This window comes from Alishewanella sp. SMS8 (genome assembly GCF_030737935.1).
Classification (GTDB): Bacteria; Pseudomonadota; Gammaproteobacteria; order Enterobacterales; family Alteromonadaceae; genus Alishewanella; species Alishewanella maricola.
In genome coordinates this window covers 1015982-1477354 of the sequence record NZ_JAPJEA010000001.1, presented here as the reverse complement: position 1 = coordinate 1477354, position 461373 = coordinate 1015982, and the positions used below count along the sequence as shown (strand labels likewise).

The 461373-nt window shown below is 46.7% G+C and carries 417 protein-coding genes, 2 tRNA genes, 1 other RNA gene, 3 pseudogenes and 1 riboswitch (2 of these 424 only partly in view); of the genes and pseudogenes, 228 read left to right on the top strand and 195 right to left on the bottom strand.

Annotation, left to right across the window (positions count from 1 at the left end; translation table 11 throughout):
- From ilvD to yjjX, 4 genes are all read left to right on the top strand, one after another.
- On the top strand, positions 1-1661 hold the 3' portion of the coding sequence (gene ilvD, locus ORJ01_RS06745; protein ID WP_306177390.1) for a dihydroxy-acid dehydratase. It extends 190 nt beyond the left edge of the window; the window shows 1661 of its 1851 coding nt (coding positions 191-1851); the start codon falls outside the window, past its left edge; it ends in the stop codon at positions 1659-1661.
- A 396-nt stretch (positions 1662-2057) separates the two neighbouring features.
- Positions 2058-3629: a threonine ammonia-lyase, biosynthetic gene (ilvA, locus tag ORJ01_RS06740; protein WP_306177389.1), complete on the top strand. Its 1572-nt coding sequence runs from the start codon at positions 2058-2060 to the stop codon at positions 3627-3629.
- Between the two features lie 113 nt (positions 3630-3742).
- Positions 3743-3928: a ribosome alternative rescue factor ArfA gene (locus ORJ01_RS06735; RefSeq protein ID WP_226750520.1), complete on the top strand. Its 186-nt coding sequence runs from the start codon at positions 3743-3745 to the stop codon at positions 3926-3928.
- 217 nt (positions 3929-4145) lie between these two features.
- The gene (yjjX, locus tag ORJ01_RS06730) at positions 4146-4658 is read left to right on the top strand and encodes an inosine/xanthosine triphosphatase (RefSeq protein ID WP_306177388.1); all 513 of its coding nucleotides are present in this window, start codon (positions 4146-4148) and stop codon (positions 4656-4658) included.
- Positions 4659-4709: 51 nt separating this feature from the next.
- Here the strand turns inward: yjjX and ORJ01_RS06725 are convergent, their stop codons facing one another.
- Entirely contained in the window at positions 4710-5126 is a 417-nt protein-coding gene (locus ORJ01_RS06725; protein WP_226750518.1) for an organic hydroperoxide resistance protein, read from the bottom strand.
- Between the two features lie 161 nt (positions 5127-5287).
- On the opposite strand from ORJ01_RS06725, the gene ORJ01_RS06720 reads away from it, so the two are divergent.
- Positions 5288-5737 carry a MarR family winged helix-turn-helix transcriptional regulator gene (locus tag ORJ01_RS06720; RefSeq protein ID WP_306177387.1) on the top strand — a complete coding sequence of 150 codons (450 nt, stop codon included), beginning with the start codon at positions 5288-5290 and terminating at the stop codon, positions 5735-5737.
- Positions 5738-6050: 313 nt separating this feature from the next.
- On the top strand, positions 6051-8891 hold the full coding sequence (locus tag ORJ01_RS06715; RefSeq protein ID WP_306177386.1) for a pitrilysin family protein: 2841 nt from the start codon (positions 6051-6053) through the stop codon (positions 8889-8891).
- A 49-nt stretch (positions 8892-8940) separates the two neighbouring features.
- On the opposite strand, the gene ORJ01_RS06710 is transcribed toward ORJ01_RS06715, so the two are convergent.
- Together ORJ01_RS06710 and ORJ01_RS06705 are read right to left on the bottom strand one after the other, a co-directional pair.
- The gene (locus ORJ01_RS06710) at positions 8941-9186 is read right to left on the bottom strand and encodes a GNAT family N-acetyltransferase (protein ID WP_226750515.1); all 246 of its coding nucleotides are present in this window, start codon (positions 9184-9186) and stop codon (positions 8941-8943) included.
- A gap of 3 nt (positions 9187-9189) precedes the next feature.
- Positions 9190-9456, bottom strand: coding sequence for a hypothetical protein (locus ORJ01_RS06705; protein WP_306177385.1), 267 nt, complete (start codon positions 9454-9456; stop codon positions 9190-9192).
- A gap of 152 nt (positions 9457-9608) precedes the next feature.
- Between ORJ01_RS06705 and ORJ01_RS06700 the strand changes: the two genes are divergently transcribed.
- Together ORJ01_RS06700 and ORJ01_RS06695 are read left to right on the top strand one after the other, a co-directional pair.
- Positions 9609-10796 carry a divalent metal cation transporter gene (locus tag ORJ01_RS06700; RefSeq protein ID WP_306177384.1) on the top strand — a complete coding sequence of 396 codons (1188 nt, stop codon included), beginning with the start codon at positions 9609-9611 and terminating at the stop codon, positions 10794-10796.
- Positions 10797-10818: 22 nt separating this feature from the next.
- The gene (locus ORJ01_RS06695) at positions 10819-12066 is read left to right on the top strand and encodes a cation:proton antiporter (protein WP_306177383.1); all 1248 of its coding nucleotides are present in this window, start codon (positions 10819-10821) and stop codon (positions 12064-12066) included.
- 27 nt (positions 12067-12093) lie between these two features.
- On the opposite strand, the gene ilvN is transcribed toward ORJ01_RS06695, so the two are convergent.
- The gene (gene ilvN, locus ORJ01_RS06690) at positions 12094-12585 is read right to left on the bottom strand and encodes an acetolactate synthase small subunit (protein ID WP_226750511.1); all 492 of its coding nucleotides are present in this window, start codon (positions 12583-12585) and stop codon (positions 12094-12096) included.
- Between the two features lie 2 nt (positions 12586-12587).
- On the bottom strand, positions 12588-14327 hold the full coding sequence (locus ORJ01_RS06685) for an acetolactate synthase 3 large subunit (protein ID WP_306177382.1): 1740 nt from the start codon (positions 14325-14327) through the stop codon (positions 12588-12590).
- 312 nt (positions 14328-14639) lie between these two features.
- Here ORJ01_RS06685 and ORJ01_RS06680 point away from each other — a divergent pair, with 312 nt between their 5' ends.
- Both ORJ01_RS06680 and ORJ01_RS06675 read left to right on the top strand, forming a co-directional pair.
- Complete coding sequence (locus tag ORJ01_RS06680; RefSeq protein WP_306177381.1) at positions 14640-15485, top strand: tetratricopeptide repeat protein; 846 nt, start codon at positions 14640-14642, stop codon at positions 15483-15485.
- A complete protein-coding gene (locus tag ORJ01_RS06675; protein ID WP_306177380.1) occupies positions 15485-16693 on the top strand; it encodes a methyltransferase in 1209 nt (402 codons plus the stop codon). The genes ORJ01_RS06680 and ORJ01_RS06675 overlap by 1 nt, the downstream gene beginning before the upstream one ends.
- A 64-nt stretch (positions 16694-16757) precedes the next feature.
- Here the strand turns inward: ORJ01_RS06675 and ORJ01_RS06670 are convergent, their stop codons facing one another.
- The 3 genes from ORJ01_RS06670 to speA all read right to left on the bottom strand — a co-directional run bounded on the left by ORJ01_RS06670 (position 16758) and on the right by speA (position 20586).
- Complete coding sequence (locus tag ORJ01_RS06670; protein ID WP_306177379.1) at positions 16758-17687, bottom strand: acyltransferase; 930 nt, start codon at positions 17685-17687, stop codon at positions 16758-16760.
- Between the two features lie 14 nt (positions 17688-17701).
- Entirely contained in the window at positions 17702-18592 is an 891-nt protein-coding gene (locus ORJ01_RS06665; RefSeq protein WP_306177378.1) for an acyltransferase, read from the bottom strand.
- Positions 18593-18699: 107 nt separating this feature from the next.
- Positions 18700-20586 carry a biosynthetic arginine decarboxylase gene (gene speA / locus ORJ01_RS06660; protein WP_226750505.1) on the bottom strand — a complete coding sequence of 629 codons (1887 nt, stop codon included), beginning with the start codon at positions 20584-20586 and terminating at the stop codon, positions 18700-18702.
- 134 nt (positions 20587-20720) lie between these two features.
- Between speA and speE the strand changes: the two genes are divergently transcribed.
- A complete protein-coding gene (gene speE, locus ORJ01_RS06655; protein WP_306177377.1) occupies positions 20721-21587 on the top strand; it encodes a polyamine aminopropyltransferase in 867 nt (288 codons plus the stop codon).
- A gap of 202 nt (positions 21588-21789) precedes the next feature.
- On the opposite strand, the gene ORJ01_RS06650 is transcribed toward speE, so the two are convergent.
- Entirely contained in the window at positions 21790-22608 is an 819-nt protein-coding gene (locus tag ORJ01_RS06650; protein WP_306177376.1) for an HAD family hydrolase, read from the bottom strand.
- Positions 22609-22856: 248 nt separating this feature from the next.
- Here ORJ01_RS06650 and ORJ01_RS06645 point away from each other — a divergent pair, with 248 nt between their 5' ends.
- On the top strand, positions 22857-23324 hold the full coding sequence (locus ORJ01_RS06645) for a CreA family protein (protein WP_306177375.1): 468 nt from the start codon (positions 22857-22859) through the stop codon (positions 23322-23324).
- A gap of 94 nt (positions 23325-23418) precedes the next feature.
- On the opposite strand, the gene ORJ01_RS06640 is transcribed toward ORJ01_RS06645, so the two are convergent.
- The 3 genes from ORJ01_RS06640 to ORJ01_RS06630 are packed head-to-tail and all read right to left on the bottom strand — an operon-like array spanning position 23419 to position 25566.
- Positions 23419-23988, bottom strand: a complete 570-nt coding sequence (locus tag ORJ01_RS06640) for a DUF1826 domain-containing protein (protein WP_306177374.1) — start codon at positions 23986-23988, stop codon at positions 23419-23421.
- Positions 23985-25205, bottom strand: coding sequence for a zinc metallochaperone GTPase ZigA (gene zigA / locus ORJ01_RS06635; RefSeq protein ID WP_306177373.1), 1221 nt, complete (start codon positions 25203-25205; stop codon positions 23985-23987). Before zigA ends, ORJ01_RS06640 begins: the two co-directional genes overlap by 4 nt.
- Positions 25186-25566, bottom strand: coding sequence for a MerC domain-containing protein (locus ORJ01_RS06630; RefSeq protein ID WP_306177372.1), 381 nt, complete (start codon positions 25564-25566; stop codon positions 25186-25188). Before ORJ01_RS06630 ends, zigA begins: the two co-directional genes overlap by 20 nt.
- A gap of 361 nt (positions 25567-25927) precedes the next feature.
- Here ORJ01_RS06630 and ORJ01_RS06625 point away from each other — a divergent pair, with 361 nt between their 5' ends.
- Complete coding sequence (locus ORJ01_RS06625; RefSeq protein WP_306177371.1) at positions 25928-26485, top strand: phosphoribosyl-AMP cyclohydrolase; 558 nt, start codon at positions 25928-25930, stop codon at positions 26483-26485.
- 135 nt (positions 26486-26620) lie between these two features.
- On the opposite strand, the gene ORJ01_RS06620 is transcribed toward ORJ01_RS06625, so the two are convergent.
- The 3 genes from ORJ01_RS06620 to ORJ01_RS06610 all read right to left on the bottom strand — a co-directional run bounded on the left by ORJ01_RS06620 (position 26621) and on the right by ORJ01_RS06610 (position 30042).
- The gene (locus ORJ01_RS06620) at positions 26621-27292 is read right to left on the bottom strand and encodes a response regulator transcription factor (RefSeq protein WP_306177370.1); all 672 of its coding nucleotides are present in this window, start codon (positions 27290-27292) and stop codon (positions 26621-26623) included.
- A complete protein-coding gene (locus ORJ01_RS06615) occupies positions 27273-28880 on the bottom strand; it encodes a cell wall metabolism sensor histidine kinase WalK (RefSeq protein WP_306177369.1) in 1608 nt (535 codons plus the stop codon). The genes ORJ01_RS06620 and ORJ01_RS06615 overlap by 20 nt, the downstream gene beginning before the upstream one ends.
- Before the next feature lie 196 nt (positions 28881-29076).
- Positions 29077-30042: a hypothetical protein gene (locus tag ORJ01_RS06610; protein WP_306177368.1), complete on the bottom strand. Its 966-nt coding sequence runs from the start codon at positions 30040-30042 to the stop codon at positions 29077-29079.
- 407 nt (positions 30043-30449) lie between these two features.
- On the opposite strand from ORJ01_RS06610, the gene ORJ01_RS06605 reads away from it, so the two are divergent.
- Entirely contained in the window at positions 30450-31199 is a 750-nt protein-coding gene (locus ORJ01_RS06605; RefSeq protein ID WP_306177367.1) for a LamG-like jellyroll fold domain-containing protein, read from the top strand.
- Between the two features lie 129 nt (positions 31200-31328).
- On the opposite strand, the gene ORJ01_RS06600 is transcribed toward ORJ01_RS06605, so the two are convergent.
- Positions 31329-31967 (bottom strand): OmpA family protein, encoded by a 639-nt coding sequence (locus ORJ01_RS06600; RefSeq protein WP_306177366.1) that lies wholly within the window; start codon positions 31965-31967, stop codon positions 31329-31331.
- A gap of 158 nt (positions 31968-32125) precedes the next feature.
- Here ORJ01_RS06600 and proB point away from each other — a divergent pair, with 158 nt between their 5' ends.
- Complete coding sequence (gene proB / locus ORJ01_RS06595) at positions 32126-33247, top strand: glutamate 5-kinase (RefSeq protein ID WP_306177365.1); 1122 nt, start codon at positions 32126-32128, stop codon at positions 33245-33247.
- A gap of 13 nt (positions 33248-33260) precedes the next feature.
- Here proB and argA read toward each other — a convergent pair whose 3' ends face one another.
- The 4 genes from argA to ORJ01_RS06575 all read right to left on the bottom strand — a co-directional run bounded on the left by argA (position 33261) and on the right by ORJ01_RS06575 (position 36914).
- Positions 33261-34580, bottom strand: a complete 1320-nt coding sequence (argA, locus tag ORJ01_RS06590) for an amino-acid N-acetyltransferase (protein WP_226750490.1) — start codon at positions 34578-34580, stop codon at positions 33261-33263.
- 139 nt (positions 34581-34719) lie between these two features.
- Entirely contained in the window at positions 34720-35871 is a 1152-nt protein-coding gene (locus tag ORJ01_RS06585) for a glutathionylspermidine synthase family protein (protein WP_306177364.1), read from the bottom strand.
- A gap of 1 nt (position 35872) precedes the next feature.
- Positions 35873-36490, bottom strand: coding sequence for a DUF1190 domain-containing protein (locus ORJ01_RS06580; RefSeq protein ID WP_306177363.1), 618 nt, complete (start codon positions 36488-36490; stop codon positions 35873-35875).
- Between the two features lie 10 nt (positions 36491-36500).
- Positions 36501-36914 carry a DUF350 domain-containing protein gene (locus ORJ01_RS06575; protein WP_306177362.1) on the bottom strand — a complete coding sequence of 138 codons (414 nt, stop codon included), beginning with the start codon at positions 36912-36914 and terminating at the stop codon, positions 36501-36503.
- A gap of 203 nt (positions 36915-37117) precedes the next feature.
- Between ORJ01_RS06575 and ORJ01_RS06570 the strand changes: the two genes are divergently transcribed.
- Positions 37118-39178: a M13 family metallopeptidase gene (locus ORJ01_RS06570; protein ID WP_306177361.1), complete on the top strand. Its 2061-nt coding sequence runs from the start codon at positions 37118-37120 to the stop codon at positions 39176-39178.
- A gap of 106 nt (positions 39179-39284) precedes the next feature.
- Here ORJ01_RS06570 and ORJ01_RS06565 read toward each other — a convergent pair whose 3' ends face one another.
- The gene (locus ORJ01_RS06565; protein WP_306177360.1) at positions 39285-39860 is read right to left on the bottom strand and encodes a porin family protein; all 576 of its coding nucleotides are present in this window, start codon (positions 39858-39860) and stop codon (positions 39285-39287) included.
- A gap of 244 nt (positions 39861-40104) precedes the next feature.
- Here ORJ01_RS06565 and ORJ01_RS06560 point away from each other — a divergent pair, with 244 nt between their 5' ends.
- Positions 40105-42525 (top strand): prolyl oligopeptidase family serine peptidase, encoded by a 2421-nt coding sequence (locus ORJ01_RS06560; protein WP_306177359.1) that lies wholly within the window; start codon positions 40105-40107, stop codon positions 42523-42525.
- Between the two features lie 205 nt (positions 42526-42730).
- On the opposite strand, the gene ORJ01_RS06555 is transcribed toward ORJ01_RS06560, so the two are convergent.
- Together ORJ01_RS06555 and ORJ01_RS06550 are read right to left on the bottom strand one after the other, a co-directional pair.
- Complete coding sequence (locus tag ORJ01_RS06555; RefSeq protein ID WP_306177358.1) at positions 42731-43243, bottom strand: histidine phosphatase family protein; 513 nt, start codon at positions 43241-43243, stop codon at positions 42731-42733.
- A 92-nt stretch (positions 43244-43335) separates the two neighbouring features.
- Positions 43336-44634: a cystathionine gamma-synthase family protein gene (locus tag ORJ01_RS06550; protein WP_306177357.1), complete on the bottom strand. Its 1299-nt coding sequence runs from the start codon at positions 44632-44634 to the stop codon at positions 43336-43338.
- 384 nt (positions 44635-45018) lie between these two features.
- Between ORJ01_RS06550 and ORJ01_RS06545 the strand changes: the two genes are divergently transcribed.
- Entirely contained in the window at positions 45019-47292 is a 2274-nt protein-coding gene (locus tag ORJ01_RS06545) for a CHRD domain-containing protein (protein ID WP_306177356.1), read from the top strand.
- 74 nt (positions 47293-47366) lie between these two features.
- Here ORJ01_RS06545 and malQ read toward each other — a convergent pair whose 3' ends face one another.
- Complete coding sequence (gene malQ / locus ORJ01_RS06540; protein WP_306177355.1) at positions 47367-49505, bottom strand: 4-alpha-glucanotransferase; 2139 nt, start codon at positions 49503-49505, stop codon at positions 47367-47369.
- Positions 49506-49882: 377 nt separating this feature from the next.
- Between malQ and ORJ01_RS06535 the strand changes: the two genes are divergently transcribed.
- Positions 49883-52591 carry a TonB-dependent receptor gene (locus ORJ01_RS06535; RefSeq protein ID WP_306177354.1) on the top strand — a complete coding sequence of 903 codons (2709 nt, stop codon included), beginning with the start codon at positions 49883-49885 and terminating at the stop codon, positions 52589-52591.
- 81 nt (positions 52592-52672) lie between these two features.
- Entirely contained in the window at positions 52673-54172 is a 1500-nt protein-coding gene (locus ORJ01_RS06530) for a tryptophan halogenase family protein (RefSeq protein WP_306177540.1), read from the top strand.
- 204 nt (positions 54173-54376) lie between these two features.
- Here ORJ01_RS06530 and ORJ01_RS06525 read toward each other — a convergent pair whose 3' ends face one another.
- Positions 54377-55744 (bottom strand): hypothetical protein, encoded by a 1368-nt coding sequence (locus ORJ01_RS06525; protein WP_306177353.1) that lies wholly within the window; start codon positions 55742-55744, stop codon positions 54377-54379.
- A gap of 330 nt (positions 55745-56074) precedes the next feature.
- Between ORJ01_RS06525 and ORJ01_RS06520 the strand changes: the two genes are divergently transcribed.
- The 5 genes from ORJ01_RS06520 (at position 56075) to ORJ01_RS06500 (ending at position 65025) form a co-directional block, all read left to right on the top strand.
- On the top strand, positions 56075-57331 hold the full coding sequence (locus ORJ01_RS06520) for a DEAD/DEAH box helicase (protein WP_226750477.1): 1257 nt from the start codon (positions 56075-56077) through the stop codon (positions 57329-57331).
- Between the two features lie 98 nt (positions 57332-57429).
- Positions 57430-58638 carry an EAL and HDOD domain-containing protein gene (locus ORJ01_RS06515; protein WP_306177352.1) on the top strand — a complete coding sequence of 403 codons (1209 nt, stop codon included), beginning with the start codon at positions 57430-57432 and terminating at the stop codon, positions 58636-58638.
- Between the two features lie 102 nt (positions 58639-58740).
- Positions 58741-60648, top strand: coding sequence for an alpha-amylase family glycosyl hydrolase (locus ORJ01_RS06510; protein WP_306177351.1), 1908 nt, complete (start codon positions 58741-58743; stop codon positions 60646-60648).
- 9 nt (positions 60649-60657) lie between these two features.
- A complete protein-coding gene (locus ORJ01_RS06505; protein ID WP_306177350.1) occupies positions 60658-63096 on the top strand; it encodes a TIM-barrel domain-containing protein in 2439 nt (812 codons plus the stop codon).
- Between the two features lie 66 nt (positions 63097-63162).
- Positions 63163-65025 (top strand): glycoside hydrolase family 13 protein, encoded by a 1863-nt coding sequence (locus tag ORJ01_RS06500; RefSeq protein ID WP_306177349.1) that lies wholly within the window; start codon positions 63163-63165, stop codon positions 65023-65025.
- 42 nt (positions 65026-65067) lie between these two features.
- On the opposite strand, the gene ORJ01_RS06495 is transcribed toward ORJ01_RS06500, so the two are convergent.
- Together ORJ01_RS06495 and ORJ01_RS06490 are read right to left on the bottom strand one after the other, a co-directional pair.
- Complete coding sequence (locus tag ORJ01_RS06495; RefSeq protein ID WP_226750472.1) at positions 65068-65868, bottom strand: sulfite exporter TauE/SafE family protein; 801 nt, start codon at positions 65866-65868, stop codon at positions 65068-65070.
- Positions 65869-65919: 51 nt separating this feature from the next.
- Positions 65920-66924 carry a TDT family transporter gene (locus ORJ01_RS06490; protein WP_306177348.1) on the bottom strand — a complete coding sequence of 335 codons (1005 nt, stop codon included), beginning with the start codon at positions 66922-66924 and terminating at the stop codon, positions 65920-65922.
- A 96-nt stretch (positions 66925-67020) separates the two neighbouring features.
- Here ORJ01_RS06490 and ORJ01_RS06485 point away from each other — a divergent pair, with 96 nt between their 5' ends.
- From ORJ01_RS06485 to ORJ01_RS06470, 4 genes are all read left to right on the top strand, one after another.
- A complete protein-coding gene (locus ORJ01_RS06485; protein WP_306177347.1) occupies positions 67021-67878 on the top strand; it encodes a LysR substrate-binding domain-containing protein in 858 nt (285 codons plus the stop codon).
- 171 nt (positions 67879-68049) lie between these two features.
- The gene (locus ORJ01_RS06480) at positions 68050-69546 is read left to right on the top strand and encodes an MFS transporter (RefSeq protein WP_226750469.1); all 1497 of its coding nucleotides are present in this window, start codon (positions 68050-68052) and stop codon (positions 69544-69546) included.
- Between the two features lie 3 nt (positions 69547-69549).
- A complete protein-coding gene (locus ORJ01_RS06475) occupies positions 69550-71265 on the top strand; it encodes an alpha-amylase family glycosyl hydrolase (protein ID WP_306177346.1) in 1716 nt (571 codons plus the stop codon).
- A gap of 428 nt (positions 71266-71693) precedes the next feature.
- Positions 71694-72968 (top strand): hypothetical protein, encoded by a 1275-nt coding sequence (locus ORJ01_RS06470; protein WP_306177345.1) that lies wholly within the window; start codon positions 71694-71696, stop codon positions 72966-72968.
- Positions 72969-73091: 123 nt separating this feature from the next.
- On the opposite strand, the gene ORJ01_RS06465 is transcribed toward ORJ01_RS06470, so the two are convergent.
- A complete protein-coding gene (locus ORJ01_RS06465; RefSeq protein WP_306177344.1) occupies positions 73092-73586 on the bottom strand; it encodes a MarR family winged helix-turn-helix transcriptional regulator in 495 nt (164 codons plus the stop codon).
- Between the two features lie 86 nt (positions 73587-73672).
- Between ORJ01_RS06465 and ORJ01_RS06460 the strand changes: the two genes are divergently transcribed.
- The 3 genes from ORJ01_RS06460 (at position 73673) to dauA (ending at position 77140) form a co-directional block, all read left to right on the top strand.
- Positions 73673-74674: a catalase family peroxidase gene (locus ORJ01_RS06460; RefSeq protein WP_306177343.1), complete on the top strand. Its 1002-nt coding sequence runs from the start codon at positions 73673-73675 to the stop codon at positions 74672-74674.
- The gene (locus tag ORJ01_RS06455; RefSeq protein ID WP_306177342.1) at positions 74667-75200 is read left to right on the top strand and encodes a cytochrome b; all 534 of its coding nucleotides are present in this window, start codon (positions 74667-74669) and stop codon (positions 75198-75200) included. The genes ORJ01_RS06460 and ORJ01_RS06455 overlap by 8 nt, the downstream gene beginning before the upstream one ends.
- Positions 75201-75379: 179 nt before the next feature.
- Entirely contained in the window at positions 75380-77140 is a 1761-nt protein-coding gene (gene dauA / locus ORJ01_RS06450; protein ID WP_306177341.1) for a C4-dicarboxylic acid transporter DauA, read from the top strand.
- Here dauA and ORJ01_RS06445 read toward each other — a convergent pair.
- Complete coding sequence (locus ORJ01_RS06445; protein ID WP_306177340.1) at positions 77113-78144, bottom strand: LacI family DNA-binding transcriptional regulator; 1032 nt, start codon at positions 78142-78144, stop codon at positions 77113-77115. The two genes, dauA and ORJ01_RS06445, sit on opposite strands and share 28 nt — an antisense overlap.
- Before the next feature lie 213 nt (positions 78145-78357).
- Here ORJ01_RS06445 and ORJ01_RS06440 point away from each other — a divergent pair, with 213 nt between their 5' ends.
- On the top strand, positions 78358-79542 hold the full coding sequence (locus tag ORJ01_RS06440; RefSeq protein WP_306177339.1) for a multidrug effflux MFS transporter: 1185 nt from the start codon (positions 78358-78360) through the stop codon (positions 79540-79542).
- Here ORJ01_RS06440 and ORJ01_RS06435 read toward each other — a convergent pair.
- A complete protein-coding gene (locus tag ORJ01_RS06435; protein WP_226750460.1) occupies positions 79539-79691 on the bottom strand; it encodes a hypothetical protein in 153 nt (50 codons plus the stop codon). The genes ORJ01_RS06440 and ORJ01_RS06435 overlap by 4 nt on opposite strands.
- Before the next feature lie 167 nt (positions 79692-79858).
- Between ORJ01_RS06435 and pyrC the strand changes: the two genes are divergently transcribed.
- On the top strand, positions 79859-80890 hold the full coding sequence (gene pyrC / locus ORJ01_RS06430; protein WP_306177338.1) for a dihydroorotase: 1032 nt from the start codon (positions 79859-79861) through the stop codon (positions 80888-80890).
- Positions 80891-80926: 36 nt separating this feature from the next.
- Here the strand turns inward: pyrC and ORJ01_RS06425 are convergent, their stop codons facing one another.
- Positions 80927-82429, bottom strand: a complete 1503-nt coding sequence (locus tag ORJ01_RS06425) for a YifB family Mg chelatase-like AAA ATPase (protein ID WP_306177337.1) — start codon at positions 82427-82429, stop codon at positions 80927-80929.
- Between the two features lie 166 nt (positions 82430-82595).
- Here ORJ01_RS06425 and ORJ01_RS06420 point away from each other — a divergent pair, with 166 nt between their 5' ends.
- From ORJ01_RS06420 to ORJ01_RS06405, 4 genes are all read left to right on the top strand, one after another.
- Positions 82596-84890, top strand: coding sequence for an RND family transporter (locus ORJ01_RS06420; protein WP_306177336.1), 2295 nt, complete (start codon positions 82596-82598; stop codon positions 84888-84890).
- Positions 84880-85683, top strand: a complete 804-nt coding sequence (locus tag ORJ01_RS06415) for an outer membrane lipoprotein-sorting protein (RefSeq protein WP_306177335.1) — start codon at positions 84880-84882, stop codon at positions 85681-85683. The genes ORJ01_RS06420 and ORJ01_RS06415 overlap by 11 nt, the downstream gene beginning before the upstream one ends.
- Before the next feature lie 16 nt (positions 85684-85699).
- The gene (locus ORJ01_RS06410) at positions 85700-87382 is read left to right on the top strand and encodes a FimV family protein (RefSeq protein ID WP_306177334.1); all 1683 of its coding nucleotides are present in this window, start codon (positions 85700-85702) and stop codon (positions 87380-87382) included.
- Positions 87383-87545: 163 nt separating this feature from the next.
- Positions 87546-90764 (top strand): DEAD/DEAH box helicase, encoded by a 3219-nt coding sequence (locus ORJ01_RS06405; protein WP_306177333.1) that lies wholly within the window; start codon positions 87546-87548, stop codon positions 90762-90764.
- A 3-nt stretch (positions 90765-90767) separates the two neighbouring features.
- On the opposite strand, the gene ORJ01_RS06400 is transcribed toward ORJ01_RS06405, so the two are convergent.
- From ORJ01_RS06400 to ORJ01_RS06390, 3 genes are all read right to left on the bottom strand, one after another.
- Complete coding sequence (locus ORJ01_RS06400; protein ID WP_226750453.1) at positions 90768-91139, bottom strand: c-type cytochrome; 372 nt, start codon at positions 91137-91139, stop codon at positions 90768-90770.
- A 602-nt stretch (positions 91140-91741) separates the two neighbouring features.
- Positions 91742-92626, bottom strand: coding sequence for a hypothetical protein (locus ORJ01_RS06395; protein ID WP_306177332.1), 885 nt, complete (start codon positions 92624-92626; stop codon positions 91742-91744).
- Positions 92604-92861: a hypothetical protein gene (locus ORJ01_RS06390; protein ID WP_306177331.1), complete on the bottom strand. Its 258-nt coding sequence runs from the start codon at positions 92859-92861 to the stop codon at positions 92604-92606. The genes ORJ01_RS06395 and ORJ01_RS06390 overlap by 23 nt, the downstream gene beginning before the upstream one ends.
- Before the next feature lie 883 nt (positions 92862-93744).
- On the opposite strand from ORJ01_RS06390, the gene ORJ01_RS06385 reads away from it, so the two are divergent.
- The 3 genes from ORJ01_RS06385 to ORJ01_RS06375 all read left to right on the top strand — a co-directional run bounded on the left by ORJ01_RS06385 (position 93745) and on the right by ORJ01_RS06375 (position 94786).
- Positions 93745-94083, top strand: a complete 339-nt coding sequence (locus tag ORJ01_RS06385) for a hypothetical protein (RefSeq protein ID WP_306177330.1) — start codon at positions 93745-93747, stop codon at positions 94081-94083.
- Between the two features lie 155 nt (positions 94084-94238).
- Complete coding sequence (locus tag ORJ01_RS06380) at positions 94239-94496, top strand: type II toxin-antitoxin system Phd/YefM family antitoxin (RefSeq protein ID WP_217668952.1); 258 nt, start codon at positions 94239-94241, stop codon at positions 94494-94496.
- Entirely contained in the window at positions 94484-94786 is a 303-nt protein-coding gene (locus tag ORJ01_RS06375; RefSeq protein ID WP_306177329.1) for a type II toxin-antitoxin system RelE/ParE family toxin, read from the top strand. The genes ORJ01_RS06380 and ORJ01_RS06375 overlap by 13 nt, the downstream gene beginning before the upstream one ends.
- 487 nt (positions 94787-95273) lie before the next feature.
- Here ORJ01_RS06375 and ORJ01_RS06370 read toward each other — a convergent pair whose 3' ends face one another.
- The gene (locus tag ORJ01_RS06370) at positions 95274-95792 is read right to left on the bottom strand and encodes a hypothetical protein (RefSeq protein WP_306177328.1); all 519 of its coding nucleotides are present in this window, start codon (positions 95790-95792) and stop codon (positions 95274-95276) included.
- A 342-nt stretch (positions 95793-96134) separates the two neighbouring features.
- Here ORJ01_RS06370 and ORJ01_RS06365 point away from each other — a divergent pair, with 342 nt between their 5' ends.
- Entirely contained in the window at positions 96135-96725 is a 591-nt protein-coding gene (locus ORJ01_RS06365; RefSeq protein ID WP_306177327.1) for a hypothetical protein, read from the top strand.
- A gap of 378 nt (positions 96726-97103) precedes the next feature.
- On the opposite strand, the gene ORJ01_RS06360 is transcribed toward ORJ01_RS06365, so the two are convergent.
- Positions 97104-97838 (bottom strand): PEP-CTERM sorting domain-containing protein, encoded by a 735-nt coding sequence (locus ORJ01_RS06360; RefSeq protein ID WP_306177326.1) that lies wholly within the window; start codon positions 97836-97838, stop codon positions 97104-97106.
- Positions 97839-98263: 425 nt separating this feature from the next.
- Here ORJ01_RS06360 and ORJ01_RS06355 point away from each other — a divergent pair, with 425 nt between their 5' ends.
- Entirely contained in the window at positions 98264-98959 is a 696-nt protein-coding gene (locus ORJ01_RS06355) for a hypothetical protein (protein WP_306177325.1), read from the top strand.
- Positions 98960-99026: 67 nt separating this feature from the next.
- Here the strand turns inward: ORJ01_RS06355 and ORJ01_RS06350 are convergent, their stop codons facing one another.
- Positions 99027-101690: a M14 family zinc carboxypeptidase gene (locus ORJ01_RS06350; RefSeq protein ID WP_306177324.1), complete on the bottom strand. Its 2664-nt coding sequence runs from the start codon at positions 101688-101690 to the stop codon at positions 99027-99029.
- 236 nt (positions 101691-101926) lie between these two features.
- On the opposite strand from ORJ01_RS06350, the gene ORJ01_RS06345 reads away from it, so the two are divergent.
- Entirely contained in the window at positions 101927-102478 is a 552-nt protein-coding gene (locus tag ORJ01_RS06345) for a histidine phosphatase family protein (protein WP_306177323.1), read from the top strand.
- A gap of 16 nt (positions 102479-102494) precedes the next feature.
- Here ORJ01_RS06345 and glpD read toward each other — a convergent pair whose 3' ends face one another.
- The 4 genes from glpD to ORJ01_RS06325 all read right to left on the bottom strand — a co-directional run bounded on the left by glpD (position 102495) and on the right by ORJ01_RS06325 (position 106846).
- A complete protein-coding gene (gene glpD, locus ORJ01_RS06340) occupies positions 102495-103982 on the bottom strand; it encodes a glycerol-3-phosphate dehydrogenase (protein ID WP_306177539.1) in 1488 nt (495 codons plus the stop codon).
- Between the two features lie 120 nt (positions 103983-104102).
- Positions 104103-105581, bottom strand: coding sequence for a glycerol kinase GlpK (glpK, locus tag ORJ01_RS06335; RefSeq protein WP_306177322.1), 1479 nt, complete (start codon positions 105579-105581; stop codon positions 104103-104105).
- Positions 105582-105777: 196 nt separating this feature from the next.
- Complete coding sequence (locus tag ORJ01_RS06330) at positions 105778-106359, bottom strand: hypothetical protein (RefSeq protein ID WP_306177321.1); 582 nt, start codon at positions 106357-106359, stop codon at positions 105778-105780.
- Positions 106343-106846, bottom strand: a complete 504-nt coding sequence (locus ORJ01_RS06325) for an RNA polymerase sigma factor (RefSeq protein ID WP_226750440.1) — start codon at positions 106844-106846, stop codon at positions 106343-106345. Before ORJ01_RS06325 ends, ORJ01_RS06330 begins: the two co-directional genes overlap by 17 nt.
- Before the next feature lie 205 nt (positions 106847-107051).
- Here ORJ01_RS06325 and ORJ01_RS06320 point away from each other — a divergent pair, with 205 nt between their 5' ends.
- Together ORJ01_RS06320 and ORJ01_RS06315 are read left to right on the top strand one after the other, a co-directional pair.
- Positions 107052-108506: an amidohydrolase family protein gene (locus tag ORJ01_RS06320; protein ID WP_306177320.1), complete on the top strand. Its 1455-nt coding sequence runs from the start codon at positions 107052-107054 to the stop codon at positions 108504-108506.
- An 11-nt stretch (positions 108507-108517) separates the two neighbouring features.
- Positions 108518-108796, top strand: a complete 279-nt coding sequence (locus ORJ01_RS06315) for a superinfection immunity protein (RefSeq protein ID WP_306177319.1) — start codon at positions 108518-108520, stop codon at positions 108794-108796.
- Between the two features lie 37 nt (positions 108797-108833).
- Here the strand turns inward: ORJ01_RS06315 and ORJ01_RS06310 are convergent, their stop codons facing one another.
- The 7 genes from ORJ01_RS06310 to ORJ01_RS06280 all read right to left on the bottom strand — a co-directional run bounded on the left by ORJ01_RS06310 (position 108834) and on the right by ORJ01_RS06280 (position 118119).
- Entirely contained in the window at positions 108834-109694 is an 861-nt protein-coding gene (locus ORJ01_RS06310) for a Wadjet anti-phage system protein JetD domain-containing protein (protein ID WP_306177318.1), read from the bottom strand.
- Positions 109694-110935, bottom strand: a complete 1242-nt coding sequence (locus tag ORJ01_RS06305; RefSeq protein ID WP_306177317.1) for a hypothetical protein — start codon at positions 110933-110935, stop codon at positions 109694-109696. The genes ORJ01_RS06310 and ORJ01_RS06305 overlap by 1 nt, the downstream gene beginning before the upstream one ends.
- Positions 110935-111555 carry a hypothetical protein gene (locus ORJ01_RS06300; RefSeq protein ID WP_306177316.1) on the bottom strand — a complete coding sequence of 207 codons (621 nt, stop codon included), beginning with the start codon at positions 111553-111555 and terminating at the stop codon, positions 110935-110937. The genes ORJ01_RS06305 and ORJ01_RS06300 overlap by 1 nt, the downstream gene beginning before the upstream one ends.
- Complete coding sequence (locus ORJ01_RS06295) at positions 111555-115220, bottom strand: ATP-binding protein (RefSeq protein WP_306177315.1); 3666 nt, start codon at positions 115218-115220, stop codon at positions 111555-111557. Before ORJ01_RS06295 ends, ORJ01_RS06300 begins: the two co-directional genes overlap by 1 nt.
- A gap of 90 nt (positions 115221-115310) precedes the next feature.
- On the bottom strand, positions 115311-115931 hold the full coding sequence (locus ORJ01_RS06290; RefSeq protein WP_306177314.1) for a YigZ family protein: 621 nt from the start codon (positions 115929-115931) through the stop codon (positions 115311-115313).
- A 56-nt stretch (positions 115932-115987) separates the two neighbouring features.
- Positions 115988-117361 (bottom strand): lyase family protein, encoded by a 1374-nt coding sequence (locus tag ORJ01_RS06285; RefSeq protein ID WP_306177538.1) that lies wholly within the window; start codon positions 117359-117361, stop codon positions 115988-115990.
- A gap of 125 nt (positions 117362-117486) precedes the next feature.
- The gene (locus ORJ01_RS06280) at positions 117487-118119 is read right to left on the bottom strand and encodes a trimeric intracellular cation channel family protein (RefSeq protein WP_306177537.1); all 633 of its coding nucleotides are present in this window, start codon (positions 118117-118119) and stop codon (positions 117487-117489) included.
- A 196-nt stretch (positions 118120-118315) separates the two neighbouring features.
- On the opposite strand from ORJ01_RS06280, the gene ORJ01_RS06275 reads away from it, so the two are divergent.
- Complete coding sequence (locus ORJ01_RS06275) at positions 118316-119281, top strand: hypothetical protein (protein ID WP_306177313.1); 966 nt, start codon at positions 118316-118318, stop codon at positions 119279-119281.
- Positions 119282-119326: 45 nt separating this feature from the next.
- On the opposite strand, the gene leuD is transcribed toward ORJ01_RS06275, so the two are convergent.
- The 4 genes from leuD to leuA are packed head-to-tail and all read right to left on the bottom strand — an operon-like array spanning position 119327 to position 123991.
- On the bottom strand, positions 119327-119929 hold the full coding sequence (gene leuD / locus ORJ01_RS06270) for a 3-isopropylmalate dehydratase small subunit (protein WP_306177312.1): 603 nt from the start codon (positions 119927-119929) through the stop codon (positions 119327-119329).
- Positions 119926-121332 (bottom strand): 3-isopropylmalate dehydratase large subunit, encoded by a 1407-nt coding sequence (gene leuC, locus ORJ01_RS06265; RefSeq protein ID WP_306177311.1) that lies wholly within the window; start codon positions 121330-121332, stop codon positions 119926-119928. The genes leuD and leuC overlap by 4 nt, the downstream gene beginning before the upstream one ends.
- Complete coding sequence (leuB, locus tag ORJ01_RS06260) at positions 121332-122411, bottom strand: 3-isopropylmalate dehydrogenase (RefSeq protein WP_306177310.1); 1080 nt, start codon at positions 122409-122411, stop codon at positions 121332-121334. The genes leuC and leuB overlap by 1 nt, the downstream gene beginning before the upstream one ends.
- A complete protein-coding gene (gene leuA / locus ORJ01_RS06255) occupies positions 122408-123991 on the bottom strand; it encodes a 2-isopropylmalate synthase (protein ID WP_306177309.1) in 1584 nt (527 codons plus the stop codon). The genes leuB and leuA overlap by 4 nt, the downstream gene beginning before the upstream one ends.
- 396 nt (positions 123992-124387) lie before the next feature.
- Between leuA and ORJ01_RS06250 the strand changes: the two genes are divergently transcribed.
- From ORJ01_RS06250 to ORJ01_RS06240, 3 genes are all read left to right on the top strand, one after another.
- Entirely contained in the window at positions 124388-125689 is a 1302-nt protein-coding gene (locus ORJ01_RS06250) for a hypothetical protein (protein WP_306177308.1), read from the top strand.
- Between the two features lie 72 nt (positions 125690-125761).
- Complete coding sequence (locus ORJ01_RS06245) at positions 125762-126292, top strand: TIGR00645 family protein (RefSeq protein WP_229584693.1); 531 nt, start codon at positions 125762-125764, stop codon at positions 126290-126292.
- Positions 126293-126571: 279 nt separating this feature from the next.
- A complete protein-coding gene (locus ORJ01_RS06240) occupies positions 126572-127225 on the top strand; it encodes a PEP-CTERM sorting domain-containing protein (protein ID WP_306177307.1) in 654 nt (217 codons plus the stop codon).
- Between the two features lie 104 nt (positions 127226-127329).
- Here the strand turns inward: ORJ01_RS06240 and ORJ01_RS06235 are convergent, their stop codons facing one another.
- Genes ORJ01_RS06235 through ORJ01_RS06225 form a run of 3 tightly spaced genes read right to left on the bottom strand, consistent with a single transcriptional unit; the run spans position 127330 to position 130283 of the window.
- A complete protein-coding gene (locus ORJ01_RS06235; protein ID WP_226750712.1) occupies positions 127330-128334 on the bottom strand; it encodes a cytochrome d ubiquinol oxidase subunit II in 1005 nt (334 codons plus the stop codon).
- A complete protein-coding gene (locus tag ORJ01_RS06230; RefSeq protein WP_306177306.1) occupies positions 128334-129710 on the bottom strand; it encodes a cytochrome ubiquinol oxidase subunit I in 1377 nt (458 codons plus the stop codon). Before ORJ01_RS06230 ends, ORJ01_RS06235 begins: the two co-directional genes overlap by 1 nt.
- A 21-nt stretch (positions 129711-129731) precedes the next feature.
- Complete coding sequence (locus tag ORJ01_RS06225; protein ID WP_306177305.1) at positions 129732-130283, bottom strand: GbsR/MarR family transcriptional regulator; 552 nt, start codon at positions 130281-130283, stop codon at positions 129732-129734.
- Between the two features lie 291 nt (positions 130284-130574).
- Here ORJ01_RS06225 and ORJ01_RS06220 point away from each other — a divergent pair.
- Positions 130575-130661 (top strand) — tRNA-Leu (locus ORJ01_RS06220).
- A gap of 448 nt (positions 130662-131109) precedes the next feature.
- Positions 131110-132729 (top strand): methyl-accepting chemotaxis protein, encoded by a 1620-nt coding sequence (locus ORJ01_RS06215; protein ID WP_306177304.1) that lies wholly within the window; start codon positions 131110-131112, stop codon positions 132727-132729.
- Positions 132730-132763: 34 nt separating this feature from the next.
- On the opposite strand, the gene ORJ01_RS06210 is transcribed toward ORJ01_RS06215, so the two are convergent.
- Positions 132764-134533: a methyl-accepting chemotaxis protein gene (locus ORJ01_RS06210; RefSeq protein WP_306177303.1), complete on the bottom strand. Its 1770-nt coding sequence runs from the start codon at positions 134531-134533 to the stop codon at positions 132764-132766.
- Positions 134534-134846: 313 nt separating this feature from the next.
- On the opposite strand from ORJ01_RS06210, the gene ORJ01_RS06205 reads away from it, so the two are divergent.
- From ORJ01_RS06205 to ORJ01_RS06175, 7 genes are all read left to right on the top strand, one after another.
- Positions 134847-136073, top strand: coding sequence for an adenosine deaminase family protein (locus ORJ01_RS06205; protein ID WP_306177302.1), 1227 nt, complete (start codon positions 134847-134849; stop codon positions 136071-136073).
- Between the two features lie 313 nt (positions 136074-136386).
- Positions 136387-136575 carry a hypothetical protein gene (locus ORJ01_RS06200; RefSeq protein ID WP_226750419.1) on the top strand — a complete coding sequence of 63 codons (189 nt, stop codon included), beginning with the start codon at positions 136387-136389 and terminating at the stop codon, positions 136573-136575.
- A gap of 133 nt (positions 136576-136708) precedes the next feature.
- Positions 136709-138130, top strand: a complete 1422-nt coding sequence (locus ORJ01_RS06195; protein ID WP_306177301.1) for a HAMP domain-containing sensor histidine kinase — start codon at positions 136709-136711, stop codon at positions 138128-138130.
- Positions 138127-138735, top strand: a complete 609-nt coding sequence (locus ORJ01_RS06190; RefSeq protein WP_306177300.1) for a hypothetical protein — start codon at positions 138127-138129, stop codon at positions 138733-138735. The genes ORJ01_RS06195 and ORJ01_RS06190 overlap by 4 nt, the downstream gene beginning before the upstream one ends.
- Positions 138728-140077 carry a sigma 54-interacting transcriptional regulator gene (locus ORJ01_RS06185; RefSeq protein WP_229584703.1) on the top strand — a complete coding sequence of 450 codons (1350 nt, stop codon included), beginning with the start codon at positions 138728-138730 and terminating at the stop codon, positions 140075-140077. Before ORJ01_RS06190 ends, ORJ01_RS06185 begins: the two co-directional genes overlap by 8 nt.
- A 25-nt stretch (positions 140078-140102) precedes the next feature.
- Positions 140103-140459, top strand: coding sequence for a DUF2288 domain-containing protein (locus tag ORJ01_RS06180; RefSeq protein ID WP_306177299.1), 357 nt, complete (start codon positions 140103-140105; stop codon positions 140457-140459).
- A 31-nt stretch (positions 140460-140490) separates the two neighbouring features.
- Positions 140491-141063 carry an acyl-CoA thioesterase gene (locus ORJ01_RS06175; RefSeq protein ID WP_226750414.1) on the top strand — a complete coding sequence of 191 codons (573 nt, stop codon included), beginning with the start codon at positions 140491-140493 and terminating at the stop codon, positions 141061-141063.
- A gap of 4 nt (positions 141064-141067) precedes the next feature.
- Here ORJ01_RS06175 and ggt read toward each other — a convergent pair whose 3' ends face one another.
- Positions 141068-142786 carry a gamma-glutamyltransferase gene (gene ggt, locus ORJ01_RS06170; protein ID WP_371930711.1) on the bottom strand — a complete coding sequence of 573 codons (1719 nt, stop codon included), beginning with the start codon at positions 142784-142786 and terminating at the stop codon, positions 141068-141070.
- Between the two features lie 92 nt (positions 142787-142878).
- The gene (locus ORJ01_RS06165; RefSeq protein WP_226750413.1) at positions 142879-143277 is read right to left on the bottom strand and encodes a thioesterase family protein; all 399 of its coding nucleotides are present in this window, start codon (positions 143275-143277) and stop codon (positions 142879-142881) included.
- A gap of 16 nt (positions 143278-143293) precedes the next feature.
- Between ORJ01_RS06165 and ORJ01_RS06160 the strand changes: the two genes are divergently transcribed.
- Together ORJ01_RS06160 and ORJ01_RS06155 are read left to right on the top strand one after the other, a co-directional pair.
- Positions 143294-143998, top strand: coding sequence for a 2OG-Fe(II) oxygenase (locus tag ORJ01_RS06160; RefSeq protein ID WP_226750412.1), 705 nt, complete (start codon positions 143294-143296; stop codon positions 143996-143998).
- Between the two features lie 111 nt (positions 143999-144109).
- Positions 144110-146188: a TonB-dependent receptor domain-containing protein gene (locus tag ORJ01_RS06155; protein WP_306177298.1), complete on the top strand. Its 2079-nt coding sequence runs from the start codon at positions 144110-144112 to the stop codon at positions 146186-146188.
- A 148-nt stretch (positions 146189-146336) separates the two neighbouring features.
- Here the strand turns inward: ORJ01_RS06155 and ORJ01_RS06150 are convergent, their stop codons facing one another.
- The 4 genes from ORJ01_RS06150 to ORJ01_RS06135 form a co-directional block, all read right to left on the bottom strand.
- Positions 146337-146792 carry a GNAT family N-acetyltransferase gene (locus ORJ01_RS06150; RefSeq protein WP_226750410.1) on the bottom strand — a complete coding sequence of 152 codons (456 nt, stop codon included), beginning with the start codon at positions 146790-146792 and terminating at the stop codon, positions 146337-146339.
- A gap of 119 nt (positions 146793-146911) precedes the next feature.
- Positions 146912-147802, bottom strand: coding sequence for a DMT family transporter (locus tag ORJ01_RS06145; RefSeq protein ID WP_306177297.1), 891 nt, complete (start codon positions 147800-147802; stop codon positions 146912-146914).
- A gap of 12 nt (positions 147803-147814) precedes the next feature.
- Positions 147815-148699 (bottom strand): cysteine synthase CysM, encoded by an 885-nt coding sequence (gene cysM, locus ORJ01_RS06140; RefSeq protein WP_226750408.1) that lies wholly within the window; start codon positions 148697-148699, stop codon positions 147815-147817.
- Positions 148696-149463, bottom strand: a complete 768-nt coding sequence (locus ORJ01_RS06135) for an RNA methyltransferase (protein WP_306177296.1) — start codon at positions 149461-149463, stop codon at positions 148696-148698. Before ORJ01_RS06135 ends, cysM begins: the two co-directional genes overlap by 4 nt.
- 190 nt (positions 149464-149653) lie before the next feature.
- Here ORJ01_RS06135 and ORJ01_RS06130 point away from each other — a divergent pair, with 190 nt between their 5' ends.
- A complete protein-coding gene (locus tag ORJ01_RS06130) occupies positions 149654-150025 on the top strand; it encodes an HPF/RaiA family ribosome-associated protein (RefSeq protein ID WP_226750406.1) in 372 nt (123 codons plus the stop codon).
- A gap of 78 nt (positions 150026-150103) precedes the next feature.
- Here ORJ01_RS06130 and ORJ01_RS06125 read toward each other — a convergent pair whose 3' ends face one another.
- Entirely contained in the window at positions 150104-151756 is a 1653-nt protein-coding gene (locus ORJ01_RS06125; RefSeq protein ID WP_306177295.1) for an amidohydrolase, read from the bottom strand.
- A gap of 253 nt (positions 151757-152009) precedes the next feature.
- Here ORJ01_RS06125 and ORJ01_RS06120 point away from each other — a divergent pair, with 253 nt between their 5' ends.
- Positions 152010-153380, top strand: a complete 1371-nt coding sequence (locus tag ORJ01_RS06120; RefSeq protein WP_306177294.1) for a peptidoglycan DD-metalloendopeptidase family protein — start codon at positions 152010-152012, stop codon at positions 153378-153380.
- 93 nt (positions 153381-153473) lie between these two features.
- Here the strand turns inward: ORJ01_RS06120 and ORJ01_RS06115 are convergent, their stop codons facing one another.
- Positions 153474-154988, bottom strand: coding sequence for a S10 family peptidase (locus ORJ01_RS06115; protein ID WP_226750403.1), 1515 nt, complete (start codon positions 154986-154988; stop codon positions 153474-153476).
- A gap of 243 nt (positions 154989-155231) precedes the next feature.
- Here ORJ01_RS06115 and bfr (ORJ01_RS06110) point away from each other — a divergent pair, with 243 nt between their 5' ends.
- The 4 genes from bfr (ORJ01_RS06110) (at position 155232) to ORJ01_RS06095 (ending at position 162036) form a co-directional block, all read left to right on the top strand.
- Positions 155232-155705, top strand: coding sequence for a bacterioferritin (gene bfr, locus ORJ01_RS06110; protein ID WP_226750402.1), 474 nt, complete (start codon positions 155232-155234; stop codon positions 155703-155705).
- Positions 155705-156172, top strand: coding sequence for a bacterioferritin (bfr, locus tag ORJ01_RS06105; protein ID WP_226750401.1), 468 nt, complete (start codon positions 155705-155707; stop codon positions 156170-156172). Before bfr (ORJ01_RS06110) ends, bfr (ORJ01_RS06105) begins: the two co-directional genes overlap by 1 nt.
- Before the next feature lie 320 nt (positions 156173-156492).
- Positions 156493-158901, top strand: a complete 2409-nt coding sequence (locus ORJ01_RS06100) for a TonB-dependent receptor domain-containing protein (protein ID WP_306177293.1) — start codon at positions 156493-156495, stop codon at positions 158899-158901.
- 264 nt (positions 158902-159165) lie between these two features.
- Positions 159166-162036, top strand: coding sequence for an insulinase family protein (locus ORJ01_RS06095; protein WP_306177535.1), 2871 nt, complete (start codon positions 159166-159168; stop codon positions 162034-162036).
- An 84-nt stretch (positions 162037-162120) separates the two neighbouring features.
- On the opposite strand, the gene ORJ01_RS06090 is transcribed toward ORJ01_RS06095, so the two are convergent.
- Complete coding sequence (locus ORJ01_RS06090) at positions 162121-164082, bottom strand: alkaline phosphatase D family protein (RefSeq protein WP_306177292.1); 1962 nt, start codon at positions 164080-164082, stop codon at positions 162121-162123.
- Between the two features lie 8 nt (positions 164083-164090).
- Positions 164091-165446, bottom strand: coding sequence for a glutathione-disulfide reductase (gene gorA / locus ORJ01_RS06085; protein ID WP_306177291.1), 1356 nt, complete (start codon positions 165444-165446; stop codon positions 164091-164093).
- Positions 165447-165600: 154 nt separating this feature from the next.
- Between gorA and prlC the strand changes: the two genes are divergently transcribed.
- The 7 genes from prlC to ORJ01_RS06050 all read left to right on the top strand — a co-directional run bounded on the left by prlC (position 165601) and on the right by ORJ01_RS06050 (position 171966).
- Positions 165601-167667 carry an oligopeptidase A gene (prlC, locus tag ORJ01_RS06080; RefSeq protein ID WP_306177290.1) on the top strand — a complete coding sequence of 689 codons (2067 nt, stop codon included), beginning with the start codon at positions 165601-165603 and terminating at the stop codon, positions 167665-167667.
- Between the two features lie 28 nt (positions 167668-167695).
- Positions 167696-168181 (top strand): hypothetical protein, encoded by a 486-nt coding sequence (locus ORJ01_RS06075; RefSeq protein WP_306177289.1) that lies wholly within the window; start codon positions 167696-167698, stop codon positions 168179-168181.
- 42 nt (positions 168182-168223) lie between these two features.
- A complete protein-coding gene (locus tag ORJ01_RS06070; RefSeq protein WP_306177288.1) occupies positions 168224-168925 on the top strand; it encodes a DNA-3-methyladenine glycosylase I in 702 nt (233 codons plus the stop codon).
- A complete protein-coding gene (locus tag ORJ01_RS06065; protein WP_229584723.1) occupies positions 168922-169671 on the top strand; it encodes a class I SAM-dependent methyltransferase in 750 nt (249 codons plus the stop codon). Before ORJ01_RS06070 ends, ORJ01_RS06065 begins: the two co-directional genes overlap by 4 nt.
- Positions 169672-169681: 10 nt before the next feature.
- Positions 169682-170155 carry a peroxiredoxin gene (locus ORJ01_RS06060; protein WP_226750392.1) on the top strand — a complete coding sequence of 158 codons (474 nt, stop codon included), beginning with the start codon at positions 169682-169684 and terminating at the stop codon, positions 170153-170155.
- Between the two features lie 269 nt (positions 170156-170424).
- Positions 170425-171165 carry a glycosyltransferase gene (locus ORJ01_RS06055; RefSeq protein ID WP_306177287.1) on the top strand — a complete coding sequence of 247 codons (741 nt, stop codon included), beginning with the start codon at positions 170425-170427 and terminating at the stop codon, positions 171163-171165.
- Between the two features lie 9 nt (positions 171166-171174).
- On the top strand, positions 171175-171966 hold the full coding sequence (locus ORJ01_RS06050; RefSeq protein ID WP_306177286.1) for a glycosyltransferase family 25 protein: 792 nt from the start codon (positions 171175-171177) through the stop codon (positions 171964-171966).
- A gap of 54 nt (positions 171967-172020) precedes the next feature.
- Here the strand turns inward: ORJ01_RS06050 and ORJ01_RS06045 are convergent, their stop codons facing one another.
- Positions 172021-173052 (bottom strand): glycosyltransferase, encoded by a 1032-nt coding sequence (locus tag ORJ01_RS06045; protein WP_306177285.1) that lies wholly within the window; start codon positions 173050-173052, stop codon positions 172021-172023.
- A 192-nt stretch (positions 173053-173244) separates the two neighbouring features.
- On the opposite strand from ORJ01_RS06045, the gene waaA reads away from it, so the two are divergent.
- The 5 genes from waaA (at position 173245) to ORJ01_RS06020 (ending at position 179092) form a co-directional block, all read left to right on the top strand.
- Positions 173245-175248 (top strand): lipid IV(A) 3-deoxy-D-manno-octulosonic acid transferase, encoded by a 2004-nt coding sequence (gene waaA, locus ORJ01_RS06040; protein WP_306177284.1) that lies wholly within the window; start codon positions 173245-173247, stop codon positions 175246-175248.
- A gap of 1 nt (position 175249) precedes the next feature.
- Positions 175250-176431 carry an NAD(P)/FAD-dependent oxidoreductase gene (locus ORJ01_RS06035; protein WP_229584729.1) on the top strand — a complete coding sequence of 394 codons (1182 nt, stop codon included), beginning with the start codon at positions 175250-175252 and terminating at the stop codon, positions 176429-176431.
- An 891-nt stretch (positions 176432-177322) separates the two neighbouring features.
- Positions 177323-177670 (top strand): hypothetical protein, encoded by a 348-nt coding sequence (locus ORJ01_RS06030; protein ID WP_306177283.1) that lies wholly within the window; start codon positions 177323-177325, stop codon positions 177668-177670.
- Between the two features lie 203 nt (positions 177671-177873).
- Complete coding sequence (locus tag ORJ01_RS06025) at positions 177874-178134, top strand: hypothetical protein (protein ID WP_306177282.1); 261 nt, start codon at positions 177874-177876, stop codon at positions 178132-178134.
- 106 nt (positions 178135-178240) lie between these two features.
- A complete protein-coding gene (locus ORJ01_RS06020) occupies positions 178241-179092 on the top strand; it encodes a hypothetical protein (protein ID WP_306177281.1) in 852 nt (283 codons plus the stop codon).
- A gap of 293 nt (positions 179093-179385) precedes the next feature.
- Here the strand turns inward: ORJ01_RS06020 and ORJ01_RS06015 are convergent, their stop codons facing one another.
- The 4 genes from ORJ01_RS06015 to ORJ01_RS06000 all read right to left on the bottom strand — a co-directional run bounded on the left by ORJ01_RS06015 (position 179386) and on the right by ORJ01_RS06000 (position 181685).
- On the bottom strand, positions 179386-179601 hold the full coding sequence (locus tag ORJ01_RS06015; protein WP_306177280.1) for a helix-turn-helix transcriptional regulator: 216 nt from the start codon (positions 179599-179601) through the stop codon (positions 179386-179388).
- Positions 179594-180049, bottom strand: a complete 456-nt coding sequence (locus ORJ01_RS06010) for a hypothetical protein (protein WP_306177279.1) — start codon at positions 180047-180049, stop codon at positions 179594-179596. Before ORJ01_RS06010 ends, ORJ01_RS06015 begins: the two co-directional genes overlap by 8 nt.
- A 771-nt stretch (positions 180050-180820) precedes the next feature.
- A complete protein-coding gene (locus tag ORJ01_RS06005; RefSeq protein ID WP_306177278.1) occupies positions 180821-181435 on the bottom strand; it encodes a hypothetical protein in 615 nt (204 codons plus the stop codon).
- A gap of 28 nt (positions 181436-181463) precedes the next feature.
- Positions 181464-181685 (bottom strand): helix-turn-helix transcriptional regulator, encoded by a 222-nt coding sequence (locus tag ORJ01_RS06000; RefSeq protein ID WP_226752183.1) that lies wholly within the window; start codon positions 181683-181685, stop codon positions 181464-181466.
- A 231-nt stretch (positions 181686-181916) separates the two neighbouring features.
- On the opposite strand from ORJ01_RS06000, the gene ORJ01_RS05995 reads away from it, so the two are divergent.
- Positions 181917-182225: a hypothetical protein gene (locus tag ORJ01_RS05995; RefSeq protein ID WP_226752182.1), complete on the top strand. Its 309-nt coding sequence runs from the start codon at positions 181917-181919 to the stop codon at positions 182223-182225.
- 18 nt (positions 182226-182243) lie between these two features.
- Here ORJ01_RS05995 and ORJ01_RS05990 read toward each other — a convergent pair whose 3' ends face one another.
- Positions 182244-182930 (bottom strand): thiol:disulfide interchange protein DsbA/DsbL, encoded by a 687-nt coding sequence (locus ORJ01_RS05990; RefSeq protein WP_306177277.1) that lies wholly within the window; start codon positions 182928-182930, stop codon positions 182244-182246.
- Positions 182931-183089: 159 nt separating this feature from the next.
- On the opposite strand from ORJ01_RS05990, the gene ORJ01_RS05985 reads away from it, so the two are divergent.
- Positions 183090-184064: a DUF4862 family protein gene (locus tag ORJ01_RS05985; protein ID WP_226752180.1), complete on the top strand. Its 975-nt coding sequence runs from the start codon at positions 183090-183092 to the stop codon at positions 184062-184064.
- Positions 184065-184117: 53 nt separating this feature from the next.
- The gene (locus ORJ01_RS05980) at positions 184118-185137 is read left to right on the top strand and encodes a zinc-binding alcohol dehydrogenase family protein (protein ID WP_306177276.1); all 1020 of its coding nucleotides are present in this window, start codon (positions 184118-184120) and stop codon (positions 185135-185137) included.
- A gap of 49 nt (positions 185138-185186) precedes the next feature.
- Here ORJ01_RS05980 and ORJ01_RS05975 read toward each other — a convergent pair whose 3' ends face one another.
- The 3 genes from ORJ01_RS05975 to recQ form a co-directional block, all read right to left on the bottom strand.
- The gene (locus tag ORJ01_RS05975) at positions 185187-185792 is read right to left on the bottom strand and encodes a YkgJ family cysteine cluster protein (protein ID WP_306177275.1); all 606 of its coding nucleotides are present in this window, start codon (positions 185790-185792) and stop codon (positions 185187-185189) included.
- A 111-nt stretch (positions 185793-185903) separates the two neighbouring features.
- Positions 185904-187097 (bottom strand): 7TM-DISM domain-containing protein, encoded by a 1194-nt coding sequence (locus tag ORJ01_RS05970; RefSeq protein ID WP_306177274.1) that lies wholly within the window; start codon positions 187095-187097, stop codon positions 185904-185906.
- A gap of 38 nt (positions 187098-187135) precedes the next feature.
- Positions 187136-188935, bottom strand: coding sequence for a DNA helicase RecQ (recQ, locus tag ORJ01_RS05965; protein WP_306177534.1), 1800 nt, complete (start codon positions 188933-188935; stop codon positions 187136-187138).
- Between the two features lie 142 nt (positions 188936-189077).
- On the opposite strand from recQ, the gene ORJ01_RS05960 reads away from it, so the two are divergent.
- Positions 189078-189530, top strand: coding sequence for a thioesterase family protein (locus ORJ01_RS05960; protein WP_306177273.1), 453 nt, complete (start codon positions 189078-189080; stop codon positions 189528-189530).
- Between the two features lie 100 nt (positions 189531-189630).
- Positions 189631-190308 carry a DUF599 domain-containing protein gene (locus ORJ01_RS05955; protein WP_226752175.1) on the top strand — a complete coding sequence of 226 codons (678 nt, stop codon included), beginning with the start codon at positions 189631-189633 and terminating at the stop codon, positions 190306-190308.
- Positions 190309-190370: 62 nt separating this feature from the next.
- Here ORJ01_RS05955 and dolP read toward each other — a convergent pair whose 3' ends face one another.
- From dolP to ORJ01_RS05935, 4 genes are read right to left on the bottom strand one after another with little or no spacing between them, the layout of a single operon-like run.
- Entirely contained in the window at positions 190371-190937 is a 567-nt protein-coding gene (gene dolP, locus ORJ01_RS05950) for a division/outer membrane stress-associated lipid-binding lipoprotein (RefSeq protein WP_226752174.1), read from the bottom strand.
- Position 190938: 1 nt separating this feature from the next.
- Positions 190939-191526 carry an SIS domain-containing protein gene (locus tag ORJ01_RS05945; protein WP_226752173.1) on the bottom strand — a complete coding sequence of 196 codons (588 nt, stop codon included), beginning with the start codon at positions 191524-191526 and terminating at the stop codon, positions 190939-190941.
- Between the two features lie 11 nt (positions 191527-191537).
- Complete coding sequence (locus ORJ01_RS05940) at positions 191538-191882, bottom strand: YraN family protein (protein WP_229584772.1); 345 nt, start codon at positions 191880-191882, stop codon at positions 191538-191540.
- A 6-nt stretch (positions 191883-191888) separates the two neighbouring features.
- A complete protein-coding gene (locus ORJ01_RS05935; protein ID WP_306177272.1) occupies positions 191889-193766 on the bottom strand; it encodes a penicillin-binding protein activator in 1878 nt (625 codons plus the stop codon).
- 60 nt (positions 193767-193826) lie between these two features.
- On the opposite strand from ORJ01_RS05935, the gene rsmI reads away from it, so the two are divergent.
- Positions 193827-194678 carry a 16S rRNA (cytidine(1402)-2'-O)-methyltransferase gene (rsmI, locus tag ORJ01_RS05930; protein ID WP_306177271.1) on the top strand — a complete coding sequence of 284 codons (852 nt, stop codon included), beginning with the start codon at positions 193827-193829 and terminating at the stop codon, positions 194676-194678.
- Between the two features lie 7 nt (positions 194679-194685).
- Here the strand turns inward: rsmI and ORJ01_RS05925 are convergent, their stop codons facing one another.
- Positions 194686-195759 carry an alpha/beta hydrolase gene (locus tag ORJ01_RS05925; RefSeq protein ID WP_306177270.1) on the bottom strand — a complete coding sequence of 358 codons (1074 nt, stop codon included), beginning with the start codon at positions 195757-195759 and terminating at the stop codon, positions 194686-194688.
- A 184-nt stretch (positions 195760-195943) separates the two neighbouring features.
- Here ORJ01_RS05925 and rnpB point away from each other — a divergent pair.
- Positions 195944-196324: RNase P RNA component class A (rnpB, locus tag ORJ01_RS05920), an RNA gene on the top strand.
- A gap of 64 nt (positions 196325-196388) precedes the next feature.
- Here the strand turns inward: rnpB and ORJ01_RS05915 are convergent.
- Positions 196389-199232 (bottom strand): TonB-dependent receptor, encoded by a 2844-nt coding sequence (locus tag ORJ01_RS05915; protein ID WP_306177269.1) that lies wholly within the window; start codon positions 199230-199232, stop codon positions 196389-196391.
- A gap of 197 nt (positions 199233-199429) precedes the next feature.
- Between ORJ01_RS05915 and ORJ01_RS05910 the strand changes: the two genes are divergently transcribed.
- On the top strand, positions 199430-200824 hold the full coding sequence (locus tag ORJ01_RS05910; RefSeq protein ID WP_306177268.1) for an SH3 domain-containing protein: 1395 nt from the start codon (positions 199430-199432) through the stop codon (positions 200822-200824).
- Positions 200825-200835: 11 nt separating this feature from the next.
- Entirely contained in the window at positions 200836-201933 is a 1098-nt protein-coding gene (locus ORJ01_RS05905; RefSeq protein ID WP_306177267.1) for a dipeptide epimerase, read from the top strand.
- Here ORJ01_RS05905 and ORJ01_RS05900 read toward each other — a convergent pair.
- Positions 201930-202775 (bottom strand): MurR/RpiR family transcriptional regulator, encoded by an 846-nt coding sequence (locus tag ORJ01_RS05900; RefSeq protein ID WP_236128904.1) that lies wholly within the window; start codon positions 202773-202775, stop codon positions 201930-201932. The genes ORJ01_RS05905 and ORJ01_RS05900 overlap by 4 nt on opposite strands.
- Before the next feature lie 359 nt (positions 202776-203134).
- On the opposite strand from ORJ01_RS05900, the gene mraZ reads away from it, so the two are divergent.
- From mraZ to lpxC, 16 genes are all read left to right on the top strand, one after another.
- Positions 203135-203599 carry a division/cell wall cluster transcriptional repressor MraZ gene (mraZ, locus tag ORJ01_RS05895; RefSeq protein ID WP_226752164.1) on the top strand — a complete coding sequence of 155 codons (465 nt, stop codon included), beginning with the start codon at positions 203135-203137 and terminating at the stop codon, positions 203597-203599.
- Positions 203600-204541, top strand: coding sequence for a 16S rRNA (cytosine(1402)-N(4))-methyltransferase RsmH (rsmH, locus tag ORJ01_RS05890; protein ID WP_226752163.1), 942 nt, complete (start codon positions 203600-203602; stop codon positions 204539-204541).
- Positions 204538-204846 (top strand): cell division protein FtsL, encoded by a 309-nt coding sequence (ftsL, locus tag ORJ01_RS05885; RefSeq protein ID WP_306177266.1) that lies wholly within the window; start codon positions 204538-204540, stop codon positions 204844-204846. The genes rsmH and ftsL overlap by 4 nt, the downstream gene beginning before the upstream one ends.
- Complete coding sequence (locus ORJ01_RS05880; RefSeq protein WP_306177265.1) at positions 204843-206594, top strand: penicillin-binding transpeptidase domain-containing protein; 1752 nt, start codon at positions 204843-204845, stop codon at positions 206592-206594. The genes ftsL and ORJ01_RS05880 overlap by 4 nt, the downstream gene beginning before the upstream one ends.
- Positions 206584-208041 carry a UDP-N-acetylmuramoyl-L-alanyl-D-glutamate--2,6-diaminopimelate ligase gene (locus ORJ01_RS05875; RefSeq protein ID WP_306177264.1) on the top strand — a complete coding sequence of 486 codons (1458 nt, stop codon included), beginning with the start codon at positions 206584-206586 and terminating at the stop codon, positions 208039-208041. The genes ORJ01_RS05880 and ORJ01_RS05875 overlap by 11 nt, the downstream gene beginning before the upstream one ends.
- Positions 208038-209417: a UDP-N-acetylmuramoyl-tripeptide--D-alanyl-D-alanine ligase gene (gene murF / locus ORJ01_RS05870; protein ID WP_306177263.1), complete on the top strand. Its 1380-nt coding sequence runs from the start codon at positions 208038-208040 to the stop codon at positions 209415-209417. Before ORJ01_RS05875 ends, murF begins: the two co-directional genes overlap by 4 nt.
- The gene (gene mraY / locus ORJ01_RS05865) at positions 209411-210493 is read left to right on the top strand and encodes a phospho-N-acetylmuramoyl-pentapeptide-transferase (protein WP_229584785.1); all 1083 of its coding nucleotides are present in this window, start codon (positions 209411-209413) and stop codon (positions 210491-210493) included. Before murF ends, mraY begins: the two co-directional genes overlap by 7 nt.
- Before the next feature lie 4 nt (positions 210494-210497).
- Positions 210498-211826: a UDP-N-acetylmuramoyl-L-alanine--D-glutamate ligase gene (gene murD, locus ORJ01_RS05860; protein WP_306177262.1), complete on the top strand. Its 1329-nt coding sequence runs from the start codon at positions 210498-210500 to the stop codon at positions 211824-211826.
- Positions 211823-213025 carry a cell division protein FtsW gene (ftsW, locus tag ORJ01_RS05855; RefSeq protein WP_236128900.1) on the top strand — a complete coding sequence of 401 codons (1203 nt, stop codon included), beginning with the start codon at positions 211823-211825 and terminating at the stop codon, positions 213023-213025. The genes murD and ftsW overlap by 4 nt, the downstream gene beginning before the upstream one ends.
- Positions 213018-214103 carry an undecaprenyldiphospho-muramoylpentapeptide beta-N-acetylglucosaminyltransferase gene (gene murG / locus ORJ01_RS05850; protein WP_306177261.1) on the top strand — a complete coding sequence of 362 codons (1086 nt, stop codon included), beginning with the start codon at positions 213018-213020 and terminating at the stop codon, positions 214101-214103. The genes ftsW and murG overlap by 8 nt, the downstream gene beginning before the upstream one ends.
- Positions 214100-215554: a UDP-N-acetylmuramate--L-alanine ligase gene (gene murC, locus ORJ01_RS05845; protein WP_306177260.1), complete on the top strand. Its 1455-nt coding sequence runs from the start codon at positions 214100-214102 to the stop codon at positions 215552-215554. Before murG ends, murC begins: the two co-directional genes overlap by 4 nt.
- A complete protein-coding gene (locus tag ORJ01_RS05840) occupies positions 215551-216462 on the top strand; it encodes a D-alanine--D-alanine ligase (protein ID WP_306177259.1) in 912 nt (303 codons plus the stop codon). Before murC ends, ORJ01_RS05840 begins: the two co-directional genes overlap by 4 nt.
- A gap of 1 nt (position 216463) precedes the next feature.
- Positions 216464-217222 (top strand): cell division protein FtsQ/DivIB, encoded by a 759-nt coding sequence (locus ORJ01_RS05835; RefSeq protein ID WP_306177258.1) that lies wholly within the window; start codon positions 216464-216466, stop codon positions 217220-217222.
- Positions 217219-218454 carry a cell division protein FtsA gene (gene ftsA, locus ORJ01_RS05830; protein ID WP_306177257.1) on the top strand — a complete coding sequence of 412 codons (1236 nt, stop codon included), beginning with the start codon at positions 217219-217221 and terminating at the stop codon, positions 218452-218454. The genes ORJ01_RS05835 and ftsA overlap by 4 nt, the downstream gene beginning before the upstream one ends.
- 26 nt (positions 218455-218480) lie before the next feature.
- A complete protein-coding gene (gene ftsZ, locus ORJ01_RS05825; RefSeq protein WP_226752151.1) occupies positions 218481-219644 on the top strand; it encodes a cell division protein FtsZ in 1164 nt (387 codons plus the stop codon).
- Between the two features lie 146 nt (positions 219645-219790).
- Positions 219791-220702 (top strand): UDP-3-O-acyl-N-acetylglucosamine deacetylase, encoded by a 912-nt coding sequence (gene lpxC / locus ORJ01_RS05820; protein ID WP_226752150.1) that lies wholly within the window; start codon positions 219791-219793, stop codon positions 220700-220702.
- Positions 220703-220947: 245 nt separating this feature from the next.
- Here lpxC and ORJ01_RS05815 read toward each other — a convergent pair whose 3' ends face one another.
- Positions 220948-221421, bottom strand: a complete 474-nt coding sequence (locus ORJ01_RS05815) for a DUF721 domain-containing protein (protein WP_306177256.1) — start codon at positions 221419-221421, stop codon at positions 220948-220950.
- Positions 221422-221641: 220 nt separating this feature from the next.
- Between ORJ01_RS05815 and secA the strand changes: the two genes are divergently transcribed.
- Positions 221642-224362 carry a preprotein translocase subunit SecA gene (gene secA, locus ORJ01_RS05810; protein ID WP_226752148.1) on the top strand — a complete coding sequence of 907 codons (2721 nt, stop codon included), beginning with the start codon at positions 221642-221644 and terminating at the stop codon, positions 224360-224362.
- Complete coding sequence (gene mutT / locus ORJ01_RS05805) at positions 224346-224753, top strand: 8-oxo-dGTP diphosphatase MutT (RefSeq protein ID WP_306177255.1); 408 nt, start codon at positions 224346-224348, stop codon at positions 224751-224753. Before secA ends, mutT begins: the two co-directional genes overlap by 17 nt.
- A 109-nt stretch (positions 224754-224862) precedes the next feature.
- Here mutT and yacG read toward each other — a convergent pair whose 3' ends face one another.
- The 7 genes from yacG to ORJ01_RS05770 form a co-directional block, all read right to left on the bottom strand.
- The gene (gene yacG / locus ORJ01_RS05800; protein ID WP_306177254.1) at positions 224863-225102 is read right to left on the bottom strand and encodes a DNA gyrase inhibitor YacG; all 240 of its coding nucleotides are present in this window, start codon (positions 225100-225102) and stop codon (positions 224863-224865) included.
- 190 nt (positions 225103-225292) lie between these two features.
- A complete protein-coding gene (gene zapD, locus ORJ01_RS05795; protein ID WP_306177253.1) occupies positions 225293-226045 on the bottom strand; it encodes a cell division protein ZapD in 753 nt (250 codons plus the stop codon).
- Complete coding sequence (coaE, locus tag ORJ01_RS05790; RefSeq protein WP_306177252.1) at positions 226042-226680, bottom strand: dephospho-CoA kinase; 639 nt, start codon at positions 226678-226680, stop codon at positions 226042-226044. Before coaE ends, zapD begins: the two co-directional genes overlap by 4 nt.
- Entirely contained in the window at positions 226677-227555 is an 879-nt protein-coding gene (locus ORJ01_RS05785; RefSeq protein ID WP_306177251.1) for an A24 family peptidase, read from the bottom strand. The genes coaE and ORJ01_RS05785 overlap by 4 nt, the downstream gene beginning before the upstream one ends.
- Positions 227552-228784 (bottom strand): type II secretion system F family protein, encoded by a 1233-nt coding sequence (locus tag ORJ01_RS05780; RefSeq protein WP_306177250.1) that lies wholly within the window; start codon positions 228782-228784, stop codon positions 227552-227554. Before ORJ01_RS05780 ends, ORJ01_RS05785 begins: the two co-directional genes overlap by 4 nt.
- A 48-nt stretch (positions 228785-228832) precedes the next feature.
- Complete coding sequence (gene pilB / locus ORJ01_RS05775; protein ID WP_306177249.1) at positions 228833-230533, bottom strand: type IV-A pilus assembly ATPase PilB; 1701 nt, start codon at positions 230531-230533, stop codon at positions 228833-228835.
- 275 nt (positions 230534-230808) lie between these two features.
- Positions 230809-231642: an ABC transporter substrate-binding protein gene (locus ORJ01_RS05770; RefSeq protein WP_306177248.1), complete on the bottom strand. Its 834-nt coding sequence runs from the start codon at positions 231640-231642 to the stop codon at positions 230809-230811.
- 189 nt (positions 231643-231831) lie between these two features.
- Between ORJ01_RS05770 and ORJ01_RS05765 the strand changes: the two genes are divergently transcribed.
- Both ORJ01_RS05765 and ORJ01_RS05760 read left to right on the top strand, forming a co-directional pair.
- Positions 231832-232644, top strand: coding sequence for an HDOD domain-containing protein (locus ORJ01_RS05765; protein ID WP_306177247.1), 813 nt, complete (start codon positions 231832-231834; stop codon positions 232642-232644).
- A 309-nt stretch (positions 232645-232953) separates the two neighbouring features.
- On the top strand, positions 232954-234882 hold the full coding sequence (locus ORJ01_RS05760; RefSeq protein ID WP_306177246.1) for an alpha-amylase family glycosyl hydrolase: 1929 nt from the start codon (positions 232954-232956) through the stop codon (positions 234880-234882).
- A 185-nt stretch (positions 234883-235067) separates the two neighbouring features.
- Here the strand turns inward: ORJ01_RS05760 and ORJ01_RS05755 are convergent, their stop codons facing one another.
- From ORJ01_RS05755 to ORJ01_RS05705, 11 genes and pseudogenes are all read right to left on the bottom strand, one after another.
- Positions 235068-236294 carry a sugar MFS transporter gene (locus ORJ01_RS05755; RefSeq protein ID WP_306177245.1) on the bottom strand — a complete coding sequence of 409 codons (1227 nt, stop codon included), beginning with the start codon at positions 236292-236294 and terminating at the stop codon, positions 235068-235070.
- Between the two features lie 195 nt (positions 236295-236489).
- Positions 236490-237515 (bottom strand): LacI family DNA-binding transcriptional regulator, encoded by a 1026-nt coding sequence (locus ORJ01_RS05750; RefSeq protein WP_306177244.1) that lies wholly within the window; start codon positions 237513-237515, stop codon positions 236490-236492.
- A gap of 135 nt (positions 237516-237650) precedes the next feature.
- Positions 237651-240083, bottom strand: coding sequence for a TonB-dependent receptor domain-containing protein (locus ORJ01_RS05745; protein WP_306177243.1), 2433 nt, complete (start codon positions 240081-240083; stop codon positions 237651-237653).
- Between the two features lie 527 nt (positions 240084-240610).
- The gene (locus ORJ01_RS05740) at positions 240611-240847 is read right to left on the bottom strand and encodes a hypothetical protein (RefSeq protein ID WP_306177242.1); all 237 of its coding nucleotides are present in this window, start codon (positions 240845-240847) and stop codon (positions 240611-240613) included.
- A gap of 379 nt (positions 240848-241226) precedes the next feature.
- A pseudogene (locus ORJ01_RS05735) lies at positions 241227-241676 on the bottom strand (transposase); the annotation flags it as partial.
- 277 nt (positions 241677-241953) lie between these two features.
- Positions 241954-242337: a pilin gene (locus tag ORJ01_RS05730; protein WP_306177241.1), complete on the bottom strand. Its 384-nt coding sequence runs from the start codon at positions 242335-242337 to the stop codon at positions 241954-241956.
- A 178-nt stretch (positions 242338-242515) separates the two neighbouring features.
- Complete coding sequence (locus ORJ01_RS05725) at positions 242516-243382, bottom strand: aminotransferase class IV (RefSeq protein WP_306177240.1); 867 nt, start codon at positions 243380-243382, stop codon at positions 242516-242518.
- Between the two features lie 24 nt (positions 243383-243406).
- Positions 243407-244315 (bottom strand): glutamate cyclase domain-containing protein, encoded by a 909-nt coding sequence (locus ORJ01_RS05720; RefSeq protein ID WP_306177239.1) that lies wholly within the window; start codon positions 244313-244315, stop codon positions 243407-243409.
- Positions 244312-245310 (bottom strand): biotin-dependent carboxyltransferase family protein, encoded by a 999-nt coding sequence (locus tag ORJ01_RS05715; protein ID WP_306177238.1) that lies wholly within the window; start codon positions 245308-245310, stop codon positions 244312-244314. The genes ORJ01_RS05720 and ORJ01_RS05715 overlap by 4 nt, the downstream gene beginning before the upstream one ends.
- On the bottom strand, positions 245307-246050 hold the full coding sequence (locus ORJ01_RS05710) for an allophanate hydrolase subunit 1 (protein WP_306177237.1): 744 nt from the start codon (positions 246048-246050) through the stop codon (positions 245307-245309). Before ORJ01_RS05710 ends, ORJ01_RS05715 begins: the two co-directional genes overlap by 4 nt.
- Entirely contained in the window at positions 246038-246826 is a 789-nt protein-coding gene (locus ORJ01_RS05705; RefSeq protein ID WP_371930710.1) for a 5-oxoprolinase subunit PxpA, read from the bottom strand. The genes ORJ01_RS05710 and ORJ01_RS05705 overlap by 13 nt, the downstream gene beginning before the upstream one ends.
- A 280-nt stretch (positions 246827-247106) precedes the next feature.
- Between ORJ01_RS05705 and ORJ01_RS05700 the strand changes: the two genes are divergently transcribed.
- Positions 247107-248120, top strand: a complete 1014-nt coding sequence (locus tag ORJ01_RS05700; RefSeq protein WP_306177236.1) for a diguanylate cyclase — start codon at positions 247107-247109, stop codon at positions 248118-248120.
- Positions 248121-248138: 18 nt separating this feature from the next.
- On the opposite strand, the gene ORJ01_RS05695 is transcribed toward ORJ01_RS05700, so the two are convergent.
- The 8 genes from ORJ01_RS05695 to ORJ01_RS05660 form a co-directional block, all read right to left on the bottom strand.
- Complete coding sequence (locus tag ORJ01_RS05695) at positions 248139-248939, bottom strand: putative hydro-lyase (RefSeq protein ID WP_306177235.1); 801 nt, start codon at positions 248937-248939, stop codon at positions 248139-248141.
- A 47-nt stretch (positions 248940-248986) separates the two neighbouring features.
- The gene (recG, locus tag ORJ01_RS05690; protein WP_306177234.1) at positions 248987-251071 is read right to left on the bottom strand and encodes an ATP-dependent DNA helicase RecG; all 2085 of its coding nucleotides are present in this window, start codon (positions 251069-251071) and stop codon (positions 248987-248989) included.
- A 9-nt stretch (positions 251072-251080) separates the two neighbouring features.
- The gene (locus ORJ01_RS05685; protein ID WP_306177233.1) at positions 251081-251473 is read right to left on the bottom strand and encodes a RidA family protein; all 393 of its coding nucleotides are present in this window, start codon (positions 251471-251473) and stop codon (positions 251081-251083) included.
- A 5-nt stretch (positions 251474-251478) separates the two neighbouring features.
- A complete protein-coding gene (gene spoT, locus ORJ01_RS05680; RefSeq protein WP_226749313.1) occupies positions 251479-253599 on the bottom strand; it encodes a bifunctional GTP diphosphokinase/guanosine-3',5'-bis pyrophosphate 3'-pyrophosphohydrolase in 2121 nt (706 codons plus the stop codon).
- 123 nt (positions 253600-253722) lie between these two features.
- Positions 253723-253998, bottom strand: a complete 276-nt coding sequence (rpoZ, locus tag ORJ01_RS05675) for a DNA-directed RNA polymerase subunit omega (RefSeq protein ID WP_226749314.1) — start codon at positions 253996-253998, stop codon at positions 253723-253725.
- Between the two features lie 59 nt (positions 253999-254057).
- Positions 254058-254690 (bottom strand): guanylate kinase, encoded by a 633-nt coding sequence (gene gmk, locus ORJ01_RS05670; RefSeq protein ID WP_306177532.1) that lies wholly within the window; start codon positions 254688-254690, stop codon positions 254058-254060.
- Positions 254691-254781: 91 nt separating this feature from the next.
- Positions 254782-255276: a DUF4442 domain-containing protein gene (locus ORJ01_RS05665; protein WP_306177232.1), complete on the bottom strand. Its 495-nt coding sequence runs from the start codon at positions 255274-255276 to the stop codon at positions 254782-254784.
- 79 nt (positions 255277-255355) lie between these two features.
- Entirely contained in the window at positions 255356-257761 is a 2406-nt protein-coding gene (locus tag ORJ01_RS05660; RefSeq protein WP_306177231.1) for a fatty acid cis/trans isomerase, read from the bottom strand.
- A 195-nt stretch (positions 257762-257956) separates the two neighbouring features.
- On the opposite strand from ORJ01_RS05660, the gene ORJ01_RS05655 reads away from it, so the two are divergent.
- Positions 257957-258232 (top strand): hypothetical protein, encoded by a 276-nt coding sequence (locus ORJ01_RS05655; protein WP_306177230.1) that lies wholly within the window; start codon positions 257957-257959, stop codon positions 258230-258232.
- A gap of 161 nt (positions 258233-258393) precedes the next feature.
- Here the strand turns inward: ORJ01_RS05655 and ORJ01_RS05650 are convergent.
- The 3 genes and pseudogenes from ORJ01_RS05650 to ORJ01_RS05640 all read right to left on the bottom strand — a co-directional run bounded on the left by ORJ01_RS05650 (position 258394) and on the right by ORJ01_RS05640 (position 261002).
- Positions 258394-259386, bottom strand: a pseudogene (locus tag ORJ01_RS05650) (nucleotidyl transferase AbiEii/AbiGii toxin family protein).
- Positions 259367-259573: a hypothetical protein gene (locus tag ORJ01_RS05645; RefSeq protein ID WP_306177229.1), complete on the bottom strand. Its 207-nt coding sequence runs from the start codon at positions 259571-259573 to the stop codon at positions 259367-259369. The pseudogene ORJ01_RS05650 and the gene ORJ01_RS05645 overlap by 20 nt, the downstream one beginning before the upstream one ends.
- Before the next feature lie 568 nt (positions 259574-260141).
- Positions 260142-261002, bottom strand: coding sequence for a YicC/YloC family endoribonuclease (locus ORJ01_RS05640; RefSeq protein WP_306177228.1), 861 nt, complete (start codon positions 261000-261002; stop codon positions 260142-260144).
- Positions 261003-261239: 237 nt separating this feature from the next.
- Between ORJ01_RS05640 and rph the strand changes: the two genes are divergently transcribed.
- The 3 genes from rph to ORJ01_RS05625 all read left to right on the top strand — a co-directional run bounded on the left by rph (position 261240) and on the right by ORJ01_RS05625 (position 263062).
- Positions 261240-261953 carry a ribonuclease PH gene (rph, locus tag ORJ01_RS05635; protein ID WP_306177227.1) on the top strand — a complete coding sequence of 238 codons (714 nt, stop codon included), beginning with the start codon at positions 261240-261242 and terminating at the stop codon, positions 261951-261953.
- 9 nt (positions 261954-261962) lie between these two features.
- Positions 261963-262607, top strand: a complete 645-nt coding sequence (gene pyrE, locus ORJ01_RS05630) for an orotate phosphoribosyltransferase (protein ID WP_226749328.1) — start codon at positions 261963-261965, stop codon at positions 262605-262607.
- A 77-nt stretch (positions 262608-262684) separates the two neighbouring features.
- Positions 262685-263062, top strand: coding sequence for a diacylglycerol kinase (locus ORJ01_RS05625; protein WP_306177226.1), 378 nt, complete (start codon positions 262685-262687; stop codon positions 263060-263062).
- Positions 263063-263124: 62 nt separating this feature from the next.
- Here ORJ01_RS05625 and slmA read toward each other — a convergent pair whose 3' ends face one another.
- The 3 genes from slmA to coaBC are packed head-to-tail and all read right to left on the bottom strand — an operon-like array spanning position 263125 to position 265416.
- Positions 263125-263718, bottom strand: a complete 594-nt coding sequence (gene slmA / locus ORJ01_RS05620; protein WP_226749330.1) for a nucleoid occlusion factor SlmA — start codon at positions 263716-263718, stop codon at positions 263125-263127.
- 16 nt (positions 263719-263734) lie between these two features.
- Complete coding sequence (dut, locus tag ORJ01_RS05615) at positions 263735-264193, bottom strand: dUTP diphosphatase (protein ID WP_329605539.1); 459 nt, start codon at positions 264191-264193, stop codon at positions 263735-263737.
- Complete coding sequence (gene coaBC, locus ORJ01_RS05610; RefSeq protein WP_306177225.1) at positions 264193-265416, bottom strand: bifunctional phosphopantothenoylcysteine decarboxylase/phosphopantothenate--cysteine ligase CoaBC; 1224 nt, start codon at positions 265414-265416, stop codon at positions 264193-264195. The genes dut and coaBC overlap by 1 nt, the downstream gene beginning before the upstream one ends.
- A 92-nt stretch (positions 265417-265508) precedes the next feature.
- Here coaBC and radC point away from each other — a divergent pair, with 92 nt between their 5' ends.
- The 5 genes from radC (at position 265509) to mutM (ending at position 268120) form a co-directional block, all read left to right on the top strand.
- A complete protein-coding gene (gene radC / locus ORJ01_RS05605; protein WP_229584830.1) occupies positions 265509-266183 on the top strand; it encodes a DNA repair protein RadC in 675 nt (224 codons plus the stop codon).
- Positions 266184-266347: 164 nt separating this feature from the next.
- Positions 266348-266584 carry a 50S ribosomal protein L28 gene (gene rpmB, locus ORJ01_RS05600; RefSeq protein ID WP_026349251.1) on the top strand — a complete coding sequence of 79 codons (237 nt, stop codon included), beginning with the start codon at positions 266348-266350 and terminating at the stop codon, positions 266582-266584.
- 11 nt (positions 266585-266595) lie between these two features.
- Positions 266596-266751, top strand: a complete 156-nt coding sequence (rpmG, locus tag ORJ01_RS05595; RefSeq protein WP_008219722.1) for a 50S ribosomal protein L33 — start codon at positions 266596-266598, stop codon at positions 266749-266751.
- Between the two features lie 94 nt (positions 266752-266845).
- Positions 266846-267307, top strand: coding sequence for a hypothetical protein (locus ORJ01_RS05590; protein ID WP_306177224.1), 462 nt, complete (start codon positions 266846-266848; stop codon positions 267305-267307).
- A gap of 3 nt (positions 267308-267310) precedes the next feature.
- Complete coding sequence (mutM, locus tag ORJ01_RS05585) at positions 267311-268120, top strand: bifunctional DNA-formamidopyrimidine glycosylase/DNA-(apurinic or apyrimidinic site) lyase (RefSeq protein WP_306177223.1); 810 nt, start codon at positions 267311-267313, stop codon at positions 268118-268120.
- A 67-nt stretch (positions 268121-268187) separates the two neighbouring features.
- Here the strand turns inward: mutM and ORJ01_RS05580 are convergent, their stop codons facing one another.
- The 5 genes from ORJ01_RS05580 to ORJ01_RS05560 all read right to left on the bottom strand — a co-directional run bounded on the left by ORJ01_RS05580 (position 268188) and on the right by ORJ01_RS05560 (position 273423).
- Positions 268188-269486 carry an APC family permease gene (locus ORJ01_RS05580; RefSeq protein ID WP_306177222.1) on the bottom strand — a complete coding sequence of 433 codons (1299 nt, stop codon included), beginning with the start codon at positions 269484-269486 and terminating at the stop codon, positions 268188-268190.
- Between the two features lie 104 nt (positions 269487-269590).
- Positions 269591-269791, bottom strand: a complete 201-nt coding sequence (locus ORJ01_RS05575; protein WP_306177221.1) for a S9 family peptidase — start codon at positions 269789-269791, stop codon at positions 269591-269593.
- Positions 269792-270003: 212 nt separating this feature from the next.
- A complete protein-coding gene (locus ORJ01_RS05570) occupies positions 270004-271635 on the bottom strand; it encodes a BamA/TamA family outer membrane protein (RefSeq protein ID WP_306177220.1) in 1632 nt (543 codons plus the stop codon).
- Between the two features lie 92 nt (positions 271636-271727).
- On the bottom strand, positions 271728-272603 hold the full coding sequence (locus ORJ01_RS05565; RefSeq protein WP_306177219.1) for a mechanosensitive ion channel family protein: 876 nt from the start codon (positions 272601-272603) through the stop codon (positions 271728-271730).
- A 10-nt stretch (positions 272604-272613) separates the two neighbouring features.
- The gene (locus tag ORJ01_RS05560) at positions 272614-273423 is read right to left on the bottom strand and encodes a DUF432 domain-containing protein (RefSeq protein WP_306177218.1); all 810 of its coding nucleotides are present in this window, start codon (positions 273421-273423) and stop codon (positions 272614-272616) included.
- A gap of 272 nt (positions 273424-273695) precedes the next feature.
- Between ORJ01_RS05560 and mgtE the strand changes: the two genes are divergently transcribed.
- From mgtE to ORJ01_RS05520, 8 genes are all read left to right on the top strand, one after another.
- Positions 273696-275039, top strand: a complete 1344-nt coding sequence (gene mgtE / locus ORJ01_RS05555; protein ID WP_226749340.1) for a magnesium transporter — start codon at positions 273696-273698, stop codon at positions 275037-275039.
- A gap of 137 nt (positions 275040-275176) precedes the next feature.
- Positions 275177-275593, top strand: a complete 417-nt coding sequence (locus tag ORJ01_RS05550; RefSeq protein WP_226749341.1) for a hypothetical protein — start codon at positions 275177-275179, stop codon at positions 275591-275593.
- Positions 275583-276752 (top strand): hypothetical protein, encoded by a 1170-nt coding sequence (locus ORJ01_RS05545; RefSeq protein ID WP_306177217.1) that lies wholly within the window; start codon positions 275583-275585, stop codon positions 276750-276752. Before ORJ01_RS05550 ends, ORJ01_RS05545 begins: the two co-directional genes overlap by 11 nt.
- Positions 276753-279134, top strand: coding sequence for a bifunctional diguanylate cyclase/phosphodiesterase (locus ORJ01_RS05540; RefSeq protein WP_306177216.1), 2382 nt, complete (start codon positions 276753-276755; stop codon positions 279132-279134).
- A gap of 189 nt (positions 279135-279323) precedes the next feature.
- Positions 279324-279441, top strand: a riboswitch (TPP riboswitch).
- Positions 279442-279551: 110 nt separating this feature from the next.
- The gene (locus ORJ01_RS05535; RefSeq protein ID WP_306177215.1) at positions 279552-281630 is read left to right on the top strand and encodes a TonB-dependent receptor; all 2079 of its coding nucleotides are present in this window, start codon (positions 279552-279554) and stop codon (positions 281628-281630) included.
- Positions 281631-281640: 10 nt separating this feature from the next.
- Positions 281641-281889, top strand: a complete 249-nt coding sequence (locus ORJ01_RS05530; RefSeq protein WP_226749345.1) for a hypothetical protein — start codon at positions 281641-281643, stop codon at positions 281887-281889.
- Entirely contained in the window at positions 281886-282524 is a 639-nt protein-coding gene (gene pnuC, locus ORJ01_RS05525) for a nicotinamide riboside transporter PnuC (RefSeq protein ID WP_306177214.1), read from the top strand. The genes ORJ01_RS05530 and pnuC overlap by 4 nt, the downstream gene beginning before the upstream one ends.
- On the top strand, positions 282467-283372 hold the full coding sequence (locus tag ORJ01_RS05520; protein ID WP_306177213.1) for a phosphotransferase: 906 nt from the start codon (positions 282467-282469) through the stop codon (positions 283370-283372). The genes pnuC and ORJ01_RS05520 overlap by 58 nt, the downstream gene beginning before the upstream one ends.
- On the opposite strand, the gene ORJ01_RS05515 is transcribed toward ORJ01_RS05520, so the two are convergent.
- Entirely contained in the window at positions 283358-283540 is a 183-nt protein-coding gene (locus tag ORJ01_RS05515) for a helix-turn-helix domain-containing protein (RefSeq protein WP_226749348.1), read from the bottom strand. The two genes, ORJ01_RS05520 and ORJ01_RS05515, sit on opposite strands and share 15 nt — an antisense overlap.
- Before the next feature lie 466 nt (positions 283541-284006).
- On the opposite strand from ORJ01_RS05515, the gene ORJ01_RS05510 reads away from it, so the two are divergent.
- The 6 genes from ORJ01_RS05510 to ORJ01_RS05485 are packed head-to-tail and all read left to right on the top strand — an operon-like array spanning position 284007 to position 289866.
- On the top strand, positions 284007-286802 hold the full coding sequence (locus tag ORJ01_RS05510) for a monovalent cation/H+ antiporter subunit A (RefSeq protein WP_226749349.1): 2796 nt from the start codon (positions 284007-284009) through the stop codon (positions 286800-286802).
- A complete protein-coding gene (locus ORJ01_RS05505) occupies positions 286802-287158 on the top strand; it encodes a Na+/H+ antiporter subunit C (RefSeq protein WP_226749350.1) in 357 nt (118 codons plus the stop codon). The genes ORJ01_RS05510 and ORJ01_RS05505 overlap by 1 nt, the downstream gene beginning before the upstream one ends.
- Positions 287155-288678, top strand: coding sequence for a monovalent cation/H+ antiporter subunit D (locus ORJ01_RS05500; protein WP_306177212.1), 1524 nt, complete (start codon positions 287155-287157; stop codon positions 288676-288678). The genes ORJ01_RS05505 and ORJ01_RS05500 overlap by 4 nt, the downstream gene beginning before the upstream one ends.
- Entirely contained in the window at positions 288675-289211 is a 537-nt protein-coding gene (locus ORJ01_RS05495; protein ID WP_226749352.1) for a Na+/H+ antiporter subunit E, read from the top strand. Before ORJ01_RS05500 ends, ORJ01_RS05495 begins: the two co-directional genes overlap by 4 nt.
- Entirely contained in the window at positions 289205-289474 is a 270-nt protein-coding gene (locus ORJ01_RS05490) for a K+/H+ antiporter subunit F (RefSeq protein ID WP_226749353.1), read from the top strand. The genes ORJ01_RS05495 and ORJ01_RS05490 overlap by 7 nt, the downstream gene beginning before the upstream one ends.
- Positions 289475-289482: 8 nt before the next feature.
- A complete protein-coding gene (locus ORJ01_RS05485) occupies positions 289483-289866 on the top strand; it encodes a Na+/H+ antiporter subunit G (protein ID WP_226749354.1) in 384 nt (127 codons plus the stop codon).
- A gap of 35 nt (positions 289867-289901) precedes the next feature.
- On the opposite strand, the gene ORJ01_RS05480 is transcribed toward ORJ01_RS05485, so the two are convergent.
- From ORJ01_RS05480 to ORJ01_RS05430, 11 genes are read right to left on the bottom strand one after another with little or no spacing between them, the layout of a single operon-like run.
- A complete protein-coding gene (locus ORJ01_RS05480) occupies positions 289902-290177 on the bottom strand; it encodes an HPr family phosphocarrier protein (protein ID WP_226749355.1) in 276 nt (91 codons plus the stop codon).
- Complete coding sequence (gene rapZ, locus ORJ01_RS05475) at positions 290167-291024, bottom strand: RNase adapter RapZ (RefSeq protein WP_226749356.1); 858 nt, start codon at positions 291022-291024, stop codon at positions 290167-290169. Before rapZ ends, ORJ01_RS05480 begins: the two co-directional genes overlap by 11 nt.
- Positions 291021-291494, bottom strand: a complete 474-nt coding sequence (gene ptsN, locus ORJ01_RS05470; protein WP_226749948.1) for a PTS IIA-like nitrogen regulatory protein PtsN — start codon at positions 291492-291494, stop codon at positions 291021-291023. Before ptsN ends, rapZ begins: the two co-directional genes overlap by 4 nt.
- A 6-nt stretch (positions 291495-291500) precedes the next feature.
- Entirely contained in the window at positions 291501-291788 is a 288-nt protein-coding gene (gene hpf, locus ORJ01_RS05465; RefSeq protein WP_226749357.1) for a ribosome hibernation promoting factor, read from the bottom strand.
- 25 nt (positions 291789-291813) lie between these two features.
- Entirely contained in the window at positions 291814-293301 is a 1488-nt protein-coding gene (locus tag ORJ01_RS05460) for an RNA polymerase factor sigma-54 (RefSeq protein ID WP_306177211.1), read from the bottom strand.
- Between the two features lie 48 nt (positions 293302-293349).
- Positions 293350-294072, bottom strand: a complete 723-nt coding sequence (gene lptB, locus ORJ01_RS05455) for an LPS export ABC transporter ATP-binding protein (protein WP_226749359.1) — start codon at positions 294070-294072, stop codon at positions 293350-293352.
- Complete coding sequence (gene lptA / locus ORJ01_RS05450; RefSeq protein WP_226749360.1) at positions 294069-294560, bottom strand: lipopolysaccharide transport periplasmic protein LptA; 492 nt, start codon at positions 294558-294560, stop codon at positions 294069-294071. The genes lptB and lptA overlap by 4 nt, the downstream gene beginning before the upstream one ends.
- Positions 294550-295104 (bottom strand): LPS export ABC transporter periplasmic protein LptC, encoded by a 555-nt coding sequence (gene lptC, locus ORJ01_RS05445; protein WP_306177210.1) that lies wholly within the window; start codon positions 295102-295104, stop codon positions 294550-294552. Before lptC ends, lptA begins: the two co-directional genes overlap by 11 nt.
- Positions 295101-295655, bottom strand: a complete 555-nt coding sequence (kdsC, locus tag ORJ01_RS05440) for a 3-deoxy-manno-octulosonate-8-phosphatase KdsC (RefSeq protein WP_226749362.1) — start codon at positions 295653-295655, stop codon at positions 295101-295103. The genes lptC and kdsC overlap by 4 nt, the downstream gene beginning before the upstream one ends.
- Before the next feature lies 1 nt (position 295656).
- Complete coding sequence (locus ORJ01_RS05435; RefSeq protein ID WP_226749363.1) at positions 295657-296628, bottom strand: KpsF/GutQ family sugar-phosphate isomerase; 972 nt, start codon at positions 296626-296628, stop codon at positions 295657-295659.
- Positions 296629-296636: 8 nt separating this feature from the next.
- Positions 296637-297614 (bottom strand): calcium/sodium antiporter, encoded by a 978-nt coding sequence (locus ORJ01_RS05430; protein WP_226749364.1) that lies wholly within the window; start codon positions 297612-297614, stop codon positions 296637-296639.
- 284 nt (positions 297615-297898) lie between these two features.
- Here ORJ01_RS05430 and mlaF point away from each other — a divergent pair, with 284 nt between their 5' ends.
- Genes mlaF through murA form a run of 7 tightly spaced genes read left to right on the top strand, consistent with a single transcriptional unit; the run spans position 297899 to position 302446 of the window.
- Entirely contained in the window at positions 297899-298705 is an 807-nt protein-coding gene (gene mlaF / locus ORJ01_RS05425) for a phospholipid ABC transporter ATP-binding protein MlaF (RefSeq protein ID WP_306177209.1), read from the top strand.
- On the top strand, positions 298702-299484 hold the full coding sequence (gene mlaE / locus ORJ01_RS05420; protein ID WP_306177208.1) for a lipid asymmetry maintenance ABC transporter permease subunit MlaE: 783 nt from the start codon (positions 298702-298704) through the stop codon (positions 299482-299484). Before mlaF ends, mlaE begins: the two co-directional genes overlap by 4 nt.
- Positions 299485-299487: 3 nt before the next feature.
- A complete protein-coding gene (gene mlaD, locus ORJ01_RS05415) occupies positions 299488-299952 on the top strand; it encodes an outer membrane lipid asymmetry maintenance protein MlaD (RefSeq protein WP_226749367.1) in 465 nt (154 codons plus the stop codon).
- Positions 299952-300617, top strand: a complete 666-nt coding sequence (locus tag ORJ01_RS05410) for an ABC transporter substrate-binding protein (RefSeq protein WP_226749368.1) — start codon at positions 299952-299954, stop codon at positions 300615-300617. Before mlaD ends, ORJ01_RS05410 begins: the two co-directional genes overlap by 1 nt.
- Before the next feature lie 3 nt (positions 300618-300620).
- The gene (locus tag ORJ01_RS05405) at positions 300621-300914 is read left to right on the top strand and encodes a lipid asymmetry maintenance protein MlaB (RefSeq protein ID WP_226749369.1); all 294 of its coding nucleotides are present in this window, start codon (positions 300621-300623) and stop codon (positions 300912-300914) included.
- 9 nt (positions 300915-300923) lie between these two features.
- Positions 300924-301181, top strand: a complete 258-nt coding sequence (locus ORJ01_RS05400) for a BolA family protein (protein WP_306177207.1) — start codon at positions 300924-300926, stop codon at positions 301179-301181.
- A gap of 8 nt (positions 301182-301189) precedes the next feature.
- A complete protein-coding gene (gene murA, locus ORJ01_RS05395) occupies positions 301190-302446 on the top strand; it encodes a UDP-N-acetylglucosamine 1-carboxyvinyltransferase (RefSeq protein ID WP_226749371.1) in 1257 nt (418 codons plus the stop codon).
- Between the two features lie 90 nt (positions 302447-302536).
- Here the strand turns inward: murA and ORJ01_RS05390 are convergent, their stop codons facing one another.
- The 3 genes from ORJ01_RS05390 to ORJ01_RS05380 form a co-directional block, all read right to left on the bottom strand.
- A complete protein-coding gene (locus ORJ01_RS05390) occupies positions 302537-303622 on the bottom strand; it encodes a trypsin-like peptidase domain-containing protein (protein WP_306177206.1) in 1086 nt (361 codons plus the stop codon).
- Between the two features lie 93 nt (positions 303623-303715).
- A complete protein-coding gene (locus ORJ01_RS05385) occupies positions 303716-305068 on the bottom strand; it encodes a Do family serine endopeptidase (RefSeq protein ID WP_306177205.1) in 1353 nt (450 codons plus the stop codon).
- Between the two features lie 89 nt (positions 305069-305157).
- Positions 305158-305598, bottom strand: coding sequence for a YhcB family protein (locus ORJ01_RS05380; RefSeq protein ID WP_226749374.1), 441 nt, complete (start codon positions 305596-305598; stop codon positions 305158-305160).
- 123 nt (positions 305599-305721) lie between these two features.
- On the opposite strand from ORJ01_RS05380, the gene zapE reads away from it, so the two are divergent.
- From zapE to ORJ01_RS05340, 8 genes are all read left to right on the top strand, one after another.
- Positions 305722-306813 carry a cell division protein ZapE gene (zapE, locus tag ORJ01_RS05375; protein ID WP_306177204.1) on the top strand — a complete coding sequence of 364 codons (1092 nt, stop codon included), beginning with the start codon at positions 305722-305724 and terminating at the stop codon, positions 306811-306813.
- 203 nt (positions 306814-307016) lie between these two features.
- Positions 307017-307445: a 50S ribosomal protein L13 gene (gene rplM, locus ORJ01_RS05370; RefSeq protein WP_226749376.1), complete on the top strand. Its 429-nt coding sequence runs from the start codon at positions 307017-307019 to the stop codon at positions 307443-307445.
- 12 nt (positions 307446-307457) lie between these two features.
- Complete coding sequence (rpsI, locus tag ORJ01_RS05365; RefSeq protein ID WP_019675270.1) at positions 307458-307850, top strand: 30S ribosomal protein S9; 393 nt, start codon at positions 307458-307460, stop codon at positions 307848-307850.
- 329 nt (positions 307851-308179) lie between these two features.
- Positions 308180-308770 carry a ubiquinol-cytochrome c reductase iron-sulfur subunit gene (gene petA / locus ORJ01_RS05360; protein WP_306177203.1) on the top strand — a complete coding sequence of 197 codons (591 nt, stop codon included), beginning with the start codon at positions 308180-308182 and terminating at the stop codon, positions 308768-308770.
- A complete protein-coding gene (locus ORJ01_RS05355; protein ID WP_306177202.1) occupies positions 308770-310044 on the top strand; it encodes a cytochrome bc complex cytochrome b subunit in 1275 nt (424 codons plus the stop codon). The genes petA and ORJ01_RS05355 overlap by 1 nt, the downstream gene beginning before the upstream one ends.
- A 2-nt stretch (positions 310045-310046) precedes the next feature.
- Positions 310047-310781, top strand: coding sequence for a cytochrome c1 (locus tag ORJ01_RS05350; protein ID WP_306177531.1), 735 nt, complete (start codon positions 310047-310049; stop codon positions 310779-310781).
- A gap of 76 nt (positions 310782-310857) precedes the next feature.
- Positions 310858-311496 carry a stringent starvation protein SspA gene (gene sspA / locus ORJ01_RS05345; RefSeq protein WP_226749379.1) on the top strand — a complete coding sequence of 213 codons (639 nt, stop codon included), beginning with the start codon at positions 310858-310860 and terminating at the stop codon, positions 311494-311496.
- A gap of 8 nt (positions 311497-311504) precedes the next feature.
- Positions 311505-311918: a ClpXP protease specificity-enhancing factor gene (locus ORJ01_RS05340; RefSeq protein WP_226749950.1), complete on the top strand. Its 414-nt coding sequence runs from the start codon at positions 311505-311507 to the stop codon at positions 311916-311918.
- A 49-nt stretch (positions 311919-311967) separates the two neighbouring features.
- Here ORJ01_RS05340 and ilvY read toward each other — a convergent pair whose 3' ends face one another.
- Positions 311968-312849, bottom strand: a complete 882-nt coding sequence (gene ilvY, locus ORJ01_RS05335; protein WP_306177201.1) for an HTH-type transcriptional activator IlvY — start codon at positions 312847-312849, stop codon at positions 311968-311970.
- Between the two features lie 166 nt (positions 312850-313015).
- Between ilvY and ilvC the strand changes: the two genes are divergently transcribed.
- From ilvC to ORJ01_RS05310, 5 genes are all read left to right on the top strand, one after another.
- A complete protein-coding gene (gene ilvC / locus ORJ01_RS05330; protein ID WP_306177200.1) occupies positions 313016-314497 on the top strand; it encodes a ketol-acid reductoisomerase in 1482 nt (493 codons plus the stop codon).
- A 179-nt stretch (positions 314498-314676) separates the two neighbouring features.
- Positions 314677-315108 (top strand): methylglyoxal synthase, encoded by a 432-nt coding sequence (locus ORJ01_RS05325; RefSeq protein ID WP_306177199.1) that lies wholly within the window; start codon positions 314677-314679, stop codon positions 315106-315108.
- Between the two features lie 198 nt (positions 315109-315306).
- Positions 315307-316329, top strand: coding sequence for a Fe(3+) ABC transporter substrate-binding protein (locus tag ORJ01_RS05320; RefSeq protein WP_306177198.1), 1023 nt, complete (start codon positions 315307-315309; stop codon positions 316327-316329).
- 104 nt (positions 316330-316433) lie between these two features.
- Positions 316434-318002, top strand: a complete 1569-nt coding sequence (locus tag ORJ01_RS05315) for an ABC transporter permease (protein ID WP_371930717.1) — start codon at positions 316434-316436, stop codon at positions 318000-318002.
- The gene (locus tag ORJ01_RS05310) at positions 318002-319042 is read left to right on the top strand and encodes an ABC transporter ATP-binding protein (RefSeq protein ID WP_306177196.1); all 1041 of its coding nucleotides are present in this window, start codon (positions 318002-318004) and stop codon (positions 319040-319042) included. Before ORJ01_RS05315 ends, ORJ01_RS05310 begins: the two co-directional genes overlap by 1 nt.
- Positions 319043-319055: 13 nt before the next feature.
- Here the strand turns inward: ORJ01_RS05310 and ORJ01_RS05305 are convergent, their stop codons facing one another.
- From ORJ01_RS05305 to ORJ01_RS05295, 3 genes are all read right to left on the bottom strand, one after another.
- Positions 319056-319838 (bottom strand): ABC transporter substrate-binding protein, encoded by a 783-nt coding sequence (locus ORJ01_RS05305; protein ID WP_306177195.1) that lies wholly within the window; start codon positions 319836-319838, stop codon positions 319056-319058.
- A 109-nt stretch (positions 319839-319947) separates the two neighbouring features.
- A complete protein-coding gene (locus ORJ01_RS05300; RefSeq protein WP_306177194.1) occupies positions 319948-321111 on the bottom strand; it encodes a homoserine O-acetyltransferase in 1164 nt (387 codons plus the stop codon).
- An 11-nt stretch (positions 321112-321122) separates the two neighbouring features.
- The gene (locus tag ORJ01_RS05295) at positions 321123-322424 is read right to left on the bottom strand and encodes a GntP family permease (RefSeq protein WP_306177193.1); all 1302 of its coding nucleotides are present in this window, start codon (positions 322422-322424) and stop codon (positions 321123-321125) included.
- Between the two features lie 170 nt (positions 322425-322594).
- Here ORJ01_RS05295 and ORJ01_RS05290 point away from each other — a divergent pair, with 170 nt between their 5' ends.
- The gene (locus ORJ01_RS05290) at positions 322595-324838 is read left to right on the top strand and encodes a TonB-dependent receptor (protein ID WP_306177191.1); all 2244 of its coding nucleotides are present in this window, start codon (positions 322595-322597) and stop codon (positions 324836-324838) included.
- Between the two features lie 67 nt (positions 324839-324905).
- A complete protein-coding gene (locus ORJ01_RS05285) occupies positions 324906-325556 on the top strand; it encodes a response regulator transcription factor (protein WP_306177190.1) in 651 nt (216 codons plus the stop codon).
- A gap of 14 nt (positions 325557-325570) precedes the next feature.
- Here the strand turns inward: ORJ01_RS05285 and ORJ01_RS05280 are convergent, their stop codons facing one another.
- The 6 genes from ORJ01_RS05280 to ORJ01_RS05255 all read right to left on the bottom strand — a co-directional run bounded on the left by ORJ01_RS05280 (position 325571) and on the right by ORJ01_RS05255 (position 335108).
- Positions 325571-327670 carry a peptidase domain-containing ABC transporter gene (locus tag ORJ01_RS05280; RefSeq protein ID WP_306177189.1) on the bottom strand — a complete coding sequence of 700 codons (2100 nt, stop codon included), beginning with the start codon at positions 327668-327670 and terminating at the stop codon, positions 325571-325573.
- Positions 327671-328391: 721 nt separating this feature from the next.
- Positions 328392-329003 (bottom strand): CPBP family intramembrane glutamic endopeptidase, encoded by a 612-nt coding sequence (locus ORJ01_RS05275; RefSeq protein ID WP_306177530.1) that lies wholly within the window; start codon positions 329001-329003, stop codon positions 328392-328394.
- A 60-nt stretch (positions 329004-329063) separates the two neighbouring features.
- The gene (locus ORJ01_RS05270) at positions 329064-329390 is read right to left on the bottom strand and encodes a hypothetical protein (RefSeq protein ID WP_306177188.1); all 327 of its coding nucleotides are present in this window, start codon (positions 329388-329390) and stop codon (positions 329064-329066) included.
- 32 nt (positions 329391-329422) lie between these two features.
- Positions 329423-330673, bottom strand: a complete 1251-nt coding sequence (locus tag ORJ01_RS05265; RefSeq protein ID WP_306177187.1) for an HlyD family secretion protein — start codon at positions 330671-330673, stop codon at positions 329423-329425.
- A 159-nt stretch (positions 330674-330832) separates the two neighbouring features.
- Positions 330833-334297 carry a PAS domain-containing hybrid sensor histidine kinase/response regulator gene (locus ORJ01_RS05260; RefSeq protein WP_306177186.1) on the bottom strand — a complete coding sequence of 1155 codons (3465 nt, stop codon included), beginning with the start codon at positions 334295-334297 and terminating at the stop codon, positions 330833-330835.
- Between the two features lie 61 nt (positions 334298-334358).
- Entirely contained in the window at positions 334359-335108 is a 750-nt protein-coding gene (locus ORJ01_RS05255) for a 3-hydroxybutyrate dehydrogenase (protein WP_306177185.1), read from the bottom strand.
- A gap of 399 nt (positions 335109-335507) precedes the next feature.
- Here ORJ01_RS05255 and ORJ01_RS05250 point away from each other — a divergent pair, with 399 nt between their 5' ends.
- On the top strand, positions 335508-337106 hold the full coding sequence (locus tag ORJ01_RS05250; protein WP_306177184.1) for an AbgT family transporter: 1599 nt from the start codon (positions 335508-335510) through the stop codon (positions 337104-337106).
- Positions 337107-337299: 193 nt separating this feature from the next.
- Positions 337300-338037, top strand: a complete 738-nt coding sequence (locus tag ORJ01_RS05245; RefSeq protein ID WP_306177183.1) for a SapC family protein — start codon at positions 337300-337302, stop codon at positions 338035-338037.
- 98 nt (positions 338038-338135) lie between these two features.
- On the opposite strand, the gene coaD is transcribed toward ORJ01_RS05245, so the two are convergent.
- Positions 338136-338645 carry a pantetheine-phosphate adenylyltransferase gene (coaD, locus tag ORJ01_RS05240; protein WP_306177182.1) on the bottom strand — a complete coding sequence of 170 codons (510 nt, stop codon included), beginning with the start codon at positions 338643-338645 and terminating at the stop codon, positions 338136-338138.
- Between the two features lie 109 nt (positions 338646-338754).
- Between coaD and ORJ01_RS05235 the strand changes: the two genes are divergently transcribed.
- The 3 genes from ORJ01_RS05235 (at position 338755) to tdh (ending at position 341793) form a co-directional block, all read left to right on the top strand.
- Positions 338755-339426: a TetR/AcrR family transcriptional regulator gene (locus ORJ01_RS05235; protein ID WP_226749400.1), complete on the top strand. Its 672-nt coding sequence runs from the start codon at positions 338755-338757 to the stop codon at positions 339424-339426.
- A 130-nt stretch (positions 339427-339556) separates the two neighbouring features.
- The gene (locus ORJ01_RS05230; RefSeq protein WP_226749401.1) at positions 339557-340753 is read left to right on the top strand and encodes a glycine C-acetyltransferase; all 1197 of its coding nucleotides are present in this window, start codon (positions 339557-339559) and stop codon (positions 340751-340753) included.
- A 14-nt stretch (positions 340754-340767) separates the two neighbouring features.
- Entirely contained in the window at positions 340768-341793 is a 1026-nt protein-coding gene (gene tdh / locus ORJ01_RS05225; RefSeq protein WP_306177181.1) for an L-threonine 3-dehydrogenase, read from the top strand.
- A 37-nt stretch (positions 341794-341830) separates the two neighbouring features.
- On the opposite strand, the gene dusC is transcribed toward tdh, so the two are convergent.
- The 6 genes from dusC to ORJ01_RS05195 all read right to left on the bottom strand — a co-directional run bounded on the left by dusC (position 341831) and on the right by ORJ01_RS05195 (position 346818).
- Positions 341831-342796, bottom strand: a complete 966-nt coding sequence (gene dusC / locus ORJ01_RS05220) for a tRNA dihydrouridine(16) synthase DusC (RefSeq protein ID WP_306177180.1) — start codon at positions 342794-342796, stop codon at positions 341831-341833.
- A 1-nt stretch (position 342797) separates the two neighbouring features.
- Positions 342798-342953, bottom strand: a complete 156-nt coding sequence (locus ORJ01_RS05215; RefSeq protein WP_229584892.1) for a DUF2256 domain-containing protein — start codon at positions 342951-342953, stop codon at positions 342798-342800.
- 1 nt (position 342954) lies between these two features.
- Positions 342955-343827, bottom strand: a complete 873-nt coding sequence (locus ORJ01_RS05210) for an HDOD domain-containing protein (RefSeq protein WP_306177179.1) — start codon at positions 343825-343827, stop codon at positions 342955-342957.
- A 42-nt stretch (positions 343828-343869) separates the two neighbouring features.
- A complete protein-coding gene (locus ORJ01_RS05205) occupies positions 343870-344334 on the bottom strand; it encodes a hypothetical protein (RefSeq protein WP_306177178.1) in 465 nt (154 codons plus the stop codon).
- 81 nt (positions 344335-344415) lie between these two features.
- A complete protein-coding gene (locus tag ORJ01_RS05200; protein WP_306177177.1) occupies positions 344416-346224 on the bottom strand; it encodes a M48 family metallopeptidase in 1809 nt (602 codons plus the stop codon).
- A 3-nt stretch (positions 346225-346227) separates the two neighbouring features.
- Positions 346228-346818 (bottom strand): LemA family protein, encoded by a 591-nt coding sequence (locus ORJ01_RS05195; protein WP_306177176.1) that lies wholly within the window; start codon positions 346816-346818, stop codon positions 346228-346230.
- Positions 346819-346969: 151 nt separating this feature from the next.
- On the opposite strand from ORJ01_RS05195, the gene glpE reads away from it, so the two are divergent.
- Positions 346970-347293 (top strand): thiosulfate sulfurtransferase GlpE, encoded by a 324-nt coding sequence (gene glpE, locus ORJ01_RS05190; RefSeq protein WP_226749409.1) that lies wholly within the window; start codon positions 346970-346972, stop codon positions 347291-347293.
- Positions 347280-348089, top strand: coding sequence for a rhomboid family intramembrane serine protease GlpG (gene glpG / locus ORJ01_RS05185; protein ID WP_226749410.1), 810 nt, complete (start codon positions 347280-347282; stop codon positions 348087-348089). The genes glpE and glpG overlap by 14 nt, the downstream gene beginning before the upstream one ends.
- 7 nt (positions 348090-348096) lie before the next feature.
- On the opposite strand, the gene ORJ01_RS05180 is transcribed toward glpG, so the two are convergent.
- Positions 348097-348495 (bottom strand): flagellar basal body-associated protein FliL, encoded by a 399-nt coding sequence (locus tag ORJ01_RS05180; protein ID WP_306177175.1) that lies wholly within the window; start codon positions 348493-348495, stop codon positions 348097-348099.
- A 153-nt stretch (positions 348496-348648) separates the two neighbouring features.
- On the opposite strand from ORJ01_RS05180, the gene ORJ01_RS05175 reads away from it, so the two are divergent.
- The 3 genes from ORJ01_RS05175 to ORJ01_RS05165 are packed head-to-tail and all read left to right on the top strand — an operon-like array spanning position 348649 to position 350488.
- A complete protein-coding gene (locus ORJ01_RS05175) occupies positions 348649-349167 on the top strand; it encodes a chorismate lyase (protein WP_306177174.1) in 519 nt (172 codons plus the stop codon).
- Positions 349164-350030, top strand: coding sequence for a 4-hydroxybenzoate octaprenyltransferase (ubiA, locus tag ORJ01_RS05170; protein WP_306177173.1), 867 nt, complete (start codon positions 349164-349166; stop codon positions 350028-350030). Before ORJ01_RS05175 ends, ubiA begins: the two co-directional genes overlap by 4 nt.
- A 17-nt stretch (positions 350031-350047) precedes the next feature.
- Entirely contained in the window at positions 350048-350488 is a 441-nt protein-coding gene (locus ORJ01_RS05165) for a DUF192 domain-containing protein (RefSeq protein WP_306177172.1), read from the top strand.
- Between the two features lie 3 nt (positions 350489-350491).
- Here ORJ01_RS05165 and ORJ01_RS05160 read toward each other — a convergent pair whose 3' ends face one another.
- Positions 350492-351109 carry a 2OG-Fe(II) oxygenase gene (locus tag ORJ01_RS05160; protein ID WP_306177171.1) on the bottom strand — a complete coding sequence of 206 codons (618 nt, stop codon included), beginning with the start codon at positions 351107-351109 and terminating at the stop codon, positions 350492-350494.
- Between the two features lie 105 nt (positions 351110-351214).
- Here ORJ01_RS05160 and ORJ01_RS05155 point away from each other — a divergent pair, with 105 nt between their 5' ends.
- Complete coding sequence (locus ORJ01_RS05155; protein ID WP_226749416.1) at positions 351215-351790, top strand: DUF3833 domain-containing protein; 576 nt, start codon at positions 351215-351217, stop codon at positions 351788-351790.
- Between the two features lie 17 nt (positions 351791-351807).
- Here ORJ01_RS05155 and ORJ01_RS05150 read toward each other — a convergent pair whose 3' ends face one another.
- Positions 351808-352395, bottom strand: coding sequence for a DUF4136 domain-containing protein (locus ORJ01_RS05150; RefSeq protein WP_306177170.1), 588 nt, complete (start codon positions 352393-352395; stop codon positions 351808-351810).
- Positions 352396-352745: 350 nt separating this feature from the next.
- Between ORJ01_RS05150 and ORJ01_RS05145 the strand changes: the two genes are divergently transcribed.
- Positions 352746-353372 (top strand): YjaG family protein, encoded by a 627-nt coding sequence (locus ORJ01_RS05145; RefSeq protein WP_306177169.1) that lies wholly within the window; start codon positions 352746-352748, stop codon positions 353370-353372.
- On the opposite strand, the gene rsmD is transcribed toward ORJ01_RS05145, so the two are convergent.
- Positions 353361-353951, bottom strand: a complete 591-nt coding sequence (gene rsmD, locus ORJ01_RS05140) for a 16S rRNA (guanine(966)-N(2))-methyltransferase RsmD (RefSeq protein ID WP_226749419.1) — start codon at positions 353949-353951, stop codon at positions 353361-353363. The genes ORJ01_RS05145 and rsmD overlap by 12 nt on opposite strands.
- A gap of 81 nt (positions 353952-354032) precedes the next feature.
- Here rsmD and ftsY point away from each other — a divergent pair, with 81 nt between their 5' ends.
- From ftsY to rpoH, 4 genes are all read left to right on the top strand, one after another.
- A complete protein-coding gene (gene ftsY / locus ORJ01_RS05135) occupies positions 354033-355409 on the top strand; it encodes a signal recognition particle-docking protein FtsY (protein WP_306177168.1) in 1377 nt (458 codons plus the stop codon).
- 5 nt (positions 355410-355414) lie between these two features.
- Complete coding sequence (gene ftsE, locus ORJ01_RS05130) at positions 355415-356098, top strand: cell division ATP-binding protein FtsE (protein WP_226749421.1); 684 nt, start codon at positions 355415-355417, stop codon at positions 356096-356098.
- Complete coding sequence (gene ftsX, locus ORJ01_RS05125) at positions 356095-357075, top strand: permease-like cell division protein FtsX (RefSeq protein ID WP_226749422.1); 981 nt, start codon at positions 356095-356097, stop codon at positions 357073-357075. The genes ftsE and ftsX overlap by 4 nt, the downstream gene beginning before the upstream one ends.
- A gap of 127 nt (positions 357076-357202) precedes the next feature.
- Positions 357203-358054, top strand: coding sequence for an RNA polymerase sigma factor RpoH (gene rpoH / locus ORJ01_RS05120; RefSeq protein ID WP_226749423.1), 852 nt, complete (start codon positions 357203-357205; stop codon positions 358052-358054).
- Between the two features lie 774 nt (positions 358055-358828).
- Here the strand turns inward: rpoH and ORJ01_RS05115 are convergent.
- From ORJ01_RS05115 to ORJ01_RS05105, 3 genes are all read right to left on the bottom strand, one after another.
- Positions 358829-359215 carry a hypothetical protein gene (locus ORJ01_RS05115; protein ID WP_306177167.1) on the bottom strand — a complete coding sequence of 129 codons (387 nt, stop codon included), beginning with the start codon at positions 359213-359215 and terminating at the stop codon, positions 358829-358831.
- A 768-nt stretch (positions 359216-359983) separates the two neighbouring features.
- A complete protein-coding gene (locus ORJ01_RS05110) occupies positions 359984-360442 on the bottom strand; it encodes a DIP1984 family protein (protein WP_226749425.1) in 459 nt (152 codons plus the stop codon).
- Between the two features lie 215 nt (positions 360443-360657).
- Positions 360658-360957 carry a hypothetical protein gene (locus ORJ01_RS05105; RefSeq protein ID WP_226749426.1) on the bottom strand — a complete coding sequence of 100 codons (300 nt, stop codon included), beginning with the start codon at positions 360955-360957 and terminating at the stop codon, positions 360658-360660.
- Between the two features lie 519 nt (positions 360958-361476).
- Between ORJ01_RS05105 and ORJ01_RS05100 the strand changes: the two genes are divergently transcribed.
- Together ORJ01_RS05100 and ORJ01_RS05095 are read left to right on the top strand one after the other, a co-directional pair.
- Positions 361477-362808, top strand: a complete 1332-nt coding sequence (locus ORJ01_RS05100) for a sodium-dependent transporter (protein ID WP_306177166.1) — start codon at positions 361477-361479, stop codon at positions 362806-362808.
- A gap of 70 nt (positions 362809-362878) precedes the next feature.
- A complete protein-coding gene (locus ORJ01_RS05095; RefSeq protein WP_306177165.1) occupies positions 362879-363250 on the top strand; it encodes a VOC family protein in 372 nt (123 codons plus the stop codon).
- A gap of 111 nt (positions 363251-363361) precedes the next feature.
- Here the strand turns inward: ORJ01_RS05095 and ORJ01_RS05090 are convergent, their stop codons facing one another.
- The 3 genes from ORJ01_RS05090 to gpmM form a co-directional block, all read right to left on the bottom strand.
- Positions 363362-364135: a divergent polysaccharide deacetylase family protein gene (locus ORJ01_RS05090; RefSeq protein WP_226749429.1), complete on the bottom strand. Its 774-nt coding sequence runs from the start codon at positions 364133-364135 to the stop codon at positions 363362-363364.
- 98 nt (positions 364136-364233) lie between these two features.
- The gene (locus ORJ01_RS05085) at positions 364234-365391 is read right to left on the bottom strand and encodes a murein hydrolase activator EnvC (protein ID WP_306177164.1); all 1158 of its coding nucleotides are present in this window, start codon (positions 365389-365391) and stop codon (positions 364234-364236) included.
- Positions 365392-366936: a 2,3-bisphosphoglycerate-independent phosphoglycerate mutase gene (gene gpmM / locus ORJ01_RS05080; protein ID WP_306177163.1), complete on the bottom strand. Its 1545-nt coding sequence runs from the start codon at positions 366934-366936 to the stop codon at positions 365392-365394.
- Positions 366937-367127: 191 nt separating this feature from the next.
- Here gpmM and ORJ01_RS05075 point away from each other — a divergent pair, with 191 nt between their 5' ends.
- From ORJ01_RS05075 to gpsA, 4 genes are read left to right on the top strand one after another with little or no spacing between them, the layout of a single operon-like run.
- A complete protein-coding gene (locus ORJ01_RS05075) occupies positions 367128-367562 on the top strand; it encodes a rhodanese-like domain-containing protein (protein WP_226749432.1) in 435 nt (144 codons plus the stop codon).
- Between the two features lie 2 nt (positions 367563-367564).
- Complete coding sequence (gene grxC, locus ORJ01_RS05070) at positions 367565-367822, top strand: glutaredoxin 3 (protein WP_226749433.1); 258 nt, start codon at positions 367565-367567, stop codon at positions 367820-367822.
- Positions 367823-367841: 19 nt separating this feature from the next.
- Positions 367842-368330 (top strand): protein-export chaperone SecB, encoded by a 489-nt coding sequence (gene secB / locus ORJ01_RS05065; protein WP_226749434.1) that lies wholly within the window; start codon positions 367842-367844, stop codon positions 368328-368330.
- Positions 368330-369343, top strand: coding sequence for an NAD(P)H-dependent glycerol-3-phosphate dehydrogenase (gene gpsA / locus ORJ01_RS05060; RefSeq protein ID WP_226749435.1), 1014 nt, complete (start codon positions 368330-368332; stop codon positions 369341-369343). Before secB ends, gpsA begins: the two co-directional genes overlap by 1 nt.
- Here the strand turns inward: gpsA and ORJ01_RS05055 are convergent.
- On the bottom strand, positions 369333-371216 hold the full coding sequence (locus tag ORJ01_RS05055; RefSeq protein ID WP_306177162.1) for a bifunctional diguanylate cyclase/phosphodiesterase: 1884 nt from the start codon (positions 371214-371216) through the stop codon (positions 369333-369335). The two genes, gpsA and ORJ01_RS05055, sit on opposite strands and share 11 nt — an antisense overlap.
- A gap of 169 nt (positions 371217-371385) precedes the next feature.
- Here ORJ01_RS05055 and ORJ01_RS05050 point away from each other — a divergent pair, with 169 nt between their 5' ends.
- A complete protein-coding gene (locus tag ORJ01_RS05050; RefSeq protein WP_306177161.1) occupies positions 371386-371850 on the top strand; it encodes a tRNA (cytidine(34)-2'-O)-methyltransferase in 465 nt (154 codons plus the stop codon).
- A 3-nt stretch (positions 371851-371853) separates the two neighbouring features.
- Here ORJ01_RS05050 and ORJ01_RS05045 read toward each other — a convergent pair whose 3' ends face one another.
- Genes ORJ01_RS05045 through ORJ01_RS05035 form a run of 3 tightly spaced genes read right to left on the bottom strand, consistent with a single transcriptional unit; the run spans position 371854 to position 374995 of the window.
- Entirely contained in the window at positions 371854-372897 is a 1044-nt protein-coding gene (locus ORJ01_RS05045; protein WP_306177160.1) for an alpha/beta fold hydrolase, read from the bottom strand.
- Positions 372897-374300: an ATP-binding protein gene (locus ORJ01_RS05040; RefSeq protein ID WP_306177159.1), complete on the bottom strand. Its 1404-nt coding sequence runs from the start codon at positions 374298-374300 to the stop codon at positions 372897-372899. Before ORJ01_RS05040 ends, ORJ01_RS05045 begins: the two co-directional genes overlap by 1 nt.
- Complete coding sequence (locus ORJ01_RS05035) at positions 374297-374995, bottom strand: response regulator transcription factor (RefSeq protein ID WP_226749440.1); 699 nt, start codon at positions 374993-374995, stop codon at positions 374297-374299. Before ORJ01_RS05035 ends, ORJ01_RS05040 begins: the two co-directional genes overlap by 4 nt.
- A 138-nt stretch (positions 374996-375133) precedes the next feature.
- On the opposite strand from ORJ01_RS05035, the gene ORJ01_RS05030 reads away from it, so the two are divergent.
- A complete protein-coding gene (locus ORJ01_RS05030; RefSeq protein ID WP_306177158.1) occupies positions 375134-375661 on the top strand; it encodes a Spy/CpxP family protein refolding chaperone in 528 nt (175 codons plus the stop codon).
- A 32-nt stretch (positions 375662-375693) separates the two neighbouring features.
- Here ORJ01_RS05030 and glnG read toward each other — a convergent pair whose 3' ends face one another.
- The 4 genes from glnG to glnA form a co-directional block, all read right to left on the bottom strand.
- Positions 375694-377106 carry a nitrogen regulation protein NR(I) gene (gene glnG / locus ORJ01_RS05025; RefSeq protein ID WP_306177157.1) on the bottom strand — a complete coding sequence of 471 codons (1413 nt, stop codon included), beginning with the start codon at positions 377104-377106 and terminating at the stop codon, positions 375694-375696.
- Positions 377103-378164, bottom strand: coding sequence for a nitrogen regulation protein NR(II) (gene glnL / locus ORJ01_RS05020; protein WP_236128805.1), 1062 nt, complete (start codon positions 378162-378164; stop codon positions 377103-377105). Before glnL ends, glnG begins: the two co-directional genes overlap by 4 nt.
- Positions 378165-378251: 87 nt before the next feature.
- A complete protein-coding gene (locus tag ORJ01_RS05015; protein WP_226749444.1) occupies positions 378252-378758 on the bottom strand; it encodes a DUF4124 domain-containing protein in 507 nt (168 codons plus the stop codon).
- A 130-nt stretch (positions 378759-378888) separates the two neighbouring features.
- Positions 378889-380298, bottom strand: coding sequence for a glutamate--ammonia ligase (gene glnA / locus ORJ01_RS05010; protein ID WP_306177156.1), 1410 nt, complete (start codon positions 380296-380298; stop codon positions 378889-378891).
- A 345-nt stretch (positions 380299-380643) separates the two neighbouring features.
- Here glnA and typA point away from each other — a divergent pair, with 345 nt between their 5' ends.
- Positions 380644-382479 carry a translational GTPase TypA gene (typA, locus tag ORJ01_RS05005; RefSeq protein WP_226749446.1) on the top strand — a complete coding sequence of 612 codons (1836 nt, stop codon included), beginning with the start codon at positions 380644-380646 and terminating at the stop codon, positions 382477-382479.
- 62 nt (positions 382480-382541) lie between these two features.
- Here typA and ORJ01_RS05000 read toward each other — a convergent pair whose 3' ends face one another.
- Entirely contained in the window at positions 382542-383780 is a 1239-nt protein-coding gene (locus ORJ01_RS05000; RefSeq protein WP_226749447.1) for a DUF819 domain-containing protein, read from the bottom strand.
- Between the two features lie 319 nt (positions 383781-384099).
- Between ORJ01_RS05000 and ORJ01_RS04995 the strand changes: the two genes are divergently transcribed.
- The 8 genes and pseudogenes from ORJ01_RS04995 to ORJ01_RS04960 all read left to right on the top strand — a co-directional run bounded on the left by ORJ01_RS04995 (position 384100) and on the right by ORJ01_RS04960 (position 392855).
- A complete protein-coding gene (locus ORJ01_RS04995; RefSeq protein ID WP_226749448.1) occupies positions 384100-384390 on the top strand; it encodes a high-potential iron-sulfur protein in 291 nt (96 codons plus the stop codon).
- Between the two features lie 198 nt (positions 384391-384588).
- On the top strand, positions 384589-386229 hold the full coding sequence (locus ORJ01_RS04990; protein ID WP_306177155.1) for a methyl-accepting chemotaxis protein: 1641 nt from the start codon (positions 384589-384591) through the stop codon (positions 386227-386229).
- A 123-nt stretch (positions 386230-386352) separates the two neighbouring features.
- Positions 386353-387381 carry a substrate-binding domain-containing protein gene (locus ORJ01_RS04985; protein ID WP_306177154.1) on the top strand — a complete coding sequence of 343 codons (1029 nt, stop codon included), beginning with the start codon at positions 386353-386355 and terminating at the stop codon, positions 387379-387381.
- Between the two features lie 201 nt (positions 387382-387582).
- Complete coding sequence (gene pstC, locus ORJ01_RS04980; RefSeq protein ID WP_306177153.1) at positions 387583-388977, top strand: phosphate ABC transporter permease subunit PstC; 1395 nt, start codon at positions 387583-387585, stop codon at positions 388975-388977.
- 6 nt (positions 388978-388983) lie between these two features.
- Positions 388984-390354: a phosphate ABC transporter permease PstA gene (pstA, locus tag ORJ01_RS04975; RefSeq protein WP_306177152.1), complete on the top strand. Its 1371-nt coding sequence runs from the start codon at positions 388984-388986 to the stop codon at positions 390352-390354.
- A gap of 76 nt (positions 390355-390430) precedes the next feature.
- A pseudogene (gene pstB, locus ORJ01_RS04970) lies at positions 390431-391186 on the top strand (phosphate ABC transporter ATP-binding protein PstB); the annotation flags it as partial.
- A gap of 268 nt (positions 391187-391454) precedes the next feature.
- On the top strand, positions 391455-392366 hold the full coding sequence (locus ORJ01_RS04965) for a porin (RefSeq protein ID WP_306177151.1): 912 nt from the start codon (positions 391455-391457) through the stop codon (positions 392364-392366).
- A gap of 270 nt (positions 392367-392636) precedes the next feature.
- Positions 392637-392855 carry a hypothetical protein gene (locus tag ORJ01_RS04960; RefSeq protein WP_306177150.1) on the top strand — a complete coding sequence of 73 codons (219 nt, stop codon included), beginning with the start codon at positions 392637-392639 and terminating at the stop codon, positions 392853-392855.
- A gap of 129 nt (positions 392856-392984) precedes the next feature.
- Here the strand turns inward: ORJ01_RS04960 and ORJ01_RS04955 are convergent, their stop codons facing one another.
- Positions 392985-395645 carry a TonB-dependent receptor domain-containing protein gene (locus ORJ01_RS04955; protein ID WP_306177148.1) on the bottom strand — a complete coding sequence of 887 codons (2661 nt, stop codon included), beginning with the start codon at positions 395643-395645 and terminating at the stop codon, positions 392985-392987.
- Between the two features lie 102 nt (positions 395646-395747).
- Positions 395748-398432 carry a hypothetical protein gene (locus ORJ01_RS04950; RefSeq protein ID WP_306177147.1) on the bottom strand — a complete coding sequence of 895 codons (2685 nt, stop codon included), beginning with the start codon at positions 398430-398432 and terminating at the stop codon, positions 395748-395750.
- Positions 398433-398768: 336 nt separating this feature from the next.
- On the opposite strand from ORJ01_RS04950, the gene phoB reads away from it, so the two are divergent.
- Together phoB and phoR are read left to right on the top strand one after the other, a co-directional pair.
- A complete protein-coding gene (gene phoB / locus ORJ01_RS04945) occupies positions 398769-399458 on the top strand; it encodes a phosphate regulon transcriptional regulator PhoB (RefSeq protein ID WP_226749458.1) in 690 nt (229 codons plus the stop codon).
- 6 nt (positions 399459-399464) lie between these two features.
- Complete coding sequence (gene phoR / locus ORJ01_RS04940; protein WP_306177146.1) at positions 399465-400796, top strand: phosphate regulon sensor histidine kinase PhoR; 1332 nt, start codon at positions 399465-399467, stop codon at positions 400794-400796.
- A 33-nt stretch (positions 400797-400829) separates the two neighbouring features.
- On the opposite strand, the gene ORJ01_RS04935 is transcribed toward phoR, so the two are convergent.
- From ORJ01_RS04935 to ORJ01_RS04920, 4 genes are all read right to left on the bottom strand, one after another.
- A complete protein-coding gene (locus tag ORJ01_RS04935) occupies positions 400830-401414 on the bottom strand; it encodes a DNA-3-methyladenine glycosylase I (protein WP_306177145.1) in 585 nt (194 codons plus the stop codon).
- A complete protein-coding gene (locus tag ORJ01_RS04930; protein ID WP_306177144.1) occupies positions 401414-402967 on the bottom strand; it encodes an exopolyphosphatase in 1554 nt (517 codons plus the stop codon). The genes ORJ01_RS04935 and ORJ01_RS04930 overlap by 1 nt, the downstream gene beginning before the upstream one ends.
- The gene (gene ppk1 / locus ORJ01_RS04925) at positions 402964-405096 is read right to left on the bottom strand and encodes a polyphosphate kinase 1 (protein ID WP_306177143.1); all 2133 of its coding nucleotides are present in this window, start codon (positions 405094-405096) and stop codon (positions 402964-402966) included. The genes ORJ01_RS04930 and ppk1 overlap by 4 nt, the downstream gene beginning before the upstream one ends.
- Positions 405097-405188: 92 nt before the next feature.
- A complete protein-coding gene (locus ORJ01_RS04920) occupies positions 405189-405686 on the bottom strand; it encodes a glycine cleavage system protein R (protein WP_226749463.1) in 498 nt (165 codons plus the stop codon).
- Between the two features lie 264 nt (positions 405687-405950).
- Between ORJ01_RS04920 and ORJ01_RS04915 the strand changes: the two genes are divergently transcribed.
- The 14 genes from ORJ01_RS04915 (at position 405951) to ORJ01_RS04850 (ending at position 420845) form a co-directional block, all read left to right on the top strand.
- A complete protein-coding gene (locus ORJ01_RS04915) occupies positions 405951-406922 on the top strand; it encodes a PstS family phosphate ABC transporter substrate-binding protein (RefSeq protein ID WP_306177142.1) in 972 nt (323 codons plus the stop codon).
- The gene (locus tag ORJ01_RS04910) at positions 406919-408781 is read left to right on the top strand and encodes an ABC transporter permease subunit (RefSeq protein WP_306177141.1); all 1863 of its coding nucleotides are present in this window, start codon (positions 406919-406921) and stop codon (positions 408779-408781) included. Before ORJ01_RS04915 ends, ORJ01_RS04910 begins: the two co-directional genes overlap by 4 nt.
- Positions 408781-410133 (top strand): phosphate ABC transporter permease PstA, encoded by a 1353-nt coding sequence (gene pstA / locus ORJ01_RS04905; protein WP_226749466.1) that lies wholly within the window; start codon positions 408781-408783, stop codon positions 410131-410133. The genes ORJ01_RS04910 and pstA (ORJ01_RS04905) overlap by 1 nt, the downstream gene beginning before the upstream one ends.
- 32 nt (positions 410134-410165) lie before the next feature.
- Positions 410166-410951: a phosphate ABC transporter ATP-binding protein PstB gene (pstB, locus tag ORJ01_RS04900; protein WP_371930709.1), complete on the top strand. Its 786-nt coding sequence runs from the start codon at positions 410166-410168 to the stop codon at positions 410949-410951.
- A 47-nt stretch (positions 410952-410998) separates the two neighbouring features.
- Positions 410999-411712, top strand: a complete 714-nt coding sequence (phoU, locus tag ORJ01_RS04895) for a phosphate signaling complex protein PhoU (RefSeq protein ID WP_306177140.1) — start codon at positions 410999-411001, stop codon at positions 411710-411712.
- Between the two features lie 142 nt (positions 411713-411854).
- A complete protein-coding gene (locus tag ORJ01_RS04890) occupies positions 411855-412532 on the top strand; it encodes a TIGR00153 family protein (RefSeq protein ID WP_226749468.1) in 678 nt (225 codons plus the stop codon).
- 18 nt (positions 412533-412550) lie between these two features.
- Complete coding sequence (locus tag ORJ01_RS04885) at positions 412551-413816, top strand: inorganic phosphate transporter (RefSeq protein WP_226749469.1); 1266 nt, start codon at positions 412551-412553, stop codon at positions 413814-413816.
- A 157-nt stretch (positions 413817-413973) separates the two neighbouring features.
- Positions 413974-414885, top strand: coding sequence for a hydrogen peroxide-inducible genes activator (locus ORJ01_RS04880; RefSeq protein ID WP_306177139.1), 912 nt, complete (start codon positions 413974-413976; stop codon positions 414883-414885).
- Between the two features lie 58 nt (positions 414886-414943).
- Complete coding sequence (gene queA / locus ORJ01_RS04875) at positions 414944-415969, top strand: tRNA preQ1(34) S-adenosylmethionine ribosyltransferase-isomerase QueA (protein WP_226749471.1); 1026 nt, start codon at positions 414944-414946, stop codon at positions 415967-415969.
- 109 nt (positions 415970-416078) lie between these two features.
- Positions 416079-417209 (top strand): tRNA guanosine(34) transglycosylase Tgt, encoded by a 1131-nt coding sequence (gene tgt, locus ORJ01_RS04870; RefSeq protein WP_306177138.1) that lies wholly within the window; start codon positions 416079-416081, stop codon positions 417207-417209.
- A 26-nt stretch (positions 417210-417235) separates the two neighbouring features.
- Positions 417236-417571, top strand: coding sequence for a preprotein translocase subunit YajC (gene yajC / locus ORJ01_RS04865; protein ID WP_226749473.1), 336 nt, complete (start codon positions 417236-417238; stop codon positions 417569-417571).
- A 28-nt stretch (positions 417572-417599) separates the two neighbouring features.
- Complete coding sequence (secD, locus tag ORJ01_RS04860; protein ID WP_306177137.1) at positions 417600-419456, top strand: protein translocase subunit SecD; 1857 nt, start codon at positions 417600-417602, stop codon at positions 419454-419456.
- Positions 419457-419466: 10 nt separating this feature from the next.
- The gene (gene secF, locus ORJ01_RS04855; protein WP_226749475.1) at positions 419467-420414 is read left to right on the top strand and encodes a protein translocase subunit SecF; all 948 of its coding nucleotides are present in this window, start codon (positions 419467-419469) and stop codon (positions 420412-420414) included.
- Between the two features lie 59 nt (positions 420415-420473).
- Positions 420474-420845, top strand: a complete 372-nt coding sequence (locus ORJ01_RS04850) for a rhodanese-like domain-containing protein (RefSeq protein WP_226749476.1) — start codon at positions 420474-420476, stop codon at positions 420843-420845.
- A gap of 61 nt (positions 420846-420906) precedes the next feature.
- On the opposite strand, the gene ORJ01_RS04845 is transcribed toward ORJ01_RS04850, so the two are convergent.
- Together ORJ01_RS04845 and suhB are read right to left on the bottom strand one after the other, a co-directional pair.
- Positions 420907-422193 (bottom strand): mechanosensitive ion channel family protein, encoded by a 1287-nt coding sequence (locus tag ORJ01_RS04845; protein WP_306177136.1) that lies wholly within the window; start codon positions 422191-422193, stop codon positions 420907-420909.
- A 150-nt stretch (positions 422194-422343) separates the two neighbouring features.
- Entirely contained in the window at positions 422344-423147 is an 804-nt protein-coding gene (gene suhB, locus ORJ01_RS04840; protein WP_226749478.1) for an inositol-1-monophosphatase, read from the bottom strand.
- 225 nt (positions 423148-423372) lie between these two features.
- On the opposite strand from suhB, the gene ORJ01_RS04835 reads away from it, so the two are divergent.
- Together ORJ01_RS04835 and traT are read left to right on the top strand one after the other, a co-directional pair.
- A complete protein-coding gene (locus ORJ01_RS04835) occupies positions 423373-424101 on the top strand; it encodes a complement resistance protein TraT (RefSeq protein ID WP_306177135.1) in 729 nt (242 codons plus the stop codon).
- A complete protein-coding gene (gene traT / locus ORJ01_RS04830; RefSeq protein WP_306177134.1) occupies positions 424102-424923 on the top strand; it encodes a complement resistance protein TraT in 822 nt (273 codons plus the stop codon).
- A 39-nt stretch (positions 424924-424962) separates the two neighbouring features.
- Here traT and ORJ01_RS04825 read toward each other — a convergent pair whose 3' ends face one another.
- Entirely contained in the window at positions 424963-425706 is a 744-nt protein-coding gene (locus ORJ01_RS04825) for a ferredoxin--NADP reductase (protein WP_306177133.1), read from the bottom strand.
- Positions 425707-425763: 57 nt separating this feature from the next.
- Here ORJ01_RS04825 and ORJ01_RS04820 point away from each other — a divergent pair, with 57 nt between their 5' ends.
- The gene (locus ORJ01_RS04820) at positions 425764-426102 is read left to right on the top strand and encodes a tRNA-binding protein (protein WP_226749482.1); all 339 of its coding nucleotides are present in this window, start codon (positions 425764-425766) and stop codon (positions 426100-426102) included.
- Here the strand turns inward: ORJ01_RS04820 and ORJ01_RS04815 are convergent.
- On the bottom strand, positions 426099-426326 hold the full coding sequence (locus ORJ01_RS04815) for a hypothetical protein (RefSeq protein WP_306177132.1): 228 nt from the start codon (positions 426324-426326) through the stop codon (positions 426099-426101). The two genes, ORJ01_RS04820 and ORJ01_RS04815, sit on opposite strands and share 4 nt — an antisense overlap.
- On the opposite strand from ORJ01_RS04815, the gene ORJ01_RS04810 reads away from it, so the two are divergent.
- A complete protein-coding gene (locus ORJ01_RS04810; RefSeq protein ID WP_229585280.1) occupies positions 426325-426741 on the top strand; it encodes a gamma-glutamylcyclotransferase in 417 nt (138 codons plus the stop codon). The two genes, ORJ01_RS04815 and ORJ01_RS04810, sit on opposite strands and share 2 nt — an antisense overlap.
- A 58-nt stretch (positions 426742-426799) precedes the next feature.
- On the opposite strand, the gene purH is transcribed toward ORJ01_RS04810, so the two are convergent.
- The 9 genes from purH to cutA all read right to left on the bottom strand — a co-directional run bounded on the left by purH (position 426800) and on the right by cutA (position 435875).
- Entirely contained in the window at positions 426800-428386 is a 1587-nt protein-coding gene (purH, locus tag ORJ01_RS04805; protein WP_306177131.1) for a bifunctional phosphoribosylaminoimidazolecarboxamide formyltransferase/IMP cyclohydrolase, read from the bottom strand.
- A gap of 145 nt (positions 428387-428531) precedes the next feature.
- Positions 428532-428822 (bottom strand): DNA-binding transcriptional regulator Fis, encoded by a 291-nt coding sequence (fis, locus tag ORJ01_RS04800; protein ID WP_068228306.1) that lies wholly within the window; start codon positions 428820-428822, stop codon positions 428532-428534.
- Between the two features lie 18 nt (positions 428823-428840).
- The gene (gene dusB / locus ORJ01_RS04795) at positions 428841-429812 is read right to left on the bottom strand and encodes a tRNA dihydrouridine synthase DusB (protein WP_306177130.1); all 972 of its coding nucleotides are present in this window, start codon (positions 429810-429812) and stop codon (positions 428841-428843) included.
- A 251-nt stretch (positions 429813-430063) separates the two neighbouring features.
- Complete coding sequence (gene prmA, locus ORJ01_RS04790) at positions 430064-430945, bottom strand: 50S ribosomal protein L11 methyltransferase (protein WP_306177129.1); 882 nt, start codon at positions 430943-430945, stop codon at positions 430064-430066.
- A 122-nt stretch (positions 430946-431067) separates the two neighbouring features.
- Positions 431068-432411, bottom strand: a complete 1344-nt coding sequence (accC, locus tag ORJ01_RS04785; protein ID WP_306177128.1) for an acetyl-CoA carboxylase biotin carboxylase subunit — start codon at positions 432409-432411, stop codon at positions 431068-431070.
- 15 nt (positions 432412-432426) lie between these two features.
- Positions 432427-432885 (bottom strand): acetyl-CoA carboxylase biotin carboxyl carrier protein, encoded by a 459-nt coding sequence (gene accB / locus ORJ01_RS04780; RefSeq protein ID WP_306177127.1) that lies wholly within the window; start codon positions 432883-432885, stop codon positions 432427-432429.
- 18 nt (positions 432886-432903) lie between these two features.
- Entirely contained in the window at positions 432904-433362 is a 459-nt protein-coding gene (aroQ, locus tag ORJ01_RS04775; RefSeq protein ID WP_226749489.1) for a type II 3-dehydroquinate dehydratase, read from the bottom strand.
- Between the two features lie 259 nt (positions 433363-433621).
- Positions 433622-435559, bottom strand: coding sequence for a protein-disulfide reductase DsbD (locus ORJ01_RS04770; protein ID WP_306177126.1), 1938 nt, complete (start codon positions 435557-435559; stop codon positions 433622-433624).
- Positions 435549-435875 (bottom strand): divalent-cation tolerance protein CutA, encoded by a 327-nt coding sequence (gene cutA, locus ORJ01_RS04765; RefSeq protein ID WP_226749491.1) that lies wholly within the window; start codon positions 435873-435875, stop codon positions 435549-435551. The genes ORJ01_RS04770 and cutA overlap by 11 nt, the downstream gene beginning before the upstream one ends.
- Positions 435876-436046: 171 nt before the next feature.
- Here cutA and ORJ01_RS04760 point away from each other — a divergent pair, with 171 nt between their 5' ends.
- From ORJ01_RS04760 to ORJ01_RS04745, 4 genes are all read left to right on the top strand, one after another.
- Complete coding sequence (locus tag ORJ01_RS04760; RefSeq protein ID WP_226749492.1) at positions 436047-436337, top strand: co-chaperone GroES; 291 nt, start codon at positions 436047-436049, stop codon at positions 436335-436337.
- 49 nt (positions 436338-436386) lie between these two features.
- Complete coding sequence (gene groL / locus ORJ01_RS04755; protein ID WP_226749493.1) at positions 436387-438024, top strand: chaperonin GroEL; 1638 nt, start codon at positions 436387-436389, stop codon at positions 438022-438024.
- 478 nt (positions 438025-438502) lie between these two features.
- Entirely contained in the window at positions 438503-439462 is a 960-nt protein-coding gene (locus ORJ01_RS04750) for a carbohydrate kinase (protein WP_306177125.1), read from the top strand.
- Between the two features lie 644 nt (positions 439463-440106).
- The gene (locus tag ORJ01_RS04745; protein WP_306177124.1) at positions 440107-440607 is read left to right on the top strand and encodes a DUF3016 domain-containing protein; all 501 of its coding nucleotides are present in this window, start codon (positions 440107-440109) and stop codon (positions 440605-440607) included.
- A gap of 70 nt (positions 440608-440677) precedes the next feature.
- Here ORJ01_RS04745 and ORJ01_RS04740 read toward each other — a convergent pair whose 3' ends face one another.
- The gene (locus ORJ01_RS04740) at positions 440678-440983 is read right to left on the bottom strand and encodes a primosomal replication protein PriC (protein WP_229585298.1); all 306 of its coding nucleotides are present in this window, start codon (positions 440981-440983) and stop codon (positions 440678-440680) included.
- A 159-nt stretch (positions 440984-441142) separates the two neighbouring features.
- On the opposite strand from ORJ01_RS04740, the gene ORJ01_RS04735 reads away from it, so the two are divergent.
- Complete coding sequence (locus ORJ01_RS04735; protein ID WP_306177123.1) at positions 441143-441544, top strand: MerC domain-containing protein; 402 nt, start codon at positions 441143-441145, stop codon at positions 441542-441544.
- 74 nt (positions 441545-441618) lie between these two features.
- Here the strand turns inward: ORJ01_RS04735 and ORJ01_RS04730 are convergent, their stop codons facing one another.
- From ORJ01_RS04730 to rsgA, 3 genes are all read right to left on the bottom strand, one after another.
- Entirely contained in the window at positions 441619-442320 is a 702-nt protein-coding gene (locus ORJ01_RS04730; RefSeq protein ID WP_306177122.1) for a glycerophosphodiester phosphodiesterase family protein, read from the bottom strand.
- A gap of 202 nt (positions 442321-442522) precedes the next feature.
- Entirely contained in the window at positions 442523-443380 is an 858-nt protein-coding gene (gene asd / locus ORJ01_RS04725) for an archaetidylserine decarboxylase (protein ID WP_306177121.1), read from the bottom strand.
- A gap of 21 nt (positions 443381-443401) precedes the next feature.
- Entirely contained in the window at positions 443402-444436 is a 1035-nt protein-coding gene (gene rsgA / locus ORJ01_RS04720) for a small ribosomal subunit biogenesis GTPase RsgA (RefSeq protein WP_226749502.1), read from the bottom strand.
- 128 nt (positions 444437-444564) lie between these two features.
- On the opposite strand from rsgA, the gene orn reads away from it, so the two are divergent.
- The 3 genes from orn (at position 444565) to ORJ01_RS04705 (ending at position 445592) form a co-directional block, all read left to right on the top strand.
- Entirely contained in the window at positions 444565-445113 is a 549-nt protein-coding gene (orn, locus tag ORJ01_RS04715; protein ID WP_226749503.1) for an oligoribonuclease, read from the top strand.
- 74 nt (positions 445114-445187) lie between these two features.
- A tRNA-Gly gene (locus ORJ01_RS04710) sits at positions 445188-445263 on the top strand.
- Positions 445264-445388: 125 nt separating this feature from the next.
- Positions 445389-445592, top strand: a complete 204-nt coding sequence (locus ORJ01_RS04705) for a DUF1289 domain-containing protein (protein WP_226749504.1) — start codon at positions 445389-445391, stop codon at positions 445590-445592.
- Here ORJ01_RS04705 and queG read toward each other — a convergent pair.
- Positions 445561-446688: a tRNA epoxyqueuosine(34) reductase QueG gene (gene queG / locus ORJ01_RS04700; RefSeq protein ID WP_306177120.1), complete on the bottom strand. Its 1128-nt coding sequence runs from the start codon at positions 446686-446688 to the stop codon at positions 445561-445563. The two genes, ORJ01_RS04705 and queG, sit on opposite strands and share 32 nt — an antisense overlap.
- 232 nt (positions 446689-446920) lie before the next feature.
- On the opposite strand from queG, the gene tsaE reads away from it, so the two are divergent.
- The 13 genes from tsaE to rlmB form a co-directional block, all read left to right on the top strand.
- A complete protein-coding gene (gene tsaE / locus ORJ01_RS04695; RefSeq protein WP_306177119.1) occupies positions 446921-447394 on the top strand; it encodes a tRNA (adenosine(37)-N6)-threonylcarbamoyltransferase complex ATPase subunit type 1 TsaE in 474 nt (157 codons plus the stop codon).
- On the top strand, positions 447381-448757 hold the full coding sequence (locus ORJ01_RS04690) for an N-acetylmuramoyl-L-alanine amidase (RefSeq protein WP_306177118.1): 1377 nt from the start codon (positions 447381-447383) through the stop codon (positions 448755-448757). The genes tsaE and ORJ01_RS04690 overlap by 14 nt, the downstream gene beginning before the upstream one ends.
- Before the next feature lies 1 nt (position 448758).
- Positions 448759-450546 (top strand): DNA mismatch repair endonuclease MutL, encoded by a 1788-nt coding sequence (gene mutL, locus ORJ01_RS04685; protein WP_306177117.1) that lies wholly within the window; start codon positions 448759-448761, stop codon positions 450544-450546.
- Positions 450536-451465, top strand: a complete 930-nt coding sequence (miaA, locus tag ORJ01_RS04680) for a tRNA (adenosine(37)-N6)-dimethylallyltransferase MiaA (RefSeq protein ID WP_306177116.1) — start codon at positions 450536-450538, stop codon at positions 451463-451465. Before mutL ends, miaA begins: the two co-directional genes overlap by 11 nt.
- A gap of 90 nt (positions 451466-451555) precedes the next feature.
- Entirely contained in the window at positions 451556-451813 is a 258-nt protein-coding gene (gene hfq, locus ORJ01_RS04675) for an RNA chaperone Hfq (RefSeq protein ID WP_226749510.1), read from the top strand.
- Between the two features lie 18 nt (positions 451814-451831).
- Positions 451832-453112: a ribosome rescue GTPase HflX gene (hflX, locus tag ORJ01_RS04670; RefSeq protein ID WP_306177115.1), complete on the top strand. Its 1281-nt coding sequence runs from the start codon at positions 451832-451834 to the stop codon at positions 453110-453112.
- Between the two features lie 54 nt (positions 453113-453166).
- Positions 453167-454324, top strand: a complete 1158-nt coding sequence (hflK, locus tag ORJ01_RS04665; RefSeq protein WP_226749512.1) for an FtsH protease activity modulator HflK — start codon at positions 453167-453169, stop codon at positions 454322-454324.
- A gap of 6 nt (positions 454325-454330) precedes the next feature.
- Entirely contained in the window at positions 454331-455212 is an 882-nt protein-coding gene (gene hflC, locus ORJ01_RS04660) for a protease modulator HflC (protein ID WP_226749513.1), read from the top strand.
- Positions 455213-455317: 105 nt separating this feature from the next.
- Positions 455318-456481, top strand: a complete 1164-nt coding sequence (locus tag ORJ01_RS04655) for an aminotransferase class V-fold PLP-dependent enzyme (RefSeq protein WP_306177114.1) — start codon at positions 455318-455320, stop codon at positions 456479-456481.
- A gap of 115 nt (positions 456482-456596) precedes the next feature.
- Positions 456597-457892 (top strand): adenylosuccinate synthase, encoded by a 1296-nt coding sequence (locus tag ORJ01_RS04650; RefSeq protein WP_226749515.1) that lies wholly within the window; start codon positions 456597-456599, stop codon positions 457890-457892.
- Positions 457893-458089: 197 nt separating this feature from the next.
- On the top strand, positions 458090-458710 hold the full coding sequence (locus ORJ01_RS04645; RefSeq protein ID WP_306177113.1) for a tetratricopeptide repeat protein: 621 nt from the start codon (positions 458090-458092) through the stop codon (positions 458708-458710).
- A 67-nt stretch (positions 458711-458777) separates the two neighbouring features.
- Complete coding sequence (gene rnr / locus ORJ01_RS04640; RefSeq protein WP_306177112.1) at positions 458778-461120, top strand: ribonuclease R; 2343 nt, start codon at positions 458778-458780, stop codon at positions 461118-461120.
- A gap of 31 nt (positions 461121-461151) precedes the next feature.
- Positions 461152-461373: the 5' end (the start) of a 23S rRNA (guanosine(2251)-2'-O)-methyltransferase RlmB gene (gene rlmB / locus ORJ01_RS04635; protein WP_306177111.1), read on the top strand. Its footprint extends 513 nt past the window's final position; the window shows 222 of its 735 coding nt (coding positions 1-222); it begins with the start codon at positions 461152-461154; the stop codon falls past the right edge of the window.

The following is a 461373-nucleotide window of genomic DNA, read 5'->3' as shown; positions in this document are numbered from 1 at the left end:
TTGAAGAAGCGGGCGGTATTGCCAAAGAATTCAATACCATAGCGGTGGATGACGGTATTGCCATGGGTCATGGTGGTATGTTGTACAGCTTACCCTCGCGTGAGCTGATAGCCGATTCTGTTGAGTATATGATCAACGCGCATTGTGCCGATGCCATGGTCTGCATTTCAAACTGTGACAAAATTACGCCGGGTATGTTAATGGCGGCGATGCGCTTAAACATTCCGGTGATCTTTGTGTCTGGCGGCCCGATGGAAGCGGGTAAAACCAAGTTATCTGATCAAATTATCAAATTGGATTTAGTGGATGCCATGGTCTCTGCGGCCGATCCCAACGTCAGCGACAGTGATAGCGCTGAAATTGAACGCAGTGCCTGCCCAACCTGTGGCAGTTGTTCGGGTATGTTTACCGCGAATTCAATGAATTGCTTGGTAGAAGCTTTAGGCTTAGGTCAGCCGGGTAATGGTTCGTTATTAGCCACGCATGCCGATCGTAAAGAACTCTTTGTGCAAGCCGGTTTCCGCATTATGGAATTGTGTAATCGCTGGTATAAACAAGATGATGCCAGTGCTTTACCGCGTAATATCGCCAATAAATCGGCTTTTGAAAACGCCATGATGCTGGATATCGCGATGGGCGGTTCGACTAATACTGTTTTGCATTTATTAGCTGCGGCCATTGAAGCCGAAGTGGATTTTGGCATGGACGATATTGATCGCTTGTCTCGCATTGTGCCGCATTTATGTAAAGTGGCCCCGTCTACCCAAAAATACCATATGGAAGATGTGCATCGCGCAGGCGGTGTTATTGCTATTTTGGCTGAATTAAATCGTGCCGGTTTATTAAACCCGAATGTGCCGCATGTTTCAGGTAAAGATTTGGCTGATGTGATAGCGCAGTGGGATATCGCGTCTACCGCGCACGCGGCAGCCAAACAAATGTATTTAGCCGGCCCTGCCGGTATTCGCACGACTAAAGCCTTTTCGCAAAGCTGCCGTTACCCCAGTTTAGATGATGATCGGGTTGATGGCTGTATTCGCAGTAAAGAGCATGCTTACTCGCAAGACGGCGGCTTAGCAGTGTTGTTTGGCAACTTAGCGCCTAATGGTTGTATCGTTAAAACCGCCGGCGTAGAGAAAGAAAACTTAGTGTTTACTGGCCGTGCTCGGATCTTTGAAAGCCAAGATGATGCGGTTGCCGCCATTCTGGGTGGCAAAGTGGTGGCCGGTGATGCGGTGATTATTCGCTACGAAGGGCCCAAAGGTGGCCCGGGTATGCAAGAAATGTTGTACCCAACCAGTTATTTAAAATCGATGGGTTTAGGTAAAGCTTGTGCTTTGATTACGGATGGTCGTTTTTCTGGCGGTACCTCGGGTTTATCTATTGGTCATGTGTCGCCAGAAGCGGCCAGTGGTGGGGTGATTGCCTTGGTGGTAGAGGGTGATCGGGTTGAGATTGATATTCCGAATCGCAAAATTGGTATTGCAGTGAGTGATCAGGTGTTGGCTGAGCGCCGTGCGGCTATGCAGGCAAAAGGTAAGCTGGCGTGGAAGCCGGAAAATCGGCAGCGTGTGGTAAGCAGTGCCTTAAAAGCCTATGCGCTATTAGCAAGCAGTGCCGATAAGGGCGCTGTGCGCGATGTTTCTAAGCTGGAAGACTAATTAAGAAAGGCTATTGTAATTAAGTGGTGCAATAAAGTGCAGTTTTGCTAGTTAATCACACGCAAGGACGCCGTGGATACGTCCTTGTAGGCTCATCTCCAGCATCCATGCTGGAGACGCCTTGCTTAGTGATTTACTAGCTACCTGGTTGGTTTTGCAGTTTCGCAAGTTAACCATATGCAAGGACGCTGTGAGTAGGTCCTTGTAGGTTCCTCTCTAGCATCCGTGTTGGAGATGCCCTGCTTAGCGTTTAGCGAGCTGCACGTTTAGTGGGGCGCGTGGGTGTGTAACGTTAGCTGATTAGCTGGCTGCAAGGTGGGTTTAGTGACGTGCAGTTGTGTTAGCTGCGCAGATGGTTGGTTTAATAATATAAATAGTAAGAGCAATGGAGTCACAATGAATAATCTGGCAACAGTCCACCCCGAGCAAACGGATGCCGAAGTGATGCAACAGTATCTGCGGGAGATTTTGCTATCGCCGGTTTATCAAGCTGCGGTTGAAACTCCGTTGGATGACATGGCCAAGCTCAGTAAACGCTTGGGGCATCAGGTATTATTAAAGCGCGAAGATAAACAGCCGGTTTACTCTTTTAAAGTGCGCGGTGCTTTTCATAAGTTACACAAAGTAAAACAACAGCATACTGCTGCTGCCGTGATCTGCGCCTCTGCCGGAAATCATGCACAGGGTGTGGCCTTATCAGCCAGTAAGCTGGGCTTAAAAGCGACTATCGTTATGCCGATCACCACGCCTGAAATCAAAGTGGCGGCGGTCAAAGCCTTGGGCGGTAATGTGGTGCTGCACGGCACGGCCTTTGATGAAGCTAACAGTTTTGCGATTGCTAAAGCCAAAGACGAAGGCGCTATTTATATTCCGCCGTTTGATGATGCCGATGTTATAGCTGGGCAGGGTACGGTAGCAAAAGAGCTATTAAGCCAAAATAATCAATTGGATGCCGTGTTTATTCCCGTGGGTGGTGGTGGCTTGATGGCGGGTATGGCGGTGTATATCAAAGCTATTCAGCCACATATTAAAGTGATTGGTGTCGAGCCGGAAGATGCGGCTTGTTTAAAGGCAGCCATGGCCGCGGGTGAACCGGTGACCTTGGCGCGTGTTGGTTTATTTGCCGATGGTGTGGCTGTAAAGCGGATTGGTACGGAAAACTTTAATGTTGCTAAGCGCTTTTGTGATGAAGTGATCACCGTAACAAGTGACGAAATGTGTGCGGCCATTAAAGATATTTTTGATGATTTACGAGCAGTGGCGGAACCGGCTGGCGCTTTAGCTTTGGCCGGGTTGAAAAAATACAGCCAACGTTTAAGTAATAGCACGCTTGCTAAACCGCAGCATTATGCAGCGGTGCTTAGTGGTGCGAACTTAAATTTTGATACTTTGCGTTATGTATCTGAGCGCTGTGAACTTGGCGAGAAAAAAGAAGCGGTATTTGCCGTGACGATACCAGAAGAAAAAGGCAGCTTTCGGCGCTTTTGCCAAACTCTCGGCGGCCGAGCCATTACCGAATTTAATTACCGCTATGCCAGTGATCGTAAAGCGCATATCTTTGTTGGCATCAAGCTGCGGCACGGTGAGCAAGAGCTGGCGACAGTAAAAACATTACTCAGTGATGCCGGTTATCAATATTTAGATCTCTCTGATGATGAACTGGCCAAGCTGCATGTACGGCATATGGTCGGCGGTATGCCACCACGCGCCATTACCGAGCAGGTGTATCAGTTTAACTTCCCTGAATATCCCGGCGCATTGATGAATTTTCTTAACACATTAGGCGAAGATTGGAATATCAGCTTATTCCATTATCGTAACCATGGTGCCGCCACGGGGGATGTGTTGGCCGGTTTTGAAGTGGCTGAGCATAGCGATATTGCCAGTTACTTAGATAAGCTGGGTTATCAGTATCAATTGGTTAGCAACAATCAGAGTTATCAAACTTTCTTAACCGCAGGCGAATAGTGGCGGTTCTTGCTTGAGTTGAATAGTAGGGAACTTACAGCTTGGGTTGCTGCCTAAGCCTGCAGTGACACTTTGGACGTTTTTCTTGTTGGTTTTTAAAGGGGAGTACCACTATGAGTAAATCAGCGACAAGCGAGCATGGTCGCGGAGAGATCCGTGATAATGCGTTAAAAGCTTTAGTGACCAGTAAGTTGTTTCAAACTAGGGTGGTTAAGGCGAAAAAAGGCAAAGGTTCCTACAACCGCAAAGGGCGTAATTCACAAGATTACGCCCTTGTTGTTTCTAACGCCTCGCACTGATTGCTTTGCATCGCCGCCTACTTATCTTCTGTGAGTACTTCTGCTTTATTTAACTTTTCTGAGCATTAACCCTGTTGTATCTGGCCTAGCGCCCTCTTTTATAAACGCTTTTACGTAAAGTATTAAGCCCGTCGTGAGTCGGTAGGGTAGCGTTGTGTTTACAAGTCGGCGTGGCTCGCGTTAGGCTAAGCCTATGATAAAACGAAGAGTAGAATACATGTGGAGCATAGCAGTCGCGTCGGCGAATCCGGCGAAAATTAATGCGGTACAGCAATGTTTTAACGCTAACTTTCCAGAACAAGCACTGACAGTAACAGGGCTTAATGTGCCATCGGGTGTACCCGATCAGCCGATGAGCAGTGAAGAAACCTATGCCGGCGCTAAAAACCGTTTAACGGCCTTAAAACAAGCCATCGCTGCTGATTACTATGTGTCGATTGAAGCTGGGTTAGATGGCGATTTAACCTTTGCGTGGATGTTAATTGAGCATAATGGCAAGGTGGGTAAGGCACGTTCTGCGAGTTTAATGTTACCCAAGGCGGCACTTGCCGAAATAGAGCAAGGGCAAGAGCTGGGTGATGCAATGGATACCTTGTTTGGTACGCAAAACATCAAACAAGCGGGTGGCGCAATTGGCTTATTAACCCAAAACCGATTAAGTCGCAGCCAAGTCTATCAACAAGCCTTAACACTAGCGCTGATCCCGTTTCTTAATACCGAGTGGTTTTAAGAAAACAGGATCCACTTGGAAAAACGTGCCGTGGCAACGGCACGCTTTTTATTAAACGCTAGTGTGTAAGCGTACTTCAATATTACCGCGAGTAGCGTTTGAGTATGGGCAAACTTGGTGCGCTGCGGCGACTAACTGCTCGGCTTGGTCTGCGGCTAAACCCGGTAAGTTAATAAATAAATCAACATCTAAACCAAAACCCCCTTCGATTTTACCAATGCCTACTTCGCCACGAATGGTGCTGTCTGCAGGTAAGGCAAGTTTTTGCTGGCCAGCAACAAATTTTAAAGCGCCAATAAAACAGGCGGCATAACCGGCGGCAAATAATTGCTCAGGGTTAGTTGCATCACCTTTACCACCCAAGGCTTTTGGCGCAGATAATTTGCTGCTCAATAAATTATCATCTGAGTTAACTTGACCATCACGGCCACCGGTTGCGGTAACAACGGCTTTATATAATATTTCCATGTGTCGCTCCAATTGGTGAGTAAGTAAACCGGATTAAGCACCGGACGGACAGATACTAACGTCAATTTATCTTGTGCGCAATATAATTGCGTGAAATATTTTTATGCGGCTGAGATTCAGCGTATACTAGGTAGCATGCAAGGCGAAATGAGACCAGCGGTATGACAGAGAAAACCTTACCTTTAGCGCAGCAAGTGTGTTTTGCGTTATACAGCGCCAATAACGCCATGATGCGTTTGTATCGGCCCTTATTGCAGCCGTTTGATTTGACCTACCCGCAGTATGTGGTGTTACTCGCCTTATGGCAGCAAGACAATATTAGTTTGGGGCAACTAGGGCAGCAGACGTTATTTGATTCGGGCACTTTAACGCCACTGGTTAAAAAGTTAGAGCAAAAAGCCATTTTGCAGCGGCAAAGCGATCCCGCTGATGAGCGCGTAAAAAAAGTGGTGCTCACGCCTTTTGGTCGAGCATTAGAGCAACAAGTGGTCAATGTGATGCCGGCTTTACGTTGTCAGGTTGCCTTATCCGATGATGAATTGGTGTTACTGCGTGAACAGGCGCGTGCTTTGCAACTGCAAATTCAACAGCTTGAGCAGTGCCGTAAGTAGGCTGAATAAAGTCGGTTTGGTTGAGTGAGCCGCCCGCTAGAGCGTGATGACGCTGCGCCTTCATCGTGTTTGCCTGGCGCGTTTAACGGTAACTAACGTAATTTTTAGGGTCTTGGTCGAGCGCTATCAGGGTGTAAAATGCATTTCAACGCGCGGTTAAATAATTTATTGATTTAAACCAACTGGTTACAGTGGTGTCTGTTAAGGCCAGCGGTGCTGGCGTGTTATATTTTGTTACATCTGTAAGGTTTTCATTAATGGCTACAGCTGTTTTAATCTAGGCGTAAATCCTTTTTTATTAGCGGAGCCTGCTTTGAAATTATCTACTTTAAGTCTCGCCTTACTGGTTGCCCTCGGTGTAGCTGGCTGTACTAACACCACATCGGTTAAATCTTTACCTGAGGGTGTTACCCTAGTGGCCGAAGGCCAACAGCAAGCGGGTGAATTAAATTTACCCTATAAAAAATACCAATTAGCCAATGGCTTAACGGTTATTGTGCATGAAGATCAGTCTGATCCATTGGTGCATGTTGATGTAACTTACCATGTTGGTTCGGCGCGTGAAGAGTTAGGTAAGTCAGGTTTTGCGCACTTTTTTGAACATATGATGTTTCAGGGCTCAGAAAACGTTGGCCCGGAAATGCATTTTAAATATGTTACTGAAGCTGGCGGTACGCTAAACGGCACCACGAACAGCGATCGCACCAATTATTTCCAAACGGTACCGGTTAACCAGTTAGAAAAAATGCTGTGGTTAGAATCGGATCGCATGGGGTATTTTCTGGATGCGGTGACGCAAGAAAAGTTTGATATTCAATTATCGACAGTAAAAAACGAGCGCGGGCAGCGGGTAGATAACCAGCCTTATGGCCGTTATTGGGAGCAGTTATCGCAAGCACTGTATCCTTATGGTCACCCATATTCTTGGCCGGTGATTGGTCATATGGATGACTTAAATCGCGCCAATATGCCGGCGTTAAAAGATTTCTTTTTACGTTGGTATGGCCCGAATAACGCCACTCTGACAATCGGTGGTGCGGTTAAAGCGGAAGATGTGCTGCCCTTAGTGCAAAAGTATTTTGCCACAATTCCTGCAGGCCCTGCTGTTGAAAAGATGGCAAAAGCCCCAGCGGTATTAACCGCCGATCGTTATATCTCGATGGAAGATAACGTGCACTTGCCGTTACTTAGCATGACATTCCCTACCGTGTATGCCGGTCATCCAGACGAACCCGCGCTGAATATCTTAGGTGATATTCTAGGAAGCGGTAACAACTCTTTGTTATATCAAAGCTTAGTACGGCCACAAATTGCGGTGCAAGCCGGTGCAGGCCATCGCTGTCAAGAATTAGCCTGTACCTTTAACCTGACGGCATTACCACACCCAGCCTCAGGTAAAAACTTAGCTGAGTTAGAGCAATTGTTACGGCAAAACTTACAACAAGTGGCGGAGCGCGGCGTTAAACCTGAAGATCTAGCTCGGGCAAAAGCGCGCGTTGAAGCGCGTAGTATTTTCGGTTTACAAAGCGTGGCCGGTAAAGTGAGCCAGTTGGCTTACAATGAAACCTTTTACGGTGATCCTGACCGTATTGCGACCTTGTTAGCAGCATATGCTGAAGTCACCGCAGAAGATGTTATGCGGGTATATCAGCAATATGTGCAGAATAAACCTGCAGTGATTAGTAGTGTGGTGCCACGTGGTAAGGCCGATATGATTGCAGCGCCAGATAACTTCACACCGCGCACTTTCGACCCTGCTGAAGCCACAGCGTCTGAGAGTTTACCGACACGTGTAGCGAGTCATACCTTTGATCGTACAGCCGTACCTAAAGCCGGTGCTAACCCTGCGATCACCTTACCTGCTACATGGACCAGCGAGTTAGCCAATGGCATCAAAGTATTGGCGTCAATTAGCGAAGAAACACCGACTACGTCGTTATTGTTGCGGATCCCAGCCGGTAGCTATGCTAACAGCGTAGAACAAGCGGGTGTCGCCTCGATGATGGCGTCCTTACTGAACGAGAGCACTAAAAATTACAGCACCGAGCAAATGAGCATGGCGCTGGAATTACTCGGCAGTTCGGTGTCAATCAGTGCCGATGACCGCGATTTAAATGTGTTTGTCAGCAGTTTAACCAGTAACTTACCGCAAACTTTGCAGTTAGTGCAGGAAAAACTATTAAACCCAGCTTTTTCAGCTGAAGACTTTAATCGTTTAAAACAACAACGTTTACAATCACTGGCGCAAGCACAGAAAAATGCCAGTTACTTGGCCGAGCGAGCGGTAAGCCAGTTGATGTTCGGTGACACCATTGCCGGTCAGCCAAGCATGGGTAACGAACAAACCTTAGCGACGATGACCTTAGAGCAGATTAATAGTTTCTATCAAACCTTTGTTAAACCTGCTGGCGCGCAGTTAGTGGCGGTATCGGATTTACCTCAAGCCGAACTACTGCCGTTGTTAGCGAATATGGCACCACAGTGGCAAGGTAAAGCACCTGAGTTAAACTTGGCACTGCCTGCACCTAAGGTACAGACAGGCGCGATTTACTTAGTGCATAAAGACCAATCACCACAATCCGAGATCCGTATTGTGCGCCGTGCTATGCCGCGTGATCTGACCGGTGAGTTCTATCAAGCGGGTTTGATGAACTTTACCTTAGGTGGCAACTTTAACAGCCGTATCAACCTTAACTTACGTGAAGATAAAGGCTATACCTATGGCGCGCGCAGTGGTTTTGGTGGTGATAAACAAGTCGGCATGTTTTCGGCCAGTGCCGCAGTGCGGGCTGATGTCACGCGTGAGTCGATTGAAGAGTTCTTAAAAGAGCTTAACAATTACCAACAAAAGGGTATTACTGCTGAAGAGTTAGCCTTTATGCGCAGTGCGGTAAACCAATCTGAAGCGTTACGTTATGAAACACCGAATGCCAAGTTAGGTTTTATGGCGCAGATGTTAGAATTTAACGTCGGTGCGGAGTTTACTCAGCAGCGTAATCAGATCTTACAGCAAAGCACGCAAGCGCAACTAAATGAGTTAGCCAGCCGTTATTTATCACCAGAAGAGATGGTGATTGTGGTAGTGGGTGAAGCAGATAAGCTCAAGCCTGAGTTAGAAAAACTGCAATTGCCGATTATCGACATGAAGCTATAAGCCGCATCAGTAAATAGAAAAAGCCAGGTGATGTCACCTGGCTTTTTTATTAGAGAAAACGCTGCACGTAAGAGCAGCTTGCTTGAATGTCATAACCTTCTGTTTGCGCCCACTGCAGCGCATGTCGTACCAATTTTTCTGCTAAACCCTTACCGCGAAACGCCGGAGGCACGAAGGTATGGTGAAAATTAATCACCTTGCCATTCACGTGATAATCTAGCTGCGCACTGGCATCCGCCAAGGTGAGCGTAAAGCGTTGCTCTGATGCGAGATGCTTAATAAGCGGTTCTGTCATAGCTTACTCCTCATCTAACCAAGGGGTTTCCGGTAATAACGCTAAATGCGCGGTATAGCGTTCTAAATTAAAGTTTTGTTGCTGTTCAACCACGGCAAACATTTCTGGGGCTAGCGCGCATGCCATTAACTCCATAGCCGCCTCACGACTGTGGCCTGTCATACGTAAACGCATTAAGGTCGCCATCACTTCTGTTGGGTAATTATCGGCTAATTGGTTTTCGAGTACTTCAAGTAGGGTTGCCTGATCGGTTAAATCGCTTTCTTGCATGTTCCAAGCCTCTGTTCGCGGTAAAAGCAGTGCATCACTGTGATGCTTAGGCTAAGCTAGCGAGCATTAAATAACAATCAACAAGTCGTATTATGCACGAAGTTTTCTCTGGCTGGCGCACCCGCCTGCAAACATTGGGGCCCGGTGTTTTAATGGCCACAGCCGCGATTGGTGGCTCACATTTGGTGGCATCAACGCAAGCCGGTGCCTTATTTGGCTGGCAGTTGTTATGGTTAATTTTATTGGTCAATATTCTTAAGTACCCGTTTTTTCGGTTTGGTGTGCAATACACCTTAGAACAAAACGAAACCCTGCTTGAAGGCTATCAACGCAAGGGTAAAGGCTACTTTTACAGTTTTGTTGTGTTAAATGTCGTCGCGGCGGTGGTGAATACCGCGGCAGTGCTAATTTTAACAGCAGCCTTGTTGCAATATGCGCTGCCCGGCAATTGGTCTTTAACCCTGTTGTGTTGCTTAATCTTGTTAGCTTGCTTACTGATCTTACTGCTGGGCCATTATCAGGCGCTAGACAGTGTCGCGAAAGTCATTATGTTGCTCTTAACCCTCACCACCGTAACTGCGGTTATTATTGCCGCTAAAAACGGCGCTGCCGCGCCAGCTGATTATGTTGGGCAATCCCCTTGGCAATTAGTGATGCTGGGCTTTTTAGTGGCGTTAATGGGGTGGATGCCCGCACCGATTGAGATTTCGGCGATTAGCTCATTGTGGCTAACCGCGAAACAGCGGCGACAACCGGTAACGCGCGCCCAGGGCCTGTTCGATTTTAACCTCGGTTATTGGTTAACCGCAGGTTTGGCGTTGGTTTTTGTATCCTTAGGGGCGTTAGTGCAATACGGTACTGCGCAGCCGATTGCCTTAGCCGGTGCTGCCTTTGCCCAACAATTGGTCGATATGTATGGCGCAACCATTGGCGAATGGTCAAAGCCAATGGTATCGCTGATTGCCTTTTTATGTATGTTTGGTACCACCATCACCGTGTTGGATGGGTACGCGCGCACCTTAAATAAATCGTTTTATTTGTTGGGTTGGCAAAAAGTGGATAATCGCCTGAGCTTAAGCAGTTGGCTAATCGTGCAGGCACTGTGTGGTATGGCGGTGATCTTGTTTTTCCGTTCGGCACTCGGCCCGATGTTAACCTTTGCGATGACTTTAGCCTTTTTAACTACGCCCGTTTTTGCTTGGCTTAATTTTAGTTTACTGCGTGGGGCAGGCATGCCGCCATTATCGAAAGGGTTAACCCTATTAAGTTGGCTTGGACTGAGTTATTTGTTTGGTTTTGCCGTATTGTTCTTGTGTTGGTATCTCGGCTTGCTCAGTTAAATATGGTTATTAGGAGTTAAGGGTGTCTCTTTGGCAGTTAATCTTGTTGTTTGTTGCGCAGTTAGCCCTGATTTTAATGGCGGCTCAATTATTTGGTCGGCTGGCTAGGTTTGTTGGGCAACCGAAAGTCGTTGGCGAGATGATTGCCGGTGTGGCGCTCGGCCCTTCTTTGTTTGGTTGGTTTTTGCCCGCGTTTCAACAAAGTATTTTTATCCCTGAAACACGCAGTTGGTTGTATTTTGGCGCGCAATTAGGTGTCGGCCTTTATATGTTTTTAGTGGGCTTAGAATTTAATACGCGTCTTTTTAAACAACATGCCCGCAGTGCCATTTCAGTGTCGCTGGCTGGTATGCTGGTACCCTTTATTGTGGCGGCTTTACTCTGCTTGTGGCTGTTAGAGCAGCCAGGCTTATTTGCGCCCGGTATCAGCTATTTTAATGCTGCGCTCTTTTTAGGTGCTGCCATTGCGATTACCGCCTTTCCGATGCTGGCCCGTATTATTTATGAGCGCGGCCTTGCTAATACGCCACTGGGTACAATGGCTTTGGCCGCGGGTGCGATAGATGATGCTGCGGCCTGGTTAATTTTAGCCTTGGTATTGGCCAGTTTTGGCGGAGGCATCAGTGTACTGTTAACCGCTTTAGTGGGGGGCGGTTTATATGCCTTATTGATGCTAACGAAGGTGCGGGGGTGGTTACAACCTTTGGCAGATCGGGTGGCGCAGCAGCAACAATTACAGTGGCCACCTTTTGTATTTATAATGCTGTTGTTCGCACTATCGGCGTGGAGTATGGATTGGGTGGGCTTGCATGCGGTATTTGGCGGGTTCTTATTGGGTATTGCCATTCCGCGCGGCCTGATGGCCGAATTACTACGCAAGCGATTAGAGCGCCTTACCATTTTGTTATTGTTGCCGATGTTTTTTACCTATTCGGGCTTAAATACCCGGTTAGATGTTTTAGGCAGCGGTAATTTGTTGCTGATTACACTCATTATTTTAGTGTGCTCAATTTTAGCTAAGTTTGCCGCCTGTTGGGCCGCGGCTCGTTGGAACGGTGCGGATAATCCAACCGCTTTAGCAGTGGGCGCCTTAATGAATGCGCGTGGGCTAATGGAGCTGATTATTATTAATATCGCTTTGAATTACGGCATTATTGAGCAAGGGCTATTTTCAATAATGGTGGTGATGGCCATTGTCACCACTTTGATGGCTTCGCCGCTGTTTCAGTGGGTGTATGGCCGTCATCAGCCAAAGAAAACGGCGACCTAGGTCGCCGCTCTGTAGGCTTCACGCACGTTACATCGCTAAGGTTTTTTCACCGCGTGAAATACCCGACACACCGCTACGCACCACTTCCAAGATCTGCGAACCGGCTAACGCCTGAATAAACGCATCCAGTTTGTCGCTGGTACCGACTAATTGCACGGTATAGGTATTGGCAGACACATCAACAATTTGGCCGCGGAAGATATCCGCACAGCGTTTTACTTCGTCGCGTTGGTTGCCGGCGGCTTTCACTTTTACCAGCATCAATTCGCGTTCAATGTGCGCGGACTCGCTTAGATCAGTCAGTTTCACTACTTCAATTAGTTTATGCAGCTGCTTAGTAATTTGTTCAATCACTTGATCATTACCGTGCGTCACCAAGGTTAAACGCGAAAGCGTGGCGTCTTCCGTTGGTGCTACGGTAAGCGAATCAATGTTGTAACCGCGCTGAGCAAACAAACCGACAAGACGCGCTAAAGCACCCGATTCGTTTTCGAGTAAAACAGAAATAATATGTCGCATGGTTAAGTCCTCTCTGTCTTACTTAAAAATAACTCATTCATGGCACCGCCTGGAATTTGCATCGGGTAAACATGCTCTTTCGGATCGATATGAATATCTAAAAACACCAACTGATCTTTGAGAGCAAAAGCACGCTCTAGGGCCGGCTCCAGTTCTTCTGTTTTCGTTACGCGAATACCGACATGGCCGTAGGCTTCGGCTAACTTAATAAAGTCAGGTAGTGAGTCCATATAAGAGCTGGCATAGCGCGATTCATAATTCATATCTTGCCATTGCTTCACCATGCCTAAATAGCCATTATTCAGGTTGATGATTTTTACACCCAGCCCGTATTGTTTACAGGTTGATAGCTCCTGAATATTCATTTGAATAGAGCCTTCACCGGTAACACACACCACATCGTCATCAGGGAAGTTCAGTTTAATGCCCATTGCCGCGGGTAAACCAAAGCCCATGGTGCCAAGGCCGCCCGAGTTAATCCAACGATTCGGTTTGTTAAATTTGTAATACTGCGCCGCGAACATTTGATGTTGGCCAACATCACTACAGACAAAGGCATTACCCTTAGTAATTTTGCTCACCATTTCAATGACATGCTGTGGCTTGATTTGTGAGGTGGTGGTGTCATAACGACCGCCATGCACGGCACGCCAAGCATTAATTTGTTGCCACCAACTGGCCAGTGCGGTTTCGTCCAGTTTTTTCTTTTTCTGCTTTACCAGGCCAAGCATTTCTTCTAGCACCGGCTGCACTAAACCAACGATTGGAATATGCGCATTAACCGTTTTAGAAATACTGGCCGGGTCGACATCAATATGAATAATCGTGGCATCGGGGCAGAATTTTTTGGTGTTGTTGGTCACGCGATCATCAAAGCGCGCACCTACGGCTAGAATAACATCAGCGTGGTGCATGGTTTGGTTGGCTTCGTAACTGCCGTGCATCCCCAGCATGCCTACAAATTGCTTATCTTCACCCGGATAAGCCCCTAAGCCCATCAAGGTGTTGGTTACGGGGACATTTAATAGCTGCGCCAGTTCAGTCAGTTCACTTGATGCGTGGCCCATTATGACCCCGCCGCCAGCATAAATGATCGGTCTTTTCGCGGCTAATAACGCGGTAACGGCTTTTTTAATCTGGCCGCTATGGCCTTTTAATTTTGGCTGGTATGAACGCAGCTTCACTTCGCTTGGGTAATCATAAGCAAAGGTTTGGCTTGGGATCGTCATATCCTTCGGGATATCGAGCACTACTGGGCCTGGGCGGCCGCTTTGGGCGATATAGAAGGCTTTTTTAATTAGTGCCGGAATATCTTCGGGGCGGCGCACCGACATATTATGTTTGACGATCGGCCGGGAAATACCGAGCATATCGGTTTCTTGGAAGGCATCTTCGCCGATTAAATGGCTCATCACTTGGCCGGTGAGCACCACCATCGGGATCGAGTCCATATAGGCGGTGGCAATTCCGGTGACGGCGTTAGTGGCACCCGGACCTGAAGTCACGAGCACCACACCGGCTTTACCGGTAGCACGAGCATAAGCATCGGCCATATGCGTGGCGGCTTGTTCATGGCGTACCAGCACATGTTTTACTTGAGTTTGTTGAAACAGCGCATCATAAATATGCAGCACAGCGCCACCGGGATAGCCATAGACGTATTCTACCCCTTCATCGGCCAGCGCGCGGATTACCATAGCTGCGCCCGATAACATCTCGGCTTGTTTGGATTGGCTTGTCATAATGTAGTATCTCATCAGTTGCTGAGGTAAAAGCAGTTTTAAGGCATTAAATACCAAAAACTGCCGACATTCCGTTACCGGATTGTCAGTGGTGCTACGTGGGCTGGTATGTCGGGAAGCGTAAGCTTTTCGCTACAGTTCCTGCGCTTTCTTTATGGCTCTGCTGGCGTTTTTTGTGCGCTTAATTAATTTACGGCAACTGCTTGGGAATGTCGATGCCTTTTTCACTTTTTAGCCATCTTTACTGCTTTAAAAAGGGCGGCGGCGCCACCATAGTATCAACTATCACTTTTGTTACAGGATTTACCGCTAATGCAAAACCCTATTGTTGACGTCACCATGATGAATGCGCGGGAGATCCTCGATCGCTCGATGCAACAGTTAGTGCTTTTTCAATTCTGGTCGGCTCGTAGTACCGGCTGTCAGCAGCTCACGGCAACATTAAGCAAAATAGTGCAGCAATATCCCAAGCAACTGTGTTTGGCGAAAGTGGATTGCGATGCTGAGCAAGATTTAGCCATGCAATTTGGTGTGCAATCGCTGCCCACCGTTATGTTTATTAAAGAAGGCCAACCGGTTGATGGTTTTGCCGGTGTCGAAACCGAACAACAAATTTTACAACGCTTGGCCGCTTACTTACCCAAGCCGGAAGATGACTTGCTAGCGAAAGCGCAGCGACAATTAGAAGCTGGGCAGATGAACGCCGCTTATCCGTTACTCGCCGAGGCCTTAACGCTGGCGCCGGAGCGTATAGAGATCAAAATTTGGTTAGCAGATTGTGCCATTAGCTTAGGTCAGTTGACGCAGGCTGAAAAGCTGTTAGCGGAAGTTCGTTTAGCGGATCAAGACGCCTTGTACAAAGCCGTGTTAGCCAAATTAGAATTAGCCCAGCAAGCCACCAATACCCCCGAGATCCAAGCATTAGAAGCACAATTAGCCGCTGCGCCAGAAGATAAACACCTTATCGAACAATTAGCGGTGCAATATCAGGCGGTGTTGCGCTCAGAAGAGGCGCTAGCGCTGTTACTGAAAATTTTGCAGCAAGATTTAAACTTTGGTCAGAGCAAAAAATTGTATTTAGATATTTTGGCGGCATTGCCGAAAGGTGATCCCCTGGCCAGCCAATATCGTCGTCGTTTATACGCCCTGTTGTATTAATGTCGAACGCACCGCTGCAGGGCAGTGCGCTGTCTGAGTTGTTTCAGCAGCTCAGCAGTGTATTGCAGCGCTATCGCCAGTATTGGCAGTTCTCACCGATGAACTGCCAGACATTACCCTTCTCGCCAGCCTTGAATGCACAACTGTCGCAACTTGGCGCCAGTGAGCTCGCGGTGCTAGATCAGGATCCGCAGCAACAACGCCGCTGTTTTGCCGAGTATTTTCCTGAGTTAATGACTTTGCCTTTGTGGTTGACTGCCAGCAAAACCGCCGACAATTCGCCTTGGCCGTTTTGGTTAACGAATGGTATTCATGGTCGTAAGCTCACGCAAATTCAGCAGTTTTGTCAGTTTATTCCTGAGCAAGCGTTGCCGGTGCTGGAATGGTGCGCCGGTAAAGGCCATTTAGGCCGGCTGTTTGCCGCACAATCTAGCCGCACCGTGACGAGTATCGAATGGCAGCCAAGCTTATGTGAGGCGGGCAGTGCCTTAGCTTCACAGCATAAGATCCCACAGCAGTTTATTCAGGCGGATGTGCTAACTACCGCCGGGGCGGCGGCAGTGCATGCCGAGCAACAAGTGCTAGCCTTGCATGCCTGTGGGGAACTTCATCTGCAATTATTAGCGGTAGCGGTAGCTAAAGGCTGCCAACAGTTACAAGTTGCCCCCTGTTGCTATCATTTAATTAGCAGCTCAGACTATCAGCCGTTATCTAAACAGGCACAAGCCGATGCGTTAGCGCTAAGTCGGCAAGATTTAAAACTGGCGGTGCAAGGGCAAGTTACAGCGGGTGAGCGGGTCAGTCGTTTGCGGCAAACCGAAGTGACTTGGCGTTTAGCCTATGATGAATGGCGCGCTTTGCATACGGGGCAGCGGGCATATCAACCGTTACCTTCGTTACCCAAGCAGTGGTTTAGTGGCGATTTTGCTGCGTTTGCCAAGATGGCGGCCAGTTTACAGCATTTGATTGCACCTGCAGTTACAGACTGGCCGAGTTATTTAGCGGCTGGCGAGGCGCGTTATCTGTTGGTACAGCGGTTAGATATCGTTCGGCACCTGTTTCGGCGGCCATTAGAGCTGTATTTGGTGCTGGATAGAGCCTTGTACTTGCAGCAACACGGTTATCAGGTAAGCGTACAAGCCTTTTGTGATTATCAGCTGACCCCACGTAATTTATTACTGCAAGCCAGCTTAAACCCCGCTGTTTAACGGCAAATCTAATGAAAGCCGCCTATCTAAGCAATAGGCCAGCTTACTGCCATGTTGCAGAGAATTAACAGCGGACAGGCTGTTTAAACGTATCGCTTTGTTGCTGTTGATAATAGGCGCTAATGTATTGATCTTTTGACTGCCAACGCTGATTCAGCCATTGCTGAAAATTCTCGCGAAAAACCGCGTCGTTAAAGTAATCACCCATGACGTGTTGATCCACGGCTAAAATCTCGGCTTTGATCACCACGCGTTTTAAACGGCCCATCAACATATCAAGCGCAATATTTTGCTGATTGTCAGGGTAAATAAGCGTGATATCTAAGATGGCGTTAAACTGCTCACCCATGCTGGCCAGGGTAAAGGCAATACCGCCGGCTTTCGGGGGTAATAAATGGCTAAAAGGGCTGCGCCGCAATTTTTGCTTTTGCTCGGTACATCGGCTACCTTCAACAAAATTGATAATAGTGGTGGGAGCGTGGCGAAATTTGGCGCAAGATTTACGCGTTGTTTCGATATCTTTGCCTTTGAGTTCAGGACGCTTTGTCAAGGTCGCTGCGCTATAGCGCTTCATGTAGGGCATATCCAAGGCCCAGCAACCTGTTCCTAAAAAGGGCACCCATTTTAATTGGTCTTTTAAAAAGAACTTGGGTTCGGGGATCAGTTTGGCGGCAAAAGCACTGACCACCGGAATATCTAACCAACTTTTATGATTGGCGATCAGCAAATACCAGCTTTCTTTATCCAGTTGCTGCTCACCGCTAATTTGCCAATCGACATCGTTAAAGAGATTAATCAGACCCGTATTAACTCGTGTCCAACCGCGATAGCAAAAGCGACCCAGCTTAGCAATCAAGCGGTGGGCGGCAGCGTTAGGTATCAGTAGTTTTAATAAACCCAGCGGGGTGACGACGATGCCCCAAAATGCCAAATTAAGCGCAAATAAGCTAAAACTGATCGGCAATAACAGAAACCCTGGCAACATGCTTAACATCGTCCACTCCTTGTTTACTGGCTGTTTTTATCTAGCTCGACCAGTTGTTGATCTTTATTTAACCACAACTGATTAATGTATTGCTGAAAATGTGCTTTGTAAGCAGGATCATTGTAGTCGCCTATCAAATCTTCTGAAATGGGCAATACCTGAACCTTTACTGTTATAGCATGAACTTTGCCTGAGATGTAATCCCAAAATGTTGGGATCCCTTGCGGATAATAAATGGTCACATCTAGCAGCTTATGCAGTTGTTGGCCCATGGCGCCAAGCACAAAGGCGGTACCGCCGGCTTTGGGTTTCAGTAAGTGCGCAAATGGCGATTGCTGCTGTTGGTGCTTCGCCTTGGTAAAGCGGGTGCCTTCAACAAAATTCATAATCGAGACCGGCTTATAGCGGAATTTTTCACAGGCTTTGCGCGTAGTTTCGATATCCTTACCCTGCAAATGCGGGTTTTTCTGTAAAAAGCTTTTGCTGTAACGCTTCATAAAAGGAAAATCGAGCGCCCACCAACAAATGCCCAGAAACGGCACATACAGCAGTTCTTTTTTCAGAAAAAATTTAATAAATGGAATTTTGCGATTAAAAATCTTCTGTAATACCAAGATATCTGCCCAAGATTGGTGATTAGCAATAATCAAATACCACTCTTTACGCGACAGTTGCTCGATGCCTTGAACATGCCAACGAATACGGGTGAATAATGCCGTGGTGAAGTTGTTCACGCTGATCCAACATACGGCACAGGCATCCAGCAGATAAGTGAGGCCGCTTTGCCAAAGTGGTATTGGCAGCAACTTCAGGATAGCCAGTAACAAAACAGGGACAAACCAGAACAAAGTATTGATGGTATACAGTAGGATGGAAAGCACACCGACAAGGGGTTTGGGTAAAAACGCCAACATAACGCACCTGATTATTTAGTGTTGCCGAGGCGGCAACAGGAAATAAATGTAAGACGAGTAACGCGCTAATAAGCTGCGTTACTCGTCCGATCAGTTGCTATTCTAGCTTAATCTTCGAAATAGGTGTAACCATAAACGCCGGCTTTTAACTCATCCAGCAGTTCGTCTTTACGCTCACTTTCCATTTCAAGTTTCGCCAGCTGTTTAGTGTAAGAGGCAATCAGCTTCTTTGCATCAAACTGCACATAGCGTAATACATCAGCAACAGTGTCGCCTTTGATGATATTGGTTAGCTTGTAGCTGCCATCATCTGTTAGTTCAACGTGCACTGAATCGGTGTCACCAAACAAGTTGTGTAAGTCACCTAAGATTTCTTGATAGGCACCGACCATAAACATGCCGAGTAAATACTGCTTATCATCGCTATATTCTGGCAGCGGTAAACTGGATTCAATACCATTACCATCGGCATAGCTTTTTAGCATACCGTCTGAGTCACAGGTAATATCTTGAATAATAGCGCGGTGATTCAGTGGCTCGTTCATCCGCTCGAGTGGCATCACTGGGAATAGTTGGTCGATACCCCAAGCATCTGGCATAGATTGGAACAATGAGAAGTTAACGAACAGCTTATCTGCCAGCTTTTCGTTCAGCTCATCATGAATACTGCGATGCGAACGTGCCGATAAATCTAAATTCGCGCGCACTTTGTTAATGGTAGCGAAGTAAATTTGCTCTAATAACGACCAATCTTGCAGCGTTAATAAACCGTGCACGTACTGGGCATGGGCGTCAGTGAAGTAGTGGATCGCATCGTGATAGGCTTCAATTGCTGAACGTGGCGTGACGCTTTGATAAGCTTCCCACAAACCTAAGATCACCGTGGGTGAATCTTCGCTGGGCTCAGGTAAATTGACTAAACCCGGTGCGCGTTCAATATCAATCGCATCGGTAACCAATACCGCATGGTGCGCGGTCATGGCGCGGCCCGATTCGGTAATAATGTTCGGATGGGGTAAGTCGTACTCGTCACAGACTTCTTTTAAGCCGTTTACCACGTTACGCGCATATTCCATCATGGTGTAGTTCATCGAGCAGGCTGAGCGCGATTTCGACCCTTCATAGTCGACACCTAAGCCACCACCCACATCAACCGTGGTGATAGGCACGCCAAGGGTGCGTAATTCTGCATAGTGACGGGCACATTCACGGATAGCGTTGTGAATATCACGGATATTAGCGATTTGTGAGCCGATATGAAAATGCACTAATTGCAGCAGGTCGAGCTTGTTCGCTGCACGCAGTACGTCGATCGCTTGCAATACTTGAGTAGCGGTTAAGCCAAACTTGCCCTTTTCACCACCGGTGTTTTGCCATTTGCCTTTACCTACCGAGTTTAAGCGAATACGAATACCAATGCGCGGTGCTGCGCCTAAGTTATCAATTTCGCGGATCAGCGTTTTAAGCTCAGACAGTTTTTCTACCACCACATACACGGTGTGGCCCATCATTTGGCCGATGGTGGCTAAGCGTAAAAATTCGCTGTCTTTATAACCATTACAAACGATTTGCAGCGGTTGTTCAGTCACACCCAAGATCGCCATTAATTCAGGCTTACTACCGGCTTCTAAGCCGACCTTGCCGCTGTCGTGGCTAATTAAGCGTTTTACTACAGAGAACTGCTGGTTTACCTTAATGGGGTAAACGGCAGTGTATTGTCCTTGATATTCTTTTTCTGCTTTGGCCAGTTGAAACGACTTAATTAACGTGTCCACCCGGTGCTGCAAAATATCGGTAAAGCGAACTAAAACCGGTAAGGTTAAGCCTTCTTCTTTGAAACGCTGCGTAAGCTCGGGAAAGCTGATCCCGTTTTTACTGTGATCTTGGTCGGGATAGGCAATAAGATCACCGTCCTGATTGACGTCAAAATAGCCTTCACTCCAGACTGCCACGTTATAAATCGATCGCGCTTTTTCAAAACCCCAAGCTGACATTGTGCTTCCTCAAAAAAATTAACTGCTATAGTTTAAAGCCTATAACGGGTTGGTGCAGCAAAATTGCCCAAAAAATTTGTATGTGGCCTGTAACACAGGCAAAATACGCCCCTTATACGATGCAGGGGGAAATTATGTCAGTAATTAATGACAAAAAGTGGCTTACCGAGGTGTTTGCCGACAGTGGTAGTGTGTTTGGTCTGGCGATTACGCAGAAATTAGACGAAGTGCAGTCACCATTTCAGAAAATTGCCATGTACGAAACCACCCATTTTGGTAATTTAATGGTAATTGATGACGTTATTATGCTCAGTAGCCGTGATAACTTCTTATATCACGAAATGCTGAGTCACCCTGTACTTTTCACGCATCCTAACCCAAAAAATGTGGTGATTATTGGTGGCGGTGACTGCGGCACTTTACGCGAAGTGTTAAAACACCCCGGTGTTGAGCGCGTGACGCAAATTGATATCGACGAGCAAGTCACCCGCATGGCGGAAAAATATTTCCCTGAGCTGTGTGCCTCTAACAATGACCCACGTGCCACGCTGAAATTTGAAGACGGCATTAAATTTATGCGTGAAGCGGCCGCCGGCTCCATTGATGTGATTATTGTTGATTCTACCGATCCGATTGGCCCGGGCGAAGGTTTATTTAACCGCGCTTTTTATGCTAGCTGCTTAGCGGCGTTAGCCGATGACGGTATCTTAGTGCAGCAAAGCGAATCGCCACTTATTCATATGCCGTTATTAACCGCGATGCGTCAAGCGATGAGCGATGCCGGTTTTGCCAGTTTGCAAACACTAAACTTCCCGCAAATGGTTTATCCCTCTGGTTGGTGGACCTGTACCTTGGCGAAGAAAAGCGGTGAATTTAACGGTTTTCGCGAAGAAGCGGCGGCGAACGCTGGCTTTGATACAGAGTATTACAACGTTGAGGTGCATAAAGCCGCCGCGGCCTTGCCTAACTTTGTAAAGAAAGCCTTTGCTGCAAACCAGTAAGGTAGTGTTGAATAATAAAAACGCCTGCATTGGTATAATGTAATTCAGTTAAGCATGACCTGTTTGCTCTAAATCAACCGTTGAAGGCCATGGATGGCCGAAAAGGGGCCTCAGGGATGATTCATGGCGTGTTGATGTGAGCAAACCGCGTCATGCTAAACACTAAACTCATCGGTATTGCTGCATTGGCAGGCGTTTCTTATTACAACGAGAAACGTTCGCGAAGAAAATGCGCGACGCCATCTTCATGGTGATGCCCAATCACCGCACTGGCCACTTGCTTAATTTCGTCAATGGCATTGGCGGGGGCGTAACTTTCATCAGCACAAGCAAACATACTTAAATCGTTATCACCATCCCCAAAACAAATAACTTTGCTGGCACCCAGTTGTTTTTTCAACTGCGCAACGGCCTTGCCTTTATTGGCTTGGTAATGATGCACGTCCATCCAACGATACTGCGGTCCCTCAAGGGCAGGGCCTGAGTAGGCAATAAGGTTTGTATAGGTGTTTAATTTTAGCCACATGGCATGAATGGTGGCTGCCTCGCCAATCATGCTGATATTCGTGACCTGATGCTCAGGCGCTAAGGCGTGAAGCGGCTGCAGCTGTTGTGGCGTGTCGCTAAAGTACTTTTCGACCAGTCTTTTTTCCACATCGTGCTGGGTTTCAGCATGAAACACCACATGTTGGTGCTGTGCAATCACGTGCACAAAGGGCGAGATCCCTTGGCGCAGAGCAAGCTCAAGAATAGTATTAATTTCAGTCTGCTCTAAGATGTTCTCTAAGGTCAGTTGCTGGGTGTTCGGATCCCAGATAGTTACGCCATTATTATAGATTTGCGGTAAAACAAATTTATGACCCGCCACCGCTCGCTGTGCCGACAGCATAGTGCGCCCGGTGGCAATGGTGAAGGCAATGTCTTTCTCGCTTAACAGTTGTAAGGTGTCGTAGGTGAAGCGGGAGATCTCAGAGGCGTTGTTTAACAGGGTGCCGTCCAAGTCAAAACAAATCAGATACATATAGGGCATTTCCGAGCTTAAAAAGACTAACCGAGCTGACAGCCAAACCCCGCCGACAACCTAGATGATGAAGTATGCCATACGTAAAGGCACCGTATGTGGTTTTTATCTGTATGGGCTGAGGCCTTGAAACGTGAACAACATGCTTTAATACTGACAAAAATTATGCCGGTGTGTTTTACTGGTACCTATACTGTTACCAGCTGTGGCTTGCACCAATATATTTATTTAACAAAGGAGAACTTAACATGCGTTTACTCTTCGGGGCTTTACTGTTGTTAATATTGGCGGGGTGTAACCGCAATGAAGTGGGTGACGTGTCATTAGGCGTCTTTACCACTAAGGATATTAAACTTGATGCCTTTACTGATCCGCTGGTCACCGGTGTGACTTGTCATGTATCCAGCATTGAAGCCAATCTAAATCTTTCAGACCCTTCTGATAGCGGTATTGCTTGTCGCCAAACAGGCCCGATTACTGCTGAGATGATCGCTAAAATAGATAAGAGCAAAAGCGGTGAAGTGCTGTTTACCAAATCAAAAAGCATCTTTTTTAAAAGCATGAAAATTCGACGTATTTTCGATGCTGAAAACCAGACGTTAATGTATTTGTCTTACTCCACCAAAGAAACCTCAGGCAGCTTTAAACACAGCCTGTCGACGGTACCGCTGTGGGGCACGCAAGCTTACAGCGAAGCGAAGACGGTACAGCCTTAATTTACTTAACTAGCTGGGATAACAAGCTTATTTGCGTTGCTGCCGATAATTACACATTGCAGCGATTAGCGGGTTTGTCATGATATGTGTGATGTTACATCGGATCTAAAGTTAGCAACACGCGGGGAGCGTCACCGGCGGGTGAGCGGTGAACAATAGCGTGCTGCTCGTTACCCTCCCAGCCTGAGCCTTTAAGCAACGTAACGGCAAAGGGGGCAGCTTTTAAGGTATTAGCGTTCGCGTCTAGCCATTCGGTGCCAGGGCCAAGATAAGTGCATACCAAACGGCACACCAGATGATCAGTATGAAATTTGGGGCACATCGGTTGACGTAAGGTTTCTAAACGTAGCCCCAGTTGCTGGCAATCCATTAAGCAACTGAACATGTGGCAGAGCAGGGCAATATCGTGCAGAAAAGCCTCTTTTCCCTGCGCATCAGGTAAGGCATGACCAATATCGGTTTGTATCGAATCGACGTGAACAATACGTTTGATTGGCATCGTGAGCGCCAGTGTACGGCAGTATTCTGTGATGGCGTTATCGGCATTACGTTGCCAGCTGACTAAGTTCACATCATCATTAAATATGCGGGTCAGGTCAGTGGGATCCTCAGCCATGACCTGTTGTATCTGGGGGCGAAATGCATTGAAGGCTAGCGCACTCATACGGTTAGCTCCTGAACAAATAAGCTGGGGAGCTGATGCCAATGCTGTTCGCCTTGCGCTAGTTCGCTGTCAGTAAGTAAGCACGCGTTCAATTGTGCCAGTATTGCCGTTTTATCCAGTTGCTGCCCTATAAATACCAACTCTTGGCGGCGGTCGCCAAAGGGTTCCTGCCAGCTTTGTTTAATCGCGTCTTGCATCTCTGGCTCTTCGGGCCATTGCTCTGAGGGTACAGCCTGCCAAAACAGTCCTGCGATATGATAACGAGCCATGCCACCCGCCTGATGCCACAGCCAAGCATGCTCAGGCGTGTTAGCTAACCAGAAATAGCCTTTAGATCGCAATAAACGCCCACTTGGCCAGTCTTGATGTAAAAAATGGTAAAATCGCTCTGGATGAAAAGGCTTACGAGCATAAAAAGCAAAACTGCTAATGCCGTACTCTTCCGTTTCGGGTTTATGTTCGCCGCGTAACTCTTTTAACCAGCCTGCCGCTTGCTGTGCCTGTTCAAAATTAAATAAGCCTGTGTTGAGTATTTGCGGCAATCCGACTTGGCCTTTCTCAGCATAAATAATGCGGGCACGGCTGTTCAAACTACGTAAAATGGCGCTGAAGCGTGCTAATTGCTCTGCACTAACTAAATCGGTTTTACTGATCACTAAGACATCGCAAAACTCGACTTGCTCAATAAGTAGATCAGCGACACTGCGTTCGTCGTCTTCACCTAAACTTTCTCCTCGTTCGGCTAAGTCATGCGCGGTCTCAAAGTCAGCCATAAAGTTTACGGCATCTACCACTGTTACCAGTGTATCTAGCCGAGCAATATCGGCTAAGCTTTGGCCGTCTTCGTGCTCAAAAGTAAAGGTTTCTGCAATGGGTAGCGGCTCTGAAATACCGGTCGATTCAATTAATAAATAATCAAAACGACCGGCTTTAGCCAGTTTACTAATTTCGATCAATAAATCTTCACGTAAGGTGCAGCAAATACAGCCATTGCTCATTTCAATCAGTTTTTCCTCAGCACGGTTAAGGCTGACCTCTTTATTTAACTGATGGGCATCAATGTTAATTTCACTCATGTCATTCACAATAACCGCGACGCGCAAACCGTCGCGGTTATTTAAAACATGATTGAGTAATGTGGTTTTACCGGCACCTAAAAAGCCTGATAACACGGTAACGGGGAGGCGTTTGTCGTTACTACGCTGAGTGGGCAGCATGTTGCATTCCTTGTGCTTGAAGAAGCAGTTGACGGTTATAGAGATGCGCGCCGATTAACAGCCCACCTCCAATCAAAGACAATGCGGTTTCTGCATAGTGCGAGGCGAAAAGAGAGATGATTAGCAGTAAAAAACCTGCCAAACCCAAGACAAAAGGGGCGGTATGCTTGTGTACGCACCAACCACCAGGCAGACTCCAAGCCAGTAATACACTGATGGGAAGTAACATCAAATAATGAAACCACTCTGAGCTTAATACGCCAAGCATTAAGCCAGAGCTGCCCAACAGCAATAAAATCGGGGTAGCAAGGCAATGGACGATACACAGGCCTGATAACGCCGCGGCGATAATGTCTTTCATAAAATCTCTCAGTGTGCGATATCCGGTCCTGTTGTCAGTAATGACGAGCCGTATTTTGCAGAATGTGCGCATGGGAAATTGTTACAGTATAACAATTGCCATATGTTATAACGTAACATTATGGCCGTCAAATGCGAATTGTCAGAAGTGACAAGTGCTGGTTAGCGCAAGCGTCAAACAGTGCCGCTTTAAATAAGCCAGTGTGTTGAAACAAACGACGTAGTTGCCGTTGTTCATTTATTTTTAATCTAAGTGCTGCGTTGTGTTCATGTTTAGTGGGAGTTGTTGTTCAGATTGTCTGAGTAAAGTGGTCAGCAGTTAAATACAACCTCTTGTAACTTAATAGAACGGAACAATAATTATGATGAACAAAAAGTTAGTAATGGTTTCAATAGCGCTGTCTGTGTTGGCAAGCAGTGCGGTTATGGCAGCGCCGGTAGTAAACAACAATATTACTGAAGCTGAAGTGAAAGCAGCGCAGCAAGCTTGGGGACAAGCACTCATTGACATCAGCGCGGCTTATAACGCAGGTGGACAAGCGCAAGCTGAAAAAGTGGCCCGCCAAGTGTTAGATGCCGCCTATGGTTACAATTTAGGTGCGGTGTTGTTTAAACCCACTTTAGCTAATGGCAACCAGACATTTCGCACCAACTATGACGGCGCCTTGTCTTATTTTATCGGCAACAATGCCGAATATGCCAATGACAGCGGCTTTGCGCTAAAAGGTTGGCAGGGTTATGACTTTAGCAATGCCAGTGTCTATATTAATGGTGATTTAGCCTTAACGATGGGTCACGTTATGCTGACTGACAAAGGCGGTAACGTAACCACCGTTGATAAAACTTGGGGCTTTAAGAAGGATGAGCAAGGCGCGCTGCGCATCGTATTGCACCATTCTTCTTTACCTTATAGCCAATAAATTGCCAACGCGTGTTTGACGCGTATTACCCAGCTCATCCCAACCTTGGCTAGTAACACAACAGCGTTACTAGCCCTTTTTATCGAAAAGTCTCCGAAAAAACGTGACAAACGTAATGCCTTGTCGTGCAGTCAATCATTCTTGCAGGCAGTAACCCAAGCCACGCCGGGTGTGGAGCAATTTAATTGGGTAAGGATCGTCAATTTTTTTCCGTAGCCTCGCCATATACACATCAACAATGTTGGTCAGGGGATCTTCATTTAGGCCCCACACATTGGTCAGGATGCGCTCGCGGCTATACACTTTGCCACTGTTACTCATTAACAGTTCCAGTATGCCGAGCTCTTTGGCGGTTAACGTCAGAGTGGTGCCGGCACGCTGCGCGATCATGCTATCTAAATCGAGCTGTAAGTCGGCGACGGTTAATTGTCTGGTGCGTTCACCTGCGGCCATACGATTGCCTAATGCTTCAATACGCGCCAGTAACTCTTCAAAATGAAAAGGTTTACCTAGGTAATCATCGGCACCGGCACGTAACCCTTTTACACGCTCGTCTACTTCAGACAACGCGGATAAAATAAGAATACGGGCGCTTACTTTTTGGCTGCGTAATTGCTGACACAAGGTTAAACCGTCTGTTTGGGGGAGCATACGGTCTAAGACGATAACGTCGGGCTCAAATTGGCTTAACACGTCAAAAATACCTGCGCCGGAGTCCAGCAATAATGTCAAGTAACCTTCGGCTTTCAGCCCTCGGGATAAAAAGCTCCCCACTTTTTCATCATCTTCAACAATCAGTATTTTCATCTTCAGTTCCACAAAAGTGAGAGAGGCCAATCGTTACCGTGCAGCCTTTAATATCATTAGCGTCAAGGCGGATGCTGCCGTCATGCGCTTCAACAATGGCTTTAGCGATACATAAGCCCACACCCAAGCCATCTGGACGCGCCTGCCGTGCTGCCGCACTGCGGTAATGTCGTTGAAACAGCTGTTGCCTATCTGCCGGTTGTAGGCCAATACCTTGGTCTGTCAGTTGCAGTCGAAGCTCGTTTTGATCAGCGCTAAACGTCAGTTTCAGGCAGGTATGTTGGCGTGAATAATGTTGGGCATTATCGGTAATAATACGCAATACCACCGCAAACTTTTCAACGTCGAGCAGTAACCATTGATCTTCAGGTAGGCTAGGCACGAGGCAATGCTCCAGTTCAAAACGGCTATTCAGATGTTGCTTAATGATTTTCAATGCCATGCCCATAAAAGTGCTGGTAAGCAAAGGTTTAAGGCTAACCTGTACCAGACGGTCTTCACCTCTAGCCAAAAATAACAAATCATCAATGCGTTGATTCAGTTGGTTGCTGGCCGCGAGGATACGCTCGAATGCTTCTTTATATTCAGCAATATCTTTGTCTTTACCGCGTAAGCTAATTTCAGCTTCACCCTGAATGCTGGTGGCCGGTGTTCGTAATTCATGGCTAATGTCGGTTAACAGCTGTTTTTGTCGCTGTTCAGCATGATGCAACTGCGTTAAAGCATTTTGCAACTCACTGGTGCGGGTTTGCACCAGTTGCTCGGTGGCTTGTTGGTTTTTCTTTTCTTGTTCGGCGTAAGCAAAAATATAGCCCGACATGAGATTAAATTGCCGGGCGAGTTCAGCAAACTCGGTCGAGCCACTTTCATGAATGCGGTGTGAAAAATGCCCTTGCTGCAATTGTTGCGTGCCGCTTAGCAAATTTTGCAAAGGGCGACTCAACGCCCGTGACAGATATATCGCCAGCCATAAGGTAAGCAAAATGGCAATGACACTGATCGCGGCAATAGCGCGTTTGACTAACAGCAGTGCGTTTAGCGCATCTTGCTCGGTGAGCTCAGCACGTTGTTTTTGTTGCAAGATCGCCTGTTGCAGCAGTTCCGCTAAGTCTGCGTCTTGAAAGGTGTCAAACATGGCGATTAAAATACGCCACCGTTCGGCATCATCGCTATATAGCGCAATTTCTTGTGTTTTTAGCGCCCGCTCTAAGGTTTGTAAGTTGCTTTGCAGCAGTGAAATGACTTTCACTTGTGCCATGATATGTTGTAAATCGGCCTCACTGGTACTGTATAGTTGATCGCGAATAGCCAGTTGGTCTAGATCCGTCAATTGTGCCTGCATACGGGATGACAAGGTGTCACGAAAATCCGTATTGGCATTTTCGGTGAGCAGATATTCTGCCAACCACACTTTTAGCCGTTGCTTATCCGCACGCAGCGAGAAAAACTCTGCCAGCATCTGATTGGCAATTCGGTTACGCTCTGTATGAAATTCAGAATTTTGGTGCGCCCAAAAGCTGATGACAGACTGCAGTAGTACCACGGTTAATAAAATACAAAGCGAGACAATCAGTTTGCGTTGGTACATAGACTTAATTTATTGAGAGCGGAACATGAGCGCAGTATAGGCAGTTAAATGGGTTTAAGCATGAAAATAACGTTAACATTGTGCGTAAATCGATCAAGCAAACTATTCTACTGCTGTGATCAGGGGTTGTGACACTTCGCTAAGCAAAAATAGAGTGCGGTGTTTTTCTTTACAACATTAAGCAGCAATGCATGCTTTATTCCTCAGCGGTTTGCGCCAAGCGAGTGGCGAGTTGCTGATACAGTTGTTGATGAAAACTGCCCAGTGCTGCTGGCTCGATTTGCTTAAAGTAGCTGTAAGCCTGCGCTGGACGTTTGAGCTGTAGGTTTATCTCCAGCAGTCGCAGCAGATGAATATGGTGTTGCACTTGGTGCTCTGGCTCGGCGGTATACTTTAGCGAATCTTGGTAGAGCTGATCTGCCGCCGCTAACTGGCCTAGTAGTTGTTGTGTGCGGGCCAGATTGCCCATCCCGATAATCATTTTGCCAGTATGACCAAGCGAAATAGCAGCAGCCAATGCGTCTGCACGGTAAGCCGCTGCAGACGCTAAATCATTTCGCTGATGGCTGATATGTGCCAAATTAGAATTCAGTTCGAATAAGAACAGAGGATCGATACTTTTAGAATAATGCGATTGAGCAAAACGCAGGAGTTGCTCTGCCTGATCAAGTTCGCCTAAATAGTATTGCAGGTTGGCCAACTCGACTATTCGCAGTGGGTTACCAAAAGCGGTGTAAACCTCCTTTAAGATTGCCACTGCTTTGGCAGCATAGATTTTTGCTTCATCGGTTTTTTTAAAATAAAACAGCGCTTTAGCATAGTAAAAATAGAGTTGTACCCGAAACACATCAGGCATAGCGGGCTGCGTTAATAAATACTCTGCTTCATGTTGTAATTGTAAAAAATGCTGTTTATCAAACAGATAATTGAGTTGGTAGGCTTTTATCCGAAACCAATTATTGCTGTAGGGGGTAGTTGCAGTAAGTTGCTGTTGCAGATAGTGCTCACAGCTTATTGTGTTGTCTTGCTGACAAAACGCTTCGTGGTCACTCAGGTTTTCTGAAGCGCCGATGCTGAAAGCTGTAAATAGTAAAATGACCAGAGACAAGCGCATAAAAACGTTACTGCCATTGAAAATGAATGCCGGTTGCAATACTGCCACTATGGCTGCTTAGCGGCATATCGTCAAATATAGAGCATGAATAGCTCAGCGTTTTATCACAAAGAAAGTGTTTAGTAATACATTTTAAAACAGTTGATGTTAAGAGAACACATTTAGCTAATCACGCTGAGTTACCCTTTGTTGTCTCCGCTATGGTTAGCCAAACGATAAAAAGCCGAGCCTACTGATTATTTCTTATGATTAATAGGTAAGCGTTTCGCCCGGGCAAAAGCATTTTTGCTACTTTGTAAATGTCAGGATTTTTTACAATCGCAACAGCGGCTTCTTTTTAAATTTAATTAAATCATGCACTTGATGTTTGGCATTATTTTTGCTTGATAACTCTTTTGTACTATTAAGCATTTTTACTTAACAAAAATGATAGTTTTAATTTAGGGATAAGCACTATGAAATTTGTACGGCTATTAGCATTTGCAGCAATGGCAGCCATTTCTACACAAGCGTCAGCAGGCCTCATTGCCGCTTATGATTTTGACGGAAATGCTGCCAACAACACCCAATCATCCGTTTACAATTTAGCCACAGTTGGCACAGCGGACTTTTCTAAACAAGCTTATTTCTCTGATGGTAATGGTGCAAATTATTTAAACGTAACCGGGCCAGGTGGTTTAACGGATTGGACTTTGTCTCTATGGCTTTTCACTGAGCAAGCAAACCAAGGCCAATTTAAAGGAATATTTTCAAATTTAGTAGACCCTAACACCACAAACTCTTGGCAAATAGATAGCTTTGATGGCGATTATAGACTGATCTCTGCTAACGGTGCTAACTCAACTATTGGTGCGGCGGTTGCGAATGATTGGCAGCATATCGTGGTGCAAAAATTTAGTGGAAGTAATGCCCGCTTATATTTTAATGGTGCTTTCGTTCAAAACATTGGTTATAACCCAGGCGGGTTACAAAACTTCAGAGTGGGTATTAACAGAGCAACAACCGAAAGCTACACAGGTTACATTGATAATATTCAAATATGGAATGATAGCTTGCTAAGTGCGGAAGATGTGGCCGGATTATATCGCACAGGTTCTGGTGCTAGTTCTGTTTCTGACACTGTTGCCGTGCCGGCACCTGCAACATTGTTGCTGTTTGGTTTTGGATTAATCATGGCGGTTAGAACCAGATTAGGTAAAAAATAATTCGCTGATATCCACTTTACTTTAAGTCTGCTTTTAGTGTTGAGTTAGCTAAAGCTAAAAGTTGCATGGGTAAAATATTAAAATAGAAAACGCAGCCTTTAGGCTGCGTTTTTGTTTAAGGCTTGTAGTTTATTCAACCACAGGCTCAATATGAATTTCGACACGGCGGTTTGCTGCACGATTGGCATCTGAATTATTCGGTAAAGCCGGGTAATCTGGGCCATAACCAATGGTTTCTAAACGTATCGACTGCACACTTTGCGCCACTAGGTAATTTTTCACGGCATCAGCACGGGCGGTAGATAACGTCATGTTGTATTGGCGTGTACCGGTATCATCGGTGTGGCCAGCAATCACTAACATGGTTTTAGGATAATCGCGCAATACTTTGGCGATATCATTTAATACAGGGTATAAGCTGGCACGCACGTCTGAGCGGTTAATTTCGAAGGTCAGCTGAGCTGGGATATCCAACATCAGTTTATCGCCATTGCGGATCACTTTAACGCCTGAGCCACTAAGCTCTTCGCGCAGGGCTTTTTCTTGCTTATCCATGTAGCTACCAACGGCAGCCCCGGTTAAAGCGCCTACGGCAGCACCAATTACGATACGCTTGTCTTTATGGTTACCCGTAGCTTTACCCGCAACGGCCCCAACAACGGCGCCAATAGCGGCACCGCGCGCAGTATTTTGATTTTCTGTGGTTGCACAACCGGCTAAGACTAAGCTGGCTGACATTATTAAGGCGGTAGAGACTTTTAAATTCATGGTGTTACTCCGTGAAGCAAGGTAATTAAGGCTAAGCTTAGGCCTAGCGGCTGAATCATGGCTGAATTGGTATCAGTGTTAGCAGATAAATAGCAATAGACATATAGACTTCCAAACTTTAAGCTAAGCAAGTTAAATGAGCGCTAAGGATGCAGGATATGCCCGTTCGAGGTTGGAAACGTATAGTGTTAAAAGTGGGTAGTGCTTTAATTGCACCTTCGGCAGACGGCTGTTCAACACGCTATTTATTGTCGATTGCGCGCTTTATTGCCGAGTGTCGCGCTGCGGGTACTGAAGTGGTGCTGGTTTCATCTGGCAGTGTCGCTGCTGGGCGCAATGCGATTAGTTTTAAGCATTTACCTTTGCCGATTAACATTAAACAAGCGATGGCGGCAGTAGGGCAAAGCCGCATGATGGCTTGCTGGGCACAGCTTTTTGATTTTGATTGTGCGCAGGTTTTACTGACCCACGATGATTTAAAAGATCGGCGCCGTTATCTGAATATCGATAACACCTTGCGCACTTTGTTAGCAAATCAGGTGCTGCCGATAGTCAATGAAAACGACACGGTAGCCACAGCGGAATTAAAAGTGGGCGATAACGATAATCTCGCCGCGATGGTTGCGATTTTAGCCGATGCTGATGCCTTATTAATTTGCTCTGATATTGACGGTTTGTTTAATGCCAATCCGCGTACTACACCAGAGGCCAAGCTTATTCCCTTAGTTGAGCATATAACTCCCGCTATTTATGCGATGGCGGGCGGCAGCCACCATGCCATTGGCACGGGCGGTATGGCAACGAAAATTCAAGCGGCAGATAAAGCCACTAAGGCCGGTATTGATACGCTGATTATTAATGGACAAAAGGCTACCACCTTTGATGAGTTATTAGCCGATCGGCACTGTGGTACTTTGTTTCAACGGCAACAAGAACGCATCAGCGCCAAGAAACATTGGTTGCGGCACAACTTAAAACCGCAGGGAAGTATTGTGGTTGATGCGGGCGCGGCCCTAGCATTACAGCAACGCGGTGCGTCATTATTACCTTCGGGCATTACCGCTACGGCAGGCCATTTTGACAAAGGTGATGCAGTATTGCTGCAAACAGAGGCGGGGCTTACCTTGGCGCAGGGGATCAGTCAGTACAGTGCTTTAGAACTGGCCAAAATTCGTGGTGCGAAAAGCCAGCAGATTGCCAGCTTGTTAGGGTATTGCCCAAGTGAAGTGGCCGTGCATCGAGATGATTTAGCCCTGTTTGAAACAACAACGCCAGCTTAGCTGGCGTGGAGTTTTAAAAATCGAGCGCTAAAATTTTTGAGCGGCGCTGGTAATTATACAGCTGCTTTTTCTGACTAGGTAAGTCATCGACAGTCACCAACTGGAAGCCTTGCTCCAAAAACCAGTGAATGCTGCGCGTGGTTAAGGCAAATAACCGGTCATACTTGCGCTGCCGTGCTTGCTGGATCACGCTTTTTAACAAGATGCTGCCACGGTCGGCATCGCGATAATCAGGATGTACGGCTAAACAGGCAAACTCGCCGACATTATCTTCAGGAAACGGATACAGCGCTGCACAACCAATTACTAAACCGTCACGTTCGATCAGAGTGAAATGTTCAATTTCCATTTCTAATTGCTCGCGTGAGCGGCGCACCAACAGGCCTTGCTGCTCTAACGGCCGGATTAAATCAAGGATACCACCGATATCGCTGATCGCCGCGCGCCGGAGTTTTTCTGCGGATTCGGTAACCACTTGCGTACCGATACCATCACGTGAGAACAATTCTTGTAAGATTGAGCCATCTTCGTTGTAACAAACCAAGTGACAGCGTGGTACGCCCGCTCGACACGCCGTAATGGCGGCATTTAAAAAAGCTACCGTACCTACACAAGCATCACTGTCTGCAGCTAATCGCTGCATAATTTCTTCAGCACGGTTTGGCATTAATTCGGCTGTAATTTGCCCATCTTCGTCAGTAATGCCCCCTGCTTCGTTAAAGCCTATCATCTTATCGGCTTTTAAACGGATCGCGACCTGCGTGGCAATTTCTTCGGCGGTCAGATTAAAACTTTCCCCGGTGACAGACGCCGCAATGGGTCCCATCAGTACGATACCGTTGTTGTCTAATTGCCGGCGAATACCGTTGGTATCAATGCGTCTTACTTTACCACTGTGGAAATAATCGACACCTTCGTCAACGCCTAGCGGCTGCGCAATAACGAAGTTACCACTCACCACGTTAATTTGTGCGCCTTGCATGGGCGTATTGCTCAAACTCATCGATAAGCGAGCGGTAATATCTAATTGTAAGGCACCGGCGACTTGTTTAATCAGTCGAAAGGATTCGTCGTCAGTGACGCGCACGCGATTATGGTATTGTGGCTCTAAGCCGGCTTGTTGCAAGGCCTGATTGATCTGCGGCCTAGCGCCATACACTAGAACGATTTTAATACCGAGGCTATTTAACAAGGCAATATCGTTAACGATACTGCGGATACCCGATTGCATAATCGCTTCGCCACCGAGCATGATGACAAAGGTTTTACCGCGGTGGGCATTCACATAAGGGGCAGATTGGCGGAAACCGCTGACAAGTTCAGTAGTGCGCACGGGCGATGAAGATCCTTTGGTTAACATTTAAGGTTAAGTCTGGCAGCTATTGGCATAAACTGCCAGACTTGAACGGAAATAACGCAGGCAACATAGCATTAAAGTGACTTTATATCCACAATAAGTGAATAATTATTCTTTAATCTAGGATGATATGCGGTACAAATCGAGAACTATCTTTAGTGATGAGGCTGTTATCCTCACGGATGCCAATACCTGCGGCCATATCACCGACCACCCAGCTACCAATTAAAGTAAAGTGTTCACCAAAACGGGGTAAAGGTGCAAAGGCTTGTCGAATATAGCCATTATCGTTATATGGGCCGGGTTCAAACAAGCTTTGTCCATCCGGAGTGATCATTTCGATATTGGCACCTTCACGGGAGAATAAGGGTTTACGTACCCAGCCGGGTGTTAATGGCTTTTTACCGTCATCAAAAAATGACGGTAATAAATTAGGATGGCCCTGATATTTTTGCCACAACAGTGGCAAGATACCTTTGTTAGATAACAAGGTTTTCCACAGAGGTTCTAAGAAACGCGTTTCTGTAGTCAGTAAGGTAGCGGCAAACTCTTCTTGCAGCATAAATTCCCACGGGTATAGTTTAAACAACCCTTGGATCGGGAAACCGGCTAAATCGACTAACTGGCCGTCAATATCACCCAGTTGTTCTAATTGAATATAGCGGCTGTCTAGGCCGCTTTGCAGCGCAATATCCATCAGATAATCGACGGTGCCTTTATCTTCGATACTTTGCGTCACGCTACTAAAATAAAACGGTTGGGGTAAGGGTAATTCGGCAAAGGCTTGCTCTAACTTATCTTGCAAGGAGTTAAATTGATCGGCATTGGCGGGTAGCACCCCCCTCATCTGCTGATCTTCTAGCCATACCCACTGAAAAAAGCCCGTTTCATACAAGGACGTAGGGGTATCATAATTTAACTCTAACAGTTTAGCTGGGCCTTGGCCGTTGTAAGCGAAATCGAGGCGACCGTATAAGTGGGGTTCAGCATTGTTCCAGCTATCGCGCACCGCATCCCAAAACCGTTCAGGCACGGCAAGTTGAGTTAGCTGTTGCTCGCTCTGCAAAATGTCTGGGATCAGATCCAACGCCATTTGATGCAGCTCTTCGGTTGGCGCTTCTAAGTCTTGCTCAATTTGCGCCAAGCTGAATTGATAATAAGCCGATTCATCCCAGTAGACTTCGCCATCTATGGTATGAAAATCAAAGCCCACACTTTCAGCGAAATCTTGCCAACCTGGGCGCGGTGCTATGGGGATGCGTTTCATGTTAACCGCCGAAACTGCTGCTGCGCTGTGCGGCAGTAGCGCGTTGCTGCGCTTGTGAGCCAAAGCCACCACGACGCGCTAAGCTGGCAGGTTTAGGCTGCACGGCCGATGGCCGAACCTGTGTTGGGCCAGATTGGCTAGCTACCGGTGCATTGCTTGCAGTGCGAAAAGTACTGCGATCATCCCGTGATTTGTACAACGGTTGCGTCGGCACACTGTTGCGCGCCGCTGCACTGCTTTGTTGTGGCGCTTGTGCACCCATACCACCGCGATTGAGCATTTGTCCGGCCATAAAGCCCATCATCATGGGCATAAAAAAACTGCCTTGAGCACTTTGTTGTTGCGGTGCGGTTTCGCAACTGCCCGTACCAAAGTCAGCCTCACACTCTTGTTTATTGGCATAACGAGGAGCCACTTGCGGATGCAATGCGGCGGCTTCTTCAAACGCAGCTTGGCATTGAGCCGGTGGATTATAAAAAGCAGCACACTCATCTGGTGTATTGTAAACCTGAGCTTCTACCGTTTTTTCTTGGCCACAGCCTTGTAGTAACAAGGTGGCGGCGGGCACCATAAAAATGAGCGCCGCTTTGCGGCTACGTTTACATGTGGTTTTTGGCATGATCTGCTCCTTAGTAACTCATACAGGCGGCATTTAACATACCGACGCTGATTGAACAGCCTGCAGAAAAAATCCCTGCAGCGATATCGCCTTTGGTGATACGTTCTGGTAGTTGTTTTAAGGCCAACTGGCTAACAAAAAAGGTTAGCACTTGCACTAGCAAGGCCACTGCACCCCAGATGGCACAATCTAACAATGACAATGAATGGGTGATGGCGCTAGACAGTGGCCAAGCAAAACCGATCAAGGCACCGGCAAAAGCCACTGCAGCAGCGGGATTATTTGCCCGAATTAAACCAAACTCATCATGCGGCGTTACCCAGCTGTATAAGCGAATGAACAGCAGCAAAGAAATAATGGCCAAAGCAAAGTAAGCCAAAAAAGAGGGTAAACCGGTTAATGAGCTTAACGCTGTATCTAACATAGTAAGGTCCTATTACCTAAATGATGCACTGATCCTGCGGAAATTTGCGACGTAATTCAAGTAAAACCGTATCAAGGTAAAAACTACCGAAGTTTATCGCAGCCGGCAGGGCTAATATCCTGTTTATTGGACAGGCTTTGCTGACTTTTTCTACACTCGACAAGTCGTTTTAAAACAATAAAACAAAAAACCAAGGAACTATGATGAAAAAACTTTCTTTACTGGCGCTGGGCATTGCTGCCGCGTTGGGACTAGCGGCCTGTAGCAGTCAGCCGACCGTGGAACAAACCGCGCAAACACTGGCGATGCAAGAACAGAAAGCCGGTTTTGAGTTAAAAAACTTTGACCAAACGGTAGCGCCTCAGCAAGACTTTTTCCGTTTTGTTAATGGTAACTGGCTAAACAGCACCGAAATTCCAGGTGATCGTTCACGTTGGGGTAGCTTTGATGAGCTGCGTGAAAATGCCGAAAAACAAGTGTTAGAGATTATCCGCGAGCTTGCGGCTGGTGAACATGCTAAAGGCTCTGATGCGCAAAAGATTGCTGATTTATACGCCTCTTATTTAAATGAGCCATTAATTAACGTCTTGGGGTTAAATCCGTTGCGGGGCGACATTGTGCGTATTGAACAGTTACGCACACACCAAGATCTTACCGAGTTATGGGGCGAGTTACAGCGTTACCGTTTCGGGACACCGGTGTCTGTTTATGTTGGTCAGGATCAACGTCAATCTGATCAATATATTACAGGTGCTAGCCAAGGGGGGTTAGGTTTACCTGATCGCGATTACTACATCAAAGATGATGAGCGCTCTAAAAAACTGTTAAGTCAATATAGTGACTTTATTCAAACCTTGTGGCAGTTGGCCGGCTGGGATAATCCAGCGCAAGCTGCGGCGCAAATTATTGCGTTAGAAACCCAATTGGCAGAAGCACAGTGGAGCCGTATTCAAAATCGTGATCGTAACGCCACTTATAACAAATACACTTTAGCCGAGTTACAACAAGTGGCACCGGGCTTTGATTGGTCGCGTTTTATGGCTGCCGCCGAGCTGGATAAGGTGAATGAAGTTGTGGTACGTCAGCCATCTTATTTTACGGCGTTCGCCAAAATGCAGGGTGATGTGCCAGTAGCACAGTGGCAAACCTACTTAAAATTTCATTTACTTCGCAGTAATGCCAGTAATTTAAGTGAGCCTTTTGTGCAAGCGAGCTTTGAATTTTATGGTAAAACACTCAGTGGTTTACAAGAGCAGCGCAGCCGAGAAAAACGTGCAGTGGGAGTGGTGGACAGCAGCTTAGGCTTTATGGTTGGTAAGCAATATGTCGATCGCTACTTCAAAGCAGAAGCCAAAGCGCGTATGGACGAGATGATCGAAAACCTACGCGGTTCATTTAAGGTCGCCATTGCTGAGTTAGAATGGATGAGCGAACCGACTAAGGTGGAAGCGCAGGCCAAATTAGCCAAATTTAATACGAAAATTGGTTATCCTGATGTTTGGCGTGATTATGACTGTTTAACAATTGACGCTAATGATCTTATTGGCAATTTACGCCGCAGCAGCGAGTGCGAATACCAACGCATGGTGGCGCGTTTAGGCCAGCCAGTGAATCGTGATGAATGGGGTATGACACCGCAAACCGTGAATGCCTATTACAGCTCTACCATGAATGAAATCGTTTTCCCTGCCGCTATTTTGCAGCCGCCCTTTTTTAATGTAGCTGCGGATGACGCCATTAACTATGGCGCCATTGGTGGTGTTATTGGCCATGAATTTACGCACGGTTTTGATGATCAAGGTCGCCGTTCTGATGGTGACGGAAACTTGCGTGATTGGTGGACTCCCAGCGATGCGAAGCAATTTAGCGAGCGCGCGCAGCGGATGATTGATCAATACAATGCGTTTAATCCTATTGATAACTTAACCTTGCAAGGTGCTTTGGGTTTAGGTGAGAACATCGCGGACTTAGGCGGGTTAACCGTGGCCTATAAAGCATATAAGGCCGCCACTAAAGATAAACCACAGCAAACCATTGCCGGTTTTACTCCTGATCAGCGCTTCTTTATTGGTTGGGCGCAAGTGTGGCGCATTAAATTCCGTGATGAAGCCTTGCGCCAGCAAGTGATCACTGGCCCGCATTCGCCAGGCATGTACCGCGTATTAGGTGTACTGTCGAATATGCCAGAGTTTTACGAAGCCTTCGATATCAAACCGGGTGACGGTATGTATCGTGAAGAAGATGTGCGCGTGAAAATTTGGTAGTGGTGGGCACTAAGGGTCTAGGCCCTTAGTGCCATGTTTTATAACATCCGGTTTGCTTGCTGCATTCTTGCTGAAGAGCAAACCGGATTTTTAGTAAGCGCTGCAATTAAAACTGATAAATGACACCTAAGCTCAGGTTATGACTTTTTAGCTTGTAGCCAAAGCCATCGTCGTTAAACTTTTCACTTGGCATTTGTAAATATTCAACGGTTGCAGATAAGTTCTGAGTAAATTTTACCCCCGCGCCAACACCCCAAGTTAAACCGTCTACTGTTTCTGAATCAGAGTAATAGAAATCGCCGTCGCGTTCTTTGTAAGTGAACTTACTGGCAGCATAACCGGCAACACCGTACAGAGAAAATACGTCGGTAATGGGTACGCTGCCTTTCATTAACACTGCGGTTTGTTGGCTTACGTCCAGTTTTTCGGAATAGCCGATATCTTGAAAGCTTTCACCGCTAACGCCCTTACCTAAGCGTAATTCTGTGGCAAAAAAAGGCGTGAATTGATAACCAGCGATGGCGCTTAATACCGTAAAATCAAAATCATCACTAAAACCGGCCGCAGATTCTTTCAAGGTGGTATTACTGATTTGGCCACCGACATAAAAAGGTGAGTCGGCTGCGAAAACGGGCGTCACTAAACTGCTTGCCAGGGCAATGGCTAAAATTTTATTTAACATGGTCTTTCCTTGTGGGTTGTTATACGCCCTTACTATCTACCGCAACGCCTGAATATAATCTGAATGATTTTACATGTATGGTTTATTTTAATAACATTTTTAATTCATCTGCTGTTCATAAAAATGATGAAAATTTAACGCTGTTCTGTGCATTTATCTCAGCTTTACCCTAGATGGTCGAAACTGACAGCAGCCTGTGCTAGAACATGCTAAAAAGAAGTTGATAAATTATTAGGAAAACAATATGAACAGCTTATTACGTACTCTGCTGCTGGGGGCTGCGCTTGCTTATGGCAGCTATGCTTTAGCCACAGCCGTTGATATTAATTATCAACAACCTAGCCAAGACATTATCGATATTGTCGATGCCGCACCGACACCCAGTGCCAGTTTAAGCCCTGATGGGCTTACATTGTTAAGCACGGCTTTTCCTGCGTTACCCAGTATTGCCGATTTAGCTGCACCCGAGTACCGTTTAGCGGGCGTCCGTTTTAACCCAGCGAATAATGGCCCAGCGCAACCACGCTACGTCTCTTCTTTACAACTTATTGATCTTGCCACTCAGCAAAGTCGAGCGATCAGTGGTTTACCAAAAAGCCTAAAAGCGGTGAATTTAAGCTGGTCGCCCGACAGTCGTTATTTCGCGTTTATTCAGTTAGATGACACTATCGCGACTTTATGGCGGGTTGATATTGCTAAAGCGAAAGCCAGTCAGTGGAGCAAAACACCGATTAATGCGATCTGGGGTGGGGCTTTACAGTGGTCAGCTGATAGCAAAGCGATTTTCGCCAGCAGTGTGCCGGCAAAACGTGGTGCCGAGCCACTAGCGAGTAAAGTGCCTACTGGCCCTATAGTAACAGAAGCGCGTGGTCGCACCGCGCCAGCGCGGACTTATCAAGATTTACTGAAAGATAAACATGATGAAGCCTTGTTTAGCCATTACTTCACCAGTCAATTAGTAAAAATTGGCCTCAATAATAAAGTAACTGCCATTGGCAAACCGCAGTTATTTCGCGGTATTGAAGTGTCTCCTGATAATAACTTTATTTTAGTCAATCGTTTAGAGCAGCCGTTTTCCTATGCCGTACCGGTATTTCGTTTTGGCTATACTGCCGAAGTATGGGATGCCACGGGTAAGTTAGTTTATAACGTGGTGCAGCAACCGGTTGCTGATAATTTACCCATTGCCTTTGATGCGGTGCCAACGGGGCGGCGTGATATCGGCTGGCGTGCCGATCATGCGGCTACCCTCTATTGGGCGGAAGCGGCAGATGGCGGTGATCCGGCCAATACGGCCACAGTGCGCGATCAGTTATTCCAACTGCCAGCCCCCTTTACGCAACCTGCTGAAAAGCTGCTAGATTTAAGTTATCGCTTTGCTAATCTGCGTGCGGGCGCTGATGGTAGCTTGATGGTGTCGGAGCGTTGGTGGCAAGATCGCAATGAAAAAGTGTGGTATTTAGCGCCAAAACAGCCAGCGCAATTAATGTGGGAGCGTTCATCTGAAGATCGTTATAACGATCCTGGTACACCGTTAATGACCACTGCTGCTAATGGCCAAAGTTTATTACGCATAGAAGATGGCGCGATTTATTTAACCGGTATTGGTGCCTCTACCGAAGGTAACCGCCCCTTTATTGATAAGCGCCAACTGAGCAGTGGTGAAACCAGCCGCTTATGGCGCTCAGAAGCGCCTTTCTATGAATATCCTTACACGTTATTAGCGTCTGGCAAGTTATTAACCCAGCGCGAATCAAGCGATCTACCGCCTGACTTTTACCTGCGCGATCTGCAAAATGGCGAGCTTAGCGCTTTAACCAAAACGCCGCATCCGATGCCGCATACTCAGGGTATTAGTCGCGAGTTAATTAATTATCAACGTGCCGATGGTGTGCCGATGTCGGCAACCTTATTACTGCCAGCCGGTTACGATAAAGCGCGAGATGGTGCATTACCTACCGTGATTTGGGCTTATCCACGTGAGTTCAGAAGTGCGGCCGCCGCAGGCCAGGTTAGTGATTCACCTTATCGTTTTAATCGCATCAGCTATTGGACGCCACAGTTTTTAGCAACGCAAGGTTATGCGGTGATGGACAATGCCACCATGCCGATCGTTGGGGAGGGCGAGCAAGAGCCAAATGATACCTTTATCAAGCAATTAGTCATGAACGCCGAAGCCGCGATTGCGGCCGGTGTAAAGCTGGGCGTAACGGATGCCAATCGCGTAGCGGTAGGGGGGCATTCTTACGGTGCCTTTATGACTGCGAATTTGCTGGCGCACACCAACTTATTTAAAGCCGGTATTGCGCGTAGCGGTGCTTATAACCGCAGTTTAACGCCGTTTGGTTTTCAGCGTGAACAGCGTACCTTGTGGGATGATCCTGAGTTATACAGCCGCATGTCTCCGTTTTTCCATGCGCAAAAAATCAAAACACCGTTACTGATGATCCATGGTACAGACGATAACAACTCAGGCACTTTCCCGCTACAAAGTGAGCGTTTATACCAAGCCATCAAAGGTAATGGCGGCACCACACGTTTAGTGATGTTGCCTTTAGAATCTCACGGTTACCGTGCGCGCGAATCGATCTTACATATGCTGTGGGAAACGACGGCTTGGTTAGATGAATTTGTGAAAAACGCTGAGCCAGCCAGTCAAAAATAACCACTTAAAGGCTCTACTTAAGTGAGATAGAGTAAAACCGCTGGTAACCCATGGTTACCGGCGGTTTTTGTTTTACAGGCTGAAGAGTACAGTATTTGATGTTTTTTTTGGAAAGAACACTGCAGGTAATTCATCCAAGTCATGCTCAACACTCAACACTCAACACTCAACTAATCACTATTAAGCAATGACGCTGTGTAATGTGTTAATCAGCGGCTGTGTCTGGTTGGCAACGAAACTGTTGTTTGCGCAGTAATACGGTCGGCTGCCCGCTTAAGTCGATTTGGTACAGCATGGCGTAATCTTGCTCCGTCAGCGGTGCAACGTCGATCTCACTAAACAGTTTGACTAAAGCCGGCACGGTGTTGCTGTGGCCAACGATTAATACCGTGTGGTTTGCACTACTCAGCTGTTGTTTTAACTGCTCAGGTGCGGCTGGATGGTAACTTGTTACGGTTAACTGCTGGCGCTTTGCTACCGCGGCGGCTGTTTGTTGCGTACGTTGATAGGGCGTGGCATAGACTGCTTGCAATGGGATGGCTTGGAAATACTCGGCCAGTGCCTCGGCTCTGGCTTGGCCACACGCCGAGAGTGTCGGATCGGCACCACTGAGTTTTTCGGCATGCCGCACCAGATATAAGGTCTGGGCATTAACTTGTGACAGCCATAAGCAAAACATACTGCTGCAGATGGCGATAGCTTGAGATAACTTCAACATGGGTGATCCTTCATTTAAACCTTGGCTGAGTAAAGCGTACCAAGACTAGGCTGTCGGTTGTTAGTGATACAAGCAACAGCCTAGCGGTGCTTTTAGCGCTGACCAAAGGTGGCCGCAAACGCATGCTCAAGATCGGCAATTAAATCGTCAGGGTGTTCTAAGCCAATCGATAAGCGGATCAGCCCATGGCTGATGCCAAAACTTTCGCGCAGCTCGGCTGGTACACCTGAGTGCGTGGTACTGCCCGGGTGGCACACTAAACTTTCGCTACCACCGAGACTGACCGCCGATTTAAAAATCGACAGGTTATTGATTAAACGAAACGCATCGACTTTTGCTATGTCCATAACAAAAGAGAACGTTGAGCTTGGGCCAGAGCACTGCCGTTGATAGACCGCCTGATAAGCCGCGTCAGTAATCAAGTCTGGATGCAGCACTTTGGCTGGCTTGTAAGGGTTATTCGCCAGCCATTCTGCCACTTTACGCCCACTGGCAGCAGCACGTTCCATCCGAATACTTAAGGTTTCCAGTGAGCGAGAAATCATCCAGCTGGTATGTGGATCGAGGTTAAGGCCAATAGCCCCACGAATGGCCCGGACTGGGCGCAACACGTCACGGCTACCGCACACCGCACCGGCGACTAAATCGCTGTGGCCGCCCACATATTTGGTCAGTGAGTACATCGCCATATCAATGCCTTGTGGCACAGCTTGCTGAAATACGGGGCCCATTAACGTGTTATCACACACACTGATCGGCCGATGACCTGTTTCCGTTTTGATGATATCCAGTACGCGGTTTAAGGCAGCAAAATCAACTAACGAATTGGTTGGGTTGGCGGGAGATTCGACAAACACCATGGCCAAGCGGCCTTTTTTCGCGGCGGCCCTTAGTGAACTTAGCATCCCCATTTCGTCTAAGCCATTATGAAATTCCCCAGTATGAATATTAAATTCTGGCAGAAACTTACGGATCAAGGTTTCAGTGCCGCCATACAGTGGGGCGCTTTGCACGATCACATCACCGGGACGCAGGTAAGCCAGTAAAATAGCGCTGATCGCACCCATGCCGCTGGAGCAAACCACCGCGCTTTCTGACCCTTCAAATAACGACAAACGATCTTCAATAATCTCAACATTAGGGTGGTTAAAACGGCTATAAATTAGGCCACCGACACTGCCTGCTGGAGCAGGCTTGCGCCCGGCCATGATATGAAAAAACTCTTCGCCTTCTTCAGGGGTTTGGTAAGCAAAAGTCGAGGTTAAAAACACCGGTGGCTTCACTGAGCCTTCGGAAAATTGCGGGTTATAACCATAAGACATCATCATGGTTTCCGGTTTTAAGGTATGTTCGCCAATTTTCTTTTTTTTGTAGTTGCCGTCGTTCGCCATGATTTCTGCTTCTCTGATAAGTGTTGGTTATTTGTTGCTATTTCAGCGTCAACGCATACTAAACCGAAGAATAATAAATAGGTAGCAGCATAGATGCCTAATTTTGGCCAAGTTAATAGCGTAATAGTTGATTTAATTTTTGTGTTGCAACTTTAATGTTGAGCTGAATTATTTTTTAATGGCAAGTAATGCCTTAAGGGCTTGCCGCTTTTAGCCTGCAGCCGATTAATAAGAACACCTGCAAACTTCGCGCTTAAATAATCACCACTTTTAACGATCCTTTTTCGCCGTCATTACGTTACAACATGTGCAACCTTAGATGTACAGAGATTTCCTCTTGCCAAGCACGGCGTGTTTTGGCTTATAACGGTTAAGGATCCACATATGAAAAAGCTGATTTGTTTCAGTGTCATTGGGTTACTGCTAATGGGCTGTAATGATAACGACAATGATAAAATTGAAGTCCCACCACCACCGGTATTCACCGTATCACAAACCTTTAATGCCGCACTTTCTGGCGATCAACAAGTGCCACGCACGCCTTCTACCGCAATGGCAACGGGTACTGTTGAAATTGATGAAAACCTGATGCAAGTCAGAGCATCGATAAACTTAACCAGTGTCGCCAATGTGCAAGCTGTGCATATTCATGATGGTGATTTGGGTTTAAATGGGCCCGTCGCGTTCAGTTTCACCGATGGTAATAATGATGGGATATATCAATTAGCCGAGACCACCATTTCTGCAGATTTAATGACGGATCTGAAAGATGGCGATTGGTATATTAACGTGCATACTAGCGCTTACCCAGATGGCGAAATACGCGGTCAAATTGTTAATGACCAAACGCTTATTGTCACTTTCCCCTTGTCTGGTATGCAGCAAGTACCGGCAGTTGCATCGGCAGGTATGGGCTATGCTTATGCTGCCGTTGACCAAACCGATTTTGAAGTCAATCTAACGGTACGCACCTCGGGCGTAGAAGATGCGACTATGGCGCACATCCACACAGGCCGCATTGGCATGAATGGCGGGGTGTTAGCGGCGTTAGAGCAATTATCGGATGATCCGAATGTTTGGGTGCTGGCTGATAACACATTATTAGATGCGCCAACCTTTGCTGTTTTAGCCAGCGGTGGGCATTACGTTAATGTGCATACGCCAGCTAATCCAAGTGGTGAATTGCGTGGTCAAATTCTGACCAATGACTTTGTTCTGGCGACCTTTCCGTTAAGCGGAGCACAAGAAGTGCCCGCAGTAGCAACCCAAGCTTCGGGTAATGGTTATGCGCTGGTTAATACCACGAATTATGCTGTAGAAGTGGTCGCTGTTACTTCTGGCGTCAATGATGCGACGATGGCACATATTCATACCGGTCGTGTTGGTAATAACGGCAGTGTATTAGTTGCTTTAGAGCAAGCTGATGGTGAAGTTGGCGTTTGGGTTACGCCTGAAAACACCGCGATTAATGCTGAAATTTTTGCCGTGCTTGCCTCAGGCGGTCATTATGTCAATGTGCATACACCGGCGAATCCAAGCGGTGAGTTGCGCGGTCAAATTTTAACCGATAATTTTGCCTTGGCTACGTTTAAACTCAGTGGTGCACAAGAAGTACCGCGTGTAACTACCACCGCTTCGGGCGATGGTTATGCGTTAGTCAATACCACAGATTACAGTGTGGAAGTGGTTGCGGTAACACAGGGTGTTAATGACGCGACGATGGCGCATATTCATACTGGCCGCGTGGGGAATAACGGCCCAGTGTTAGTGGCGCTTGAGCAAGACCAAACTAACTTAGGTAAATGGTCTACGCCTGCTGAAACCGAGATCAATGCGGATATCTTTGCGGTACTGGCCTCAGGTGGGCACTATGTCAATATACACACGCCGGCTAATCCTGGTGGCGAATTACGTGGGCAAATATTAACGGATAATTTTGTATTAGCGACGTTTAACCTCAGCGGTGCGCAAGAAGTGCCAGCGGTAACCACAACGGCAACGGGTCAGGGTTATGCTTTAGTGAATACGAGCAACTTTAATCTAGAGTTGGTTGCTTTAACTCAAGGCGCAGATGCAGCCACTATGGCACACATTCATACTGGTCGCATTGGTCAAAATGGCAGTGTGTTGGTTGCACTGGAGCGTGCCGCAGATAATGCAGGTAAATGGTCTACGCCAGCAGATACTATGATAAACGCAGAAATTTTGGCGGTTTTAGCAGATGGCGGACATTACGTGAATATTCATACGCCAACCAATCCAGGTGGTGAATTGCGTGGTCAAATCATTCGGGCTAGCGATTATGCTTTAGTCACGTTCCCGCTGTCTGGTGCGCAAGAAGTACCTGCAGTGACAACGATGGCGCGAGGTGATGGTTATGCCTTAGTGCGGTTACAAGACTTTAATGTGGAATTACAAGTGCTGACGAGCGGCGTTGCGGATGCCACCATGGCGCACATTCATACAGGTGTCAGAGGAAGTAATGGTCCGGTTCTTGTTGCGCTTGAGCGAAATACCGCGGATGTGAATCGTTGGCAGACAAGCACCGGTACTAACCTGAATGCAGCGATTTTTGCCGTATTGGCGTCGGGTGGGCACTATGTCAACATTCATACCCCAGCTTTCCCAAGTGGCGAGATCCGTGGTCAAATTGAATAAGTTGGCTTAACCAGTCACCTGACGATTAAGCATAAAAGAACCCGATGGTAAGTAAGCTATCGGGTTTTTTCGTTTTAGGCGCGTGCCTGTTTGATTTTGAGTAATAATTGCTGGACATCCGCTTGCGCTAAAATGTCTTCAATATTGCTCGGCAATTTACGACGCCAATTGGGGTATTCGGTGCTGGTTCCCGGAATATTAACCGGTGTATCCAACAACACCAAATCTTCTAACTGATAGGCAAATAGCTGCGCCGGTGTAGCAGCTGCATACAAATGACACGCCGTTACTAAGGCGGCGGCATCGGGCTCATGTAATTGCAGTTGCTGCTGTAACAGCTGTTTTTCATCTTTACGTAGTTGCTGCAAATTAGCCGCCACCTCAGCGCTTGGAAATAAATCCAGTTTATGCCGCAGCGCTAAATCATGCTCTTGCCAATAGCCAATCAGCGTCGGCATATCATGTGTTGTCACGGTGGCGAGTGCACGAGCCGGATAAGTTTGATCACGATAATCATAGCTGCCGTGTTTTTGTTCTAACATAAACACGCGATATGACAACACCTGATAGCGCTGCATCAATTCGCTGATGGCAACAGGCACTGTGCCTAAGTCTTCGCCGATAACCACACAATGATTACGCTGGCTTTCTAATGCGAGTATGGCAAAAAGCGCCGTGGCGGGCATGCCAATATAGGCGCCTGCGGTAGCATCAGCGCCTAAGGGACAGCACCACAAACGCAGCAGTGCCATTACATGATCAAGACGCAAGGCGCCAGCATTTCGCATATTGGCACGGATCAATTCAATAAATGGCTGATACGCTTTTTGACGTAAGGTGTGTGGGTTATAAGCCAGTAAACCCCAGTTTTGGCCTTTCGGAGCCATAATATCCGGTGGTGCACCCACGCTTAAATCCAGTAAGAAATCTTCAGGCGCGGCCCAGCTTTCGGCACTGCTGCGACTGGTGCCTACCGCGACATCACAATACAAACCAATGGCCATACCTTGCTTTTGACACTCAGCTTTTACTTCGGCTAATTGCTGTTGAGCTAGCCATTGTAAATACAATTGCTGATGAATTTGTTCTGCATGCTCTTGGGCAAACTGCTGCACCGCATCGCTTTGCGGATTTTGATATTCCGGTGGAAAGTTTTGCCAAGCCGCCATCGCGTGATCTTGCCAAAACAGGGTACCTTGTAGCACTTTGAATAGCGCAGTTTGTTTTAACGATGCGCCGCCTTGCTGCACAAATTGCTGAAATGCTTGTGCTCGCGCACTCTGTTTGGCCAACTCTTGGGTTTTAAAAGTTTGGTAAAGCAATTTAGCCACTGGGGCTTTTAATGCCGCAACTTGGGCATAATCAACATCACTGGCGGCACGACAGGCGGCCAATTGTTGCTGAAACTCCGCTGACGCCACTAGCTGTTGGGCAGCGCTACAGTGTTGAAATTCGGCGCTGTGTTCAAGCGCAACGTACTGCGTATTGAGCCACAAGCGGCTGTTCGGGCTATAAGGGCTGCAATCTTGCGGCAACATAGGGTAAAGCGCATGCAATGGGTTTAAACCAATAAAGTCGTTACCCAGTGCCGCTAACGGCGCCACCATGTTTTTAAGATCAAGAAAATCGCCGATCCCCCAATTTCGGGCCGAGCGAATAGCGTATAACTGAATAGCCGGGCCCATCGTTTTGTGTAAGATGGCACTGTCATGTAACTGAAAACAGCGGCTTGGCGAGACAATCACCTGCTGCTGCCAATGCTGATGACCATCGCTCAATTGTAATTGATGATAGCCCAGTGGCAAATCGTCGGGTAACTGCAGCATAAAGGCCAGCATTTTTTGCTCGGCTAAAACGGCTTGTTCAATAATATCTTTTGGTTGCAGACTAATTTCGCCTTGCCGTACTTCACCCTCTTCTAAGTTAAGTTGCCATTGCCACAAGCTGCTAGCGTACTGTGCATCGAGTTGGAGTCTGACTTGTAGTGGCTGGCCTTGGGTGACCACCGTAACCGGCGCTATGGGCTCTTGCCAGCGTGATGCAATAGCTTGCTGAACTTGCTCGGCAATAACCTGTTCATTTGAAAGGTTAAAACCCATGGCATTTAAGATGGCCTGTTGCACCTCTGGCGCAATGGTCACTGGGTGACCATTGGCATGCACATAGCTTTGTTGCAATCCGGCAAGATCGGCTAGCTGTTGAAGTTGTTCCATAAAGCACCTGTTAGTCTGGTGTAGATATTACCCTCACAAGCATAAACAGCTCCCTGACATTAGGGAACATGCTGCATACGTATGCAGTTCATTTTGGTGCAAACTTCTGCTTGATAACGGTGTTTTATGCGTGGCGTGCTGTTTTTTTCAAGTAAAAACAAAGTTCTACCAATGTTAGCTTTGTGCATTCAAGGTGCAGGCTTATCTTGCGATGCACAGCATTTGGGCATAATTTTGCTTATGAATACGTATTCATCTTGAGTGAACGACAGAATAAGTTTAATAAATGAGCATGGCGAAACCGAGACTGATTTCATACGGGCAGGCTTACGGATTTCGCAGCAATAAAACAACAACAGACCGGGGAAGGTAGGGTTATGAATAAATTTAAACTCAGTATGCTGACATTGGCGTTAGCGGCAGCGGGCAGCAGCTCAATGGTGTTGGCACAAGAGGCGACAGACGCACAAGCCGCTCAAGCGCAAGAAGAAGCGATTGAAGTGATTTCAGTACGTGGTTTTCGCCGCAGCTTGCAAGAGTCTCAGAACATTAAGATGTTCAATAGTTCAATTGTAGAAGCGGTTTCTGCAGAAGACATTGGTAAGTTACCTGACGTCAGTATTGCTGAATCATTAGCTCGCTTACCCGGTTTAACGGCACAGCGTTTAAATGGTCGCAGCCAGGTCATCAGTATCCGTGGTTTAGCTCCCGATTTCTCTACTGCGTTATTAAATGGCCGTGAGCAAGTGAGCTCAGGCGACAACCGCGGCGTCGAGTTTGACCAGTATCCCTCTGAATTACTCAGTGGCGTGGTCGTTTATAAAACGCCAGACGCGGCTTTACTGGGTCAAGGTTTAGCCGGTACGGCGGATATGCGTTTGGTTAGCCCATTAACACACGGTGAAACCACGGTAGTGGTGAACGCGCGTTACGAATGGAGCCAAATTGATGCGTTAAATGCCGGTGCCGATGACACGGGTAAACGTTTTAGCATCTCTTATATCGACCAATTTGCCGATAACACCATTGGCGTGGCCTTAGGTTATGCCAACATGTCTAACCCAGTGCAAATCGAGCGGTTTGAAGCATGGGGTTATGCTGATACAGCGGATGGCAATAAAGTGATCGGCGGCGGTAAAGTGTATGCAAACTCTAACTTATTAGAGCGCGACGGTTTTATCGGCGTGTTAGAATACAAGCCTAGCGATAAATTCAGCAGCACCCTTGATTTTTATTACTCACAGTTTGATGAAACGCAGCGCACCAGCTTTATTGAGTTACCTTTATTTTGGGGTGGCGCACCACTGGTTAATGCAACGGTTGAAAACGGTTTAGTGACCTCAGGTGGCTACACAGGCGTAAAAGGCATTGTGCGTAACCACGGCAACTACCGCGAAAGTGAATTATTCTCGTTGGGTTGGAAAAACGAGTTCAAGTTATCTGATCGTTGGGATGCTACGTTAGATATTAGTCACTCATCCTTAGACCGTACCGATTTAATTTTAGAATCAGATGCCGGTACTGGCCCTGCTGGAACAGGCGCTTTAGATAACTTATCTTTCGCCATGGGCCCGAATGGCCCTGTCTTTAACACTACGCTTAACTATGCTGATCCCAGCTTAATTTTACTCACCAGCCCGCAAGGTTGGGGTGGCGATATTATCCCTGGCGGACAGTTAGGTTATTTCAACTCACCTGGTATTACCGATGATTTGAATCAGCTGCGTTTTAGTGCACAAACCATGCTAGAAAGCGAAAACTTCGATTCATTAGAAGTCGGTATTAACTACAGCAACCGTGAAAAAGACAAGCAAGCTAACGAGTTCTTCCTGGCATTACCTAATGGCGCCTTATCTGCGCCGATCCCGAACGTAGCTGGCACAACCAGCTTAGCCGCTTTCGGTATTCCAGGCATGGTGAGCTATGATCCGCGCGAGTTGATTGATACCGGTGCGCTCGTCAAAGTGCGTAACCCCAATGCTGACGTTTTGATTAAAGATTGGAACGTAGAAGAAGACGTGATCACCGGTTATATCAAAGTGGGTATTAACAGCCGTATTGGTGAAATCCCCGTCACCGGTAATGTGGGTACGCAATTAGTGCACACTGACCAATCTTCTTTCGCGTTAGCGGCGTCAGGCTCAGGTATTAACGTATCGTCTTTCCGTTTAGACGGTGGCGATAAATACTGGGAAGTACTGCCTAGCTTAAACCTGAATTTTGAAGTAGGTATGGCGAAATATGTCCGTGTTGGTTTAGCGCGGACCATGGCGCGGGCGCGGATGGATCAGATGCGGGCGAGCCAAGATTTCGGCTTCAACCCTGCACTGAATAACGCACAAGCAACGCCAGAGCAAAATTCTCCTTGGAGCGCTAGTGGTGGTAACCCTGCCTTACGCCCTTGGATTGCTAATTCACTGGATGTCTCTTACGAGCAGTATTTCGACAACAGTAATGGTTATGTGGCCATTGCTGCTTTCTACAAAGATTTAGAAAGCTACATCTATGATCAGCGCGTGATCCAAGACTTTACTGGTTTCCCATCAGGTGGCGAAGTGCCGGTGATTAACCAAGGTATTGCGACGACTCCACAAAATGGTGAAGGCGGTCGGATCAACGGTTTAGAATTTACCTTATCGGCTAGCGGCGGCATGCTAACGCCAGCGTTAGACAACTTTGGTGCGGTATTAACGGGTTCTTGGACTGATAGTAATATCAAAGCGAATCCCGATGATCCTGCTACGCCGTTACCCGGTTTATCAGAGAAAGTGGCTAACTTAACGTTCTACTACGAAAACGAAGGCTTCTCTGCGCGCATCAGCAGCCGTTACCGTTCAGACTTCTTAGGTGAAATCTCTGGCTTTGGTAATGGTCGTAACTTACGTATGATTGAAGCAGAAACCGTCGTGGATGCTCAGTTAAGCTACAGCTTCTCAGGTGACTATGAAGGTCTGACGTTGTTACTGCAAGCGAACAACATTACCGATGAACCTTTTGTGCGGGTTGAAGGTGATGACACGCGTCGCGTGATTGAGTATCAGCGCTACGGTCGCTCATTTATGGCCGGTGTGTCATATAAGTTTTAATAAAGTCTAACTGACTAAGCCGCCCCTGCTGTTATCATCGATAACCAGGGGCTTTTTTATCATGGAGACAACAGACGGATGATGCAGCAACGCGCGATTAAAAAAGTATTAATTGTTGGCGGTGGTACAGCAGGCTGGATGTCAGCGGCTATGCTGGCAAGGTTTATGGGCCAACAAGTACAAATCCAACTTATTGAATCTGATGCTATTGCCACTGTTGGTGTGGGCGAAGCAACCATTCCGGCCATTCAACACTTTAATGCGGCGCTCGGTATTAACGAAGCCGAGTTTTTGCAAGCCACCAAGGGCACCATCAAATTAGGCATACAATTTGAGAATTGGGGCAAGCTGGGCGACAGTTACATGCATGTCTTTGGACCTATTGGCAAACCCTTAGGTTTTACCTCGTTTCATCATTTTTGGTTAGCGGCACGTGCTCGCGGTGATAGCCGCAGTTTTTGGGAGTTTTCATTAAATTATCAGGCCGCGCGTGCTGGTAAATACCAGCCTTTAGCGCAGATCCCGAATACGCCCTTACAAGGTTTGGTGCATGCCTATCATTTTGACGCCGGTTTATATGCCGCTTTTTTACGCCGATACAGTGAGCGTTTAGGCGTTAGCCGCACCGAAGGCACTATCGCTGCGGTAACCCAGCATCCTTCTGAGGCGATTGCTGAGGTGGTATTAAGCGATGGCCAAAAGTTGGCAGCCGATTTATTTATTGATTGCTCGGGCAGTCGCGCTTTATTAATTGGGCAGCAATTAGCCGTAGGCTATGAAGATTGGCAACACTGGTTGCCTTGTGACAGCGCTTTAGCGGTACCATCAGCCGCTACACAACCTATTTTACCGTACACGCGCGCTATCGCCCGAGATGCTGGATGGCAATGGCGTATTCCGTTACAGCATCGAACCGGTAATGGCTTGGTGTATAGCAGCCAATTTTTAAGCGATGAACAAGCACAGCACACTTTAATGGATCATTTAGATGCACCGGCCTTAGCCGATCCGCGCAAAATTAGCTTTGTAACGGGCCGGCGTAAACAGCAATGGCAGCACAACTGTGTGGCGATTGGCTTATCAAGTGGCTTTCTTGAACCGTTAGAATCGACCAGTATTCATCTGATCCAAAGTGCCATAGTGCGCTTAGTACAGTGCTTTCCTACTTCGGTGGATATGGCTAAATTACGCCAAGAATATAATCGGCAATCCGCTGAGGAATACGTTGCTATCCGTGATTTTATTATTCTGCATTATCATTTAAATCAGCGCACTGATCAGGGCTTGTGGCAATATTGTCAGCAAATGACCTTGCCTGATTCGCTGGCGCAACGTATAGCGCTGTTTGCTGAAAATGCTGCCGTGTTTCGTCAACAAGATGAGTTATTTACCGAAGTCGCTTGGCAGCAAGTGATGCTAGGGCAACATGTCTTACCTAAGCACTATCATCCCTTGGCGGAAAGTTTGTCAGCTGGGCAGTTAACCGGCTTTTTAGATGATATCCAGTTAATTATGCAGCGCACCGCAGCCCAACTACCTAGTCACCAACAATTTTTGCAGCGAAGCGCGGCCGGGCAGTAAAGGCTAAACGTTGATGCTGACAGCGTGCTGTTAAAGAAACGGGTAACAGAACAGAGCCGTGCTGAGGAAGAGCCGCTAATGTTGGATGGGTAATGCCATCAAAGTAAGAGAAAGTCACTGTACCGACAGTAGACGACATACCGTCTGTATGTTGTCTACTGCGTTTAAATACAGCGTAAAAGCGGCGAAAACCTGAATTTTTACTTAGTTTTGTTTTAAATGAACAGTTTGCCATAGGTTCTGGTTTTCTGGCACGCTAAAGAAGCTTTCTGGATACCAGCACTTAGGCAAGAGTACATTCATGTAGTTCTCTTCGCCGTCTTTAAACAGTATATTTAGCAACTCTTTTAACCGCTCTTCTGGCAGCCGCTTTAAACGGTCTCGCGCAGGTTTAAAAAATAAATTCAGCTCGCTGCTTAAACTAATATTATGCCCCGTATTGCGATATTGCATATTACGGCTCACTACACGACAGCCAGGTTGATCCGGTTTTTCGGGATAAAGGGTGTTCACAATGGCAAACTCATATTTCATTTGTGGTTTACCATCATCACCCAGAGGCGTGAACACTACGCCATAGCCTTGCGGGAACAAACCAACAATCCGAAACAGCCTGTCAACTAACACGCCATGGTAATCACCACGTTGCACACCATCTCGCATTAACAATGCTGCTTTAGGTAAGGCATCATAGTTATAGCGCGGCCGGCCCGGTAAGGCGACAGAGGCATAAGCTTGCGGCACTTTAAATAAGCTGCCTAGCGGGGTATTGGGTTTGGCACTAATAAAACGTTTTAATTGTTTTAATAAGCGTTCGTGTTGCTGTTGATGTAAATCACGTTCTTCGCGTTTATTACCTCTATAAGGTAATTCGCCCAGGCCATATTTTAATAAGTCGAGGCTGCCGGTAAGGCAATGGCTTAATAACTCTTGCCGTTGCTCCTGAGTCAAGGCTCGCTCGGCCTTGTCACCACCATTTTGTTTGGCAAGCAATTGCTGTGCTGGTAAACACATTAAGCCCGCATGTTGAATGATACAGCCCATCACTATCGGTATTTGCAGCTTTTGCCGATAGGGGCAGTCTGTTAAAGAGCCCACATTGCGTTCTTGATACCACTCTTGCCAAAGTGGTTCTTTTAATATGTTTTGTTCTAGTAAGTCTTCTAACAAGCGCAAGGTAAGTAAGGCGCGATAACAAGGTTTATAGGCGTTTTCCAGTAAGAGCGTTTTGCGTTTATTTGAGCTTGCAGTCATTAACAAACCACCAAGCAAGCGAGCACTAGCCGTTTGTGTTTCGAGCGGCGTGGTACCTTCACTCAGTTTTAGCAGGGCTTCTGCGGCTTGGCGCAACAACGTCCAACACCGGATACGTCGCTTTTCGTCTTCAAATTGCAAATCAGTAAAAAGGCTACGGTTTTTGCGTTGAACCTCGGCAATATCACCCGCTTGTTGACTTTGCTTCCAAACAAGTTCCGCTTGATGTAAAGCACGTTGTTGTTCTTGATATTGCGCAAAAAAATCTACCGCCTCGTTATAAAAACAAGCTTGCTGAGTGCTATAAAACTGTGCCAATAGCTGCTCAAGGTTCCGCACAAAAACCGATTTTTTGGGAAGCGCAAGATTCAAAACTAAGCCCCGATATGAGTTGATTTATAAAACAAAATACCATTCCCGATCTAGGCTGCAAAGTAGCAATAGAGCAAAAGTTGAAATTAAAAAACATTTTGTTTTTACGAAAAAGTTATTTTCTGCACGATTCACCGCATAATTACCAATTAACGGGACTAAGTAAGTGATTTACTCGTTTTTTGCTGCAATTTCATGTAAGCTGCGCGCCCTTCATTTGGAAGGGCACTGCAGCTGCGGGCAGAGATTTTCGCAGCGACAATTGCGGGAATACGCATGCAATTTACAGATTTACCGTTATCGGCTGACATTTTAAAAGCTGTAGCAGAAAAAGGTTACACCACACCATCACCTATCCAGCAACAAGCCATCCCTGCCGTATTAGCCGGGCGCGATTTAATGGCGGCTGCGCAAACCGGAACCGGTAAAACGGCCGGCTTCACTTTACCCTTATTACAATTATTAGCGGAAGGCCGAACGCAAGGACGTAAAGTACAAGCTAACCAAGTGCGTGCTTTAATCTTAACGCCAACCCGCGAGTTAGCTGCGCAAATCGCAGAAAACGTGGCGTTATATGGTAAATACTTACCACTGCGTAGCACTTTAGTGTTTGGTGGCGTGAAAATTAACCCGCAAATGATGGCGCTTCGCAAAGGCGTTGATATTCTGATTGCTACGCCAGGCCGTTTAATGGATTTATATCAACAAAATGCCGTGCGCTTTAATCAGCTTGAAGTGCTGGTGTTAGATGAAGCTGACCGTATGCTTGATATGGGCTTTATTCGCGACATTAAAAAAATCTTAGCGTTATTACCCCCTAAGCGGCAAAACCTGTTGTTTTCGGCAACCTTTTCCAACGAAATTCGTACTTTGGCAAAAGGTCTGTTAAACGACCCATTAGAAGTGACGGTAACTCCGCCAAACAGTACGGTCGAGCGCATCGAACAGTGGCTGTATCCGGTAGATAAAAGCCAAAAAGCTGCCTTGCTCATTCAACAAATTAACGAGCATAAATGGCAGCAGGTATTGGTGTTTACCAAAACCAAACACGGCGCCAACAAGCTAACGCTACAACTAGAAAAAGCGGGCATCACGGCTATGGCTATACATGGTAATAAAAGCCAAAACGCCCGTACCAAAGCCCTCGCTGAATTTAAAGCGGGCGGAGTACGGGTGTTAGTGGCGACTGATATCGCCGCCCGTGGTTTAGATATTCAGCAACTGCCACAAGTCGTCAACTTTGAATTACCCAATGTTCCTGAAGACTACGTGCACCGCATAGGCCGCACAGGTCGGGCTGGCGCCGCAGGTTTAGCGGTGTCATTAGTGTGTGCAGAAGAGTTAAAAGAGTTGGTGGGTATTGAGCGGTTAATTAAGCAACTACTGCCAAGGCAGGTGATTGCCGGTTTTACGCCGCAGCAACCTTTACCTGTTACCACGGCTAATAGCAAAGCACCTCGGGCCGTTGCAGCAAAAAGACCACAGGCACGCGATCACCGAGCAGGTCAGCGTAGCGTTTCGCAAAAACATTAAAGCTTTTTGATTGCGCAGCGGATTAATTCTGCTGCGCTCTTGTGCTAGTAGCGTTAAAGTTTATACTGACAATCGGTAGTGCTTTAGGGTTACATAATATGTATGGTTTTATTGCAAGACAACCCATCTTTAATGTGTCGAAAGAGACTATCGGCTACGAGCTATTGTTTCGAGATGGTGAGGCGAATGCCTTTCCCAATATAAACGCCGATGAGGCGACATCTAAACTCTTGATGCAACATCATTTATTGTTGGGTGTCGAAAAAGTCGCCGCCAATAAACTCGCTTTTATCAATTTTTCTGAAGACACCTTGATTTATCACTTTCCCACGTCAATTCGCCCAGAAAGTATGGTCATTGAAGTATTAGAATCGGTTCCTGCCTCTGAGGAGCTGTTGCATACCTTAAAGTTTTTGCATGACCGCGGCTATAAATTAGCGTTAGATGATCATGACTTTGATGAAAAATGGCGGCCTTTTTTACCTTACATTACCTATTTAAAAGTTGATATTCAGCAGTTTAACATGCTGCAAATTAGCAACAAATTACGCGAGTTAAAACAATTTCCATTGATCTTATTAGCCGAGCGTGTAGAAACCGCTGAACAATTTGAGCAGTTAAAGGTTTTGGGTTTTCATTTGTTTCAAGGCTATCTATTCGCTCGCCCAGAGATGATGAAGCACAAACAATTACCGGTAAACAAAACGACCTTATTGGAGTTAATTGCTGAAGCATCATCCAGCAAAATGAATTTTAATCGGCTAGCCGAGTGTTGTCAGCGCGATGTGGGCTTATCTTATAAATTGCTGAGTTTTATTAATAATTCCGGGCCCATGCGTGCAGAAAAAATTTCTTCCTTAAAGCATGCCATGGTCTTTATGGGCGAAACGGAATTAAAGAAATTTATTTCGTTGTTAGTGTTAGCCAATTTAGCGGATGGCGGCATTGATGAGCGGATCACCCAATCTTTAGTGCGGGCTTACTTTTGCGGGCAGCTCGCCAAACAAAAAAATCTGCCCGACAATCCGCCGAGCGCATTTTTGACTGGGCTGTTTTCAAATGTGCATGAAATAGTCGAGCAACCGCTAGCCGAGTTATTGCAACAATTACCGCTGTTAGACAATGTAAAACAAGCACTGTTAACAAGAAAAGGCGTGTTAGGGCAATTTTTACAATTGATCGAAGCCTTTGAACAAGCTGATTGGCCAAGAATGGAGCAACTAAAACAGGCTCTCGATCCACTGACCGACTTGCAGGAGCTTTATCAAGAAGCCGTATTATGGACTGAGCAAGTGTTGCAACCCTAATTTGGGTATCGACCTGTTGCATACGTATGCACCAAAAAAAGGCAATGCTTGCATCAAAAATTGCGGTAACTTATTGGGATCAACCCAATAGGTAGCAGCAAGATGATAAAAAGAATTCGCTTATTGAGCTTGGCGGCACTCGCAGTGTTGGCCGGCTGTGATAAAGCCCCCACACCCGCATCGCACACCGCAACATCGCTAGCCGTGGTTAGCGCAGACTCGGAACACACCGCTGCACAGGGCAAGGCGGTGGTATATCAAATGTTTACTCGTATTTATGCCAATACCACCAGTACTAACAAACCCTGGGGTTCGCTGGCGCAAAATGGCGTGGGTAAATTTAATGACATCAATGATGACGCCCTACGTGGCATCAAAGCATTGGGGACCACCCATATTTGGTTTACCGGTGTGCCACATCATGCGCTTATTGCCGATTATAGTGCTTATGGTATCAGTGATGACGATCCAGATGTAGTGAAAGGCCGCGCCGGTTCGCCGTATGCGGTAAAAGATTATTACAGTGTAAATCCTGATTTAGCGGTTGATCCTGCTGAGCGTTTACAAGAATTCCAAGCGTTGATTGCGCGTACTCACCAGCATGGCATGCAGGTGTTAATTGATATTGTACCCAATCATGTGGCGCGCTCTTATCAGTCGCTGGCGAAACCTGCTGGCGTGGCTGATTTTGGCGCGAATGATGATACCAGTGTGGTCTATGCGCGAGACAATAACTTTTACTATGTGCCTGGCGAAGCCTTTCAAGTACCTGACTGGCCCGCTGATTATCAAGTGTTAGGGGGGCAAGCGCATCCGTTGGCTGATGGCCAATTTAACGAAAATCCGGCGAAATGGACAGGTAATGGTGCACGAGCGGCCAAACCCGCCTTTGATGATTGGTATGAAACGGTCAAAATCAATTATGGTGTGCGGCCTGATGGCAGTTATGATTTTGAACGCTTGCCGGCTGATTATGCAAAGCGCGATTGGCAAGCGCATTATCAGTTTTGGCAAGGTAAGTCGGTACCCGACTCTTGGTTGAAATTCCGTGATATTACGCAATATTGGCTGCAGCTGGGTGTTGATGGCTTTCGTTATGATATGGCTGAAATGGTGCCCGTGGAGTTTTGGAGTTATTTAAACGCGCATATCAAACACACTAATCCGCAAGCATTTTTACTTGCAGAAGTGTATCAGCCAGCGCTATATCGCGACTATATTCAGTTGGGTTTAATGGACTATTTGTATGACAAGGTTGAATTTTACGACAGCTTAAAATTAGTGATGCAAGGCAAAGGACCTACCTCAGCCTTAGTGCAGGTGCAGCAGCGCATGGCGGATATTGAACACCATATGCTGCATTTTTTAGAAAACCATGACGAGCAGCGCATTGCCAGCCCCGAGTTTGCTGGAGATGCGCGTAAAGGCATGCCAGCCATGGTGGTCTCAACGTTAATCAGTAGTTCACCCACCATGCTGTATTTTGGCCAAGAAGTCGGTGAACCGGCGAGTGAGGATGCCGGTTTTGGCAAAGCGAGTCGCACCACGATTTTTGATTATTGGGGCGTACCGCATCATCAGCGCTGGGTGAATGGCGGGAAGTTTGATGGTGGCGCATTGACGCCCGCCGAAATGAACTTGCGGCATTTTTATCAACGCTTGCTTAGCTTTAGTCGCGAAGCGCCGGCATTAAACGGTGATTATGTGGAATTGCATACGCTAAATTTAGCGGCAGGCAGTGCTTATTCCGAGCAGCAATTGGCTTTTGCACGGTTTTCTAACGAACAACAATTGGTGGTGGTTAGCCATTTCAATGCCACAGAGTCAGTCGAATTTCAGCTGCAATTACCTCGCACGCTCATGCAGCGATGGCAATTAGCCGATGGCAAATATGCATTACATGAACAGTTAACGGGTGTAAACCATGAACTAGTAGTGACCAATGGTGAAGGCCGTATTGCGGTGAAGTTGGCACCACTGGGCTCTTTGGTATATCAATTGGTGCGTTAAGGAAAAACTATGCAACGTTATTTTCAATCGTTGGTGTGTAGTGCGCTGCTGTTTGCCTCGCTGCTACTCGGCGCGGCGGAACATTATCAATCACATCGGGTTAATGATAACCAGCTTATTTTAACCACCGACCGTGGCCAAGTGAGTGTGCGCTTTCTACACGAAGCGGCGGTCGAAGTGTGGTATCAGCCGGAAGGGCGGCAGCAGCTGCCATCACTGATTTTAGCCGATAAAACACCTGCAGTAGCACTAACCTTGCAGCAACAGCCTGAGCAGCTGATCTTGCAAAGCGCCCGCTTGCGGGTCGAAATACAAAAAAGCCCACTGACATTACGTTTTTATCAAGGTGAGCAATTACTGACTGAAGATATTGCGGGTTTATTGCAACCCGACGCTACAAAAATTGCTTTTAAGTTTCGCTTAACGCCCGAAGAGATGTTATTTGGCGGTGGCCAGCGCGTGCTGGGTATGGATCGCCGTGGCCATAAATTACCGCTGTATAACAAAGCACATTATGGTTATAGCACCGAATCAGACCAGATGTATTTTAGTTTGGCTGGGGTGATGTCGAGTAAAAACTACATGCTGCTATTTGATAATGGTGCTAGCGGCGAGTTGGATCTGGGTCATAGCCAAGCCGATACCTTGGCTTTTCAAGCCGAAGGTGGCCGTAGTGCTTATATCGTGGTGGCAGGGCAAAATACGCCAGAGCTGATTGCTAACTACACAGCGGCGAGTGGTCAGGCACCGTTACCGGCGCGTTGGACTTTAGGCAATTATGCGTCGCGTTTTGGTTATCGTACAGAAGCCGAAGCGCGTGATGTGGTGCAAAAATTTCGTGATTTGAACTTGCCGCTCGATGCCATTGTGATTGACCTGTATTGGTTTGGTAAAGACATTCAAGGCCATATGGGCAACCTCGCTTGGGATAAACAGGCCTTTCCTGAACCGGAGCAAATGCTGGCCGACTTTGCCGCCGATGGCATAAAAACCATTTTGGTTACTGAGCCATTCGTCTTAACCAGTTCCAAGCGTTGGCAGCAAGCCGTTGACGCCGGTGCTATAGCCTTGGGCCCCGATGGCAAGCCAAACACCTTTGATTTTTATTTTGGCAATACCGGCTTAATTGATGTGTTTAAACCGGAAGCGTCAAGTTGGTTTTGGGGTATTTATCGTGATCTACTGGCGCAAGGGGTTGGTGGTATTTGGGGCGACTTAGGTGAGCCTGAAGTGCATCCGGCGGATACCCAGCATCAGTTACCTGGGATCGGTAGTGTGACGGCCAATGAGGTACACAATGCCTATGGTCAGCGCTGGGCAGAATTAGTCTATCAAGGCTATCGGCAAGATTTCCCCGAGCAGCGGCCTTTTATTATGATGCGTGCCGGGAATCTTGGTTCGCAGCGTTATGGCATGGTGCCTTGGACCGGCGATGTCGACCGCAGTTGGGGTGGGTTAAAGCCACAAGTTGAGCTGGCACTACAAATGGGCTTATTTGGTTTTGGCTATATTCATTCTGATCTGGGTGGTTTTGCCGGCGGTGAGCAGTTTGATGCGGAGCTGTATATTCGCTGGCTGCAGTACGGTGTGTTTCAGCCAGTTTATCGGCCACATGCGCAAGAACATATTGCCCCTGAGCCGGTATTTCACAGTGATGAGGTCATTGACACTCTGCGCCCCTGGCTAAACTTACGTTATAAACTGCTGCCCTATAACTACACGCTGGCCTATCAACATAGCCAAACGGGGATACCCCTGATGCGGCCGTTGTTTTTCCTTGATGAAAGCAATGCATCGTTACGTACTGAGACCAACAGTTACTTGTGGGGGGATGCTTTTTTAGTCGCACCGGTAACAGATCCGGGTGTTACGCAGTGGCCGGTGAATGTGCCTGCTGGCATTTGGTTTGATTTTTTTAACGAAGAGCGCATTATTGGCGGCGAAGTTGTAAAGCGTCCAGTCACTCTGCAGACCATACCGGTGTTAGTCAAAGCCGGCAGTTTTATCCCGATGACGGCACCGATCCAGCGCACCGCAGATTACTCTAGCCAAGCGCTTACCCTACATTATTACGCGGATACCAGTGTAAGCTCGGCTAAAGGCCAGATGTTTGAAGATGACGGCGTAACGCCCGATTCGCTTGCCAAAGGCCAATATGAATTGCTGAGCTTTAACGCAGAGCACAGCAACGGCCAGCTGCTGTTTTCGTTGCAGCGCCAAGGTGGAGATTATCAGGGTAAACCCGCACAGCGCGAACTAACCTTAGTTGTACATAATCAACGTGGCAAACCAGACAAAATCTATGTCGATGGCCAGTATATTCCACTCGTCGCGCAACCACAGCGCTTTGCAAAAGGCCAGCAGTTGGCTTGGTACGATAAAGCGGCAAAAAAAGTGTATCTCAAACTCACGTGGCAGGCTGAGTTGAGTCAGATTGTCATTAAATAGTCTCAGTACTGATCACTAGCGCCGGTTTTATCTGGCGCTGTTTACTTAAACAGGAGCTCATCTTACATGCGCTTTTTGCTGCTTGCTGTCATTCTGCTTGGTTGTAACTTATCGCTTCACGCCAGCATGCCAACGTTACAACGGGTAGAGCCGTTAAATTGGTGGGTGGGCATGCAGCATCCAACGGTTGAACTGCTGTTATATGGTAAAAATATCAGTAGCTTAACACCTGCGTTAACTTACCCCGGGGTCACGATTAGCAAGGTCACGCGCACTGACAATCCCAATTATTTATTTGTGGAGCTCATTATCGCTGCTGAGGCAAAAGCCGGGCAGTTGCCGCTGCAACTAAAGCAGGGAGCAAAGGTAGCACTTCGCTATGATTATCCGCTGCTTTCGCGAGCGCTGGGTTCCGCAAAGCGGCAAGGCTTTAATGGCAGTGATGTGATTTATTTGCTTACCCCTGATCGTTTTGTCAACGGCGATCCGAGCAATGACAATGTACCCGCCATGCAAGAAGGTGTGGATCGTGCAAAGGATAATGGTCGTCATGGTGGCGATATCGCGGGTATGCAAGCGGCACTGCCTTACCTTGCAACCATGGGTATTACGGCGGTGTGGCCCACACCGTTAACCGAAAATAACCAACCGGCGTATTCTTATCACGGTTATTCAGCCACCGATTTTTACCAAGTTGACCCACGCTTTGGCAGTAATGTGCAATTCCGCGACTTTGTCGCCGCTGCGAATCGTCGTGGCATTAAAGTGATTCAAGATATTATTGTTAATCATATCGGTAGTAAGCATTGGTGGCTGACCGATTTACCCACGCAAGATTGGCTTAATTTTCCAAGCGGTGATGCAAAGGGGCGCTTTGTGCCAACCAATCACAACCGCAGTACCATTCAAGACCCCTATGCCGCCGCAGGTGATCGCCAATTATTTACCGATGGCTGGTTTGTCGACAGCATGCCGGATTTAAATCAACGGCAACCACAATTAGCCACTTACCTGATTCAAAACAGTATTTGGTGGGTGGAATATGCCGGTTTATCAGGCATTCGTGAAGATACCTATTCTTATGCCGACAAAGCCTTTTTAAGCGAATGGGGCCGGCGCATTATGCAGGAATACCCGCACTTTAATATTGTTGGCGAAGAATGGAGCCCTAATCCATTGATCGTGTCGTATTGGCAGGCCGGTAAACAAAATAAAGACGGTTATGTCTCGCATACGCCGGCCATGTTGGATTTTCCGCTCTACGATGCCTTATTAAATGCCTTAGTGGAGCAAGAGAGCTGGAACAGTGGTTGGATCAGGCTGTATGAAATGCTCAGTAATGATCATGTGTATGCCGATCCCTTTAACTTGGTGATTTTTGAAGGTAATCATGACACAGCGCGGCTATTTTCAGTGCTCAATGAAGATATAGACTTGTATCGGATGGCACTGAGTTATCTGGTAACGATGCGCGGTATTCCACAGCTGTTTTACGGCACAGAATTAGCGATGACCAGCCCTCAGCAGCGTGACGATGGCAAAGTGCGCGCTGACTTTCCGGGCGGCTGGGCCGGCGATCAGGTGAATGCGTTTACCGGTAAAGGTTTAAACGCAACGCAGCGTCAGGCGCAGCAGCTAGTGAAAACGTTGCTGAATTGGCGTAAAACTGCGAGTGCGGTACATAACGGTAAATTAAAACATTTCGCGCCGGATCGCGGCACTTATACTTATTTTCGTTACAACGAACAACAAACGGTGATGGTGGTGCTGAATAAGCAACACGAGGCTGTGACACTGGATTTAGCGCGTTTTCGTGAAGTGCTAGCGACAGATAAAACCGCCACCAATGTGCTGACCGGTAACGTCGTGAGTTTGCAACAGCCACTGAATATTCCTGCGCGTGGGAGTGTTATCTTGGATATAAGATAAGGCGCTGAAAAATGGCTATTTATATACCCAGATATAGATAGCCTATAGCACGTACCAGAGCATTTTTAAGCTGAGTAAGATCAACAAAATAGCGAAGATTTTTCGCAAGGTGTTCACGGGTAATTTGTGTGCCAGTTTTGCGCCAATGCGAGCAGTAAAAAAACTGGCTGCAGAGATTAAAACAACGCCAGGTAAATACACTAAACCCACAGTGTAGGGTAAATCCAGCTGTGGTTGGGCGTTCAGTAAATAACCCGAGGCACCGGCTAACGAGATAGGTAAACCAATCGCCGCTGAGGTGCCAATGGCATACTTTAACGTGATGTTGCGCCAACTTAAATAGGGTACGGTGAGGGTGCCACCGCCAATGGATACCAAGGCTGAAATAGCGCCGACACCCGTACCTACTGCCGCTAACTCCAGTTTTCTGGGGTTTCTACTTTCAGCCACAATGGCTTTTTTCGGCCGCAGCATTTTTATCCCAATGTAACTCATAAAAATGGCAAAGAACACGGCGAGAGCGTAGCCACTGATCCGTGCTGCGACAAAGGTGGCGGCAAAAGAGCCGATAATCAGCCAAGGGGCCATCACTTTTACGATTGGCCAAAGTACACCGCCTTTGGCGTGATGCACGCGCAGGCTCGAAAGCGACGTCATCATGATAGATGTCATAGAGGTACCAAGGGCCAAGTGCACCACGTAATCGGGTGAGATCCCTTGTGCGACAAAAATACTGGTGAGCATAGGCACCATAATGCCGCCGCCGCCAATACCGAGTAAACCAGCCATAAAGCCAGCAAACACTCCCAAGGATACAAAAGCCAGTATCCATTCAATTGCCATGTATTAAGCCTTATTTAGGTTAGAGGTTGCGAACCGATCTGTTTTTATTCATTAATTTTTGCTGCTAGCAGATTCAACCAGTCTGTGTGTTTGCTTGGCTAGCGTATCTGGCCGCAGCGCTGCACTTTGTTGCCAGAGATAACCGGCAAAGCGAAAACTGACATATAAGGTTACCAGAGTTGCGATAACTAATTCCAGATAAGCGAGCTGCTGCAGTAATGCTGCGCTTTCAGGCTGTTGCCATAGCGCAAATTGTTCGCTGGCTTTAAACAGCGCCGTTGCGCCAATTACTAAGGGAAAGGTAAAAGCAGCAAAGCCGGGCGAAAACGGTAACCTTAATAAATATAGCATGGCCGCATAAATAATGCTGGTCATCACCAGTGCTAATATTAGCAAGCTCAGAACGATCATTGGTTGTGCTGGGCTGGTTAAACTGAGATAGCCGGTTAAGCATAAACTGGCCGGAGCCGCTAAAACCGCTAAACTCGGCCTTGCCGCTAACGGGACGCTACCGGCGAACAGCAAACGAATGATCACTAAAGGCAGTAATACGGCATAGCAGAGCAGTCCAAACCAAAAAATACCCTGTATGACATTTTCTGAAACGGCTGCAGGGCAGGTTACCACGGCAGTGACAATACCAATAGGCGGCACAAACCAACCGGGTAACAGCTGATTAAACTGTAAAGTGCCTACGCGATGCCAGATAAACGCCACCAGTAACCATAAATGCAACACCACAGCAATGGACCAAAGCCAACGCCCTAGGCTGCTCGGTAGCGCAGTGGCGATCACCATTAACGCCATGGCTGACGCAGGTAGTACAGCACCGAGTATCGGGTTCGCTAAATCTTCGCGTAGCAGCGCCGGTTGACGGATAAACTTAAACAGTAACAAACTAAGGCATACCAAGGCGAACAATGCCGCTGCGGTTTGCAGCGCGCCTTGTAATTGCAATGCTTTATCCCAGCACCAGCCCAAACTGGCTATGCCTAATGCTAACGCGGCCAAGGGGGTTGGAATGGCGCGAGTGAGATCAGTGCGATCGTTTGACATGTCATGGTTCCAATTTACAGAATGACGCTAGGATAGCGCTCACTTTTGCTTTAGCATATCTGAACGTTTTTAACCTAGCGTTAGGATAAACCGAACATGATTGCTATTCGAAAGCTGCAGGTATTTAGTTGTATTGCTCGGTTAGGGAATTTAAGCAGTGCGGCGAGCGAACTGTATTTAAGTAAGGCGGCGGTTTCGCAGGCCTTAAATGAATTAGAAGCGCAACTAGGTGCACCGCTGTTTGATCGGGTACACCCGCGCTTAAAACTCAATGAACAAGGGCGCTTATTACAGCCGTTAGCCGATGAAATTTTGGCCAGAGTGTCAGACATTGAACATCTATTTCAACAAAACACACCACAAGGCCAACTGAGCTTAGGAGCCAGCCAAACCATTGGTAATTATTTATTACCCCGCTTATTGAGCCAATTAGCGCCAGGGCAATTTAAAGTCAGTATCGATAATACCTATACGCTGTGTCAGCAAGTGCTGCAGTTTGAACTTGATTTAGCGCTGATCGAAGGAGATAACCCTTTCCCAGATCTGATCACCCAACCGTGGCGGCAAGACGAAATGTATATTATTGCCAAAGCCGACCATCCGCTCGCCGGAACAACAGTGCACCACTATCACGCCTTACAACAGCAAAGCTGGGTGTTACGCGAAGCGCACTCGGGCAGTCGAGCGCAGTTTGATCGCCATCTTGCCCCACATTTGCCGACGATCACGGCGATTACCGAATTTAACTCGCCAGAGGCGATCATGCAGGCCGTTGAAGCAGGGCTGGGGCTGAGTTTTATTTCTGCCGCTGCGGCCGCCGATCGTTTGCACTATGGTCGGCTGGCGAAAATTACCTTACCGACGCCTTTTACGCGACAATTGCAGTTAGTTTGGCATAAACAAAAGTACCATTCGGTGTTAGCACGGCAATTTATCGCGCTGTGTCAGCCTTGAATAACGGATGGGTTGGCTTGCACACTTTTGGCGCATTGAATACGTATTCATCTTGTAGTCGTAAACAAATGGCGGTATCAATCAGGCTGACAGGTTTTCTACCCATTTTGGCGGCTGTGGCCAACCGAGTGGGTAACAATAATAACAACCGCGACGATAGAGAACATACTTATGCAAACTAAGCCGAACCTCAGCTTTTGGCAGATCTGGAACATGTGTTTTGGATTTTTCGGTATCCAATTCGGTTTTGCCTTACAAAATGGCAATGTTAGCCGAATTTTCCAAACGTTGGGCGCAGATATGGATCAAATTCCTATTCTGTGGATTGCCGCACCGTTAACGGGCTTGTTGGTACAACCGATTATCGGCCATTTCAGTGATAAAACGTGGACTAAATTAGGTCGGCGTCGGCCCTTCTTTTTATACGGTGCACTGGCCACCACCGCGGCATTGTTTTTTATGCCCAATTCACCAAGCTTGTGGATTGCTGCAGGGATGTTGTGGCTATTAGATGCGGCCATCAATGTCACGATGGAACCGTTCCGGGCGTTTGTCGGCGACAACCTCAATAAACAGCAGCGCCCCACCGGCTTTGCTATGCAATCGTTCTTTATCGGTGTCGGTGCCGTGGTGGCGTCGGCGCTGCCCTGGATGATGAGCAATTGGTTTGGTGTGTCGAATACGGCGGCAGAGGGGTTGATCCCTGACTCGGTGGTGTTTTCGTTCTATGCCGGTGGTGCCGTATTATTTCTTTCAGTTGGCTGGACGATTATTTCCTCGAAAGAATATAGCCCTGCGCAATTAGCTGCCTTCGATGCGGCTGAACAAGCGGCTCAGCCGGTCGCTGAGCGTGCAACGCCTGCCGCAAACTATTGGCGCAGTGGCGCAGTTGCCGTGGTGGTGGGTGTGGCAGCAATGATTGCTGTCGCTTCTGCGCAGTTAGATAAGCAACTGTATTTACTGGGCGCACTTATCGCCAGCTTTGGGGTATTACAGTGGCTGGCGAGCTGGTTTAAGCAACAGCAAAATCGCAATATGCTGGTACAACTGGTCGATGATTTATTTACTATGCCAAGCACCATGCGGCAATTGGCGATAGTGCAGTTTTTCTCATGGTTTCCGTTATTTGCCATGTGGATCTATACCACGGCGGCGGTGACCAGTTATCACTATGGCACCACGGATACCACATCGGTCGCTTATAACGATGGTGCCGATTGGGTTGGTGTGTTATTTGCGGTTTACAACGGTTTTGCGGCAATTGCGGCCCTACTGATCCCGCTGTTAGTTAAAGCTACCAGCACACAAAAGGCACACGCGATTAATTTATGCTGTGGCGCTTTAGGGCTATTCGCCTTTTTCTTTATTAAGGATCCGGCCTTACTCTGGATCCCGATGATTGGTATTGGTATCGCTTGGGCATCCATTTTATCACTTCCTTATGCGATGCTCTCCAACTGCCTGCCAGCCAATAAAATGGGGGTGTATATGGGCATGTTTAATATCTTTATCGTGCTACCACAGCTGCTGGCTGCGGCCATTTTGGGAAGTTTGGTCGGCTACTTTTTCCAAGGGCAAGCTATTTATGCGTTGGCGATTGGCGGGGTAAGTTACATTATTGCGGCGCTGTATGTGCTACGTGTGAAAACTGATTTGGTACAGGAGTAACTGATGCTTAAAACGTCCTTAAGTTGTTTGATGTTAGCGTTGGCGCTAAGCGGTTGTAAGCCAGCTCCTCAGCAAGCGAGTCACGACAGTGCTGTGCCAGAGGCCACCACGCTAAGCCCAGCAACAGCAGACGCGCCCTGGTGGCAAGATGCCGTGTTCTATCAAATTTGGCCCCGCAGCTTTTACGATACCAATGGCGATGGCCATGGCGATTTTAATGGCATGACTGCCAAACTGCCTTATCTACAAGAGCTCGGTATCGATGCCATTTGGTTAACGCCAATGTTTGAAGCGCCGTCTTATCATGGTTATGACTTTACCGAGTTTTACCAGGTAGAAACTGATTACGGCTCGATGGCCGAGTTTGAAACCTTTATTCAAGCGGCCGATGACAAAGGCATGAAGGTGATTCTCGATTTGGTGATTAACCATATCTCGCGTGAGCACGAATGGTTCCGGTTATCGGCTGAAGGTGTTGCGCCTTATCGTGATTACTTTGTGTGGCGTAAAGACTTACCCGCCAAAGGTGAAGGCTGGGGCTATGCCTGGGATCAGTCGGATAAACCTGAAGCCGTCTGGCATTTCGATGAGCGCCGGGGTGAATATTACTATGCGGCCTTTGGTGCAACGCAGCCTGATTTAAATTTGCAGCACCCCGATGTGGTGGCTGAAATGAAAAAGATGGCGAAGTTTTGGCTGGATAAAGGCGTAGCCGGTTTTCGGCTAGATGCAGTGCGCTTTGTGATGGAAACTGGCCCTGAAGGTCAAGCTGACTTACCCGAAACCATCGATTACTGGCGCGATTTTAATGCTTACGTGAAAAGCGTGAACCCGGAAGCCTACCTAGTGGGTGAAGCTTGGGTCGATATTCCGGTGGCCGCCGAATATTGGGGCAATGGCGAGGGCTTAGATCAAGGCTTTGATTTTGAAGTGGGTTATAAAATCTTAGGGCAATTGCTGCCTACCGTCGGTAATGAGGCGCAATTTGGCACCATCAGTGGTACACAAAGCGGCGAGCTACATCCTTTACAAGAAAACGTGCAGCGTCGCCAGCAATCGAATGCGCCGTTGGCCTTTTTCTCGCCGTTTTTAACCAATCATGATCAAGAGCGGGTGGCCTATCAGCTGGCATCCGAGCCTAAAATCGCGCAGCAAAAAGCCAAGTTAGCCGCGGCGATGTTATTTAGCTCTCCCGGCACCAAGTACATTTATTACGGTGAAGAAATTGGTTTAACCCAGGCGAATACCGGCCATGACGTTTATAAACGCGCGCCAATGCTTTGGTCCACACAAACGCAAGGCGGTTTTACGCCAGCGACCCTGAGTTGGGTAGAGCAAGCCGAGTTATTTACCCAACAATTTGAAAATTGGTGGCCGGCGTTTTTACAACAGCAATTAGCACAAGGCGGCAGCACCGTTGCCGAGCAACAAGCGCAGCCTGACTCTGTGTGGCGTTTATATCAGTGGCTTATCGCCCAGAAAAAACAGCGGCCAGAGCTGAAGCTGGCCGGCAATTATCAGGTCACTGAATTGGCAAATGGTATATTGCAAATAGAGCGCGAGTTAAACGGTAGCAAAACCCGTTTTGTGTTAAATCTTAGTGATTCAGCACAAGACATTAGTTCGCTGTTAAACACCGAGCAAACCGCCAATTGGGCTTTTGATTTGCAAAGTAATATGCTGGCAGCGTATGGCCTGCTGATTTTGCAAACACCCTAACCCGCATTGTCAAACCTTAGCAACCACGGTATCAAAAAGCATACCGTGGTTTTTTGTCAGCCACATCGCTGCTGATCTTCGTACTTAACCAATCAACACCGGTCAGACCACACTCTGGTACTGGTCCGACCGCACTCAGACACCGGTCCGACCACACTCCGGTACTGGTATGACCGCACTCAGACACCGGTCCGACCACACTCCGGTACTGGTATGACCGCACTCAGACATTGGTTTGGCCACACTCCGGTACAGGTAAGACCACACTCAGACACTGGTTTGGCCACACTCGAAGACTGCTCGGACTTTTATTAATTAACACAAGGGAATTATAAAGATTTAACTTAAATGTTTTTTATGTAATAAATAGTTGACTTTATGTGAGGGGGTAGCTTGTTTTTTGAACAAGTTTTTATAGGGAAATTCAAATGTTTAAATATGTATTCTTTGTCGTATTTTTTGCAGTAAGTTCTGCAGCGGTCTCTGCCAGTGAGGCTATGAAACTATTTGCTTGTGATACTTGCAGTGTATTGGGTATGCAACAAATTGCCGAGTCACAGGCACCTTTACTGCAGTGTGAAAGTGGGATTAATCCAGAGACAGGCGTGGCTGATGTTGAGTATTGGTTGAATAATTCAAATTGTTATGCCCCCACTAAAGAGTTACTCGTTGCTAATCCAGAGACTCGAGTTGCCTTTAAATTCAGAGTAAAAACACATAATCCCAATGCGGGTGAGTCTGGCTATGTGATGAGCTTGCCTTTATCTGATTTAGATCACGAAATCATAACGGCTTATTTTGATATCCACAGCACTTTTTATTCCGCTGTTGAAGAGTTCAACAATACCTACATGGCAAGTGGCTTGTCTTCTTCATTAGACCCAGCGCGTGGGCTATTCAATGCGGCTGAATCAAGTGCGGCTAGTTCAAATCAATACTCGACGTTAACAAACAATACCGCAAGTTCCCCAGACGCAACCTGCAAAAACTCTGCTGCAGCGCATTTATTTAGTTCTCTCGAAAATAAGAAAAGGCTTAAAGATGACATGCGAAATGTAATCATAGAGAGTATGGGCAGGAAGAGTTGGCGTCAATATACAACGACGCTTGAGACAACGGGAAACTCAACCACTAGAGGCATGACGATCAGTATAGGCACAGGTTTTAATGTACAAAGCACCCACTCTGTCACAGTGGATAAAACCTATATTGAACAGACGCCATACATTAGCCCAGTTGGGGCGCAGATTTGCAGTTCTTCTTGGTTTGGTGAGCGTTGTGAACCGGCAAATCCAAACAACTACATTCAATACAAGGTTAGCTATGCAGGTAACTTTAACACTAAAGTTACACAGTTGAACCAGTTGGATTTGATCTTCGATTTAAACCCAGCAACCTCTGTGATCGATGGCTATTCCGTTCGTGATATTACAGGGCATGGCAGTGGCGGTTCATCATTAAATATCCAATATATACAGGATAGTTGCTTAGCTAAATATATAAACGATTTGTCACCAGGAGATACTGACTTTGTAGGCGAGGGACCGCTAGGTATGCCATACGATTATGATTTTGGTTCTGGCATGGCCACCTTGTGTGAGCAACAGATAACCTATCGAGCTTGCACCAATACGGGTGGTGGAACCGCGGAAGGTTGTCACAATCTCACTTTTACAACGTTAAAACCTTGCTCTAATCCCTAACGAGCAGAGTGGGTAACTGCGCATTGTTGTGGATAACAGCGCAGATGCTCATTTTTACCGACTACTGGTCTGACCGCACTCCGGTACAGGTAAGACCACACTCAGACACCGGTCCGACCAGACTCAGAGATCTTGCTCGGTAGTCACATTAAGCCAGTTGCGCATTAACGAAATTAGCTGCTGTTGTTCGTGCGCACTTAAACCGCTGAGCAGCTGCTGTTGCGTCTCGACATGCTTGACCAGCAGTTGCTCGATCACGTTTTTACCGCTTTCCGTTAGGCTTACCACAATACTGCGTTTGTCTGCTGCGGCGGTGTGGCGACTGACAAAGCCTTGTTTTTCTAATGACTGTAAGCGGCTAGTTAGTGAGCCTGAGGTAATTAAAGTTTGCCCAAGTAGCTGATTAGGTGTGAGTTGATAGGGCATACCGCTACGACGTAAGGTGGCTAGTACATCAAAGCCAGCATCCGTTAAACCGTACAGCCGAAAATTCGGCGACATGGCGTTGGTTAAACGTTTATGCAGAATCTGCAAACGACCAATCAGCGCCATGCTGTCGGTATTCAATGTGGGCATTTCAGTGGCCCAAGCCTGCTGGATCCGATCGAGTTCGTCCATTATGTATCGCTATGTTAAATTTATCTTGAGTTCAAGATACCTTTGCTTTATCTTGAGTTCAAGATAAATGTTGGGGACGTGACAAGATGCGAGCTTATTTTATTGTGGCTGCGCTAGTGGGCAGTGTTAGCGCGGCATTTTTATTGGCCGCTAATTTGGGCGCGGGTAATGCACTCAGTGCGCAAGATTTTGTCGATTTACAGCAAGGTTCAACAGCGCATGCCGGTTTTCGCCGTGCGCATGCGAAAGGGTTTTGCGTAGCCGGTGATTTTATTTCCAGCGGCGCGTTAGCGCCTTATTCAAGTGCTGCGGTGTTGCAAGCCGGGCGTTATCCGTTTATTGGTCGATTTTCGATTGCTGGTAATAATCCGCTGGCGCCTGATTTAAAAGCACCGGTACGCAGTTTTGCCATCACCTTGTTGCCCGAAACCGCACAGCAATGGCGCATAGCAATGAACACCCCACCGGTGCTAGCGGTAGGAACACCAGAGAAGTTTTATCTGCAGCTGCAAGCCATTCAAAATAATAGTGTGCCGCAATTTTTTGCCGAGCATCCAGAGAGTCAGGCTTTTGTAAAATGGCGTTCAACCTATCAAGCCAGCAGTAGCTTTGCCAGTGAACGCTATCACAGTATTAACGCCTTTTATTTGCAGAATGCGGCTGGTCAGCAGCAAGCCGTGAAATGGGCTGCAGTGCCGATGTTAACGTCGACAATCAGCAGTGAGTTAGATGAAACAGATGCTGATGCCCTGCAAAAAGAATTTTTTGCGCGCTTAAATGCGGGCATGGTGAGCTTTGACTGGCAATTTACCCTTGGCACGGCCGCGGATGATGAAAATAACGCGACGGTATTATGGCCTGACAGTAATGTACAAATAAGTGCGGGTGTACTGCAGATCCATCATGCGACAGAGCAGTTAGACGGGAATTGTAATGCGCTTAATTTTGACCCCTTAGTGTTACCTCGTGGTGTTGCGCCAACCGCCGATCCGATTTTACGTGCGCGCGCTGCTGCTTATGCCGAGTCACATCGGCGCCGAGCGCGTGAAGTATTAGTGCAATCAGTGGTAGGGGAACAGCATGAATAATCCGGCAACGTACTCGTTAGCTATGCGCTTGATGCACTGGCTGATGGCGGCTTTAGTATTGTCTTTATTGCTGGCTGGTTTAACGATGGTTAGTGCATTAGGGGCTTGGCAACAGCAATTGCTCAGTGCGCATAAAATGGCTGGGTTATTAGCCGCTTGTGCCGTGCTGCTGCGCATTTATCTGCGGTTGACTTCGCAGGTTCCGGCTTTACCCAGCTCGCTACCGTTATGGCAACAGTGGGCCGCGAAACTCACCCATTTTGCTTTTTATCTGTTGTTGGTGTTAATGCCGCTGTCGGGTTATTTAATGCAAAATGCTGCTGGATTGCCGGTGGTGCTGTTCGATGTCAGTTTGCCGATGCTGTTAGCAACTGATTTAGCCCATTATGGCTTATTACGCGAACTGCATGGCTGGGCCAGTGTGCTACTGATGCTGTTAATTATTCTGCATATCAGCGCAGCATTGCAGCATGGTTTCATTAAGCGCGATGGGGTACTGGCGAGCATGCTAAAAAAATCAGCATAAAGCCATCGCGACTCAATGCACCTAATTGAATCTAAACGCTGTTTTCGAACAGCGTTTTTGCGTTAAGCGGCAGTTAAAAGGGTTTATAACTATGCCATCTGAGACTAAAAGTGCATAGGTTTAGCAAAATTGCTGCGCTATAGTGATGTATTGTTTAGGCCAGATCAGCGGAGTCTGTTTTGTCTCATCGCGCCCATTTGTTTTCTTTGCGTATTGGTCATGCGCTACGCGAGAGTTTGGCTGAAGGTTACACGCGGCAAAAATTATTCAAAGATCTGTTAGCCGGCGTTACCGTGGGCATTATTGCCATTCCACTGGCTATGGCGTTGGCGATCGCATCGGGTGTGCCGCCGCAATACGGTCTGTATACGGCTATTATCGCCGGTTTTGTGATTGCGCTAACCGGTGGCTCGCGTTATAGCATTTCGGGGCCCACCGCCGCCTTTGTGGTGATCCTATACCCCATTGCAGTGAAATATGGTTTAAGCGGCTTATTAATTGCCTCTGTGCTATCTGGTTTATTACTGGTCGCTATGGCCTTATTGCGCTTGGGCCGTTTAATTGAATATATCCCTGAGTCAGTCACCTTAGGTTTTACCTCGGGTATTGCCATTGTTATTGTCATTTTGCAGGTCAAAGACTTTTTGGGGTTACCGTTAGCCGCTTTGCCCGAGCATTTTGGCGATAAAATTTTAGTGTTAGCACAAGCATTACCCCAAACCGCTTGGCCTAGCTTGCTGGTGGCGGTAGTGACCTTAGCCGTTATGCTTGGTTGGCGCCGACTTCACACCCCCATTCCACCGCATTTACCGGCATTGTTTATCGGCACCCTGCTAGGGTTGTTATTGCTGCAATTCGGCGCAGATGTACCCACTATCGCCTCGCGGTTTACTTATATAGCAGAAGATGGTGCTATCGCTGCCGGCGTGCCGTCGTATTTACCTTATTTTGATTGGCCTTGGGATCGCCCTGGGCCTGAGGGTGTAGCGCTGAGTTTTAGTTGGCAATTGGCAAAAGATCTGCTGGCCGCCGCCTTTGCCATTGCTATGCTTGGCGCGATTGAGTCGTTATTGTGTGCGGTGGTATTGGATAACAGTAGTGGCCAACGCCATAGTGCAAATAGCGAATTAATGGGGCAAGGTATCGGTAATATTATTACACCTTTTTTCGGGGGTATTACCGCGACAGCGGCGCTGGCTCGCTCGGCCGCGAACTTTAATGCTGGCGCGCAATCACCCATCTCTGCGATGATCCATGCGCTGGTGGTATTACTGGCTTTATTATTGTTAACCCCTGTGCTTGCTTATATGCCCATGGCGGCTTTGGCCGCATTATTGGTGATGGTGGCGTGGGGCATGAGTGAAGCACCCAAGGCACTGCATTTATTAAAAACTGCGCCTCGCAGTGATGTTTGGGTTTTCTTGGTGTGTCTGTCGCTAACCGTTATTTTTGATATGGTGCTGGCTATTACCACGGGCATCCTGTTAGCAACCATCTTGTTTATGAAAGATATCGCCGCCATGACCAAGGTCACGGACATCTCGGCAAGTCGTAAGCATATTAGCCAACCATTACCCGCGGGTTGGAAAGTCTTAAAAATTAGTGGCCCACTGTTTTTTGCCGCCGCCGATCGTATTTTTGCAGAAATTGCGCTGTTAGCTGAAAAGCAGCGTGGTTTAGTGTTGTATATGGATGGCGTTACGCTATTAGATGCCGGTGGCTTGGCGGCTTTAGAAAAACTGCGACACAGTTGTAATACTAACAATATTGAATTGCTTATTGCCGACTTGCAATTTCAGCCATTAAAAACCTTAGCGAAAGCGGGGATAGTGGCAGAACCCGGTCGGCTAATCTTTTATGCCACGTTACGTGAAGCGCTAGAGGCTTTGCCGCCATCTACTGAGCTAGCAACTCAAGCCGACGTGGCACCGCAAGATTGACGGATCACCAGCTTAGGTTCAATCAGGTTATCGGTGATCGGTTGGTTGGTAATCAGGTTCATCAGGTTATTGACGAGCATTTCTCCGGCTTTGCTGGTGTCTTGCTGGATCGTACTTAAACCGGGCGAGGCAAAAGAGGCGGCAGGGATATCATCAAAGCCCATCACGGCAATTTGTTCCGGAACACGAATGCCGTTGCGTTTTAAGCAGCGGATCACACCAATGGCGATTAAATCGCTCGCGCAAAAAATGGCATCGACCGGCTGACCACTTTTTAACAGTTGCTCGGTGGCGAGATCGCCGGCGCTTTCGGTGGAGATCGCATCATGGTGCGGCACATCCGCAGCGTTAATGCCAGCACTGACTAACGCCTCAATAAAACCTTGATAACGAGCACTAAACTCTGGGCTGCCTTCAGAGGCGTTACCAATAAAGGCAAAGTTACGATGGCCGGTGGAAATTAAATGCGCGCCGGCTAATTTGCCGCCCTGCCAATTGTTACTGCGAATAGTAAATTCCGGATGGCCCAATACTTCGGCACCCCAGCAAACAAAGTGGGTTTCTTGCGCTAACAGCTTGGCTAATTTTTCTTCGTAATCTACATAGTCGCCGTAACCAAGCAAAATAATGCCATCGGCTTTTTTACTGTCTTCATAATCGGCATGCCAGTCGTTACTAAGTTGCTGAAACGACACGAGCAGATCTTGGCCGCGCTTGGCACAGGCACGGGTGATGCTACCCAGCATTGACAGAAAAAACGGATTAATCAGAGATTCATCGGTGGTGGGATCTTCAAATAACAGCAACGCGAGCGTGCTACTGCGTTGTTTACGCAGATTGCTGGCGTTTTTATCGACCTTATAATTAAGCTGGCGGGCAATCGCTTGCACCTTTTCGCGCGTTTCTTGATTCACTTGCGGGCTATTGCGTAATGCCCGAGAAACGGTAGATTGCGACACTCCAGCTAAATAGGCGATATCAAAAGACGTAGCTTTTTCTTTCATGCGTTACTCGATGCGGTTACCGTCAAAACATTGCAGCGTGTCAGATTCAACAAAGCCCCATCATCATAGAGCTTATTGGCAGAAGATTCAACGCAGTCTAAATCTGTCGACAATACGGTATTTTAGGTGAATAAGCGCTTGTTCTTACGAAAAAACCTGCTAGTCAGCATCGTGTTGTAACGGTACTATGCCACTCCTCTGGAGGTACCTCAAATGAAAGCGCCAACCCCTTCGCTGTGGCTGATTATGCTACTCGCGTCTGTAATTGCTATTACCCCTTTAGCAATCGACATGTATTTGCCCGCAATGCAAACCATGGTGACCGATCTCAACACCTCCATGGCCTTGGTGCAACAATCGCTCAGTATCTATTTGGCTGCTTATGCCTTAGGCATGCTGCTATTTGGGCCCTTAGCCGACATGCTGGGGCGTCGCCCTTTAGCGCTAGCGGGGCTTTGTGGGTTTTTACTGAGTAGTATTATGCTCAGTATTGTTAGCAGTATTGAAAGCTTTTTAGTCTGGCGCGCTGCTCAAGCCTTTTGTGGTGCGGCTGCAACCGTGGTGATCCCTGGCATCGTGCGGCATTTATATCAGCAAAATACTGCTAAAGGCATGTCTTATGTATCTATGATTATGATGCTGGCGCCATTAATTGCTCCAGCGCTGGGCAGTGGCATTATGGTGTTGGCAAACTGGCAAGTTATTTTTGCTGTGTTAGCCGGTTATGCGTTGTTATTGGTGGGCTTAAGTTGGCGTTTTCTGCCTGAGATCACACGGCCAGACGATGTGGTAAAACCTGCTTTTTTTAGTGGTTATCGGCAAGTTTTTGCTAATAAAGCGGCATGGCCAGATATTGCGACTTCGATGTTTGCCTCTTTTAGCTTTTTTACGTTTTTAACGGCTGTATCCTTTATTTATATCAGTTACTTTGGCGTGAGTGAGCAGTTATTCGCGGTGTTATTTGCGCTTAATGTGTCGGCGTTAATGCTTGCCAACTTTATTAACAGCCGCCTGGTTACCCGGCAAGGGCCGCAACGCATGTTAGGTGTCGGCTTAGTGTTAGCTTTGTGCTGCGCGTCACTACTAAGCTTGTTTAATTATCTGGGTTTAGGGCTGTGGTACACGGTGCTGAGTATTGCCCCGTTAATGGCCAGTTTAGGGCTAATGGCTACTAATGCCGATGCGATGATTTTAATGAAGTTTCCAGAGCATAGCGGCACCGCTACTGCGGTGATTGGTACGTTGCGTTTTGGCATAGGCGCACTGGCAGGGCCTTTATTAGGGTTATTTTACAACGGTACGGCATTGCCGTTTTCATTGTTGATGCTGACGGGCACGATTTGTATCTTAGTGGCGCAATTAACGCGTTTTTATCAATTGCGCCCACAGGGAGCTTAAATTTTACAAGCACCGCCACTGCATTCGTCATCGTCATCGCCAAATTGTGGCTCGCTTTCGGCAGCGGCTACGGCGGCTTGAGTGGCTGCGACAGAGTCTTCGGCGGCTGCGAAATCTAGATGATCTAAATCGAAATCAAATTCTGACATGGTGGGCTCCTTCATTTGCTAAAAAATAGTGTAGCAGAGCCGACGCAGTGACTAAAGCGATGCTTGAGAAAAGTCTCAGTGCGGCTTGAAAAACCACTTGGGTAATTTCTTCATTTCTGCTTCCCTGCTATTATAAGGCACTTTTGACATCCTGCCGGAGCATTCTAATGACCACTTTAACCATTCAAACCCCTGATGATTGGCATCTGCATTTTCGCGACGGTGATATGCTGTTAGAAACTGTTCCGGCCACGGCTCGGGTCTTTCGTCGCGCTATTGTTATGCCTAACTTAGTACCGCCCGTGACCACCGCAGCGCAAGCCATGGCTTATCGCGAGCGTATTCTCGCGGCACGGCCAGCGGGCAGTGGGTTTCAACCCTTAGTGACATTGTATTTAACCGATAAAACCAGCAAGCAAGATATTATTGAAGCGAAAGCGGCGGGCGTGGTGGCGGCTAAACTATATCCGGCTGGAGCAACAACTAACTCTACCTCGGGTGTCGCAGCGCTTGACGCGCTTTATCCGGTGTTTGAAGCCATGGCCGAAGTGGGCATGTTGCTGTTGATCCACGGTGAAGTGACTGATCACGATATTGATATTTTCGACCGTGAAAAAGTGTTTATTGACCGCTATTTGCAGCATATCGTTACACGTTTACCACAATTAAAGGTTGTGTTTGAGCATATTACCACGGCTGATGCCGCAACTTTTGTAGCGGAAGCTTCTGCAAATGTGGCTGCGACCATCACACCACAACATTTATTGTTAAATCGCAACGATTTATTAGTAGGTGGTGTACGGCCGCATAATTATTGTTTACCGGTTTTAAAGCGTCGTACCCATCAAGAAGCCTTGCGCGCCGCGGTGGCGAGTGGCTCGAGTAAGTTTTTCCTAGGTACAGACTCTGCGCCGCATGAAAAGCATCGCAAAGAGTCAGCCTGTGGTTGTGCCGGTTGTTACAGTGCTCACAGTGCCATTGAGTTGTATGCCCAGGTGTTTGATGAATTGGGTTGCTTAGACAAGCTGGAAGGCTTTGCCAGCCATTATGGCGCAGACTTTTACGGTTTACCGCGCAATAGCGGCAGCATCACCTTACAAAAACAACAGTGGCAGGTACCTGCCGAAATAACCTTGGCGAATGGTCAGCCGATCGTGCCATTTTTTGCCGGTGAAATGCTGCATTGGCGTTTAGTTTAAACCGCTAATAGCGGCATAGTCTTTTAACCTATCGGGCTACTGTTTTAGATATTGGATTAATCTTTCCAGTGCCCGATAGCTGATCGCCTCTAACAAATGTGGTCGGCTAATCTGTGGGCTTTGTTGTAAGTCGGCAATGGTTCTTGCCACCTTAAGTAGCTTATGAAAGCTACGTGCTGACAACTTTAAACGCTGTAATGTTTCTTCTAAAAACTGACTATCTACGTCGCTAAGCCGACAATGCTGCATTAATTCGCCGCCTTGTAGCCGCGCATTCGCTTTGCCTTGACGGGTTAGTTGAATGTTTCTGGCGGCAATCACTCGCTGCCGCACTTGCTCACTGCTTTCTTCAGCGTGTTGGCTACTGAGCGTACCGGCGGGCAGCAGCGGTACTTCAATTTGTAATTCGATTCGCTCTAAAAAAGGCCCAGATAAACGGTTCAGATACCGTAATACTTGTTCATGGCTACTGCGACCATCTTCGTGATGGCCGGTGGGGCTGGGGTTTAAGGCACTGACTAGCTGAAACTGAGCTGGAAACTCTGCTTGGCGCGCGGCGCGTGAAACATGAATATGCGCGGTTTCTAGGGGTTCGCGTAATACATCCAGCACTTTACGCGGAAATTCAGTTAGCTCGTCCAAAAATAATACACCATGATGCGCTAAAGAAATCTCGCCAGGTCGCGGTACTGAGCCGCCCCCAACTAAAGCCACGGCTGAGGCGGTATGATGCGGCGCGCGATAGGGCCGTTGTAGCCAGCTTTGTTGGTCACGCGGTTGACCGGCAATAGAATAAAGCGCAGCGGTGGCTAGCGCTTCTTGTTCGGTGAGTGGCGGTAAAATACTGGCGAGACGTTGTGCCAACATCGATTTTCCGGTGCCAGCAGGGCCAAACATCAATAAGTTATGCTCACCTGCCGCGGCAATTTCTAGCACACGTTTGGCTTGAGACTGACCTTTAACATCGGCCATATCAGCTTGCGTTTTAAGTGGTTGCGGCGGCAGAGGCGGTATGGCGGGCAGCGGTTGTTGTGCTAATAAAAAACTATGTACTTGCAATAGGTGCTCAGCGCCATGAATTTGTGCATCAGGGATTAAACAAGCTTGTTGGGCATTGGCCATGGGTAACACGGCGGCACGGCCTGCATCACGACAAGCGATGGCTAACGGGATCTCGCCCAGCACCGGTCTGATCTCACCCGAAAGGGCTAATTCACCACAAAACTCGTAATTCGCGGTGCAGTTTTCAGGCAATTGCGCCGAGGCGACAATAATTCCCAGCGCAATAGCTAAATCAAAACGGCCACCTTCTTTGGGTAAGTCGGCAGGGGCTAAATTAACGGTAATGCGTTTATCTGGAAAGTTGAAGCCGCTGTTAATTAACGCGCTACGAACCCGATCTTTGGCTTCTTTTACCGAGGTTTCTGGCAAGCCGACTAATTGAAAAGCCGGTAAACCGTTACTGAGATGAACCTCGACCGTTACCAACGGCGCGGCTAAGGCATAACGTGCCCGACTATAAATAATGGCCAGTGACATAATGCACCCCGAGCAAGCAGACATAAAATAAGTTTATTTAATTGTAAATTATTTGCAAGCAAGGTGTGCAAAAAGAAAAATATTCATGGCTTGTAATCATTGGTCGATAATTAAGGTGTACACTGAATTACAACATTTAAAATAAAAAAGCCTCGGAGCACGCTGCATGACCCCATCCCGTCCTTTTGTTTTACGCCATCCTTGGTCGGTGTTATCTGCGCTGTTGTTGATTATTGCCCTGTTTAGTGCCGGTTTAAATCAACTGTATTTTCGTGGCGATTACCGCATTTTCTTTGGGCCGGATAATCCGCAGCTGCAAGCCTTTGAACAAATGCAGCAAGAGTTTAATAAAAGTGACAACGTGCTAATTGGTATTGCACCAAAAGATCGCAATGTGTTTCAAGCCGATGTGCTGCAATTAGTGCAAGACTTTACCAATGCCGCTTGGCAAACACCTTACTCTATTCGTATTGATTCAATTAGTAATTTTCAACATACCGAAGCTGAAGATGATGATTTGCGGGTGCAAGATTTGGTGAGTGCCGAACGCACCTTGGATGATGCTGAGCTAGCTCGTATTCGCGACATTGCCTTAAACGAGCCGATTATTCGTGATCGATTAATTGCCGCCGATGGCGCAGTGACAGCAATCAATATTACGGTGCAATTACCCGAACCTACTGGGCAAGCGCAGGTAGATGAAATTTGGTCGGCGGTGATGGCGCTGACAGATCAGTTTGCCGAGCAGTATCCCGACGTCGAGTTTTACCACACTGGCATTATTGCCATGAACTATGCTTTTGCCTCAGAAGCTGAAGCCGATGTGAAGCGCTTAGTACCCATGATGTTGTTGGTGATCGCGTTAATGCTGGCTTGGCTTTTCCGCTCGTTTTATGCCTCGTTAGTGACCATCATCATCTTGATTGTTACGGTAGTCAGTACCTTAGGTATAGCAGGTTGGTTGGGTATTTTTATGAGTACCGCCACGGTGAACGTGCCAACCATTTTAATGACTTTAGCGGTGGCTGATTCGGTGCATTTACTGGCCGGAATGCAATTTGCGATGAGCGAAGGGAAAAGTAAGCAGCAAGCCATTCAGTACAGTTTAGAGCGTAATTGGTTACCGGTAGTGATAACCAGTGTCACGACCGCTATTGGCTTTTTAACCCTGAATTTCTCGGAAGTGCCGATCTTACGTGATCTGGGCAATTTAACTGCGATTGGCGTGGTATTGGCGTGTATTTTCAGCCTGACCTTACTGCCATTATTAATGAATGCCTTACCGTTTCATGAGCCGGACCATGTTGAAAGCGGCCTGAATGCCATGGATAAACTGGCGCTGTTCGTGATCCGCTGGCAGCGGCCGATCATGTTTGGCTTTATTGCCATTACTATCGTGTGTTCAGGTTTATTAACCTTAAATAAAGTGAATGACGAGCCCAATGAGTATTTCTCTACCAGTACGTCATTTCGTCAATCGAATGACTTTTTAGAAGAGAACCTCAGTGGCTTTACTTTGATGGATTTTGAAGTGAAGGGCGACGGGGAAGGCGCGGTTTATCAACCAGAAATGCTGTTGGCCGTGGCACAGTTTAGTGACTGGTTAGTTGAGCAACCGGAAGTGATGCACGTAAACACTTTCACCGATATTCTGAAAAAGCTCAATCGGAATATGCATCAGGATGATCCGGCCTATTACCGTTTACCCCATTCCACCGAAGAAGCGGCGCAATATATCTTATTGTATGAAATGTCCTTACCTTTTGGTCTTGATTTAAATAACCAGTTAAACATTGATAAAAGTGCCACGCGGTTAAGTGCCACCTTATACAATTTAGGCAGCAAAGAGTTAATTGCTTTAGAAGAGCGTGCTTTAGCGTATTTTGCCGAGCAATGGCCGGAATACCAGTTATCGGCTGCCAGTGCAGCCCTAATGTTCGCTCATATTGGCGAGCGCAATATGGCGTCTATGCTGAAAACCTTACCGGCAGCGTTGGTGTTAATTTCGTTATTATTACTGTTTACGTTGCGTTCTTGGCGGCTGGGTTTAATTAGTTTATTAACAAACTTAGTGCCGGCGATAATTGGTTTTGGTTTGTGGGGTTTATTAGTTGGCGAAGTGAACTTGGCGTTGTCAGTGGTCGCCGGTATGAGCCTCGGTATTATTGTTGATGATACGGTGCACTTTTTAACCAAGTATCGCTATGCCCGCAAAGAGGGCCAAGATAACGAACAAGCCGTGCGTTTTGCTTTTCACAGTGTTGGCCGCGCGCTTTGGATCACCACCTTGGTACTAGTCAGTGGTTTTGCGGTGTTGATGCTGTCGAGCTTCCGTTTGAATTTCGATATGGGCTTGCTAACATCCAGCATTATTTTGGTGGCACTGATCATCGATTTATTATTTTTACCCGCCGTCTTGTTACAAGTTGGCAAATTTGGGAGAGCTAAGCATGCTAAATAATCTAACCTCTCGCAGCTTGTTGTTCGCTGCGATGCTATGTGCACCTTGGGCGCCGGTGGCGGCGCAAGATGAAGCGCAAGCCAAAGGCTTACAAATTGCAACAGAACAAAAAATGCGTGATCGCGGCTGGGGTGACAGTGAAAGCGAATTGCAGATGACCTTACGTAATGCCCAAGGCCGTGAAAGTGTAAGACGGATGCGGGCTTTAGCTCTTGAAGTGCAAGGTGATGGTGATAAGTCGCTGACTATTTTTGATGAACCCATGGATGTGCGCGGTTCCGCTTTTTTAACCCATGCTCACCCCACGGCTGAAGATGAACAGTGGTTATATTTACCCAGCGTTAAACGCACGCGGCGTATTGCCAGTCGTAATAAATCTGGCCCTTTTATGGCCAGTGAGTTTGCTTATGAAGATATGACCAGTTTTGAATTAGAGAAATTCAGTTTCCGTTATCTGCGTGACGAAGCCTGTGCAGAGCAACTACAGTGTTTTGTGGTAGAGCAAACACCAACAGACAGTTTTTCGGGTTACAGCAAAATTTTGGTTTGGGTAGATACTGAGCATTATCGGGTGCAGCGCGCAGAATATTATGATCGTAAAGACAGTCTATTAAAAACCTTAACCACCTACGATTATCAGCTGTATTTAGATAAGTTTTGGCGGCCACATCGCTTGGTAATGGAGAACCAACAAACCGGTAAAAGCACCGAGTTGTTGTTAGAAAGTATGCGTTTTCAAACCGGCCGTACTGCTGCCGATTTTGATGTAAGTGCTTTGGAGCGAGCGCGTTAAGCGTGCGTTATTGCCTATGAAACATACCATCGCAAACCTTTGCTGCGCTGTTGCCTTACTTACGGGTAGCTTAACGCTACACGCAGCGACACCAGATTCCATAACGGCTGAGAGCACACTATGGCGTTTGGCGCTTGCGGCTAGGCCGGATGAGCAAGTTAGCATGGCGCAAGTGATGTATGCTTTATGGCAGCAAAATCCAAAAGCGTTTCGCGATAACAATGTTAATTATCTTTTAAAAGGTGCGGAATTAACCGTGCCTAACAAAGCACAAATGTTAGCCACCGACGTGACCTTTGCCGCGCAGTGGTATCAACAACAATTAGCCCGTCAAGCGTTGCCAGGCAAAGCGATAGCTGAACCGAAACGCGCTGTCACTGCGGCTAACCCTGAGGTTATGGCAAGTACTAGCCGTGCTGCTGTTAGCCCAGTAAGCCCCCCTACGGCCACAATACCATCCGCTACAGCGGTGAGCAGCGCAGCGCCTGCTCGCGCCACCTTACCCACAAATAACAGCAGTGCTAAGGCTAATACTTCTGCTCGAACTGCAGCAATAGCCCCTGCGCCCAAGCCTCAGGGCAGTTGGCGTTGGCAACATGAGCTGGACTTTACGCAGCGCATGTTTAGCCAAAGCGGCTTGCAGCCCAGTAGCAAACAGCACAGCATGCTGAGTTATCGTGGCCAATGGTCTTATGAAAACGCCAGTCGGCAGCACAGTGTTAATTTAGAGCCTTACTTACGTTGGCATCAGCGTGACAGTGAAAGCCATCTTATTGATTTTCAACAAGCCTATTGGCGATATGTGCAAGAGGGTTGGGAAGTAAAAGTAGGTTTAGACACCATTTTTTGGGGCGTTAGTGAGTCACAGCATTTAGTTGACGTGATTAACCAAACGGATGTGACCGCCGGCGTTGAGCTAGAGGCTAAGTTAGGGCAACCGATGCTTGCCCTGCGTCGCAGTGCTGGCGCGGGTACCTTAGATATCTACGTTTTACCTTACTTTCGTGAACGGCAATTTCCTGGTTTAGCGGGCCGTTTAGCTACGCCGTTAGCGGTAAATCATGATTTAGCCTGGTATGAGTCGTCCAAAGCTCAAAATAACCTCGACGTTGCCTTACGATACGCCCATCGTTTTTCGGGTTTAGATGTCGGTTTAAGCTTTTTTAGCGGCACCAGTCGCGAACCCTTATTGCAACCCACTGTAAGCGGTGAGTTACAGCCATTGTATTATCAAATGGAGCAGTATGGGCTCGATTTGCAATGGGTGCAGGGCGATTGGATATGGAAAATGGAGTCGATTTATCGGCGCTTGGGAGTGGATGAATATGCCGCTGCCACTGCGGGTTTTGAGTTTACCCAATATGGTGTGCTGCAACAGGTGTGGGATCTCGGCTGGATTGTCGAATATCAGTATGACAGTCGCGGCCAAACAGCCAGTATGCCGGGGCAAAATGATCTGTTCATCGGCTGGCGCTTAGCGCTGAATGATGTGGCCGGTTCTAGTTTCTTGGTCGGCGTTTTACAAGATTTAGATGAACGTCAAAGCCGCAGTATAAAACTGGAAGGTTCACGGCGTTTAACCGATAGCCTGCGCTTAAGCATTAATGCCTGGTTATTTCAAAGTGAGCAAATCAACGATCCGCTGTATTGGTTGCAACGCGATGACTATTTATCTCTGCAATTGAGCTATTACTTCTAAAACAGACCTCAACCAAGCCTGCCTGCTAACAGAACATTGAAAAAGTGCCTATTTCTGTCGGCAGTGCTTTGGTCTGCTCGGCGTTTGCGGTAGCATAGAGCTTTTGTTTGCGCCCATTTTTTGGGCGTGTTGCCTAAGTGCAATGTAAAGTGAGCCGAGCAATTTGACTGATCACACCAAAGGTGAAGACACCAATTTATTCCCGCTAAGCGATGCGAACCTGACGCAATGGTTTGACACTGCCACTATGCACCGCGCGAAAGCCTATTTGCAGGCCGGTAAGGTGTTGAAGCTCGAATACAATGATGATTTAAGTGAGATCAGTGCCCAAGTATGGGGAGCGGGCTTTGCGCCTTATCGGCAACATTTGTCTTTAGAACAGCATCATGGTCGTTGGCAATTAGAAGCGCGTTGTAGCTGCCCTGTTGGTTTTCGCTGCAAGCATGTGTTGGCGGTGTTATTGCGCTTAAAGCGTGATTATGCGCAGCAACAATTACGGGTTAAGCAATTACCCATGCTGCAGGTCGATAATTGGTTTGCCGAGGTGGAACAACAGCAAGCACCCAACAAAGAAATAGTTGAAGATACCATGCTGTATCTGCTGAGCTACGGTCACAGTGGCTTACAATTGTATCCGCGGCGGGTGAAAATTTTGAAAAAGGGTGGCTATAGTAAAGGTCAGCCCTTAGGAAAATACGATCTGGTGGCACCGCAACCGCCAAGCTGGCTCAGTGCCGAAGACTATCGTTTGCTTACGGTGTTTCGCTCGCATAACCCACAAGATCAGCATGTGTTAGAAGGTCGTTGGGGCTATGAGTTACTGCAGGCCTTTTTCGCCACCGGCCGCTGTTTTTTTGGTGAGGCTCGGCATGAATTAACCTGGCAAGAGCCAAAGGATTTGTCGCTATATTGGCAAGAGCACGAAAATGGCCAGCGACTGCACTGGCAAATTGCTGATGATGAAGCCAACCATCTTATTTTTACTGAACCGCTGTGTTACTTAAATACCGATCATTATTCGCTAGGCGAAGTTAACACGCCTTTAAGTGCGCGCGAGCTTAAACTCTTAGCCAAAATGCCGGTGATCCCACTTAAACAATTATCATCGCGGTTGGGGCAATTACAGCAGTTATTTAAAGAAGTGAGCTTGCCTGTCCCTAAGGGTGTTGCCGTGCAGCAAGTGACGGTTGCCCCCACTCCGGTGTTAGCGTTACAAATGCGTGTGCAACAAGCAAATGCAGCGGCACGACCCACCGCCTTATTGTATTTTGATTATGCTGGGCAGCGGTTACCACTCGATTTAAAACAAGCACAAACCGAAATCAGCTTGCCTGATCAAACCTTGTTTATTAAACGCCAACGTGAAAACGAAGTGGCAGCACTAGAGCAATTGTTAGCACTGGGATTAGTCAGTTGCGAGCTTGCCCCGCCTGCTGAACGGTTAGCTGCTTTTGATGTTGGCGATGGCCCAGATAACCCAGAGTTATGGCAGCCGTTATTGGCGGAGCTTGATAACTTACAGCAGCAAGGCTGGCAGGTAGAGCAAGCCGCCGATTTTAATTTGCAGATCCTCGATGCCACGCCGTATTTGCAAGTACAAGATGGTAAGCAAAGTGGCTTTGAATTAGGTATCCAAGTTGATGTGAACGGCCAGCAAGTGCCGTTATTACCGTTAATCAGCCAATGGCTACGACAATATGGCTTACCGGTGAGCGGTCAAACCATTTGGCTCAGTTTACCACAGGGCAAATTAGCCTTGCCGATGCAATTAATTCAGCCGCTGATTGATACCATCGTTGAATTACTCAATTTACAAAAATCGCCGTTAACCTTGGAGTTACCCGATTATAAGGCCGCCATCTTACCCCCGCCTGGTGCCGCTGAGATTCAATATTTAAATGCTAACCGTTTAACTCGGTTAAGTGAGCAACTGCATAATTTCCAAGGCATCGAAGAGGTAACTTTACCCAGTGGCTTAAATGCCGTGTTGCGTTCTTATCAGCAGCAAGGTTTCAACTGGTTGGTTTTTTTACGCTGCTTTGGTTTAGGTGGCGTGTTAGCCGATGATATGGGCTTGGGTAAAACCTTACAAGCGCTCAGCTTTATGCTGTATGAAAAACAACAAGGGCGTTTAAAAAAGCCGGCATTAATTGTTTGCCCCACGTCGTTATTAGGCAATTGGCAAAACGAAGCCGCTCGCTTTACACCTGACTTATCTTTGCTGCAGCTTTACGGCGCTAAACGTCGGCCGTTGTTCGAGCAAATGGAGGACTTTGACGTTATTGTAACTAGCTACCCATTGTTAGTGCGCGATCTACATTTATATCGCCAGCGCGAATTTAGTTTAGTGATACTAGATGAGGCGCAGCATATTAAAAATGCGGGCAGTCAGGCGGCGCAAAGTGTGCGGGCATTAAAACGTGAATTTAGTTTAGCGTTATCGGGTACGCCGTTAGAGAACCATTTAGGCGAGTTAAAGTCGTTATTTGATTTTGTGTTACCGGGCTTACTGGGTACCGAAGCGCATTTTAATCAGGTGTATCGTAAGCCAATAGAAAAGCATGCGGATACCGAACGTGCTCAGGTGTTAAAACAAAAAATCGCGCCTTTTATGCTGCGGCGCAGTAAAAGCCAGGTTGCCACCGAGTTACCTGAGAAAAACGAGATATTACAACTACTCGAATTAGAAGCTGACCAACGCAATCTGTACGAAAGCATCCGCTTAATTATGGAAACCAAAGTGCGCGAGCTGTTTTTGCGCAAGGGCGTGGCGGCCAGTCAAATTGAGTTTTTAGATGCCTTATTAAAACTGCGTCAAGCTTGTTGTGATGCGCGCTTAGTACCCATTGAACAAGCGCAATTAGTGAAGCACAACGCCAAGCTCAGCTGGTTAAGAGAAAACCTGCCTGAAATGATTGAAGAAGGGCGGCGGGTGTTACTGTTTAGTCAATTTGCCAGCATGCTGCATTTAATAGAACAAGAACTGCAATACATGGGCATTAGCTACAGTAAATTAACGGGGCAAACCAAGCAGCGACAGCAGCAAATTGATGCCTTTCAAAACGGTGAAACGGAAGTCTTTTTGATCAGCCTAAAAGCCGGTGGCACGGGGTTGAATTTAACCGCCGCCGATACCGTTATTCATTACGATCCCTGGTGGAACCCCGCTGCGGAAAACCAAGCGACCGATCGGGCGCATCGCATTGGTCAAGACAAAGTGGTGTTTGTATACAAGCTGATTGCCCGTAATACCGTTGAAGAAAAAGTACAAAAATTACAGCAGTATAAGCAGGGCTTATCGGATCAGTTACTGGGTGGTGGCAAAGGCCAAGTATGGCAAGGCCAAGCCGAAGACTTGCTGGCGCTGTTTACGGCCGATTAAGCCTTATTCTGCCGTGGTTGCTGTGGCAGCCGCAGGCAGTAACGCGAAATATTTGCTTAGTAGGGTAATGTCATCATCAGTAAGACCGCGTGCTTGCGGGCTCATAATGGCATGCTTTCGCTCACCATCACGATAAGCCGTTAGTGCCGCACTCAGCTCGTTAGCCGAGCGCCCCGCAAGATGTGGGTACATGGCATTGCGAGAGATACCTCGCGGCCCATGACACGCTGCACAGGTGCGTGCCCGTGCACTACCCGCGGCTAACGTTTGCTGCTCTGCTGGCGTATAGTCTCGGCTAGGTGCGGGTGGTTGCGTCATATTGTTATCGCAAGCCACTAAGAGCATGGCGGCGAAAATGAACATGGCTTTACGCATACACTTCTCCTTATTATTCATGTAGCTTGCCACAAATTGCTGGTTAAGCCTATTTTTTCTCTGGCTTGCAACGTAATGGGGTTAAAAGGAACTTCAGCCTTTGGAGTATTTCAATTTAAGATTATTACTGCTTTGAGCGAAGAACAGAAATTCCTGCCGTATCAAAATGTTTATGCGCATGTAAAAAAACAACTTTTTCGCCGTTGGCGAGTAACTTTCTTTTGTCTCGCCAAAAGAAAGTCACCAAAGAAAATGCGACCCACGTTGCGGCGAAAGCCCGTTCAATTTTGCCCGCCCAAGGCGACGAGGTAACTCGCTCGGCGCTACCGCCCCTCACTCAAACACCCCTCGTCTTAAAACCTTGGTCGAGCAAACTTGCTCGGCTTGCAACGTAATGGGATTTAAAAGCACATCAGACTAAGGAGTATTTTGGTTTTAAGATTATGTGTAAAAGATCACCCTAAATTACCACCTGTTTCACTTTAAAAGGACCACTGGTTGCAATTTCTATAGGCCATAACTTTCACAATCAAGGACCATTGATTGCAGCATCATCCATTAATATCAAAGACTGCTTTGAGCGAGAAGCTGACATTAACGCTTCAAACACCGGCCCAGCGTTGCTGCGTCCGAATGATTTGATTTGTTAAATGCTTTTCTATCAATAAGTTTAAAATGACCGCTATAGCTGTTGTATGATAAACAGAGTATGCATTCCTATGCGAAATGGTCTCCGGATTACCTTTAGGATTACCATCTGAGACGAATGCCCCATCAGCTCTTTGATTTTTTAGAAGTGTCTGAGTCAGACTTAGCATTTCTTGGTTTTCGATCTCACCACTTTGAATGACTACAAGTGCAATTAGTAACTCAATTGCTAAGTCCCAGTCTTGTTCTAAAATCGATTTCTCAACAGCTTTAAACAAAATTTCTACGCTAGTTTTTAAGAGGCAGGCTGTTTTTACGGGAAATATTCTGCAGCCAAAGTTAGTCGCAAAGAAAATTACGTGTGTTAGATCATATAGTACCTTTCTATAGTTTGACTCTTTACCATTTAGAAGTTCACAAAATACCTTAACCAGCTGACTATCCCAGTAATTTAACGGTAACGAGACTCCACACTGACTGATAATGTATGCCAGCTCAATATTGTTAGAAATATGCTCTTTTTTGGAAACAATCTCATCAATAATGGATTGCTTAGGTTTTTTATCCGTTTCATAAAAACTCAGGCAAAGCAGTATTTGTGCTTTTTCAAGATCTGATTTAGAGATATCGTCGATATTTTCTTTAATAGTAGGTATTAATCTATCAAGCCCATCTAAGTCACCCATGCTATTAGTTAATTGAGATTGTTTTATAATCATCAATAGCAATGAAAACTCACCAACTGCTTTTGATAAATACTCTCTACTTCTTGAGCAGTTATCTAAAAGCAAGCAGTTAGTGTATTCACTTAGCCATTTAATCGCCTTGGCCAAGTCCACCAGCATTTCCTCGTAAAATGTCACCACCTAAATTATCTGGCAATTCACCTATTGCAGCGTCGGCAGAAAGTTTAAAAACCTTTATTACCCAGCTAGAAGCGACTGGATTTATATTATCATCTAAAGGGTTATCCACTGAGCTGCTAGCAATTAAGTTTGCCAGCTGATCTAAGTCTTGAATTCCATTTTTTGCAAGAATGGCTTTAACTTGTTCCTTATTGAGTGGTTGTGTCATATCTTCTGATCCTCTAATTATTATGGCCTTTTAAGAAATGCAATAATGTTGGCCAAGCACACTGCATTTAACAGTTATTATGTAGACCTCACAGTAATATCCGAAAGGCTAGGTAAATTTATAGTATAGGTTTACGAAAAATCAATAACTTGAGGAATCAATCAAGTATTATATTTACTTTAAATTCACCATATTACTGAGGCGCCTCAATAATATGCCATTAAAGAATTTTAAAGCTCATAATATCAATTGCTTGGGTTATTTTAGTTCTTTGTATCATGAAAATTGCTGAGACTTCTCAGTAATACGCTTTGCTTTAGAGCAGCATTCATCTGTGGCAACTAGTTCTATATATCAGTCATCAAAAGCTGAATAAACTGGGTTCAATGTATGTTATTGGCACAAAGCTGCTATCCGAATAAGTGGTACTTTTAGTGAAAGTGGTGGTGCAGTTAATTTGCAACGAATGGTAACAAGCACTTGCAAACGGGTGGTACTTTTTATGCAATTAACCATATGACTGCTAAGAGCGAAAAACTAGTCATATTATCCTGAATAAAATGGCTGTTTGCATAACCTGATTCAATTTAAGGAATGGTGGTCAAATTATTTGATTCCTCAGTATTAATAATCTAGCGAACTACTGCTAATTAAAGGATCGCAATTACCCATAAAATTATGATATCTCATGTATTTATATGGTTTAGTTATGAGGTATTACTAAGACTTCTTGTTGATATCGTAAATTAAAAGTGAAATAAGTGCTTATCTGACTTCTCAACTCATTGATTTTCGGTAAACTCATTCGCATAAAATAATTTTTACCTTTCGGGTGTTACTTAGAGGTCTGCATAATAACTGTTAAGTTGCTAAGGAAAGTTAAGTGTATAAATCTCGATTAGTTTGGGGCGATATAATCTTTTTAATAGGGTTTGTGCCAGCATTTATGCTTCTAAATGGTTTAGGAGCAGATGATTCTCTATCGGCAGCAAGTGTAGTTGGACTTTTTATATTTTTCGTATTACTTCCCTTTATGGGGCTTGGCGGTCTAATGGCTTCTTCTGCCGTATTTAGGCTAACATCTATTGAAAAAATTAATAATTCAAACCTCAATAACTTATTTGGACGTATATTTATTATACTCGGTTGGTTAATTTTAATTACAATGTTGTTGGTGTTAGGATTTGTAATCTATGGTTTTTTATTGCAATACTCAACTTAACAAGCGTTTAAAAAGGGACAACTAAAAGTTGGTTTTGCTCCTGCGTCGCTATTTAAACCAACTGTGATTTGCCAAGTAAACGGGCGTTAGCTGGGATTGCCCTACCCGTAAAGTGATACTATAGTGTCACTTTGAATTTAGAACAGGGTGACCCCATGAAAGTTGAGCTAGTTACGAACCTCAAGCGCCAAGCTACAAAGATTCTGGCAGATCTGCACTTGTCGAAAGAGCCCGTATTGATTACGGAGCATGGCCAGCCATCTGCATACCTTGTTGATGTGCAAGATTATGAATTCATGCAGCGTCGGCTTGAGCTGCTTGAGGGGCTCTGTCGGGGAGAGCGTGCTGTACTTGAGGGAAGAACGTATAGCCAAAGTGAGGCCAGAGAGAAAATGAGTAAATGGCTGAAGTAATCTGGACAGAGCCAGCCCTGCAAGAACTTGATGCTATTGCTGAGTATATTGCTTTGGACAATCCTGCTGCCGCAAGCGATCTCGTTAAGGAAGTTTTCGACAAGACAGAGCGTTTGGAGAATTTCCCCAAATCGGGGCGGATTCCTCCAGAGCTCCCGGATTCGGTATACAGGGAGGTAGTGGTTCCACCGTGTCGCATTTTTTATCGTCAGGATGAGCAGCGGGTTCTCGTCCTCTATGTCATGCGAGAGGAGCGGCAACTTCGTGCGTTCATGCTTGGAAACAGCTAACAATCCTTAAACAACACAGCCTGCGGCCGCTGGACTCGCAACAAGTTGCTCGCCGTTTAGGCGTGCGTTCTGCTTGCACCTGTAAGCGGTCTTTAAAGCCTTAAAGTTGAAATGTCCGATTTGGGCATCAAAAAGTTATTCAGCTAAACGAATACCGCTCTGGCTTTTATTCCCCTTTAGAGCGAGCCGACTGATCATCGTTGGCCAAGGTTTTAAGAAAACGGGGGGTTGAGTGCGGCTACGAAGCATAGCGCGAGTGATGTTTTCGCCTTGGACATCGCAGGTACAGTCGTGCTTTCGAGCGAAATTGAGTCGTATTTTCTTTGGATACTTTCTTTTGGCGATGCAAAAGAAAGTATCTCGCCAAAGGTGAAAACGTAAAACTCTGAGAGCTGGGTATTTGACCCCGAGAGTTACCGAGAGTTAGAAGTGCTATGTACGTTACAAACGAATGCCACTCAGTGTTTGCAACAAAGACGAAACATGCTTAGCGCACCCCCCGAAGCGCTTGACCATTTTCGCTGCGTGTCACGGGGCAGTTCACCACAATATTTGTCATCTCTAGCACGACTTCTTTATTCTCCTCGGCAGCCAGTACGTCTTCTTCAGACTTTAGTTCGCGCGGGGTTGCTTGCGTGGACCATCTAACCATTACGACTCGCCAAAGTGGGCTGTAACTGCGGTCTTTGTTCTCGGCACCAACCGGATCCGGTGCAGACTGAAAAACGCTGATTTGTTCTTCGTTAGGAAATTTGTATACGCGTTCTACAATAGAAGAGCCTCTGGGCATGTTGATTGCTGAGGCAAGTTTAGGTACATGGTTTGCTCCCATCATTTGAGCCATTGCCAAATCAGAGATGTCGGTTGTGATGTACTCGACGACTCGGCCATCGATCCACGCTCTGCTGAGTGGTAACACGGTTTCGCTGCGTCCGGCATCGAATACCGGTGAGGTACAAGCAGAGAGTAGCGCAATAACGATGGTAGGAAAAATGGCGAATTTCATGACTGACCTCTATTTGATTTGCTGCTTGGCGCTGCAAGAGTTAGCAAAGCGCTACTTCTAAGGCGCGATGATGATTTGTTTTAGATAAGCCTAGCATGGCGCTGACTTAATAAGGTGAAAGTGAATGTATTTTTTATGGTAAATGTTTGAGATTAGAGATTAACCGCTAGATACTTAGCGTCCATATTCACTCATAACCCCTTTATATCTGCGGAAACTGGCTTTATGCCAGTTTGCTGGCTGGCCCGCACAGCCTGATAAATAATCGCTAGTATGGTTTAATGGTTAAAAACAGGGCAGCTATGCCAATAATGTCTGTGCGATTAAATTAAGGTGAACAATGTGCGTAAAACTGCGTTAGTTATATTCATGTTAGGGCTATTAGTGGCCTGCGATAAAATGCAAACCCTTTCTGAAGCGGCGCAAGTAGAGCGCACTATCCGCCAAGAAGTGAAGCGCGATGTTACGGGGTTAACTGCGCTAACTCAGGCGGCAGATGAAACCGAGTATGATGGCTTTGCCTGGCGACGGGGCGAGACTATTCAAATTCGCCAGCGCCAAAACGGTGAGTTAACGCTGTTAAAGGACGTGCAAGCCCCTGAGATTATTGCGACTGCGGTAAAACACAATATTCCCAGTTTTAGTGTGGTGCGTTATCAGCAAGGTTGGTTAGTGGTGTTTCGTACCTACGTCAGTAGCCATTGTCAGGTCGTCTATGCGTATGCTTATCACGGCAAATTGGATAACACGCCGCAATGTAGTGATGCAGTATTTGCTGAGCAGGCGAATGGTAAGTGCCAAAGCCCCATCAATGATGAGTGGCAAGTATTTAAAGAATGGTTTTTTGCCGAGTCACTGGTTGCTGAAGGTAATCCGGTATGTGCGGCTAAAGTAGCGAAAGGCTGGCAGGCGCCATTGCAAAATAGCAATTAAAAGCCGTTTTAATCTGTATTGCAGTGCGTTTGTACATTCAATTTAAGTGTGAGCGTGAAGTTGCTACACTCTGATTCTAATAGTGTTAGTAATATTTTTTACATTCATTTAATGATGTTAGATTATTGCAAAAAATGGCTTAGATTTTATATTGATTTGGCTTGATACAGCGGTGTCGTTTAATAGGGGCAAGCGATTAAATAAGTTTCCATAAAAAAATTTTAAAGAGATAGTGTACTGAATTCGGAACTATGACGTTTAATATTAATATATCCGTATGACATATCTGCACAGTAGTTGTGGGAATACCTAAAAATTGGTTAACTATTAATAATTACTGGTGCGTTTTAAGCAAAATGCACCAGTAATATGAATGTTTTACTTTTTGATTCTGCGTCTTAGAGCTAAACCTGCTAGTCCGAAGCCAAATAATGCTAGTGATACAGGTTCAGAAACACCAACGTTAGTACATTGTGGTTGGCTAGGGTTCAAAGTACAGGAATCAACAGCTTGTTGGCCGATACCAAATGAAAAATTATCCCAAATAGTGCTACCACCAGGATCTGTTCCGCCGACTCTTAAGCTAGAGACAAAAGTTGTTGGTTCAAAAACCACGCCAAAGAATTCACGATGGCCGGACCCTTTTGTAGAGTTGAAATCGAAGAGGGTTTCTAAACCAGTGTTAGCATCAGTTAATATTAACTGCATACCACCACCATCATTATCATAAACATCAAAAGCTACTGCATTTACTGGGCTTGTAAAAAAGACATCAAAACTAATTCTTGATGCGCCATTTCTAGACCCGCCTATCGCTGGTCCACTACCAAGAGCGCTAGAGTTTGAAATGCTAATATTACTTCCGTTACCTATATTTTTATACACATTACCTGCCGTGGTTGTAATACCGTTCGCACCTGTGCCAGTTGCGCCGATAATAGTGTCTAATGTATGCGAAAATAATAGAGCTTCCCAAGCAGACCTTGCTTCAGTAACTGACATAGTTACACCATTATTTAAAACATTAGATCCTTGTACTGTGATTATTGCTGCGTTGCTTGCAGCAGAACCTGATATAGCAATAGCTGCAATTAAATATTTGATTAGTCTCATAATTTATTCCATTAAGTAAAAATTGCAAGTTTTTTAAGCATTTTTCGCGCCAAATTTCATGTCATTGTTTTTATTGAGTAATATTTTAAACATCAATTTAATGTGTAAATTTTTCTGACGGTGTAGCGTATTCATTAGTTTGAAATGGAAAACTAAGTTAGAGGATACTATTACTTTAATTTTTTATCGCGACACTTTCTTTTTGCGAAAAAAAGTGTTTCAACGCAAGGTGACATTTTGCCTCAGCTGATGCGCCAAAAAAGAGCGAATTAATTCGCTGAACGTAAATTTCTCGACTATTTTTTAGTGAAAACGACTAACTTAGTTTCAGTGCGATTTTTTAAAATGCTGTTATTTATAGACTTATTAAGTTGGCTGTATTTTTGCAATGTTCCATATAACGTAATTACTTGTGAGCACTATTTATGAAACTGAGCACCTTAACCCTGGCTGTTAGCCTTACTTTAGCTGCCTGTTATGTTGGCGGTGTTATGCCTTTTTCCGCGGAGGCGGCAGAAACTGCCACGCAAAATGCGGAAGATATTTCCAAAGTGAATGGCAGTATTAAAGTGGCCGCCGGCAGCGTAGCGGGTGAGGTGAGCACCGTGAATGGCAGTATCAATGTAGCGGAAGATAGCCAGGTAAAATCGGCGTCTACGGTAAATGGTAGCATTACTTTGGCAGAGCGAGCGCAGGTTACCGGAGAGACCTCAACAGTAAATGGCAGTATTAAACTGGCCTCAGGTAGCAAGGTGATGGGCGAACTGAGTACGGTGAATGGCGACATGGTGATCAACAGCAGTACCGTAGCGGGCGATGTTAGTACGGTAAATGGCACTTTGAAAATTGAAGGCAGCCAAATCGCTGGAAATCTAACGACGTTAAACGGTAATGTTAGTTTGCTGGCAGGCTCAGTAGTGCAGGGCGATCTGGTTTATGCCGAGCGCACTGCCCGCAAAAGTTGGTTTAGCTGGTTTGGTAAGGATAAGCATAAACCGGCAACCTTAACCATCAGTGCCGATTCAAACGTGCAGGGGCAGATCATCTTAAAACAAGAGGTGAACTTGAAATTAGAAAATACCGCACTGGCAGCACGCGTGGTAAAGCAATACACCGAGTAGCGGGCCAAAAAAAGCGGCAGGTTTTCCAGCCTGCCGCTTTTAAGCGAATCATGAAACGTTTAAAGCATTAACGCAGTGGAGTGGCGTGCGCCGCACCGCGGAATACCGCGTTGATATACAACAGGTGCATGCCGTCGACATAGGCGCGGAAATTAGGCTCTTGGGTAAACGCAATAACCTGGCCACGACCTTGCGCTTGCACCATTAACAACGGTTTATGCGCAATTTGCTGGCGATTTTCTTCCCAAACAAAACCCCCAGCAACAAGCTTTTCCGGTGATGCGAAAGTCAGTACATTGCGACCATGTGCCAGCGTTAGTGGCTGATAGATATAATTGCCAACAAAGATGCTATTCACATTCGCGGGTACACCGGCGGTTAGCCAATGATCTTGGTCTACTTCGGCTCGCGCTAAAAATCCAGACACGCTATCAGGCTGCGCTTGAAATGCTTCTAAGCGCTGCTGATACAGTTCACGGTTTTCTAGTAGCATACCGGCGACTTGCGCTTCAGCTTCAGGTTTCTTTTGCTCACTGACTTTAAATTCCCGCTTGCTATTCAACAGCGGCTTATCACCTTGGATCAACCAATCGGTTGCATTACCCAGCGCCACTAACACACCGCCGCGACTAACAAAGTCGTGAATTTTTTGTTGAGCTTGCGCCCCCAAAGCTTGATTATAATTGCCTTGGCTTGCTGGCAAGATCAGTACGTCGTAATGGCGCAGTTCAGCACGTAACAGTTGTGCCGGGCGAATAGCCGTTACCGGGTAATCAATGCCTTTTTCTAAGACAAAACGCGCGCTACCGGCACTTAATGGGTTCGCCGGTTCATCCCATAACAGGGCCACTCTAGCATTAGGGATGTTCTGCACATTGCCTGAACCAAAATTTGGCCCATCTTTAATCCAGCTGCTATTAATACCGGTAACATGAGCGCCGCTGCTTTGAGCAAGTTGTTGAATTTTAGTGGCTAACTGTGGGTTGTCGGCATGGCTTAAAATTAAACTGCCGGCGGGGTAGCGCACGCCATTGCTGTGCGTAAATGGCAAGTCACTGCTTTTAACCGTTAAACCTTGCTGCAGTGCGTGGCTTAACAAGCGTGCGGCTGCCATGTCACCCCAAGGTACAATGAAGCCATAACTGGCATCGGTATTCGTGACTTTACCGGCTAAGGTGGTCTCTGGGCCCACGATTGTGTTGGCAACGTCTACCGCGCGGTTACAACGGTTTACTTCCAGGTTATACATCAACGGTAATGACCATGCCGTGACATCATAAATTTCATCAGGCAGGTTTTTCGAGCGACGGTCTTGCTGGCGAGCAATAAAGGCTTCAGCCATTTTGACGTCGTCATCTAGCAGATTGCGAATTAACTGATAAGTTGGCTGCGCGGCATTAACCACGTAAGCGCCTTGCTGATAACTGTTACCACAAGCCCGAAAATCGGCCGTGGCTTGGTTAACGGTAATGCCGTGTTGGGTGAGCACGCCCATTAATTTTTGGTGGCCAGCGGCATCACGGGTGGCAGGGAAAATATAGCTGCGGATGCCATCTTTCTCACCCTGAGTGAGCGATGTTTGCCGATAGCTGTAAAAGCGCTGTAATAGGTCTTTGGCGCGCTTACTGGCGGTTTCAAGCGTAGACATATAAGCGATAAAGTTACGTTGTACGCCATCGGCATACGTTAAAATGCTGCCATCGGTACGGCGATAGTTATGGCCGCGAGCTGATCCCATTTCGTAGGTTGTGGCGATGCCGCCATAGTACAGTGGCCAGCTGGCACCGTAGCCAGGATACATGGCATCAAAAATTTCCCGAGTAAAATAATCATAGCCAAGCTGATCAAACCATTTGGCGTTGTTTTGCCCTAACCAATCTAAGCTTTCACGCTGTGCACCGGTGACCAGTGGGTTGTAAGGTTCTGCTTCTGGGCTGAAGTAAAAACTTTGATCGCCGCCCATTTCATGCGAATCGACAAAGATCAGCGGAAACATCTGCTGTAACACTCTTACCTGATTTTTGATTTCAGGTTGGGTCAGCGAGATCCAATCGCGGTTCATATCAAACAGATAATGATTGGTGCGGCCATTTGGCCAAGGTTCGTTTTGCTCTGCTGAGAAACGATCTGCGGAGTGCGCGATACCGACTGTGGCGTAATAACGGCTAACAAAGCGGTTGCGGCCATCCGGGTTTTGCATAGGCTCGATATACACGAGGGTATTGGTCAAGATGGCTTGGGTTTGAGCGCTTTGGTCTGCGAGTAAATGATAAGCTAGGCCCATCAGCGCTTCCGGTGGGCTAATTTCGTTACCATGCACGCCGCCGGCAAGCCACACACTGGCGGGTAAGCTATTAATTAGCGCATCTGCAGAGGCTTTGTTTAAGTTACGTGGATCGGCCAAACGGCGCATATCACTTTCTAAACGGTCTAACTTGGCAAGGTTATCAGCACTACCAATCACCGCATAAAATAACGGCCGACCTTGCCAACTTTCGCCATACTTCACTAATTTGATGCGCTCTGGGTAACTGCTGGCCAGGGTTTCAAAATAATTTAAAATCTCAGCGGGCGCTGAAATGCGCTCGCCCAGCGCATGCCCTAAGCGTTGCTCAATTGAGACAACATCGTTTTGATATTGACTATCGGGAAAAAACGGCACTGTTGTTGGCGAAGCCGCCATGGCTAATGTCGGAAACGCAAGGCAACTTGCGAGATATAAGGCGCGCATAAATTAGCATCCTAAAAACGAAAAAAACTACTGTAGAAGCTCGTAAGGGTAAAGGCAAGCCGCACAGGCTAGAGTTTCGCTCAAGTTGCTATAGGCCTCGGTAAATGGCGAAATAGATTCAGATTAATCGTTTTAGCGCTTTAATGCGTAGCCTATATCAGGTGTTGTGAACAAGGGTTATGCAGCATGCGTCATGGCTTGCAACTAAGATGTGTCGCCCCGAAAAGGATACTCTAATGAAACTTGTCAAATGGCTGATATTGCTGTTGTTCAGTGTTAACGTGTTGGCAGATACCGAGGCCGCTTGGCAGGCTTGGCAAAAGGGTGAAGCACTGTTAGTGATGCGCCATGCCCTTGCGCCAGGTATTGGCGATCCAGCTAATTTTCAGCTGGCAGATTGCAGTACGCAGCGTAACCTCAATAGCCAAGGTCAGCAGCAGGCCGTGGTTTGGGGGCAACGTTTGCGGCAACGTACTACTGCCCCGATTAGCATTTATAGCAGTCAGTGGTGTCGTTGTTTAGACACCGCATCTTATATGGCGGTAGGCGAGGTGAAGCCATTACCGATACTCAATTCTTTTTTCGCTGGTCGCGGTAGTCGTAACCAGCAAACTGCAGCTTTAATAGAGTATTTTGCCAGCAGTACCGTGACGCAACCTACTGTTTTAGTGACTCATCAAGTTAACCTTACCGAGCTCACCGGCATTTTTCCGAAATCGGCCGAAGCGCTGATTATCGCCCTGCCACTAAATAAGCCCGTAAAGGTGTTAGCGCGTGTAGCGCCTTAACGCCACTGTTTATTCGCTATGCCGTCGTGGAGGTGTTATGTTGCAAGTAATAGGTTAAAGCTTGCACCTGCTCTGGTGTGGCCTGTAAACCGAGTTTGGTGCGACGCCATAAAATATCCTCGGCACAACGTGCCCATTCGAAGCTGCGCAAGTAATCCACTTCGGCTTGCCATAGATCAGCAAAAAAATGCTGGCCTAGATCGGTTTCGGTTTTTGCTTCTGCCAGTATGTGAAAGCTTAAGGTGCCATAAGTGCGAACCAAGCGTTGGCAAAAACTTGGCGCAAGCCAAGGGTAATGTTGCAGCAAATGCTGTTTAAGTGCGGCTTGATCGGTAAAGTCACCGCCTGGCAAAGCATTGGCAGCTGTCCAGCGAGGGCCTTGTTGCGGGAAAAAAGGCGCTATTTGATCAACGACTGATTCTGCCAAAGTACGATAGGTGGTGATTTTGCCACCAAATACCGAAATTAACGGCAAGGTATCATCTAGGCTGTCGAGTAAGATTTTATAGTCACGGGTGACGCTTTGCGCCGAACTGGACTCATCTTCGAGCAATGGCCGTACGCCAGCAAAACTATGCACAATGTCTGCTGTGGTAATTTTTTGTTTAAAGTAGTGATTAATCACCGCGAGCAAATAGTCTGTTTCTTCAGAGCTGATACTGGCATCTGCTGGATCCCCTTGATATTCGACGTCGGTAGTGCCAATCAGCGTGAACTGATCTTCATAAGGAATAGCAAAAACAATACGCTGATCTTCATTCTGCAAAATATAAGCTTGTGGCTGCGAATGTAAGCGAGGCACCACAATATGGCTGCCTTTGACCAAGCGAATTGCTTGCGGGCTAGGCTGTGCGAAAGCCTCGCTAAACAGTTGGCTAACCCATGGCCCGGTGGCATTTACCACGGCTTTACTGTGCACGGTAAATACATCACCGTTATCTTGATGGCGTAAAGTTAAACACCAATAATCATCTTGTCGTTGGGCTTGAATGCAGCGCGTGTGGGTATAAATGCTGGCACCTCTGTTGCGCGCGGCACAGGCATTCAAAATCACTAAGCGGGCATCATCAACCCAACCATCGGCGTATTCAAAGCCAACTTTGATACTCGATTCGAGCGGGCTAGTGGCGTCGAATGTTACTTTGCGCGATGCCGGTAATTTACGGCGAGTGGTCAAATGGTCGTACAGAAACAGCCCTAGCCAAATCATCCAAACTGGGCGTAGATGGGCTTGGTAAGGTAAGCAAAAAGTCAACGGCCACATAATGTGTGGCGCATTTTTTAGTAATATTTCCCGTTCAGCTAAGGCTTTTCTGACCAAGCTGAATTCAAAATGCTCCAAATAGCGTAAGCCGCCATGGATCAATTTACTGCTTTTAGATGAGGTGGCAGAGGCTAAATCGGCTTGTTCGCATAGCAAAACCTTTAAGCCGCGCCCTGCGGCGTCGTGCGCAATACCGGTGCCGTTAACGCCACCGCCAATCACCACCACATCGACTTTCATGACCAAGATAGAACTCCTAATAGCGAATAACACGGCTGGCTGAGGTGGCGACGTTCAGTGAGTGCTGAATACCGCGGGATATTACGTTAAAACGCTTGTTGAGTTAGCTAAGAAAGCTGACTATAAACGAACTTGTGCCACTGCATGTTGCCATTTGGCATACAGTTGTTGTCGTTCTTCGGCACGAATACTTGGCTCAAAACGGCGTTCGCAATGCCATAAACTGGCCAGCTGTGTCGTAGAGCTAAAAACCCCACAGTGCAGTCCTGCTAAATAAGCGGCACCCAATGCGGTGGTTTCGGTGTTCTCTGGGCGCTCGACAATAGCGCCTAAAATGTCGGCTAAAAAAGCTAATACCCAATTATTTTTAACCATACCACCATCGACGCGCAGCACGTTGGGGCGTAGACCATCTTTCTCCATGGCCTTTTGTAAATCTTTAGTTTGATAACCCACAGATTGTAGGGCGGCGGCGACAATTTTATCGATACCGGTATCGCGGGTTAAGCCCAGAATAGCGCCTCTGGCGTTGGCATCCCAATACGGAGCGCCTAAACCGGTGAATGAGGGAACTAAGAACACGCCATGGTCATGGGGTACATGTTGCACCATGGTTTCACTCTCGCCCGCGTTGCGTAATAATTTTAAGCCTTCCACAATCCACTGCATGGTGGCTCCGGCCATAAAAATGCTGCCTTCGATAGCATAAGTGACGTTGCCCTCTAGACGATAGGCGATGGTAGTGAGCAGCTTATTGGCTGATTTAAGTGGCTTTTCGCCGGTATTCAACATTAAAAAACAGCCTGTGCCATAGGTACTTTTAGCCATGCCGGGTTCAAAACAGGCTTGACCAATCAGTGCTGCTTGCTGATCACCCGCCATACCGCCAATCACAATAGGCTGACCAAACAAGGCGGCCTCAGTTTCGCCAAAATAGGCTGCACTGTCCATGACTTCGGGTAGCATACTGGCTGGGATGTCAAAGACCTCGAGCAACTCCGGATCCCATTGCTGGTTATGAATATTAAATAGCAGAGTGCGAGAGGCATTAGTGGCATCGGTGCGATGCACTTTACCTGCGGTCAGTTGCCAGAGTAAAAAGCTGTCTACGGTGCCAAAAGCCAGTTCGCCGCGTGCGGCTTGTTGTTGGGCACCGGGGACGTTATCTAAGATCCAACGGATTTTGCTGGCAGAAAAGTAAGGGTCGAGCAGTAAACCGGTTTTGTTACTGATGGTGTCCGCTAACTGTGGGGTTAGCAGCTGTTCACAATAGCCACTGGTGCGTCGATCTTGCCAGACGATGGCCGGATAAAGGGTTTTGCCGGTGCTTTTGTGCCACACCAGCGTGGTTTCTCGTTGATTGGTAATGCCCAAGGCTTTGACCTGAGCTGCCGTGATCTGTTGCTTGGCGAGTACCTGTTGGCAACAACGTAGCACCGACGACCACAGATCTTCTGGGTGATGTTCTACCCAGCCATTGTCTGGAAAATGTTGTTCGAACGTCTCACTGACACTGGCCTGCGGTTGGCCTTGTAAGTTGAACAGAACGGCTCTAGAGCTCGTCGTACCTTGATCGATTGCCAGTAAATACTCTGCCATGGGGTGCCCGTCGCATGGATCTGAGCATAGCCACATCGCTGCTAGCGCTTTAGAGTTAGTGCCACTAACAGCTACGTCGACTCATGCTACAAATAAGATAAGTGACTTTAATATAAACACAAATTGGCTATAACCGTAAGTGAAACTGAGTATTTAACTGCTTTAAATTTCTTATTCGGTCGCTTGGCACCTTCTTTTATTCGCTTTCTTGAAACTCCGCATACAACAACTCTAGATGCGCCAGCTGCTTCTTTGCTTGTTGCCGTTTCCTGCCGAATAGCCACCAACCTATAGCGCAGCCTGGGAGCACTATAAAGCTGTATACTTGCAGCAAGATAGTAGGAACTTGCGCTGGCTGCCACCAGGCTAGGCCCCATAGCGTTATCACAAATAATAACAAGGCTAAGCAACTGTATTGGTTGTAACGCAAATAGCGCACTGACGTGCGGCATTTTTTTAAGCGAAATTGCAGCAAGCCTTGGCTACTCCAGTCAGAATAATTGAGTAAGGGGCGGTGCAGGCTCACGCTGGTCAGTACGATGCTGATGGCCCCAGCAAACAAAAAGAGCGCTAGAAACATATCCAAAAGTGTTCGTTCACCGAACAATTGGCTGCTGCCCATTAATAGCAGTAGCCCAGCAGCAGCGAGTTCGGCCCAGTATTGCCAACGTTGATAGTTTTGCTGGCGTTTGGCTGCGCGTAAATCCGTGGCCAGTGGCTGCGTTGGTTGTTGCTGCCACGCTTTGCTGAGTTGCTTAAAATCAAAGGGCGGTTGCATGTTGCAAGATCTCCTGTAAAGCCGTTTTGGCGCGATTCATTCTTACTCGCACGGCACCGTAACTGATGCCGAGAATATCGGCGATCTCTTTCTCATCAATATCTTCCATCGCCAAGGTGAGTACTTGCCGATGGGATAGTGCCAATTGCCGCACGGCTTGTAACAACACATTGTTTTGTTGCTGTGAGGAAAATGCCACTGAGGGGCAGTCGCTTTGTAGCTCATTGAGATGCTGCTCTTCTAACGGTTGCCACGCCATGCGGGTTGCGCCGGCGATATGGTCGACCACTACGTTATGCACAATTCGAAACAAATAGGCGCGTTTGTTATCTACTTGGCTTAATTTCTCTGCGGAACGATGTAAGGCCAGATAGGCTTCTTGTGCTAAATCTTGGCGTAAAGACGGATCGGCCTCATAGCTCATTAAGGTGCGGCTAATTGCTGCTTGATACTGCAGCCAAAGTTGCAGTGCGAGATCAACAGTCATAATGCCTTACTAAAACCATAGCGACTTATCCTTAAGTGATTTGGCTCTGCATCGCCTGATCGCGCGTGAGCCATTTTTAGTTCTAGTCTGCCGCAACGTGCTAACTGTTACAAAAATAAAAATAATTTTTTTTGTAACAGTTTTTTCAACTCGCACGACTTAACAGATAACCGACAAAAGATTCACGCAACAACAGGAGCGCGTAATGAGAAAGGGTGTTATCAAGCCGTTATTGTTTTCGGCACTACTGAGTCAAAGTGTGCTGGCTGAAACGGTGCTTTACCACAATGCAACGGTCATCGAGCCGGCCACACAGCAACAAACCCGTGATGCTTGGTTGTTAGTTAAAGCAGGACGTATTGTGCAAAGCGGTCAAGGAACGTTACCTGCAGCGACCACGCAGATCGACTTACAGCAGCAGTATGTGTTGCCCGGGCTGGTGGATGCTCATTTGCATATGACCGCAGGGCCGCATCGGGTCGAAATGCGCAACGGCCAACCGGTGTTAGCGGTGACGGGCACGCCAGAGCTTACGCAGTACCATGCTTTAACCACTTTAGCGGCGGGTGTGACCACCATTTTTAATCCAGCCGGTGAAGCGGCCGCCAATGCGCATTATGTTGCTAAGCAGCAACAGGGGGCTTGGCTAGGGCCTCGAATGCTATACGCCGGTGAAGTGTTTGAGCCAACCCCCATTATTGGCGGTTCAGTTTATCCGGGTACTGAGGCCAGTTGGCAAGCCGAGATCGCACGGCAGCAAGCACTCGGTGTCAACGTGATAAAGTTATATCAGGGCTTAACGCAAGCCGAGCTGGCACAAGGTATTAAGTTAGCAAAAGCAGCGGGCTTAAAAACCATCGCGCATTTAGATGGCGTGAGCTGGCAATATGCGGCCGATTTGGGTATTGATGCCTTAACGCATGCTTTACCGACCAGTGCCGAGTTGTTAGCGGAGCCGGCGCGTACCGAGTATTTAGCGCTGCGCAAGAACCCCTTCGACACGCGCTATGTTTATCAGTGGTTTGAGTATGTCGATTTTGACAGCCCAGCCTTACAAAGGTTGTTTCGTACTTTGGCTGAGAAACAGATTCGGGTGGATCTGACGGCGACCTTCAATGAATTGCTCTATCACTTTGCAGATTCAAACCAATTGTACCCAGAACAAGCGCTCAGCGTTTTGCATCCTGATGTTCGGCAAAGCTGGCGCGCCAATATGGGCATGTTGGTATACAACTGGACCGAGCAAGATTTCGCAGCTGCACAACAGCAACTACCCAAAGTACTGGAGTTGATCCGCCGCCTGTATGAAGCCGGTGTACCTTTATTACTGGGCACCGATGCGGTCAGTAGTGGCCCATTTTTATTGCGTGAAATGCAATTACATCAACAAGCAGGCCTAACCTCTTGGCAGGTAATGCAATTAACCACCAGTGATGCAGCACGCCACTTGGGTTTGGGCCAAGAAATTGGCCAGTTGAGTGCAGGCTATGCGGCAGACTTTATCGTGTTGGCAGATAACCCCTTGCAGGATTTAAGCGCATTACAACGTATTCAGAGCGTGGTGCAAGGCGGCAAACTGCACACTGTGGCCTCGTTACAAAACGCGGCTAACCCATTTTTACCCACAGCCGGCATTGCGGCTAACACCACCACCAAGTAAGGAGCCCCACCATGGATACCATTAATACTATTATTGCTGAACTGCAACAGATGAATACCTTAGCGTTAGTCGGTTTTGGTTTGTTGTTTCTGGCCGTCTGGTTTTTACCCAGCGTGTTAGCGGCAATTTTTAATCGGCAGCATTTGGGTAAGATTGCGCTGTTAAACATTCCGGCAGGCATGTCTTGGATAGCGTGGTTTGCACTGCTCGCTTGGGCGGTAACGGGCAAACTGAGTCACAAGCTCGCCGCAAAAGCAAAGTTAGCCCCTGAGAGTAAAGTCGAGTCATAAACCAAGTGACACAGCGGCTGACGATAAAGCCGCTGTGTTAGCGCAAGTTAATGGCATAAAGCGCCAAGCCTTGCATTTGCTGCTGGCGCAAGCCCTTTAATTGCTGACAAATAAGTTGTTGATAGGGTTTAAATGCGGGATGAACCTCTGCGCGTAACAGCTGATCTTGATACTTTAATTGCTGATCAGCCTGCATGTCGAAGCTAGCACATTGCTTAAATTGTGCAAACTCAGGTAACAGGATGCTTTGGCAGTGCAGGCTAAAGGCAATAGCTAACCCCGCTAAATCGGCATCACCAAAATATAGGCTAGGTTTGCCGGTGTGTTGCCATGCGTCTTTTAAGGCTTTGCCACCGGTACTATAGTGGCTATCGCCCCGATAGATTACGAGCGGGTTTGGGTAGGGGTGGTGTAAGCGAAAGCGCGTGATCTGATAAAAACAATCGAGGTTTTCGACGATGACTAAGGCGTCATAATCGCTTAGCTGCAGCTCACGCCAATCAAGATCAACGGTTGCTATGGTTAACCCCGTTTGCGAGATGGCAGTATTCAGCCTCAGCAATACTCTGTTTTGTCGCGGGCTTGCCCCGGCACTTTTCAGCTCTTGGTTAGCGTACTGAGCTTGCTGCAGCCGATCTTGCTCACAGACCTTAGCGCGAAAACAGACTTGCTGTAATTGCAATTGTGCTTCGGCAATGTGTGCCAATAGCGGCAGAGTAAACTGCACAACGGGTAAGTTGGCGCTGTGGCTTGGCAGTAACTGTTGCTCGATACACCAAGCAATAACCTGTTGAGCGACTTTTCCCTTGCTGCTAATGGCAACCTGACCATCGCGCTTAAGGCGCTGCTCAAGCTGTGCCAGCCAGTTCAGCGCCTGTAAGCCGAGTGCCGCCTGCATTAGGCTGCCTTTAAACCAATATTAATATCGCGGATCAGCAACAGGCCGTTAAAGGCACTGGCTGGGGCTTCTTCGCGTGTGATGCTAAACATCTGTTTTTCATCCAGCGGTAACGCCTGATATTCGGCGATGATCTGATACAGCCAGATCTCGCTATCCCAGCTTAATTGCTGAGTGCTCAGATAATCTAAGGCACTGATCTTGCCGCCTTGATCAATCACCCGCAGATAGAAATTTTCAACATCCGTTTTCAGCGCTTGCTGACGCGCAGCAATTTCTTCGTCTTGCAGCAGCAAGCTAAAGCTGGCGCTTTGTGTATCGGTTATGGTCACGCTGCTTGGGCGTGGAAGTGCTCTAACTAATTCTGCCAGCACTTGTCGCTCTGTGGCCTTATCTAGCGCAATGGCGGCTTGCGGTTTAATACCGGCAGCTTGGTTAAACAAGCTTGGCACGTCGCTGCGATGAGGATAATCGGCAGGCTGATATTTAGGGTGCTGCCGTAAAAACGCGGCCATATTAGCAATTAACAACGAGCGTGCTTGCTGTTGGCGGAATTTTGCCAGCAATTCGACCAAGCGTTTTTGTACTTCTAACAAGCTGCTGTGATGCGAGCTGAGTTGGTTTTGCAATTGACTGACCAGCAGTTTTCGCAGGTGATTATTTCCTTCCGACAACTCAATCAGTTCGTGAAAGTCGAGTAAATCTAAACCATCGAGTAAGCGGCGTAATTGTTTTTGCGCGCGTTCGTTTTCACGAATTTTGTCATCGAGGCTACTGACAAAGCCAAAGTCGCTGTTAAGCCGATGCCATAAGCTGTCGATGGCTTCTTCAAACTGGCCACTTAGGTCATGCACATGTTCGGTTAAGCGTTGCAGTTGTAGCTCGGCCACGCTGTAATCGCCTTTAAACTGGGCATCACGATAGGCTTGTACTCGGTTGCGGATCTGCTCTAGCTTTTCAGCAACGTCGGCATTGATCTGACGGCGGTTTTCATCAGCCACCATACTGGCAATTAATTCACTAACTAATGGCCGTAGCGCCAACGGTTGCTGTTCATCTGGGCGCCATAAGATGCGCGCGGCAATCAGTTTTTTTAACGCCCCTTCGCTAAAAGCACTTTCGTCAATAAAGCCATCGACATAACCTTGCATCAAGGCTTTATGATGCTTGCCCAATAACGCTAAACGTTCAGCGCCGATGCTAAATAGGTTCGAGGCGATAGCCGGCTCTAAAGGCGCCATTAGATCAGCGCCTCTTGAGTGGGTGTGTCATCAACCGGTAGATGCTCTTCATCGCGGATAAAACGAATGAGATCAATAAGGTAATCAATTTTACCGGTAACCACATAGTATTGGCGTTCAGCATGAGGTTGTAATAAGTAACCGTGTTCTTTTAAGCGGCGGAAAATCAGTTTAACTTGGTTATCTAACTGCTCGCTTTGGCTATTAAAAAAGCGATCGCTGGCAAGCGTATTTAAACGCTGGCGCAAGCTTTGGTTATCTTCGGTGCGCAGCACAAACTCTTGCAATTTAATTGTATCACCGGCGGTCAGCGCACTGTCGCGGCCTAAGGTTTCTTGCACCAGTTGTAGCCACTCTAATAACGGCAGCAAAGATTGTACGGTTAAAGAAAATTGGCTGCTTAAGTGTTCACGTGCCTCTTTAGTTAGCTCATGAAACCCCAAGAAATACACACTGTGATCATCGTTACTGACTAAGCGGCGATTCAGTGGGCGCAAATAATGATTAATCTCTTGCTGCGTTTGTTCCTGGCTTAAATGTCGATAAGCATCTTCATCAGTGATCTGACAAATAAAATCACCGGCCAGCAGGCGCTCTAATAAAGGTCCATGGTGTAACATTAGCTTACCTCCTGCTGTTTCTGGGCTAATCGCTCGGCTAAACGACTGACTTTCGGCTGAATGCGTTTAAGCTGGCGCTGGCTTGGATCTTGTTGGCTCGGCTCAATTAAATAGCGATGTTGAAACAGCATTAACACGTCGGATTCTGGATTAGGGAAAGCACCCACAATAACAATATCGTTGCTGCTACAGGCCGCAAACAGTTTTTCGACGTTGTGATAGGCCAAGGTGCCAATTTCATCAATAGGCCAGTGGATCATCACTTTAGCTTCGCCACGTAAGAGACGGGTGAACGCTAATAAGTACTTACATAAAATCAGGTAAGCCATACCATGACTAGACGATTCAAGCAGTTGCCGATCGTTTTTAATGACTAATTCCGAGCCCCCTTCGCTTAAATGTAGCTCTAACCTGAGTAGCGATTCGATGCTGTATTGCTCGTCAGCGCGCAGTAAATCGACCACATCAGCTAAGGCATTCAAATAATGTTCTGATGGCAAAGCCTTACCTGACGCCGCCCAATCATCATACAATTTGGCGAACTGTTTTAATGGCTGCCAAAAGCCCAACTCGTCAATGGTTGATAAAATACGTACTTCAGAGCGGCTAATGCCTTCTAGTACCAGATCATCCGCCACCGCTTCACTTAACCGGCGGCTTTGTAGCGCAATACGGCGGTTAATATCACTAAACACCGTGAAGAATTTCTTTAAATCGCCGCCAATATTCTCGCCCATTTCAAGTAATTGCTGCTGCGCACCTTTTAAGATTTCTAGCAGGTTTTGCAAAATAGGCAGTTGTTGGCGTTTACCGGCGTAATCCGGCAATTTGCGTTTTTCATGCTCGAGCCGGTCTAAAAACTCTGGGCCAGCATCTTTGCTCAGCACGGTTTCAAATTGCTCGAAGGCAAATTTTAAAGCGCTATCCAATTTGCTACGCTGCTCTAAGGCTTCATTGGCGCGAGCTAAGCGCTCAACACTGTCGGCAGACGGTGCCATGGATGCAGGGGTAATACTGGCTAAATGCAGTTCTTGCAGTTTAGTGAGTACCGGTTTTAATTGGTTAAGTAACTGTTCTGCTTGGCTCATCAACTCTTGTTGCTGGCGTTTTTGTTCTTCCAGCTGCTTTTGGCGAGCACTGTATTCTGCTTTTAACTGCTCTAAAGCTTGTTTACCGCTGCGTTGTTGTTGTTTTAATTCGGTTTCTTGAGCGAGCAACTGGGGCCGTAATTGCTGCCAATCCAGCGCCATAAATTTTTGCCAATTATTCAGTTCATCATGACGATTCTCTGTGGCTTTGATGTCAGTTTTTAGCTGATCTTGTTTTTGCTTCAGCTCAGTTAAACGACGCGGATCAATGCCTTTTGCCGATAACTCTTCATTAAAAGCTTGTTGCAGATCTTTAATTTGGTTTTTGTTATCGTCGCGCTTGTGCTCAAGTTGACGCTCTAATTCGTCAATTTGTTCATCAAAAACGTATAACTCTGCTTGCCAGTCGGTTTTTAATTCAAGCTTTTGGCTTTGATGATCTTCTTTTAGCGCGCCTAAATCAGCTTGTTGCTGCTGCTTTAATTTTTCCAGTTGTTGCTGCTGGCTCTGCAACGTATCGCGCACACTGCTTTGCCGTTGTTTGGTTAATTCGCGTTGCTGTGCTTGTAAACGATTGCGAGCGTCACGGGCATAGTCAATATTTTGCTCAGATTGAGTGAGTTGCCACTCGGCTTGCTCCACTTGAGCACGACACAACTCGGCCTGTTCGAAACGCTCTTTTAATAGCTTTTCGGCTTGCAGTTTGTTGGCCTGGGCTTGTTGTAGCTGTTGCTCCGCCGTTTGAATACGATGGCGAATGGCCGCTTCATCTTGCGCATAATCGGGGGTATCAATGGCGCTGAGATCGACCTTTAAACCATAGAGGCTGTCGCTCAATTCCGCCAAATGCGGCTGTAAGTCTTGGCGTTCTAATAAGCGCTCATCGATCACCTTGCCTAGCTTTTGCTCCCAGCCGTTATAGTGCAAGCGCAAGTAGTGGCGTAAACTACCTTGTTCCGGCGTCAGTTGTCGGTTGAGTTGCTGTAATTGTTGCTCGGCGCTATGCAGCCCCTTGCGGCTTTGCTCTAACTGCTGATTAGCCTGTTCACGCTCTTGCCGAGCCTTTTGATGCTGTTGTTGCAACTGCTGGAGTTGCCGAGCTTGCTGCTGGGCTTGCTGCTGGGCTTGTTCTAAACGCAGTTCGGCCGCACGCAATTCATCGTGTTCAACTTCGGTGAGGGGGGAAGTATTTAACTGGCTTTGAAGTACTGCAATGGTACTGCTCAGTTGCGTTAGTTGTTCAGCAAATTGTTGTTGGGCATGTTGTAGGCGGCTTTGAAAGCTTTGCTCGAGTAGCGCCAGTTTGTTTTCTTGCTGCTCCCGAGTCTGGTCTTTTTGCTGCTGTAATTGCCGTGCTTTGGCACGATGCTGCTCACTTAAGCGATTAAACGCTTCGGCCAGTTTGGCTTTACGCTGTTCTAACTGCCGTTCTAAATCACCATGCTGTTCCACCATTAATTGATACTGCTCGATCACTTCTTGCAAGGTGTCGCGCCACAGGGGCAGTGCATCAGTATCGCGTTGCAGCTTAGGCATATCTTTGGCGTCATAATCATCGAAACGCTGCTGTAACTGATCTAAACGCGCACTGGTTTCATGCAAATCGGCTTCGGTTTTACTCAGTTTGCCATTGTGTTCAAGTTGCTGTGCATTAAAGTGTTCTTTTAACACCAGCAGTTCACCCCGTAACTGATTAACCTGCTGTTCGGCATCGGCTTTACGCAGTTTTTGTTGTTGCTCATCTTGTTGTAACAACGGTAACAATGCACTGAGCTGCCCTTCGGCGCCGTCTAACTGCAGTGCTAATTGTTTTAAGCGCTCAAAATCTTGTTGTAGCTTGTCCAACCGCATCGACTGACGCATTTGCTGGATCCACTCGCGCGCCTTGGTGTTTTTCACCTTAGTGGTAGGTAAGGTAACGCCATCTTCCTCAAAAATGGCGGCCAGCATGGCTTTTAGCGTGTCCATTTTGCCTTCTTTGGCATGCACGGCACTTACCAGCTTTTCAATGTGGCGTAATTTATGGCCACTGCTAACCAAGCTAAAGGTTGCGGCTAAACGCCTTAGCTTTACGCTATCGGCGTTGTTACCACGCAAGGCCGCCGCATCATTTTGAATAATACTGCGGTACTCGCTGGTGGCACTGATTTTGGCTGACACTTGCACATCCGGCCGAGCACGCATGGCGCTGGCCCAATCGCTGTAACTGAGTGCTTTTACGCCTTCATCGCTTTGAGTTAGGTAAAAGTCGCTTTGATAAGCCGCGGCCACTAAGCGATAGTCAACACCGCCTTCGCTTTTCCGGGTTAGCACCACTTGGCAAATATCACCGCTCTCGCGCTGATATTCATAAATTAAGTAGCTGTTAGAAAACGGCAGGTAAAACTCATCGAATTTTTTACGGGTTTTCGGTACTACGCGGTTGGGTTGCTCACCATAAAATACCGGCACTAAGCGTTGTAAGGTGGTTTTGCCTGAGGCATTGGTACCACAAATATTGGTGTGTTGATCCAACTGTAATTCGACCACACCGGGCAGGTGGGTATGGATTAACACAATACGAAGTAATTGAGACATAGCGCATCCTGTCGGCGGCGCGAGAATACTGCGCCGCTATCTGCAAGTTATTGCGGCTTATTATCCACGGAATAGGGCTAAATGCCAGTTTCAATTCGTGCCAAGTGGCGACAGGATCTGTGCCTGACCGGCGGTCACATTATTCATTTGCTCGATAAAATCAGTCACAGCCGGCTCAGGTAGGCGCACACTAAGCTCTACTTGTTGCGAGTAGTGCTGTGTGAGCACTTCGCCGCCGCATTGTTGCAACAGTTGTCGTAGCCTTGCTTCATCGGCAAAGGCTAGGCTAAGTGACAGTTCGCGCTGTGGGCTTATCGTGGTGAAGCTTGCCAAAGCTGTGGCTTGCGACACTGCAGCCGAGTAAGCGCGCACCAGGCCACCCGCACCCAGTTTCACCCCTCCAAAATAACGCACGACCACAGCAAGCGTATTCCCCAATTCGCGCTCAGTTAGTACATGCAACATAGGTTTACCGGCGGTGCCGCTGGGCTCGCCATCATCGCTAAAGGCTTGGGTTAAAGGCTGGCGAGTATTGCCAATAATATAGGCCCAGCATACGTGATTGGCATCTTTGTAGCGTTCACGATAATGCTGTAGCCACTGCAGGGCCTGCTCACGATCATTGACCGGCTGCAAAAAGGTCAGAAAATCACTGTTCTTTTCAGTGAGTCGATGCTCAACCGGCGCGGCCAGGGTAGTGTAGGTGGTCATGTTTGCTTAAGTTAACTTCTTGCGCTCAGGTGAAAAGATTATATCGGATCTTGCTGCTACGATTCTCCCGTTAATTGCTTTGGATCTAATAGCTCCTTTAGCTCATCCCTGCTTAACTCCGTCAGTTCCGCCGCCACATCAATGATAGAGCGTTGCTGCTGATAAGCCTGTTTGGCAATCGCAGCAGCTTGGTCATAGCCAATTTTACTGTTGAGTGCGGTCACCAAAATCGGGTTTTTCGCCACCGTTTGCGCAATGTGTTGCTCATTAACCGTAAAATCCGCTATGGCTTGTGTGGCCAATGCTTGGCAACTGCCACTGAGTAAACTGATGGCTTCTAAGACATTATCGGCCACCAGCGGCAGCATCACGTTTAATTCAAAATTACCCGATTGCGCCGCCATGCTAATGGCGGTATCACAGGCAAACACTTGCACAGAGGCCATCGCTACCGCTTCGGGGATTACCGGGTTGACTTTACCCGGCATAATCGACGAACCGGGTTGCAACGCCGCTAAACTAATTTCGCTTAAGCCTGCTAACGGCCCAGAGTTCATCCAGCGTAAATCGTTAGCGATTTTTAACAGTGCTGCGGCTAAGGTTTTTAACGCACCAGAGAGTGCGAGCGCACCATCTTGCGAGCTTAAATTAAAAAAGAAGTTAGAGCTGGGCGTTAAGCTTAAGCCCGTTTGTAGGCTCAGTTGCTTGGCAAACAGGGCGGCGAAATCTTTATGCGCATTAATACCTGAACCCACTGCGGTGCCGCCTTGCGCTAATTGGCTTAACAGCGGCACTTGCAGCTGTAACTGGGTTTGCGCATGGCTCAGCTGACTGTGCCAGCCGCCGAGCACTTGCGCAAAGGTCACCGGCATAGCATCCATTAAATGGGTGCGGCCGGTTTTAACAATATGACCTATCTCTGCAGATTTTGTGTTGATTGCTTCTTGTAACGACTGTAGTGCCGGAAATAAGTGCTGCTCTAACGCCAATAAGCTACTCAATTGTATCGCTGTGGGGATAGTGTCGTTACTGCTTTGGCCTAAGTTCACCTGATCATTGGGATGGATGCTGTCGCCAGACAATTGGCTGGCCAAGGTCGCCAGCACTTCATTCACGTTCATATTGCTACTGGTGCCTGAACCGGTTTGATAGACACTCACCGGAAACTGCGCTAAATCGGTATCTTTTAATAATTGTGTAGCGGCTTGGCAAATGGCATCAGCCTGGGTTTTGCTTAACAAACCTAGCTGTTGATTAGCACGGGCAGCGGCATGTTTGATTTGTAACAAGGCCTGAATAAAGCCCAGCGGCAGTGTTTTTGAGCTGATTTGAAAGTTTTGCACGGCGCGTTGCGTTTGTGCTTGGTAAAGCGCGCTACTTGGCACTTGTAACTCGCCCATGGAATCGCGTTCGGTGCGGGTAGACATAATGACTCCTGTTATTAAAGGATGCCCTTTAGCCTAGCTGCAGTGTGCTGAAGATGCCAGGTTGGCCTGAGTAGGGTTTAGCACAAGCGTGATACCTCAGGCGTTTGGGAAGCGCTGTAATAATCAGATTAAGGCTCGTTCAACTCCTGCGAGTTACGGCCAAATACCGGAATGGTCAGTTGCCATTTAATGGCGGCTAAGCGCAGTAATAGCAGGCTTGTCATACCTGAGAGCATGGCATAAATAGGGGCGATATGCAGCGCCAATAGGCTGGTATACACCGCACCACCAAAAATACAGGTAAAGGCATACAGCTCGCCGCGAAACACCATCGGGATCTCCCGGCACAGTACATCCCGGATCATGCCACCACACACGCCGCTCATGGTGCCGAGCATAATGGCCACCATGGTCGAGGTGCCGTGATCCAACGCTTTTTGCGTACCCATAATCACAAAAAAAGCCAGCCCAATGGCATCGGCAATTTGTAACGTATTATTGGGAATGGTTAGACGATTCCGTACCAGTAAGATGGTGGCGCCAGCTGCGGCAAAGATGGCAAAAAAGTAGCTGTTGTTGTTCATCCAGATCACGGGCACATCTAAAATGAGATCGCGCAGTGTTCCGCCGCCAATGGCGGTAACGGTGGCTAATACAATCACGCCGAAGCCATCCATGTGATTACGCCATGCTGCCAAAGTACCCGACACAGCAAATACAGCGATGCCTAATAAATCGAACCAATGGAAATAGTCTGTCACTGCGTTATCCGTCCTGTCTGGTATGGCGTGCGGCATGCATTTTATCATTGATGATGCTGTGGCAACATCCTTTGCTGCAGATCGCAGCGTGTTAATCTAACAAATACATAAAGGTCGAACCTGTGTCGACAAAGCGCATGACTTTTCGCGGCACATCGCCTATGGTAGGCAAGATTTTTTTGGGGTTGGTTTGAGTATGCGAAAGAATAAACTGTTATTAGGCATTGGCTTAGCCGCACTGGTTTGCGTGGCTATCTATCAGTATGTTAATTACCAAGCGGCTAAGATCATTGGCCAGCAAATTGACTACATTAACCAATCTTATGCCCAAATGGCGTCTGCGGGTTTGATGCCTGGGCTAAGTTTGAGCTATCAGCGGATTAAAGCCAATTATTGGCAAGATGATTACCGGATTGAAGGTTTACAAGTCGATGTGGCGGCCGTCGGTGTTTTGGCAGAAGTAGATAAGCTGCAAGTACGTGGCTTTGAGCCGGGTACGTTAGCCGATAACGGTCAGGTATCGATTGTGGGGTTAAAACTCTCTGAAGGGATGCAGGTGTTTTTGCCGCCCGAGTTGGCCAAACTCGTCAAAGGCTTATTCATCAATACGGATTATCAATATCATTACTCAGGGAAAAGCGGCAATTTGCGTTTAACGCAGCAATTGTATATTGGCGAGGGCCTCTCGGTAAATTTTCAATTGCAGATGCAAAAGATGCAGCGGTTTTGGCAGTTTGCCAAACAGTGGACGGCAATGGACGCTGAAGCGCAGCAAGTATTTAGTCAGTCGGATGCTTATAGTCAGCAGTTAACACAAGCCTTAACCGAAGGTTTAGTGGCAGAGGGGCAGTTAAATATCGTTAATGCGGGGTTTTTACAAGCCTTGTATCAGGCGCTTCGTCAAACCGAGCAAACCGCACAAGTGGAAGCGTTAAAAGGGCAGTTAGAGCAGTTTTTAACGCAGCATCCCAGCTTACCGAGTGCCATTAGCCAGCCGCTATTGATTTTTTTGGCCGATCCGCGCGCGTTAACCTTTCAATTTAAATTAGAGCAACCGTTAAGTTTTGTGCAGTTACAGCAAGGTGAGTGGCCAGAGCAGGTGCAAAGCGCTGAGCAGATGTTAGAGTTTGGCAATATGCTCTTGCTGGTTAATCCAGAATAATGTCACAAGCAGCGTAGTAGTTGGCTGCTTGTGACCAATACCGTTTTAGCCTAACCAGGGCAAACGGGCTTTGCGCTGCGCTTCAAAGGCAGAAATTTCTGCACCTAGTTGTTCGCTGGAGCCGATAAAGTCTAAGCCACTTAGTAAGCGTTGTTTAATATCAGGCTCAATACTAAATCCCATTGCGGCGTTATTACCAAACATAATTTCTTGGCTAGCTAAATCGATCTGCCATTGTTGCGGCCCTTGGGCGCAGCGTTTAAACAGCAGTTCAATATTGGTTTTGCTTAGCTGAATTAATAACATGCCGTTATTCACGCTGTTATTAAAGAAAATATCGGCAAAGCTCTCGGCGATAATTACTTGAAAACCATACTGTTGCAGTGCCCAAGGCGCATGTTCACGGCTTGAACCACAGCCAAAGTTTGCTCGGGTTAACAAAATAGACGCGCCTTGGTATTGCGGGAAGTTCAGCACAAAGTCGGTATTCGGGACGCCGTCTGCTACATAGCGCCAATCATAAAATAGCGCTTCGGCAAAACCATCACGGCTGACTGAGGTTAAAAACTGTTTTGGGATGATCTGATCCGTATCCACATTGTTTTTATCTAATGGGCAGACTAACCCGGCTTTAAAAATCTGACTCATGCCCAGTCTCCTTGCGTGATATTAACAAATTTACCGGCAATTGCCGCGGCCGCTGCCATAGCAGGGCTTACTAAATGGGTGCGGGCGCCACGACCTTGGCGGCCTTCAAAATTACGGTTGCTCGTAGAAGCACAGCGTTGACCGGCTTCTACGCGATCGTCATTCATGCCTAAGCACATGGAGCAACCGGGCTCACGCCATTCAAAACCAGCCGCTTTAAAGATATCGGCTAAGCCTTCAGCTTCGGCTTGGCGTTTTACAATACCAGAGCCAGGTACAACTAAAGCCCGTACGCCCGCCGCAACGGTTTTGCCCTTGATCACACTGGCCGCGGCACGTAAATCTTCAATGCGGCTGTTAGTACAGCTACCAATAAACACCACATCCACTTGGCAATCCGTTAATTTTTGACCGGCACTTAACCCCATATACTGCAGCGCTCGTGCTGCGGCATCACGTTTCGTTTCGTCCGCAAAGCTTTCTGGGGCAGGCACCGGCGTATCGACCGAAATGACTTGCTCAGGGCTGGTGCCCCAAGTCACTTGCGGTGCAATATCGGCGGCATTAATCTGTACGGTTTGATCAAATACCGCATCGCTATCTGAATGCAGGCTTTGCCAATAACTGACAGCGGCAGGCCAATGTTCACCTTGAGGCGCATTGGCTTTATCTTTTAAATAAGCAAAAGTAACGTCATCTGGTGCGATCAAGCCGGCTTTTGCGCCCATCTCAATGCTCATATTGCACAGGGTCATACGGCTTTCCATGCTCATAGCGCTAATGGTATCGCCAGTAAATTCTGCAACATAACCATTACCCCCGGCAGTGCCGAGCTTACCAATGACCGCTAAGGCGACGTCTTTTGCAGTGACATGCGCAGATAATTGACCATTGATCTCGACTTTCAGGGTTTTAGCTTGTTGTTGTGGCAGTGTTTGTGTGGCTAACACATGTTCCACTTCTGAAGTACCGATGCCAAAGGCTAAGGCACCAAAAGCGCCATGCGTTGAAGTGTGCGAGTCGCCACACACGATGATCATACCTGGCTGCGTTAAGCCTTGCTCAGGGCCAATGACATGCACAATGCCTTGATCGGGATGAGTTAAATCCAAAATCGGGATCTGGTTTTCGGCACAGTTTTCGGCCAGCGCTTCAAGTTGTTTGCGCGAGGTTTCACCGGCGGCATCTAAACTGCGCTTTTGCGTGGATACGTTGTGATCCATGGTGGCAAAAGTGAGATCGGTACGACGCACATGACGCCCAGCCAATTTTAAACCTGAGAAAGCCTGAGGCGAGGTCACTTCGTGGATCAAATGCCGGTCTACATATAATAAATCGGTGCTGGCATTAATTTTACCCACAACATGGCTTTGATAAATCTTCTGATATAGCGTTTGGCCCATCAGTTGTTCTCCTGGCGTAAAGTGGCAACAATGGCAGCGCCAACGGCGGCCGTTCCATAAGTCGATTTCGGGTTAATATCGCGGGTAACAATGTGTTGCTCTAAGCAAGACTGCACTGCTTTCTCAATAGCTTGCGCCGCGGTTTCTTCCGCAAAGCTGTAACGCAGCATTAAGGCGACACTGAGAATTTGTGCGATAGGGTTAGCAATACCTTTGCCGGCAATATCTGGGGCGCTTCCGCCCGCGGGTTCATATAAACCGAAACCACTGCCGTTTAAGCTGGCAGAGGGTAATAGACCCAATGAACCGGCAATGGCCGCAATTTCGTCCGATAAAATATCGCCAAACAAGTTATCGCATAGCATCACGTCAAATTGTTGCGGGCTGCGGATAAGTTGCATGGCGGCATTATCGATATACATATGCTCTAGGGTGATGTCAGGGTATTCTTGTGCTACTCGTTCAACGGTTTCGCGCCATAAAATACTGGTTTGCAGCACGTTGGCTTTATCAATCGAGGTCACTTTTTTGCTACGTTTGCCGGCGGCTTCAAAGGCAACGCGGGCAATCCGTTCGATTTCTGGTACGCTGTAGCGCTGAACATCATAAGCATCAACAGCGGTACGGCCTTTCTCACCGAAATAAATACCGCCGGTCAGTTCACGAATACATAACACATCCATGCCCAGTGAGCTGACGCGGGGGTGTAGCGGTGATAACTCTGCAAAGGCAGGATAAATTTGCCCAGGGCGCATATTACAAAACAAATCAAAGGTTTTGCGCAGGGGTAACAATGAGCCACGCTCTGGTTGACTGTCTGGCGCTAAACCGGTCCACTTAGGGCCGCCGACCGAGCCAAATAAGATAGCATCACTGTTTTTACAAAGTGCTAAGGTTGCCGCAGGTAAGGGCTCACCGGTTGCATCAATCGCAGCGCCACCGACTAAAGCTTCTGTTAGGCTTAAGCTAAACTGAAACTTTTCTGCCACTACGTTTAACACTTTAATGGCTTCGGCCATAACTTCTGGGCCGATGCCATCACCGGCCAATACGGCTACTTTATAATGCTTACTCATCATTCACCTGCTGTCTTGTTAATGTGTGATTCGTGATTTTTCGCTTGCTTGTGGGCATGGATCGTTTGAGCGCGTTGGATCATATTCAGCACATGCACATAGGCCAGCACCGAAGCACGTACGATATCGGTGGCTAAACCCGCGCCATGAAAGCGTTGGCCTTCATATTCCGCGGTAATATCGACCTGGCCTAAAGCATCTTCGCCACTGCCTTTGGCCGACAAATTAAAATCGACCATCTTGATCTGCAACTGGCTAATGCGTTGCACGGCTAAGAAAGCGGCTTCAACCGGGCCATTGCCCGTTGCCGCTTCGGTTACTACCTTGCCTTCACAACTTAAACCCACTGTGGCGCTTGCCACATGGCCGGTATGCGTAGAAGAGCTTAAAAACTCTAATTTGTAGAATTCGTCTTGCTCTTGTAAGTTTTGGAAAAACACCAAGGCTTCTAAATCGTAATCAAATACCCGACCCTTTTGATCGGCTAAGGCCAAGAAGCTTTGATAAACCTCTTCTAATTGATAATCCTCTTTGGTGTAACCCAGCTCGGCTAAACGATGTTGAATGACATGGCGACCCGAACGCGAGGTTAGGTTTAATTCGTTTTGTCGAATACCGACGTGCTCTGGCGACATTATTTCGTAGGTGTTCTGTGCTTTTAACACGCCGTCCTGATGAATACCCGAGCTGTGTGCAAAGGCATTTTCACCGACAATGGCTTTATTCGGTTGGATCGGCATATTACAAATTTGGCTAACCAAATGAGAACTACGATAAATTTCGGTGGTTTTAATATCGGTGTACAAAGGCGCTAACACGTCTTTGCGGGTATTGATGATCATCGCCACTTCTTCTAGTGAGCAATTACCAGCACGTTCCCCGATGCCATTGACCGTACATTCGATTTGGCGTGCCCCGGCTTGAATGGCACTGATACTGTTCGCCACCGCTAAGCCTAAATCGTTATGGCAATGCACGCTTAAGCGCGCTTTATCAATATTCGGCACCTTGCTTTTTAAGCTATGAATAATGGCAGCGAACTCGTTCGGGATGGTGTAACCGACGGTATCGGGGATATTAATGGTGGTTGCGCCGGCAGCGATGGCGCGTTCAACTATCCAGCATAAATCGTCAATCGGTGTACGTCCGGCATCTTCACAAGAAAATTCAATATCGTCGGTGTAGCGGCTGGCTAACTTAATGGCGGCGACAGCTTGTTCAGTGGCTTGGGCTAGAGTTTTGCGCAATTTGTACTGCAAGTGTAAGGGCGAGGTGGCAATAAAGGTATGAATGCGGCGGCGCTCGGCATCTTTTAACGCTTCGCCACAGGCTTCAATATCAGCACTGACTGCGCGAGAAAGACCACAAATAACCGGCCCTTTAACTTCACGGGCAATACGCTGCACTGAAGCAAAGTCACCTGGGCTAGATACCGGAAAGCCCACTTCCATCACATCAACATTTAAGCGGGCAATAGCATGCGCCAGTTGAATTTTTTGCTTTTGGCTTAAGCTGGCGCGTAACGCCTGCTCACCATCACGCAAGGTGGTATCGAAAATCCAAATTTTGTTATCAGCACTCATCACGCTTTCCTTTTAATGGCCTTAGGCGTACAACATGCCGGAAGTAATAAAAAAACCCCGGCCAAGGCACGGGGTTTTAGTTTATCGGTAGTGAACGCTCACCAATAAGCACGACCCCGTGCAGCGCAGAGGAGCACGAGGAGTAGGCTAATGATGTAGGTCACAACTGAAGAATTCATTTACTGTATTGCTGCCTTATTTACAGAACGCCATATTAATAACATGGTTATTTTTGCAGTGCAACAGTATAGATGGCTAAATGGATAAAAACTTTGGTTGTAGATTGCGCAATTTTCAGTGTGTTGCCCAATTTTCGATGGGCTCTTTACTTAACCACGTTGCACCTAAGCCGCGACGACGTTAGATTAAGGCTTGCTGATTTTTAAGGAACGTCTTGTGCAAGTGAAACTGATTTTCTCGGCCCTAACCATGGCCACATTACTGGGCGCGTGTCAAAAAGCGCCAGAACCCGTTGTGACAACAGATGCGTGGTCGCCTTTGGCTCAGCGTTATGTCAGTTTAGTTTTGGCACTGGGTGAGCATGATAAAAGTTATGTCGATGCCTATTATGGCCCTGCCGAATGGGCAGAACAGGCCAAAACGGCTGCGCAATCAGCGGCAGAGATTGCCACTGCGGGCAGTGCTTTACAGGCTGAAATCAGGGCGTTAAGTGCAACGGATGCGCAGCTACGATTACGCCAACACTATTTAATTACGCAATTAACGGCCTTAGTTAGCCATGCGCAAACGCTGGCAACGGGCAAGCGGGTCAGTTTTGAGCAACAAGCACAACAATTGTATGACACCTTGCCGCCGCAACGTGATTTGGCCAGTTTTGATACTGTTTTAGCTGAGCTAGATGCGCTAGTGCCGGGCGAGGGGGATTTAACCGAGCGAGTGGTTGCATACCGCGCGGGCTTTGTGATCCCGCAAGATAAACAACAGCAGGTCTTTGAGCGGGCGATAGCTGAGTGTCAGGCTCGCACGCTCAGTCGCATAGATTTACCCCAGCAGGAGCGTTTTACGTTGGAGTTTGTCGAAGACAAACCCTGGAGTGGCTATAACTGGTATCAAGGTGCGGCTTATAGTCTGATCCAAATTAATATCGAGCGACCCATTGATATCGCGCGCGCGGTCGACTTGGGGTGTCATGAAGGGTATCCAGGACATCACACTTATAATGCATTGTTAGAACAGAAATTAAAAAACGAGTTACAGTGGGTCGAATTTAGCGTTTACCCCTTATTTAGTCCGCAGTCGTTAATCGCGGAAGGTACGGCAAACTATGGTATTAGTATGGCGTTCCCTGGTGAGCAAAAGATGCAGTTCGAGCGCGATGTGCTCTATCCGTTAGCGGGCTTAGATGCTGCGTTGGCTGCAGAGTATGAGCAATTTTTAAAGTTAATGGCTCAACTAAGCTATGCCGGTAATGAAATTGCGCGGTTATACCTCAATGGTGAAATTGATGCGGCAACGGCGCAAAGCTTACGCCAGCGTTACTTATTGCAAAGTGAAGCAGAGGCCAAGCAAGGCATTCGGTTTGTTGATACCTATGGCGCCTATGTGATCAACTACAATTGGGGCAAAGATTTAGTGAAGAATTATATCGAGCAAGGCGGCTCTGAAGATGAGCGCTGGCAACGTTTTATCAGTTTGTTGTCAACGCCGAAGTTGCCCTCTTCTATTGCTTGGGAATAAAATGCTCGCCGTTGCCCGTCGCTCGTGTTTACATGCGCGACAGCTTACTTAAACCGATAAACAGGAAATTGCATGGAACGTTACTTTGAAAGACTGATGTATGGCACGCGCTGGATCATGGCACCGATATATCTGGGTTTGAGTTTATGTTTAATGGCATTAGCCATTAAATTTTTTCAGGAAATATTTCATGTTATCCCAATGATTTTTAGCATGAAAGAAGTAGAACTGATCCTGATCACCCTAAGCTTAATTGATATTGCTTTGGTTGGTGGTTTGTTGGTGATGGTGATGTTTTCAGGTTATGAAAACTTTGTCTCGCGGCTCGACTTACACGGCCATGATGACAAGTTAGGTTGGTTGGGTAAGTTAGATTCTAACTCACTGAAAAACAAGGTAGCGGCGTCTATTGTTGCAATCTCGTCCATTCATTTGCTAAAAGTGTTTATGAATACCGAATCTATCGATAACGATAAGATTAAATGGTACTTATTGATCCACATTACTTTCGTATTATCTGCTTTTGCGATGGGTTACTTAGATAAAATTTTGCGCGACAAGCCTGATGCAAAAGCCGTGAGTGTTGAAAACAGTAAACTATAACATTTAGCCGGTACTCGACATAACAGCGTTGAGTTAACAAGGTTTTTTGTATAACTCAGGCTAAGTAGCTACGAGTAGACCTATTTATTAGGATCGGTTTATGTGTAGTTACTTTGTCTAACGAGTTGCTAAAGTGACAGCTTTTTTTACAGTCTGGTTAGACCTCTTTTTATAAGCACGTAAAAATCAATGGCTTAATATTTTGGCATTTATTTTGCTTTGTTTTTTAGTGTTGTTTCTTGTCATCTCTAAACAACCTCGAATTCTTAATCGTGAATAATGACCCATCAAATGATATTTGGAGTACAGATGAAACTTAAGGTATTAGCACTTTCGCTAGCATTTACCCTTTCAGCGGCTTTTCTACCGGTCTCGTCAGCTCATGCTGGTTTAATCACTGCCGATTCTTCAACTTGGAATGCTACAGGTACCGCTCTTGCAAGAAACACTGGGCTTTTGAATGCCAACAGCTTTTATATTTGGAATGTTGATACTAACTGGTTTATTCGTTGGACTTTTAGCACGGCTACAAACATAAACGGTACGCTTAACCTACCCACCGGCAGCACATTAAGCTTTCACTCACCTGAGTCAGGTACCTATGATTCGTTAAACAAGACTACGGGGGCTTTCACTTCTTATGTGGCCGGTGGTTATCTTGATGGTCTGAATTTTACCTTAGCTGCCGGTGAAGTTTTCGATTTTCAGGTATTTAAAACTAACAATACTGCTTTTACTTATGATGTTTATAGCGGCTCCACTTTAATTGAGTTGGCGTCTTTAAGTAATAACAACCAAAACAACAACGGCATATTATTAAGCTATAATCCGCCTAGAACTGCTAATATTGCTGCAGTACCAGAACCCACTACTCTTGCTTTAATCGGTTTGGGTTTATTAGGTTTGGGCGCGGCTCGTCGTCGTAAAGCATAATTATTGCTTGATGTAAAAAAACCAAAAGCTCGGTTAAATGGCTTTTGGTTTTTTTGTTTGTATTGTCAGTTTACCTTCTACAATAAGTTTCAATAGCCTTGCTATTAGTAATACTTCAAGCCGTCAGCCTTACCTCTAAACGCGTAATAGGCTACTGCGGTATAGGCCGCAATCACCGGAATGACCACCACTGCGCCAAAGAAAATAATCAGTAGCGACTCCCGCGAGCTGGCCGCTTGATAAAGTGTCATTTGGTTTGGCACGACAAATGGATAGAAACTTAGGGCTAAACCGATAAAGCTGCTGATAAAAATCACGTTACAAATGGCAAAGGGCAACCAAGCACCGGCATCTTTTGGCAGTGGTAAACGTTTCAAGGCCAAATAACCAATAACAAACATGGCAAAGCACAACAACGGGATCGCAGCAAAGAAATAGGCTAATGGCGGTTCAGTCCACACTTGTAACACGTTAGCGTTGACCATAGGGTTAATCAGGCTCACCGCCAAGATCCCGCTGAGCGTTAACACGCCCGCTATTTTACAGTGCTTAATGGCATGCAGTTGCAGCTCACCGCTGGTTTTGCCAATCAGCCAGGCATTACCAATCATCGCATAGGCGGCCGTAACACACAGACCGCTGAAGCACGCGAAAATAATACTGCCCGTATGATACTGTAAACCCATCACATAAATGCCCAGCATAAAGCCCTGACTGAAGGTTGCTAACAGCGATCCGGCTTTAAAGGTGTAATCCCAGTACACTTTACGCTGAGTTTTTACCTTAGCCCGAAAGTCAAAGGCAACACCGCGTAAAATTAAGCCGATGAGTAACATGGCCGTGGGCAAATATAACGCATGTAAGATAGCGCTGTGCGCGGCGGGAAAGGCAACCAGTAACAAACCTACCGCCAATACGAGCCAAGTTTCATTGGCATCCCAAAACGGGCCAATCGAGGCAATGGCCGTATCGCGCCAAGCTTCGTTGCCCATCGGTAGGGTGATGCCGACCCCTAAATCATAACCATCTAAAATGGCATAGAGTAAAATCGACAGGGCAGTCAGGCCACCAAAAACCAGGGCCAAATGTTCGGCCGTTAACCAATTCATCATGCTGAAGCTCCTGTGGCTTTGTCAGTGGCTGGCGCGTTTTCAGGTAAACCTGGCATCGTCAGATCATACTCTTCTACTTCTACCGCACGCTTGGCTAACCAGAACAGCGTTTTGATATAGAGCACCAGCAACACGGCATACAGCACTAAATATAAGCCTAGGGTTAGCGCGACATGCTCACTTGGCACGGTAGTTACCGCGTCACGTGTTTTTAATAAGCCATACACTAAGTAGGGCTGCCGTCCAATTTCGGTGACATACCAGCCGGCTAGGGTGGCGACCCAGCCCGAGAACGTCATACCGATAAGGAGTTTTAAATGCAGCGGTGTCAGCGTTTTATGCCTCACTAGTTTAATACTGCTCCACCAAGCCACTAGCAGCATCAGCATGCCGATTCCCACCATAACGCGGAAGCTATAAAACACTGGCGCAACGGGCGGATGCTCGCCGACAAATTCATTTAAACCTTTCAGTTCGCCATTCGCATCGTGCGTTAAAATTAAACTGGCTAATTTCGGGATCTCAATTGCAAAGCGATTTTGCTGGGTTTCGGCATCGGGAATGGCAAATAACACCAGAGGTGCGCCTTTTTCGGTATGCCAAATACCTTCCATTGCCGCGATCTTTTGCGGTTGATGTTCTAAGGTGTTTAAGCCATGGAAATCACCGACCAATGCCTGAGTGGGCGCTAAAATTGCCGCAGTAAATAAAGCGGTTTTCAGCGTCAGTTTCGGGGCTTTTTTGTTATCGCCACGTAATAAGCGATAGGCAGAAATACCGGCCACCAGGAAACAAACGGTGAGGGCCGAGGCCAGCAACATATGCATAAAGCGATAGGGAAAAGACGGGTTAAAAATAATCGCGAACCAGTCGGTGGCATGGACTACGCCATCGCGCATTTCAAAACCTGCTGGCGTTTGCATCCATGAATTCAGCACTAAGATCCAAAATGCCGAGAAGGTGGTGCCTAAGGCGACTAAAAAAGTGGCGAGGGTATGCGCCCAGCGCGGCACTTTATGAAAACCAAATAACATAATACCGAGCATGGTAGCTTCAAGAAAAAACGCTGTTAATATTTCATAGGCCAGTAAGGGTCCAGCAATATTACCGATGGTTTCCATAAAACCAGGCCAGTTAGTGCCAAACTGAAACGACATGGTGATGCCGCTAACGACACCCAGTGCAAAGGTTAGCGCAAACACTTTTACCCAAAAGCGATAAGCACGCATCCAAACCGGATGCTTTGAAAAGTCGAAGCGTAACTTGAAGTAAAATAACAACCAACCTAAGGCAATGGTAATGGTTGGGAACAGGATATGAAAACTAATATTGGCCGCAAATTGAATACGCGACAGAATTAACGTGTCTAACATAACCACCTCAGCAATAGGCTATTAAGCGTCTTTTTTCGAGCGAAACTTTTCGGTAAATTCCAACACCTTGCCAACACCAGAGCCAAGCTTCATTAATGTGTTTAACTTTTCAGGCGATAACGACTGCAAGCTTTGTGTCCAGTCGGTAATGTTTTCGAGTAAATCATGGATTTCGGTAATGCGCTGTTGTGCAAAGCGCTCTTCTTTATTTGCCGCTTCATCCATCATAATGTCGCGCAGCAGTGACAGCGTTGGGTCCATTTCACGCTTACGGCGCTCTTCAAACACCTTATTGGCCATGTCCCAAATGCTGCCGCGACAACAATAGTATTCTTTGCGATCACCGGCTTTATGTTGCACTTGTACTAGTTGCCAACTGCCCAGCTCTTTTAAACCCATGCTGACGTTGCCACGAGAAATACCCAATAACTCGGCAATATCATTGGCGCAGATCGGCTCTTCACTCACTACTAGCAAGGCATAAATTTGCCCAACGGTGCGGTTAAATCCCCAGCGGCTTCCCATCTCACCGAAGTGGTAAACAAAGGATTCAATCATTGGTGTCATTTGCATAACTCGGACCTTACTGAACTTTCAGAAATTTCTGAAACTATTGTACGCTCAGATTTTGATCCTGATCAATGTGTTTCTAGAAAATTTATATTAAGCCCTGGGAAGATGCTGAGCAGTTGCTGAAGCAGACGCCGGCATGAAATCGTTGTCGAGTTGTGCTGATACAGTTGATTTTGTTCGATAAAGCATCAGTTGCGCGCTGATTAGCAGATAATTTCAGAAATCGCTTGCAAAAATGGCTGAGCTTGCATAATATTCGCGCCGTTCTGTCGGTACTAATCAGTACTCGTTGCCCGGGTGGTGAAATCGGTAGACACAAGGGATTTAAAATCCCTCGAGGGAAACCTCGTGCCGGTTCAAGTCCGGCCCCGGGCACCATTTTATTTCTGCGCTTTTTCTCCCTTTTCCACACTAATTTGTGTTTGTTAATTGTCTGCAATATCCTTATCTATAGTCTTGTTTTTGTTCTGATTGTGTCTCTTGTCGTCACACCATACGGCTTTATAAAAACTGAAGTTTATGCAAGTTTGCTTTTATCACTTCAATCCTAGTTCATACGGTTCGTTTTGTACGACAAAATGTGACTCAACATGTCAAGGTTTAATAGTGATCTGATAAGCGGCAGACTGGTCAAATTGGCTAACTCGATAACATTGCCAATAGACAGGGCAGTGATTGTTAGTATTGGATTTATAACAACATTGCCGATTAAAAAGCTGCTATACCGCGTATTTACTGCTAGAGTAAATGAATAAACACACCCTTTATTTTATGGGGGTAGTTTTATTGGCATAAACTATCTCTAAATGGATCAATGAGGCACCCTATGTTCAGGTCATTAAGTATTCAAAAACGATTGCTTAGCGCATTTGGAGCGCTCGTTTTGATGTTAGCGGGTTTGGGCGCATATAACCTGAACACGATGTCTGATATTCGCGATCGAGCGAGTCAAGTCGAAACCAATATTCTACCTTCGTTGATGAATTTGGCAGACTTAAATCTAAATGTAACTCGCTTGCGGGTATTAACCTTAAGACTGATGCTAACAACGGATATTCGCCAAGAAGGCGAAACCCTACAATTAGTTGAAAATGTCCGGGCAGAGGTTAAGAAAAACGTATCAGCTTATGAAAGCGTGATTACGCTTGCAGAAGAGAGACAAGTGTTCAATGTCTTTAAAAAAGCAGAAGAAAGTTATCTAGACATTCAACAGCAAGTGATTGATTTGCTAAAGCAAGATGAAACGGGGGAAGCCTTAGATCTGTTGCCTCAGATGAATGGCTTAGAAAATACCCTTACCCAAAATTTGTTAAAGTTAACTAGCATAAATCAGCAGTCTGTCGCTGATTCTCGAACCGCTTCGATTGCGGCTTATGAAAGCGCTAAGTTGGTTGTTATCGCATTAATTGCGTTAGCCGTAATTACTGCTATTGCGATAGCGTTAATGATTTCAAAAAGTATTAATCAGCCTTTATCGCAGGTTATTGAGTCAGCTCAGTTTATTGCCAACAGTGATTTAACGCGGGATGTTTGTCGTGATGGTAATGATGAACTGACTAAATTAGCGCAAGCCATTTCGCAAATGCAAACTAATTTGCGTGAAGCGATCGGTCATATCTCTAGTTCAGCCAGTCAGCTGGCTTCTGCAGCGGAAGAGTTAAATGCGGTGACGGATGAATCCGCTCGTGCTATTCAACTTCAAAATGATGAAGTGCAACAAGCTGCTACTGCGATAACCGAAATGAGCTCTGCGGTGGATGAAGTGGCGGCAACGGCTATGCAAACCTCGGAAGCGTCTATCCAATCCGCTGCCTTAGCAGAAGATGGCAGTAAAAAAGTACTGCAAACCCGCACTGTTATCGACAAGATGAATGCCGATGTCCGGCAAAGTACCAGTGTGATTAATGTCTTAGCTGAAAAAGTGTCTTCGATTAACCAGGTATTAGAGGTAATTCGTAGCGTAGCAGAGCAAACGAACTTACTGGCACTGAATGCGGCCATTGAAGCCGCTCGAGCGGGGGATGCCGGCCGTGGTTTTGCCGTGGTCGCCGATGAAGTGCGTAGTTTAGCGCATCGCACTCAAACCTCGACTGGGGAAATTGAATTAATGATCAATCAGGTGCAAGCCTCGGTAAAAGAAGCCGTTAGTGCAATGGGCTTAATTAGCAGCAATGTGGATAATGCACAAAACGTGGCAATTGAAGCGGCCACGGCGTTAACACGTATTGCGGAAAACATCACCAGTATTAGTGATCAAAACCACGTTATCGCCAGCGCAGCCGAAGAGCAATCGAAAGTGGCACGGGAAATTGATCGAAGTATTATTACCATTAGCGACCTTGCCAATCAAACGGCAACTGGCTCGCATCAAACCACGGCCAGTGCTTCAGAGCTGTCTCGTTTAGCGACACAACTAAACGAGTTAGTTAGCCGCTTTAAAGTGTAATGCGCTAGATAGCGCCAGTTATGCTGGCGCTTTTTTAGGCACGAAACTTGTTCACTTCTAGCCTTAGCATTTTAGCTTGGTTGGCCACATCGTCACTTAATTGATTGGTTTTTACTGCTACGTCAGCAGTGTCCTCAGATAAGTCACGAATTTTTACTACATTACGATTGACCTCAGCTGCAACAGAGCTTTGCTCTTCAATTGCGGTAGCGACTTGAGTGGTCATGTCCATTATATTTGATACAGCGTTGGTAATGGTTTGAAGTAACTCACTGGCTGCCGCTGCTTGAGTTGCGCTTCGCCCCCCCTCGTCACCACATTCCTGCATGATCTTGGTAATGCCCTTAGTGCGTTCTTGCAGTTTTTGAATAATACCTTCAATTTGATGAGTCGATTGCTGGGTTCGCTGTGCAAGTGTTCTCACTTCATCTGCAACCACCGCAAAGCCTCGGCCGGCATCCCCCGCTCGAGCGGCTTCGATGGCGGCATTCAGTGCCAGCAAATTCGTTTGTTCGGCAATACTTCTGATGACGTCTAGCACTGAACCAATACTGGTACTGTCTTTTTGTAACTCAACTGCTGATAAATTGGCGTGTTGTAAACGCTCAGCAAGAGCATGCACATAGGTAACCGTATCATTAACTTGTTTCTGTCCTTTTTGTGCATGCTCATTGGCCGTTTGCGCGGTATTGGATGCGGCTTCCGTATTTGTCGCAATTTCCTGAATAGTTGCGCCCATCTCGGTTACTGCCGTCGCGACCATATCGGTTTCACCTTGTTGTGCTTGCGTCACGTCTGCGGTACTCGCTGCAGTCTTTGCAAGTTCAACCGTGACTTTATCTAATGTCTCCAAAGAATGATTCACTGATTTTACTAAATTTTGGACATCGGAAAGCAAGGAGTTCATGTCCTGACCGAGAGCTGAAATTTCATCTTTACCAGTGAGTTGCAAGCGTAGGGTAAAATCTTTATTTGTTCGTATCTTTGCTAAATCGCTTGAGGCTTGGCTAATGGGTTTATTGATACTACGAGCAATTAAACTTACCAAAGAGATCACCAAAAAGATGATCAGCACAAATAGGCCAAGGCTCAATCTATTAATTTTTTGCATAGCCAGCTCAAAACGACTGCTAAGCTGCTCTGACATATCTGCAAGTAAGGTTTCTGTTGCTTGGATTTGTTGGCGCATATTCCCCTCTAGCCCTTCACTTGGGGTCAAACCTCGTTGTTGGAATAGCGCCACGAGTTGTTGAAAGACAGTCTGATAGTCGTTGTATAAAAGTGCTTCTGCTGGGGTTAATGTGGCAGATAACTGGCGGCTAAGTGTTAGGTGGCGCTCAGCACTTTCTTGTTGCAGATAGGTGATAAAATCTTTTTCAACAGAGCGGATCTGCCAGTATAAACCTTGTTCAAAAGGGCGGTCGCTCAAACTGTTGTGTAATGGTTGGCTAGTTTCCATCAAGCTTGCCATTAGCCCTTCTTTTGCGGTTAAGCCGATCTGTTGTTCAGTTAAAATTAACTGATCAAAAGCTTGTGCATAAAGCTGAACTAAAGCGGCAAATTTTTGCGTTTGTTGTTGTTCTATCGAGAGTGACTGTAATAGCGCTTGCAGTTCAGTCATTTTTTGAGTGAGTTGTTGTTGAGTATCTTGATGTCGCTGTTGATAGCGTAATTCTTTTCGTAATAAAAAATCTTTTTCATGGCGCCGTAAGGTCAGCATGCCGCTATTCAATTCAGCGATGAGTTTATCTGCTTGAGATAGCTGACTTAAGGTTCGCTCTTGATATTGCATAAGGAACAACATAAATCCTAGGGCTGTTACGGCTACAGACGCGATTAATATTAGTCTTGTGCGAATGGTAAAAGTGTTCAAGTGCATAAAATCTCCGTATTAAGCCTAGGCTTTTATAAGTTGGGTCATAACAGTCCTTTGTTGAATGGCGCTTTTATATCGTCGAATGAAAAAAGTAACCTTTTAAAAGCATAAACCTAGTTTGCTGCCATGGCTACTTTTGTTAGTAGAGAATCCAGCCTTTTAAGTCGCCCCCCACATTTAAGCCATGTGCGTTGCCGAAGTCTTCTATGCTATTCTGCATGGATAATTAGAAGGAATCATTATGCCTAGATACTCTGCCGATTTTATTAAAGATATGCCGAAATCCGACTTACACTTGCATCTGGATGGTAGCCTGCGTTTAGACAGTTTAATTGAGATGGCGCAGCGCAGTCAGGTGGCATTGCCATCACAAAGTATTAGCGGCCTCAAAGAGTTGGTGTTTAAAGACCGTTACCAAAATTTAGGTGAGTATCTACACTGCTTTCAATATACCTGTGCGGTGCTGCGCGATCCTGAAAACCTAGAGCAAGCGGCTTATGAGCTGGCGTTGGATAACCAAGCCGAGGGCGTCAATTATATCGAGGTACGTTTTGCCCCTCAGCTATTAATCGATTTAACGCGAGGCATCGACTTTGACCAAATCATGCACGCGGTGAACAATGGTTTAAAACGCGCTATGCAAGAGTACAACGCCACAGAGCGGGTGTTGCGTGGCGAGCGGCCACCGTTTCATTACGGCATTATCAATTGCGCGATGCGCATGTTTGGCAATAAAGGGTTTTCGCCTTATTACACCAATTTATTTCAGTTAATGCGTGATTTTGCGCCGATGGATGTGATTAAGCTAGCTGCGATGGAATTAGTACGCGCCAGTGTGCGGTTGCGTGACGAAGAAGGCATCCCGATTGTTGGGTTAGATTTGGCCGGGCAAGAAGCAGGCTATCCTGCTGGCAAGTTCAAAGAAGTGTATGAATATGCGCATCAACACTTTTTATTAAAAACCTTACATGCGGGTGAAGCTTATGGCGCAGAAAGTGTGTTTGAAGCCATCACAGAATGTTATGCCGATCGTATTGGCCACGGTTATTCGATGTTTATGCCCGATATGATTAAAGATCCCGCTATTCTAGATAAAGCCAGTTATATTCAGAATTTGGCTTCTTACATTGCCGATAAGCGTATTGCAATTGAAGTGTGCTTGACCAGTAACTTACAAACCAATCCGGCTATTACCAATATTCGCCAGCATAAATTTAAAGACATGTTAGAGCACCGTATTGCCACGGTCATTTGTACTGACAACCGCTTAGTGTCAAATACTACGGTCAGTAAAGAATATCAGCTGGCGCTAGATAACTTTGATGTGCCATTAAAGCGGCTGAAAGATATGGTGGCTTATGGTTTTAAGAAGAGCTTTTTCCCAGGAAGCTATGTGGAAAAGCGTCAATATGCCAAACACTGTTTAGAATATTTCGATCGCGTAGCGCAGCGCTATGGTTTTATTTAGTTAGAACAGCGGCTTAGGCTGTGTGTCGCAAAAAGCATACAGCCTAAGTTGTTGATTTTAAACATTATCTATTTTATGCTGTTTTTAGTGTCGCCAATTGGCAACACCCTCACCAAACTCACCACACTGAAATATCTCGATAATCACCCAAGCTGTTGAAACAAAGATGATTTTTAATGTTGGCACGCGCCGTGCATTATCTATGATACGACTGCAGGGGAATAGCGTAAAGGCAAAGCAGTTTTACCTTTACGCGATTCTCCTGAGACAGTTCTAACCGCCTACAACAAGGCTTCATTTGCGGAGAAGTATCATGGATATGTTTTTAAGTTTTGTTACCCTGTTTCTGGTTGCTAACATGGCTATTGTGTTCACTATGCTGCGTCGTATCGATTTGAATAACAGCAGTGTGCAAGCGTGGGAGCAAGAACAAGCCGTGCATCTGGCACAGGCTCCACAAACCACCTTTACTGCCTCATTAACCACCGAGTTGGCGCAGTAAGCTTTATCTGATCTGCAGCGTTATGCTGAATCTGCCTTGGCCAGCATTGCTGGCCTTTTTTATATCTGCAATACAAAGGCGCTTTTTTTCAGTAAACTAGCCAGCACTGTCTTTTAGTCTGAGTTCGGTCGTTATGCGTTTTTCAATCCAAACTGCCTCGTTACGCCAGCTGGTCTTGCTCAGTTTCTTTTTAGCATTGATCCCGGTGGGGGTGCTGCTGTGGCAAAGTAATAAATCGCTCAGTGGCGTCAGTTCATTCGCGATTACCTCGGCCGAGCGCTCGGTATCCTATGTACGCCAATCGGAAAGTATGCAAAGTGTAGTGATTGATATCGAACGAGCCGTGCGGCAATACGGTGTGGTGCGCACCGAGGCGATCCGCAGAGTGGCTTTAACGAATATCGAGAATCAGCAGCAATTACTGCAACAGGTTTGTCAGGATTTACCACAACTGAATTTATGCGCCGAGCAAGAAGCCGCTTTAGAAGCGCTGCGCCAACGTCTGAGTGAAGAATTCATCAATACGCCTGAAAGCTTAATGCAGCAAATTCGCCAACAGCAGCAGCGGATCACTCAGCAAATTTGGGATCTGTTAGAACGGCAGTTGTCTGAACAGCAGCAATTTGTCACGCACACCCAGCAACAACTTGCTTGGCAAACCTTTGCTTTGGTGCTGCTGACCTTGCTGCTGGTGCTGTGGAGCTCTAACCGTATTACGGCACCGGTGAAAAAGCTTGATCGGATGATCCGTGCCATTGGCCAACCCAAGCATCAATTTCCCGATGAAAAACTGCGCGGCCCTCGTGAATTAACCGAACTGGGCGAGCAATTACGTTGGCTAAGTTCACGTTTACAACAGTTAGAAGCGCTGCGACTGATTTTACTGCGCCATGCTTCTCATGAACTAAAAACGCCCCTGTCGAGTATTCGTGAAGGTTGCGCTTTGCTAACTGAGCAATTGGTTGGCCCATTAACACCACAACAATTAGAAGTGGTGACCCTGCTAAATGGCAGTGCTGATCGACTCAGCGTGTTAACTGAACAATTGCTCGATTACAATCGATTATTGCAACAAGCTCAACCAGAGTGGGCTTGGCAAACACCGCAACAATTATTGCAAGCTTGTTTTAATGATCATGCGTTATCGCTGCAGCAGCGTCAGCAACAAGTGAAACTCGATTGCCAGCTGAATACGCTTTATACCGATGCCACCTTGTTCCGACGCATATTAGATAATTTGATCAATAACGCTCAAGCTTACGGCGCTGAAAGTAGCCCCGTTTGGGTAAAATTGTATCGGCAAGACGATATGATCTTGTTAGAAGTGGCGAATAATGGCGCACCCATTCCGGTGGCACTGCGCGAAAAGTTGTTTGAACCCTTTCAACGTGGCACCACGCCACGTTTCGACTCGGTACAAGGCTCTGGCTTAGGCCTGTCTATAGTTGCCGATTGTGCTCGTTTGTTAGGGGGCCACGCGGATATCGTCGATGTTGTGTACGCGGATGTGTGTATCCGTGTTCACTTGCCGTTTTTAGGAGAAAAACCGCTATGAAGAATGCAGTGCTACTGCTGATGTTGCTGACACTGGCTGGGTGTCAATTAACAACCTTACCAGAGTTACCCAGCACCACTACATCGGTAGAGCCAGAACCTGAAGCTGTGCCAGCCCTCGTTGAACCTGAGCCTGAAATCGTTTTTGAATTGGCCTTAAATGATTCTGCCACCAGTTTGCAAGCGTGGTTGGATTACAAGCAGCAAATCCTAAGCGATCCGATGCCCGAGCGTGCACGATTACGCAGTCTACCAGAGTTGGATAAGTTGGCTCAATTTCAGCAAGCTCTGCTTAATTTGCATCCTGATATGCCTCATGTCACGCGCTTTCGAGTGCAAACACATTTAGCAGAATTATTATCGTCTTTGCCACCTCGCCTTGCCGCGTTGTTTAGCTGGGAGCTAACGTTTAATCAAAAGTTATTAGAGGCCGAATCTGCCGTCAGTGCAGTGACCCGTTTGAATGCGCAACAACAAGATATGATCGATAGGGTCCAAAAAACTAATCGTGAACTGCAAAAGAAAATCGATGCTTTAACGCAAATCGAGGCAGAGTTGAATCAGCAACCACTGCCTGAGAATGGCAATGGAGCAAACCATGGCTAAAGATAATCCACGTTTATTATTGGTCGATGATGATCCGAGTTTATTGCGCTTATTAACCTTACGTTTAGAAGGTGAAGGCTACCAGGTTTTAAATGCCGATTGTGCTGAAATGGCATTAAGTATGTTAACCAAGCAAACAGTTGATGTGGTGCTAAGCGATTTACGCATGCCTGGTTTAGATGGCATGAGTTTATTTGATGAAATTGCCAAGCGCTATAAAGGTTTGCCTGTGGTGTTAATGACCGCACATGGTTCTATTCCAGAAGCGGTAGCGGCTACACAGCGCGGCGTTTTTGGCTTCCTCACTAAACCGCTCAATCCGGTTGAGTTACGGGAGGTGTTACAGCGGGCTTTAAATCAGTCGTTACCCGAGCAAGCGCAGTGGCGTGCCGCTATTATTACTCGCAGTAAACTGATGCAAGACTTGCTGGAGCAAGCCTATCGTGTCGCTCAGCGTGATGTTAGCGTGTTAATTACCGGTGCCAGCGGAACCGGTAAAGAGTTGTTAGCCAATGCTATCCATCAGGCCAGCCCACGTGGCAGTAAACCCTTTGTTGCGATTAACTGCGGGGCCTTACCCGAGCATTTGTTAGAGTCAGAGTTATTTGGTCACAGTAAAGGGGCTTTTACTGGGGCGGTGACGGAGCACTTGGGCTTATTTCGTGAAGCGGATGGCGGTACTTTATTTTTAGATGAAATTGGTGATATGCCGGTGGCGCTTCAAGTGAAGCTGCTACGCGCGTTGCAAGAGCGACAAATTCGCCCGGTTGGCAGTGCTAAAACGATCCCGATTAATGTACGCGTGCTATCGGCCACGCATCGCGATTTACAGCAAGCGATGGCTGAAGGTCAATTCCGAGAAGATTTATACTATCGTTTAAATGTGGTAAACCTACAATTACCGGGCTTAGAGCAGCGAGCAGAAGATATTCCGTTATTAGCTAGGCATGTACTGCAACAAAGCGCCGATCGGCATCACGTGAAAGTGACACGTTTTTCAGACGATGCGCTGCAAATTCTCGCCACCGCCAAATGGCCGGGAAATGTCAGACAGTTAGTTAACGTGGTGGAGCAATGCGTAGCTTTAACGCAAAGCCCGATTATTAGCGCTGCGTTAGTTGAGCAAGCGCTATCACAAAACACCAGTTACTGGCCGACGCTGACGGAAGCGCGTGATCAATTTGAGCGGCAATATTTGACGCGAGTGCTGCAAATGACCGAAGGTAATGTGACCCGTGCCGCCGATTTAGCCGGACGCAACAGAACCGATTTTTATAAATTATTGAAAAAACACGAGCTCAGTGCACAACAGATCACTGAGCAGCAAGACGAGCAAGAATGAAAGCTTAAACGACGTTGAGGATGTTATGACTGCGATTACCCCACCTGATGCCCATTTGGTTGAGGAGGCTGAAGATCCTACCTTAATCCGTGCCAAAATTATTGCCGAAACGGCGCGTATCAGTTGGCTCGAGTTGCAAAAGTTTTATGCTGCGGGCAATGTGATCAGCGTGGAGCCAGTTGCTGATTTAATTGAAGTAGCTTTTGCTTTTAGTCAGGATAATAAAGCACAAGTTGCCGATTGGTTAAGTCAGGGCAGTATTGGTCGCACCACAGAGCAACAAGCGCAGCAATGGTATCAGGCAAAAACGGAGCTTTGGGCAGTTGTGATTTCGCCGTGGATCTTAGTGCAAGACAAACCTTTAACAGAGCAACTAAACTAAGTTGTGACACACATATATGGGAGTGCTTGCCATGGATAACGCATACAAAACAGTAAAATGCTCACAAATTACCTTATCGCAGCTGATGTTGCCTTCCCATTCTAACTTTAGCGGGAAAATTCACGGCGGTTACTTGTTGTCGTTAATGGACCAAATTGCTTTTGCTTGTGGCTCCAAGTTTAGCGGTAAATATTGCGTCACCGCATCGGTAGATCGCGTCGATTTTCTTAATCCTATTGAAGTGGGTGAGTTAGTCACACTAAACGCCTCCGTCAATTATGTGGGCGCGAGCTCGATGGTGGTGGGGATCCGAGTTGATGCCCAAAATATTCAAACCGGGCTGGTTAAGCATTGTAATTCGTCGTACTTCACGATGATTGCCAAAGACAGCGACACGGGTAAACCCGTCCGAGTGCCACGGCTGCAATTAAAAAGTGAAGAAGAGATTATGCGCTATTTAAAAGCCGCGGAGCGAATTAGCTTACGTAAACAACGTACTGCGTCGGCGGTGCCTTTTGATGGTGATGTCACACAAGCCATTAGGCATATTGAGCAACACCATGATGCCAAGGTGTCGCTGACGGCGGATGCCGTCAGCTTATAACGTGTTAGTAACCTGCTGCTTGACCATCTTTGCGTGATTCAGAGGCGCCAATCCACACGCCGTTGGCATGATCACGCATAATAGCTTGATAGCCGCCATAGCCACCTAAGCCCCAGCGGATGTCATGGCCGCGTTGCTGTAACTCGCGCACGGTTTCAAAGGGTACTCCGCGTTCAACCTCTATATAACCGCCATTTTTCAGGTAAGCGTCTTGGCCATCTGTTGGCTCGGTACTTCCTAAATGCTGCCAGCGGGCGGCATCACCCGCTTCTTGTAGGTTCATGCCATAGTCGACCATATTCACCAAGATTTGCACATGGCCTTGCGGTTGCATCGCACCACCCATAACACCGTAGCTCATTAATGGCTTATTATCTTTGGTGATAAAGGCCGGGATAATGGTATTAAAAGGTCTTTTGCCCGGTTGATAAGCGTTGGCGTGCTGTTTATCCATAGAGAATAACTGGCCGCGATCTTGAAAGATAAAACCCAAGCCTGGTACGGTAACGCCTGAACCCATGCCGCGGTAATTACTTTGAATAAGCGACACCATATTGCCGTCTTTGTCTGCCGTGGTCATGTAGATAGTATCGCCTTCATACAGATTCGGGTTACCCGCATCAACCCGTTGTGCGGCGCGCTCACCAATCAGTTTTGCCCGCTCTTTGCCGTAGGCTTCTGAGATCAGGCCGGCAATTGGTGATTGATTAAAATCCATATCGGCATAAAACTTCGCACGATCTTCAAACGCCAACTTTTTCGCTTCCACCATTAAGTGAATACTTTCTGCGCTGTTAAAACCCAGCTTGGCTAAATCAAAGTTTTTTAGAATTTGCAGCATTTGTAAGGCCGCAATCCCTTGGCCATTGGGTGGTAATTCCCACAGCGTATAGCCTTTGTAATCAACACCTACCGGCTCAACCCAATCTGAACGATGTTTGGCAAAATCGTCATAGCGTAAGTAGCCGCCGTTTTGTTGCATAAAGCTGTCAATTTTGCGGGTGATCTCACCACGATAAAAAGCATCGCGGCCATGTTTAGCAATGGCTTTTAAAGTGTTGGCTAAAGCAGGGTTTTTAAAAATTTCGCCTTTGGCTGGCGCGCGGCCATTAATAGTATAAGTGCCGCTAAAATCCCCCGGTTGTTTACTTAAAATCGGCACGCTGCGATCCCAGTAATAAGCAATGAGCTCAGTAACGGGGAAGCCTTTTTCGGCATATTGGATGGTAGGCTGCAGAATTTTCGGCATCGATAATTTGCCAAATTTTTGATGCATTTCAAACCAGCCATCAACCGCACCAGGCACACTGATCGGCAACATACCATGTGGCGGTAAATCTTGGCGGCCCAGCTTATCCAGCTCGGCTTTTAAGGTATCGTAACTCAGCCCCATCGGTGAACGGCCAGAGGCGTTTAAACCGTGCAAACGGCCAGTTTTCGCATCCCAGATAATGGCGTATAAGTCACCACCAATACCATTGCCGGTTGGTTCCATTAAACCCAGTGCAGCGTTAGCGGCAATAGCTGCATCAATGGCATTACCCCCTTGCTTCATTATATCGAGGGCGATTTGTGTGGCTAACGGATGGCTGGTTGCGGCCATCGCTTCGGTTGCGATCACTTCTGAGCGGCTGGCAAAGTCTTTGCCCGTGATCCGATCAAAGGCTTGCAGCGGCATGCAAATTAACACGCTGAGACACAACAGGGGGATTTTATAGTTCATTTAATGGCTCCGTTGGTTGCTAGTACCAAGCTAACTTACGGGGGATTGTCGCCTCTGGCTAGTGGCTTTCGACCAATTGCCCCCCGTTAACGCTAAGGCGTGGGCAGTAAATGCGAGTTTAACGCGGCTTGCTCTATTGTTGTCAGCTTACTGGCGCGTTGTTGTGTATAATCGAACTTCACCATAACGGCAGTGCCGGATGCGCATTTTTGGCCGTTTTGCCAAGCCTCTTGATAAATATCAAAGGAACTACCGCCGATACGGCTGATCCAAGTTCGTAGCTCGACAGGGGCGTTATAGTGCGTTTGGGCATGGTAATTAATGTGAATGCTGGCGATAATCAACGTCCAACGTTTGACGTCTAAATCCGGAGTGAAAATGCGAAAAACGCCTTGGCGGCCGCTTTCAAACCAGGTTGCAAATACCGTGTTATTTATATGGCCCAGCGCATCGGTTTCTGAGAAGCGGGGCTGCAAAGTTTCAGTAAACATAGTCAGGATTGCCTAAATGACCGATTTTATCGAAGTATACGATAATGCGCTAAGCCCGGCTCTTTGCCAACAGTTGATCCGTGCTTTTGACAAAAGCCCACATAAACAAGCGGGTCGAACCGGCTCTGGCGTAGATACCAGTAAAAAAATCAGTACTGACTTATATTTAAATCAATATCCTGAGTATCAACAACTACTGCAGCAAGTAATACAGAGCACTTCGCATTATGCGCATGAGTATTTTAAAAAATACCATTTTGCCTTGATTGCCCCGGTTGGGATTACTACGCAAGATCCCATCACTCAGCAACCGCAGCCGGTAAACCATGATAATTTTGGCCAGTTTAGCCAAGAGCAAACTTTTGGTTTTATGCGTACCTTGTATCGGTTAGGGCCGATCCAAGCGCAAAAATATCAACAGGCAAAAGGCAACTATAACTATTGGCATTGCGAGGTATACCCACAACTGCCAGATAACGAGCCGTTGCATCGCACGTTATTATTTATGTTTTATTTAAATGATGTGGCAGAAGGCGGTCAAACCGAGTTTTTTTATCAGCAGAAATCTATTCAACCGCAACAGGGCCGCATGGTGATTGCACCGGCTTACTTCACGCATACGCACCGCGGTTGCACGCCGGTATCGAACGACAAATATATCCTCACCAGTTGGATCTTGTTTAACCGGGCAGAGCAATTATACGCCGCGCCCACTCTATAATTTAGCAATGCTTACGCAAATCTAAATGATAATAATTGTCATTGGTATTAATGGGTGCTATTCTTGCGCCCACTTTACTTGTTGAACCATTATTAAATTAGATAGGTTGCTATGAAATATCTGAATTATCATCCAATTGCTGCTGCCATTTTATGCTCATTCGCTGCTGCGAGTACTCAAGCCGAAACCGCTGAAGTGACCAGCCCTGATCAACAAGCCAGTAAAATTATGCCGGCTATCGAAGTGTTGAAAATCAAAGGCCAACAGCAGAGCCATGTGTTTGATGAAACCGGCTCGGTTATCTTGATTGACCGCAAGCAAATAGAGCAAGTACAACCCTTATCTACCGAAGACGTGCTGCGTCGCGTGCCAGGCATTAACCTTAAAAGCGAAGAAGAAACTGCCATTGTTGCTAACTTTGGTATGCGCGGTTTGTCGGCCAGTGAGTCAAAATCGTTATTATTAGAAGACGGTGTGCCAGTGGCACCGGGTTTATTTATTGGTAACGATCGCTATTTTAACACCCGTATTCAGCGAGTAGAGTCGGTCGAAGTGTTAAAAGGTTCGGCCTCATTACGTTATGGCCCTTCTACCATCGGCGGCGTAGTGAACTACATCACCAAAAATCCGGATGATGGCGTACAGTTATCTGCGCGTGTTGGCTCGTTCAATATGCAAGAAGTGAATGTAGAGGCGGGCGCCACTAACGCCGCTGAAGATGCTTTTGCGGGTATTGTTGCCACGCAAGCGAGCAGCGACGGCTTTATGGATAAAGGCTATGACATGTCAGATGTGATGGTCAAAGCCGGTATTGCTTTAAGTGACACGCAAAAAGTCGGGCTGAAGTTTGCTTATCATGAAAACGACGCCAATATTTCCTATCGTGGTATTTTTTTAGACGCTTTTGAAAATGGCGAACGTTATAACGCTGCACCTGATGATTGGTATTTAACTGATCGAACGGCATTTGATTTAAACCATGAATTGCTGCTTAGCGACACTACTAAACTCAACACCCTCGTGTATTGGAGTGATATTACTCGCGATTACTGGCGTTATGATGTTAATACGGCGGCGTCTAATGCTGCTGGCCGTTGGGTGTATGCGGATACCTTAACCGGCAATAACCGCAGCTTCGAACGTGTTGGTATTGAAAGCCGTTTAAGCTTTGATCAAGACTTCATGGGCGCCGCTGCCGCGACGGAGTTTGGCTTACGTTTAATGAAAGAAGAGGCCGATGATAATCGCATCCGTGCAACGCGTTTGTCGGATCGCTCAGGTGTTAACGACCGGCATATTATTGATTCTGCCACCAGTATTGCTGCTTATGCGCAAAGCCGTATCCAGTTAACCGGCGCTTTAGCCGTGACCCCAGGCTTACGTGTAGAGTCCTACGAGCAAAAACGTGTGGTGTTAACCGATAACGGTGCAACGGCCAAAACCAGCAATACGGAGTTTTTACCAGGTGTCGGTGCTACTTATGAGTTAACCCCAGCCAGCCAGTTATATGGTGGTGTGTACCGTGCGTTTTCGCCGGCATCTAATGGTGTGGCGTTAGATGGTTTGGCTGATCAATTGTTAGATGGTGAGCAATCGACGAATTACGAGGTTGGCATACGTGGTAATGCGGGTGAGTTGAATTATGAAGCCGCCGCGTTTTACATGGACTTCACTAATCAAGTGGTTACCGGTAACAGTAACCCGAATTTATCCCAGTCGAACGCCGGTGCCACTAAGCATGCAGGGATGGAGTTGGTACTCGGCTATAACCTTGGTGCGGGGTTTCGGATCGACAGTAATGCAACCTGGGTGCCAACGTCTGAGTTTGAAACAGGAGATTTTGCAGGTAATCGCTTACCTTATGCGCCTAAGTTACTCGCTAATATGGCATTGAGCTACAACATTGAAGCCGTAAGCTTGAGTTTATCGGCACATCACCGTGGTGAACAATATGGTGATGCCAGTAACCAAGTGGCGATTCCATCGACTGCGGCAGGCGGCATTTGGGGAGGCTTGTTACCGGCTTACACGGTGTATGATTTGTTTGCGCAGTATCAGGTATTTGAAGGCTTTACCGTTTTTGGTTCAGTGAAAAACCTGACAGATAAAGACTACATTACTGGTTTACGCCAAGGTATTTATGTCGGCACTGAACGCTCTGTTGAAGCGGGCTTTCGTTATCGGTTCTAAGCAGGCCGCTGCTTATTAGAAAAACCCGCCGTGATTCGGTGATTCGGTGATGCCGATCAGTTAAACACTAAACTGATCGGTGTTACTGAGATATAGCGGGTTTTTTATTGCTTAATACTCACCCGCTTTTACATTGGTAGTAGCACACTTAGTGCGCAGCACGGATCATCTTTAAATGTGGAATATCATCTTCTAGATAAGGCTCACTGGCAGCAGCAAAACCGAGATCTTGATAAAAGCGTTGTAAATAGCACTGCGCTGAAATATGCACATCTGTATCAGGCCATAAGTTGGCGACTTCCGCTAATGTTCTTTCGACTAAGATTTTACCTAAACCCAATCGGCGTGCGGTTTGAGAAATGCACACGCGACCAATACCTGGAAAGCCTTTAAAGCTGACATCTGGCGCTAAAATACGTGAGTAAGCGATCACTTTGTCGCCTTTTTTCAACATCACATGGCGTGTTTGCGGGTGTAAATCTTTATCGTCCAATTCTGGATAAGGACAGTTCTGCTCCACGACAAAGACATCTACTCGCAGTTGCAGTAATGAATAAAGTGTCAGGGTGTCTAATTCAGCGAAGGTAAGGACCTGCCATTGCATGCTGTAAACCTCTTTTTCTATCGAAACTGCACTATATCAGAGCAAGCTAGTGGGTTGCTACGGCCGAACGACAGGGAATGCTGCAATTTTACTAACGGGTTTGGCAGAAATGCCTGCATTTAATGCCATAAAATCAACATGGTGCCCACAACGGTGCATAAAGCACCTAACCATGCCCCCCAAGCCGGTGTGCGTTTATACACTAACCATAACATTGGCAGTACTAACACCGGGCTAATCGATGACAGCATCGCCACCATGCCGGCATCACCGTATTTTAGGGCCTGCAAAATCAAGGTCATGCCCAGCACCATCGATAAGCTGGCATTGATAATCACTAACCATAAAATGCGTGCAGTCATCGGCAAATGGCTACGCGCTACCTGAAAACCGAGTAAAAAAATCAGCAGATGTAATAGAAAACCGCTGCTCATGCGCACCGCTGAAGCGGCAATCGCATCAATAGCGCTTAGCATCAGTGGTTTTAGCATTAAGGTGGAAACTGCTTGGCAAAATGCCGCCAGCAAGCCTAAGGCTATGCCACTGGCTAAACCATATTGATTGGTTTCCCAGATGTGTTGCTCTGCGCGACGTTTACCAAATAAAATTGCAATCATCACGCCACCCATCAGCATACTGCTGCCAATCAAGGTTAACCCCCAGAGGGTCTCACCAAGCCAAAAGTAAGCGAGTACCACAGAAAATAACGCATGGGTAGCGAACAATACACCGGCACGGCGCGGGCCTAAGCGATTCATCGCGGCAAACAGTGCGGTATCGCCAATCACAATACCAATGACACCGGAAACCGTTAACAGCAAGATGCTATCACTGTCTAATGTGCGCCAACCCTCGGTAAGGAGCGAAATGCCCCAAAGCAACAGCATCGCCACCAGCATGCGATAGCGATTAAAGGCAAAGGCACCCAGATGCGTTGCGGCTTGCGCCGACAATAAACTGCCAAAGGCCCAGCAAGCCGCGGCAAGCAGCGCCAGATATTCAAAACTCACGCTGCGCTGCGCTTAAAAAATATTGGATGATAGGTAGCGATCTCCGCGATCGCAAATAATCGCAACCACTATTGAGCCGGGATTTTGTTCAGCGATTTGCAAAGCCGCGAATACCGAGCCTCCTGAGCTGACACCGGCGAAAATGCCTTCTTCTTTGGCCAGGCGCCGCATAGTATCCAGTGCGGCGTCTTGTGCAATATCGATCACTTGATCAACACGTTCGGCTTGAAAAAAGCCCGGCAGGTATTCAGCCGGCCAACGACGGATCCCCGGAATACTAGCGCCTTCGGCGGGCTGCAAACCAATGATTTGAATCGCTGGGTTTTGTTCTTTTAAATAACGCGAAGTGCCCATGATGGTACCGGTAGTGCCCATGCTGGAAACGAAATGGGTTATTTTGCCCTCGGTTTGCTGCCAAAGCTCAGGCCCCGTGCTGTGGTAATGCGCAGCAGGGTTATCCGTATTGTTAAATTGATCTAAGACGATACCTTTGCCATCAGCTTGCATTTGCATGGCCAAATCGCGCGCACCTTCCATGCCTTGTTCTTTACTGACTAAAATCAATTCTGCGCCATAGGCTCGCATAGAGGCTTTACGCTCTTCAGTGGCATTGGCGGGCATAATAAGGGTCATTGGATAGCCTTTGATGGCAGCCGCCATGGCCAAAGCAATACCGGTATTGCCACTGGTCGCTTCAATAATACGCTGCCCAGGCTGAATAGTGCCACGGCGCTCGGCCTCTGCAATCATATTCATCGCCGGGCGATCTTTCACTGAACCGGCAGGGTTATTGCCTTCGAGCTTACATAACACCACGCTTTGCGTGTGACTGGCCATACGTTGCAAGCGCACCAATGGCGTATTGCCAACATAGGCTTCGATGGTAGGAAAGGTCATAAGTTGCTCTCTTTAGATTGCGCGGTTAAGCGCATTAAATTATCACAAATCACGGCAGCGGCGATGCCAACATTTAACGATTCTGCGTTACCAAAGGCCGGAATAGTGATTTGACGATTGACCCAGCGGCCAACGTCTTGGCTAATACCGTTGGCTTCATTGCCCAGTACGATATAGCCCCCTAAGCTGTTTAAGCTTAATTGATGGATGGACTCACCACCCAAATAGGCGCCATAAATGGGTTGCTGGGCGTGGCTTAATACTTCTGTTAATGGCAAATAGTGCAGTTGTACCCGTAAAAAAGAGCCTTTAGCCGCCGCAATCACTTTGGGGTTAAAGCAGTCGGCCGTGTCAGGTGAACAGACAATATGACGAATACCATACCAGTCGGCAATGCGAATAATGCTGCCCAGATTACCTGGATCATTAATGTTATCGAGCACCAAGGTCCAGCTAGTGGCTGTCGGGCTAAAAGCAGGCCATTGCGGCATTGCCACCACTGCCAAGGCCGCGTCATTACTACTAAAAGTGCCACATTTTACCAGCTCATCACTACTACATGCTTGCAGGAGTTGTGCTGCTTTAATGGCCTGTGGTTGTGTCGCAATAAAGCGTTCAGTGGCAAAAAGTGCACGCACTGTCCAACCTGAGGCAAGTACTTCTAATACCGCTTTTTCACCTTCGACAAAAAACAGTTGCTCGGCTTTACGGTGTTTTTTTAGCTGAAGCGATTTAATTAGCTTCGCCCATTTAATGCTTATCATATTGCCGGCTATAGTGATTTAACATTTGGCTATTTTAACCAGACTTTACCGTGCTGTCTGAAAATATGTCAGTTATTTTGAACTTTCACCCTTGACTGTTAGCCTTATTGTCACCAATTATAAAGTGCATGCGGAGTGATTGTGAGCTGCACTGGTAGTGACAACACACCGTTTTCAAAAGGAGTAGCCTATGCAAGTACAGATAAACAGTGACCGGCATATTCAGGCCGATGAACGTTTGGCCGAGTTTACCCGTGATACGTTAAACAGCAAATTAAGCCGTTTTGCCGATCACATTACTCGGGTTGAAGTGCATTTAAGTGATGAGAACAGCAGCATTAAGCGTGATGGCCATGATAAACGCTGCTTGTTAGAGGCTCGATTAGAAGGTGTTGAACCTGTTGCCGTAACCGAACATGCTGCAACGGTTGGCCAAGCCGTAACGGGCGCTGCCGATAAGCTACAACGTAAGTTAGCTTCGATTGTCGGTAAATTACGTGATAAACATAACCGCAAAGCGAGCCCAGATTTCTCTGAACTCGAAGAAGTTATCGAAGAATAAACTGCCTTAAGCTATTTGCGCTGCGGCTTTCGCCAGCAGCGCCATCCATAGCCGCGTTAATCGCGGCTTTTTACTGGGTTATTTTTTATAACGTTGTTTGCCGTGGATCCACGTTTCTAAAGTAGTGGTTTGCCACAGTTCCGTCGCCGGTACGTTAAAAATATCCCGATCAACTAAAATAAAATCGGCCCAACTGCCCGGTTGTAAATGTCCCATTTTATCTTCTTGAAACGCACCATAGGCCGCATCAACGGTAAAGGAGCGCAATGCCTCCACCAAGGTGAGGCGTTGCTCTGGCATCCAACCGCCTTCAGGCTGATTTTGTTGGTCTTGCCTTGTTACTGAGGCATGTAAACCATGAAACGGGTTGGCCAATTCCACAGGGAAATCTGAACCACCAACAATGATACTGCCTTGGTCGATAAAGGTTCGCCATGCATAAGCACCGCGTAAACGTGCCACACCTAAGCGATCACCGGCCATATTCATATCTGACGTGGCGTGCACTGCTTGCATAGCTGGTAACACATGTAAAGCTTTAAAGCGCGGAATGTCTTTGGGTGAAACAATTTGCGCATGTTCAATCCGATGCCGCGCTTTAGCTAAATCAGCCAGCGGGCTGAGTTGTTCAAAGCGATCTAATGCTAAACGATTAGCGCGATCGCCAATGGCATGCACATTAGCCTGAAAGCCAGCGCCAATGGTTAAACGCATAATTTCGGTTAGGGCATCGGGCTGTGTTACTAACAACCCTTGTTGGCCTGCACGGTCACTGTAGTCGCTAAGTAACGCTGCGCCACGGCTGCCCAGGGCACCGTCACCATAAATTTTTACCGACCGAATATCTAACCAGTCAGTGCTGTCATCCATAATACCTTTTTTAAACCAATCGGCGAGTTGCGGATCTTTGGCCGACAGCATCGGATAGATACGCACACCGAGTTGTTGCTGTTGTTGCAACTGCTGATACAAGGCAGCTAGCTCTGAGCTTACGCCAGCATCATGTACTGAGGTGATCCCTAAGGCTAATAAGTGGGCGAAAGCTTTGTCTAGCGCTGCTTGTTTATCTTCGTTGGTTGGCGCAGGGATCTTACTTTGTACTAAGCCCATGGCATTATCAATTAATACGCCGGTGGGTTCGCCATTGGCATCGCGAATAATTTCACCGCCAGGAGGGTCGATGGTATCTTTCGTGATCCCCGCCAAGGCCAGTGCCTTACTGTTGACCCAAGCCGCATGCGCATCAACGCGAACCAAATAAACCGGTCTGTCAGCGACCATTTCATCTAAACTGGTTTTGCTTGGGAAGGCTTTGCTATCCCAAAGCACTTGATTCCAACCTCGGCCCATTACCCATTGTTGTTTTGGGTTACTTTGCGCGAATGCCGCGACACTGGCAGCCGATTGTTTTTCACTGCTAATGCCACGTAAATCGGCTTGATTAAGGTAATCGCCTAAGCCGAGGACATGGCCATGACCATCAATTAGGCCTGGGAGTATCGTTTTACCTTGGCCATCCCATTGCGTCGCTTGGGCATACTGTTGGCGTAAGGTGCTATCACCCCGCGCTAACACTTGCCCCGTTTCGTTATCAAACACTAAGGTTTGGAATTTGACTAATTGTCGTTGCTCATCAAAGCCATAGCCATGGATGTTATGAAGTACCACTGGGGCGGCACTAAGCGACAAACTGCAAAGGCAGCTGAGAAGTGCGACGGTTTTACGCAGCATAACGATACCTGTAAGTTGAGGAAAATTCCGTCAGACTATATCAGCTCTCTGTCGATTCGGGCAGATGCTTGCGATAACATGCAACAAACTCGCTATTATATCTGTTAAACAGCGCTAAAGTGGGGATGCAAAACGTTGACTGATGGCATAGAATGATTTTTTTCAGTGCCGCTGCGAGCCTTCGCGGTGATGCCTTGCTAAGTGAATGCCGCAGCCACATTCACCTTCCTCAACCGATAAGAAAGAATGCAAAATGGTTAATAACTTCATCAATGATTTTCGGCGTCGAGTGCCGGCCTTGCATCAACGCCTTATGTTAGGTTGTTTGCTGGGCTTGAGTGTCTTGCTGGTGTTACCAAAACCACAGGAAACACAGCCGAGTGGCATGGGCGTATTACCGCTTATGCTGGGGATGGGCTTACAATATGCCCCGCAAAATGTCGAACTACTGCCGTTAGAGCAAGCGTTAAGTTGGGTACATCAACAACTGCAAACCGAGCCGGTTGAAGATCCCTTTGTAAAAGTGTACCAGATATCGCGTGGCGATAGTTTAAGCCGTATTTTTGCGCGTTATAACCTCAGTTACCAAACGGTTCAGCAGGTAATGGCCTCTGATGAATCCTTGCTGGCGCTTGACGTGCTGCACCCGGGTAATCGACTGACCTTACAGTTAGATGATGTTGGTGAGTTACAAAGCATGGAGCTGTATATTCATGCCGGTAAAAAAGTGGTGTATCAACGGGTCGCTGCAGATGAGTTTGCTTATCAAGAAATCGTGGATGACGGCGTGTGGCAAAGCAATATTCTGGTGGGTGAAGTATACGGCAGCTTTTATGTCTCTGCGCAGCGTGCGGGTTTAAGCGATGCTGATATCTATAACATTAATCAACTGTTTAAAGAGCGCTTGAATTTTTCGCGTGACATCCAAGCCGGCGCCCAGTTTCAAGTGCTGCGCAGTGAAAACTTCGTGGGTGAAGAAAGTACTGGGCAAAGCCGCATTGAAGGCATTCGTATTTTGAATCGTCGGCAAACCCTCAGCGCCTTTATGCATGAAGATGGCCAATATTATGATGCAAATGGCGACAGTTTAGAGCGTGCGTTCTCGCGCTACCCGCTACAAAAGCAACAGCGTATCAGCTCGCATTTTAACCCGCGCCGCTTACATCCGATCACGCAACGTGTGTCACCGCACAATGGTACAGACTTCCCGTTACCAGTTGGTTCGCCGGTGTTAGCCCCGGCAGATGGCGTGGTCACTCGGATTGAAAACCATCCTTATGCGGGTAAATATATTGAGATCCAGCATTTTGGTAATTACAAAACCCGTTACTTACATTTAAGCCGCTTTAATGTGCAGCGCGGGCAGCGGGTTACCCGTGGTCAACGTATTGCCTTATCGGGTAATACTGGCCGCTCTACAGGGCCGCATTTACATTACGAACTGCATATCAATAACCGGCCCGTGAATCCGATGACGGCGCATATTCCATTAGCAAAGCCGGTATCTGCTGAATCCAGAGCCAGCTTTGCTAAGCGAGTGAAGCAATTGACGGCACAAATGGAACAGCAAAGCTTATTGGCGAAAAATGCAGCCAGTAGCACGCTAGAGGATAACGCAGAATAAGTTTAACGCGTTGTTAAGCTGCATAAAAAAAGCCGGTGAAGTTTGCTTCACCGGCTTTTTTAATGGCGTTAAGCTTAAAGCGCTATCGGCAGATTAATATTTCGCAGCTTGGCCAGTCGTGGGTAATGATTGCAGAATAAACTCGCGTAAATCATCGTTTGATTTCTTTAAGTCTTCACTGCGCAGATACATCATATGGCCACTACGATAGCCTTTGAAACTTAAACGGTCTTTCATTTTGCCGCTGGGATCTAGCTGCCACATATTATATTTAGCGTCGAAGTAGTTGGTGGCGCCATCATAATAACCCGATTGCGTTAACACCCGTAAGTAGGGGTTTTGCGCCATGGCTTGACGAAGATTTTCGCCAGTATTGTCATTACTGCTATCCCAAGGCCGTACATCGCCGAACATATTGTATTTAATGTCGGTTTTGTAATTTAACTCGGTACGCAGGTAATGATTAATTGCTGGGGTAAATGAATGTAACCATGAGGTAAGCTCTGCCCAATAGTCAGGGCGCTCGCCAATATCGCTTTTATCAAGGCCAAGATAGCGTGAGTCTAAGCGTCCTACCGTTTGACCGCGATCACGTAATAGCTCTTTCCAAAAATACGCTGTGCTGATATCCAAATTGGCCCGCAGCACATTTTGTACACTGATACCCGAGTAGCGGCTGACTAAACCAGCAATACGCTGTTTTTCCGCATCGGCTAAGGAATTGCCACGCGCCAAAGCCGGTAGATACTCATTTAAAGTGAAGTTTTCCACTTCAGGCAAAATATCGTACAAATCTTTTTGCTGTAAATCGCTGGCCAGTGCTTGATGATACCACGCAGCTGCAGCGAAATAGGGTAGGCGGTTGGCTGCTTTAACCGGGCCTTGGCGTTCAATACCGATATCGGTAGGCGAAACCAAAATCACGCCGTTTAAATACATCCACTCGTTATTTTGTAAGGCTAACGCCAAGCCCGAAACCCGCGTAGTGCCATAGCTTTCACCAATTAAAAATTTCGGTGAGGGCCAGCGCTCATAGCGATTAACAAAGGTATTTACCCAAGCCGCTAAATAACGAATGTCGGCATTGACGCCAAAGAACATTTTTTGTTGTTGCTCGCGCGATGGCATTTTGCCGTCAGGGCCAGGTAGCACACGAGAGAAGCCCGTGTTTACCGGGTTTACAAACACGATGTCGGCCACATCCAGCACCGAGTGCGGGTTGGCTTTGACGCCATAAGGCTGGATTGGGAAGCCTTCGTCGTCAATCACTAACGATTTTGGGCCGGTGTAAGCGATATGCATCCAAACCGATGCCGAGCCTGGCCCGCCATTAAAGGAGATCAGTAACGGTCGTTTAGTATTATCTTTAATATCGGTGCGTTGATAATACGTATAAAACAGCGTGGCCGTAGGATGACCATTATCGTCCCAAACAGGTTGGGTGCCGGTATGGGCTTTATAGTTTACGCGTTGGCCATTAATTTCCGTGCGATGCTCGGTAACAATGGCGTTGTCTATATCAATGCTAATTTGCTCAGCTTGCAGTGAAACACTCAGTGTTAACCCCAGTGTTAGACACAACAGGCTGATATAACGTATTGCTTGCATAGTGATTTCTCGTGTTGCGTTAAAAACGGACAGCTTCAATTCACCATAGCGCTAATTTTGCTGAAAACGAAGTGAGTTGCGATTGGTTACGGATTTTCAGGATAGGTGGTGCACCGTGAACGAAATACACATTGCTAATGCAAAGCATTCTTAATTGTATATCAATGATATACATGATTTTTTTGCCTGTTTGATGGCTTTGTACTATGCTGTACCACTAAATGCATTTAGCAGGAGTGAGTTATGCAAGGTGATTCTCAGGTACTGAGCAAATTGAATGAAGTACTGACGGCAGAACTGACCTCAATCAATCAATATTTTTTACATGCCCGCATCTATAAAAATTGGGGCTTAAAGGCCTTAGACGAGGTTTGCTACAAAAAATCGATTAAAGATATGAAGCAGGCCGATAAATTGATTGAGCGGATCTTAATGCTAGAGGGCTTGCCTAATTTACAAGCGCTGGGCAAATTGCGGATCGGTGAAGACACGCCAGAAATGCTGCAATGCGACGAGGCTTTTCAGTTAGAGCAACTGCCACTGTTAAAGCAAAGCATCGCCCTGTGTGAAAGTTTACAAGATTATGTCAGCCGCGACTTATTGACTGACATCTTAGAATACGAAGAAAGTCATTTAGATTGGTTAGAAACGCAGCAGCACCAAATTAGCGCGCTGGGTTTACCGAATTATCTACAAGCGCAATTAGGAGGTGAGTAATGCAAGGTAGTCCAAAAGTCATCAGTGCGTTAAACACTTTACTGGCCAATGAATTAGCCGCTATGGATCAATATTTTATTCATTCTCGGATGTATGATGATTGGGGCCTGAGTAAGCTGTTTGCTCGCATCGATCATGAGTTTGACGATGAAAAAGGCCATGCTGCCGCGCTGATTGAACGTATTTTATTCTTGGGCGGTGTGCCGGATATGACAAAGCGTGATGCTATTCATGTCGGGCAAGATGTGCCGAGCATGCTGCAAAACGACTTAAACGTTGAATACACCGTGCAGAAGTTATTAAAACAAACCATGGCGTTGTGTGAGCAAGAGCAAGATTACGTCAGCCGCGATATGTTACAACAACTGCTAGATGATACTGAGACCGATCACGCGCATTGGTTAGAGCAACAATTGCGCTTAATCAAAATGCTGGGCTTACCTAATTATCTACAAGCTCAACTATAAGCGTTATATTACTGCGCGAGTCATCGCGATCCGCGCAGCCTTTCTTCAGTTTTTATGCCTTTCTTGTTATTGCCACTTCTATAGCCTGCTGCGCCGCTCTTTATGTGTCAGTTAACGTACTGTTTTTGTTTTCTTGTACGTTTTATCGTGGAGACTTTGCGCTGAGCCTTGGCTTGGTAGTTCGAACATTAACCGCGCTTTATCGTAAAACCTCGACCACACAACGCACTTAGCGAAATCGCGTATTGTGATAATATCACTATTGCAGTATATTGTTACGATATAACATTTAATTTATCGCGTTGCTCTGAGAGGACCCAATGAACCAGAAAAGTGCTTTGGCGCTATTAATTGCCGCCAGTTTAGCCTCCACTTCCGCCTTCGCTAACACGATCAGTGGGAAAATCGTCGACAGCAAGGGTAAGCCCTTAGCGAATGCCAGCTTAAATGTAGCTGGCAGTGCCAGTAAAACGGTTTCAGATGAAAATGGACAGTTTTTGCTCACGGATGTGCCGGTTAATCAAGTTGAAGTGCACTTTTCAGCGCGCCGTTATGGTCACAGTAATGCCCAATTTACTGTGCCTGCTAGCGGTTTAACCGATGTGACCTTAGTGCTACAAGCGAGCTCAATTGAAATCATCGACGTCACCATCAGCCCATTACACGCTTCTATTATTGAATCTTCATTGCCCATCAGTGTGTTAGCGGGTGACAAATTAAAAATGCAGCAAGCCACTACCTTGGGCGATACGCTTAGTAAGCAAGTGGGTGTGCATTCAACGTTTCAAGGTGGCGTGGCCAGTAGCCCGATTATTCGCGGTTTAGATGGTCCACGTGTTTTAATTATGCAAAACGGTTTAGATGCGGGTGATGCTTCGCGCGTTGGCCCAGATCACAGTGTCGCCACTGAAGCGAGTACCGCCAAGCAAATTGAAGTATTGCGTGGGCCCGCAACCTTATTTTACGGCAGCGGTGCTATTGGTGGTGTGGTTAACGTGGTAGATGAACGCGTACCAAGCAACAGCACACCGCGTGCAGAGTGGATAACCGAGTTACAAAGCGTGGATTCGGCCAAGTTGGTGGCGGGAAATATGGTTACTGGCAACAGTGATTATGCGGTGTATTTGGATGGTTTTTGGCGTGATAGCATTAATTACCGTACCCCAGGCGATTGGCAAGGTGAATTAGACGATCATTCTGACCATGATCATGATGAAGCCGTACACGATGAGGCAGAGCATGATGAGCATAGCACTAAGCGTATCGCCAATACCTTTAGTACCAGTAAAGGCTTTACCTTAGGCGGCAGCAAATTGCTGGAAAATGGTTTTGTAGGTATAGCTTACGGTCGCTTAGAACGCGATTTTGGCATGCCAGGCCACAGCCATGGTGATGAAGAAGAGTTAACCCAAGCCGAGAAAACCCAAGATCGCGTGCAGTTGCAAAGCGAGCTGTATTTTAATGATCATTGGATAAGACAGTTTAATAGTCGTTTGGCCTTTACCGACTATCAGCATGCCGAAATAGAAAACGGTGAGGTGGGCACGGTTTTTACTAATAAAAGTCAAGAAGCTCGTTTCGAGTTACTGCACCGGCCATGGTTTGACTGGAAGGGTGGTTTGAGCCTGCATTATAAATTAAGTGATTTCGGCGCGGTTGGTGAAGAGGCCTTTTCGCCTGCATCAGAGACTCGCACGCTGGGTTTAGGTTGGATGACCGAGCGGCACTTTGGCCCAGTTTTATTACAGTTAGGAGCGCGTGTTGAGCAAGTCAGACTGGATGCCGCTGAAGTAAAATTAGTTGATATAGAATTACATGGCGATGAAGCCGAGCATGCAGGTGAAGAGCATGGTGCTGAGATTGCCGATTTTGCTTTTGCTGAGCGCTATAATCCATTTAGCGTGTCGGCCGGTTTAGTGTGGGATTTCCAAGAAGGTTATAATGTTGGCCTGTCGTTCTCGCATGCTGAGCGCGCACCAAGCGCTGCTGAATTACTTTCGTTTGGGCCACACCTTGGCACACGTAGTTACGAAGTCGGTGCTTTGTTCCAATTAAATGAAGATCGCGATGGCTTTGAATTAAATGCAGCCACACAAGGGCTAGAGCGTTCACGCAATTTAGATTTAACGCTACGTAAGTTCCATGGCAATGTTGGCTGGGTGCTCAACGCCTTTTATAACCGCGTGGATAACTACTATTATGCTGGTAACACCGGTTTATATGCTGAGTTTGCGCATGAAGGTGAAGAGCCAGAGGCGGAGCATGATCACGCCGATGAATTGCCGGTTTATCTGTATACAACCGATACCGTTACGTTGCATGGCTTTGAAGGCCAAGTGAATTGGCAGTTAGATGAGTTTTATCATTTAACTGTGCAAGCCGATTATATTCGCGCTCGTTTACGTAGTGGCGGTGAATTACCGCGCACGCCGCCGCTGCGCCTGATGACTGAACTTGCCTATCAAGGTGAACAGTTCGATGCCGACTTCAGCATTAGCCGTTATTTTAAGCAAGATAATACCGCTACCTTAGAAGAGGCGACACCGGGATACACTATGGTTGATGCCAGTGTTAGCTATCGCTTTAACTGGGGGCAACAAGCTTTAGTGGCCTATGTAAAAGCACAAAATATCACGGACGAATTAGCACTGGTGCACACCTCGTTTCTAAGAGATGTTACACCGCTACCCGGTCGTAATTTTGCTGTAGGCCTTCTCGGCAGCTTCTAGAGCCTCAGCAGGGCTTTTAAGAAAAAATGGCAGCATCGCGCTGCCATTTTTTATTGGGTACGCGCCATCATTCACACACTCCACCGACCACACTCTGAGACAGATCCGACCACACTCAGACACCGGTTAGACCAGTCTCTGAGACAGGTTTGACCACACTCCGGTACAGGTCAGACCATACTCAGAGACGTTTGGTTTATTTGTTTGCTATTTGGTTATGCTTGTTCTACATTATTTTTACATTTTTCAGTGAGGGAATTAATGATGAAAAAACTTTTAGTGATTAGCGCGGTAGCACTGGCGGTGATGACAGGCTGTGCCCAACAAAGCACCTCTATAGATGTGACAACCATGCAACAAGCGGCAGCAGCCATAGTGGTGAGTCCGAACGATCAGCGGCAATATAAAACGCTGACCTTGCCCAATAAGTTGGCAGTAGTGTTAGTTTCTGATCCGGCGTCCGAAAAATCTGCCGTGTCGCTCAGTGTCGGCGCGGGTATGTTACAAGATCCAATGTCACAGCAAGGTTTAGCGCATTATTTAGAGCATATGCTGTTTATGGGAACCGAGCGTTATCCTGATCCTGCTGAGTACGCCGGTTTTATGAGCCTGCATAACGGTGCTTATAATGCTTACACTTGGTTAGATATTACAAACTACATGTTTGAAATTAATAACAATGTATATGACGAAGCCTTAGATCGTTTTTCAGATTTCTTCAAATCTCCGAAGTTTTACCCTGAGTACTCAGACAAAGAACGCAATGCCGTGAATGCTGAGCAGTCGATGCGTCGTGAAATGGATTTCCTCGGTCAATTTGAATTGATGCGCCGGATGTTTGGTGATCACCCTTCAAATCGTTTTTTGGCCGGTAGCTTAGAGAGTTTAAGCGATAAACCTGACAGTAAATTGCATGATGAGATGCTGCAATATTATCAGCGCTATTATTCGGCCAATAATATGAAGTTAGCCATGATCAGCAATTTACCGTTAGCTGAAATGGAGTTGCTGGCGTTAAAGCATTTTGCCGCTATTGAAAATAAAGACATTGCCATTCCCAGCGTGACAGCACCCATAGATAACCGTTTATTTGGTGCTAAGCGTATTCATTATGTGCCAAATCAGGATATCAAACAGCTACGCCTCGACTTTACCATTCGGGCCAATTTAGAAAAATACGCGGTAAAACCCAATGAATTTATTAGTTACTTACTGGGATCAGAAATGCCGGGTACGGCAGCGGCACAGTTGAAAGCGGCTGGGCTTATTTCCAGCATGAACGTGTCGGCGACCCCAGATTTTTATGGTAATTACGGCAGCCTAACGATTGATCTAAGCCTGACCGATGCCGGTATGCAGCAACGCGAGGCGATTACCGCGGTAGTGATGCAGTACTTAGCCTTAATTAAAGAGCAAGGTGTTGATAGTAAATACTTTAATGAAATTAAAACCAGCCTGAGTAACCAATTTCAGTTTTTAGAAAAAACCGATGGTTTTGGTTATGCTTCACAGTTAACCGCCTCGATGTTGAAACTGCCAGTCAAAGATGTGGTCGCCGCACCCTATTTATATGAACGCTTTGATGCCGCAGCGATAGAAGAGGTATTAGCGCAACTCACCCCAGAAAACTTGCGTTTGTGGTATATCAGTAAGCAAGAGCCACACGATAGCGAGCTGGTGCGGCATGTCGGTAAATATAAAATTGTTGATATTAGTGCAGAAGAGCAAGCGGCGTGGCAGCAACCGATAGTGGCGCTGAACTTACCGCAAGTGAACCGCTTGTTGCCAGAAAGCTTCGCCATTAAAACGCCCATCGAGCAGCAAAAACCCACCTTAGTGCACGAGCAAGCCGGCATTAAAGCGTGGTTATACCCCAGTAAAGTATTTGCCGACCAACCTAAAGGTCGCTTAGATATTGTGTTAAACAGCCCGGCGGCGCAAAACAGTGTGCAGGCAAAAGTTGCCTTTGCCTTATGGCGCGATCTCTACAATTTGGCGCAAAGTGCCTTAGCGACTGAGGCGCAGGCTGCGGGTATTAGCATGTGGCTGAATGATGGTAATGGCTTAACACTAAATTTAGATGGTTTTACCGATAAGCAACCTGAGTTATTAGAGCAAGTGTTAGCGGGGTTAACACCGGCGATAACCGAAGAAGGGTTTGCCCAAGCGGTTGATCGCTATGTGCGAGGTATTGCTAACCAGACGCGGCAAGTGCCGTTTCGCCAAGCGTTTTGGGCTTTTAACAGTCTCTATCGTGGCGGTAACTATAACCCTGAGCAACTGATAGCCGCCGCTAAGCAAATGACGTTAGCAGATTTACAACAGGTGATCAGCAACACACTGCTGAACAACGAAGTACGGGTGTTTGCCTTTGGTAACTATGATAAACAAGAGGTAGTGGCTTTAGTCAGTAAGCTGCAAGCGGCTTTACCTGCAGCACGGCAATCCACCGCATACACACAAAGCCCATTTTGGCAGCCAACGCCGGGTAAAAGCATCGTGTTGCAGCGCGATATTGATGTAACCGACGTTGCGCTTATCGATATGCATGTCCATCCCACTAAAGGTATGGCACAGCGTGCTGCAGCCAGCGTGTTAGCATCGCACTTTAGCAATCAAGCCTTTGATAAGCTACGTACCGAAGAGCAACTGGCTTATGCGGTGGGCGGCACGGCAATTGACCTAGATGAATACACTGGTTTTGGTTTGTATATTCAAACACCGGTAAAAGGTCCGGCCGATATGCAGCAACGCTTTGACGAGTTTAAGCAGCAATACTGGCTTAGCTTACAACAGGTAACGCCTGAGCAATTTGCGCAATTAAAACAAAGTTTATTGCTAAGCTTGAATGAGCCGCCGAAGAATCTGTTTGAGGAAATGCAGCCACTTGTCAGTGATTGGTACCGTGAGCGTTTTGAGTTTGATAGCAAAGCGAAACTGATTGCCGCGGTAGAGCAGGTGAATTTGGATGACGTCAAAGCCTTTTATCAGCAAACGTTATTAAACCCTGATGCCGCACGTATTTCGGTGCAAATGCGTGGCACCAGCTTTAAAGATAAGCCTTTTGCTACCTTGCCTAATCAGCAAGTGGTGAACGATTTAGCGGAGTTCCAAAAAACCATGCCGAAGCAATAAGCTTATTTAGCGACAAAAAGAGAGGGCAGCCTGCTAAGGCTGCCTTTTTGATCATGCGGGAACTGCACAGTGCTAGGCTAAGGCTTACTCCCAGCGCGCTTCTTCTTTTTTGATAATAAAATCGATCGCTTTTCCGGCACAGGTTAACTGCGCGATACGTTTTGGTGAGCCATCCTCATGCAGGTCGACTAAGCCGATACCCGCCTGATTTAATAAGCGTTCTCCGCGCTGCGCATTATCCGGTTTATGCGGCACTATGCGCATGCGCCGACGTTTTGTCAGCCAGTTTAAAGGCGAGCGGGGGGCATATAACCAACGATTTAACCGGTCTAAAATATCCAGTAAACGGCCAGGGAACTGGTTTTTTAAGCCACTGCTGGTAATTTGCCAAATATCCGGCCCAGCGGCTTTGCTGCGTAAATGCACTTCATACACAAAAGAATAATGCACATCGCCTGATAAAATCACAAAGTGTTTGGGCGTTTTGGGGTGTCGAAATAAATTCAGCATGGCATGCGCAGTACCACGATGGGCCATCCAGTTCTCCGCATCAACGAGCAGCGGGCGACCAAAAAAAGTAAAGATTTTTTGAATATTCTCAATCAGCTTTACCCCAAAAATCGGCGCTGGCGCCACCAACACCACAGCATCGTGTCCAAGCAGGTTTTGCTGCAACTCGGTAATGGCTTCCCAATCCAATAAACCCGAAGGGCGGTTAATATTCACTTCAGAACGCCAACGGCGGGTGCGGGTATCTAACACCAATAATGGCGGCTCGGTTGGCCATTGATAGTGCCACTGCTGAAACTCTAATAATTCACTGATCAGTGCTTCATGCTCAGGGCCGCCGCTGTGAGCTAAGGCTTGCTCAACGCGATCGAGTAATGCACTGGCGAAATCGGCCGGCTTGTTGCCCCAACCTTGACAAAGCAAATAGCTTAATAGGGCGTTACCGATAATGCGCCTAGAAAAATCATGCTCATAAGCAGTTTTTTCCCATTCTGCTGTGAGGTTCCAGTCATCGCTAACATCGTGATCATCAAAGATCATCGCTGTTGGTAAATGCGCCAGAATACGTCGTACCTTGGCTAAACCTGCTGCGAAAGTTTCAATTAACTGCTGTTGTTGCTGATAACGTTCAAGTTCATCCTGAGATAATTGCGACTTTAAGGTTGAACTTAACGCCATTGAATCGGGTTGCCAACCAGCGGGAGACCAAACGAGTAAATACATGCCGAGCATTTCTGCGGCGCTAATTAAATGGTTGCGCGCTGTATCAGTGGTAAACACTGGTTTTTTCACACCGCGAAAAACCTGGCTGAGCATCGCTTCGCTGGCTTTGGTTTTGGGTAATAAGGTATGTCGCTGATAATAATGCGGTGTTTGCTGGTGCAGAGTATCGGCATCGCTGACCCGGGAACAGGGCAGGTTTTCATTGTGAAAGCCTAATTGATTAATTAACTGATGTATCGCCTGTAACATTGGTGCCGCGACATCATCGGCATAAATTTGATCGCCACTGAGCAACAATAATGCCGGCCACTCAGTCACCTCTTGTTGCTGCAATAGCAAATCGGCAGCAAGTAAACCATCTTCACAGTCGGCATGCGGTTTGCGGCAAGAGCCATGTAATAAGCGTTGTAGTTTCGGCTGTATGATAAAGCCCGGGTTATCGCGCCCAGCATAAACAAGATCCGGCGCCCACTGTTGCCAGCCTTGCCATTTGGCTGGCTCTGATGTTCGGGGCGCGACTTGTAAATCGTAGCTGATCCACACCGCTTGCGGTAACGCTGCCGTTAGCGGCAGTTGCAATAATTGTAAGTGTAGTTTTTCCGCGCAGCGAATACTGCGGCAATACTGACTTAATGCTGCAGCGTCGAAGCTAAGCGGTTGTTGGCCTGTGGGGCTCAGTGTAAGTTGCAGTTGAACCGGCTCACGCGTAGCGAGCCAGAACGTCACGGTTGTTGGTGTTAAGGCGCGTAGCATAGGCCCTGCCAACACTAATGGCAGTGTTGGCGGTTCGCTGGGCTCTGCTGCGCGGGTCATGGCTTGTGTTATCGCAGGGTGACAAATTCTTCGGCACTGGTCGGGTGCAGCGCAACGGTGGCGTCAAAGTCTGCTTTAGTTGCCCCCATTTTTATGGCGACAGCAAAGCCTTGTAAAATTTCATCCATGCCTTCACCAATACCATGTAAACCAATGATTTTTTCTTCAGCGCCCAAGCAAACCAGTTTAAAGCTACTGAGTGCACGGTGTGGGGTAATAGCGTTGTACATGGCGGCAAAACCAGAACGATAGATTTTCAGCTGTTCTTTGCCGTAAATGGCTATCGCATCGGCTTCGGATAAACCGATAGTACCAATCGGCGGGTGACTGAATACCACGGTAGGAATGAGCGAGAAATCCATATGTGCATCAGGCAAGGCCGGGTTAAAGAGCCTTTCAGCTAACAACCGGCCTGCTTTAATTGCTACTGGCGTAAGTTGCGCTTCGCCTGTGACATCGCCCACCGCATATATGCCAGGGACATTGGTGTTCTGGTATTTATCGGTACGAATAAAACCATATTGATCTGTTTGAACACCGGCCGCAGCTAAATTAATGGCATCGGTGGTCGGTTCACGGCCAATGGCCCAAACTAAGCAATCAACATCTTTAATAGTTTGACCTTTTTCCAGCGATAGGCTTAATAAGCCATCAGGTTGTTTTTCCACGCTTTGGACATTGCTATGCGTATGCAATGGTAATTTGTCTTGAGCCATGCGACTGAGTAAGGCATCAGTAATGTCAGTATCAAAGCTGCGTAACGGCCGATCACCACGCACTAATAAATGCGTTTCAGTACCCAGTGCATGTAATACGCCTGCAATTTCCACCGCGATATAGCCCGCACCTACCACGACCGCTTTTTTAGGCTGAGTGGTTAAGGCAAAAAAACCATCAGAATCAATACCCAGCTCGGCACCCGGGATCTGCGGTTTGGTTGGACGACCGCCAACCGCAATAGTGATATGGTCGGCCGTAATCTGCTCACCGTTCACTTCAACCGTATTTTTATCAATAAAGCGGGCGAAACCTTGGATATAGTCAACTCCATTACTGCTAAAACCACGCTGATAGCCGCCGTGAATACGTTCAATATAGGCTTCGCGATTTTTCACTAAAGTGGCCCAATCAAAGCCTTGTTGCTTTAAATCAAAGCCATAACTTGCACTGTATTTGATGGCTTCTGCAATATGTGCCCCGAACCACATGACTTTTTTGGGCACACAGCCCACATTAACGCAGGTGCCCCCCACCGCTTTTGCTTCTATTACGGCGGCTTTTGCGCCACGCATAGCCGCGCGATTGGCTGAAGCAATACCGCCGCTACCGGCACCAATGGCGAGAAAATCATAATGACGAGACATAACTGAACCTATAATGCAAAATTATTGCTGACAGATATAAGGGGTTAAGCCACAGATTACAAGCCAATCCCGGCAATTTGCGGTTAACGCCTTGACAACCAGAGCCAAAACCCCAACATAGCATACATCTCGCTTATTTAAAGGAACTGCTCTTATGACAACTGCATCTGTTGCCGCCGTTCAAGCTAACCCCTTGTTAACCTTCACTGACTTACCGCCATTTTCCGCTATCCAACCAGAACATATAAAGCCTGCCGTTGAGCATGCCATTGCCAGCGCGCGCGCTGCGGTTGAACGTGTGGTGGCTGCGGCGGATGTCAGTTGGCATAGCCTCATTACTGAATTAGAGCAAGACAGCGATCGGCTGGGCAAATTGTGGTCGCCAGTGTCGCATCTCAATTCTGTAGCCAATAGCCCAGAGCTGCGTGAAGCCTACGAAAGTTGTTTGCCGCTGTTGTCAGAGTTTAGTACCTGGTTAGGCCAGCATGAGGGCTTATATCAAAAATATCAGCAGTTACACGACAGCGCTGAGTTCGCACAGTTAACGGCGGCCCAGCAAAAAGTCATCACCAACGCCCTGCGTGATTTTAAATTATCAGGCATTGGCTTACCGGCAGCGAAGAAACAGCGTTATGGCGAAATTCAAAGCCGTTTATCTGATTTAAGCTCAAGCTTTGCTAACAATACCTTAGATGCCACTCAGGCGTGGTTCAAGCACGTTACTGATGAGGCACAATTAGCAGGCTTACCGGCAGATGCTAAATTGGCAGCGGCCGAAGAAGCGGAGCAACGTGAATTAACCGGTTGGGTGTTTACCCTTGAGTTTCCTAGTTATATCGCTGTAATGACTTACGCCGACGATCAGACACTGCGCCAAGAGTTATACAGCGCCTATTGCACGCGCGCCTCAGAGCAAGGCCCAACCGCGGGCCAGTTTGATAACACGGCTATAATTGAAGAAACCCTGGCGCTAAAACATGAGTTAGCGCAACTGCTAGATTTTGCTAACGCGGCCGATGAGTCGTTGGCGACCAAAATGGCAGAGTCGCCACAGCAAGTGTTAGATTTTTTAACGGATTTAGCGGGTCGCGCTAAACCACAAGCGCAGCGCGATTTAGCCGAGTTAACCCAATTTGCCAAAGAGCAATTTGGCGTGGCTGAGTTGCATGCTTGGGATATCACCTACTACGCCGACAAGCTGAAAGAAGCGCGTTATGCCGTTTCTGATGAGCTGTTACGCCCTTATTTTCCAGCCACAAAAGTGGTACCGGGTTTGTTCGCCGTATTACATAAATTGTTTGGCATTACAGTAAAACCGCGTGCTGGGGTGGATGTGTGGCATGCTGATGTGCAGTTTTATGATGTGTTTGCCGCTGATGGCTCGTTGCGTGGCAGTTTCTATCTTGATCTGTATACCCGTAGTAAAAAACGCGGTGGCGCCTGGATGGATGATTGCCAAGGCCGACGTGTTTTACCCAACGGTCAGTTACAAACTCCGGTGGCCTATTTAACCTGTAACTTTAATAAACCCGTAGGTGGCAAGCCTGCGCTGTTTACGCATGACGAAGTGATTACTTTATTCCACGAGTTTGGTCATGGTTTACATCATATGTTAACCCAAGTTGATGCGGCTGCCGTGGCGGGTATTAATGGTGTCGCTTGGGATGCAGTAGAGCTACCCAGTCAGTTTTTAGAGAACTGGTGTTGGACACCAGAAGCGTTAGCCCTGATCTCAGGCCATTATGAAACGGGTGAGCCGCTACCGGAAAACCTATTAAACAAAGTGTTGGCCGCGAAAAATTTCCAATCGGCGTTGTTTTTGATTCGACAATTAGAGTTCGCCTTGTTTGATATGCGCTTGCATGCCGAATTCAACCCAACCGAGGGTGGCCGTGTGCAACAGTTGCTAGATGAAGTGCGCGCCGAGGTGTCGGTGATTATGCCGCCACGCTTTAATCGCTTTCAACATAGCTTTGGTCATATTTTTGCCGGTGGTTACGCGGCAGGCTACTATAGTTACTTATGGGCAGAAGTATTATCCGCCGATGCCTTTAGCCGCTTCGAAGAAGAAGGGGTATTTAATGCCGCTACCGGGCAAGACTTTTTACAATGGATTTTAGAGCGCGGTGGCAGTGCCGAACCCATGGAGTTGTTTAAAGGTTTCCGAGGCCGCGAGCCCTCTAACGAAGCCTTATTGCGACATATGGGGATTGCCAGCTAAGGCTGGCTTACTGAAAAAGGAAAACATTATGTTGCATGCCAAAAAACTCGTCTTGCTATTAGGTTGTTTGCCGCTGTTAGCGTGTCAGCAACCGGTTGGTAACAGTGCTGAAGGTGTTGCACCCGCGCCCTTAGTGGAACAAATAGATCCACAAACCGAACCCGTGAAAGCCATGCGTGCGCATCAACAGCAACAAACGATGGCGCTGGCCGATGTTGGGCAATTACGCGCTGAGGTGTTACAACTGACACGAGATAAAAGCGCTGATAATGTGCAGCAATGCTTAGTCATAGGGTTGGGGCATAAATCTTGTGGTGGGCCATCGGAGTATATCGCTGTTTCGACCAAGGGGCATGATGAAAGCGTCTTGCTGAAAAAAATTAGTGCCTATAATCAAGCGGTCGAAGCTGAAAATATGCGCAAGGGCATGATGTCTGACTGCTCGGTGGTGATGAAACCCCAAGTACAATTAAATAATGGCCAATGTGAGTTGGTAAAAGAACTTACGCAGTAAGCAGCAAAGATTAACGCTTCGCTGCGGTAAAGGGGATGCTGAGTGCGTCAGGTAGAAAAATTTAGTGACATTCTGCAACGCGCAAAAGAGCGTAAGGGCGGCGCAGCAGCCTTGACGGCGTTAGTGGGTAAACCCTTGTCGAACAAGGCTATCGCACAATTGCCCGACAGTGTGTTTTTAGCCGAGTTTAGTAAAAAAGTCTTTCAATCCGGTTTTGTTTGGCGCGTAGTGCGGCAAAAATGGCCCGCATTTTGTGAGATGTTTTTCGACTTTGATATCGAAAAAATGTTGTTGCTAAGTGACGAAATGCTGGAAAAAAGAGCGCAAGATCCGCGGATTATTCGCAACTTAAATAAGGTTTTTACTATCCGTGATAATGCATTGATGATTTATCACGTGCAGCAGCAACACGGCAGCTTTGCGCGCTTTGTGGCTGATTGGCCAAGCGCTGACATTATTGGGCTGTGGAATTATTTAAAAAAACACGGCGCACGCTTAGGTGGCAATACCGGGCCTTACGCTTTGCGCACCTTGGGTAAAGACACCTTTTTATTAACCCAAGATGTTGAAGCTTATTTAAAAGCTTATGGGGTATTTGATGGGGGCATTAGCAGTAAACGCAGCCAACAGCAGATCCAGCAACAATTTAACGACTGGCAGCAACAAAGCGGCCTGAGTTTGCAAGAAATCAGTCAAATCGTGTCTTACAGTGTCGGTGAAAATTATGCCGGTATGCAGCAATGAGTGCGGTGTTACTTATTGCTGACTTGCCCGCTGAGTTGTCGGCCGAGTTAACGCAACGTTTTGGTTTAACCTTAAGCGATAGCGCGACGGGTTGGCATCTACGTTGGGTTGAGCAGCAGCTAGTGCTTCGACACACCGACATGCCGAAACAGGGTGATATCGTGGTCGATTTTGCCAGTGCAGCCGCGACTTATCGCCGTCAACATGGTGGTGCCAAAAGCGAAGGCATCGCCAAAGCTTGTGGCCTGCATAAAAAGCGCGATTTGCAGATTATTGATGCCACTGCCGGCCTAGGGCGTGATGCCTTAGTGCTAGCGAATGTCGGCGCACATGTTACCTTAGTTGAGCGCAACCCACTGGTTGCTGCACTATTATACGATGGCCTGCAGCGCGCGGCTGCGCATGCCAGCACGGCCGAGTTGGCCAGTAGAATGCAGCTACATTTTGCTCCAGCGCTACAAGCGTTAACCTGCTTGCCCACGGCCGATGTCGTCTATCTTGATCCGATGTTTCCACCGCGTGAAAAATCTGCGTTAGTTAAAAAAGAAATGCGGGCCTTTCATGATGTGGTAGGCAGTGATACCGATGCCGATGCCCTGTTAGAACCGGCGTTGGCCTTGGCGAAGTACCGTGTTGTGGTAAAGCGCCCGGGCTATGCGCAAGTGCTGGCTCAGCGCGAGCCGCAACTGGTGGTAAAAGGTAAAAATAACCGTTTTGATGTTTATATTAAACAAGCCATAACCTAAGGATATAACAATGATTAAAGTAGGCGATAAATTACCCGAAGTGACTTTTGCTCAATTAACGGCAGAAGGTATGCAAAGCCCAACCACCAGCGATGTGTTCGCTGGTAAAAAAGTGGTGTTGTTCGCTGTACCTGGCGCCTTTACGCCAACCTGTTCAGCAGCACATTTGCCTGGTTATATTGCGCTGGCGGATCAAATTAAAGCGAAGGGCGTTGATACTATTGTTTGTATTGCCGTAAACGATGCATTTGTGATGAAAGCCTGGGCTGACAGCCAAAATGCAGAAGAAATTACCTTTTTAGCCGATGGCGGTGCTAGTTTCCATAAAGCGATAGGTTTAACCATGGAGACCGGTGATTTTGGCGGTGTTCGTTCAGAGCGTTACGCAATGATCGTCGATGACGGCGTAGTAAGCCTGCTTAATGTTGAACCACCAAAGAGCTTTGAAGTCAGTAAAGCCGAAACGGTGCTCGCTGCACTATAAGTCTCAGCGTAAAACGCGTAGCCATTGAGCTGCGCGTTTTGCTTTTGAAGCGGTTAAAACTGCGGTTGAGTAGGGCGAGTCAGTTACACCTGCGCGATTTCTCGTCAATCCATCACCTTTATGCCAGTACCGTTTAGAAAAAGCAGCGCAGCAAGGTCGCTTAACGGTTATCATAGGTAGTATGAGAGCGTAGTGAGGTATTTGACCTTATTCCGTAAGCATAGTAGCTTGCTAACTGCGTATGTAGACAGAGTGGATCTGAGGAATTTATGACAACAGTAAATGTACTGTGTATTAAGTGGGGCAAAAAGTATGGCCCTGATTACGTCAACAAGCTGCATTCGATGGTGAGTCGTAATCTGACCTTGCCGTTTCGCTTTATTTGCTTAACCGACGACGCCGTTGGTATCGACAGCCATATTGAAGTAAAAGATATTCCGGCTGTGGGTTTTAAAGATTTTGATGAACGTCACCCATGGAGTTTTGGCCATGGTTGGTTAAAAGTCACCAGCTTTGCTGATCCGTTATATGACTTAACCGGGCCAACGTTATTTATCGATTTAGATGTGGTCATTGTCGACAACATCGATTGCTTCTTCGAGCCGAAAGGCGAATTCTTCGTGATTAAAGAGTGGGATAAAACCGATGCCACCGGTAATACCTCGGTATACCGTTATGAAATTGGTGCTCACAGCGACTTAATTGATTTACTGAAAAATCATAAAGAGCGCGAATTAGCCAAAGTACGCAACGAACAAGAATTCGTTACGCAAAACTTAGCCGCACAAAAAAAATTACAATACTGGCCTGAAGGCTGGTGCGTAAGCTTTAAACGGCACTGTTTGCCAAAAGGCATTATGAACTGGTTTAAGCCAGCCGTGATCCCGAAAGGGGCGAAAATTGTTGCTTTCCATGGTAAACCTAATCCGCCGGATGCCGTCGCAGGTATCAGCGGCAAGTGGTATCGGCGCGTGCTGCCGGTGCAGTGGGTTAAGGATATGTGGCAGTAAGTTTCGCTAATGCGCTATAAAATTTTCATTATCAATCTGGCGCGCTCACCCGAGCGCTACCAGCAAGCTTTAGCGCAGCTCGCGCAATGGCCTGATCTGCCTGTAGAACGCATTGACGCGGCCGATGGCCGGGTGATGTCGGCAGCCGACATTGCGCAATATTACTCTGCCAGCGCCAACCAACGCTTACATCATAAAACACTAAAAGCCGGTGAAAAGGGCGCTTTTATTAGCCATATTCGTTGCTGGCAGCAAATTGTGGCTCAGCAGCTCGATTTTGCCTTGATCCTTGAAGATGACTTTCTGGTAGATGGCGATTTACCCGCCTTATTGTCGGCTATCGCGGCCGTGCCCACCCCCTGGCATTTATTAAAACTGGCCATGCCAAATAAACAACAAAAAATCATAGCCAGTTCCCCCGGTACGCCTTTTCAGTTGGTGCATTTTCAGAAGAATCCGATCTCGGCTGTGGCACAAGCGGTGAGCTTGGCTGGTGCTAAATTGTTGTTAGAGCGAGAAGTGCCTTTTGGGCGGCCGGTAGATGTTGCCATGCAATATAGTTGGCAATTAGGCTTTCAGGCGATGGGCTTGTGGCCGCTGATCTTCAAACCGGATCTGGGTTTTGATAGCACCATAGCCGGTAAGCAAAATGACCAGGTCAAGCGGTCAGTGTTTTACTGGCGACGGCTGGAGTTTATTGTTGCCAATTTATGGCATAACCTGAAAACTTACGGCCCTAAGGCGTTGTTGCGTGCCCGAAAATGGCCGAATACCCGTGGCAGTACGCGGTTATCAAACTAGCTTGGTAACCTGGTGTGCGGCAACGCCATTGCGGTTTATTGATTTTCCACAGACTCAAACCTGGCTTTTCGCTGTGTTTTGTATGGCCAATTGTTGCTGATAAAAAGCTAACACTTCAGCGGCTTTAGCTGCTGGTTCAAACCGCTGCATCGGATATTGACGGCGTTGTAACTGTGTAAGCTGCTCTTTGATGCGCTGTGCCAAGGTTTCAGCATCATCAATCGGCACTAATTCGGTAGCAAATAGCGGTTGTAAATATTTTGCGCCTTCTGAGGCGGTGGCAACAATGGGTAAACCAGCATGCATCGCTTCTAAAAAGACTAAACCAAAAGGTTCACTGCGGGCGGTGCTGACAAACAGATCAAAGCAAGCGAGCCATTGCTGAGGTTCGCTACTAAAGCCTGGCATAATCACAGTACTTGGCGCTTTATCTCGAATTTGCTGCCAATGTTTGCCCTCACCCACAATCACTAAGCGGCTATTAGGGATATTCGCGAGGCTAAAAGCTTGTAATAAGGTCTCTTGGCCTTTGCTTTGCTCTACTCGACCCAAAGTACCAATCACGACATCATCAGGGCCAATCGCATGCTCTTGGCGCAAGCGTTCCCGCGCATCCATCGGCACGCTTTTGGCGGCTGACCAGTTATCGAGTTGCACCGTGCGCTCACGCAGCGGCAGAGGAATGGCCGCCATTTGCCAAGGGGCGATAGCGATTAAGGCATCAAGCTTAGCATGCTGTTGTTTTTTATAATGAATGTGTAAAGTGGCTACGCGCAGACACAAGCCGGGCACACCTTGTAATACCCGACAGGCAGCACTAAGGTGCGCGTGTGCCACATCGGGTTTTAACTGTTTCAGCAGGTGTTTCGCGCGAAAAATCGCGAGGAATTTCATGCCACTAACCAATTTAAGGTTAACCTTAGGCGAAACCCGATGGGCAATAGCATTAGCCCGCTGCTCAGCGCCGCGTTGATGCAAAATCAGGGTGACGTCATGGTCTTGTTCGGCCTGTAAGTTGGCCAGCTCGACCGCATAACGCTCGCTACCTGCAAAACTGTGGGTGAGAATAATATGGACAATTTTCATAACGGCTCATCAACAAGGGTGGCGCGCAAGCGCAGCGGACTAGATAACCGCATGGTATACTATTTGCCGTTTTGGCAAAAGCCGTTGCTAAGGTTGCCGTTAACGGCGTTTAGATCAGGCCACGTAAGGCTGACGACACATCGTTGGCAGTGACTTTTACGCCATGAATGGCTTTATAAAAGGGTTGTTGATTTGTTTAGGCTGATCTACTCGCTACTCCTGTATTTGCTGCTGTTGCCGCTATTACTTTATTTGCTTTGGCGTTCGCGCAAAGATCCTGCTTATCGGCAGCGCTTAACTGAGCGGTTTAGCTGGCAACTGGCTGCCTTAAAGCTAAAACCTCACGGTATTGTGGTGCATGCGGTGTCGGTTGGTGAGGTGATTGCCGCCACTCCACTGATCCGCCAGTTGCAAAAACGTTATCCCACACAACCTATTACGGTAACCTGCACCACGCCAACCGGCAGCGCCACTATTGTTGACCGGCTTGGTGACAGTGTGCAGCATTGTTACTTACCCTTTGATTATGTTGGCGCAGTGGGGCGTTTTTTACGACACTTGCAACCGCGCTTAGTGGTGATTGTTGAAACGGAACTGTGGCCGAATCTTCTGGCAGGTTGTCGCTATGCGAACATCCCCGTGGTGGTGGTGAATGCGCGATTATCGGCTAAGTCGGCTAAAGGCTATCGGCGTTTTCATAAAGTTAGCCAAAGCCTGTTAGCGGATATTCGCTTGTTGTTGTGCCAAAACCGCGCTACTGCCGCTCGCTTTCGGGCATTAGGTTACCGTAATGAGCTGCAGGTGGCGGGTAATTTAAAGTTTGAGTTGGCCTTGCCAACTACACAACAAGCCTTAGTTGAACGTTTTGCGCCGGTAATGTCGAACCGCTTAGTGTGGGTTGCCGGTAGCACGCATGCGGGTGAAGATGAACAGTTGCTGGCGCTTTATCCCGCCTTAAAACAGCAATTTCCAAATTTACTGTTGATGCTAGTGCCACGGCATCTGGAACGTTTTGACAAGGTTGCCGACTTAGTCACGGGTGCGGGGTTAAGCTTGTGGCGGCGTAGCAGCGACCGCTTGCCCGAAGCGAATGTTGAGGTGGCGCTCGGCGACTCTATGGGGGAGTTGCTCAGTTGGTATCAATTAGCTGATTTAGTGTTTATCGGCGGTAGTTTAATTCCGCGCGGCGGTCACAACCCGCTGGAAGCCATCAGCTTTGCCAAAGCAGTGCAAAGCGGACCACATGTGTTTAATTTTAAAGAAGCTTACCGCCAGCTTCAACAACGCTCGGCGGTGAGTATCGTGTCAGACGCTACCGCCTTGTTAGCCGATAGCCAAAGGTTGCTTGCTGACAAGGCGTTACGACAAACGCAAGGCCAGAGAGCACAGGTATTTTTCTTGCAGCAACAAGGTGCAACTTCACGCACGCTGCAAGCCATTGCACAGCTGATAGGAGCAAGCATGCCGCATCATGTTCACCAGCAAGGGCATGAAACCTTCTGGTTTGATCCCAAGTTTTTTTCAACGCTTAGCGCCGCACAATTTGATAGCCAGTGGTGGCAGCAACAAGACGCGGTGATTGGCAGTTCCAGTGGCCGCAATATTGCGTACTTTGTTAAGCATCAGCAGCATAAGCTGGTGTTGCGCCATTATTACCGTGGTGGCTTAGTCGGTAAGCTGTTGCATGATCAATTTTGGCTGCAATCAGTGGGTAATAGCCGCGCCATGCAAGAATACCAGCTGCTAGCTTGGATGCGAGAGCAAGGGCTGGCGGTGCCCAAGCCGGTGGCCGCGCGTTATCAGCGCAGCGGCTTAATATACCGCGCTGATTTACTCATTGAACTGATCCCCGATAGCAAAGACTTGGCGGCCATTTTACAGCAAAGGCTACTGACGCAGGCCGAATGGCAAGCGGTGGGTAAGGCGATTGCTCGGATGCATCAGCTGGGTGTGTATCACTCGGATCTGAACTGTCGCAATATCATGTTAGATGGCAGCGGCACGGTGTGGTTAATTGATTTTGATAAATGTCAGCGCCGCTCAAAAGGACCGTGGACGGAGCAAAACTTAGCCCGGTTATTGCGCTCATTGAATAAAGAATTAGGTAAATTGCCGGTATTTCATTGGCAGGCTGCCGCATGGGATGATGTGATGCAGGGTTATCAGCAACAATTAAACAGCAAAGGTCAGGCATAAGATGCAGCAGTGGGATGTTATCGTTATTGGCGCCGGTGCCGCCGGGTTATTTTGTGCCATCGAAGCCGCAAAGCGCGGCCGTAAAACCCTCGTGCTGGATAATGGTAAGCGCATCGGTCGCAAAATTATTATGTCGGGTGGCGGCCGATGTAATTTCACCAATATGTATGCCAGCCCCGCCAACTTTCTCTCGCAAAATCCGCACTTTTGTAAATCGGCGCTCAGCCGTTATACCCAGTGGGATTTTATCGCGCTGGTGCAGCAATATGGTATTGCTTACCATGAGAAAACCCTAGGCCAGTTGTTTTGTGACAACAGCGCCAAAGACATCGTCGAGATGCTGCAGCAAGAGTGCGACAAAGCAGGCGTGCAAATCGGTTTACAACAAGATATTCAACAGGTCAGTTTTGTGGATGGCCAGTATCAACTCACCACAGCGCAAGGCGTGCGGCAATGCCACAGTTTAGTGATCGCCAGTGGCGGTTTAAGCTTGCCGAACCTAGGCGCTACCGCCTTTGGTTTTCAGCTCGCAGAGCAGTTTGGTTTAAAGGTGTTGCCGGTGCGTGCGGGCTTAGTGCCGTTAACGTGGCAACCCAGCGATAAAGCGGTGTTTGAAGAAATTAGCGGTGTGGCGCTTCCGGTTACGGCAGAGGCCAATGATACCCAGTTTCCAGAAGATATGCTGTTTACCCATCGCGGCTTAAGCGGCCCGGCTATTTTGCAAATCTCTAACTACTGGCAACCCGGTGACGAGCTTCGTGTTAATTTAGCTGCCGGCCAAGATGTCACGGCATTTTTAACTGAGCAGCAGCAACAGCATCCGGCGCAAGAGCTCAAAACCAGCTTAGCGCGCTTAATTCCCAAGCGCTTAGTGGATAAGCTGCTGGAGTTACAGTTGTTTCAAAACCAGCCATTAAAAGCGCTTAACGCCAAGAGCATTGCCCGCCTCGATGAGTTATTAACGCAATATGTGTTCAAACCCAATGGCACCGAAGGGTATCGCACCGCCGAAGTCACTCTCGGTGGCGTTGACACCAACGAGTTATCCTCTAAAACCATGGAAGCGAAAAAACAACCTGGTTTGTATTTTATCGGCGAAGTGGTCGATGTTACCGGTTGGCTAGGGGGCTATAATTTTCAATGGGCGTGGAGCAGTGGCTGGGTGGCAGGGCAGTATTGTTAGGTGGCTCTTTTTGTCAGCGTGCTGAGTCAAAGCTTCACTTTGCGTTGAGTTTCTAGCCAAGGTTTCACCTTGCGGTGAGAGACTTTCTTTTGCATCGCCAATAGAAAGTCTCGCAAAGAAAAGGCGACCCACGTTGCGGCGAAAGCCCGTTCAATTTTGCCCGCCCAAGGCGACGAGGTAACTCGCTCGGCGCTACCGCGCCTCACTCAAACACCCCTCGTCTTAAAACCTTGGTCGTGCAAACTTGCTCGGCTTGCAACGTAATGGGACTGAAAAGCACATCAGCCTTAAATGCTTAGTCTTTGACTTCAAACATGAAAACGATTTGGGGTAAAAAACGGATTATTCAGCTTAGCGAATACTGCTCTGGCTTTTAGTCCCCTTAGATCGAGCCGACTGATCATCGTTGGCCAAGGTTTTAAGCATACTCTCGGTATCTGACCCCGAGACTTCTCCTTAATCTGAGTTGCTGAAATGATGATCAAAGCTTTGGGGTAAAAAACGTAATATGCAGCTAAGCGCATACTGCTTTGGCTTTTATTCCCCTTAGAGCGAGCCGACTGATCATCGTTGGCCAAGGTTTTAAGAAAACGGGTGTTTGAGTGCGGCGGCGGTAGCGCCGCGCGAGTTACGTTTTCGCCTTGGGCAACGCATGAGCAGCCGGGCTTTCGAGCGGAAGTGGGGTCGCATTTTCTTTGGATACTTTCTTTTGGCGACGCAAAAGAAAGTATCTCGCCAACGGCGAAAACGTTAATCTGACCCTGAAGCTTACCTGAATTCGCAGAAAACTTGTCAGTGCTTATAATGTTTAGTGCCTAAACTAAAATGAATACAATCAGGTGCTAATTTAACCGTAAAGCTTTTCGTTCGTGTTATGCAGGGAATTGAATTATGAAAAAAATTATGGAAAAAATTGCTTTAGAGCACATCATTTTAATGATGGCATTTTTTATTTTTTTCGGTGTTTGGGCTATCGCGCTAATGCCGATTATTCTGATGTGGCATGATATTAAAAAATATAGAACTGTCGTTATTTTTATCGTTGTTGTTTGCATAGGCTACACGTTCGGTAAAACACTAGCGGAAAGGCATAATGAAACATACAAAGCCGAAATGAGTAGCCATAGTTTTCTAGCTAAACACTTGAAGGTCTTTTGTTCGTTATACGATAAACAGCCGGTTTCAATTCTTCAGGCTAAAAAACGCCAACACAACCTGCCTAAGACGTTCAATGTTTAGTGTATGAATGCTTAGTCTCTAACTCTAAAGATTGTTGGGGTTGAGTAATGCTTTGGAATACTGAGCTGTCATTGAGGTTTGGAACAGACATCATCTGCAATTGTCGTAAACAAGCTATTCAGCTAAGCGAATACCGCTCTGGCTTTTTATTCCCCTTAGAGCGAGCCGACTGATCATCGTTGGCCAAGGTTTTAAGAAAACGGGTGTTTGAGTGCGGCGGCGGTAGCGCCGCGCGAGTTACGTTTTCACCTTGGACAACGCATGAGCAGTTGGGCTTTCGAGCGGAAGTGGGGTCGCATTTTCTTTGGATACTTTCTTTTGGCGACGCAAAAGAAAGTATCTCGCCAACGGCGAAAACGTTAATGACTGCCATCTTACAATGTCACCTTGTCGCCGTGGCTGAGGTTACGCAGTGGCGCAGACTCTCGGTATCTGGCACCAAAGCTTATGTTAACCGCGCTTAGTTCAAGTAAGTGCTTTACCGCTTCGGTATGTTACTTTATGCTCTATAAAATTCTTTGAAAATAATTCAAATAGCCTGTAATTTTAAAAGTATTTTGAGATCGTTTCATGAAGAAAATAAGCAGTAAAGTCACCATTATTCTCAGCGTGACCATCACGACTCTACTCATGCTCTACGTCTATTCAATTAACTTTAATAATAAAAACAACGCTACAGAGCCCGCAAGCCCTGAATTAAAAAGCGTAGCGCCGGTAGGCACAAATCCAGAAATAATTTCATCGAATTTAGGTTTGGCAGATGATTTTTCGCCCAATAGCATTGATTCAAAAGAGAGCAAGCGCTCGAATTTAATTCCAAACGATAAAAGCAATCTGATAAATACTGAAAAAAAATTATATAAACTTGAAACTCCGGCTGAGTCATTAGCGTCATTTAACAAACATGTACTTGCGGAGTATTGTTTAAATTACTTCAGTACTGTCTCTACCTATGGGAGCGTGGAGCAGGCTGCAGATAACTTAACCAATGAAACCGGCCATGACAATAGCGAATTAAACCAGTGGTTTAGCAATGCCCAGTTTGAATGTCAGAAGTATCAAAATGTGAGCGAAGCAGACATGCTACTAGCTGTGGATAACTACCTCATTGAGTCCGTAAACTTAGGGAATGAGGTTGCTCAATCAAAGTATGCGTCAATGCTTAGTCAAAGATCAATTTTTGCTCAAGACCTTCATCAGCGCGATATTCGCTTAAAGTTTCATCAGCAGGCAATAGAAGTGTTAACAAAACTCAGTAACAAGGGTCATCCAGAAAGTATGTTATCACTCGCAATGCTTCTAACAGAGTATATTCATTTCCCTGAAACTTATGACTCCGATCTAGCGCGCCAATACCTAGACAGGTATGAAGCGTTGACTAACAGAGATATGAGCAAGCTGAAACAAACGATAGCAGATTAAAGAATATCCAGTTCAAAGCGCTTAAACAACAAAGGCCGCAATTGCGGCCTTTGTTTACTCTACTTACTTTAAAAAATTACTTTTTCTTGGCTTTCGGGTTTGGCAGATCGGTGATTGAGCCTTCGTAGATTTCGGCGGCTAAACCGATAGACTCGTTCAGGGTTGCACTCTCGGTATCTGACCTCGAAGCTTATCGATACTCAGCAATCCGTTACTGCCCCATGTCGAGTGAAGATTCGGTAAAGGATTTCCAATAGCACTATGATACTCGTTACCTATTTGATATGAATTAATTAGTTAGAAGGTTTTTCTAGTCTGAAAATTGATTCAACCGACGTATTGAAATACTCTGCAATGCACAGAGCAATCTGAACAGAAGGCGTGAACCTGCCTGTTTCAATGGTACTAATTGTTTTTCGAGATACGCCAATAGCAGCTGCTAGCTTTTGTTGAGAAATACCCTTTTCAGCGCGATGCACAACAATGTTATTTGAAACTATTCTACTCATTGCCCTTTCTCAACCCTACTGCTATCGTAATTCCGTAAGCGACCGCGATTATTCCCAAAAAACATGTCATTAAATTTTCACGTGAGAGAGGAACAAAATTATAAGCACCTAGCGTCCCCGGTATAAATGCTAAGATTACGGCAAAATAACCCACTTTATACGCTTTGAGACTTACCATATTCAAAAATTCATCTTCAAATGTACCTCTCCATGCTTGTTTCGAAAATGAAAAATTTCCCTGTAGTTTCCATGATGCTAATAAATAAATTACGGCAAACATTATTCCTGAAGCAATGATAATGATGAGTCCCAAAACTCCTCCATTCACAAGCCCTAAAAGATTTACTGATGTCACAGATAAAATTAAAATCCCAGCTAGTAAATGAATGTATCCATGCCACTTAAGATATTCGTATTCTAATTCAGCAGTAGTTTTTAGAGCTTGCATAACAGCTTTCCTTGTCTTTTCTGGTAGCAATTTATTTGAAACTTATCCGACTGTTATAACCTTAAGGTTATCATCTGAAACCTTAAGGTTACTACTTGACACCTTAAGGTATCAATCTTTTTTTACTAAAGTAGACTTATAAAGATTAATCTAGTTCAAACTTCCATGGAAACGAGGTTGTAAGACTAGGTTAATCAATGAAATGAATCCTGTTTTAAAGGACTTATATTCAGTCTTGTTGGACTCAATTTATTTGATTTGCCAAGCTGTTAGGTCATTGCCTTCGCAAGCATGGCTTGATGTAAATGTCGCGAACAGCGGCTATTGGATTAGCTTGCCAATCAAGTCATTGGGTTAGAACAATAATGCCTTTAAAATAGGGTGCTCAGAGGTAACGTAATGAAACTGCCCATAGCACCAATTGAGATGAATGTTGGTGAACGTCTGCAAATGGGACAAACAAGCTATTCAACTAAACGAATACCACTCTGGCTTTTATTCCCCTTAGAGCGAGCCGACTGAACATCGCTGGCCAAGGCTTTAAGAAAACGGGTGTTTGAGTGCGGCTCTGCTGTGCCGCGCGAGTGATGTTTTCGCCTTGGACAGCGCATGGGCAGTTGGGCTTTCGAGCGGAAGTGGGGTCGCATTTTGGTGAGAGACTTTCTTTTGGCGACGCAAAAGAAAGTCTCTCACCCACGGCGGAAATGTTAATTGCTGCTATTTGGCAATGTCACCATGTTGCTGTGGTTCGGGTTTAGCCAGTGGCGTAAATTATACGACCTCAAGCATCTGCGGTGGCGATAGAAAGTAATAGGCCAGTAATAACAACGCCACTGGAAAAACAAAGATATTGGCGGGACTGAAAATGATCGATAGTTGGAACAAACAGCAGGCCAGCAGGATCACCGCGAAGTATTTTAAAACACTCGGCGCGCCGGTGCGATTACGCAGTAACACAATACTGAGTATAAAGCCGACTAACGCATAGGCAAATAATAACCCTAGCGCCACCACTACGGTAAATTCACCAATGGTGTTGATTGCCTGCTCAGACAGCGAGTTGCCGGTGAAGCTGAGTGCGATATCAACCAGCACTGTGGCGTGGAATAAGGTAACCAGCAGCGCCAGTATCAGCAATAAAATGGCTGCACTGCTGGAGGTTAGGCGTTCAGCAAAACTGCGCCGTAAGCTCAGGTAGATATACACTTCTAAAGCGCCAATCAATACAAAGGCCAGATCGGACCAACTTAGGCTAAGTAAGTCTGCGCGATACACTTCAGCAAAATTCTCCGAGCCAATATGAAAGGCGTGTAGCCAATAGATAGGAAAGGCCACGGCGAGCAGTAACGCCGCAATACCGGGTGCAACAAATTCGTGCTTTAACATAGTAACTCCTGTTTACAATTAACCGCGCTTACTCCGTGTCAGTATCATTGTTTATATATTGCAAAATATCGCCAGGCTGACAACTCAGCGCCTGACAAATAGCCGCCAGCGTACTAAAGCGGATGGCTTTTACCTTTCCTGTTTTTAGCAGCGACAGATTTGTCATAGACACACCCACCTGCTGCGATAACTCAGTAAGAGACATCTTCTTTTTAGCCAGTTCGATATCGAGATTAATTTGTATATTCATAGTACAAACTTTAGCCTGTTAATTTGCGTATATCAATAAATATTTTACGATAAACGTAAATTTATAGTTTTGATCGGATTATTTGCAGCGACAAAACTCAGAATTGTGACTTGTCTTTGCGGTCTGATGCACTTTGTGCAAAGATCGGGAGCTTAACTTGTTGTAAGATGCAATAGACATGGCGCAGCGGCTGATTCGCGGCTCAATATATAGAAAGGATTAGGTTTAACCATGAAAAAGCTGTCGAGTGTGCAAAAGAAACAACAAGCGTTAGTCATGGACGTCGTCACCACGCTGGAACAGCAAGCCATGCAGCAATTAGCCGGCGTGCAGCAATGTTGGTTTAGCATGGAATACAATGTGTTCCCCAGCTCGCTATTAGTGCGTTTGCAATTTGTAGAGCAGGCGGCGTTAGATGCGGCGCAGGCAGTGTTATTGCCGTGGCAAAAAAAGCTCAGTGGCTTATTGTTAAAAAAGGGCGTAGTGCTAAAAGATATGCGCAAACATTTGGTGTTTACGTTAAGTGGGCCAGAGAGTTAAGGCTGGCCCACTGCATGTTTAAGGTTTGTTTTGCAGGTAGTTTAACAGCTCATAATAATCTTCAGCGGTTTTCACATCTTCCGGTAAATCACCATTCACCAGATACTTACCTTTAACCACCACACTGGGTACGCCTTGAATACGGTTATCGAGCATTTCACGGTTGGCTTGCTCCATCGCTTGGCGTACGGCTGGCGATTGTGCCAGTTCAGTTAATTGTTTTGGATCGAGCCCATGTTGCTCCATGAACGCATTAATTGCTTGGGTATCGGGCATGGTGTTTTGTTGTTCCCGTGTTTGCCGATACAGTTCAAACAATGGCTCAACTAACTGCTCATTACCGCTTTGTTGCAAGGCATAAAACACACTGGCATCAAAAGCCCAACGCTCGCCTAGGGCAGGATGCTTGCGTACCAACACCACATCCGGATTGGCTTGCAGATAATTGCGTAAGGTCGGTTCAAAGTTTTGACAATGTGGGCAACCTAACCAAAAGTATTCAGTAATGTAACGCTGATGCGCGGCTTCAAGTACCGGGTTGGCTAAAACAGTGTAGTGGCTACCTTCGGTAAACGCACGACTGGCTGCAGCAGGAGCCGCTTGTTCCACGGTGGTTGTCGGAGAATTACTGCTTGGCTCAGGCGAACAGGCGCTGATCATTAAAAAAGCGGAGCTAAGGAGTAAGGTTCGGTGAAAAAACGTCATAAAGATTCCTAATCAGGTTATAAACACCACAGATGCGTGTATCGAGTGTAATCACTTTAGCGCAGCAGTACAATCGCTAGGCTTCACCGCTAGGCTGGGGCTGCCGTTTTTTAACAAGACACGGTATGATAGTTTTTTTTCTTGTACAGGTTTCAAGCCATGTCGTTTTATTTAGGGGCTTATGCCGCCTCTCCTAATGTATCGGGTTGGGATCCCCAACTTGAAGCTGCTTATTATCAACAGTTAAAAAGCTTAGAATCGGTTCGTGGCTTAGAGCACCCTTTTTTAGGCAGTTTGCATGCGCAGGATGATCAGTGGTTTTTGCAGCATATTGATACTAAATGGGATTTTGTTTTTACCACTATTCCTGGCGTGATGAACGCTTTAGCCACCTTACCTACATTTGGCTTGGCATCTACGGATGAAGCCGGGCGTGAAGCCGCGATTGCCTTTATGCGCCAAGCGAATCATGCCATTGCTAAGTTGAATACCCATCTGAAACGACAAGCCGTGACCGCCATTATGCTACATAGCGCGCCAGCACGGCATAACTGTGCCGGTTCTGCTGCGGCGTTTAAAACATCTATGCAAACCTTGTTAAGTTGGGATTGGCACGGTGCGCGTTTGCTGGTAGAGCATTGTGATGCCTTAATCGACAGCCATGCGCCGTCTAAAGGGTTTTTAAGTTTAACCGATGAGTTAAGCGTGTTATCTGAATTGAATGCCACCCAAGCGCCTGAGCTACCGCTAGGCGTTGTGATTAACTGGGGCCGTTCAGTGTTAGAAACACGGCAGCCCGACGGCGCCTTACAGCATATCGCCGCAGCCAAAGCCCAGGGCTTGCTCGCCGGCGTGATGTTCTCGGGTATTTCTGATCAAGCCACCGAATATGGCGCTTGGCGAGACAGCCATCAACCGGCACAAACGAATGATTTAGTGGCGTTTGGTGAGCCAGGTTCTTGGTTAACCGAGCAAGCAGTGGCAGACACCTTACAAGCTTGCCAAGGGGTTAATTTAGCAGTACTGGGTTTAAAAATAGGCATTCGCCCACACAGCGCCGATTTAACCCTACGGCTGAATTATTTGCGGGCACAGCTTGGTATGCTGCAACGGCAGGTGGCGCTTTGTCGCTGAAGCTTGGCACACTGAATTTCAGTTACTAAATTTGATAAAAAGCAGAGGGATATATGAAAGCGATTGGCTATCAACACTCACTAGCAATTAGCGATGCGGCAGCATTATTGGATATTGAAGTACCGCAACCAGTGGCCAGCGGCCATGATGTGTTGGTGAGGATCGCTGCGATCTCGGTTAATCCGGTAGATACAAAAATTCGGCAACGTGTCACACCGCCAGCCGGCGAATATAAAATTTTAGGTTGGGACGCAGCGGGAGAGGTTGTTGCTGTTGGCGAAAAAGTGCAGCATTTTGTGCCGGGCGATAAAGTCTTTTACGCCGGTGCATTGCAGCGCTCAGGCTCGAATGCAGAATATCAGCTGGTGGATGAACGTATTGTCGGCAAAATGCCGGCGAACCTCAGTTATGCAGAAGCGGCAGCTTTACCCTTAACGGCGCTAACGGCCTGGGAAATGTTGTTTGACCGCCTAGATATTGCTACGCCTAGCTTAAAGCATCCGAAACCGGTGTTACTGGTGGTAGGGGCTGCCGGTGGTGTCGGTTCGGTATTGTTGCAACTGGCGCGTCAATTAACCACGGTAACGATTGTCGCGACGGCTTCCAGAGCAGAAACACAAGCCTGGGTGCGAGAGATGGGCGCGCACTATGTAATTGATCACAGTAAGCCGTTGTTAGCGCAGTTGCAGGCGCTGGGTATTGATGCAGTCAGCCATGTGGCGAGTTTAACCCATACAGATGCCCACTATGCAGAGTTAGTGAAAGCGCTGGCACCTCAAGGTAAGCTGGCATTGATTGACGATCCGGTCGGTGGCTTGGATATTATGCCGTTGAAGCAAAAAAGTATTTCTCTGCATTGGGAGTTTATGTTTACTCGGTCGTTATTTGCTACTGCCGATATGCAGGTACAACATCAGATATTAACCGATCTTGCCAAGCTGATTGAACAAGGCCAAGTCAAAAGCACGTTGCAACAACAATTAGGCACTATTAACGCTGCCAATTTACGTAAGGCTCACGCACTGTTGGAAAGCGGTAAAGCGATGGGCAAGATTGTGTTGGCAGGATTTTAAGTGTCAGACCTGACAGAGCAACCGGCTGTGTCAGGTCTGCAATAGGGCGTTAGGCTATTTGTAAATCAGTACTGAAACTACTGTAGTAAGATTTAAATAGCACTTTTTCTAGCGCCAAAAACATGGCTTGATTGATCGGATAATGCTTGTTGCCCAATTCATAATCTAGCTCGTTTACCTGCTCTTTGGCTGACATCATCATCGGTGGCGGATGCTCAGTCAGCATAATCAGGTGTTGTTGGTACTTTTCTGCTTTATCACTTTTGATGGTTTTACACACCGAAAGTGAGGTTTTGCCCATTTTGTCACGGTATCCTGCCGTACCAAAAACTCGGCAAATACTAGGCCGCTGCTGATACACAGTGCATTGCCCTTGCTTGCCATCAAACGATAGCCGCTGGTAAAAAAAGCAACCAGTAACCTCTGGTAACTCTTCGAGTTGTGTCAGTGTTTGCTCGGCTTTACCCTGATCAAACAGGTGTAATGCCAGCGGTAACATTTCTAGCACGGTCGCTTCAATAGTGGGTTGAGTGCAGCACTCACCACAGCTACTACGACAGCTTAAACCGCTGTCTTGCTGATAACTTGAAAATGTGTCCGCCATTTCGCCATACACAGCCTCAACACGACGCGATAACTCACGCAGTCGTTGCATTTAAGACTCCGAACGAAATAACTAAAGAATAGTCGATAGAAACGGCGATTTGCCGCGACGTCATTCTAGGGTGCTATGGCCTCTGTCTGCAAGAGGTAGTTGAAAATATAGTCAAAGATCACGACGGGCAAACTGTAAACGTGCTTTAGGAATATGCAGTAATAAAAAAGTGGAGATGGTCAAAACAAACAATAAGCTAGTATTAAGCCACTGCACGAAGTTGGCCATGTAACTAAGTTGCAGAAGTAATAACTGCAAGGTAGCCGCCACCGCTAGTAAGGAAAACCGTGGCGTGTAGCGGACCTGCGTGGTTAAACTAATAAATAATGCCTGCAGCAACGTGATGCTTAACACTAAAGTCATGCAGATAAATAAGAGTTTAAGCTTCATGGGGCCCGAGGCAAATAACGGGCTAAACAATAGTAACAAGGCCAGCAAGAAACTGCCGCTATTCAGCCATAAACCATAGCCTGAACTTTGCCGAAGTAAACTAAAACGGGCAAACAAGCTTAAGCAAGCTAAGCTCGCCCCAACACTAATGTAAATAAATACCGCGTTCATTTCCGGATGTAATGGCCATAAGCGACTAAAGGCTTGGCCATTAAGCGTAATTAACACTAATAAAAAGGCCAGATAAAATCCCGCTAAGGCATACAGTGCTGGTTGATGTTGCTGCACACCCCGGCACAGTGCTAGCAAGACCAGTAACAGCAGGGCGCCATTAATCATACTGTCTTGTTGTAACTGCTGCTGGCTTGCTTCGAGCAGCGGTGCAAGCGAAGAAATGCTTAATTCGGTTCCTATCATGGCGGCATCTTCTAGCTTAATTAACACACTGGTTTGCTCTGCAATGTCAAAGCGCAGCGGTTGTGAAAAGCTGTAAAGCGGCAAGGGCCGCTCACTAAATGGAAATGCGCTACCGCTGCGCCCCAGAAATTGCACGCTAGGGATGTCGGTTGCGACTTTATAAAAACTGACTTTATCGACGGCGAGAAAATGATAGCTCAGCACCGCATCCCAGGGTTCAGGGTATGGGTTTTTAATTTTGGCTAACAGCCAAACGGCTTGTTGTGCGGTGATCCTAAGGGTATTTTGTTGGGGGGTTAGCGCGGTAAAGTTATGAAATAACGCGGGGTCGGCGACCAGTTCATTGGCCGACAGTGACACATCGGTGATTTGATACTGTAGCTCGGTTAACCGATGCGGTTGTTGCTGAATAATATCCAAGGTACCGGCAGCATGAACGCTGCAACATAGGCTTAAGCATAACAAGGCGATGCGGGCTAAGGTCAGAAAAGGTGACAAGCTGTGAACCTCAGGTTAAAAAATAGGATATTTGCTTACTACTCTAGCAGAGGGTTACGGCTATCAGCCAGATAATCCCCAATTTCGGTCATAAATTCTTTGCCGTAACGACTTAACTTCGTAAAACCCACCCCTGAGACCGCGAGCATGGCGGCGTTATCGGTGGGTAGCTTGTGGCACATATCAATCAGCGTTGCGTCACTAAATACCACAAAAGGTGGCACGTCATCGCGCTCCGCTATGGCTTTGCGCAGTGTTCGCAGGCGGGCAAATAATACCTTGTCATGTTTTTGTTGGCCAAGCTTCGCCGGCGTTTTACTGCTGGCTTGAAGGCGAGGCACCGCCAGTTGCAGTGGGTGTTCACCTCGCAGCACTGGGCGTGCCGCGGGCAATAAACGTAATACCGAATGCTGAGTAATATCTTGCTGTAACAAGCCAAAGTGAATGAGTTGTCGAAAAATACTTAACCAATAATCATGGCTGAGTTGTTTACCTAGGCCCCAGGTAGAGAGCTTGTCGTGCCCAAGCTCTTGAATTTTATGATTTTGACTGCCGCGTAGCACTTCAATCACATGGTGCAGGCCATAGTTTTGGCCTACCCGATAAACACAAGACAACGCCTGTTGCGCGGTTTGGGTACCATCAAATTGCTGTGGCGGGTTTAAGCAAATATCACAGTTGCCACAGGGTTGTTGTCGCGCTTCGCCAAAGTAATTTAATAACACCAGTCGGCGGCACGTTTGCGCTTCGGCAAAAGCGGCCATTGATTGAAAGCGCTGCCACGCCACTTCTGCGCGTTGCGGGTTATCTTCGGCTTCCAACCAGCGTTTCATTCTGGCGATATCAGCCGGATCAAATAACAGCAGCGCTTCTGCTGCCACGCCATCTCGTCCTGCGCGCCCCGTTTCTTGGTAATAAGCTTCAATAGTGCGGGGGAGTTCAAAATGCACCACAAAGCGAATATTCGGTTTATTAACACCCATGCCAAAGGCCACGGTAGCCACAATAATACTGATATCATCGCGTTTAAAGGCGTCTTGTGCCTGGTCACGTTGGGCTGCGTCATAACCTGCATGATAAGCGGCCACGCGAAAGCCCCGCTCGGCTAATTGTGCGGTGAGTTCATCTACTTTTCGCCGCGAACTGCAGTAAATAATGCCGCTGTTATTTTCTTGTTGTTTTAAATAAGCCAGCAGTTGTTCTAATGGCCGAAATTTTTCTTGTACTGTGTAGCGAATATTCGGGCGATCAAAACTGCCGCGATAAATCAGTGGGTTGTTTAGATCGAGTTGTTGCAAGATATCTTGCTGAGTGCCGGGATCAGCGGTAGCGGTTAATGCCATCACCGGCGTGTCAGGAAAACGCTGTTTTAATTGCGCTAACGCCATGTAATCAGGGCGGAAATCATGGCCCCACTGCGAAATACAGTGTGCTTCGTCAATAGCAAATAAGCTCACCCCCACTTCTTGTAAGCGAGCAATGAAATTGGGTTGCAATAAACGCTCGGGTGCCACATACAGTAATTTCAAACTGCCATTATGTAACTGGCTAAAGACCTCTTGCACAGCATCACGACTTAAACTGCTATTAATAAACTCGGCCGCAATACCATTGGCTTTTAACGCATCGACCTGATCTTTCATCAGCGACATTAGTGGCGAAACAACTAAGGTCACTTTGGGTAAGTGCAGAGCAGGTAGCTGATAACAAAGTGATTTACCACCACCGGTTGGCAGTAATACAAAGCAATCCCGCTGTTGCATCGCCGCACCAATAATTTCAGCCTGGCCTTCACGCCAGGCGTCATAACCAAAGGTTTGTTTTAGGGCGGGTAGCATTTGCTCAAGCACGCGGTGTCGTTCTCCGGTAAAAAAGAGGCGTATTGTAAGCAGAAATGCCACAAAGTTATACCCCAACAGGCTTTGCACTGAACAGCAGAGGCAGTACACTGGCAAAAACCTATAAGAATAAGACGATTACATGACACCTGAACAATTGCTGCCCTATATTGCTGGCGTTTTTAATGAAATGCCCTTTAATAAACTCATCGGTTTAACCGTCACTCGCTTCGATGAGGACGTGGCTGAAGTGCGTTTTAATTGGGCTGAGCAACTCGTTGGCAACCCATTACAGCAAATTTTGCATGGCGGTGTGATAGCTTCGGTACTGGATGTGGCGGGAGGGCTGATGGCCGTATCCAGTGCCTTAGGTCGTGTGCAGCAAGTTGCACCAGAGCAGTTGCACGCACGTTTCGGTAAAATGAGCACTATTGATATTCGCACCGATTACTTAAGGCCGGGCCGTGGCAACGTGTTTATTGCTAGCGCCAGAGTGATCCGTGCTGGCAATAAAGTGGCAGTTTGTCGTATGGAACTGCATAACGAGCTGGGTATTCATATCGCGTTGGGAACCGGTACTTATCTGGTGGGGTAGTTGCAAAGTTTGTTTACGCATAAGTCTTAATAAAACAGTCTTAAGGCACACTGTGCTTTCGTTATATGATGCACAAAGTTAAAACACGAAGGAGCGTCAAGTGCTGAGCTTATTAGATATTATCGCATTAGTTTGGTTTAGTTTAGCTTGGGGAGGCTACACACTCTACGCGAAACGCCGTGCGAAAGTGGTGAGTTGTTTGTCATTTGAGCTGCGCCGTAAGCGAAACCATTGGATGCAGCAGATGTTACGGCGTGACAATAAGATGGCGGATGTCGGGCTGATTTCTACCCTTGAGCGCAACGTGACCTTTTTTGCTTCAAGTTGTTTGTTAATTATGGCCGGTTTGCTAACGGTGCTGACATCGAGTGAACGCTTAAAGACCATGCTGAGCGGGCTGATCCCGTGGAGCGCGCAAACCGAAACACAAATTCAAATTAAGATTTTGTTGTTAGCACTGATTTATGTGTTCGCCTTTTTTCAATTTACCTGGTCATTACGCCAATACGGTTTTTGTGGGGTATTAATTGGTGCAGCGCCAGATGGACGCGAGATGGCGACAGAAGAACAAGATTTGTATACCAGCCGCACGGCCAAGGTGATTGATCAAGCCAACCACTCGTTTAACTATGGCCTGCGCGCCATCTATTTTTCGCTAGCGGCACTGACCTGGTTTATTGATAGCAGTTTGTTTATGGGGGCAACTGTGGTGGTGGTATTGATCTTAAAACACCGAGAGTTTCATTCTAAGGTATTAAAAGCCCTGCAGCAGTGCTAAGGGGTTAAAGCAAACGCCATCGCTTATCATGAAAATAAGCGGTGGCGTGTGATTAATTCCGCTTATTGCGGGCTTTCAAAGGCTTTAATAACCCGAACTACACCTTCGACATTACGGGCAATATCAACTGCTTTATCTGCTTCAGGCCCACCTACTAGCCCCATTAAAAACACTTCAGCGTTTTCGGTAACCACTTTGATGTTTAAACCACTGACATCATCATCGGCTAACAACTTACTTTTTACTTTAGTGCCAATCCAACTATCGCGGGTACGGGTGGTCAGTGAGGTATTGTTGCCAAGGCGAATTTGGTTATGCACCATTTTTACGCTGGCTATATCTTGCACTAAACGTTGTGCTTGCTCGCGAACTTGCTCGCTTTTGGCTTGGCCGGTGAGCAAAATCACGCCATTGTAGCTCGTCACATTCAGATTACTGCCTTTAGCGGTGATGTCGTTATCACCTAATGCCCGGCGTGCTTTTAGCACTATACCGTTATCATCAATTTGCGAACCTAAAGTGCGGCGATCATTAGCGGCGGTCACCGCGGTTGCGCCTCCGGCTACCACGGCTGCAGCACAACCTTGTAGTAATAGAATAGCAGCTAAAACACTGGCTAATTTCATCATATTAAAACTCTCCTTGCTGTGGAAACAGCGTCATATCGATCAATTCACAAAGGCAGTGTAGTAAAAAGGTGTAACATTCAATCACCCGTGCCGGACGGTGTGCCGGCACTTTTAATTCAACATCTTGTTGATTTAATAACCCGGATAAATCACTGCTGTTATCTACCGTGAGGGCAATTACTTTCATATCGTTGGTCAGTGCCGCTTCGGTTGCACGGATCAGACTTTGTTCTGCACCATTAAGTGAAATCACCACTAAAATATCCGCAGCTTGACCTAACGCTTTCACTTGCCTCGCTAAGTAATCATGATTTTGTTGGTTAGCCGGTTGCAGACTAGAGTGATCCGCTTGTAAAGCAAAAGCCGGTAAACACGGGCGCTCGGTTTCAAATTGATCCAATAACAGTTGGGCAAAATGGCTGGCTAAATTAGCGCTGGCCCCTTCGCCACAACAAATCACCTTACCGCCATTAATCAGCGTTTGCACTATCATTAGCGCACCGCTTTCAATTGGGCCAGCTAACGCTTCGCTGGTGGCGATCATGGTTTGGATATTTTCACTAAACAGGTGTCTGATATGTTCTTGCATCCGGGGTCCTGTTAACTAAAGGCATTTTGCAGCCAGTTATATTGATAGGGCGCTTGGCCTTCAATGGCTACTACATCTATGCGACAAGGCTGTTGGCTAAGTCGATGCTGCTGTTGATAATACTGTACGGCTTTTAACACTTTTTGTCGTTTGGCTGGCGTAATGGCGGCTAGTGCCCCACCAAACGCTGTGCTCGCCCGATATTTTACCTCAACGAACACCCAGTAAGGGCCTTGGCGCATAATTAAATCAATTTCACCGAGCTTACAGCTAAAATTCTGTTGCACCAAGCTTAGGCCTTGTTGCTGCAAAAATTGCAGCGCTAAGGCTTCATATTGCTGACCAAGCTCGTTCATGCGGGCTTATGGCTCTTGCACCGCAACCAAACGGTTGCTGCGGTAACTGCCCCAGCTTAATTGCCGGCTAATACTGCCATCGGCGTTGACGGTCAGTCGGCCAGTAAAACCGGGATGGCTTAAACTGGGTAATTGTTGCTGTTGCTTTAGGCTGCCAATAATGTGATAGGCGTCATAGCCCATTGCGAATAATCGCTGCAGGGTTTCATCCTGCTCACTAAATAATTCAAGGTATTGCTGCCGAACCTTTTGACTGTGCTGTTCGTTTAACAACCAAGGCGTTTCGGTAAACGTGAGGCCGTTTAGATCGCGTAAATCATTAGCATCACCGCCGGCGCTGTAGCTGCGAGAACTGGCGTAAATAGGCAGCTTTGGCGCGGTTTGCATCACCGAGACATCGACAAAAGGTTTAAACATTCTGGTTTGCACCGGATCGGCAAGTAAATAAATAGCATCAATATCTAAGCGGCTATGCGCTTCACTTTCCACACTGCCAGGAATTAAACCGGAGATCAGCCGAATACGCTCGCGGCTGCTGTCTGTTTCTAATAACCGGGTAATTAAAGCTTCTAATTCAGCTTTGGCTTCAAATTGGTAGCTCTCGGGTGCCTCATGGCCCAGAGCTTGCCATTGTCGGGTAAAGTGTTGCTGCATACGCTGACTAATGGCATTACGTGAGCTGATGATCACAGGCCGCTTATAATTTTTTTGCGCAAACAATTGCACCATCTGCGCCGCTTCATCTTCCAAATTTAAAGCAAAGTAAAAGCGGTCAGGTTGCGCCGGTAATTGACTGTCACGGCTGTTTAAAAACAAGGTTGGGTAAGTCCAATCGGCTTGTTTACTGACTTGTTCTACCTGATCTTTTAACAGAGGGCCAATCACAAAGTCGATTTGTTTCGCTGCTAATTGCTGTTGAATGTCGGCAACCGATTGCTGACTATCAATAAACAGCAATTCACGAGGTAAGCTGTTATCCGCGCTGGTAGCGGCCAGTAAGCCATATTGAATTGCTTTAGCATGTTGCTGAAATTGACCACTAAGCGGCAATAATACGGCGATACGCTTTGGTTGATAAGGCGTTAGGGCCAATTGCTGTTGTAAAGCCTTTGGTAATTGCGACAAGCTCGGTAACTGCGGATAACGTTGTTGCCATTCGGTTAGCGCATTATTTAATTGCTCGGGGTTGCCCAGCTTATTGCGTACCACTTCTAATAAATTGAGCCAACCGCGCGCGCGCTGGCCTGCACCCACTTGTAAGTTGGTGAGTTCGCTATGACTTAAAGCACTGAGCTGCGGCCATAACTGTTCATGTAATTCAGCATAGCTGTTTAGTAGCGTAGGGTTGTTGCCGAGCATCTCATCTAATTGCAATAAACTGCGGGCTGCAGCGTAAGCGCGCTGTTGCTGTTGATACAGTTTGGCACTGGACCATAAAAAGGCAGCTTGATCGCTCGGCGCGAGTTGTGCGCGGTTAGTTTGCTCAATCAGTTGTTCGGCTAACGCCAGCTCGTCATGTTGTAGATAAGCTTGTAACAACAGCACCTGATTACGCTGGCGGATCAGCGCACTGTCGCTTTGGCGTAAGGTATCGGTAATGGCTAAGGCCAATGCGCTGTTTTGCTCTAACAAGGCGGCTTCGGCGGCTTTTAATAAGCGAATTTGTTGCGCCTCGCCCTGATAAGTTGCGGCTTGGGCTAACAATTGCTCAGCCGAAAGTGTTGCCGGTTCGGGGGTTTCGTCTTTGGCTAGCTCGGTAATCAGCTCGCGCTCAGCCGTGCTACTTTGCTGCGGAATGGTTTGCGCACAGCTGCTGACTAAGGCGGCCAAGGTTAAAATAAATAGCGGCTTAAATTTGCTGGTTTTCACAATGCACAGTACCATAGAGTTTTCGTGGTGTTATCTTACTGACACAACCCGTTAAGCTCAAATAATTAGCGAAATATGACCAAACAAAGCGGTTCTCTTTATGTTGTGGCCACGCCGATAGGCAATCTGGCTGATATTAGCCAGCGGGCGATAGCCACCTTACAGCAGGTTAGCTGTATCGCAGCTGAAGATACTCGGCACAGCGGCAAGTTATTACAACACCTTGGTATCAGCAATCGATTGCTGGCTTTACATGATCACAATGAAAAACAACGCGCCGCCAGCATTATTGAAAAATGCCTTGCTGGTGAAGATGTTGCGTTAATTTCTGATGCCGGCACGCCATTGATCAGTGACCCTGGTTACAGCCTAGTGCGTTTATGCCGTGAAGCCGGTGTACCCGTAGTGCCGGTTCCAGGTCCTTGTGCCTTGATTACCGCCTTGTGTGCTGCCGGTTTACCGACCGATAAATTTCAATTTATTGGCTTTTTAGCCGCCAAATCGAGCCAACGGCAAAAGCAATTAGCCGATGTTCCGGCCAATGCTGGCACCATTATTTGTTACGATACGGCACGACGTATTTTAGATACTTTAGATGACGTTGCCGCAGTACTAGGTGCTGAGCGGCAACTGGTGTTAGCGAAAGAACTGACCAAAACCTTCGAGCATTTTGCCTATGGCAACGCCGCGCAAATTCAGCATTGGTTGCGCGAAGATCCACAGCGCTGCCAAGGTGAAATGGTGTTAATGATTGCCGCCGAAGTCGAAAAGCCGGCTTCAGAGATCAGCGCAGAGGCACAGCGTACGCTGCAACTGTTGTTAGCAGAGTTACCGCTCAAGCAAGCCGCTGCGTTAACTGCGCAAATTCATAACGAAAAGAAAAATGTGTTATATCAATTTGCCCTAGGGCTGAAAAGCCCTGATTAAACGCGGCTCAAAAGTAGTAGAGGTTGCGTGCTGCGTCGAAGGTCAGGCTGTCTTCGGCAGTCTGGCCGTTAAAGGCTAACTGAAAAAAACTGCGCACTTGCGAATTCTCCAGTGGCTTACCTTCAAAGTAAGCATGCGAAGTACCGACATGAGCCTGCCCAGTAAAATTAATATAGGTGGCGGTTTTAGATTCTAAGCAGCGTAGGTAATGCCCTAAACGCGCTCTTTGTTTCTCACCCATTTTCATGCGCGATGCCCGTAGCGCACTATCATGTTCATTCAACGTGATATACAAACGATTGCGACACTGAATATTATCTACCCAGTTAGCGTGCCCCGCGTTGTTCGCATCTGCGGCCACCATCACAATATTATCGAAAATTAACTGATCACCGGCATAAACGCTGGAGCTTAACAAATGTTTGTACAGATAATTGCCCATACTGTGTAGCATCAAATTAATGGTAAAGGGGCAGCGCGCAGCGGCCGCGGCCGTAAAATAGCGATCCCACTTTTCAGCGTCATCACCAAATTTTGCCTCGGTTGTTTGTTCTAATTGTTCGACATAATCGGCATGCAGTTGCTGCACAATACTTTGTAAACGTTCTAGCACCCGGTTAAGTGCGCCAACTGAGGCCAGCGCATCGCGTTTGTCGCTCTTATAACTTAAAACACCTTGTACACCGCCACCATTCGCAGGCCAGCTAAAAATCACCACTTCTAAATTATAGTTTTGCTCAAGCTGTTCTGCGCGATCGAGCACCGAGGCTAAATCGTTATTAAAGCCATGCACATACAACATGAGGTGGCGCGATGGGGTGTAGTTTTTCAGTTTACTGACCAATTGCTTGGCAACGTACTCACTGGCAAACATGCTGTCTTGCTCTTGGGCTTTTTTGGCGGTCACTGCTTGTCCTGCGGCGTTCACTCGATCTGGAAAGACATTGATGTGCCATTTGCTATTCACGCGGCTGGCTTCAGCCAAACGTAATTCATTCGGGCCTTCTGCGGGTTTGTCGCCAAAAGCGGTTTTTACGGTGGTTTTGCCTACATTTACGCGCCGATTGGTAATAATAAACATGTTGGCTCCTTATTGAACTAAGGTAGCGAATAAGGCTGGGAGTCGCTGTTGAGGGGACGTTATCGGGTTAACTATAGTTGGCCATGGCGGCTTTGCCATCGAATGATGGCACTTAATGCGAGCATTTGTATTGCAACAGGCAAATATGCTGTTGTCGGCGCGGCTTTTGCGTATAATGGTCAGCGGAGTGGGTCAAGGCAATCGCTGCTTGCGCAAGCAAGGGGAGGAAAGTCCGGGCTCCACAGGGCAGGGTGCCAGGTAACGCCTGGGAGGCGCGAGCCTACGACTAGTGCAACAGAGAGCAAACCGCCGATGGCTCAGTCTTTCTTCGGAAAGCCTGAGATCAGGTAAGGGTGAAAGGGTGCGGTAAGAGCGCACCGCGCGACTGGCAACAGTTCGTGGCACGGTAAACTCCACCCGGAGCAAGATCAAATAGGCCCTCTATGGCGCGGCCCGCGTTGAGGGCGGGTAGATTGCTTGAGGCTTAGGGTGACCTAAGTCCTAGAGGAATGATTGCTACTCTGGCAACAGAGCACAAAACCCGGCTTAATGACCGACTCCCCTAATAAAGAAAACCGCACGTTGCTAAAGCAACGTGCGGTTTTTTATTGCGGCGGTGTTAACTCACCTTACATAAACTTGTAATCAAGCAGTAAGGTAAAGGAACGGCCACGTGGATCGGCAATACGCGGTTCCCATGCTGCACCGGCTGCAAAGTCGTTTTGGTGTGCAGTAAAAGGTGGATCGCGATCAAAGATGTTTTTAATGCCAAAGGTAAAGCTGACATTGTCGAAGCCGCTATAGCTCAAACTATAGTTATAGGTGGTATAGCTGCTGACTTCTGGGTTCCAATCGTCTGGAATGTAGCTGCCATTACGCACGCTAACCGGTAATTCATCCTTGTAACCGTCGCGGAATAACTGGCTTAACGTATGGCTCCAATCGCCTTTCACATAGCTTAGGTTCAGCGTATGTTTCCACTTGATCGGCAGGTTGTAATAACGAACATATTCACCTACTAAGTTATCGCTGTAAGGTAGCGAATCTAAGCCTTTGCTCTTGAAGCTGTCGATATAACTACCGTTCATATTTAAGCGCCAATTACCGTCGGCAAACTCGCCGCTTAAATTAGCGTCTACTTCGATACCTCGGGTTAGAGTGCCGCCTGAGTTGATATAACGACGGTCGATGGCGATCACTTGACCGCTACTATCACGGATCCAGTTTGCTTGGAACTGATCATAGTTTGCAATCAATACATCACGAGGCGCGGAGCGGATCGTGTCGGTACGTTCAATTTCCCACCAGTCGACACTGAAGTTAAAATTGTCATAAGGCGCGGCCACAAAACCGATGCTCTTCTGCTCTGATTCTTCAGGTTGCAGATCTTCTTTACCACCGAAAATCTCTACCGGGCGAATAGAAGCACAACCGGCCACTGTTTCACTGGCGATACCGCTAGCACAGGTGGCAGGATCGGCTAAATCAAGACCAGTGTATTGCGATTCAGTGACGCCGTTAAACAGCTGGTTAAAGGTGGGGACTTTAAAGCCCGTGCTATAAGCACCGCGCACTAAGAAGCCCTCTACTGGCCGCCAAGTAAAGCTCACTTTCGGGTTAGTTGTACTACCAAAACCATCATATTTGTCATAACGACCCGATAAGCTGACATCTAAACTATCGAAAATCGGTAGATAGAATTCAGCAAAGACCGCCTGAATATCTCGGCTGACTTTATCTAACACGTTGGCATTATCGAATGGCGCGTTAAAAATTGGCCGCATCTCAGCGCGTTCATCACCATTAAATTTAAACTCTTCACGGCGTAAATCGACACCGAACGCCGCTTGTAATTCACCGCCAGGTAAGTCAAAACCAAAACCGCCACTGATGGTGGCATCTAACTGCGTCATTAATGACTCGCCACCATACAATTTAACACCGGTGGCGGAAGCGGCCTCTAATGCTGCGATACCAGCGGCAGACTGGCTTTGACCAGGTAATAAGAAGGGGTTAATTAAACCGCTGCCTAATACTTGTTGCAGTTCAGCGGTGTAATGGTAACCACCGCCAAGGACAGATTCTGACTCACTTGATGCGCGTGATAAACCTGCGGTGTAGTCCCACTCAATACCAGGAATAATACCTTCAAATGCCGCCATTAAACGATAAGAATTGGTTTCAGTATCAATTTCACGACCACCACAGGCCATACAACGCCAGCGATAAGCAATGGGTTGGCCATAATTGAGTTGTGATGCGCCAAAGTAATTGGCTAAAGCATTGTAAATGGTGTTGTAAGACGCACCGGTGCTAGGATACCAAGTGGCAGGACCAAAGGTCGATCCAGGGGAAATTTGGTTCGGTTCAAAGGCCTTACTGACATCGACTTTGGAAGCAACCAATTCTAAATAAGCACTGTGATTCTCGTTCAGTTTAAACGAGGCACGGCTGATAAAGTCCGTACTTTCTTGCGGCTGTTGAATACGTGCGGCTGCAGGATAGTCCCACGCACAGGCATAACGTGAAGATTCCGAGCTCCATAACTTTTGATCGTAAGGGCCCATCATATCGCCGCCACTTTCACAGCCCGCCGCACCCGGTAAATCTAAAATGTTTACCGCAATGACTGATTGGCCATCACGTGGATCGACTAAACCGGTGCCAATTAAGTTGGGCTGGGAAGCACCACGGTTAAACACGGTAGCAAAAGGGGTGCCGCGTGTATCAGGCGATAAGCCGCGATTGGGTTGGAAGGTATTAGAAAAATCGCGATCTGAGCCTTCTAACGTGGTATTTCGTTTAAAAGACAGGGTACCAAACAGGTTCCAACCATCTTTATTAATATCACCTGCACCTAATAATAGGTTGGTGCGGTAAATGTTACCACCACCGGCTTCTGTCACATCCATGAAGGCAGAAGCTTCACCACCGGTGTAATCTTTCTTGGTAATGAAGTTAATGACACCGCCAATTGCATCAGTACCGTACATGGCAGAAGCGCCATCCCGAAGCACTTCAACGCGCTCTAGGGCTGCAAAGGGGATTGAGTTTAAATCCACTGCGCGGCCTTTTAAGCCGTGTGTGGCAACGCGGCGCCCGTTTAACAATACCAGGGTGGCATCTGCGCCTTGACCCCGTAAGTTCGCTCCTGAAACACCGTTATTACCGCGTTGTTCTTCAGAAACAATACCGCCGTTACTGGCGAGGTTATCTGAGGAGTTACCGGCAATGTTCAGTTGCATCAGTAATTGTTCAGCAGAGGTGATGCCTTGAGCATCAATGTCTGCCTTACTGAATACCGTGAGAGGTAATGAACCTTCAATATTGGTTCTTTTGATATTCGAGCCGGTAACTCTGATGCGTTCAACTTTTGCATCATCGGCTTCCGGGGTTACAGTATCTTGCGCCATGACGACCGTCGAGCTAAAGCCGGCAAGGGCAATAGACTGAATAAGCCTGTTCAACTTCATTGCAATCTCTCCTGGATGTTACACCCTTTATAGTTTTTTATAACGTTGCGCTGCTTAAGCCTTGCGGCGCTGTGCAGGGATGTGTAATTTCTGCACAAATTTAACATAGCAATCTTTTGTTGGTTTTGAAAATAATTTATGCTAAAAATTAATAATATTTGGAATATTTCATTCCTTGATGACCGAGAGTCAAGCAAATGCGTGGTTTTTTAGCTTTAAGATATGCTTTCGCAGGCGGCTTGTTGCTGCTGATAAGTGGCTTAAGCAGTGCTGCGACAGAACATTTCACGTCAGATATTCCCTTGTTAAAAGTTGAGCATTTGTCGCCAGAATATTGGTTAGCTAAGCAGCCCAATGCCGCTGAATTGCTACTTACCCCCAGTCAAATTGCGCAGCGAAATGCCCAAACCTTTGCCCAGCAAGCTGAAATGACTCCAATTGCGGATATTCCGCTACAGTTTAGCCAGGCCGAGCTGCTCAAGGTAATCGAACAGGTAAGTGCTATACCGCAGTCACCGCGTTTTTTTGCCGATGGCAAACCGCTGCAAGAAAGCGATTGGGCGCCCATCCAGCAACAAGTGAATCGTGCCGGTGTTGCGGAAAACACCAGCACACAATTTGCCTTGGTAACGAAGCGCAGTGCTTTGTTAGCCATGCCAACCACGCTGCGGGTTTTTAACGACAGCATGTCGTTAGATTTAAATCGCTTACAAGAAACCGCCTTGTTTGTCGGTGAGCCGGTGGCGGTGTTACATCAAAGCGCCAACGGTCACTGGTCTTTAGTGCAAAACTACCACTATAGTGGTTGGGTGGCGACAGAGGCACTGGCGCTGGCGCCTCGACAACAGGTACTGGCTTATGCTGAGCAAGCGCCTTTTTTAGTGGTTACCGGCGCGCGTGCTTTTAGTAATTATGTACCGAATCAACCGCAGATCTCGGAATTACAGCTGGATATGGGCACCCGCTTGCCGCTATTATCCGCCGCTGCAGTGGGGCATAACCTCTATGGTCAAAATCCGCATGCGAGCTATATCGTGCAATTACCCACACGTAACGCCAAAGGGCAGTTACAGTTAGTGCCGGCGTTGCTGGCGCGTAATCAAGATGTGCATATTGGATATTTGCCTTACAGCACCAAGCATATTGTGCGGCAAGCTTTTAAATACTTAGGTCAGCGCTATGGTTGGGGGTACGACTATAACGGCGTCGACTGCACCGGTTTTTTGGTGGATATTTTCCGCACCTTTGGCTTGCTGATGCCGCGTAACTCAGGTCAGCAAGGCTATGGCGAATTTGGTCAAAATGTGCGTTTTACTGAACAAAGCAGCCATAACACTAAGCTACAGGCGATTAAGCAGGCGCAAATAGGTGATTTTATTTATCGTCCTGGTCATGTCATGTTGTATTTAGGTGAAAGTGCGGGCGAACCCTTCGTGATCCATGCGGTATTTGATCTGGCTTATGTTAATGCCGCTGGCGAATTTTATCGTGGCACCTTAAACAGTGTATCCGTCACGCCCTTGGCACCGCTGTATCTTAGTGCTGAGCAGAGCTATCTGGATCGTATTTATGCTATTAAATCGTTGCGTTAACTGAGGTTATTATGAAAATTACCGATATCCGTTTGGGTATGCTGAAGGTGCCATTAAAGACACCTTTTAAAACCGCGTTGCGCACGGTGAATGAAATTGAAGATGTGATTGTCATTATCGAGACTGATACGGGGCATCGTGGTTATGGTGAAGCTCCGGCCACGGCCGTGATCACGGGTGATATTCATGATTCGATAATCGGGGCGATCCGCACGGTAATGAAGCCCAAATTGGTTGGCCAAGACATCAGTGATTTAAACCATCTGATCCGCATTATTCAAAACTGTATTATGAAAAACTACAGTGCGAAGGCGGCAGTGGAAATGGCCGTGTATGACTTATTTGCCCAGCAATATAAAACGCCGTTATACAAGTTACTGGGTGGCGGTGTACCTAAATTGACGACGGACATTACCATCAGTGTCGATTACATCGATAAAATGGTGGCCGATTCCTTAGATGCTGTCGCCCGAGGTTTTGAAACGCTGAAAGTGAAAGTAGGCAAAGATATTGGGGTCGATATCGAGCGGGTAAAAGCAATTTATAACGCTGTGGCAGGTAAGGCGTTGATCCGCTTAGATGCTAACCAAGGTTGGACCGCGAAAGAAGCAGTGTATGCCCTGCATAAGTTAGAAGATGCCGGTGTACGGCTAGAGCTAATCGAACAGCCGGTGAAATACTATGATCTGGAAGGTCTAAAGTATATTACCGAGCGCGTACATACGCCGGTAATGGCCGATGAAAGCGGTTTTGGGCCACGTGAAGTGATTGAACTGATCAAAATGCGTGCAGCCGATATTATCAATATTAAGTTGATGAAAACGGGCGGTATTTCTAATGCCATCAAGATTGCTGATATCTGCTCGTTTTATGATATGCAATGTATGATTGGCTGTATGCTGGAATCGAGCATTAGTGTGGCGGCAGCGGTGCATGTGGCCGTAGCGAAAGCCGATGTGATCACCAAGATTGACCTAGATGGGCCGTCACTGTGTGCCTTTAACCCGGTCACCAGCAGTGTTACCTTTAATGAAGCGGATATTATTATTGGTGATGCCCCAGGCTTGGGCATCACGGATATTCAGGGTCTACAGATGCTGAGCAGTTAATGCTTTTCCAGTAAACCCATGACTTGGTTATGGTCCGCTAGCTGTTGCCGGTTAGCGGGCTGCTGACATAGCATTAAATACAATAAATGACAGAGGTGCTGCTGCGCTTGTTGTGTAATTAACTGTTGCAGCTGCTCGTCGGTTTCACTGCCCAGCGTGAATAATTGCAAATCCGCCCCCGCGCTTTGCGCACTGGTTTGATAACGTGTTAACGAGATAATCTTAAGTTTGCGCTGTCTGGCAAACACTTCTAACCGCAAAATATCCGCATTTTGACCACTGTCTGAGATTAACAGTAGCACGCTATTAGGTGTGAGTGTGCGTGCCAGTTGTAAACTTAATGCCGGATCGCTGTGATACAAGCCCAGTTTGCCCAGTTCAAGTAAGCGGCATTGCATATCGGCAGCGACAACGGCGGAGTGGCCGCAACCCGCTAATAAAATGCAATCGGCTTTATCTAATAACCGAGCGGCTTGTTTCAAGGTTTTTTCGCTATTAATACTCAGCAGATTGCGAAAGCTTTGTGTCAGCCCTAACTGCAATTGTTCGGCGAGCTGCGCTACGCTACCGAGTGCCGTATTTACGTCTTGTTGTTCACGTTGTAGGGTCGATGCGGTCACTACGGCTTCGGTGATGGCTAGTTTTAAATCGGGATAGCCTTTGTACCCTAATTTTTGACAAAATTTCACCACGCTAGACTGGCTAATGCCAACGGCGTCTGCCAATTGTTGAGATGAATAATCACGCATTAAATGCGAATTATCTAAAATAAAGTCAGCGAGTTTCCGCTCGCTAACGGACAACTGGTCCAACATTCCTTGAATTTTCAATAGACTTAGCATGGTTTTTGCCCTTAAACACCGGCAAAGACGCTGCCAGGGTGATAGCTAATGTAAATTTATATTGAATAAATTATTCCGCAATAGCAAGCACGCAGCTTCACTCTGCGCAAAAGGAATTTCCTACGAAAATCATCCACTTCGCTAGAGCGCTTATTTTAGCTCGATCTTATTCGATCTTTGCCGGTGTTTTTACCTTGACAGCAGCGGAAGCGGCACCCTAAACTGTCTCGTTGTGGGGATATGTGGGTAATTGTGGATCATTTTGGTAAATTTGTGGTGATAGTGGTAGCTGGCACCCCTTTTTGTCGTCTCTGATACTTTACTCGAGCAACGCAAACTCTTAAGGCGGGCAAACTAAGATGTTTCGTGGATCATTTACACTGACATTAGACGAAAAGGGCCGGTTAGCGCTTCCAGCGCGTTACCGTGAACGCCTTATGTCTGAATTTCAGGGCCAAATGATTTGCACCATCGATTTGCACGATCCTTGTTTGTTGCTATTTCCGCTAGCTGAGTGGGAAGAAATAGAAGAAAAACTGAAATCTCTCTCAAGCTTAAATCCTCAGGAACGCCGTTTACAGCGGTTATTACTGGGCAATGCCACCGACTGTGATATGGATAAAAGCAGCCGTATTTTGTTGCCAGCTTCATTGCGGCAACATGCTGGATTAACGAAAAACATCCGTTTGGTGGGCCAATTAAATAAATTTGAAATCTGGGATGAAGCAGCCTGGCAAGAGCGGCTTGCAGCGGATATTGAGCTGGAGCAAGCAGAAGCCGGTACTGTGGAGTTATCAGAACGATTACAGGATTTTGTACTGTAAATGACCACAAGTCCACATATCTCGGTACTGCTAGCGGAAACGTTAGCAGGCCTGGCAATCAAGGCTGATGGCATCTATTTAGATGGCACCTTCGGCCGTGGCGGTCACAGTAGAGAAATAATACAAGCGTTAGGGCCTAATGGCCGCTTATTCGCTATTGATCGCGATCCTTCCGCCATTGCTGCTGCAGCCCCACTGCTCGCCGATGCGCGTTTTCACATCACCCATAGCCCCTTCGCCGCCCTGGCAAACATCGCCGAACAACAAAACATTTTCGGCAAAATCGATGGCATTTTACTGGACCTTGGCGTGTCTTCCCCACAATTAGACGAAGCTGAACGTGGTTTTAGTTTTATGCGTGATGGTCCGCTGGATATGCGGATGGACCCTACAAATGGCTTATCTGCAGCTCAGTGGTTAGCCCATGCCGATGTCGAAGACATTACTTTTGTGCTGCGGGAATACGGTGAAGAGAAATCGGCTTGGCGTATTGCTAATGCCATCGTTGCCCATCGTGCTGAGCAACCCCTCACTCGCACCAGTGAGCTGGCTAATTTAATTAGCAATGTGGTGCCGAAAAGCCCGAAAGAGAAAAAGCACCCTGCAACCCGCAGTTTTCAAGCCATTCGTATTTACGTTAACAGTGAATTGGAGCAGGTGAATTTAGCGTTACAAGGCGCAATGGCAGCGCTAAAGCCTGGCGGCCGGCTTTGTGTGATCAGCTTTCATTCGTTAGAAGATCGCCTAGTGAAACAATTTATGCGTCGCCATTCCAAACCTGAACCGGTGCCGCGTGGCTTACCGTTAACGGATGCGCAGTTATATAAGGCGATCCCGCTGCGCTTAATAGGTAAAGCGATTATGCCTTCTGCCGCTGAGCTGGCTGCAAATCCGCGCTCACGAAGTGCGGTGTTGCGTATCGCGGAGAGGCAGGCGCTATGAAACAAGTCCAGCTGATCAAAATCATTGTCCAGGAACTGCAACAACGCAAGTTAGTTATCGCGTTGTTGTTGGCGTGTTTGCTGTCTGCCCTTGCGGTAGTGCAAATGTCGCATTTAAACCGGCAATTAACGATCCAGCAGGACTTAAATTATCAACAACGTGATCAGCTCGATACCGAGTGGCGCAATTTGCTGTTAGAGCAACGCGCGTTAGCCGAACATAGCCGTGTAGAAGAGATTGCGCGGCAACAGCTGAATATGCAACGCCCTACGGGCGATCGTGATATTACGGTGAAATTACAATGAAACGCCCGGTAAGAAAGGCCCAAGCAAAAACCAGAACGCAACCCGCCGTACTCGGCTGGCGTTTTGCTTTTGTGCTGGTCAGTATTAGCGCGGTGTTTGTGGCCCTGGTTGCGCGGGCCGCTTGGTTACAAGTGCTTGAGCCGGATATGCTGGTTACTCAAGGTGACTTGCGCAGTTTACGCGTGGAATCTGACAAAGTGATGCGCGGTATGATCCTCGATCGTCATGGCGAAGCATTAGCTGTCAGTGTTCCGGTTGAGGCCATTTGGGCAGATCCTAAAGAAGTACTGGAGCGCAACGCGCCAGGGGATGAGCGGCGTTGGCATGCGCTAGCAGAAATTCTGCAATTGAGCCCGCAGCAACTTCTTAGCCGCATCGGTGATAACCCGCAGCGGCGTTTTGTTTATTTACAGCGCCAAGTTAATCCAGCAGTGGTCGATTATGTGCGTAAGCTGCGCGTTCCCGGTATTCATTTTCGCCAAGAATCGCGTCGCTATTATCCTGCTGGTGAAGTCGCCGCGCAGTTAATCGGTTTTACCAATGTCGATGACGTTGGCGTGGAAGGTGTTGAAAAACGTTTTAATGATTTACTCACCGGAACAGCGGGTCGCAAGGTTTATCGTAAAGACGCAAAAGGCCGTGAAATTGAAGTATTAGAGCGCGAGCAAGCGACCGAATCGGCCACCGTGGTGCTGAGCATCGATCAACGCATTCAAGCGGTAGCTTATCGTGAATTGAAAAAAGCGGTGTTATCCAATGGCGCTGCGTCTGGTTCTGCAGTGGTGGTCGACGTGCAAACCGGTGAAATTTTAGCCATGGTCAATAGCCCCTCATTTAACCCGAATAACCGCCGTAATACGCCTATCCATCGTTTTCGTAATCGGGCCATTACCGACACCTTTGAACCGGGTTCTACTATGAAGCCGTTAGCGGTCTTAAGCGCTTTAGAGTTTGGCTCGGCCAATTTAGATACGGTAGTGGATGTTAGCCCTGGTTTTATGCGCATTGGTGGCAGTTGGGTGCGCGACCCCTCTAATTACAATCGCTTAGATCTTACCGGTATTATTCAAAAATCGAGCAACATGGGAGTAGCGCGCTTAGTGTTAGAAGTGCCGCATCAACATGTGATTGGTTTGTATCACAATATGGGGTTAGGCCAAGAGTCGGGCGCTTCGATTATTGGTGAAAGCACCGGTATTTTTAGTTACCGCCAGCGTTGGTCTGACTTTGAACGCGCTACCTTTTCTTACGGCTATGGTTTATCGGTTACCGCTGTGCAACTGGCGCGCGCTTACGCCACCATGGCCAATGGCGGTATTAATCGGCCACTGAGTATCATTAAACAAACGGAACCAGAGCTGGGCGAACGGGTATTAAAAGAAGAGTTTGCGCTGGCTATGCTGGAAATGATGGAAGCCAATATCGGTCCTGGCGGCACGGCAACACGTGCACAGGTGCCCGGTTATCGCGTAGGCGGCAAAACAGGTACTGCTCGTAAAGCGGTCGCCGGCGGTTACGGTGATGATTATATCGCTTCTTTTGCCGGTGTCGGCCCCATCAGCCAACCGCGATTAGCCTGTGTGGTGGTGATTAACGAACCTGCCGGTGATTTTTACCATGGTGGCGAGATTGCTGCCCCGGTGTTTGCCAATATTATGGGAGCAGCGATGCAGCTGCTTAATTTGCCACCAGATGGACAGAGCCGCCCAAGGATCACCGCGGTTCGTGGAGGTCAAAATGCCGGTTAATAGTCAACGTTGGTTAGCGAATTACCTCAGTGAAGTGCCGTCTTTAGAGTTGCAGCACTTACGAATTGATAGCCGCGACGTGATGCCTGGCGATGTGTTTATTGCTTTACCCGGCACAACCACAGATGGCAGTTTATTTATTGATAAGGCCTTGGCTCAAGGCGCCGCCTTAGTGCTGACGGAAAACATCCATTCCAGTGATAGTCGGGTGTTGACCATACCACGGTTGAATTCGGTGTTACCGAAATTGGCAGCTGACTTTTATGGCCAGCCACAACAGCAACTGACATTAATTGGCGTTACCGGCACCAATGGCAAATCGTCTGTAAGCAGCTTTATTGCCCAGCTTGCTGGCGAGCTTGGTGTCAAGAGCGCGGTAATTGGCACCCTAGGTTACGGCAACTGGCAACAGCTTACGCCCTTAAAAAACACCACGCCGCACTTTGTCGATATTCAACGCATTCTGGCAGAAATGGTCAGCAAAGGTGTGCGTTTAGTGGCAATGGAAGTGTCTTCACATGCGTTAGTTCAAAAGCGCGTTGCCGGTTTGCATTTTGCGGCGGCAGTGTTTACCAATTTAAGTCGTGATCATTTAGATTACCACGGCAGTATGCCCGCTTATGCCGCGGCAAAAGCGCTATTGTTCAAACCTGAGCAAAGTATGCTGGCCATTGTGAATTTATCAGATGAAACCGGTCGTCATTACGCCGAGCAAATGCAGATCCCTGTGCATGCTTACGGTGCCAGTATTGATTGTAAATCGGATGTGCAGGCATTGAGCTACCAACGTTTAAGCCCCAAAGCTCACGGTACTTATTGTCAGTTGAAGTATGCCGCTAAAAGCTACGAGTTAAATTTGCCGTTGCTGGGTGAATTTAATGTGCAAAACGCGTTGGCCGCCGTGAAGTGTTTACAGGCCTTGGGCCATTCTCTGTCTGACTTGATTGCGGTAGCAGCTTTATTGCAACCGGTTGCTGGGCGCATGGAACAATACAGCCTAAAAACTGGTGCGACAGTAGTGGTCGATTACGCTCACACACCTGATGCCTTGGATCAAACACTACGGGCCTTGCGTCAACATTGTGATAATCATCTATGGACGGTATTTGGCTGTGGTGGTGATCGTGACAAAGGTAAGCGGCCCATCATGGGGCAGCTGGCAGAACAATTAGCCGATCATATTATTCTCACGTCGGATAACCCACGTAGCGAAGATCCTTTACAGATTTTGCAAGATATTGCTGCGGGTATGCATCCGCAAAGCAACTACACCATCGAGCCCGATCGACGCTCCGCCATCAAATTAGCCATTGCAGAAGCGCAACAGGGCGACATTATTTTGGTGGCGGGTAAAGGCCATGAAACAGAACAAATCATGGGTAACCAAGTACTGCATTACGATGAAAGAGCCTATGTTCAACAATTGGTGGCGGAGATGGCATCATGATCACGCTTAAATTATCAGAGATAGCCCAAATGCTGGGCACCACCTGGCAGGGTGCTGATGTGCAAATCGATGCAGTGAGCACGGATAGTCGAACATTAAGCGGTGCCGCGTTATTTATTGCTTTAAAAGGGGCGAACTTTGATGCCAATCACTTTTTAGCTGATGTCGTCAGTAAAGGTGCGGTGGCGTTAATTTGTAGTGAAGTACCGCCGGTTGATGTGCCTTATATTTTAGTCCCCGACGGGCGCATAGCCTTAGGCCAGTTTGCTGCCGCATTAAAAGCACGCTTAGCCCCTAAAACCATCGCCGTGACAGGCAGTGCCGGTAAAACTACGGTAAAAGAAATGCTGGCGGCTATTTTAAGTGAGCAAGCCGAGGTGTTAGCAACCTCGGGTAATTTCAATAATGACATCGGTGTGCCGCTCACCTTATTACGTTTAACGGCAGCACATCGCTACGCGGTGATGGAGCTGGGCGCCAATCATCATGGCGAAATTGCGTATACCACGGCGTTGGTGAAACCCGATGTAGCGTTAATTACTAATGCTGCCGCGTCACATTTAGAAGGCTTTGGTGATATTGCCGGTGTTGCTCGCGCTAAAGCAGAAATTTATCAGGGTATTCCTGCGTCAGGCACGGCGGTCATCTCTTTAGATAGTGATTACAGTGATTTCTGGCTCACCCAGGTGGCACATTTATCCTGCCTGACCTTTAGCGTCGATAAGCCACAAGCCGATTTTTATGCTGCAGCAGTGCAATTAGACAGCCTCGGCTGTGCGCATTTTACGTTGCATACGCCAACAGAACAGCTGCCAATAAGTTTAACCGTGCCAGGGCGTCATAATGTGGCTAACGCGCTTGCCGCCGCGGCAGCTGCCATCGCTATTGGTATCAGTGCGCAGCAGGTACAGCAAGGTTTAGCAAAAATGCGTGCTGTGAAAGGGCGCACTAATCTGATCCAGGTTAACTCAACGCTAAAAATTATCGATGACACCTACAACGCCAATGTTGAGTCGGTAAAAGCCGCCATTGACTTACTGGCTAGTTACAGTGGCTTTCGGGGGTTGATCTTCGGAGACATGGGTGAGCTTGGTACCAATGCGCGTTTATATCACGAAGAAATCGGTGAATATGCCAAAGCGGCTGGGATTAATCTGTTGTTCACTGTCGGTGTGTTATCACAGAGCGCCAGTGATGTGTTCAAACAGCAAGGAGCACATTTCAGCCAACGGCAAACGCTAATTACGCAATTGCTGCCCATTATTGCAGCCGAAACGGCAGTGACACTGCTGGTTAAAGGTTCGCGCAGTGCGAAGATGGAATTAGTAGTAAAAGACTTGCTAGAACGTTGTCAGCAGGAGATCCCAGCATGTTAGTCTGGCTAGCAGAATATCTAACACAATATTACACCGGCTTTAATGTCTTTAGTTATCTGACATTTCGCGCCATTTTAGGCGTGTTAACCTCATTATTATTAAGCCTTTATTTAGGGCCTAAGCTGATTGCGGCGCTGCAGCGCATGCAAATTGGGCAAGTGGTTCGCAATGATGGCCCAGAGAGTCATTTCTCGAAAAAAGGCACGCCTACTATGGGCGGCATTTTGATCCTCGGTTCAGTGTTAATCTCTACGCTGCTGTGGGCTAATTTAGCCAACAAATACGTTTGGGTGGTGATATTTGTACTCGTTAGCTTTGGTGCTATCGGCTTTATCGATGATTACCGTAAGGTGATCCGAAAAGATCCCCGTGGTTTAATCGCGCGCTGGAAATACCTATGGCAATCCGTTTTCGCCCTTATTACTGCCATTTTCTTGTATAGCACCGCAGAGCGGCCAGCTGAAACGGCACTGCTTGTGCCCTTTATTAAAGATGTGATGCCGCAACTGGGTTTATTATTTATTGCCCTTAGTTACTTTGTCATTGTCGGCACCAGTAATGCCGTAAACCTAACCGATGGTTTAGATGGTTTGGCGATAGTGCCGACCATTATGGTGGCGGGGGCTTTTGCCATCATTGCTTATGCCAGCGGTAACGTAAATTTTGCCAGTTATTTAAATATTCCTTATTTACCCTATGCCGGTGAGTTAGTGGTGTTTTGTGCCGCGCTAATTGGTGCAGGTTTAGGTTTCTTATGGTTTAACACTTATCCGGCTTTGGTGTTCATGGGCGATGTCGGCTCGTTGGCATTAGGTGCGGTGTTGGGTGTGATCGCCATTTTGGTGCGCCAAGAGATCGTGCTGTTTATCATGGGTGGAATTTTCGTAATGGAAACGCTGTCGGTGATCTTGCAGGTTGGCTCTTACAAACTGCGTAAACAACGCATTTTCCGTATGGCACCTATTCATCATCATTACGAATTAAAGGGCTGGCCAGAGCCGCGCGTTATTGTGCGTTTCTGGATCTTATCGATCATTTTTGTGCTGGTTGGCCTCGCCACCCTGAAACTGAGATAACAGCATGCAAAGTATCCTAACAGCAAAACGAATTGCAGTAGTGGGGCTCGGTCTTTCTGGCCTGGCGACCGTACGCTTTTTACTTGCACAAGGGATCAAGCCGGTATTGATGGATACTCGCAAACAACCCGCTGGCCTAGAGCAGATTCCGGTTGAGAAAGTAGATGGTATCTACTTAGGTGAGTTAGACGCCAATAGACTGGCGCAGATGGAACTGATTATCGTCAGCCCGGGCTTGTCGGTGAAGCATCCGGCCTTGCGTTTTGCTCGGTTACAAGGCGCTAAGATTATTGGTGATGTTGAGCTGTTTGCGCATTTTAACCACAAACCGGTCTTGGCGATCACCGGCTCTAATGGCAAGTCGACTGTGACCATGTTGACTACGGCCATGTTGCAGCAAAGCGGTATCAAAGCAGTTGCGGCCGGCAATATCGGTTTACCGGTATTAGAAGCGATAAACCACAATGATGCTGAAGTGTTTGTGTTGGAGCTATCCAGCTTTCAACTAGAAACCACCGATAGCTTAGCGGTGGTTGCCAGTGTGAATTTAAACATTAGTGCTGACCACCTGGATCGGTATAACACCATTGCCGAGTATGCGGCAGCCAAACAGCGTATTCATCGGCATAGCCAATTAGCTATTTACAATGCGGATGACCGCATGACGCAACCCGCTCAGTCGCAAGCTGGCTTGGCACTGAGTTTAAAACCCAACGCCAGTGGTTACGGCATTGTGCAGCATCAGCAAGCGCCTTGGTTGTTAGTAGAGGGTGAGCCGTTATTGCCCGTCGCTGAGATGAGCTTGTTTGGCGAGCACAACCAATTTAATGCGCTAGCGGCTGCGGCTTTAGCCTTAGCTGCGGGGGCTTCTCGTGCAGCCTTAGCGGCCACTTTGCGTACTTTTAGCGGTTTAGCGCATCGTTGTGAGTTGGTGACCGAGCTTCATGGCGTGCGCTGGGTGAATGATTCAAAAGCGACCAATATTGGTGCGACCTTAGCCGCCTTAGCGGGTTTACGCCCTGGTATTCAAGGCAAGCTGATTTTGATTGCTGGCGGCGATGCTAAAGGCGCTGACGTGCAAGAGTTACAAACCGTATTGCAGCAAGATGTGCAGCATTTGATTACCTTAGGCCAAGATGGCCCAGCGATTGCGGCGTTAAAAACCGACAGCGTGCAAGTCAAAACATTGCAGCAAGCAGTCAGCGCCGCAGCGGCGTTTGCCAAAGCAGGCGATATGGTGTTGTTATCACCGGCTTGTGCCAGTTTAGATATGTTTAAAAGCTATGCCGATCGCGGCGAACAGTTTGCCAAAGCAGTAAAGGAGCTGAAATGATTAAAGCAGCTTTACTGGGTGGTCGTTTTAATCCGTTACCTCGCTTTGATGCTTGGTGGCAGAGTAAAGATCAGGGTAATTACGACAGTATGTTTTTAACCGTACTGTTGTTAATCCTGACACTGGGTTTAGTGATGGTAACCAGTGCCTCTATTCCGGTAGCTGAACGTTTATTTGATAATCCGCTGCATTTCACGCTGCGCCATTTAGTGTATATGTTCATTGGTTTAGGCGCGACCTTGGTTGTGATGCGTTTACCCATCAGCTTTTGGCATAACTACAATATGCAGCTGTTATTTGCTGCCTTAGCGTTACTGGTGGCCGTGTTATTGTTTGGTAAAAACGTCAACGGTTCAACCCGTTGGTTAGCGTTAGGCCCCATCAACATTCAGGCGGCTGAACCGGCTAAATTGTATTTCTTTGTGTATTTAGCCAGTTATTTGGTTCGGCGGCATGAAGAAGTACGTGAGAACTTAATGGGCTTTCTAAAGCCGCTGATTATGCTTTTTATTTTTGCCGTGTTGCTGTTAATGCAACCTGACTTAGGCACCGTGATTGTGATGTTCGCCACAGCGGTGGTGTTGCTGTTTTTAGCCGGTGCTCGGCTGTGGCAGTTTATTGCGTTAATACTCACTGGGATTGCCGCAGTGGGCGTGCTGATTTTTTACAGTGAATACCGCTGGCGTCGAGTGACGGCCTTCCTTGATCCTTGGGCTGATCCCTTTGGCAGTGGTTATCAGTTAACCCAGTCGTTAATGGCTTTTGGTCGCGGTGGCTGGTTTGGCCAAGGTTTAGGTAACAGCATTCAAAAATTAGAATATCTACCCGAGGCGCACACCGACTTTATCATTGCCGTTATTGGCGAAGAAACCGGTTTTCTGGGGGTGGCAGCGTTACTAAGTTTGTTGTTCTTGCTCGTTTTTCGTGCGCTGATGATGGGTAATCGTGCTTTACAAAAAGGCATGAGTTTCCACGGTTTCTTAGCCTATGCCTTAGCCATTTGGATTGGTTTTCAAACCGCCGTAAACGCCGGTATGGCTAGCGGTATGTTACCGACCAAGGGTATGACTTTACCTTTTGTCAGTTACGGTGGTAGTAGCTTAATTATCATGTTAATGGCTGCCGCTTTATTGCTGCGCATTGACTTTGAAGTACGGATGCAAGGCAAACAGGCCGTTAGCGGGGGTAAGCATGACTAAACCGCTAGCATTGATTATGGCCGGTGGCACGGGTGGCCACATTTTCCCAGCACAGGCAGTAGCCAAAGCGTTGCATGCTGAAGGCTGGGAGATTGCTTGGCTAGGCACCGCAGATCGGATGGAAGCGCGTTTAGTGCCGAGTTTTGGCTGGGCATTTCATGCCATCCAAGTGGCGGGTTTACGGGGTAAAGGCTGGCGCAGCATTGTGCATGCGCCGCTGATGGTGTGGCGGGCGATCCGACAGGCGCGGCAAGTGGTCAAGCAGGTAAAACCGAGCTTAGTGATTGGCTTTGGTGGTTATGCCAGTGGCCCCGGTGGCGTGGCTGCGTGGTTAGCCGGTGTGCCTTTATTGATCCATGAACAAAATGCCGTTGCCGGTAGCACCAATAAATTACTGGCGCGTTTAGCCAAGCAGGTGTTAGTGGCTTTTCCGGCCGCGTTTGCCAACTCAGCTAAACAACAGGTGGTGGGCAATCCGGTGCGGGCTGAGCTGATTGCTTGTCGCCAGCCGCGAACAAGTGAGCAGCCGCTCAATATTTTAGTGGTCGGCGGCAGTTTAGGCGCGAAAGCTTTAAACGAGCAGTTACCCGAGCAATTTAGCACGCTGGCCGCACAAGGTGAGATCGCGATTTGGCATCAAACGGGCGAAGCTATGCTGGCGCAAGTGCAAGCCGCTTACCAGCCATTACAAGCAAAGGGTGTGTCGGTGCAGGTCAGTGCCTTTATCGACAGTATGTTAGCGGCTTATCGTTGGGCTGATGTGGTGATTTGTCGTGCCGGTGCCTTGACTGTCAGCGAAGTGGCCGCCGTTGGCGTTGCCGCAATCTTTGTACCGCTGCCCAGCGCGATTGATGATCACCAAACCGCCAATGCCCGCAGTTTAACCAGTGCTGACGCGGGCTGGTTATTACCGCAGTCGGAACTCATCAAAACAGGCATAGTGCCATTATTGGCGCCGTGTTTAACAGATAAAAGTGTGCTGCAGCAGTTTGCGCAAAATGCCAGGCTGCAGGCACGAGACAATGCGACTACCGCAGTAGTAGCAGTATGTCGGCAAGTAACAGGACAAGCAGTATGATTACCACGCCACAACAGAAAAAACTGGCGATGCGCCGGGTTGAACGTATTCACTTTGTAGGCATTGGCGGTGCCGGTATGGGCGGTATTGCCGAAGTATTAGTCAATGAAGGCTATAAGGTTTCCGGCTCGGATATCGCGCCGAACACCGTCACCGACAGATTGCGCAGCCTAGGTGCAGAATTATTCTTTGGCCACAGCGCTGAAAATATTCAAGGTGCCAGTGTTGTCGTTGTTTCTAGCGCCATTAAAAACGACAATGCTGAAGTGCAAGCCGCGCGCGAGTTACGCATTCCTGTGGTGCGCCGTGCCGAAATGCTCGGTGAATTAATGCGGTTTCGCCATGGTATTGCGATTGCGGGCACGCATGGCAAAACCACGACGACCAGCTTACTCGCCTCAATTTTTGCTGAAGCCGGTGCCGATCCCACTTTCGTAATTGGCGGCTTGTTAAATTCTGCCGGTTCCAATGCACGCTTAGGGGCGGGGCGTTATTTAATTGCCGAAGCCGATGAAAGCGATGCCTCGTTTTTACATTTGCAACCGATGGCAACGGTGATCACCAATATTGAAGCGGATCACATGGACACCTATCAAGGTGACTTTGAAAAGCTAAAAGCCACCTATTTAGAGTTTTTACATAATCTGCCGTTTTATGGGATGGCGGTAATTTGTTTAGATGACCCCGTATTACGTGATTTGATTTCGCGCATTGGCCGCACGGTGCTGACCTATGGTTTTAGTGAAGATGCCGACTTTCAAATCAGCGAGTTTCAGCAGTCTGGCACACGAACGCAGTTCAGTATTCGTGATGCTCAAGGTCAAACCCGGCAAGTGATCCTAAATTTGCCAGGCAAGCACAATGCGTTAAATGCCACCGCTGCTTTTGCTTTAGCGCAAGACGAAGGCATAGCAGAACCGGCAATTTTAGCGGCGTTAAGTAAATTTGAAGGCATTGGTCGGCGTTTTCAACAGTATGGTGAATTTGACACCGGTCGTGGCAAAGCTATCTTGCTCGACGATTACGGTCATCACCCAACCGAAGTTGCCGCTACCGTTGCGGCGGTGCGCAATGCTTGGCCAGAACGACGTTTGGTGATGTGTTATCAGCCACATCGTTATACCCGTACCCGTGATCTGTATGATGATTTTGCTCGGGTACTGTCTGAAGTTGACACCTTATTATTATTGGAAGTCTATGCTGCAGGCGAAGCGCCAATTGCCGGGGCCGATAGCCGTAGTTTAGCGCGTTCTATTCGAGCGCGTGGCCAGTTAGAACCCATCTATGTGGCGCAGCCAAGCGATTTAGCCGCTTGTTTAGCCGATGTGCTGCAAGACGGGGATGTGGTGTTAACGCAGGGCGCGGGCAATATCGGCACCTTAGTAAAACAACTGAGTGCTTTGGGATTAAATATCGAACAATTAAAAGCGACTAAGGGAGCTGCGTTATGAGCCAAAACGCAAAAGTAGCGGTGATGTTTGGCGGTTCTTCAGCTGAGCGTGAAGTGTCGTTACGTTCTGGCAAAGCGGTGTTAGCGTCATTATTAGATGCTGGCGTTAATGCCTTTGCATTTGACCCACAACAAGAAGATTTAAGCAGCCTAGACGCCGATAAAGTGTTTATTGTGTTACACGGGCGCGGCGGCGAAGACGGCGTGATGCAAGGCGCTCTAGAGCAGCGCGGCTTGCCTTATACCGGTAGCGGTGTGCTGGGTTCTGCCTTAGCGATGGATAAAATTCGCTGTAAATGGTTGTTTCAAGCCCAAGGATTACCCACAGCAGCTTTTGCTGTAGCCAGGCCAGGCACTGAAGATTACGCCGCGATGCTAGCGGAACTTGGTGGCAAAGTGATGGTTAAGCCTGCCAATGAAGGCTCAAGCATTGGCATGAGCGTGGCAGTCACGGCTGAAGAGTTAGCGCAAGCTATTGCAACAGCCCATCAATATGACGAAGAGGTCTTAGTCGAGCGCTGGATTGAAGGGCGTGAATTTACAATCGCCATCTTAAATGGTGCGGTATTGCCGATTGTTGAGATGCGCACCCCACGCTCCTTTTATGATTACGAAGCGAAGTATCAGGCCAATAGCACCGAATATTTATGCCCAGCGCCACTTACGGCAGAGCTGACGCAAGCAATGCAAAAAACCGCTTTAGCGGCTTTTCAAGCCGTGGGCGCGTCAGGTTGGGGCCGGGTTGATTTAATGCTGGACCAGCAAGGTCAATTTTATTTATTAGAAGTGAATACTGTACCGGGCATGACAGAAAAGTCGTTAGTGCCTATGGCAGCGAAAGCCGCTGGTTACAGTTTTCAACAGTTAGTGCTGGCGATTTTAACGCAAGCTGAGTCGGCGCGCCGCTAGTATGACGAACACTGCGACCGTACCAGTTACACCTAGCCGAGCCGCTTTTATCGCGGGGCTGGTGTTTTTTGGCTGCTCGTTAGTGTTTTTAGGTTATTTAACGGTGAAGTTAGTGCAATGGGTACAAGATCAACAAAGTGTACCGATTTCACAAGTGAAGTTGTATGGCAATTTTCAGCATTTGGATGCCAAAGCGTTACAGCAGCGCATTCAACAGGAATATGTCGGTAACTTTTTTAGAGTGAACGTGGATCAGGTGCAGCAGTTCCTGCAACAACAACACTGGGTTTATCAGGTCGCCGTGCGCAAACAATGGCCTGATACCTTGGTGGTGGTGGTGACAGAGCAGCAACCGGTCGCGGTGTGGAATTCAGAGCAGCTGATCAACAACAAAGGGGTGGTGTTTGATGCCCCACTCGAACAGCTGACCACTTCGCTACCCCTATTGCATGGGCCAGAAGGCTCAGCGCAGGATGCCCTGAACATGTTTACTAATATGCAGCAATTGCTGCAGTTACATGAGTTTAGTGTGCGGCAAATTTGGTTAACCGAGCGTTTTGCTTGGCGCCTAGAATTAGCCGATGGCTTACAGCTGCAACTGGGCAGGGAAGAATCATTAAAGCGGCTTCAGCGGTTTGTTGAGTTGTATCCCACCATGCAGCAACACAAGATAAACGCCGCCATGGTGGAAGTGGATTTACGTTATGACACGGGTATTGCCGTGCGCTATGGTGCAACAGAGACAAAGAGAAAAACATGACAAAGTCATTAGAGCGGGATTTGATTGTAGGCTTGGATATCGGTACTGCCCAGATTAAGGCGGTTGTGGGCGAAATTACCGCAGACAATCAGCTGAGCATCGTGGGTGTTGGCACCCACGTTTCTCGTGGTATGGATAAAGGTGGCGTCAACGACTTGAACTTGGTGGTGCAGGCAGTACAGCGCGCGATCAATGAAGCCGAGTTAATGGCGGATTGCCAAGTATCGTCAGTGTATTTAGGTATTACCGGTAAGCATATTCGTTGCCAAAACGAGAGTGGCATGGTGCCGATTAACGATACCGAAGTGACCAACGAAGACGTGGCCAATGTGATCCATGCGGCGAAATCGGTACCCATTTCCGCCGAGCGTCGCATGTTGCATGTCTTACCTCAAGAGTTCTCGGTCGACATGCAAGAGGGCATTAAAAGCCCAGTAGGTATGTCAGGCGTTCGGATGGAAGCGCGGGCACACATTATTACTTGTGCAAACGATATGGCGAAGAATATTGAGAAGTGTGTCGAGCGTTGTGGCTTACATGTTGATCAGCTTATTTTCTCGTCGCTGGCATCAAGTTATGCCGTGTTAACCGACGACGAAAAAGAGTTAGGGGTCTGCGTGGTGGATATCGGCGGTGGCACTATCGATATTTCGATCTTCACCAATGGCGCCTTACGTCACACGGCAGTCATCCCGGTAGCGGGCAATCAGGTAACCAGTGATATCGCGAAAATTTTCCGTACACCAATTAGTCATGCTGAAGAGATCAAAGTGCAGTATGCTTGCGCGCTGCGCAGCATGGTGGGTAAAGAAGAAAGCATCGAAGTACCCAGTGTGGGGGGGCGAGCTGCGCGATCTATGTCGCGTCATACCCTAGCGGAAGTGGTCGAACCGCGTTACCAAGAATTATTTGAACTGGTGCAAGAAGAAATTCGCTCCAGTGGTTTAGAAGAGCAAATTGCTGCCGGTTTAGTGTTAACCGGAGGCACCTCCAAAATGGAAGGTGCGGTCGAATTTGCCGAAGATATTTTCCAGATGCCGGTGCGGGTCGGTTATCCGATGCACATCACTGGTTTAAAAGAATATGTTAATGACCCGGCCTACGCCAGCGTCATTGGCTTGTTACTCTATGGCAAGGACGTGCGCAGCCAAAACAAGGCAGCCAGTCAAAGCCGTGATTCAGTCAGCAGCTTTTTTAAAAAAATTAGCAGCTGGTTCAATGGTCAGTTTTAAGTAAGCGTAAAAACGGAGAGAGAGCTATGTTTGAGTTAATGGAAAACCACAACCAAGAAGCGGTCATTAAAGTTATTGGTGTTGGTGGTGGCGGTGGTAACGCCGTGGAATATATGGTTGCTAGCAATATTGAAGGCGTAGAGTTTGTGGCGGCGAATACCGATGCCCAAGCACTACGTAATTCCTCTGCCAACGTCACCTTACAACTGGGTGCCAGCGTAACCAAAGGTTTAGGTGCGGGTGCGAATCCAGAAATTGGTCGTCGTTCGGCAGAAGAAGATCGTGAAACCATCAAGAAAACCCTACAAGGCGCGGATATGATCTTTATCGCAGCCGGCATGGGCGGTGGTACGGGTACAGGTGCTGCACCTATCGTTGCGGAAGTGGCGCGTGAGTTGGGTATTCTGACTGTTGCGGTTGTGACGAAACCTTTCCCATTCGAAGGTAAAAAGCGTACTGCTTATGCTGATGAAGGTATTTTAGAGTTAAGCAAACATGTTGACTCGTTAATTACTATTCCTAACGATAAGTTATTAAAAGTATTAGGTAAAGGTACTAGCTTGCTGGATGCCTTTAAAGCCGCGAATAACGTGTTACTGGGTGCCGTGCAGGGCATTGCTGAACTTATTACGCGTCCAGGTTTGATCAACGTTGACTTCGCCGACGTACGTACTGTGATGTCAGAAATGGGCACTGCCATGATGGGTACTGGCCGCGCCAGTGGTCCTGACCGCGCTGAAGAAGCCGCTGAACAAGCGATTTCTAGCCCACTGTTAGAAGATATCGATTTATCGGGTGCGAAAGGTATTTTGGTAAACATTACCGCCGGTTTAGATATCAGCATTGAAGAGTTTGAAATTGTTGGTAATGCCGTCAAAGCTTTCGCTTCAGAAAATGCGACCGTGGTAGTGGGTGCCGTTATTGACCCAGAAATGCATGACGAATTACGCGTTACTGTGGTAGCTACCGGTATCGGTGCGGATCGTCGCCCAGATATCAGCTTAGTGCCAACGCATCGCGCTGAACCTGTTACTACCAGTTATGTCCAACACGGTAATGCTGTGCGTCAACCGGCTCCTGCGGTTGCGGCACAACGTGAAGAGTTGCCACAAACTAAGCCACAGGCAGAAGCAAAAGGCGGCATCGATATTTTCGATATCCCAGCGTTTTTAAGAAAACAGGCTGATTAATCGCTGTCGCTTTGCGACAGCGTAAAGTAGACATAGTCAAGCAGATGAGATTCATCCGCTGTTAAGCTAATAATTGGCATACTATTAGTGATGTGCTATGCTGCGCGCCCGTTTATGATTGCTTACTAATTGAGCAGGAAAAACTTATGATTAAACAACGTACCATTCAACAGACTGTTAGCTCTGTCGGTGTGGGTTTACACAAAGGTGAAAAGGTTACGCTTACTCTCCGACCTGCACCTGACAATACCGGCATTGTATTCCGGCGTGTAGACCTGTCTCCGGTAGTCGATTTCAAAATCACCCCTTCGTTAGTGGGCGATACTGTAATGTGTACCTGTTTGATTAACGAACAGGGTGTGCGGTTATCTACCACTGAGCATTTAATGGCCGCGATTGCTGGCCTAGGCATTGATAACTTAGTTATTGATGTTGATTCAGCAGAAATCCCTATTATGGACGGCAGCGCCAACCCATTTGTCTATTTGTTATTAGAAGCGGGTATTGCCGAGCAGCGTTTAGCGAAGAAGTTTATTCGCATTAAACAAACGGTTCGGGTAGAAGACGGTGATAAATGGGCTGAATTTAAGCCCCACAATGGCTTTAAGTTAGATTTTGCCATTAACTTTAATCACCCGATCATTTCAGAAACCACGCAACACGTGGTGATGGAGTTTTCAGCCGCCAGCTTTATTAAAGAAATCAGCCGTGCGCGTACTTTCGGCTTCCTGCACGAAGTTGAATTTTTACGTGCTAACAATTTAGCGCTGGGTGGCAGCATGGATAACGCGGTGGTGCTCGATGAGTTCCGCGTGTTAAACCAAGATGGCCTGCGTTATGACGATGAGTTTATTAAGCATAAGATGTTAGATGCCATCGGCGATCTTTACATGGCTGGCCACAGTATTTTAGGTGAGTTCCGTTCGTATAAAACAGGTCATGGTTTAAATAACCAACTGTTATCAGCGGTATTGGCCAAGCAAGAAAACTGGGAATTTGTGACCTTTGAAGATAAGGCAGAAATGCCAATATCTTTTTTAGCACCGCAACTTGCCTAAGGCTTTTAAGCCGTAAGAAAGCCGCTAAGCGCAATGCAAGTCAGTTAAGCATGACCTGTTTGCTCTAAATCAACCGTTGAAGGCCATGGATGGCCGGAATCGAGCCTCAGGGATGATTCATGGCGTGTTGATGTGAGCAAACCGCGTCATGCTAAATACTTAACTGATCGGCATTACCGTTAAGCGGTTTTTTTTCGTCTGCAATTTAGCATGGGATCTCACTTAATCGGTTTTCAGCCTTGCCGTTAGCGCGGTGTGTTATCTGGCATATTACGCAATAAACGCTGTAAGGCTTGTTGCACTGGGCCATCGGTTTGCGCAGCGGCCTGTTGTAACTGTAAGCGGGTATCATGACTTAGGGTTGCACAATACGGTTTTACCGGCTGTTCTTGCACAAGTAATGGCTTTGTTTGCCCTACGGGTGACACTTCGATATCAATCCCTGCTAATTCAGGCAAGATTTTTTTGCGGAAATTGTCTAGAATGGCGTCGCGTTGCATTTTTAGTCGCGTAGCCCAGGCTGCCGAACTACATAAAATAATCGCTCGACCCTCTTTAATGGTTGCGACCTGACAAGAGGTGAGTTGTGTTAATTGCAGGATCTGACACAATTCTGCATTAAGTTTACCGATTAATTGAAACTGCTGTTGCACGCCAGCCAGAGTGCTATGACTAAAAAGTTTAGTTAAATCTTCTGGTTTATGGCTATAACGTTTCATTTGCAGCAGCCTGTTTGGAATAGTAAAACAACGCACAAAGTGTAACAGTTTTTAGGCTGCGGCAGTAGCAGTAGCCACTGCCCTTGAAAGCAGGATAAACCATCACCATATCCTGTTGACTTTGGCCCATGTCTGAGCATTAAGCCAGACCTCACACTGACGATAATACTGGCATGGCCAGGGCTGCATTGCAGCTTTAACTTAAAATGGTATCTGGATAATGTTTGGAAAATTTTTTGCCAAATTAATTGGTAGCCGTAATGACCGTTTCTTAAAAAAATTAAAAAAACAGGTACAGCAAATCAACGCGCTGGAAGCGGAATACGAAAAGCTGAGTGATGAACAATTAAAAACGAAAACCAGCGAATTTAAACAGCGCGTACAAGACGGCGCGACCTTAGACGACATTCTGCCTGAAGCCTTCGCCACCGTGCGCGAAGCCAGTAAGCGCGTGTTTGACATGCGTCACTTTGATGTGCAACTGGTCGGTGGTATGGTGCTGCATCAAGGTAAAATCTCGGAAATGCGTACCGGTGAAGGTAAAACCTTAACAGCGACTTTGCCTGCTTACCTAAATGCTCTGAGTGGCAAGTCGGTACATGTTATTACCGTTAACGATTATCTGGCAAAACGCGATGCGCAAACTAACGAGCCGCTGTTTACCTTCTTAGGCTTAACTGTGGGTGTTAACGTGCCCGGCATGGCACACCCAGAAAAGCAAAAAGCCTATGCTGCCGATATCACTTACGGCACCAATAATGAATTCGGTTTCGACTATCTACGTGACAACATGGCGTTCTCGCCACAAGAACGTGTACAGCGCGATCTGGCTTTTGCCATCATCGATGAGGTGGATTCAATCCTGATCGATGAAGCGCGGACACCACTGATTATCTCCGGTCCCGCCGAAGACAGCTCTGAGCTGTATAAAAAGATTAACGTGCTAGTGCCCGAGTTAGTGCGCCAAGAAAAAGAAGACGAAGAAGATAAACACGGTGATGGCCACTTTACTGTGGATGAAAAAGCGCGCCAGGTGTACTTAACGGAAGCGGGTCAAATTCAAGTCGAAAACATGTTGCGAGAGCGCGGCATGATTGGCGAACATGACACCTTATTCTCTGCTGCAAATATTACGCTACTGCACCATGTATATGCTGCTTTACGTGCGCACCAGTTGTTTAAACGCGATGTTGATTACGTTGTAAAAGATGGCGATATCGTTATTGTCGATGAGCACACGGGCCGGACAATGGAAGGCCGCCGTTGGTCTGAAGGCTTACACCAAGCGGTAGAAGCTAAAGAAGGCGTGCGCATTCAAAACGAAAACCAAACGCTGGCCTCTATTACTTTCCAAAATTATTTCCGCTTATATGACAAATTAGGCGGTATGACCGGTACTGCTGATACCGAAGCGTTTGAGTTTCAACAAATCTATGGTTTAGAAACCATAGTGGTACCGACCAACAAGCCGATGGTACGCCAGGATCTGGCCGATTTAGTGTATTTAACGGCTGAAGATAAATACAACGCCATTATCGAAGATGTGAAAACCGCTCGCGATACTGGCCGCCCTGTGTTGGTAGGTACGGCGTCAATTGAAAGCTCAGAATACTTATCAACGTTACTGAACAAAGCCAAAATTACCCACCAGGTATTAAACGCTAAGTTTCACGCTAACGAAGCACAAATTATTGCTGATGCCGGTCGCCCAGGCACGGTCACTATCGCCACTAACATGGCGGGTCGTGGTACCGATATCGTATTAGGCGGCAGTTGGCAAAGTGAATTACAAGCCTTAGGTGCCGATGCGGATGCCGAAGTGGTTGCGGCAGCGAAAGCTGAATGGCAGAAACGTCATGATGCCGTGATTGCAGCCGGTGGTTTGCATATCATTGGTACTGAGCGTCACGAATCGCGTCGTATTGATAACCAGTTACGTGGTCGTGCCGGTCGTCAAGGTGACCCAGGTATTTCTCGTTTTTACTTATCGCTAGAAGATGCCTTGATGCGGATTTTCGCCTCAGATCGGATGGCAGCGATGATGCGCCGTATTGGTATGGCGCCAGGTGAAGCTATCGAGCACCCTTGGGTCAGTCGTGCCATTGAAAACGCACAACGTAAAGTGGAAGCGCGTAACTTTGATATTCGTAAGCAGTTACTTGAGTTTGATGACGTAGCCAATGACCAACGTAAAGTGGTGTATGAGCAGCGTAATGACTTGTTAGATGCCGACGATATTAGCGAAACCATTCATGCCATTCGTGATGACGTTGTTAACAGCATGATTAATGACTATATCCCGCCACAGTCTATGGACGAAATGTGGGATATCCCTGGTTTAGAGCAGCGTCTGCAAGCCGACTTTGGCGTGGCATTGCCGATTAGCCAATGGTTAGCAGATGACAAAAAGCTGTTTGAAGAGAAGCTACGTGAGCGTATTCAAGCAGAAGTGAGCGCGTCTTACAATTCAAAAGAACAGATGGTTGGCCCACAAGTGCTACGTCAGTTCGAAAAAGCCATTATGTTACAAAGCTTAGATACACACTGGAAAGAGCATTTGGCGGCGATGGATCACTTGCGTCAAGCGATCAACCTACGTGGTTATGCGCAGAAGAATCCGAAGCAAGAATATAAGCGCGAATCTTTTGAGTTATTCACCAACATGTTGGAAGCACTGAAACTGGATGTGATTGGTATTCTTAGTCGCGTGCAAGTGAAAGCGGCAGAAGATGTTGAAGCAGTTGAAGAGCAACGCCGTCAAGCTGACAACGTACCGCATAACTATCAACATGCGGATGCCGAGTCGTTAGCTAGTGATTTACCAGAAGGTATGCAAAACGCTGCCCCAGTGATACGAGACGGCGCTAAAGTAGGTCGTAATGACGCCTGTCCTTGTGGTTCAGGTAAAAAATACAAGCACTGTCATGGCCAACTTAGCTAAGTCGGTGTTGCATGTGGCTGTTGGCGTGATTGTACGCCAACAGCAGGTGTTGCTTGCCTTGCGCAAAGCATCACAGCATCAAGGGGGTAAATGGGAGTTTCCAGGCGGAAAGCTGGAACAAGGTGAGTTAACAGAGCACGCCCTGGTTCGCGAATTAGCCGAAGAAATTGGTATTACAGTGCAGGCCAGTTCCCCTTTGCTGCAATTGCGTTATCAATATCCAGACCGTGAAGTGTTTTTGGATATTCGTTTGGTTACTGAGTTTAGTGGTGAGCCGCAAGGCTTAGAAGGGCAAGCGGTAAAGTGGTTTGCTATCAGTGAGCTTGATACTATTGCACTGCCCGATGCCAATCAGCCAATTGTTGAGCATCTGCAACAACACTTTCTCTAACACCTAAAACTCAAAACTCAAAACTCAAAACTCAAAACTCAAAACTCAAAACTCAACACGCACAGCTAAGCTACTGCTTCACTGTGCACTGAGTTAAGCGCATTTTGCATTAATCTGTATTTTTAAAAAACTGATTATCCTGCGCCATCATCTCTTGTTCTAATTCGGCTAAATACGCTTCTGATAACGCTGCATCAATCGGCATTTTATCGGGAATACGATGATTTTCTGCGGCCCAATCACCTAAATCGATTAACTTACAGCGCTCGCTACAAAAAGGGCGAAATACCGATTCGGCTTGCCAAATAACCGGCGTTTTACAGGTAGGACATTGAATTGTAGTGGTCATGCAGGGCTCCTCTAACGGCTGCTGCTGCGAGATCTGCGGCAGCAACAATAAACACATGTGGATTGTAACAGATCAGCTCTGTATGCGTTAGGCACAGCCAGAGAACTTATCTGCAGGCCAGATTAAAAAATGACGGCGGCAAGTAAAAGCTTGCGATATTAGTCGTATTAAAACAGCAGACTTGTCAGTGCTAACAGCATGCCAATTGAAAACTTACCGCTTCAGCACACACACTGCGGCCGGCTTGCTCGGTTAATTGCATAAAACGGATGGCATAGCGATAACGATTACCGCTAACCGTAGGAAAAGCGCCACCCGCCTGCCGATATTTAATGCGCAGCAGTTCAAACTGTTCAGCATTTTGCTGGTAAAAACCGTTATCGCTGCTGATCGTTTGAAAATGGCCACGTTCACGCACAAAGCTGAGTACAAATTGAATTGCTTGCTCTGTTTGTTGCAAGGCGTTATGCCATTCTGCGCGCTGCTGTTGTCGTTCTGCCTGTGGTAAGGCTAGCCAGTATTGTAGCTGTGGCATATCAAAGTAACAGCAACCACCGGGTAAGCCAAACCGTTGGCGCAGCGGCGCTAAAAACACATCATCTTTGATCGGGCTACTTAATTTGCCACTGCGTAATAAGTCACTTTGTAAACGCAGCGCTTGTTGCAGCATCACTTGCAGCTTTTTATCAGACACCGATGGATGGCGTGACCATTGCACTAATTGATTTTCACAGCGTTCAATATCTTTGAGTAAATCGGGGCGGATATCATGCCGATCTAACACATCAATCAGTGTAAATAACGCACTAAAATAACTGAGCTGCTGTGCTTCATTTTCAAGATCGGCAAGGCTGTTAAGTTGGGTAAATAAATGCTCAACCCGTAAATAAGTGCGGATTTTTTCATTAAGTGGATGTTCGTAAACTAATTCGGCAGTCGTCACTGCGATTTTTCACCTATTTTTTGGCTCATGGCAAGATACGCTTGATGTAAGCGGCTAATTTGCGGCAACAACTCTGCGGCAGTGCCATTGTTATCGATAACATCATCCGCAGCGGCTAAGCGAGCGGCTCTGTCGATTTGTGCTGCCATAATGGCACGAACCTGGTTTTCACTGTTGTTATCTCGCGTGGTTGTGCGGGCTAACTGCGTTTGTTCGCTCACATCCACCACCAACACCCGAGACACCAATTTATCTAAACCGTTCTCCAGTAATAATGGCGCCACCAATAGTGTATAAGGTGTTGTGCTGGCCGCCAGTTGGCTAAGTAACTCGCTGCGGATCGCTGGGTGGAGTAAGTGTTCTAACCAGCGTTTGGCGGCGCTATCGGCAAAGATGGTCTTGCGTAATGCTGCACGATCCAACTGACCATCTGCTAATAAAATACCCGGGCCAAAGTGTTGCGCGATAGCCGCTAAACAAGTGCTGCCCGGCATAACCACTTCGCGTGCAACAATATCAGCATCAACATAGTGAGCGCCCAGTGCTTTAAAATGTTCTGCTACGGTGCTTTTACCGCTCCCTATGCCGCCAGTCAGGCCAATCAGCAGTGATGTTATTGCAGCAGGCTGCTTCATAGGCCGAGATAACGCAGATAAGCGCCCGTCATTTGCTCACCCCAGAGCATGGCGATCCAGCCGGCGGCAGCGATATAAGGGCCAAAGGGGATAGGGGTCGCTTTATCTTTACCTTGAATACTTAACAAACTGACACCAATCACCGCACCAACTACAGACGACAGTAAAATGATCAGGGGTAATTGCTGCCAGCCCAACAGCGCACCAAAAATAGCCAGTAGTTTAAAATCACCATAGCCCATACCTTCTTTGCCGGTCAGTAACTTAAAGGCCCAGTACACGCTCCAAAGGCTTAAATAACCTGCTGCCGCGCCAAGCAAGGCTTGTTCCGGACTGACCAAGGCAGAGTCGGTAAGACTAAATAGCAACATTAACCACAGTAGCGGTAAAGTCAGCTGATCCGGCAGCAACATTTTATCAATATCAATAAAGCTCAGTGCCACTAAGCCCCAGGTTAAGAATATCAGTACAGCACTGGTCAGAGTCGGGCCATATTGCCAAGCGACCAAGGTAGATAGTACTGCTGTTAACAACTCTACCGCAGGATAACGTGCACTAATGGCGGTTTTACAATGCCGGCAACGGCCTTTTAGCAATAACCAACTGAGCACAGGGATATTATCGTAAGCGGCAATCGGTTGTTGGCACTTCGGGCAAGCTGAACGTGGTACAGCTAAGTTAAAAGGGGTTGCCGCTATATGTTGCTGGTTAGGCTGAAAATATTCTTGAAATTCCGCCTGCCATTCACGCTCCATCATTATCGGCAGCCGATAAATCAGCACATTTAAAAAGCTGCCAATCACTAAGCTAAATAACGCCACTAGGCATAAAAAAAGTCCAGGATAAGTGGTAAAAACGAAACTTAATTCACTCATCCGACTATCTCGCCTAGTTGGAAGATCGGTAAATACATCGCAATAATCAAACCACCGATAACCACACCTAACACCGCCATAATCATCGGCTCTAACAAGGCAGTAAGGCCGTCTACCGCATCATCGACTTCTTGTTCATAAATATTGGCGACCTTTGATAACATACTATCTAAAGCACCCGATTCTTCACCAATGGACACCATTTGAATAACCATTTCCGGGAAGCGATCGGTTTGTTTCATCGATAAATGCATCTGATTACCCGAGGACACTTCATCGCGTATTTCCATTATGGCATTGCGATAAATTTCATTGCCTGAGGCGCCCGCAGCCGATTCTAAAGCCTCAATCAGTGGCACACCGGCTGCAAAGGTTGTGGACAGCGTGCGAGCAAAACGCGCGACTGCCGCTTTGTTCAAAATATTGCCAATCACCGGGGCTTTTAAAATAAATAAATCTGAAGCCGTGCGAAATTGTAGGTTATTTTTATACGTTTTGCTTATAAGGTAACCAGTTAGCAAGATGATGCCTAAAACGACCCACCAATAGCTTTGCATAAACTCAGAAATCCCTAATACAAATAGCGTAAAAGCGGGGAGTTCAGCACCGAAGCTGCCAAAAATTTCGGCAAATTGTGGCACAACAAAAATAAGTAATATTGAAGTGACAATAAGAGCAATCACCAATACTGCAATGGGGTAAAACATGGCTTTTTTGATTTTTGACTTCAGCGCTTCGGCTTTTTCTTTATAAATGGCTATGCGATCAAAAATCCGATCTAAGGCACCCGATTGCTCACCGGATTTCACTAAATCACAATACAGCTCGTCGAAGTATTTTGGGTGTTCGCGCAGCGTTTCTGAAAGCGGTAAACCCGCTTGAATTTTTACTGAAATTTTTTGCATTAAAATACGCAGGCTTTTGTTATCTGAGCCATTGGCAATTAAATCAATGGATTGCACCAAAGGCACACCCGCACCCAGCATAGTGGCGATTTGTCGGGTGACAATAGAGATATCTGCCGCAGTGATTTTCTTTTCATCACCAAATAGCGACTTGGCCTTTTTTTTAACGGAAATCGGTGTTAAACCTTGTTGTCTTAATAGTGCTTTACCTTCAGCAATACTGCCCGCTTTAATTTCCCCCGATTTTTTTTCACCTTTGCGGTTGAGTGCTTTGTAAGTATGGGTATGCAGCTCTTTGATTTTGAAATTATTGTTCTGCGCCATCTGCGATTGTCCTTTTGCGGCTCTTAAAGCGTTGGTCTAGGGCTTGTATTAGCCTTTGGTGACCCGATTGACTTCAGCTAAACTGGTTACACCCGCCGCGGCTTTTAGCAAGCCCGAGCGGCGCAAGTTATTAATGCCATCCCGTTTTGCCTGATTAGCAATATCAATTGAGTTGCCGTTTTGCATAATAATATCTGCCATTTTTGGGCTGATCGGCATTACTTCATAGATACCCACGCGGCCTTTGTAGCCGTTGGTGCAATGCTCACAGCCAACGGGCTTAAAAATGGTAATGTTATGCACTTCATCTTCTTCATAACCTTGGCGCAGTAATTCGGCTTGGGGAATATCTTCTTGCACTTTGCATTTTGGGCAAAGCCGCCGAGCTAGGCGCTGGGCAATAATCAACGAAACCGAACTGGCGACGTTATAAGCCGGTACGCCCATGTTCAGTAACCGTGTCAGTGTTTCCGGAGCTGAGTTGGTGTGTAATGTCGATAACACCAAGTGACCAGTTTGTGCTGCTTTAATCGCGATTTCGGCCGTTTCTAAATCGCGAATTTCACCCACCATCACCACATCAGGATCTTGCCGTAAAAAGGCGCGTAAGGCGGTAGCAAAAGTTAACCCCGCACGGGCATTCACCTGTACTTGGTTGATGCCAGGCAGGTTAATTTCGACGGGGTCTTCCGCGGTAGATATATTGGTTTCTTCGGTATTCAGAATCGCTAAGCCGGTATACAGCGATACGGTTTTACCGCTACCGGTAGGGCCGGTTACTAAGATCATGCCTTGTGGCTGGGCTAAGGCATTTAAATACAGTTGTTTTTGTGCGTCCTCATAACCCAAGATATCGATACCCAGCATGGCGCTGTCTGAGTCGAGGATACGCATTACTATTTTTTCGCCATACAATGTCGGCAGGGTGCTGACCCGAAAATCGATAGATTTTTTTGCGGAGAGTTTCAGTTTAATGCGGCCATCTTGCGGTACACGTTTTTCGGCGATGTCCAGTCGTGACATCACTTTTAAACGGGCACATAGCCGTGTGGACAGTGCGACCGGTGGGCTGGCCACCTCAGTTAAAATGCCATCAATCCGAAAGCGGATCCGAAACATTTTTTCATAGGGCTCAAAGTGTAAATCTGAGGCGCCTTTACGAATAGCATCTAATAAAATTTTGTTGATAAAGGTAATGATCGGCTGATCTTCTTTATCGCTTTGTATGGCAGGCGCATCATCGGTTTCTTCTTCGACCACACCCATGGCCGTCAAATCCCACTCGCCATCACCTGAGCCCAAGCTGGCATAAGCACTTTCAAACAGCCGTTCGATCAGCTTGGCTAATTTGTCGTACTGTACTATGACGATTTCAGCATTTAAGCCAGCATTAAATTCGAAATCTTCAATGGCGGCCATATTAGTCGGATCCACCACCGCCAGATACATGGTACGGCCTTTTTTGGCCAATGGCAGCATATCGCTTTTACGTGTCAGTTTTTCATTGCGTAAGTCTTCGGGAATAGAGCTGACATCAAAAAAATCCAGATCCAGCATGATGTGCTGGCTAATGCTATTCGCCACTTCGGCTAACTTAACTGAATCGAGTAGCTTTTCGGTGATTAATAGTTCAGGCAAAGTACGATACTGTTTACCCTTTTCGGTAATCAGTTTCGTCACTTTATCGCCATCAATAATGCTCTGCTGGATCAATTTCTTGAGCAGGGTGGAATTACTCGTCACCGCCATAGTGGCCGTTTACTCCGGTAGCTTGAAGTTAAACAATTAGTTAAGAGTATGCCAGTATCCTTTAACTATTCAAGATTTACTGTCAATTATCCGGCAGATAGTCTATTCGCATAGTCTGAGCGCAGCATGATATGACACTGCCAGTTCCGTTGATGAAAATACGGCCAAGTAAACCTTACTTGGCAGTGAGTTATCTCAGCAAAATAGCAGCAACATTGCGTTTTCGTTCGGCGGGACTTATCAGACTGTTTTTTAAGCCAGAGAAGCTAAACGCCTTATTGCTGATAGCGGCTGATTAATTCAGCCAAGCTACCATTTTGCTGCAAGGCGCTAATAGCTTGATTAAATTCGGCTAGTTGTGATTCTGAGATACTTTTTTTACTGAGCATAAAGTACACCTCAGATGGCGCCAAGCTTAGTGAGTGTCGCTGTATTTGTTGGCTCAACCCTTTACGGCGAATAATCGCGGCAGCGACAAAGCTATCTTCTAAGGCACCGCTGATCTCTTCATCTTGTAAGCGCGCTAAATTAAGTTCGCTGATCTGGGCGTTAACAAAGGCTTGCGGTTTTTCGCCATACAATTGATTAATTAAGTCGCCATAATAATAACCACTGACCACACCGATAGTATGGCCTGCCTCGATGAACGCTGGAAAATCGGCATAATCCATCTCCATCTCGGTTCTGGTCAGTAACACAAATTGTTCTTGTCGATAGGCATTAGAAAACCAAGCATAACGTTCACGTTCAGCATTCTTTGAGGCGCCGGGTAATACATCGAGTTCACCGGCTTGTAGCTGGCTTAATAAATGCGCCCAGTCACCCGGCACCAGTTGTAACTCACAATTGAGTTCGCGGGTCAGCGCTTGCAAAATGTCGATATCTAAACCCTGTGGTTGTGCGGCTTGCCCTAAATAATGGTAGGGCTCCCAAGCATCAAAACCCACTTTTAACAGACAAGTGTCGGGGTTCACTGGTTTGGTGGTTACTGCAACTTCTGCTATCGGATTCATAGTCGGGGCGGCTGGCGTATTCGGTTTACAACCTGTGATCAGCAGGCTAGTGAATATCAGCGTAATCGGATAAAGAAACATAGGAACACTGCGCATAGCAAAACTCCTTAGATTAAATTGACTTAATAAGTGTAGGTGTTTTTGCTTGCTTTACCAGTAAGGCTATTTGGTAGGGCTCTATTGCAAAAAAATGCAGAAAAGTTAGGTAAAGCAATAGCTAATCAAGGCAAAAATGCACTATGCTGATAATTAAAACCATTTAATCGTTATGGGATTACGTTATTTATGCGTCAACTTATCGAAAAAGCGACTACTCTGCCATCCATTCCAAAAGTGTTACAAGAACTGATTGCTAGTTTTCAGAGTGATAGTGTTAGCAGCGAACACATTGCCAGCATTTTAAGCAATGACCAAGCGTTAACAGCAAAAGTATTGCGTTTGGCCAACTCGGCCAAATATGGCGGTCATCGGAAAATTGGCTCCGTCAAAGATGCGGTGTTAGTACTTGGCATCAGTACCTTGCGTACCCTAGTGTTATCGGTTGGCTTAGCGGGCAGTTTTAAAGCTATTCCAGGTTTCGATTTACCTGCTTACTGGCGCTATTCGTTTCGGATGGCGAACCGGGCAAAGTATTTAGCCAAGCTGATTAAAGCGGATGCCGATATGGCCTACACGTGCGGTTTATTACACGGCGTGGGGGAATATTTAATCCACATCGTTAAACCCGAAATGGCGGTGTTAATTGATCAAGAAGTGGCTGCGGGTAATCGCCGCCGCGAAATTGAGATGAAACATTTAGGTTTTGATTTCACCCAAGCCGGTGCCGAGCTGGCACGGCATTGGCACTTTCCGGAAGAGATTGCTCAAGCTATTCAACATCAATATACACCCGCGAAGAGCGGCACCTTAGACCCTTATGCCTCTTTACTGGTACTAAGCCGCTATTTAATTGAGCATGAGCAGGATATACAAAAAGAACAATTTGAGTTATTCCCAGCAAAATTAGCGCATGCTCTCCATTTGCAATTAGACGACGTTTATAAGCATATTCTAGCCATGCCAGATGTTGATGCTGATATTGAAATGCTAATGGGTTAAGCCATTCGCAAGGGCCTGCTCGTTTGTTAGCGGGTGGGCTTGATACAACATCCTGTTGCCCCAAGCCCGCTTTCACATTACTCAAGTTCATTTTCGGTTATAGTTTATCATTACACTCTTATGCGGATACTCTCTTCAGTCCTCTTGCGAAACACATAAAACTTAATTGTTTAAGATGTGGTTTTTAGTCTCTGCAGTTTGCTGACATTTAGCTGGAAATAAATTGCTTATTTTTTAGCTTTTACTTGAATTATCCTTAGATAAAAGCAAATATACAGAGTTAAGACAAGAAGACAAAGGTAGATCGCCATGCAAAAAACAGCGACATCATTATTAGAAAACTCGAGCCAATTGCGTTTAGAATGTGCAACAATTCTTAAACGTTATAGTTCAACACTTAAAGCCAGTGCGAAAAGTCGTTGGCCCATACTCGAAGCGCGTTTGCAGCAGCTGTTACCACAGTTGCTGCCACTATATCTAGAGCTGTATGGTGAGCGTTACGATTGCCATTACCATTTAGAACAATTACTGAAGGTGTTAGCCAAAGCGCTGGCACAACGGCCGGATTATTTGCTGCAAGAAGATGAAGATCCGCAGCAGTGGCATAAAGCGCCAACGGCGCTGGGTTCTGCTTGTTATGTCGATTTATTTGCGGGCGATTTTAAAGGTCTTGAGCAACGTATTCCTTACCTTCAGCAAACCGGCATCAATTACTTGCATTTGATGCCACTTTTTAAAGCACCCGAGCCAAACAGCGATGGCGGTTATGCGGTATCCGATTATCGCAAAACCATGCCGCATCTCGGCTCAATGCCGCAACTGGCTGGGCTGATGCAAAAATTGCATAGTGCAGGGATTAGGCCGGTACTCGATTTTGTGTTCAATCATACCTCTGATGAGCACCGTTGGGCCGAAAAAGCCAAAGCCGGTGAGCAGCAATTCCAAGATTATTACTTTTTTTTCAATGAGCAAGAACGCGATCAGTATGCGCCCTGGCTACGAGAAATTTTCCCAGAAATTCGTCGTGGTTGCTTTACCTTTGAACCCCATGCCGAGCGCTGGGTCTGGACTACCTTTAACAGCTTCCAGTGGGATTTAAACTACGCTAACCCGGAAGTGTTTAGTGCTATGGCTGAAGAAATGTTGTTTCTGGCCAATCAGGGCGCCGCAGTGTTGCGGCTGGATGCCTTAGCCTTTGTTTGGAAAGAAGCCGGCACATCTTGTGAAAACCTGCCAAAAGCGCATACCTTGATCCGTGCTTTTAATGCGGTGGCCGCCATAGCCGCACCAGCTTTACAATTTAAATCAGAAGCGATAGTGCATCCAGATGAAGTAGTGAAGTACATTGCGCCGCAAGAGTGCCAGTTATCTTATAACCCACTGTTAATGGCCTTGCTATGGAATAGCTTAGCGACCCGTAAAACACGCTTGTTAACCGAGTCATTGCAACGACGTTTTGCGATTGATCCACAGTGCAGTTGGGTGAACTACATTCGCTGCCATGATGATATTGGCTGGACTTTTGATGATAACATCGCCTGGCAGTTAGGCATTAACCCCGAGCATCATCGGCAATTTTTAAATCAGTTCTATACTGGGCAGTTTGCTGGTAGCTTTGCCACGGGCGTTCCTTTTCAGCAAAACCCAGTGACCGGTGATTGTCGAGTGGCTGGCATGCTAGCGTCATTAACGGGCGTCGAGCAGGCTGTGCAAAGTGGTAACGCCACGCATTTACAATTTGCGTTAGCGCGTATTTATCTCTTGAACAGTATTATTCTCAGTATTGGTGGCTTGCCATTACTTTATATGGGCGACGAGCTGGGTTTACTCAATGATTATGCTTATCAGGATGATCCGCACAAACGCGACGATAGCCGCTGGGTCAACCGCGTTGCCGTTAGCGAGCAACAGTTAGCTGAGGCCCATAACCCCGACAGTCTCTCAGGTAAAATCTATGCTCAGCTGCAACAGCTTATTCGCACACGTAGCCGTTTAAAGGTGTTGGGGGCGGGGCAAACCGAGATCCTACAAAGCGGTAATCCGCATTTGTTCGCTTATCGGCGGCAATTAGATCAACAAAGCATGTTATGTGTGGTCAATTTTAGTGAAGAGCCGCAAGTTTTTGTGGGTGCCCCTGGTAGTCAATGGCGCGAAGAGCTAAGCGGTGAGTTGTTGCATGGTCGCAGCTTACATTTGGCGCCTTATCAAGTGCTATGGTTAAGCGCAACGGTGAGTTAAAGGCGGTCATTGATTTACGGCTTAGTCTACTAAGCCGTATTCCTTTCAGCCTTGTATAGAATTAATTTTGATAAAAAAAGCCCCGCAAGCGGGGCAAACTACAGAGAAAATGTTCAGAGCTAGTAGGTAATATTATTCAGTTTGCTACTCAGCATGACGCGGTTTGCTTAACTGATTGTATAAGTCTAATGTGTGGCTTTTTGCAGTTGCTGCTCTGCCGGGTTAAACAAGAAGTTCCACCACAAACCAATACACAACAGCACGGCAAAGCCGGTGGCCAGATAGAAACCATAGCGCACATCACCAAACATATCGCCAACAATGCCCATTAACAAAGGCCCTAAAGCAGCGGCTAAGGCGGTAAAGGCCAAAATTAAGCCTGCGGCAGCGCCGTGCTGATTGCGCGGAAAGCAGCTAATGCCTTTAGAGTTTAAGGTAGGATACATCATCGACATAAAGAGCCCCGACAGCGGCATGAGCCACAGTGCCCAAGCAATACCTTGCCACATACTGACGATAAAACAGGCTGCAATCGCAGTACTAAACCAAGCCAATAAACTCGTCCAACAAAAACGGGTTAACAGCCATTCAGCTAAGAAGCGGCCCAGCGTGCGTAAAATAAAAAATACCGTGATGGCATGTGCTGCCATGGTGGTCCATTGGCCATCATATTGTTGCAGTAAGGTCGGTAGCCAAACAAAGATCGCCACTTCGGTTGCCACATAACAGGCGATTGCTAGCGAAAAGCCCAGCGCGTAGCGATTTTTAACTAAGGCTAAACAATCCCAAATCGAGCTTTGCGCTTGCGTAACATAACCGGGGTAATCCATGCGCCAAGCAATCAGCAGTAGTACTGCGCAAATAAAGCCGGCTAACAAGTAAAGCTGCTCCCAAGCTAGGTTATAACTCAGTAGCAATGCCACCAAAGCGGGGCCAGCAATGGCACCGAGGCCAAAGAAACCTTCTACCCGATTCATTAAACGGGTATGACTTTGCGAATTGTTACTGATATCGCCAATTAGCGCCAAGGCACCGGTTTTAAATAAACCAATACTTAAACCACATAGGCCCAGTAGCAATAAGTAGAAGTTAAAACTTTGACCAAACGCGAAAGCAACACAGGCAAGTGTGTAGATAAACAGGCCAAATAAAATGATTTTCTTGCGACCAATACGGTCGGCCAATTGCCCTAGGAATAACCCAGATAAACCAATAAAGATCATCGGTACATAATGAAAGGCGGCGGCTTGTGTTAGTGTTAGATTAAACTGAGCCACCACTTCTGGAATAATGACGCCAACAGCATCTGTGGTCATAGCGAACACAAAAAACATGAGGCAGGTCATCCATTTAACCTGATTATGGGTGTGGTTATCCACCACTACAGCAGTTTGCGGTTGAGAGTTTTGCATGTTTCTACCTTGTTAAGATCAGCCTAAGGCTAACGTTATTTTTATCAGGTGATCGCTGTAGTGACTACATGTCGTCGCCTGTTTTTAATTAACTTAAAATTACACCTTAAACGATTAAGTTGCAAGGCTTCTGCACGCTATTTAAACAAAATGCTGTTAGATTAACACAAGAGGATGGTCGGTAAGCCAGGCATCTTAGCAGCTGTCGCGTAAACGCAACTCACAATCAAGCAAAACATGTTGTTGCTGTTGGCCGCTCAGTAACAAACGGGCGGCAGTGCGGCCCTTCTCATCACTATGCTGGGCAATCGTGGTCAGCGCAGGGTAGGCACGCTCGGCCTCTTCAATGCCATCAAAACCGACAATGCGCAGATCTTCTGGAATGCGTAAGCCCAATTGGCGGGCGACAGCGATGGCTCCTAAGGCGATGCGATCACTCATACAAAGTAATAACTGCGGCCTGGGATGTTGGGTAAGGGCTTCACGTGCTGCGGTTTCGGCATAATCATGCGTATTAACTGGGATATGCCACACTTGTTCGGCTGGCAAGGCTCGATTTTGCGCTTGCATCGCCGCTAAATAACCATCGAGGCGCCGCCGCGCGATGGATTCTTCTTGCTGATACAACTCGTTCGGTTGCATCCGACAGACACGGTCTGAATCGAGTAAACGTAAGCCCAATACTGCCACCTTGCCGGCTTGTTGGTGCAAGGCATACTCTGCAATGTCATAGGCATAACGGTAATTATCGATATTGACAGAACCCACATCGGGGAGGTTACAGTCTACTGTGATCATCGGCTTACCACTGGCCAATACACGGTCGAGTTGCTCGGGGTTTTTCGAGCGGCCATAAATAATAAAGCCATCTGGCATGGCTTCGGCCGTGCTGTGCACCGCTTTGCTACCAGAGAGCAATAACATATCTTTACCCTGCTGCTGAAGTACTTCGGCAATACCTTTAATCAATTGGCTCGCTACCGGATCGCTAATGGCATAATCGAGCGAGTCGGCGAGTAATATGGCAATCATATCTGAACGGCCGGTGCGTAAGCTGCGCGCCGTGGCATTCGGGCCGTTAAAACCGAGCTTTTCACTTTCGGCCAAGATATGGCGACGCAAATCAGTAGACAGTTGGTCTGGCCGATTAAAGGCATTTGAAACCGTTGCCACGGACACCCCAAGGTGCTTAGCCAGTGATTTCAATGTAATTTTTGCCATGCTGTACTATCCTTAAACTGCTTTTAGACTCGCACTACCGACGCAGATTAGATTTTCTAAAAAGAAAAAGCTGCACGTTAATGCAGCTTTACATATCTCTTTTCACATTGCTAGTTAGAAAAACGCTCAACTCACTTAGAATTGATAACGTATGCCTAACGAAGCGGTGCGACCGTTAATGGTTCTGGCCGTAATAATCCCGTTTGCTGGAACACTGCCTTGTTCAGCTTCAGTAATACCCACAGTATCGAACAGGTTATTTACATTCAGTGAAAGCGTTAAGTTTTGAGCTAACTCATAGTTAGCAAACGCATTAAACTGTGTATAAGCATCAAACTTCAAATCATTGTTATCTTGCGCATAGGCACCGGTCGTTCCGACTACAGTGAAACCGACTTGTGCGTTATCCATCGTATAACGTGCTAATAAGTTATAGATAAAGTCGGCTTGACGACGTGGCGTATTACCTACTACTGCTGGATTAAGTGCATCTTGGCTGATTTCAGCATCCGTCCAAGTCACCGAACCGCGGAAATCGAAATCACCAATCCGATAGCTACTCTCTAACTCAACACCTTTGGCTTCATATACGCGGTCAAAAAACTGTTGAGTTGTGGCTTCAAAGTTTTGTTCATCGGTTTCAGCAAAAAACACGGTGGCGAACAGGTTTAAATTACCATGACGGCTCTTGCTACCAAACTCGTACTGTTTAACTTGATCTACCGCATCTTGTGCTGCTACTGAACCATCAGCATTGACTTTGCCAAACAGTAAACGATCGGCATTAGCACGGCCACCTTTACTGATGCGACCAAACACTGCCCAATCATTACTGTATTGGTAGTTAGCACCAACTGAATAAGAATTGTAACTCCAGTCATAATTTACTAACTGTGGGTTAGCTAAGTCGATACCTGAAACACTTTGTTCAACTTGGCTAATGACGCCATCGCCATTCATATCACGGCTGCTTTGTACAGCACCTGCATAGGTACCTGTCGCATCACCCATATCACGACGAATACTGGCTTCGAATGACCAGTCGCCAAAGCCCCAGCTTGCAGAAGCATAAGGTGCTTTGATGCTGTAATCGGTGTTGTAATTCCGTTGACAACAATTGCCCCAGAATGGCACACCATAGGCTAATAAACCCTTCTCAGAAAACGCTGTGCCATTTGCAGCGGTAACATCAAGTAGTTCTGCGTTATCACCTTTTAAGGCCATAAAATAGGAGTTCCACAGCCAAGACATATCAATAGTCTGATCGGCGATGTAATAGCCTAAAGTCACATCCACTTCACCAATGCTGCGGGAGAGTTTTAAGTCGTTAACCATTGAACCGAAATCGTTGATCTCAACATCAAAGGTATGAATACGCATCGCATTGGCACTGGCATCATAACGCTCGCCAGCCTGAGGTCCTACGGCGTAACGAACAACCGCACCTGGCCCTGCAATACTGTCGGCAATACTTTGGCTATTATCCACTTCGGCTGGGAAGGGTGTAATAAAATTGCCGCTAACACTGCTAATACGGAAACGGTTATCCAGTGTCCAGTTATCATCTAAATCAAAAACGGCTTCTACACCGAAGCTATTAACTTCAGGATTCATGCCGTTACGAATATCACCGCGCGAGATCTGATTGGCACCATTTAAGCGCACGGTTTCGGTTAAATATACCGATTGTAAGGTATCTTGTTGCGAATCGTAGCCCGCTACTGAGCTGCCATCGGCACGCATTGGCATTGGCATATAGCTGGCAACACGGTCATTTAAGTGTTTGGCATAAAGCCGTACATAGCCAGTATCAAATTCTTTAGTGAGATTGGCTTTTATTTGATAACCACGTTCACCTTGGTAACCAGGATCACGAATGCCTTCGCCTTGACGAACAAAACCACCCAAATGGAAGCGGGTATCTGCGTTAATATCGCCACCGTATTCAAAGTCAGTACGGAATTGGTCGTAATTTAAACCGGTTGTCATGGCGATACTGCCGCCATTATCGGCACCGGTTTTACTTAAAAAGTTAATAACACCGCCAGGTGAATTACTGGCAAGCGTACTGGCTGAACCACCACGGATAACTTCTAACCGCGAGAGGGTAGCATCGGCACGCACAAAGATATCGGCGTTACCAAAAGCGATATCACCAAACTGCATTACAGGTAAGCCATCTTCTTGTAAGGTTAAAAATTTAGCACCGCCTGCGGCAACCGGTAAACCACGCACAGCGATGTTAGCGTTACCTTCACCACCGGTTGATTCACTGCGTACACCGGGCAACATACGGAAGATTTCGGCAGTTGATCTTGGCGCACTCGCATCAATATCATCTAGTGTCAAAGCACTCACTGACACACTAGATTGCATTACGGTTTGATTACGTGAGACAGAACCTGTAACGATAATACGTTCAAAGCCCAAACCGGTGGGCTCAGCAGCTTGTTCAGCATTTGCGGTTTCAGTCTCGGTGTTGTCTTGTTGCGCCTGCGCAGCATTAGCAGTTAAGGCTAAGCTAATAGCTAGCGCCAAATAAGAACGGCGATTTGGTGTTGTTTTCATCTGGTGTCTCCCTTGTCGGTCTTGTAAAGATATTATTATCATACGGTGATTCAGACTACTTTTTGACTTTATCTAAATCGTTTCAGATAAGAGGCGAAAAATAGTGTTTGTATAATTTCATTATCAAGTGTGCTTTTGCAGCATTCTTTGATTTATAGTAGCAGACTAGGTTAATTTTGCTTGTTTTAACCAAAAACAGCAAAGTCAGCAAAGCGCTTTTAAACATAAACTTGGTTGTTTCTTCGAGTTGATATGCTACGTTAAAGTTATCTTAAACGTTTTACCTCTAAAATTTGCAGCCGTCAAGAGTGGTTAATAACTAAACAGGTATTTTTTTTGAAAAAATGACATTACCACTGAGGTTCGGCATTGGCAGTGTTGCTTTTGGGTTAACTTAAGAGCGCATCGGTTAGCGTGGTCATTTAGAGGGCATCATTAACCGTAACGCCATCTTATCAACACCAATATCAACGGCTACGTTATAAGGGCGCAGCGTTTTCGGTGGTCGGTATCTGAACCGGAAGGGGTCAAAGTGTAGGTTGTTTTCTGCTTGGGGTGATTGATCTTTGTAAATTGAGCTGTGCATTGATCTGCTGTTTAAAGTGTTCACTACCAAGTACCCACTCCCCCTGACTGGCTAGACGTATTTCCGCCAGCGTTTTATCGGAAAACGGTTGTGCAAAAAGCTCCCGATATCCTTGCTGTCGTTCAACTGTAGTATGGCCTAAACCTAAATAGGCCGGTAATGGCTGCCAAAGTTGCATGGTTTTACCAAGGGCTTGTTGACGTTTGCTGTTTAGATTTTGTTCGCTTGGCGATGTTTTGATCGCGAAACGAGGAGTGTAGTTTAGTTATTCTAAATAAACGACGAGTGAAGCTACCGCGTCCTGCTCTCGCCCCTGACCTACATCCATGTAGGCCACAAAGAGCAAAACATCGCCAGACGAACCCTTTGGGCAGCGTGTGGCTGGCATTTCTACTTCGTTATACGAAATATATCCTATATTTCGCCTTCGGCCAGCAGAGCTGTTCCCGTTTGTTCCATACAAACGGGTCGCTTGTTTATGTAGAATAACTACACGGCACAAGCTCTGCCTTGTATAAATACCAGCCACTCAGCTGCAAAAACAACCAGCAAATGTCAACAAGCCCTAAAGCATTCGCCTGATAGCTTGACCAAGGATAACTTGCGGGATGATCAACCATATTGGCTCTGACCGGATTAAGCTCAATGTAACGGCTAACTGCTAAAGAATAACGATCATTATCAACCAAGGTTGCTTTATATCTCCCTTCCCAGAGTGTGCCGGTTCTTCCATAGCTTTTATTCACGTACCGCACATAATAACGCCCCAAGTCTTGCATCATTAGGCTGAGACTATTTTCTATCTGCGGTGTTGCCAGTATGTGTACGTGATTCGTCATCAGCACAAAGGCATGGACAGCAACCTGATGCTGCTGGGCATAGTGCTGCAGCCTTTCAAGATATACAGAGTAATCTTGCTTGGTAAAAAAACAAACCTGGCGATTGTTTCCCCGTTGAATAATGTGCTGAGCAAAACCGGGTAATGTAAACCGTGGTTGTCGTGGCATTATGGCCTCTCGCGATGAAATAAATTAAATTTTATTTAACATTTTAGTTTTTTCAAGTTGATATTGGGTATTTTTATTAAGCGAAGAGAGGTGTGGGTTGGTTGCGGTGGCTTTCTCGGTATCTGACCCCGAAGGTCAGTTCCGAAAGTCCGTCGGACCCCGAAGGTCGCGCCGAAGGTCCGCCAAAAAAAACAAACCCGCACTAGGCGGGCTTGTTGGTTCGGTATCTGACCCCGAAGGTCGCCGAAGGTCTCAAAGGTCTCAGAGGGTCACAAGGTTACGGTGCTGGTGCTGTAGTTGATAAAGAACAAGCACCAGTACCAGCATTACAAGTTACTGTTCTAAGCTCGCTTGTAGAACCACGAGCTACAGGTGTGAAAGTTAGCGATGCATTTCCTTGATATTGTGCGAAAGTGGGAGCAGTAACTGCTGATGCACAAGAATTTGCAACATAATCTCTACCAGTTAAATCAGCCCCTGTGATTGCTAAATCAGCAACAACACCACTCATATATGAACGAGCTTCAGCTAAACAAGCACCGTTTGAGCTGCGCTGTGTATAGTTTTGGTAAGCAGGCAACGCTACCGCAGCCAAAATACCGATAATCGCTACTACGATCATTAATTCAATTAAGGTAAAACCTTGTTGTACACGTTTCATAATTTACATCTCCTGAGTTTTAGTTAGCCGCTTGGGCTAACACTTATTCTGGACGGTTTTTCACATTTCGCAAGCACAATTTTTTAATCTAATTAAAAAATTACTAATTTATTGCTCTATAACAGCTTTTTGGCCGTTGTTGCGCAATAAAGCCGCACAAATAAATAACAATAAAGTACTAGATACTGTATTTGTATTGGCTGAATAACTGTTGTGCTTGTAGCCAAATATCACCGACTTGGCCGTTACCGACCGGTTGATTATTCAACAGCGTGACGGGCGCAATCTCTTTGCTGGAGCTGGTTAACCAGATCTCATCGGCGGCCAATACCTCATCATAACTGATGTCTCGCTCAACCACCTTTAGCTGGCTATGCTGGCGTAAAATCTGTAATAGCAGCAAGCGTGTTACGCCAGGTAATAATTTGTTAGAAAGTGGCGGGGTAGCAATTTCGCCGTTTTTAATCACAAACACATTAACGGCGGCACCTTCGGTTAAAAAGCCTTCACGATCGAACAATAAAATCTCTTGCGCGCCTTGCTCTTTACCTTGTTGGTAGTGCAACACGTTACCCAGCAGCGAGGTCGATTTAATATGGCAACGCTGCCAGCGTAAATCGTTACCGGTCACAGCATGATAGGTGATCGCTTGGTGTTTATCGGCCACCGGCTCTGCTGCGATGGCAAAAGCATAGGCAAAAACAGTCGGCTGAATATCGGTCGGGAAGGCATGGTTGCGTTTGGTGTCGGCGCCACGGCTTACTTGAATATACACCGCCAAGTTATCGCCCATGCTGGGGCGATTAAGCGTTAATAACTGCTGGCAAATGTCGGCCCAGCGCGCTTCGGTCATGCCATGTTGAATACTGAGCTCGGCTAAACCATTGTGCAGACGCGTGATATGCGGTGCAAACCCAACAAAACGGCCATGGTAGGACGGGATCACTTCGTAAATACCGTCGCCAAATAAAAAGCCGCGATCCATTGGCGATATTTTCGCTTCGCTGGCAGGGATAAAATGACCGTTTAAATAGACTGTGCTCATGGATATCTCGTGTCAGTTAAAAAATTAAAGGGTTGGCGTAGCAACGGGGTTTAGCGCATCGTTTACCCATTGCTGCAAGCGGGCAATCAGGGCCGCACCCTCGCTATAAGGTAAACCATCTTCTGTTAAGGTATTGGCGCGGGTAACGCCATCAATACAGCCGTTATCAACAAGGTATTGTAGTAGTTCCAGTAGGTTGGCTTGTTGTAGTAAATTTTCACCGCGTAATACCGACAGCATGGCAATAATACCCCAGGCGGCCCAATTAGAGACATCGGCGATCACCAGCTCATCGCATTCGGTAACACTGGGCGTGATATTCAGCTGGCCTAAAACAGCGGCTAAGTTACCCATACCAATTTCATTGCCACCATCGCCAATTGCCAGGGTGGGACAAGCGGCTTGCTCGAGAAAATAATCAAAGCTGGCGCAGCGCTCAGAGATATCTTCACCGCGCATATTCATATAGCGGCCATTGGCACTAAAACCGGGGCGCTCGATAGCCAGTACCAACGCCGGTTTTAATTCGGCTAAGGCTTCTGTCGCAATTTGCGCTAACTGTTGATATTGATTGACCCGCAGTGCATAGCACTGGTAACGCTGGCTTAATACGCTGAACAGCGGATCACCACAAACAATAATCGGCTTTAATTGCATTTGTAGTGCGCATTGATACAGGGCAATGGCGCCGACCGGGCCATCGGTTTCAAAGGTTTCTAACACCGGAAAACCGGTGCCAATTAATACCGTACTGCCGGCGGGTAAGTTAAACAAACGCGCGGCGCGCAGCAAATACCCGGGGCGTAAATACGGTTGTAACAGTTGCATGCCACGCAAATTACGCTCCACCAAACAGTTTTCGAGCTGTTGGCTTAACTGCTTTAAGTTAACCATGGGTTGGCTTGAGGCGGTATTGGGCGCAGCGTGTGTCATAGGGTGTCCAAAACAGTCGGGCTAATGCCATAGTGTTGATATTCGCGTTTTAATCTAGCGGTAGCTAAATGAGTAGCATTGTGCGCATCAGCGGCGGTAATTGGGCTGAAATTAAGCTGTGTGCCGCTACTGGCCTGCGCCAGAGCCCAACAATCAAGAGACAGTACATTGCCCATTTTTGGATAGCCGCCTAAGGTTTGCCGATCATTTAACAGCACTATCGGTTGGCCATCGGGTGGAATTTGCACAGCGCCATAGCTGATCCCCTCGGATAACAACTGGCTGGTACTGCAACGAATGGCAGGGCCGTTTAACTTGTAGCCCATGCGATCAAACTGCGGGCTAACCTGATAGCTGTGCAAATAAAACTGCGCCCGCGCGGTGGCACTAAATAATGCCGCTTGATAGCCTTCAATTAAACGCAGTTGCAGAGGAGTGCCGCCAGGTAAGGTGCGTTGACGAATGGCGGCGGCAACCGGCGCTTTGTTGGTGTTGATATGGCTGTTTGCTGCGGTTGCTAAAGCAAGCTCAGCCCCTGCGGTAAGCTTTTGACCGTTTTGCTGCAAGCCGCCAATCCCCTCGCGCATGACGGTGGCGCTACTGCCAAACTGAGCAGGGGCGGCAATACCGCCAGCAACCGCAAGGTATGCCCGTAAGCCACGGCTAAAGATGCCCAGTTCAAGTTCGTCACCAGGTTTAAGTGCTATTGCTTGCCAACAATTCACCGCTTTACCATTAAGCGTTAAGGGTAATTCGGCACCTGTTACCGCGATCACGCAGTTTGCAACGGCTTGTAATGTTAAGCCGCCCACACTGTGTTCAATCAGTGTGCTGTTAACAGGGTTGGCCACTAACGCATGGGCCCAGCGAAAGCTGTGTAAATCGAGTGGGCCGCCTTGGGTTAAACCCAGCGTGCCCATGCCGAAGCGGCCTTGGTCTTGCAGTAAACTTAACACCCCAGGGTTAATAATGCGCAGTACCGTCATGCTCGTCATACTAGACCGCCTAATAAGCGATATTCGCGCGCGGTGATCGGCACAAAATTGACCTGATCGCCCACGGCCACCGGCATCGCCGGTTGTTGTTTGGCGTTAAACATCGGTACCGGGCAAAGCCCTAACAAATGCCAGCCACCAGGTGAAGCGGCGGGGTACACCGCGGTTTGGCGATCGGCAATGGCGACTGCACCGGCCGGTACTTTGGCGCGTGGTGTGCTTAAGCGTGGTAGCGCCAGTGCGGCCGGGAGTTCACCCAAATAAGCAAAACCGGGTGCAAAGCCAATGGCATATACCTGATAACTACACTGGCTATGCAGTGCAATCACTTCTGCAACCGATAAGCCTGTGGCTTTGGCCACCCGCACGAGATCTAAATCGTCTTGTTCGCTATACCACACGGGCAACTCTACGCATTTTGCTGTACTGGTCGCTAATTTTGCTGCCGGTTTGGCTAAAGCCTTAACCAATAAAGGCCGCAGCGTTAAGTGGCTTTGCTGCAGCGGATTAAAGGTAACTAGCAATGAGGCATAAGAGGGTAATAACTCTACTAACACCGTGCCGACTAACGGCTGTAATAGCTGCATAGCGGTTTGAATATGCAGCGCTGCGCCAGGGCTAATTTGCTGCGTAGTTAAATACAATATATACGCATTTTCACCGGCAATTTGTAAATCATAATCTGCAGCGGATAAACCGCCCACCAACAGATCTGAGCGATTAAGATTTATCTCTGACATGCATTGACTCGCATTCGGATCTGTTGCAATTGCGTAATGCCCTCAAGGTTATCACCGTGTACGCACAGTGTATCGGCTTGCAAGGCAAGGGTACGGCCGGAGTCGGTGGTCACGGTGCCGCTGTTGAGTAATTGGTCGACTTGCTCGAGCACTTCTGCACCATGTAACACCGCACCGGCTTGAGCGCGAGGCGTTAGCTTGCCTTGATCGGTATAACGGCGATCAGCAAAGGCTTCTAATAATAATGTTACGCCGGCTGTCGTGGCTTGTTGTGTTAGTAAAGCGGCATCGGCAGTGGCTAAAATCATTAATTTTAGGGGTTTATGATAGCTGGCAATGGCTTCTAATACCGCTTGCCATACCGCAGGTTGGCTCATCATATCGTTATAAAAAGCGCCATGGGGTTTCACGTAGCTCACGCTCATACCCTGGCATTGCGCCATGCCATCGAGTGCGGCTATTTGATAATGTAACAAATGGCAAATTTCAGCGGCTGAACAGTGCATACTGCGTCGGCCAAAACCTTGTAAGTCGGGATAGCTGGGATGCGCCCCAATAATCACCTTGTGTTGTTTGGCTAGGCTGAGTGTTTGCGCCATAACATTAGCATCGCCGGCATGAAAACCACAGGCGATATTGGCAAGATCGATATGTGGCATGGCGTCGTGATCACGGCCCATTTGCCAGCTACCAAAACTTTCACCGAGATCGCAGTTAAGTAACAGGGGGGCTCGAGGCATGTCTGCTGCAGTTGACGAGATCTGTTGTACTGTCATAACGGCTCCGCTAACGTCTTTCTAAACTGTCATAGTGTGCGTGAGACGCTATGTAATGTCCAGTTGCCTAACCGCGCAAATAATAAAATATTCAGGCTTTAATTTGTTAAGAATAAACTATTCTGCCGTGATGCGTTACTGCGGTTTGGCGGCTAAATAACACCTTTTGATTAAAAAGCATCAACATAGCCAGAATATTCGTTATTTTGCTGCAGCTTTGGCTGAGCCTGTGCTTTACTTAAGTGTAGCAGTGTCCATTTTCAGGAACGACGGATGTTATATGGATAGTATTGAATTGGAAAGTCGGCTTAGAAGCTTGCAACAGGCTTTGTTACCTTTAATTCAACTGGTGAATAGAATTTCGCGTTTAGAAACCGCTTTTGTTTCCTATATCGATCCGGTGGCGGGCCGTCAGCAAGTGGTGGCGGTGTCGGGCGATGGCGAAATTAATATTGTGGCCGGTGATGAACTCGATTGGCATGATTCAATGTGTCGTTTGATCTTTAATGACGAAGGCTGGATCCAAAGCCGGGTGGCAAAGGTGTATCCCGACAGTGTTGGCGCTAAATCGGGCATGAATACGTTTTTTGCCTTACCGGTGCAATATAACAATCGGTTGATTGGCAGCTTGTGTGGTACCAGCGTGAACGAAACCGAGCTTGATACCGAACAGTACGAGCAGATCCAATTAATTGCCGAAGCGATATCGTGGCAAGTGTCGCAATGGCAGCGCTTAATTAAATTGCAGCGGCGCTTACAAACTTCGCGCCGCCATTTAAAACAAGCCTTTCAAGATAAAGAATCGCTGCGCATGTTATCCGAGCAAGATCCGCTGACCGGTTTATTAAATCGACGTGGTTTTGCAGATTTATGGCAAAGTTGTATTGAGCAGGAATCAACGGATTCTGATATCAGCGTAATGGCGCTAGATTTTGATAACTTTAAACAACTGAATGATAACTTTGGCCATCAGGCCGGTGATGATGCATTAAAAGCACTGGCGAACATCTTGACCTTGAATATCCGCGATTATGATTTTGCAGCGCGTTTGGGTGGAGATGAATTTATGTTGGTTTTGCCGACCTGTAAAAGGCTAGATGCGCTGCAAATTAGCGAGCGCATTCAACAGCAATATTTGGCCACTTTACATGGCCAGTCTCATACCATCAGTATTGGTGTGGCAGTTAGCGAGCAAGGCTGCAGTGACGATTTACTGCTACTAGCCGATAAGGCACTGTATCAAGCCAAAAACTCAGGGCGGGGTGTCATTATCGTTAACACTTTTCGGCGCTAAGCTAAGCCACTCAGTCGTTTAAAGTACGGCTAATTTGCTGTTGGGTAAGTCTGTGATCAGCATATGGCCTGGGGCATGGCTGATACAAAAATCCAGTTTCGCTTGCGCTATGGCCAATTGTGGCGTTACGCCACACGCCCAGAATACCGGCACTTCGCCTTCTTTAATGCTAACCGCATCACCGTAATCGGGCTGATTGATATTCTGAATTCCAATCTGGGCCGGATCGCCAAAATGCACCGGGGCACCATGTACTTGTGGAAAGCGCGAGCAAATTTGAATGGCGCGGATCGCTGCGGCAGGCTGCATTGGCCGCATACTGACCACCATATTACTGCTAAACACCCCAGCACTTTGGCAAGGAATAGTGGTTTTGTACATGGGGACATTTTTCTGCTCGGTAATATTACGAATTTCCAAGCCATCGGCCAGTAGCGCCTCTTCAAATGAAAACGAGCAACCGATTAAAAAAGTAACTAAATCATCCCGCCATACTGCACCTAAGTCGGTCACTTCTTCGGTAAATTCGCCGTGTCGAAAAAGCCGATAACGTGGTAAGTCGCTGCGAATATCTAAATTGGCAGCTAACTGCGGCATGTCAATAGCGCCGGGCGTTGCCGCCATGCCCAGTAAGGGGCAGGGTTTCGGATTGAAATGACAAAACTGCAAAAAATCAGCCGCATAAGCGGCGGGAATAATCGCCATATTGGCTTGTACAAAACCAGGCGCCAACCCAGAGGTGTTGCTGCTAAAAGCGCCACTGCGGCATTGCTGACGAATTTGCAAAGGGCTCAGTTGCAAAGGGTTAGGTTGTGACATAGCAACTCCGGCTTAGTGTTATGAGGTATTATTTGGTTTGCCGCACGTTAAGCATTGCCATAGATTTCGCTATTGGCCAGCCAACGTTTGATTAATTGTAAGCTATCTTCACGTGAATCTTGCCATAGCCGCGCGGCAATGGCGCCAGCTTGCGGCATTAAAGCACTATCTCGGGTTAAATCGGCAATTTTAAACTGCATTAAACCGGTTTGTCGGGTACCGAGTAATTCGCCTGGGCCACGAATTTCTAAATCGCGTTGCGCAATAACGAAACCATCATTACTTTCGCGTAATACGGCTAAGCGCGATTGTGCGGTGCGAGACAAGGGCGCGTGATACAGCAATACGCAATGTGATACTGCGCTACCCCGACCGACACGGCCACGTAGCTGGTGTAATTGCGCTAAACCCAGCCGTTCAGGGTTTTCAATAATCATTAAGCTGGCATTGGGTACATCCACCCCAACTTCGATAACGGTGGTTGCCACTAATAAATCTAACTCGCCACGGCTAAATTGCTGCATCAGTTGTTGTTTTTCTGCGCTTTTTAAGCGGCCATGTACCAAACCAATTTTTAATTCAGGTAATGCGGTTTGCAATAAACTGGCGGTGTCTTCTGCGGCTTGGCATTGCAGTACTTCAGATTCTTCAATTAGGGTACATACCCAATACGCTTGGCGCTGTTGTTCGGTAACCACCTGACGGACGCGCGCCATCACTTCGTCGCGGCGACTATCCGGGATGGCTACCGTGGTGACGGGTGTTCGGCCCGGTGGCAACTCATCTATAATAGAGGTGTCGAGATCGGCATAAGCGGTCATGGCCAAGGTTCTAGGGATTGGCGTGGCGGTCATCACTAATTGATGTGGGTAGTGATCAACAATGCCGCCTTTTTCACGTAACGCTAGGCGTTGGTGCACCCCAAAACGGTGTTGTTCATCAATAATGATTAACGCGAGGCGGCTAAATTCGACATGCTGCTGAAACAGCGCATGGGTACCAATCACCATCTGGGCTTGGCCGTTGCCAATGGCATCTAAGGCGCTTTGCCGAGCTTTACCTTTGGTTTTACCGGCCAGCCAGGCTAATTCGATGCCCAGTGGTGCAAACCAGCGTTGAAAATTAACAGCATGTTGCTCGGCGAGCAATTCAGTCGGGGCCATTAATGCCACCTGATAGCCATTACCAATAGCGTTAAGTGCCGCTAGAGCGGCCACCAGTGTTTTGCCTGAGCCAACATCACCTTGCACTAAACGCAGCATAGGCAGCGGCTTGGCAAGATCTTGTTGAATTTGTGCCACCACCCGCTGCTGTGCGCCGGTTGGGCTAAAAGGTAAGGCGGCTAAAAATTGTGCCAGTAAAGGCTCGGGCGTGTTTAATACTACGGCTTGTTGCTGTTGTGCTTGGCTGCGCAGTTTATACATGCTGAGCTGCTGGGCAATTAACTCTTCTAAAATAAGCCGTTGCTGCGCGGGGTGTTTGCCCTCTTCAAGCAATGTGAGGGCGGCATCTGGCGGCGGGCGATGAATATAACGCAGCGCATCCGCCAGCGACCAAGGCTGTTTCAATAAATGTGCCGGTAAGTATTCTGCTGGCGCATAGCGATCTAAATACGCGAGGGCGGCATCGGTAAGATTGCGCCACGTGGCTTGTTTTAGCCCTTCGGTGGTTGGGTAAACCGGCGTTAGCGTTTCCGCTACTTGCTGCTCGGTATGCTGCGGGTTTATGACCTTATATTCCGGGTGCAGCATTTCTAAGCCACGATGGCCGCGTTTTACCTCGCCAAAACAGCGAAGTTGGCTGCCTTTTTCTACTGCATTTTTTTGTGCGGCAGAAAAATGAAAGAAACGCAGCGTGATGCGGCCACTGCCATCTTGTAAGGTAACTAACCAGCTGCGCCTTTTACCAAATTGTACTTCGCTGCTTAACACTTCACCTTGCACGGTGGCGTGGATCAAGGGTTGCAAATCGGCAATCGGATACAGGCGAGTGCGATCTTCATAGCGCAGCGGCAGGTGAAATAGCAGATCCTGCACACTAAAAATAGCCAGCTTGGCAAGCCGTTCCGCTACTTTGCTGCCAACGCCTTTAATGACGGCGATGGCAATATTATCTAAACGCGTTGGGCTCAAGATACAGGCCTAGTGGGTAGACGGTACTTCCATCACGCCGTCAATTTCAATTTGAGCGCCGCGTGGTAAAGCACTGACTTGTACCGCTGCACGAGCAGGGTAGGGTTCGGCAAAATATTGGCTCATAATTTGGTTAACCACAGCAAACTGGCTAAGGTCAATTAAGAAAATATGTACTTTGACCATGTCATTCAAACTACCGCCGGCGGCCTCACATACCGCGGCTAAGTTTTTAAACACTTGGTGTGTTTGCTCCGCAAAATCATCTGAAACAAATTGCATGGTGTCCGGAACGAGTGGGATCTGGCCGGATAAATACACTGTGGTGCCAATTTTTACCGCTTGGCTGTAAGTACCAATAGCGGCTGGCGCCGCATCAGTGCGAATAATCACTTTAGACATGAAAACTATTTCCTTTTATATACTTTTTGTACGTCAGGCAGCACACGAATTTTGCGCATAACGTTAGCAAGATGGACCCTATCGCGCACTGATAGGGTTATTTTAATGACGTATTCGCCGGTATCCCGATCGTCGGTCGACAGATCTTGAATATTAGAGTCTTGCGCAGCAATAAGTGAAGTGAGCTTCGCTAGCACCCCTTGGCGATTAATAATAAAGACGCGGATATCACATAAGAATTGCTTCTCTGAGGTGTTATCCCAACGTACTGGGAAGAACTTCGCCGGTTCGCGCTCCCAACCTTTGATATTTCGACAATCCGCACGATGCACGTTTAAACCTTTACCCGGTGTGGCATTCGCCACAATAGGATCACCCGGTATCGGTCGACAACACTTGGCAAAGGTAATCAGCATGCCTTCAGAGCCAACAATAAAGGCATTTCCCTTCGGTAGCTGCGGGGTTTTGCTTTGTGGCTCTTGGCTTTCAAATTCACCTAATAAGCGCCTTGCAATAGCGATAGGTAATTGGTTGCCCAGACCGATTTCAGTATAGAGCGCATCTAAGGATTGTTGATTCACATTGGCTAAAACTTGTTCGATACGTTCTGCGGCAATGTCATCTAATTTAACGCTGCCCAAGGCTGAGGTTAGCAAGCGTTTACCTAGCGTAATAGCTTCATTTTGTTGCTGTTTTTTCAGGTAGTTACGGATGCCTAAAATGGCGCGGCTAGTCACCACGTAATTCAACCAATTGGCGTTAGGTTTACCGCCTGAGCTGGTCATAATTTCGACGGTTTGGCCGGTTTCAAGCGGTTTACTGAGGGAGTAAGGCCGCCGATCAACTTTAGCCCCTACGCAGCGATTACCGATATCCGTATGCACAGCATAGGCAAAATCAACGGCAGTGGCGCCAATTGGCAATTCTACAATTAGACCTTTAGGGGTAAACACGTAAAGTTCGTCAGGATAGAGCTCAGATTTAACGTTTTCGACAAATTCGTAGCTGTTGCCGGCAGATTGTTGCAGCTCAAGTAAGCTTTGCATCCAACGCTGCGCTCGGATCTGCGCGGTCGATTCGCGTGGCAACTCCCCGTTGGTTTTATACATCCAATGTGCGGCGATGCCTTTATCGGCCATTTCGTCCATTTCGCGAGTACGCATTTGAATTTCAACAGGAATACCATGCGGGCCAATTAACGAAGTATGCAACGATTGATAACCGTTTTGTTTTGGAATGGCGATATAGTCTTTAAATCGGCTTTCAATAGGCTTAAACAAGTTATGCATAATGCCCAGCGTGCGATAGCAACTATCGATGTTATCTACCACCACGCGAAAGGCGTAAATATCCATCACATCGTTGAACATCAGCTCTTTGTTTTTCATCTTGCGATAGATGCTATACAAATGCTTTTCGCGGCCGCTGACATCGGCGCTGATGCCGGCTTGCTCGATACGGTGCCGGATATCGTGCTGCACTTTTTCTAACAGTTCACGCCGATTGCCTCGGGCCTGTTTTACCGCTGTACTGAGCGCCCGATAACGCATAGGATAAAGCGCTTGGAAGCCCCAATCTTCTAATTCATTCTTGATATTGTGAATACCCAAGCGGTTGGCGATAGGCGCATACAACTCGAGGGTTTCTTTGGCGATCCGGCGGCGTTTTTCGGGGCGCAGTGCCCCGAGCGTTCGCATATTATGAGTACGGTCGGCCAGTTTAATCAAAATAACCCGAATGTCTTGGGTCATTGCCATAAACATTTTTTGCAGGTTCGTGGTTTCGAACTCTTTAAAGTCTTTAAATTTAACTTTGTCGAGCTTACTGACACCTTGCACCAGTTCGGCAACGGTAGCACCAAACAAGCGGCTTAAATCTTCTTTGCTAACTGGGGTGTCTTCGATCACGTCGTGCAACAAGGCGGCCATGAGCGTTTCATGGTCGAGTCGCATGTCCGCTAAGATGCTAGTTACGGCAACAGGGTGGGTAATGTAAGGCTCACCGCTTGAACGAAATTGCGGTGCGTGCGCGTCTCTGGCAACCACATAGGCCTGTTGTACCAGATTTACCTGCTCTTGTGGCAGATAGGCACTTATCTGATTTTTCAGACCTTCGAATAGATACACAAGCGCTCCAAACTAAAACAGCATAACGACAGCGTTACAAGCTGATGAAAGTTTAGAATATACGATTAAATTTAACGAATGCCAACGGCTAAAGTGCCGCTGACATCGATTAGACGGGAATTTTTACTGATCTGAACCAATAATGGCCGCGACTGCCGCCATTTCAGAGGCTTCTTGTTGTAATTGATCACGACGCTCTTGCGCATCCAAGATGCTGCTCGTGATGAAACCTTGTTCGATTTCACGCAACGCCACTACCGTGGGTTTGTCGTTTTCAAGTTCAACGAATGGCTCTTTGCCTTCAACGGCTAGCTGACGAGCACGGCGTGCTGCAACCAGAATTAAATCAAAACGGTTACCAATTTTATCTACAGCATCTTCAACGGTTACGCGAGCCATTCAGCACTCCGGAAATATTCAGGGTTAATCAGGGATGTTACAAGACCGCATAATATACGCTATTTTATCGGTTTCGCCAACAATTGATCGAGCAATGGCTGTTGCCGTTGTTGTGCAGAGGCGAAGCGGTGACGCTGGCAAAGTACAATTTGCTCAAGTTGATGCAGCGTAGCAGCAAAGTCATCGTTGATAATTAAATAGTCATATTCGTCGGCATGCGACATTTCGTTTTGGGCTTTTGCCATACGCCCAGCAATAACGTCAGCACTGTCAGTTGCACGATTGGTTAGGCGTTGCTGCAGTTCAGTTAAGCTTGGCGGTAATATAAAAATACCAATGGTGCCCGCTGCTTGTTCGCGAATTTGCCTTGCGCCCTGCCAGTCGATGTCTAAAAACACATCAATACCTTGCGCTAATTGCCGCTCTATTGCTGCGCGAGACGTACCGTAATAATTACCAAAGACTTCGGCCCATTCTAAAAACTCATTATTTTTAATGCGCGCTTTAAAATCGTCGACCGTCGTAAAATGATAATGCACGCCATCTTGCTCACCGGCACGTGGGGCACGGGTGGTGTGCGAAACACTTAATTGCATATCAGCATGGCGCTGCAATAAGGCTTGGATCAAACTAGATTTACCGGTGCCACTGGGGGCAGAAATGATAAACAGATTGCCGCTAAGTTGCTGCATGTTGTGTTCAGTCAAAGTGGTTACCTTTAAGCGCAACGAGGATAGGCAAGCAAGTTTACTGCCTGTCGCCGCTGCGTGCAATTGTCGTGGCTTAGGCTTTTGCGCTTCTTTTCGCTTTGGCCTTGATCGACAAGGTTAACGTGAAGGTGGCCATTGGTTCAGTGCCATGTAAGCTGGGGCAGGTCACCACCACTGAAACAGGCTTATTGATACGCTCGCCACTGGCTAAAGACTCATCAATCATCTGGTCAATCACAGCGCCATCATGGCTGGTAAAATGCACCTGCGCTTCGGGGCGTTTTAAAAATTGGCCTTGTACATCTTTAAAGGCAAAGTTGGCATTAACACCGCGATCTTTGGCTTTACTAAACACAGAAAAAGCCCCGGCTAAATCGGCGCCGATGGCCAAAGCACCAAAATAAACACTGCCTAAATGATTTTTAGTGCGCCAAGCATGCGGCATGGTAATTTCTACCGTTTTTTCATCCATGCGGACAATTTTCGGTGAACAAAAACCAATTAGCGGAATATAGCGCCAAGCGAATAACTTTAAAAACCAATTGGCTTTGCGTAGTGAGGTTGCCATATCTAAAACTCAAAATTGTTTGCTTTAGCCTAGCTTACCACTGGTCTGACCAAAAGCAAATTGGCGATTTCGCTTAGCGCTAGTTGGCCTTGGCTTGTTGCAATGGCCGATGTTCTAACCGATTGTAATCTAGCCAGCTGCCGTCGATGGGGTAGCGCTGTTGAAACTGCTGGTTAAGTTTGTCACTAAACTGCCAAAAGTCAGGATGGTGCCGACCAATGCCAATGTCGTTCAGCAATTGCCGATACTGTTGCTCAGTGTGCATTTGCTGCACTTGTGCGACAACTTTAGGCAACTGTGCTTCGGATAGTTTCCAAAATGCATCGGGGTAACTGCCTAAAATACCGCTGACTAAGGTGGTGGTATCTGCGGCCGGATGACGGTTTTCTTCTTCTTTTAATAGGCTGCTGACATTAAAGTGGGCGCTATTGCGGATCAACGTAAATAATTCTGCGGCACGGCCATCGGAGGGTTCCAGCATAATAATGGTAAGCTCAGGCAATAGTGTCGCACTGGTGCCTTGTAGCTGCCCTAATTGAGAGAGCAGGTTTAAGCTGTTGTTGTTTAATTGGCTATCGCTTAATTGATAACGCTGCGGTTGCACAGCGTATAATTGCTCTGCAAATAATTGATATAGTTCGGCTTTGTGATCTGGCGTTTGAAACGTGATGCCGCTGGGTTGTGAAAACGGGTTAATGTCACCTTTAATAAACTCGGTCAGTTCTGGACCTGCTTGCTGATACCAATCTGCAAATTCTTGGCGGCGGCTGGCCTCGGGTAAAAAGGCTAAGAAATTCGATTCACCCTCCATGCGCAGAAAATCCATATACAGCCGTGTCATCAGTTGATGACCGTAATTACCATAAACGTCGAACCCGGCAACCAGCAAGTAGTGGATGCGTTCAAGCAGCGCATAATCAATAACCCAAGCGGTTTTAGGGGGAGCGCCCAGTAACCCTTTTACCACAGTGGCATTGTCAAAATGCCGAAAAACGGTGAGGCTAGCATTTTGATTTTGGCCATCGCCATCCCACAACACGTCAGGGGTTAGGTAGGCGCTTTGCTGTAAATGCTCATTTAAAAAAGCGCTACGTGCTTGCAGATAATCGCCTTGTCGAGCAGCAAAGCCGACCCAGCTCACGGCAAAGGTGGTACTTTCTTCTTCAGCCGGTAAGCGCAAATTGTCTTGTTGCGAGAGATAAAAAGCATTTACGGCGGCACTTTCAGCGAGTTCGGGTTTAATAAAATATACCCAAAATCGATCGTTAATAACATTAAGTGCCACTTGGCCGCGGCAAACCGGGCCTTTGATGTAACCCATAATGGTATTTTCAGCACGCTCTAACATAAAGCGATAGCGCGCGTTCACTGGTAGTGCTTTAAAGGCGGTCAGTGGGTTGGCGGCGATCTCGGGGGCATAGCCGGGTAATGCATGCACTTGATAGTCGGCATCTTTAAACCAGCGTTGCCATTTTTGCAGCAAGTTGTCGTTGATGTCGTATGGTTGGTGCGTTTTATTGACAATAGTGTCGCGCACGGCTTGAAGCCGATAATAAACGCGCTCAACTGCCGGATCATCATAAGGTCGGCGCCCGGCAATTACCTCAATAGCTTGGCCAGGTGGTGTTTTTGAGCGCAAGAGCCGAAAGAATTGTGGTCGTTCGTTGTCATCATGCAGTGCGCTGAAATACAAATGAGACGTAAATAAATGCTCGTAAATATAGCGAGCACTTAACCGGGTTTTTAAATCATCAGTATTGAGCCATTGCTCAAGTTGCTGCACAGCGGCTTGGTGTGCGGCCGGTAATGGCGCATCCGCAGGAAAATAAGCGCCGGCGCTAAGCCAATTGCTTAAAAGGCTATGTTCTTGTGCATTTAAACCGGGTAAAGCATATGGCATTCCGGCATAAGGCTGCGCCTTGGCATAACGAGCAAATTCGCTATCTGTTGGGCATTGCTGTTGACGATTCAGGCTTAAATCAAATTGTTCTGTCATCGCATTAGCGTCTGGTAGCGGATGTGCTTGTTTTAATTGCAGCATTTTCGTTATTAAACCGGTGGTGATCGGCGCATCTGCTTGTTGGTTTTCCAGCACTGAAAAAAAGCCACGTTCACGCCATTCTTGCGTGGTGGCGGCATCAAGGTGCAGCCGGTTCGGTGTTGCGGCTAATAAACGTGTGCCATCGTACACTTTTTCTTTATGCGCGCCGCGCGCAAAACCTTGCGGTGCGCTCATGTTCAATTGGCAAGGGGAGTCGTAACAGGCATGACACACCACGCAGCGAGATTCCAGCAGCGGTTTTATCTGTTGTTGGTAATGCGCAGCAAGCTCTGGATCTTGGCTGATTAACGGCTGCGTTAGGCTGTCGGCAGCTTTGCCGCGTGCTAAAGGTGATGCCCGATCTGCGAAGTACAGCGCCGCAACAATCGCGCATAAGACAAGTAATACTCGCCATTGGTTTGATAAAAATACTGTCCGTTTCAAAATAACTCCCTACTTTCTTAAGCAAATATACTAGCCGTTCTTTGCTAAAATTACTAACTGCAACCAAAAAAAACGGCTATTAAAAGTCGTTGTGGTGTCGAGGATGAGATTTTTTAGTATCGAATAAATGTTGTTGATGTTAAGGCGCTTGGCGTGTTGTTATGAGTGGTTCAACAATAAAATTAAGGAATGAGCATGAGCGAGCAAGAGAGTGCTGCGGTGGTTTTCACGGAAGATGACTTTGCCAAAATGACGGTATTTAAGCGCTTTGAAGGCGGCACGGTTTACACCTTTGACACTGATACGCAATTCTTAGTGGTAGTTGACGAAAGCACGATGGCTTTTTTACTGGAAGAAGAAAGCGATGACATGCAATTTATCAAATGCACCGCATTTGCCACTGCAGAAGCCCGCTTAGCGTATTTACAAGCTAAATACCCAAGTAGTGAAAACGATGCCCCTGATTTTTGAGCTTGCCTATCGCTACAACCTAGTTTTATATTATTCGATGTAGATCTACTTGTAGATTGTAAATTTATTTTTTAAAACAGTAGTTTAATTTTTTAATTGTTGGTGTTTTGTTGCTTTACCCGCCACTTTGCCCACCATTTTTTGTTCGCTTTTAATACTCATTAACTTCTTAGATTCGAAAGCGGGTTATCAAATTGTTGCTCTGCATAATCCAGTACGTCATTCGACAGCTTTATAAAAACAGCTAAAGCATCGTGCCATTTGGCAGGGCTTTCTGCATAAACCATAGGGCTAACATAGCTGTTATAGCGCTGCTCGAACTTTGGGGTCGCAGCTAAGAGCTGCAATCGGAAGCGAAATTCCTCGATAGGGGATTCAACCATCTGCGGGTGTTGATTACCATAGCGCTCGACATCGGTTTTAATGGCTCTGACTACCAGAGAGCCAAGTTGTTCTATCTTGGAAGGTTGGGCAAGCTGGATATGGTACGTATCGTAAATATGCCTAACCAAGGTCTCATCATCATCTCGTCCACTGTTGAGCGCCACACTGGCTGTTCTGCGCATCCTTGACAGCAATTTTTCTGCTTGCGTCTCGACAATAGCAGCGCAAGACAAATGTTTAATCTCGATATCAGATTTCAACATTTGCGCATAAATTGACTGGATGCTGCGAGACTCAGCAATACAGAGTAAATCAGACTCGATAAACTCCAACTTGAAGAATGGGTGAAGACAAGGTGCTTGTTGGTACTCTTGAGGGTAACGGATATCGAAGTTAAAGTACCTGTATTCATCCAGTACCAGCGCGGTTTTCTCAATAGAAAAAGTTTTACTCGTTTAAATTGTCGACTCAACCAACTGCTTAGCCGTTTTACGGGCATTTCTTTTCGCATTGCGGGAAATAAGCCCAGAAAACGTCGGCTTAGGAACCAGTTTCAGATCAACATCTTCAGACATGCGATAAGTTTTTATTGATGATTTTGCCAGCGCCGTGCCGCCAGAAAATACGATTCGGTGATAGGGGAGTTCAATATAAGATAAATGTACCAGCAGCTTTACGACATAATAGTCTTTTTCAACATTAGCCGGGTTACCGAGCCCCAGGGCGTTGGCAACGTCGACAAACAGTGAGCTATCGAATTTCGTTGACACGCTGTTTCCCTACCGCAATTTTGCGGGTAAAGCGTGAGCTCTTTGGAATAATTTTGACGTTTGCTGGAATTTGAGTGCTTTCGCCTGACAAATTTTTAAGAGATAAGTCATCAAGCTTATAATCAACGCCTAACCTTTCCATGGCTTCAATAAGCACCCCATCGTTACCGGCTGGGTTATCTGGCATTAACTGGCCAGTGATGCGATTGACTCTGGCACGCACATACAGGCCCTAACCAATTTTAAGCAGCAAGCCCTCTTGCACCAGGCTTCTGAGGCCTCGGCCAACCTGGTCATAATCAGCGATATCAGTAAAATCAGAGCGCAGGAAAACAGAACGCTTAGAGCGCTTTACTCTGGTTTGTATTCTGTCTTGTATCGTCATCTGATACCTCCTGCAAATAATGGTCATAGCATATGCAAAAATACGACAATTAAAAGCCGAAACTCTGCATAAATAAAGCTTTGGTGAAGAGTTAAACTCAGTTGAATTTGCCCGCTTAGTGTTTAGCGTTACTTGACCGAGTAAAGTTAGCAGAGGTGATTAGCTCTGCTATTCCACTCACCAAATGAGTGGATTAGCTAATGTATTCACCTTAACAAGGTAAGCCCAGCGACAGCCTGCCCGCTCTTGGTTCAGTTAGTTGAGGTATAGTGTTTGGTGAAGAGTGCTTCTGTGCGGAAGTGCTTGGTATGTCATTTTTAAACAGTAGGTTCCTGATTGAACCTACTGTTTTATTTCCGGTAACGTTAATTTATTCCACGTTTTGGATCTGCTCCCGCATCTGCTCTATCAACACCTTAAGCTCTACAGCCGCATTGGTAATCTCAGTGCTAATAGCTTTCGATGATAGCGTATTCGCTTCGCGGTTAAACTCTTGCATCATAAAATCTAAGCGGCGGCCGCAGGCGCCGCCTTTTTTTAGGGTGTGGCGGGTTTCTTTGATATGTGCATCAAGGCGGTCTAGCTCTTCAGCTACATCGGATTTTGAGGCTAAAAACGCCATTTCTTGCTCTAAACGGCCTTGCTCGATATCGGCTTTAATATCGTTTAACCGGTTTACAATACGGTCACGCTGCCATTGCATCGCTTGCGGTAAGTGACTACGCACAAAGGCCACTTGTTCGGTAATGGCGCTTAAACGTTGCTGGATCATTTGCTCGATGGCGTCGCCTTCGCGGCCGCGACCGGCTAAAAAGTCTTGTAAGGCGGCGTCAAAGCCCGCCAGTAATTCGCCTTGTAGTGCGTCTACATCTTCGCTGGGTGTTTCCATGACACCGGGCCAGCGCAGAATGTCGGCAATATTTAGGGTGGCTTGTGGGGCTTTTTGCAGTAATTGCTGCGCTTTTTGTAACAGCTGTTCGGCAAAGACCTCATTTAGTGTCAGTTCACCCGCGGCTTGGTTGGCATGAAAACGTAAATTCACTTCTATTTTGCCGCGTTGCAGGCTGTTTCGCAGTTTGTCACGCAATAAACTTTCGAGGCCACGAAATTGCTCGGGTAAACGAAAGTACGATTCTAAATAGCGCTGATTAACAGAGCGAATTTCCCATTGGGCAGTACCCCAACTGGCTTGGGTTTCGTGGCGGGCGAAGGCAGTCATACTATGAATCATTGATTTGTTCCAAACAGCAAGAATAGGGCTGAGTATACCTGAGTTTCAGGTTAAATGGCCAATATCAGCAGCAGCTTACCCTGTCATCATCGGCGCAAGGGTATGGGTAAAGAGTGTCGCTAATCATGCCTAAATGGTTTGTTACCTGACTAAAACGTGATTGATTTTGCCTAGAGATAGCCCTTAGCGGCCTAAGCTCTTATAATAGCCCCTACATTTTTAGTCAGGAGAAGCTTTATGCGTCCAAGTGGCAGAACCGCCAGTCAAATCCGCCCTCTTTCATTTACCCGTAATTTTACCGCGCACGCCGAAGGTTCGGTGTTGGTGGAGTTCGGCAATACCAAAGTGATTTGTACTGCCAGCGTAGTGGAAGGTGTGCCACGTTTTTTAAAAGGCCAAGGTAAGGGTTGGATCACGGCAGAGTACGGCATGTTACCGCGAGCAACGCATACGCGTAATGATCGTGAAGCGGCTCGGGGTAAGCAAGGCGGTCGCACCATGGAAATTCAACGCTTGATTGGTCGGGCACTGCGCTCCGCAGTAGATTTAAGCTTACTGGGTGAAAACACCATTACCATCGATTGTGATGTGATTCAGGCCGATGGTGGTACGCGTACAGCATCGATTACCGGTGCTTGTGTAGCTTTAGTTGATGCGTTGAGCTATTTACGCAACAAAGGCGTGTTAAAAGTGAACCCGTTAAAATTCATGGTTGCGGCGGTGTCGGTGGGTATTTACAAAGGCACGCCCGTGGCAGATTTAGATTATGCTGAAGATTCTGCGGCAGAAACCGATATGAATTTAGTGATGACCGAAACAGGCCAAATCATTGAAATTCAAGGTACCGCAGAAGAGGCGCCGTTTAGCTTTGATGAAATGCAACAGATGTTAGGCCTGGGTCATCACGCCATTCTTGATATCGTCGCTGAACAAAAACGTGTATTGGCCTAAGAGGTTTGTATGAAAGCATTTCAGCGTGAGTTTATTGAGTTTGCCTTAGCGCGCCAAGTGTTAAAGTTTGGCAGCTTTACCTTAAAGTCTGGCCGCACCAGCCCGTATTTTTTTAATGCAGGCTTGTTTAATACCGGCTCTGATTTAGCAAAGTTAGGTCGCTTTTATGCTGCGGCTTTACAAGATAGCGGCTTAGACTTCGATGTACTATTTGGCCCAGCGTATAAAGGCATCCCTATTGCCACCACTACCGCAGTTGCCTTAGCGGATCACTATGACCGCGATGTGCCTTATTGTTTTAATCGCAAAGAGGCGAAAACCCATGGCGAGGGCGGCAATTTAGTCGGCGCACCTCTGCAAGGGCGCATCATGTTGGTGGATGATGTGATTACCGCGGGTACGGCTATCCGTGAATCGATGCAACTGATTCAAGCACAAGGCGCCACGCTAACCGGCGTGTTAATTGCGTTGGATCGGCAAGAGCGTGGCCAAGGTGAGTTATCAGCGATTCAAGAAGTTGAGCGTGATTTTGCGACTAAGGTGGTGTCGATTATCAGCTTGCCGGATCTGATCCATTATTTAATGGATAAACCGGAATTAGCTGAGCATTTGGCCGCGGTACAAGCTTATCGTGCAGAGTATGGTGTAAATTAATCTATTCTTAAGATTTAATACCTAAGCTCGCTATCCAAATAAAAAGACAGCCTGTTAAGCACAGTTAGGAACGCACTATGATAAAGCCAAATGGCGTTGGGTTAGCAAGGGTGTTAAAAGCCGCTAAATGCTCTATGCAGGGCTTTGCTGCTGGCTGGCGGCACGAATCCGCTTTTCGTCAAGAAACGCTGTTAACCCTGCTGTCTGTGCCGTTAGCCGCGATGTTAGCGCAATCGGTCAGTCAATTTGCCTTGCTTGTTGGCGTATGGTGTTTGGTGTTGGTCGTTGAATTGCTCAATTCTGCTATTGAAGCATTAACCGATCGGGTCGGTTTAGAGCGGCATGAATTGTCAGGTCGGGCAAAAGATCTCGCTTCAGCTGCGGTGTTTACCAGTTTAGTGATTGTTGGTTTAGTGTGGGGAGCGGCGCTTTGGGAGCGTTTAACGCTACCCTAAACAGGTTAGCGTAACAACAAGGCACCGCGAGTTTATCACTTTGCGGTGCTTTTTTTATTCGGTTATTGAAACACACTTTGCTCAAGTAACGCCCATTGATTACTCCAGCACTGTGTTGGCAAGCGTTTAAAGCCCGAGCGCACAAACTGGTTAATCTTACCTTCGACGGTGGCTAGCAATAAATTGGCGAGTTCTGCTTCGTCAATACTGAACCCTTTGCCTTCGCGCAATTTGCGCTCGCGCAAGCATTGGCGAAATTGTGCTTCTAACTTTTCAAACAAGACCGCCACTCTTTCTAAAAGCCGCTCTTGCTCACCTTGTAAGGCATCGCCGGTTAAAATTCGGCAAAAGCCGGGATTACGTTCGGCAAAAACTAATACTAACTGCAACATTAAACTGATGCGAGTTCGAGTATCTTTGTGCTCATCGCTAATCGCGTTTACCGTTGAAAGCAAGGTGTCTTCGATAAACTCAATTAAGCCTTCATACATGCGGGCTTTACTTGGGAAATGCCGATAAAGTGCGGCTTCTGATACGCCGACTTTTTCTGCCAGCGCCGCGGTTGTGATCCGCTGACCATTACTGTTGCTCTGCAGCATGGCGGCAAGAGCTTGTAAGATATCTTCTTTTCGATTAGCGCGTTTTGGTGTTGTCATGCGAGCTGGACGATCCTTAATGTTTACCTGAGTGGCCAAAGCCGCCTTCACCTCGTTCTGAGCTATCAAATAACTCAACTACATTAAATTCTGTTTGCACTACTGGCATAAACACCAACTGCGCAATACGGTCGCCGGGTTCAATGCTAAAGCTTTGTTGGCCACGGTTCCACATCGAGACCATTAACGGGCCTTGATAATCAGAATCAATCAGCCCAACTAAGTTACCAAGAACGATACCGTGTTTATGGCCTAAACCCGAGCGCGGTAGAATGGTTGCACATAATTGTGCATCGCCAATATGAATGGCAATACCCGTAGGGATCAGGGCGGTTTCACCCGGGGCTAGCGTTAACGTTTGTTCGACACAAGCCCGCAGATCTAAACCGGCAGAGCCTGGAGTAGCATAAGCGGGTAAAGGAAACTCGTTGCCAATACGCGGGTCGAGGATTTTTAGGTCAATAGCTTTTTTCATCATGGCTTCTTTTCTAATGCGTGATAATGTTGACTGATCAGGGCGATTAACTGCTCTGCTAATTGTTGTTTGGGTTGTACAGGTAAATCTAATTCGCCTAAGGGCCAAATCAGCGTAATGGCGTTTTGATTGCTGTTAAAGCCGCTATTAGGCTTAGAAACATCGTTGGCGCAGATCATATCCAGTTTTTTATTTAGCAATTTTTGCCGAGCATAATCGAGCACATTGCGTGTTTCTGCGGCAAAACCAACAGTAAAAGGTCGGTTTTTGTTCATGCCGGCAACGGCAGCAATAATATCGGGGTTTTTCACTAAGGTGAGATGCAGCTCACTCTCGCTGCCTTTTTTCAGCTTATCGGTGGCGATTTCGCTCATCCGATAATCTGCTACCGCGGCACAGCCAATAAAAATAGCGGATTGCGCGGCGGCAGTGAGTGCGGCTTGATGCATTTGTTCAGCACTTTCAACCTGAATCATTTGCACGCCGGCGGGCGCAGGCAATTGCACAGGCCCACTGATTAAGGTGACCTTAGCACCTGCTTTCACCGCCGCTTCAGCAAGGGCATAGCCCATTTTGCCAGAGCTGTGATTACTGATATAACGCACTGGATCAATCGCTTCGCGCGTAGGCCCTGCGGTAATAGTGAAAGTTAAGCCCGATAAAACGTGTTTAGAGCTAAGAAGCGGTTCAATTAACGCGACGATGTCTAGCGGCTCTAACATGCGGCCCGCACCCACATCACCACAGGCTTGCACACCCGAACCTGGCCCAAAAATGTGAAATTTATGTTCTTTTAATGTTGCTATATTTTTTTGTGTAGCTATATTTTTATACATTTGCTGATTCATCGCTGGTGCCACAGCCACGATAGCGTCACTTGCTAACACGCAAGTGGTTAATAAGTCATTCGCTAAGCCATGCGCTAAGCGGGCAATCACATCGGCACTGGCTGGGGCTACGATAATTAAATCAGCCCATTTTGCCAGCTCAATATGGCCCATCGCTGCTTCCGCTGACGGGTCGAGGAGGCTATGGCTTACCGGGTTTCCGGAGAGGGCTTGTAGCGTTAAGGGCGTAATAAAATGCTGGGCAGCATCGGTTAAGATCACCCGCACATCGGCGCCGCGTTCCGTTAAACGCCGCACCAAGTCAGCACTTTTGTAAGCGGCAATACCGCCGCTGATACCAAGTAAAATACGTTTAGAAGCAAGGCTTTGCTGCATAGCAGAAGCACCCTAGCCAGAATAAGATTGGCATAAGATAGCATGGAAACCGAAATTCAGCATCCGTTCAGCAGCGAGAAAAGGAGCGAGTTATGGCGATTACTGATTGGCCGCTTTCAGAGCGGCCGCGTGAAAAAATGTTGCAACTGGGCACGCAAGCCTTATCGGATGCGGAATTGCTCGCGATCTTTTTGCGTACTGGTATTGCAGGCACTGATGCCGTGGGTTTAGCTCGGCAGTTGTTGCAGCAATTTGGCAGTTTACGGGCGTTGCTTGGCGCCAGTAAAACGGAGTTCTGCCAAGCAAGAGGCCTAGGCGAAGCGAAATACGTGCAATTACAAGCGGTATTGGAGCTGAGTCGGCGTTTTTTACAACAACAATTGCAGCGAGAAACGGTATTTACCGAGCCTGCATTAGTACGAAAATATTTGAGTTCCTTGTTGTCACAAGAGCAACGCGAGATATTTATGGTACTTTATCTTGATAATCAACATCGTATGATTTGTGCTGAGCCCTTATTTCAAGGCACAATTGATGCAAGCCCAGTCTATCCGCGTATTGTGGTTCAACACGCTTTACGGCATAATGCCGCGGCCGTTATTCTGGCTCATAATCATCCTTCTGGGGTGGCCGAGCCAAGCCGCGCCGATAGAGCAATAACGGAGCGCCTAACACAAGCCATGGCTTTGGTTGATATCAGAGTATTGGATCACTTTGTTGTGGGCGATGCAGAAGTCGTCTCTTTTGCTGAGCGTGGCTGGTTGTAAATGAGGACTTGGCACAACAAGGCGTTCTAGCTCATGGCTAAATTGTCTTGAGTTTGATTGCGCTTTCGTGTATAAAGTGCGCCCTCATCCATTTTCGGGGCAACCTTCAAGGCCAGAAGGGTGAAAGATAGCTCGAGCTGACGTAATTTTGGAGAAATATTGACATGTCTAGAGTATGCCAAGTAACTGGCAAAGGTCCGATGGTTGGTAACCGTCGTTCGCACGCCAACAACGCGACAAAGCGCCGTTTCCTGCCTAACCTGCAAACTCACCGTTTCTGGGTTGAAAGTGAAAACCGTTTTGTTACTTTACGTACAACCACTCGTGGTATGCGTATTATTGACAAGAAAGGTATCGATGCCGTCCTAGTTGACGTTCGTGCCAACGGTCACAAGGTATAAGGAATTAACAAATGCGCGATAAAATCCGTTTAGTTTCTTCTGCAGGTACTGGTTTCTTCTACACTACTACGAAGAACAAGCGTACCATGCCAGAAAAAATGGAAATCAAAAAGTTCGATCCTAAAGTGCGCAAGCACGTGATTTTCAAAGAAGCGAAAATCAAATAATCGAATTTACAAGAACCCGGCTTTCGCCGGGTTTTTGCTTTTTATACTGCCCCTGCGTTACTATTCTGCTGTCTTTTCTTTAAAACACATCATCATGCTGAAATTGTCTCGTCGTAATTGGAACAATGTACTGATTTTTGTTGTGCTGCTGCTGATGTTTAGCTTGTATGACTGGTCAGGTAATACCTATTTTGGCCGCGCAGAACGTGTAAGTTTGCTCCCTGACTCTAGCCAGCTGCTAAGTGTTTCTATTGGCTCAAAGCGTTTAGTACAAGCGGCAGGTCAATGGCAATGGCAACCTCATCAACCTAGTACGGTGTCTGCTACTGAGATGGCTGCGGCTTGGCAAACTACGCAACTCGTAGCAAGTAATGAAACGGCAGGTGCTAATTGGGTGCCTATTGCTCAAGCCAGTGTGCAATTAGTGGGGCAGTTTGAACCTCAGATCTGGTTGTTGTATCTCCAACCTAGCGGTTACTTAGTACAGCAAGTGGGGCGTACCCAGTTGTATTTGTTAGCGCCCGCCCAAGCGCGTTTGTTATTTACCTTGGAGTAGGCTGTGCCTGAATTACCAGAAGTAGAAGTATCCCGGCTGGGTATTAGCCCGCATTTACAGCAGCAAGTGATTACCAAGGTCGTTGCTCGACAACGGCAATTACGTTGGTGGATCCCGGATGAAGTGCTTGAGATCCAGCAGCAGCCAATCTTATCTGTCAGTCGACGTGCTAAATATTTATTGCTGGAACTGCCAAGCGGTAGTGTGATCTTGCATTTAGGTATGTCTGGCCATTTAAAAGTGGTATCGAACAGCGTCGCGCCAGCGAAACATGATCACATCGACTTTGTGCTGGGCAGTGGCCAATGTTTGCGCTTAAACGACACGCGTCGTTTTGGTGCGGTACTGTGGCAAGCCAATGGCAGCATCCATCCATTACTCGGGGCGTTAGGGCCTGAGCCGCTGACGGCAGACTTTACCGCGCAAACCCTAATCAGCCACTGTGCTAAACGTTCTGCCGCCATTAAATTGGTGCTGATGGATAACAAGGTGGTGGTAGGCGTAGGGAATATCTATGCCAACGAAGCGCTGTTTAAAGCAGGCATCGCACCGCAAGCCCCAGCCAATCAAGTCAGTGCAGAGAAATTACAGTTATTAACAACCGTAGTGAAAGAAACGCTGGCGGCCGCCATAGTGCAAGGTGGTACCACCTTGCGTGATTTTAGCCAAGTAGACGGCAAGCCAGGGTATTTTAAACAGGCGTTGTTAGTGTATGGGCGTGGCGGCAAGCCCTGCTTTAGCTGTGGTGAGCCGCTACAAGAAATCCGTTTAGGTCAGCGTAGCACGGTGTTTTGTCGGCACTGTCAACGTTAAACGGCCCTATCTGAATACCGAATTATCTAAAGTTTGCTCTAAAGCCTTAAACTATAGCCATTAGCCATTATTTTGCCTGCCAACGCGCCAAAAAGTACAAGGCCGTGCCTAATAACACAAAAGCGCTGGTGGCTAATACCGATGACAGGCTAACCTGAAACGCCAGCCAAACGCAGGCCGCGATACCCAGAAGTGGTATGGCGTAACCAAAGGGTAAAATAAAGCTGTCGCTGGCGGCCAGTTTGGGCCGTAATACTGGTACAGCGGCGCAGGTTAGGCCATAAAGCAACAAGCGTGAAACTACTGTTGCAGCGGCCAGCCATAAAAATGACCCATAAAGCGTTAATATCAGCGCTAAGATCCCAAAAAAGACAATCGAATTCGCTGGGGTTAAAAAGCGCGGCTGTACTTTTGCAAACCAGTTTGGCAAGCTGCCGTCTTCGGCTAAGGCGAAGCTGGCGCGCGGTGTAGAAAAAATAGAACCCAATAAGTTCGCGGCGACAGAGGCGACCACGCCTAGCATTAACATCATGGCACCGACGGGCCCGAATAACGTCGCGGCGACATCCAGTAACGGGTTGCTAGAATCAGCAATGTTAGGTACGGCGGCTACGCTCACTAATTGAATCGCAATATATAACAGCGTCACGAGCCCTAAGCCTAACAATAAGGCGCGGGGCATATCTTTGGCGGGGTTTTTGGCCTCTCCAGCGGGTACCACCACGGATTCAAATCCCACAAAAGCATAAATTAATAACAACACGGCAGCGCCGATATCGTAGTGATTATTAAACAACGTCATGGCATCCGCTTCGGGTAGCAGTTGTGCACCAAAGTAGCTTATCCCGGTAACCACCAGCAGTAATAACACAGCAAATTTCAGCACGGTAAGAAGTGCCAAGGAGCGCATGGCGCGCACCGAGCCGAGCACATTTATCAGTGTTAAGCTGCCAACAATGGCACTAAGGAGCAAGGTTCGTTGCAGGGTATTGCTGGCCGCGGGCCAAAAATAACTGATGCTATCGACCAGTAGCACGGTATTGGCGGCAAAAGAAACTAAACGCGCAATGTAATATAACCAACCGGCCTGAAAACCGATAAAAGGCCCGAAAGCGGCCGTGCCATAGCGCACCGGGCCGCCGCTGCCGCGAAAGTAACTCGACAGCTCGGCCATGGATAATAAGATGGGTAAAATGAGTAAGGCACAGAGCAAATAAATATAGGGGCTATATTCGCCCGCTAATTTAGCCGCGCCACCCGGTAAGCCAAAAATACCGGCGCCAATAAAACCATTAATCACCAGCAACCAAAGACCGAAAAGCCCTAGATTGCGTGGTAAACTTGCCTTGTTCGAAGTTACATTCACGAGTTATCAATACTGCCTTAAAAAATTCAAATACGCGTTTTGTGCGGTGATCCGGTTAGCTTTTTTCAACAAATCATGCCCTGCATCAGGAAACAGCACATACTCTACTGGCCCCCATTTTTGCGAATTGCGGCGACCATTTCATCGCTTTTAACTTGCAATACCCGCGGATCATTTGTGCCTTGCACTACTAATACCGGTTTTTTGACTTTATTACCATGAAAAACCGGTAAGATGCGCCACAGTCTTTTACCATCAACGGCCGGATCGCCCAGCTCAGCATACAGGGACTCCTGAAACAACACCCACTAAGGCGGGATGCTTGTTAAGGTTTTTATCGAGTTGTTTACCCCTCATTGACCACTCGCGGGGTCACTCAAAACTAGTCTAAAAAACATTCGGCGACAAGTTACACCGCTAAATAGTCAAAAGCACTTTGCATGGCGACAAGCCGATGGCAATGATGATCATAAAGTGCAAAGCGACGCAATAAGTTTACAAAAAGGTATATGCGATCTTAAAAACGCCGTTTTGCGGTAGCACGCCACTGCCAGTTGTTAATATCTGGGTTATCACTAAATGGGCGGGTGAGATCTAAATGCACCATAGTGCCACGGCTAGAATGGCTAGAGAGTAAGCGAACACCGAAACCGACACCGAACAAAACTTTGTCATCGATATCGGGTTGGGCCATTAAGTCTTTAAATTGTTCGGAATCGCCCCAGCTGCGGCCTATATCGGTAAAGGCGGCAAAACCGACATCAAAGATCCGCCATAGATTCCAATCGGTGTAACGCCGGTATTCTGCTGTGGCGATCACCCGTTTATCGCCGCTTTGATAATACAGTGGGAAAGCGCGCAATCCGGTATCACCGCCTAGATATAGGCGTTCATCGGCAAATAAATTGCTGCCACGTTCTGCAGAGATACTGGCGACGACGCTATTGTATTCATTCAGTTGATGGTTTAATTGCCAAGAGAAATGCAGCAGTTGCTGTGTCTGATCTTGCCAATTTAAGCGGCGATAATTTAACTGACCAAATAACCAAGTATGCTCTTGCAGTTGCCACGCTTTTTCTGCATGCGCAGTGAGCTGCAAGCCAGAATTGTCGGCGCCTAACCATGATTGTAAATAGCCAAGGCGCAGTTGTAATTGCCAGCCGGCATTAATATCTTCAACGCGGTTAAATTGATTGATATTGTAAAGCTTATAAAAGTCATCTTCTAAAATTTGATACTCCAGCCATATCGCTGAAAGATTACGCTCGTCAGGTAACGTTAATACCGTACCCTCGGTATCATAAAAGGCGACATCTTCTAAGGTCATACCAACAATAAAGCGCTGAATGCTGCGACCGCGTTCAACCAGTTTAAAGCCAACAGAGCTTTCGAATTGTTGCCGAGTGCGATTGTACTCATTAACCCGCTCATCTAATTGGTAATCGGTAACGAGTTCTTTATTTTTAAGCAAATCGAAGTTAAGAGACCACTGTGAATCTAAGCGATAAAAAGGCCGCTGCACATTAAAACGATAATTTTCGCCATCAGAATTATTGGCGTAACTTAAAAAGGTGTTCCAGTGCGTACCAAAAATGTTGGGGCTGCCAAAGCTAACTAAGTAGCCACGACGTTCGCTGTCTTTAGTATAATCTAAGTGAATTTGATTGCCATAACCGAGCAGGTTATCCTCAGCAATGCCCAGTGAGTACTCGGTTTCACCCCCTTCACTAGAAAAATCAATTTTAGGTAACAAGGACCAGGTGTCCCAAGTTCGGACCAGTACCTCAACAGTATTTTCAGTGGGGCAATAGCGACTAACGGATACGCGAGCATCGCGGATATAGCGTCGGCTTCTTAAGAGCCGCTCGGTTTCAGCCAGATCGGCCAAGTTTAACGGTGCGTGATCATTAAACAGCAAATCATCACGAATAGTACCTTCAAGGCTGATACGATGGCTGGCATTTGCAAAGCGATGAAGCCAAAACACCCCAGGCTCGGTCAAATCAAACACGTTATTTTGTTCGAAATGAATAGCGCTAATCTGCGGCTTTTTTTCAGCTAGGCGTTCTAGATCAAACTCATCGCTGCAATTGGCTAGCAAGGTAAAGCTGTAAAACGGCAATGACAACAGGCATAAACTACGCCACATGCGTTGACTCCTTGTAGCCTAATGGAATGAAATAACTCTACTTAACTATGCGTGTTTTTGCCAAAAATGCCAACACGCATTGCTGAAGTTCATTAGTTTTTACGGTGATCCTCAGGATTGTTGGGCGGAGTTGTTGTTTGCTCGGGAACGATCCGCACCGGAAAAGGCGCGGTTTCACTTCCCGTGTAAAGCGTTCGATGTGGAAACGGAATTTCAATACCATTGGCATCGAAAGCCAGCTTAATTTCTTCTTGCAGGCTATTACGTAGCTCTCGAAAATTAGGTGTCGTACTCCAAACCGAAAACTGGATATTCAGTGCCGAATCACCAAAGCCCACAAACAAAAACGTGGGTGCAGGTTCATCTAAACTTAGCGGGTTTTTGTCGGCGACCTCAAACAGTATTTTTCGAACTTGCGCCATGTTTTCTTTATAAGCCACGCCCAGTAGTAAATCGAAGCGCCGAATAGGAAAGCGTGTCATATTAATCACTTCAGATTTAATCAGGCTTTCATTGGGGATCCGTACAAATAGGTTATCGAAGGTGCGTAATTTAACCGAGAGTAAATCAATAGACAGCACTTCACCCACAGTGGCTCCCACTTTAATGGTGTCGCCAATTTGAAAGGGTTGTTCGCCGATTAAAAATAAGCCGCTAATTAAATTAGAAGCGGAAGTTTGTGAGGCAAAGCCAATAGCAACCGATAATACGCCAGCTGCGCCCAGCAGTACTCCTAATGAAAACCCTAGTTGATGCAGTGCTGAGGCGGCAAACAAGGCGAGCACTAACCAATAAAGTACGCGACGAAACAGCGCGGCATGATGTCGAGAGAAATTATGGCTAATAAGCTTTTCTGCCGCTTGCGAGGCGTAGCGAGCTAACAACAAACCTACCACGATAAGCAGTAAAGCCTGTAGGCCATTCACCACGGTTTCAGATTGAAAAAACTGTATTAACGTTTCCAACATGCGTGACTCCTTATTGACTGAAAATACCGGTAAAGGCGCGCACTAGGCTGTTTTTATCATGATGCTGGCGTGGTGGGGCGAGCAAGTCTGCACTGGTTAAACCCAGCGGCAAGGTTTTGCCAATTTTAAAGCGAGTAAGTTGTCCGACACTCTCGTGTTGTAACAACAGCGGATCGGTCCACAAGCTGCCATCACGATGACCATACAAGGCGAGAAATGGCAGTGGAATACTTAACTTGTCAATGGTCAGCATACGATCAGAGCGGTTTTCGATTGTCACTGCGGTCACGGCACGGTGCGGCCGTGTGGGTATATCATCGAGGCTATGCCTGGCATGTGTTTTGTCAGCAAAACATAACTCGCCTTGCTGGGTAGAGTCACCAAACCACGTATCGGATAAACGTTGTAACGGTAATTCCATGAGCACTACGCTAGGCTCTTGCAGGCTAATTTCGATACTGACCGGTGAGCTAATATAGAATACGCTTTGTTCGCCTGCGGGAATGTTTACCGGCTGATGCGTTTTGATCACTACGGCGCGCTCGAGCAAATGCGGCGTTAATTTAAATTGACCGGGACTATGGCGAAACATAAAACGCTGCATGTTGAGGGCTTCCGGTAAGCAGGCCGCAGATTGGCTAAGTACGCGATAAGCTTGTTCTGGCTGCGTACTGCGCTCAAAACCAAATACCCATTCTTGCAAACAGCGTTTGAAATATAAGGTAACCGGGCCGATCGTAAAATGCCAGCATTCATCTAACGCCATTGTTTGTGGTTGCCACCATTGTGGCGCAGTAGCGTTTGCTGCAGAGTGACTCATCAATATCTTCCTTTTCAGTGGCTCGGTTTAAAAAACGTTGCTACTGTAAAACTTTCTACGCTCAGGTTGAGTTAAGCTAACTTAGTTCATAAAATAGCATTATTAATTGTTTTATTGGCAATGTCTTAATCATTCGTGTGGCATTTGGCCATTTCATTGGCACTTAGCTAAATTAGCTCAAATTGCTTAGTATCGACACTCCATTTACCCTGCATGATTCAGCATACTGCCCAGCAGTCTCTGAAAAAACGTGCTGCTGATAAGAGGCTGTTATGGATTTACCCGTTCTTATCAAAACTCTGCGTAATGCGTTGCAACACGATACGCTGCCGTTGTTACGTGAACAACTCGAAGATGTGCATCCAGCTGATTATGCTGCAGCCCTAACTGAATTTTCTGCCACGGAACTTTGGAGTTTATTAACTGTACTGCCCCGTGCAGAACAAGCTGAGGTGTTTGGTTATTTGCCTGCTGAAGTGCAGGTTAGTTTAGCTATCAGCGTGAGTCGGCGCAAACTTTCGCCGATTATCAGGCAAATGTCTTCGGACGAGCGTGCCGATTTATTTAATCAATTATCTGACGAGCAACGTGACACCTTATTACCAGCCTTAGCTCAAGCCGAACGTGAAGATTTGTTACGTTTATCTGCGCATGAAGAGGGTTCTGCTGGCGCCATTATGACCTCAGATTATGCTTTGTTACCACCTGAATTGACGGTACGTGAAGCCATTGAAGTGCTGCGATTAGAAGCACCCGATAAAGAAACCATTTACTCTTCTTATGTGGTTGATGAAGCCAGAAAACTCATTGGCGTGGTAAGTTTACGCGATTTGATTTTGGCACCCGTGAGTATGCGGGTTGATGATTTGATGAATACGGATCCGATTTTTGCCAGTGTTGAACTGCCGCAAGAAGAGATAGCCAGTTTGATTGCTAAGTACGATTTATTAGCACTGCCTATCGTCAATAGCGAGCATCAGATGGTCGGTATTGTGACTTACGATGATGCGATGGACGTCGCCGCAGAAGAGGCCACGGAGGACTTTCACAAAACAGCCACCATCGGCAAATTAGACGGAAACGTGAAAAATGCTGGTATCGGTTTACTTTACAGAAAACGGGTATTCTGGCTGGTGGTATTGGTGTTTGGTAATATTTTTTCTGGTGCCGGTATCGCTTATTTTGAAGAAACGATCGCCCGCTATATCGCCTTGTTGTTTTTCTTGCCGTTATTGATTGCCAGTAGCGGTAATGCTGGCGCGCAAGCCGGCACATTGATGGTGCGAGCGCTAGCCACAGGTGAAATCAAATTGCGCGATTGGGGCTATTTACTCGGTAAAGAATGCTTGGTTGCCGGGCTGCTGGGGCTAACCATGTCTGCCGCTGTCCTGGGTTTAGGGCTTTGGCGTGGGGGTGCCGATATCGCGATAGTCGTGTCTTGTACCATGATGCTGGTGGTGATGGCCGGTAGCTTGATTGGTTTGTCACTTCCGTTTTTGTTAAGCCGATTTAATTTAGATCCAGCAACAGCCAGTGGACCGCTAATTACTTCTATTGCAGATGTTACGGGTGTGGTGGTTTATTTCTCGATCGCCACCTGGTATCTGGGCTTATAAATATTTTTTTGCGCTGTAACAACCCAAATGTACTATTGCGCAAACGCTTTAATTTCAATATTTTATCTGTATATATGTCGGTAATATACCGACGGAACAAAGTATCGGTTTCCCGACAGCTGGTTTACAGGTATCTAATGACTTTTTTACGTTCACTATGTTGCTTACTGCTACTTGCTTGCTCTGTGCAAGCCGTAGAAGTTGTTGTGCATTCATCGGTGAGCGAGACAACGCTGAGCACTGCGCAATTACGAGCCATCTTTACCATGCGTCAGACTCGCTGGACAGATGGACAAGCTATTCAGGTTTTTGTCTTGCAATCTGACCATCCACATCATCAGCGGTTTAGCCGCGATAAATTAAAAATGTTTCCTTATCAATTAGATGCAATTTGGTCTCGGCAACGCTATTCCGGCATTGGCAGTTTTCCAATGCAAGTGGATTCCGCAGCAGAACTGCTCTTATTGCTAGAAACAACACCAGGTGCCATCGGTTATCTTCCCACAGATACCCTTTCATCCAATCTGAGAGTGGTGACGATTAATGAAAAATAACAACCGATTTTACTGGTTCATGCCGCTGTGCTTCGCTGGCGCGGTGGCACAGGCAGAGCCTTTAGAGATTCATGGTTTTGTTGCGCAAGGTATTGCCCAAGCCGCAAAGAGTAATGCGATTAATAATGAGGGTGATGTGTCGCTGGCGCTCACCGAGCTGGGACTCAATGCAAAGTTAGATTTGTATCCACGCTTAAAATTATCGGGGCAAGTAGTGTACTTAAATGGTGGTAATCGCTACCCAGAAGGCGCTCGTTTAGATTATTTATTTTTAGACTTTAGTGCGATAGATAATTTTGATCATCAACTTAATGTGTTTCTTGGCCGCTATAAGAACCAGCATTGGCTTTTTTCCAGTACCCGTGATGTGCCCTTTACACGGCCCAGTATTATTTTACCGCAGTCGGTTTATTACGATGCGTTTCGTGATATTGCTGTGGCGAGTGATGGTTTGGCGCTTAAAGGCTATAAACAATTAGGCCATGGTGAGTTGGAATATAATTGGAGTATTGGTTCTACCAAGATTACCACTGAGCAAGCCCGAACTTTGTTAAGCCCAGATATACAAGGCAGTTCAGAACAAAAATATGTGCATCAAGCCAGTATGTTTTGGCAGGGCATTGGTAGCCAAGCCAGTTATGGTATCTCACTTCTTGATTCACAGTTCTCTTATAAGCAGGCCAACTTTGATTTTTTTGCAGACGGTGACGTTACCGTTCAAAGAGTTATTTTAAACTGGCGTTATCAAGCCGAAAAATGGGATCTTTCATCGGAATTATTTCAAGAACGCATGACCATTGACGGTTTTTATGCGCCAGGTTTTGAACGCGCTCAAATCGGTATTGGCGGCTATTTACTAGGGCGCTATCGCTTTGATCCTAAACTTACGGCATTAATCAGTGTTGATATGTTGGCGCTAAACAAAAACGATAAACGAGGCAGTCAGTTAGGGCAACTCGGTATACCATCCTATTTTGGTTATCAACATAGCCTAATGTTGGGTGCCAGCTATGAGCTAGGCAGTCGCTTTCGGTTGCAAGCTGAACATCACTGGGTGGACGGCACCGGTCGTTTATCACCCAGTTTGGTCCCTGATCTAGAGCGAAATCAACATCGCTATTGGCAGGTATGGGCGTTACAACTGATGTACTGGTTTTAAATGCGATTTTTTAGCCTACCAACGAAGATTTTACTGTTAACACTGGCACTGATGCTGGTGCTAATCGTGTTGGTGACCAGCTTATCCTTGCAGCGTTTAGGTGACAGCTTCACCGAGCAGCAAACGTTAAAGCGGCAGCAAGTTGAGCAGCACTTTACCCAATATCAATTGCTGCTGCAAAATCAGCAACAATCTTGGTTTGAAAGCTTTGCCGAGCTGACCGGCCTGCAACAGCAATCAGGTTTCTCCGTGTTTACTCAAGCATTGCAGCAACGCTATGACGTGCTTAGCCTTTATTTGAATATTGAAGCGCTTTGGGTGTTTACCGAGGATAGCCCGCAAGCGGCCTTTGCTAGCAGTATCTTCCCGACTGAATTAGCCAGCATGGTAACGCAAACGCAGCAGGAGCAGCGGCCGCAATCACGGATTTACTGTGCGACGCATTGTAGTAATGTGGTGAGCCTACCGGTATCCGATCAAAACGGTAATATAGCCGTACTGGTTTCAAGTCAAACGCTGGCAGATGTGGTTATTGCTTTGGGGCAAGCCTTGCAAAGTGAAGTAGCGATTGTGCGTTTAGATGCGGCAGCCACGACTATTTTATCTGCCACAGGTAATTTGCCTGCATTAGAACAGCTGGCGTTAGCCAGCTGGCAAAACAGTAATGGCGCCCAGTTCAGCTTAGCTGAGATACCCTACTTTGTTTACCACATCCCCTTGGTTCAACAACAGCAGCAGCATTTTGCGATTTTATTGCTAGAGAACATTAGCTCTTACCAAGCGGCAAATAATGCTTTTAAATGGCAATTGATTGCCTTGGCTACGCTTTGCTTTGTGTTATTTGCTTTGCTCACTAACATGTTGACGCGGCGCTTAACCAGTCGCTTGTTGCTGATCTGTAATGCGCTACCGATGTTAGCGGAAAATAAATATCGGGCTTTTCGCGATGCTTTACCTAAATCTGCCGGTGCCATGAGTGACGAAGTCGATCAACTCTATGATGCCGGTCAAACGTTAAGCCGTAAATTAGAGCAACTGCAAGACAACATCAATACCCAGACCCGAGAGCTAGAAAATATGGCGATGTACGATCGGCTAACCGGTTTAGCTAATCGTAATATGTTGCAATATCAACTAAAGAAAAGTATCGCCGCGCTAACCGAGAGCAGTGCCTTATTAGGGTTACTGTTTTTAGACATGGACCAATTTAAACGAGTTAATGATATTCGTGGCCACGAGCAAGGCGATCAGTTACTGATTGAAGCGAGTAATCGGCTGCGGGCATCGCTAGATAAAACCGATATTATCTGCCGTTTTGGTGGTGATGAATTTATTGTGGTGACAGAAGTGGCTGATATCGATGCCTTAACGGCTTTGGCCAATCGGTTAATTGCAGCGTTTCGTCAGCCCATGTTACTGGGCGATGAAGAGTATCAATTAAATATCAGTATTGGTATCAGCAGTACGCGTAATGCTCAGCTGAAACCTGATGATTTAGTGCGGCAAGCTGATTTAGCCATGTATCAGGCTAAAGGGAAGGGCGGTAATAGTTTGCACTTTTACAGTCAGCAAATGTTTGATGATTTCCAAAATCGTTTAGCATTAGAAAGCGATTTAAAGCTGGCGTTAGCTCAGCAACAGTTTACGCTGCATTTGCAACCCAAAATTAACTTGGCTAATCGCAGACTACAAGGCTTAGAAGCATTATTGCGTTGGCATAGCCCTGCGCGCGGTATGGTATCGCCTGACGAATTTATCGCAGTATTAGAGCTTGCGCATCTAATGATCCCCGTAGGTTATTGGGTGATCGAGCAAAGTTTCCGTATTATGGTGCAACTGCAAGCGGCGGGTTTTAAGGACGCGACTTTGGCTATTAACCTCTCCGCGGCACAACTTAACGATGCTAAATTGCCAACGTTTCTCGATGGGTTATTGCAGCAACATCAACTGTCAGCTGCGCTATTCGAATTAGAACTGACAGAAAGTATGCTGGCCAACAACATCAATGAAACGATCAAGAGTATGCAGCGCTTAAAAAGTCGTGGTTTCCGCTTAGCGATTGACGACTTTGGCACCGGTTATTCATCGTTAAGTTACTTAAGGCAGATGCCCGTTGATACCATAAAAATTGATAAAAGTTTTGTGTTTGGTATGTTAGATAATCAAGCCGATTTCGATATTATTACTTCGACTATCGCCATGGTACGCAAATTAGGTTTGGAAGTTGTCGCCGAAGGTGTTGAAACCCAGGCGCAATGCAAAACCTTAACACAGCATCAGTGTGATATTGGCCAAGGCTACTTATTTTCAAGACCGATCCCGTCAGATAGGTTAATTGAACAGTTACAGGCGAATTTGCATGATAATGGCCAGTGGCGCTAAGTAGCCGTTTGCCAACACGGTTAGATAGTCAAAGCAGCTTTAAACCGCGATTGTCAGTAAGCGTAAGCAGCATAAAACTTGGAAAGTGATGATGCCCTGTGCTGGTAAACCTGTCACATAACCTAAACACGTCGTTGACAAATATCGCTTAGGCGCGTTGTTTTTTTCTTTAAAACCACATAAACTACGCAAGCAACCAAGGGGTGCAACCTTCAAACTTCGGTTTGAATGCGCTGAGATGCCTTAAGGCAAACCCTTAGAACCTGATCCGGATCATACCGGCGGAGGGATGGTGCTAACTCCCCATCAGAACGTGTTTCGCTATTTATCACTTGCTTAGCAAGTTGTGTTAGCCGTAATACCGTTAAATCTGAACAGTGTGATCCTCAACGTGTTGTTTACCGGAGCCGATCACCTATGTTTTTTCGTTATTCTGTTTTTTCTATCGCCTTATTGTCTGCATTTAACCTGCATGCTTCTGAGCAACAAATTGAGCGCGTGACCGTGCAAGGCGACTTTCGTCAGCAAAACATCCAACAACTGGCGGGTAGTGTTGTCATTTTGTCTGAGCAAGAGATGCAGCGCCAATCGGCACAGCATCTTGATGACGTGTTAAAACAATTTGCTAACGTGAACTTTGCCGCCGGTGCCTCGCGTGGACGTTTTATTCAAATTCGGGGTATTGGCGAGCGCAGTGAATTTATCGATGTGGTTAACCCTTCGGTCGGTATCCTTATTGATGGCATTGACTATGCGGGTTTGGGCATCAGCAGTGTCGCCCATCCGGAACAGTTAGAAGTATTCCGTGGGCCTGAGGCTACGCGCTTTGGTACTAATGCGCTGGCGGGTATGTTGAATTTCACCAGTAAAAACCCCGTATTTAGCCCAGAAGGGCAACTCAGCGCCACTGTGGCAAATTATAATAGCCAGCAGTTATCGGGTTATTACAGTGCTCCTTTAAGTGAGCAAGTTGCCTTTAGCCTAACGCTGGACCAAGCGCTGTCTGATGGTTTTATTGAGAATGCTTTTTTACAGCGCGACGACACCAACAACATTGATGAATTTACGGGGCGCTTTAAATTAAGTTGGTTACCTTCTGAGCACCTGCAACTGGGCTTGATTGCCCATCTGATTGACCAGCAAAATGGCTACGATGCGTTTTCACTTGATCAAAATCGTGTCACCTTATCAGATGAGCCGGGTGAAGATAATCTGCGTAGTAAGGCTTTGGCACTCACCTTTGCTTATCAAGAGTTTGCGGCTGTCGATCTACAAGGGCAAATTAGCTATTTAAATGCGCAATCTGATTACGGCTTTGATGAAGACTGGAGTTATCGCGGTATTCATCCGTGGGAATATTCTTACCAAGATCGCTATTTACGTTCACGTGAGCAATCGTCTTTAGATTATCGTTTAGTTTCTAAACCCGCCGCACAACTCTGGAATAATACCGACTGGGTATTAGGCGTGTATGCTAGCAGTCGTGATTTGACATTAAATCGCATTCGTCGCGCAGAAAGCGAAATGCGCTTATTTGACAGTCAATTACAGCGAAATAATCTGTCTGTTTATGCAGAGACCACTTCGGCGCTAACTGAGCAGCTTAGCCTGGTCTTAGGCGGGCGCGTTGAGCAATATAGCGATGATTATCAAGATGTTGCTGGTATCAGCCTAACGCCAGATGCCACCATGTGGGGAGCCAAGATCAGTTTAAATTATCAAGTCAACTCGCAAGCGATGATTTATGGTTTAGTGTCGCGTGGTTATAAAGTAGGTGGTATCAACGGTGAAGCCTTAGCCAAAGCCGATGACGGCGATTTCGCCCTGTTAGCGACGAAAGCCAGTTTTGCACCTGAAACCGTGGTTAATGCGGAGTTGGGTGTCAAAGGGAGCAGTTTAGATCAGCGTTTACTGACTCGAGTTGCGGCATTTTATATGTGGCGTAACGATATGCAGGTAAAAGGTTGGATTAACCCTGATTTAGGCCCTGAGTTTGCGGGCTTTATTGATAATGCCGCCAGTGGTCGTAACTACGGTATTGAAATGGAAAACCGTTACCAAGCGCATGCGACGTTGCAGTTGTTCGTTAATGTCGGTTATTTACGTTCTAAACTGGGCCAGTATGTCACCGATGGTGGCTTAGATTTAACGGGCCGTGACCAAGCACATGCCCCGCGAGTGAACTTCAGTATCGGTGCGGATTGGTTTTTAAACGAGCAATGGTCACTGCAAGCCGGAGTGCAAGGGCGCAGCAGTTTCTATTATTCTGACGGTCATAATGCAAAAGCTGCCGCCAGCGAACAAGTTAATTTACGCTTGAATTATCAGGTAGCACAGTGGCAAATCGCGGCATGGTTGCGTAATGCCTTTGAAGAGGAAACCGGTGTCAGAGGTTTTTACTTTGGCAATGATCCCCGTGACGAATATGCTCCTAAGGTTTATGAACAATTTGCTGAGCCACGTCGTTTTGGTGTAACCGCCAGTTACAGTTTTTAAGGAAAGCATAATGAAACTATCAGTTGAAATCAGTAAATATCCGTTAGCAAACGATTATAAAGCGCCGATCCAAGCCTTTATCGATTTGTTAGCCGATCAAGCCGATTTGCACATCATCACCAATACCATGAGTACCCAAATTTTTGGCGATTACGATACGGTGATGCAGGCCTTGCAGAAATGCATGAAATGGTCGATGCAAACTTATGGTAAGTTGGTGTTTGTTTGTAAATTTATTCCAGGTGATTTACGGCCATGAATGAACTGCTGAGTAAGGTGATTAGTGATTGGCAATTACTGCACAGTATTGAACTGATTGCGACATTATTGGCACTGGCTTATGTGTTTTTAGCGTTAAAACAAAGCCTGTGGTGTTGGCCTGCCGCCTTACTCAGCACCTTGTTGTTTAGCCATGTGATGTGGGATTCTGCCTTGTTGTCGGATGCGTTGTTGCAATTGTATTACGCCGGTATGGCGTTATATGGTTGGCGCCGCTGGCAGCAATACCAACAGCAACATGGCAAAGGTCAGGCGCCGGTGTTTGAGCGTCCCTGGCAATGGCACCTTATTCTGGTTAGCGGTACGGCAATCGCAGGCTTGGTTTTAGGCTATTTTATGGAGCATTACACTCACGCTGATTTTGCTTGGTTAGATGCACAAACAACCGCATTTAGCTTGGTAGCAACGTGGTTAGTGGCGCAGAAATTAGTGTCTAATTGGTTATATTGGGTGGTGATAGATGCGGTATCAATTTATGTTTATGCGCAAAAACACCTTTATTTTCTAACAGCCTTGTTTATGCTGTATACCATCATTGCCTTAGTTGGGTATTTTGCATGGCGCAGTCATTATCAACTGCAGCAAACATCGACGTTGGATCCAGCGCGGCTATAAGCCGTTTTTGCGAACATCTTGAGTTCTTCAGTGGCCATCCGCCTTTAATCGTGCGGCCACTGGCTTCAGGTGAAAGTAATCTTAATTATTACATCAAAACTGAGCGCGGCGAATATGTATTACGCCGTTACCCGCTAGATACGCTAGGCGTCTGCCGACAGCAAGAATTACGTTGTCAGCATGCCGCCGCCGCAATAGGTCTTGCACCGGCACCTTTAGCTTTAAACAATCATCAGCAATTACTGATCAGCGATTACATTAGCGACGGCATACCTTTAGCGCTAAACACCGAGCGTTTAACACAGTTAGCTGTAGTCGTGGCTAAATTGCACTCATTAACCATACAAACCCCTGTTTTGCAGGTGGGTCAGTACTTACGTCAGCTTATGGATAATAGCCAGTTAGCCAGTTTAGAGCCGGCAGCCACGTTATTTGCCGCCTTACTACACAGTGCTGAGCAGATGCAAAGCTTGCCGTTTGATCGGGTGTTATGCCATATGGACTTGCATCAGGGCAACGTGCTCTGGGCGAAACAGCAGATTTGGTTATTAGATTTTGAATATGCGCAGTTAACCGACAGTAGCTTTGATTTAGCGGCGATTTGCTTGAACTATCAGTTAAACCAGGCTGAAGAAACGCAATTGCTGCATGCGTATATTAGCGCGAGGCATTTTAGCCATAGCCAAACGGCGCGCGATTGTCGACACAGCTTAGCCGAACGTTTACACCTAGCTAAGCGGTTATACAGCGGTTTTTGTTGGTTATGGTATCAAGCTAGCCCCGATCAGGACGCCGCACTTCATTGGCAAAATAAGCTCGCGCAGTTGTTGGCGTTAAAGTCCACCTAAACGTTCTGCTAACACTTTATAGCGTTGCACATCCTCTTCGGCAAACAACGGTTTGCCGTCATTCGCCTTATCACAGGGTACCAATAGATGTTCTCTGGCTAAGCGTTCTACCCGAATAGGGGTAATATCTAAAAATTGGGCAACCTCGTTAACAGTCATTATGGCCATGCTGATCTCTTATTCAAACAGGAGCGGCTACATGTATTTGCTGCCGCAATTAATCAAAATATAGTCAGAAATAGCAAATATTGCTATGAAATAATTTGCCACAAACGATTGTTAACCGTTACAAGTTATTCCAACTAGGGCTATTGTGTCTAAAATAGGCCTGTTCAAAAGGCCGTTTAAGTTGATGTTACCTAGCAGCAAAAACGCTATAACCCCTGTATTTATAAGGATTAGACGGCATTTGCAACCGACTTTAATAGACATTTTGATGTGATGCAGGTATAAATATTCGCAGTTTTCCTGACAATTTGTTTTTCTGCCTACCTCTGTTGCTCGAGCAAGTCATCTGCCAAACGTATTACACGTGATAAATGGCTGATTAACATCAGCAGTATTTCAATGGTCTAATGAATGCAGCAGTGAGGAGTGTCAGGTCTGTGAACGTTAACGAGGAAGCAAAAACCTTATGACTTTGTTATGGATCCTACTGTTACCGCTGTGTGGTATTAGCTTACCCATGCTGACAGCAAAATGGTCGCGTAGTGCCTGTGCGTTGTTAACGGCGTTACCTCCGGCTTTGGCTTTTATTTTGTTGTTAAGCCAAACCTCGGCGGTCTTCGCCGGTGAAACACTGCGTTTTTCATTGGCTTGGGTGCCGGTACTGGGCCTGGATGTTGCTTTGCGACTCGATGGCTTAGCCTATTTATTTAGCCTGCTGATCTTAGGTATTGGCTTGCTGATTATCCTCTATGCGCGTTTTTATCTCTCTGCAGCTGATTCGATGCCGCGTTTCTACACTTTTTTGATGTTCTTTATGACCGCGATGCTGGGCATTGTGTTATCCAACAATGTGCTACAGCTTTGGTTGTTTTGGGAGCTCACCAGTATCAGCTCCTTTTTGCTGATTAGCTTTTGGTGGCATAAATCGGAAGCGCGGCGCGGCGCCAGGATGGCGCTAACCATCACAGGTGCCGGTGGTCTTTGTTTATTAGCGGCGCTGTTATTAATTGGCCGTATTGTTGGCAGCTATGATCTCGATGTGATTTTAGCCAGTGCTGACATTTTGCTAGCACACAGCTGGTATCCTATTTTATTAGTGTTGTTTCTATTGGGCTGTTTTACCAAATCAGCGCAATTCCCATTTCATTTCTGGTTACCCAATGCCATGGCAGCTCCTACGCCAGTGAGTGCCTACTTACACTCTGCCACTATGGTAAAAGCCGGTATTTTCTTAATGGCGCGGTTTTATCCGGCGTTAGCCGGTTCTGACTTGTGGATTATCCTGGTCAGTTTAACAGGTTTAGCCACCTTGTTAGTTGGCGCGTATTTGGCGTTATTTAAACATGATTTAAAAGGCTTATTAGCTTATTCCACCATCAGCCACTTAGGCTTAATTACTCTATTATTGGGTATGGGAACAGAGTTAGCGGCGGTGGTCGCGATTTTTCATATCATTAACCATGCTACCTTCAAAGCCTCTTTGTTTATGGCGGCGGGCATTATTGACCATGAAACCGGCTCGCGTGATATGCGAAAACTTAATGGTTTGTGGGCCTACATGCCGATTACCGGTACTTTAGTGATGATAGCGGCTGCGTCGATGGCCGGTATTCCGTTACTGAATGGTTTCTTATCTAAGGAAATGTTCTTAGCCGAAACACTGGATCAGCATTTACTCGGGGCACTGTCTTGGCTTATTCCATTGTTAGCAACGATTGCTGCGGTATTCTCTGTTGCCTACTCGTTAAGATTAATTCACGATGTATTTTTCAATGGTGAGCCACGGGGCTTAACAAAAACACCGCATGAACCGCCGCATCTTATGCGTTTGCCGGTCGAAATTTTAGTAGTGCTGTGTATTGTTATTGGCCTGTTTCCGGTTTGGGCAGTGGGGGCCTTATTGCAATCTGCAGCGGGCGCAGTGTTAGGCGGAGAAGTGCCTGCCTATAGCCTAGCGCTGTGGCACGGTGTCAATTTGCCATTGTTTATGAGTGTGGTAGCGATTAGCGGCGGTTTACTGATCTACAGTTATCGGAAACGCTTATTTGATTTTCAAAATAGCTTGCCAGGTTTAGATGCACTGAACAGTTTTGAATTGGCCATTAAAACCGTTAATCGTTATTGCCGGTATTTTTATGAATGGCTCGATAATGGCTCTTTACAGCGTTACATGGTGTTTTTATTGTCAGCAGTAGTCATACTGGCTGGCCTGCCGTTGTTGGATGTGTCGGTACTTTCCGGTGGTCGTGAAGAGTTACCGATTGATGCGGTAAACGCCACGGGTGCCGCATTACTGCTGATCAGTGCTTTGGCCACAGTGATTTGGCATCGTAAACGCGTGGTGGCGCTGTTGATGATTTCGGTCGTGGGGCTGATGGTATCGATTGCTTTTACCCGTTTCTCCGCACCCGATCTCGCGCTAACACAGCTGTCGGTTGAAGTTGTTACAGTAATTTTGTTGATGTTAGCCTTATTTTTCTTGCCGCATAAAACACCGAGTCAGTCTGAACCCTCTCGAGTGATCCGTGATATCAGCTTGGCGAGTCTAGTGGGTATTGTGATTGGCAGTTGGGCTTATGCGGTGATGACGCGGCCCTTTACCTCTATTTCTGATTTCTTCTTAGCGAATGCCAAAACCGGTGGTGGCGGTACCAACGTGGTTAACGTGATCTTAGTGGATTTCCGTGGTTTTGATACCTTCGGTGAAATTGCCGTATTGGGTATTGCTGCCTTGGGTATCTTCAAATTGTTAACACGTATTCCATTATTTAAACCCAGTAGTGATGGTGATGGACGGCCTTGGAGTCGCGAGCGCCATCCGTTGTTATTAGCGACAGTGTCACAAAGTTTGCTGCCATTGGCATTAATGGTGTCGGTGTATATTTTCTTCCGTGGTCATAACTTACCCGGTGGGGGCTTTATTGCAGGCTTAATTACCTCAGTGGCATTGATCCTACAATACATTGCTCACGGTGTGGATTGGGTAAAATCACGGATGGATATTGAATATCAACGTGTTATCGCAATCGGTTTATTGATTGCCCTTGTTACGGGTGTGGCAAGCTTTGCTTTTGGTCGACCGTTCTTAACATCATGGTTTGATTATTTCCATCTGCCTATCCTAGGTGAGTTAGAACTGGCCAGTGCAATTGCATTTGATTTAGGGGTATACCTAACCGTGGTCGGCGCGACACTGCTGATTTTATCGAGTTTAGGTAAAATGACGACCTTGCACCGTCCGGTGCATAAGGAGACGATCTAGTGGAAACCTTGTTAGCTTGTTGTATTGGTTTTCTGACTGCCTGTGGCGTCTTTCTCATGTTACGCGGCCGAACCTTTCCGGTAGCCATGGGGTTAACCATGTTGTCTTATGCCGTGAACTTATTTTTATTTTCATCCGGTCGGCTTAACTTACAAGGTGCTGCGGTATTGGGGATGTCTGAAAACTATGCTGATCCGCTCCCTCAAGCCTTGGTGCTCACCGCTATTGTTATTGGCTTTGCTATGACGGCGTTCTTAGTTATTTTAGCCATTCGCGCGCGCTCAGATCTTGGTAATGACCATGTCGATGGTAAATTGCCTGATAGCGACGGTCGTCGTAAGGAGAACGGCGCATGAGTCATTTGATTATTGCTCCCATTTTATTACCCATCTTAACCGCCATTATTATTATGCTGCCGCCGGTGCACTATGTACCCAATCGGCGCCGCTTAGTCAGTATTATTGCTACGGCAATTCAACTGATCATTTCATGCTTTCTGCTGTGGGAAACTCAGCAAAATGGCTTAACCTTTTATGCCTTAGGGGATTGGCAGCCGCCGTTCGGTATTATTCTTGTTGCCGATACACTTAGTGTGGTGATGGTCTGTTTAACCACCTTTTTAGCCCTGGCGGCGATTTGTTACGGTGCGGCTGGCGAGGATGTGCGAGGTTCGTTTTTTCATCCGCTGTTTCACTTTCAAATTATGGGGATCAATGGCGCCTTTTTAACTGGCGACTTATTTAACCTGTTCGTGTTTTTCGAAGTGTTGCTGATTGCCTCTTATGGCCTGTTAATCCACGCGGGTGGTAAAAACAAAACCAAAGCGGCCGTGCATTATGTGGTGCTGAACCTGACCGGTTCGGCGGTATTCTTGTTTTCTCTGGCGATTTTATACGGTGCTTTAGGTACCCTTAATATCGCCGACATGGCTTTAAAAGTCTCAACCTTACCACCAGAAGATGTGTTGTTAGTCAAAGCCGGTGGCTTATTGCTGTTGATCGTTTTCTCGCTAAAAGCAGCCATCTTGCCATTACAATTTTGGTTACCCGACACCTACGCTGCAGCGTCGCCTCCAGTAGCCGCATTATTTGCGGTGATGACAAAAATCGGTGTCTATGCCTTGCTCCGCGTGTACACCACGATCTTTGGTGAGTCTGCTGGGCCTTTAGCCGGTTTAGGCATGAATTGGTTATGGCCCTTTGGCTTAGCAACCATTGTGCTGGGGGCCATTGGGGTGATGGGCAGCTTGGATTTTCGCAAGGTGGTGGCCAATTTGGTTATCGTATCGGTGGGCACTTTAGTCTGTTTAGTCGCTATGCAGAATACGGCCGCTACCGCTGCGGTGTTGTATTACACCGTACATTCCACCTTAGTGACCGGTGCCTTATTTTTATTGGCCGACATGATTGCTAATCAACGTGGTAAAGCCGGTGATCGCTTAGTGTCTGGGCGCCGTGTAGCTCAACCGGTATTGCTGGGTAGCCTGTTCTTTGCTGCTGCGGTAACGGTAGCGGGCTTACCGCCGTTATCGGGCTTTATCGGAAAGCTGATGATCCTGCAATCGGCCGTTACGCCATTACAGCAAGTCCTGTTATGGTCAGTGGTGCTGCTGAGTAGCCTGATGGTGTTAATTGGCTTATCACGAGCTGGCAGTATTTTGTTTTGGCGCGTTACCGGTTCAGAGTCGGGCGGGGATAAAGCCTTACCGCTGCAGGTTTTTGCCGTGTCATTGTTGCTGTTAGCTAGCCCCATGTTGGTGGTGTTTGCCGGGCCTTTAACCGAGTTAAGTGTGGCGGCAGCGGTGCAGCTTGAAGACGTGTCACAAACGATTTCCACGATTTTACTTGAATCTAGCGTGTCTGGAGGTGCTCAATGAGATTACAACCTCGTTACAGCTGGTTGCCAACACCGTATCGCAGCGTGTTGTTGTTTTTAGTATGGTTACTCCTCAATCAAAGTGTCGCGCCAGTGCATCTGTTTTTTGGTTTCGTGTTGGCGTTATTAATCCCTTGGATCAGTGCCAAGTTCCGAGATCCTCAGCCGTTGATTGAACGCCCCATTTTGGCGCTACGTTATATTCTTATGGTTTTGATGGATATTGTTACCGCAAATGCACAGGTCGCGATATTAATTTTAGGGCCGACTAAACGGTTAAAACCTGCTTTTGTGCGTGTGCCGCTAGATTTACAGCATGAACTGCCCATCACTATTTTAGCCAGTACCGTGTCGATGACTCCAGGCACGGTAAGTGCGGACATTTACCCCACTAAAGAAATGCTGGCAGAAGGTGAGGAAGTAAAACAGCGTTGGTTGTTGATTCATGTACTGAATTTAGAAGATGAAGCAGAACTGATTGCTTCAATCAAATCGCGCTATGAAGCCCCGCTAAAGGAGATCTTTCAATGTTAGAGAATGTTATCTTTTTAGTCTTTGGTATGATCAGTTTGGCTTTGATACTTAACCTATGGCGTTTAGTACGTGGCCCAAGCTTGCCAGATCGCATCCTAGCGCTCGATACCATGTATATCAATAGCATTGCCCTGATCATCTTATATGGCCTGCTGATGGGCACCTCATTGTATTTTGAAGCCGCGTTATTAATTGCCATGTTAGGTTTTGTCAGCACGGTGGCCGTGTGTAAGTTTTTATTACGTGGCGATATCATCGAATAGGAGAGAATATGCAAAATTGGATGGAATGGGTAATTGCCTTCTTTTTATTACTCGGTGGCAGCTTTGTGTTAATTGGTTCGATTGGTTTAACGCGGATGCCCGATTTTTTTATGCGCTTACATGGGCCAACAAAGGCGACCACCTTGGGTATGGGCGGTATTTTGTTAGGCTCGATGTTGTTTTTTAGTGCGGCACCCGGTGAGATCAGCGTGCATGAATTGTTGATTACTATCTTCTTATTGATCACCGCGCCAATCAGTGCACATATGCTCATTAAAGCTGCCCTGCATCATCAGACTGAGGCGATTGCGCGGACTACAGGTGAGCAAGAACTCAAGCGAGGGCAATTACAAAACAGCAGTCGTTCGCATATTAAGTCGAATTTACCCTAAAAAACCTAGCAATAGCGTAAAGCACAAGCTTTACGCTATTCGCCAAAACCGGTATTAATTAATAAAGTAATCGCGTCTAATGCTTCAGCAGCGTCAGGGCCTTCGGTGGTCACTGTAAGGGTTTTACCTTTACTACTGGCCATCATCAGCAAGGCCAGTACGCTGCCGGCATCTGCTGTTTTACCATCTTCTTGCACTAATTCTACTTTGGCATCAAATTGCTGGCTTAACTGCACTAGCTTGGTTGCGGCACGTGCGTGTAGGCCTAGGGCATTAATAATCGTGACTGTTGCAGCTAACTTATCGGCCATGATGTCTGACTAATTCCCGATGGCGAATTTGTACATCTTCGCGTTGGCTGCGGTAGGTTTCGGCTAGGCTTTGTGCGATATACACTGAACGATGCTGGCCACCTGTGCAACCAATCGCTATCGTTAAGTAGCTGCGATTGTTACGTTCGAGATGAGGTAACCAGCTGGCGATAAAGGTATTGATCTGCCACGTATATTTTGCAACCACGTCTTGTGAGGCGAGGTAATCTTTAACTGGCTGATCTAAACCTGTGAGCGGTTTCAGATCCGGCTCCCAATGTGGGTTGGGTAAAAACCGCGCATCGAACACAAAATCGGCATCCTTTGGAATACCATATTTAAAACCAAAGGATTCAAAGAGTATCACTAAACGGCCGGTCTTTTGGCCTAAGATCCGCTCACGTAATTGCTCGGCCAGTTGATGCACATTCAGCTCAGTGGTATCGATATATAAATCGGCGCGGCTAGAGATAGGATCTAATAACTGTTGTTCACGTGAAATGGCTTCATCGAGCGACATCGCTTGATGGGATAGCGGATGCAAGCGACGCGTTTCGCTAAAGCGCTTAATTAGCGTGGTGTGATCCGCATCCAAATATAAAATCGTCAGTTCCAGCTTGCGCGGCAGATACGACAAAATGTCTGATAACTCATCGGGATCGCTCGGTAAGTTACGCACATCAATACTCACGGCAACGCGTTCATATTGGCCCATTACTGCAGTTGCCAGAGTCGGTAATAGATTAACCGGGAGATTGTCGACGCAGTAATAGCCGAGATCTTCCATGACTCTTAGAGCAACCGATTTGCCAGAGCCTGAGCGACCACTGACGACGAGTAGTTTCATGACTCACCTGTTTTTTGGCTATAGTCGAGTAGTAGCTGATACAGTTGTTCATCTGACTCGACATGGCGGATTTTTTTGGTTAAGTCTTTCTGACTCAACAATTTGGCAATACCGGATAACGTACTTAGGTGCGTTTGGCATTGCTCAGTGGGTATTAAAATAGCGCAAAAAATATCGACGGCTTGGTTATCTATCGCATCAAACGCGATAGGGTCTTTACTGACCACAAACACCAAAATCGGTTGAGTTACGCAGTCAAGTTTGCCGTGAGGAATGGCGATACCGCCACCGATGCCGGTTGAACCGAGTTTTTCACGGGTCATTAAGGCTTCAAGAATCGTGTATTCAGATAGTTCGGGAAGCTGCTGGTGAGCCAGTTCGGCGATATATTCGAGGATACGTTTTTTACTGTTAAATAGAACTGCACTTTTCGTGCAGTTCTCCGCTAACATTGCGTTTAAATTCATAATAATGTCTTAGTGTCGTGACAGTTTTTCTTTGTGTTTAATGACCTGCCGATCGAGTTTGTCTATTAACTGGTCAATCGCAGCATACATGTTTTCGTTCTCAGACACCGCAAACACTTCGCCACCGGTGAGATGGATTTTAGCTTCGGCAATCTGTTGTAATTTTTCCACGTTTAAGATGACATGTACATTATTAATGTTCTCGAAATGACGCTCTAGCTTAGCAAATTTATTCTCGACATAATCTTTTAAGGCTTCGGTAATTTCGACGTGACGGCCTGTTAAATTGATTTGCATAGACTCTTCCTTTTAGTTAAGACACTTACAGCAGGGTCTTTCGTTGATTTGACGGCGGAATAAACAACGATTCGCGGTATTTAGCGATAGTTCGCCTAGCCACGTTTATCCCTTGTTCTAACAAAATCTCCGCCATTTTACTGTCACTTAGCGGTTTTGCCGGATTTTCTGCCGCCACCAATTTTTTAATAAAAGCACGAATGGCAGTGGAAGAACATTCACCACCACTCTCTGTACTAACATGACTGGAGAAAAAGAACTTAAGTTCAAAAATTCCACGTGGTGTATGCATATATTTATGAGTGGTGACGCGTGAGATCGTCGACTCATGCATACCGACCATTTCTGCAACATCATTCAATACCATCGGTTTCATGGCTTCTTCACCATGCTCAAAAAAGGCTTGTTGTTGCTGCACAATGCAATTGGCTACTTTGAGTAAAGTATCGTTTCGGCTTTCTAAGCTCTTTAAAAACCATTTAGCTTCTTGCAAGTGCGAACGAATAAATTGCGTATCAGCGGAATTTTTAGCGGTTTTGCTCATCGCCGCATATTGCTGATTGATCCGTATTTTGGGCATAGCGTCAGCGTTTAATTCGACTTGCCAACGACCTTTTACTTTTGTCACCGTGACATCAGGAATCACATACTGCTGTTCTTGTTTAATCACATCAGCACCCGGCCGTGGATTTAAACTGTGGATCAACTGCATGACTTCCTTTAACTCTTCTTCTTTGAGTTTAGTCACGCGCATCAAAGAACGAAAGTCTCTATTTGCTAAAAATTCGGTATAGTTGCTAATAATGAGTTTTGCATCATTTAAATAGGGGGTAGTTGGCTCAAACTGCCGTAACTGCACCAGTAAACACTCTTGCACCGAGCGCGCGCCAACCCCGACCGGATCAAATAATTGAATGCGTTTAATCACGGCTTCAACTTCGTCGGCCTCGACCTCGTTAGATTGCAGTGAGTCGAGTATTTCTTCGCAGCTGATACTTAAAAAACCATTGTCATCGATGGCTTCAATAATGATCTCAGCAATAGCCCGGTCGATTTCAGAAAAGGGCGTCAGTTGCATTTGCCAACGTAAATAATCTTGCAGGGTATCGCTGGTTTCACCCTGATACACCATATCGTCATCAGGCATGTTGCCACTGCTAACAGGGGCGGCACTGACTAAGTCATCCCAGTTATTATCTAGCGGTAAATCTTCTTGGATGTTTTGTTGATTCAGATCATCGCTGGTATCGCGATCGGCAGCGTCTTTTTGCTCTGAGTTTTTGTTGCGTGGATCGTCAAGGGTATCGCGATTGATATTGCCAAGACTGTGATCAACCTCATCTGGCTGACGTTCGAAATCATCATCGCCTTCGAGTAACGGGTTCGCGTCTAACGCTTCCTGTATTTCTTGCTGTAGCTCAATGGTAGACAACTGTAATAGGCGTATCGCCTGTTGCAGTTGTGGCGTCATGGTAAGCTGTTGTCCTAGGCGGAGTTGCAAAGAGGGCTTCATGTACCTGTAATTCTCTCCTGAATGCGCAGTTGCGTTCTATCTTCTTTACTATAGCCTGAATTGCTCACCTAGGTATACATCACGTACCTGCTGATTTGCTAGAACATCTTGCGGAGAACCGGCTGCAATCAGTTCGCCATGACTGACAATATAAGCGATTTCACAAACATCTAACGTTTCACGCACATTATGGTCAGTAATGAGAACACCAATGCCACGTTGGGCGAGGTGTTGAATGATTTTTTTGATATCAAGTACTGAAATCGGGTCAACGCCAGCGAACGGTTCGTCTAATAAAATAAAAGCGGGATCAGCGGCTAATGCTCGCGCGATCTCAACCCGACGACGCTCGCCACCAGATAACGCCATCCCTAAACTGTTGCGGATATGGCCGATATGAAATTCTTCTAATAAATCATCGGCAATTTCAGCGCGGCGTTGCGTGCTTAAATCTTTGCGGGTTTGCAAAATGGCCAATAAGTTTTCATGCACAGTCAATTTACGAAAAATCGAGCTTTCTTGCGGTAAATAACCAATGCCGGCGCGGGCACGTTGGTGGATCGGAGCAAAAGTAATATCTTGCTCGTTGAGGGTAATGGTGCCTTTATCCGAGGGAACTAAGCCAACAATCATGTAAAAGGTTGTCGTTTTACCTGCACCGTTAGGGCCCAATAAACCGACGATTTGCCCTGCATTGACCTCTAAGCTGACATCTTTCACTACCTGCCGGCTTTTATAGCTTTTGGCGAGGTGCGAGACCACTAACTTCATGGATTGTCCTTGTTTTCTGGGGTGAAAATCGTGGTAACGCGACGATTTTGCTCACCTTCAGCACTTAATTGTTGTAATTCAATGTTGTAACGGATCACGGCACCGCGCACTAAGCTACCGCTTTGCATCACTTCGGCATTACCCGATAACGTTAAAATTCGGCTGGCACGGTCAAATCGGATCTCATTCGCTTGAGCGGTTACAGGACGATCACCTTGCAGAGTTTGTGAATAGGTCGCCGGTGAGCCTGTTGTAATAAACACCTCTTTACCTTTACCAGCACTGGCGTCGACTTCAAGTTTGTCTGCTTTGATCAACATGGACCCCTGACGTACGACAACGTTATCGGCATAACTGGCAATGCTGTCAATTAATGAGGCTAAGGTTTTATCTGCATCGACCGAGATGGGCTGTTTATGATCCGGTTCGGCGGCCAAACTAACGGCAGAAAAAAAGGCCAAAACAATCATTAAGCTATTAATTTTCATTGAAATATACCGTCTCTAAATGCTTTTGCAATTGTATGGTTTCTTTTGTTAAATCGACATGCATACCTTGCCCTTTAATGAAAAAACCGGCGCCGGTGATCTGAACGATTTCATGCGTATGAATACTTTTTTCAGGCAACATCAGTTGTAATGAGGCCGTTTCAACGCGTTCTACTAAACCTAGGGTTTGTTTGTTTTGCAAAACCACTTGGTTTTCCAAAATAATCTTATCTTCAGGAAACCAGACACCTTGTAAGCTACTGATTTCCCAAGCAGGCTGATGTGCTTTATTAAACAGGGTATAGCGCGGTTGATCAAACTGCGTAAAGCCGAGCTGTTCAAAATGCTCTAATTTCAGCGCCTGCACGTGATCGGCAATATAGCCCTCATTGTCGTAGATGCGCAAGGTAACATTTTCAGCAATGTAATCCGGTTGAAATTCTCGATCCACTTGCAGATCCACTTGCTCAACGCTGGGATTCAACCACAGGTAGCCCGCGACTATCACGAGTAACATGACGATGAGCACAAAAAACTTTCTCATGAGCTGCTGCCATCAAATTGTAAAAATCGCTGTTGCGCAATCAGTAACAGATCGCATAATTCGCGCACTGCACCAAAGCCGCCAGGTAATGACGTTGCTAAATGGGCGTGCTTTTGCAAATAAGGATGTGCATCTTTTACCGCGACGGCTAAGCCACAATGTTGCATGACTTGCCAATCGGCCAAATCATCACCGATATAAGCGACTTGGCTGGCATCTAATTGCAGTTCAGCGAGCAGCGCTTGAAATGCAGCTGTTTTATTTTCTTGCCCTTGATAAATATAGGGCACAGTTAGCGATTTCATACGCTGCTCCACAATGGCCGATTGTCGCCCTGTTATCACGGCTACTTCTATGCCAGCTTGGCGCAGTGCTTTAATGCCATAGCCATCCCGGGTATGAAAGGCTTTTAGCTCTTCACCTTGATTACCTAAGTAAATGCGCCCATCCGAAAATACGCCATCGACATCACAGATAAGTAATTTAATATCAGCCGCGCGGCTGGCGTTAGTATCACTGATAGCTTGGTACAACTGGCGATATAAGTCCATGTTACATTACTCCTGCTCGCAGTAAGTCGTGCATATTCATGGCGCCGATTGGCTCGCGCTGCTCGTTAACAATGATCAGGCCATTAATTTTTCGTTGCTGCATAATATTTAACGCTTCGGCGGCGAGCATTTCTGCTTTAACCGTAATGCAATTGACCGTCATCACCTTGGCAATAGAGGTGCTGTGTATATCAATACGTTGATCAAGAATACGTCGTAAATCACCGTCTGTAAAAAGCCCAGCTAAGCGACCTTGTGCATCGACCACGGTGGTCATGCCGAGCCCTTTGCGTGAAATCTCTAATAAGGCATCTTTAATGCTGGCCTCTTGCGGTACGATAGGCACTAAATTCTCTTTATGCATTAAATCTTCTAAGCGCAACAATAACTTGCGACCAAGGCTGCCACCGGGATGCGATAACGCAAAATCATCGGCTGAAAAGCCTCTAATATCTAACACCGCGACAGCCAAGGCATCACCCATCGCCAGTGTCGCCGTGGTGCTGGCGGTGGGCGCTAGGCCAAGTGGGCAAGCTTCTTGAGGTACAGCTACACATAAGTGAATATCGGCCAAGCGCGCTAACGTAGAATCCGCTTTCCCGGTCATGGCGATCAGTGGAATACCCATGCGTTTGATAATTGGCACTATGGTCAGTAATTCTGCTGTTTCACCAGAATTGGAGATGGCGATAACGATATCGTCTTTTGACAACATACCCAAATCACCATGGCTCGCTTCGCCTGGATGCACAAAAAAAGCCGGAGAGCCAGTAGAGGCGAGGGTTGCCGCTATTTTGTTGGCAATGTGGCCAGATTTACCAATACCGCTGACGATAACTTTACCTTTATTATCGAGTACCAGCTGACAAGCGCGCTCAAAATCATCATTAAGATATTGTTCGAGTTGTCGAACGGCTTCGGCTTCGATGCGTAATACCGCTAAAGCCTGTTCACGGAAAGTCTTTGTGGTCATAACCAAGTTTACGCCAAATGAGTAAATAACAAATATTGGTAGCCAATAAAGCCGCTTAAAAGCAAGCCACCTTCTAATCGATTGATACGTTGTTGCTTGCCGATACGTATTGACATTAATAACAGTGCAAAGGCCGCCGCGATCATCACGTAACTATCCCGCGTACCAGCATTAATATCGAGTGTTGAAGGCCCAATCACTGCGCCTAAGCCTAACACGGCTAAAATGTTAAAAATGTTTGAGCCGATAATATTGCCCAGCGCCAGATCATCTTCGCCTTTTATTACGCCTATGACGCTTGCGGCGAGTTCGGGCAAACTGGTGCCGATAGCAATAATTGTTAAGCCGATGATTAAATCACTCATTCCAGCATAACGGGCAATGGTGACTGCACCCTGAACCAATAACTGCGAGCTGGCTAATAACAACACTAAGCCGGCGATAACCCAAAACACCGCCTTTAGAGTAGAGGTTGGGGGTGGAATTTCTGATTCAATTTCGCTGATAAGCGGATCGGTTGGGCTGGCATGCTTACCCCAGTACACCAACAAACTGATAAAGCTGAAAAAAGCGATAAGCAAGATAATACCTTCAGCCCGCGTTAAGTTATGGTCTGATAAAAAATAATATCCAACAAAGGTGAAAAACAGCATTAACGGAAATTCGCGCTTCAAGGTTAATGAGGCAACCGTAATCGGTTTGAATAGGGCAATCACCCCAATGACCATTAAGATATTTGTGATATTGGAACCTAAAGCGTTACCAACCGAGGTGTCGAGTCGCCCTTGTGCTGCGGCTGTTGCCGAGACCAACATTTCTGGCGCGGATGAACCCATCGCAACAATCGTTAATCCGATGATCATTGGCGAAACACCGCTATTGCGGGCAACAGATGATGCGCCGAATACGAAACGGTCAGCACTCCAAATCAGCAATACGAGTCCGACGATAACGAAGATAATGGCTAATAACAAAGGTGATATCATGGTGTCCGTTGTCTGCTTAACAGTTAAAAAGGGTATTTTCCCGTTTCTTGCTGCTAAATGCAAAAAAACCTCGGTAAAAACACCTACGCCAAGCATTATTCGAAAATACCTGCTGTTCGTTTCGAATTATTGCCACGACTTACTCTCTCATAGCGTTTACAATAAGCACACTTTGCCACTTTGCTCATATTGTAAACTGTTATGAATGTATATAACATGCGCGCCCTTAGCAAGATTGCCCGTTTAACGAGAGCTGACTGGTTGCAAAGAGAACTGGAGAAATAATGTTGTCTGATGTGTTGGTCGATATCCAAAACCTGAGCTTTTCACGCGGAGAACGAGTGATCTACCGCGATATGTCTATGCAGTTTGTCAGGGGAAAAGTTACCGCCATTATGGGGCCTAGCGGCATTGGTAAAACAACGCTGTTAAAACTGATTGGTGGTCAATTGATCCCAGACAGTGGCAATATTATGTTTGATGGCGTAAATATCCCTAAATTGTCACGTTCAGCTTTATATCAAGCCCGTAAAAAGATGAGCATGCTGTTTCAAAGCGGTGCCCTATTTACCGAACTATCGGTCTTTGACAACGTGGCCTTTCCACTTCGTGAACACACCCGTTTATCAGAGTCGTTAATTCGATTAATTGTATTAATGAAGCTGGAGGCCGTAGGTTTACGCGGTGCACGGGATTTGATGCCAGCTGAATTATCCGGTGGTATGGCAAGACGTGCTGCATTAGCTCGGGCAATCGCTTTAGATCCTGAGTTAATCATGTACGATGAGCCTTTTGCGGGGCAAGACCCTATTTCAATGGGGGTTATTGTGCGATTGATCCGCGAACTTAATAACGCCTTGGGTTTAACGTCTATCGTGGTGTCGCATGATGTAAAAGAAGTCATGAGTATCGCCGATTACGTTTATGTTGTGGCAGATAAAACTGTGATTGGCCAAGGTACGCCAGAGCAATTACGTGCCGATCCATCGCCATTAGTGCAGCAATTTTTAAATGGCGATGCAGACGGGGCAGTGCCCTTTCATTATAAAGCTGCAGCTTATGAAGATGAATTAATGGAGCTCGGCAAGTGATCGCAAATAGATTACAAAAAATAGGCCATCAAACGCTCAGTACCATCAGTGGTTTTGGTCGTGCAGGTATCATGTTATTTGGTGCCATAGTGGGTAAGCCCGATTTCCGTAAAGGCTTCCCGTTGTTTATCAAACAATTGTATGTCATTGGCGTGTTGTCGTTGATGATTATCCTCGTGTCCGGCTTGTTTATCGGCATGGTGCTGTCACTGCAAGGTTATAACGTTTTAGTAAAGTTTGGCGCAGAGGGCATGTTAGGCCCGTTAGTCTCGCTAAGTTTGCTGCGCGAGTTAGGCCCGGTAGTCACCGCGCTGTTATTCGCGGGGCGTGCCGGTAGCGCGCTTACCGCAGAAATTGGCTTAATGAAAGCGACTGAGCAATTATCCGGTATGGAAATGATGGCAGTTGATCCGCTGCGTCGTATTATCGCTCCACGCTTTTGGGCGGGGGTGGTTGCCATGCCATTACTGGCATTGCTATTTAATGCTGTAGGCATATTAGGTGGCCATTTGGTTGGTGTAGAATGGTTAGGTGTCGATGCAGGTAGCTATTGGTCTGCTATGCAAGCTAACGTTGACCTGTATCAGGATGTGTTAAATGGTGTAATAAAAAGTGCAGTGTTTGCACTCGTGGTGATCTGGATTGCATTACACAAAGGTTTTGATGCCATCCCGACTTCGGAAGGTATTAGCCGTGCCACCACTCAAACGGTAGTCACGGCATCATTGGCTGTTTTAGGCTTTGATTTTATATTAACTGCATTAATGTTTGGTGGATAAAAAATGACCACGCGTAAAATTGAAATTTTAGTTGGCGGCTTTATTGTCTTGGCTTGTGCGGCCTTTTTAATGTTGGCCTTAAAAGTAGCTGATACCGGTTTTGGTGGTGCTTCGCAAACTTACACCTTGTATGCCAAGTTTGACAATATTGGCGGTTTAAAAGTGCGTTCACCCATTAAGGTGGGTGGCGTGATTGTTGGCCGTGTTGGCTCAATTGAGTTAGATCGCGTCAGCTACACGCCAGTGGTTAAGTTAGAAATTAACGCTGAGTACAGTAACTTTCCTGAAACGAGTTCAGTGGCGATTTTAACCTCAGGCTTATTAGGTGAACAATATGTTGGCTTGTTACCAGGGTTTGTCGATGACACCGTATTGATGTTAGGTAACGGTGATACCATTGAAGACACGCGTTCAGCTATCGTGCTCGAAGAGTTAATTGGGCAGTTTTTATTTAATCGGGGGAATTAATGAGAGCTTTATTGCAAAAGGTGAGTGTGTCTTTGCTATTAACTGCAGGTTTAGTCTTACCTGCGCTAGCTACCGAAACTTATACCGATCCTTACAAAATGATCGAAGTGGTTGCAGACAAAACCTTTAATCGGGTGAAAACAGATCAGCCTATCATTAACCAAGATTTAGAACATTTGCGGGTGATAGTGCAAGAAGAATTATTACCTTATATTGATAGCCGTTATGCTGCGGCGATCGTCGTTGGCCGTACCGTTGATATTCGTAAAGATCCAAAAGCCTTTGATGATTTTGTAAAAGCCTTTGAACAATATATGATTGGTTCTTACGCTGGAGCTTTAACCTATTACAAAGAACAAAAAGTGATGATTGAGCCATCTAAAGTGATTGGTAATCAAAGTATTATCACTATTCGTACTCGGGTGATGGATCCAGGTAAGCCTGACATCGTTATTGATTTTAAATTACGCCGTCCACGCAATGCGGAAACGTGGCTGGTGATCGATTTAATCGCCGAAGGTATTTCTTTACTCGATAGCAAACGCGCTGAATTAAATAACTTGATCAGACAGCAAGGTTTGGCCAGTGTGACTGAGTTGCTGAAAGAAAAATCTAAAGAGCCGGTTAAGTTAGCCAACGATGATAGTGCAAGCACTTCGGAGTAACAGGTGGCATTAGCAATCAGCCAAACCGATCAAACGCTGTTTTTTAGTGGCGAACTCGATCGCGATACGTTAATGATGCATTCACCCTTCACGTTGTTAAATAAGTTGCAGGGTGAGGTAATCTTTGATTTCTCGGCGTTAACCAATGTAGACTCGGCAGGGTTGGCTTGGCTGATCCAGCAGATTGCACGCGCCAAGACGTTGAAAATAAAAATTGAAATTATCAAGGTGCCGGCACAGCTACTTTCACTTGCTAAAGTAAGTGCGGTGACCGACATTTTGCCTATAACCAATTAAGGTGTAGTTATGGAAATTGCTCAGATAGAGCAACTGTTAAAAGAACATCTGCAACTAGCAGAAGTTTATGTTAAAGCTGACGGCTCACATTACGCAGTCACTGCCGTAGGTGATTGTTTTGACGGCTTAAGCCGCGTTAAACAACAGCAGCTTGTCTACAGCCCGTTAATGGCAGCGATTGCTGATGGCAGTATGCATGCAGTAAGTATTAAGGCCTTTACGCCGCAGCAGTGGCGCAGAGAAAAACTTTTAAACCCTCCGCTCTGAGATCCACTATGCAACAGTTTTTAGTTACTGCCAACGGCCCACTACAAGGTGAAGTCGTGATATCGGGCGCAAAAAATGCCGCCCTGCCTATTCTGTTTGCAAGCTTATTAGCTGAGCAACCTACCACCATTCGCAATGTACCCAAACTCAAAGACATCGAAACGACATTTAAGCTGTTGCAGCTATTTGGCGCCAAGGTTGAGTGTGATGCGGATGTCGTAATTGTTGATGCCAGCCAAATTAGTAATCAATTTGCTCCGTACGACTTGGTGAAAACCATGCGTGCCTCTATTTTAGCGCTAGGCCCTTTATTGGCACGCTTTGGTCAAGCCGAGGTTTCTTTGCCTGGTGGCTGTGCTATCGGTGCCAGACCTGTCAATTTACATATCGACGGTTTGCGTAAAATGGGCGCAGAGATCACGGTTGAAAACGGCTATATCAAAGCGCAGGCTAAACGCTTAAAAGGCGCGCACTTAGTGATGGATATGGTCAGTGTGACAGGTACCGAGAACTTGATGATGGCGGCGACCTTAGCCGATGGTCGTACGGTCATTGAAAACGCGGCTCGTGAACCAGAGATTGTTGATTTAGCGAATTATCTGAATACCCTAGGTGCGAAAATTAGCGGTGCTGGTACAGACACCTTAGTGATTGACGGCATGCCTGCGTTACAGGGGGGGGAGCATCGTGTTCTGCCTGATCGTATTGAAACAGGCACCTTTTTAGTGGCAGCGGCGGTAACCGGTGGCGATATTACCTGTTTAAAAGCAGCACCAAGCGATCTAGAAGTTGTGCTAGAGAAATTACGTGAAGCCGGTGCTGAAGTGACAACGGGTGCTGATTGGATCCGTTTAAACATGACCGGAAGAAAGTTAACGTCGGTAGATGTTAAAACGGTGCCTCACCCAGGCTTTCCAACAGATATGCAAGCCCAGTTTACGGTGTTAAACGTGGTAGCTGAAGGTGTTGGTGTCGTCACTGAAACGATTTTCGAAAATCGCTTTATGCATGTACCGGAATTACAACGTATGGGCGCGAAAATCCGCTTAGAAGGAAATACAGCAGTTTGTCAGCACAGCCCATCGTTAACTGCAGCTCAGGTAATGGCAACCGACTTACGCGCTTCGGCAAGCTTAGTGATTGCGGGTTTAGTGGCTAAAGGCACCACAGTGGTGGATCGCATTTACCATATCGACCGTGGTTATGAGCAAATCGAACATAAACTACAAGGCTTAGGTGCGCACATTGAGCGAGTAAACGGTTAAGCGTTTGCTTATAAATAAAAAAACCGCAGAAATGCGGTTTTTTTATTGCTTAAAACTGATTAAATCAGCTGATGCATCTTATGTGCGCATTTAGCGGCGCGGCTGTTCCCTAACGATAGTTGGGATCACCATACGCTCACCGTTACGGTCGATGGTGATTTGTAACTCGGTATCGGGGGGCGTTTCAGCGATAAAGTTTAACGCATGCCGCATATCTTGAAAGTGTTGTCCGGCAATTTCCAAAATAATGTCATTGGCTTGTAAGCCAGCCATTGCCGCAGGGCCATTACTGGTGACTTCACTTAAGCGCAAACCATAAAGCGCTTGGCCAGATGAAAATAAAGGATCACCCGCAGCGTTGATTACAGCTTGACCGGCAACGCCCAAATAACTGCGTGTCACACGGCCATGTTTAATGAGCTTTTCCATAATAATACGGGCGAGTTGATAGGGCACAGCGAAGAATATACCTTGGATATCCTGATTTTGTACTTGGAACGCGGCAGCATTAATGCCAACCAAGGTGCCATTACTGTTTACCAAAGCACCGCCCGAATTGCCTTTATTAATGGCGGCATCCATTCGCATAAAATCAGGATAGCCACGAGAGCTTAAGCCATGGTTGCCATTGGCGCTGATAATACCTTGGGTGATGGTTTGACCTAAATTAAGTGGGTTACCGATAGCTAGTACCAAATCGCCAACTTGGGGCTCGATGTTGGGATCTTGCGGGATCACCGGTAAGTTGTCGGCTTGTACATAAAGCACGGCTAAATCAGACACTTCATCTTGACCGATTAACACGGCTTCTAGCCAGCGACCGTCTTGTAAAGCCACTTCAATGTGATCGGCACCATACACCACGTGATAATTTGTCAGAATATAGCCTTGTGCCGACATAATGACACCTGAACCTAACTCTTGCCGTTCAATGGTGCGGGGTTGTAACGAGCGGGGATCGACAATTCGACTGCGTGTGTAGACATTTACCACCGCTGGCGCAGCACGTCGTACCGCATGGTTATAAGAAACCGGCGCGGTGTTTTGTTCGGTATGAGGTGTTTGCCATAACGACAAGTCAACCCGAGCGATGTTGGGGAAAAACAAGATAAGAATAAAGGCGAGCGCTAAGCCGTATGCGCTACTTTTTAAAATAAATAACAAAAGGTTGCGCACAATGTCGCTTCTGCCTAAAGATGAATAAGTTTAGCATAGCATTTTTTTAGCACAGGCAGTAGCGTTCAGCTACCACCTGCCTAAATTAAGCGCTTAACGGATTAAGATATACAGTTGATCATTACCACGTTGGATATACAGCGCGGCAACGCCACCATCGCGTTTTTCTAATAACCGACGTAGCTCGGCAAGGTTGTTCACACGTTGACGGTTAACCCCAGTAATAATATCGCCTTGGCGTAAGCCAATTTGTGCCGCGGGTGATTCCGCTTCCACGCTACTGACTTCCACGCCTTTGTCAGCATTATTTAAGGTTGCACCTTGTAGCATAGGGTGCAATTGTGTCGCCGCAACCTGGCCACTGGTGGTCTCTTGCAGTACGACTTTAATGTCGCGTTCTTTACCGTCACGCAGTACGCCTAAAATGGCTTCACGGCCTGAACCCAGGGTGGCGACCTTGGCACGTAATTCATTGAAGCTGTGAATACGATTGCCGTTCATACTGACAATCACATCACCTGATTTCAAACCACTTTTCGCTGCTGCGCTGTCTGGCAGCACTTCGCCGACAAAGGCGCCGCGACTGACATTCAGATTTAATGCTTTGGTCAGCTCAGAATTAACATCATTACCGCGAATACCCAAGCTACCACGGCGAATTTCACCAAATTCAATAATTTGCTCAACCAAGTTTTTCATCATATTGGCGGGGATAGCAAAGCCGATGCCGACATTACCGCCATTAGGCCCTAAAATAGCCGTGTTAATGCCGATCAGCTCGCCACGTAAGTTCACTAAAGCGCCGCCCGAGTTACCGCTGTTAATAGCAGCATCAGTTTGGATAAAATCTTCAAAGCCTTCATTTAAGCCACTGCGGCTTAATGAGCTAATAATGCCAGAGGTCACGGTTTGTTCTAAACCAAAGGGGTTACCTATGGCAATCGCATAATCACCCACCCGCAGTTTGTCAGAATCTGCTAGAGGTAACTCAACCAGGTTATCGGCTTCAATTTGCAATAAAGCGATGTCGCTTTCTGGATCGGAACCCAGTTTTTTTGCGGTAAAGGTACGGCCATCTTTTAAGCGAATTTGAATTTCAGAAGCATCTTGCACAACATGGTTATTGGTGACGATATAGCCTTTTTTGGCATCAATAATGACACCTGAACCCAAACCACGGAAGGGTTGCTCGCGGCGCATTTCACCTTGGCCGCGCTGGCCGAAAAAGTATTGAAAAGCTTCAGGCATACGCTGGCGTACTTCACGGCTACCCGCAACAGAAACATAGACTACAGCGGGCGTGGCTTGTTCAAGCATCGGCGCCAGCGAAGGCATTTGCTGCTCTTCTTTTCCGAAAAACGGTAAGCTGGCGTGTGCTGGGGATGCAGGAGCCAACAACATTGCTGCTAACACGGCAGCGCTAAGCAAAGAAAATTTCTGGTTCATCGCGTAATGTCTCCTTCTATGACAGTGTCACTAAGAGCATCGCACCCCAAAAAAGTTCTGAGCAGTCGCGCACTAACGGTAAAAGTTTTCTATTCGCCTTTACTTGGCCGCTCTTTAATCAAGCCGCTGGCTTGACCAGAGTAATCACGCGGTTGCTCACCAATTTCTGAGTGTTCTCTGCGACGCTCATTCAGTTGATGTAACGATTGTTTAATATGTAATGTGGTATCCGCAGCAAAATAATTCACTTCATCGCTTGGGCTGGTCGGCTGCTCAACCAGTTGCATTTTCGATTGCTGCACATGACGTGCAATGCGTGAATAATTATCCTGCAACTGGCTCATTAACTGATTTGTTGTCTCCAGATGTTCTGAGACATCTTTGCGATACTGCGTCAGTTGTTTGCGGCTTTCGTCTAATTCTTGTTGCAGCTTGTGTTGGCCAAATTGTTTTAGGCTAATGATCCTGCTGATGGCCGCACCAATTAATAAACCGACAACCAGCCCAATTAAAACCGATGTATAGTCCATGCTTACTCCTAACGATGAAATACTTTACTTAGTGTACCCTAACTTCTTATACAAGGTGGTAAGGCATGTTACTATTATGCCTCATATTTAAGGTTTCGTTTCGCTACTTTCAAGTTAAAGGCCATGACCCCACTAGAAAAATATCAACAAGATCTGTTGCGCCCTGATTTTCATCTTGACGCTGCTCAAGAAAATGCGGTTAAGCAACTACAGCGATTGTTTGATGATTTTATCAGTCGCCCACCGGCAAAACAGAGTTTTTGGCAAAAATTGACCGGAAAAACGCAGAGCGATAGCCCTTTACTCGGTTTGTATTTCTGGGGAGGCGTGGGCCGCGGTAAGACCTATTTGGTCGATACGTTCTTTGAATGTTTACCGACACAACGCAAAATGCGTGTGCATTTTCATCGCTTTATGCACCGAGTGCATGATGAATTAAAGTCATTAAAAGGGGTGAGCGATCCGCTCGAAAAGGTTGCCGATCGTTTTAAAGCGGAAACCGATATTATTTGCTTTGATGAATTCTTTGTTTCAGACATTACCGATGCGATGATTCTAGGCACCTTAATGCAAGCCTTGTTTGCGCGCGGCATTACCTTAGTGGCCACGTCAAATATCGAGCCAGACGGTTTATATCGCAATGGTTTGCAGCGAGCACGCTTTTTACCTGCAATTGAACTTATCAAGCGCTACACCAAAATTGTCAATGTCGACAGTGGCATTGATTATCGCTTACGAACTTTAGAAATGGCCGAGATTTATCATTATCCGCTAGATGAGCAAGCTGACATTAATTTACAGCAGTATTTTCATGCGTTATCGGTTGAGCCTCGTCAGCAAGCGGTAAAAATTGAAGTCGCCAACCGCTTATTAACCACGCGGGCCGAAGCCGATGGTATAGTGTGGTTTAGCTTTAATGAGTTATGCGAAACGGCGCGCAGTCAATACGATTACATCGAGTTAAGCCGGTTGTATCATACGGTATTGTTGTCGGGTGTAACGGCGATGGGACAACAAAATGATGATGTCGCTCGGCGCTTTTTAGCATTGGTTGATGAGTTTTATGAGCGGCACGTAAAGCTGATTATCTCTGCGACAGTGCCGTTAGAACAGCTTTATCAGGGCGGTTTACTTAGCTTTGAATTTAAGCGCTGCTTAAGTCGTTTGCAGGAAATGCAGTCACACGATTATCTGGCCAGTGAGCATTTACCTTAAATGTGCTGAACCGTTAATTTTTTTGCAAATGAATGCTGATTTTTAAGATTGTTTAATATATAATCCGCGCCCGGCCGACGTTACAGCCTCATACTGCCGTTAGCCCGGCGGTTTTTGCATTCGAAGGGGTGCGATAACGACATTGCTGCATCAGCCCTGCACAGTGTCAGGTGTAACTTAAGTTATTTTTGGAATAGGTTTAGATGAAAACTTTTACTGCAAAACCAGAAAGCGTAACCCGCGACTGGTACGTTGTTGATGCAAACGGCAAAACTTTAGGTCGTATCGCAACTGAAATCGCATCGCGTTTACGTGGTAAGCATAAGCCAGAATATACGCCACACGTTGATACCGGTGATTACATCATCGTTGTTAATGCTGAGAAAGTCGTGGTAACTGGTAATAAAGCTAAGGCAAAAACATATTACTCGCACACAGGTTTCCCAGGTGGTATCAAGGAAATCAGTTTCGAGAAATTGATTGCTAAGAAACCAGAAATGGTTTTGGAAACTGCTATCAAAGGCATGTTGCCAAAAGGCCCATTAGGTCGCGCTATGTTCCGTAAGTTAAAAGTTTACGCTGGCGCAGAGCATCAACATTCGGCTCAGCAACCGCAAATTTTAGATATTTAATCGGAGCATAACATGGCACAGAATCAATACTACGGAACTGGTCGTCGTAAAAGCTCAACGGCCCGCGTCTTCTTAAAAGCTGGTTCAGGTAACATCGTTATCAACCAGCGCGCTCTGACCGAGTACTTCGGCCGTGAAACTGCCTGTATGGTAGTTAAACAGCCGTTAGAACTGGTTGATATGGTCGAGAAATTCGACTTATACATCACTGTTAAAGGTGGTGGTATCAGCGGTCAAGCCGGTGCTATCCGTCACGGTATTACCCGTGCACTGATGGAGTTCGACGAGTCACTGCGTCCAGCACTGCGTAAAGCAGGCTTCGTAACGCGTGATGCTCGTAAAGTTGAACGTAAGAAGGTCGGTCTGCGTAAAGCACGTAAACGTCCACAGTACTCAAAGCGTTAATTCGCTGGTATGTCGAAAAACCCGGTTTTTACCGGGTTTTTTTATATCTGCAATTTTAGTTTTTGGCAATCAAACGAGCTAAGATTTAAGCGTGCGCGAAAAATAAAGTTATTTACCCCCTGTTTTATGGCTTTTGCTGCGCAACTGTATGCTAAGGATTACTGTTAAAGCATGACTAAGACTAAGATATTAGCCATTCAGTTCGCCTTAATCCTTGTGTAAAGCAAGGCTTTTCATTATGATCGAACATATTTGTGTACTTATAATAATTGCTGAATTTCAGCCGCTTAAATTTTAATCGTTTAAGTGTTTAATGTGGAGATGAGTGGATGAGCAATGCGCCTGTAGATCATGGTCGCCGCCGCTTCCTTACCATTGCGACCTCTGTAGTAGGGGGCGTCGGTGCCATAGGAGTTGCTGTGCCCTTTATTGCGTCCTGGAATCCGAGTGAGAGGGCGAAACAAGCTGGTGCTGCAGTAAGTGCAGACATTAGCAAACTCGAACCTGGTCAGCTGATTCGTGTTGAATGGCGTGGCAAACCTGTTTGGATCGTCAAACGTACCGAGCAAATGTTAGCTCAGCTTGCTGAAACTGAAGATCGTTTACGTGATCCGGGTTCAGAAGTTGAACAACAACCTGCTTACGCTCAGAATCGTCATCGTTCAATCAAGCCTGAGATCCTTGTTGCTGTCGGTATTTGTACGCACTTAGGCTGTTCTCCTACCTATTTGCCAGATGACTTTGCTGCCCAAACTGAAGGTATTCGCTCAGGTTTCTTCTGCCCATGTCATGGTTCTAAATTTGATATGGCCGGTCGTGTTTTCCAGGGCGTACCAGCACCAGCTAACTTGGTAATTCCTCCGTACATGTACGTAGACGACACCACTATTTTAATTGGTGAAGACGAGGGGACTGTCTAATGTTTAAAAATATGATGAGCTGGATTGAATATCGCTTACCCTTTATGGATAAGATGAATTTGCACGTAGTGCAGTATCCAGCACCAAAGAATTTTAACTTTTGGTATTTTTTTGGCTCACTTGCCATTCTAGTTCTGGTTAACCAAATCCTGACGGGGGTTTGGTTGACTATGAACTACGTTCCTTCTGCCGAAGGTGCTTTCGCCTCTGTTGAATACATCATGCGTGATGTGGAATATGGCTGGTTGTTACGTTATATGCACTCCACTGGCGCTTCGGCGTTCTTTGTGGTGGTTTATCTACACATGCTACGTGGCATGATGTACGGCTCTTATCAGAAGCCACGGGAATTACTGTGGATTTTCGGTATGCTGATTTTCTTAGTGCTGATGGCAGAAGCCTTCATGGGTTATATGCTGCCATGGGGCCAAATGTCGTACTGGGGTGCGCAAGTTATTATCTCTATTTTCGGGGTTATCCCGTTTGTCGGTGATGATTTAACCTTGTGGATCCGTGGTGACTACGTTATCTCAGGTGCCACCTTAAACCGTTTCTTCGCCTTACATGTCATCGCCTTACCTTTAGTTTTAGTCATCTTAGTGTTTTTACACATCATGGCTTTACACGAAGTGGGTTCAAATAACCCAGATGGTATCGACATTAAACGCGATAACGATGGTAGCGTTGAGCAAACTGCAGCAGATAAGAAATTTACCTTCCACCAGTATTTCACTCGTGGCGGTAAGAAGATTATCGTTGATGCGATCCCGTTCCACCCATACTACACGGTAAAAGATTTAGTGGGTGTGGCCGGTTTCTTACTGATTTTTGCTTTTGTTATTTTCTTTGCGCCAGAAGGCGGTGGTTACTTCTTAGAGAAACCAAACTTTGAAGTAGCAAACCCCATGAAGACACCTGACCATATTGCACCGGTTTGGTACTTCACACCGTTCTATGCCATTTTACGGGCTATTCCAGACCCATTACTTGGGGCCGTAGCGATGTTTGCTGCGATTATCGCGTTAGCATTATTACCGTGGATTGACCGTGGCACCGTACGTTCAGTGCGTTACCGTTGTGAGTTACATCGCTGGAATCTAGTGGTGTTCTGTATCAGCTTTGTTGCTTTAGGTGTGTTGGGCGTGTTACCGGCAACACCAACCTATACCTTATTTTCACAATTTTTCTCATTCACTTATTTTGCCTTTTTCGGCTTGCTGTGGTTATACAGTAAAAATGAGAAAACTAAGCCATTGCCAGTGAGGTTAACATAATGATGAGAACGTTACTTTCTGCGGTCGCCTTGTTAGCTTCATCGCTGGCAATCGCTGCCGGGCCAAGCATTCCGCTTGATAAAGCACCTGTTGATCTGCGTGATCAGGCTTCATTACAAAATGGTGCCAAGTTGTTCCAGAATTACTGCTTAGGCTGCCATCAAATGCAGTATCAGCGTTATTCTCGTACCTTTAAAGATTTAGGGATCCCTGAAGATTTAGGTATGGAACATTTAATGTTTACCGGTGAAAAGTTAGGTGATCATATTACCAACTCTATGCCGGCTGATTATGCGCAAACTTCTTTTGGTGTATTGCCACCTGATTTAACCAACGTGGCTCGAGTGCGTGGTGCTGATTGGGTGTACACTTACCTTCGTACTTTCTACGTTGATGAAAGCCGCCCATTTGGTGTGAATAACAAAGTATTCCCATTAGTGGGTATGCCTCATGTGCTACAGGAGTTACAAGGTGTTCCTTACCGTGCTTATGAGACACGTTTAGTCGATGGTCAACCAACAGAAGTGTATGTGGGTATTCGTACTGATGGCTCGGGTGAATTAAGTACCGAAGAATACGATCGTGCGGTAGGTGATTTAGTCAACTACTTGGTCTATTCTGGCGAACCTAGCAAGCTTGAATCACATGCCTTAGGCATTAAAGTTATGATATTCCTACTGATTTTCTTTGTTCTGGCGTATTTCCTGAAAAAAGAATATTGGAAAGATGTCGAATAATTTATCAGTTATACATTAAGCTGTACTCAGGGGCCTTAGTGCCCCTTTGCTGTTTCTAAATTAACCGGAGGAATACATGGCGATCATTGCCAATAAACGCCCTGTGATGACACTGTTTTCAGCAGTTGACGATATGTTCAGCCATCAGGTCCGTATCGTGCTAGCAGAAAAAGGAGTTACTGTTGATATCCTTCAGGTAACACCAGACAACGTGCCAGAAGACCTGTATGAAGTGAATCCATACGGTAGTCTGCCCACTTTATTAGATCGTGAACTTGCGCTTTATCAAGCTGACATCATTATGGAATACTTGGATGAGCGTTTTCCTCACCCGCCATTGATGCCTGTTTATCCGGTCGCTCGGGGTCAGGCTCGCCTGATGATGTATCGCATTAAAAATGATTGGTATAGCTTAGCTGACAAGGTATTAAACGATCACGAAGATGCCGCTATTGCCAGACAAGAACTTAAAGAAGGCTTATTGTCGATTGCGCCTTTATTTAGCGAAGCGCCGTTTTTTATGAGTGAAGAATTTGGTTTAGTCGATTGTTACATGGCGGCCTTATTATGGCGTTTACCTTTGCTAGGTATTGAATTAAACGGCACAGGTAGTAAGCAATTAAAAACCTACATGACCCGTATATTTGAACGCGACGCTTTCCAAGCTTCATTAACTGAGGCAGAGCGTGAGATCCGCAAGGGACTTAAGCTGTAATGCAAAAAATGACACCAAATCGCCCTTATTTGTTACGGGCGTTTTACGACTGGATAATTGATAACAAATGCACACCTTATTTGGTGGTAGATGCCAACTATCCAGATGTGCGTGTGCCACAACAATTTGTGCAAAATGGTCAAATTGTCTTGAATGTACTGCCGTCAGCGGTCGGTAATTTGCAACTGGGTAATGACTTTGTCACCTTTAATGCACGCTTTGGTGGGCAACCCTTTGCTTTGTCGGTGCCGGTAAAAGCGGTACTGGCGATTTATGCCCGTGAAAACGGTGCTGGTACGGTATTTACCTTAGAAGAAGATGATGAAGATGAGCAGGATTTCCTGCCAGAATCATTAGATGATGAACCAACCCCAGAGCCACCAAAGCCTGGTCGGGGTAGCCATCTTAAAGTTATCAAGTAATAAGCGGTTACAGGGTATTTCAGGTGGCTAAACCACCTGAAATCGCCACTCACTTTTTCAGTGCTAGCTGCCAAAATGCAGCAATTAACGGCTCTGACCGTCGCTTCTGCAGCATACAAACCCCTAAATCCAATGCTTTGTAAGCATAATTTGTTTCTAAAATTCTTACGCGATCCCGTACTGGGCTATGCTGAAAGACAGGCTCAGGCACAATAGTAATACCACTACCTAGTGCCACCATCGATACCATCGCTTCATGTCCATCGACCTTGGCAATAATATTCGGGCTGATGCCTTTATCCAGTAACCATTGGTTAAAACGACTGCGGGCAGGGCCATGCTCAGGCAAAATCATCGGCACACTGTTCCAAGCAATGGGTTGTTGATTAAGCAAATCATTGACTTTACAAGGGATCACCGGTGCAATTAAGTAAACAGGGATACTCGCAATACTTTGAAAAAATAAATTAGCAGGAAAGGACTCAGGATAAGCGGCTATTGCCACATCAGCTTCATCTGCACGGATCCGCTCTATGGCCGAGGCGGCATCGCCGGTGGTTAATTGGATTTCAGCTTTAGGGCATTGCAAGCGAAACTTATCGAGTAAAGCAGGCAGGTGACTGTAACTAGCTGTCACTGTACAAAAAATCCGGATAGTGCCGCTTAATTCTGCACTCGCCAGTTGCAAGTCTAGTTGTAATTGATGCCATTCATCCAACCACACGCGCACAAAGCGTTGCACTCGCTCACCGGCGGACGTTAAGCGCACTGAGCGTTTGTCTCGTTCAAATAAACAGGTATCAAGTTCATCCTCTAAACGTTGGATCACGCGAGTTAATGTTGAAGGGCTAACAAACATTTGCTCGCTGGTTTTAGCAAAGTTTAGGCTAGATGCTAAATGTAAAAAAAGCTGAGCACTGCGTAGGTCCATAATGCCTCTGTTGCAATTAATGAAATACAGAATTGAAAATATATCACTTCACGCAATATAAGTCTGTAGTTAGACTGTGTTCATTAAAGCAGTACAGGGCAATAAGGCCGCAGCATACTGCTACTGCTCAGCTTTGCTGAGACAGACTAAGAATTCCGAGAACATTATGAGTAACTACTTTAATACCTTAAATTTACGTCAGCAATTAAGTCAATTAGGCCGTTGTCGTTTTATGGACAAAGCCGAGTTTGCCAACGGATGCGCTTTAATCAAAGACTGGAACATTGTTATCGTAGGTTGCGGCGCGCAAGGCCTAAACCAAGGCTTAAACATGCGCGATTCTGGCTTAAACATTAGTTATGCTTTGCGTGCTGAAGCGATTGCTGAAAAGCGCGCCTCGTTTCAAAAAGCCAGCAGCAATGGCTTTAAAGTCGGTACTTATCAAGAATTAATTCCAGCAGCAGATTTAGTTTTAAACTTAACACCAGACAAGCAGCACAGCAGCGTGGTTGATGCAGTAATGCCACTGATGAAGCAAGGTGCAACCTTAGCTTATTCCCATGGCTTTAATATTGTTGAAGAAGGTAAGCAAATTCGTCCGGATATCACCGTAGTGATGGTTGCGCCTAAGTGCCCTGGTACTGAAGTACGGGAAGAGTACAAACGTGGCTTTGGTGTACCTACTTTAATTGCCGTGCATCCAGAGAATGATCCAAAAGGCCAAGGTTTAGAAATTGCTAAGGCTTACGCTTCGGCTACCGGTGGAGATCGTGCTGGTGTGTTGGAATCGTCATTCGTTGCGGAAGTTAAGTCAGACTTAATGGGTGAACAAACCATCCTGTGCGGCATGTTACAAACAGGTGCCATCTTAGCGTTCGACAAGATGGTGGCAGATGGCATGGAAAGCGGCTACGCAGCAAAATTAATTCAATTTGGCTGGGAAACCATCACGGAAGCGCTGAAACACGGCGGCATCACCAACATGATGGACCGTTTGAGCAATCCAGCGAAGTTAAAAGCCTTTGATTTAGCTGAAGAGTTAAAACTGACATTACGGCCATTATTTGAAAAACATATGGACGATATCATCAGCGGTGAGTTTTCACGCACCATGATGGCCGATTGGCATAATGATGACAAAAACTTACTGACTTGGCGTGAACAAACCTTAGACAGCGGTTTTGAACAAGCACCAGTGTCGGATGAAAAAATCGCTGAACAAGAGTTTTTTGACCGCGGCATCTTACTGGTTGCCATGGTAAAAGCCGGCGTAGAATTGGCTTTCGAGACGATGGTTGATGCAGGAATTATCGCTGAATCGGCTTACTACGAGTCTTTACATGAGACGCCGCTGATCGCTAATACTATTGCGCGCAAGCGTTTATACGAAATGAACGTGGTCATTTCAGATACCGCTGAATATGGTAATTACTTGTTTGCGCACGCTGCTATTCCACTGTTACGCGATACAGTAAACGCCATGAGCAGTGAACTGATTGGTAAAGGTTTAAGCAGCAGCCAAAATGGCGTTGATAACTTAAAACTTATCGCTGTAAATGAAGCCATTCGCCAACACCCGGTAGAAGTGGTTGGTAAGAAATTACGCGGTTATATGACGGCAATGAAACGAATTGTTGAGGCGAATTAATTCGTCTCCCTGAATGAAGTGGTTAGTGGTGATTAATTTGCAGCAGTGTTGCAGTTAATACCAGACCAATAATGATGTTATACGTGGACCTTGGTTGTTTTGCCCCGCTTGTCGGGGCTTTTTTTTGCCTGTTTGTCTTAAACTGAGTATGCTAATACGCTAAGTACTGGAGAATAATCATGAAAACAATCGCATTGGTAGCACATGACGGTAAAAAAGCTGCGTTACTCGAATGGATCGAAAAACATCAGTCTTTTTTTGCCGATAAACAACTTATTGCAACCGGTACCACCGGGAAGCTTATCAGTGAAAAGTTACAACAACCGGTACGATGTATGGCCAGTGGTCCGCTGGGTGGCGATCAACAAATCGGTGCTTTAATCGCGGAACAACACATTGATTGGCTGATATTTTTTTGGGATCCATTGTCATCACAGCCGCATGATCCTGATGTTAAAGCGTTAATTCGTTTAGCGGTAGTATGGAATATTCCAGTGGCTTGTAATGTCGCTACAGCGGACTTTATCGTACATTCAAGTCTTTACCAGCAAGAATATCAGCGTTCAGTGCCTGATTTTCAGCAGCACAATAATCGGCTGCAAAAGAGCTAGTTTCTGTAAGCGAGCAAGCCAAGTGATGCATTCTTTGTTATAGCCCTGTCATGACAGGGCTATTTTATTGGGGTGCTTTAGCCTTGAAGTTAAGTGCTTTCGTGGTGAATTTAGCTTCAAACCAATATGCACTTATTGCGAATTGTTATTATTTGTGTTTAGATGTGCGCCTTAGGATCATCATCTCGTGGAGCTGTAATGAAATTCAATTCTGTCACCCTGTTAGTTGCTGCCGGTCTTACTTCTTGTTTATTCCATACTGCTGCGGCCTATGCCGATGAAGTCAATGTGTACTCTGCGCGGCAAGAAGAACTGATCAAGCCTTTACTGGATACCTTTACCGTACAAACGGGTATTAAGGTTAATTTAATTACGGGTAATGCCGATGAATTGATTACGCGTATGCGTAGTGAAGGCCGCAATAGCCCAGCTGATTTACTCCTGACGACCGATGTCGGCCGTTTAACCCGAGCGAAAGAGCAGGGGGTATTGCAAGGTGTTACCTCAGACAAATTAGTGAGCGCTATTCCTAGCACATTACGTGATACTGCCGGTGTTTGGTATGGCTTAACCGTTCGAGCTCGGCCCATTATGTATGTTGAGGGGAAGGTAGATCCGGCACAATTATCGACTATGGAAGATCTCGCCGATCCGAAGTGGAAAGGTAAAATTTGCGTGCGTTCTTCAAATAACATCTATAACCAATCTCATGTTGCTTCTATTATTGCACATGATGGCGCTGCGGTAGCCGAGCAGTGGGCTAAAGGGTTAGTGGCCAATTTTGCACGTCCACCACAGGGTGGCGATCGTGATCAAATCAAAGCCGCAGCAGCGGGTGTATGTGATATCGCTTTAGCCAACACTTACTACTTAGCCGGTATGTTAACTGATCCCGCTGAACAAGCGGCGGCAGCAAAAATGCGTATTTTCTGGCCTAATCAGCAAGATAATGGCGTACATATTAATATTTCAGGCGCGGGTGTAGCCGCTTTTGCTCCTAATAAAGCGAATGCGCTGAAATTGCTAGAATATATGGTAGAGCCAGAAGCGCAGCACTGGTATGCTGACGTCAATAATGAATACCCTGTTCGTAGTGACGTTAACATCAGTAAAGTGCTAGAGCAATTTGGTCGCTTCAAAGCCGATGAGTTACCGTTAGAACAGTTAGGCGAGTTTAATGCCGAAGCGATCCGGGTGATGGACCGCGCTGGCTGGCGTTAAACTACCCGTCGTAGTAGGAGCCGTCATCGTTGTTCAGAATACCGCTGTTTAATCGTTGGCGCTGGGCAGTATTACTGCCCGCCTTGTTGTTGGCGCTGCCGGTAATGATGGTGTTCGCCAGTTTATTCTCTTGGCAAACAGCGGTTTGGCAGCATTTGCGCCAAACCGTGCTGCCTGATTATGTTCTTAATTCCCTGTTGTTAGCTGGCGGCACAGGTTTAGGTGCCTTAACGATTGGCACCGGCGCTGCTTGGCTGATTAGCCAATATCAATTTATTGGCCGACGTTATCTCGACTGGTTATTGTTATTACCCTTAGCCGTTCCCGCTTATATCATTGCTTACACTTATACCGGCATGCTTGACTTTGCTGGCCCTGTGCAGCAGCAATTACGTCACACTTTCGATTGGTCTTACGGTGATTATTGGTTTCCTGAGATCCGCTCGTTGGGTGGGGCGATATTGATGCTGTCATTAGTGTTATATCCTTATGTTTATATGTTGGCACGCAATGCTTTTTCTGAGCAGTCGGCGTCGTTATCTGAGGCGAGCCGCACTTTAGGTTTAACGCCGCGGCAGCATTTTTGGCAAGTCGCGTTACCTTTAGCGCGCCCGGCGATTTTAACCGGGATGGCATTAGCGATGATGGAAGCCTTTGCCGACTATGGCACCGTGCAATATTTTGGCGTGCCTACCTTTACCACGGGTATTTTTCGAACCTGGTTTGGGATGGGTAATGCATTAGCCGCCGCGCAACTCGCCGCGCTGTTAACCAGTTTTGTGCTGTTTTTATTGTTGTTAGAGAAATGGTCACGGCGCAAAGTGCGTTATTATCATCAAGGTCAAAAACACAGTGCTGCGGCATTACGCCAAGTAAGCTTTGCTCGGCAATGTTTATTTCTGATGTTGTGCATTCTGCCGGTATTATTGGGTTTTCTGTTACCGGCATGGCAGTTAGCCAGTTGGGCGCTTGGCAATTGGCAGCGCACCTTGGATAGTGCTTTTTGGCAATTAGTTTGGAATAGTTTTTCTTTGGCCGCGGCGGCGGCTTTGTTGTCGGTACTGCTGGCGTTATTGTTTGCTTATGCTAAACGCTTACGTGACGATCCTTTAGTGCGATTCCCGGTACAATTAGCCGCGCTGGGTTATGCGGTTCCTGGCACGGTCATTGCCATCGGCGTGATGATCCCCTTGGCATGGTTTGATCAACGGATCGATTTACTTGCCGAGCAATGGTTTGGTGTCCGCACTGGTTTACTGTTTTCCGGTACTATTTTTGCACTGCTATTAGCTTACAGTGTGCGTTTTTTGGCAGTGTCATTACATGGTATTGAAGCCGGTTTAGCGCGAATAAAGCCTAATATGGATAATGCCGCGCGGTCTTTAGGTTTAGGGCCTTGGCAGGTGCTGCGGCGCGTGCATGTACCGTTGTTACGCAGTAGCGTGTTAACAGCGTTGTTGCTGGTGTTTGTTGATGTACTCAAAGAATTGCCCGCAACGCTGTTATTACGACCTTTTAATTTTAATACCTTAGCGGTGAGAGCGCATGAATTAGCTTCTGATGAGCGCTTAGCCGAAGCGGCCTTACCTGCGCTAGCTATTGTATTGGTGGGGCTGTTACCTGTGATTATTTTAGCGCGTTCCACTGAGCAACGTATGCGAGGAAACAAATAATGTTGGCATTAGAGCAACTGGCTGTCGCTTATGGCCCTCATAAAGTGGTCAATGACATTTCATTGACTTTAGCCCAAGGCCAAATTGGCTGTTTAGTGGGCCCTTCTGGTTGTGGTAAAACCACTATTTTACGCGCAATTGCCGGTTTTGAAGCGCCGGCCTCGGGTGTGATCCGCTTGCAAGGTCAACAGGTGAGTAATAGCACAACTCAGTTGGCGCCTGAATTACGCAAAGTGGGCATGGTGTTTCAAGATTTTGCGTTATTTCCCCATTTAACTGTTGCCGATAACATTGCCTTTGGCTTAAAAGATTTTAATAAAGCGCAAAAAGCAGAGAAAGTCAGCCGTTTATTACAGCTAGTGGGTTTGCCCGATCTGGGCAAACGGTATATTCATCAATTATCCGGCGGTCAACAACAGCGGGTGGCATTGGCCCGAGCCCTTGCTCCTGAGCCCAAGGTGTTATTACTGGATGAGCCTTTCTCCAGTTTAGATACCGAGTTTCGCGAAGTGTTAGCGCGGGATATTCGGATCATTTTAAAGCAATTACATATCACGGCGGTATTAGTCACTCACGATCAGTTTGAAGCCTTTGCAATGGCAGATATGATTGGCGTGATGCAACAAGGCCAGTTACAACAGTGGTCGACCCCTTATGAGTTGTATCACCGACCTGTTAATCGCTTTGTGGCTGACTTTGTTGGGCGGGGCGTGATGTTGCCAGGCAAGATGTTAGATGCGCAACAAGTTGAAACCTGTTTAGGTGTTTTTCGGCAACGTTATTTAACGGACGTACAGACCGATGATTTAGTTGATGTCCTGATCCGGCCAGATGACATTGTGCATGATGATGACAGCCCAATCCAAGCTACTGTGTTGGAAAAAGCTTTTCGCGGTTCGCACATCCTGTATACCTTGGCATTATCGGGCAGCGAGCAAGTCTATTGTTTAGCGCTAAGTCATCACAATCATGCGATTGGCGAGCATATTGGCATTCGTCTTGATCTTGATCACTTGGTGCTGTTTCCACGGCTAACTTAAATATCTGGCTGAGTTACTTGCTCGGCTCTGGCAAAAGTTGATGCAGTAATTCAGCAAACTCGCCACTGTCTTTTAAGGCCTGCAAGCCCAGATCGAATTGCTGCTTTAAATATTCGCTATCAGGGTGATGTTTTGGAAAGGCGAGGTGCATGGGGTGGATTTCTAATGCTGGCTCCAGCCAATCGATTGCCGATTGCCGTAATTCAACAGGTAATCGCGAGATAAAATATAAGCCACTTTGCAAATCTGCGGGGACGAAGTCCACGCGTTGCATCGCCAGCATTTTAAACAGTTGATCTTCAGAAGCCACACTGACTTTACTCAAGTTACTTTGCTGCAGTAACGGATGTTGCAGATAACCAGTAACGAACCCTAAGGTGCCATTGCTTGCTAGCAGGGTGTCAAGATTTTGTTTTACTCTAATATCCGCTTTGCGTTTAAATAAAACGATGTGATTGGCATAGATCGGCTCGGAATACAGCCATTTTTCGGCACGCGCTTCGGTATACCAAATGGCAATCACCCCAGCATACAATCCCTGTTCGGTATCATACATCGCGCGGGCAAAAGGCATGAATGCCACGTCAATATTGAGTTGTTGTTTGGCAAAGGCGCGCCGCACAATCTCAATAACCACACCTTGCTTGACAAGATCAGTACCATAATGTGGCGGATATTCGCTGCTAGCGAAGATTATCGGGTTATGAGTTAAAGGGGTAGCAGAAAGACTTGAACAGAAAAGCAGGCTGTTTATTAAAAAAACGTAGTGTGAGATTTTGCCGAAAAAGTGACTCACAAGTAGGTTTATCCCTGTAAACACAATGTTATTTGAATTGAGTTTAGCAGAGCACGAGAAAAGAAAAAAGGCGCGCTTTACTAGCCGCACCTCCAGGGAAAAAGTTGGCTTAACGTAAAAATTCTGCGATCTTGTCAGCAACAGCGCTAATATTCAGCACGCCATCTAAATGACCAAATTCACCGGGAATTTCAGCATAAGTAGCATGGTCTTGATTCATTACCGCAACGCTTTGTTTCGACATCTCCGCTAGTAATAATTGATCACCCGTCGCCGGTAAAAACAGCGTTTTCGCCGTCACTTTGGCTAATGCAGCTTGCCAGTTATCGCCCATGCCGGCGCGAAATAACTGCGATGCTCGAATTAGGTAAAGAATATGATTGGCATCTTGCACACTGGCACGCGTGGCGGCTTGTTCCATCAACTGTTGCCAAGCTGAAAAAGGTGCCAAAATATCGTTATGTGGTGCACGATCCGTTGCTGGGGATGGGAAGCGCGCATTAAAACTGCTGGGATAAAGCGCGTCTTGTGTAATGTAGGCAATGGCTGTCGCTAAGCCATGCCGGGGCTGGCCTTGCTCATAATAGTTGCCATTTTGCCAAGCAGGATCGTGTTTAATAGGGTAGGCCCAGCGCTCTAAGCGCACCGCAGCCCAGGCATCAATGTAAGCTGTGCCAATCACCGGTAATAAGCGTTCAACCCGCTCAGGGTAGCGCACCGCCCATTCAATCGCTTGAAAAGAGCCCATTGATGCACCAATTACCGCATGCAGTTTTTTAATACCGAGGCTATCTAATAAATGGCGCTGCACTTCGACAAAATCACCGACGGTGACAACGGGAAAGCTTAATCCCCAGGGCTTGCCGGTGGCAGGGTTGATGGTTGCAGGCCCCGTGGTAATGACATTAGGATCATACACATTAGCATTGACGAGTGTGTCGACGCTTATCACATAAAACTTATTAGTATCAATGGCTTTGCCAGGGCCGATAATCGCATCCCAATAACCTGGTGCGGCGTCATCCGCATGATATTTACCGGCAGCATGCGACGTGCCAGAAAAAAAATGTGTAATAAGAATTACATTAGACTTATCAGCGTTAAGCTTGCCATAGGCTTCCCAACCTACTTTTACCGGATGAATAATTTGGCCATTATCGGTTTTAAAGTTATCAATGCTAAACGCTTGTTTAGTAACGAGTAATGGCTCAGCTGAACTGCAGCTACTTAACAGTAATAAGCTAGCTAGCAGTAAAGAATAAATAAAACGCATAACTGTTTTCCTTAAAACCATTGAAACAAGGTAATGGCTAATATCACACCGAGTATCGGCATCAATACGCTAACCACGGCGACCGGCCAGTAAGCATTTTGATGTGACTCGCCACAGATAGCACGGATAGTCGTAACGACATAGCCATTATGCGGCAGTGAGTCGAGTGCGCCGGATGAGATCGCCACGACACGGTGAAGTTGTTCGGCATCGACACCGCGATCTAAATAAGTCGGCGCAATTTCAGGTAACGCAATAACTTGACCGCCCGAGGCCGAGCCGGTTAACCCTGCAATGGCACTGACCGCGACAGCCGCACCAATTAACTCTGGGCCAGGTAAATGCGTCATATATTCAACCACTTGATTAAAAGCGGGGGTTAACTTAGCCACACCGCCAAAACCGACAACGGCAGCGGTATTACCGATAGCGAGTAACGCACCTAGCACCCCTTCATTGGTGGCTGCGCCAGGGTTGTGAATAAAACGGAAGGTTAATAAATACAAACTGACGACACCACCGGTTAGGGCAATAATTAAGGCTGCTTGCTGTAAACTGTCGTGTAATAAAAATGAGGTCACTAACACCACTAATAAAGGAATTAACCCCGTTAGCCAATGCGGTAACGGTTTATCCGTAACCGTCGGATCGCTGGCGCGACTGACAAATTGCTCACCCTTTGCTTGTGCTTTTTTTATCATCCACATCAGCGCTAAATAGCCGCCAACCGCCATGAAAACCGCGACTATGATGCTGACTTGCCACCCAGCGTAAGGGGTGGTGCCAAGATATGGGATTGGGATCCAGTTTTGAATTTCTGGAGAGCCTGCTGACGTCATGGTAAAGGTCACAGAGCCCAAGGCTAGTGTGGCTGGAATAAAGCGCCGTGGTAAATTGGCTCCTTTAAACAAGCTCACCGCCATGGGGTAAGCAGAAAAAGCCACGACAAATAAACTGACACCACCATAGGTTAATACGGCACACGCTAACACAATGGCTAACACAGCGCGGGTATGGCCTAGTCGTTTTACAATCGCCAAGGCGACCGCATCGGCCGCACCGCTGTGCTCCATCAACTTACCAAATAAGGAGCCGAGTAAAAACATCAGGAACCACGCGGCGACAAAGCTTGAGAAACCTGCCATATAACCATGCACAAAATCGAGCTTATCGTTTAGCTGCCAAAAGGGGATACCGTTTGTTAACGCCACCAACAGTGCACAGAGTGGGGCGGTGATGAAGAGGTTGAAGCCGCGCATCGTTAACACGATGAGTAAACCTAAACCCAGTAATAATCCGAACAGACTTAACATGGAGTAATCCTTGTTTTTATTTTTTCTTAGTCTGATACAGTCTGCTCTGCCTCACCATAGTACTAAGGTACAGGTTAATATTTCTGCGATCAGGGCTACTCTATGGATAAGAACTTACAAATCTATAATTCCAAATAGACAGCAACATCTGCAATCAACAGGAGAGCCCCATGGCCAAGAATAATAAGATTGAGCAAGCTTCAACGATCTACCCGCGCTTCTTTCAACCCAGTCTCTTGGCATTAGCCGTAAGCAGCTGTTTAATGGCGCCTGCTTTCGCTCAAGAAAGCAACAGCAATGACGATGAAGTAAAATTAGAACGGATTGAAGTGACTGCTCGACGCACAGTAGAAAACTTACAAACGGTACCCGTGGCAGTAACGTCACTTGGTGAAGAAGAATTAGCCCAGCGTGGTATCGATAATATTACGTCGGTTCAGCAATACTCACCGAACACCACTTTGCAAGTATCACGCGGTACTAATAGCACTTTAACGGCTTATATTCGTGGTATTGGTCAGCAAGATCCGTTATGGGGTTTTGAGCCTGGCGTAGGTATTTATATTGATGACGTATATATGGCTCGCCCGCAAGGTGCAGCCTTAGATGTTTATGATGTAGAACGTATTGAAGTTCTGCGTGGTCCACAGGGTACCTTATATGGTCGTAATACCATTGGTGGTGCGGTTAAATATGTTACTAAAGAACTAACCGGCGATACGGCTTTTGCTGTGCGCGGTACCATCGGTACTGATAATCAGCAAGATTTTAAAGTATCGGGCCAGGTCGGTTTAACGGATAACTTATTTATCAGCGGCGCCATTGCCAGCTTTAACCGTGACGGTTTTGGTACTTATTTAAATACCGGTGCTGACAACTACGACAAAGATGTGCAATCTGGCCGTGTGAGTGTGCAGTGGAATGCCGCAGACAATTTTAGCGTGCGCTTCAGCGCCGATAAAACAGTCGATAAGTCGAATTCAAAAGGCGGCTTTCGTTTAACGCCAAGTTTATTGGTTCCTAATCAGCCATTAACTGACAGCGTGTACGACTCCTATACCAGTATGCCCGCTGACAACAAAGTGGATACGGAAGGTCAATCGTTAACCTTAACGTGGGAGCTTAACGATAACTGGACGGTGAAATCGGTGACCGCCAGACGCAAAGGTGTTACCGATACCAATATTGATTTTGACTCTACGCCATTACAGTCTTTAGATGTACCGGCGTTTTACGAAGATGAGCAAACCTCTCAAGAGCTGCAGTTATTATTTAGTGGCGATAAGTTTAAAATGGCCTCGGGTTTATATTATTACACCGGTGAAGCCTGCGGTGCCTTCGGTACTGTTATTGTGGCTGGTGCAGGTGTAACTGTTGAAAACGGCGGTTGCGTCGACACCGACAGTATTGCCGCTTACGCTCAAGGTACTTACGAGTTAACTGACAAGTTATCGTTAACCGCGGGCGGTCGTTATACCAAAGATGATAAAGATGCCACGTTAGACCGCAGATTGTATTTGGGCTACAAAGGCCCACGTGATGCTGCTGCGCCAGGTACCTTATTACAAGTACAAACCGATTTTAGCGGTAGCGAAAGTTTTAGCCATTTCTCACCACGTGTAGGTGCAGAGTACCAGTACAGTAATGATTTAATGTATTACGTGAGCTACACCGATGGCTTTAAATCGGGTGGTTTTGATATGCGTGCGGTTGAAATTGTTAACCCTAACGCCACCGACCCATACCAAGAAGAAACCGTTGATACCTATGAGTTTGGTATAAAAAGTGAATGGTTAGATCAGCGTTTACGTATGAATGCGGCGGTCTTCCATTCTTCTTATGAAGATATGCAAGTTACCGTGCAACGTGCGGTAGGTAATAACGTTGCCTCGCAAGTATTAAACGCGGCCAGCGCCGATATTAACGGTGCTGAAGTGGAAGCCTTATTTGCAGCAACCCGTGATTTGGAAATCACCGCGATTGTCGGTTACATTGACGCGTCGTTTAACAAAGTAGAGTTCTTTGACCCAGTATCGCAAGCGGTGGTGGATGTATCTAATGTTTGGGGATTTGCTAATACGCCAGAATTAACTGCAACTTTAGCGAGCCGTTACACCGTAGAAACCGATTTTGGTAGCTTAGTGTTTAATGCTAACTTAGCGTATCGCGGCGCGACGCAAATTTTTGAAGTACCTTCAGTACTTGATTACGGCGGCTATACCTTGATTAATGCCGGCGTAAACTGGTACTCAAATGATGGTTTCTGGGATGTGTCGCTACAGGCTAAAAACTTAGGTGATAAGCAAGCGCGTATTGCCGGTTACAACTTTGCGCTGTTGGCGGGTGAGCAGACGATTACCGGTTATTACATTGACCCACGGACAGTAAGTTTGACTGTTGGCTATCGTTTCTAATCTAGAAAAACCTTGCCGGGGCGAAAGCCCCGGTTCATTATGGGCAAAATTGTTCTGAAGTATTGTTATGATTGCTATTATTGCTGATGACCACCCCTTGTTCCGCGTTGCACTGTCGCAAGCTTGCGCGGCGATTTTAGGTAAAGATGCCTTGTTGTTGCAGGCACAAACCATGCAGCAAGTTTGGCCCTTACTCCGTCAACATCCTGATACTCACTTTATTTTTCTTGATTTAAAAATGCCAGGTTCCGACGGTTTCACGGGCCTTACCGCACTTCGTACAGAATATCCTGATGTGCCGGTGATCATGGTGTCTGCAGAAGAAGATCCGGTGATTATTAAGCAAGCACTGGCACTCGGTGCGGCTGCTTATATTCCTAAATCAGCACCGCTAGAATTATTGTCTGAAGCCATTAATGCCGTATCCAATGGCGATACCTGGTTACCCACCGAGTTAGCCGATGATGTGAAAAACGCCCGTGCTCTAATTGATCATGACTTTGCGCAGCGGCTAGAACAACTCACCCCACAGCAGTTTCGGGTGTTAAAAATGATTGCCGATGGTTTGTTAAATAAGCAAATTGCCTATGAAATGAATGTGCAAGAAACCACGATAAAGCAACATGTGTCAGCGATTTTGCGCAAACTTAATGTCAATAATCGTACCTTGGCCGGTATCTTATTTGAGAAGTTAAAACTACCTGAACAGTATGACTAATCAGTACGTTTTTGTTAGGTAGGCTCAGTCGCAAGCTGAAACTGCGCTTTGTATTGCTGGGTAATCTCTAGTAACTGACCATCTTGTAATAAATAGATCTGTGCGGCATTCAATATGGTTTCTGGCCGGTGCGCGATAATAATACGCGTCATATTAAGTTGCTTAATAGCCTGATTAACATAGTGCTCTAATTGTACGTCTAAATGGCTGGTGGCCTCATCCATAAACAAAATCTTCGGTTTACGATACAGTGCTCTGGCCAGCAAAACGCGTTGTTTTTGGCCACCCGACAGGGAACTGCCCATATCCCCCACCAAACTGTTATACCCCATCGGCATGGCACTGATATCATGATGGATCCCAGCCAATTGGGCCGCCTCATGCACCTGCTGCATATTTAACTCGGGATCAAAAAAGCTGATATTTTCTGCCAAACTACCGGATAACAGTTGATCGTCTTGCATCACCGCAGCGATTTGACTGCGGTAATGACGCAAGCCTAACTGTGTTATTTCAATGCCATCGATCAGAACTTTACCCGCTGTTGCCGGCAATAATCCAAGCATAATTTTCATTAGACTAGTTTTACCGGTACCGGATGGTCCAATAATCGCAATATTATCACCGGCTTTCACGTTAAGGCTCAAGTTAGCAAATAGCCACGGTTCAGTGTTGGCATAACGGAAACTGACCCCTTCTAAATCCAGCTCACCTTTCAGCTCTCTATTGTCTCCACTATCGCCTACATCTTCTTTCTCTGTAAGGGCTATATCGGCCAAGCGATCTAAATGCAGTTTAGTCATTTTAATCTGTACAATAATACCAATTAAATTACTCATCCTGCTTGTAAATTGACTTTTATATGCAACAAAGGCAAACATCATTCCAACTGTCATATCGCCAGCCATTACTAAGTTAGCCGCCAAGTAAATGATCAAAATACCCTCAATGCCAAAAAGCAACTGATTAACAACACCCGCACTGATACCCCACTTAGCTAATCTGAAACCGACATTAATGGTTTCAGTATGGCGGTTTTGCCAAAGGTTAAGCCTTTGCACTTCCTGGCCAAACAACTTTAAACTTTGGATGCCACGAATAGACTCCATAAACACACTTTGTTCTTTAGCCGAGGTAATAATGCTTTCTTCAGTCAACTGGTGCATTGGCCAGTAAAATGCCCAACGCACCAAGGCATATAGCAGTACTACCACGACCACAACAAAACTTAGCTGAGGGCTATACAGATACATCATGGCAAAGACAATAACCACCATAATACTGTCTAACAGCCCTTCCACCAGACTGGTGGTAAGTAACGACTGAATGGCTGATAGCGAGCCAAAACGCGAGGTAATATCACCCATATGCCGCTTTTCAAAAAATGGCACTGGCAAGTGCAGCAAATGACGGAACAGGTTAGTCACCATTTGCATACTCATCATGGTGCCAAGGTGCAGCGCAATCCAGCTGCGAAGTACTCCTACGACTAATTGAATGAGCATCAGTAACCCAAAACCCAGTGCCAGCACTAACAACAAAGGCTTATCATGGCTGACCAATACTTCATCAACGACCAGTTGCGTATAATATGGCGAAGCAAGGGCAAATATTTGCAAAATGAGTGATAAAGTAAACAGCTTAACTAGGGCTGGCACTACGCCGCGTATATTGCTCCAGAATGCGGTAAGGCCGAGCTTTACCCGCTCATCCACTTTTTCAAACTCACTAGTGGGAGTTAACTCTAGCGCAACGCCGGTAAATGACTTGTCCACATCTTTAAGGGACAAGCGTCGCTCGCCCATTGCCGGGTCTAGTATAGTAATACCATTACGATGCACTTTTTTAAGCACTACAAAGTGATTCATTTCCCAATGCAGTATGCAGGGCGTTTGCAGCTTTTTTAAATCATCTAACTCTAGTTTTAAGGCCCGACCAGTCATATTTAACTGGTTAGCCAGCAGCATCAACTGCTGCAGATTAGTGCCTTTTAGCGACACGTTATAGCGGCTACGTAAAGTGGTTAAATCCAGCTGATGGCCATAATGGTTTGCTACCATCGCCATACAGGCTAGGCCGCACTCAGCGGCTTCGGATTGGTGTAATAATCTCACTTATTCTTTCTTGACAAAGACCGAATAAAAAAATAAGAAACTGCTGCGAGAAATGTTAATACCGTTGCTTTAATACCCAATGCCATTTGTGGAAAAAAGGCGCTCAATAAAAAGTAAAAAGCGACGGTTGATATTGCAGTAAGAATTGATACTGTATTTTTCTTCATTTCATCACCTATAACGGATTAGGCCATTATTAATAATCACCTAATCCGTAATGTAGATTTAAAATTTATGGCACCATGTAATCCTGAATTTTTGGTTGATACCAGGATCGAGGCAGTACCTGTCTCCACTAGCATTGTTCCTATATGTGACATAGCTTAAACTCTAAGCGAGTTAACAAATTTCGTACCTAAAAATATTGAAATGGCAACAATAAATTTTTCTCCACAGGGGTGAAGATTCGGCCTAAATTTCAATCTGTCGACCTTTGATATTGACCTGCATAGTTGTCTACAAAACCAGTTGTTTAGGAATAATCCCGAATCCCTTCAATTGCTTAAGAATAGTCGGTTAATGATGAAAGAATTGCAAATAGGCTTTAGTCGAAAACACTATTTATACATTAAGTAAACCAAATTTTAACTTTTGCAAGCTTTCTATCCCTGAGACGTTCTTAATGTTTTGAGATTTGTCCTTCTTATCGTTACAACCAACCTTGTACGCATAAAAGCCAGCTCAAGTAACCATCAGCCAAAATCTCTGACGTTGATTTCATTTATACGCCAAATATCCATGTAAAAATAAACAATGAATTCCATGTAGAATGTATAAGAATACAAACTAGCAAACTATTAGTCCTTAACCGGACTGAATAAAGAACTAATGACAAGAGAAAAATCAAGTAAAATGAATCTGTCGCATGGAGCAGCGCAAATAAAGTTGAAAAAAACACCAATCCAAAAATCTGAAACTTTGAGTTTTCAATGTAGTTCCTAAAAAGAACTTCCCTAAACAGAACTTCTTCTACCATTGGTGATATAAGAATCGAGCTAAGCATAAAAATAGCTAGGTGTGCATTGATTTCAATTCCATCCCCATGGTCGAGCAGAGATCTTTCAGATGCAATAATGTGGTAAGCAAAAACAAAAATAAGGCAAATAGTTAGTTCTAAAGCTTGCTTTGTAGGAATTATGCGTATTGATTTTTTTAGCTCCCTTCTAAAGTTTCTAAAGAAGCAGAGTGAAATAATGATAATAGTCATCAGTGTAGCATGTGGTATTGGTTTTTCTCTTTCACTAATGCCAAACATAACTGAAGCTATAAAGTACAATAAAATTGTTACTGCGAGTGCTCCAAAAATTGTACTGTAATTGTATATTTTTGACATTAACACGATTAATTCCTTAAAGAGGGGAGAATTGTCTCCCCCGATTTTATACTTTGTGACTTAAAGACGTTTACGAGGACCGCCATTCTCGTTTACCTTTTGAGCTTTCTCGTTGGCATATTCAACAAAGGAATCCCAGGCTACAGGACCATTGGTAGAAACAAAATCCACCATATCATTAAATAATGCAGCAAGGCCTGCAGTTTCTGCGAGACATGATAATGCACCTAACTTAGATTTACATTTATTGGTAGGTCCACCATTTGTGCCAATGCTGCTGTCAATCATATAAAAGTCAGTAAGTTGATGAAAAAGATCTTCTGGCCCAGTAAGACCTTGAAATCCACCACTAACTTCTTCAACTTGCTCAAATGTAAGTTCTTGCATAATATTTCTCCTAGAGACGATTACAGTTAAGGTTAAAGACGCCCTTTCAGGCTGAAAATCGGCTCTAGCAACCAGCTTAATAAGCTGCGTTGCTCAAGCACGATATCTGCGCTTAGCAGCATGCCCGATTGCAGCGGGACGCTGCTGCCGTAAGCGCGGATCTCTTGCGAGTCCAGTGCTACCGCAACACGGTATACGGGCTCTTGAATAGCAATCGGCATTTCCACTTCATTCGGTAACAAAATCGCCTCGCCGGTCGTTAATACTTCGCCTTCATATAAACCAAAACGCTGATACGGAAAGGCGTCAAAGCGTAAGCGAGTGCGTTGGCCTGGACTAACAAATCCAAAAGCACGGGTGGGCACTAACAAGATGGCTTGCAGTTGTGCTTGCTCGGGTAAAATGGTTAATAAAGGTAAATGGCTATGGGTATATTTACCCAACTCAGCCACTAAATTGGTGACGCGTCCGCTAACAGGCGCGGTGATCAGCAATTGATTGCGGGCTTGTAGCTCTAATTGTTGCTGCTGCAGCCGCGAATATTCGCTATCTAATAAGGCAAGTTGTTGCTGTTGCTCTGACGGTAAGCGTTGTAGCTGACCCTCAAGTTGTGATAGTGCGGCGAGCTGACTTTGCCGCGTTAATTGCTGTTCAGTGACTTGTTGTTTTAATAACAGCAGGTTTTCTTGTTGTACTTGCCAATCCAGCTCGCTAATGGCGCCTTTTGCTTGCAAGCTGCTCAGTTTATCTAAGCGTTGTTGTTGCAGTTGCAGCCGATTGGCAACCAGGGCGGTTTGCTGCTGTTGTTCAGCCAGTAATGCCTGCTGATAAGCCAAGCGGCTTTGCAGTTCTTGTTGCTGTTGTTGATAATGCAATACTAGCTGTTCGCGCCGCGCGGTGAGTAATTGTTGTTGCTGTTGCAAGCTCAGGCTTAAGCTACCGACTAAGCTACTGCCTTCGGCTAAATAGTCCGGAACATTAACTAACAATAGCGGTTGCCCTTGGCTGACCATAGCGCCATCTGCAACATAAAGCTCACTGATCACACCCGCCCGAGCAGTATGTACTTTGGCAATGCCGATATCTGGCTGCAAATAGCCATTGACGGTAGCTTTACGATTAAAGTCAGCCTGAGCTAAAAAAATGACAATACCGCTAACCAGCAGTAATAAACTGACTGTCAGCACAGTGCTACTCAGCGGTTGGGCGATCACGACCTCACCCTCTAAGCGCTGCGCTTGTTGTTTCATTGCGGCTTGTCTAAATAAAGGCTGCTGGCTCATTTGTCATTTTAATGTTAATTAAAAGTGACTTTTAAGATAGGTTATGGATTGAAAGTCGTAAAGCAAATCAACAGAATAATTTTTTATAAAAACATTATTGTTAATGCCACGTAATTATAAAAAGGATGCTATTTAAGTTTTAAACGAAGAGGGCTGGCGCTATTTTAATAGACGCTGAAATAAACGTTTTAATGCGACGGGTTTTAACGGTTTAAGTAGGAAATAGAAACCGCTACTTAATGCTTGTTCTCGGATTAATTGATCATGATCAGCAGAGTGAATGATCACTGGAACGCTGAGGGCAAAGTGACTGGTTAATTGACTCGCAACGTCGATACCGGTTGCACCATTATCGAGGTGGTAGTCAAATAAACAGAGATCGGGTTGAAAGCCTTGTTGTAATGCTGCCAGAACATCGCTTGGTTGTTGTAAAGCCAGCACTTCGCATTGCCAGCTTTGCAGTAACGCAGCGACGGCATGCAGCAGTTGTGGTTCGTTATCAAGTAGCAGTACTTTTTTCTTGGCAAAGCTCGCACTGATATCACTATTCGTGATCTTTGTTTCAAGTGGTGCTGGCACCAGATGAGCGCGAGGTAATAGCAGGCTAAAACAACTGCCACGGCCTTCAACGGATTGCACCGTTAGCGGGTGATTGAGGATGGCGCTGATCCGATGTGAAATCGCTAAGCCTAAACCTAAGCCTTTTTGATCAGGTTGGCTACCTTGTTGAAACTCTTCAAAAATACGTTGCTGATCGGCCAGCGCAATACCAACACCGGTATCCAATACACAAATCTGTAGTTGCTCGCTGCGGCGTTTCACACCTAAAACAATTTTTCCTGCTGGGGTATAACGGATGGCATTCGCCAGTAAATTCTGTAGGACACGTTTTAACAGTTTGCGATCAGTATTCACTACCAATTTTGTGCTATGCAGCTTAAAGTGTAAGCCCTTTTTCTCGGCTAAAATGGTGGCGTCGCGAGCGATGTCTTCTAACAGTAATTGCACACTCACCGGTTGATGACGCGCTTTAATCACCCCTGAATCGAGTTTGGTTAAATCGAGGATGGCCGTCAGTAATTCTTCGGCGGAATTGAGGGAGTGGCTCAAGTTTTCACTTAATTGTTTTAATTCGGGTTCCGTCACTTTTTGACGTAACAAACTCGCAAACAAGGCTGCGGCATTAAAAGGTTGCATTAAATCGTGACCGGCTGCGGCAAAGAAACGGGTCTTGGCTTGGGTACTTATTTCGAGCTGCTGCTGAGTGTGTTGAAGTTGGGCGTTTAACTGTTGTAAGGCGCTGGTGCGCTCGGCTACGCGTTGCTCAAGTAGCTGATTACTTTGCTCTAATTGTTGCTGCACGGCAATAAAAGAACTGATGTCGGTATAGGTGGTGACAAAACCGCCGCCCGGTAAGGGGTTACCTTGTATCTCTAACACGCGACCATCTTGTTGTTCGCGCTGCACCCGATATTGGCTACCTTGGCGTAAAAAGCCAATACGTTTAGCCACTTCGGTTTCAATATCAGCGCTATCAATTAAACCGCGTTGCATATTAAAACGGATCAATTCAGCAACTGGGCGACCTACTTCGACCATCGCCGGTGGGTAATTAAACATCTCGATATAGCGCTGATTCCAGGCAATTACCCGCTGATCGGCATCGACTACGGCGATGCCTTGGCTGATATTGTCGATAGTGGAGAGCAATAAATTCTGATTAAAGCGAAAAACTTGGCTGGCTTCGTCGACAAAGCGTTCAACGGTTTCCATCGGCAAACGGCCATGTCGACCACTGGCATCCATAATTAAACGCATCGAAGCACCGCCTAATACAGCCGCCAGGCTGCGCTCAGTGGCTTGAATCACATTAATCGGCGCTAAGCGCTGTAATTCGGGTTGGTTGTCTTTGGTGTTGCGTTGTAACAGGCGCTGGGCTTCGCGTTCTCCTGCGAAACGGCGAACTAATAAGTAACACTCTTGAATGGTCAGTTGCTGTAATGGTCTGGCTGGGGCTTCACGGCTACTGCGCAAAAAGCGGCCGCTTTGTAGCCATTCACTAATACCGGTATTGGTTAATTGGCTCACCAGGAGGGTCATTACACAGTTAACGCTTAAACTGAGTAATACCCCCAGCGTAATACTATCGCCTTGCCAGCCAAATAAATGTTGTGGGGCTAACCAATTTACACCAAAAGGCCCGGCTAAAGGTATTTGGCTGCTGATAATGCCGGCCCGTACGAGTTCAGGGAACAGCAACACATAAGCCCAAATTAAGGCGCCACTGCCCAAACCTGTTATAGCACCGCGCCGATTTATTTGACGTGAAAACAGCCCCATAATGAGCGACGGTGCTAACTGTGCTACTAAAGCGAATGCCATTAAGCCGAGCTGCGCTAACCCCGTACCAGTGCCAATAAATCGGTAGTAAATAAAACCGAGCGTGAGTACCACGATCATGGCTAAACGTCGTACAGTCGCCACTTTAATCAGTTTTTGTTGATCATTAGCTAGGTTGTTTCGACGAAACAATAACGGCACGAGCAATTCGTTGGTGATCAAAATCCCCAGTACAACGGTGGCGATGACCACCATACTGGTGGCGGCCGAGAAACCGCCAATATATGCTAGCAAGGCAATATCGGTGCGATTAGCCGCGAGCGGCAGTTGTAGAATCACTAAGTCGAGATTGGCGTTTTCACCCAGTAACATAATACCGGCTAAACCTAAGGGGAGGCTAAAGGCGCCCATCAATAATAAGTACAGCGGAAAAACCCAGCGCGCGTTACGCAAATGGCTTAATTTTTGGTTTTCGACAAAGCTGACATGGAATAACCAAGGCAAACAAAGGGTAGCTGCAAAACCCAGTAATACATGGATCCAATAGGTGTAAGTAGGTAAGCGCTGGCGTTGTATTTCTTGCACGGCGTTACTTTCGGCGGCTAATTCAAAGATGTTACCTACACCATCAAACATGCCCCACGCCACAAATACCGCAATAGCTAACAATGCAAACAATTTTACTAGGGATTCAAAGGCAATGGCCGTCATTAAACCGGGGTTAGGTTGGTGGGCGCGTGCGCTTTTACCGGCAAACAGCAGCGCAAACACTGCCATCCATAAACACACATAAAGCCCGGTATCGGTATACCAATGCTCTCCGGTTTCCACTTTCACGAGGGTGTTAATACTGGTCGCAACGGCATGCAGTTGCAGCGTGATATAGGGGATCACCGTCATCAATAAAATTAACGTGATCATCACCGCTAACAGCCGCGAATGGCCAAAGCGTGTGGCAATAAAGTCTGCAATAGAGGTGATGCGATAGCGCCGGCACGCTACAGCAACACGGGCGAGTAATTTAAAACCAAACCAAAATAAGATAAAAGAGCCAATATAGGTGGGCGGTAACCACCAGCCGTTAACAACGGCCTGTGCGGTGACGCCATAAAAGGCCCACGACGTACAATATATGGATAAGGCTAAACTAAACACCCAGGGCGCAAGCGGATGCTGTGCGGTAATGCGCTTGCCGAACAGGCCAACGCAATATAGCACCAACAAATACAGCAGTGATATGGCGGCAAGGGTGGCTAAACCGATACCGCTACCATTTTGAATCATTGCAGAGGCAGAGCTCGTCAATACATAATACTCTGATTGTGCCTGAGTTTTACTGGTTCAGCTAGCGTGCTGTCCAGCCACCATCCAATACTAGGGTTTGCGCCGTAATGTGTTTGGCGGCCGGTTGGCACAAAAATAAGGCGGTTTCAGCAATTTCACTGACATCAATAAAAGCCTTTTGTGGCATCGGCGCTAGCATAATTTGTTCAATGACCTGCTGCTCGGTTAAGTTATGCTCTTTAGCTTGGGCACTAATTTGTTTTTCTACCAATGGCGTTTTGACATAAGCCGGGCAAATGGTGTTGATGGTAAAGTTCTTATCTGCGTTCTCCAGTGCGATCACTTTACTAAAGCCCAGTAAACCATGTTTGGCTGCTACATAGGCCGATTTAAACGGCGATGCCACTAACGCATGAATAGAACCCACATTAATCACCCGACCAAAGTTTTGTTGCTGCATATGCGGCAACATGGCCCGCGTTAACATCGCGGGGCCGGTTAGCATCACATCCAATAATAATGCCCATTTCTCTGGTGGAAAGTCTTCTAAGCGAGCAACATGCTGAATACCAGCGTTATTAATTAAAATATCTGCTGGAAATTGTGCGGCACATGCGGCAATTTGCTCGGCATTGGTTACATCTAATACAAAGGCGTCGGCGATATATCCGGCAGCGGTGAGCTCTGCCGTTTTGCTCTTCAGTAATTCAGCATTTAAATCGGCCAACACCACAGCATGACCTGCTTTAGCAAAGGCTTCGGCAACGGCAAAACCAATGCCGCCGGTGGCTCCAGTAACGACTACGCGCATAATAACTCTCCTATAAATAATACTTAGCATGCTAAGAAAGCCGGCGTATTACTACAACGGTACTTTAGTGCTATGTGTGCCATGCGTGTGGCTAACCAATACAGTTTAGGGCATTAAAATGCTTTTTATTGGGCTTAACCAAAGCGACAATCTGCAGCGAAATGACCACAATAAAGGTTCGCCAGAGAGCGGCTTTTAACGATGAAAGTAAAGCGGTAAAAGGTTTGCAGCTTTGCGCTACTGATTTCCTGTGATAGATTTAGCGCTTTTACAATTCACCAGAACGGTACTTGAGCAGCCAGCAAGGCAAACCAACCTTGGCGCTTAATAAAATAAAAACCGTCTGGTTTGCAATAACGCTGTCTTATTGCGCCACCTTTGACCAAGAGGATCCGATTGATGACGAATTCCAGCAAAACGCCAAACGGCGTTGCGGAAAAACGTGGCTGGTTTACCCGATTTCTCGATACTGTAGAATTTTTAGGTAATCTGCTCCCACACCCTGTAACTTTATTCGCTTGTTTTGCTATTGCCGTGGTTTTTGGCAGTGGTATCGCCGCTTACTTTGATTTTAGTGCGATTGATCCAAGACCTGAGGGTACCTCTGGCCGCGCAGCCGACGGCACCATTCAGGTGGTAAGCCTGATGACGGTTGATGGCTTACAGCGGATTATTTCAAATTTAGTCACTAACTTTACCAGTTTCGCGCCTTTAGGCGTGGTGTTAGTGGCCTTGCTGGGTGTCAGTGTGGCGGAGCACTCCGGCTTAATTTCTGCGGCGATGCGTGGCTTAGTGATGAATGCATCAAAACGCATGGTCACGGTCACGGTTGTGTTTGCCGGTATCATTTCTAATACCGCCTCAGAGCTGGGTTATGTGGTGCTCATTCCGATGGCTGCCTTAATTTTTTACTCGTTAGGCCGTCATCCATTAGCCGGTTTAGCCGCCGCTTTTGCTGGTGTTTCAGGCGGTTACAGTGCCAACTTATTTATTGGTACGGTCGACCCCTTACTGGCAGGCTTTACCACTTCAGCGGCGAATTTAATTGATCCAAACTATGTCGTTGGCCCCGAAGCTAACTGGTACTTTATGATTGTCAGTACCTTTGTTATTGCTGCGCTCGGTGCTTTAGTTACAGAAAAAATCGTTGAGCCAAAACTGGGCAAATACAACCCGAATGAAGCCTCGGTTGATTTGGGTGAGCAAAAACTCGATGCACTGACGCCTCAAGAAAAACGCGGTTTAAAAGCGGCGGGTTTAACGTTTTTATTCTTAGGCATTTTGCTGGCGCTCAGTATCGTGCCAGAAAATGGTGTGTTACGGCATCCCGAAACCGGCTTGGTAGATAACTCCCCGTTTCTTAAAGGCATCGTTGTTTTTATCTTTATTACTTTTGGTATTCCGGGTTACGTTTATGGTCGCATTGTTGGCACCATGAAAAGCGATCGTGATGTGATTGATGCCATGGCTAAAAGCATGAGCTCGATGGGTCTTTACATTGTGCTGGTGTTTTTTGCGGCGCAGTTTGTCGCGTTTTTTGGCTGGTCAAATTTAGGGGCGATATTTGCGGTAAAAGGCGCCACCTTGTTACAAAATATTGGTTTAACCGGGCCAGAACTCTTCGTGTTTTTTATCGCGATGTGTGCTTTTGTCAATTTGTCTTTGGGCTCTGCCTCTGCACAGTGGGCGATTTTCGCACCCATTTTTGTGCCGATGCTGATGATTGTCGGTTACTCACCAGAGGTGATTCAGGCGGCTTACCGTATTGGTGATTCAGTCACTAACCTTATTACGCCAATGATGAGCTATTTTGGGCTTATTTTGGCGGTGGCCTCTCGTTATAAAAAGAACATGGGGATCGGTACGCTGATTGCCACCATGCTGCCTTACACCATGGTATTTTTTGTGGGTTGGGTCCTTTTATTTTATACATGGGTGTTCTTATTAGGGATGCCTGTGGGGCCAAATGCCCCGACCTATTACGAATTCACACAGTAATTGGTGATCAGGCTTACCGCTGCTTGAAAGCTGTGATATAACATGGCTCAGGCAGCGAAGCAGCAGTCTGTATAACGTCTGGCTTGTTCCGCCTTACTGCGGGCCGACCGTTCCATAGCCAGGTTAATGAGTGAGATGCTGCAGCGAACCAACACAACATACTTAATTTAAAATTTAGAGAGCAGAGTAGTATATGGCAGAAAATAAAGTAGTGGCGTTACACAAAGAAGGTCACGCCAAAACCAAGATCAATACGCAAAATCTTTTTCAACACATTGCTAATGAGCATATGTTACCGGTTGTAGTGCATGAGTTTGTGGTTGCGGGTGCTGAATTCCCTATCGTTTTTGTTAAAGATCAATCGGGTGAAAATTTCCAACCAGTGGTGTTATTAGGTTTATCAGCGCAGCAAAACCTGGTGATCAAAGATGGCAAGTGGGACGGTATGTACGTTCCTCGTGTTGCTCGTAATTACCCTCTAGTACTAGTACAAGATCAGCCAGGTAGTGATCGTTTAATCGTGGCTATCGACGAATCGTCTGCGCGTGTGAACGACACTGAAGGTTTTGCCTTATTTAATGAAGATGGCACTGAAAGCGACTACTTAGTTGCTCGTAAACAGCAAATGGCAGATTTTGTTGATTTTAGCCAAATTACTCATAACTTCACGCTAAAAATGCAAGAATTAGGCTTAATTAAAGAGCAAGTGCTTACTGTTACCATCAATGAAGAAAAGCGTAATATCAACGGTATTAACATGATTGATGACAAAGCGTTGAATGAATTAAGCGATGAAACCTTCCTTGAATTACGTAAGTTAGGTTACTTAACTGCAATTTATGCTCACCTGATGTCACTTCAGCATACGCAAAAATTAGTGCAAAAGTTAGCCGCACGTGATGCTGCCGCCGCTGCTGCAAAAACACAATAAGGCCAAAACTAAGCGGTTACTGATGCAGTAACCGCCAGTGCAATAAGAAAAGGGCGCAGTTTTACTGAGCCCTTTTTTTTAAGTGGTATTTAAGTTATTTAGCCAGCGCTCTGAGCTATTGCAGCTACTTGGGCTAAACGTGCTTGCAGCGCAATTCTGACATGCTCGGGGACAAAGCTCGAAACATCACCACCATGACGACAGACTTCTTTGACCAAGGTGGATGAGATAAAGGTATTTTTTTCAGAGGGTGTCATAAAGATGCTGTCTAATTCCGGGTTTAACGAACGATTCATACTGGCTAACTGAAACTCGTATTCAAAATCAGCGACCGCACGCACACCGCGGATCAATACTTGCGCTTGTTGTTCTTGGCCAAACTTAGCGAGCAAGCCGGAAAAGCCAATGACACTGACATTAGAGCAATCTTTAAATGCCGCTCTAGCCAGTTCTACGCGCTCTTCTAAGGTGAATAACGGTTGTTTACTTGGGTTAGACGCCACTGCAACGACGACGCTATCAAAGAGGCGGGCAGCACGCAAAACCAAATCAGCATGGCCATTGGTCAGAGGGTCAAAAGTGCCAGGATAAATAGCGCGGATTTTCATCTATGGGTGGTCCTCGGCCAGCGTACGCAAAAGCGTGGCTGGTAATTACATTCAGTTTGGCGTTACTATAACAAAATAACTGCTGATTAACAGAAGCTCGCACGACGTAATGGAAAAGAAGTTAAGAACCAAAGACCGCATTTTACAGGCCAGTATTGCCTTATTTAACGAAGTAGGTGAACGTCAAGTTACCACTAACCATATCGCTGCACACTTGGGCATAAGCCCGGGTAATTTGTATTATCACTTTAGAAATAAAGAAGATATTGTGCGGCAGATCTTTCGCGAATATGCCAAATTACTCGATACACGGATCAAACCTCCTGCGCAGCCTGAACAGGCACTGGATTTACTGACCGACTATCTTGATGCGGTGTTTGAGTTAATGTGGCGTTTCCAGTTTTTTTATGCCAATTTGCCGGATATTTTGGCGCGCGATCCCGCGTTACAGCAAGATTATTTGCACGTACAACAAAACGTGTTAGCACGGGTCATGGCGGTGATTAAGGGCTTAAATGACGCTAAGGTGATTGCTATCGAGCCCAATGATATCCGCGACGTAGCGCATAATATCAAGTTGCTGGTGAGTTTTTGGATCAGCTATTTAAAAACCCAAGCACCGTTAGCGGCAGTCAATAAGGCTAATTTATATCGCGGCGTACTAAAAGTTCTCTTGTTGTTTAAGCCTTATGCCACGGCAGAAGCATTACCCGATTTTCGGAAGCTACAGCAGCATTATACCGATTTAGCCGGTAGCGATGAATTTGCTGCCGATTTGTAGGCTTTTCTTTACAGCTTGGCGGCGCTGCCGTCGAGCTGCTTCACGTTGAACGCTGCAGTCACCGCACTAAATCTTTACAATAGCAAGTTCAACAGCTTAATTCCTGCCCAATATTGCCAGAGGAGGCTTTATGCGCAATGGCGCTTTTCTGCACCATCTAGAACAACAACTCGAAGAGGTGAAAGCAGAAGGTCTGTACAAAGCAGAACGTATCATCACATCGCAACAGCAAGCCGATGTGACGGTTGGCTCACAACAGGTACTCAATTTCTGTGCGAATAACTATTTAGGGTTGGCCAATCATCCTGATCTGATTGCTGCCGCCGCGGCCGGTTTGCAAAGCCATGGTTTTGGTGTGGCATCGGTGCGCTTTATCTGTGGTACGCAAGATATTCATAAAACCTTGGAAGCCAAAGTGAGCGAGTTTCTTGGTACCGAAGATACCATTTTGTATTCTTCTTGCTTTGATGCTAACGCAGGTTTATTTGAAACGATTTTAGGTGCTGAAGATGCGATCATTTCTGACGCACTTAATCATGCTTCTATTATTGATGGCGTGAGGTTGTGTAAAGCGAAACGCTATCGTTATGCCAATAACAATATGGCCGAATTAGAAGCGCAATTAAAACAAGCCGACGCCGACGGTGCGCGCTTTAAACTCATTGCCACTGATGGTGTCTTTTCGATGGATGGCGTCATTGCCGATCTGAAATCAGTGTGTGATCTGGCCGATAAATATAATGCCATGGTCATGGTAGATGACAGTCATGCGGTCGGTTTTGTTGGTAAAAACGGTCGCGGTACTCACGAATATTGTGAAGTAATGGATCGTGTCGACATTATTACCGGCACTTTAGGTAAGGCCTTAGGCGGCGCCTCAGGTGGCTATACCTCGGGTAAAAAAGCCATTATTGATTGGTTACGGCAACGTTCAAGGCCTTATTTGTTCTCGAACTCTTTAGCGCCCTCTATTGTTACCGCGTCAATTAAAGTATTAGACATGCTGGCGCAAGGCGATGAATTACGCGCGCAGCTATGGCAAAACGCTAATTATTTCCGTGAGCAAATGACGGCGGCAGGTTTTACGCTGGCCGGTAAAGATCATGCCATTATTCCGGTGATGTTAGGGGATGCCAAGGTCGCGGCAGAAATGGCAAAACGCATGTTGGCAGAAGGGATCTATGTGGTGGGTTTCTCCTTTCCCGTGGTGCCAAAAGGCCAAGCGCGGATCCGCACACAAATTTCAGCAGCACACACAAAAGCGCAATTAGATAAAGCCATTTCGGCCTTTATCCGAATTGGTAAAGACATGGGCGTGATCGCATAAGGCGGGGCGTAGTAATGAAAGCATTAGCAAAATTAAAAGCAGAACCGGGTATCTGGCAAACGGACGTTGAAAAACCCGAAGTGGGCCCGAACGATGTGTTAATTCGCATCAAAAAAACCGCCATTTGTGGCACCGATGTGCATATCTTCAAATGGGATGAATGGGCGCAAAATACCATTCCGCATGGTATGGTTGTTGGTCATGAGTATGTGGGTGTGATTGAAGGCATGGGCTCAGAAGTTCGTGGCTTTAGCATAGGCGATCGCGTATCGGGCGAAGGCCATATTACCTGCGGTTATTGCCGTAACTGTCGTGCTGGTCGCGTGCATTTATGCCGAAATACCATAGGCGTGGGCGTTAACCGGACCGGCTCTTTTGCCGAGTATTTAGTGATCCCAGCTTATAACGCCTTTAAACTCGCCGACAATATTCCAGACAACATCGCGGCAATCTTCGATCCATTTGGTAATGCGGTGCATACCGCATTGTCATTCGATTTAGTGGGTGAGGATGTGTTAATCACTGGCGCAGGCCCTATTGGTATTATGGCGGCTGCAGTAGCACGGCACGTCGGTGCACGCCATGTGGTGGTGACCGATGTAAACCCTTATCGCTTGGAACTGGCTAAAAAAATGGGCGCAACCCGTGCCGTTGATGTTAGCAAAGAAAACTTGAAAGACGTGATGCGCGAACTGGGCATGACCGAAGGTTTTGACGTTGGTTTAGAAATGTCAGGTGTGCCATCTGCATTTAGCAGCATGCTTGATACCATGAACCACGGCGGTAAAATTGCCATGCTGGGTATTCCACCCAGCTCAATGGCGATTGACTGGAATAAAGTTATTTTTAAAGGTTTAGTGATTAAAGGCGTTTATGGCCGTGAGATGTTTGAGACCTGGTACAAAATGGCCAGCTTAATTCAATCAGGCTTAGATTTAAGCCCGATCATCACTCATGAAATGCCGATGGAAAACTACCAAGAAGGCTTTGAGATTATGTGCTCAGGCCAATCGGGCAAAGTGATCTTAAACTGGTCTTAAGGCTTTTGCTGTGTACTAACAGACACAGCCAACTGCATTACACAGAGCGAGCTTCGGCTCGCTCTGTTATTTCTCGCTGCTGTTGCAATAGCGCTAAAATATCGGCGCTTCGAGTTAGCACACGTAATTGCTGAAACAACTCACTTGCTTGTGGATACTGCAGTTTTAAATAGCTAAACCACTGTTTTACGCGGTTGGCGTAATACTTACCTTTCTCGCCCGACATCTCAAATTCCGAATAGCGCATTAATAGCGCGAGTACCTCAGGCCAGGGTAATGGTGGCTGTTTTAGTCGAATATGTTGAGCTAAATTCGGCATCGCTAAGGCACCACGGCCGAGCATAATATCTTGGCATTGGCTTTGCTCTTGGCATAACAAAGCCTGTTCGGCATTCCAGATCTCACCATTGGCGACTAATGGGATAGCGACCTGTTGTTTAATTTTCGCGATCCAAGGCCAATAAGCGGGTGGGCGATAGCCATCTGATTTAGTGCGAGCATGAATGGCTAAACTGCTAGCACCCGCCTCGGCGATGGCGCAGGCATTAGCAATGGCTAAGCGGGTATCTTCATAACCTAATCGAATTTTAGCTGTCACCGGAAATTCAGCCGGTACCGCATTACGTACTGCTTTGACAATACGATACAGCTGCTCGGTATCACGCAACAGTACCGCACCGCCACGGCTTTTATTCACCGTTTTTGCAGGGCAACCAAAGTTTAAATCGACACCTGGCGAACCTAACTCGACGGCACGCACGGCGTTTTCGGCTAACCAGTCGGGTTCTTGGCCTAATAACTGTACGCGTACAGGTGTGCCGGCGAGGGTTTTACCGCCTTGTAATAACTCAGGGCAAAGCCGTGTAAAGACCCTGGCAGGCAGTTTTTGATCGACGACACGGACAAACTCGGTAACGCATAAATCATAACCACCAATGGCCGTGAGCATCTCGCGCATCAAGTGATCGACCACACCTTCCATCGGTGCCAAGATAATTCGCATATTAGGGGGATACTTTATCGTTGCTGCGTTGACGTCGGCAGCGCTCTGAGCAATAACGCACTTCGTCCCAGTGCTGTTGCCATTTTTTCCGCCAACTAAAACTGCGTTGGCAGACGGGGCAGATTTTTTCAGGTAAATGACATTTCTTGTGCGCCATATTAAACGCTATAAATGGTATGTAAATCTTGGCGATGCAGCAGCTCCGCCAGTTCAGGTAATTGCAGCGGCTCTAGATCCAATACATCGAGGATGGCGCTTTGCTGGCTTTGCCACTCAGGATCTTGATGAACAGAGAACAATTGTCGGCTTTCACCACTAAAATACTCTGCAATCTTTAACAGCGCAAAACGTTGCTGTTCGGCTGGGTTTTCAGTTGCTAGGATTAGAGGCGTGCTGTGGTGATAAGCAATCACATTGCACAACATGTCTGACAGCCCCCAAGATTCGGCAATCAAATAACCTAATACTTCATGGCTGGTGTGAAAACGTGGCTCTTCAATTTCACTATAGTGTTGTTGCTGTTGCAGGCCTTGCTGCATGATTGCGGCATAGTCATTGCGCTGTTGGCTAATTAAGGCCATGCCGGCATTGCGAAACAAACCCAGTGAATAGCAATCATCTTGGACGTGTTGGCTAAAATTCAATTGTTTGGCGAGTGTCATGGCAATATTGGCAGTGTGCAAGGCGTTATTCCAGAGCCTTTGATTAAAAGCATCTTGGCGCCCTTCTTCCAAAGTAAAGCGTAATAACACACTGCGTGCCAACATGATCACGCGGTTTAAGCCCAGGTAGCGGCAGGCTTGCTCTATCGAGGTGATTTTATTTTTCAGCCCAAAAAAGGCAGAGTTGACTACTTTTAAAGTAAAACCCGCAGTACCGATATCCAGTGCGATTAGGGCTGCAATACGATTCAGATCAGGATCCTGACTGCTGAGTTGTTTTTGAATATGCTGCAAAATTTGCGGCTGCGGTGGAATGGTGAAACCTTGTAAGGCTTGCTCAATTAAGCCCATATTGATTGCTTGTACCATGCCGCTACTCCGCGTGCTTGTTAAAACGGTTTAATGTTGCTGTTATGAATCGAGGTAAGGGCGACCAAGCATCAATTGCTGTGCTAGTTGTTGTTCAGTTTGCTGCTCTGTGAGTTGCAAATCATTAAACTGCACATCAAATTGCAATAATTCGTCATCCGGTAAATTCACTGCAACCAGTTTATCGGGTACCTGACCGACCTGACGATAAGCATTAATCGCAACTTGAGCCGCTTGTTCCATTAATACTAAGAATTGACCTAACGGGTATTCCTGAAAAATAGCGGCATCAACATGTGCCCAACCTAATAAATCGCCGCTGATACTGCCATCAGCATGATCCGTAAATAGCATAGACACTGCAGCACACTCGGGGTTTTCACCCGGTTGAAATTGTTCTACATCGTCGGAAGAAAATAATAAAACATAGCCAAATCCTGGGCAGCCTTCTGCATCCATTTCGTCGAACGAGGCATCGTACAACAAGAATAAGCGATTATCAGACATGGCACCTTCCAGACAATTCAACAAAGCGCACATTGTACCTTAGCCTGCGCTTGTGCTAAAGCCCTGTCTGAAAATCAACACCTAACTAAAATCTGCTGTTAAAGGGACGGGCATTTCTAAGAGCATTGCCAGTAAATTAGTCATCGCTTGTTCTGCGTCACTAAAGTGTTTATCGGCAGCGATAGTAACAAGCACGGCTTGCCATAGTTGTTGTTTAACTTTGGGAGCAGCGTCGATCAGCATAGGTAAGGCAGCCGTTAGTGCCTGGTAGTCGGTGACGGGTTTTGCCGGTACCTTGGGCAAAGTCAGTTGCTGCCAAGCGGCTTGCCACGCGGGTTCGGCTTGCTCAGGCCCAGCGCAGTCAGCTAGTGCGCTGAATAAGAGTGTTAATTGGGGCTGTAACTGCGCCAAACTGTGCGAATGCGCGCGATGATGGACGTCTTTAGCGCTAAACTGACTGGCGACAGTATGCTGAATAAAATTTAAACATAGCCAAGCTTGTAAGCTGGGGTTGTTGGCGGTTAATTGTTGCAACAGCGCTGAAAATTGCTGAAACTCGCTGGCGCTAAGTTGTTTCAGTGTAGGGATGGTCAGTTGCAGTAATTGCACCTGTTGCGCCAGTGGTAAACGGCTAACCTCATCGGCCAGTTGATCCACTTGTTGTAAAAGGGTGGGTGAGCCTTGGTTTTTAATCATAGCTAATTGTGTAGCCAATTGCTCTGGGGTCAGTAACATGGCACAAACAATGGCTTTAGCGGGTAATAGCTGATGACTACTTTGGCTTAATAGCAACGGCAGGGCAGCGAGCATGCTCTGACGCGCGGATAATGCTGGCGAGTCGCTCGTGGTTTGTTCTGCACTGGTTTTTTTGGGGCTCGTTGTTGCCGCGAAACGACCATTCCAAGTGGGATCTAAACGTTGGATACGTTTTGCTAAAGGCGGATGAGTGGCAAAGATACTAGTCCAGCGACTCAGTGCTTCGCCAAAAAAGAGATGGCTCATTTCATCCGCGTTCGGGTGGTTAATTTTTGAGCCTGCTTGATAGCCGCCAATCCGTTTCAAGGCGCCACTGATACCCAAAGGGTTCCGGCTAAATTGAACCGCAGAAGCATCCGCTAAATATTCGCGTTGTCTACTTACCGCAGCCTTAATTAAATTACCAAAAAATGAACCTAGATAGCCGATCACCACTAAACCAATGCCAAACAGTAATAAGCCACCAGCATTCTTATTGCGTGTGCGGCTACTCATCAGTGCGCTGCTACCGCGACCAGAGCGTAATAAATAATAGCCAATATGACCAATAAACAAGATGCCATTTAAAATGGCAATCAAGCGGATATTCATCCGCATATCACCATTTAAAATATGACTAAATTCATGCGCGATAACGCCTTGTAATTCGTCTCGGCTTAGTTGTTGCAAGCTACCTTGGGTGATACCAATCACCGCGTCAGACTGGCTGTAACCGGCGGCAAAGGCATTGATACCGCTTTCAGGTAGCAAATAAACGGGGGGAACAGGCAAATTAGCCGCCAGGGCCATTTCTTCTACTACATTCAGTAAACGGCGCTCTGCACTATCGGCGGTATCAGGGGTTACCCGAATACCACCTAGCGCCTCGGCAATAGTGCGGCCACCTTGTTTTAGCCGCTGCCACTTAGCCATAATGGCTAAACCGACCACGGCAATGACCACTAAACTGATACTGCTGATCACTTCCCATGGCAGCATAAAGCTGCTTTGTACGTCTTGCACAAAACCTATGCTAATCATCACCAGCAAGTTAGTTAGCACAATCAGTGACAACACCGCCATACCAAAGATCACCACCAACAAACGGGTATTGCGACGTGCTAAATCTTGCTGCTGAAAAAAGTTTGTCGCCATTATTTAAAAGCTAACTTTCGGTGCCGCTTGAATGGCTGCGCTATCAGCAAACTCTAATAACATCGCATCTTTGCTATGGCCAAAACTGGCTGCGAAAAACATCGGCGGAAAGCTTTGCTTGTAGCTGTTGTAGTCTGTTACCGCGTCATTAAACGCTTGTCTGGCAAAAGCAATACGATTTTCTGTGCTGGTCAGCTCTTCTGATAATTGCTGCATATTCTCGCTGGCTTTTAAGTCAGGGTAAGCTTCCATCACCATACTAAAGCGCGCCATTGAGCTTTGTAATGCCCCTTCAGCAACAGCCAGTTGGCCAATTGCTCCGGCATCACCTGGATTATTGGCGGCCACTTTTAGCCCCGCTAACGCGGTATTTCTCGCTGCAATCACCGCTTCAAGCGTGTCGCGCTCATGTTTCATGTAGCCTTTCGCGGTTTCGACTAAATTCGGGATTAAATCGTAACGACGTTTCAGCTGCACTTCGATTTGTGCGAAGGCGTTTTGAAAACGATTTCTGAGTTTTACCAGCTGATTAAAGATGCTGATGATGTAAAACACCAGAGCCGCGATCAGCGCTAAAATGATAAGGGGTGCCATAGCCTACTCCAACAATATATTTGGTTTATTGTTAACGAAGGTTTAACTGATTGTCCAGCAGTTCTTCGGTTAATGCGTGTAAAGTTTGTTATCAAGGCTGCTATTCACAAAGCGCTGCGCTATGATAAGGCCTTTTCTGAATGAGGTGAAAATGAGCGATTTTAAACGTATCTCGGTGGCCGAAACTCAACAGCTGATCACGCAGCAAGCCATTATTGCGGATATCCGGGATGAAAACAGTTTTGCTGCCGGTCATATCGAAGGCGCTTATCACTTAACAAATGGCAGTATTGTGCAATTTATGCAGCAGTTTCCGTTTGAGCAGCCCGTGGTTGTGGTGTGTTATCACGGCAATTCTAGCCAAGGTGCCGCGCAATATTTAGCACAACAAGGCTATGAAGAGGTGTATAGCATGGACGGTGGCGTTGCAGCTTGGCGTGCCGAATATCCGGTTGTCACTGATGACAATGCATAAGTTTGTCGCGTTTGAGTCGGCTATTCCTGCGCGTTTATTTGCAGACTATTGCACCAGCAAAGGTTTGCAGGTAGAGCTGGCGCAGGAAGGGCAAACAACCACCTTAGCCGCACCGGCCGAGCAACTGAGCCAAATTGAGCCGTTATTAAAGCAGTTTTTGACTGAACCCGAGCACGCCCGTTATCAAGCCGCCGCTTGGCAACAAAGCCGAACCATAGCAACAAGCGGTAAGCGGCCAAGTTTGCGTTGGTCACAGTTACTGCAATCTCCTGTTACCTCACTCATAGTACTGCTGGTATGCCTGATATATTTATGGCAACAACTCAGTTTTCAAGCGGCCAATAGCGCTCTGATGTTAACAGAGCCAGCGCAAATTTGGCGTTGGATAACACCAATACTGCTGCACTTTTCGCTAACGCACATCGTGTTTAATTTGTGCTGGTGGTTTTTGCTTGGACAAAAAATCGAACAGCGAGCGGGCAGTGCGTTGCTTATTCAATTAACTTTGAGTAGTGCATTATTATCAAATGGTTTGCAGTTGGCGTTAGTTGGTCCTGATTTTGGCGGCTTATCTGGCGTGGTGTATGCACTGTTTGGATATTGTTGGCTGAGTGATAAGTTGGCCGGAAAACACCATTACCCAGTGACCGATGGTTTAGCGGCGTTTATGGTGTTGTGGTTAGCCTTAGGATTTATGGATGTGCTATGGGTTAATATGGCCAATTGGGCACATTTAGGCGGGTTGGCGTGTGGCCTAATTTGGGCTGTATTGCGTCATTCAAAACAGCCCGTGTGAAGCGGGCTTATTGGTAAAGATACTTTGTAAATAAAATATCTTGCACCATGGTTTGGCCGGTTTCCCGTTTCAATACCGCTTTTAACTGTTCAAAAATCTCTAAACGGATTTCTTCACGACCGGTAATTGATTTAATTTTTTGTTCAGGCTGTTTACTTAAAATACCAATAATGGTGTCTAAGATCATCGGCTCGTGATACTCGATGACTGAGAGCATTTCTTTATTTGGCAGCATCAACTCAATGGAGACTCGCACATAGCCTAAACTGCGGCGATTTTCCGAGACAAAATTCGTCACGATATCCGGCTCAAAACCGTAATAAACCACTTCGGTAGTTGTTTGTTGCGCCGCTGCATTACCAGACAGCAACAGGGCGAAGCATAGACTTTGCAGAATTGATTTCAAAGGCAGAAATTCCGTAACCGTAAAGAGATAACGTTTTTTAATAATATCAGCAGATCCTGAAATTACCTAGTGCACGGGCAATTTGAGCTGAAAAAAATTTAAGCAGTTGCTATGATGCGGCAACTTTTTATAAGGGCTTGATAGCAGAAAACGATGAGTGTTGTTTTATCATTAGAAGAGGCTTGGCAGCATGCGGCCACGTCGCTTTTACCCACATCTTTAGCGCCTTGGCTGTTAGAGTCGGGTTCTTTAACCGCCAGATTAAAAGCGCATAGTACGTCTTTTCGCTTACAAGTTATTGCCGAGACTGCTGCTGAACTGCCGCATTTTCTTCAAGCGAGTTTTCCAAAGCCAGTGCAGCAGTGCGTGTGCCGAGAAGTGTTAATGTGGTGTAACGAACAACCTGTCGTTTATGCTCAAAGCTGGTTACCGGAGCAAAGTATGCAGCACATCCAAGCCTTAGTTGCGCTAGGCGAACAGCCGCTGGGCGAGTTGCTATTTCAATTTGATGATGTCAGCAGAAGCGCTATTGAAGTCGCACAATTAGCCTTAACTAAAGGTTTTGCTGGCGTGGCACCGGGGTATTTTTGGGCGCGACGCTCGGTATTTTCAGTAGCAGAGCAACCGTTATTGGTTGCAGAAGTCTTTTTGCCCGGGGTACTAAATTTATGAGTTGGCAGTTACGTTGGCAGCAGCGGGCTTTTTATAGCCAGTTAATGCGACTAGATAAACCTATTGGTATTTATTTGCTGCTATGGCCAACATGGTGGGCGCTGTGGCTCGCAGCCGAAGGTATACCGTCTTTTAGCATGTGGCTGGTTTTTACATTAGGGGTGATTTTAATGCGCTCAGCCGGTTGCGTGATTAATGATTATGCTGATCGTAAAGTCGATGGTCAGGTAGAACGCACGAAAAACCGACCACTTGCAACTGGCGCGGTCACCGCCCGCGAAGCGTTACAATTGTTTGTAGTACTGCTGGTGCTGGCGGCTAGCTTATTGCTGTTTCTCAATAGGGCCACCCAATTATTGGCATTAGTGGCCGTGCTACTGGCCAGTTGTTACCCCTTTATGAAGCGCTACACTCATTTACCGCAAGTGGTTTTAGGTGCGGCTTACAGTTGGGGTATTCCGATGGCATTTATGGCCTATCAGGGCGAGATCCCCGGTTATGCTTGGGCGTTGTATTTAGCCAATTTATGTTGGACAGTGGCTTATGATACCTACTATGCGCTGGTCGATCGGCCAGACGATTTACAGATTGGCGTAAAATCTACTGCGATTTTGTTTGGTGCCTTCGCGTTACCGATTATTGCCGTGCTGCAACTGATCTTCTTAAGCCTATTAAGCTGGATTGGCTGGCAATTATTATTAGGCTGGCCGTATTATCTGGCTATTGTTGCTACGCTACCGGCTTTTGCTTACCAGCACTGGTTAGCGTATAACAGCAGGCAAGGTGCTTTTAAAGCCTTTTTACATAACCACTATGTGGGTTTAATTATTTTTATTGGGCTTTTTGTGAGCTTTGCTCAATAGAGCCTAGGGGGATTTGCATGAAAGCATGGTTACTGAGTTTCTGTTTGTTATTAACCAGTTGTGCCGCGACAACGCAGACGACACTGCTGACTTTTCCCGCTGCGCGTTTGCAATTAGACTCGGTAACTGTGCCGGTGCAGTTGGCCAATACCCCTACGTTGCGCGCCCAGGGTTTGATGTTTCAACAACAGGCTGAACCCGGTATGTTGCTTCTTTATACCGAGCCACAAGCAATCAGTTTATGGATGCGCAACACAAGCATGCCGTTGGATGTTGCCTTTATTACCGAAGATTGGACTATCCACCATATTCGTCAGCTGCAACCATTTGATGAAACGCCGGTACCCTCTGAGATTGCCATTATTGCGGCATTAGAAATGCCGCAAGGTTGGTTTGCTGCACAAAACCTAGGTAAAGGTACTCCTGTACGTTTACTGGCCGCAGAAGCAAAACCTTAAATGTTAATTAGGCGGATCAATGTGTCCTTGCAGGCTATTATTGCGTCTAAACCAACCGGCAATACTGTAACGCTCGTCTACGGCCGGTAATACTTGATGCGGGAAACGCTCGCTTTCGAACAAAATTAAACTGCCTGCCGTTGGCACAATACTACTGATAAGTTGACCCTCTTCGCTAAACAGTTGTAGCTCGCCACCTTGGCCGACCGTATTCAAATAGCTTACGGTGGTCAGCACCCGGTTAGAGCGGCCGCGGAATGCATCAAGGTGTTTGTGATAAAAGTCGCCTTGGCTATAACGCGCATAGTGACACTCAAAATCAAATAACCCTAAAAAAAATGCCCGATTAAACGCCTGTTGTAGGGCTTGCATTAATTGCAGGTACTGTTGTTGCGCGGTGCTTTGCCCATCAAACCACGCCGTTTTATCACGCCGAATGTCTGCGTTGATGCTATGCGCTTGCTGTCGTCCTACGCCCGCATGCTGCAACTGTTGTTGCTGCAAATCCGCTAATAGCGCTTGATTTAAAGCCGCAGGCACAAATTGAGGGGCTAATACCCATCCCTGTTGGTTAAATTTGTCCAATAAGGGGGCAAATTGCGCAGGGTCAATGCTGAACATGATGAATCTTCTTGGCAAGAGTAACGGGGCGCTAGTTTGCCATAGTACTGAGCCAGACGGTAGTTATTGGCGTATGCTTAAGCAAGGTTTATCAGGAGATCCGATATGCGTATTTGTATCATGGCGGCCGCGTTATTGCTGGCCGGTTGTAGTCAGTCGGTGCAGCAGTATCAAGCCGAAACACCCAAACTTTCGTTAAAAGAATTTTTCTTAGGCAGTGGCAAGGCTTATGGGGTACTGCACGATTGGCGCGGTAAGCAAACATTACGCTTTACTGCAGACTTGTGCGGTGAGTGGCAGGGTGATAAAGGTGACTTATATGAAGTCTTTTATTTTAGCGATGGCCGAGTTGAGCAGCGGCATTGGCAGTTAACGCAATTTGCCGATGGTCGCATAACCGGTTCTGCAGGGGATGTAGTGGGTGCAGCCAATGGCCAGTTGGCCGGTAATAGCTTGTATTGGCAGTATGTATTGCGCATTCCGTATAACGGTGATGAATTAGATGTTACGGTTAAAGATTGGTTGTACTTGGTGGATCAACAAAACCTGATTAACCGCACAACAATGCATAAGTTTGGAATTAAGGTGGCGGAATTAACCTTGTCTATTCAACAGCTAAATCCGCAAGCCAGTTGCAGTAACCTCAAACAGCAGGTTGCTGAACTGGCCAGTAAAAGCTAAAGCAGCTAGCGCGCCGCTTAGCGGCGCGGTTGTGGGAACTTGTCGAAAATGTTCGCAACAACTTGAGCCATTGCTTGGCGTGGCTCTTCTAAATCTTGTCTTTTTAACACGCCTTCAGCAACCCCTTCCCACACCAATTGCTTACGTGCCGCATCAACCACGTCGATATTGACGGTGCCAATTTTGTAACGCACGGTTTCTACTTCTTTTTGATAGTAAGGAAACGGGCTGTAAAAACCACGACGGTAGTGGTAATAGCTATAAGGCGCAAGCGCGGTAGAAGTGGTGGTGCGAATATCAGTGCGTTGCTCTACGTTCGAATTGAAATTGACTAATAACTGCGGGCTTTCTTCAGAAAAGCGATAACCTCGTGCGGTCATTTCAGCTGTGACCGCGGCTTTCAGATGTTGTGTCACCAGCGAAGTATAACCGCCCCGGTCAGTGGCTAACTCGGTCATAAAGCCAAAGGTTTGGTAATTAGCCAGGTTGGCATCGGGGGCTTGATCTGAGCGTACGGTAGGGCCAGTCGCGCAGGCACTAAGGAGCAGCAAACTGCCCGCTGTTACTAAAGTACGCCACATGGTTGAAAAAGATTGTCTGTTCATAAACACCTGCTTACCGTTACTGATACAAAGTATTTTACTGCAAAATGCCCAAGTGCGATCAGCACTTAGCATCGACTGGATCTGGCATTATCTGCACAGGGTATGACTGTTAAAACTACTTAAAGGTTCCTATTATAGCGAATTGCGCCATAATACTGAGCCATAGTTATCATACACTGCGCCGACCTTGGCGTAAGGCATGGTGCAAAAATATTTCGAGGCCAACATGCGGTCAGTGTAAATAGTCGAATATTCTCGCCGATGCTTGCAACATCGATCGCTAACATTAGGCTATAATCGACAACTCACTTAACCACGCTGTCTTTGTCAGTACCCTTAGCAGGATCTTTATGAATCAAAAAGCGAATAACTTTCAATTAATGCGCGAATTATCGTTATATCAACAAGCCGCGATTGCCGCGACGTTAATGGAAAGAATGTTACCGAACTATCAGTTGTTTGCTGAAGTAAGCGAGTTTGGTGACAGCAAGTTGTTACGCAATATTTTAGATCTGTGCTGGGAATGGTTAACGGTAAAAAAAGTTAAAATTAACTTTGAGCGTTTAGCACAAGAGCTCGAGTTGGTGACGCCAGAAGTGAATCATTTTGATATGTTCGGTGTTTATCCGGCGGTTGATTGCGCCACGGCGTTAGATATGATGTTAAATGGTATTTGTCAGCTAGATGCCGCAGAGTTTCTCAATGTCGCTAAAATTTCGCAAGCGACAGTGGCGCGTTTAATTGAATACAACACGGTTGATGAAGATATTACTACCGAAGCCGAGTTGAAGAAGATTGTGCGTGAAGATCCGCTAATGTGCTATGAAATGGAGTGTTTAGCTGAGCTTATCGCGTTAGTAACACCGATGACCGTGATAGGTCGTGAGCAAATGCAAAGCCTTAAGGCCTGGGTAAAAGAGCAGGGGCTGACCAACTTAGCAATGGAATTGCCCCAAAACCCGTCATCAGCCTCTTAACCATAAGCGATACGCTAACTGACCGGCGATATTCTCTTTTAATAAGCGCCAATTCGCCGGTATGCTTTCTAATGTCAGTTCCTTTTCTGTTTCCAGATAAATCAGCGCATTTTCAGCCAACCAACCTTGTTGTTCTAATGCTGCACAGCATGGCTGCGCTAAATTCTGGCGAAAGGGTGGGTCAATCAACACTAAATTATATTGGCGTAGCGCCGGGCGCTGTAACCACAATAAACAATCTTGATTTAACACCTCAGCGTTGCTGGCGTCGAGCTGGCGTAAATGCTGCTGTAATTGTTTAGCCAAGTTGGGCGCCTTTTCAACTAAGGTTACAAAGGCCGCATGCCGCGATAGGGCTTCTAAACCTAAACTGCCACTGCCGGCGAAACAATCTAGCACAGTGCTTTGTGCAGTATCGTGCATCAACCAGTTAAATAGCGTTTCTTTTACGCGATCGGTGGTTGGGCGCAAACCCAGAGCATCGGCTACCGGCAGCTTTTTACCGCGCCATTTGCCACTGATAATTCTGACAAAGCCAGGTTGTGCTGCCTTAGCCGCATGCGTTTTCAGTTGTTTCATCTATTGCATTTTGCCTTGCTGATAAAGGTGTTAGTATAAAGCCAATTTTATCCTAGTTTTCCGACTCTGACACAAAAGCATATGACAAAACAAAATAAACTCTTCTCCTGGTTAGGTTTTGGTAAGAAAAATAACCCACCGGCCGATGCCCCTGCCGCTGATACCACCTTAAACGATGCAACGCCTACGGCAGTTGAACCTGCTGCTGAGCCTTTCTTAACGCCCACCCAGCCTAACGCCGATAACGCACCAGAGACGGCTGCTGCAGAGCCTGCCGTAACGGATGCCACTCCAGCATCTGATGTGCAAGTACTGTCAGAACCCACTGCTGTGACGGCGGCGTTAAAACCAGCAGAGAGCGTCGCAGAGCCAACGCCTGTCGAAGCCGCTCCTGTAAAATCTGCCGAGGTTGAGCAAGCCGCCACTAAACCTCAAGCCGAGGTGGAGACTTCAAGCCAGCATGCTGCAGTTTCATCTGATGTTGCAGTCAGCGCTGAAAACAATGCAGAGCCCATCGCTGCCGCACAGACACAGAAAAAACCGGGCTTTTTCACACGCTTAAAACAAGGCTTAGCAAAAACCAGCCAAAACCTCGGCGCCGGTTTAGCGGGTTTGTTTGTCGGTAAGAAAATCGATGAAGAGTTGTACGAAGAATTAGAAACGCAGCTATTACTGGCTGATGTGGGCATGGACACGACACAAAAGCTGATTAAACAACTCACTACACATGCCGATCGCAAAGCATTAAAAGATGCGGGTTTATTATTTGATAAACTGCAACTGGATATGGCAACGTTATTACACGATGTGGAACAGCCTTTAATCCCAGAAAACAGCAGTGGCCCCTTTGTTATTTTAATGGTTGGCGTTAACGGTGTGGGTAAAACCACCACTATCGGAAAAATGGCACAGCAATTTAAACAGCAAGGTAAGAGCGTAATGTTAGCCGCCGGTGATACCTTTCGCGCCGCTGCGGTAGAGCAATTGCAAGTGTGGGGAGAGCGTAACAAGATCCCCGTTATTGCACAGCATACCGGTGCCGACAGTGCCTCTGTTATTTTTGATGCTTATCAAGCGGCTAAAGCGCGTAAAGTGGATATTTTAATCGCTGATACCGCAGGGCGTTTACAAAATAAAGCGCACTTAATGGAAGAGTTGAAGAAAATCGTACGCGTGCTGCAAAAAATTGATGTGCAGGCACCACATGAAGTGATGCTAACGTTAGATGCTGGCACCGGCCAAAATGCGCTAAGCCAAGCCAAGTTATTTAATGAGGCTGTGCCGCTAACGGGCATTAGTTTAACTAAGCTAGATGGCACAGCCAAAGGCGGGGTGATTTTCGCAATTGCGGATCAGTTTAAAGTGCCGATCCGTTTTATCGGTGTAGGCGAAGCCATTGATGACTTGCGGCAGTTTGCAGCTAAAGATTTTATCCGGGCGTTATTTAATAAGGACTAAACCGCATGTTGCAGTTTGATCATGTCAGCAAAAGTTATCCCGGCGGTTTTGTGGCGCTTGAGCGTATCAATTTCCGCATCGCCAAAGGCGAAATGGTGTTTTTAACTGGCCATTCTGGTGCGGGTAAAAGTACCATTTTAAAGCTGATTAGCATGATCGAGCGCCCTAGCACCGGGCGGGTAATGATCAATAATATTGATTTAAGCCGTTTAAAGCGTAGCCAAGTTCCATATGTTCGCCGCGATGTAGGTATTATTTTCCAGAACCACCGCTTATTAATGAATCATACCGTTTTTGATAATGTCGCCTTACCCTTAGTCATTGAAGGCTTTACAGGCAAAGAGATGGTTAAACGTGTGCATGCTGCTCTCGATAAAGTAGGGCTGTTAGATAAGCAACGTTGTTTGCCTGAAACCTTATCAGGCGGTGAGCAACAACGTGTCGGCATTGCTCGGGCGGTAGTAAATAAGCCGCCGCTGTTACTCGCAGACGAGCCTACCGGTAACCTTGATCCCGAATTATCACGCGATATTATGCAAGTCTTTGAAGCCTTTAATCAGGTTGGTGTGTCTGTATTGGTAGCAACCCACGATTTGGGGCTGATTGCGCGAATGCGTTATCGTACTTTGACCTTAAAGCAAGGGCGCATGATCAACGATGATCTGAACCCAACGAGGATTCAAGTATGAGTATTTTGTTCAGTGGCCGCGCTACGGGAGCGAAGGCTAACCGTATTAGCTTGGTGCGCCGTTTTCTGATGTTTTTTGTGCATCATATCCGCCAAGCTTTAAGTAGCTTAGGTGAGTTATGGCGTACGCCTGCGGCCTCGTTTTTAACCATTATTGTGCTGGGGCTCAGTTTAACCTTACCGGTTACGTTGCACTTATTGGTCAAGAACGCCCAGCAAATCAGTAATAGCTTTGCTAAAGCTGCTGAAATTAATTTATTTATTCGGGAGGACGCATCGGCGGCGCAAATTCAAAGCCTGCAAACTATTTTAAAAGCCGATCCACAGATCACCGCGGTTAGGCATATCAATAAAGCCGATGCGATGGCTGAATTTCAAGCCGCTTCTAGCTTTGGTGAAGCCCTGAATTACCTCACAGAAAATCCGTTGCCAGATGTGTTAGTGGTTATGCCCGCGAACACTGAGCCTGCGGCAGCGCGGGCCTTAATGCAACAATTAGCGGCTGAGCGCATCGTTGAGTTCGCTAAACTGGATTTGGAGTGGCTAACCCGCTTAGAAGCGGTGGTGCGCTTGATGCAGCAAGCCGTGATTGCCATCGCATTATTATTACTCAGCGCAGTTCTGTTTATTGTGAGTAATACTATTCGTTTATCGATTATCAGCAAACAAGCTGAAATTGAAGTGATGAAATTGGTCGGCGCCACTGATAGTTTTATTCAGCGCCCTTTTTTATACACGGGTTTATGGTTTGGCGTGCTAGGCGGATTATTAGCGTTTTTGGTGTCTGAAACCTTGCTTTGGGGGTTACGGGGAGCCATCAGTGATATCACCAGTCTTTATCAGAGCGACTTTCAATTACAGGCGATGAATCTATACGAATTTTTCGGTGTTATTTTACTGGCGGTATCCTTAGGTGTTGGCGGTTCTTACCTTTCGGTACGCCGACATATTCGGGCGATTGAGCCATCTGGCCCATAGTACTAAAAGTGCTTAAAAAGTTATTAGTTATAAAAAGCAGATCTTAAAAAAGCTGATCTAGGATTAGCACTCTCTCGTAAAGAGTGCTAATATCTTCCCATAGTTTGTTTTAAGGATGCGCAAAACCATGACACAATCAGCTTATATGCCACTTTCTGTAGCTGCCAGCGGTAGTCTGGAAGCCTACACTCATTCTGTTAGTTCAATTCCAATGCTAACGGCTGAGCAAGAGCGCCATCTGGCAGAGCGTCTTCATGAAGACGGCGATTTAGAAGCTGCCCGTCAACTTATTATGTCTCACCTACGCTTTGTAGTGCACATTGCGCGTAGCTATTCAGGATATGGCTTACCGGTAAGTGATTTAATTCAAGAAGGCAATATTGGCCTGATGAAAGCCGTTAAGCGTTTTGATCCTGCAGTAGGCGTACGCTTAGTGTCTTTTGCTGTGCACTGGATTAAAGCCGAAATTCATGAATATGTGCTGAAAAACTGGCGCATTGTGAAAATTGCCACTACTAAAGCCCAGCGTAAATTATTCTTTAACTTGCGCAAATCGAAAAAGCATCTGGGTTGGTTTAACCAAGACGAAGTAAAAAACGTTGCTGAGTCGCTAGGGGTAGCCGAGCACGAAGTGCGTGAAATGGAATCTCGTATGAGTAACTACGATATGCCGTTTGATGCCCCCGATGAAGATGATGATAGTAGCTACACGGCACCAGTGTATTATCTGCAAGATAAAAGTTCTGATCTGGCCGAGCAAGTAGCCGATGAACAGTGGGATACTGCCGCAGTGGATCGTTTACAAGCAGCTATGCGCACTCTTGATGATCGCAGCCAAGATATCGTGCGCGCACGTTGGTTAGACAATCAAAAACTCACTCTGCAAGAGTTAGCTGAGCGTTATCAAGTGTCTGCTGAGCGAGTTCGCCAGCTAGAGAAAAACGCCATGAAAAAGCTGCATCAAGCTTTAGTTAGTTAAGTTTTTTGTGCTGTAAAGCAGCACTAAAAAGATAAACCCGCGATAATCACTGAGTGATGCGCGGGTTTTTTATTAATTAATTATCTAGTTTATTATTAAGCCTTTTCGCCGTTGGCGAGTAACTTGCTTTTGTTTCGCCAAAAGAAAGTCACCAAAGATATTACAGGCTCACGTTGCGGCAAAGCCCGTTAAATTTTGCCCACCCAAAGCGACGAGGTAACTCGCTCGGCGCTACCGCTTCTCACTCAAACACCCCTCGTCTTAACACCTTGAGCGCGCAAACTTGCTCGGCTTACAACGTAATGGGATTAACAGCATAGACACTTCGGATTGATGCGGGCGACAACAGCGAAGTAAACTTTGGCTGGAGACGTCTTTTTCAGGGATGAAAAAGAGGAGCGTACAAGGATGTATTTAAAGCGTGCTCCAGCCGAAGCTTTACGCAGCGTTTAACGTTTTCGCCGTTGGCGAGTAACTTGCTTTTGTTTCGCCAAAAGAAAGTCACCAAAGATATTACAGGCTCACGTTGCGGCAAAGCCCGTTAAATTTTGCCCACCCAAGGCGACGAGGTAACTCGCTCGGCGCTACCTCGCCTCGTTCAAACACCCCTCGTCTTAACACCTTAGGCGCGCAAACTTGCTCGGCTTGCAACGAAATTGGGTAAATAATTAGCGGGGGATAGGCAAAGACCCTATCGTTAAAAGCGGAGTTAACAGCAAAATATGATGAATGGATTTAATGACCAATTTAAAAACGTTTTTCAGTATTTATAGATCATTCACGTGGCTTTTTTAGTTCGGTTTCTAACCATGCCAGCAGCATTTTGCCATCTTTATTAATTCGAATGGGCATGGTTAACTCTTTAGGGTGATATCGGATCCCGGCATTCACAAAAATACTGTTTTCAACAATTGCCACTGCCTTACAGCCTGCATTTTGCAGTTTGACGTAACTTGACATCATTTCTACGATAGCATTATGGACAATACCTGCAGATTCTTCAGGGTTTTGGAACAGTACCCACTCATCCATACTCGATGCCAATACTAGAATATCATGGGTAAGTTTTCTCACCCCTTCAATGTTAAACCCTTGTGAGTAATCACAGAAAATAATCTGTCCACTGACCGACAGTGAATAATTACCATGCGCGGTGTCCATAAAAGTTACCCTACTGACGTTACGAAACGGTTTACACAGCAATCGATTAATACATCATACAGAGTGCATAAAATTACCCATGTCAAATATAGAGCAGTTTGCTTGTAGCGTTAAAGAAAAGCTCATCGATTAGGCGTTTACCATAGTACTTATCAGCAAAATTAAGTTTAGCTAGAGCACATCGGAGCGGCGCCGATAGCACCATGCTAGATATGACACTCGTAGCCCTTGGTAGAAACTTTCTTAACATTGCCTTGGCCGCAAGCTGCTATTGCCATTGTTGCATGCTTTTTCACTAATTCCGATGAGGTGAACGTGTCTTTGTTAAGGTGAGCGGCGCAACCATTAATGAAAACAAAAGTAGCCAAAACTATGCCTATTTTTAAAATATTATCTATTTTGTTCAAATCACTTTTCCTTGTAAAAAAACATAGCATTGTAACTTGTTGCTATCCAAGCGACCGCAGGCCATGCATTTAAAACCACCTAATGTTTTGTATTTGATCCTAAATGACGATTCATCATGATTGCCTTATCTTAAGTTCAACCTTGCTAAGTTAAAGAAGACCCCATACCCACCCTCAGCGTGTAAACGTCAATGTTTTTGGGAGTAACAGTAATGAGTACTTTGTTCTAATGTACACAATACAGGGGATAACAATAACTGAAGGAGTCGAACCTTCGAGGCATGCCCCTACACCTCACCGTATTACAACTTAACCCAGTTGACGGGAAACATTCGCCCGAATACAAACCTACCGTACTTCTTTACTCGATCAAATCTTCAGTCCAGTTTAATGCTTGTATCCTTACGTCAAGCTCACGGAACTGCTTAGCAAAGTCGTCAGCCTGTTTCTGAATACTCTTGACGTCTACAGCAGGCATAAACTTGATCTCTAGCTTTTTATAACGATCTTGAGAAACGGTAGCCTGTTTGGCTAACTCTCTGTAGAGATCTCGCAAAGAAGCCAGCTGCTCTCGCTCGGCTAGGATGTCAGCCATTGTATTATTTTGCTCAAACTTCAAAACATTGTTTGTTTTATTTATTTTTTTTACCAATACAACTAGCTCTTTCGAAGCCTGATCTAACTCTAAAAGTAGCTCATTTGGATCTTCAGCAGGTTTTTCATCAACCTGGATCTTTGCATTCCTCAAGATCCGTTCTTTTAATTGGTTTACCTTTCTTTGTAAGTCGGCTCTGATACTTAATGCTTCTGCGAGTTTCAAATTTATCTCCTTAAAAGGCTAACGCTTTGCTATTTTGCTGCTGCAGCGTAGGCAGTCTAGTGAAAGCCACGCTTCTTTGGCCTAAACGAATTTATATGGATGCACCAAAAAATACAGACTCTGCTTACATCCTAGCGTAATTGTCAAAGTCAGCTCCTTTGAACCACCTAACACAAGCGATGTATGAGCAAAAGCCAACTGTTATTCGTCTTGATTTAACAGCCTGTTAGGTTATTTTTTATATTTTTGAGAATTAGATTAACTACCGCAACTAGTGAGATTAACACTGTGATAGCCCAAATAAAGATGACCAAACCATAAATTGATGTATCGCCGTGTATTCCTTGAATATTGGTTGCAGATAAAAACACACCAACGATACTAACAGGAAGGACTATAAGACCAGCGATAGCATTGTAATATGCTACCTTTTCAAAATACGATTGATACTTTCTGTAACAAATTAGGCAACCAATATTGGCGCAAACAATAATAAACAAAATCAATTTAAGCATTAAACAAGTCCATTTAAATAATCAAAAATATAATTTTAATTAACCCATCAGGTCTTATGTTGATCTCTTAGTCGTATCTGCAAGGCCAAGTAAGTTTATACTTATAAGTTTACTTAAAGTAAACAACTTGAATGGCATGCTAAGTATTTAATTCACTTAAAATTCACCATAATACTGCTGACTCACCAGCGGCACACAAGCCAATAATCGTTTTTAATACAAATTATCTTCCCTGAATAACCTTAATTCAGGCCATAACTTCATCGCTGTTGTCTTGTGATAGCATTGTTTGGATTAAGTCGTCGCAGTAGCGACGAAAATCAGCGTAATACTGGCATTGTGCTTGAACATTCCATAGAACACGTTGGCGTTATGCGATATATTCAAGCAGCAAAAAATAAATACAGATAAAAACAGTTTTATTGCAGGGTGTGGCAACTTAACACCCGGTTGGCGCAAAGCGCGACCCACCACAACTCAAGTTCAGGTTAATTACATAATTATAAAAAAGGTTGTTTTATGGCTATACGCGGAGAGTTCTCATCGAGGATCGGCTTTGTGCTGGCAGCGTCAGGTTCAGCTGTTGGTTTGGGAAATATTTGGGGCTTCCCATCGCAGGTAGCCAGTAATGGCGGCGCCGCATTCGTTTTAATGTACCTACTATTAGCGTTTTTATTGGCATACCCAGTATTGATGGCAGAGTTATTAATTGGCCGTGCCACCAAGTCGAATGTGGTCGATGCCTTAGGTCAGGTGTCGCGGGGTATTTCTGGCCGAGCAGTCGGGGTGATGGGTCTGATCACGGTATCACTGATTTTGGCGTTTTATGGCATTGTCGGTGGCTGGATGATTTCCTATGCGCTGGAAGCCGTCGCTAATATTGCTGGTTTAACTGACTTGGCTAACTGGCTGGTCACCTTTTCGTTAGAGCGCAACCTGCTATTTTGTGCGTTCTTTATGTTGCTAACCGTGGGTATTGTCAGCGGCGGCGTGGTAGATGGTATCGAACGTTGGTCAGTTCGCTTAATGCCAACCTTGTTCGTCATTATGTTGTTGTTGTTTGCTTATGTTATGACGCAAGACGGCGCAATGGATGGTTTAAAAGTGTATCTGTTGCCTGACTTTGCCGAAGTGCTTAATCCTAACTTGCTGATCAGCGCGATGGGCCAAGCCTTTTTCTCCATGTCGTTAGGGGTGGGTACTATGCTGATTTATGGCTCTTACGTGAGCCATAGTGAAAACTTACCGCGCCTAGGGGCGGCCGTATCTTTAATTGATATCGGTGTTGCGGTACTGGCAGGCTTAGTGATTATTCCTGCTATGTATGTAGCACTTAATAACGGAGTCGAAATTTTCAATGAAAGTGGCCAGTTGCTTGCTGAAGATACCTTAATTTTTACCGTGTTACCGTCACTGTTTAACACGATGGGCTTGGTCGGGTTGTTCGTTGGCCTAACGTTCTTCTTATTGATGTCGATTGCGGCCCTTACGTCGTCTATTTCAATGTTAGAAGTACCGGTATCTTACGTGGTTGAACACCAAAAAGTGGCTCGTAAGAAAGCCGTATGGTTAGTCGCAGCGATTATTTTTATTGCTAGCGCGACTATTTTGCTGAATTTTGACAGTTTGTTTGGCTTCGTGATTACCCTAACTACGCGTTACAGCCAGCCACTGCTCGGTTTAATGCTGTGCATTTTTGCTGGCTGGATCTGGCATCGTAATGACATTTTACAAGACTTAAAAACCGCCGATGCGAATGCGGAATACAGTTGGTTCTGGCGCATTTGGCCCTGGTATGTGAAATTTGTTTGTCCGCTGGTGATCGCTGTGATGTTTTACCGGTCGTTATAATGGCGATCTGCTAAGCTTATTTAACCAAGCCTAAGCCATTGCTTAGGCTTTTTTTTAATGGAGCTTTTTTATGAGTGTCGGCTGTTTTTCAATCAGTTTAGCGGTAAAAGATTTAGCGGTATCACAAGCATTTTATGAAAAGCTAGGTTTTACGGTGTATGCCGGTGAGCTGGTGCACCGTTTTCTTATTATGAAAAATGGCGACACCAATATTGGGCTGTTTCAAGGTATGTTTGAACACAACATCATGACCTTTAATCCGGGATGGGATCAACATGCGCAAGCGTTGCCTAGTTTTACGGATGTGCGTCAAATTGCTGAGCAATTAACGGCGCAAGGCATCGAGCTTAGTCAACAGCAGTTGAAAAATGAACGTGGCCCAGGCAGTTTTGCAGTGACCGATCCTGATGGTAATTCTATCTTGTTTGATCAACACGTTTAAACCGCAACAGACCATTCTGGCTGCACGTAGGCGTTAAGTGGGTAAACGGCGTTACTGCAGCGCATTGACGCCTTTAGGCTTGATAGCAGAGCGCGTGAAATGGGCTTTAGTTTATTCTTCAGGGCTATAACTGGCTGGCTCGGTAAAACCGGCAGCGATCACTTGATGACTTTCAGGCAACAGTGCGGAGATCCCAACTAATTCGATACCTTCTGCTTGTAGCTGCGGTAAGCGTTGTTGTAAAAAACGATAAGTCTCAGGGTAGGGGTGGCCGATAGCAATAGCGGTTTCATGGCGCCGGGCAATTTGCAGCAATTGCTTAAATTGCTTTTCTAGCGCTTGTTGGTTTTGTTCGTTATCCAAAAAGACATGCCGCGATAAAATGGTCACGTTGTATTGTTTCGCATAACGGCGTGCGGTGCTCTGCGGTGTGGTAAGGCTATCAATAAAAAATAGCTGACGTTGTTGCAAATATTCCATGGTCCACGCCATGGGTTGCTCTAAGGCAGTAAACAGGCTACCCATATGGTTATTAATACCAATCGCATAAGGAATATCAGCCAGCGCTTGTTGCAGCGTCAATTGCACTTGCTGTTTCGACATTTCTTGCGTTAAGGCACCAGGGCCTAAACTGTTACGATGAGTGGCTTCCATCGGCATATGCAGCATCACGTCTTTTTGTAACATAAAGGCTTGTTCGGCCGCTTGTTTGCCATAAGGGGTATGCGGTAATACGGCGTAAGTTAGCTGATAGGGTAATTCGACCATTTTCAGATCGTTACGTTGATAGCCAATATCATCGATGATAATGGCAATGCGGGGTGCTGCTGCGGTAACCGAGCTCACACAAAGTAAAACAGCAGACAGCAACAAACTCAAACGCACGACAACACTTTCCTTTTTAATGCCGGGACTCCGACAGCTTTAACACTTTAATAGATTATGGCGAATAGTAAGCGTTAAAGATGATTTTAAACAGTTATTTATTGACGAGAAAGCCAGCTTAAGGGATTAACCGCTTCCCCTTTTTCGCGGATCTCGAAATATAACCCCGCGTCGGCTTGGCCACCACTGGCGCCGACCAATGCAATCGCTTCACCACTCGTTACCTGTGCTCCTGGTTGTTTTAACAGATTTTGATTATGGCCGTATAACGACATAAATCCTGCACCATGATCTAATACGATAACCCAGCCATAGCCTTTTAACCAATCAGCATAAATCACACGGCCATCGGCGATAGCTTGCACGTTACTGCCATTTATGCCGCGGATCAGGATGCCACGAGAGGGCATACCACCTTGCCGATTTTGCCCAAAACGTTGCAACAACTGACCTTTTAAGGGCCATGGAAAACGACCTTTACCACTGCTGAGGCCGCTCATATCTTTGTTCAGATCAGCAAGGCGGCGTAATTCGTTGATCGTATTTTGCAGGCTGCTTTCATTTTGGCGTAGGTAGCTAAGCTGATTGCCTTGTTGTTTCAGTAAGGCTTGTAATTGTTGAACTGAATCTTGTTGGCTGCTACGTGCACTTTGTAATTGTTGCTGCTGCTTTTCTAAGGCGCTTAATTCGCGGGCTAATAATTGCTGCTGCTCATCGAGTTTGGCCATAATATGGGCCAAATCTTGCGCCGTTTGATTGATCTTGGCTAATTGCCGAATGCGCGCTTGGTTAAAGTACTGATAGTAAGTCAGTACGCGCTCTAATTTGCCGGTATCTTGTTGATTCAACAGCAAACGAGAATAATCATGCTGCCCCATACTGTAAGCACTTTTTAATTGGGCGGCAAGTAGCGTTTGTTGTTCATTTAATTGTTGCTGCAATTTAGCTTGTTGTTTTTCTAGCTTAGCGCTTTCTTGTTCAAGCTGTTGTTTACGTTGGCTGGTTTGCCGAACTTTGCCTGAAGCCTCCGCCAGGGCTCTGTCTGCTTGTTGCAGTTTTTGCTCCGCTTGTTGCAATTGGCGTTGCTGCTGTTTTACTTGCTGTTCGGTACGCTTAATTTGATTTTGCAGTTGCTGTAATTCACGCTCGGCTTGCGGTTTTTGTTGCGCCTGCGCCGTGCTGAAAAACACACAGCAAAACACCAGCAGCCCAAGCTGCCAAATAATAAAGGGTGTCTTGCTGTGCGATGGTGGCATTTAGTTAACTTGCATCAACACTTTGCCGGTCATCTCATCTGGTTTTGGCATACCCATCAGATGCAGCATGGTCGGTGCAATATCACTGAGTACACCGCCTTCGATAACTTTAGCCTGACGCCCTACATAAATTAACGGCACTGGACCGCTGGTATGGGCGGTATGAGCTTGACCAGATTGCGGATCTTGCATCATTTCAGCGTTACCATGATCTGCGGTAATTAAGCATTCGCCACCGACTTCTTGCAAGGCGGCTACCACTCTGCCAATACAGCTATCAACGGCTTCAACGGCTTTAATTGCGGCACTCATAATACCGGTATGGCCAACCATATCGCCATTCGGATAATTACAAATGATCGCATCAAACTTACCGCCGTGAATGGCCGCGACCAGTTTGTCGGTTAATTCGGTTGAGTTCATTTCTGGCTGCAGATCGTAAGTCGCGACCTGCGGCGATGGAATTAAAATCCGCTCTTCGCCGTCAAACAGGTCTTCACGTCCTCCGCTAAAGAAGAAGGTAACGTGCGCATATTTTTCCGTTTCAGAAATACGCAACTGCGTTTTTTGATGCTTGGCTAACCATTCGCCTAACACATTATTAAGGCTTTCTGGTGGATAAGCGACCGGCGCGGGAATATCGGCAGCATATTCGGTCAGCATGACAAAGCTGCTGAGTTTAGGCTGATGCTGGCGCACAAAACCATCGAAGTTGGCATCCACAAAGGCGTGGCTAAATTGTCTGGCCCGATCGGCGCGGAAATTCATAAAAATGAGGGCATCGCCGTCTTGCATACTGATGGTTTGTTGATCGCCGGTGCGGATGGCAGAGGCTTTAACAAATTCATCGTTCTCATCGCGCTGATAAGCGGCGGCAAGTGCTGCAGAGGCACTATCATATTGATAAATACCTTTGCCTTGGGTTAGTAGGTCATAGGCTTGTTGCACACGGTCCCAGCGCTTGTCGCGGTCCATGGCATAGTAACGACCAATAATTGAAGCAATTTGTCCTTTACCCGAAGTGGCAAAGTGTTCTTCAAACACTTTGATTGAAGCCTCAGCACTGCGAGGAGGGGTATCGCGGCCATCTAAAAACGCATGCACATAGATGCGGCTGGCGCCTTGCTGTTCTGCCAACTTTACCATGGCCAGTAGGTGTTCTTCGTGGCTGTGCACACCACCGGGTGATAGCAGCCCCATAATATGCACCGCTTTCTCTGCGGCCACGGCTTTTTGCACCGCTGTTACTAAAGTTGGGTTTTCAAAGAAATCACCATCGGCAATGGCTTTGGTAATGCGAGTAAAGTCTTGATAAACAATACGGCCTGAGCCTAAGTTAACGTGGCCCACTTCAGAGTTGCCCATTTGCCCATCGGGCAAACCAACATCTAAACCCGAACCCGAAATTAAACTGTGAGGGTAGTCTTGCCATAGTTTGTCTATCACCGGGGTATTAGCCTGAGCAATGGCGTTGTTGTCGGTTTGTTCGCGATAACCCCAACCGTCGAGAATTAATAAGACTAAAGGTTTTTTAGCTGGGTGCATACAAACTCCATGAACAAAATAGCAGGTAATGAGGATGAGCCATTATCTTACCGATTTTTTGTTAATTCTCCAGTGATCATTCGTTTTCTAACGCTTGCTGAGTGCTTTTAAACCGATTTTTAGCTGTGGATTTTATGTAAAATCGGTATACTCAGCGCTGTTTTGTTTTCAACGAGAAGAATATTGACGTTATGGATCAAGTTATCGAATTTATCAGCAATCATCCGCTGCTGAGCGGCGTTTGGGCATTATTGGTGGTGTTAATTGTGGGCAGCTGGATCAGTTCGTTGCTTTCTGCCATTAAGCCGGTGTCGCCAACCCAACTGACTTTAGCGGTAAACCGTGAAAATGCCGTAGTAGTCGATATCCGCACAGAAGCTGAATTTGCTAAAGGGCATATTACCGATGCCAAGCACCTAACGCAGGCACAAATTGATAAGCAACAGCTGGCAGGCCTTGAAAAGCAAAAAGATGCGCCCATTATTGTAGTATGTCAAACCGGCATGACCGCAAATCGAGCGGCATCAGCTCTGGCTAAGCAAGGCTTTACCAAAGTCTCTACGCTACAAGGTGGTATGAGTGCTTGGACAGGCGCTAGCTTACCCGTAGTGAAATCGAAGAGGTAATAATGGCAGAAGTGACTATTTACACTAAGGCGTATTGTCCTTATTGTGTTCGGGCTATCATGTTATTACGCGAGAAGAAAGTTGCGTATCAAGAAGTCAGAATTGATGTTGAAACCGAGCGTCGAGCTGAAATGATCGAACGCGCCGGTGGACGCAGTACCGTACCACAAATTTTTATTGCCAATCAGCATATTGGCGGTTGCGACGATATGTTTGCGCTGGAATCAGCTGGCAAACTCGACTCATTACTACAAGCATAACATTAACATAGGATTTATCATGGCCGAACAACAAGCAAACGGCGTTGCAGCAGATCAAACTGCACAGGGTCTACAATTTGCCATTCAGCGTATTTTTGTTAAGGATGTTTCATTTGAAGCACCAAACGCACCTGCTATTTTCCGTAAAGAATGGAAACCAGAAGTTAAGTTAGATCTGGATACCCGCAGCGACAAAATTGAAGATAACGTTTATCAAGTTATTTTATCTTTAACAGTAACCACCACTGTCGGTGATGAAACAGCTTTCTTATGCGAAGTGCAACAGGCGGGTATCTTCTCTATTGGTGAAATGGAAGAAGCGCAAATGGCTCACATGTTAGCGTCATTCTGCCCGAACATTCTGTTCCCTTATGCCCGTGAAGCTGTTTCAAACTTAGTTAACCGTGGTACTTTCCCACAGTTAAACTTAGCGCCAGTGAATTTTGATGCCTTATTTGCGCAATATTTGCAGCAACGTCAGGCTGAATCACCACAACTGAACGCGTAATGTTGCAGCCTTCTGCTATTACCGTTATTGGCGCGGGGTCTTATGGCACCGCGCTCGCTATTTGTTTGGCGCGTAACGGCAACCCTATTACCTTGTGGGGTCGTAACGCCGCCGAAATGGCTTTAATGCAGCAACAAGGTGAAAACCAAAAATATCTGCCTGGCATTGCCTTACCGAAAACTTTGCAAGTGACCGCGGATTTAACGGCTGCCGTGCAAACGAGCAATGATATTTTGATGGTAGTACCTAGTCATGCTTTCGCCGCTACGCTTCAGCAAATTAAGCCATTACTCACTGCAAAATCCCGAGTGGCTTGGGCCACAAAAGGCTTAGAGCCTGATACTGGGCGTTTATTACAAGATGTCGCCCGCGATATCTTGGGTGAGCAAATTGCCTTAGCGGTGTTATCCGGCCCTACCTTTGCAAAAGAGATGGCCGCAGGTTTACCTACCGCTATTTCATTATCTTCCAGCGATGCTGTTTTTATTCAAGAATTATCTGATTTATTGCACTGCGCGAAAACGTTTCGCGTTTATACCAACCCCGACTTTATTGGTGTGCAGTTGGGCGGTGCGGTAAAAAATGTTATTGCCATTGGCGCAGGTATGGCCGATGGCATTGGCTTTGGTGCCAATGCGCGGACTGCACTGATTACCCGTGGTTTAGCCGAGATGTGTCGTTTAGGCTGTGCTATGGGGGCGCAAAAAGATACCTTTATGGGTATGGCCGGGTTAGGCGATTTAGTCTTAACCTGCACCGACAATCAATCGCGTAATCGGCGTTTCGGCTTATTGTTAGGCGAGGGTAAGTCTGTCGCTGAAGCCATTGAGAGCATTGGCCAAGTGGTTGAAGGTTACCGCAATACCAAAGAGGTGTTTAACTTAGCTGCACGTATGGGCGTGGAAATGCCCATAACAGAGCAAGTGTACAAGGTGTTGTATGAAGGTAAGGATGCGCGCTTAGCAGCCCAACACTTGTTAGGCCGCGAGCGCAAAGACGAAACTAGCCACTAGCCAGGTTCGTGTTGTTCAGCAGGTTATTTTCTTTTAGTAATAATTGACCAATTTCATCAGCGGGCACGGCTTTACTAAAGCGGTGACCTTGCTGATTATCACAGCCCATCACATGCAGCAAATATGCCTGCATCTCTGTTTCGATATTCGTCGCGGTAACATCCAGAGTCAGGTAATTGGCTAAGCGGATTAACGTTGCACAGATATTACGTTGCTGTTCTTGCTGTTCAATATACTTGGTTAGCGTGGGCGATAATTTCACACCATGCAGTGGATGTTGCCGTAACTGGGTTAAAGAGGACACCCCTTCACCAAAGTTATCTAAAATTAAACGAAAGCCCATCTTATCCAAGCTATGCATCCGTTCACGTAACCACACCGTGGGTTGAGTAAAAATCGTCTCGGGTAATTCTAATTCAAATAAACTGGCGCTAACCTCGGCATCTTGCAAGGTGTTTTGCATAAAGCGCAAGAAGTCAGCTTGCTCGAATTGTTGGTTAGAAATGTTTAGTGCTAAACGGCCACGCATTAACCCGGTTTGTTGCCAGTATTTCACTTGCTGACAGGCTTTACGGAACACCAGGCGATCCAAACTAATAATGAGGCCGGTTTCTTCTACTAAGGGCATAAAGGTTGGTGGCGGTAACATGCCGCGACGAGGGCTAGGCCAGCGCAGCAGGGCTTCGTAACCGATAATCCGATTACTGCTAATGCTGAACTTAGGTTGGTAATACAACTCGAATTCGCCTTGGGCAGCACTGCGATATAATTCGGTTTCCATGGCTAAATAATCTGGGGCTTGTTCTTGGCTGCCGCTATCGGCAAAGCACAGATTGTTTTGGCCTTGTTGTGAAGCTTTATACGCCGCTTTTTCAGCACTGTTCAAGAGGCTTTCGGCATCGATACCGTCGTTCGGGCTGATACTGATACCTAGGTGGGCAAAGACCTCAATAGCCTTGCTGTCATCGCTGCCGGGCTGATTAATGCCGGCTAAAATTTTGTGTGCTAGCTGGTTTAAATAAATGCTGCTGTTGTGGTTACACAGATGGGGCGGTACTAAGACCACAAAGCCATCGGTTTTATAGCGAGCTAACAGCAGTTTTCGTGGTAGCACCTGTTGTAGCTTGGCCGCAATTTCTGGCAGTTGTTGCTGTAATTTGGCTTCATTGTGTTTGCTGTCATAGCTGGGTGTTAGGTGAATAAAAATGACCGCGGCTGAAGGATAATGAGCATCACAGCTTTGTAATACCATTTTCAGTAATTCATCAAACACTTTGTTATTGGGCAATAAGGTCAAACTATCACGGGTTTGTTGCTGCAACTGTAACTGATTTTCTTTGCGCAGTTCGCTGATGTTTTGGCCATACATAAGGTAAGTTGTATTACGCACGTTATCCGGCTGCACACTGTGAATACTTAGCTCAAAGGCTTCGCGTTGCCGCTCATTTAATAGCCAAGCTTCGCCTTGCCACTTTCCATTTGTGCGTAAAGCCAGTTTAATGTCGTTGTCCAATAATGTTTTGCCATCAGGATCGGCATATAAATTGAGCGGAGCAGAAATAGTTACGCTGTCATCGGCTTTTAATAAACGCTTTAGCGTGCCGCTACCATTGCGCAGCACCAAGTTTTTATCCAATACAGCAATAACGCCTGAAGTTTCACTGAGCAGATCACTAAAACTGGTGCGAAATTGCTTGAGCTTATGACTTTTTATCGCCAAGCTGCGCATGGTTAAGATCAAGGCCACTACCAGTAGACAGATTGTCAAGGTAGAGAGCAAAAAGGCGCCTTCCATAATAGGCTGGTTTGCCGCTGTAGCAGGCAAACTGATACTAAATAACGCTACGCAAAACGTGCTTTTAAGGTGGGTCATTGCGAAACTTTCCTAGGTTAATTTCTGACCAACTTTAACTATAGAGCTTTTTGCTCAGCGGGTACAGTGTGTAAACTAGAAATAACAGTTGGATTTCTAGCAATACGCATTGCGTGGTCAACTCCAGATAGTACCTTTGTACTACAAAGACAACAAGGATTAATTAGTAATGTTTCATGTGGCATTGTTTGAACCGCGGATTGCACCGAATACGGGCAATATCATTCGTTTAGTGGCGAATAATGGCTGTCAATTGCATATCATTGAACCAATGGGCTTTGATTTTGAAGAGAAGAAATTACGCCGCGCAGGTTTAGATTATCACGATTTAACGCGTGTCACGCGCTATGCCAATTATCAGCAATTTGCCGAGGAAATGCAGGGGCGGCGCATTTATGCAGTCACCACTAAAGGCACGCGTTTTTACCATCAAGTGCAATATCAGCCAGATGATGTGTTGTTATTTGGCTCTGAGACCAGCGGGTTACCTGATGCAGTACGCGATCAATTACCCAGCGAGCAGAAAATTCGCATTCCCATGCAGGCGGGGGCGCGCAGCTTAAATTTGGCCAATAGTGTCGCTATTGTTAGCTACGAAGCGTGGCGACAGCATGATTTTTTGGCGGGGGTTTAAGCCTTATTTCAGCGCGTTGTTAGCGTGAGTGGGCAGCTGTTGTAAAAACTGATTGATGTGATCCAAGGCTTGTTGGCGTAGGTTGTCTTGCTCCATCAAAAGCTCGTGCTTGGCACCTTCAATTATTTTAAAGCTATGTGGTAGCGTTTTGGGTAATTGCTTAAACCAAGCCAGTTGCGCGCGGTTAGCTACCACTTGATCGGCGCCGGCTTGTAACAACAAGACCGGTGTTTGGCAGTGGTGCGCGCTGCGGCGTAAACGTTTCATCGCCAAAATAGCTTGATGTAACCAAGTGCATGTTACGCCACCCAGTTGCAGTTGTGGCTCGGTTTGATAACAATGACGTAAAGCTTGATAGCGTGCTTGGCTTTGAGTTAATTCATTATGGGCAAAGGCTTTATCTTTGTAAGCTAACTGCATCGGAAAATAACGCGGCGCATTTGGCTGCCACCAGCGCCGTAACTGGCAATAAAGCTGGGCGAGCGGTTCAGCTACGTTAGAAGGTACTATGCCAGTATAAATGCCGAACATCGGCGAGCAAAGGATCGCTGCGCAGAAAAACGACTGCCATTCTTGCCAAGGTGGCTGAGTAATTAAGCCTGCGGCAATAGCTGCGCCCATTGAATGGGCCAATAATACATGTTTTTGATGTGCCGCCGGTTTGACCACTTGCCGTAAAAAGCTTTCCAGATCGTGCTGATAATCTGCAAAATCTGCAACATAGCCCAGTTGTGAGTCGGGTAACATGCGACCGGAACGCCCCTGTCCGCGATGATCTAAAATAAACACGCTATAACCGGCAGTGGTTAATTCGAGCATTAATTCGCTGTATTTAATTGCCGTTTCAATGCGGCCACTACTGATCACCCACGCCGTGTGCGCACCGGGAGTTAAATGATAGCTGTAATGTATCGGCACACCGGCCACTCCAGCAAACTGGCCGTGTTGCATTTGTCGCCAAAACGGCAATAAGGTGTCATGCCAGTGTTTGGTTAACTGCTGTTCAGTGGCAAGCGGCTGGATCGGGTTAAAAGTAACGTCTGCCATTAGGTGGTTTCGTGTTCGTCCGTATTCGTTGTGGGCGGTTGTTGCGTAAGCGGCAGTGTAACACTGACTTGCAAGCCCGCACCAGAGGGCAGGCTAGCCACAACCTCACCTTGATGCTGGCGAATAATTTGTGCCACGATGGCTAAACCTAAACCCGTACCGCCGGTGGTGCTGGTGCGGCTATCACTGATCCGATAAAACGGTAAAAAGATTTTGTCGAGCTGTTCTGCCGGGATCCCCGAACCATGATCGCGAATAGTTAAGGTTACGCTGCTAGCCTGCGTACTTATGCTGCATTCAATAGTGCTGTGCTCGGGGCTATATTTAAGTGCATTACGTAAAATATTTTCAATGGCACGGCCTAACAGGCGGCTATCGGCTTGCAGCCACAGTTGCTCTGGGCCAACATAGCGTAATTGTTGCTGTTTAGCATCGGCATCGACTTGATTTAAATGCAGCACATCTTCGGTTAACGCGACCAAATCACAGGCATGGATATCCAGTTGGTATTGTCCTGCATCTAAACGACTGTAGGTCAAAAGTTCATCTAGCATCACATCGAGCCGTTCTAATTCATTTTTTAAACGTGGCAATTGCTTTAAATCTTGTTGGCGTTCGGTTAAACCCAACACCAACTGCGCGCGCGCTAAAGGTGAGCGTAATTCATGTGAAATATCCCGCATCAAGCGTTGCTGATTATGTAATAAGGCGCTGATCCGCTCGGCCATGGTATTAAAACTGCGGCCAAGTTGGCCTAGTTCATCTTTACGTTTTGCTAAACGTGGTACTCGGCTATCCAACTTACCGGAAGCGAACAACAGGTTATGTTGCACCAGTTCACGTAATGGCTTAGAAATGGAAATGGCCAAAATAAAGCTGGCTGCCGCCGAGGTTAAGAGCAGTAACAGCACCAGAATGGGTTCGGATAAACCGCGCAGGCTCCACCAAGGTTGACTCGGCATATTACGCTGTTGGTAAAGCGCTAGGGTTTGTTCGCCGATTTCTAGCATAAAAGGTCCCGCCAGATGCATATTATTATGCCGCAACAGCCGTGGCCGATTAAGCTGGTTTAATTCAAATAACCAGTTTTGATCAAAGTTACGAGGTAAGGCATCGGGTGTTAATACCTGATTTTGCGCTAAATCAACGACGACCCAGCGTGGATCTTGTTGCCGCTGCAAGTAACGGAGCAGCTTGTCGACCGACTCGGCGCGATGAAATTGTTTCACCTGCTGCTGTAATTGCGTGACAATATTATTGGGCAAGCGATGAATTTTGGTATCTTCGAGTAATTGCCGACTTAAAAATAAGGTGCTTGATACCGTCAGGATCAGCACTAACCAAAACCAGATAAAGATGCGACCGGCTAGCGAATTAACCGGGTTAAGCCAGTGTAATTTCATCCTTTGCCTTCACTTAAAAATAAATAACCACTGCCCCGCAGGGTTTGAATTTTTTCGTTTGGGCTAAATTGCGCCAGTTTTTTACGAATATTACTAATGTGCATATCTAAACTGCGGTCATACATTTGTAATCGGCGACCGAGCACGACTTTGCTCAACTCTTCTTTAGAAATCACTTCGCCTGCTTTGCGCATCAGCATTTCCAGTAATTGAAACTCGGTGGCAGTGAGGCTTACCGGATGTTCTGCGCACAATACTTGGCGATTTTGTGTGTTTAAACTCAAATCATTAATATGTATAAGGCTTACTGCATGGCTTGGCTCTTGTTGCAGTAATTCAACCCGGCGTAAGATGGCCTTAATGCGGGCGACCAATTCTCGTGGATTGAACGGTTTGGCCAAATAATCATCAGCGCCGAGTTCTAAACCCAGAATCCGGTCGATGTCATCTCCACGGGCGGTCAGCATTAGCACGGGGCAGTAGGGGCCGGCCCGCAATGCTTTTAATACTGATAAGCCATCTAAAGTGGGTAGCATAACATCTAATAAAATCAGATCGGCTGCAGCAGTTTGAATACGTTCAAGCCCAGCTTGGCCATCGTGTACTGCTTCGAAACTTAACCCATCTAGTGCGAGATATTCCGCCACTAGCTGACACAGTTCAGTGTCGTCATCAATCATCAAGATCTTTGGCATGCTACTACTCCTGTTGCTTTAGGTCAGTTTACGTGGTCACTTTCAGACTGTCAGGCTCTTTACAGAATCTTTACCTGTCCTTTGCGTTGCTTTGCATTGGCTGAGTTAAGCTGTAACAGTCAACTAAGCGGAGAGCAAATGATGAAAGCGAAAACCTTATTACTTACCCTGGGCACCCTCGTCGCCTTTTCTTCTGCAAGCATGGCTGCAGCACCAGACTCAGCAGAAAAAGCACCGCATCAACATAAACAGCAACAACAAAAGCGCCAACAAATGGCACCGGGTGCGATGCTAAAGCGCCAGTTAGCCAGCTTAGATTTGTCTGCTGAACAAAAGCAAGCCGTTGCGGCTGTCTTAGCCGAACACCGTGCTAATCAAGGCGATGCAGCAGATCGAGCGGCCGACAAACAAGCTTGGCAAGCTCTGATGGATGCGCCACAGTTTGATGAAACAACGGCAAAACTTTTACTAGAAAAGCGTCGTGCTAAGCAAGAAGAGCGTCAGTTGCATTTGCTGCAATTACGTCATCAAATCAATCAGATCTTAACCGTTGCGCAACGTGAGCAATTGCAAAACCAACGTGAAGAACGCCGCAGTAAAATCGAGGGCCGTGATGGTGAAGGTAAACCTGAGGGCCGTCGTACTAAAGCAGAGCGCTCAGCTTAAGGCACGTTCTGCTTAAATAAGCGGCTGGGCGTCTATTCGACGCCCAGCTCTTTTAATTTGCGCGTTAGCGTATTTCGGCCCCAGCCTAATTTGCGCGCGGCTTCTTGTTTATGACCATGCGTATGATGCAGCGCCTGCTGTAACACAATCTTCTCAAAAGCGGGGCCTGCTTCGGCCAAAATATTTTCTTCACCTGCGGCTAAGCGTTCCGTCACCCATTGCGCGAGCAAGCTTTGCCAATTACCATGAACTGCGTCGGAAACCGAGTTATAACTGTTTTTACCGCTTTGTGTTAATTCTGGCGGCATATCGGCCACCACAATATGTTTGCCACTGGCCATCACGGTGAGCCAACGACAGGTGTTTTCTAATTGCCGCACGTTACCCGGCCAATCTAAATCGGTCAGAAATAATTCTGCTTCTTTGCTCAGCGTTTTCGCTTCAACATTAAGCTCCGTTGCGGCTTGCTGTAAGAAGTGGCGTGCCAGCTTAGCAATATCCTGGCGGCGCTCTTTTAGAGTAGGTAAATGCACGCGGATCACGTTTAAACGATGAAATAAATCCTCACGAAACTTACCTTCTTGGGCCAGCAATTCTAAATTTTGATGGGTGGCCGCAATAATACGCACATCTACCCCGACAGCCTGATGACCGCCGACTCGGTAAAATTGACCATCTGCTAATACCCGTAACAGACGTGTTTGCACATCAAGCGGCATATCGCCAATTTCATCCAGAAATAAGGTTCCGCTATCGGCTTGTTCAAAACGCCCTTTACGTTGCGTATTGGCCCCGGTAAACGCACCTTTTTCATGACCAAATAGCTCAGACTCAATCAGATCTTTTGGGATCGCAGCCATATTCAAGGCAATAAAGGGTTTTTCTGAGCGAGGGCTGTGTTTATGTAAGGCGCGCGCGACCAACTCTTTACCAGTACCTGATTGCCCATTAATCAGTACACTGATACTGGAGCGGGCTAAGCGACCAATAGCACGAAACACTTCCTGCATGGCCGGCGCTTCACCAATAATCTCTGGGTTGAGTGCCGGAGGTAGCGGTTGCTGTTTGGCTAATTGGTTTTTGCTGTGCTCTAAAGCGCGACTGATCAGGGCAACAGCATCGTTAACATCAAAGGGCTTAGGCAAGTATTCAAAAGCACCTCGTTTAAAGGCGTTGACGGCGCTGTCTAGGTCAGAATGCGCCGTCATTATGATTACGGGTAAATCAGGGCTAAGTTCTTGCAACTTGCTAAGTAACGCCATGCCATCTGTACCGGGCATCCGAATATCCGATACAACAACCGCCGGTTGTTCATATTCTAAGCGTTGCAGCATTAAATCGGCTGAGGCAAAGCTTTCACATTGGATATCGGTACGTGCTAAGGCTTTTTCTAAGACCCAACGAATGGAATTATCGTCATCAATTATCCAGACAAATTGATTCATACATCATCCTCACAGTCTGAAATAGGTAAATAAATCATAAAACCGGTATGTCCCGGCCAGCTTTCACAGTCTATCCAACCGCGTTGTTGATGGATCAGCGTTTGCGCAATGGATAAGCCTAAGCCTGTGCCACCCGCTTTGCCGCTGACCATTGGATAAAACAATGTGTCGCGAATGGCCACGGGTATACCCGGACCGTTATCGATGACTTTAATGCATGCAACCAGCTTATAGCGCTTACCGTGCAAGGTGTGCTGATGCAAGATACGGCTTTGTAGCGTGATTTGACCGCCATCGACGAGTGCTTGTTGTGCATTTCGTACGATATTTAATAAGGCTTGTTCTAACAATTCGGGATCGAACATAAAATCAGGAATACTGGGATCATAATCACGTTGAAAATAAATTTGTTGAGGATTATCCATGTTCGCCAGTTTAAGAACTTGCTCTGCAACCTGGTGCAAATTACTTTGTTGTAAACTTGGGGGCCGATAAGGGCCGAGCAAACGGTCGACTAAGTTACGAAGACGATCCGCTTGGGCAATAATCAGTTGGGTGTATTCTTTTTGTTCATCATCCAGTGACTCTTCTAGCAGCTGCGCAGCACCCCTTAAACCGCCTAAGGGGTTTTTAATTTCATGGGCTAAACCACGGATCAATTCACGGGCGGCTAGATGCTGATGTTGTTGCAGGCTTTCCATACTGATCTTGCGTTGATGATCAACTTGGCGCAGCTCCAGCAGCAAATATATCGGCTGTTGCTCAATAATAGTGACTGAGATATCTAACAATAAATGACGACCATCAATTAATACTGCTTGCACGTCACTGACGCTAAAAGCTTGTTTGCTTTGCATCGCGTTATACAAATGATTGGCTTTTAAATCGATGTGTTGAAATAAACCGGGAAAGAACTGTTGCTTAAGCTTTTTTTCGCCTAGGCCTAAAACGGCACAACTGGCGGTATTAAAATAACACACGCTGAGCGTTTCATCTAACACCATTACCGCGGTAGTGAGCTGATCAACCAGTGAGATCGCAAACGAGTCCTGAGTCATAAACTTACCTATTGCACCAATTTGGTGCTATGGAAGTGAAGCTTAACTCAGAACAACCTGAATTTCACTGACAATGCACTAATTTGGTTAATTTATACGAGTTCTATGCATATAGAAGATGGTAAGAGGACTTGTTGCAATTAGCTTGCCGTTTTGGTCTAGAAGTTCGATTTGTACGTTGTGTTCTCCACGATAAACATCACGCAACACAAACACCGCACTGTTCTGTGGCTCGCCATGCGGTTTACCATCGAATAATAGCCTGACGCGAAAGCCACGCTGAAAACGAGGACTGATACGGCCGGAGATATAAACTGAACCGGTGTTGTCGCGAACGGTGGCTTCATTTTCAGGTTGGGTAATTGAGACAGTATAAGGCTCAGGGGCTGGTGGCTTTTTTTCAGGTAAGCGTGTGTCTGTTGCTTCCATGATATTAGGTCGGCTTTGCAAACTGACTTCTTCTGAGCCGGGTAACGGGCTATCTGAAAAAACCAAAACACCATTGGCATCACGACCGACAAATATCTTCTTTTCTTGCGCCAACGTTGAGTTGGCAACGAGTAATAATGTCAGTGACAGCCAAAGTAATTTCATTAATGTTGTATTCCTGAGTTCCGTCTTCCTGACGCTTATTTAACTTTAGCTGGAAATACTTAAATATTCTACAAAAAAAAGCTCACCGAAGTGAGCTTTTAATGAACAGAAAAAACTTAATTAACTGATATTACACGCTGTAATACAATTCAAATTCAAGCGGGTGCACAGCCATTGCAACTTTGCGGGCTTCCGCGCGCTTAATACCAATATAAGCATCAATCATTTCGTCAGACATAACGCCGCCTTTAGTGAAGATCGCGCGGTTTTTGTCTAATTCGTTTAACGCTTCATCTAAAGAGGTAGCCACTTGTGGGATGTTGGCTGCTTCTTCAGCAGGTAAGTCATACAAATCTTTGTCCATGGCATCGCCAGGATGGATCTTGTTTTGAATGCCGTCTAAACCCGCCATCAACTGTGCAGTGAAGGCTAAATATGGGTTAGCTGCTGGATCCGGGAAGCGACACTCGATACGACGTGCTTTTGCACTAGGCACCAGAGGGATACGGATTGACGCAGAACGGTTACGCGCTGAGTAAGCTAACATCACAGGCGCTTCGAAATGTGGCACTAAACGCTTGTAAGAGTTAGTAGACGGGTTAGTGAAAGCATTGATGGCTTTAGCGTGCTTAATGATACCGCCGATGTAGTAAAGTGCAATTTCAGACAAGCCAGCGTATTTGTCACCTGCGAACAGGTTAACGCCATCTTTCGCTAAAGACTGGTGGCAGTGCATACCCGAACCGTTATCGCCGACTAATGGCTTAGGCATAAAGGTAACTGTTTTGCCGTACATATGTGCTACGTTGTGAATTACATACTTAAGTTGTTGAACTTCATCTGCTTTTTTAGTCAATGTATTGAAACGCGTTGCGATTTCGTTTTGACCCGCAGTAGCCACTTCGTGGTGGTGCGCTTCAACTACTTGCCCCATCTCTTCTAGTACCATACACATGGCACTACGAATATCATGGCCTGAATCTACTGGTGGTAACGGGAAGTAACCGCCTTTCACACCTGGACGGTGGCCTTTGTTGCCTTCTTCATAGCTAGTGCCTGAGTTCCACGCGGCTTCAGTAGAGTTCAGTTTGAAGAATGAGCCTGACATGTCCGTGTGGAAACGTACATCGTCAAACATAAAGAACTCTGGTTCTGGGCCAAACAACACAGTATCAGCGATACCGGTTGATTTTAAATACTCTTCAGCGCGCTGAGCGATTGAACGTGGGTCACGATCGTAACCTTGCATGGTGCTTGGTTCGATAACGTCACAAGTGATGTTTAACGTCGTTTCTTCAAAGAACGGGTCTAATACTGCGCTTGATGCGTCAGGCATTAAAATCATGTCTGAATCGTTGATGCCTTTCCAACCGGTAATAGAAGAGCCGTCAAACATTTTACCGTCTTCAAATGTCTCTTCAGAAATTTGGCTAACCGGTACACTGACGTGTTGCTCTTTACCTTTGGTATCGGTAAAGCGCAGATCGATAAACTTTACATCGTTTTCTTTGATAAGTTTCAGAACGTTTTCTACAGACATGCAGTCCTCCAAGTGAACCAATTTGAGCAGTTGTATTGTATGTTGCCCTGTTAAATGCCAGATATATGCCAACATACTAAGTTTATGTATCTATTAGTTATTTAAAAAAATCAGCACGGCCAGTTGATAGCTTTGCACTAAAATGGTGCTTTACTGCATCAAGTTGGTGCTTCGCGGGCTCGCTCTCAGTGTAGCGGAAAATTAACCGCCTGAAAAAAAATCAGTAAAAGCACGCATGGAATTTTTCTTTCAGACAAATAAAGAGTAGAATATGCGCCCTTAAGTTTAAAATGCGTTTGCCTGGTGGTCATTATGGTCATCTAGTGCCACAGAGGATACATATTCATGAGCGTTACCGCTTCATATTTAGATAAATTACGTAACATCGCTATTATTGCCCACGTCGACCACGGTAAAACAACCATGGTTGACAAGCTGTTGCAACAATCCGGAACCTTCGATGCCCGTGCTAAGTTACAAGAACGGATGATGGATTCAAATGCACAGGAGTCAGAGCGGGGTATTACTATCCTGGCCAAGAACACTTCTGTACGTTGGAACGGTTACCATATCAATATTCTGGATACACCAGGACACGCTGATTTCGGTGGTGAAGTAGAACGTGTTTTATCAATGGCTGACTCGGTATTGTTGTTAGTTGATGCGGTTGAAGGCCCTATGCCACAGACGCGTTTCGTAACACAAAAAGCCTTTGCTCATGGTTTAAAGCCTATCGTTGTTATTAATAAAGTTGATAAGCCAGGTGCTCGTGTAGATTGGGTTATCGACCAAGTTTTCGATTTATTCGATAACTTAGGCGCTTCTGATGACCAATTAGACTTCCCGATTGTTTATGCGTCAGGTCTGAATGGCTGGGCTTCATTAGAAGCCGACGTGAAAAAAGACGACATCACAGATTTATTTGAAGCTATCGTCAAGTATGTTGCCCCTCCAGCTGTTGAATTAAATGGCGAAACTCAATTACAGGTTTCTCAGTTAGATTACTCTAGCTACTTAGGCATTATCGGTATCGGCCGCATCAAGCGTGGTTCATTAAAACCGAACCAGCAAGTAACGATCGTGAGTGCTGATGGTACTAAGCGTAACGGTAAAGTAGGCCAAGTATTCGGTTACTTAGGCTTAGAGCGTATCGAAACACAAGAAGCGCAAGCGGGTGATATTGTTGCCTTTACCGGCTTAGGCGAATTAAAAATTTCTGACACCATTTGTAGCACCACTAAGGTTGAACCTTTACCGGCGTTACAAGTTGATGAGCCCACCGTTACCATGACTTTCCAAGTCAACACTTCACCTTTCGCGGGTAAAGAAGGTAAGTTTGTTACTTCACGTCAGATTTTAGAGCGTTTACAAAACGAACTGAAACACAACGTAGCTTTACGCGTTGAAGAAACCGAAGACGGTGACAAATTCAAAGTGTCAGGCCGTGGTGAATTACACTTAGGTGTATTAATTGAAAACATGCGTCGTGAAGGTTTTGAGTTAGCGGTTTCTCGGCCAGAAGTGATTATGAAAACCATAGACGGCGTGAAAATGGAACCTATGGAAAACGTGACCATTGACTGTGAAGAACAGCATCAAGGTACCATCATGGAAAAGATGGGCGAACGTAAAGCCGAAATGACCAACATGCAACCAGATGGTAAAGGTCGTAACCGTATGGACTTCCTGATGCCAAGCCGCGGTTTAATCGGTTTCCGTACTGAATTTATGACGATTACTTCTGGTACCGGTTTGATGTACCACAGCTTTGACCATTATGGCCCGCATAAAGGCGGTTCTATCGGTCAACGTATGAACGGCGTGATGATCTCCAATGCGATGGGTAAAGCCGCGGGTTATGCGATTTTCTCTTTGCAAGAGCGCGGCCGTATGTTTATCGGTCATGCTGAAGAAGTGTATGAAGGTCAGGTTATTGGTATTCATAGTCGTAGCAACGATCTGACGGTTAACTGTTTAAAAGGCAAGCAGTTAACTAACGTACGTGCATCAGGTACTGACGAAGCAATCAACTTAGTCCCACCTATTCGTTATGCTTTAGAGCAAGCGTTAGAGTTTATTGACGACGATGAATTAGTTGAAGTGACGCCAAAGTCAATCCGGATCCGTAAGCGTCATTTAACGGAAAACGACCGTAAGCGTGCAAATCGTAAAGCCGATTAATCGGTAGAGCCGTAATAAAAAAGCCAGCGAAAGCTGGCTTTTTTTATGTGTAGAAAGCAACCTTAAGGCGCAGCAAACTGCAGCATAAGCCCACACAGGTAAGCACCATAAGTGCCGACACCATAACCGAGTACCGCTAATAATACCCCGACCGGCGCGAGTGACGGATGAAAGGCCGCTGCGACAATGGGAGCCGAGGCCGCACCGCCGACATTCGCTTGACTGCCCACAGCCAGATAAAACAATGGCGCTTTAATCCACTTTGCCACAATGACCAGTAAACCGGCATGAATGGCCATCCAAACTACGCCAACCACAAACATAATGGGGTAATCTAAAATAGCGCGGATATCCATTTGCATACCAATACTGGCCACCAGTATATATAAAAACACTGAAGCCATTTTAGATGCGCCTACGGCTTCCAGTTTTCTGAGTTTGGTGTTCGATAATAATAACCCCAGCGTCGTGGCTACCACCACCAACCAGAAAAAGGTACTGGTCAGGCTGTACATGGCTAATTGTGGCGCTTCTTTGGCTATCCAAGGCGCAATACCATCGGCAGCAAAATGTGCTATGGCTGTGGCACCAAAACCTACCGCAATAATCAACATCAAATCATGCAGTTGCGGTATCCGTGCATGCTGCGCTTGATAGTGTTCGATACGTTGTTTTAACTCGCGAATGGCGCTGGTGTCCGCTCCGGTTTTCTTATCAAAACTCTCAGCGCGACTGGCCCAAATTAATAACACCGCCATCCAAATATTCGCCATGATCACGTCAACGGTGATCATCACCGAAAAAATCGTGTTATCCACTTCAAACACTTCTTTCATCGCGGTTTGATTGGCGCCACCACCAATCCAGCTACCGGCAATTGTGGTCATGCCACGCCAAATATCGCCACCCAGGGCATCAGGCGCAAGGCTACCAACAATTAATAACGCGATGGGCCCACCGATCATAATGCCCAAGGTACCTGTGAAAAACATAATTAAGGCTTTAGGCCCTAGCCCTAAAATCGCTTTAAAGTCGACGCTTAATGTAAACAGCACCAAGCTAGCGGGGAGTAAGTAACGTGAAGCGACATGATAAATCGACGAGCCTTCTGCATCGATTAACCCAAAAGTATTTAACAGTGACGGTAAAAAATAGCAAAGTAACAAGGCGGGAACAAAACGATAAAACGCTTGGCAATAACGGTGACTGCTGTGGCTGGTATAAAATACCACCCCCAGAATGACCGTAATGACGCCAAATAACACAGCATCATTGTTAAACAGAACAGCAGAGTTTTGCATGGTGTGGTTTTCCTGAAGTCTTTTGCTTCCTATTACATCTTAAAACAACAATAACGCAGACAGGGTGGGGCTGGCTAGCATGCCTTTTTGATCGCTATTGAAAAAGCGACCAAAGCGGTAAAAACGAGGTTTGATGGCGGTGAGGGCTGCAAAGCAAAAAATTATGCGCTAATAAATACGAAATCATCTACACTGGATTTAGCATGGCAATAGTTAAACCAAAGATGGCGTGGCACAACTCAGTGGAAACTTGATGCTTATCAAATCCACAACGCGCATTCATCAGTATTATAATAAGCAACAATGCAGGAGAAACAACATGAATAATATTAATCGTCGCAATTTTTTCAAGATCTCTGCCGGTGCAGTGATTGGTATGACCGTGGGTGGCGTTAGCTTAAGAGCTTTTGCTGCCGAGCCGGTAAAGTTAGATGATCCATTAGCGGCCGCAATGAAATACACGCACAAGTCTGAGAAAGCCGATCAGAAATGTGCAAACTGTAGCTTAGCGCAAGGCGCCGATGGTGATGAATGGCGCCCATGTGCTATTTTCCCAGGTAAATTAGTGGCCTCTGAAGGCTGGTGTTCTGCTTGGGTTAAAAAAGCTTAACGATGCCTCCACCTCAACCTGAGTTTAAACCAGAGTGTTTGAACTCAGGTTATTTTGCGGCTGGTTGAGCCGCAATCATAGTCATTCTCTTGAGTTATTCATTCACTTCGTTTGCTGCCTTACCCCTTTATTGTCCTGTCATAAAACAGCCATATCGGCTTGTTAATGTATCTTTTTTAGGATGAAGACAGGTGTGTCATGCGACTTAAACTTACCATTGCTAAACGTGTTGTGCTACTTGGGCTGATCCCCTGCATATTATTAGTGGTGGTGTTATTAGCCAGCTTTTGGGCAGCTACGGTCAAAGACCGCTTATTTCATCAATTATATGCCCAGCACTTGGTGATTTTAACGCATGTGATGACACCGCAAAAACTTTTGCAGCAACAAGGTTTAAGCTTGTTACAACAGTATCGAACTGGCTGGATTAGCGCTGAGCAGGCTCAGCAGCAGGTTGAACAATTACTGCTAGAGGCAGAACAGCATTGGCAGCAGTTTATCGATCAACGTATAGCCAAAACGGCAGAGGATGCGGTGTTACTTGAACAATTAGACACTGCTTTTGCAAAGGCGATCCAGCATTATCAGCAATGGATAGAGTTTGCTGGTTCAGATGCCTTGTTAGTTAAAATTCTTAATGAATCGACTATTACTTACGAAGTGTCACAGCACATTGCGCCGTTTACGGTGCAAGCAGAGCAGTTTGTGGAACAGCAAATTGCCACCGCTGCCGAAGTACGCGATCAGGCTGAGCAATTAACCTTAGCCATGCTACAGGGTTATTTATATGGCGGTGCAGCTTTATTGCTATTGGTGTTAGCATTAATTTGGCGCACCCGTGTTGCGGTTAGTCAACCGCTGCAACGGTTGCGTGACATGTTATTGCAATTATCACAGCAGGCTGATCTCACCTTAAGAGCTGATGAGGCAGGTCATGATGAAATTGCAGAGGCAGCCAAAGCGTTAAATCAAATGCTTGGTCGTTTTGCGGTTCTACTACAGCAATTGGGAGCGAGTTCTTCGGCGCTCAGTCAACAAGCCGGCCAAGTACAAACCATTAGTGAGCAAGTCAATACGGGGGCAGGGCAGCAGGCGCATCAAGCCGATCAGCTGGCCTTGGCGGTGTCAGAGATGAGTGCCTCACTAAACCAAGTGGTCAGTCAAACCGCAGCGGCAACCGACAGTGCGACCCGAGCACAACAACTTTGCCAACAAGGCAGTGCTGATGCGTTACTCAGTATGCAAAGCTCAGAGCTTCTTGAGAAAACCATGTTGCGATCGCGCGATTTGATGCGAAGTTTACAAGGCGATGCAGGAAAAATTTCCAGTGTATTGGAAGTGATTGGAAGTATTTCAGAGCAAACAAATTTACTAGCGTTAAATGCAGCGATTGAAGCTGCACGTGCCGGTGAAACAGGGCGTGGGTTTTCGGTGGTGGCTGATGAAGTGCGAACGTTGTCAGGAAATACTAAGGCGGCGACTGAATCAATCCGCGAGATGATTAATACTTTGCAACAACAAGCTGATCATGCGGTTGCCGCCATTGATCAAGCCTCAGAGCAGGCCGAGAGTAGTGTTTTGCAAACGCGTAACACTGAAGCTGTGTTTCGGGATATTGCGGCAGAAGTCAGCAGGCTAGCCCAATTTAACCAACAAATTGCTTTATCGAGTTTGGGTCAACAGGCGGTGACTTCGCGCTTTGTCAGCGGAATTAGTTTGCTTCATGCGGCAAGTCAGCAACTGCATGATGGTGCCGCACAATCAGCTGAGGCGAGTGAACAACTTTCGGCCGTTGCGGAGCAACTGAGTGCCGGTTGGCGGCAATTTCGAATTCAATAATCTTTACGCAGGTGCAATGACCACCTAGTAAAATAAACAAATTCTTGTTTGTCACATTAATGCAATATTACGCAGGCAGACTACTGGGGTTGAGATAAACTTCTGCAAACTAGGAATGAATTTATGCAAATCAAAAAATTTTCTAAGCTGGCTTTAATCACTGCGTTAAGTATCAGTTTTGCGGCAACTGCGCAAAGTGCCCGTGACACCATTCAAATTGCTGGCTCGTCTACCGTGCTGCCATTCTCATCTATTGCGGCAGAAGAATTTGGCAATAACTTTGCTCAGTTCAAGACGCCTGTTGTGGGCTCAGGCGGTTCTTCAGGTGGTTTGCGTCAGTTTTGCCAAGGCGTTGGTACCAATACTATTGATGTAGCAAACTCATCGCGGAAAATTCGCCCTGCGGAAGTAGAGGCGTGTAAAGCCAATGGTGTTAAAAATATTATTGAAGTAAAAATAGGCTATGACGGTATTGTATTTGCCTCACGAGTGGATGCTGGAACCTTTGCTTTAAAACCTGAACATGTTTTTCTAGCGCAAGCCGCACAAGTGCCACAAAACGGCAAAATGGTGGCGAATCCTTACACGCGTTGGTCACAAATTGATAAAGACTTACCAGATCAAAGTATCTTATTAGCTATCCCAGGCTCTAACCACGGTACGCGTGAAGTGTACGAAGAAAAAGTGGTTTTAGAAGGGTGTAAGTCTTTGCCTGAAATCAAAACCATGTCAAAGGATCAGCAGGGTGAATTTTGTTTAGCCATGCGTACTGACGGTGCCGTAGTTGAAATTGCAGGTGACTACACTGAAACCTTAGCGCGTTTACAAGCACAAAAAGACGCGGTGGGCGTATTTGGTTTAAGTTTCTATGAATCGAATCGTGACCGCATTAAAGTGGCCACTGTTGATGGTGTGGTTCCTACCGTTGAGAACATTATTTCAGGCGCCTATCCAGTGTCACGGCCATTGTTTTTCTATGTGAAGGGCGAGCATATTGGCGTGATCCCTGGTTTACAGCAATTTGCTGAATACTTTGTATCGGATGCGGCATCGGGTGAAGCTAGCCCGCTAGAATTTGCCGGTCTGATCCCATTGGCGGATGACGAGCGTGCTGAAATCTTAGCGGCCATTCGTAGTAAAAAGTCACTGTAATTCAGTATTCTAAAAAAACCACCTGCAAGGTAAATGCAGGTCAGTTAAGCCTCACCGCTAACTGATCTGCATACTTGTAAAGGTGGTTTTTTTTAGTTTCTGCTAAACAACAGAGTTCTTTGTCGTGACTGTCATAAAACTGCAACTTTAGCGCGTTATCCTGCCCCACTAAATTGTCCTCTGTGCGAAAGCGGAGCTTTGATGAATAATCTGTCTTTAATTTTTGTACTGTTGATCTTCATGGCGATTGCCTATCAATTTGGCATGACTCGTAGCCGGCGCATGGCGGGCGGTCAGAACAGTGCCAGTATGCATTCTCGGCCACATCATTACGGCATGATGGTCGGCTTATGGGCGGTATTACCGCCATTTCTGTTGCTAATGTTATGGAACTGGCTGGCGCCCGGTGTGCTACAAACGCTGACATTAGCGACGGTGCCAGCAGAACTGTTAACCGATAGCGAACAAGCTGCGGTAATAATGCGTCGTATTAGTAATTTAGCCAGTAATTTTGGGGTGGTTGCCGAAGCCGCTGATTGGGAAGTGGCTGCAGCGAGTTATTTGTCTGCATTGCAGCAGAAAAGCGCCTTAATGTTAACCGCGTTAATGTTTATCTTGGCATCGCTAGGCTTATTGCTCAGCTTTAAAAAGATCCAACCGTCATTACGTGCGCGTCATCAAGTTGAAAAAGCCTTGATGGCTGTGTTATTGCTTTGCTCAACCGTCGCCATTTTAACCACGGTTGGCATTGTGTTATCGATGGTGGGCGAAACCTTAAAATTCTTTTCATTTATCAGCCCGGCAGACTTTTTCTTTGGCACTACTTGGAATCCGCGTTTTTCTACCGTCGGTTTAGCCGAAGGGTCGTTAACCGGAAGCCAAGGCAGCTTTGGTTTGCTTCCTTTGTTATCGGGCACCTTATTGGTCGCGTTGATTGCCATGTTAGTGGCCATTCCACTAGGTTTGATGGTGGCGATATATCTAGCCGAATACGCACCACAGCGGGTACGCAATACCGTTAAACCGATTATCGAAGTGTTGGCCGGTATTCCTACGATTGTCTATGGCTTCTTTGCTCTGGTGACCGTTGGGCCTTTTTTTGCTGAGTTCGGGCAAAGCATCGGTATGACGATTCGTGCCACCTCAGCACTGACGGCGGGTGTGGTCATGGGCATCATGATTATCCCGTTTATATCATCGTTATCCGACGACATTCTTACGCAGGTACCAAAGTCATTACGTGATGGTTCTTTAGGTTTGGGGGCAACAAAGTCTGAAACCATTCGGCAAGTCGTGTTACCGGCGGCGCTACCCGGCATTGTAGGGGCCGTGTTATTGGCGGTGAGTCGGGCGATTGGCGAAACCATGATTGTGGTGCTTGCCGCAGGGAACAGCCCAAGCTTAACCGCTAACCCCTTTGAAGCCGTTTCTACCGTTACCGTGACCATTGTGAACCAATTAACCGGTGATAACGACTTTGCTAGCCCACAATCTTTAGTGGCTTTCGCATTAGGTTTAACCTTGTTTGCCATTACCTTGCTGCTGAATATTGTGGCATTGGTGATTGTGCGTAAATACCGTGAACAATACGAGTGATCCCAAATGACGACTGAACTGAAAACCGTAACCAACACGAACAAGGCTTACAGCAAAGTACAGCAACAAGTGGTGCGCTCGTTAAAAAAACGCCATCGCCAAGAAAAGCTATTTAGAACCGCAGGTTTATTGGCGGTATCGGCCAGTATCTTATTGGTAATCTTATTGTTTGTGAATATTTTTGCCAAAGGGCTACCGGCGTTTTGGCAGCACAGTATTACCTTGGATATTTACTTTGATCCTGCCATAGTCAAGATCAGCGAAAAGCCGCAACCGCAAGCAGGAGAAACAGAGAACGAGTTTCGGCAGCGTGACTTGGCGTGGCGTTCAGAAGTGGGTTTAGTCAACTTTAATCGGCTTATTTTCCCGGCGTTACAGCAAGTGATCCCTGATGCTCAGCAGCATCGGCGTGAATTACAACGTATCGTCACCTCCGGTGAGCGATTTGCGTTGCGTGATTTGGTGATTGCTGACCCTTCGATTATCGGTCAAACCAAAACCTTACACTTGCTCACAGATGCTAATATCGATGTTTGGTTAAAAGGGAATATTGATCGCAGTTTACCCGACGATCAACAGCAGCTCAGTGCCAAAGTTCGCGAGTGGGTTGATTCATTAAAACAGCAAGGCGTCATCAGCAATCGCTTTAGTTTTGCCTTGTTTATGAACCCCGATTCGCGCAGTTCACTGGCCTCGGCGGGGTTAGCTGGTGCTTTTATGGGGTCACTTTATATGATGCTCGTCGTCATTGTGCTGGCCATCCCGATGGGCGTTGCTGCGGCGATTTACCTTGAGGAATTTGCACCAAAAAATAAGATGACCGATTTGGTCGAAGTCAATATCAATAACCTTGCCGCAGTACCTTCTATCGTGTTCGGTTTATTGGGTGCATCAATTTTTATCGGTTGGTTTAATTTGCCGATGTCAGCGCCGGTTGTGGGGGGGTTAGTGTTGACACTGATGACACTGCCTACTGTTATTATTGCCACGCGTTCGACATTAAAAGCGATACCACCGTCGATCCGCCAAGCGGCCTTAGGCTTAGGCGCGTCTAAAACGCAGGCGGTGTTTCATCATGTGTTACCGCTGGCCATTCCAGGTATTTTAACCGGTTCGATTATTGGTGTGGCACAAGCCTTAGGCGAAACCGCTCCTTTGCTGCTGATTGGTATGAAATCTTTTGTTGCTTCGGTGCCAGGTAGTGCCATGGATCAAGCAACGGCCTTACCGGTACAAATTTACCTATGGCAAGGCAACGAATTACGGAATTTCTTTGAGGCCCGAACATCGGCCGCTATCATCGTGTTATTGGTGATGATGTTATCTCTGAACAGTTTGGCGATTTGGTTACGCAAACGCTACGAAGTGCGTTGGTAATAAGTAGCAAACAGCCTAAGAATTGAACGAACAGGATTAAACTATGAGTGAAGTAACCATGTTGAACAACGCCGAAAAAATCAAAATGACCGCGCGAGATGTCAAAGTGTTTTATGGCGACAATCAGGCAATCCATGGCATTGATATGGATATCGTTGAAAACGAAGTGATTGCTTTTATCGGCCCGTCAGGTTGTGGTAAATCAACGTTTTTACGTTGTTTAAATCGGATGAACGACACCATCGACATTTGTAAAGTAACCGGCAACATCGCGTTAGATGGCTACAACATTTATGATCCGGCCTTAGACGTGGTGCAGCTTCGCGCCCAGGTCGGTATGGTGTTTCAAAAACCGAATCCTTTTCCAAAATCGATTTATGAAAATATTGCTTATGGCCCTAAGTTGCATGGCTTAGCCAGTAAAAAATCTGATTTGGATGACATTGTTGAATCCAGCTTGCGCCGTGCTGGTTTATGGGAAGAAGTAAAAGATCGCTTGCATCAACCAGGTACCGGTTTATCGGGTGGTCAGCAACAGCGTTTGTGTATTGCGCGTACCATCGCGGTTAGTCCAGAAGTGATTTTGATGGATGAGCCCTGTTCAGCACTCGATCCAATAGCCACATCGATTATTGAAGAGTTAATCGATGAATTAAAGCAAAACTTTACCATTGTGATTGTGACGCACAATATGCAGCAAGCTGCCCGGGTGTCTGATCGCACGGCATTTTTCCATTTAGGTAACTTAATTGAAATTGGTGGCACCAACGATGTGTTTACCAACCCGAAGCAGAAAAAAACCGAAGACTATATTACAGGCCGTTATGGTTAAGCCTAGATTGTTGGTAAAAAAATAAAGGCGCGAAAGCGCCTTTCTTGTTTGCTGAACCCATTGATGGACTGCGCTTGTGTTATCCCTGTAGCCATGCTCGTCTATTAATGCATATTTTTATGGTCAGTCCAGGCTAATCTAAATAAACGCAATATAAATGTTATACTGTCATTTGTTTGTCATAAAAAATTCTTATTATGCACTCCGTCATCAATACTATGGTTGTGAGCATTAGCTACAAGAAACCTAACTAACTCGGGTAGATAACATGAAAAAATCATCAATTGCAGTAGCATTAGTTTTAGGTTCAGCCGTTTGCACTGTTGCTTACGCTGAGCCACTTACCGTTTATGGTCAACTGAATGTTTCAGCACAATCCAGTGATGAAGGGGAAGGGCGGTTCTCTGAACTGAAAAGCAACAGCTCACGATTTGGTTTGAAAGGTGATTTTGCATTAGACGGTGGCATGACTTTAGTGTACCAAGTTGAATGGGCAGTTGATTTGGCGGATGTTAGCGGAGGCGAGAACATTACGTCTCGAAATCAATATGTTGGTTTAAAAGGTAACTTTGGTGAAGTGCGTTTAGGGCGTCATGATACAGCACTAAAAGATGCGCAAGGTAAAATTGACTTATTCAGTGATTACGAAGCTGACGTAAAAGCGTTGTGGCGTGGTGAAGTACGAGCCAGTAATTCAGTGACTTATTACACCCCTAAATTTAATGGTTTCGGCATGCATTTAACTTATGTCATGGAAGATGCCGCAGATGCGGAAGATGCTTACTCTGCATCAGTTTATTACGGTGACGAAAACCTGAAAGACAGCACCTATTATGCAGCCATATCAATGGACTCAGAAGTCGCGGGTTATGATACTCTGCGTTTACAAACCCAATTTAAAGCCGCTGATTTTAAACTTGGCGCGATGCTTCATTCACAAGAGAATATTACCACGGGTGTAGAGCAAGATGGTTGGTTAGTTAGCGCAGCTTATCCAGTGGGTAAAACAGAACTTAAAGCACAGTATCAAACCTTAGAAGATGATGATGCAGTCAGCGTGGGTGCAGATTACAAAGCAGGTAAAAACACCACTTTATATGCTTGGTACAGCAGCTTTAACTTTGATATGACAAACCCTGATCGTGATTACATCGCGGTGGGAATTAAGCATAAGTTTTAATTTTAATGCCTTCTTGGCCGGTCGCTGACCGGCTTATTTTTTAACTTCCCTCTTTTTTTTAAATCAAATTCTCATATCAAAACAACTTTTAATAGCTCACAGCTCTTAAATTGTCTTATTTTTGTCATGCATGTAATAACTATTTTTAAATATTTAATTTTTTCAATGGTTTATATTTAGCAAGATTCATCAAATTGTCATAATGCTGTGTTAGACAGCGGCGGCTTCTGTGTTTATAGTAATTTCAGGTTAACAACAGAGGTCTAACCAATGAAAAAATATCTTCCTGTAGTAATGGTCGTTTCTACCCTAGCGCTATTATCCGGCTGTTCAACTATCGGCACTGCTGATTATGCCTATGAAACAGACGAACAACGGCTGCAAGAGGCAACGGCGTTAACGCGCACTAGCCCACATGTTGGCCATGTTGTTTGGTTAAATCCGCCACAAAAACGAGTAAAAGTAACAGAAACCGCTAAGCAGCAGTAAAAAGTAAGTTGAAGCTAGAGGCTAATTCAAAGGTATCGGTATAAGTGTTAGTAAAAATAAAGCCCGCAGTAAACAACCGTAAAACAGGGAAAAGTTAAGGTTGTGCCAACTGCAGGCTGAGTTTTTTGCTTAATATTTGTAGGAAAAGCTCAACGAGTAACTTTGGCCTTCTGTACGCTTTTGTAAGATCTCGCCTTGCTGTAAGATTTCGACATCTTCATCTAGCAGATTTTTCAGGCCTAATTTAACGCTGATATTGCTATTCGGTGCATAGCTGTATGTCACATCTAACGAATTAAACGGCTGTTCGAAAGCATCGTCTTTACCATTGACCCCAGCAAAAGCAATACGCTTGCCAAACACATTATAGGTTAGGGTTGCATTGTGCTTATCGTTATCCGAATCAAAGCCAAGCTGCAAATTGGCGACATACTTAGAATGACCACTTAAACCCCGCTCTAAATTGGTTAAATTTGCCCCAGGGAAGCGCTGAATGGTAATTTCTGACTCACTCAATGTTAAGTTGCCTGCTAGGAAAAAGTTATCGGCAATCTGACCGATTGAGCCGTTAAACATATCAAGCTGCTGTAAAAACTCGGCTTCGACGCCATATAATTTGCCGCTTTCGGCATTTCGAAATGACATCAGTAAGTTACCGTCAGAACCGGATAGTTCAATTGCTTCAATCGGGTTATCCAAGTCTTTATAGAACAAACCTACACTGTAGTTACTGTTATCGTAATACCACTCGAAACGCACATCGGCACTGTTTATGTCGGTACTGGTTAAACCGCTAAAGCCCGTCACTTTAAAGTCGGTTAGCGGGTCGACATACAATACTGGTGTAACTTCACGTAGATCGGGCCGTACAACCGTTTTACTGTAACCAAAGCGCGCTTGTAAATCGTCATTCACAAACCAAGTTAGTGATAGCGCGGGATAAAACCCATCTTCTACTAACACCGAATCGGTGACATTACCGCTAATCTGCCCATCAGCGGCTAAGGGTAGCGACACTTGTTTAAAGTCTTCGTAGCGTACGCCCAGATTCAACCGGAACAGATAATCGTAATTTAGCTCTAGTGCGGCATAGCCGGCATCGATCATTTGAGCGGCAAGGTAATCATCGGCTTGGGTGGTTACGTTAGAAATTTTAAAGCCATTACCGGCATCTAGAATGTGACTATCTGAGAAAATTTCTGCAAAGCTACCGGCTAATTGCTGTAGGCTAAAACCAACAGTATCAAAGTTAAAACGATCGGTTTGTGCATCACGATTACGCTCAAAATAATTATAACCCGTTGAGAAAGTCAGCTCTGCTTTACCCAGCGTCATGGGTAAATGCGCATTCCAGCTAAGATTCTGGGTGTTATCTTGCATATCACCAAAGCTATAGGTAACGGCATTTTGATTGCGTCGTAAAAACGAAAATACTGAGCCGTCGGCTTGCGTTTCATTTAAGTAACGGTATTCAACTTGACCTGGGGCATAACGCCGTGCCTTGGCATCGGTATATTGCCAGTCAATTGCCAGGTCCCACAGTGACGGTAAATTATGTCGGCCACGTAACTGATTACTCAGCATGGTACGCTCTTCATAAGTGAGGCTGGTGTCAGTATTAAAACGGTTCGTTTCGTTGATGGTTTCAATACTGTCGCCGTTTTTGATTTTGATCTCATCTTTTGTATCGCGCAGATAAATCGTCGACGTTTCTATACGATGGTCAACGCCAAACTCTAAACCAAAATTTAACATGCCAGACAGCTTAATCTGATGCTCTGTACCTCGGATGTCATCGTAACGATTAAGCGGTGTTAATGCCTCCCCAGAAATTGAGTAATACCGCTCTTGTTCTTCAATATTTTGGGTAGCACGATCGTAGCTAAAGCCTGTCATCACACCAAATACGACATTTTTTGCCAGATCAAATCGGCTGCCAAAAGAGACACTGCCGTCGAAGTCGGGTTTAACTGAGGTACGGCTAATATCGATATCACGATTAAATGCAGTACCCAGTTCACGCACGATGTTTTGTGCTTGGGCGAGATTGGTGGCGTTGATACCACCGAGGGCTTCCGCGATATTAATTGGTGTTAGCACACCAAACTGGTTTTGTGCCGCAGCAAGTTCGGAAGATATGGCACGTGTGCCATCATCTTTACCATGCCAATCATCGCCGCCACCAGCATAGCTGAAGCCATCAGCACTATTTAAGCTGTTATAGCCTGTGCCTACCGCAACGTTAAAGGTGGTTTGCAGGGGGATGGCTGCGGTGCGAATATTGACATTACCGCCACCAAATGCTGCCGGTAGTTCTGGGGAGTAGGCCTTTTGTACCACTAAACTTTCGATAATGCCTGCCGGAAACATATCTAGCGGGATCACGTTACGGGTTGGATCCGGGCTGGGTACCAAGGCACCGTTTAATAGCGTGCTGGAATAGCGCTCGCCCAAACCGCGAACATATATAAACTTGTCTTTTACTAGCGTTAAGCCGGTAACGCGACGCAGCGCGGTGGCGGCATTGCTATCACCAGCGCGTGAAATTTGCTCCATGCCCAGTAATTCTGCGACATAGGGCTGTTCTCGACGTTCTGCCGCGGCGGCTGCAGCGGAGCTCATCAAGCGGCCTGATACGGAGATCCGTTCAAGTTCCTCAGTTTCAGTTTGAGGTGCAGGAGCACTATCTTGCGCCTTGGCATGTATGGGTAATAAGGTTGTCGTGGTGCTCAGGGCCAGCATGACACTCAGGCCTACACGACTTAAACTTAATTTTTGTTTGCTGCTCATCTGAACATTGTCCTATCAGCTTTTAAATGTTACTGGCGATGGCCTTGAGATGGCCTAAAAAGAGCAGCACAACCGCGTCATTTTGGTTGTGCTGCAAGGGAGTTAGTCGTCTAAGCCAACTGACCAACCTGCGGTCCAATCGTTACCGGGCTTAACAGCACCAATAAAGTCAACGGCTTCAAAGAAGCTGCTAACGGCTGTCATATCTTTAGGTGTGGTAGTGTCGATAGTGAAAATACCGTCCAACACCGCCGCTTGATTAGACGCGAAGCTGTTGCCTGCTTGATTTAAAAACCATTGCTCTGTCGTGGTGTTGCTATCGACAGTGCCTTTGGTCGCTTCAGTGGGGCAAGCAATAACGCTGTTGGTAAGAGTGAGTGAACCGGCAGCCGCTAACGCGCGCGACTCATTTGATTCAATTTCTAAACATTCACCCATGCCCATTGGGCCAGTAATCACAAAGTTTGCTAACTGTGCATTAGTGCCAGCGCGAAGCAATACGCCTTCAGAATCATCATCACCGTCAAAGGTATTGCCGATAATGGTTAGGTTGGCAATAACAGGGTTTGATATGGGCAAGGCACCGAAGTTACCTGATTGGTTATCCGCTTCGATACCGCGGTTGGCTTTCGCACCGTCGGCAGCATGCTTAACAATGACAAACTGCATGTTGCCACGCCAGCCGTCGGCCCAGTCAACCGAGTCATCACCGTTAGCCGTTAACACCACATTCTTACAGCTAACCGCGCCACCGAAGAACTCGACACCGTCATCGACGTTCTGGTGCACTTGGATATTGCTACATTGGGTTCCTGCACCCACGCCGGCGAAAGTAATACCGTTTAATTCATTATCAGGAATAACTTCAAAACCGGCGTGTTTTACCACCACATAATTCAATACGCCGCTGTTATCTTCCCAGTTAGCGCCGCCATAGTTACCGGCATCACCTTCTGCAGCCACTTGGCAATTGGCAAGATTAGTTTGATCGCACTTGTTGCTAGGTGCATTACCCAGTAAGACTAAGCCACCCCATTGGCCTGCTGCAGTGGGTGAGCCAATAACATCTTGCACTGACGTCATGACGATAGGGTTTGCTGCGGTGCCATTGGCATTAATTTTTGAACCACGACTTACCACTAAGAAGTCAGCACCAGACTTACCGTATAAGGTGACACCCGGTTGAATGGTTAACGTGGCGTTGTTTTGATTATCTTGTCCAACGCGCACTCGGCCGTTTAATACATAATCCGCACCGGCTGCAAGCGTAACATTCGCCGTAATATCGCCAGATAATTGGCAATTTAAACGACCCGTTAAGCTGTTGACCGCAGTTGTCCCTGCTGGGCAGGCTGCTAAGTCGTCATCGGGGTGTAAGCCAATTGTCCAACCAGTTGTCCAATCATTCATGCCATCAAAAGCACCAATGTAATTTACAGTATCAAACCAAGGGTCAACGTTATTCGCCACGTTGTAGCCATTACCTAGGGCAGGTGAGTTAGGTGCAGGAATATAGCCGCCTAACAATGCGTCTGTAACCATATTGCCAGGCTGAGCGCGAAACCAGGTTTCAGCGTTTAATGTAATGTTGCCGCTAGCATCAACTGAGTTTTTAAATGGCTCGGCACAATCAAGAATAGAATTTCGGAAGACGATTTCGCCATTACCCGCGTTAGTGATGGTTTCGTCGGAGTTGATTTCAAAACATTCGCCCATACCGGTTGGGCCAGTGACAATGACATTGTATAACTCACCGGCAGTGCCAGCGCGCAGTAAGATACCTTCAGAATCATCTTCGCCATCAAAGTTGTTACCGATGATGGTCAGGTTAGCAATTTGCGGTTTAGACACCGGTGTGGCGGTGAAGTTACCAGATTGATTATCCGCTTCGATGCCCCGGTTGGCCTTGGTATCATTTGGGTTATGGCGGATCAATACATGCTGCATACGACCTTGCCAGCCATCAGCCCAGTCTAAAGAGTCATCGCGGTTACCGGTTAACACCACATATTTAGCATCGACAGTACCGCCGAAAAATTCAACGCCGTCATCTAAGTTATTATGCACCTGAATATATTCTACTGTGGTTCCGCGACCTACACCGGCAAAGGTAATACCATTTAGCTCGTTATCTGGGATCACTTCAAAACCAGCATAACGCACTTGCACATAACGTAGTGCACCGCTGTTATCTTCTGGATCGTTACCGCCATAGGGGCCGGCTTCGCCTTCTGCTTCAACCTGACAGCTGGCTAAGTTGGCTTGATCACATTTATTCGTTGGGGCTTTACCAAGTATGACTAAACCACCCCATTCAGCAGCTGATTCTTCATCAGACAGTCCTAACATATCGTTTACCGATGTCATAATGATGGGCGCCGCTGCGGTGCCGATGGCTTGAATTTTTGAACCCCGAGCGACCACTAAATAATCGGCGCCGCTTTTACCAAATACATAAGTGCCCGGTTCAATAGTCAGGGTAGCACTATTGCTATTGTCATTACCCACGGTCACTTTGCCACTGAGTGACCAAGCAATATCGGCGGTTAAGCGCACATCACTGGTAATAGCACCACTGATTTCGCAAACAGTTTTGGTTACACCGGCCAAGCTACTACCTTGTGTCGCAAACGTTGGGCAATTACTGATTACCGGAGGAGGGGTATTGCCACCGCCATCTGTTGCATTGTCTGTTGCGCCGGTATTAACAACTAAATCACCACCACACCCTGCGAGAATGAGTGCGGATGTGATTGCGCTCAGTTTTAATAATTTGCGTAAAGCCATGAAGATTTCTCCGTATCTATTTTGATTAGTGAGCAATAAGAATGAATGTGCGGCTAACTTAGCTTGCGGCTATGACGCTTTTATTACAGATGAGCGAGAGGGGGGGGATGAAATTGGAACATGCAGATATATCAAGGCTTTCAGCCCTGCTTGCCATAAATAATTCATGTAACTGTCATAAATTTCTACGCATTTTTGGTAAAACCCTTGAGGTGTTTGTTAGCGTCATCAAGCAAGTGGGTGAGTAAAAACAGAAAGGGTGTTATATTTCATAAAAATGTCATATTTTGATTGGATACTGGCACTTAGGTAAATAACCATTACACAGGTGAATAAATGTCGTCGCGTAAAATTCTCGTTGTAGAAGATGAAGCTCCAATCCGAGATATGTTGTGTTTTGTACTAGAGCAAAATGGTTACCAAGCCGCTACTGCCGTTGATTTCAACAGTGCGGTAGAGATGTTGGTTGAACCTTATCCCGATCTCGTCTTACTCGATTGGATGTTACCAGGTGGCAGTGGCATTCAGTTTGCCAAGAAAATGAAGCAGCATGAGATCACCCGCACTATCCCGATCATTATGTTAACGGCACGCGGTGAAGAAGAAGATAAAATTCGAGGTTTAGAAGTGGGTGCGGATGACTATGTCACTAAGCCATTTTCACCTAAAGAGTTGATGGCACGCATTAAAGCGGTGATCCGTCGGGTTGCACCCACCAGTTTGGATGATGTGATTGAAGTGCAGGGATTGAAGCTCGATCCAGTATCGCATCGCGTCACCTCAGCCGAACAGCCATTAGATATGGGGCCAACTGAGTTTCGTTTATTGCATTTCTTTATGACACACCCTGAGCGCGTTTACAGCCGCGAACAATTACTGGATCATGTTTGGGGCACTAATGTGTATGTTGAGGATCGCACTGTGGATGTGCATATTCGTCGATTACGTAAAGCGATTGCCTTTAACGGTCATGACAGGTTAGTGCAAACAGTGCGCGGATCTGGCTACCGCTTTTCGGCTAAGTAAGCGCCCATGCGTATATTGCTGTCTAAAAAGACACTGCTAAGCAAAGCCTTGCTGCAGTATGGTTTGGCAGCTTTTGTCGGTTGGATCTTTGGTGAAATATTACTGGCTTTGCTGGTTGTCAGTGTATTTCAGTTAGCCTGGCAGTATAAACATATCTTTTTACTTGATAAATGGTTATGGCGTGATCGAAAGCTAACACCGCCAGCAGGTGATGGTAGCTGGCAACAAATCTTCGACGGTATTTATTTTCAGCAACGGCGCGAGCGGCGTAAACGCAAAGAATTACGGACGTTAGTCAGGCGTTTTCGAGATGGCGCTGAAGCCCTGCCTGAGGCAGTGGTGGTGCTTAGTGAAGACTGGAGTATCATTTGGTGTAACAAACTGGCGCAAATACTGATGGGCTTACGCTGGCCAAGCGATGAAGGGCAGCGTATTGATAATTTAATTCGCTCGCCTGAGTTTCATCAATACCTTAAAGAACAACGTTTTCAACAGCCGTTAGAAGTCTTGTCGCCTACCTCATCCAATCTGGTGCTTGAATGTAAAATGATGCCTTACGGTAAGGCGCAATTTCTGCTGATCGTCCGCGATATCAGCCAATTAAAGCAGTTAGAGCAAATTCGCAAAGACTTTGTCGCCAATGTATCGCATGAGTTACGTACGCCATTGACCGTGCTGCAAGGCTATTTAGAAATGATGGATGCCGATTGCCAACCGCCACCGGCGATCTGGCCTAAAGCCCATACTGTTATGCTAGAACAAACGCGGCGCATGGACAGTTTAGTGCAGCAGTTATTAACCTTATCGCGGATTGAGGCGGCGGCAAGAGTGCAGTTTGAATTAGAGGTTGATGTACCCGCCATGCTGCATTTAATTGAACACGAAGCCGAAACTTTGAACCGAGAAAAACAGCATCAATTACACTTTAATATTGATGACAGCTTAAAAGTGACGGGGGTATCGGAAGAATTACGCAGTGCGTTCTCGAATCTAGTGACCAATGCGATTAAATACACACCGGCTAACGGCATTATTCATATTAGTTGGCAGCGTGAGCATCAAAAAGCACTTTTTACTGTAACCGATAATGGTGAAGGTATTGCCGCCAATCATGTGAAACGACTGACCGAACGCTTTTACCGCGTAGATCAGGCGCGTGCTCGTCATACCGGGGGCACCGGTTTAGGCTTAGCTATCGTTAAACATGTGCTGTCACGTCATAATAGCCAGCTAATGATTTTTTCAGAGCCGGGTGAAGGCAGTACTTTTTCTTTTGCACTGCCGCCAGAGTTAGTGCTGAATGTGCAGAGTTCGAAAAGACTCTCTAAACCAAATTAACACTTTTCGTTGAGGCTTAAGCTGATGGGGGTGTCAGAAAAGGCTTTGGTAGCAGTCAATAATTTGCTGGCGCCGAAAACAGGTCGCACTATGGTCATTTACCATGCCACAGGCTTGCATATGCGCATAGATAATAGTCGAACCAATAAACTTAAAACCGCGGCGTTTTAAATCAGCACTAAAGGCGTCTGATTCGGGGCTACGTGCTGCATAGTCAGCTAATTGCCGTGGTTCGTTAACGATGGGTTGATGGCCAACAAAGGCCCATTGGTAAGCACTAAAGCTGCCAAACTCGCTTTGCACTTCTAAAAAACGGGCGGCATTGTTAATGGTGGCGCGAATTTTTAATTGGTTGCGAATAATACCGGCATTTTGTAGCAAGGCTTGAACCTGTGTCTCATCAAACGCCGCCACCTTAACTGCATCAAAATCAGCAAAGGCTTGGCGATAATTATCACGTTTTTTAAGTATGGTGTACCAACTCAAACCCGCTTGCGCTGCTTCTAGCGTTAAAAATTCAAACAGTTTTGTATCATCAAATAGCGGCACGCCCCATTCACTATCATGATAGGCCACATAATCAGGCTTACTCATATCTAACCATGGGCAACGACACATTAACTGGCTGACTCAATTAACAATTGACTGGATAATTCTTGCAGGCTGGGGATATCAAATTTAAAGGCGATTTTCTTTAAGTTTTTTTGTTCTTGAAGCAAGTCAGCGGCTAACACGTTTTGCGTTTGCAACCAGCTTAGCGGTAAATCTAATTTTAAGGTTTGTGCACCAGCCTCGGCGAGTAGGTCGGGTAGAAAGTCATCACGGCGCTTTTGATTCAGCAGTACAGCTAAACGCAGGATAATTAACAAGTTAATCACCTTGGATAATTCAAATAAACTAAAGTAGGGCAGTTCATCGGCGCGAATTTTTCGGCGATGAAAGCGCACTAAACAGGCTAATAAGTTTTGCTGCTCTTGGTTAAAGCCAGGCAAGTTGGCGTTTTGCAAAATGTAGGCAGAGTGTTTTTGCACACCAGATGAGTTGATATGTAGCCCTATTTCCGCCACGGTGGCCGCGAAACTTAACAGCAGCGCATCTTCCTCATTTAGTTGCCAGCTGTCTTTTACTTGTGTAACCAAGGCTAAAGCGGTGCTACGAACGCGCTGTGCTTGCGCTTGATCGATGTCGTAGCGCTGCACCAGGCTTTGCATGGTTTGTTCACGTATATCCAAATGCTGCATCCGATCGCTCATTTCATAGAGCACCCCTTCGCGTAGGGCGGCGTCAACGTAAACCAGTTGTTCTATGTGTAACATCTGAAACGCCGCAATCAAAATACTCAACGCAGAGCATAGCAGCAGTTTGCGATCATCGGTTAAACCGGGTAAATCTAAGTCTTGGCAGTTTTCAAACTTTAACAAGTAATTACGCAGTTGCAGTAAGTGCGCTAACTCTAGCGCATGAGTACTCCAGCCAAAGCCAACCACGATATCGCGAATGGTTTTGACGGAACCCGAAGTACCCACCGCTTGTTGCCAACCCACGGTGCGAAAACTGTTAACGATAGGTTCGAGTTCTTGCTCGGCTTGCACAATGGCGCGATTAAAACGACGGCTGCTAATTTTACCTTGCGGGAATAAACTTTTACCGTAACTGACGCAGCCCATATTGCGGCTACTTAAACGCAACGGTTGCTCGGCCTCACCCAAGGCGAACTCGGTGCTGCCACCACCAATATCAATCACTAAACGACGGCCACTAAAGTGTTCAAAGTGCGCGACGCCCTGATAAATAAAGCGGGCTTCTTCTTGCCCTGAGATCACTTCAATTGGAAACGGAAACAAGGTTTTGGCACGACGTAAAAACGTGGCAGAGTTTTTCGCGCGGCGTAGTGTGTAAGTTGCAATCACGCGCACCGATTGCGGGGCAAAGGGTTGCAGCGTATCCGCAAATTGGCGCAGCACATTTAATCCGCGCTCTATCGCATCTTCACTTAGCACCAAATCATCACTTAAGCCTTCAGCCAATTGCACCTTTTGTTTTTCGCGATGCAGTAATTGGATGTCACCTTTTACAATTCGGGCAATCACCATATGAAAACTGTTAGAGCCTAAATCGACGGCGGCTATATAGGGCGCTTGGCCTTGTTCTTGTTCAGTTGTTGTTGTCAATGCTCGGAATCAACCTGTTTAATTAGCTGTTGGGCCTGTGCCGCAAAGATGTCATAGATATTCTGTTGCGAACGAATATTACGCTTGTTGCCGCGTTTAACATAGGTGTTGGTTTGTTTTGCGTCAATATTGCGGGCTTTAACGTTATCACGCCATTGCATATCTAACGTAGCGATCACTGTTTGTTTAATCTTAGCATCAAACAGCGGCACGCCCACCTCAACGCGTTGATCGATATTGCGAGTCATCCAGTCGGCTGAGGAAATATAAACATCAGTATCCCCGCCATTATGAAACACATACACCCGAGCATGCTCTAAAAACCGATCTAAAATACTGATGATCTTGATATTCTGGCTCATACCAGGTACGCCTGGGACTAATGAACACATACCCCGAATAATCATGCGAATTTTCACACCGGCTTGGCTGGCGCGATACAGTAATTGCACAATTTCTTCATCGACCAAGTTATTGGCTTTAAGAAAGATCTCGGATTTGCGACCACTGATGGCGAAATCAATCTCGCGTTGGATCAGCAACATCAACTTGGGGCGACTCCACGTGGGTGACACAATAAGATGTTTAAATTGGAACGGGCGATACGAATATTGAATAAACTCGAAGACCTGTTCAATCTCCGCTGTAATTTCCGGATGACAGGTAAATAAGCTCATATCGGTATAGATTCGGGCCGTTTTCTCATTAAAATTACCGGTACCGATATGACCATAGCGCACCGCTTTGCCTTTTTCTTGGCGGGTGATTAAACAGATCTTGGAGTGGATCTTCAGCGTGGTTTGCCCAAAAATCACTTCAATACCCGATTCGGTCATGCGCCGCGCCCAGTTGATATTATTTTCTTCATCAAAGCGGGCTTTTAATTCCACCACCACTGTGACTTTTTTACCGTTTCGAACCGCATCTAACAACGAGTGGATCACTCGAGAATGCTTGGCTACTCGGTACATAGTGATTTTAATATGGCTTACCTTCGGGTCGAACGAGGCCTGTCGTACCCACTCGGTAAAATAACCAAAGCTGTGGTAGGGGTAGTACAGCAAAATATCGCTATTTTTGATGGCATCAAAGGTGGTGGGATGCTGCTCAAATTCGACGCTGGGTAGCGGCGGTAGCGGCGGGAACTCCATGCTTTGATGGCCTAAATTGGGAAAACCAATAAAATCTTTAAAATTGCGATAACGGCTACCGGCAATCAACGCATCCGCGGAGCTTGTGCCTAATTGTTTGGTCAGCACTTTAAGCATTTGCTCTGGCATGGCGGCGTCATACACCAAACGTGTGGGCTCAGACTTTAAGCGTTGCCGGATCCCCTTGGACATTTTATCAATCAGGCTTTGATCAAGGGTGTCACTGATATTGTATTCGGCATCGCGGGTCAGTTTCAGTGAAAAAGCGCAGATCTGCTCAAACTCAAAAAAGCCTTGAAATAAATCGGCAATACAATGATTGATAATATCGTCTAATAACAAAATTTGCCGGCGATAATGGCCGTTCTTTTTCCGAGTATTGAGATGTAAGGGTAATTCAATAAAGCGTGATACTTCAGCGGTAGGCACTTGCACGATGGCGTATTCAGGCTTGCTCTGACCGGTCATTTCAACCAATAAATAGGTGGTGTTATCTTCTAAAATCTTACTTAAAGAGGCATCAGCGCTGGAGAGAATAATCGGTGAAATGTGTTTTTTCACTTCGTTATTAAAATAGCCACGCACCCAACCAGACTGGAGTTCGCTGAGCTTGCTGTCATCGATTAACTCGATATTATGCTTGCGCAGTTCTAGCTGAATATCTAAGTAGATTTTGTTGAATTGTTTACCCAGTTCTAACACGCGATTTTGAATTTCGCCTAGCAATTGCTCTGCGTCTTCGTGCTCCCACGTTTGGTATTTTTTTAAGAGGATGCGCCGTTTTACATCGGCCACCCGCACCCGAAAAAATTCGTCAAGGTTATTAGAGTAAATACCTAAAAAGCGTAAACGCTCAATCGGTGGGTTTCGGGTGTCGGCGGCTTCTTGCAACACCCGGCCGTTAAATGCCAGCCAGCTTAACTCTCGTGCATAAAGCGGATAATCTTCCGTTTTCGCTGGGAGGATGGTTTGTTCCATTAGATTTTGCTCCTGCTTACTTCCTGCAAAGCACACTATGTCAGTTTAATGACAACACGATGACATCCGCACGGCATCGTGAAAATAACGGATTATTCCAAATCGACGACGATATCGGTCGCTATCCCTTCGAGTGCTTCGATAACATCATCCCGATGCAAGCCAGCAGGCAGTTGCACGGTCGCTTCAGCATGAAATAGCGGTACGCCCCAATTCGGTGCGCTTTGTTTATTGCTCTCAAAGGCAATAATATTAGCGCCTTTATGGCTTAAAATAGCCGATAATTCCCGCACAATGCCAGGTCTGTCGTTACCGGTGATCACAAAACGAATTTGCTGATTTTTATCGAGTTCAATGTGTTCGCCGTGCTGTACACGAATATCCAGATCCGTCAGTTGCTGCAAACTTGCGGTTAATTGCGCGAGATCTGGCTCTGCCACTTCAATTTGCACTATACCGGCAAAGTAACCGGCCAAATGGCTTAGGTTACTGGCCATCCAGTTACCTTGATTATCGTTGATGACTTTTGCGAGTTGCTCAACTAAACCGGCTTTATCTTTACCGATCACGGTAAGTACTAACTGCTTCATTCTGTTATTCCTCATTAGGTCCGGTTTGGGTAAGTATTTATAGCCGCTGCTTAACGCCCGATTAATGCTGTAATATGTTTCTAAGCAGCGCAGTAAACAAGATTTGCCACGGTAAGGTCAACACCCCCATGGTAAAATCTGTCGAATACTTGCTATAGAGTGTAGCTGCAAGCAGATGGTTTTAAAGTAAATACTAAATTTTTATTTGGGGTTGCTGCTTAGGCACGTTAAGATTGCAACTCATCTGGACTAGGTTCGATAGCAATGGATACCCTGCGCATGCGCTTAAGTCACCTCTGTAGTGTGCTGTTATTAGTGATTACACCCTTTGTGTGTAGCACTGAAACTCGACCGAATAGTGTTAGCCAAACCGCAAGCTTAACTGGCACCTTATCCAGCACCGGCTCTGACACCTTGCATAATATGATGATGGTTTGGCGGCGTGAATTTGTGCTGAAACATCCGCAATTAAATATTCAAATACAAAGTAGTGGTTCGGCTACCGCCCCTGTCGCTTTGGTTGAAGGCACCGCCAATCTTGGGCCGATGAGCCGCGTCATGTTAACGGCTGAACAAGATCGTTTTCGCCGTCGTTTTGGCTATGAAGCCTATGCTGTGCCTGTTGCACTGGATATGCTGGCAATTTATGTGCATCAAGATAACCCGTTACAACAAATCAGTATGGCGCAGCTTGAAGCAATTTTTTCGCAAAATCGGCGTTGTGCGCTTCATTCTGCGATCACGCGTTGGGGCGATTTGGGTTTAGCGGGGCGATGGCAGCAACGATCTATTGCCGCCTATGGTCGTAATCCAGCGTCAGGGACTTATGCTTTTTTTCGGCAAAAGGCGCTTTGTAACGACGATTTTCAGCAAAAAGTCGCGCAGCTAGCGGGCGCTGCTGCTGTAGTTAGGTCGGTAAGTTTAAGTGAGAACGGCCTAGGTTACTCTGGGGTGGGGCAGCAGATTGCTGGGGTAAAAATGTTGGCGATCAGTCAAGGCCCAGAAGAAGCGGCCATTATGCCCAGTCCGGAGAATGCCTTATCTGGGGCTTACCCGTTGGCTCGGTTACTCTATATTTATGTTAATAAAGCCCCTAATCAGCCGTTAGCTGCAGCCGAGCGTGAATTTTTCCGCTTTATTTTATCCGCAGCGGGGCAGCAGCTATTAGAAAGTGATGGCTTAGTGCCAATCCCGTTACCTTTAAAACAGCAAGTGTTTGAGGATTTAGGCTTATGACGCCTAACTCAGAAAAGCCTACAGGCAGTCATTTACCGAATGCGCAGCAACGTCAGCGACGAAGTCGCCATCGGCGTTGGTTAGACCGTGGCTGGCATGCGTTAATCACCTTGGCTGGGGTCAGTGTGATCGCCACGTTATTGGCCATTTTTGTTTATTTGTTGCTAGAAGTGCTGCCATTGTTTAAACCGGTATCGGCTCAGTTACAGCCGCATGCTGCTAGCACGCCGCCACCGGCATTAATACTACCCAGTATAGCCGATGACGATTTGGCTATGGCTGCTGCAAAAGCGGGTTTTGCCGCTGATTTTCGGTTAATTGATGGGTTAAAGCGCGTCATTATACTCGCTAAACGCGATGGCGAAGCCTGTGTGTTGCTGCGTGCGGCATTGTCACAAGGCTGTCAGCAGCGTTTATCTCTTACTGATCGCACGGTGCAGTTAACCGCCGCCACTTGGTTAGCAGGCCAACAAAGCTTAATTACCGGCGATAGCAGTGGCCAATTAAAACAATGGTATTTGATTGCTGATGCGGCGGGGCAACTTCGCTTGAGTTGGGTTAAACCATTTAGCCAGCAAGCTGCGGCTATTGTCGCTATTGCTGCCGAACGAGGCCGTCGTGGCTTTGCAGTATTAGATGCTAACGGTGGCCTCAGTGTGTTTTATAGTGCGTTAAGTTCACCTATTTGGCAGGCACAGTATGCAACTTTCTCCTTGGCGCAGAAAGGCGTGACCGAATTACGTTTTACCCCTAATAATGACGGTTTGTGGCTGCTCAACGCGCAGCAGGCCGAGGGCTTTTTAGCCATTAACAATCGACATCCCGAAATTTCATGGCGTACGCTGTGGCAAAAAGTCTGGTACGAAAGTTGGCAACAACCCGAATATGTTTGGCAAAGCGGTGGGGGTTATGAGCTTTATCAAGGTAAATACTCTTTGGTGCCCTTAACCGTCGGTACCTTAAAAGCGGCTTTTTATGCGTTATTGGTGGCGGTACCCTTAGCTGTCTTGGCCGCCATTTTCAGTGTGTGCTTTTTGCAAGAGCCGGTTCGCAGCCGCTTAAGTAGCATGATTGAACTGATGGCGTTATTTCCTACCGTCATTATTGGCTTTTTAGCGGCTATTTGGCTGGCCCCAGCTTTAGAGCAACATTTGCTCTCTTTATTACTGTATTTACTGTTAGTGCCGGCGGCTGTTTGGGCATTGGCCTATTATTGGCATTATTTACCCCGCCGTTGGCAGCGTTTAAATAGCAGTGGTGCCACGTTAATACTGATGAGTGCGATATTGCTGATCGGTGCCTGGGTGGCGTTGGGTTTAGGCTCTTGGTTTGAAAGCTTACTGTTTGAAGACAGCTTACGTTTTTGGTTAGATCAACAAGGCGTAGATTATCAGCAGCGTAATGCTTTAGTGATTGGTCTGGCGATGGGTTTTGCCGTGCTACCGGTCATTTATACAGTAAGCTACGATGCTTTAGCACAAATTCCGCAACAACTGACGGCCGGTGCCTATGCGCTGGGGGCCAATCAATGGCAAATTGTACGGCGAATTATGTTACCGGTGGCGATGCCCGGGTTTCTAGCGGCCGTGATGTTGGGGTTAAGTCGTGCCATTGGTGAAACGATGATTATTTTGATGGCGACCGGCAATAACCCCATCACCAATTTTAATCTGTTCGAAGGGCTGCGCAGTTTAACGGCCACGCTGACCATCGAACTCCCCGAAGCCGCGGTCGACAGCAGCCATTATCGCGTGTTGTTTTTAGTGGCTATTTTGTTGTTTGTTTTCACCTTTGCTGCAAATACCTTAGCTGACTTAGTGCGCCAACGTTTACGCCGTAATTTACAGAGGTTGGAATAATGAGCACGAATCGGCAGCCCGGGCGGCGACTCTATTTCTTTTCGGCATTAGCCACCGCTTTAACGCTACTCACGTTTTTTTTATTGTGTTTGTTAATTTTAAGCCGTGGTTTACGGTTATTTTGGCCAGCCGAAGTCGTGCAGTTTCAATACCCCATCTCAGGCCAAATGCAGCAAGTGTTTGGTGAGGTGGTGTCTCGCCAGCAAGTTAATGCTGAGCAACTTGCTGCTGCGGGCCTACCGAGCCACAGCCAGGCACAGCGTGTGTTAATCAAACAAGGCCAGATGGCAGGGCAAACGGCGTTTCGTTGGTATTGGCAGCATTTGAGCCACGATTGGCAAACGCCGGCGCAGCTAAGTTTGCTGCGGCATTTTAGCCAAGGCGAGTTTTATGGTGTCGTGACGCAAGAGAATGCGACTGAACTGCAATTACGCTTAAGCGATAACAGCAGCAGAACCTTTCAGCGTCGCGATATTGAACGGGTGATTTCACCCAATCAGTTGTCGTTATGGGGTAAGTTGCAACTGTTTGCGGCGCAGTGGTGGCAGTTTTTGAGTACTGAACCTCGGCAAGCAAATAGCGCGGGCGGGATCTTACCGGCCATTATGGGTACGGTATTATCGGTATTATTAATGGCTTTGTTAGTTGCGCCGATTGGTATTATGGCGGGTATTTATTTACATGAATATGCCAAAGATGGCCGCTTAGTGCGTTTGGTGCGACTCAGTGTACACAACCTTGCTGGGGTGCCCTCTGTGGTATTTGGCGTGTTTGCCTTAGGTTTTTTTGTTTATGTGTTAGGTGGCAGTATTGATCAGTTGTTTTACGCGGAACAACTCCCTCAAGCGACTTTTGGCACCCCCGGCTTGCTATGGGTATCCCTGACCCTAGCATTATTAACCTTACCCGTGGTGATTGTCGCCACAGAAGAGGGGCTGGCACGCATACCCCAAAGTTTGCGCTTAGGTGGTTATGCCTTAGGTGCGACCAAAGCGGAAGTATTACGTAAGCTTATTTTACCGGTTGCTATTCCTGCCATGATCACGGGTGTGGTGCTGGCGATGTCACGTGCCGCCGGCGAGGTTGCTCCGTTAATTTTTGTTGGGGTGGTGAAATACGCACCGGTATTACCACTGCGGAGCGAATGGCCGTTTGTGCAGCTTGATCAGCAAATTATGAGCTTGGGTTTGCAAATTTATGATGTTGGCTTGCAAAGCTCGAATGCCGACGCAGCTGAGCCTCGGGTGTACGCTATTGCTCTGGTGTTGCTGTTATTAATTGGTAGCCTGAATTTATTAGCGATGCGCTTACGCCGTTACTATCGGGCAAAGACACGCAGTCAGGGTGCTTAAAAATACGTCTTAGTTTCATAAAAGTGTCATAAATGAGGAATACAATGGCCGCTTTAACGGATGTCAGTACGAAAATGTCAGCACAAAACTTGTCGGTAAGTTTGGCCGGTAAAACAGTGCTGGATCAAATCAGTTTAGACATTCCGGCTAATCGTGTCACGGCGCTGATTGGGCCATCCGGTTGTGGCAAATCAACGTTATTGCGAAGCTTCAATCGCATGAATGAACTGCTTGATGATGCCAGCACCGAAGGGCAGGTGTTGCTAGATGAATTGAATATTTATCAAGCGGGTGTCGATTTAGCCGAGTTACGTCGACGGGTTGGCATTGTGTTTCAAAAACCCAATCCGTTTCCATTGTCGGTGTATGAAAATGTCGCTTTTGGCTTGCGTTTGCAGGGGATTAACAGTGCTAGGCAGTTAGACGAGTTAATCGCCGCGGCCTTACAAAAAGCCGCACTTTGGCATGAAGTGAAAGATCGTTTATATGACAATGCGTTGACCTTATCGGGTGGTCAACAGCAGCGGCTAGTGATTGCCCGTGCTATTGCCATTGAGCCCGAGGTGTTGTTATTGGATGAACCGGCTTCAGCGTTGGATCCGATTTCAACCCTAAAAATTGAAGAATTGCTGTATGAGTTAAAGCAGCAATACACCATCGTTATAGTGACACACAATATGCAGCAGGCGGCGCGGGTATCGGATTTTACTGCGTTTATGAATTTAGGGCAGTTGGTTGAGTTTGATGCCACCAACAAGATCTTTACCGATCCACGCCAGCCGCAAACAGAAGATTATATTACTGGGCGGTTCGGTTAACTGAATTGCTTTGGCTAAGCCAGAATAGGACCACGGAGACTAACAGGATGGATAAATTAAATTTATCGAAGCATATTTCCAGCCAGTTCAACGAAGAATTGGAGCAAATTAGAAATCATGTGATGTCGATGGGCGGCCTAATTGAGCGGCAACTTTATGATGCCTTAGCCGCCATTGCCAATAGCGATAGTGAATTGGCACAGCAGGTTATTGCCAATGATCTGAAGGTCAATGACTGGGAATTACAGATAGATAAAGAATGTACCCGAGTGATTGCCAAGCGTCAGCCTGCTGCTAGCGATCTGCGCTTAATAATGGCGATATTAAAAAGCATTAACGATTTAGAGCGGATCGGTGATGAAACACGGCGCATTGCCAAAGTGGCGCTGGAGTCTTTTAACAGTGATCAACAAGACTTGCTGGTAAACCTAGACAATCTGGGGCGACATGTCGCGCAAATGTTGCACGATGTGTTAGATGCTTTTGCTCGAATGGACGTTGAAGCAGCGTTAAACGTGCATAAAGAAGATAAAAAAGTGGATCGTGAATACGAAGCGATTACGCGGCAATTAATGACCTACATGATTGAAGATCCGCGCTCTATTCCTAAAGTGATGAACGTGTTGTGGTCGGCTCGCTCGTTAGAACGCATTGGCGATCGCTGTAAGAACTTGTCGGAATACATTATTTTCTTTGTTAAAGGTAAGGTTGTTAGACATGCCAGCCACGAAAAACTCGAGCAGGAAGTTCGTGGCGACTAACTCTTAGTCAAATGTTATGCCGTGCCTCTGCTGGTGTTCTAGCAGGGGCATTTTTTTTGAAACGACATTTCATTTTTATTACTTTGGCATTGCGGTTACAATGTGCGCCGACTACAGTCACTTAACATCAATGAGGCCCTCTATGCCCGCTAATACTTTTTTGTCCGTATTTGCCAAATCGCCAATAAAGCCGATTGAAGAGCATATTCGCAAAGTACACCAAGCCAGTGAGCAATTACTGCCATTCTTTGCGGCGGTTTATCAAAAAGATTGGACCCAGGCAGCGGAAGTGCGTAAGAGCATCGTTGCATTTGAAAAAGATGCTGATCGCTTAAAACGTGAAATTCGGATTAACTTACCGCGTGGTTTGTTTTTACCCGTCGACCGCACCGATATTTTAGAATTGGTATCGCAACAAGATAAAATCGCTAATAAAGCAAAAGATATTTCTGGCCGCGTGTTGGGGCGTGAATTAGAAATTCCTGAAACAATCCAAACTGAATTTACTGCTTATGTGCAGCGTTGTATTGATGCCACCGAGATGGCATCTCAGGTAATTAATGAACTAGATGAATTGCTGGAAACGGGCTTTCGTGGCCGTGAAGTTAATCTAGTGATTAAGATGGTCGAGCAATTGGATGCTATCGAGCACGATACCGATGAAATGCAAATTAAATTACGTAAGAAGTTACGGCTAGCCGAGAAGGATCTTAACCCAGTCGATGTGATGTTTTTATATCGCACACTGGAATGGTTGGGCGATTTAGCAGATGTCGCCTTACGTGTTGGTTCCCGTCTTGAAATTATGCTAGCCCGCTAACCTAATAGGTAATTTTTTATGGCAATTTTAGAATCTTACGGCCTGATCCTGATTATTTTGGCCGCAGTATTTGGCTTTTTTATGGCTTACGGTGTCGGTGCCAATGATGTGGCAAATGCCATGGGTACCTCTGTTGGCTCTAAAGCCCTCACGATTAAACAAGCTATCTTGATTGCAGCGATATTTGAATTCGCTGGCGCCTACTTAGCAGGCGGTTCTGTTACCTCAACAATCCGCTCGGGTATTATTGATGCCGGTTACTTTGCCGATACACCTGAATTTATGGTGTTTGGTATGATCGCTGCTTTATTAGCTGCCGGTACCTGGTTGCTAGCAGCGTCTTACTTTGGTTGGCCAGTCTCCACCACCCACTCGATTATCGGTGCTATTATTGGTTTTGCTTTAGTTGCTGCCGGCACTGAAGCCGTGCAATGGAACAAAGTCAGTGGCATCGTTGGAAGCTGGGTAGTGACACCTATGTTGGCGGGGGTGTTGGCTTATTTAATCTTTATGAGTGCGCAACGCTTAATTTTTGATACCGATAACCCTTTAGAAAACGCCAAGCGTTATGTACCTTTCTATATGTTTTTCGCCGGTTTAATGATGACCTTGGTTACCGTGCAAAAAGGCTTAAAGCATGTTGGTTTAGATATTTCTACCGCTAATGGTATTTATATCTCGATTGCCGTCGGTGTGGTTGTAGCGGTTATTGGTAAGATCGCCATTTCGCGTATTCAAATTGACCCAGAAGCCGACAAAGAGATGCACTACAACAACGTAGAGCGTATTTTCGGTATTTTAATGATTACCACCGCATGTTGTATGGCCTTTGCACACGGCTCGAACGATGTGGCGAATGCTATCGGCCCAGTGGCAGCGGTAGTCAGTGTGGTGACCTCTGGCGGTGAAATTGCGGCTAAAGCAACGTTAGCGGTGTGGGTGTTGCCTTTAGGTGCCATCGGTATCGTTATTGGTTTAGCGACCTTAGGTGCTCGGGTTATTAAAACAATCGGTACAGCGATTACGCATTTAACACCCAGCCGTGGTTTTGCGGCAGAGCTGTCTGCTGCTTCTACCGTGGTTATTGCTTCGGGTGCTGGTTTACCTATCTCTACCACCCAAACCTTAGTAGGTGCTGTACTCGGCGTGGGTTTAGCACGGGGTATTGCGGCCTTAAACCTGGGGGTAGTGCGTAATATCTTTATTTCTTGGGTTATTACCTTACCGGTCGGCGCAGGTTTGGCCATCGTGTTCTTCTACATCTTAAAAGCGATTTTCAGTTAAACTTTTGTGTTAGCTGCGACAGCAGGGCTGTCGCAGCTAACAAGCCAGTCTTGTCTGCCTGCACCTTATATTTCTTTCATCATGCCACTGATGCTAATTGCTTAAAACGATTAAAAAAGGTAAGTTTTACCAATTCGATTGTAGCGAAAGGTTAAGCATGAAACGTCTGCCCAGTATTAAACAATTACAGTATTTACTCGCCTTGCATGAGCATCAGCATTTTGGCCGTGCTGCCGATGCTTGCTATGTTGGGCAATCAACACTCAGCGCGGCCATTGCCAGTTTAGAGGAGACCATGGAAACGCAATTATTAGAGCGTGACCATAAAACTTTTATTTTCACCGCCCTAGGTGAAGATGTTGTTAGGCTGGCACGTCATATTATTGAGCAATGCGAAGAGCTAACCGATTTTGCTAAATCTCAGGGTAAACCGATGACCGGGCCTTTTCGGTTGGGTTGTATCCCGACTATTGCGCCCTTTGTGCTGGGTGAAGTTATGACACTGTGCCGTGAGCGTTTTCCCGAGTTGCAACTATTATTGCGCGAAGACACCTCAGATAACTCGTTGCATGCGTTAAGTGAAGGCCGCCTAGATATGGTGTTGCTGGCGCTACCTTATGAAACGGGCGTATTGCACACTGAAGTACTGCAACAAGACGCGTTTAATTTAGTACTGCATAAAGATTGGCAAGATCGGGGTTTTAATCAAGATATTAACCAATGGCCAGATGAAAGTATCTTCTTGTTAGAGCGCGAGCATTGTTTAACGGGTCATGCGGTAAAAGCCTGTGAATTAGAAGACAGCCGTAAGGTAAATCCGTTTTTTGCCACCAGCTTACATACCCTTACACAAATGGTGAATAACAAACTGGGGGTGACCTTTATGCCGCAGATGGCGATTAACAGTGGTGTTCTAGAGGGCACCGAGTTAATCAGTCAGCCGGCTTCTGCCGGGCAGGCATATCGGGATATCGGCGTTGCGTGGCGTCCAACGTCAAGTAAAGCGCGTAGTTATCAGCAAATGGCCGCGTTAATCGGTGAAGTGCTCTTAAAAAAGTGTCGAACGTAAGTCGAAACTTGCTAACATAGCACCGCCGGATTTGGCCGGTAAAGCCAAGGACAACGCTATGTTAGTGAAAGATTTTAGTTTTGAGTTACCTGAACATCTAATTGCCAGTCAACCACAGGCTGAGCGCTCAGCCAGTCGTTTACTGGCCATGCAGCGCCAAACGGGTGAACTGCACCATCATATCTTCAAAGAACTGCTTGATTTGCTTAACCCTGGGGATTTGTTAGTGTTTAACAACACACGCGTGATCCCCGCCCGTTTGTTTGGTCAAAAAGCCTCAGGCGGCCAGGTTGAAGTGTTGGTCGAACGTGTCTTGGACCAACAGCGTTTTTTAGCGCATATTCGTGCCAGTAAAGCGCCAAAACCCGGCACAGAATTATTGTTAGAAAATTCCGCTAAAGTGCTGATGCGTCAACGGCACGATACCTTATTTGAATTAGAGTTACTGGGTGATGAGCCGGTATTTGCCATGCTAGACAGGCTAGGACATATGCCGTTACCCCCTTACATTGCGCGCCCTGATACCGAAGAAGATAAAGCCCGTTATCAAACGGTGTATAACAAAAAACCCGGTGCCGTGGCTGCACCTACAGCAGGTTTACACTTTGACCAGCCCTTGTTAGATCAATTAGCGGCCAAAGGCGTGCAATTTGCTTTTGTGACTTTGCATGTTGGCGCCGGTACTTTTCAGCCGGTACGCGTTGATTCGGTGCTAGAGCATAAAATGCATGCTGAATATATTGAAGTGGAGCAAGAGGTGGTGGATGCCGTTGCAGCATGTAAAGCGCGCGGCAATCGGGTAGTAGCCGTCGGTACTACCTCAGTGCGTTCGCTTGAATCCGCTGCGGCACAGCATGGCGGTCAGCTGCAACCTTACAGTGGCGATACCCAAATTTTTATTTACCCGGGTTATCGCTTTCAAGTCATTGATGCACTAATCACCAACTTTCATTTACCCGAATCGACACTGATTATGCTGGTGTCCGCCTTTAGTAGCCAACAACATGTATTACAGGCTTATAAAACGGCTATTGCAGAGCAATATCGCTTTTATTCCTATGGCGACGCGATGTTTATTAGTTAAGCCGCTGGCTGAATACTGCTATAATGGCCGCCGATTGCGCGCGGCCATATTGCGGCAAAACGCTAATAATGACGAGCCGGACTGTTTTTCCGGCCAGAAGAGGTAAATTTTGAAATTTGAATTACTTGCTACTGACGGTAAAGCCCGTCGTGGCCAACTTATTTTTGATCGTGGTGTGGTGGATACCCCTGCCTTTATGCCCGTGGGGACTTACGGCACGGTAAAAGGCATGACACCAGAAGAGTTAGATGCCACCGGTGCGCAAATTTGCTTAGGTAACACCTTTCACTTAATGCTGCGTCCGGGCACTGACATTATTAAGTTACACGGTGACCTGCATGATTTTATGCATTGGCATAAACCCATCTTAACTGACTCAGGCGGTTTTCAGGTATTTAGCCTTGGCGAACTGCGCAAAATCACCGAAGAAGGCGTTAAGTTCCGCTCGCCGCTAAATGGCGAACGCATCATGTTAACGCCAGAACGCTCAATGGAAGTGCAGCGCGATCTGGGTTCAGATATTGTGATGATCTTTGATGAATGCACGCCTTATCCGGCGACCGAGCCACAAGCTCGTAAGTCCATGGAATTATCGCTGCGCTGGGCGAAACGTTCAAAAGATGCGCATGGCGATAACCCGTCAGCGTTGTTTGGTATTATCCAAGGTGGCATGTATCCGCATTTGCGAGACATTTCATTAGCCGGTTTAGAAGAGATTGGTTTTGACGGCTATGCCATCGGCGGTTTATCGGTAGGTGAACCCAAAGCCGATATGATTAATATTCTGAACCACACCACTGATAAAATGCCAGCGAACAAACCGCGTTATTTAATGGGCGTAGGCAAACCAGAAGACTTAGTTGAAGCGGTACGCCGTGGCGTGGATATGTTTGATTGCGTCATGCCGACACGCAATGCGCGTAATGGTCATTTGTTTGTTAGTGATGGCGTGATTAAAATCCGCAACGCCAAGCATAAAACCGATACCGCGCCGTTAGACAAAGACTGTGATTGTTACACGTGTAAAAATTATTCTCGGGCCTATTTACATCATTTAGATCGTTGCAACGAGATTTTAGGCGCGCGTTTAAACACCATTCATAACCTGCATCATTATCAGAAGCTGATGCAGGGATTGCGCGCAGCTATTGCCGCTGGTAACTTGTCAGCCTTTGTAGCAGAATTTTACGCAAAAAGAAGTATGCCAGAACCATCGCTGGACGCAGAATTAACAGAATAACTGATTTTAACATTAAGGGGACAACCATGAGTTTATTCATTAACCAAGCCTATGCCGATACCGCTGCCGCACCACAAGGTGGTGGTTGGGATTTAATTATTATGTTGTTGGCGTTTGGTTTGATTTTTTACTTTTTAATCTACCGCCCACAAGCCAAGCGTGTAAAAGAACATCGCAACCTGATGTCGGCTTTAGGTAAAGGTGATGAAGTGCTGACGCAAGGCGGTATTGTCGGTCGCATTACTAAAATTGCGGAAGATAAAGACTTTGTCGTTGTGGCATTAAATGACAGTACTGAAGTCACAGTACAAAAATCCGCTATCAGTGCGGTATTACCTAAGGGTACTTTAAAGTCGTTATAAGCGGCACTGCTAACGAAAGGATGTATTCGTGTTAAACCAAAATCCGCTCTGGCGGTACCTGGTCGTTATCGGGGTACTGCTACTGGCATTAGTTTACGCAATGCCAAATTTATACCCGGAAGATCCGGCGCTGAATATTAATGCAACTCGTGGGGGCGTGGTGTTAGAAAGCACTCGCCAACAGTTAGAGCAAAGCTTTATCAGTGAAGGTGTTACGCCAAAATCGGTAACACTGGAAAATGGTCAGGTGTTAGCGCGCTTTCAATCTGCTGAAGATCAGCTGCGAGCGCGGCAAATTGCCATTAATTTATTGGGTACTGTTAACTATGTTACGGCATTAAACTTAGTGCCCACCACCCCCGATTGGCTGGCTGGCATTGGTGCAACACCAATGAAGTTAGGCTTAGATTTACGTGGTGGTGTGCATTTTTTAATGGCCGTAGACATGAAGGCGGCCATTGATAAAAACATCAATGACATGGTGGGTGCGTTTCGTGCCGACTTACGTGAAGCTAAAGTGCGCTACCGTTCAGTTTCTGCAGATGTTGAACGCGGCATGGTGCAACTGCAATTGCGCTCAGCTGAAGATGTGCAAGCGGCTCGCTCGGCCTTAGGCAAACTGGACCGTGAGTTAGTGTTTACTGACGGCCCTGCTGAATTTAGCCTACAAGTGACCTTAAGCGAAATCCGTCTGCGCGAAATTCGTGAATACGCACTTGAGCAGAACATCACCATTATCCGTAATCGGGTTAATGAAATTGGGGTAGCTGAGCCGCTGGTACAGCGTCAAGGCGCTGATCGTATTATAGTGCAATTACCTGGCGTACAAGATCCGGCGCAAGCTAAAGAGATTTTGGGCGCAACGGCAACACTCGAGTTTCGTTTAGTCGACGAGCAAGGTGACTTAGGTGCGGCCTTGAATGGTCGTTTACCACCCGGTTCAGGTTTGTATTATGACCGCAGTGGCCAACCTTTCTTACTGGAAAACCGCGTGATGCTGACCGGTGAGCACATCACCAATGCCAGCTCAAGTTACGATGAAATGGGCCAGCCACAGGTTAACATTTCTCTGGATGCACAAGGCGGTAATTTACTTTCAACCTCGACTCGTGATTCGATTGGTCGACGTATGGCTACCGTGTTTATTGAATATAAGCCCGGTGAGCAATTACAAGCTGATGGCACGCCCGTGTTGATTAAGCAGGAAGAAGTGATCAATGCCGCGACCATTCAAGCGCGTTTGGGGCGCAGTTTCCGCATTACCGGTATTGGTAACCCTGCTGAAGCACAAAATCTCGCCTTGCTACTGCGTGCCGGTGCACTGATTGCGCCTACGCAAATCATCGAAGAACGCACCATAGGGCCAAGCCTCGGTCAGGAAAATATCGATCTAGGTATGACGGCCATTATGTGGGGTATGGTGGTGGTCTTAATCTTTATGGTGATTTACTACCGTGTGTTCGGTTTAATTGCTAACTTGGCGTTGGTCGCTAACCTGGTGTTAATTATTGGCTTTATGTCGATGATCCCCGGTGCCACCCTAACGTTACCGGGTATGGCGGGTATTGTGTTAACTGTCGGTATGGCCGTTGATGCTAACGTACTGATATTTGAACGGATCCGTGAAGAAATTGCCGAAGGCCGCTCGATCCAACAAGCGATCCATCAAGGCTATGACCGTGCTTTTGCGACAATCGCTGACTCGAATATCACCACATTATTAGTGGCCCTGATCCTGTTTGGAATTGGTACTGGCCCAGTGAAAGGCTTCGCCATCACTTTAGCTATCGGTATTTTAACCTCGATCTTTACTTCAGTAGTGGGTACCCGCTTGCTGGTTAATTTAATCTGGGGCGGCCGTCGCGTACAGTCGTTACCGATGTAAGGAGCTTGGTGTGAGAATATTTAGTTTTAACGAACCTCTCAATTTCATGCGCTTTAAGATGCCAGCACTGATGCTGTCTATCGTGTTACTGCTAAGCTCGTTTGGCTTGTTGTTCACAAAAGGCATCAATTGGGGGCTGGATTTTACCGGCGGTACGGTTATCGAAGTGGGTTACACCCAAAACGCTGATCTGACCCAAGTGCGTGCCATTTTAGCCGAACGCGGTTATGCCGATGCGGTAGTGCAATATTTTGGCTCAAGCCAAGACGTTGCGATACGTATTGCACCAAGAGAAGGGGTAGAGCAAAGCCGGATCTCGAATGAGATTATGGCGGCGTTATCCGAAACCTCTGCTACGCCGATTGAAATGCGTCGTATTGAATTTGTTGGTCCTTCAGTGGGTGACGAATTAAAAGAGCAGGGTGGCTTAGCCATGCTGACGGCGTTAATTGGTATCTTGTTGTACGTGGGGATGCGCTTTGAGTGGCGCTTGTCATTAGGCGCCGTATTAGCGTTGGGACACGATGTCATTATTACCTTGGGTCTTTTCTCCTTGTTACAACTTGAGTTTGACCTGACGGTACTGGCGGCGATTCTAGCGCTGATTGGTTACTCAATTAACGATACTATCGTGGTGTTTGACCGGATCCGGGAAAGTTTCCGCAAATTACGTGATAGCACGCCGGAAGAAACCGTCAATGACGCAGTAACCTCAACATTAAACCGTACGGTTGTTACGTCGTTAACCACGATTATTGTATTGATTGTGTTGTTTTACATGGGTGGCGCCTTGATCCATAACTTTGCCACTGCACTGTTATTTGGTATCGCCATTGGTACTTACTCTTCTATCTTTGTGGCCAGTGGTATTGCGGTACAACTGGGCTTAAACCGCGATGATATGTTACCACCACCACCACCTGAGAAAGAAGGTGAAGGTACCGAACCGTTAATGTAATTTCGCGAAATCTGTGTTAAAAATGCCAGTCAATGACTGGTATTTTTTATGGGTAAAATATGAGTAAGCAACATGCTGCAGGCTTTATCGCACTGGTTGAAGCCGCCAAACAACAGATCAAAGAAATCAGTATCGATGAGCTTTTAGCTCATGAACAGCCATATGTATTGTTAGATATTCGAGAAGATCACGAATGGCAACAGGGGCACTTTCCTGAAGCGATGCATCTGGGCAAAGGGATTATTGAGCGTGATATTGAGCAAACTGTTGCCGATAAAAAACAAAAAATTGTACTGTATTGTGGTGGCGGTTATCGCTCGGCTTTAGCGGCGTTAACCCTGCAGCAGATGGGCTATCAACAGGTGTTCAGCTTGGCGGGTGGGTTTCGTGAATGGCAAGAGCGTCAGTTACCGCTGATTAAGCCTTTATGATTAAGCCTTGAATGCATGCCATGGCGCAGCATACACTGTCGCCATAGCCTGTGTTTTAGCGTTACTCGGCAATTTGCTGTGATGCTGGCGAGGGGGCTTGGCCTGATGCCAGACGTAACATTTGTAAGTCTTTGCCACTAGGGTGCTGGTAAACACTTAATCCAAACTCGGGCAAGATCGCGAACAGATGATCGAAAATATCCGCTTGGATCCCTTCATAGGCAACCCAAGCAATGGTATTGGTAAAACAATAGATCTCCAGTGGCAAGCCTTCTGGGGTGGGCGCTAATTGGCGCGTCATCATGGTCATGTCTTGATGCACATGCGGATGACTTTTTAGATACTGCGTAACATAAGCGCGGAAAGTGCCCAAATTGGTAATACGCCGAGTATTCACCGGCTCGCGACCTTGCTCTTTGAGTTCAGCATTCCACGCCGCAATATCAGCCTGCTTATCGCTAATATATTGAGTTAATAACCGGAAACGACTGAGCTTTTTGATTTGCTCTTCTGATAAAAAATGCACACTTTGTTGATCGAGCATTAAGCTACGTTTAATGCGTCGGCCACCAGAGTCTTGCATGCCACGCCAGTTTTTAAACGGATCGGTCATAAAGCGGCGTGTTGGGATAGTCGTGATGGTTTTATCCCAGTTTTGTATTTTTACCGTATGTAAGGCGATATCAATAACATTACCATCGGCATGCAGTTGTGGCATTTCAACCCAGTCACCCACGCGGATCACGTCGTTAGAGGAGATTTGCACACTGGCCACTAACGATAAGATGGTGTCTTGGAAAATCAGCATCAGTACTGCGGCCATCGCACCCAGGCCAGACAGTAAAATCAAAGGTGAGCGGTCGAACAACGAGGCAATCATCAAAATCACCGCAACCGCGTAAATCACAATTTTCAGCAGTTGGATATAGCCTTTAATCGGCTTACTGCGTGCATCTTCGCGTCGGGCGTATAAAGAGTTAATCAGCGTTAACAGATTACTCAGCGCAATAGCGATAGTCAGCACAATAAAGGCGTTAGTCACGTTAATGGTAACCTGCACCAGCAGTTCGGGTAAAAGCGGTACGCGATTGACTAAGGTCGATATAACCAGCGCAGGAACCACATTGGAAAGCCGATTAACAAAACGAAAATCTAAGCCGCGTTGTTCACACTGACTTTTCTTTAAACCTAATAAACTGAAGACGCTACGTAGCAGAATATGCTTAACCAAAAAATTGGCTAGCCAAGAAAGTGATAATAGAATCGCGATGCCTAACCACATGGCAAGGTGAGGATTGGCCTCTGACCAAGATTTTATGGTAGCGATGGTGGTAATAAGTTCTTGCATGCTAAACCTTTTACTGGCTGAGATAAGGGGGCTAAAGCGTCCAGCTTAGTCAGGCTTTGCGTAGGCCTGTGAGCAGTGCAGTGATGCGCAAGTAGATTATCCGCTAGCATCAGCGCTGTGGCGATGGCCGCACAGCGCTGGGCGTGTAACTTATTTTGCTAACGTTTCTGACAGGTGTGGCCGCATGCCTTTTACCATAGCTTGCAATACTTTTGGGCTGGCTGCAACAATGTTGCCGCTTTTCATGTGGTTATTGCCACCAGCAAAATCACAGACCATACCACCGGCTTCGCGGATGATCAGTTCACCTGCGGCGATATCCCAAGGCTTTAAGCCAATTTCCCAGAAACCGTCAAAACGACCGGCAGCGACATAAGCTAAATCTAAGGCGGCAGAACCGGTACGACGCATGTCGGCGCAGTCGGCAAAAAACGCGTTGAAGATTTTGCTGTAGCTGTCTAAATGGTGTTTGGCTTTAAACGGAAAACCGGTGGCTAAAATACTGCCTTGCATATCTGGCAGGTTATTTACCCGAATACGCGTACCGTTTAATTGTGCACCACGACCGCGAGACGCCGTGAACAATTCGCCACGTAGCGGATCGAAAATAACAGCTTGGTCTAGTTTACCTTGATGTTTTAAGGCAATAGAAACGGCAAAGTGTGGAATGCCTTTGATAAAGTTGGTTGTGCCATCCAACGGATCAATAATCCACTGGAATTCACTGTCGTTGTTACCGTAATCGCCATGTTCTTCACCGACAATACCATGGGTTGGAAAAGATTTTTTTAACACCGCAACAATAGCTTGTTCAGCTTCGCGGTCAACGTTGGTAACAAAGTCGTTGCTGCCTTTCTGCAGTTTTTCAACCATGTCGAGCTGGCCACAAGCTCGTGCAATAATATTACCCGCGGTACGGGCAGCACGAATGGCGATGTTTAACATCGGATGCATAGCGATTACCTTATTTTAAAAAGAGCTGTATAAAGAACAATCAAAAGAGCGGCGCATATTGTAGCGGCTGCTTGAAAAAAGTAAAGCATTTGCCTCGGTGTTTCTTAATTTGTCTGTTGCAGTAAAAGGTTAAAAACGTGATAAATTGCTGGGGTTGTTCAGATAATATTCAGCCAGTAACCGCAGAATAAGCTTATGCTTGTTTAAAACCTTTGGGATATCTTGATGAACCTACTGACTCGATTGCTTGCTGTAGCGGCTTTACTCAGTTTAACTGCCTGTGGCGCACTGCATACCAGTGTGGCTAAACGACAGTTAGATGTGCAAACTAAAATGAGCTCAAGTATTTTTCTTGAGCCAGTCGATCCTGAATTACGCACGGTTTATGTTGATATTCGTAATACCTCTGACAAGCCTGAGTTTAATGTGCGCGAAGAGGTGATCTTGACGCTGCGCAGTCGCGGCTATCAAGTCATTGATAGCCCCTCAAAAGCCCACTACTGGTTACAGGCAAATGTGTTACAAGTTGGTCGTAGCAATGCTCGGGATAGTCAAGGTGCGCTTGCTGCTGGCCCAGGTGCGGTTGGTGGCGCAGTAACAGGTGCGGTGATCCATCGTTCAACAGGGGGGGCTGTTGGCGGTACGGCAGGTGCAGCGGTGGCGGGGGCCGTGGTCGGTACGGTAGTGGATGCCATGGTACAAGATGTTTATTACAGCGTGATCACCGATATCCAAATTATGGAGAGATTTGCTGGCCAAGTACAAGAGCGTTCTGAACATACGTTGTTGCAAGGTGATAGTGGCAGTACTCGGTCTAGTTATTCTCAGCAAACCAATATGCGTAAATATCAAACACGCATTGTCAGTTCAGCTAATCAAGCAAACCTAAAATGGGAAACCGCGGCACAGCCGTTAACCGATGGCGTCGCGCGTGCTTTAGCTGGGCTATTCTAAATGTCGTTGCTTTACAAAGGCGCGATCTTAAGCGGTTTACTGCTGTTATCCGGCTGCGGCGCGCTGCATACCTCCGTGAGTAAGGGCAAGCTTGATGTGCAAATGCGCATGAGCGAAACCATTTATTTGGATCCGGTTGAAGCCGAATTACGCACGGTATTTTTAGATATCCGCCAAACGGCGGCGGAGTATCAACGGCCACTCATGCGCGATGTGGCGTCGTTGTTGACCGCCCGCGGTTATCAGTTAGTCAATACCCCCAGTGCTGCCCAGTATTGGTTGCAAGTGAACATTCGAACCGTATTAAACCAACCACCGCAGCAAGTGCTTCGTGAACAATACGGCATGAGTGAGCAACAAATTGCCGAGTTTATGCGCCCGGGTAGCAGTGTTGTTGCCAATAACACGCCGGCAACGCGCCGTCGCGCGTCTGGCCCTGGTGTAGTTTATGCCGATGCCGGCTTTTCTACTGATCTTGATACCAAAGATGTAGTGCGTGCTTTAGCCGTGGTTGCGGTGATTGTAGGCGCAGAATATGTTGGTAATCAGTTGGTGAAAGATAAATACTTTACCTTGTTAGCCGATATTCAAATTGCCGAGCGAATTGCCCCAGACAGCGATGAGCTTGTGCTTGACCAAAGCGAACAGCGCTTATGGCAAGGGGATAGTGGCCAGTTAGAATTGCTCTGGGAGCAACATACCGATCGGCGTAAGTATCAGGTGAAGTTGCTAGGCTTTGCCAATAAAGCCAATTTAACGTGGGAAGAAGCCGAACCCTCTTTGCATAACGGTATATTACGTTCTTTGGCCGGCATTTTTTAACGGCGTTACGCTCAAAACGTTATCAAAGCCAAGACAACATTATTTCCAATACTGCTCAACTGTAATATTGCCGGGGTTACGCCGCAGGTTTTTGGTTAAACCCATGCCTTCCAATAAGGCTTTAGTGTCGGTAATCATTTGTGGGTTACCACAAAGCATTACCTGTGATTTTAGGTTTAGCAACTGACCGCACTGTTGTTGTAACTGCTGGCTGTTTATTAATTTGGGTATCCTATCTTGCAGGGCACCAGGGGAGGTTTCGCGGGTAACGATCGGCTGATAGTGTAACTGCTCGGGATACTTTGCCACAAAGCTGGCTATCAGGTCTTTATAGGCTAAATCGGCTGCGTTGCTGACACTGTGTACTAGAATAATATGGGCGAAGCGCTGATAAGGTTCAGCGGTGGCTAGCATCGATAAATAGGGGCCTATGCCGGTGCCAGTGGCAATCAGCCACAAGTTGTCGCCGTCAGGTACTTCATCCAGAATAAAAAAACCAGTAGCCGGCTGACTAATACCCAGCGTATCGCCTGGCGTTAATTGCTGTAATAACGGCGATAACAAGCCATCGGCAACGGTGCTGACTAAAAACTCCTGATATTCGCTGTCAGGTGGGTTAACCAGTGAATAAGCGCGCTGAATCCTTCCTTCAGGGCCATCAATGGCCAGTCTGACAAACTGACCGGCAATAAAAGGGAGTGGCCCGGTCTTGGCTTTTAAGCTGAATAAATTTCCGGTCCAGTGAATTGTTTCCGCTATCGTCGCATTTAACCATTGCGCCATGGCGTTCTCCGGTTTACTTTAATTTGATTAGCATAGCAGGTTAACGCAGAGGGTGTAATGGAAACCATCAGCTGGCAAGACTTTGCCAAAGTAGAACTTCGGGTAGGCACCATTATCGCTGTAGACGATTTTCCTGAGGCCCGAAAACCCGCCTATAAACTGCAATTAGATTTTGGCAGCGACATTGGTATCAAAAAATCCAGTGCCCAGATCACTAGCTTATATAGTAAAGCGCAATTATTGGGTAAGCAGGTCATGGCAGTAGTAAATTTTCCAGCTAAGCAAATCGGCCCTATGCAGTCAGAGTGTCTGGTTACCGGTTTTGCCAGAGAAGATGGTGCTATCGTGCTGGTATCAGTAGACAGCCCGGTGCCCAATGGGGCTAAGTTGGGTTAACGCCACTGCTTAACTAAAGAAGCATAGTCACCAATCAGCGCTTGTTGTTGTGGCGTCAGGCTGATATCGGCTTTTATCAGCCAATGGCTTAGCGGATTTGCCACACAACAGCGGTAAGCTGGCTTGTTTGCGGCGCAATGAGAAATAGCTTTGCGCTGGAAGGGGCAGTTCAGGCTAAATTTATGTAAAAATAGCGGGCTACTGTTAATCTGGACTTTGTTCATGTCAGAATATTTATTTGTCTATGGCACGCTTCGCCAACATGCCCCGCGCCGGGCAGCTGGCAATCGTTGCTATCAGTTACTGCAGCAATATGCCAGCCTCGTCGGGCTGGGTGGTTTGCAGGCTAAGCTGTATTTGGTCGATTATTACCCCGGTGCCGTGCCAAGTAACGACCCCGCTTGGCAGGTTGTTGGTGAAGTTTATCAGCTAGCGAAAGCTGCAAATTTACTCACAGAGCTGGATGCCTATGAAGAGTGCGGCCCTGGTTTTGCTAGCCCGACTGAATATCTGCGACTTAAACAACCCGTCACCCTGCAAAATGGTGCAGCGGTTACTGCTTGGGTCTATGTTTACAACCGCGCGACGGATGATTTAAAGCCCATTTTATCAGGTGATTTTACGCTGGATGGAAACTGATCGTGACTTTGGAATAGAAAAGGCCGCTATGCGGCCTTTTTACAGTTAAAGCAGATGTTTAGTGACGGAAATGGCGAACGCCGGTAAACACCATAGCCATACCGTGCTCATCTGCGGCGGCAATGACCTCGGCATCGCGCATTGAACCACCTGGCTGGATCACCGCAGTAATACCGGCAGCAGCGGCAGCATCAATACCGTCGCGGAACGGGAAGAAGGCATCAGAGGCCATGACAGAGCCTTTGACTTCTAAGTTTTCGTCCGCGGCTTTGATGCCTGCGATTTTTGCGCTGTAAACGCGGCTCATTTGGCCGGCGCCGACGCCAATGGTCATGCTGTCTTTCACATAAACAATGGCATTCGATTTCACAAACTTGGCGACTTTCCAGCAGAACAATAAATCTTTTAACTCTTGTTCGGTGGGCTGGCGCTGACTCACTACCTTTAAATCAGCCGCTGTTACAGTAGCTTGATCGCGGTCTTGCAATAAGATGCCACCGTTGACTTGCTTGATATCCACGGCAGCACTGGCGGCAGCAAATTCGCCACAGACTAATAAGCGTACATTCGGCTTAGTGGCAACAACCGCGACCGCAGCAGCGGTGGCGCTAGGGGCAATAATCACTTCGACAAATTGACGACTAACGATTTCTTTCGCCGTGGTGTCATCTAACTCGCGGTTAAAGGCGATAATGCCGCCAAACGCTGAGGTAGGATCGGTTGCATAAGCGCGGTTATAAGCCGCCAGAATGTTTTCACCAATAGCCACACCACAAGGGTTGGCGTGCTTAACGATCACACAGGCCGGTTCGGCAAATTCTTTTACACACTCTAAAGCGGCATCGGTGTCGGCAATATTGTTGTAAGACAGGGCCTTACCTTGCAATTGTGTGGCGCTGGCAACCGATGCTTCATTGGCGCCGGCTTGTACATAAAACGCCGCCGTTTGATGGCTGTTTTCGCCGTAACGTAAATCTTGTTTTTTCACGAATTGGCTATTAAAGGTGCGAGGGAACTTGCTCGCCGGCGCGGTGGGCGTGTCATATGCCGGTAACATGGTGCCGAAGTAATTGGCGATCATGCCATCATATTGTGCGGTATGTTCAAAGGCGCTGATAGCTAAACTAAAGCGCGTAGCATGAGTGGTGGCACCGTCATGTGCTTGCATTTCAGCCAGTACCATCGCGTAATCGTGAGCATTGACAATAATTGTCACGTCTTGATGATTTTTAGCGGCCGCACGCACCATGGTTGGGCCACCGATATCGATATTCTCAATTGCATCCGCCAATGAGCAATCCGCTTTGGCTACGGTGTTAGCGAATGGGTAAAGGTTCACGACAACTAAATCGATAGGGCCGATGTTATTTGCCGTCATCACAGCTTCATCGATGCCACGGCGCGCTAAAATACCACCATGAATTTTCGGGTGTAGCGTTTTAACACGACCATCCATAATTTCAGGGTGGCCGGTGTAATCAGAAACTTCAATTACGGCAATACCTTGCTCGGCTAATAATTTAGCTGTGCCACCGGTAGATAAAATCTCTACTTGCATGGCGCTGAGTGCCTTGGCGAATTCAACAATACCGGTTTTATCAGATACGCTCAAAAGGGCGCGGCGGACAGGACGAAGTGTGCTCATCAGGATTATCTCGTTGTAGCTAAAAGAAAGAGTGACATGGCGTAAGCCGGGCTGGAACAGAGCTTAGCAGCGAAGTTTTACCCTGTTCCAGCTAATAAAAAAGCACCCGAAGGTGCTTGGTAGCAGGGCCGAACCCTGCGGGGCATTACGACATGCCGTATTGTTTAAGTTTCTTACGCAGCGTACCGCGGTTGATACCCATTAAGTTAGCGGCGCGTGTTTGATTGCCGCGGGTATATTTCATCACTTCTTCCAGTAGCGGGCGTTCTAATTCAGATAAAACCAGCTCGTACAAGTCGTTAACATCTTGGCCGTTTAACTGTTGCAGATAGTTAGCAACGGCTTTTTGCGCGGCGTTAGATAAAGCCTGTGGCTTTTCCTGAGTTTGTACGTGGGCGTTAGTAATAAATGGCGAAGTAACGTTCGAATTAAACATTGCTTTTTCTCTTTTACGTTAGGTGGCTGCTAGTTTATGAAAATAGTCATTTAATGCATCAAGCTGCGTTAATGCCAGCTCAATGCCATTGAATTCACTGCGAAAAACTCCTTGTGGATCATGTTCTGCCAAGTACCATCCGACATGTTTGCGGGCGATACGGGCACCGGCGTGTTCACCATACAATTGGTGTAAGCCTTGCACATGCTCCAACAGGATTTGCTGCACTTCTAAAACTGAAGGTGCGGCTAATTTCTGTCCTGTTGCCAAATAATGCACTACTTCCCGAAAAATCCATGGTCGACCTTGAGCTGCACGGCCAATCATCACGGCGTCAGCTCCGGTGTAGTCCAGCACAAAACGTGCTTTTTCCGGGGTGGTAATATCACCATTCGCCATTACTGGTATCGATACCTGCTGCTTAATTGCGGCAATGGTGTCGTACTCAGCTTCTCCTTTATACATACAAGCTTTGGTACGACCATGTACCGCGAGTGCCTGTATGCCATTATCTTCAGCAATACGCGCAATTTGCACGCCATTGCGATTATCCGGATCCCAACCTGTACGGATTTTTAACGTTACAGGAACGTCAACGGCGTTAACCACCGCTTGGATAATCTGTTCAACCAACTCGGGGTACTGCAATAAAGCAGACCCAGCCAGTTTTTTATTTACCTTCTTGGCAGGGCATCCCATATTAATGTCGATAATATGTGCGCCAATCTCGACATTATAACGGGCTGCTGCCGCCATTTGTTCAGGATCACTGCCGGCAATTTGCACCGAACGGATCCCAGACTCCTGACGATGGCCCATGCGATTCTGTGATTTTTCACTCTGCCAGACCAGCGGATTGCTCGACAGCATTTCTGACACAGCTAAAGCTGCACCGAAACGCCGACAAAGCTCACGAAAAGTGTGATCGGTTACTCCAGCCATCGGAGCACAAACTACCTTATTCGCTAACTGATATGGACCTATGCGCACCACTGAATCCAAGGCTCTACCTCCAAGGGGCGCTAAGTTTACGGATTTTTGTCACTAAAGCAAAGGTTATTATTTAAACAAAACCTGCTTTTTTTTGACCTTTCAGGGATTGACATTCCCTAAAAGGCTGAAAAGCCGTGTTTTCTCAAGCTTATGTTAGCGCCAGTGCTGATGTCGATAAAAAGATAATTGTGTTGTTGTTGTTTTTATCACCAATCTAAAATCAACAGCCTGACTGAATAGACGCTGAATTAGACGTTTTTACTGGCGCTTAAACGTACCCATTCTTCTTGTTCGGCAATGGGGTCAAAAGTAAACTCAGCGGCATAGGCATCGATCACGCTTTGTGCTTGGCTTTGCAAGATGCCTGAGAGTGCCAATAAGCCCCCCGGTTTTACATAGGCACTGATAATACTAGAGAGTTCAGCCAAAGGACCGGCTAAAATGTTGGCTACCACCACATCGGCTTGAAGTTGTGGCTGATCTTTAGGTAAGTACAACTCTATTTGATTCAGCACATCGTTACGTTCCGCGTTGGCGCGTGAAGCCATAATGGCTTGTGGGTCGATATCCACGCCAATAACACGGCTGGCACCCAGTTTTAACGCTGCAATACCTAAAATACCCGAGCCGCAACCAAAGTCGACCACGGTTTGACCATGGCTAATGTGTGCGTCAAGCCATTGCATGCACAGTGCGGTCGTTGGGTGAGTGCCGGTACCAAAAGCTAAGCCAGGGTCTAGCATCACATTAACCGCAGTAGGATCAGGGATAGGGCGCCAGCTAGGACATACCCATAGCCGCTCGCCAAATTTGATCGGATGAAAGTTATCCATCCATTCGCGTTCCCAGTCTTTATCTTCTAACTGTTCTAGCTTGTAGCTGACGCCTTCCTTAAATAATGCAGTGCTTTCAAGCTGCGCAATCACTTTTCGCATCGGGTGTTCGGCATCGAATAGCCCCATCACCACGGTATTGGCCCAATAAATCACTTCACCTGGCATCGGCTCGTAAATCGGCGTGTCTTGCGCATCCAGAAAGGTGACCGCCTGCGCCCCCCAGCTCATTAGCATGTCGCTGACCTGTTCGGCTTTCTTTTCAGTGGTCGTGACGCGTAATTGGATCCAAGGCATAGCGGTTCTCTACAAGCGAAAAAAGGCGCTTATTATAGCGCCAGCAACCAGCAGAGATCCAATGAATGCCAAAAGAAAAAGGGCCCGCAGGCCCTTTTCAGTTTCACGTGAGTAAAACGCTGTTATTTAATACCCAATTTCTTTTCCAGATAATGGATATTGGTACCGCCTTTACAGAAACCGGTATCGCGCATAATGTCTTTATGCAATGGAATGTTGGTTTTGATACCTTCCACTAATAACTCGTCTAAGGCATTGCGCATCCGCGCCAGAGCGATATCACGGGTCTCACCGTAGGTGATTAACTTACCGACCATCGAATCATAGTTTGGTGGTACCGTGTAATCAGCATAGATGTGCGAGTCCCAGCGAATACCATTACCACCCGGTGGATGGAAACGCGTGATCTTACCCGGTGATGGGATAAAGCTCACTGGATCTTCAGCATTGATCCGACACTCAATGGCATGGCCACGGATAACGATGTCTTCTTGCTTGATGGTCAACGGCATACCCGAGGCAACACGCAGTTGCTCTTTAATTAAGTCGACACCGCTAATCATTTCGGTAACCGGGTGCTCTACTTGAATACGGGTGTTCATCTCGATAAAGAAGAATTCACCATTTTCAAATAAGAACTCAAAAGTACCGGCGCCACGGTAATTCATCACTTTACAGGCATCGACACATCGGCCACCGATAAAGGCACGCAGTTCAGGGGTAATACCCGGCGCTGGCGCTTCTTCTACCACTTTTTGGTGGCGACGCTGCATTGAACAGTCACGCTCACCTAAGTGTATGGCGTTACCTTGGCCATCAGCTAAAACTTGAATTTCGATATGACGTGGGTTTTCCAGGAATTTCTCCATATACACCATGTCATTACCAAATGCGGCTTTCGCTTCGGCTTTCGTCATCTCGATAGAGCTGACTAATTCTTCTTCAGTACGCACCACTCGCATACCACGACCACCGCCGCCGCCAGCCGCTTTAACGATAATCGGATACCCGATGCGCTTCGCAATCTTCATGTTAACAGCAGCGTCATCGCCTACCGCACCATCAGAGCCCGGCACGCATGGCACGCCGGCTTTTTTCATCGCTTCAATGGCTGACACTTTGTCACCCATTAGGCGGATAGAATCCGGATGTGGACCGATAAACACTAAGCCGCTTTCTTCAACTTGTTGCGCAAAATCAGCGCGTTCAGCCAAGAAACCATAGCCTGGGTGGATCGCTTGCGCATTTGTCACTTCAGCAGCCGCAATTAATGCGGGTATATTTAAGTAGCTTTGCGGTGAAGGTGCTGGGCCAATACAAATGGTTTCGTCAGCTAACAACACGTGTTTTAAATTACGGTCAACAGTCGAGTGTACTGCTACCGTTTTGATACCGAGTTCTTTGCACGCACGCAAAATGCGTAGGGCAATTTCGCCTCGGTTGGCTATCAGGACTTTTTCTAACATTAGTCAGCCTTAATGTTATTCGATAATAAAAATTGGCTGGTCAAATTCAACCGGCTCGCCGTTTTCAACCAAGATTTCTTTTACCACACCCGCTTTATCTGCTTGGATTTGGTTCATCATCTTCATGGCTTCAACAATACATAAGGTGTCACCCACTTTAACGGCTTGACCCACTTCCACGAAATTTTTCGACGTTGGCGATGCAGCACGATAGAAAGAACCCACCATCGGTGATTTCATAACATGACCCGTGACTACTGGTTTTGCTTCCACTGCGGCAGCCGTGGGTGCCGCAGGCGCTGGAGCAGGCGCCTGCATTGGCGCTGGCGCATAATGCATAGGTTGTGGCGCATAATGTTGTGCGGGGCCATGGCGACTGATGCGTACCGATTCTTCGCCTTCAGTAATTTCTAATTCAGAAATGCCAGACTCTTCCAGCAATTCAATTAATTTTTTAATTTTTCTAATATCCATGTCTTTCGCCTGATTGAGTTAGGTTTGATTATGTGAATGTAAATAAGATACTGCCGCGTCTAAAGCATAGTGATAGCCTTTAGCGCCGAGGCCGCAGATCACGCCTCGGGCAATATCGGATAAATAAGAGTGATGCCGAAAGCTTTCCCGCGCATGTACATTAGATAAGTGTACTTCGATAAAAGGGATCGCAACCGCTAACAACGCATCGCGCAGTGCAATGCTGGTATGGGTATAAGCACCAGGGTTAATAATGATAAAATCTTGCTGTTGATAGCTTTGCTGGATGGCGTTGATTAATTCATGCTCAGCATTAGATTGCAGGGCTTGTAATTGCACATCTAAAGAAGCGGCTTGTTGCTGCAGTGCGCTAACAATATCCGCTAAGCTGGCAGCACCATAGGTAGCCGGTTCACGTACGCCCAACATATTTAAATTTGGGCCATTTAACAGTAATATGCGCAAAGTTGCTGCCATCTTTCCCTATCCACTTATAAAATGCTGCTACCACCAACAAACGCCTTGTTTGCTGAAGTTAATGCAGCACTTTAGGGCGAAACCGGTCTGGTTGTCGAGAGCCAACTGGCAGTTACCTGCCTTATTATAGTGAAATCGCAGCAAATGGCAGCAAAATACTGGTCTTATCAGCCAGTGGCTGTCTGGATGTCTGTTGCGAGCGATGCCCGCAACGTCAGTTTTGCAAGTTGCGGCGAACGCTATCGTTCGCCGACAGACTTTAATTGATGATGCTATTTAAATGCGCGGCAAAAGGCGCTGCAGCTTGAAAGCCCGTAACACGGCTTTGGGTTAGTTCCGTGCCATCAGGAGCAAAGAACAACAAGGTGGGTAAACCGAGTACTTGATAGCTATCCAATAATGCTGCGTCGGCACGTGACATCGTGGTGACATCAATTTTAATCAAGCGCATTTGTGACGTTAACGCCGTCACTTCAGGTTTGGGGAAGGTCAGTTGCTCAAACTCTTTACAGGCGACACACCATTCCGCATACAGATCAACCATGGTGTATTGCCCCGCCGCAGCCGCCAGTTTTAATTGTTCGGCCAGTTCTTCAGCGGTTTCTATGACTATAAAGCCAAGGTCATTTTTTGGTTCTGTCGATACTGGCTGCGAGTTAACAAGGCCATTCGCTAGTGTTAATTGCTGGTTTAAGGCAAGTTTTATCAGTTGTTTAGCGGCCTCTGATTCAATAGTCTCCAAGGCGTTTAATACTTCCGCTGACAGTTGTTGTGAGTCTGCAGGCGTTTCATTGGCTTTAGCTGGATTCCAGTATTGTAAATTGAGCCAGAACGCGCTCAGCACCAACAGTTGGATTACAACTGCGATCATCGCTTTACCGCTGATATTCTCTAACGTGAAAATTAACCGGTATAGATAAAACACCAGAGCAAGAGTCAGCAATGTACCTAACACTAATATGGTGCTAAAAGGTAAAAAACGTTCTAATAAAATAAGCGGTACGGCCAGTAACAAAAAGCCAAAGATATTTTTAACGGCATTCATCCAATTGCCGGCTTTTGGTAATAATCTCCCGCCTGAAGTACCTAGTAGCAACAAAGGCAAACCCATACCTAAACTCAGTACATAGAGGGTCACTGCGCCAATCATTAAGTCGCCGCTTTGTGCTACATACAAGAGTGCAGCTGAAAGCGGCGCTGTGGTGCAGGGCGAGGCAATTAGGCCTGATAACGCACCCATGACAAAAGCTCCTTTTAACGAGCCGCCTTGCTGCTTATTGCTAATACCTGCCACTTTTTCTTGCCAGCGCGCAGGCAACTGTAAGTTGAAAACACCAAACATCGCTAAGGCCAATAACACAAAAATCACTGAGGCGACGATTAAAATAGCTGGGTGTTGTAACCACGCTTGAAATTTCACGCCTAAGCTGGCTACGACTAAACCCAATAAGGAGTAGGTAATTGCCATGCCTTGCACATAAGACATCGAAAGACTAAAAGCACGACGGGTTGAAAGTTGTTGCCCCTGGCCAACAATGATGCCGCTTAAAATAGGGTACATTGGAAAAACACAAGGGGTAAAAGAAAGCCCCAAGCCCAGTAAGAAAAACACGCCAAGGATAGCCAGTAATGAGCCTTCGGTTAAGCGGTCTAGTAAATCATATTGGCTAGACACCGGCGCTGAAGTTGCATTCGCAGTGGTTGCTTCAGCTATGGCATCGAATTGCTGTAAAGGAATTTCAACACTTTTCGGCGGATAACAAAAACCAGCTTCAGCGCAGCCCATATATTGCACACGAAAAATGGCGTCTTCATCAATATCGCTTAACGGGATCTTTAATTGCAATTGATGGTAATACACCTCGGTTTTGCCAAAGAACTCGTCTTCAATGGTCATGCTAGCCGGGTAGCTGGGGTGTGAAAAACTGACGGCTACGCCGCCAAGTTTAAATTTATCGCGATACATGTAGTAGCCATCAGCGATAGTCCAATTCAGTAATAAAGCGCCATCTTGTTGCCGGTAATCCAACACAAAGGCTTGCTCAACTGGCAGAAATTGCGGCTGCGCTTGCAGTAGGCTATTTAATACCGAATTGTTGTTCGCTAGTGCATTGCTTTGTTGTGCTTGGGCAAAGCCCGTTAAGGATAGGGTAAGAACCAAGCTTAAAAGCAGCAAATAAAAACGTTTAATGATCACCTAGGGTTACCTCATTTATCCATTGACCGTAGGGTGCATGCAGCCGAGTCAGCGGTAAAGCAATAATTTCTGGCACAGTGTACGGGTGAATGGCCAAGATGGCTTGTTCTATTGCGGTAAAGTTAACGGCTGGTGCTTTTAACTGCAATTGTATTTCCACACTGTGCTCAATTTGGCCTTGCCAGCGGTAACTGGAACGAATATCCGGCAATCGATTGATACAAGCGACTAACTGCTGAGACAGTAAGCTTTCGGTGATGCGCTGTGCGCTGCTGTCATCAGGGCAATTACAGAGAATCAATAAATAGGGCGTCATCGTCGGTTCTCAATCTGAAGCACAATGAAAAGTAATTATAAGCGAAAGCGACCTTAAAAAAATGCAGGTTTTTTTACAACAGCCCTTGGAATTTTTTCGTCAGCGCCCCATATAGCGAACACACAATTTAACACCCTTGTTAAACATAAAACTCGCTTTAGGAGATAGAGCATGAATATTCGTCCATTACATGATCGTGTCATCATCAAACGTACCGAAGCTGAAAGCAAATCAGCTGGCGGCATCGTGCTGACCGGGGCTTCTGCCGAAAAATCTACCCGTGGTGAAGTCGTTGCAGTTGGCAATGGTCGTATCTTAGATAACGGTAACGTTAAGCCACTAGAAGTAAAAGTTGGCGACAAAGTATTGTTCGGTGCTTATGTAGAGCGCACAGAAAAAATTGATGGTCAGGAATATGTTATCACCAAAGAAGACAACATCTTAGGTGTCATTCTGGATTAATTTTCACACTTTGATGATCAATTATTAATCGCATTTGAGGATATACAACATGGCTGCAAAAGACGTACGTTTTGGCGACGAAGCTCGCAATAAAATGCTGAAAGGCGTAAATATTCTGGCTAACGCGGTACGCGTTACCTTAGGCCCAAAAGGCCGTAATGTTATTTTAGATAAGTCATTCGGTTCACCTGTTATCACTAAAGACGGTGTTTCTGTTGCCAAAGAAATCGAGCTAGAAGACAAGTTCGAGAATATGGGCGCACAGATGGTGAAAGAAGTCGCGTCTAAAGCCAATGACGAAGCCGGTGACGGTACCACTACCGCAACGGTACTAGCGCAAAACATCATCAACGAAGGTGTTAAAGCCGTTGCTGCTGGCATGAATCCAATGGATTTAAAGCGCGGTATCGACAAAGCGGTTATTGCTGCCGTTGAAGAGCTGAAAAAACTTTCTCAGCCTTGTGCCGACAGCAAAGCGATTGCGCAAGTAGGTACTATTTCTGCTAACTCTGACGAAGAAATCGGTAACATTATTGCCGAAGCTATGGACAAAGTAGGCAAAGAAGGCGTGATCACCGTTGAAGAAGGTCAAGGCCTGAACAACGAGTTAGACGTGGTTGAAGGTATGCAATTCGACCGTGGTTACTTGTCTCCTTACTTCATCAACAACCAAGAAGCGGGCCAGGTTGAACTGGATAACCCTTACATCTTAGCTGTTGATAAGAAAATTTCGAATATCCGTGAATTACTACCGGTATTAGAAGGTGTAGCAAAATCAGGCAAGCCATTGTTAATCATTGCTGAAGACGTTGAAGGCGAAGCCTTAGCGACTTTAGTGGTCAATAACATGCGCGGCATCGTGAAAATCTCTGCGGTTAAAGCCCCAGGTTTCGGCGATCGTCGTAAAGCCATGTTACAAGACATTGCTACACTGACTGGCGGTACTGTGATTTCTGAAGAAATCGGTATGGAGCTAGAAAAAGCCACGCTGGAAGATTTAGGTACTGCTAAGCGCGTGGTTATCACGAAAGATAACACAACTATTATTGATGGTGCTGGTGATCAGGCGGCTATCGATGGTCGTGTGAAGCAAATTCGTCAGCAAATCGAAGAAGCCACTTCTGACTACGATAAAGAGAAACTGCAAGAGCGTCTGGCGAAACTAGCTGGCGGTGTAGCGGTAATCAAAGTCGGTGCGGCGACTGAAATCGAAATGAAAGAGAAGAAGCACCGTGTTGAAGATGCGCTGCATGCAACTCGCGCAGCAGTAGAAGAAGGCGTAGTGCCTGGCGGTGGTGTAGCTTTAGTTCGCGTAGCTGCTTCTTTAGTGGGCATGACTGGCGCAAACGAAGATCAAACGCACGGAATCAAAATTGCGCTACGCGCAATGGAAGCACCACTGCGTCAAATCGTTTCTAACGCCGGTGAAGAGCCGTCAGTGGTTGTAAACAAAGTGAAAGAAGGCACAGGTAACTACGGTTACAATGCCGCGACTGATGTTTACGGCGACATGTTAGAAATGGGTATCCTTGACCCAACTAAAGTAACGCGTTCTGCATTGCAGTTTGCTGCTTCTGTAGGTTCACTGATGATCACCACCGAAGCTATGGTAACTGAATTACCAAAAGATGATGCGCCTGCAATGCCTGATATGGGCGGCATGGGTGGCATGGGCGGCATGATGTAATCTGCCCAAGCATCTTTTTTCGATGTGTTAAAAACCCGTAAAGCGCTGCTTTACGGGTTTTTTTATCGGTAAATTCACTGCTTTAAGTCGTATTTTAATGATTTAAATTTACATCACGCTTGATATGGTTTTCTATTTAGTCGCTAATTATCCGTATGAAAACCATTGTATTGCCCTAAATAGGTTTTGTTTTCTTGTGTTTTTAGCCCATTTAGCCTGTCCATTTAGTCCTAAATGCAGGTGTTTTAAGCTGAGGTTTTGCTTAAAACATCACGGTTATTGGCTCTTTTTACACCACACTCAAAATGCTGAACGCTATTATATTTATGCTGTTTTTCGCCGTAATTTTGTACGGCTTCTGTTATAATAAACGCCTTGTGGCGCAGTAGAAAAAAGTCGAGCTAAAACTCTAACTTGTTGATGTTTGAATTGAATTGTAACGAAGCATCCAGTAAATAACCTAATAAAAGGAAGCGAAATGAAAGTTGTGTGCATCGGCGAAATGTTAATTGACTTTGTTTGTACAGATACGAACGCAGGCTTAGTTAACGGCGTAAATTACGTGAAAAAATCAGGTGGTGCGCCGGCGAATGTGGCGGCCTGTATTGGTAAATTAGGTGCGGATGTTTCGTTGGTAGCGGCCGTGGGTAACGATCCTTATGGTCAGTATTTAACTGAAGAAATTAAAGCTTATCATGTGAACACGGATTTTGTGTCGACATTACCGATGTCGACCACTTTTGCTTTTGTGTCATTAGCGGATAACGGTGAGCGTGAATTTGCGTTTAACCGCGGTGCCGATGAGCAACTGTGCCTGAGCGATGCAGCAATTGAGCAATTAACCGATGATGCCATTGTACATTTAGGTTCAGCCACGGCTTTACTGGGTGGCGAACTTAGCGCCAGTTATTCACGTTTGGCCACTGCCGCTAAACGTAAGGGTAATATCATTTGTTTTGATCCCAATTTTAGAATTGGCCTTTGGCAAAACCGTGAAGAAGAATTCAAAGCTAAGTGCGAGCACTATTTTGCGCTGGCCGATATCGTTAAAGTAAGCGATGACGAATTAGTATTGTTAAGTAATGAAAGCGATATGCAAAAAGGCTGTCAGTACTTTCATGATTTAGGCGTGAAGATTGTACTGGTTACTTTGGGCCCTAAAGGCTGTTTAATTTCACATCTGGGGCAGCAGACTTTAGTGCCAGCTTATGAAATAACCGCCATCGACACCACAGGGGCGGGTGACTCTTTTATTGGTGCTGTATTGTTTAAGATGTCGAAAACGGCGGCTGGCGACCATTTTTATCGTGAGCAAATTGCCGATTTCGTGGCTTTTGCCGGTAAAGTGAGTGGTTTGGTCTGTGCCACTATTGGTGCAATGGCTGCATTACCCACCTTGGCTGAAGTAGAAGCCGGAACTTTTATTGTTAAAAAGTAAGTAGGCGTAACCTCGCAAGCCTGCATCAGGCAGTGCTTGCTGGGTAATTAACATCAGCGCGGGGAACACGGTTAAATGCGGTTACATTTCTAAAGCGGTAAGTCGCTACTTAGCAAAGGCTCCGCAGTATACTTGTTGGTGTTCAACCCGTTGATCATGTTTGAACGCAAAGAACCTAACAGTGACAACACTTTATATTCACTCGCAGCAATAGCGTACTGGCCACATCGCGCTGTGAATACAGTTGTTCTTTTTCTTGCTTGCTGGTAGATATTACAAGTATTGGCATCGGATAGAGTTTTGCATGGATATGCTCGGCCATCCTTATCACTTGATCATCCGATGATGAATTATTTAGTGCTTAGCAGCGCTGTGGCATAGTAATTAAGTAAAGTCAGGTGTTGGCAGCCACCTTTGAAAGAGGCTGTAACCATGTCAAAGTGTGGCCTAATTACAGAGCGATACGGCTTGCTCGGATGACGAGAAGCGCTTTCATTTAGGCGGAGTGTCAGTTTGTATGGCCATTTTATGCGGTTAAGCAACAGCATACCGTTTGTTAGTTGCCGTGTTCAGCTTGCATAAAGCTAACTTAGCCTATACCTTTAAATGTTGTAATAACTCATCAGTTATTCGAGGAGGTTAAAATGCGTAACAGTATATTAGCAATGACGCTGCTAGCGTGGTCAGGGCTTAGTGTCGCAGCAGCCGAGCTAACACTAAACTTTGATGATCCCAAAGGTTTTACTGATGTAAGGCCGACTAATGATACCCGTAGTCGCTATTCTGAAAGAGTGGTCGCGGCATTTACTGACTCCTTTAACGAGTTGGCCGCAGAAATGCCAGCCGGATATACATGGCAAGTCACGGTAACCGATATTGATTTAGCGGGTGATGTTGACTATTTTGCTGGGCCAGCCGGTCAAGCTTTACGCATTGTTAAAGATATTCATTCGCCTGCTATTCGCTTTACACACCAATTACTCGATGCCAGTGGTCAGACGGTGTTAAGTGGCGAGGTTAAGGAGCGTGATATGGGCTTTTTGCAGCGCTTGGGCCGAGCTAATTCGCGTAAAGAATTTGAGTTTGAGCATAAAATGCTGGAAGACTGGTTTAATAAAACGGTAAAGCCTGCTTTGAATGACTAGTATCGGTATCGGTAGTCAATCACAAACCATGTGTGAAAGGGGTAACGGCTAAGCGGTTACCCCTTTTTTGTTATTTGGTGATGTGTCGAAATTCAGCCAAGGTTTTGTGTAACAGTTTGAGTTGTCGGACCACACGCTCTAAAGTTGCGGTATTGAATTGCTGGCTTTGCCGCATCGCCGCGATGTGTTCTGCAGTTTCAGCCAAGTAAGGCATAAAACGATTACTTTGCGCACTAAATCCTGCTTCTTTAGCAAATACCGCCTGATGATTAGCCTTACCTTCTTGTTGCAATTGCTCTAGCAGTGCATCGGCATCGAGGGCTTTACGATAAAGCTCTTTTAGATTGTCATCCAGTTGTTCCAGTAGAGTATCCATAACGCATCTTTTCAAATCATTAAAATTAGCGAGCTATTATGCCATAAAGGCTGTGGTAGCAGAGTCCAAAACAGAGATAATTTGTGTCGAGCCATTCCATTCTAAAATGTTTTGTTATACTATATCGTTTCTTTGATTTCGTGTTTTAAGGATATCGCAGTGATTGCCAAAGCGAGAGTGTTGTTTGATAAGGTAGGAATAATGGTCACATCGTTATGTGCCATTCATTGCATTATGCTACCTGTCATTCTGCCTATCTTACCTTTGTTAGGTTTAACTGCCGGCCACAACCATGCGTTTGAAGGCATAGTGTTACTGCTGACCATGGCCTTAGGTTTCTTTACTTTATTTGTGGGTTTTCATCGTTATCATCGTAAACTTTACCCATTTTATGCGTTGTTTTTAGGTGGTTTTATTTATTGGCAACGTGGTGCTTGGGGTAGCGAATACGAACACCTTATTTTGATTGTCGGTGCCACCTTAGTGGTGTCAGCGCATGTTATGAATATGCGCTTATGTAACAGTTGCAATAGCTGCGAAGACGAACATCAACCATCTTAATTCTGCAAACTCATCTTTAAAATCCCGCTACGGCGGGATTTTTGTTTCTGACGATTTACTGCTTTTTGCGCCGTTTAGTTTGACGCTGAAAGGCGCTGTCGGCTGCGCGCCGGATAATTGCTAAAGATCCCATCTACGCCATAGTGCTGCAGCCGCGCAATATCATCGGCTTGATCCACGGTATACACATAGACTTTTAAGCCACGGGTTTTGGCGTCATCGACAAACGCTTGGTTGGTAAAGCTAACATCACAATGCATCGAGTAAGCCCCCAGTTGCTCTGCAAAAGCCGCATAATCAAGCGGTAAGCTGGCCGTTAACGCCCCCAGTTTTAAACTAGGTTGCGCGCGTTTAATGGTATGCAGTAAATGGTGATTAAACGAAGAAATCAGCAAGCGTTGGCAATCGAAAGCCAATTCTTGCTCGGCGCGCTGCAGTAACTTAACTAAGGGTTCGGCAGTATCTGCGCCTTTTAACTCAATATTTAACCAGACTTTAGATGGCTGTAATTGTTGTAATACTTGCCACAGTGTCGGTACGCGCTCACCGCGCCCGGCATCAAGCTGCTGTAATTGGGCTAAAGAAAACTGATATAAGCTGCCTTGCCCATTCGTGGTGCGTGCCACATGATGATCATGGATAACGATCAACTCACCTTGCAGTGCAAATACATCTATCTCAATAGCATCTGCGCCTTGAGCTATCGCTTGCTCAATCGCCAATAGTGTATTTTCTGGATACTCACCACTGGCACCACGATGCGCGATGATTTGCATACTCATTCCTTAAAAACTCTTTTTACTTAGTTTACTGCAGATAAAGGGCCGGTTGCGGATTTTTTTCATCAGCTTTTCGCGGCAACTGAAAGTAAATAGCCAAGATTAGAGAGGTTTAGCTGAGGAGGCAGTGAAAAAGGGCGTTGTGACGAGAAAGAAGAGAAGAGCAGGACATCCGTATATCCTGCTCAGGTATTACTGTTTAGGTTATGTTAGCAAATGGCGTACCCATGCGAGTGACGGTGCCGGGTTGCTGATCGGCTAAAAATGCAACTTTGCCAGCAGGGAAAGCTAAGATAACCGTTGAGCCGAGTTTAAAGCGGCCCATTTCGGCGCCTTTTTCTAAACGAACACTGTTTAAACCGCTCGCCGGATAATTCCAACGGAAAATACTGCTGCCCGCGGGTGGCGTGACGGTACCGGCCCAGACGGTTTCAATGCTAGCAACGATCGTAGCACCGACTAATACCAAGGCCATTGGGCCAAACTCGGTATCAAAAATCGTTACCACGCGTTCGTTACGGGCAAATAAATCAGGCACGTTTTCAGCCGTTAATGGATTAACCGAAAACAACTCGCCGGGCACATAGATCATTTCACGTAATACGCCAGTTACCGGCATATGAATACGGTGATAGTCTTTCGGTGCTAAGTAAATGGTCGCAAATTCACCACCTAAGAAAGGCGCGGCGGTTTGTTCTTTACCCCCTAATAAGCTTTGTAAGCTGTAGTTATGGTTTTTAGCTTGCACCAGTTGGCCTGAGACAATTTCACCCAGCTGGCTAATAGCTCCGTCCACTGGATGGGCGATAATCGCCGGATCGCTGTCCAGCGAGCGAATACCGTCTTTTAACGGCCGAGTAAAAAACTCATTAAAACTGGCATAGTCACTGGCGCGTTCAAATTTAGCTTCCTGCATGTTGATGTTATAGGCTTTGATAAACAGTTTAATCAGCGCATGGCTGATAAAGCCTAAACGGGCAGCGGCCAATTTACCCACTAAGCGGGAAATTAAATGCTTTGGTAGCATATATTGCAGGGTGATTTTTAGTTTATCCATAGCGGGTCGATACTCTTAAAATTAAAAATGATTCGGTTTATCCTGCGTCATGCTGGTCAGGATTTTTAAATAACTGTCGTAACGTTCTTGGCTGATCGCGTTTTCAGCTACGGCATGTTGAATGGCGCAGCCGGGGTCTGTGATATGTTTACAGTCGCGGAATTTACAGCGCCCCAGCCAAGGTCGAAATTCAATAAAACCTTGCGTTACTTCTTCAGGTGATAAGTGCCATAAAGCAAATTCGCGGATCCCTGGCGAGTCGATCAGTTCACCACCTTCTGGCAAATGATATAACCGCGATACGGTTGTGGTGTGCTGTCCCAGCCCTGAAAGCGTTGACACTTCACGCGTTACTGCCGCCAAACCTGGCATCAATGCATTCATCAACGACGACTTACCCACGCCAGATTGACCAACAAAAATACTGGTACCACTGTGAATATACTCTTGCAGTGTACTCATACCCTGGCCGCTGTTGGCGCTTAATAGCAAACAGGTGTAATTGAGTTGGCGATACAGTGCAAGTTGCTGTTCTAATTCTGCTTGCGCGGTCTCATCGAGTAAATCGGCTTTATTAATGACGAGCAAGGGTTTAATGCCGGTCATCTCTGCCGCGACTAAATAGCGGTCAATAATATTAAAAGACAATGCCGGAAGAATGGCAGAGACAATAATCATCAGGTCAATATTGGCTGCCACAGGTTTTAGGCCGTCATAGAAATCAGGGCGTAACAAAACCGAACGGCGTTCTTCGACTGCTTCAATCACGCCATCAATACTGCCAGTAGCCTGGGTGCTGCGCCGCCATATTACGGTGTCGCCCGTTACCACCGAACTGATGGTGCGCCGCATACTGCAACGGATCACCTTACCTTGGGCATCTTCAACGTCGGCATGCTGACCAAAGCGACTGAGTACCAAACCTGGCTCAGGCGCTAATAAGAGTTGTTCATCCCAGTCGACGGCACCTTTTTTAGCATTACGTTGTAAACGTCGCTGCTCATTTTTGGCAATTCGATCGTGCTGGCGCTGTGTTAGATGTTTTTTCTTGGTCACTGGTTACCGTTTTTCTGTAAAGGATGCTATTACTGTTAAGCTTAGGACGTGTATCATACCTGCAATCTGGGTTGTAACAAAGCAGCAAACGTTTCAGCCCACTCACTTCAGAAAGGTACTGAATAATTATGACAGTGAATGATAGCAACTTGGTTTGGCTTGATTTAGAAATGACGGGGCTGGAACCAAAAACCGATGTTATTTTAGAGATGGCCACTATTGTGACGGACAGCGAGTTAAATATCTTAGCCGAAGGTCCGGTCTTTGCCATTAAAACCGCGGATGATGTGTTGGCGAATATGAACCCTTGGTGTGTTGAGCAACACGGTAAGAGTGGCTTAACGGCTCGCTGTCGTGCCAGTGACGTTACGCTAGCCGACGCGGTTGAGCAAACACTGGCCTTTTTAAGTCGCTATGTTAGCCCAGGTAAATCGCCGATGTGTGGTAATAGTATAGGGCAAGACCGGCGTTTTTTGGCAGAATATGCGCCTGAGTTTGAAAGCTTCTTTCATTATCGAAATGTCGATGTCAGCACGATAAAAGAGTTAGCGAAACGCTGGGCGCCTGAAGTGATTAAACACGTACAAAAAACCAACAGCCACTTGGCGATGGACGACATTCGTGAGTCAATTGCTGAATTAGTGACCTATCGCACACATTTTTTTCGAATTCCTTAAAAAAATGCTTGCATCGATTGGCCAGTTTTGTAAAATGCGCGCCATCAGTAAGCAACTTCGGTTGCAAACATGATGCGAGTTTAGCTCAGTTGGTAGAGCGCTACCTTGCCAAGGTCGAGGTCACGAGTTCGAATCTCGTAACTCGCTCCAAATTAGAAAAGCAGCCCTAGTGGCTGCTTTTCGCTTTTCTGAATCTGCGATATTGCAAAATATCTTTTTTTAGACAACAATTTCTAGCAAAATGTTATGTTGAGACACAGTGCTAAGGATTTGCAATGGCGCTCTCCCCATGTGTTAGAAACTGCTGTCTAGACCAACACGACTGCTGTTTGGGATGTGGCCGTTTATTGGCTGAAATTACCGAATGGCATCAGGCTAATGAGCAACGAAAAACGGAAATTGTCGAGCAGGCGGCAGCACGACGAGCAGAGCGGCCTGTTAATCAGTTTAACTATCTCGCGGCAGACCCTTCTGAATAATCCGTACTAAACGTTCGGTACTTCTTGGTAATAAATTAGCTTGTTGCCAGCTTTTTTGTTTTTGCTGTGCTAGCGCCCAGCGAATATGCTCTTTTACTAACTCACTGGCGTCAGCCAACCGTTGCTGTAATATCTCACTAATAGCAGGGTCATAAGGCGCATTGCCCAGCGCAACGGCAATGTTTCGTTGCCAGCGTTCAAAGCCAATCCGCCTAATGGCGCTGCCTTCGGTTAACTGCAAAAAGGTCGCCTCATCCCATTGAAAAAGTGCCAGCAGTGACTGATCTTGCCAGTGTGGACGACGTTGAAAATCGCTTTCCTGACTCAATGGCGCGGCTCGATTTATCGGGCAGACTAATTGGCAATCATCACAGCCATAAATACGATTGCCGATTTGCGCTCGAAAATGTTCAGGGATCGCATCGGCTAATTCAATAGTGAGATACGAGATACAGCGGCGGGCATCAACAACATAAGGCGCCACTATGGCACCTGTTGGGCAACTGGTTATGCAAGCCACGCAGCTACCGCAATCGCCGTTGTGTGGCGTGTCGATGGGCAAATCGAGATTCACCAGTAATTCGCCAAGGAAAAACCACGAACCGGCTTGCTCGGCTAACACCAAGCTATGCTTGCCAACCCAGCCTATACCGGCTTTTTGTGCTAAAGGCCGTTCTAAAATGGGCGCCGAGTCGACAAAAGGGCGGCCGGCTAATTCAGCACTGAGCGTTGCAATCTTCTGGCCCAGTTGCTTTAAACGTTGGCGCATTAATTTATGATAATCTCGCCCCAGCGCATAACGGCTGATATAGGCCAAGTTAGGATCGGCTAAGTTAGTGGCAAAACCTGCTTGCTGCGGTAAATAATCTAGGCGTACGCTAATTACACTGAGCGTACCGGGTTGTAATTCAGTGGGTCTGGCACGCAACATGCCGTGTTGCGCCATATAATGCATTTCACCATGGAAGCCAGCGTCTAACCACTGCTGTAAGTGCGCTTCATGCTCAGCTAAGTCAGGTTTAGTAATACCACAGGCCTGAAAACCTAATTCAGCGGCCCATTGTTTAATTTGATCTGCTAGCTGCTGTTTTTCCATACTGAACTCTGTATTCGTCATATCGGGCTTTTCTAGGCGCTACTTTAACATAAATTGTCAGTGGTCTTTTGGCATTTAGACTTCACCTCGATGGCTATAAGTGGCTAACTAGCGGGAACTTGAAGCAATTTACTCAGTCTGACCACACGCTTGAGCGGTTTTTCTTCCTGCATGCCCTACAAGTTTGTTAACATAGCCAACGGCAATTAAAGATGGGTGTTGAGTTATTACTGTGGTAGAACTTAAGGTACAAATTGATAGCGAAGCGCAAACGGCAGCGTTCGCGGCAAAACTGGCGGCGCAACTGCACGGTGGTTTAGTTCTGTTTCTGCAAGGGCCTTTAGGCGCGGGCAAAACCACTTTTTCTCGAGGTTTAATTCAAAGCTTAGGCCACACAGGTAAAGTAAAAAGCCCAACCTATACCTTAGTTGAACCCTATGATTTGGCAGGCCTGCAAGTTTATCATTTTGATTTGTATCGGTTACATGATGCAGAAGAACTAGAATTTATGGGGATCAGAGATTATTTTAATGCTGATAGCCTATGTTTAATTGAATGGCCTGAACGTGGTTTTGGCTGTTTGCCTGAACCTGATTTAACGCTGGCTTTTTCGCTGGATGCCACTTCGCGTCATTTGGTTATCACGGCGCATAACGCACTTGTTCAAACTTTATTGACAGCATTGACGGATAATGAAAAAAACTAACGCGCTGCTTGCTCATCTCATCTTGTATTGTCTGTTACTGCAAAGTGCGGTGGCGTTTGCCAGTAATCAGGTGCAGAATATTCGTATTTGGCCCTCGCCAGACAATACCCGCGTGGTATTTGATTTGTCTGCTGCCCCAGAATATAAATATTTCACCTTAGAAAACCCAGAACGCTTAGTTATTGACTTAAGTCGCGTCACGGGCGCGACCACACTGCCCGCGATTAGCGGTGAAGCCCCGCTGATCCGAGATATTCGCAGCAGTGGCACTAAAAACACCATGCGCATTGTGCTCGATTTAAGCAGCGCAGTTAAACCAACAATTTTTGCACTGACCCCGACACCGCCTTATGGCCATCGTTTGGTGGTGGATTTACCCGATAGTAAAGCCAGTAGCAGCAGTGCCAGTAGCGCGCCGGTTGAGACTCGCCCTGTGACGAACAGCAGCGCAAACACCGCCAGCAGTCGCCAGGCGATTCCTGCGACGGTGCGTGCCGCTCGCGATATCATCATTGCTATCGATGCCGGACACGGTGGTGAAGACCCCGGTTCCATTGGCCCCAGCGGCATTTATGAAAAAAACTTAACCCTGCCTATTGCCAAGCAATTACTGGAAACCATTAACCGTGAGCCCGGTATGAAAGCCACCATGGTGCGTACCGGTGATTACTATGTGCATGTGAATAGCCGCACTGATATTGCGCGGCGTATGCAAGCAGATTTGTTAGTATCCATTCACGCGGACGCCTTTACTTCACCTCAGCCTAAAGGGGCTTCAGTATGGGTGTTATCGTTACGTCGAGCGACCTCAGAGGTCGGTCGCATGCTAGAGCAAACGGAGCGACACGGTGAGTTGTTAGGCGGTGTTGCGGAAGTGATTAAAGACTCGGCCAATGAGCGCTATTTAGCGCAAACGGTACTCGATTTATCAATGAATCATTCGATGGTAACGGCACATCAAGTGGCTAACCAGGTCTTGTCTGAATTGGGCAAAGTGACGACTCTCCACAAAAAAGAGCCGCAAGCTGCTAGCTTAGGCGTGTTGCGCGCGCCAGATATTCCGTCCATTTTAGTTGAAGTCGGTTTTATTTCTAACCCGCAAGAAGAGCGTTTATTGCGCAGTAGTTCGCATCAGCAAAAATTAGTGCAGTCATTATTTAATGGTTTGCGCCGTCACTTTGAGTTGTCGCCTCCAGCCGATTCGTTATTTGCGCAGCGTCGTTCGAAAGAGCACCGCGTGCAAGCAGGGGAGTCTTTATCGTTATTAGCACAGCGTTATAATGTGTCACTAGACGAGTTACGCCGCCATAACGAACTGCGTAACGACAGTATTCGCATTGGTCAGGTGTTGCGGATCCCCTAATATGCCCATTCAATTATTACCCGCGCAATTAGCTAACCAAATTGCGGCTGGTGAGGTGGTGGAGCGCCCCGCCTCCGTCGTAAAAGAATTGGTTGAAAACAGTTTGGATGCGCAAGCCACTCAAATTGATATTGAATTAGAAAAGGGTGGCAGCAAGCTGATCCGGATCCGCGATAATGGTGTGGGCATCGCTGAAGCGGAATTAGTGTTGGCGCTAAGTCGGCATGCCACCAGTAAAATTAGCAGCTTAGCGGATCTGGAACAGATTGAGAGTTTAGGCTTTCGCGGTGAAGCGCTAGCCAGTATCAGTTCAGTGGCGCGTTTAACCCTAACATCAAAACCGGCGCAGCAAGCCGCTGCTTGGCAAGCCAGTGCTGAAGGCCGCGATATGGAAGTAGAATTGCGACCTGCCGCCCATCCCGATGGCACGAGCATCGACGTGGTTGATTTATTTTTTAACACCCCAGCTCGTCGGCGTTTTTTAAGAAGCGATAAAACCGAATTTACGCATATTGATGAGTTAATCAAACGCTTAGCCTTAAGTCGTTTTGATGTGGCATGGCAACTGAGCCATAACGGCCAAGTGGTGCGTCGTTTACCGGTTGCTGATACGGCTGCGGCCAAGCAAAAACGCTTAGCGTTGATCTGTGGTCGTAACTTTGCTGAGCAAGCACTGTGGATTGAAAATCAATATGGTGAGATCAAACTCAGTGGTTGGATTTTACCGGCGATGGCCTGCCAAGCGATCAGTAGCGGCCAATACAGTTATGTTAATGGTCGTATGATGCGCGATAAATTGTTAAATCATGCGATCCGACAAGCCTACGGTGACTGGTTAGCCGCTGAACTACAACCGGCTTTTGTACTTTATCTAGAGCTGCCGGCTAACGACGTGGATGTCAATGTGCACCCCGCTAAACACGAAGTCCGTTTTCATCAAGCACGTTTGGTGCATGATTTTGTGGTGAGTGCTTTAGCCGATGCCTTAACGCAAGGGCAAGACAGCGAGCCTAAGCCTGCTTTAGCGGCTGAATCACCTAGCATGACTACTTCGCAAACGCAGGTCGCATCGCCGCAGCCAAACTCAGCAGCGGCACAAGCCGCTTATGCCACGCGACATGCTGCGACGGGATATACGAAAGCGCCGTTATATCAGCCGCAACAAGGCCGTGTTAAGGCGCGTGCTGTTCACGACAGCGTAGCTGCTAAACCTGCTGTGGCTTCAGTGCAAGCGCAAATCAATTATCAGGCAGCAACGTTGCAAGCCGCGACTGAGCAAGTTGCCAGCCCTACACCGCATTACTTTTTGTTAGAGAATCGGTTTGCACTTTGTCAGGAGGCTGAGCAATTATTTATGGTTGATTTGCCCGCCAGTATTGCTATTCAGTGGCAATTAAAGGTACAAAGTGCCCCATTATTACTACCGGTGCGCTTAACCGTGGCGTCGGCTGAATTTGAACCCTTGCTCGCGGCGGCTGACAACTTGTCGGCTTTAGGTTTCGATTTACTGTTAAAAGATCGCACGGTGATTATTCGCGCAGTGCCCATTTGGCTAAGACACACGGCAATAGGCCAATGGTTCGGTGAGTTTTTGTCTACACTAATTACTGTGCAAACTGACGGCTTAGCCGAAGCATTACTCGATGTGTTGTTGCGCCAAGGCTTTTTACAAGCCGATTTATTGTTAGGTGTGTATCCCGCAGCACTGAGCAAAGCGCAACGCCGGGCGCTGGCGCTCAGTTTTGATGCGGCAACGCTGCAAATACGGAAGGCTAACGATGCCCACTGATTTACCGGTCATTTGTTTAATGGGCCCCACGGCGTCGGGCAAAACCGCTTTAGCTATCGCTTTAAAGCAACAACTGGTTAACGCAGAGCTGATTAGCGTAGACAGCGCTTTAGTCTATCGCGGTATGGATATTGGCACGGCTAAGCCCACCGCTGCAGAGTTGGCGCAAGCCCCACATTTTTTGTTAGACATTCGCGATCCGGCAGAAAGTTATTCTGCAGCCGATTTTCGTGCTGATGCGTTACAGTTGATTGCGCAGATCCAGCAGCGTGGCAATGTGCCGATTTTAGTCGGCGGTACCATGTTGTATTTTAAAGCCTTACTCCAAGGGATTTCGGAGCTACCCGCTGCGGACAAGGCCATTCGTGCTACACTGGAAGCCGAAGCGGCCGAGCATGGCTGGTCTTATTTGCATCAACAGCTTGCAGCCGTGGATCCTGAAGCCGCACAACGGATCCATCCGAATGATCCACAGCGGATTAATCGTGCTTTAGAAGTTTATCGCTTAACCGGGCGCAGCTTAACGGAATTAACTGCGGAAAAACCTGAACCTTTTCCGTATAAAGTGCACCAATTTGCTATTGCGCCGACCGATCGTGCGGTATTACATCAACGTATAGCATTACGCTTCGAGCAAATGTTAGCGCAAGGTTTTGAGCAAGAAGTGCGTGCGTTAACACAGCGCAAAGATTTACACGCTGATTTACCATCAATAAGATGTGTTGGTTATCGGCAAATGTGGGATTATATCGCTGGAAAGCTTACTTATCAGGAGATGGAAGCTCAAGGCATTGCTGCAACGCGGCAATTAGCGAAGCGCCAATTAACTTGGCTGCGCAGTTGGCCAGAATTACATTGGTTAAAAAGTGAAGTGAAACTTGAGGAAAACTTGCAAGCTGTCATTTCTTCGCTAAGCTAACAGAGGCAGCAAATATTTCAGGTTTAACAACTTGAAATAAAAATAATAATACCAATATAAAGCCTAATTAATAAAAAAGGAAAGCGCGACATGGCAAAGGGGCAATCTTTACAAGACCCATTTTTGAACACCTTAAGACGGGAACGTATTCCTGTATCAATTTATCTGGTGAATGGGATTAAATTACAGGGTCAGGTTGAATCATTTGACCAATTCGTCATTTTGCTGAAAAACACGGTAAGTCAGATGGTGTATAAACACGCTATTTCTACCGTTGTACCTGCTCGTGCGGTTAACACTATGGTTGCTCACGGTAGCCAAGGTGATGACGACGAGGAAACGGAATAATTAGCGGAGTAGCAGCGCTTGTTTGAACTCTCTGAGCTTGCAGAACAAGCAGTATTAGTGCACGTTAATTTTCCGCAGGAAGTGTCAACCGAAGATTTGCAAGAATTGCAGATGTTGGTGTCGTCTGCGGGCGTTGCCACCTTGCAAATCCTCTCAAGCAATCGGCCTGCGCCAGATGCAAAGTTTTTTATTGGCACCGGCAAAGCAGATGAATTGGCTGCGCTGGTAGAAGAACTCGCGGCCACTGTGGTGATTTTTAATCACGAGCTGTCTCCTGGCCAAACTCGCAACCTCGAAAGACATTGTCAGGTTCGAGTAATTGATCGTAGCAGCTTGATCCTCGATATTTTTGCGCAGCGGGCTCGCACTTACGAAGGTAAGCTGCAAGTCGAACTGGCCCAGTTACAGCATCTTGCCTCCCGTCTGATCCGTGGTTTTGACAACGAACGGCAAAAGGGTGGTATTGGTTTACGCGGGCCGGGTGAAACGCAGCTTGAAAGCGATCGACGCTTATTGCGTGAGCGGGTTAAAGCGTTAAAACAGCGTTTGCAAAAAATGTCACGGCAGCGGGAGCAAGGGCGGCGTGCTAGACAACGTTCTGAACAACCTGTGCTGTCGATTGTAGGTTACACCAATGCCGGTAAGTCGACGCTGTTTAATCGGCTAACCAGTGCCAGTGTGTATGCTGCTGATCAACTTTTTGCGACACTGGATCCTACCTTACGTAAAATTAACTTGCCGAATTTTGGTGAAGCGATTCTGGCTGACACAGTAGGATTTATCCGCCATTTACCGCATGATCTGGTAGCTGCGTTTAAATCAACCTTACAAGAAACACGGGATGCTGATATTCAATTGCACGTGATTGATGCGGCAGACGCTCGGCGCGACGAAAATATGCGTCAGGTTCAATTGGTGTTGCAAGAAATTGACGCAGCAGATGTGCCACAGTTATTGGTTTTCAACAAAATTGACCAATTAGGCCAGCAGCCCCGTATAGAATACAACGATGACGGTTTACCGGTTGCCGTTTATCTATCGGCATTAGCCGGCGTGGGGCTCGACTTACTTGAGCAAGCTTTAGCGATGTTATTGTCGCAACAACATTTGCAATTAACCTTATTATTACCGCCAGAGGCGGGTAATTGGCGAGCACGGCTTTATCAACTGCAAGCTGTGTTAGAGGAAACCTTTTTGAGTGATGGCCGTTGCCAGTTAAAAATTCAGCTGTCGGCAGCACAGTGGGCTCGTTTGTTAAAACAAAGTGAGCAGCAACTCGAAAACTATATCGTCAGCTAGACACTTTTTTGATACATTAACCCTTAATGACAACTTACGGTAATGGAGTTAAGCATGGCTTGGAACGAGCCGGGCAATAACGGCAAGAATAACGACCCTTGGAAACAAGGCGGTCGTGATCAAGGCCCGCCCGATTTAGATGAAGTATTCCGCAATTTAGGTAAAAAACTAGGCGGAGTTTTTGGTGGTAAAGGCGGTGGCTCTGGCAACGCAGGTAGCGGTGGCAGCTCTATCTTGATGATAGTGGTGTTAATTGTTGCGATTGCGGTTTGGGCTTTAAGTGGTTTTTACACCATTAAAGATGCAGAACGTGGTGTGATTTTACGCTTCGGCCAATATCATGAAGAAGTGGGCGCGGGTATTCACTGGAAACCTACTTTTATTGATACTGTAACACCAGTGAACACCCAAGAAGTACGTTCATTACGTGCAGATGGCTTTATGTTAACGCAAGATCAAAATTTGGTTCGAGTGACCTTTGAAGTGCAATATCGTATCTTCAATGCTCGCCAATACTTGTTCTCTGTGGTTGATGCCGACAGTAGTTTGCGCGAAGCCACCGATGCGGCGCTACGTTTTGTTATCGGTCACTCTATTATGGATGATGTGTTAACGCGTGGTCGTGAAGTGGTTCGTCAAGATACACGGATCGAGTTAGAAAGCATCATCGACCCTTACAACATGGGTTTAACCTTAGTAGATGTTAACTTCCGCGATGCCAGACCGCCAGAAGAAGTGCGTGACGCCTTCGATGACGCGATTAAAGCGCAAGAAGATCAAGAGCGTTTTGTGCAAGAAGCAACCGCTTATGCTCGTGAGATTGAACCGCGTGCTCGTGGTCAGGTCAATCGGGTGATGCAAGAAGCTGAAGCATACAAGCAACAAATCGTATTACGGGCTCAAGGTGAAGTGTCACGCTTTGAACAATTACTGCCGCAGTATCTCGCTGCACCTAAGGTTACACGTGATCGAATGTATTTAGAGACCATGGAATACGTGTACTCGAATACCTCTAAAATTTTGGTTGATGTTAAAAACAGCAACAACCTGATGTATCTGCCGCTAGATAAGTTGATAAATCAAGGTGCAGCTGCAACGCAAGGTAAAGCCGTGACGCCATTACCTGCGCGCAATAGCCAAGATGTGTCGACCGCGCCAGTGTTCCCTGAAACCAGTCGCGCTAGTTCGCCTCGAACCGGAAGTGGGAGATAAGCGCCAATGAAGAATTTTATTATTGCCATTGCCGTCGTGCTTGGTATCGTTGCCACTTCAGCGCTGTTTGTAGTGCCTGAAGGTGAGCGTGCGATCGTGATTCAATTCGGTAAGATCCAACGTGATGCTGAAAACCAGGTGCGCGTTTATGAACCGGGTTTACAGTTCAAAATTCCTTTTATTCAAGTGGTGCGGTTGTTAGATTCGCGTATCCAAACCTTGGATGATCAGGCTGACCGTTTTGTTACCGCAGAGAAAAAAGACTTATTAGTTGATAGCTATGTGAAATGGCGTATCAAAGATTTTGGTGCTTATTTCTTATCTACGGGTGGCATAAAGTCTCAAGCTGAAGTGTTGTTAAAACAGTACATCAATAACGGCTTACGTACTGAGTTCGGTGCCAGAACGATCCAAGAGATCGTTTCAGGTGAACGTACCCAGTTAATGCAAAGTGCACTATCACAAGCCGCGCAAGCAGCAAATGAATTAGGCATTGAAGTCATCGATGTGCGAGTTAAGCAAATTAACTTACCGACTGAAATCAGCGATTCGATCTTTGCGCGGATGCGCGCTGAGCGTAAAGCGGTAGCCGATGAGCACCGTGCTCGTGGTCGTGAGCAAGCTGAAATCATTCGTGCTGATGTCGATGCGCGTGTCACGGTTATGATCGCGGATGCAGAACGTAATTCTCGTTCAGTGCGAGGTGAAGGCGATGCAGTCGCAGCGAAGGTCTATGCAGATATGTACAACAAGAATGCCGAGTTCTATTCTTTTGTACGTAGTTTAGAGGCTTATCGGAATAGCTTTAATTCGAAGAGCGATATCCTGGTTGTGCAACCAGATAACGAGTTCTTCAAATACATGCGTACTGAAGAGCCGCAAAACTAATGGCTTTACTACTTTAGCCACACATATTGCGTAACATTTAAAGGCCCGAAAGGGCCTTTTGTTCAACTAAAGCGGCAGCGCGTTTAAACACGTTAGGGGTCAATTATGTATCAACAGTTTTTTTCGCATTTTATACAAGCGAACCAAGGTACTCAACATTTTGCCTGTCATTCACATCATTACTGGCCTGATGTGACCCGCGCTGCAACTCTGGCTTATTGGGATGACAGTGCCCGCTTAGTTGACCAAAAATGGCATTACATTTTTGGTACCAAGATCCCGCATACCCAGCAATTAATTGCCGATGTACTGAATTTACCCTTGCCCGAACAACTAGTGTTTGCACCTAACACCCATGAATTAGTGATGCGTTTACTCAGTTGTTTCGATTGGCAAAAACCCTTAAAAATTCTGACTACTGACAGCGAGTTTTATAGCTTTCAACGGCAAGTTAAACGTTTAGCCGAGTGGGAGAGTGTTGAAGTCGAGGTGATTGCCACTGAACCTTTTGCCAGCTTTGAGCAGCGCTTTATTGAGGCGGCCGCAAAAGGTGGCCACGATATGGTGTTTTGCAGTCAGGTCTTCTTTAATTCAGGTTATGCGATTGCTGATTTGAGCCACTTTGTAAAGCAATTGGCTGCCGTTACTGAGGCGATGATTGCAATTGATGGTTATCACGGCTTTATGGCTTTGCCGACAGACTTATCTACGATTGCTGAGCGGATTTTTTATATTTCAGGCAGTTATAAATATGCGCAAGGTGGTGAGGGGTGCTGTTTTATGGCAGTGCCTGCGGGCAGTGAACAACGACCGCTTTATACCGGTTGGTTTGCCGAGTTTGGCACCTTAGCCGCCGCCAAATCGGCGTTGGTGTTATACAGTGAAGATGGTTATCGCTTTGCCGGTGCCACGATGGACTTCACGGCCTTGTACCGATTAGAAGCGGCGCTACTGCTTTATAAGCAGCAAGGTATTACGGTAGGACGCATGCATCGTTATGTGCAGCAATTACAGCAGGGCTTCTTACAGTTGCTAGATCAGTTACAGCATCCGCTATTAAACCGTGAGCACTTACTTATGCACAATCAGGCGCATCATGGCCACTTTTTTACATTTCGATTAGGCAGCAGTAGTCAGGTAGCAGAGCTGGCAGGTTTGCTAAAACAGCACAAAATTGAAACAGATTTTCGTGGGGATCGGCTACGTTTTGGTTTTGCCTTGTATCAAAATCTCGAGCAGTTTGATTTGTCATGCCTTAAAGCACTGTAAATAAACAAGTTATTCAGGCCAAATAAAAATTTGGCCTTTTTTTCGTCTGGACGGCTGAAACTTGTCAGTCAATTTGCTAAAATCCACGCCTAATTTTTTGTGTGATGTGGGAACCATGGCCAAAAACGTCGTTGTGCTCGGCACTCAATGGGGTGACGAAGGTAAAGGTAAGATTGTTGATTTATTAACCGATAAAGCCAGTTATGTGGTGCGTTATCAGGGCGGCCACAATGCCGGTCATACCTTGGTGATAGACGGTGAAAAAACTGTATTACATCTTATCCCGTCAGGTATTTTACGTAGTAACGTAAAATGTGTCATTGGTAATGGTGTGGTGTTATCGCCAGAAGCCTTTTTAAAAGAGATGACCATGCTAGAGCAGCGTGGTGTCCCGGTTAAAGAGCGCTTGTTAATCAGTGAAGCTTGTCCTCTTATTCTGCCATTTCATGTTGCCTTAGATGTGGCGCGCGAAGTTGCGCGTGGCGATAAACCTATCGGTACTACAGGTCGCGGTATTGGCCCAGCTTACGAAGATAAAGTTGCCCGTCGCGGTTTACGAGTCGGTGACTTGTTCAATCCTACTTTGTTTGCTGAAAAGCTGAAAACAGTGATGGATCTGCATAACTTTACGCTGACCGAATATTACAAAGTTGATGCGGTTGATTATCAAACCACCTTAGATAACGCCTTAGCCATGGCTGATTTATTAAAATCGCTGGTTGTTGATGTGACTGAGTTATTAGATCAAGCGCGCAAAAATGGTGATGAGATCATGTTTGAAGGTGCTCAAGGCACTTTATTAGACATTGATCACGGTACTTATCCCTATGTCACTTCTTCTAATACTACGGCGGGCGGTGTTGCTACGGGTTGTGGTTTTGGCCCACGTTACTTAGATTATGTTCTGGGTATTGTGAAAGCTTACACGACACGTGTGGGTTCAGGTCCGTTCCCAACCGAGTTAGATTGTGCCATCGGCGAACACCTTGGTGTTAAAGGCCACGAGTTTGGTGCGACTACAGGTCGTAAACGTCGTTGTGGTTGGTTTGATGCCGTTGCTGTGCGCCGTGCCGTGCAGTTAAACAGTATTTCAGGTTTTTGTTTAACCAAGCTCGATGTGATGGATGGCCTTGAAACCGTGAAAATCTGTGTCGGCTATCGCCAACCCGATGGTTCAGTGTTACAAACACCTCCTTATGCTGCTGAAGGTTATGAGCAGGTAACGCCGGTATTAGAAGAAATGCCTGGCTGGTCAGAAAGCACCTTTGGTGTACAGCAGTTATCGGCATTACCGCAAGCTGCCCGTAACTACATTGCGCGCTTAGAAGAGTTGACCGGTGTGCCAATTGATATTATTTCAACGGGTCCGGATCGCGTGCAAACTATCGTACTGAAGCATCCCTTCAATTAAGCCTTGGTTTTGCATTGAAAAACGCTACCTTAGAGTAGCGTTTTTTTTACTCTCCGCTCAGCCCCTGACGCTTTGACATGGCATTTTTTGCGATGTACTAGCCTGCATAGGGTGGTGATTTTATGAGCTGGTCTAATTTTTGCTTAATAAATAGCATTTAGGCATTTTTGCCGCCTCTATTACGGTTAATTGACACTATGCATAAGTTATTGATTGGAACACTGTTGGTGGGCTTATTACTGAGCACCACGGCTCAAGCACAAGAGTTGCAAGCAGTCGAATTGTATTCACAAGATGAGTTATTAACGCTGATAAAGCGTAATGCGCATTTACAACGGGTGAAAGCCGATGATTGCCAGCTCGTGCGCGATATTGAAGCCCGCGCCGATATTATGAAATTGCCATCTTACCAGTTTTTATTTGGTGACATGTTAGCCTACGGCGTTTGTGTGCCGCGCGATGTAGAGCGGGGCTGGGATTTTATGTTACAAGCTGCGGCACAAGGCTTACCAGAAGGTTTAGAGCAAATTGGCCGTTATTATCATATTGGCCGCTTTGTGCAAAAAGACCTAAACAAAGCGATTATTTATTTGCGCGAAGCCGCTGCGGTGGGCAATCTTAATGCCAAGATCCGTTTAGCTGAAATCTTGGTCGCAGGGCAGGGTAGCCCTACCGATTTTGAGCAGAGTTATCGCTGGTTACATCATGCTATTACCGCAGATCCTGCGGTTCATGCTAAACTAACTAAGTTAAAGCAACGTCTGGCAGAAAAAATGCCTTCCAGAGTGGTTGCGAATGCCGAACGGCCTGTCAAATGAAATTCATCCTATTTTCTTGCCAAGCTGTTACACTGAATAGTATTAAAAGGAAAACTAAGTTTAATTAATGACGGTAAATGATCCGCATCTTGCGCGTGAGCAAGAAAAATACGAGAACCCTATCCCCAGCCGTGAATTTATTCTCGAGCATATTGAGAAACGGCAACAACCTGCCTACTTTGAAGAACTCGTCTCTGAATTAGCCTTAACGGATGATGATGCCATTTTTGCCCTGAAAAAGCGTTTACGGGCGATGGAGCGTGATGGTCAATTGTTGTTCACTAAGAGCAAGCGTTATGGCTTGGTTGAACACATGGATTTGGTCAAAGGCACGGTGATTGGTCACCGTGACGGTTTTGGTTTTATCAAATTAGAACAAGGCGGCCCTGATTGGTATCTGCCTTTTCATGAAATGCAGCGGGTGATCCCCGGTGACTTGGTGTTGGCGACGGCCACCACCATCAAAAGCAAAGATAAAGTGGAAGCGCGCGTGGTACGTGTGCTTGAGCCCCGCAGCGAGCCCATTGTTGGCCGCTATTACAAAGATTCTGCCATCTGTGTGGTGGTACCCGATGATGCAAGGATCTGTCAGGATATCATTATTCCTGATGGCCAGCAGGGCGCGGCACGACATGGCCAAGTTGTCTTGGTTGAAATTAGCCAGCGGCCCTCGAAACGGGTTAGTGCAACGGGTCGCGTAATTGAAGTACTGGGCGAGCATATGGCGCCGGGTATGGAAATCGAAGTCGCTATTCGTAATCATCAAATTCCGCATGTTTTCTCTGACGCAGTATTAGCCCAAGTGGCGGAATATGGCGAAGAAGTGCCTGCTGCCGCTAAGCAAGGGCGTGTTGATTTAACGGCACTGCCTTTGGTGACGATTGATGGTGAAGATGCTCGTGATTTTGATGACGCGGTTTATGCCAAAGCCAAAGATAATGGCGGCTGGACGCTTTGGGTTGCCATTGCCGATGTCAGTGCCTATGTGAAATTTGGTACCGCACTTGATAACAGTGCCTTAGAGCGTGGTAACTCTGTGTATTTCCCTGACCATGTGGTGCCGATGTTACCAGAAGCACTTTCAAATGGTTTGTGTTCACTGAACCCGCATACTGATCGACTGTGCTTAGTCTGTGAAATGCAAATTAGCAGTCAAGGTAAATTGGAAAGCTACCAATTTTATGAAGCGGTCATGCATTCAGCGGCGCGGTTTACTTATAACAAAGTACACGCCATTTTACAGGGCGATGCCAAGTTAAGGCAGGAATATGCTGAGCAACTGACCAATTTAGAAACGCTGTACAGCTTGTATAAAAAGCTTGCTAAAGTTCGTGCACAGCGAGGCGCTATTGAATTCGAAACGGTTGAAACGCGCTTTATCTTTAATAGCCATCGCAAGATTGAACAGATTGTGCCGGTGCATCGTAACGAAGCGCACAAGATTATTGAAGAATGTATGATCATGGCGAACGTGGCGTCTGCCCGCTTTATTGAAAAGCATGAAGCGCATGCGTTATTCCGCGTACATGAACGCCCCGATAGTGATCGTTTTGCTAATTTCCGGCGCTTTTTAGCCGAATTGGGTATCGAAGCCAATTTGTCAGCTGAACCCACGCCATTAGAGTTAACTACCACCTTAGCCGCGTTAGCTGATCGTCCCGATCGCGAGTTGATCGAAATGACGATGCTTCGTTCGATGAAGCAAGCGGTTTATCAAGGGGATAACCAAGGTCACTTTGGGTTAGCGCTGGAAGCGTATGCTCACTTCACTTCACCGATACGCCGTTACCCGGATCTGGTATTGCATCGCGCCATTAAGGCGTTATTAGCCAAACAGCAACAACCGGTGACGGGGCCAAAAGCCTACACTGAAAAAGAAATTGCGCCCTTAGGTGAACAATGTTCGATGACAGAACGCCGTGCGGATGATGCAACGCGTGAAGTCGCCGATTGGCTAAAGTGTGAATACATGCAAGATCATTTAGGCAGTGAGTTTGCCGGTGTGGTATCAACGGTCACTAACTTTGGTTTATTTGTGCGCTTAAGCGATTTGTATATCGAAGGTTTGGTGCATGTTACGTCGTTAAACAACGATTACTATCGGTTTGATGCAGAGCGCCAAGTCTTAACCGGTGAACACTCTGGTGTCAGTTATCGTATGGGCGATCTGGTGCAAGTGAAAGTGGTTGCCGTTAACCTTGAAGCGCGAAAAATTGATTTAGCCATGGTGGGCGTTGAGCATACGAAGGTGTCAGGTCGTAAAGTGAAAGCCAGCCGTAATGCTGCCTTTGAAGCGAAAATGCAAAACACCGGTAGCAAAGCGAAAAAGCCTAAAGCGGCGGCCGCGAAAAAAACCGTAAAAGCCAAAGCCCCGGCGGCGAAAAAGCCACGGCGTGCCAAAAAGAAATAAAGGCCGTAAGGCTAGATGAGTGACGATAAACATGAGTAATGATGTTGTATTTGGTTTTCACGCGGTTAGCGCGATATTAGAACGTTCGCCAGCCGATGTATTAGAAATTTTCGCGTTAAAAGATCGCGAAGACAAAAGAATGCAACCGTTGTTGCAACAAGCGCGGCAAGCAGGCATTTCTATCCAGTTCTGCAATCGCCGCACTTTAGATGATATGACGGGTGGTCAGCATCAAGGTATTGTGGCTAAAGCG

Excerpts from the sequence above, each read along its gene's own strand:
- ilvA (WP_306177389.1), top strand. The coding sequence starts at position 2,058 with ATGAATAATCTGGCAACAGTCCACCCCGAGCAAACGGATGCCGAAGTG.
- ORJ01_RS06735 (WP_226750520.1), top strand. The coding sequence starts at position 3,743 with ATGAGTAAATCAGCGACAAGCGAGCATGGTCGCGGAGAGATCCGTGAT.
- yjjX (WP_306177388.1), top strand. The coding sequence starts at position 4,146 with ATGTGGAGCATAGCAGTCGCGTCGGCGAATCCGGCGAAAATTAATGCG.
- ORJ01_RS06725 (WP_226750518.1), bottom strand. The coding sequence starts at position 5,126 with ATGGAAATATTATATAAAGCCGTTGTTACCGCAACCGGTGGCCGTGAT.
- ORJ01_RS06720 (WP_306177387.1), top strand. The coding sequence starts at position 5,288 with ATGACAGAGAAAACCTTACCTTTAGCGCAGCAAGTGTGTTTTGCGTTA.
- ORJ01_RS06710 (WP_226750515.1), bottom strand. The coding sequence starts at position 9,186 with ATGACAGAACCGCTTATTAAGCATCTCGCATCAGAGCAACGCTTTACG.
- ORJ01_RS06705 (WP_306177385.1), bottom strand. The coding sequence starts at position 9,456 with ATGCAAGAAAGCGATTTAACCGATCAGGCAACCCTACTTGAAGTACTC.
- ORJ01_RS06700 (WP_306177384.1), top strand. The coding sequence starts at position 9,609 with ATGGCCACAGCCGCGATTGGTGGCTCACATTTGGTGGCATCAACGCAA.
- ilvN (WP_226750511.1), bottom strand. The coding sequence starts at position 12,585 with ATGCGACATATTATTTCTGTTTTACTCGAAAACGAATCGGGTGCTTTA.
- ORJ01_RS06685 (WP_306177382.1), bottom strand. The coding sequence starts at position 14,327 with ATGACAAGCCAATCCAAACAAGCCGAGATGTTATCGGGCGCAGCTATG.
- ORJ01_RS06680 (WP_306177381.1), top strand. The coding sequence starts at position 14,640 with ATGCAAAACCCTATTGTTGACGTCACCATGATGAATGCGCGGGAGATC.
- ORJ01_RS06675 (WP_306177380.1), top strand. The coding sequence starts at position 15,485 with ATGTCGAACGCACCGCTGCAGGGCAGTGCGCTGTCTGAGTTGTTTCAG.
- ORJ01_RS06670 (WP_306177379.1), bottom strand. The coding sequence starts at position 17,687 with ATGTTAAGCATGTTGCCAGGGTTTCTGTTATTGCCGATCAGTTTTAGC.
- ORJ01_RS06665 (WP_306177378.1), bottom strand. The coding sequence starts at position 18,592 with ATGTTGGCGTTTTTACCCAAACCCCTTGTCGGTGTGCTTTCCATCCTA.
- speA (WP_226750505.1), bottom strand. The coding sequence starts at position 20,586 with ATGTCAGCTTGGGGTTTTGAAAAAGCGCGATCGATTTATAACGTGGCA.
- speE (WP_306177377.1), top strand. The coding sequence starts at position 20,721 with ATGTCAGTAATTAATGACAAAAAGTGGCTTACCGAGGTGTTTGCCGAC.
- ORJ01_RS06650 (WP_306177376.1), bottom strand. The coding sequence starts at position 22,608 with ATGTATCTGATTTGTTTTGACTTGGACGGCACCCTGTTAAACAACGCC.
- ORJ01_RS06645 (WP_306177375.1), top strand. The coding sequence starts at position 22,857 with ATGCGTTTACTCTTCGGGGCTTTACTGTTGTTAATATTGGCGGGGTGT.
- ORJ01_RS06640 (WP_306177374.1), bottom strand. The coding sequence starts at position 23,988 with ATGAGTGCGCTAGCCTTCAATGCATTTCGCCCCCAGATACAACAGGTC.
- zigA (WP_306177373.1), bottom strand. The coding sequence starts at position 25,205 with ATGCTGCCCACTCAGCGTAGTAACGACAAACGCCTCCCCGTTACCGTG.
- ORJ01_RS06630 (WP_306177372.1), bottom strand. The coding sequence starts at position 25,566 with ATGAAAGACATTATCGCCGCGGCGTTATCAGGCCTGTGTATCGTCCAT.
- ORJ01_RS06625 (WP_306177371.1), top strand. The coding sequence starts at position 25,928 with ATGATGAACAAAAAGTTAGTAATGGTTTCAATAGCGCTGTCTGTGTTG.
- ORJ01_RS06620 (WP_306177370.1), bottom strand. The coding sequence starts at position 27,292 with ATGAAAATACTGATTGTTGAAGATGATGAAAAAGTGGGGAGCTTTTTA.
- ORJ01_RS06615 (WP_306177369.1), bottom strand. The coding sequence starts at position 28,880 with ATGTACCAACGCAAACTGATTGTCTCGCTTTGTATTTTATTAACCGTG.
- ORJ01_RS06605 (WP_306177367.1), top strand. The coding sequence starts at position 30,450 with ATGAAATTTGTACGGCTATTAGCATTTGCAGCAATGGCAGCCATTTCT.
- ORJ01_RS06600 (WP_306177366.1), bottom strand. The coding sequence starts at position 31,967 with ATGAATTTAAAAGTCTCTACCGCCTTAATAATGTCAGCCAGCTTAGTC.
- proB (WP_306177365.1), top strand. The coding sequence starts at position 32,126 with ATGCCCGTTCGAGGTTGGAAACGTATAGTGTTAAAAGTGGGTAGTGCT.
- ORJ01_RS06585 (WP_306177364.1), bottom strand. The coding sequence starts at position 35,871 with ATGAAACGCATCCCCATAGCACCGCGCCCAGGTTGGCAAGATTTCGCT.
- ORJ01_RS06580 (WP_306177363.1), bottom strand. The coding sequence starts at position 36,490 with ATGCCAAAAACCACATGTAAACGTAGCCGCAAAGCGGCGCTCATTTTT.
- ORJ01_RS06575 (WP_306177362.1), bottom strand. The coding sequence starts at position 36,914 with ATGTTAGATACAGCGTTAAGCTCATTAACCGGTTTACCCTCTTTTTTG.
- ORJ01_RS06570 (WP_306177361.1), top strand. The coding sequence starts at position 37,118 with ATGAAAAAACTTTCTTTACTGGCGCTGGGCATTGCTGCCGCGTTGGGA.
- ORJ01_RS06565 (WP_306177360.1), bottom strand. The coding sequence starts at position 39,860 with ATGTTAAATAAAATTTTAGCCATTGCCCTGGCAAGCAGTTTAGTGACG.
- ORJ01_RS06560 (WP_306177359.1), top strand. The coding sequence starts at position 40,105 with ATGAACAGCTTATTACGTACTCTGCTGCTGGGGGCTGCGCTTGCTTAT.
- ORJ01_RS06555 (WP_306177358.1), bottom strand. The coding sequence starts at position 43,243 with ATGTTGAAGTTATCTCAAGCTATCGCCATCTGCAGCAGTATGTTTTGC.
- ORJ01_RS06550 (WP_306177357.1), bottom strand. The coding sequence starts at position 44,634 with ATGGCGAACGACGGCAACTACAAAAAAAAGAAAATTGGCGAACATACC.
- ORJ01_RS06545 (WP_306177356.1), top strand. The coding sequence starts at position 45,019 with ATGAAAAAGCTGATTTGTTTCAGTGTCATTGGGTTACTGCTAATGGGC.
- malQ (WP_306177355.1), bottom strand. The coding sequence starts at position 49,505 with ATGGAACAACTTCAACAGCTAGCCGATCTTGCCGGATTGCAACAAAGC.
- ORJ01_RS06535 (WP_306177354.1), top strand. The coding sequence starts at position 49,883 with ATGAATAAATTTAAACTCAGTATGCTGACATTGGCGTTAGCGGCAGCG.
- ORJ01_RS06530 (WP_306177540.1), top strand. The coding sequence starts at position 52,673 with ATGCAGCAACGCGCGATTAAAAAAGTATTAATTGTTGGCGGTGGTACA.
- ORJ01_RS06520 (WP_226750477.1), top strand. The coding sequence starts at position 56,075 with ATGCAATTTACAGATTTACCGTTATCGGCTGACATTTTAAAAGCTGTA.
- ORJ01_RS06515 (WP_306177352.1), top strand. The coding sequence starts at position 57,430 with ATGTATGGTTTTATTGCAAGACAACCCATCTTTAATGTGTCGAAAGAG.
- ORJ01_RS06510 (WP_306177351.1), top strand. The coding sequence starts at position 58,741 with ATGATAAAAAGAATTCGCTTATTGAGCTTGGCGGCACTCGCAGTGTTG.
- ORJ01_RS06505 (WP_306177350.1), top strand. The coding sequence starts at position 60,658 with ATGCAACGTTATTTTCAATCGTTGGTGTGTAGTGCGCTGCTGTTTGCC.
- ORJ01_RS06500 (WP_306177349.1), top strand. The coding sequence starts at position 63,163 with ATGCGCTTTTTGCTGCTTGCTGTCATTCTGCTTGGTTGTAACTTATCG.
- ORJ01_RS06495 (WP_226750472.1), bottom strand. The coding sequence starts at position 65,868 with ATGGCAATTGAATGGATACTGGCTTTTGTATCCTTGGGAGTGTTTGCT.
- ORJ01_RS06490 (WP_306177348.1), bottom strand. The coding sequence starts at position 66,924 with ATGTCAAACGATCGCACTGATCTCACTCGCGCCATTCCAACCCCCTTG.
- ORJ01_RS06485 (WP_306177347.1), top strand. The coding sequence starts at position 67,021 with ATGATTGCTATTCGAAAGCTGCAGGTATTTAGTTGTATTGCTCGGTTA.
- ORJ01_RS06480 (WP_226750469.1), top strand. The coding sequence starts at position 68,050 with ATGCAAACTAAGCCGAACCTCAGCTTTTGGCAGATCTGGAACATGTGT.
- ORJ01_RS06475 (WP_306177346.1), top strand. The coding sequence starts at position 69,550 with ATGCTTAAAACGTCCTTAAGTTGTTTGATGTTAGCGTTGGCGCTAAGC.
- ORJ01_RS06470 (WP_306177345.1), top strand. The coding sequence starts at position 71,694 with ATGTTTAAATATGTATTCTTTGTCGTATTTTTTGCAGTAAGTTCTGCA.
- ORJ01_RS06465 (WP_306177344.1), bottom strand. The coding sequence starts at position 73,586 with ATGGACGAACTCGATCGGATCCAGCAGGCTTGGGCCACTGAAATGCCC.
- ORJ01_RS06460 (WP_306177343.1), top strand. The coding sequence starts at position 73,673 with ATGCGAGCTTATTTTATTGTGGCTGCGCTAGTGGGCAGTGTTAGCGCG.
- ORJ01_RS06455 (WP_306177342.1), top strand. The coding sequence starts at position 74,667 with ATGAATAATCCGGCAACGTACTCGTTAGCTATGCGCTTGATGCACTGG.
- ORJ01_RS06445 (WP_306177340.1), bottom strand. The coding sequence starts at position 78,144 with ATGAAAGAAAAAGCTACGTCTTTTGATATCGCCTATTTAGCTGGAGTG.
- ORJ01_RS06440 (WP_306177339.1), top strand. The coding sequence starts at position 78,358 with ATGAAAGCGCCAACCCCTTCGCTGTGGCTGATTATGCTACTCGCGTCT.
- ORJ01_RS06435 (WP_226750460.1), bottom strand. The coding sequence starts at position 79,691 with ATGTCAGAATTTGATTTCGATTTAGATCATCTAGATTTCGCAGCCGCC.
- pyrC (WP_306177338.1), top strand. The coding sequence starts at position 79,859 with ATGACCACTTTAACCATTCAAACCCCTGATGATTGGCATCTGCATTTT.
- ORJ01_RS06425 (WP_306177337.1), bottom strand. The coding sequence starts at position 82,429 with ATGTCACTGGCCATTATTTATAGTCGGGCACGTTATGCCTTAGCCGCG.
- ORJ01_RS06420 (WP_306177336.1), top strand. The coding sequence starts at position 82,596 with ATGACCCCATCCCGTCCTTTTGTTTTACGCCATCCTTGGTCGGTGTTA.
- ORJ01_RS06415 (WP_306177335.1), top strand. The coding sequence starts at position 84,880 with ATGCTAAATAATCTAACCTCTCGCAGCTTGTTGTTCGCTGCGATGCTA.
- ORJ01_RS06410 (WP_306177334.1), top strand. The coding sequence starts at position 85,700 with ATGAAACATACCATCGCAAACCTTTGCTGCGCTGTTGCCTTACTTACG.
- ORJ01_RS06400 (WP_226750453.1), bottom strand. The coding sequence starts at position 91,139 with ATGCGTAAAGCCATGTTCATTTTCGCCGCCATGCTCTTAGTGGCTTGC.
- ORJ01_RS06390 (WP_306177331.1), bottom strand. The coding sequence starts at position 92,861 with ATGACACAACCACTCAATAAGGAACAAGTTAAAGCCATTCTTGCAAAA.
- ORJ01_RS06380 (WP_217668952.1), top strand. The coding sequence starts at position 94,239 with ATGAAAGTTGAGCTAGTTACGAACCTCAAGCGCCAAGCTACAAAGATT.
- ORJ01_RS06375 (WP_306177329.1), top strand. The coding sequence starts at position 94,484 with ATGGCTGAAGTAATCTGGACAGAGCCAGCCCTGCAAGAACTTGATGCT.
- ORJ01_RS06370 (WP_306177328.1), bottom strand. The coding sequence starts at position 95,792 with ATGAAATTCGCCATTTTTCCTACCATCGTTATTGCGCTACTCTCTGCT.
- ORJ01_RS06360 (WP_306177326.1), bottom strand. The coding sequence starts at position 97,838 with ATGAGACTAATCAAATATTTAATTGCAGCTATTGCTATATCAGGTTCT.
- ORJ01_RS06355 (WP_306177325.1), top strand. The coding sequence starts at position 98,264 with ATGAAACTGAGCACCTTAACCCTGGCTGTTAGCCTTACTTTAGCTGCC.
- ORJ01_RS06350 (WP_306177324.1), bottom strand. The coding sequence starts at position 101,690 with ATGCGCGCCTTATATCTCGCAAGTTGCCTTGCGTTTCCGACATTAGCC.
- ORJ01_RS06345 (WP_306177323.1), top strand. The coding sequence starts at position 101,927 with ATGAAACTTGTCAAATGGCTGATATTGCTGTTGTTCAGTGTTAACGTG.
- glpD (WP_306177539.1), bottom strand. The coding sequence starts at position 103,982 with ATGAAAGTCGATGTGGTGGTGATTGGCGGTGGCGTTAACGGCACCGGT.
- glpK (WP_306177322.1), bottom strand. The coding sequence starts at position 105,581 with ATGGCAGAGTATTTACTGGCAATCGATCAAGGTACGACGAGCTCTAGA.
- ORJ01_RS06330 (WP_306177321.1), bottom strand. The coding sequence starts at position 106,359 with ATGCAACCGCCCTTTGATTTTAAGCAACTCAGCAAAGCGTGGCAGCAA.
- ORJ01_RS06325 (WP_226750440.1), bottom strand. The coding sequence starts at position 106,846 with ATGACTGTTGATCTCGCACTGCAACTTTGGCTGCAGTATCAAGCAGCA.
- ORJ01_RS06320 (WP_306177320.1), top strand. The coding sequence starts at position 107,052 with ATGAGAAAGGGTGTTATCAAGCCGTTATTGTTTTCGGCACTACTGAGT.
- ORJ01_RS06315 (WP_306177319.1), top strand. The coding sequence starts at position 108,518 with ATGGATACCATTAATACTATTATTGCTGAACTGCAACAGATGAATACC.
- ORJ01_RS06310 (WP_306177318.1), bottom strand. The coding sequence starts at position 109,694 with ATGCAGGCGGCACTCGGCTTACAGGCGCTGAACTGGCTGGCACAGCTT.
- ORJ01_RS06305 (WP_306177317.1), bottom strand. The coding sequence starts at position 110,935 with ATGGCGCCTTTAGAGCCGGCTATCGCCTCGAACCTATTTAGCATCGGC.
- ORJ01_RS06300 (WP_306177316.1), bottom strand. The coding sequence starts at position 111,555 with ATGTTACACCATGGACCTTTATTAGAGCGCCTGCTGGCCGGTGATTTT.
- ORJ01_RS06295 (WP_306177315.1), bottom strand. The coding sequence starts at position 115,220 with ATGTCTCAATTACTTCGTATTGTGTTAATCCATACCCACCTGCCCGGT.
- ORJ01_RS06290 (WP_306177314.1), bottom strand. The coding sequence starts at position 115,931 with ATGACCACCTACACTACCCTGGCCGCGCCGGTTGAGCATCGACTCACT.
- ORJ01_RS06275 (WP_306177313.1), top strand. The coding sequence starts at position 118,316 with ATGCGAAAGAATAAACTGTTATTAGGCATTGGCTTAGCCGCACTGGTT.
- leuD (WP_306177312.1), bottom strand. The coding sequence starts at position 119,929 with ATGAGTCAGATTTTTAAAGCCGGGTTAGTCTGCCCATTAGATAAAAAC.
- leuC (WP_306177311.1), bottom strand. The coding sequence starts at position 121,332 with ATGGGCCAAACGCTATATCAGAAGATTTATCAAAGCCATGTTGTGGGT.
- leuB (WP_306177310.1), bottom strand. The coding sequence starts at position 122,411 with ATGATGAGTAAGCATTATAAAGTAGCCGTATTGGCCGGTGATGGCATC.
- leuA (WP_306177309.1), bottom strand. The coding sequence starts at position 123,991 with ATGAGTGCTGATAACAAAATTTGGATTTTCGATACCACCTTGCGTGAT.
- ORJ01_RS06245 (WP_229584693.1), top strand. The coding sequence starts at position 125,762 with ATGGAACGTTACTTTGAAAGACTGATGTATGGCACGCGCTGGATCATG.
- ORJ01_RS06240 (WP_306177307.1), top strand. The coding sequence starts at position 126,572 with ATGACCCATCAAATGATATTTGGAGTACAGATGAAACTTAAGGTATTA.
- ORJ01_RS06235 (WP_226750712.1), bottom strand. The coding sequence starts at position 128,334 with ATGAATTGGTTAACGGCCGAACATTTGGCCCTGGTTTTTGGTGGCCTG.
- ORJ01_RS06230 (WP_306177306.1), bottom strand. The coding sequence starts at position 129,710 with ATGTTAGACACGTTAATTCTGTCGCGTATTCAATTTGCGGCCAATATT.
- ORJ01_RS06225 (WP_306177305.1), bottom strand. The coding sequence starts at position 130,283 with ATGCAAATGACACCAATGATTGAATCCTTTGTTTACCACTTCGGTGAG.
- ORJ01_RS06215 (WP_306177304.1), top strand. The coding sequence starts at position 131,110 with ATGTTCAGGTCATTAAGTATTCAAAAACGATTGCTTAGCGCATTTGGA.
- ORJ01_RS06210 (WP_306177303.1), bottom strand. The coding sequence starts at position 134,533 with ATGTTGTTCCTTATGCAATATCAAGAGCGAACCTTAAGTCAGCTATCT.
- ORJ01_RS06205 (WP_306177302.1), top strand. The coding sequence starts at position 134,847 with ATGCCTAGATACTCTGCCGATTTTATTAAAGATATGCCGAAATCCGAC.
- ORJ01_RS06200 (WP_226750419.1), top strand. The coding sequence starts at position 136,387 with ATGGATATGTTTTTAAGTTTTGTTACCCTGTTTCTGGTTGCTAACATG.
- ORJ01_RS06195 (WP_306177301.1), top strand. The coding sequence starts at position 136,709 with ATGCGTTTTTCAATCCAAACTGCCTCGTTACGCCAGCTGGTCTTGCTC.
- ORJ01_RS06190 (WP_306177300.1), top strand. The coding sequence starts at position 138,127 with ATGAAGAATGCAGTGCTACTGCTGATGTTGCTGACACTGGCTGGGTGT.
- ORJ01_RS06185 (WP_229584703.1), top strand. The coding sequence starts at position 138,728 with ATGGCTAAAGATAATCCACGTTTATTATTGGTCGATGATGATCCGAGT.
- ORJ01_RS06180 (WP_306177299.1), top strand. The coding sequence starts at position 140,103 with ATGACTGCGATTACCCCACCTGATGCCCATTTGGTTGAGGAGGCTGAA.
- ORJ01_RS06175 (WP_226750414.1), top strand. The coding sequence starts at position 140,491 with ATGGATAACGCATACAAAACAGTAAAATGCTCACAAATTACCTTATCG.
- ggt (WP_371930711.1), bottom strand. The coding sequence starts at position 142,786 with ATGAACTATAAAATCCCCCTGTTGTGTCTCAGCGTGTTAATTTGCATG.
- ORJ01_RS06165 (WP_226750413.1), bottom strand. The coding sequence starts at position 143,277 with ATGTTTACTGAAACTTTGCAGCCCCGCTTCTCAGAAACCGATGCGCTG.
- ORJ01_RS06160 (WP_226750412.1), top strand. The coding sequence starts at position 143,294 with ATGACCGATTTTATCGAAGTATACGATAATGCGCTAAGCCCGGCTCTT.
- ORJ01_RS06155 (WP_306177298.1), top strand. The coding sequence starts at position 144,110 with ATGAAATATCTGAATTATCATCCAATTGCTGCTGCCATTTTATGCTCA.
- ORJ01_RS06150 (WP_226750410.1), bottom strand. The coding sequence starts at position 146,792 with ATGCAATGGCAGGTCCTTACCTTCGCTGAATTAGACACCCTGACACTT.
- cysM (WP_226750408.1), bottom strand. The coding sequence starts at position 148,699 with ATGACCTTTCCTACCATCGAAGCCTATGTTGGCAATACGCCATTGGTG.
- ORJ01_RS06135 (WP_306177296.1), bottom strand. The coding sequence starts at position 149,463 with ATGATAAGCATTAAATGGGCGAAGCTAATTAAATCGCTTCAGCTAAAA.
- ORJ01_RS06130 (WP_226750406.1), top strand. The coding sequence starts at position 149,654 with ATGCAAGTACAGATAAACAGTGACCGGCATATTCAGGCCGATGAACGT.
- ORJ01_RS06125 (WP_306177295.1), bottom strand. The coding sequence starts at position 151,756 with ATGCTGCGTAAAACCGTCGCACTTCTCAGCTGCCTTTGCAGTTTGTCG.
- ORJ01_RS06120 (WP_306177294.1), top strand. The coding sequence starts at position 152,010 with ATGGTTAATAACTTCATCAATGATTTTCGGCGTCGAGTGCCGGCCTTG.
- ORJ01_RS06115 (WP_226750403.1), bottom strand. The coding sequence starts at position 154,988 with ATGCAAGCAATACGTTATATCAGCCTGTTGTGTCTAACACTGGGGTTA.
- bfr (WP_226750402.1), top strand. The coding sequence starts at position 155,232 with ATGCAAGGTGATTCTCAGGTACTGAGCAAATTGAATGAAGTACTGACG.
- bfr (WP_226750401.1), top strand. The coding sequence starts at position 155,705 with ATGCAAGGTAGTCCAAAAGTCATCAGTGCGTTAAACACTTTACTGGCC.
- ORJ01_RS06100 (WP_306177293.1), top strand. The coding sequence starts at position 156,493 with ATGAACCAGAAAAGTGCTTTGGCGCTATTAATTGCCGCCAGTTTAGCC.
- ORJ01_RS06095 (WP_306177535.1), top strand. The coding sequence starts at position 159,166 with ATGAAAAAACTTTTAGTGATTAGCGCGGTAGCACTGGCGGTGATGACA.
- ORJ01_RS06090 (WP_306177292.1), bottom strand. The coding sequence starts at position 164,082 with ATGACCCGCGCAGCAGAGCCCAGCGAACCGCCAACACTGCCATTAGTG.
- gorA (WP_306177291.1), bottom strand. The coding sequence starts at position 165,446 with ATGTCTCGTCATTATGATTTTCTCGCCATTGGTGCCGGTAGCGGCGGT.
- prlC (WP_306177290.1), top strand. The coding sequence starts at position 165,601 with ATGACAACTGCATCTGTTGCCGCCGTTCAAGCTAACCCCTTGTTAACC.
- ORJ01_RS06075 (WP_306177289.1), top strand. The coding sequence starts at position 167,696 with ATGTTGCATGCCAAAAAACTCGTCTTGCTATTAGGTTGTTTGCCGCTG.
- ORJ01_RS06065 (WP_229584723.1), top strand. The coding sequence starts at position 168,922 with ATGAGTGCGGTGTTACTTATTGCTGACTTGCCCGCTGAGTTGTCGGCC.
- ORJ01_RS06060 (WP_226750392.1), top strand. The coding sequence starts at position 169,682 with ATGATTAAAGTAGGCGATAAATTACCCGAAGTGACTTTTGCTCAATTA.
- ORJ01_RS06055 (WP_306177287.1), top strand. The coding sequence starts at position 170,425 with ATGACAACAGTAAATGTACTGTGTATTAAGTGGGGCAAAAAGTATGGC.
- ORJ01_RS06050 (WP_306177286.1), top strand. The coding sequence starts at position 171,175 with ATGCGCTATAAAATTTTCATTATCAATCTGGCGCGCTCACCCGAGCGC.
- ORJ01_RS06045 (WP_306177285.1), bottom strand. The coding sequence starts at position 173,052 with ATGAAAATTGTCCATATTATTCTCACCCACAGTTTTGCAGGTAGCGAG.
- ORJ01_RS06035 (WP_229584729.1), top strand. The coding sequence starts at position 175,250 with ATGCAGCAGTGGGATGTTATCGTTATTGGCGCCGGTGCCGCCGGGTTA.
- ORJ01_RS06030 (WP_306177283.1), top strand. The coding sequence starts at position 177,323 with ATGAAAAAAATTATGGAAAAAATTGCTTTAGAGCACATCATTTTAATG.
- ORJ01_RS06020 (WP_306177281.1), top strand. The coding sequence starts at position 178,241 with ATGAAGAAAATAAGCAGTAAAGTCACCATTATTCTCAGCGTGACCATC.
- ORJ01_RS06015 (WP_306177280.1), bottom strand. The coding sequence starts at position 179,601 with ATGAGTAGAATAGTTTCAAATAACATTGTTGTGCATCGCGCTGAAAAG.
- ORJ01_RS06010 (WP_306177279.1), bottom strand. The coding sequence starts at position 180,049 with ATGCAAGCTCTAAAAACTACTGCTGAATTAGAATACGAATATCTTAAG.
- ORJ01_RS06005 (WP_306177278.1), bottom strand. The coding sequence starts at position 181,435 with ATGTTAAAGCACGAATTTGTTGCACCCGGTATTGCGGCGTTACTGCTC.
- ORJ01_RS06000 (WP_226752183.1), bottom strand. The coding sequence starts at position 181,685 with ATGAATATACAAATTAATCTCGATATCGAACTGGCTAAAAAGAAGATG.
- ORJ01_RS05995 (WP_226752182.1), top strand. The coding sequence starts at position 181,917 with ATGAAAAAGCTGTCGAGTGTGCAAAAGAAACAACAAGCGTTAGTCATG.
- ORJ01_RS05990 (WP_306177277.1), bottom strand. The coding sequence starts at position 182,930 with ATGACGTTTTTTCACCGAACCTTACTCCTTAGCTCCGCTTTTTTAATG.
- ORJ01_RS05985 (WP_226752180.1), top strand. The coding sequence starts at position 183,090 with ATGTCGTTTTATTTAGGGGCTTATGCCGCCTCTCCTAATGTATCGGGT.
- ORJ01_RS05980 (WP_306177276.1), top strand. The coding sequence starts at position 184,118 with ATGAAAGCGATTGGCTATCAACACTCACTAGCAATTAGCGATGCGGCA.
- ORJ01_RS05975 (WP_306177275.1), bottom strand. The coding sequence starts at position 185,792 with ATGCAACGACTGCGTGAGTTATCGCGTCGTGTTGAGGCTGTGTATGGC.
- recQ (WP_306177534.1), bottom strand. The coding sequence starts at position 188,935 with ATGCTACCCGCCCTAAAACAAACCTTTGGTTATGACGCCTGGCGTGAA.
- ORJ01_RS05960 (WP_306177273.1), top strand. The coding sequence starts at position 189,078 with ATGACACCTGAACAATTGCTGCCCTATATTGCTGGCGTTTTTAATGAA.
- dolP (WP_226752174.1), bottom strand. The coding sequence starts at position 190,937 with ATGATGAAATTAGCCAGTGTTTTAGCTGCTATTCTATTACTACAAGGT.
- ORJ01_RS05945 (WP_226752173.1), bottom strand. The coding sequence starts at position 191,526 with ATGCAAGAACATATCAGACACCTGTTTAGTGAAAATATCCAAACCATG.
- ORJ01_RS05940 (WP_229584772.1), bottom strand. The coding sequence starts at position 191,882 with ATGAACGAGCTTGGTCAGCAATATGAAGCCTTAGCGCTGCAATTTTTG.
- ORJ01_RS05935 (WP_306177272.1), bottom strand. The coding sequence starts at position 193,766 with ATGGTACTGTGCATTGTGAAAACCAGCAAATTTAAGCCGCTATTTATT.
- rsmI (WP_306177271.1), top strand. The coding sequence starts at position 193,827 with ATGACCAAACAAAGCGGTTCTCTTTATGTTGTGGCCACGCCGATAGGC.
- ORJ01_RS05925 (WP_306177270.1), bottom strand. The coding sequence starts at position 195,759 with ATGTTTATTATTACCAATCGGCGCGTAAATGTAGGCAAAACCACCGTA.
- ORJ01_RS05915 (WP_306177269.1), bottom strand. The coding sequence starts at position 199,232 with ATGAAGTTGAACAGGCTTATTCAGTCTATTGCCCTTGCCGGCTTTAGC.
- ORJ01_RS05910 (WP_306177268.1), top strand. The coding sequence starts at position 199,430 with ATGCGTGGTTTTTTAGCTTTAAGATATGCTTTCGCAGGCGGCTTGTTG.
- ORJ01_RS05905 (WP_306177267.1), top strand. The coding sequence starts at position 200,836 with ATGAAAATTACCGATATCCGTTTGGGTATGCTGAAGGTGCCATTAAAG.
- ORJ01_RS05900 (WP_236128904.1), bottom strand. The coding sequence starts at position 202,775 with ATGCTAAGTCTATTGAAAATTCAAGGAATGTTGGACCAGTTGTCCGTT.
- mraZ (WP_226752164.1), top strand. The coding sequence starts at position 203,135 with ATGTTTCGTGGATCATTTACACTGACATTAGACGAAAAGGGCCGGTTA.
- rsmH (WP_226752163.1), top strand. The coding sequence starts at position 203,600 with ATGACCACAAGTCCACATATCTCGGTACTGCTAGCGGAAACGTTAGCA.
- ftsL (WP_306177266.1), top strand. The coding sequence starts at position 204,538 with ATGAAACAAGTCCAGCTGATCAAAATCATTGTCCAGGAACTGCAACAA.
- ORJ01_RS05880 (WP_306177265.1), top strand. The coding sequence starts at position 204,843 with ATGAAACGCCCGGTAAGAAAGGCCCAAGCAAAAACCAGAACGCAACCC.
- ORJ01_RS05875 (WP_306177264.1), top strand. The coding sequence starts at position 206,584 with ATGCCGGTTAATAGTCAACGTTGGTTAGCGAATTACCTCAGTGAAGTG.
- murF (WP_306177263.1), top strand. The coding sequence starts at position 208,038 with ATGATCACGCTTAAATTATCAGAGATAGCCCAAATGCTGGGCACCACC.
- mraY (WP_229584785.1), top strand. The coding sequence starts at position 209,411 with ATGTTAGTCTGGCTAGCAGAATATCTAACACAATATTACACCGGCTTT.
- murD (WP_306177262.1), top strand. The coding sequence starts at position 210,498 with ATGCAAAGTATCCTAACAGCAAAACGAATTGCAGTAGTGGGGCTCGGT.
- ftsW (WP_236128900.1), top strand. The coding sequence starts at position 211,823 with ATGATTAAAGCAGCTTTACTGGGTGGTCGTTTTAATCCGTTACCTCGC.
- murG (WP_306177261.1), top strand. The coding sequence starts at position 213,018 with ATGACTAAACCGCTAGCATTGATTATGGCCGGTGGCACGGGTGGCCAC.
- murC (WP_306177260.1), top strand. The coding sequence starts at position 214,100 with ATGATTACCACGCCACAACAGAAAAAACTGGCGATGCGCCGGGTTGAA.
- ORJ01_RS05840 (WP_306177259.1), top strand. The coding sequence starts at position 215,551 with ATGAGCCAAAACGCAAAAGTAGCGGTGATGTTTGGCGGTTCTTCAGCT.
- ORJ01_RS05835 (WP_306177258.1), top strand. The coding sequence starts at position 216,464 with ATGACGAACACTGCGACCGTACCAGTTACACCTAGCCGAGCCGCTTTT.
- ftsA (WP_306177257.1), top strand. The coding sequence starts at position 217,219 with ATGACAAAGTCATTAGAGCGGGATTTGATTGTAGGCTTGGATATCGGT.
- ftsZ (WP_226752151.1), top strand. The coding sequence starts at position 218,481 with ATGTTTGAGTTAATGGAAAACCACAACCAAGAAGCGGTCATTAAAGTT.
- lpxC (WP_226752150.1), top strand. The coding sequence starts at position 219,791 with ATGATTAAACAACGTACCATTCAACAGACTGTTAGCTCTGTCGGTGTG.
- ORJ01_RS05815 (WP_306177256.1), bottom strand. The coding sequence starts at position 221,421 with ATGAAACGTTATAGCCATAAACCAGAAGATTTAACTAAACTTTTTAGT.
- secA (WP_226752148.1), top strand. The coding sequence starts at position 221,642 with ATGTTTGGAAAATTTTTTGCCAAATTAATTGGTAGCCGTAATGACCGT.
- mutT (WP_306177255.1), top strand. The coding sequence starts at position 224,346 with ATGGCCAACTTAGCTAAGTCGGTGTTGCATGTGGCTGTTGGCGTGATT.
- yacG (WP_306177254.1), bottom strand. The coding sequence starts at position 225,102 with ATGACCACTACAATTCAATGTCCTACCTGTAAAACGCCGGTTATTTGG.
- coaE (WP_306177252.1), bottom strand. The coding sequence starts at position 226,680 with ATGAAGCAGCCTGCTGCAATAACATCACTGCTGATTGGCCTGACTGGC.
- ORJ01_RS05785 (WP_306177251.1), bottom strand. The coding sequence starts at position 227,555 with ATGAGTGAATTAAGTTTCGTTTTTACCACTTATCCTGGACTTTTTTTA.
- ORJ01_RS05780 (WP_306177250.1), bottom strand. The coding sequence starts at position 228,784 with ATGGCGCAGAACAATAATTTCAAAATCAAAGAGCTGCATACCCATACT.
- pilB (WP_306177249.1), bottom strand. The coding sequence starts at position 230,533 with ATGGCGGTGACGAGTAATTCCACCCTGCTCAAGAAATTGATCCAGCAG.
- ORJ01_RS05770 (WP_306177248.1), bottom strand. The coding sequence starts at position 231,642 with ATGCGCAGTGTTCCTATGTTTCTTTATCCGATTACGCTGATATTCACT.
- ORJ01_RS05765 (WP_306177247.1), top strand. The coding sequence starts at position 231,832 with ATGCGTCAACTTATCGAAAAAGCGACTACTCTGCCATCCATTCCAAAA.
- ORJ01_RS05760 (WP_306177246.1), top strand. The coding sequence starts at position 232,954 with ATGCAAAAAACAGCGACATCATTATTAGAAAACTCGAGCCAATTGCGT.
- ORJ01_RS05755 (WP_306177245.1), bottom strand. The coding sequence starts at position 236,294 with ATGCAAAACTCTCAACCGCAAACTGCTGTAGTGGTGGATAACCACACC.
- ORJ01_RS05750 (WP_306177244.1), bottom strand. The coding sequence starts at position 237,515 with ATGGCAAAAATTACATTGAAATCACTGGCTAAGCACCTTGGGGTGTCC.
- ORJ01_RS05745 (WP_306177243.1), bottom strand. The coding sequence starts at position 240,083 with ATGAAAACAACACCAAATCGCCGTTCTTATTTGGCGCTAGCTATTAGC.
- ORJ01_RS05740 (WP_306177242.1), bottom strand. The coding sequence starts at position 240,847 with ATGCAACTTTGGCAGCCATTACCGGCCTATTTAGGTTTAGGCCATACT.
- ORJ01_RS05730 (WP_306177241.1), bottom strand. The coding sequence starts at position 242,337 with ATGAAACGTGTACAACAAGGTTTTACCTTAATTGAATTAATGATCGTA.
- ORJ01_RS05725 (WP_306177240.1), bottom strand. The coding sequence starts at position 243,382 with ATGAGCACAGTCTATTTAAACGGTCATTTTATCCCTGCCAGCGAAGCG.
- ORJ01_RS05720 (WP_306177239.1), bottom strand. The coding sequence starts at position 244,315 with ATGACACACGCTGCGCCCAATACCGCCTCAAGCCAACCCATGGTTAAC.
- ORJ01_RS05715 (WP_306177238.1), bottom strand. The coding sequence starts at position 245,310 with ATGACGAGCATGACGGTACTGCGCATTATTAACCCTGGGGTGTTAAGT.
- ORJ01_RS05710 (WP_306177237.1), bottom strand. The coding sequence starts at position 246,050 with ATGTCAGAGATAAATCTTAATCGCTCAGATCTGTTGGTGGGCGGTTTA.
- ORJ01_RS05705 (WP_371930710.1), bottom strand. The coding sequence starts at position 246,826 with ATGACAGTACAACAGATCTCGTCAACTGCAGCAGACATGCCTCGAGCC.
- ORJ01_RS05700 (WP_306177236.1), top strand. The coding sequence starts at position 247,107 with ATGGATAGTATTGAATTGGAAAGTCGGCTTAGAAGCTTGCAACAGGCT.
- ORJ01_RS05695 (WP_306177235.1), bottom strand. The coding sequence starts at position 248,939 with ATGTCACAACCTAACCCTTTGCAACTGAGCCCTTTGCAAATTCGTCAG.
- ORJ01_RS05685 (WP_306177233.1), bottom strand. The coding sequence starts at position 251,473 with ATGTCTAAAGTGATTATTCGCACTGATGCGGCGCCAGCCGCTATTGGT.
- rpoZ (WP_226749314.1), bottom strand. The coding sequence starts at position 253,998 with ATGGCTCGCGTAACCGTTGAAGATGCTGTAGATAAAATTGGTAACCGT.
- gmk (WP_306177532.1), bottom strand. The coding sequence starts at position 254,690 with ATGCAGCAACTTAGCGGCAATCTGTTTATCATTTCTGCCCCCAGTGGC.
- ORJ01_RS05665 (WP_306177232.1), bottom strand. The coding sequence starts at position 255,276 with ATGGCAACCTCACTACGCAAAGCCAATTGGTTTTTAAAGTTATTCGCT.
- ORJ01_RS05655 (WP_306177230.1), top strand. The coding sequence starts at position 257,957 with ATGAGCGAGCAAGAGAGTGCTGCGGTGGTTTTCACGGAAGATGACTTT.
- ORJ01_RS05645 (WP_306177229.1), bottom strand. The coding sequence starts at position 259,573 with ATGCCAGATAACCCAGCCGGTAACGATGGGGTGCTTATTGAAGCCATG.
- ORJ01_RS05640 (WP_306177228.1), bottom strand. The coding sequence starts at position 261,002 with ATGATTCATAGTATGACTGCCTTCGCCCGCCACGAAACCCAAGCCAGT.
- rph (WP_306177227.1), top strand. The coding sequence starts at position 261,240 with ATGCGTCCAAGTGGCAGAACCGCCAGTCAAATCCGCCCTCTTTCATTT.
- pyrE (WP_226749328.1), top strand. The coding sequence starts at position 261,963 with ATGAAAGCATTTCAGCGTGAGTTTATTGAGTTTGCCTTAGCGCGCCAA.
- ORJ01_RS05625 (WP_306177226.1), top strand. The coding sequence starts at position 262,685 with ATGATAAAGCCAAATGGCGTTGGGTTAGCAAGGGTGTTAAAAGCCGCT.
- slmA (WP_226749330.1), bottom strand. The coding sequence starts at position 263,718 with ATGACAACACCAAAACGCGCTAATCGAAAAGAAGATATCTTACAAGCT.
- dut (WP_329605539.1), bottom strand. The coding sequence starts at position 264,193 with ATGAAAAAAGCTATTGACCTAAAAATCCTCGACCCGCGTATTGGCAAC.
- coaBC (WP_306177225.1), bottom strand. The coding sequence starts at position 265,416 with ATGCAGCAAAGCCTTGCTTCTAAACGTATTTTACTTGGTATCAGCGGC.
- radC (WP_229584830.1), top strand. The coding sequence starts at position 265,509 with ATGGCGATTACTGATTGGCCGCTTTCAGAGCGGCCGCGTGAAAAAATG.
- rpmB (WP_026349251.1), top strand. The coding sequence starts at position 266,348 with ATGTCTAGAGTATGCCAAGTAACTGGCAAAGGTCCGATGGTTGGTAAC.
- rpmG (WP_008219722.1), top strand. The coding sequence starts at position 266,596 with ATGCGCGATAAAATCCGTTTAGTTTCTTCTGCAGGTACTGGTTTCTTC.
- ORJ01_RS05590 (WP_306177224.1), top strand. The coding sequence starts at position 266,846 with ATGCTGAAATTGTCTCGTCGTAATTGGAACAATGTACTGATTTTTGTT.
- ORJ01_RS05570 (WP_306177220.1), bottom strand. The coding sequence starts at position 271,635 with ATGTGGCGTAGTTTATGCCTGTTGTCATTGCCGTTTTACAGCTTTACC.
- ORJ01_RS05565 (WP_306177219.1), bottom strand. The coding sequence starts at position 272,603 with ATGTTGGAAACGTTAATACAGTTTTTTCAATCTGAAACCGTGGTGAAT.
- ORJ01_RS05560 (WP_306177218.1), bottom strand. The coding sequence starts at position 273,423 with ATGAGTCACTCTGCAGCAAACGCTACTGCGCCACAATGGTGGCAACCA.
- mgtE (WP_226749340.1), top strand. The coding sequence starts at position 273,696 with ATGGATTTACCCGTTCTTATCAAAACTCTGCGTAATGCGTTGCAACAC.
- ORJ01_RS05550 (WP_226749341.1), top strand. The coding sequence starts at position 275,177 with ATGACTTTTTTACGTTCACTATGTTGCTTACTGCTACTTGCTTGCTCT.
- ORJ01_RS05545 (WP_306177217.1), top strand. The coding sequence starts at position 275,583 with ATGAAAAATAACAACCGATTTTACTGGTTCATGCCGCTGTGCTTCGCT.
- ORJ01_RS05540 (WP_306177216.1), top strand. The coding sequence starts at position 276,753 with ATGCGATTTTTTAGCCTACCAACGAAGATTTTACTGTTAACACTGGCA.
- ORJ01_RS05535 (WP_306177215.1), top strand. The coding sequence starts at position 279,552 with ATGTTTTTTCGTTATTCTGTTTTTTCTATCGCCTTATTGTCTGCATTT.
- ORJ01_RS05530 (WP_226749345.1), top strand. The coding sequence starts at position 281,641 with ATGAAACTATCAGTTGAAATCAGTAAATATCCGTTAGCAAACGATTAT.
- pnuC (WP_306177214.1), top strand. The coding sequence starts at position 281,886 with ATGAATGAACTGCTGAGTAAGGTGATTAGTGATTGGCAATTACTGCAC.
- ORJ01_RS05520 (WP_306177213.1), top strand. The coding sequence starts at position 282,467 with ATGGCGCAGTCATTATCAACTGCAGCAAACATCGACGTTGGATCCAGC.
- ORJ01_RS05515 (WP_226749348.1), bottom strand. The coding sequence starts at position 283,540 with ATGGCCATAATGACTGTTAACGAGGTTGCCCAATTTTTAGATATTACC.
- ORJ01_RS05510 (WP_226749349.1), top strand. The coding sequence starts at position 284,007 with ATGACTTTGTTATGGATCCTACTGTTACCGCTGTGTGGTATTAGCTTA.
- ORJ01_RS05500 (WP_306177212.1), top strand. The coding sequence starts at position 287,155 with ATGAGTCATTTGATTATTGCTCCCATTTTATTACCCATCTTAACCGCC.
- ORJ01_RS05495 (WP_226749352.1), top strand. The coding sequence starts at position 288,675 with ATGAGATTACAACCTCGTTACAGCTGGTTGCCAACACCGTATCGCAGC.
- ORJ01_RS05490 (WP_226749353.1), top strand. The coding sequence starts at position 289,205 with ATGTTAGAGAATGTTATCTTTTTAGTCTTTGGTATGATCAGTTTGGCT.
- ORJ01_RS05485 (WP_226749354.1), top strand. The coding sequence starts at position 289,483 with ATGCAAAATTGGATGGAATGGGTAATTGCCTTCTTTTTATTACTCGGT.
- ORJ01_RS05480 (WP_226749355.1), bottom strand. The coding sequence starts at position 290,177 with ATGGCCGATAAGTTAGCTGCAACAGTCACGATTATTAATGCCCTAGGC.
- rapZ (WP_226749356.1), bottom strand. The coding sequence starts at position 291,024 with ATGAAACTACTCGTCGTCAGTGGTCGCTCAGGCTCTGGCAAATCGGTT.
- hpf (WP_226749357.1), bottom strand. The coding sequence starts at position 291,788 with ATGCAAATCAATTTAACAGGCCGTCACGTCGAAATTACCGAAGCCTTA.
- ORJ01_RS05460 (WP_306177211.1), bottom strand. The coding sequence starts at position 293,301 with ATGAAGCCCTCTTTGCAACTCCGCCTAGGACAACAGCTTACCATGACG.
- lptB (WP_226749359.1), bottom strand. The coding sequence starts at position 294,072 with ATGAAGTTAGTGGTCTCGCACCTCGCCAAAAGCTATAAAAGCCGGCAG.
- lptA (WP_226749360.1), bottom strand. The coding sequence starts at position 294,560 with ATGAAAATTAATAGCTTAATGATTGTTTTGGCCTTTTTTTCTGCCGTT.
- lptC (WP_306177210.1), bottom strand. The coding sequence starts at position 295,104 with ATGAGAAAGTTTTTTGTGCTCATCGTCATGTTACTCGTGATAGTCGCG.
- kdsC (WP_226749362.1), bottom strand. The coding sequence starts at position 295,655 with ATGGACTTATATCGCCAGTTGTACCAAGCTATCAGTGATACTAACGCC.
- ORJ01_RS05435 (WP_226749363.1), bottom strand. The coding sequence starts at position 296,628 with ATGACCACAAAGACTTTCCGTGAACAGGCTTTAGCGGTATTACGCATC.
- ORJ01_RS05430 (WP_226749364.1), bottom strand. The coding sequence starts at position 297,614 with ATGATATCACCTTTGTTATTAGCCATTATCTTCGTTATCGTCGGACTC.
- mlaF (WP_306177209.1), top strand. The coding sequence starts at position 297,899 with ATGTTGTCTGATGTGTTGGTCGATATCCAAAACCTGAGCTTTTCACGC.
- mlaD (WP_226749367.1), top strand. The coding sequence starts at position 299,488 with ATGACCACGCGTAAAATTGAAATTTTAGTTGGCGGCTTTATTGTCTTG.
- ORJ01_RS05410 (WP_226749368.1), top strand. The coding sequence starts at position 299,952 with ATGAGAGCTTTATTGCAAAAGGTGAGTGTGTCTTTGCTATTAACTGCA.
- ORJ01_RS05400 (WP_306177207.1), top strand. The coding sequence starts at position 300,924 with ATGGAAATTGCTCAGATAGAGCAACTGTTAAAAGAACATCTGCAACTA.
- murA (WP_226749371.1), top strand. The coding sequence starts at position 301,190 with ATGCAACAGTTTTTAGTTACTGCCAACGGCCCACTACAAGGTGAAGTC.
- ORJ01_RS05385 (WP_306177205.1), bottom strand. The coding sequence starts at position 305,068 with ATGAACCAGAAATTTTCTTTGCTTAGCGCTGCCGTGTTAGCAGCAATG.
- ORJ01_RS05380 (WP_226749374.1), bottom strand. The coding sequence starts at position 305,598 with ATGGACTATACATCGGTTTTAATTGGGCTGGTTGTCGGTTTATTAATT.
- zapE (WP_306177204.1), top strand. The coding sequence starts at position 305,722 with ATGACCCCACTAGAAAAATATCAACAAGATCTGTTGCGCCCTGATTTT.
- rplM (WP_226749376.1), top strand. The coding sequence starts at position 307,017 with ATGAAAACTTTTACTGCAAAACCAGAAAGCGTAACCCGCGACTGGTAC.
- rpsI (WP_019675270.1), top strand. The coding sequence starts at position 307,458 with ATGGCACAGAATCAATACTACGGAACTGGTCGTCGTAAAAGCTCAACG.
- petA (WP_306177203.1), top strand. The coding sequence starts at position 308,180 with ATGAGCAATGCGCCTGTAGATCATGGTCGCCGCCGCTTCCTTACCATT.
- ORJ01_RS05355 (WP_306177202.1), top strand. The coding sequence starts at position 308,770 with ATGTTTAAAAATATGATGAGCTGGATTGAATATCGCTTACCCTTTATG.
- ORJ01_RS05350 (WP_306177531.1), top strand. The coding sequence starts at position 310,047 with ATGAGAACGTTACTTTCTGCGGTCGCCTTGTTAGCTTCATCGCTGGCA.
- sspA (WP_226749379.1), top strand. The coding sequence starts at position 310,858 with ATGGCGATCATTGCCAATAAACGCCCTGTGATGACACTGTTTTCAGCA.
- ORJ01_RS05340 (WP_226749950.1), top strand. The coding sequence starts at position 311,505 with ATGACACCAAATCGCCCTTATTTGTTACGGGCGTTTTACGACTGGATA.
- ilvY (WP_306177201.1), bottom strand. The coding sequence starts at position 312,849 with ATGGACCTACGCAGTGCTCAGCTTTTTTTACATTTAGCATCTAGCCTA.
- ilvC (WP_306177200.1), top strand. The coding sequence starts at position 313,016 with ATGAGTAACTACTTTAATACCTTAAATTTACGTCAGCAATTAAGTCAA.
- ORJ01_RS05325 (WP_306177199.1), top strand. The coding sequence starts at position 314,677 with ATGAAAACAATCGCATTGGTAGCACATGACGGTAAAAAAGCTGCGTTA.
- ORJ01_RS05320 (WP_306177198.1), top strand. The coding sequence starts at position 315,307 with ATGAAATTCAATTCTGTCACCCTGTTAGTTGCTGCCGGTCTTACTTCT.
- ORJ01_RS05315 (WP_371930717.1), top strand. The coding sequence starts at position 316,434 with ATGATGGTGTTCGCCAGTTTATTCTCTTGGCAAACAGCGGTTTGGCAG.
- ORJ01_RS05310 (WP_306177196.1), top strand. The coding sequence starts at position 318,002 with ATGTTGGCATTAGAGCAACTGGCTGTCGCTTATGGCCCTCATAAAGTG.
- ORJ01_RS05300 (WP_306177194.1), bottom strand. The coding sequence starts at position 321,111 with ATGCGTTTTATTTATTCTTTACTGCTAGCTAGCTTATTACTGTTAAGT.
- ORJ01_RS05295 (WP_306177193.1), bottom strand. The coding sequence starts at position 322,424 with ATGTTAAGTCTGTTCGGATTATTACTGGGTTTAGGTTTACTCATCGTG.
- ORJ01_RS05290 (WP_306177191.1), top strand. The coding sequence starts at position 322,595 with ATGGCCAAGAATAATAAGATTGAGCAAGCTTCAACGATCTACCCGCGC.
- ORJ01_RS05285 (WP_306177190.1), top strand. The coding sequence starts at position 324,906 with ATGATTGCTATTATTGCTGATGACCACCCCTTGTTCCGCGTTGCACTG.
- ORJ01_RS05275 (WP_306177530.1), bottom strand. The coding sequence starts at position 329,003 with ATGTCAAAAATATACAATTACAGTACAATTTTTGGAGCACTCGCAGTA.
- ORJ01_RS05270 (WP_306177188.1), bottom strand. The coding sequence starts at position 329,390 with ATGCAAGAACTTACATTTGAGCAAGTTGAAGAAGTTAGTGGTGGATTT.
- ORJ01_RS05265 (WP_306177187.1), bottom strand. The coding sequence starts at position 330,673 with ATGAGCCAGCAGCCTTTATTTAGACAAGCCGCAATGAAACAACAAGCG.
- ORJ01_RS05260 (WP_306177186.1), bottom strand. The coding sequence starts at position 334,297 with ATGATTCAAAATGGTAGCGGTATCGGTTTAGCCACCCTTGCCGCCATA.
- ORJ01_RS05255 (WP_306177185.1), bottom strand. The coding sequence starts at position 335,108 with ATGCGCGTAGTCGTTACTGGAGCCACCGGCGGCATTGGTTTTGCCGTT.
- ORJ01_RS05250 (WP_306177184.1), top strand. The coding sequence starts at position 335,508 with ATGACGAATTCCAGCAAAACGCCAAACGGCGTTGCGGAAAAACGTGGC.
- ORJ01_RS05245 (WP_306177183.1), top strand. The coding sequence starts at position 337,300 with ATGGCAGAAAATAAAGTAGTGGCGTTACACAAAGAAGGTCACGCCAAA.
- coaD (WP_306177182.1), bottom strand. The coding sequence starts at position 338,645 with ATGAAAATCCGCGCTATTTATCCTGGCACTTTTGACCCTCTGACCAAT.
- ORJ01_RS05235 (WP_226749400.1), top strand. The coding sequence starts at position 338,755 with ATGGAAAAGAAGTTAAGAACCAAAGACCGCATTTTACAGGCCAGTATT.
- ORJ01_RS05230 (WP_226749401.1), top strand. The coding sequence starts at position 339,557 with ATGCGCAATGGCGCTTTTCTGCACCATCTAGAACAACAACTCGAAGAG.
- tdh (WP_306177181.1), top strand. The coding sequence starts at position 340,768 with ATGAAAGCATTAGCAAAATTAAAAGCAGAACCGGGTATCTGGCAAACG.
- dusC (WP_306177180.1), bottom strand. The coding sequence starts at position 342,796 with ATGCGAATTATCTTGGCACCGATGGAAGGTGTGGTCGATCACTTGATG.
- ORJ01_RS05215 (WP_229584892.1), bottom strand. The coding sequence starts at position 342,953 with ATGGCGCACAAGAAATGTCATTTACCTGAAAAAATCTGCCCCGTCTGC.
- ORJ01_RS05210 (WP_306177179.1), bottom strand. The coding sequence starts at position 343,827 with ATGGTACAAGCAATCAATATGGGCTTAATTGAGCAAGCCTTACAAGGT.
- ORJ01_RS05205 (WP_306177178.1), bottom strand. The coding sequence starts at position 344,334 with ATGTCTGATAATCGCTTATTCTTGTTGTACGATGCCTCGTTCGACGAA.
- ORJ01_RS05200 (WP_306177177.1), bottom strand. The coding sequence starts at position 346,224 with ATGGCGACAAACTTTTTTCAGCAGCAAGATTTAGCACGTCGCAATACC.
- ORJ01_RS05195 (WP_306177176.1), bottom strand. The coding sequence starts at position 346,818 with ATGGCACCCCTTATCATTTTAGCGCTGATCGCGGCTCTGGTGTTTTAC.
- glpE (WP_226749409.1), top strand. The coding sequence starts at position 346,970 with ATGAGCGATTTTAAACGTATCTCGGTGGCCGAAACTCAACAGCTGATC.
- glpG (WP_226749410.1), top strand. The coding sequence starts at position 347,280 with ATGACAATGCATAAGTTTGTCGCGTTTGAGTCGGCTATTCCTGCGCGT.
- ORJ01_RS05175 (WP_306177174.1), top strand. The coding sequence starts at position 348,649 with ATGAGTGTTGTTTTATCATTAGAAGAGGCTTGGCAGCATGCGGCCACG.
- ubiA (WP_306177173.1), top strand. The coding sequence starts at position 349,164 with ATGAGTTGGCAGTTACGTTGGCAGCAGCGGGCTTTTTATAGCCAGTTA.
- ORJ01_RS05165 (WP_306177172.1), top strand. The coding sequence starts at position 350,048 with ATGAAAGCATGGTTACTGAGTTTCTGTTTGTTATTAACCAGTTGTGCC.
- ORJ01_RS05160 (WP_306177171.1), bottom strand. The coding sequence starts at position 351,109 with ATGTTCAGCATTGACCCTGCGCAATTTGCCCCCTTATTGGACAAATTT.
- ORJ01_RS05155 (WP_226749416.1), top strand. The coding sequence starts at position 351,215 with ATGCGTATTTGTATCATGGCGGCCGCGTTATTGCTGGCCGGTTGTAGT.
- ORJ01_RS05150 (WP_306177170.1), bottom strand. The coding sequence starts at position 352,395 with ATGAACAGACAATCTTTTTCAACCATGTGGCGTACTTTAGTAACAGCG.
- ORJ01_RS05145 (WP_306177169.1), top strand. The coding sequence starts at position 352,746 with ATGAATCAAAAAGCGAATAACTTTCAATTAATGCGCGAATTATCGTTA.
- rsmD (WP_226749419.1), bottom strand. The coding sequence starts at position 353,951 with ATGAAACAACTGAAAACGCATGCGGCTAAGGCAGCACAACCTGGCTTT.
- ftsY (WP_306177168.1), top strand. The coding sequence starts at position 354,033 with ATGACAAAACAAAATAAACTCTTCTCCTGGTTAGGTTTTGGTAAGAAA.
- ftsE (WP_226749421.1), top strand. The coding sequence starts at position 355,415 with ATGTTGCAGTTTGATCATGTCAGCAAAAGTTATCCCGGCGGTTTTGTG.
- ftsX (WP_226749422.1), top strand. The coding sequence starts at position 356,095 with ATGAGTATTTTGTTCAGTGGCCGCGCTACGGGAGCGAAGGCTAACCGT.
- rpoH (WP_226749423.1), top strand. The coding sequence starts at position 357,203 with ATGACACAATCAGCTTATATGCCACTTTCTGTAGCTGCCAGCGGTAGT.
- ORJ01_RS05115 (WP_306177167.1), bottom strand. The coding sequence starts at position 359,215 with ATGGACACCGCGCATGGTAATTATTCACTGTCGGTCAGTGGACAGATT.
- ORJ01_RS05105 (WP_226749426.1), bottom strand. The coding sequence starts at position 360,957 with ATGCTTAAATTGATTTTGTTTATTATTGTTTGCGCCAATATTGGTTGC.
- ORJ01_RS05100 (WP_306177166.1), top strand. The coding sequence starts at position 361,477 with ATGGCTATACGCGGAGAGTTCTCATCGAGGATCGGCTTTGTGCTGGCA.
- ORJ01_RS05095 (WP_306177165.1), top strand. The coding sequence starts at position 362,879 with ATGAGTGTCGGCTGTTTTTCAATCAGTTTAGCGGTAAAAGATTTAGCG.
- ORJ01_RS05085 (WP_306177164.1), bottom strand. The coding sequence starts at position 365,391 with ATGCCACCATCGCACAGCAAGACACCCTTTATTATTTGGCAGCTTGGG.
- gpmM (WP_306177163.1), bottom strand. The coding sequence starts at position 366,936 with ATGCACCCAGCTAAAAAACCTTTAGTCTTATTAATTCTCGACGGTTGG.
- ORJ01_RS05075 (WP_226749432.1), top strand. The coding sequence starts at position 367,128 with ATGGATCAAGTTATCGAATTTATCAGCAATCATCCGCTGCTGAGCGGC.
- grxC (WP_226749433.1), top strand. The coding sequence starts at position 367,565 with ATGGCAGAAGTGACTATTTACACTAAGGCGTATTGTCCTTATTGTGTT.
- secB (WP_226749434.1), top strand. The coding sequence starts at position 367,842 with ATGGCCGAACAACAAGCAAACGGCGTTGCAGCAGATCAAACTGCACAG.
- gpsA (WP_226749435.1), top strand. The coding sequence starts at position 368,330 with ATGTTGCAGCCTTCTGCTATTACCGTTATTGGCGCGGGGTCTTATGGC.
- ORJ01_RS05055 (WP_306177162.1), bottom strand. The coding sequence starts at position 371,216 with ATGACCCACCTTAAAAGCACGTTTTGCGTAGCGTTATTTAGTATCAGT.
- ORJ01_RS05050 (WP_306177161.1), top strand. The coding sequence starts at position 371,386 with ATGTTTCATGTGGCATTGTTTGAACCGCGGATTGCACCGAATACGGGC.
- ORJ01_RS05045 (WP_306177160.1), bottom strand. The coding sequence starts at position 372,897 with ATGGCAGACGTTACTTTTAACCCGATCCAGCCGCTTGCCACTGAACAG.
- ORJ01_RS05040 (WP_306177159.1), bottom strand. The coding sequence starts at position 374,300 with ATGAAATTACACTGGCTTAACCCGGTTAATTCGCTAGCCGGTCGCATC.
- ORJ01_RS05035 (WP_226749440.1), bottom strand. The coding sequence starts at position 374,995 with ATGCCAAAGATCTTGATGATTGATGACGACACTGAACTGTGTCAGCTA.
- ORJ01_RS05030 (WP_306177158.1), top strand. The coding sequence starts at position 375,134 with ATGATGAAAGCGAAAACCTTATTACTTACCCTGGGCACCCTCGTCGCC.
- glnG (WP_306177157.1), bottom strand. The coding sequence starts at position 377,106 with ATGAATCAATTTGTCTGGATAATTGATGACGATAATTCCATTCGTTGG.
- glnL (WP_236128805.1), bottom strand. The coding sequence starts at position 378,164 with ATGACTCAGGACTCGTTTGCGATCTCACTGGTTGATCAGCTCACTACC.
- ORJ01_RS05015 (WP_226749444.1), bottom strand. The coding sequence starts at position 378,758 with ATGAAATTACTTTGGCTGTCACTGACATTATTACTCGTTGCCAACTCA.
- glnA (WP_306177156.1), bottom strand. The coding sequence starts at position 380,298 with ATGTCTGTAGAAAACGTTCTGAAACTTATCAAAGAAAACGATGTAAAG.
- typA (WP_226749446.1), top strand. The coding sequence starts at position 380,644 with ATGAGCGTTACCGCTTCATATTTAGATAAATTACGTAACATCGCTATT.
- ORJ01_RS05000 (WP_226749447.1), bottom strand. The coding sequence starts at position 383,780 with ATGCAAAACTCTGCTGTTCTGTTTAACAATGATGCTGTGTTATTTGGC.
- ORJ01_RS04995 (WP_226749448.1), top strand. The coding sequence starts at position 384,100 with ATGAATAATATTAATCGTCGCAATTTTTTCAAGATCTCTGCCGGTGCA.
- ORJ01_RS04990 (WP_306177155.1), top strand. The coding sequence starts at position 384,589 with ATGCGACTTAAACTTACCATTGCTAAACGTGTTGTGCTACTTGGGCTG.
- ORJ01_RS04985 (WP_306177154.1), top strand. The coding sequence starts at position 386,353 with ATGCAAATCAAAAAATTTTCTAAGCTGGCTTTAATCACTGCGTTAAGT.
- pstC (WP_306177153.1), top strand. The coding sequence starts at position 387,583 with ATGAATAATCTGTCTTTAATTTTTGTACTGTTGATCTTCATGGCGATT.
- pstA (WP_306177152.1), top strand. The coding sequence starts at position 388,984 with ATGACGACTGAACTGAAAACCGTAACCAACACGAACAAGGCTTACAGC.
- ORJ01_RS04965 (WP_306177151.1), top strand. The coding sequence starts at position 391,455 with ATGAAAAAATCATCAATTGCAGTAGCATTAGTTTTAGGTTCAGCCGTT.
- ORJ01_RS04960 (WP_306177150.1), top strand. The coding sequence starts at position 392,637 with ATGAAAAAATATCTTCCTGTAGTAATGGTCGTTTCTACCCTAGCGCTA.
- ORJ01_RS04955 (WP_306177148.1), bottom strand. The coding sequence starts at position 395,645 with ATGAGCAGCAAACAAAAATTAAGTTTAAGTCGTGTAGGCCTGAGTGTC.
- ORJ01_RS04950 (WP_306177147.1), bottom strand. The coding sequence starts at position 398,432 with ATGGCTTTACGCAAATTATTAAAACTGAGCGCAATCACATCCGCACTC.
- phoB (WP_226749458.1), top strand. The coding sequence starts at position 398,769 with ATGTCGTCGCGTAAAATTCTCGTTGTAGAAGATGAAGCTCCAATCCGA.
- phoR (WP_306177146.1), top strand. The coding sequence starts at position 399,465 with ATGCGTATATTGCTGTCTAAAAAGACACTGCTAAGCAAAGCCTTGCTG.
- ORJ01_RS04935 (WP_306177145.1), bottom strand. The coding sequence starts at position 401,414 with ATGTGTCGTTGCCCATGGTTAGATATGAGTAAGCCTGATTATGTGGCC.
- ppk1 (WP_306177143.1), bottom strand. The coding sequence starts at position 405,096 with ATGGAACAAACCATCCTCCCAGCGAAAACGGAAGATTATCCGCTTTAT.
- ORJ01_RS04920 (WP_226749463.1), bottom strand. The coding sequence starts at position 405,686 with ATGAAGCAGTTAGTACTTACCGTGATCGGTAAAGATAAAGCCGGTTTA.
- ORJ01_RS04915 (WP_306177142.1), top strand. The coding sequence starts at position 405,951 with ATGGATACCCTGCGCATGCGCTTAAGTCACCTCTGTAGTGTGCTGTTA.
- ORJ01_RS04910 (WP_306177141.1), top strand. The coding sequence starts at position 406,919 with ATGACGCCTAACTCAGAAAAGCCTACAGGCAGTCATTTACCGAATGCG.
- pstA (WP_226749466.1), top strand. The coding sequence starts at position 408,781 with ATGAGCACGAATCGGCAGCCCGGGCGGCGACTCTATTTCTTTTCGGCA.
- pstB (WP_371930709.1), top strand. The coding sequence starts at position 410,166 with ATGAGGAATACAATGGCCGCTTTAACGGATGTCAGTACGAAAATGTCA.
- phoU (WP_306177140.1), top strand. The coding sequence starts at position 410,999 with ATGGATAAATTAAATTTATCGAAGCATATTTCCAGCCAGTTCAACGAA.
- ORJ01_RS04890 (WP_226749468.1), top strand. The coding sequence starts at position 411,855 with ATGCCCGCTAATACTTTTTTGTCCGTATTTGCCAAATCGCCAATAAAG.
- ORJ01_RS04885 (WP_226749469.1), top strand. The coding sequence starts at position 412,551 with ATGGCAATTTTAGAATCTTACGGCCTGATCCTGATTATTTTGGCCGCA.
- ORJ01_RS04880 (WP_306177139.1), top strand. The coding sequence starts at position 413,974 with ATGAAACGTCTGCCCAGTATTAAACAATTACAGTATTTACTCGCCTTG.
- queA (WP_226749471.1), top strand. The coding sequence starts at position 414,944 with ATGTTAGTGAAAGATTTTAGTTTTGAGTTACCTGAACATCTAATTGCC.
- yajC (WP_226749473.1), top strand. The coding sequence starts at position 417,236 with ATGAGTTTATTCATTAACCAAGCCTATGCCGATACCGCTGCCGCACCA.
- ORJ01_RS04850 (WP_226749476.1), top strand. The coding sequence starts at position 420,474 with ATGAGTAAGCAACATGCTGCAGGCTTTATCGCACTGGTTGAAGCCGCC.
- ORJ01_RS04845 (WP_306177136.1), bottom strand. The coding sequence starts at position 422,193 with ATGCAAGAACTTATTACCACCATCGCTACCATAAAATCTTGGTCAGAG.
- suhB (WP_226749478.1), bottom strand. The coding sequence starts at position 423,147 with ATGCATCCGATGTTAAACATCGCCATTCGTGCTGCCCGTACCGCGGGT.
- ORJ01_RS04835 (WP_306177135.1), top strand. The coding sequence starts at position 423,373 with ATGAACCTACTGACTCGATTGCTTGCTGTAGCGGCTTTACTCAGTTTA.
- traT (WP_306177134.1), top strand. The coding sequence starts at position 424,102 with ATGTCGTTGCTTTACAAAGGCGCGATCTTAAGCGGTTTACTGCTGTTA.
- ORJ01_RS04825 (WP_306177133.1), bottom strand. The coding sequence starts at position 425,706 with ATGGCGCAATGGTTAAATGCGACGATAGCGGAAACAATTCACTGGACC.
- ORJ01_RS04820 (WP_226749482.1), top strand. The coding sequence starts at position 425,764 with ATGGAAACCATCAGCTGGCAAGACTTTGCCAAAGTAGAACTTCGGGTA.
- ORJ01_RS04810 (WP_229585280.1), top strand. The coding sequence starts at position 426,325 with ATGTCAGAATATTTATTTGTCTATGGCACGCTTCGCCAACATGCCCCG.
- ORJ01_RS04815 (WP_306177132.1), bottom strand. The coding sequence starts at position 426,326 with ATGAACAAAGTCCAGATTAACAGTAGCCCGCTATTTTTACATAAATTT.
- purH (WP_306177131.1), bottom strand. The coding sequence starts at position 428,386 with ATGAGCACACTTCGTCCTGTCCGCCGCGCCCTTTTGAGCGTATCTGAT.
- fis (WP_068228306.1), bottom strand. The coding sequence starts at position 428,822 with ATGTTTAATTCGAACGTTACTTCGCCATTTATTACTAACGCCCACGTA.
- prmA (WP_306177129.1), bottom strand. The coding sequence starts at position 430,945 with ATGCCTTGGATCCAATTACGCGTCACGACCACTGAAAAGAAAGCCGAA.
- accC (WP_306177128.1), bottom strand. The coding sequence starts at position 432,411 with ATGTTAGAAAAAGTCCTGATAGCCAACCGAGGCGAAATTGCCCTACGC.
- accB (WP_306177127.1), bottom strand. The coding sequence starts at position 432,885 with ATGGATATTAGAAAAATTAAAAAATTAATTGAATTGCTGGAAGAGTCT.
- aroQ (WP_226749489.1), bottom strand. The coding sequence starts at position 433,362 with ATGGCAGCAACTTTGCGCATATTACTGTTAAATGGCCCAAATTTAAAT.
- cutA (WP_226749491.1), bottom strand. The coding sequence starts at position 435,875 with ATGACGCCCTATTTATTGATTCTCTGTAATTGCCCTGATGACAGCAGC.
- ORJ01_RS04760 (WP_226749492.1), top strand. The coding sequence starts at position 436,047 with ATGAATATTCGTCCATTACATGATCGTGTCATCATCAAACGTACCGAA.
- groL (WP_226749493.1), top strand. The coding sequence starts at position 436,387 with ATGGCTGCAAAAGACGTACGTTTTGGCGACGAAGCTCGCAATAAAATG.
- ORJ01_RS04750 (WP_306177125.1), top strand. The coding sequence starts at position 438,503 with ATGAAAGTTGTGTGCATCGGCGAAATGTTAATTGACTTTGTTTGTACA.
- ORJ01_RS04745 (WP_306177124.1), top strand. The coding sequence starts at position 440,107 with ATGCGTAACAGTATATTAGCAATGACGCTGCTAGCGTGGTCAGGGCTT.
- ORJ01_RS04740 (WP_229585298.1), bottom strand. The coding sequence starts at position 440,983 with ATGGATACTCTACTGGAACAACTGGATGACAATCTAAAAGAGCTTTAT.
- ORJ01_RS04730 (WP_306177122.1), bottom strand. The coding sequence starts at position 442,320 with ATGCAAATCATCGCGCATCGTGGTGCCAGTGGTGAGTATCCAGAAAAT.
- asd (WP_306177121.1), bottom strand. The coding sequence starts at position 443,380 with ATGGATAAACTAAAAATCACCCTGCAATATATGCTACCAAAGCATTTA.
- orn (WP_226749503.1), top strand. The coding sequence starts at position 444,565 with ATGACAGTGAATGATAGCAACTTGGTTTGGCTTGATTTAGAAATGACG.
- ORJ01_RS04705 (WP_226749504.1), top strand. The coding sequence starts at position 445,389 with ATGGCGCTCTCCCCATGTGTTAGAAACTGCTGTCTAGACCAACACGAC.
- queG (WP_306177120.1), bottom strand. The coding sequence starts at position 446,688 with ATGGAAAAACAGCAGCTAGCAGATCAAATTAAACAATGGGCCGCTGAA.
- ORJ01_RS04690 (WP_306177118.1), top strand. The coding sequence starts at position 447,381 with ATGAAAAAAACTAACGCGCTGCTTGCTCATCTCATCTTGTATTGTCTG.
- mutL (WP_306177117.1), top strand. The coding sequence starts at position 448,759 with ATGCCCATTCAATTATTACCCGCGCAATTAGCTAACCAAATTGCGGCT.
- miaA (WP_306177116.1), top strand. The coding sequence starts at position 450,536 with ATGCCCACTGATTTACCGGTCATTTGTTTAATGGGCCCCACGGCGTCG.
- hfq (WP_226749510.1), top strand. The coding sequence starts at position 451,556 with ATGGCAAAGGGGCAATCTTTACAAGACCCATTTTTGAACACCTTAAGA.
- hflK (WP_226749512.1), top strand. The coding sequence starts at position 453,167 with ATGGCTTGGAACGAGCCGGGCAATAACGGCAAGAATAACGACCCTTGG.
- hflC (WP_226749513.1), top strand. The coding sequence starts at position 454,331 with ATGAAGAATTTTATTATTGCCATTGCCGTCGTGCTTGGTATCGTTGCC.
- ORJ01_RS04655 (WP_306177114.1), top strand. The coding sequence starts at position 455,318 with ATGTATCAACAGTTTTTTTCGCATTTTATACAAGCGAACCAAGGTACT.
- ORJ01_RS04650 (WP_226749515.1), top strand. The coding sequence starts at position 456,597 with ATGGCCAAAAACGTCGTTGTGCTCGGCACTCAATGGGGTGACGAAGGT.
- ORJ01_RS04645 (WP_306177113.1), top strand. The coding sequence starts at position 458,090 with ATGCATAAGTTATTGATTGGAACACTGTTGGTGGGCTTATTACTGAGC.
- rnr (WP_306177112.1), top strand. The coding sequence starts at position 458,778 with ATGACGGTAAATGATCCGCATCTTGCGCGTGAGCAAGAAAAATACGAG.